The sequence below is a fragment of the Ruegeria sp. C12 genome (genome assembly GCF_056537745.1).
Genome location: NZ_JBQFSA010000001.1, coordinates 459,885 through 915,532, shown reverse-complemented (window position 1 = coordinate 915,532; position 455,648 = coordinate 459,885). Strand labels below are relative to the sequence as shown.

The following is a 455,648-nucleotide window of genomic DNA, read 5'->3' as shown; positions in this document are numbered from 1 at the left end:
TAAAGCAGATGAGCCATCCTACCGAAATTTCAGCCGGTCAAGCCAGCAACAAGACAATTAGAAGCAATGGTTCTGGGTGGGGTATCTTTGCGATTTTTGCTATTGGATTCGTTGTTGCAGCAATAATGGGGCTTTTGATCTCGTTCGTTCTTCCTTTCTATGGCGTGTTTGCAGTCTCAAACAAACTGGATCAACTCCGATACGAAACCGAACTCATCTGGCTCATTTCGTTGCCTGCTTTTGTCTTGGTCGCTGCTTTTTACCTTTGGGCCGCGATGGGCAACAGACTGGCATTCGTGACTGGTGCAGTGGTGTTGGGAAGTGTCAACGTCGCGACTTTGATTGCAACAAAAGGATGTGATTCTTGCGGGCTTCCGAGAACTCTTTCTGAGATGAACGCATTCGAGTTTTGGGTATTCACAATCCTATCCCCAGCATTTTTGGCAGCTATTTTGTGGGTGGTGCGTCAGCTAACAAAGAGAATTCTCGCCAATCGCTAACCCATGGTTTTCATTTGACGTGTTGCGCATGCAACCGTCTGGCCTCCGCCGAGGAACGGGGGTGCAAGGATCAAAGGCGTGTGCCTGCTACACGGGACCGGAGCCACTCGGAGCTGCAATGCACATGAAGCGAGCATGGCGAGGACTCACCCTTTGATCCGCGCCGGGGGCGGTCGCCCCAAGACAGCGATCCAACGGGCTGAACCGTTTGGTCTCCATGAAATGGTCTGGGGTCTTGGGGGCAGGAACGCTCTCAAGTTGATGGGTGCAGGGAGAGTGAAATCTCCTTGTCGGGTTCAGCGCCGATGCGTTGACGGCATTCAAACCGCGCAGGGTTGATCTATGGGGTGTTGGGGAGAGATGACATCTCCCCGACGAGGGATCAAACAATGATATGTTTGCATGGTCAGGAAAGGCTCAATGCCGCCGCCTGACCATCAGCTTGGGGGATAAAACGGGGGAGCGCAGCATCCCCCTTTTCAAGATCGTGTGGTACTACCACACACATCTTGCGGTATTCACCAATGCCGTAAGGTGCCCGAATGGATTGCAGCGCAAATGGGTCAGGGCGAACCATACTTCGCAGCGACAAAGAAGCTAACCGCTTTGCATCAATGTGATCTGCCCTTGTTGCAGTAGAACGAAAGTGTTAGCTCTGCTGAGAAGAAGCAATTTTTCCACTATTCTTGTGAACTAGATGTTGTATGGGCTATTCACAACCAGCGCAAATATGCTATCTTGCCATACATGAATGACTCGCATAATTCGCCCATCAAAATGCCACATATCAACCAGAAACCAGTTGTTGTAGACCTGTTCTGCGGAGCAGGTGGATTGTCTTATGGCATGCAGTCTGCTGGGTTCGAAATATCCACAGGCGTTGACTTAGACCCTTCGTGCAGGTTCGCCTTGGAAGCAAACACTAACGCGAATTTTGTATGTGATGACGTAACGAATGTTACCAGCGACCAACTGAACGATTGGTTCGGAGATGCGACAACTAGGGTTTTGGCTGGGTGTGCTCCATGCCAACCATTTTCGACCTATTCGCAAAGCAGAAAATCGAAGGATGAGCGTTGGAATCTGTTGCTTGAGTTTTTGCGTCTGGCAATCGACGTAAAACCAGAAATCGTCACAATGGAAAACGTCGCTGGGTTGGCGAAACAAGAAGTATGGAAGACCTTCGTCAAGGATCTAGTTGACGATGGATATTGGATTTCTTGGCGTGTCGTCAAATGTGAGAAATTTGGTGTCCCACAAAACAGACGTCGCCTTGTCCTAGTTGGTTCCAGAATTGGGCCGATTCAATTGGATGATCCTGAAGACTACCAACTTGTAACAGTACAAGAAGCGATAGGCGATCTACCGAGGATTGCCGCCGGTGAAACTCATCCAGACGATATTTTGCACACATCTTCAGGATTGAGCGAAACCAATCTCAAGCGCATTCGACACTCTAAAGCAGGTGGAACTTGGCGTGACTGGCCAAAAGACTTGATAGCCGAGTGCCACACTCGCTCCTCAGGGAAAACATATCCGTCAGTCTACGGGAGAATGGAGTGGGACAAGCCTGCTCCAACCATGACAACTCAGTGTTATGGTTATGGAAATGGCCGATTTGGCCACCCTGAACAAGATCGAGCAATCAGCCTAAGGGAAGCGGCGATTATTCAATCCTTTCCTGATACATATAAGTTTGTCGGCGAAGGTGATCAGATAGCATTCAGTCACCTTGGTACGCTAATTGGAAATGCTGTTCCACCGAAGCTTGGTGAAGCAGTCGGCAGGTGTATATTGAATCATTTGAACGGGATGGAAACTGGCGCACAGAAAACTCTCCCAAATTTTTAGAGAAAAAAGATGGCATCAAGAAAAATAACACAAGAACAGCTTGAAGCAGCAGAAGCAGGAATACTGGATCGATCTAAGCGGATTGATTTCTACACAACTGAATACAATGTGGAGCTTTTGGTTGAAAAGCTGGCAAACGGCGATTTTGTTGTTCCCGAATATCAACGGGAATTCACATGGGATGATCCGAGAAAATCAAAGTTCATCGAATCTGTACTGATCGGCTTGCCGATCCCGTTTCTATTTTTTTGGGAAACCGAAGATGGAAAAATGGAGATTGTAGACGGCTCTCAACGCCTTCGGACATTGAAAGAGTACGTAAAAGATGGGCTAGCCTTGAAGAATCTGGAAGAGATTCGCGCGCTCAATAAAACTAGATTCACGGACTTATCTCCTTCTAGACAAAGAAAGTTCTTGAACAAATCAATCCGAGGCATCGTGCTTAACGAGGATGCGGACCCTCAAGCCCGTTTCGACATGTTCGAGCGAATTAACACCGGTAGCAAGGTAGCAAATCCGGCAGAGGTTCGGAGGGGTGCGCTTGCAGGCTCCTTCCAGAGTCTGGTCGAAGAACTTGCTCAACTACCACTCTTTGCGCAATTGGCGCCTGTATCGGAGAAATCCAAGAAAGAACGAGTTCCAGATGAACTGGTAACACGTTTCTTTGCTTATGGCGATGGGCTAGAAAAATACAAAGATAGCCCAAATCGTTTCATTTTTGACTACACAAAAGAGATGAACGACCGCTTCGAAGCCAGCCCTAATCTTGCAGGAGATTATAGGGATAGATTCAACCGAATGCTGGAATTTGTAGAGTTAAACTTTGAAAACGGTTTCTCGAAAGAAACAAACAAGAAAAGTACTCCACGCGTTCGCTTCGAAGCCATCGCGATCGGGGTTGATCACGCAATAAATGAGCGGCCCGATTTAGTTGGCACCCAGCTAAACAATATATCCGATTGGCTGGAAAGTAATGAGTTTAAACAAGTTACAACATCAGACGCAGCGAACGTTAAATCGAAGCTGGAGCGTCGGATAGAATTTGTAAAGGAAGCAATACTAGGCTAACTCGTAATGAGCAAAATTTCTGATTTTCTTGAAAACCGTTTCTCGGAAATATCTGACTATCTGGAACTGTTGGAAGAACTTGATGTCGAATTACGCTCTGGCACTCCAAAAATTGGTGCCAGCACTATCTCGGCGAGACAACAGAGAGTTTTGCACTCAAGCGTCTATCTTCAATTGTACAATCTGATTGAAGCTACGGTCACGTCCTGTGTCGAAGAGGTCTGCAGTTCCGCTATCGTAGCCAACAAAATCAAACCTACTGATTTGAATGATCAACTTCGCGATGAGTGGGTGCGTTCATTTGCCAAGACGCACACCCAGTTAACCCCCGAAAACAGGTTAGCTGAGGCCGTGCGCATGTTTAGTCATTTGATGGACGCATTACCTATTTCTGAGTTTAAGATCGAAAAAGGCGGGGGAGGCAACTGGGACGATAATCGAATCGACCAGCTTGCTTCTCGCATCGGGTGTAAGCTTGTTTTTTCAAAGGATACATTTACGAAGGTCAAGCGGCGCATAAGAGATGACAAAGGTGCTCTAGAACTCATCGTAAACCTTCGAAATAGATTGGCTCATGGAAGTATTTCATTCGAAGAATGTGGACAGAACGACACTGCACAAGAACTTAGATCGCTTGCTGAAACGGTAATTGCCTATCTTCGCGAATTGGCAAAGGCCTTTGACGACTATTTAGATCAAGAGATGTTCCTAAAAGAGGACGCAAGATCAGCGTCTGCCGCATGATAAAAGGCTAGTTCAATTTTCATATTACGAAAGCGTTTCACAAGCGTCTTTAGTTCATTCATCGGTAAAGGCTTGCCTTTTTGTTGGTAATAGATGACGACGTCAATTTTTCCGCTTACGTCACAGGTTCAGAGACCCCAACAGTACATATTTCAAAGGGTTGTATTGAGGCGATAAAAGGCGTAGCGAACAACTGTGAAGTATTTGTCGACTATTCTCTATTTCTAGAGTGGTTGATTTTACATGAGCTAAGCCACCACCACCTCAACCATTTTATGTTGTCTGAGTATTTTTCTGTGGCTCAAAGGTCAATTGTCGAGACGGGAATCGCATCTGAGCCATCTAGCGATCTTGCAATGTCGGTACCCCTGTGCCTCGAAATGCAGGCGGATCATGAAGCTACAGACACGCTACTAGGCGCTTACATTGCTGACGGTTGGGATGAGTTGCGTGAGAAGGTATTGGCAATCTCAGGCATGATGACGCTGATCGAGTTGGAAGAAGCTAGAAACGCCCCTGAGGGCCGCACACACCCCAAGGCCGCAACACGTATCTTCCAGCTTTTGGGGCATCTGGCAGAGATGCCCTTGATACAGGCGCAAGTCCGTCTGGATGCGTCACTCATCCCCGTCGAAGAAGAACTGCAAGCATTCTCGCATGACGTAACCATTCCCTGTTTCTTTGATGCGGTTCATTTAGCGCAAGCGTCTGGCGCTGTTTCCATTGCAAGTGATCTTGGTCGTTCTGAGGATTTCTTCAGGGACTTGGAAATTGTCAAACTGGGCGATCCCTCACGATATGGCGAACTAAAAACCCAAGGCGCTCAGGAATGGGCAAAGCTCTGGCCTTGCAATGAAGCTCTCAAACCGATCTTGGGCGGTCACTTCACGAACTGAGCCGTGACGCGGTGCAAGGTGCATGGATTGCCAGCAACCCAAGTGATGAGGCTTCTTAGATCAGTTGGGATGTCGTCTGTCGGTGCATTGACCAACACAAAATCGTGCAGGCCCTCATCGTGGTTTTCTCTCAGGGGGTCGAGGTTGCCATTTTGGGTTTTTGGCATTCGGTTTTGACCTGGGTGGATTTCAGCACTTACTTCGCCGTTTGGGCCAAGCGGGATGTTGTGCCACTGACCTCTTACACTCTGCATGGCGATGGCATGACCATCTGCCTCACCTTCTAGTTCAAAACAAAAGCGCTCCCCAAGCCGAACAGTCGTGTTGGCGGGCCTCAACTGGCTTTCACGCTCAACAATGCCCATCGTCATTGGCACCAGAACTAATCGAAAACGAGCAGTTTTTGCGCGTTCATCAAGAATAGATTGCCAGCGTTGCTCTGGCGTTTCTGGAAAGATCTCAGGCGCAAGGCGATGTGCCAACCCAAAATGATGCTCTGTCAGCCATTTGTGGATCAGTGTCGCGTAGGTGGCTGCAATCTCTCCTCGGCGCATGTTGCGCACGTAGTCTTGGCCTCGTGCTATAGAATGCCCCACGGCATCATCCATGATCAGTTCTGGTGTCTTAATCGGATCGAGATCAGCCAATGCCTTTAGGACTGGATAGAGCTTTGCCTTGTCAGCCTTACTTCGTGGATTAAAAGACAAAGTCACCAATGCTCAAAATAAGCCTTGCTATATCACAGCTAAAAAGCACTTAAGAGCTTCATTCGTTTCTTTCGCTCAGTTGAGCCTTCAAGTGCATTATCTGAACCTTTTGCCGATTTGATAAATCAATGTATTTAATTAACATCTCTTCTACTTCTTTGTTCCGCTGAAGTGATGATATTAGGTCAGATTTAAGAACCGATATTTTGTGCTCATTCGACTTTTTCTGTCGAATGTTAGTATACAATTCGTCTATGTGCTTGCCAGCTATTTTATAAATCAAGAAAGCGATAACAAGCACAATGACCGCGCTAGCGGAAATTGTTCCGCCGCTGAATATCGCGTTGAGTAATTCGATAATCGCGTTCATGCTCATCCAATGTTTTTTGAGCGGCTTGCATCAACCCATCATGGGCGGCTACCCTCAATTGCTCCATCGGAGATATAGCATCTGCCGCGGCAACTTGAGAACCGTTGCCAGAAATATATTTGTCGCCCAAATCTTTTGATACTTCGCGATCAGGACATTTTCGAGATTTTTTCATCTTGTGCAATTCTTTTGGTTAGCAATTATTGTCATTATTGCACAAATTTCAAAAATTTCAAAATTCCGCGCTTTCATGGATGAAAGTTAAAAGCCTTAACCCACTCGTCAGTCTCTGGAAGCTCAATGTCTTTCGCGTGCTCTGCACCGAGCACGAGAAGCGCAAAGCACCTCTTCTTGCGCGATTTCACACGTGGCATGTAGTAGTCACAAGCGTTTTTGATCGCCTTCAAGTGATCAACAACAACTTGTTTGCCGTCCACTTCCTTGAAGTAACTGCAGTTGACCGTTATTCCACCTGACGACTGAGGATTGTATCGCTGCAATATATCGGTACATTTTTTTTGCGCGTCTCCCGCAGCCCCGTTCAATGAATGCTTACGTAGTACACACAACCCGAGATACACCACGCTCGCTGCCCTTGCAGATGTACCCTCAGGAATTTTATGTGCTGCAGCTGCCGCGTTGACCTTGATAGCTATTTCGTCAGCAGCTTTATCACTCTCAACATGTGCGTACTCAGCTATCACTTTCGGAAGGTTTTTCTGTTGTGGGAACGGCATACTGGCTTTGTTCTTTTTTGATTAACATATACTAATTCTTCAAAGTTGCATAATTCGCAAAAATTTCAAAAAGTCTACAACTTTCCAACATTTTCCGTTTTTTCAAAGTGTTTCCGTTGTCTCTTGCCGAGCCAAGAGCACCGAGAAATTCAAGCCTCTTGGCCAGCTATGCAGTGAACGAATCGACTTCCCTGCCCCACTCCACCCGTATTCACCCCTTGATCACCCGAGATAGCCACGGCCTTGCCATGCTAGGGACAGGTTAAGCGCATAAGATGATTGAAGAATTATTCTTGCGCGAGGCAAGTTGATGTGGTTATATGTTCTATATTTGTTCTCATTCCGGCTTGTGGCGAGACCATAGTGGAACGAACCCATCACCAAACATTTTGAAGAAAGGAGCGCGTGCATGACCTGTCCGCCAGATAAAATAGATATGCCTATTCGACCCAGCCTCTCCGTAGATTGGGAAGTCTATGCAGCCATGCTGGAAGACAGCGATATGCCGTTGGATCAGCAGCAAGAACTGATCGAAACCCTGTGGTCCATCGTCGTGATGTTTGTCGATCTCGGTTACGACCTGCACCCCATCCCGCAAACCTGTGGAGAAGATGAAGAAGCATTGGATCAGGATTCCACGGATTTGGTATCCTTGTTGAACAACAAATGGGCGCAGACCCGCGCAGAGGAGGACCAATGGCAGGAGTAACATCAAAACCAACAAAGGCCGTGATCTATGCCCGTGTGTCTGGTGCCAAGCAGGTGCGTGAAGGCGACGGCCTCGCTTCTCAGGAAAACCGTTGTCGCGAATACGCCACTTACAAAGACTATGATGTTGTTGAGGTGTTCAAAGACGATATGTCGGGTAAATTCGAACGTCGTCCTGCGATGGATCGGATGCTGGCCTTCCTGCGCCTGCATCCCAAAGACAGCGTTGTTGTCATCATTGACGACATCAGCCGCTTTGCGCGCAATGTACAGGCCCATATAGCACTGCGCGAAACTCTGTCGAATGCTGGCGGTATTCTGGAAAGCCCATCCATTGAGTTTGGAGAGGACAGCGACTCGCGGCTCGTGGAACACATGCTGGCGTCTGTGGCGCAACACCAACGCGAGAAGAATGCGGAACAAACTTCTAACCGGATGAAGGGTCGCATGATGAACGGCTATTCCGTCTTCGCCGCCCCTATCGGCTACGAGTATAAGAAAACAGGCTCACACGGCAAACTGCTCACCCGTGTTGAACCCATCGCCACCATCATCAAGGAAGCGTTGGAAGGCTATGCCTCTGGCCGGTTCTCGGCACAGGCGGATGTGCGACGGTTCTTAGAAAGCCAGCCTGACTTTCCCAAAGACCTACCGGATGGGAAAATCCGCCAGCAAAAGGTAACGGACATGCTGAATCGCGTGATCTATGCGGGCTATGTTGAACATGAACCGTGGGGCATCACCCGTCGCAAAGGTCATCATGAAGCACTGATCTCACTGGAAACATTTGAGGCTATCCAAGAGCGACGCACTGGCAGGGGTATTGCGGCCAAGCGTCCTGACATCAACGAGGACTTCCCACTACGCGGCGCGGTGAATTGCGCGTGCTGCGATAAACCTATGACGGCATACCACGCACGGAGCGCCACTGGCAGGCGTTACCCCTACTACAACTGCCAGACGAAAGGTTGTTCTGAGTACCGCAAAGGCATTCGCGCTGAGAAAATTGACACAGGCTTTGAGGCGATCTTGCGGTCTCTGGCCCCGAGCAAAAACATGCTCGATATCGCAATGTCGATGTTGAAAGACGCATGGGATCAGCGTGGAGATCAGGCCAAGCAGGCAAAGACTGAAATCAGACGCCAGCACAAAGAGTTGGATAAGCAACAAGATGTGCTTGTTGAGCGCATGATCGAGACGTCGAATCCAAAAGTGATGGCGGCGCTTGAAAGCAAAATTGCAAAACTGGAAGAGGACAAGCTACTGCTGACCGATAAGCTGTCCCACACCACGAAACCCACACGCAGCCTCAGTGAAATTATCGAACTCTTGCGAGGCTTCCTCTCAAACCCTTGGAATATCTATGAAAACGGATCGCTTGTCGTGAAGAAAACCATCCTCAATACAGCCTTCAAAGCCCCATTGGCATACGACCGTCAAAACGGTTATCGAACTCCGCAAACGTCTGTTATCTTTGATTTTTTAGCGGATTTCACATCAAAATGTGAAATGGTGCGGTCGAGAAGACTCGAACTTCCACGGGAGTTACCCCACAGCGACCTCAACGCTGCGCGTCTACCAATTCCGCCACGACCGCACTGCCAGTGACTTGGTAGAGGGGCGTATAGACGCTGATGCTGGCGATGTGAAGAGGCAAAAATGTCTTGGTTTAAATTCGCTCAGGCCAAGCTTATCTATCGCAAGGAAGCCAAAGAATTCGATCTGACAGGAAACTGATATGACCAGCACTGACCCGCGCCCGATTGTTCAGGTTGATATTGTTTCGGATGTTGTGTGCCCTTGGTGTATCATTGGCTTTCGACAGCTCGATCTGGCCTTGCAGCAGCTGGGCATTCTGGCGCGTCTCAGGTGGCATCCGTTTGAACTGAACCCCAATATGCCGCCCGAGGGCCAGAATCTGCGCGAGCATATTGCCGAGAAATACGGGTCCACGCCCGAGCAAAGCCAGCAAGCCCGCGACAGGTTGACCTCATTGGGTGCGGAACTTGGGTTTTCGTTCAATTTCAATGATGAAAGCCGGATTGTTAACACGTTTTCTGCGCATCAGTTGCTGGATTGGGCCGAGGGTCAGGGGCGCCAGCATCCGCTGAAGCTGGCGCTGTTCGATGCCTGTTTCACGCAGCAACGGGATGTCTCGGACATTGACGTCCTGATGGATGCGGTGGGGACTGTCGGTCTGGACCCTAAGGCCGCGCGTGTGGCGCTGGAATCGGGCGCGCATGGTGCGCCTGTGCGCGAGAAACAGCAATTCTGGACCAGCCGCGGTATCTCGGGCGTGCCGTCGATGGTGTTTGGCGGCAAGTACCTGTTGACCGGCGCGCAGGGCACAGACACCTACGCGCAGGGTCTGCAGCGCTGTCTGGCCGAGGCGGCATAGGCCCTTCCCCCTGCCCCGCATGCGCGATATGAGGCCAGCATGGAATGGAAAATCACCGATGGTTTGACCCGGTACGAGGACGCCGTTGCCTTTATGGAGGCGCGCGTGGCCGCCATCGCCGCGGGCGAGGCGGATGAATGTGTCTGGCTGTTGGAGCACCCGCCGCTGTATACGGCCGGGACCTCTGCCAGGATCGAGGATCTGACGGATCCGGACCGGTTCCCTGTCTACGAAAGCAAACGTGGCGGGGAATACACTTATCATGGACCCGGACAGCGCGTGGCTTACGTGATGCTGGACCTCAACACGCGCGGCCGCGATGTGCGGCGGTTCGTGAAACAGCTGGAGACCTGGGTGATTTCCGCGCTGGCGGAATTCAACGTTCAGGGCGAGATTCGCGACGGGCGCGTTGGTGTCTGGGTCAGGCGCGATGACAAGCCGCTGACCGTGACCGGCAAACCCGCCGAGGACAAGATTGCGGCAATCGGCCTGCGCCTGCGCAAGTGGGTCAGCTTTCATGGCATCTCGGTCAATGTGGAACCGGATCTTGAGCATTTCTCGGGGATCGTTCCCTGTGGCATCACCGAATATGGCGTGACCTCGCTGGTCGATCTTGGTCTGCCGGTGACGATGGGTGATATGGATGCCGCACTGCAGAAGACATTTGCCGAAGTGTTCGAGAACGCAGAGGTCTAGCGCCCCAAAGGCACCCGGTCGGCGAATCGAAAAGTGACGTAAAGGGAAACAACAATGCCCTCGCAACTGCTGTTCTGTTTCCCAAGACAGGGGCAATTTCAGCAGAATTAGGCGGAATTATCGTTTTCTTTAACTAAAATTCAGTTCTTCTGGATACATGGGACTCGTTAAAGAGTAACATATAACGACCAGTCTAGAGTGAGTGGTATGTTAACCGGTGCTCCGGGGCTTGCCCCCGAGAAATCCGATAAGTGTTTGGTTACGAGTCTGCCGTTCCGACCCCAAATCGGAACGGCAATTCTCAGGCCCCGCTCTTCCCAGCCATCTGAATTGCTGCATCGCAACGCGAAAATGACTCCGCTTAACTTCTGGGCTTTGCCATTGCCACGCAGAGTGGCGCGGGATCAGGGCAGTTCGTTTGGTCCGGGAACCGCCCGCTAGGTTTTTGAGGCCCTCGGATTACAAAGCCGCTTTGATCTTCTCTGCATGTTCGGCAATCAGATCGAAATCCCCCATTTTACCGGGCGGGCGCATCGACACGCCCTCGTGACGGGGCAAAACGTGGAAATGCAGATGGAACACCTCTTGCCCGCCTGCGGCCTCGTTGAACTGTTGGATCGTGATGCCATCGGCAGCAAAGGCCGTCTTCGCGGCGACGGCCAGTTTCTGAACAGTCGCCATCACGGCGCTTAACTGTTCCGGTGTGGCGTCCAGAACATTGCGGCAGGGCGTTTTCGGGATGACCAGAAAATGCCCGTCCGAACGCGGCATGATATCCATGAAGGCCAGCGTGTCGTCATCCTCATACACACGGGTCGAGGGGATTTCCCCGCGCAGAATCTTGGCGAAGATGTTATCCGGGTCGTAAGCTGACATGGCGGGCCTCTGGTTTGGAGCGTTTCCCACCGTTCTGCGGGTCCGGCGGCAGGTGGTCAAGGTGGAACCGCCACGTGCATGGTACCGGTCTCTTGAACAATTCGAAGACATACCCAGATATGGGGCTGCTTCAGGCCCAAAATCGCGGTGCAGCCCCCTGCCCGCGACAATTATTCTTGATCCAGATCAAACTCGGCCATTGAAGGTGCTGACTTCGCATTCTAAAACCAGCAGGAAACCCGCGCGCCGGAGAGGTCCGACTGCGCGGTGCATTTGCAACAGGAGGCACCTATAATGGCAGACGCAGCCATTCATGGTCACGATCATGAAGACCAGCGCAGTTTCTTCGTGCGTTGGTTCATGTCGACCAACCACAAGGACATCGGGATTCTCTACCTGATCTTCTCGGCGCTGGCCGGGTTTATCTCGGTCGCGATGACGATCTACATGCGGCTTGAGCTGATGCACCCCGGTGTTCAGTACATGTGCATGGAAGGCTTCATGGCCGACCCCTGCACCCCCAACGGTCACTTGTGGAACGTGATGATCACCTATCACGGTGTTCTGATGATGTTCTTCGTGGTCATCCCGGCGCTGTTCGGCGGATTTGGAAACTATTTCATGCCGTTGCAGATCGGTGCGCCGGATATGGCGTTCCCGCGGATGAACAACCTGTCCTTCTGGCTGTACGTCGCTGGCACCTCATTGGGCGTCGCCTCGCTGCTGAGCCCTGGTGGTAATGACCAACTCGGTTCGGGTGTGGGCTGGGTTCTGTACCCGCCGCTGTCCACGACCGAGGGCGGCATGTCCATGGACCTTGCGATCTTCGCCGTGCACGTATCGGGCGCCTCCTCGATCCTCGGCGCGATCAACATGATCACCACCTTCCTGAACATGCGTGCCCCGGGCATGACCCTGTTCAAGGTGCCGCTGTTCAGCTGGTCGATCTTCATCACCTCGTGGCTGATTCTGTTGTCCCTGCCGGTTCTGGCGGGCGCGATCACCATGCTGCTGATGGATCGCAACTTTGGCTTCACCTTCTTTGATCCGGCCGGTGGCGGTGACCCGATCCTGTATCAGCACATCCTGTGGTTCTTTGGCCACCCCGAAGTGTACATCGTGATCCTGCCGGGCTTCGGCATCATCAGCCACGTGATCGCCACCTTCTCGCGCAAGCCGATCTTCGGCTACCTGCCGATGGTCTGGGCAATCATCGCGATCGGTGTTCTGGGCTTCGTCGTTTGGGCGCACCATATGTACACCGTTGGCATGTCCCTGCGTCAGCAGGCTTATTTCATGCTGGCCACGATGGTCATCGCGGTTCCGACCGGCGTTAAGGTCTTCTCGTGGATCGCAACGATGTGGGGCGGTTCCATCGAGTTCAAGACGCCGATGCTCTTCGCCTTCGGCTTCCTGTTCCTGTTCACCGTCGGCGGTGTGACCGGTGTGGTTCTGTCGCAGGCTGGTATCGACCGCGCCTATCACGACACCTACTACGTCGTGGCGCACTTCCACTATGTGATGAGCTTGGGTGCCGTCTTTGCGATCTTCGCGGGCATGTATTTCTACTTCTCGAAGATGACCGGTCGTCAGTATTCCGAGTTCTGGGGCAAGGTTCATTTCTGGATGTTCTTCATCGGCGCCAACCTGACCTTCTTCCCCCAGCACTTCCTGGGCCGTCAGGGCATGCCGCGTCGCTACATCGACTATCCGGAAGCCTTCGCACAGTGGAACTTTGTATCGTCTATCGGCGCGTTCATTTCGTTCGCTTCGTTCCTGCTGTTCTTCGGCATCGTGATCTACGCCCTGCTGCGCGGCGCGAAAGAAACACGTCCGAACCCGTGGAACGAGTACGCGGATACGCTGGAATGGACCCTGCCCACACCGCCGCCTGAACACACGTTCGAGCAGCTGCCAAAGCAGGAAGACTGGGACAAAGGCCACGCGCACTGATCCGGTCAGAGACCTAAGAAAACCCCGCCCGAACAGGCGGGGTTTTTTCTTTGCCCTACGCCAATGCGGTGCACAGATCGCCAGATCACGAAAAATACGCTAGAATGGTTCGGGCAACTGATCCGGCAACCCTGGGGGTTCAGATGCCCGAAATCGACTTTTGGTACTCGATTGGCAGCACCTACAGCTTTCTCACCGTCATGAGGCTGGACGACTGGTGCGCGGAAACCAATGCGACCGTGAATTGGCGTCCGTTCAACGTGCGCACGATCATGTCGGCGCAACAGAACATTCCCTTTGCAGGCAAGCCGGTCAAATCCGCCTATATGTGGCGCGACATTGAACGCCGGGCGGCCAAGTACCGCATCCACGCCAACCTGCCAGCCCCTTACCCGATCTCGAACCTTGGGTTGGCCAATCAGGTGGCCTTGCTGGGTATGCAAGAGGATTGGGGCAAGGAGTTTACGCAAAACCTGTATCGGATCTGGTTTGAAGAAGGCGTCGAGGGCGGCAGCGAAACCGCATTGTCCGAGGCCTTGCTGCGCTGTCAGCAGGACCCGCGCCTGATCCTGTCCCGCGCCCGCAGCCCGGACTGCATCGCCGCGCTGGACGCGCAAACCGAGCAGGCCACAAGGCTGGGCGTTTTTGGAGCCCCAAGCTTTGTCGTAAGTGATGAGGTTTTCTGGGGCGACGACAGGTTGGATGACGCCTTGTCCTGGGCTCGTGTCGGGCATGTTGTGTGACAATAAACCTTAGACACGACCGCAGACTGCGCTAGGTTTCGGCCATGCCGTATCAATGGAATCAAACCTCGGACACCGAACAGGAACTGCGCCTGTGGCCGCATAATTCATTGCCGCCGCGCGGTGCGATGATTGTGATCCTGTCTGTCTTCCTGTTCGGCCTAATCCCGATACTGGCCATGCTGGGGTCAGTCGTCCTGTGGGGTTTGCTGCCGTTCTTGCTGCTGACCGTATTGGGCCTGTGGCTGGCGATTCAAACGAACTACCGCGCCCGCAGTGTTTGGGAGGTCCTGACGCTGGACGGAAACCAGGCCCGGCTGATCCACCAAACACCGGGCAGACAGGCACAGGAATGGTCCTGTAACCGCTATTGGGCGCGGCCCGAAATGCACAAAAAGGGCGGGCCGGTGCCGCACTACGTCACCCTGATCGGAGACGGGCGCGAGGTCGAGATTGGCGCATTCCTGTCCGAGGATGAGCGCATCACCCTCTATGACGATCTGGTGCAGCGACTGCGCGGACCCGCCGCGCAGTAAGCGTTTCAATTCTGATTATGAGTTCAGCAGCCGCCGTTCGATGCGGCGCACAGATGGTCTTTGACCATCGGACCCACCTTGCCGAAATCCATCTGGCCGGTATAGCGGGTCTTCAATTCGCCCATCACCTTGCCCATATCACGGATCGAACCCGCGCCAGTGGCTGTGATCGCGGTCTGAATCGCCTTCGTCACCTCATCGTCGTCCAGCTGTTTGGGCAGGAATTCCTCAATGATCGCAACTTCGCGCATTTCACGCTCGGCCAGGTCCAGGCGTCCGCCCTCTTCGTAGGCGCGCGCGCTTTCCTTGCGCTGCTTGGTCATTTTACCAAGGATTTCAAGAACCTCAGCATCGCCGCAGCCTTTCGCCTCTTCGTTCTCGGAAGCACGGGACGCAATATCCCGGTCTTTGATCGCAGCGTTGATAAGGCGCAAGGTCGACAGACGCTCGGCCGCTTTGTCTTTCATTGCTTGCTTCAGGGCGGTGTTCACCCGTGATCGCATGTCCATTTGGTTTGTCCATCCCCATGACAACGGAACCCCGAACATATCTAAACAAAAAGCGTGACACAACAGGGCACGGACACAGCTAACCCATTGAAAAACAACAATAGCCGAAAATTTGAACACACTTGACCAAAGCGGTTAACCCCCTTAGGTATGCGCCGATTTACCCTGTAGGAGAGTTGCGCCATGGCCCAGAACGCCCCGTCCAAGCCCACCGCATGTCTGGCATTGGCCGACGGAACGCTGTTTTACGGCACAGGCTTCGGCGCAACCGGCCAGACAGTGGCCGAGCTGTGCTTTAACACCGCCATGACCGGGTATCAGGAAATCATGACAGACCCCTCTTATGCCGGGCAGATCGTCACCTTCACCTTCCCCCATATCGGCAATGTGGGCGTGAACCCCGAAGATGACGAAACCGGTGATCCGGTGGCCGCGGGCATGGTGGTCAAGTGGGACCCGACCGAGCCGTCGAACTGGCGCTCGGCCGAAGAGTTGAAAACATGGCTGGAACGGCGCGGTCGTATCGCGATTGGCGGCATCGATACCCGCCGCCTGACCCGCGCCATCCGTCAACAAGGCGCGCCGCATGTGGCGCTGGCGCATGACCCCAAGGGTAATTTCGATATCGCCGCGCTGGTTGCCGCCGCGCGCGGTTTCGCCGGGTTGGAAGGCATGGATCTGGCCAAGGACGTCACCTGTGCCCAAAGCTACCGCTGGGACGAAATGCGTTGGGCCTGGCCCGAGGGGTATGCGCCGCAGAAGGCACCCCAACACAAGGTCGTGGCGCTGGATTATGGTGCGAAACGCAACATCCTGCGCTGCCTCGCCTCGGCTGGTTGTGACGTAACCGTACTGCCCGCCACCGCGACCGCTGCCGAAGTTCTGGCGCACGAGCCTGACGGCGTGTTCCTGTCCAATGGTCCCGGCGACCCGGCGGCAACCGGCGAATATGCCGTGCCGATGATCAAAGAGATCCTGAACAGCACCGAACTGCCCGTCTTTGGCATCTGCCTCGGCCACCAGATGCTGGCGCTGGCGCTGGGTGGTCAGACCATCAAGATGAACCACGGCCACCACGGTGCAAACCACCCGGTGAAAGATCTGGAAACCGGCAAGGTCGAGATCACCTCGATGAACCACGGTTTCGCTGTCGATGCCGAGACCCTGCCCGACGGTGTGGTCGAGACCCATCGCTCGCTGTTTGACGGCTCGAACTGCGGTATCCGCATGACGGACCGACCGGTCTATTCGGTGCAGTACCACCCCGAGGCCTCGCCCGGCCCACAGGACAGCTTCTACCTGTTCGAACGCTTCGCAGCCGCCATGGCGGACAGAAAAGCGCAGGCGTAACTGGCGCAAAGCCCGGGGTTAACCCGCTGTTAACCTAGATTGATCAACCCTGACGGCAGGTCACTGCGTCAGGGTTTTTTAATGGTTGAATTGAATCTTCAGGATTTTACCACTGCCGCCCCGATCCCCCCTCAAGGGCAACGCAAACCGTTGGGCACCTGCCTGATCGAACAAGGTGCGATTTCGTGGGAGCAGTTGGACCAGGCGCTGCATCTGCAATCCCAGCAAAAGGCCCCGCTGGGCGAAATTCTGGTTGGCGAAGGCTGGGTCAGCCGCGCGGATGTCCTGACCGCCCTGTCCGCGCAAAGCGGATGGCAAATCGCCGATCTGGACAAGATCCCGCCCGCACCCGGCTTGTGCGATTTCAAGCAGGTTGAATTCTGGCTGGCCCATAACGTCATACCATGGATGCGCGTCGGCCCGCTGCTGTTGGTTGCCACTGCACGCCCTGATCGCTTCCCGACCGTCACTGCCGAGATGCAGGATTGCCCCTACGCCGTCCTTCCGGTTCTGGCCGCACCGGATCAGATTGATCGCGCGATTGCCCGTCAATTCTCGCAGGTTCTGGCCGAAGCCGCCGAGACCCGTGTGGATGAGGCGCAAAGCTGCCGCACCTGGACGCCCCGGTCGCGCATTGGCCCTGCGGTTCTTGTTCTGGGGCTAATGGCGGTTTTTGCGGCCCTTCCCCAGCTTGGACTTGCCGCCCTGCTGATCGCAGCCGTCGCAACCCTGATCCTGTTCATGACCTTGCGGATATCAGGCGCGCTTACTTTTGTGCTGGGAAAAATCAAACCACCCAAAACCGATCCCGGTTGCACGCCCGTTTCGCTGCGACAGCCTTGCGTGTCGATCATGGTGCCCTTGTATAAGGAGCGTGAGATCGCAGGCGCCCTGATCAAACGTCTGCAACGGCTGACCTATCCCAAAGCCCTTCTGGACGTGATTTTGGTGCTGGAGGAACGCGATGACGTCACCCGCGAAACCGTCGAGAAAGCCGACCTGCCAAGCTGGATTCGCACCTTCGAGGTGCCCGCACTAAACGGGCTGACAACCAAGCCGCGTGCAATGAACTATGCGCTGGATTTCTGCCGGGGCGATATTCTGGGGGTCTGGGATGCCGAAGATGCACCCGAGCCAGATCAGATTGAGCGGGTGGTGCAGCATTTCACTCAGGCCCCGCCGGATGTGGTCTGTCTGCAAGGTATGCTGGATTACTACAACCCGCGCACCAACTGGCGTTCGCGCTGTTTCACGATCGAATACAACTCTTGGTTTCGGGTGATCCTGCAGGGCATCGCGCGCCTTGGGCTGGTCGTGCCCTTGGGCGGAACAACCTTTTTCTTCCGGCGCGACAAGCTGATCGAACTGGGCGGATGGGACGCGCATAACGTCACCGAGGACGCCGATCTGGGCGTACGCCTCAGCCGCGCGGGATACCGGACCGAGATGGTCGAGACCACCACCTATGAAGAGGCCAACTTTCGCGCCTGGCCCTGGGTCAAGCAGCGCTCACGCTGGTTGAAAGGATTCATGGTCACCTATCTGGTGCATATGCGGAACCCGGTTGGCCTGTATCGCGAACTGGGAGCGCTCAGGTTCGCGGGCGTGCAGGCGTTCTTTCTGGGCACGTTGGGTCAGTTCCTGCTGGCCCCGATCCTGTGGATGTTCTGGCTGTCCGCGCTGCAACTGCCCAACCCGATGCAAACCCTGCTGACGGCACCGGTGATGACCACGCTGCTCTGGCTGTTTCTGGCGGCTGAGTTGATCAATATGGCCGTCGCCATGCTGGCGGTGTCCGCCCGGGAACGTCGGCATCTTTTGCCGTTTGTGCCGACGATGTGCTTTTATTTCCCGCTGGGCGTCCTCGCCGCATATAAGGCGTTGTGGGAGCTCGCAATCTGCCCGTTCTTTTGGGACAAAACCCAGCATGGGCAGGCCGAAGAGGACCTGCCGCAAGCCTGAAGGTTAAGACTCACGCCGCACCGCGTCCTGCTTGAGACGGGTCATGAAGGCGATCGAGATATGGTCCTTCAGCGCCCGCCCGGCTGCTTCTTCGTCACGTGCAGCGATGGCTTCGACGATCCCCTTATGCTCGCTCTGCGCAATTTCGCTGCGCCCCTGCGCCGCCAGCGACGTGGTTGCCATCAGGGCCATGGTACGATGTACCAGATCCAATTGCTGAACCAGATAGCGGTTGTGCGAGGCCAGATGGATCTGCTCATGAAACCGCCGGTTCGCCCGTGACAAGGCCGAGGGATCATCGACCAGTGCATCATCCTCGGCCACCATTTCCTGCAGCACGCGGATCTCTTCCTCGGTCGCGTGTTTCGCGGCCAGGCGCGCGGCCAGCCCCTCAAGCTCGCGCCGCACGACATACAGTTCGGCCATCTGGTTGTGGTCCAAAGACGCCACAATCAGCGACCGCCCGTCCCGCTCCAGCAGCGACTGAGTCTCCAGCCGCTGCAACGCCTCGCGGATGGGGGTGCGCGAGACACCGAACCGCTCGGCCAGTTCGCTTTCGACCAGACGGTCACCGGGTTTGTAGACGCCCACATCGATGGCTTCGAGAATCAGGCTGTAGGCATCTTTGTTGGACTGTCGGGATTGGGGCATGGGGTGTTGTCTCTCCTCGTTCGGCCATGTCTATCCGTGTCCGGGGGCCGCAATCAAGTGTAGCATTGAAAACCCAGCCGTCGCGCCCTACACCGACATCATGGTCAAACCTGCCTTTAGCCACGTCACCCAATGGGTGTTCGATCTGGACAACACCCTGTATCCGCCGCATATGCGCCTGTTCGACCAGATCGAGGTGCTGATGACGGATTATGTCGTGCAGGCCATCGGCGTGGACCGGGCCGAGGCCGACCGCCTGCGCAGCCACTATTGGCGCGAATACGGTACAACTCTGGCCGGGCTGATGGCCGAACATGATCTGGACCCCGACCCCTATCTGCACGCGGTCCATCAGGTCGACATGAGCCATATGGACACCGATGCCGAGCTTGCCGCCCATATCCGCGCCCTGCCCGGTCGGCGCATCGTCTACACCAACGGCAGCGCCCCCTATGCGGAACGGGTGCTTGAGGCGCGCGGGCTAACCGGTCTGTTTGACGCCATCTATGGTGTCGAACATGCAGGTTATCGCCCCAAGCCGGAAAAAGCGGCCTTTCAGGCGATCTTTTTGCAAGATGGTATTCAGACCGAAAAGGCCGCCATGTTCGAGGACGATCCCCGCAATCTGGCAGCGCCGCATGAGATGGGAATGCGCACGGTTCACGTCGCGCCGGACCCGCATGAGGCCGATCACATCCACCACCATACGGATGACCTAACGGCATTCCTGGCCCGCCTGCGGTAGGCTGTCACACTGCGACGATCTGCATATTCTGCAGCTGCACAATCATCCATATATGCCCGTCTGCGACGAACAGAACGGAGACCCCAATGAGCGCGACCCTGATGCCGCAGCGCCTGCCGATTTGGCAACGCCTGCTTTATGCAATCCCCTTGTTTGGCTGGATGGCCCGCGACGTGGCCGATGGCGAGCCCGAGGATTTAGGCTATACGGCCGCCGCGATCTTCAGCATGTGGGGCTGTTCTGCCCTGCTGTTCGGCCTGCCCGGTCTCTACATCCCTGCCGTGATGATGGTGCCGGTGATGTTTCTGATCCTGATCCTGATTTCACGCGGATAGGACACGGGACAGGATGTCACTTGGCGCAGGCGCGGGAACCGCACTAGGGTCTGCCGGGAACGGAGACAAGTGCCATGACTGACAGCTGTGACATCCTGATTTCCGGCGGCGGAATCGCTGGCCTGACCGCCGCCGCCGCCTTTGGGACCGCCGGGTTCAACGTGATCTGCGTTGATCCGACCCCGCCGATCACTGAACGCGACGTCGATGGGTCGGACCTGCGGACCACCGCCTTCCTGCAACCCTCACGCGGGTTGCTGGACCAATGTGGTTTGTGGGCCCGGCTTGATGCCCACGCGGCCCCGCTGCAAGTGATGCGCATCGTCGATGCGGGCGGAGACGTCCCCGAACCGCGCGTTGTGCGCGATTTCAACGCCTCGGACATTTCGGAACAGCCCTTTGGCTGGAACCTGCCCAACTGGCTGCTGCGGCGCGAAATGGTGGCGCGGCTGGCCGAGCTGCCCAATGTCGATTTCCGCCCAGGCACTGGCACCGTCAGCCTGTTCACCCGCACCGCCGAGGCGCGCGTTGGGCTAAGCGACGGCAGCCGCATCCGGTGCAAACTGGTCATCGCCGCCGATGGGCGAAACTCTACGATGCGCGAGGCTGCCGGGATACCCGTCCACACTACGCGCTATGGTCAGAAAGCGCTTGCTTTTGCGGTAACGCATCCAATTGCGCATGAAAACGTCTCGACCGAGATCCACCGGTCTGGCGGGCCGTTCACATTGGTACCGCTGCCCGACTGGCAGGGTCAGCCCTCATCCGCCATCGTGTGGATGGAACGCGGGCCGCGCGCGGTGGAGTTGCTGAACCTCGACACCGAGGCCTTCGAGGCCGCGATGACGGAGCGGTCCTGCGGGTTGTTCGGGCCGTTGAAACTGGCCTCACGCCGGACGATCTGGCCGATCATCAGCCAATCGGCCGCGCGCCTGTCAGGCGAACGCATCGCCCTGATGGCCGAGGCCGCGCATGTGGTGCCGCCCATTGGTGCGCAGGGTCTGAACATGTCCTTGGGCGATCTGCGATCCCTTCTGGACCTGGCACAAGCCCGGCCTGACGGGTTGGGCGATGAACAGATGCTGGATGCCTACCACAAGGCCCGCCATGCTGAGATCGAGCTGCGGGTGAAAGGCATCGACCTGTTGAACCGCACCTCAATGCTTGAGGCGCGGCCGCTGCGCGATGCACGCGCCTTGGGGCTGAACGCGCTCTACTCCATGGGACCGGTGCGCAAGACGCTGATGCAAATGGGCCTCGGCGTGCGTTAAGCGGCAAGGCGGGCTTCAGCCCGCCACCCGGTCACAGAACCTGATCCAGCACCCGTTTCAGACGCGCAATTGTGCCGTCCACATCATACAGTTTGTCGAGGCCGAACAGCCCCAGGCGGAACGTGCTGAACCCGGCAGGTTCGTCACATTGCAACGGCACGCCAGCGGCGATCTGCATCCCCAAAGCGGCGAATTTCTTGCCATTCTGAACCTCGGGATCAGCCGTATAGCTGACCACAACGCCCGGCGCGCCAAAACCATCCGCGGCCACCGAGACAACGCCCTTCTCCTTCAACATCGCGCGTACGCCATTGCCCAAAGCCCATTGCGCGTCGCGCAATTTCTCGAACCCGTATTCCTGCGTCTCAAGCATCGTGTCGCGAAACGCCGTCAGGGCATCGGTCGGCATGGTCGCGTGATAGGCATGGCCGCCGTTCTCATAGGCCTGCATGATCTGACGCCATTTCTTCAGATCGACCGCAAAACTGTCGGACTCGGTCTCTTGCAACCGCGCTTCGGCACGCTCAGACAGCATGACGAGGCCCGCGCAGGGCGACGCGCTCCACCCCTTTTGCGGGGCCGAGATCAACACGTCCACGCCGGTCGCCTTCATATCAACCCAGGCGCAGCCTGATGCGATGCAATCCAGAACCATCAACGCACCAACCTCATGCGCGGCAGCTGCCATGGCGGTCACATAATCGTCGGGCAGGATCACGCCCGCCGCTGTTTCGACATGGGGTGCGAAGACCACGTTGGGGCGCTGCTCGTGAATGGCAGCAACCACATCTTCAATCGGAGCGGGCGCAAAGGGGGACGGGCTGGTATTGCCGGTTTCCCGCGCTTTCAGAACGGTAACCGATCCGGTCAGCGCGCCGCTTTCGATGATCTGGCTCCAGCGATAGGAGAACCACCCATTGCGCACCACCAGAACGTTGGCACCACGCGCGAACTGACGGGCCACGGCCTCCATCCCGTAAGTTCCGCCGCCGGGAATGATGGCAACACCGTCGGCATTATAGACCTCGCGCAGCATGCTCGAGACATCGCGCATAACCTTTTGAAACTTGGCCGACATATGGTTCAAAGAGCGGTCGGTGAAGACAACCGAGAACTCTTCAAGACCATCCCGGTCCACGGTTTCCAGCAATGCAGGCATTCAGTTTCCTTTCCAGAAGTCGTTCCCCAAAGCCAGGCCCAATTGCCCTGTCTGATTCCGGCGTACACTGCCACGAAAGTGACCCTACGTCACGAAAAACAAAACCGAAATATTTAGACCAACTGGTTCGAAAACATCAAAAATGACGCCAATTAGAGTCACCTCCCCTTTACACTTCTACTTGCTTCTGAACAGATGCATACACTTTATGCTTGAAGGGAAAATTCAACCCGTGACTCACCAAAAGCGGATCAGCTTCCAGGTCGTTCGTGACGAAGTGAAACGACGGATCGAAAGCCGTGTGTGGCCACAAGGCTCGCTTTTGCCGACGGAAACGCAGCTGGCCGAAGAATTCAACTGCGCGCGGGCCACCGTGAACCGCGCGCTGCGGGAACTGGCCGACCAGGGCTTTGTCGAGCGCAAGCGCAAAAGTGGAACGCGGGTCAAGAAAGAGCCCAGTAAACACGCCAGGCTGGAACTGTCGCTGGCCCGGCAGATGATTGAAAACCAGAACGCCGCATACCGCTATGCACTGGTCGAGCGTAATGTTGTGCCCAGCCCCGGTTGGCTGGCCTCGCAACTCAGCGTTTCGCCCGAGGCCCGTGTGCTGCACGTGATCTGCATGCACTATGCCGACAACCGCCCCTTTCAGCTTGAGGAACGGTGGATCAACATCGCAGCCGTTCCCGAGGTGGAAGAGGCCGATCTGAGCGCGCACGGCCCCCACGAATGGCTGCTGAACGCTGCCCCCTTCACCGAGGCCGAGGTCGCCTTTTGCGCGATTTCCGCTGACAGTCGTCTGGCCGAGTTCATGGGCACCACCGCCGGAACCTCGATGATCCAGATGGAGCGGACGACGTGGAAGGATGAAAACCCGATCACCTTCGCCCGCATGACCCACCATCCCGGCTATTGCGTTCGCACGAAATACTAGGCGCGATCAGCCTATCGGACCGGGCAGGCGTTCTTCGCTCAGCAAGACATTGGCCTCGACATCCCCCGCGCCGGGCAACGTCATGATCCGTCGGCGCAGGACCCGTTCGAAATCGGACAGGTCACGCGCCACTACGCGCAGACGGTAGTCATACAGCCCCAGCACATGCTCGACGGTCTGCACTTCGGGAATGGCGCTGACAGCGCGTTCGAAGTCTTCCAGACTGACCTGTCCCTTGCGCGCCAGCTTCACGCCCAGAAAGACAGTGACGCCAAAGCCCAATGCCTCGGCATTCAGGCGCAGACGGCGGCCTTTGATGACCCCCGCCTCTTCCAGCCTGCGGATCCGCCGCCATGTGGCGGGTTGCGACAGCCCCAGCCTGCGCCCCAACGCTCCGGCGCTTTGCGTTGCATCCTGCCGCAAGGCCTGCAGGATCTTTCGGTCTGTTTCGTCCAGCTCGATCATACCGGCAGCACCTCATCTCGTTTGACCCGTGCGATATGCATCAGCGCTTCGATGTCTGCGATATGCGGCAAGGTCAGGATGCGGTCGCGATAGAGTTGCTGGTAATGCGCCATGTCCTTTGCCAGAACCGACAGCCGCACATCCACGCGGCCCAGAAAGGTCTGGATCTCGATCACTTCGGGCACATCGCGCGCCGCAGCCGTGAATTCGTCAAACGCGCGCGCCTGCGTCTTGTCCAATGTGACCCGCAGCGACACCTCGACCGCATAACCCAGTGCAACCCAGTCTATCACCGCCTCCTGCCCCTCGATGATCCCGGCGGCCTGCATCTTTTCGATACGACGCCAGCAAACACCTTGCGTGATCCGGCACCGCTCGGCCAGTTCGGCGTTGGACAGGCTGGGATCAGCCTGAAAATGGCGCAGAATACGTCTGTCGAGGTCATCAAGCATAGATTTCTCATCATTCGGCCAAATGAAGAATAGTTCTTCATCTTTTTTATAAATACTCAACTTCAATACGCTCGCCAATCGCAAAACACCCGGGTAAAAGCGCAGCAATCGAAACAGAAAGGACCGGCAAAATGCGCGTCTATTACGATCGCGATTGCGACATCAACCTGATCAAAGACAAAAAAGTGGCCATCCTGGGCTATGGTTCGCAAGGTCACGCCCACGCGCTGAACCTGCGCGACTCGGGCGCAAAAAACCTGGTCGTCGCTCTGCGCGAAGGCTCTGCCTCGGCCAAGAAAGCCGAAGCCGAAGGTTTGCAGGTCATGGGCATCGCCGAAGCGGCAGCCTGGTGTGACGTCATCATGTTCACCATGCCCGACGAACTGCAGGCCGAGACCTACAAGAAATACGTGCATGACAACATCAAGCCCGGTTCGGCCATTGCATTTGCCCACGGCCTGAACGTTCACTTTGGCCTGATCGAGCCGAAAGAAGGCGTTGACGTCATCATGATGGCCCCCAAAGGCCCCGGTCACACCGTGCGTGGCGAATACGTCAAAGGCGGCGGCGTGCCCTGTCTGGTGGCCGTTGACACCGACGCAACCGGCAAAGCGCTGGAAATCGGCCTGTCCTACTGCTCGGCCATTGGTGGCGGCCGTTCGGGCATCATCGAAACCAACTTTCGCGAAGAGTGCGAAACCGACCTGTTCGGTGAGCAGGCCGTTCTGTGCGGCGGTCTGGTTGAGCTGATCCGCTGCGGCTTTGAAACCCTGGTCGAAGCAGGCTATGCGCCCGAGATGGCCTATTTCGAGTGTCTGCACGAGGTGAAGCTGATCGTTGACCTGATCTACGAAGGCGGCATCGCTAACATGGATTACTCGATCTCGAACACTGCCGAGTACGGCCAGTACGTCACCGGCCCGCGCATCCTGCCCTACGAGCAGACCAAGAAAGCGATGAAAGAGGTTCTGAACGACATCCAGCAGGGCAAGTTTGTCCGCGACTTCATGCTGGAAAATCAGGTCGGCCAGCCGACCCTGAAAGCTTCGCGTCGCGCCAATGACGAGCACCTGATCGAAGAAACCGGCGCCAAGCTGCGCGGCATGATGCCGTGGATTTCGGCTGGCAAACTGGTCGATCAGGAAAAGAACTAAGTCTGATATCCATCAGCACTGGGGCGGCCTTTAACGGGCCGCCCTTTTCTATGCAGCGCATGCTGTCGCAAAGCACTCGCCCAACACAAAATCCCAGCCCGAATCGTAACCGCCTCGCTTGTCTGCGGCGGCTTCGGCCCAGACCTCCCAGCCGGAATGGGTCAGGGTCACTTGAGTTTGGTTCGCACCGACCCTTTCAAACGCGACATCAACCCGCGTGGGGGTGTCCTTGTTGGTGCCCGGATGCCAGGTGAAGGCCAGGCGGTGCCCCTCTTCATATTCCAACACCGTGCCCCAATCGGCCCTTTCGCCGTCATACATCGTTTCGAACACTGCGCCACCAACCCAAGGCTCGATCGTGACGGCCAGCGCCGGTTGTCCCTTCGAGGCCGACACCGCGTGACCATCCATCGGCCACCAGCTTGCGATGCGATGCACAAAGACCTCAAAGGCGCGATCCGGCGCGGCGTTCACAACCACGGTTTTGACGATTGGATCAGTCATGTATCTCGCCCTTCCCGATTGATCTCTGTCGCAAAACTGTCCAGCACATCCGACCAGTATCGATCCAGCCAGGCGCGCATTTCTGCCAAGCCGTCAGGCCGGGCAAAGTAAATCCGGCGCGTCCCTTCCGACCGGCACCCGACCAATCCCGCATCCGACAGAACCTTCAGATGCTGCGACACCGCCGGGCGGCTGACAGGTAGCGTGTCAGCCAGAGCCCCAACCGCGCAGGGCCGGGCTGCAACTGCTTCGAACACTTTCCGACGAGTCGGGTCGCCCAGAGCGGTAAATGCATCTTGGTAAGCCATTACTTACGGTAAGTAAAAACTAACGCTTTGTCAATCTCGGGCGCGTGACATCGGCAAAATCAAAGGATATGGGGGGTTTATGGTGCAAGAACCCGATTACCGCGACTGGAGCGGCGTCCTGACACTCGGCCTCATATGGGGCGGTACGTTCATGGTCGTGGCCATGGCGCTGGAAGGCTATGGGCCCGTCACAGTGGCAACGGCGCGCACAACGCTGGGTGCGGTCACCCTGCTGGGCCTGATGGCAGCCACTGGTCGCAGGATACCCGGACCGGACCGCGCCCTATGGGGCGCAATCGTCATCATCGGGCTGTTGTCGACCGCAATTCCGTTCATGATGCTTAGTTGGGGCCAGCAATACGTGCCCTCGGCCTTCGCAGGCCTGTCCATGGCGGCGATCCCACTGATGGTGCTGCCGCTGGCGCATTTCTTTTCGGATGAGCCGATGAATGCGCGCCGCATTTTCGGGGTCTCTCTCGGCTTTGCCGGGGCTCTGGTTCTGATCGGCCCCGGCTTGACCCAGATCGGCCAAGGGTTCGAACCGTTGGCGCAACTCGCCTGTATCGGGGCGGCGCTGTGTTACTCGGTGGCTTCGATCTTCACCCGTCGTTGCCCGCCCATTGACCCTGTCACGCTGGCCGCGCTGACGCTGGTCGTCGGCGCAGTATGCCTGGTGCCGCTGATGTTGGTGACCGAAGGCCTCCCAACATGGGAAGGCACGCGCCCGGGCCTTGCGATCATCATCCTAGGCCTTTTGCCCACCGCCTTTGCCACGCTTCTGCGCGTATCGATCATTCGCAGCGCAGGGTCGGTCTTTCTGACACTGGTCAATTATCAGGTGCCAATCTGGTCGATGGTGTTCGGCGCATTGGTCCTATCCGAGGCCTTGCCCCTGCGTTTCTTCATCGCACTGGCCATGATTCTGACCGGACTGGCCATCAGCCAGTGGTTCAGTCTGCGAAAACTGCTGACCGGGCGCTAGCCTGTTGCGGCTTCGACCTCGGACACGATGCTGTCGACGACCTGAGACAACAGCGCGTCATCTTCGCACTCGGCCATCACCCGGATCAACGGTTCCGTGCCGGATTTTCGGATCAGCAAGCGGCCCTGCCCGTTCAGGCGCGCCTCGGCATCGGCAATGGCAGCTTTGACGCTTTGCGCTTCAAGCGGCATTTGCCCCTCGCCATAGCGGACATTCTTCAACAATTGCGGCACGGTCTCGAATTGCTGCGCCAGATCCGAGGCTGATCGCCCGGACAGTACCATCTCGGCCAAAAAGTGCAGCCCGGCCATCAAACCATCACCTGTGGTGGCATAGTCGCTCATGACGATATGGCCCGATTGCTCACCACCCAGATTGAAACCGCCTTCACGCATCCGCTCGACCACATAGCGGTCGCCGACGGCCGTGCGTTCCAGACGCAGGCCTTGCGATTGCAGGTGACGCTCCAATCCGAGATTGGACATGACAGTCGCAACCAGCGCGTCGCCTTTCAACTGACCGGATGCAGCCCAAGCCGAGGCCAGCAAGGCCATCAGCTGATCGCCATCGGCCACGTCACCGTTTTCATCGATAACCACAACGCGGTCGGCATCCCCGTCCAGACAGACCCCCACATGCGCGCCATGCGCCACCACGGTCTCGGCGGCAAGCTGAGGCTTGGTCGATCCGCAATTGAGGTTGATGTTCTTGCCGTTCGGCGCGACACCGACCGGGATCACCTCGGCGCCCAATTCCCACAATACCTCGGGCGCAGTGCGGTGCGCCGCGCCGTTGGCGCAGTCGATCACGACTTTCAAGCCATCCAGCTTCACATCGCGGGGCAGCGAGGATTTGATCCGCTCGCCATAGCGAAACCGGGCATCGTCCACGCGGCGCGCGCGTCCGATATTCTGGGCCTGCGCGGGTTTAACGCCTTCCTCGATCAGCCGTTCGATTTCCAACTCGGCCTGATCGGACAGTTTAAACCCATCGGGCCCAAAGAACTTGATGCCGTTATCTTCCGCCGGGTTATGACTGGCCGAGATCATCACGCCCAGATCGGCGCGCATGGATTGGGTCATCAGCCCAACGGCAGGCGTCGGTACCGGCCCCAGCAGCAGCACGTTCATCCCCGTCGAGGTCAAACCAGCAGTCAGCGCGTTTTCCAGCATATAGCCCGACAAGCGCGTGTCCTTACCGATCACCACACGGTGCACGCCCGAGGCATCGCGACGGAAATACCGCCCCACGGCGGCCCCGATGCGCAAGGCCATTTCCGCTGTCATCGGATGTGTATTGGCTGTGCCCCGCACACCGTCAGTTCCGAACAGCTTGCGCATCTTCTACCCCTCACAAAAATGTTTGCGACCGGATTACCGGACCGCAGCCCATAGACGCAAGGCCTGAGCTGTCTCGGCCACGTCATGCACGCGAATGATCTGCACACCTTGGGACAATCCGTCCAGAGCAAGGGCAATTGATCCCGGAGCGCGCGCAGTTTTTTGCGGCTCTTTCCCGATGGACCCGATGAACCCCTTGCGCGACACGCCCAGAAGGATCGGACAGCCCAACCCGTGAAACAGGCTGAGGTTGCGCAGAAGGTCCAGATTGTGCTGTTCGGTTTTGCCAAAGCCGATACCCGGGTCGACAATGATCAGATCGCGGCTCAGACCCAGTGTTTCCAGCCGCGCGATCTGACCTTCGAGGAAATCGTAAACATCCAGCACAACGTTGTCGTATTCGGGATTGTCCTGCATCGTGGCCGGGTCGCCTTGCATATGCATGACACAAACCGGCGCGCCCAATTCAGCGCAAAACGGCGCGAGGTCCGGATCGAAGGTAAAGCCCGAGACATCGTTGACCAAACCTGCCCCGGCGGCGCAGGCGGCCTTGGCCACTGCGGCCTTGCGGGTGTCGATTGAGATCAAGGCTTCCGTTTCCGCCCGAATCGCTTCGATCAGCGGGCGCGTGCGGGCGATCTCTTCCGCTTCTGGGACAAAATCTGCACCGGGGCGGGTCGATTCTCCGCCAATGTCCAGAATGGTCGCGCCTTGCGCCACCATGTCAGCGGCCCCTGCCCGCGCACCCTCGACCGAGCTGTGAACGCCGCCATCCGAAAAGCTGTCAGGTGTCGCGTTCAGGATGCCCATGATATGCGGCTGCGCCATGTCCAGACCGGATATTGCTGCACGCTGGCGGCTGAGGCGTTGCAAAACATCGGCTGGAATTTCAGCCGCCGGGACGACCTTGGGCGCATCCAACCGCGACAGGGCTTCCGCATGTGTGAACCACAACGCCTGACCGGCCAAAGACACTGCACCATCCGGGCGGGCCGGGCCGTGCTGAACCAGCGGTCGGTAATAATGGCTCACAACTGCGCCTGATCGACGGCGACGGCGCGCAGGGGCGTCTTGGGTTCTTTCGGCAGCTCGCCACCGATCACCATCATCTCACTGGCTTCAAACGTCGCGGCAAACCACGCGGCCAGAGCAACCGCGTCCGACGGCGCGGCGGATGGGCCGTCCACCGCATCCAGAACGATCTTGGACGGGGCCCAGACGCAGATCTGGCCGTTTTTCATGGCCCAATCCAGCTCGGTCCGAGTCGAGACGACGACACAGCGATGATCCCGCGCGGCCAGAACCCAGGCGTTTTGTTCGATGGACAGCAGATCGATCCGGCGCTGCGTCATGGCATGGCCGGTCTGCGGCGCAGCCAGATCCGAGGCCCCGACGCACAGGATCAGCGGGCGCTGACGATTTTCCAGCTGATCGATCCAGCCTTTCAGATTGCCCGACGCAATCGCGTCATTGGACAGGAACACAAGGCGCGGATGCGGGCGTTCTTCTTCAACAACGTCATGATGAACGGCGTCCTTGCCGCGTACGATCTCTACCCCCAGCGCGCCGGGACCCCGATCCAGCTTTTCGATCCGCACGAAAACCCGAACGGCCTGAGGTTCCAGCAGGATGCGCTCGGCCACGCGCTCGGCGAGCGTTTCAAGCAGGTTCAGGCGTTCAGCCGCCAGTTCATAGGCGATGGCCTCGGTCACGCGGTCATAGGACAGGATACGGTCCACATCGTCGTCAATATCCGAGGTCAGCGGGCGCACCTCGACCACGATGTTAAAGCAGATGCGCTGCGTCGTGCCGCGCTCGGCCTGAAAGGCCCCAATTTCAACCTCGACAGTGTGGTCACGCAATGAGATGCGATCCAACGGCCCCCGGGGCGAGGTCGCCTCGGACCGCTCGGACGGGTGCGCAAAGGCAAGGCGGATTTCAGAACTCATGGGTCAGGCCTTCTCGGGCTTGCAGAACAGTTCGCCTAATTTAGGCGGTCCGAGGGGCTATAACACTCACACAAGCGCCATTCCAGCCGCTGATTGCGGCGTCAGGTGACGCGAAACCAACTCATCATACCCGCGGCGGCATGTCCCAGCATATGGCAATGCAACAGCCAATCACCGGAATTATCGGCAAATAACGCGATTTGACGGGTTTGTCCCCTCTCGATCAGAACCGTATCGCGCCACGGACCCAACGCGCCATCGTCCAAAACAAGCCGAAAGTGGTGGCCATGCAGGTGCATCGCATGGGGGAATGCGGTTTCGTTCACGAACTCGATCCTGTGAAGGCTACCCAGAGACGCATCGAGAAAAGGATCCGACGGACGTTCGGCATATCCGTTCAATGCCCAGAACCGCCCCAACTGCGCCAACTCGCGCCCTGACAGGTCGGTCTCACCAATCCGAGCGCTTTCCAACCACCTCATAGCCCCGCCCTGCAGACGCATTCGATGCAGCGGGGCATCGTCAATCCCAGCGATTTCCGGCAGGGGATTAGGCGGTAGCGCGACTATGTCCGTCCGTTGAGCGTTGGCGGACGGACCGCCGATGTCGAAACGCGCCAATCCAAATGCCCCGTCGCGTTCAACACTCACAAGGCTTGCGGTCGGCCCATCAGCCACAACGTCAACGATCAAATCCGCCCTTTGCGCCGGGGCCAGTGGCAAGGACCCGCTCAAGGCAAGCGGCACTTCCAGCGGCATCCCGTCCAGAGCGACAATCCAGCCCGCAAGGCCATCCAAGTCCAGATCGTAGATCCGAGCGTTCGAGGCATTGATCAGCCGAAGCCTGAGCCGTTCGTTTCGACGCACCGGCAAGGCCGGATCGAACGAGCCGTTAACAGTGACTGTGTTTCCGAGGCGTCCGGCATGGCTCAGGTCGTGGCCGTTGTTGAAATCGTCGGTAATCTGAGCTGTTTCCGGGTCGAGCCGCCAGTCATCCAGCATCAGGATCAGATCTTGATCGACATCCGGCGGTACGGCCTCGTCAACGATCAAAGGACCGTATAGCCCGCGCGCCACCTGCTCTACCGATCTGTTATGGGCGTGGTACCAAAAGGTACCCGCATCGGGGACGACAAAATCGTATTCGAAAGCCCCGTCAGCTTCGACGACGTCTTGCGTCAAACCGGGTACACCATCCATCGCGTTGTCTATTCGAATTCCGTGCCAATGAACCGAAGTTGGCTGCGGAAGTCTGTTCACAAAGCGTTGCTGGACGCGCGTACCCTGATTGTATCTGAGCGTCTTGCCCGGAACCGAGCCTCCATAGCTCCAGACTTCGGTTTCAGGAAACCCTTCAGGCGCAAGCTGTTGCCTGGAAACACGTGCCTCAAGATGCGGGGCGTTCGCCCTGACCGCAGCCGGCAAAAGCGAAGCCGCCGCAGCGGTTTGCAAAAATCGTCTTCTATTGAATGGCATTACGGGCCTCCTGGCCCGCAATATAGACTGCAACTCGCCCCGCGCCATCAAGCTTCCAGCGCGGGTGCGTCAATCAGTTGCTCGCTGTCCGGTAGTTGTGGCGGTAGAAGATGTGCACGCCGATCCGCGCGGTCTGCTTGTAGACGCGTGACCAGGATGGGCGCACCGCTGTCGTGTGATAATGGGTCGCGCCTTCGGTCAGTTCCTTTGAAATCCCGTCCATCGCGGCCCGCGCGACTTTCGACACACGCTCAAAGGCTTTCTTTTCGTGGATCACCTCTTTGCGGCCATCGCAGGTATAGGTGAACTGGCACTGGTATTTCTTCCCGGTGCCCTGACTGATCACACCGCACAGGCTGTCAGGGAAACGGCTGCTTTTGACCCGGTTCAGGATCACTTCAGCCACAGCAAACTGTCCCCGCACGCTTTCACCGCGGGCTTCGAAGTACAGCGCCTCGGACAGACACTTCCAGTTCTCGTCCCCGGTCGCTTTGGGTTGCTGATCCAGCCAGTCCTTCGAGTAGGAAACTTCGACCGGCGCAGCCGGCTTCCGAGGCTGGAACAGTTTGAAATAGTCACGGAAACTTTGCGCCGGCAATTCGTTGCGGGCGACAAGTTCTTCCTTGGCGGAATCGGTTGCTTCCCTCTCGGCGAAGGACGCACTTGGCAGCACGGTTGCTGCCAATGTGGCAACAGCCATTATGTAACGTAGCATCAGATAACCTCGCACAGGCACTTCTCGCGCCTAACCCTCCCCCGGCGGGCGCGACGAGGCATTTAGCGCAGTCCGGCGCAAACGTCCAGAACCGAAGGAAAAGCAAGTGGAAAATCGCTCGTGGGGAAGATTTTTTCCGCCACAAGTTCGCCTGAAACCCACTAATCCTTGGGTTAAATGGCGCTGTCAACCCCCAAGTCTGGACGAAATCGCCAGTTGAGCGGCAGCCAGCCGAGCGACTGGTACCCGGAAGGGGGAACAGGACACATAGTCAAAGCCAAGGTCCCGACAAATCGCGATTGATTCGGGGTTCCCGCCGTGTTCGCCACACACCGAAAGCGTCACATCGGGTTTCGCCAGACGCCCCCGTTCGGCCCCGAGTTTCAGCAACTCACCCACGCCATCGGGGTCCAGCACATGAAACGGATCTTCGGTGAACACACCCTGACGGACATAAGCCGACATGAAACGTCCTGCGTCGTCACGCGACAGGCCGTAGGTCATTTGGGTCAAGTCATTGGTGCCGAAGCTCAAAAAGGCGGTGCTGGGGGCGATTTCCTCGGCCCGCAGGCAGGCGCGCGGCGTTTCCACCATGACGCCCAGACGGTATTCAAACTCCTGCCCCTGCTCTGCCGCAACTGCCGCCGCGACCGAATCGATGCGGGATTTGACCAGTTCGACCTCGCGCTTGGCCGACACCAATGGGATCATCACCTCGGGCACCACGGGGGCACCGTTCTTGCTGGCCTCCAACGTCGCCTCAAAGATCGCGCGGGCCTGCATGTCATAGATTTCGGGCACGGTCACACCCAGACGCACACCGCGCAGGCCCAGCATCGGGTTATATTCGGTCATCGCGGCAACCCGGCGTTCCACATCCGAGACCGGCAAATCCAGTGCCTCGGCCAGTTCACGCTGGCCACTGCGGGTGGTCGGCAGGAATTCGTGCAAAGGTGGGTCGAACAGGCGGATACAGACCGGTTGACCCTCCATGATGCGGAACAGCTGCACGAAATCCTCGCGCTGCATGGGCAACAGACGTTCCAGCACAGCCTCACGCCCGGACGATGTTTGCGCAAAGATCATCTCGCGCATCACGATCAGACGGCCGGGATCAAAGAACATATGCTCGGTCCGACACAGACCAATGCCCTGCGCCTGAAAGTTCCGGGCGGTTTGTGCATCGGCTGGCGTATCGGCGTTGGCGCGTATCCCGATATCGCGCTCGGCGTCCGCCCAGCCCATAAGCGTTTGAAAACAATCGTCCAAAGCGGCTTCCAGCATCGCGGGTTGCCCCGCCAGAACCTGCCCCGAGCTTCCGTCAATGGTCAGCACGTCCCCGGTTTTGAACACCCGCCCATCCGGGGCGGTCAGCATTTTCTTCTTGGTCTGAAAGCGGATGTCGGACGCGCCGACGATACAGGGCAGGCCCAGACCACGCCCGATCACCGCCGCATGGCTGGTCATGCCGCCCTTCTCAGTCAGCACGGCCACAGCGGCGTGCATCCCACGCACATCCTCGGGCGAGGTTTCGCGGCGGACCAGAACACAGGCCTCACCCCGCGCCGCGCTGGCCTGCGCTTCGGCGGCGGTAAACACGATCTTACCGGTCGAGGCTCCGGGGCTTGCGCCAATCGCCATGGTCAGCACATCGCGCTCGGCCTCGGGATGGACCTGACGGTGCAGCAGCTCGTTCAGCGCGTGGGGATCAACCCGCATCACCGCCTCTTGCTGCGGGATGATCCCGTCTTCGGCCAACCGAACGGCAATCCGCATCGCCGCACGCGCGGACCGCTGCACACGCACACCGTCCAGAATGTGCACATGGCCGTTTTCAATCACGAACTCGACCTGCATTTCCTCGCGCAGTTTCTCGCGCATCAACGCGGCCTGCGCCTTCAGGTCGGCGAACGCCTTGGGGGCTACCTCTTCCAGCGACTGCCCCCGCGGGTCCTTCTCAAGATACAGCGCCGAGACACCTTCGCCCAGCGCATCGCGCCCCTGGCTCTGGCTCAGATATCGCCCCGTGATCTGGGGCATTCCGGTTGTGGAATCAACCAGTTGCAACACACCCGAGCCGCATTCACCCTGCCCCACGCCGGGGATCATTTCCTGAATGACCAGCCCAAGCCCCGCATCTGCTGGGGCCCCTTTGGCCTGACGCAGCAACCGGGCCGACGTTCCGTCCCATGCCCGCGCCATCGAGCGCAGAACGCCCACCAACTGCTCGCCCCGATCCTGCGGAAAGGCCTCGTCGGTCTCATCTTCATAGGCGCGCAGACTGTCCCGCAATCCGTCCATACCGACGGTATCGATATCGTCAAATACGTCGGCATCCAGACGCGCCACGTGAATGGCGTAGCTTTGCACAAATCGCAGCGACAAGGCTGCGGCGGCCTCGGACCCCATCTTTTCCGCGAAATCGCCGTATCGGGCTTCGTTCATACCAATATTCAGGATAGCCCCCGGACCGCCCCAATCCGGGTCTTCCGAACTGGGCCGCACGCACAACAGGGCGTCCTCGTCAAACTGGTCCAGAATGGCCCCGATATCCGGCACCTGCCCTTCCGCAATGCGGTGAACTGCATCGAAGGACAACGCCACCGTGCGGGGCACCGGCATCTCAAGCCGGACCAGACGTTGCAGACATTTCGCCCGCCCGCCATGGGTATTGGCAGCGATGGGCGCTTTGGGCGTGATGAGCGTGGTATGCGGGTTATTCTGCACTGCGGCACCTTTTGGTTTCACCGCAGCATAGGCAGCTTTACCCCTTGCGCAAGGGTGATCTGGGCGCGCTGAGGCGCGCGCCCGGTGTCTTAGCCTTCGATCCTGGTCAGATCGGCAACGCTGGAGCAGACCGTGCGGATCTGGCTCAGCAGGTTCAGGCGGTTGCGGCGGATGATGTCATTGTCGGTGTTGACCTGCACATCCTCAAAGAACGCATCCACCGGACCTCGCAGCGCGGCCATGGCGGCCATGGCGGTTGGGAAATCCTCGGCCTTCAGCGCCGGATCAATTTGCGCCTGCGCCTGATCGAGGGCTGCAAACAGCGCTTTTTCGCTGTCCGTCTCGGCAAATTTCACATCCGCGCCGTAGGAGTATTCGACGCCGTCCTTCTCTTCGGCCTGCGTCAGGACGTTGTTGGCGCGTTTGAAGCCCTGCACGAGGTTTTCGCCATCCTCGGTCTCAATCACCGCATTCAGAGCGCGGGCGCGTTTGACCAGCAGGTTGAGGTCGTCATTCCCCTCCATCGCGATACAGGCGTCGATGATGTCGTGGCGGATGCCCTCGTCGCGGAGGAAGACTTTGAGGCGGTCGTGGAAGAAGGAGAGGAGGTCGGCCTGCTTGTCAACAAGTCCTTTGGGCGTCGTCGCGGACCAAGGCATGTACGATGTTTCGGCCCGAGCACGTGCATCACGGCTAAAGGACGAATAAGGCCAGCCGAACTCGTCTTTATAGATACCCGCGACTCGATCCGCATCTGGCATAGCTTGCGTGTTGACAGTCTTATCCTCCGGCTGCCAGTTCAGCGACAAAGGCCGCCAACCTTCAGCGCGCGAGAACGCAAATTCGAAAGCTGCGCTTACATCCCGTTTGTTCGCATTCTCGTCAACGTAAGCCTGCATTGCTCGGACATAGGCCAGTTCTGGTTCTTGTCCGATTTCGATGGCCTTGTTGACAATATCTGTAATCGAAAGACCCAGCTTGTTCTCCAAAACCAACCGAATTACCCCCAACGCCGCGCGGCGCAGAGCAAACGGGTCTTTCGATCCGGTCGGCTTCTCATCAATCGCCCAGAACCCGGTCAGCGTGTCCAGCTTATCAGCCAGCGCCACGGTCACCGAGAGCGGTGCGGTCGGCACATCATCCGACGGACCCAGCGGCGAATAATGCTCCTTCGCTACAGCGGCCACGGCGGCATTTTCGCCTGCGGCCTCAATATAATAGCGCCCCATAAGCCCCTGAAGTTCTGGGAATTCATAGACCATCTCGGAGCTCAGATCGGCCTTGGCCAGACGCGCGGCTTTTTCGGCCTGATCCGCATCCGCTCCGGTCACCGGGGCCAGTTCGCGGGCCAGTGCGGCGATGCGGTCGATGCGCTCGGCCTGTGTGCCCAGTTTGTTGTGGAAGGTCACATTCTCCAGCGCGCGGGTCCATTGGGCGATGTCCGATTTGGCAACGCGCAGGTCGTTCTCCCAGAAGAACTTGGCATCAGCCAGACGGGCCGACAGAACCTTTTGGTTCCCTGCCAGAATGGTCGCGCCATTGTCAGCGGTCTCACGGTTGGCGACGGTGATAAATCGTTCGATCCGGCCGGTTTTGGGGTTCTTCACGGAAAAGAACTTCTGATGTTCTTTCATCGAGGTTTGCAGCACCTCGGGCGGCAATTCGAGAAATTCCTCATCGATCTGCCCCATCAGCACCACGGGCCATTCGACCAGCCCGGCGACCTCGGCCAGCAGGCCCTTATCCTCGACCACATCCAGACCGGCGGCAAAGGCCATGTTCTGGGCGTCGTTCCAGATATGCTCGGCGCGCTCGCTGGGCGACAGAACAACGAACGCGCGTTTCAGTTGAGCGGCGTAATCCTCAAAGGAGTTAACCGAGAACCGGGCCGGCGCCATGAAGCGGTGGCCAGCCGTGGTGTCACCGGCTTTGATTCCCTCGATCTCCAACGGCACGACCTGCGCGCCAGTCTCATCATTCAGAATGCATAGGATCGAGTGCAGCGGGCGCACCCAGCGCATGGGACCACTGCCCCACCGCATCGACTTGGGCCACGGGAAGTTGCGGATGGTCGCCTCAAGCACCTCGGCCACGATTTCAGCCGCCGGACGCCCGGCTTTTTCGATGGTGGCGAAATAGACTGCGCCTTTGGGTGTGTCACGTTCCTCAAGCTGATCACGGGTCAGGCCCGCGCCGCGCAGGAAGCCCTCGATCGCTTTGTCCGGCGCGCCGACCTTGGGGCCTTTGCGTTCCTCGCGGATCGTTGGACTTTCCGCCAGCAGCCCCTCGACCGCCAGCGTCATGCGCCGGGGCGTGGTCAGGGCGGCGGCCCCGGCATAGGTCAGACCGGCCTCGACCAGACCATCGGTGATCCGCTTTTTCAGGTCCTCACCGGCGCGGGTCTGCATACGCGCGGGGATCTCCTCGGAAAACAGTTCGATCAGCAGGTCGGGCATTTTCGGTCCTTAGAATGAAACGATCGTCTGGATGACGATGGCATTGGCGATATCCACAAAGAATGCGGATACAAGGGGCAGCACGATAAAGGCAATAGGCGACGGGCCATATCGCTTGGTTACGGCGGTCATATTGGCGATAGCGGTGGGGGTTGCGCCCAAAGCGAAGCCCCCGAACCCTGCTGCAAGCACGGCGGCGCGGTAGTTCGAGCCCATGACGGGGAACAGAACCCAGATCACAAAGACGACGGCAAACAGGGTTTGCGCAGTCATGATGACGACGATGGCCAGCCCCAGTTCCGCGATTGTCCAAAGCTGCAGGCTCATCAGCGACATGGCCAGAAACGCGCCCAGCGAGAATTCCGAGATCAGTGCCAGCGAAGGTGTGCGCGACACTTGCGGTGCATTCGGGGCAATCCAGTCGCGCAGATTGGCGATCACGATTCCCATGATCAGGCACGGAACAAACAGCGGTAGTTTCAGCCCGGCGGCCGTGATCGCCTCGCTCAGCACATATCCGAAGATGATCGCGAGGTTGAGGTGCAGAAGGACGCGCATGATCGTCAGGTGATCGATCTTGGAATTGCGCTCGTCCGCATCATCGGGAAGGCCGATTGTGTGTTCCTCATCCGGGCGCGCCGGTTGTAGGTTTCGGCCCTCGACCAGAACCCGCGCAATCGGCCCGCCGACAAGCGCGGCAAGAACAAGGCCAAGGGTCGCCACCGCGACACCCAACTCGGTCGCACCGTCCAGGCCAGTCACTTCGGCCACATCCGAGGCCCAAGCTATCGCCGTTCCGTGCCCGCCGATCAGGGAGGCTGAGCCAAACAGCACCCCGGCCTGCGCGGGATAGCCGAACGTCACCGCTCCGGCAGCGCCAATCACGTTCTGGAAGATGATGGTCGCAAGCGTCAGAACAAGAAGCAAAAACAGTGGCTTGCCGCCTGCAATCAAATCAGACAGCCGCGCATTCAGGCCGATCCCTGCAAAGAACACAACCAACAGGAAATCACGGGCCGCGAGGCCGAAGCTGAGTTCCAGATCAAACAGAAGAAACAGCCCCAGAACGACAAGAGACGCCAACAGACCTCCGGTCACCGGCTCGGGGATGTTGAACTGGCGCAGCGCCGCGACCCGAGCGTTGACCTCGGCCCCGATCAAGTAGACCGCGAAGCCCAGCGTCGCCGTTAGAAAATCCGGGATCTGCAGGGTCTGCGCGTCCATGGCGATTTAACTTTCAGGCCGAGGCGGGCATTCTTCGCCTACAACGGTGCCGTCATAGGCCTTTTCGCCACAATTGTTCAGCGCGTGCCAGATGTAACCTTTGCCATCCTGTGTGACAGCCACGATCCGATCCACACCATAGTGGATATTCTTCTGCCCGATGAATGCCTGCGCCTGACCGGATTTCAGAGCATCTGCCAGAGCGACCGCATCGTAACAATCAAACCAGCCCGGCGCGGTCAGGGGGGTCGCCTCGTCCGCCAACTGGTACGTCGATTGCAACTCATCCAGCGTCAGATCGGTGTCGAAACAGGCCCGAAACCGGATCGGAGAACTGTCGGCGTCGATCGCCTGAAAACCCGAATATTCGATCGCAACCGGTGCATCGGCCCCGTCGACCAGCAGCGCCACGTCCTCACCTGGCGATGGTGCGACATCGTAATAGAACCCATAGACCTGCAAATAATACATCCCGCCGCCCGCAAGCGCGGCGGACACCAGAAGAAGGATGGCGAGCAATTTGCCAGTCATGTTTTGAAGGTCCCTCGTTCGCAGTCTTTCTCAGGTATTGCAGAGGTAGCGCGTGCTACGGGACAGTACAGTCCGCCCGTCGCCCGCTGTCCAACTCTCAGGCCAAGGTCACCAAATCCCTGTGACCCTTGAGGTCGTGTTTCCCGTTGGACGCATCAGGCCGCGTGCCCTGCGGCCTCGGTCTGAACAAAGGCATCCGCGCATTGTTTGGCTAGGGCCCGCACGCGCCCGATATAGGCCTGCCGTTCGGTCACCGAGATTACGCCGCGCGCGTCCAGCAGGTTGAAGATATGCGACGCCTTGATGCACTGATCATAGGCGGGATGCGCCATGATGATGCGCTTGCCGGTTTTCGGATCGTCATGTTCCTGCGCCAGAATGGCGGCGCATTCGGCCTCGGCCTCTTCGAAATGGCGCAACAGGACCTCGGTATTGGCGACATCGAAATTCCAGCGGGCGTATTCCTCTTCGGTCTGTTTGAAGATGTCGCCATAGGTCAGCGGACTGGGGGATTGCGGGTCGTTGAACGGCATGTCCATCACGTGATCGATGCCCAGCACATACATCGCCAGACGTTCCAACCCATAGGTCAGCTCGCCCGAGACCGGGGCGCAGTCATGGCCGCCGACCTGTTGGAAATAGGTGAACTGGCTGACCTCCATCCCGTCGCACCAGACCTCCCATCCCAGCCCCCAGGCGCCCAGGGTGGGGCTTTCCCAGTCATCCTCGACGAACCGGATGTCGTGCAGGTCCATATCGATGCCGATGGCCTGCAGCGAGCCCAGATACAGCTCTTGCAGATCCGGCGGGCTGGGTTTGATCAGCACCTGATACTGGTAGTAATGCTGCAACCGGTTCGGGTTCTCACCGTACCGCCCGTCGGTCGGGCGGCGCGAGGGCTGCACATAGGCCGCGGCCCAGGCCTTGGATCCCAGCGCGCGCAAGGTGGTCGCCGGATGGAAGGTCCCTGCCCCGACCTCCATGTCGTAGGGTTGCAGGATCGCACAGCCCTTGGACGCCCAATAGGTCTGAAGCCGCAGGATAATTTCCTGAAAAGAACGAGGTGCGCTGGACGGTTCGGTCATGACATTCCCTTTGGGCGTCGCTTGCGCCCTGTTCCGGTCGGTTTTGCCCTTCCTATGCAAGGGGCCAAGGGGCGTCAACGGGCCAATGGCCCCATGCTGTATCTGCACGGCCACACCGTAAATTCCCCGTATTCCCGCCATGGCATTTGAAGGACGAAATCGCGTATTCTGCGCCAAAGCACCAACACTGCATAAACGGGCAGACAATGACACGAGTTTTAACGGCATTTCTTTTGTTTCTTCTATTCGGCCTGCACGCCGCATCCGCTCAGCAAGACCAGGGCGTTTGGGTACAGGTCGAGGCTCAGCCTTCCTTGCGCGAGGCGCAGGAGCGCGCGCAGGTTTACGCCAGCGCCCTGCCCGATGTGAACGGGTTTCGTCTGAACAGCGGCTGGTACGCCATCGTCATTGGGCCTTACGCCCGCAGCGATGCCGAACAGGTTCTGCGCGTCTACCGCGCCGAAGGGGAAATCCCCCGCGACAGCTTCATCGCATTCTCCAGCGCCTTTGGTCAGCAGTTCTGGCCGGTCGGCGCCAACCTGCTGGACCGTGGAATCGCCACACCACCGGTAGAGCCCGAACCGCAGCCGGAACAAAACCTGTCCGAGGTGACACCGCAGGCGTCCGACGAAACCCGCGCGCAGGCGCTGCAATCCGAACGGCTGCTGAGCGCGCAGGAACGGAAGGACCTGCAAACCGCGCTACAGGCCGCAGGGTTCTATAACTCGACCATCGACGGAGCATTCGGGCAAGGCACCCGCCGGTCGATGGGCGACTGGCAGCGCTTTAACGGCTATGAGCCGACAGGCGTTCTGACCACCTTGCAGCGCAAGGCGCTGATTGATGACTACAACGCGCCGCTGATCAGCGTTGGCATGGCGCAATATGTGGACGATAAGGCCGGTATTGCGATGGACATGCCTTTGCAGGCATTGGCGTTTGATCGCTACGAAGCCCCCTTTGCCCATTTCAAGTCTGGTTCGGATACCGGAGCCAAGGCGCTGCTGATTTCTCAGGAAGGCGACAGATCCACGCTGCGCGCGTTGTATGAGGTGATGCAATCGCTGGAAATCGTACCGCTGGATGGCCCGCGCGAGCTGCGCGGCGACCGGTTCTCGCTGGAAGGGCGCGGCAATGGCGTTGTTTCGTTCACGCAAGCCAAGCTGGACGACGGGCGGATCAAAGGATTCACGCTGGTCTGGCCCGAAGGCGATGAGGCGCGCCGCCTGCGCGTTCTGGCGGCCATGGCGTCCAGCTTTGCGACCACCGACGCGGTTCTGGACGCAACCGCCGGGGCCAATTTGGATCAGCGGATCGATCTGGTTTCGGGCCTGCAAGTGCGCAAACCGCGCCTGTCCCGCTCGGGCTTTTTTGCCGACACAAGCGGCGCGGTGCTGACCGTGTCCGAGGCAGCGGACAATTGCACCCGGATCACACTGGATGGCGATCAGGAGGTTCAGGTCGCCTGGACCGATACCGATCTGGGTGTTTCTGTCTTGCGCCCCAACCAAAGCCTGGCCCCGATGAGCGTTGCCGCCTTCAGCGCAGGCACACCGCGCATTCAGTCCGAAGTGGCGGTGTCCGGGTATTCCTATCAGGGCGCACTGGGCGCCCCGACCCTGACCTATGGGCAAATCGCGGATGTTCGTGGTCTGAACGGTGAAGAAGGGGTCAAACGTCTGGCCCTGAACGCCCAGCCCGGCGATGCCGGAGGCCCCGTGTTCAACGACAGCGGCAATGTGGTGGGCATGTTGCTGCCGACACCCACCGAAGGACGCACCCTGCCCGCCTCGGTCAGCCTTGCGGCGACCGCGGACCGTTTGACGGACGTTCTGACACAGGCAGGCGTTTCCGGTCAGTCCGGCCCTGAAGAGGCAACGCAAATCTCGCCGAACGAATTGAACCGCCGCGCAACGGGAATGACTGTTCTGGTTCATTGCTGGGACTGATCCCAGCCCTATCCGCAGAAAAAGAAACGCCGCAGATTTCTGCGGCGTTTTCTTATTTCAGGATCTCCGGCGTGACGTGGATCAGCGTTGGAACCGGCGCATCGAACGCGGCCTTCACCGCCTCCTGCAGTGCAGCCAGAGTGCCGGGCGCGGCGGACCGTGCCCCAAACGCCTCGGCCAGTTTGCAGAAATCGGGATTGCGCGCCACGACCGCATTCGGCGCGATCTGACTGCGGACCATGCTGTCCTCAATCTCTTTCAACTTGCCGTTGTCCCACAGGATGATCGGCAGCGACAGGCCCAGTTCGACCGCGACGCCCAGTTCCTGCATCGTATAGTGAAACCCGTAATCCCCGGCGATCACAGCGGTTGGTTTGCCTCGCCGCGCCACAGCCCCGCCAATCCCCGCTGGCAGGCCATAGCCCAAGGTGCCAAAGCCGGTTGGGTGGTGCCAGTGATGGGGATAGGCCATATCCCAGACCTCTTTCGCGACATAGGCAAACTGGGTCATATCGGAATAGATCATCGTGTCGGCGGGCATCGTGGCGCGCAGAGCGTCAAGGATCGGTACGATGCCCGGACGTTCGGCATCAACCTCGGCCCGCCAACGGGCGCGCGCCTCGGCCACCTCTTCCTGCGTCCAGCCCGTGGCCGGATTCGCGTCTTCGGTGGCGACCCAAAGGGCGCGGGCAAAGCTTGTGCTATCCGCCTGAATCTTGATTGCAGCGCGGTGATGGTCTGACAGCACCTCGGGGTCCAGATCGACGCGGATCAAAGTGGCCGAGTGCCCCAGCTCTTTCCGCCAAAGATCAACCTCACCCAGTTCAGCCCCCACTGCGATGACCAAATCGGCCGAGGTGATCACCTCGGCGCTGCCGGGGCGCGGCAACATCGAGCCGAAGTCCAGGGGATAGTTCGCGCCAACCATGCCACGTCCGGCATAGGTGGTGAAACAAGCCGCACCCACCTGCGTCAAAATCTGCCGCCAGTCATTCGACCGGCATCCGCCACCCAGAATGAACAAGGGGCGTTTCGCGATGTTCAGCAAGGACACTACCGGCGCCACATCCGGCGGCAAAGCCTTGGTCCGCAGCGCGGGTTGGTTCGGAAACGGGGCCGGATCGGCATCCGCCTCAAGCTGTACGATCGGCACCTGAATGTGCTTGGGGCGGGGCCGCGACAGTTCGAATTCTTCAAATGCGCGTTCGATCAAGCCATAGGCGGCCTGCGCGGTATTCGCCTGTGCGGACCAATCGGCGACTGTACCCGCCGCCCCTTGCTGATCCTTCATCTGATGCAATTGCCCCCGCTGCGCGTGTGTCTCGTCCAGACAAGAGGACAGAACCAGCATGGGCACCGAGTCACTATAGGCCTGCCCCATAGGCGTCATGGTATTGCACAGACCCGGCCCGGTGATCACATAAGCCACGCCCGGCTTGCCCGTCGCGCGCGCATATCCGTCGGCCATGAAGCCTGCCCCCTGCTCGTGCCGGGCCAGAACATGGTTGATCCCGGCCTCTTTGATGCCGCGGTACATTTCCTGATTGTGAACTCCGGGAATACCAAAGATCACGTCAACGCCACGATCCCTGAGCATATGCGAGATCTGCGCGCCAAGAGCTCTTTTCATCAGCTTCTCCAAAATTGAACGGTGAAGATTGCGTAAACGGCCAGCAACTCAAGCCGTCCGACCAGCATGCCGATGGTCAGCAGCCATTTCGCCGAGTCGTTCAGCCCGGCAAAATTACCCGCCGGACCGATCTGATCGCCCAGCCCCGGCCCCACGTTGGCCAGTGCTGTCGCCGCCCCCGAGACCGATGTTATGAAATCCAAACCGGTCAGGGCCAGCGCCCAGGACAGGACGCCCATGGACAACACGAAGAACATGAAGAAACTCATAACCGAAGTCAGGACATCGCGGCTGACAGGGCGTCCGTCGTAAAGCGGCATGAACACCCCATGCGGGGACCGGATGCGCCGGATCTGAGTTTTGATCGATGCAAACAGCAACTGGTACCGGAACACCTTGATCGAACAGGCGGTCGAGCCCGCGCAGCCGCCGATCAGGCCGATCAGGAAAAACAGCATCACCGGGAAACTGCCCCAGGTCATGTAGTTGACGCTGGCATAGCCGGTGCCCGAGATGATCGAGGTGATGTTGAACAGCGACTCGCGGAAGGCGCGCTCCCAGTGGTGCGGAAAGACGGACATCAGGAAGACGGCCATGACAACGACCAGAACGAAGATCGTCGCCAGAAACGCCTTGATCTGACTGTCCTGCCAAAGTGAGTTGGTCTTGCCGTTGGCCAATTGCACATAGCGGACAAACGGCAGCGCGGCGAGGATCATGAACACCGAGGCCGCATATTCCGCCGGACCGGTGAAGGTCGCGAACGAGGAATCGTAGTTCGAAAAGCCACCCGTTGCGATGGTGGTCATGGAATGAACTGTGGCGTCAAAGAAGCTCATCCCGAAGCTGGCGTACACCAGTCCGCACGCCAGTGTCAGAAACACGTAGATCAGGGAAATCTGGCCCGCAATCTCTTGCGCGCGCGGCAGGATTTTTCCCATGGTTTCAAACCCTTCCGAGCGGAAGATCTGCATCCCACCCACGCGCAGCTCGGGCAGGAACACCATGGCGACAACGATGATGCCGATGCCGCCCAACCATTGCAGGATGCCGCGCCACAACAAAAGGCCCTGTGGCAGATCATCCAGCCCGGATATTACGGTCGAGCCTGTGGTCGTCAGGCCGGACATCGCCTCGAAATACGCGTCGACAAAGCGCAGTTCCGTTTCACCGAACAGAAACGGGATCGCGCCAAAGACCGGCAGCGCGACCCAGACGCCGGTTGTCAGCACAAAGGTCTGCCGGATGGTCAGCCCCTCGCCCACCCCGTTCGAGCAGCTCATGGCCAGAACCGACCCGGTCAGCATGGTGATGATCGCGCTTTCCAGGAATACATACCATTCGCCGCGCCCTTCGATCAGGTCCGCGAGCATAGGAAACAGCATGGTCGCCCCAAGAATGGCGACCAGCAAGCCAATCACATATCCGACCGGGCGAATGTCCATCATGAGGCGCAGCGTTGGCGCGCCTGCCCGACCGTGTCAAGCCGATGATCCGCGATTACTCGTCGGATTTTGCAACAGGTTGCGGCATCACCGGTGGTTTTGAAGGCGCCCGGGTGCGGCGTGCCTGCGGCTTAGGCGCCTCGGAAGCGGCAGGTTTTGCCGTCTCGGGCGCTTTTGCCGGAGCCGCCTGAACAGGCTTGGCCGCAGGTTTCGGCGCTTGGGCAGTTTTGGCCTTGGGCGCGGTTTTTGCGACCGCTGCTTTGCGTGGGGCGGGTTTGGCAGCCGGAGTCTTGGGCGCAGTTTTGACCACCACCGTTTTTTCCGGCGTAGGTTTCGCTGCAGCTTGCTTTGCGGGTGCCGGCTTTGCCTCGGTGGTCTTTGCAACAGGTGCCGCAAGTTTCGGCGCGGGCGCTGCGGCTTTGCCGGGTGCTTTCGCCTCAGCTTCGGGCTTCACAGCCGGTTTGGCCACAGCGCGTGGTTTCGCGGTAAACTTGGCCGCAGGTGCCGATTTGGGCTTGGCCGCCGCAGGTTTCTTGACCGGGGTCGCCGCTGCACGCTTGGCAACCGGTTTGGTCGCAACGGGCTTGGCCTCTGCCGGAGCGGGTTTGGATGCCGTATTGTGCAACGCGTGGACCGGGGCCATGGGCAGTTCCAACGCCGAACGCGCCATGATCTGCATGATCTTGATTTGGCTCACCATGGCGTAACCTGCCACGCGAAACGCCGCTGCCTGAAGTTCCAGCGGTTGGGTAATCGGATTCATTACATGTCTCTCCTGTAGTAGCGATGCAGCCAGGTCTGTGAGAGTGTAAGACCCGCCCCGCTCCGATCGCTCGGGCGGCAGGTTGGGTATTGCAGTCCAAGGCGTGGCACGTCTCGGTGTCCCTCCGGGGCGGCACGCACACAGTACGCAGGCGTGCCGCAGCTGCATTCAGGACCATCCATACCTCAAACGACTGCGCAATTGCAGCATTTCTGCTGCATTGCGGCGAAAAAACGCTGGTAGTCGCACTATGCGATGAATTTTCAGCCGCTTACCGGCCGCGGTTCATCCCACGTGGAACAGAGTCGCAAACAATCTGGGATCAAGGCTGGCCGATTCGAATGTCGGCCCTTCGGTCAGAACCGATACCGCATCGTGGCTGTGAAGGCTTTCCTGATGGCTGGCAATCACGCGGAAATCGCCGACGTGGTGATCTGCCAGCAGCTCGGCGCAGAACAGACGCGCGGCATCCTCGACGAAAATCGGGTTGGCGGCGTTCAATTCGGCAAACGCCTGCTCGTCCTCGCGTTTGACCATGACCTGTGTTTCGGTCGGAACCGCGCGGCGGCACAGTTCGATCAGGTCTTCGAACCACAGGCAATCCGCGTCACGATCCACGACAACCGAAATCCGGGCGACCGACCGTTGCGAGTGTGGCGTTGCAAGCTGCCCGCGCTGAGACCTTGCATGTTCACTCAGCTCCAGCGAACAGGGGCACGTGGACGAATAGACATAGTCCAGATGCATGATCTTCTGGCGAACGCCGTTCTGTTCCACCAGTTCCAGCGCAATGTCGTAATACTGGTACCCTTCCAGCCCCGACCGCAGGCTTTTCACCTTGATCGGATAGGAGAACCGCATCTGGATACGCGCGTCAAAGCTGTCCAGATCGGTCAGATAATCGCTCAGCGCCGATTCCATCACTTCGAAACTGAACGTCCGCTCGGTATGTTTGTAGAAAGACCGCATGATCCGGGACATGTTGATGCCCTTTTTCTCGGCCTCAAGGCTGACCGTGCCAGTGATCGAGGTTTCCAGCGTCAGAACATCACCGTCCTTGCGGTGGAATCGGATCGGCAGGCGGAAATTGGAAATCCCCACATGCTGAATCTGTTGCTTTGCGCCACGGATCAGACTGGACGGGCCGTTTTGCAGATCGGGCAGCGATGCGCGATAGGCGGTGTCCACGGCAAAGCCATCGGGATAGTCCCGCGCAAGGGTCGGATAATTCACCGCACCCGTCCCCGGCAATAGACGCGCAACCGCCGGATCAAGCTGCGAGATTTCCAGCGACGACGCAGTCTCGGCCCATTTCCGCAGCACCTTCAGGGCAGCAGCAGCTTCATCACGATCCGGGGTGTCAATGTCGCGCGGGTGAACATTCATGGACTGAGGTTCCTCGATTGGTCGTCATTGATATATACCACGGCAAGTTATTTGCCAGATAAACCTACTACGCGTGCAATAGCAGCCCGGATCGAAATGAGTGACGCATTTGCGGCATTTTCAGTCAAAAACCGCCCGCGAATGTAGCTGACAACCATTCAGCAGAGTAAATCCGGGGGCTGACAGGCCTCCGGCAGCGCCTTGTTAACCTTGCGAGGCTTTCAGCGCGTTCTGAATATCGGCCAGAAGATCGCCTGCATCCTCAAGCCCAACCGAAAGGCGGATCAGACCGGGTGTGATGCCCAACTCATCCTTCTGTTCATCGCTCAGACGTTGATGCGTGGTTGTGGCCGGATGGGTCGCGATGGACTTGGCGTCACCCAGATTGTTCGAAATCACAGGGATCGTCATCGCGTTCAGGAACGCAAACGCCGCATCCTTGCCCCCCTTGATGTCCAGCGACAGGACAGTACCACCCTTGCCACCCAACTGCCGCTGCACCAGATCGTTCTGCGCATGAGTCTTCAGTCCGGGGTACAGGGTCCGGTCCAAGGCCGGGTGCCCTTCCAGCGCCTCGGCAATCTGCTGCGCGGACGCGGCCTGCGCGTTGACCCGCAGCGCCATGGTTTCCAGACCTTTCAGCATGATCCAGGCGCTGAACGGGCTCAGCGCACCGCCGGTGTGCTTCATATACGGCTCGACCGTGCCGCGAATGAAGTCCTTCGTGCCAAGAATGACGCCGCCCAGCGCGCGCCCCTGCCCGTCGATGTGCTTGGTGGCCGAGTAGATCACAACATCCGCGCCCTGATCGATCGCGCGCGAGAACACAGGCGTCGAAAACACGTTGTCCACCACAACCAGAGCACCCACCGCATGGGCCAGTTGGGCCACGGCCTCGATATCGATCACTTCCAGTGTCGGGTTCGACATGGATTCGAAGAACACCGCCTTGGTTTCAGGCCGGATTGCGGCCTTCCACTGGTCCAGATCGGTGCCGTCCACAAAGCTCACCTCGACGCCAAAACGCGTCAGGATGTTTTCGACGATGTACAAACAGGATCCGAACAGAGCTTTGGCCGAAACGATATGATCCCCGGCCTTCAGCATCGAGGTCAGCGCGCCATTGACCGCCGCCATGCCCGAGGCGGTGGCAAACGCGTCCTCGGCCCCTTCCAGCGCCGCAATGCGCTGCTCAAAGATCGAGACGGTCGGGTTGCCGTAACGCGCGTAGATAAACTCGTCCGGGCCACATTCCAGGAACCGGCCCTCGGCCTGTTCGGCGGTGTCATAGACGAAGCCCTGGGTCAGAAAAATCGCCTCGCTGACCTCATTATACTGACTGCGACGGATGCCGCCATGGACGGCTTGGGTGCGTTTGTTCCAGCTCTCGCTCATGTCATTCCTTTCGGCCTCGATCCCCAAGGCGCATCAAAAAAACCCCAGACGCGGTCAAGCGAAAGGGGCCTTTCATCCTGACCTTTTAGCGGTGTTGTTTAGCGTGGCCCGCAATCCGGTAACAAATCGCCACGTGATGCTGTTGCCCTTACGCCGCAGTCGCGAATTCGTCAACCCCGACCGGGGCAACGTCACGGTTCTGTAATCGTTCATTCATCGAAGCGTCATAGCGTCATGACAAAGCAGCACCACAACATCTTGTATGAGGCAGAGCCAATGCCAGTAATCAGGATCAATGCTGTCGGCGGACACGCCCGGTTGCACGGCAGCCCCCGACCCATAAATGGGGTCTTGCGCCAAACGCGTCACACCAGCGGCCCGGTCATCATCATGACCCATGGCTACAAATACCGGCCCGATGACCCGAACGCCTGCCCGCACCTTCACATGCTGTCGCTGCGCCCCAAAACAATGCCGTGGTACAGCCCCAGCTGGCCGCAACATCTGGGCTTTGGCGCAGGGTTCCGGGATGAAGGGCTGGCCATCGCCTTCGGCTGGGACGCGCGCGGCCCGCTGTGGACAGCGCGGCGACGCGCGGTCGAAGCCGGGCGCGTTCTGGCCGATGTCATTCAACAGATGCACAGGCTGAACCCCGACCGCCCCATCCACTTCATCGGGCACTCCATGGGCACAGAACTGGCGTTGGAAGCGCTGCATCACATTCAGCCGGGGGCGCTGAACCGAATTGTCTCGCTGACCGGGGCCGTCTACCAATCGCGCGCCGTTGAAGCCTTGCAAACCCCCGCAGGGCGTCAGGCGGAATTCATCAACATCACCAGCCGCGAAAACGACCTGTTCGACTTCCTCTACGAAACGCTGATCCAGCCGCCTGCACCGGGTGATCGCAGCATCGGGGCCGGTCTGAGCGCACCCAATGCCGTCACGCTACAGATCGACTGCCCTGCGACCGTGGATCACTTGTCCACGCTGGCCTTCCCCCTCGCGGCACCGCAGCGGCGTATTTGTCACTGGTCCAGCTATACTCGGCACGGCGTTCTGCGTACCTACAACGCTTTGCTGCGCGACCCCAAGCGCCTGAGCCTGACCGCATTGCGGCGCGGTGTGCCCGACCAGCCGAACCGCCGCTGGTCACGGCTTTTTGCGGTGCCCCGCCCGCAAGCCCTCTTGCCGTTTGCGCAGAAAACCTCATGATTTCCTCAACCTGAGGAGACATCATGATCGATCTGTATTTCTGGCCCACGCCGAATGGCTGGAAAGTGTCCATCGCGCTGGAAGAGATGGGACTGCCCTATACGACTCACCTGATCAACATCGGCAAAGGCGACCAGTTCGACCCCGCGTTTCTGAAGATCGCACCCAACAACCGCATGCCTGCGATTGTCGATCCCGACGGCCCCGGCGGCGCGCCCGTTTCCGTGTTCGAAAGCGGCGCGATCCTGATGTATCTGGCCCGCAAGACCGGGCGTTTTTACGGCGAAACCGAGCGTGACCGGATCGCGGTTGAGGAATGGCTGATGTGGCAGATGGGCGGCGTTGGCCCCATGGCCGGACAAGCGCACCACTTCCTGAAATACGCCCCGCAACTGGACCCGCCACAGGACCTGCCCTACCCCAAAGACCGCTACCGCACCGAGGTCGGCCGGCTTTACGGCGTTCTCGACCGCCGACTGGCCGAGAATGAGTTTGTCGCGGGCGATTTCTACTCGATCGCGGACATGTCGATCTGGGGCTGGGCCAGCCTGTGGGAAGGGCAGCAACAAGTGCTGGATGACAAACCCCATTTTGCACGCTGGCTTGAAACGGTCAGCGCCCGCCCCGGCGTTCAGGCCGGTCGTGCGCTACATGCCGAATTGCGCGGCGATCATCGCGACAAGCAATCGCAGGGGGTATTGTTCAAGCGGTGAGCCGTTCTTAGAGTTCCACACGGACCAACGGATCAGATAACGCCCGCGACCGCAGCCAATATCACCCACAAGCTGAGAACAATCCACGTGCCGGTGATCAACCAGAACACCCCGGGCCGTATTGCGCGGTCGATCGGCTCGACAAAGTCAGCACGCCCGGTTCTAAGGGCAAGCCAAGTCCAGATCAGAAACAGGACACCCCAGAAAACCTGCAAATCCAAAAACACGGCAAGCCAAACGCAAGTCACTGCGATCAGCGATTTCCACGCCAACCCGTGGGTCTTTCGTATGACATCAGAGTTTTGCCCTTGGGTAACATCGACCGCGTCACCAAACGCGGGCTGGAGTATGAAATGAGCACCTTGCCGGTCCGAGACCAATATACGCTCGTCCGGTAAGTCATTGTGATGACGCCCGCCCCGCGCTTTGGTGCGCTGAACGGCGTCGGCCACCGATCTCACGCCGAAACACGGCATCCAATACCGAAACTTGCCCCGGATGGCCTCGGGCACCTCTTCGACCTGCGCGACCACCGTGCCGTCGGGGTGGCGAATATCGTATCTGGGCCACGGGGTTTCCACGCTTTTCTCAAATCGCCAGTTGAAGAGATCCGCATAAAACGGCTCGATCAGCCCAATGTCCGGGACATGATGAAATCGGGCCACAACTGCGCCGGGCCCCGACGTCGCAGAGGTGATCTCCGGCCCTTCATACATTGTGAAACCCGCGCCTGATGGATCCCGGACCAGAGCGATGCGCGCCTCATCGCTGAACGGCTGAGGTTCCACTTCGATGATAACCCCTTCGTGCCGACGTGCCTGTTCGACCTTCGCATCCAGATCATCGACATGGATATAGGACATCCAGAAAGACGGCATGTTCATCTGCGCCAACCGCTCGGGCATCGGGAAGATGGCCGCGACCTGCTGCCCGCTGATGGTGGCAAAGTCGTAGGCGCCATCGCCGCCGAAAGACCAACTGAAGACGTCGCTGTAATCGGCTCTGGCCGCCTGCATGTCGTAGGTGGACAGGTCGGTCCATAGAAAATGCCCGTATGCCATAGCGCCCTCTTCCCGTTTCGGTACCTACCCGAGCTATGACCGGAAATTCGGGCTGTCCAGAGGCCGCACTATACGCAGATTGCTTTATTGCCCCTCGCCCCGCACCAGCACATCCAGCATGTCTGAAATATCCTCGATCTCTTCCGCGATCACATGGGTCACCGAATGCGCCCGCTGCATCCGCCCCGTAACCCGCAGCAACCGACCCGATATCACCGCACGGCGGAACTGCTCGTAAATCTTACGCCAGACCACCACGTTCACGATACCCGTCTCGTCTTCGAGCGTGACGAAGATCACCCCCTTGGCGGTCCCCGGCCTCTGCCTCAGGACCACCAGCCCGGCCACGGCCACACGCGCGCCCTCGGGCGGTGCGGTCAACTGATCTGACGGCAAACAGGACGGCGGGCGCGGCCAGTCCCGCTTTGAAACCACGGGGCGAACAAGCATAAGAACAAAAATAGAACATATGCACGGAAAGTCCAGACACGGCGTCACGAGTCGCAAATGGTACTGGAAAGACCTAAATGCCTTCACTAAGGAAGAATTCGAACATCGCAAAAGGAAGACGCACGCAATGGCAAAGATCACCTATGTCGAGCATGGCGGTACCGAACATACAGTCGAGGTCGCCAACGGACTGACCGTCATGGAAGGGGCACGTGACAACAATATCCCCGGCATCGAGGCCGATTGCGGCGGCGCATGTGCCTGTTCTACCTGCCATGTCTATATCCACCCCGACTGGGTCGAGAAAATCCCCGCCAAGGATGACATGGAAGAGGATATGCTGGACTTCGCCTATGAACCCGACCCGGCCCGCTCGCGCCTGACCTGCCAGATCAAGGTCACCGATGCGCTGGACGGTCTGGTCGTGCAGATGCCGGAAAAGCAGATCTGATGCATCCCAAAGCGCCGCGCCTGCCCGTCCGCCTGTGGCAAGGATGGGCTCGCGGCGCGCTGACAGCCTTATGCATGTGGCTGGCGGGGGCACCCATGGCAACCGCCGACACCATAGCCTCTGCCCGATTCACAGAACCCACCACTCGTTATCCGCATGGCGTTCTGGGCGACACTATCGAATATGGCGCGCTGGAGCTCACCATCCAGACCGCTGACGCAAGCGCCAGCCCTTCAATATTGACGATACGTTTACCGCAAGACCGCGTTTTCGAAGACCTCGCGCCGCGGCTGGTGGATGTCACCAAAGACGGCTCACCCGAAGCCATTGTCGTCGAAAGCCAGGCCAACACCGGGGCACAGCTCGCGGTCTATGACGCACGCGGGGAAAAGATTGCCGCGACACCGCATATCGGTACACGCTTCCGCTGGCTCGCCCCCATCGCAGCGGCTGATCTGGACGGCGACGGCCATATCGAGATTGCCTATATCGACCGCCCTCACCTTGCCAAAACCCTGCGCATCTGGCGCTACAAAGACGATGCCCTGACCGAAATCGCCTCGCTCCCCGGTCTGACCAACCACAAGATCGGTGAGGATTTCATCTCAGGCGGCCTGCGCAGCTGCGCCAACGGTCCGGAACTCATCGTTGCCAGCGCCGATTGGACCCGGATCATCAGTATCACGTACCAAAACGATTGGACCCAAACCGATATCGGCCCATTCGCCGGCCCCAAAAGCCTCGCCCAAGCCCTGGAATGCTGATCCGTTCTTCATCTGGCCAAAAATATCTCGGGGAGCGCGAGGGGCTGGCCCCTCGCCCAGAAAATTGAGACGGGCGCAGCCCGGCAATCAGATCACAGCGCCCGCCACCCAATATCGCGGCGGAAAAACCCTTCGGGCCACTCGACCCCATCCACCATCGCATAGGCCCGATCCCGCGCCTCTTGCAGCGTCTCACCGCGCGCGGTGACGTTCAGCACCCGCCCGCCAGAGGCCTGCACCTGCCCCTCAACCGCCTTGGTGCCCGCATGGAATACCATATTGCCGCTATCTTCCGGCAGACCATCCAAGCCTTTGATAACCGACCCTTTCTCATACGCCCCGGGATAGCCTTTCGCGGCCATGACCACGGTCATCGCATGATCATCCGCCCAGTTGACGCGGGTCTCATCCAACCGCCCCTCGGCTGCTGCATGCATCAGGTCCATCACCTGCGCGCCCAGACGCATCATCAGAACCTGACACTCGGGATCGCCGAACCGGACGTTGTATTCCACCAGACGCGGTTGCCCGTCCTTGATCATCAGACCGGCATAGAGCACCCCCTGAAACGGAGCGCCCCGGCGTTTCATCTCGGCCATGGTGGGACGAATGATCTCGTCCATAGCGCGGGCCTCGACCTCGGCGCTGAGAACCGGTGCAGGAGAGTACGCCCCCATTCCGCCAGTATTCAGCCCGGTGTCCCCTTCGCCAACCCGCTTGTGGTCCTGCGCGGTCCCGACAGACAGAGTGTTTTCACCGTCACACAGCACGAACAATGACGCTTCTTCACCATCCATGAACTCTTCGATGACCACTTCGGCCCCTGCACCACCGAACGCACCGCCGAACATGTCGTCGATAGCCTCCAGAGCCGCCTGCTCGTCCATCGCCACAATCACGCCCTTGCCCGCCGCCAGGCCGTCAGCCTTGACGACAATCGGTGCGCCCTGCTCGCGGATATAGGCTTTGGCCGGTTCCGCCTCGGTAAAACGCGCATAAGCCGCCGTTGGTGCGCCAGAGGCATCGCAAATCTCTTTGGTAAAGCTTTTCGAAGCTTCCAGCCGCGCCGCCTCGGCTGACGGGCCAAAGACCAGCACGCCTGCCTCACGCAGCCGATCCGCCACGCCTGCGGCCAAAGGCGCTTCGGGGCCGACGATCACGAAATCGATCGCGTTGGCTTCGGCGAAATTGACCACCGCGCCGCCATTTTCGATATCCAAAGACGCGCATTCGGCGATCTGAGCGATCCCGGCATTGCCCGGCGCAACAATCAGACGGTCGCATTTGGGGTTCTGCATCACCGCCCAGGCCAGGCTGTGCTCGCGCCCGCCGCTGCCGAGAATAAGGATGTTCATGGGGTCGTCTCCGATCTGCTTGGCCTCGCCTGCGCGGCGTTCTAAGCTGGCCGGGCATTTGACACAAGGCGCTGAAATGTCCGACCTGCTAGACGACCCCATTCCTGGCCAAAACACCCCTGAATATTCGGTTTCCGAGATATCCGGCGAGGTGAAGCGCACGCTCGAAGGATCGTTTGGGCGAATCCGTGTTCGGGGTGAGGTCGGACGGGTGTTCAAGGCGCGCTCGGGTCACCTGTACTATGACATCAAAGACGACCGGAACGTGCTGGCCTGTACGACATGGAAAGGCCAGATCTCGGGCTTGTCGGTGGTTCCGGAAGAAGGGTTGGAGGTCGTTGTCACCGGTCGCCTGACCGCCTTTGGTGCACAGTCCAAATACAACATGAATGTCGATGAGGTCGCGGTCGCAGGCCAAGGCGCGCTGATGGCGCTGCTGGAAAAGCGCAAGAAGCAGCTGGAAGCCGAAGGGCTGTTTGCCCCTGAACGCAAAAAGCCGCTGCCCTATCTGCCGCAAATCATCGGCGTTGTGACCTCCCCCTCCGGTGCGGTAATCCGGGACATTCTGCATCGCCTGCGGGATCGGTTTCCCCGCAAGGTTCTGATCTGGCCGGTCGCTGTGCAAGGCGCCAACTGCGCCCCCGAGGTCACGCGCGCCATCGAAGGTTTCAACGCGCTCACACCCGGAGGCGCGCTGCCCCGTCCCGATCTGATCATTGTCGCACGCGGTGGTGGCTCGATCGAAGACCTGTGGGGGTTCAACGAAGAAAGCGTGGCCCGCGCGGCGGCGGCCTCGGACATACCGCTGATCTCAGCCGTGGGCCACGAGACGGACACAACGCTGATCGATTTCGTCTCGGACCGTCGCGCGCCCACGCCAACTGCAGCCGCCGAACTGGCCGTGCCCGTACGGATGGAACTTCTGGCCTGGACCAACGAGCAAGGCGCACGTCTGTCCCGCGCCGCCAGCGATGCGGTCCAGCGCCGCGCCCAGCGTTTGCGCGATGTTGCCCGCGCCTTGCCGCGCCCGGACAGTTTGTTGAACTCCCCCCGGCAACGCCTTGATCTGATTGCGGAACGCCTGACACCTGCTTTGAACCGAGGTGTTCAGAACCGCCGCCTGCAACTGGTCGAAATGTCCGCCCATCTGCGCCCCTCGACCTTGCGCAACGTCGTTTCCTCACGTCAGGAAAGCCTGCGCAACCTGTCCTCTCGCCTGTCCCTGCGCCCCATTCAGCGCGAGATCGACCAACAGCGGCAGGCCACCGCCCGACTGGCCGAACGTCTGAACGCAGCCCAAAATACCCGGCTGGATCGCCTGCGTCAGCAACTGGACGCCACGGATCGGTTGCGCGAAACGCTCAGCTACAAGGCCACTCTGGCGCGCGGCTATGCGGTTGTCCGGGCCGAAGGCGATGTGGTCACCACCAAATCGCAGGCCGCCAAGCACCCGGCTCTTGAGATCGAATTCGCCGATGGTCGCCTGACGACCGGAGGGGCCGGTAAAACCCCTGCCAAAAAGGCCAAAGCGGATACCCCGGATCAGGGCTCGCTGTTCTAAGCCATGCTGACGATCTGGGGCCGCAAAACGTCATCCAATGTGCAGGCTCTGATGTGGTGCGTCGAAGAACTGGGCCTGGATTATGAACGACACGATGTCGGTCATCGTTTCGGCGGTCTGGACACGCCGGACTTCGCGAACCTGAACCAAAACCGCACCATCCCCGTGATACAGGACGGCCCCAACCCACCCCTTTGGGAGACCGGAGCAATCCTGCGCTATCTCGCCGACCGCTACGAGCCCGACACCTTTTGGCCCAAAGACCTGGTCCAGCGAGCCGAGGTCGACAAATGGGCTGAATGGGCCAAGATCAACATTGCGATGGCCTTCACCGTTCCGGTGTTCTGGCAAGTTGTACGAACGGCCAAGTCAGAGCAGGATGAAAAGTCCATCAACTCCGCCGTAAAAACCCTGGAAAGAAAACTTGAAATTGCGGACACGCAACTTGCAGAGAGGGCCTTCATTGCCAGAGCTGACCTGACTTTGGCCGACATCCAGTTGGGTCACATCCTGTACCGATATTATGATATTGGAATATCTCGAACACCGTTACCAAATCTACAACGTTACTTTGACAGGCTGAGCCAACGACCTGCGTATCAGGAACACGTCATGATCAGCTATGACGACCTTCGCGTAAGCTAGGATCAGACCCCGACCTCGGGACCAAGGCACACCATCTCCTGACCCAGATCCTCGATCTCATACAGCTCGGTTGCCTGAGTATCGCCGTCTGGCCGCGCAATCAGGCCACCGCCGGACCGTTTGAACACCCAGCATTGCGGATCCAGCCTGTCTTCATAGACAAAACAGATCTGTTCCTCGCGCTGATACCAGATGCCTTTCTTGCACTGCCCGTCCAGAAACGACCAGATGACACGGCGATCGGGCAGATACTGTTCAACCCCGTAAACCTTCCCTTGGAAACCATAAAACAGGGTTTTTCCGCGCGTATACTCATCGAACTCCGCCCCGGAAAGCGCTGTTTGCGCGCCAACGGCTTGGGCCGAGAGAGCCAGTAGAATCGCAAGATGCCTCAACATGCGACCATAGTGTCAGATACCGCCAGCCAAGGCTAATCGCATTGCCCGGTTCCGCCTGCCTCAACGTCACCTGTTGCCCAGGCTGCAGATCAGGAAGGACAGTGGGCCTGAAACAACCGAGAGGATAAGACATGACCGTCCTGTTTTGGATCGCAGCGGCATGTGCGCTGGCCTATCTTCCCCTGGCACCGCGCCCGGCAGGTGCTGCGCGAACGGTGCTCAAAACCGCCTCGGTCGCAGTGCTGGCCCTGATCGCAGCACTTGAAGGCGGCGCGATGCTGCTGATCGTCGCGCTGGCGTTCTGCGCGGTCGGGGACGCCTTGCTCTCACGCGAGTCCGAGGCAACCTTCATGGCGGGCATCGGCGCGTTTGCGGCAGGCCATATCGCCTATATTGCCCTGTTCCTGTCTCATCCTGCCAGCGCAGCCCACCTCATCCTTGATCGACCGGGGATATTCTGGTCGCTGATCCTTCTGGGTGTCGTCGTCATTACAATCCTCCCGCCCCGCGCCGGCGATCTGAAGGTCCCCGTTCTGATCTATATCCCCATCATTCTCGGAATGGGAATATCGGTCCTGTCCCTGCCGCCCACCGGCATGCTGGTCAGGGCCCTTCCAGCCGCGCTGGCCTTCATTGCATCGGATCTGGTTCTGGCGACCGAAAAGTTCCTTCTGCCGCCAAACCACCCGGCCCTGAAACTCACACCCTATGCGATCTGGCCGCTCTATTGGGTGGCGCAGGCCGGGCTGCTGATTGCCTTTACCTGACCCTTTGCAACTCGGGTAAATCCGCATTAGGTGGGGGGGAACACCTGCGGAGATCAAAAATGGCGTTTTTTTCAAAGCTGAAGGACAAGCTGTTCAAATCCTCTTCACGCCTGGAACAGGGGCTGGACGCCATTGTCGAAGACGGCGGTGAGGAAACCGCCGCTGATCCGGTGATCCCACAGCCCGAGCCCGAACCTCAGCCGGTGCCGGAGATTCCGACGCCCGTACCGACCACCGAGCCTGTCGAGATGCCCGAGCCTGCCCCCGCAGACCCAACCCCGGCGCCGACGCCGCCCGAAGTCCCTGAAAACAAGGGGCTTCTGGGTCGTCTGTTCAGTCGCTCTGAAAGCAAAACCGAAATCCGCCGCACGCTGGATGACGATATGCTGGAACAGCTCGAAGAACTGCTGATCGCCTCTGACATGGGCGTCGACACCGCCTTGCGCGTCACTGCCAATATGGCCGAGGGGCGCTTTGGCCGCAAACTCTCGGCCCGCGAAATCAAGCAGTTGCTGGCGCAGGAAGTCGCCCGCGTGATGGAACCCGTTGCCCGCCCGCTGCCCATCTACCCCAAACGCCCACAGGTGGTTCTGGTCGTCGGCGTCAACGGTTCGGGCAAAACCACGACCATCGGCAAGCTTGCCAGCCAGTTCAAATCCGCAGGCAAAAAAGTCGTCATCGCCGCCGGAGACACGTTCCGCGCCGCCGCCGTCGAACAACTGCAAGTCTGGGGCGAGCGCGCAGGCGTCCCGGTTCTGACCGCCCCCGAAGGGTCCGACCCCGCCAGCCTCGCCTTCGACGCGCTGACCAAAGCACAAGAAGACGGTGCAGACCTGCTGATGATCGACACGGCGGGCCGCCTGCAAAACCGCGCTGACCTGATGGAGGAACTGGCCAAAATCGTGCGCGTCATCCGCAAGGTCGACGATACTGCCCCGCACAATACCCTGCTCGTGCTCGACGCCACCACCGGTCAAAACGCGCTCAGCCAGGTGGAAACCTTCCGAAATCTGGCCGACGTCTCGGGTCTGGTGATGACCAAACTCGACGGCACCGCCAAGGGCGGCGTGCTGGTCGCGCTGGCAGACAAATTCGGCCTGCCCATCCACGCCATCGGCGTCGGAGAACAAATCGACGATCTAGCGCCCTTCGACCCCGAAGAATTCGCCGCCGCCCTCACCGGCCTCGACCAAAGCTGATCCGATTCTTCATCTGGCTAAAAATATCTTCGGGGGTCTGGGGGCAGACAGCCCCCAGCCTCTCCACCCAGCACAAAGACCTGATACTTGAGCGACTGGCTAATCTCACTCGAAGGCACCGAAGCGGGCCACCAGCTTGCCCTTGGGCTGGCGCTGATGGCTGCCTTCCTGCACGCCGCGTTCGGCGCACTTCAAAAAGGCCGCCACGACCCGTGGCTGTCGCGTGGCGCTATCGACGCCTGCTATTGCCTGATGGCCGCCCCCTTCGCCTTCTTCGTCGTGCCATGGCCTGAACCCTATATGTGGCCCATCTTTGGGGTCGTCTGGCTGATCCACATCGCCTACAAAACGCTTCAGGCCATGGCCTATACCAAAGGCTCCTATACGGTCGTCTACCCTGTCGTCCGGGGCACCGGCCCGCTGTTCACCGTGATCGGAGCCTATCTGCTGTTCGGGGAAACCTTCACAGGCACCCAATGGCTGGGCGTGGCAGTCCTTCTGGCCGGGATCTTCGGCCTCGCGATCTACAACCTGCGCTTTCTTGAGACCAACCGGGAAACGCTTGGCATTGCGCTGGCGTTGGCCGTGGCTACCGGGTTGTTTGTGGCGCTTTATACTACCTATGACGCCTATGGCATCCGCGCCACTGCGGACCCGTTCACTTTCCTCGCGTGGTTCTTCATGATCGACGGGGCCGCGATGCCGATCTACGCCTTCCTCAGATGGCGCGCCATGGTCAATCGCCCGGCTATCGGGCCCCTGATGTTGCGCGGGCTTGCGGGCGGCATCATCGCGCCCTTGTCTTTTGGGTCCATTATGCTGGCCACGCGGCTGGACAAGGTGGGCGAGGCCGCCGTCTTGCGCGAAACCTCCGCCGTATTCGCCGCCCTGATCGGATGGCTGGTTCTGAAAGAAACCGTCGGCCCCAGACGCATTGCCCTGATGGCATTGATTGCATTGGGCGCCGTAATAGTTGAAATGGGCGGGTAAGCAGCAGGAAGACATGATGACAGGCAAAAAAGACATCAACCCGTTTCTGAAACAGGTGCTGGAGCTTGGGCCCCCGCTGGCCTTCTTCTTCATCTACCTGCGCCTGCGCGATGACAGCTTCCTGATCGGCGGCACCGAGTATTCGGGGTTCATAATCGCCACCATCATCTTCGTGCCGCTGATGCTGGCCGCGATGGGCATCCTTTGGTTCCTGACCGGCAAACTCAGCCGTTTGCAGATTTTCACCGCCTTCATGGTCATCTTCTTCGGCGGCCTCACCGCCTGGTTCAATGATGAGCGGTTTTTCAAAATGAAAACCACGCTGGTCTATGGCGTTTTCTCGACGATTCTGGGCATCGGACTGCTGCAGGGGAAATCCTATCTGGCCTATGTGCTGGACGAGATGCTGCCGATGAAGCACGAAGGCTGGATGATCCTGACGCGTCGTCTCTGCGCCTGTTTTGCCGTGCTGGCTGTCGCCAATGAAATCGTGTGGCGAACCTTGTCCACCGACCTGTGGGTCAAGATCGAAACCTTCGGCTTTCCGATTGCCCTGATGGCGTTCCTGATGCTGCAGTTCAGCCTGTTGCAAAACTACATGGACGACCCCGACCGCCAATAAACGGTTTGCGCCGTGGAACATGCCGTCGGGTTCAACCGTAAAGAGAGCAAATCCATACAAAAAACCTTGGCTTAGCGGGCAAGCTGTGAAAGGTTAAGGCACCACTCACCATTCACAGCCGGAGTTCACCGCCCGCATGACGGCCTTTCCCAATAGTGGCTTTTTGTCCGAAGCCTCAGACGAGCTACGAGATATGCTCTCGGCGCTTGCTTCCGAAATATCCCTGGACCAGGACGAAACCTTGTTTGAACAAGGGGATGAAGGCGATGCGCTTTATGCGATCATTGAAGGGACGCTTGAGGTGTCGTTTCTCGCCATGAGCGGCCGCAAACTGTCGCTGACCCTGATGCGCCCGGGTGAAGTCTTTGGTGAGATCGCCCTGTTCGACAGCGGCCCGCGCACCGCAACGGTTGCCGCGGCCGAGCCCACACGTGTCCTGCGCGTTAGGCGGCGCGATGTCATGAACCAACTCCGCCAACACCCCGATCTGGCCGTTGATATGGTGCGTCTGGCCGGTCTGCGCATGCGCTGGATGGGATCGCAATTGAACGAGCAGGTCTTTCTGCCGATGCCGATCCGACTGGCCCGCAAGCTGCTGCACCTGTCCAACCTGCAGGACAACCCCAACGAACGCATCACCTTGTCGCAAAGCGAACTGGCCGAGTTTGTCGGTGCAACGCGCGAAGCCGTGTCCAAGACCATCTCGACCTGGAAACGCGACAACGTGGTCGAGGCCTCCCGTGGCGGTCTGCAAATTCAGGATTTCGAAGCCCTGCGCGAGCTGGCCGAATCGGATTTGATCTGACGACAGATGCGCCCGTGTGAACTGGTTCACAGAACAGAACCCAGGTTCAAGCTAGCGTGATCTTGTTACCGTAGGAGGTCAGAGAATCATCCCCGATATCTGTCCACTGACCTCTCCCTGTACCTGAGCCATATGCTGTCCCGGCATATGGCTCATTTACCTTCAAGGGGGTGGCACGGCGGGTTTACGTGTCAGTACCGGCGGTTCACGCGCTTGCCGCGCAGCACCTTTCGGTTCTTTTGCTTTTCCCGAAGGAACACAAACAGGCCGGATCCCAGAATCAAAACGATCCCCCATACGACCGGCAGATCGGGCCATTCACCCCAGATCGCCCAGCCCCAAAAGATCGCCAAAGGCAGCCCCACATATTCGAACGGCGCTACAGTGGCCGCGTCGGCCATGCGATACGCCTGCCCCAAACAATAGCCGATGATGGCAGAATTCAGACCGAGGCCCGCAAAAAGCCAGACGTCTCGCCCCTCGGGCCAGACCCAGGCCCGCAGAAGAAACACAAGGCTTTCGTTCTCCAGCCCCTCTGCAAAACGCCCATCCCCGGCCACGGCCCAGAACAGGATGCTGATGGCGATGAACGCGGACTGGACATAGACCGCCATTGCAGACGCCTTGGATTTCGCGCCCAGAAACCGCGTCATCACGTTGTTCAGCGCATAGGTGAACGCCGCCGCCACGGGCAGTGCGTAAACCCACAGGCTGACTGAGCGCTCGGCCCCGCTTTCCCACGGGCGCGTCATGATGATCACACCGGCAAACCCCACCAAAACCGCGCCGATGCGCAACGGCCCGACCTTTTCGCCCAGCAGCGGAATGCTCAGCAACGTGATCATCAATGGCGCCACGAAGAAAACAGCCGTGGCCTCGGCCAATGGCATGACGGCCAGGGCGCTGAAAAAGGTGAGGTTGGCGATCACGATGAATATGGTCCGTAGCAGGTGCAGACCGGGTTGATCCGTCTTGAGAATGCGCCAGCCGCCTTCCAACTGAACCAGAGCCAGACTGAAGCCGACCCCGATAAAGGACCGGGCGAAAACCATCTGATGCAGAGGGTAACCGCCCGACAGGAACTTGATCATCATATCGTTGAACGAAATCGCCAGCATGCCGAACAGGATGAAGGCGATGCCGACCGTAGGGTTTTGTAATTTCTGATGTTCTGCCACGGGATACCCTTTCATCCGGCCAGTAACATGGGCCTTGGGTCAGGTCACTTCCGTTTGCGACATAATGGATGGTCGCAATTCCCCGCCGTTCCAAAAGAAAAAGAGGCCCCGGATCGGAGCCCCTTTTCATGTCCTTACGACGCGTTCCTGCGCCCGGTCCGTTATTCCTCCAGACTCAGCGCCACAAAGCGTGGGTCACCGCCGCGACGGACCAGCAGCAGCAAGGATTTGCGCCCCGCAGTCCGGGCTTCTTCCATGCGCGCCTCAAGGTCCTCGACCGTCACAACCTTCTGCTGACCGGCTTCGGTGATCAGATCACCAGCGCGCAGGCCCTTGGCATAGGCCTCGGATGCTTCGTCCACATCCGACACCACCAGCCCTTCGGCATCCGCGTCCAGCCCCAGATCCTCGCGCAGCGTGTCGCTGAGCGGCGAGATTGTGAGGCCCAGAATGTCGGTGTTTTCGTCGGCCGGCGCGTCCGGGGTATCCTCTTCCCCGTTCTCGGCACGCTCGGCATCTTCACGGCGGCCCAGAGTGACCAGAATGGTCTGCGTGGCACCATCGCGGCTGACCACAACGCGGACGGATTTGCCCACGGTGGTTTCGCCGACCTGACGCACCAGACCACGAGTATCTTCGACCTCGACCCCGTCAAAGCTGAGGATCACGTCACCCGCTTTCAGACCCGCATCCTTGGCCGGACCATCCGGCACATCGCTGATCAGCGCGCCACCGGGTTTTTCCAGACCCATCGCCTCGGCCATGTCCTCGGTCACGTCCTGAATGCGCACACCCAGCCAGCCACGACGGGTTTCACCGAACTCGCGCAGCTGGTCGACCACTTTCACAACCACGTTCGAGGCCATCGAGAAGCCGATCCCGATCGAGCCGCCATTGGGCGACAGGATCGCGGTGTTCACGCCGATCACCTCGCCATTCATGTTGAACAAAGGACCGCCCGAGTTGCCCCGGTTGATCGCCGCGTCGGTCTGGATGTAGTCGTCATATGACCCGCTCAGCGCCCGGTTCCGGGCCGAGACGATCCCGGCAGAAACCGAGAATCCCTGCCCCAGCGGGTTGCCCATCGCGATCACCCAATCGCCGACGCGCGCAATGTCGCTGTCACCGAACTGCACATATTGCAGCGGCCCCGTGGCCTCGACCTTGAGCAGCGCGATATCGGTTTTCTCATCCGTTCCGATCACCTTGGCGGGCAGTTCTTTCTTGGGCTGACCGTCGCCCGGGAAGAACTCGACCAGAATCTCGTCCGCTTCGGCAATGACGTGATTGTTGGTCACGATGTAACCGTCCTCGGAGATCACAAACCCCGACCCCAGCGCATTGCTGCGACGGGGGCGATTGTCATCGTCGTCGTCCCCGTTTCGGTCCTGAAACTCGCGAAAGAAATCCTCGAACGGGGATCCTTCGGGCACGATACCCTGCGGTCCGGTCTGGCCTTCGATCAGCGTGGATGTGGTGATGTTCACTACCGCCGGGCTGATCTGCTCCGCCAGCGGCGCAAGGCTTTCCCCGCGCGCATAGGCCGCCACGGTTTGCGCCGCGATCAGGATCATCCCCGCAAATGCCAGCCACATCAGCCGCATGAAACCAACACCATCGTCCCGCCGGACGGAAATACTGCGTGCTTGTGCCTGCACTTGGGAACTCCTTGTCGTCAAATCCTTGTTGTCCGCCCGCAGGCAGACCTTTCTTGGCAACCAATGTAGTCGGTTTGTTCCCACTCGCAACTCAGGATCGCGGGGAAATCACCACCAAGTGAAACAGATGGGTTAAAACCCGACCTGATACGCGCCCCAAAGCAGGACCAGACCGCTGACAACACACAAAAGCCCTGCAAGTCGTCGCGCCTGTTCCGGCAATGATCGCAACGCCTCGAGCATACGTTCAATAAGCGAAGGGGCCAGCGCATAGGCCAGCCCCTCGACAATCAGAACCAGCCCGAAGGCCAGAAGGATCATACCCATTACTGGGTCGCCTGCCCGGTGGGCGATTTAAGGTAGTTGAAGAACTCGGAATCCGGGCTCAGCACCATCGAGCTGTTGCTACCGCCCAGCGCGCGTTCATAGGCCGACAGCGAGCGATAGAATTCGAAGAACTCCGGGTCTTTGCCAAAGGCTTCGGCGAAGATCGCGTTGCGTTCGGCGTCGGCTTCACCGCGAATGATCTCTGCCTCACGGTTGGCGTCGGACACCAGTTCCACCACGGTCCGGTCGGCCTGCGCGCGAACCCGCTGCGCGGCTTCGTTACCGCGTGCACGTTCGTCGGTTGCTTCACGCTCGCGTTCTGCCTTCATCCGGTCGAAGGTGGCTTCGAGGTTGGCCTGCGGCAGGTCGGTCGCTTTCAGGCGCACGTCGATCACGTTGACGCCCAGCGCCCGCGCTTCGGCAATCGCGCTGTTGCGGATGCGCAGCATCAGGGCCGCTCGGTCGGAACTCAGGATATCCCGCGAGGATACCGAACCCAGAACTTCCCGCGTTTCGGCGCGCAGGATGCGGTCCAGGCGATCTTCGGCGACCGGTACACCGCCAACACCAACGGCCTGACGGAACTGTTCAAGATCGGAGATCCGGTAACGCGCGAATGCGTCAACCACCAGACGACGATCATCCAGCGGGGTGACTTCCAATGGCTGCACGTCAATCGACAGAATCCGATCGTCGTACCGAACGACTTCCTGAATCAGCGGGATTTTGAACGCCAGACCGGGCTCTTCCTTCACGGCGACAACGCGACCGAATTGCAGAACCAGCGCACGTTCACGCTCGTCCACGATGAAGATCGAGGACAACCCGGCAACGGCCAGAATTGCAACGATGATCAGGATAATGGGTGACTTACGCATCAGTTGCTCTCCGCGGCTGGGGTGCGACGCAGTTCGTTCAGCGGCAGATATGGCACAACGCCCTGCCCCTGACCGGTCGAGTTCTCGTCGAGGATGATCTTGTCGACATCACCCAGAACCTGCTCCATCCGTTCCAGATACAGGCGTTTGCGGGTCACATCAGGCGCTTTGGTGTATTCTTCGAGAACCGCGCTGAAACGGCTTGCCTCACCTTGCGCGCTGTTGATCTGCTGGGCGCGATAGGCTTCGGCTTCTTCCAGAACCTGCGCGGCTTCACCACGGGCTTCCGCCAGAACACGGTTGGCATAGGCGTCGGCGACGTTCTGCAGCCGGTCACGTTCCTGCGCAGCGGCCTGTACGTCGCGGAAAGCGGCGATCACGTCCTGCGGCGGGTCGGCCTTGTCAAAGTTCACACGGATGATGTTCACACCCGAATCATAGCTGTCCATGGTCGATTGGATCAGTTCCTGAAGACGCTCGGCAATGACGCCACGATCCCGGTTCAGAATCGGAGCCAGCTCGCTTTGCGCAATGATCTCACGCATCGCCGACTCCGACACGGCGCGAATTGTCTGGCGCGGGTCGCGCAGGTTGAACAGGAACTTGGCCGGGTCGTTGATGTTCCAGACGACCTGATAATCTATGTCGACCACGTTTTCGTCGCCGGTCAGCATCAGACCGTCGTCGCTGCCGCGTGTACCGCCCATATCTTCGGTTTGTTCACGGGTCACCGGGATAACCTCGGCGGTCACCACGGGCCAAGGCGCAAAGTTCAGACCGGGATTACCGACGGCTGAGAACTCGCCCAGAAACAGCTCAACAGACTGTTCTTCCGGCTTAACCGTGTAGAAACTTGCAGCCGCCCAAAGGCCAATCGCCACCAAGCCACCGATTATTACAGTGCCTTTGGTAAAGATCGGGCCACCGCCGCCGCCTGAACCATTGCCACCACGGCCACCGCCGCCGCGACCGCCCATCAGGACGCGCAGCTGCTCCTGGCCTTTTTTCATCAGCTCATCGATCTCGGGGATCTGCGGGCCGTCGCCTTCGGGGGGCTTGCGCCCGTCCCCGTTATTTCCCCGATTTCCTCCGCCGCCCGAGGAGCCTCCGCCCCCCCAGGGGCCACCGCTGTTGCCCGCCATATGTATCAATTCCTTCGTTTAGGCCCGTGTGATCACGGGGTCTCTTGTAACTTGTGTGCGCGCGCTTGCAAATCAAGCAGTGCGCACAGGTTGCCGCATTGTCACCAGTTCTTCGGCCATCACGGGATGAACCGCGACTGTACGGTCGAAATCTTCCTTGGTTGCGCCCATCTTTACGGCAATGCCTGCCAGCTGGATCATCTCACCCGCGCCCGGCGCAACGATATGACATCCCAGCACCTTTCGCGTCGCCTGACTGACGAGCAGCTTCATCAGAACCCGCTGCGTTCCTCCGGCAAACGCCTTTTGCATCGGTTTGAACGAGGTCGCATAGACCTCAATCGGCTCCTGCGCTGCCGCATCTTCTTCGCTGAGGCCCACGGTGCCGAATTCCGGCTGGGTGAAGATCGCGGTCGGGATCAACTCGTGATCCACAGGCGTTGGGTTGCCTTTGAACACGGTTTCGACAAAGGCCATGCCTTCGCGGATCGCAACCGGGGTCAGGTTCACACGGTCGGTGACGTCGCCAATGGCGTAGATCGAAGGTACACCAGTCTGGCTGTATTCATCCACGATGATCTCGCCCTTGCGGCCACGCTCGACCCCGACCTCTTCAAGACCCAGATTGTCGGCATTGGGCGCACGGCCCGTGGCATACATGACCACGTCAAACTGATCCTCGGTGCCATCCGTGGCCTTGACGCGGATCTTGTCGCCTTCTTGGGTCATCTCAAGCACGTTGGTGCCCAGACGCACATCAATGCCGTTCTGGCGCATCTCTTCACAGATCAGGCCGCGCGCCTCTTCATCGAAGCCGCGCAGAATCTGCGCCCCGCGATAGAACTGAGTGGTCTTTACACCCATCCCGTTCATGATCCCCGCAAACTCGCTGGCGATATAGCCGCCCCCGACGATCAGGATACTTTCGGGCAGCTTCTCCAGGTGGAAAATCTCGTTCGAGGTGATGGCCAGATCCGAGCCCGGAAAGTCCGGTACAACCGGGCGTCCGCCAGTGGCAATCAGGATGTGCTTGGCCGTCTTGCGCGTCCCGTCGGCCAGTTCGACCGTATGAGGATCAACAACTTTGGCGCGCTGATCAAAGCTTTCAACGCCGTTGTTCTTCAGGATATTGCGGTAGATGCCTTCCAAACGATCCAGTTCGGTCACCAGCTTGTCGTGGAACGTGTTCCAGTTCAGCGCGCCGGGCTGAATGTCCCAGCCATAGGCTTGCGCATCGCCGACCATGCCCGAAAACTCGCTGGCAAACACCATCAGTTTCTTCGGCACACAGCCCCGGATCACACAGGTGCCGCCATAGCGATCCTCTTCCGCCAGTGCCACTTTGGCCCCGTTTTCGCCAGCGGCGACGCGCGCCGCGCGAACCCCGCCCGAGCCGCCTCCGATGACGAACAGATCATAGTCAAAGCTCATGCTGGGTTCCTTCGTTCAGCTTTCAAAAAGTCTCTGGGTATCTGGGCGCAAAAACCAGACTGCCAACCCCTTGATGCACATATTTCGGTTTTTTCACGGATGCTTGCATCAAAGGTCGCGCCGGGATCAATCCGCAAGGTCCGAAAACAGGTTTTCGCGCGCGCCGCCGATCAATTGGTCCATCTCGATCGTGCCTGCATTGATATCGCGCAATTCGACCCGGCCATCGCCATGGCCGACCACAACCTTGTCGCAGATGTCGATGAACAGGCCATTCTCGACCACACCGGGCACCTGGTTCAGCACCAGTGCCATCTGGCGCGCGTTGCCGATCCGTTGCAGATGTAGGTCCAGAATGTGGTTGCCTTCATCGGTGACAAAGGGTGCCTCGCCATTCATGCGCAGGGCCGAGGTTGTGCCCAGCACATCCATCGTATCCAGCGCCTCTTCGATCAGGGTGCGCGTGGTTTGCCAGCCGAACGGGATCACCTCGACCGGCAGAGGGAACGCACCCAGCGTTTCGACCTCTTTGCCTGCATCGGCGATGACCACCATCTGATCGCTGGCCGTAGCGACGATCTTCTCCTGCAGATGCGCGCCACCGCCGCCCTTGATCAGGTTCAGATCACCGTCGAACTCATCCGCGCCGTCAATTGTAAGGTCCAGCCACCCGGCCTGGTCCAGCGAGACGACCTCGATCCCCACTTCACGCGCCAATTGCGCAGTACGGGTCGAGGTCGGGACGCCCTTGAACCGCAACCCTTCTTGCTGCGTGCGCTCACCCAAACGTCGCACCAGCCAGGCCGCGGTCGAGCCGGTTCCCAATCCGACACGCATCCCGTCTTCGACCATCTCTGCCGCGCGTCGGGCCGCGACGTATTTTGCGGTATCGATTGGCGACAATTCTCCGGTCATTGGCAGCATTCCCTGATTGGTCTGCCAGACTTATACGGAATGCACATCGCGACTTCGAGACCCAATTCACCCGGCATCCCTGCGAAAGATGTCGCAAGACTACGCGTTTCCGATAGGAAACGTCGCAATCATGTCTTTTTGGATTCGCGGTGCGGTATAAATAGACCTCATGACGACGTCCTACCGCCTGCACTATGCCCCCGACAACGCCTCGCTGGTGATCCGGCTGGTGTTGGAAGAGATGGGCCAACCCTATGACACCGTTCTGGTCGACCGACGGCAGAACGAACAGGATAGCGCGGCCTATCGCGCGCTGAACCCAAACGGGCTGATCCCGGTTCTGGAAACGCCCAACGGACCAATATTTGAAACAGCGGCCATTCTGTTGTGGTTGGCTGACACACATGGGCAACTTGCCCCTGCACCGGACAGCCCGGATCGGGCATCGTTCCTGAAATGGCTGTTTTTTGCATCAAACACGCTGCATGCCGATCTGCGCATTCTGTTTTATGCCGAGAAATACATCGATGCCGCGCAGGCCGAGCCTTTGCGCCAAGGTATCCGCCCAAGGCTGCGCACCCATCTGAAACATCTGGATACCGAGGCCGCAAAGGCCCCTGACTGGCTGAGCGCTGACAAACCCTCGGTCCTGACCTACTACCTCGCCTGCATGATGCGCTGGATGGCGCTGTACCCGGCAAGCGCGGATCGCAGTTGGTATCAGTTGGCCGACACCCCGTATCTGCAGGCTATCCTGATGCAGCTTGAATCCCGCCCCGCGACCCGTGCGGCCGTTGCAGCCGAAGGTCTTGGGGTCACCCCGTTCACCTCTCCGATCCACGCCAACCCTCCAGAAGGCTCAGCTATCTGACATGTTCCTTTCCGTTTTTGATATGTTCAAAGTCGGCATCGGCCCGTCCTCATCACACACGATGGGCCCGATGGTCGCTGCGGCGCGTTTCCTTGACATGATGCGCGCCTCACCGTTTGAGTTCGCCGGGCTGCGCGGGTCGCTGCATGGGTCACTGGCGTTTACAGGCGTGGGACATGCCACCGACCGGGCGACAATTCTTGGCCTGGCCGGGTTCGTGCCCGACACCTATGACAACGACAAGGCCGAGGCCGCTTTGGCCGCGATTGCCGAGACGCATACGGTCACGCCCGAGGGGCTGCCGACCCTGAAGTTCGACCCCAAGGCCGATCTGGTCTTTGACTATGACCACAACCTGCCCGGCCACGCCAATGGCATGATCCTGATGGCCACCGATGCGCAGGGCGATGTGATCCTGCGGCAGGTGTTCTATTCCATCGGCGGCGGCTTTGTTCTGACCGAAGAGGAACTGGCCGAAGGCAAAGCGACAGATGAAGGCGCACCCGTTCCCTTCCCCTTCAAGTCAGCGGTCGAGATGCTGGAGATGGCCGCCTCCAGCGGTAAGTCCATCGCCCAGATGAAGCGCGAAAACGAAATCGCGCGCGGATGCGCGGAGAGTTTCGCCAAAGGAAGCGCGCGACTGTGGCAAGTGATGAACGATTGCATCGAACGCGGTCTGCACACCGATGGCATTCTGCCCGGCGGTCTGAGCGTGCGTCGCCGCGCCAAGGGCATCTATGACGCGCTGATGGCTGAACGCGGCATGAACCTGACTGCGCCGCACACGATCAACGACTGGATGAGCGTTTACGCCATGGCAGTGAACGAGGAAAACGCAGCCGGAGGCCAGGTTGTAACCGCCCCCACCAACGGTGCGGCGGGCGTTCTGCCAGCGGTGCTGCGCTATTACCTGGACCACGTGCCCGGCGCATCGGAAAGCCATATCGAGGATTTCCTGCTGACCGCCGCCGCTATTGGGGGTTTGGTGAAATTCAACGCCTCGATTTCGGGGGCTGAAGCGGGATGTCAGGCCGAGGTCGGCAGCGCCTCGGCCATGGCCGCCGCCGGTTTGTGCGCCGTGATGGGCGGCACGCCCGAGCAGGTGGAAAACGCCGCCGAGATCGCCTTGGAACATCATTTGGGCATGACCTGCGATCCGGTCGCGGGTCTGGTGCAGGTGCCCTGTATCGAGCGCAACGGCCTGGGCGCGATCAAGGCCGTCTCGGCTGCGTCGCTTGCATTGCGCGGGGACGGCAAGCATTTCGTACCCTTGGATTCCGTCATAGAAACCATGCGCCAGACCGGGCATGATATGCATGAGAAGTACAAAGAGACATCGCTTGGCGGTTTGGCTGTGAACATCCCCAACTGCTGAGGTCAGACAGGAGGCGGCATCATGCGTGGACATTGCCTGTGCGGCAGGATCGCGTTTGAGGTTGATCCTCCGATCCTGTCCTGCGTCTCGTGTCATTGCGACAGCTGCCGCCGCCAATGCGCCGCGCCCATGACCACCTATTTCGCGGTCCGCGACACCCAATGGCGCTGGACCAAAGAGGAACCGAAGAGTTTCAATTCCTCTCCCGGTGTCGAGCGCACATTCTGCCCGCATTGCGGAACGCCGATCTCTTTCCGCTCGGCTAAGATGTCGGATGTGCTGCACTTGTATGTTGCCACGCTGGAAACCCCCGAAGCGCTGCAACCGACCCTGCATGTGTCGCATGAAGAGAAACTGGACTGGCTGCATCTGGATGATGGTCTGCCGACCTGCACCGGCCCGGATTACACCAAAGTCCAACCCCTTCCGGACGCCTGAGAACAGAGCTTTCCCCCGCGCCGCGAAACCGCTAGCGTCGCGACCATGACCCAGGATCGTCCCGTATTCGGCATCGTTCTGATGCTCGGCTTTTGCGTGCTTGCGCCGCTTGGCGACTCGATGGCCAAGCTATTGGGGGAAACAACGCCTCTGGGCCTGCTGGTGCTGGTGCGCTTTGCCATACAGGCGGCGATTCTGATCCCGCTGATTGCAGTCACGGGACGGCCATGGCGCATGCGGGGGCGCGTTCTGCGGCTGACCCTGATCCGCACGGTTCTGCACATCATCGGCATAACCGCCATGTTCAGTGCGTTGCAGTTTCTGCCGCTGGCGGATGCAATTGCCATCGCCTTTGTCATGCCCTTCATCATGCTGCTGCTTGGGAGATACGTCTTGCAGGAAGAGGTCGGCCCGCGCCGCCTGATCGCCTGTATCGTCGGTTTCATCGGGACCTTGCTGGTGATCCAGCCCAGCTTTGCCGAGGTCGGATTGCCCGCCCTGCTGCCCCTGATCGTGGCCGTGGTTTTTGCCTTGTTCATGCTGGTGACGCGTCAGATCGCCAAGGAAACCGATCCGGTCTCCCTGCAGGCCGTGTCCGGGGTGTTTGCCACGGTCCTGCTGCTGCCGGTGGTCCTTTGGGGCACCAATGCGGGGATTTGGGAATTGTCCTTGATCATCCCCGCTGGCAACACCCACTGGCTGTTGCTGGCCATCGGCGTGCTGGGAACGGTCGCGCATCTGCTGATGACCTGGTCGCTGCGCTATGCGCCGTCGGCCACGCTGGCACCGATGCAATATCTGGAAATCCCGGTTGCGACCCTGATCGGCTGGCTGATCTTTCACGACTTGCCCGACGGGATCGCGGCGTTTGGCATTCTGATCACAATCGGTGCCGGGCTCTACGTCATTCTGCGTGAGAGGGCCACCGCCCGATCTGGTCCGACAGAAACGCCTGCATAACCTGATCCAGCGCCGCGCGCGGCACCATCAGCAACATGCCCGGCCCGTCCATATGCAGTTCGACATCCGACACCGCGCGGTTCGAGGTTCCGACCCGACCATCCGGTTCGAACACCAACCCTTCGATCGGCCATTCCAAACCCTGGCTGCGACCCGTGACACGCCGCATCGGAAACAAGGACACGATATCGCCGGGTGTCAGGTGCAGGGTGATCCGGGGCGGTGCGTGGAACACCACCTCATGTTCACCCAGCAGGATGCAGGGACGATCCAAGCGCGCGACCAGAGTGTTCAGAACCGCCAATTGATGATCCAACCGCCCGCCCAGAAACCCGGCGCCCAGCACCAGCGGGGCCCCTATGTGCCTCAGCGCCTTGTCGAAATCCGTACTGTTCTGCTCTGAGATTTGAAACAACCGATCCGCTGGCAGCTGCGCCTTCACAGGCTCACTCATCGAATCGAAATCGCCGATCACGGCCTCGGGAATTATGTCCGAATCGACCAAAATGGCCGCTCCGCCATCCGCCGCGACAACCGATCTGACGCGATTCAGCACCAAATCCAGGTCATCAAACCCGACAAATCCCCCTCCAAACAGGCCAATTGGACCGTTTGAACGCACAATCGGCTCATTTTTTCTAAGATTGATCATTTTTCCCGGATTTGGACACATTCAGACCACAAAATGATAGGTTCATGCAGAAAGTTCTGAGCCGATGTGTGTGCCCGATTCCGGGTAGGTTGGCTCTCGTAGTTTGTAGAGGACGTGCGTCTGATGGTACAGAATAACAAGGTATTGACCGTTTCTTATGGGACTTTCTCCTGCACTTTGGAAGGGTTTGACGACTCGTTCGAAACGATGAAGTCCATTGCCGAGTATTTTCGCGACCTCGCAGCAGATGACCGGTATTTCGGTTCGGAACCCCCCCAGCCCGACGCCGAGATGCTGACCCGTATTGCGCAGCGCGACGCCTCGCAGCACGTGGAAGCCCGGCAAAGCGAAAGCGGCCTGTTGCTGCGCGCCACCGAAGCCTCCCCCGCACCGTTGGCCGCGCCTGCCCCTGCCCCCGTACCATCTGAGGTGAACGTGGCCCGAACTCCGGCCCCGATGCCGGTGCACCAGCCCGCGCCGCAGACGTCGTTTGAACAAGCTGATGCCGTACCTGCCCCTGCTGCCGACAGCATCGCCGCAAAACTCCAGCGCATCCGCGCCGTGGTCTCGCATTCGGACGCCACCCCTGTCGCCTATTCCGAAGATGATGACTCGGCCCTGCTCAGCGCCGCCCCGGCTCCGGTTGACGCCGTAACCGCCGCGTTCGAGGCCGGTGCGCTGAGCGCCGAAGACCTCGAGCCGCAGAAGCCAACGTTCGAACCGCAGCCCGTGGCCATGAAAGAACCGGCGCCTGCTCCGGCCGCGTTCTTCGAAGATGAGGCGGAAGACGATCAGCCCGCCGATGTCTTGTTCTCGGATTTCGAAGATATCGCTGAAGACGATGCGGGTGATGATGGCATTCTGAACATCCTGAGCGATCACGAAGCGAAGGCGGAAGCCGAAGAAGAACCTCAGGAAGACGTTGCGCCCGGTGTTCTGACGCTGGACGACGAGGTCAACCTGCTGAACAAAATCTCGAGCGTCGAGGCAGATATGTCCGACCGCGTGGACCAGAAACAGCCGGATGAGAGCGCATCGGATCAGGACGTTCTACGCCTGATGGCCAAAGCTGATGAACAGATGGGCGACCCGGCCACCAGCGACGCGCGTGAGACATATTCGCACCTGCGCACTGCTGTAGCGGCCACCGAAGCCGAAGGTGAAATCGACAAGGCATCACCTGACCAGCAATACCGTGGCGATCTTGCCTCGGTTGTCAGCCCGCGCCGCCCGGAAATTCAGGTCACCAGCATGCGTCCGGAATCCGATGACGCCGCGCCGCTGAAACTGGTTGCAGAACAGCGTGTAGACGACGAAGCCGTCGAAGCCGGCCCGGTCATGCCCCGCCGCGTAACCACGCAGCAGGACGACAGCGCAGCGGATGAAGGCGGCTTTGCGCAATTCGCGCAGGATCAGGGCGCGCAGTCCCTGCCCGATCTTCTGGAAGCGGCGGCGGCCTATCTGTCCTTCATCGAAGGTCAGGAACAGTTCTCGCGCCCGCAGCTGATGAACAAGGTCCGCTCGTTGAAGCAGAACGAATTCAACCGCGAAGAAAGCCTGCGCTCCTTTGGTCAATTGCTGCGCGACGGCAAGATCCAGAAAGCAGGCGGTGGCCGGTTCGCAGCCTCGAACCTGATCGGTTTCCGCCCGGATGATGAACGCGCGGCGGGCTGATCACTCAATCAGAAAGACGAAAGGCCGAGAGATACCTCTCGGCCCTTTTCTTTTGCCAGCAGTTTAGGCGGCGATGTCTCAGTATCGAGTCAAGACTCGTCCGGATCCTCTTTGCCAACTCCCCGGAAGACGAACTTGAAGGGCAAGGCCCAGACAATGCCAAGGGCAATGTAAACCAACAGCTCAACCAGGATCGACGGGCGATCCAGCCAGTTCACAACGGTCACCACCGCAACAATGTAAAGCGGCAGGCCGACCAGCAAAATCACCAGCGACCAGCGGCGGCGGGCCTTGTAACTCAGGCCCGGCTTTTTGTCCTTGCCCATCAATCTGCGAACGGGTCGGTCACCAGAATGGTGTCGTCCCGCTCCGGGCTGGTGGACAAAAGCGCCACGGGGCATTCGATCAGTTCTTCGACCCGGCGCACATATTTGATCGCGTTGGCGGGCAGGTCGGCCCAGCTGCGCGCGCCTTCGGTGGATTCGCTCCAACCCGGCATCTCTTCGTAGATCGGGGTGCAGCGCGCCTGTTGGTCGGCAGCCGTCGGCAGATAGTCCAGACGCTCTCCGTCCAAATCATAACCCGTGCAGATTTTCAGCGTCTCGAACCCGTCCAGAACATCCAGCTTGGTCAGCGATATGCCGTTCACACCGCTGGTCGCGCAGGTCTGGCGCACAAGGCAGGCATCGAACCAGCCACACCGGCGTTTGCGGCCTGTTACCGTGCCAAATTCGTGGCCACGGGTCCCCAGGCGCATCCCGTCATCATCGTCCAACTCGGTCGGGAAAGGCCCCTCTCCCACACGAGTGGTATAGGCTTTGACGATGCCCAGCACAAAATCAACAGACCCCGGGCCGATACCCACACCCGTCGCCGCCTGACCGGCAATCACGTTGGAAGAGGTCACAAACGGGTAGGTTCCGAAATCAATATCCAGCAACGCGCCCTGCGCGCCTTCGAACAGGATCCGCTTGCCCGCCTTGCGCTTTTCGTTCAGCACCTTCCAGACCGGGGCGGCGAACGGCAGGATTTGCTGAGCGATCTCCTTCAACTGCGCTACCAGCGCGTCGCGATCGACCGGATCAATGCCCAGGCCCTTGCGCAACGGATCATGGTGCTGCAACGCGCGGTCTACACGCGCCTCAAGCGTCGCGTCATCGGCCAGATCGGCAACACGGACAGAGCGTCGCCCGACCTTGTCCTCATAGGCCGGACCAATTCCGCGACCGGTGGTGCCAATCTTCGTGCCCTTGCTGGCCGCCTCTTCCCGCGCACGATCCAGCTCGCCATGGATCGGCAGGATAAGCGGCGTATTCTCAGCAATCATCAGAGTCTCGGGCGTGATCTCGACGCCCTGCTTACGGATTGACGCGATCTCAGTGACCAGATGCCACGGGTCCAGAACGACGCCGTTCCCGATCACGCTCAGCTTTCCGCCACGCACCACGCCCGAGGGCAACGCGTTCAGCTTGTAAACCTCGCCATCAATAACCAGAGTATGCCCGGCGTTATGTCCGCCCTGAAAACGCGCGATGACGTCCGCCCGCTCGCTGAGCCAGTCGACGATCTTGCCTTTTCCTTCGTCACCCCACTGGGCGCCGACAACAACCACGTTGGCCATATCCGGTCCTTTTCGTGCTGAGTAATCAAACTCGGCTCGTATAACGGGGCACAGAGGACAGGGAAACCGCTATTTCGCCGCAGATGGAAATCGCGCTGGCGCGCGATGCCTCCGGCGGGGATATTTATAGCCAGATGAAGATCGGATCCCCTGCTTCATCTGGCCAAAAATATCTCGGGGGAGTCGCCCGGAACGGGCGGCGGGGGCAGCGCCCCCTACCCGCCTGGTCGCAAGTGGACCGGCTGGCCATGGGGTGTGATCAGATACGCCTGCTCCCACGCGCGGTGAAGCATCTGCACGTCTTCCGACACCGCCGCGCCCTGTTCGACCAACAACCCTTCAAGCGTTTCCAGCCAGGCGTGGAAATAGTCGTCTCCGCCGTCCAGTTCACGGTCCAGACCGTTGCGCTTCAACGTGTCCGAAAACCGGGCCGCCCAATCGGGCCAGCCGAAACGTCCGGCTTCATTCAGGGCAACCGTTACGGCAAAGACCTGCGCGTGCCAGGGCTCGGCAAACACCGGTTCCGGCGCGGAATGTGTGGTGCAGTCACTCATGCGGGCTCCAGATAGCTTTGCCAGAGGTCCACCACGACCTCATCATCCGGGTGTTCAGGGGAGGCCCAAAGCTCGGATGCCGGGAAGACAACGGCATATAGCGGTTCCGGCGCCTCTCCCAAACGATGCGCGTTGGAATCCGGCAGGACATGGGTGCCATGCAATCGCAGGATACGACCTCGCGCGCCGGCAGCATAGACAGGCAAGCGCGTGTGACCACCATCGACAAGGCGATTGGCGGTTGGTCGCGCTGTCACCACCTGCTGACCGATCGTAAAATGCGCGGCAACGTTTGAAGGCCGATCTGCTGGTCCGCCTTTTGCAAGTGCAGCGGCGACAGCCTCGGCCTTCAGCGTCTTGTCCGTCAAGGGATGCGGCGCATCATCTCCGGCCCCTCGCAGATCATCCAGGGTCAGTACGCCTTGTTCAACCAACAGATCGGCAAGGCCCGAGATCCATTTCTCATAGTAGGAAAACCGGGTGTAATCCTTGGGCGACAACCGCTCTCGCGCGTGGCGAGATATGTCGATGTTCCACTGCCCCAGAAAACCGGCAGCCAGCGTCACGGCCAAAGCCCGCCCGTGCCAGTCTTCGGCAAAGACCGGCGCGCCCTCAGCCTCGGGCCGGATTTCGCCATCGCCAAAGCGTCCGCCCATGTCATGGACACGTGTCATGAGGGCACCTTGGGCAAGCCTGTCCCGATCATGCTGTCGCGTGTCACCAAAGCGGTCAGCTCATCCTCGCCCATACCTTCTGTGCCTTCGGGACGCATCGGCAACACAAGGTACCGAATCTCGGCGGTCGAATCCCAGACACGCACTGCGGTGCTTTCGGGTAAGGTAACGCCGAACTCGGCCAGTACTTTGCGTGGCTCCCGCACGGCACGGGCGCGATAGGCATCGGATTTGTACCATCCGGGCGGGATACCCAGCAGCGGCCACGGGTAGCAACTGCACAGGGTGCAGACGACCATGTTGTGCTGCCGGGGCGTGTTTTCGACGGCGACCATGTGTTCACCCTGACGGCCGTAGTACCCCAGCTCGGCAACGACCGGCGTGGCATCTTCCAACAGTGCCGCTTTGAAATCAGGGTCGCTCCAAGCCTTTGCCACGACGCGCGCGCCGTTTTGCGGGCCGATCTTGTTCTGGTAGGTGTCGATGATCTCATCTAATGCTGCCGGATCGATCAGCCCCTTGCGGATCAGAATCGTCTCCAGCGCCTTGACGCGCAGCGCGGGTTCGGGTGGCAAAAGGGCGTGCGGGTGGTCGGGATCGTCATGAGGCATAGCCCGAAGCCTGCGTCAGGATTTATCGCTCTGTCCAGTCCCTTTGCTGTGATATGATACATCACGCGGGGTGATGTGAACTCGTGTCTTGCCCCCAAGTTGAAACTTGCATAAGTACCACGCGATACACGTCACGCTGCACGGGACCACCATGGAAAACGTTGTTCTCATCATCCACCTTCTTTTGGCTTTGGGCCTGATTGCCGTTGTGCTGATGCAGCGGTCCGAAGGCGGTGGCCTTGGCATGGGTGGCGGCGGCGGCGGTGCCATGACCGGCCGCGCAGCGGCGACGGCATTGGGCAAAGTGACCTGGATTCTGGCGGCCTGCTTCATCGTGACCTCGATCACGCTGACCATTCTGGCGGCGCAGAAATCCTCGGGCAGTTCGGTGATCGACCGTCTGGGCGTTCCGGCCCCTGCGGCAACCGAAGAAAGCACACCTGCGGTTCCGTCGGCAGATGATCTGCTGCCTCCGGCAGAAGGCGACAACGCGCCGCTGATCCCGCAGGCCGACTGATCCACTAGACCTAGAAACCTGAAAGAGAACTGCAACAGCATCTTGCGGTTCTCTTGCGCTATGCGCGCGAATCCTTTATACGTGAAGTCCCGTGATGCAGCGGTTTTTCGGAACCGTCGGGCAGCTGATTTTGACGTCTCACGGGAGCAGCCGAAAAACTATGGCGCGATTTATTTTCATCACTGGTGGTGTGGTTTCGTCCTTGGGCAAAGGACTGGCCTCGGCGGCCTTGGGCGCGCTGTTACAGGCCCGGGGATATTCGGTGCGCCTGCGCAAGCTGGACCCCTATCTGAACGTCGATCCCGGCACCATGTCGCCGTTTGAACATGGCGAGGTTTTCGTCACCGATGACGGGGCCGAGACCGATCTGGACCTTGGCCACTATGAACGTTTCACCGGCGTGGCGGCCCGCAAGACCGACTCGGTCAGTTCGGGGCGGATTTACTCCAACGTGTTGGAAAAGGAACGCCGCGGGGATTACCTCGGCAAAACCATTCAGGTGATCCCGCACGTCACCAACGAGATCAAGGATTTCATCGCCATCGGCGAGGATGAGGTTGATTTCATGCTGTGCGAGATCGGCGGCACTGTCGGCGATATCGAAGGCCTGCCCTTTTTCGAAGCCATCCGTCAGTTCAGCCAGGACAAGCCGCGCGGTCAGTGCCTGTTCATGCACCTGACGCTGCTGCCCTATATCAAGGCGTCGGGTGAGTTGAAAACCAAGCCGACCCAGCACTCGGTCAAGGAACTGCGGTCCATCGGTCTGGCCCCCGATATTCTGGTTTGCCGCTCGGAAGGACCGATTCCGACCAAGGAACGCGAGAAGCTGGCACTGTTCTGCAACGTGCGCCCGGACAGCGTGATCGCGGCGCAGGATCTTTCGACCATCTACGACGCCCCGCTGGCCTATCACCGCGAGGGTCTGGATCAGGCGGTTCTGGATGCGTTCCAGATCAGCCCTGCACCCAAGCCCGATCTGGCCAAATGGGAAGACGTCAGTGACCGCATCCACAACGCCGAGGGCGAGGTGAAGGTGGCCATCGTTGGCAAATACACCCAGCTGGAAGACGCCTATAAATCGATTGCCGAGGCGCTAACCCATGGCGGCATGGCCAACCGCGTCAAGGTCAAGGTCGAGTGGGTGGATGCCGAGATTTTCGACACCGAAGACGCCGCCCCGCATCTGGAAGGCTTCCACGCGATCCTCGTGCCCGGCGGGTTTGGCGAGCGTGGAACCGAAGGCAAAATCAAAGCGGCGCAATATGCACGTGAGCACAAGGTGCCCTATCTGGGTATCTGTCTGGGGATGCAGATGGCCGTGATCGAAGCGGCGCGCAATGCGGCGGGCATCGCCGAGGCAGGGTCCGAGGAATTTGACCACGAAGCGGGCAAGCGGCGGTTTGAACCCGTGGTTTACCACCTGAAAGAATGGGTGCAGGGCAACCACAAGGTCGAGCGCAAGGTCGGCGATGACAAAGGCGGCACAATGCGGCTGGGGGCCTATAACGCGGTTCTGGCCGACGGCTCCAAAGTGGCAGAGGTCTATGGCGGCACTCAGATTGAGGAACGTCACCGCCACCGCTATGAGGTGGACATCAAGTATCGCGACAAGCTGGAAAAGGCGGGCCTGAATTTCTCGGGCATGTCCCCCGATGGCCGGTTGCCGGAAATCGTCGAATGGTCGGATCATCCGTGGTTCATCGGTGTGCAATACCACCCCGAATTGAAATCCAAACCGTTCGATCCGCACCCTTTGTTCCGCGACTTTGTGCGCGCGGCCAAGGACACGTCGCGTCTGGTCTGATCCGGTCGCTGCAAAGTGATGTACCGACACAATTAAGCGCTTAGCGAATGCCCGGCATGGGGTTAACTGTTGAACAAGCTTCGACAGGAGATACCCCATGACCACCCAAGCCCAACACGCCGAAACCTTCACCCGCCTGCACAAGAAAGGTGATCCGGTCATCCTGTTCAACATCTGGGACGCAGGCAGCGCCGCGGCCGTGCGCGACGCAGGTGCGCAGGCGATCGCGACCGGCAGTGCCCCGGTCGCGATGGCGCAGGGGTTCAAGGACGGCGAGAATATCCCGCTGCAGGCCGCCTTGGACAATGCAAAACGCATTGTGGCCGCGGTCGATCTGCCTGTTTCTCTGGATTTTGAGGGGGCTTATGCCGCTGATCCTGACGGGATTGCGGAAAACGTATTGCGGGCCCTGGACTGCGGGGTGGTGGGCTTCAACTTCGAGGATCAGATCGTCGGCGGTGATGGCCTTTACCCCATTGCCGAGCAGGCCACACGGATTGAAGCGATGCGCAAGGCGTGTGATGCGGCAGGGGTTCCGGCCTATATCAACGCCCGGACCGATATCTTCCTGAAAGCGCACGCCGACACGCATAACGCAGCCATGCTGGACGACGCGGTTGCCCGTGCGGCGGCGTTCCAGTCCGCCGGGGCCAGCGGGTTCTTTGCCCCCGGCCTGAAGGACGAAGCGATGATTGAGCAGCTCTGCGCAGCAACGGAGCTGCCGGTCAACATCATCGCCCTGCCCGGCACCCCGGACACACCGCGATTGGCAACGTTGGGCGTGGCGCGTGTCAGCTATGGCCCAGTGCCCTATCGCCAGATGGTGGCATGGCTGACGGAACAGGCACGTGGCGCCATCGACTACGCCAAGTAGGCGTCTGGTGACCTAGATTCAGGGACCGGACAATCTCAGTATCCCGACGTGTCACAAAAATGCGGATACCAATTCGCCAAGGCTGGGCGGGATTCGGTCGCTCTCGGCGATCTTGTGAATATTCATGCCTATGACGGGTAGTCCCAGCTTGGCGCGCCACAAAATATGGACTAACCTGACCTCATGTTGAAAAAGTTCTTTCAGGCGTTCAGACCGCCTCAGACCCAGCAACTGCCTGACCCTGATGCCGAACTGGCGTTGGGGGCGTTGATGGTGCGGGTGGCGCAGGCGGATCGCGATTACAAGCTGGAAGAAATCAGCCTGATCGACCGGATTCTGGCGCGCCTTTATCAGCATAACGCAATCGAAGCCGCCAAGGTGCGCGCAACCTGCGAGAAACTGCATGCAGCCGCCCCCGAAACCGACACGTTCGGCAAGCTGATCCGCGAGACCACGGGTCTTGAGGAGCGCATGGCCGCGCTGGACGCCCTGTGGGAGGTGGTGCTGGCCGATGGCGACTCGGATGAGGGTGAGATCAAGATCGTCGAGGAAGCCCGCGCTGCCATGGGGCTCAGCTTTAACGACAGCAAGGCCGCGCGCGAACGTGTGCAAAGCCGCTTGGAAGCCAGCTAAGCCGCGTCTATATCTGTGTCATGTTTAGTGATTTTCTGTCCCGGCTGACCCAGCCCGATCCCGACCCGTTGGTCGAAAACGATGCCCGGCTGGCCCTGACGGCCCTGTTGGTCCGCATCGCGCGATCCGACAATGACTATGCCGACACTGAAATGGCCGGGATCGACAAGGTCTCGGCCGAGCGCTATGGCCTGTCACCGTTCGAGGCCGCAGCCCTGCGCGCCCAGGCCGAAGACCTTGAGGCCGAAGCCCCCGACACCGTCCGCTTTACCCGCGCCATAAAAGAGGCCGTCGCCTACGAGGATCGTCTGGCCGTGGTTCAGGCTATGTGGTCAGTCGCGCTGGCCGATGGTCAGCGCACCGGCGAAGAGGATTCGCTGCTGCGTCTGGTTGTCAGCCTGTTGGGCGTCAGCGACGTGGATTCGGCGCGCGCCCGTCAGAAGGCTGCAAAAGCGTGACAGCGATGCTGGGCATGTATGACATGCCCGCCCTGCGCGCCGCCAATGACCGATTCTGGTCTTTGATCCATGCGAATCTGGGCTATGGCCCGCAGCATCTGGACCGATCCCGAGATGTCTGGGACGTCTGGCAGGATTCCGCTCTGATTTTTGCCCAGACCTGCGGGATGCCCTACCGCACCCGGCTGCATGGTCAGGTGCAGTTGGTTGGCACCCCGGATTACGACCTGCCCGGATGCCCCGCTGGCCATTATTGCTCGGTCCTTGTCGCCCGTGCGAATGATCCGCGCGATCTGGGCGATCTGACCAACGGAATTTTTGCGTATAATGAGGCGCTGTCTCAATCCGGTTGGGCTGCCCCGATCACGCATCTGACCGCGCTGGGTCTGGCTCCGACCCAGCTTTTGGAAACAGGCGGCCACGCGCTGTCCGCTCAGGCCGTGGCGGAGGGTCGCGCAGACTTTGCCTCGTTGGATGCGCTGACATGGGAGTTGCTGAAAGAGCATACAGATCTGGGCAGCCGTTTACGCGAAATCGCCCGCACGACCCCGTCCCCTGCCTTGCCGTTCATAACCTCGCTCGGCCAAGATGCGGACCAGATCGCCAAGGCTGTTCGGTCCGCCATTGTGGACCTTTCGGATGATGACAGGCGGCGGCTTCACATCTGCGGGTTGATCGATATTCCGGCGGATCAATACCTTGCGGTCCCAACTCCGCCCACGCCCGAAGCATTTGCGCGCAGAAGCTGACCGATTTGGTCATACCCTCTGGCCATTTTGGTTGATTAACCGCACGAATCTGTGATTTGCGCATTGCATTGCGCCCGTTTTTCCGCCCTATTACCGCACCAATACCAACAACAACTGGACCTTCCGTGTCAGACGCATCTGCCGTAATCGAGATCAGGAACCTTCACAAAAGCTTCGGTAATCTCGAGGTGCTCAAGGGCGTGGACATCACCGCAAAACGCGGCGACGTCGTGTCCCTGATTGGCTCATCCGGCTCTGGCAAATCCACCCTTCTGCGTTGCTGCAACCTGTTGGAGGACAGCCAGCAGGGCGAGATCATGTTCAAGGGCGAGCCGGTGAAGTGGAACGGGTCAGGAAACGGACGTCGCCCTGCCGATCCCAAGCAGGTCCTGCGCATTCGCACCAACCTGTCGATGGTGTTTCAACAGTTCAACCTGTGGGCGCACATGACCATTTTGCAAAATGTCATGGAAGCTCCGGTAACCGTTTTGGGCCGTGACAGGGCCGAAGTGGAAGACAGCGCGCGTAAGTACCTTGAAAAGGTTGGCATCGGTGACAAATGCGACGTCTACCCCGCGCAACTGTCCGGCGGCCAACAGCAACGCGCGGCCATCGCGCGCGGCCTGTGCATGGAGCCCGAGGCGCTGTTGTTTGACGAGCCGACTTCGGCGCTGGACCCCGAGTTGGAGCAGGAAGTCATCAAGGTCATCAAGGACCTGGCCGCCGAAGGGCGGACGATGATCATCGTGACCCATGACATGAAGATGGCAGCGGATATCTCCAGCCATGTCGTGTTCCTGCACCAAGGCCGGATCGAAGAAGAGGGCACGGCCGAAGATATCTTTACCTCTCCCGAATCCGAACGGCTTCGGGGCTTTCTCTCTGCCACTCAGGCGGCATAGTTTCAAAAACAGAACCAAACTGGGGAGTAACCAATGAAAAACCTGATTCTGTCCACCGCAGCGCTGGCCCTAACCGCCGGTATCGCCATGGCCGACACGGTCCGCATGGGGACCGAGGGCGCCTACCCTCCGTATAACTTCATCAACGACGCCGGCGAGATCGACGGGTTCGAGCGTGAAGTGGGCGACGAGCTGTGCAAACGCGCTAATCTGGACTGCGAATGGGTCAAGAACGACTGGGATTCGATCATTCCGAACCTGGTTTCGGGCAACTACGACACCATTATCGCGGGCATGTCGATCACCGACGAACGCGATGAAGTTATTGATTTCACTCAGAACTACTTCCCGCCTGCAGCCTCTGCCTATGTCGGTGCGTCGGACGGCGTCGACGTGAGCAGCGGCATCGTTGCGGCGCAAACTGCAACCATTCAGGCCGGTCACGTCGCGGAATCCGGCGCGACTCTGGTCGAGTTCGCAACACCGGAAGAAACCATCGCAGCCGTGCGCAACGGTGAGGCTGATGCGGTCTTTGCCGACAAGGACTTCCTGGTCCCGATCGTCGAGGAATCCGGTGGTGAGCTGGTCTTTGTCGGTGATGACGTCCCACTGGGCGGCGGCATCGGCTTGGGCATCCGCGAATCCGATGGCGAGCTGCGCGGCAAGTTCGACGAGGCGATCACCTCGATGAAGGCTGATGGCTCGCTGAACGAGCTGATCGTCAAGTGGTTCGGCGAAGGCGTGCCGACCTATAACTCTGACGGTTCGGTCGTCACCAACTGATCTGCACACATGGGTTCGGCGCCCCTCATAGCGCCGAACCTGTCCCGGCCCTGCGCCGGGGCTGACGTTCGAAAGACGCCGTATGTTTTCCTATTGCGCTGATCCCGACACGCTGGGCACGTTCCGCTGGTTCTCGTGCTACCTGACCAATGGTGTGCACTGGTCGTTCTACCTGTCGTTTCTGAAGGTCCTTGGGTTGCTGGCCGTGACCGCCCCGGTCGCGCTGAGTTTCGGGTTTGCAGGTGCAATGGCAGCCCGGTCGCATTTCGCTCCGCTCAGTTGGTTAGGTAAAGGATACATCGCCGTCGTACGCGGCGTGCCCGACATCGCGTTCTTTCTGTTCTTTGTGATTGCTCTGGATCAGGCGTTCGAATGGACACGCCACCAAGTTATGTGCCCGGAATGGACCGACCCGGTGCGTCAGGGCAATGACTTCATCGTCTGTCAGGCCGCAAAACTGCCCTTGGGCAGCGCACCGGAATGGGTGCACGAAACCTATGGGTTCGTGCTGGCCGTCATCACCTTCTCGATCGTCTTCGGTGCGTTTGCAGCCAACGTCCTGTTCGGCGGGATGCGGGCGGTTCCGCATGCCCAGCTTGAGACCGCCGAAGCCTATGGCATGACCCGCCGCCAGACCTTCTGGCGTATCCTCGTGCCGCAAATGTGGGTCTACGCCCTGCCCGGCCTGTCGAACCTGTGGATGGTGCTGATTAAGGCCACCCCACTGCTGTTCCTGCTGGGCATCGAGGACATCGTCTATTGGGCGCGCGAGTTGGGTGGCACCAAAACCTCACGCTTCACCGATTACCCCCATGGCGACTGGCGCATGTGGTATTTCCTGTTCCTGCTGATCTTCTATCTCGGCATGACCCGCATCTCGGAAATTGTGCTTGAAAGGCTGATGCGCCGCCTGTCCCACGGTCAGGCCACCGCGGGCGGAGAGTTGCTGCGCAAGGAGACGACGGCATGAGCTGCTTGCAAACCATACAGGACTACGCCCTCCGCTCTGTCGGCATTGGCGAGCGCTTGTTGCCCAAATCCGACTTCACCCTGTGCGAACAGTTCACCCTGATCGGTTCGGGCATGATCTGGAATGTCTATTTCGGGATCATGGCCCTTGCGACCGGGTTCTTTCTGGCCACCGCGCTGGCCGTTGGCAAGGCGTCCCCGAACAAATGGCTGCGCAAGCCTGCGGAATGGTTCATCTTCCTGTTCCGCGGCTCGCCTTTGTTCATCCAGTTCTTCTTTGCCTATTTCTTCTTCCTGTCGCTGAAGAAACCCTATCCGATGTTCGACGCCTTCACCTCGGCCTGGCTGGGGGCGCTGATCGTTCTGTTCCTCAACACCGCCGCCTATACGGGTGAGATCTTCTATGGCGCCCTGCGCTCGATCCCCAAAGGCGATATCGAGGCGGCGGATGCCTATGGCATGACCGGCTGGGCCCGCTTCCGCCGGATTGTATGGCCCACTATGCTGCGACTGGCATGGCCTGCATACACGAATGAGGCGATCTTTCTGTTCCACGCCACAACGCTGGTTTTCTTCTCGGCCTTCCCCGCCTGGCAACAGCGCGGAGATGCCCTCTATTACGCCAGCTATTTCGCGGACAAGACGTTCAACCCGTTTGTGCCTTACCCGATTCTGGCCTTCTATTTCATCCTGCTGACGCTGGTGATCATCTGGGGCTTTGGACTGGTCAACAAACGCCTGAACCGACATTTGCCCGCCGCGAAACAGAGCAAGATGAAATTCAAACTAAACCTGGCGCGCTGAATTCAGGCGCGCCAATTGCACATTGACGAACCCTGCCCAAAGGGCGATTTCGACATCTCATATTGGGGAAGTGGTACCGCCTCCCTGGCTTGAACAGGGGACCTCTGGATCCACAATCCAGCGCTCTAACCAACTGAGCTAAGGCGGCACTCGTGAGGGGCGATTTACCGAACGCGCCCGGGGAATGCAAGAGGATTAAAGCTGAATTTTCCAGCTTTGTTCGACAAGATCGACCCCGAAAGACCGCACCGGTTTGCTGTCCACCAACTGCCAACCGGTGGCCTTGTACAGCGCGCAGGCGGCCTTGTGGCTTTCATGGGTCCATAGCTGCATCTGTCTGTATTCGGCAGCCCGAGCAAAACCCATACAGGTTGCCAAAAGCCGCTTGCCCAGCCCCAAACCGCGCGCCTCGGGCACCAAGAGGAACAGACGGAGTTTTGCCGTCTGGTCATCCAGCCTGACGCAAAAGATACTGCCCAACCGCTCTCCGTCCCGCTCGGCGATCCAGCCGCGCTCGCAGGTCGGATCATGATCCGCGATGAAGTCGTCGAGAATACGCGCCACCAGCGGGGCGAATGTCTCATCAAAGCCCTCGTCCCGCGCATAAAGCGTTCCGTGCCGTTCAACCAGCCACGGGGCATCTTCGGCCCGGAATTGTCTGAGATCCACATTTGCCATGCCATATCTGAGCGCATTGGCGGCTTGATTCTCAACCCCGCGCGCGCTAGCACGAGTGCTCAGTCCCGGAGGCGCGTATGGGTATCAACACCGAACGAGACATTCAGGCCAACCTTCAGATCGGGCCTACCGATCAGGGGATGGTGCGTTTGTTCATCGAGGCCGATGGCATCGAAATTCCGATGGATTTCGACCCCGAAGAGGCCGAAGAAATCGCCGACGAACTGCGCGCAGCAGCACAGGCGGCGCGTGCCGTCAAAGACTGACCAGCTTCAAATTCGCGGATCACGCAGCGCCTGCAGACGGCGGGCCGCGTCGGTTGCAAATTTCTGGATCATCTTCTTGCGCCGCGCCGGGGCCAGCTTGTCTTCGGGTGCCATTCTGATGATCTCTGCATCATAAGCGTCGGCGATGATCAGGCCGGTTTCCTCGGGCAACAGCTCGGTCGGGAACTCGGTATCCACGGCCCAAAAGAATCGGTCGCACCACTCCAGATAGCCCTGCCATTTCGAATCCGACTGATAATCGGCGCGACTGGATTTACACTCGATCACCCAAAGCTCACCCTTCGGGCCCAGCCCCATCACATCGACGCGCAGGCCACGCGCCGGAACGAATTCCTCAACGGAAACAAAACCATGCGCGGTCAGGTGACGCGCCACGCCACGCGCAAGTTTCTGTCCGGGTTGCAGATCCAGTGTCATGTGAGAAATGTGAACAATTCGTGAACAAATGTAAAGCCTCCGCACGGGACTTGACATGATACCGTATGGTACTGCATTAATATGATACCAAATGGTATCTTTACCGAGGTGACAAATGCAGACCCTAACCCAAAACGCGTTTCGTGCGCTGGCCGACCCTACCCGGCGTGACATCGTCAAACTGCTGGCGTCCGAGGATATGACAATCGGCCAACTGACGGACCGCTTCGACATGACCCGCGCCGCCGTCAAGAAACACCTGACGGTCCTGTCTGATGGCGGGTTGATCACGGTTGAGGCGCGCGGTCGTGAACGCATCAATCGCATAGAACCCCGCGGTATGGCCCCGGTTCTGGACTGGCTCAGCTACTTTGACCAGTTCTGGGATGACCGCCTCAACTCTCTCAAGGAAGCTATTGAAAGGAAAGACAAATGACCAAATCTGTATTACAAAAAACGATTTTTCTGCGGGCCGAACCGGAAACCGTATGGGCCTATTTGACCGAGCCCGATAGGCTGGCGGAATGGTTCCACAAACCCCAGCGCCCATTGGCCAAGGGTCAAAAGCTTGAGATGTACGGAACCACCAGCGGCGACCTTTTGATCTGGGGCGACGTCCGCGAGGCGCGCGCGCCGGAATATCTGGAATACACCTTCACCGTGAAACCCATGGGCGACGCCGTCAGCGTGGTCAAATGGACGCTTACTCCGGTTGCGGGCGGAACGCGTCTGAGCCTGTTGCACGAAGGCCTGCCGCAGAATGCCGACGCCTTCGGCCTTATCCTGGCGCTGGACAACGGCTGGGACGAGCATTTCGGCAAGATGCGCACAGCATTGCACGAAACTGTTGACGCCTGACCCCTTGTGCGAACCCGTCAGACGCCCTAACTAACCGCTTGGCGGGTTCTGCCCTTCTTGTGACAGGTAGCATTCTGGTGGCCTTAAGCAATTCCGAGGGGGCTGGCTCTGTTCAGGTCCTGGCCTGATTACCCGGCGCCCACCTGTACATACAGGTCCTCGGGAATCACACCGCACGGTTGCTTGGCGGTCCCGCCACTTTTTCCCTGAAATTCAGCGCTCTGCGCGGGCGTCCTGCTTGACCAGAGCAGGTTCGAAGCTGTGCACAACGGGCGATCCGCGACGCGGGCCACCGGGCTTTTCGGCCATGCTCATGATCTTGTAGGCGAACTGCACCCCGGCAAAGACGATCCCGTTCATGAACCAGATCATCGCAAGCGCGATCAACCCGACCTCGGACCCGAAAATCAGCCCCCGCAGATTCGCAACATTCAGCGCCAGCAGCACCCCGACAAACACGGCCGAGATCACAAATCCCCATGCAACTTGCGTAATGTAAAGGCGGATCAGTTTGGGCATCACAAAGCTCCTTGTCTGATGCCACGAGGATAGCGCATGGTCGGGCAGAGTAAACCGCGCCCCGCCGGGGTGCGACACTGTATGCGGAGTTTCAATGAATGCCCTCAGCCTGTTCGCGCTTGACCTACTCGAAGCGCTGTCTTTGCGTCACGACGATCAGGAGCGGTGGGAGTTCACGTTAGACCGGCTGGCCGAGATCGGATTCAACGCGCTGAACATGGTGTGCTTCACGCCCGAGACCGGCGCGATCCATTGGGTGCGCAGTTCGATGTCCAAGGGCTGGCTGAACCGCTACGACACGCAAGGCTATGCCGAAGCGGACCCCATGCTGGCGCAGGTTCAGAACGGCAAGGAAAGCCTTTACGTGCAGGCCGCAAGCCTGAAACCGTCGGATGGCCATTCCGACAAGGCGCTGGATCTGAACCACGATCTGGAAAAGGCCGGATATATCCACCTGTATTCTCTGGTCGTGCCCTGCCCCGACAACGAGGCCAAACTGGTCGTGCTGGCCTCGGACCAACAGGACGTCCAGTTGATGATGACCGAACAGCAGCGGGACATGCGCGTCTTGGCCACCGTGCTGGCCACCAATCTGGGGTCGGACATCCCCAGCAATCATGGCCGTGTCTACGACATCGCCAGCATCGCACCGACCGCGCCGGACATGACACTGCGGGAATTGCAGGTTCTGAACCTGCTGGCGCTTGGCCACCGCAACGACAGGATCGCTGAACAATTGGGCCTGTCCGAGATCACGATACGCACCCATCTGAAAAACGCGCGTGACAAACTGCAGGCCCCAACCCGCGAATCCGCCTTGGTCCGCGCGATGCAGCTGGGCCTGATCGATCCGCAGCGCTATCGGAATCGATAGGTGGCGCGTCAGAGGATTTCCGTTAAAGTGCTGGTGTCTTTGGATAAAACTGTGAGTGGTGGACACCGGAGGCTTGTTTTAACAAGTGTATTGCAAACGTTCAGGCGCAGCTCGGTTTCGAGTCTGCGCCTTATTCTTGTCGTCCGGTGATGTGGCTCAGAACGCCTCGGGCTGGGCCTCACGCGCCATGTGGTCCAGCACGGCGTTGACGAATTTCGGCTCTTTGCCTTCAGGGAAGAAGGCGCGCGCGACGTCGACGAATTCGGTGATAACCACCTTGGGCGGCGTGTCGCTTTGGGTCAGTTCGGCCCCGGCGGCGCGGAACAGCGCCCGCAGGGTCGGATCGATGCGCGAGATCGGCCATTTGGCGACCAGCGCACGGTCGGTCATCTGGTCAATCGGAGCCTGATAGTTCACAGCATTGTCCACCAGCGAGCGGAAGACGCTGATATCGCCATCCAGCATCTCGTCCCCTTCATAGACAGCGCCAAACCGGTGATCCAGAAACTCATTCACGACGGCTTCGGTCGTCTGGCCCGACTGCTCCATCTGGAACAGCGCCTGCACGGCATAAAGCCGGGCGGCGGATTTCATCAGGCGTTTCTGGTTGGCCGGTTTCGGCGCGTCTGTCTTGGTCATGCTGTCGAGGGTCCGTTGCTGTCGCCCGCCACAAGGATGGACTCGGACGGCGGCTTGAATCCGACGCCCTTTTTGGAAGAGCCCCACTTACGGCTGAGCGCGATCAGATGCAAGGCCGCAGCAGCCGCGCCGCCGCCTTTATTCATCTTTTCGAGGTTGGCGCGAACTTCGGCCTGATCGTCATTTTCCACAGTCAGGATGCCGTTGCCGATGCACAGGCCCTGCAGGCCCAGCAACTGAATGGCGCGGCTGGAGTCGTTGCAGACAGTCTCATAGTGCGTGGTCTCACCGCGAATGACGCAGCCCAGTGCGACATAGCCGTCGAAATTGCACTGGCGGTCCGCCATAGCGATGGCGGTGGGGATCTCCAGCGCGCCGGGCACCTCGACAACCTCACAGGCGCCGCCAGCTGCTTCGATCTCGGCCTTCGCACCGGCGATCAGGTTGTCTGCAATCGCGCGATAGAAAGGGGCCGCCACGATCAACAGCTTCACCGGCTTGTCGAATTTGGGTGTCGGCAAAACGCCATGTTCGTCTTGAGCAGCCATGATCAGTCTTCCTTCAGGATCGAACGGGTACCGACGATGGACAGGCCAAACGCGTCGAGCCCCAGATATACGGTTTCAGGCGAGTCCGTCAGCAGCACCAGTTCCTGAATGCCCATCTTGGACAGGATTTGCGCGCCCAGACCGGTTTGCTTGATCGTGCGCGGGCCTTCATCTTCGGCCGCATACAGCGAGTTACGCGGCTGCCGGAACAGGCAGACCACGCCGCGCCCCTCTTCTGCGATCTTCTCCATCGCGCGCGGCAACTCGCGCGAGGATTTGGGGCCGAGGCCCAGAATATCCGGCGCTTCGTGCAGGGCGTGGGTGCGGGTCAGAACCGGCTCTGGTGTAGTCACATCGCCTTTGACCATCACCACATGCTCGATGCCGTGCGTCTGATCGGTGAAAATCCGCATCTCCCATTCGCCGCCATATTCCGAGTTGACGGTTTCACGCGAGGTTTCGACTACCAGATTGTCATTGCGCGACCGGTAGGTGATTAGATCGCTGATCGTACCGATCTTCATGTCATGCTCTTGCGCGAATTCCACCAGATCGGGCAGACGCGCCATGGTGCCGTCAGCCTTCATGATCTCACAGATGACACCCGACGGATTCAGCCCCGCCAGACGCGAGATATCTACGGCGGCCTCGGTATGGCCTGCACGCACCAGTACCCCACCCCGCTTGGCACGCAGTGGGAAGATATGGCCGGGGGTTGCGATATGGGCCATCGTGTTCTGCTCGTTGATCGCAGTTGCCACCGTCAGCGCGCGGTCGGCGGCGGAAATCCCGGTGGATACACCCTCGCGCGCTTCAATCGACACGGTGAAGGCCGTCTCGTGACGCGACGAGTTGTTCACGGCCATCATCGGCAGGCCCAGAGCATCCACGCGTTCGGCGGTCATCGGCAGACAGATCAGCCCGCGCCCATGGGTGGCCATGAAGTTGATCGCCTCGGCATCGGCAAATTCAGCCGGGATCACCAGATCGCCTTCGTTCTCGCGATCCTCGTGATCGACCAGGATATACATCCGGCCCTTGCGCGCCTCGTCGATGATCTCTTCGATCGGGCTGATCGCGTCACGCAGTTGGGCCTCGACCGGACCGGGGGTTTCAAAGCTCATGGGGCAGCCTTTCACAAGAGCATTTCTGCAAGGCGGGATAGACCACACTGCGCCCAAAGGCCAGAGCGCAAACGGCGCTGGCCTGTCAGGACGCGACGTATTTCGCGGTCAGGACATCTCGGCCAGGCGGGCGACGTACCGGGCCAGCGTGTCGATTTCGAGGTTAACGTGATCCCCGACAGCAACATCACCCCAGGTCGTGACCTCTTTGGTATGCGGGATAAAGTTGATACCAAAATCACGACCGTCCACGTCATTGACGGTCAGCGAGGTTCCGTTCAGCGCAACCGACCCTTTCGGCGCAATGAACCGCGCCAGATCCGCAGGCGCGCGCAACGTGACCCTTGTGCTGTCGCCCTCATCCTCAACCGCAACAACCTCGGCAACGCCATCGACATGGCCCGAGACGATATGACCGCCCAGTTCGTCACCCACCTTCAAGGCGCGTTCCAAGTTCACCCGCGATCCGGTGGTCCAGCTGTTCAGGTTGGTTTTAGACACCGTCTCGGCGCTGATTTGAACGTCATACCAATCGTCGCCCAGCGCGATCACGGTCAGGCACACGCCATCGCTGGCAATCGACGCCCCGATATCGATGCCGGACGTGTCATAGGCAGTCTGGATGCGGGCGCGCAGGTCGCCTTGCTGCTCCAACTCGGTGACAGTGCCGACATCGGTGACGATCCCTGTAAACATCCTGTTAACCCTCGTTCCCTAACCTGAGCGTGTTTTCACAAGCTGAGGTACGCCCATCCCCTTGCGCGGGCAAGGACCCGACACGGTAAAAAAGGCCGGATTGAACAAAAAACTGGCGAGATACGGCATAGATTCGCCCAGAAGTTTGGATATTGTCACCAAGATGAACCACTCAACCACCGCCCGAAATAACCGCGTCTTCCTGTTTCTTCAGGGGCCCCATGGGCCGTTTTTCAGCGCCCTTGGGCGGATGTTGCAGGCATCGGGCGCGCAAGTCTGGCGCGTGGGGTTCAACGCAGGTGATCGGGCGTTCTGGTTCGACAAATCCAGCTATATCCCTTTTCGCGACACGCCGGATCGTTGGTCCGAAACCCTGATTGACCTGATCGTCGGAAAAGGCGTGACCGACATTGTGTTGTATGGCGACACCCGCCCGGTGCATACGCGCGCCGTTGAAATCGCGCGGTCGCGCGGCATCACCGTGCATGTATTCGAAGAAGGGTATCTGAGGCCCTGGTGGGTCACGTATGAGCGTGGCGGCTCGAACGGAAACTCGCGCCTCATGTCGCTGAATGTCGAGGATATGCAACAGGCGCTGGAGCATTCGGACACGCAGTCCCCGCCGCCACCGTCGCATTGGGGGGATATGCGCCAGCACATCTTCTACGGCGCGCTTTACCATTGGTTCGTGTTGTTCCTGAACCGCCGTTACCGGAACTTCCGCCCGCACCGGGAATTGCCGGTGTCAAAAGAATTCCGGCTATATTTCAAGCGGCTGGCGCTGATGCCGTTCCATCGCATTCAAAGGGGTTGGTCCACGGGATTGGTCCGCAAAAGCCCCCACCCCTATCACCTTGTTCTTTTGCAACTGGGTCACGACAGCTCGGTTCAGGCGCATTCCGATTACTCAGGGATGAGCGCGTTTCTCGAACAGATGATCACGGGTTTTGCCAAGGGCGCGCCGGGACATCATCGGCTGGTGATCAAGGAACACCCGTTGGAAAACCACCGCGAACCGCTGCGTCGCCGCGTACGTCAGATGGCACGCGCGCTTGGGATCGAAGATCGCGTTCACTATGTGCCGGGCGGCAAGCTGGCCAAACTGCTGGATGAGGCGAACTCGGCCGTCACGATCAACTCAACGGCCGGTCAACAGGTGCTGTGGCGAGGCATTCCGCTGCGGATCTTCGGCAAATCGGTCTATGACAAACCAGAATTCGTGTCGCATCAAGCCATCGAAGACTTCTATGCAAATCCCGAGATGCCGGACGCCAAGGCCTACCGCATCTATCGTCAGTTCCTGTTGGAAACCAGTCAGGTTCCGGGCGGGTTCTATTCGCGCCGGGGGCGCCGGCAACTGCTGCGCCGCGCCGCAGATATGATGTTGCGCGCCAACGATCCTTATCAGAGTGTCCTCAGAAACAACGAGGCACTGACGCCACAGTTGCGGCTCGTTGAGTGAAATGGGGCATCCTCTGCTGGATGTTGTATCCCGAAGCGGGTAAGTTTCCCAAAACTAAGAATACTGAGGATCATCGGCAGTGCAGAGCTTTCCAATCCGATGGATGCGGGGGATTACCCTTGTCGGCCTTTGCGGCCTTTTGGCCGCGTGTCAGCTTCCCAAATCCGGACCGAACAAATCAGAGATTCTGGCAGGCTCGGTCGAAAATGGCGGCAATGCCTTCGTGGTTGAAGTTGATGATCGCGTCACACGGGCAACCTCCAGCGTTCCGCAGTTTGGCTTTTCGTCGTCGTTCAGCAGTGCGCAAAGCGTGGCGGCCGATACGGTGCGCCCCGGCGATGTTCTGGGCCTGACCATCTGGGAAAACGTGGATGACGGATTGCTGGCTGGCGAAACCGGCTCGGCCACTGCGCTGGACGAAGTGCAAGTCGACAGCGAAGGTTTCATCTTTGTACCCTATGCCGGACGCCTGCGCGCCGCCGGGAACACGCCCGAGCAGTTGCGCATCCTGATCACCAACCGCTTGCAGGAACAAACCCCTGACCCGCAGGTCGAGGTGCGCCGCGTTGCCGGCGATGGCTCGACCGTGTCGCTGACAGGCACAATTGGAGCCCCCGGTATTTACCCGATTGAACGCCCCACCCGCACATTGCTGGGCATGTTGTCTCAGGCGGGCGGCGTGGCCGTCGGATCGGACATTGCGCTGGTCACCCTGATCCGGGGCGACCAAAAGGGTACGGTCTGGTATGAAGACCTGTTCACCAATCCAAGGCTGGATGTGGCGCTGCGTGGCGGCGACCGTATCCTGGTCGAGGCGGACAGCCGGTCCTACATCGCGCTTGGCGCAACCGGCGGGCAATCTCGTATCGCCTTTGACACTCAGGACCTGTCAGCTTTGGAAGCCCTGGCGCAGGTCGGCGGCCTGCAAGGCCTGTCATCGGATCCGACTGGGATTTTCATCCTGCGGAAAGAACGTCAGGACATCGCCCGCAGCGTGACGGGCCGGGCCGAGTTGCAAGGCGATCAGCGGATGATCTACCTGCTCAACCTCACCGCGCCGAATGGCCTGTTCATCGCCCGTGACTTTGTCATCCGCGACGACGACACGATCTACGTGACCGAAGCGCCTTATGCGCAGTGGAGCAAATCGATCTCGCTTATCGCGGGCGGGCTGACTCCGGTTGCAAACGTCGCGACCCTGACCGGCAACTGATCCGTGACCCCCGAAATGGACACCGCAGCCGGGGCGGAGCGCTCTCGGCTGTTTGTGTATAATGGGGGATTTCTGACCAATCGGCGCATTCGGCGCATCCTGTCCTTGGCTGGCTATGACATTCGTCTGGGCCTGCTGAAACCCGGCGACATGGTTGGGGTTTGGGGCAATAGTCCGACCGCCCATCGCGGCCTGCGCGTTGCGGGTAAGTACGATGCCCCGGTCCTGCGGGTCGAAGACGCGTTTCTGCGCTCGCTTCACCCCGGTCGTCAGGGCGAAGCGCCGCTGGGCCTGCTGTTGGATCGAACAGGTCTGCATTTCGACCCGTCTGCGCCATCTGATCTTGAGACCCTGTTGGCCACGCACCCGCTGGATGACACTGCGCTGCTGGACCGGGCTCGGGGGGCAATCGCGCGACTGAAAGACCTGCATCTCAGCAAATACTCGGCCTTTGATCTGGATATTGCACCACCCGACCCCGGATATGTGCTTGTCATCGATCAGACCCTAGGTGATGCGGCAGTAACGGCCAGTGGCGGCGACTATGCCCGCTTCCGCGAAATGCTGGTGATCGCGCAAGAGGAAAACCCGGGCGCAAGGATCATCATCAAAACGCACCCGGAAACGCAGACCGGCCATCGCGCGGGGCATTTCAGCGATCAGGACCTGTCTGACCGGGTGTCCTTTCTAAGCGACCCGATCAGCCCGTGGTCCCTGCTGGAAGGCGCGGTTGCTGTTTACACACTGTCGTCGCAACTGGGATTCGAGGCTATTCTGGCCGGTCACAAGCCCCGCGTCTTTGGGCAGCCTTTCTATGCGGGTTGGGGGCTGACGCAGGATGAAAACCCAATCCCGCGCCGCACCCGCAATCTGACCCGACCGCAGTTATTCGCGGCATCCATGCTGCTTTACCCAGTCTGGTACGACCCATATCAGGACCAATTGTGCGAGTTGGAAACCGTTCTGGACACGCTCGAAGCGCTGAGCCGCGCGTGGCGGCAGGATCGGTTTGGCTGGACCGCGTCGGGCATGCGGCTGTGGAAGCGCAAGCATCTGCAACAGATGTTTGGGCGTCACAAAAAGATGCAATTCACCTCGGCCCCGCCGACAACGTCCGATCGCCCCCACATGGTCTGGGCCAATCAGGCCCGGGATGCCGAAGGGGCCATTCGGGTCGAGGATGGCTTTTTGCGCTCGCGCGGATTGGGGGCCGAGCTGGTTCCGCCTCTGTCACTGGTGTCGGACGATCTGGGGATTTACTACGACCCCACACGGCCTAGCCGGTTGGAGGAATTGATCGCCCAGCGCGAAACCCTGCGCCCCGATCAGGAACGGCGGGCCGAACGGCTGGTCAGCAGGCTGCTCTCGGACGGTCTGAGCAAATACAACACCGGCCAGCCCGCTCCGACCCTGCCAGATGGGCACCGCATTCTTGTGCCGGGACAAGTTGAGGATGATGCCTCGATCCTGTTGGGCACCAGCGGCGTGCACACCAATTTTGAGCTGCTGCAAACCGCGCGGGAGGCGAATCCGGACGCCGTTTTGATCTACAAACCTCATCCCGATGTCGAAGCCGGGCTGCGTGAGGGGCGCATTGAAGCGGAGGAACTGGCGGATCTGATCCTCGACAATTGCGATCCGGCGTCTTTGCTGCCTCATGTGAACGAAGTCTGGACTATGACCTCGCTAATGGGTTTCGAGGCGCTTTTGCGCGGAGTTCAGGTCACGACGCTGGGCGCGCCCTTTTATGCCGGTTGGGGGCTGACAAACGATCTGGGTGCGGTGCCTGTCCGGCGCGGCGCGCGCCCGTCTTTGATGGGGCTGGTTCATGCGACGCTGATTGATTACCCGCGCTACATGGATCCGTTGACCGGACAGCCCTGCCCGGTCGAAGTCGCCGTTGATCGGCTGGCCAGCGACACGGCCGCGCCAACGGGGCCTTTGAACCGGTTGCTGTCCAAGCTTCAGGGGGCGTTTGCCACACATGCGCATTTGTGGCGCTGATCGGAACGTCACTGCGTTGGACGTCGCCAACGATGCAGAATGTCGGGACCGATAGCGCGGGTTTCGATCAGTTCAAACCGGGGGGCCGCGTCCAGCTTTTCCAGCCCCAACCGACCAACTGCGGCCAAACCCTCGGCCCCGATGGTCAGGCCTGCCGTGAAGCCGACCAGCTCATCCACCAGGTCCTTTTCCAGCAGCGAGGCGGCAAGCGCGGCGCCACCCTCGCAGAACACACGAGTCAATCCGGCCTGACCCAGTTGCTGCAACAGGTCCGCCGCGTCGATGTGATGATCCTGCAAGGCACAGGGGATCAGGCGCGCGCCCAGCCCGTCCCAAGCGCGCGCACGTTCGGCATCGGGATGGGGGCCGTGGCACAGCCAGACCGGAACCTCGGCTGCTGTGCGGGCAAGCTGCCCCATAAGCGGCAGGTCGAGATGGCGGGACACGACAACGCGCACAGGCTGCTGCGCGACGCCCAATTCACGCACGGTCAGCGACGGATCATCCGCCCGCGCCGTGCCTGCCCCCACCATCACCGCATCATGACGCGCGCGCATCGCGTGAACGGCGCGGCGCGCCTCGGGGCCCGTGATCCACTGGCTATGCCCGGTCTGGGTTGCAATGCGCCCGTCAAAGCTGCTGGCCAGTTTCAGGGTAACAAAGGGGCGGCCTTGCTCGGTCTTCAGGAAAAAGCCTGCCAGATCCCGTTCGGCCTGCTCGGCCAGAACGCCGGTTTCAACCTCGATCCCGGCTTCGCGCAACATGGCAAAGCCCTGCCCCGCCACGCGGGGATCACTGTCTTCCACGGCTGCAACAACACGCCCGACCCCAGCCTCGATCAGGGCTGCAGCGCAAGGCGGTGTCTTACCGTGATGCGAACAGGGTTCCAGCGTCACATAGGCCGTCGCGCCCCTGGCCGCGTCTCCTGCCTGAGCCAAAGCCTCGGTTTCCGCATGGGGTCGCCCGCCGGGCTGGGTCCAGCCTCGCCCGACAATCCTGCCACCCTGCACGACAACGCACCCGACTGCCGGGTTAGGCCAACATGACCCTTGGCCGCGCTGACCCAATGACAAGGCCAGCGCCATAAATCGCTTATCTGTTTCGCTCACTCGTCCGTCGGAGGCTGCGGCGGGCGCAGTTCGTGGACAAACTCCTCGAAATCATCGGCCGCCTGAAAGTTTCTGTAGACACTCGCAAAGCGAACATAGGCTACGGTGTCGATCCGCGCCAGAGCTTCCATGACAATCTCACCGATCTTTTCGGAGGGTATGTCGGTCTCTCCCATGCTTTCCAGACGCCGGACAATCCCCGAGATCATCTGATCGATCCGCTCGGGATCAACAGGGCGTTTCTGCATCGAGATGCGGATTGACCGTTCCAGCTTGTCGCGGTCGAAATCCTCACGTTTGCCGTTGGTTTTGATCACCACCAGATCGCGCAGTTGCACGCGTTCATAGGTGGTGAACCGACCCCCACAGGCCGGACAAAAGCGGCGTCGGCGGATCGCGACGTGATCCTCTGCCGGGCGTGAATCTTTCACCTGAGTGTCGATATTTCCGCAAAACGGGCAGCGCATCCGCCGTCTCCTCGTCCCATGTTCGGCCTCTTTTTGTAAGCGCTACGGCTTACTTATCCACAACTATAGGGCAGCCGCTAGGATTTGGGTAGTCGGAATTTTCAACCCCTAGATAAAGGGTTACCCCAGATGCGCAGCGACCAAACGGCGATGCGGTGCGGTCCGGTGTTCGAACAGGTAAATCCCCTGCCATGTCCCAAGTGCCATACGACCCCCAGAGACCGGGATCGAAAGCGAGACCGGCATAAGCGCCGCCTTGATATGCGCTGGCATATCGTCCGGCCCCTCATATGTGTGGCGCAGATAAGCCATCGAGGGATGGTTCGAGGGCGGTACAAGCCGTTCAAAAAACGCGTGCAGATCGATTTGAACCTCGGGGTCAGCGTTTTCCTGAATCAGCAAAGAACATGAGGTGTGGCGAACGAACAGCGTCAATACGCCATCCTTCGCCACCGGGTTCAGCCAGCGATGCACATCCTTGGTGAATTTATAGAGTCCGGGGCCTTGCGTCTGGATCGAGAATTCTGTCTGCATCCGCGCTGTTTCACCACTGCGTCAGTTTATGAACGGGCGCGTCCTACACCGTGCCTCGGCCCCTTGCACAGATACGCTGGACCCAGGAACGAAGGGCGTCAAGACAAAGCTGGGTTGCGCGGGAACCTCGGCCGGTTTTTTCAGCGTAAACTGAACGGCCGTCTTGCGCCCGGTGGTCACGCTGGGCCCATATCCGCGCAGGACGTAAATTTGCTGCTGCCAGCCGGCCCCCAATTTGCGCCGGGCAAAATCGGCGGCCGCACACCAATACCCGTCGGTGAATTGCTGGGCGCGCGGGATGACTTCGAAATCGGTGCCGTTGATCGGCTCGGTTCGGTATCCATTGCGGGCGGCGTCAGCGGTGACGGGAATGCCAAGGGCAAAGGCGGCGAGCGTTACGCAGGCTAAAATCTGTTTCATTGTTAATCTCTTCCCTGATTGTGTGTGATCAAAATATTAGGATCGGGTCCGGCGCTGAACAGGCCCCCTCACAACCTGTTCAGACCACTGGCGGGTGACTGTGATCGGGCGTGAGCCAGCCATGATAGCGGATCAACTGCCCGACCAGCGGCGCGCGCGCGGACACGTCAAACCGGAACCGGCCCTGATCGTCCTGCCATTCGACCGTTGACGACTGCGGAAGCAGTGCGTTTGGAACGGCAATGCCCCACAGGGTCAAACGCCGGATATTGATCTGCAAGCGCGCCCCGGCCACAACCGGTTTCAACCAGATGGACAAGGCACCAAAATCCTCTCGCACGCAGTTGGACTGTCGATCAAAAGACAAGCGGGACTGGGTGATATGCCCTCCGAAATCGCGCCTCCATTCCCATCCCGGCCCGCGCCGAGACACCGTGACCCTGACCGAAACGTCGCGCCCGGAGTGGGGGAACCCCCCTAACCACAAAGACAAACCGGCCAGCCACCCTTGTCCCCGCTGAATATCGCAGCGACCGACGTATGTGCCTTCCTTGCTGTGCAAGTCATGTAACGCCTCGGGAAGCCCTGTCGGTTCCGCCGCAGCCTGCAAAAATGGATCCATCTAAAACCCTTGCACAGCAAAGCGCGAGCGGGTCGCCGCATCCGGCACAAGGCAGGTTTCCGACCTTCCGAAGATGGCATATCGGTTGCGTGCAATCGCGTGATAAAGCGGATCCTTCACAAACCTAGGCAGGATCCGGCACAGCGACAGAATACGCCATGGCCCGCGCAACTGCCCCATCGCCACTGCGAAGGCATCGAGGCGCTGATGAACCACGCCATTCACAATCACAAGATTGGTTTCAAAATCCTGCGTTGGCAGATCGAGTTCCCGGTAAAGGCGCTGCCCCAATGGTGACTGAGCTGTAGCAAACTGAAACACCTGCGCCTTGTCATGCCGCAGCATAAAGCGGAAAAACCCGGAACACAGGACACAGACCCCATCAAAGACGATGAGGCTGCCATCGTGAGTTTTCCGCGAAACATCAGACTTTTGCATGACATCACCGCCTTTCCGCGATCTGCGCAAAAATACGGTGTCACGCAGCGTTCGATCAGGCAATGCGACAAGAATGGCGGGACGGCGCGCGTGCCGGGGAGCCTCCGCGCGATCGCGGCGATCGCATGGTGGCTCTGACCTCATCCCCATAAAGGTCGCGACCCGACAGCACTGACGATGTAGGATACGTTCGGGGCAATCTCTTGATCGCATCGGACAATTCCATTCGATTTCCGGACATTTCAGCCTATGATCCCAATGCGCCTAACAGGTTTCACACCACCTAGGGCGGTTTTGGTTAGTTGCATTAGGGCACCGCAATGGATGTTGATATCGGCCGTCTTCATATCCTGACCCAATCGCTGGACCGGCACAGCGGCAATGCCTCGACCTCGCAACGTGTTCTTGCGCAAAGCGGGTTGGCACCCGACCATATGGATCCCGCCGCCACCACCTATGACGCGCATAAAGAAGCGCTGTTTGTCCGCTATGCCTGCGACGCGCTTCGCGACATCACCTTTGCCGCACGGGCCGGGTTGGACGTGACCTCGGTTTCAACCCTGACAGGATATATCAGCAAGTATTCCCGCGATTTGAAGCAAGTGACCGAAAACACGTCCCGGTTTCACGGCATAATTGATCCCTCCATAGCGTTCAGTCTGCGCATGGCCGGGAATTTCGCAGCGTTCGAGGCGGATTGGAAAGACCCCAGCTTTGCCCGCTATCATCGCAGAACCGAGTTTCTGTTGTTCGCCGCGCTGGCGCGAATGCGGAACCTGACCCAGACACAGTTCTATCCCATCGAAATGCGGTTTCAGCACGAGATCGGCGAAAACGCGAAGGCCTTTCAGAAACTTGCAGGCTTTCCGGTTGTTTTTGGTGCAGAGCGGATGGAGATCATTCTGTCCTTGTCCTCATTGGACCTGCCCGTCCCAACCTATGACCCAAAGCTGCGCGCGCATCTGCTGGAATATGGCGAGCGTATCCTGGCCGAGCGCCGGTCCCCCCAGCAAAAGACCCGCGCCAAGGTCGAAGGGCTGATCACCCGCTCGCTGCCCGGCCATATCATTCAGGCCGAAGAGGCCGCCGCCAATCTGGGCATGAGTCCCAGAACTCTTGCGCGCAGGTTAAAGGATGAAGGCACAAGCTTCCGCGAGATTGTCGAAGACCTGAGATGCGATCTTGCGCAGACCTTCATCACCAACCGGATGCCGCTGGCCGAGATCGCCTATTCGCTGGGATATGCGGATCAGGCGGCATTTTCGACCGCGTTCAAGCGGTGGACGGGTCAGGCCCCCAGCGCCTTCAAAACCCGTGTCGAACATCCGATCCGCAACTAGAACCGGGGGTCATCAGCGATTGCGCCTCGCCCCGGCCCGTCCCATGAGTGGGCAGGGCCGATATAAGGATGTGCTGAACCCGATCCTTGTGAGTTCGCGCCAATGTGTTTGGCGTGCTAGCCAACCGTGATGGCAAAGAAAAAAGGCGCCTCGGATCCGGGGCGCCTTTGATTTCTATTGATCCAGGAAAGATCGCAGTTTGCGCGACCGGCTGGGATGTTTCAGCTTGCGCAGCGCCTTCGCCTCGATCTGGCGAATACGTTCGCGGGTCACGCTGAACTGCTGGCCGACCTCTTCCAGCGTGTGGTCGGTATTCATGCCGATGCCGAAGCGCATCCGCAAAACCCGTTCTTCGCGCGGGGTCAGCGAGGCCAGAACGCGAGTCGTGGTTTCCTTGAGGTTTTCCTGAATGGCGCTGTCCAGCGGCAGAACGGCATTCTTGTCCTCGATGAAATCGCCAAGCTGGCTGTCTTCCTCGTCGCCGATGGGTGTTTCCAGGCTGATCGGTTCCTTGGCGATTTTCATCACCTTGCGAACCTTTTCCAGCGGCATCTGCAGCTTTTCGGCCAGTTCTTCCGGCGTCGGCTCGCGGCCAATCTCGTGCAGCATCTGGCGGCCAGTCCGGACCAGCTTGTTGATCGTTTCGATCATGTGAACCGGAATACGGATCGTCCGCGCCTGATCCGCGATGGACCGCGTGATCGCCTGACGGATCCACCATGTCGCATAGGTCGAGAACTTGTACCCGCGGCGGTATTCGAACTTGTCCACCGCCTTCATGAGTCCGATGTTACCTTCCTGAATAAGATCAAGGAATTGCAGGCCACGGTTCGTGTATTTTTTGGCAATCGAGATCACCAGACGCAGGTTGGCTTCGACCATTTCCTTCTTGGCCTGACGCGCCTCTTTCTCGCCCTTTTGAACCTGCTGCACGATGCGGCGGAATTCAGAAATATCCAGACCGACATACTGACCGACCTGAGCCATGTCGTTGCGCAGTTCTTCAACCTTGTCAGTCGAGCGTTCAATGAACATCTGCCAGCCCCGGCCCGGCTTTTCGGCCATCTCGGCCAGCCAGTTCGGGTCCAGTTCGCGCCCGCGATAGGCATCGATGAACTCACGACGGTTGATACGGGCCTGGTCGGCCAGTTTCACCATCGAGCTGTCCAGCGACATGACCCGGCGGTTGATGCCGTAAAGCTGGTCGATCAGCGCTTCGATCCGGTTGTTGTGCAGGTGAAGGCCATTCACCAGCTCGACGATTTCAGCGCGCAGTTTCTGATAGGTCTCTTCGTCTTTTTCGCTGAACGAGCCATCCTCGTTCAGAGTCGCTGAAATCCGGCTGTCCTGCATTTCCGACAGCATCGAAAAGTCGGTCGAGATCCGTTCCAGCGTGGTCAGAACCTGATCTTTCAGCGCGGCTTCCATCGCGGCCAGCGACATGTTGGCCTGATCGTCGTCGTCGTCATCGTCGTCATTGTTCAGCGGGTTACCGTCGGCATCCAGTTCGGGGCCGGTGTCCTTGGCGGGTTTGGTGGCCTGAACGGCGGAAGTATCCACCACAGGCTCCTGAACATCGCCGTCCTCGTCCATCTGGTTGCCAAAAGTGGTCTCCAGATCGATGACATCGCGCAAGAGGATGTCTTCGGACAGCAATTCGTCATGCCAGATGGTGATCGCCTGGAAGGTCAGCGGGCTTTCGCACAGACCGGCGATCATGGTGTTCCGGCCAGCCTCAATCCGCTTGGCGATGGCAATCTCGCCCTCGCGGCTGAGCAGTTCGACCGAACCCATCTCGCGCAGATACATACGGACGGGATCGTCGGTACGGTCCAGTTTTTCGGTGGCGGCACCAGCCAGCGCAACCTCACGGTTGCTTTCGGTGGTGGTCAGTTCGGTCGAGCCCTTGTTCTCTTCCTCTTCGGCCTCTTCATCTTCGATGATGTTGATGCCCATTTCGGACAGCATCGACATGACGTCTTCGATCTGTTCCGAGCTGACCTGATCAGGCGGCAGGACCTGATTGAGTTGATCGTAGGTGATGTAACCTTTCTCGCGGGCCTCGGCGATCATCTTCTTGACCTGGGCCTGGCTCATGTCCAGCGAGATTTCCTGTTCCTGCTCGTCGGATTTGCGGTCTTCGTTCGTATCCTTGGCGGCCATTCAATGCTCCTGCAGGGATGGGTGATTCGTTGGAACCGAATCATTAGCGCGTGAAACTGATTCGGCCACCCGTTTACCCGTTTTTCTTTTCCAGTGCCTTATGAAAACACCACTTTACCGGCGTTTCCGCTCGAAATTGATACCGGACATGATCGCCTCAAACGCATCCTTCTCGTCGCGGTTGATTCGCGCACCGTTGTCGGCGATGTCGAAAATGGCCCTGTCCTCGTTCTGGCTGCGGCTTGCGCGGTTGCGCTCTTCGGCGGCCTGACCCACCCGATACGTCAGTGACTCGTCAGCCAAGTCGGACAGTTCCTCAGTTGCTTCGGCAATCTCAGCATCCAACCCCCGGAGCGCTTTGATTTTCGCGAGTTCCTCGGCCAGCGTCATCTCGGCCTTTTCAACGTCGCCCGGTTTGAACACACAGGGGATCACTGCGACATGGCGAAGGCCCAGCAGGTTTTCAAGGGGCTCGGGCCCCAAAGTTTCAGCGATGTGGTCTTTCAGATTGTCCGGATCGTCGATCGCGTGGCGCAGAATGGCATCACGCAGGGCCGCGTGATCCGGATCACGGCATTCCATATCCTCAAGCTGGTGTTCGAACTGAACAACCACCTGCGGGTTCAGAATGGCGATGGCCAGAATGGCCGCTTCGCGCAGATGGATATCCGCATTCTCCGAAGAGGCCAGGAATGACGACCGCGCGCCCGGCGTTGCCGGTTGTTTCGGCGGCTGCCATTTGCCACGCGGTTGCCACGCACGGTTTTGTGACTGTCTCTGCGGGCGAAACAGTTGCCAGCGCAAATCCTTGATCTCTTGCCCGTAATGGGAGCGGATCGATGGGTCGCGGATCAGCTTGATCTTATCGCGCAGCACCTTGTCCAACGCCGCCTTGCGTTCGGGGCTGTCGAAAACCTTGCCTTCGGTTTCGCGCTGCCACAGCAGCTTGACCATCGGGATCGCACCATCGAGAACCGCCTGTACGGCCCCCGGCCCTTCGGCGCGCAGCAGGTCGTCAGGGTCCTGCCCTTCGGGCATGATGGCAAAGCGCAGGGACTTACCGGCCTCCAGCAACGGCAGCGCCAGATCAACCGCCCGCATCGCCGCGCGCAGACCCGCCGTGTCACCATCCAGCGCGATGATCGGCTCGTCCGAAACACGCCACAGCAGTTGCAGTTGATGTTCGGTAATCGCCGTCCCCAAAGGGGCCACCGACGCACCAAATCCGGCCTCGGCCAGCGCGATCACGTCCATGTAGCCCTCGGCCACGATCAGCGGCTGCCCCTTGCCCGCCGCCTGACGCGCGGGGCCATGGTTGTAAAGATTGCGGCCTTTGTCGAACAGGTCCGTCTCGGGTGAGTTCAGGTATTTGGCGTTGTCATTCGGGTCCATCGCGCGACCACCAAACGCAATGCAGCGCCCGCGCGGATCGCGGATCGGATACATGATCCGGTTGCGGAAGGTGTCATAGGGCTTTTTGCCCTTGTTCGAGGGCTTGGCCAGCCCTGCGCCCAGGATCAGATCCTCGGCCACGTTCTTATTGGTCAAATGATCCCACAGCGCCTGCCAGCCATCGGGGGCAAAGCCGATCTCCCACCGATCCAACGCCTGCGCGTCCAGCCCGCGCCGGGTCAGGTAGTCGCGCGCGGCGGCCCCTGCCCCGGTCTTCAGTTGCAGCCGGAAAAACTGTACCGCCTGCTCCATCACCTCGGCCAATTGAGAGCGGCGGTCCTGCTTTTCCTGCGCTTTGGGGTCACGGGCAGGCATCGGCATCCCGGCCTCGCGCGCCAGAATCTCGACCGCTTCGATGAACGAGACATTCTCGGTCTCTTTCACGAAACTGATGGCATCGCCTTTCGCGTGGCAGCCAAAGCAGTAATAAAATCCTTTTTGATCATCTACATGAAATGACGCGGTTTTTTCGTGGTGAAACGGGCACGGCGCCCACATATCTCCCTTGCCCTGATTGGATTTGCGCGGGTCCCACATGACCTTGCGGCCAACGACCTGAGACAGGCTCAGCCGGGTGCGCAACTCATCCAGAAATCCGGGGGGCAAAGACATGGATCAAACCTGCCAGAAATGAAAACCCGCGCCAAGGGGAAGGCACGGGCTTATCCACAAGGAAATGCGGGATTGTGGATTACTGCTGCAAACACAGCTCCAACCAGGCGGCACCGAGGTCCTTTTTACGCACGTCGCGCATCTTCTGTTCGTAGACCCAGGGCGTGATCAGCGGGATCGCGGCATTGTAGTTCTCGGGCCAGGTCGGACTGCTGTCGGCAACGGCCTGCGGGACATCGCGTTCCTTCACCCTGTCCAAACGCGCCTGCTGAATCGCGGCAACCACATCGGCCTGATACTTGCAGCTTTCTTCCTTGGTTTCAGCAGCGGCCAAGGGCGTGGCAAGCAAAGCGGCGGCGATAGCGATACGCAACATTTAGGTCTCCCGGAATCGTTTGTTCGACGGCAGCTTACCCGCCCGCAGCCAGACCTGCCATTGCCCATTTCGGAAAGGTTGTTGGTGTTTCATGAGGGGGCGGACCAACCGCCCCCCTTCCGGCCGAGATCAGAGTCCCTTGGCCCGATAGCTGCTGGCCACGCGGTCGATTGCGACAATATAGGCCGCGGTCCGCAAATCCTCGACATCGTCGCGGCTGTGCCAGACCTCGCGCATCGACTGGTAGGCAATGCGCATGGTGTCATCCAGGCCCGACCGCACAAGCTCCAGCTCGTCCGCGCCCTTCAGGTACTTGGCCTTGAAGTCCGGCGACATCGACCAGGCATCACCGAGATAGCGATCGAGCCGCTCCAATTCGCTGACAATCAGCTCATGCCGCGCCTCTTCCTGACGGCGCTGCATCCGGCCAAAGCGAATATGGCTGAGGTTCTTGACCCACTCGAAATAGGACACCGTCACACCGCCCGCATTGGCATACATATCAGGGATGATCACCGTGCCCTTTTTGCGCAGGATTTCATCTGCCCCGGCCGTCACCGGACCATTCGCGGCTTCGATGATCAGCGACGCCTGAATGCGCTCAGCGTTGCTGAGATTGATCACACCTTCTAAAGCAGCCGGAATCAGGATGTCGCATTCGGCCTCCAGCACGGCCCCGCCTTCGGCAGAGTGGGTCGCGTCCGGGTAATTCTTGACGCCGCCATGCTTGACGATCCACTGGCGCACGGCTTCGACGTCGATACCGTCAGGGTTATACAGCGCTCCATCCCATTCAATGATCCCCACAATGCGCGAGCCATCTTCTTCGCTGAGGAATTTCGCAGCGTGATAGCCCACATTGCCGAGCCCCTGCACCACAATGCGTTTCCCGTCCAATTTGCCGGACAACCCGGCTTTGGCGATGTCTTCCGGGTGGCGGAAAAACTCGCGCAGAGCATACTGAATGCCGCGCCCCGTTGCCTCGACCCGCCCGGCGATGCCGCCCGCGTTCAGCGGCTTGCCGGTCACACAGGCCCGAGCGTTGATATCGGTCGTGTTCATCCGCGCGTATTGGTCGGCCATCCAGGCCATTTCACGTTCACCGGTCCCCATGTCTGGGGCTGGAACGTTTTGCGACGGATTGATCAGGTCACGCTTGGCAAGCTCATAGGCAAAGCGCCGCGTGATCTGTTCCAGCTCATGTTCCTCATACTGGCGCGGATCGATGCATAGCCCGCCTTTCGAGCCGCCAAAGGGCGTTTCAACCAGCGCACACTTGTAGGTCATCAGCGCGGCCAGCGCCTCGACTTCGTCCTGGTTGACCGCCGTGGCGTAACGAATACCGCCTTTTACAGGCTCCATATGTTCGGAATGAACCGAGCGATAACCGGTGAACGTGTGAATTTCGCCGCGCAATCGAACACCGAACCGCACCGTGTAGGTGGCGTTGCAGACCCGTATCTTTTCCTCCAACCCCGGGGGCATATCCATCAGGGACGCTGCCCTGTTGAACATCAGGTCAACACTCTCACGAAAGCTGGGTTCTTTGATGCCGGTCATAAAATCCTCCGTACCGGTAACTGACAAACGTCATGACGTTTTGTCGCACCACTTACTCGATGCTGCAATCTTCTCTTGCACTTTTTTTCATCACTTCCTGAAGGATTGGTTATCGGCTAAGGGCCTGAGTCGTCCGGTTAAGACTCCCCTGGGAATTGTTCGCCCTGACGAAACAAAGCTGACAAGCAACCCCAAACTGCGGCCGATTTTCATTCAATAATAGCATCATAGTGGCAAAGGCGCCCAAATCTCGCCACGTTCCACGGCTAATTTATTAAAGTTGCGACGGACTGAGATCAGTGTGCCTGACCGGCAGAGGGACTCGTTATGAAGAAATTTGACTGGAAGCGGATTATCGACAAACCAAAGCGCGCAGACCGGCATGGATCTGCGCCGCATTCGTTTGTCCGGTCAGAAGACGGAACCATGACGATCTTTACGCTGGTCCTCATCATGATCGTTTTTGCCGTCGGAGGATTTGCTGTTGACATCATGCGCTTCGACCACGAGCGCGCGCGGCTGCAATACTCGCTGGATCGTGCAGTTCTGGCGGCAACCGATCTGGCGCAGGACCTTTGCCCCACTGAAGTCATAGAAGATTACTTGGATAAAGAAGGTCTCAAAGAGTTTCTTCTGACCGATGAAATTGTCATCGAACCTGCAAACCTTTGCGGTTCCGACGCTGTGACCATCGAAGGTTTCCGTCGCGTCGAGGCGACCGCAGTTATGCCCGTCAAAATGCACTTCATGCAGTGGTGGGACGTTGATACGATCACGACTTCGGTTGTAAGCGCCGCGGAAGAAGCGCTGGGGAATGTCGAGATTTCGATGGTTCTGGATGTTTCTGGCTCGATGAACCGGAACAGCCGCCTTACGACGCTGAAACTGGCGGCACAGGAATTTGTGCAGGAAATGGTCGATAAATCCGAAGACGGCAAAATGTCGATTTCGATCATTCCTTACGCGACGCAAGTTGCGCTGCCGGATTCTGTGATGGGATACCTGAACACCGACGGTGTTAATCCGCATGCTAACTGCATCAACTTTGAAACTGCGCAGTTTCAGACCAGCGATTTCGATCTGAACCTGGTGTATGATCGCACACTGCATTTCACTCCTTGGAACAATTACGACCAGCGCCCGGTGAATAACAATCTGGTCTACAGCGAAATTTGTGAGACCGACGAGAACCGTGAAGCAATGATTTTTCAGAAGGATGCAGACCTTCTAAAAGATAAAATTGAATCGTTTGTCGCGGATGGGAATACGTCGATCGACCTTGGCGTTAAATGGGGCCTGACCCTGCTTGACGACAGCTTCCAACCCGTAGTTGCGCAGATGGCGGCCGCAGGTGATGTTCCATCCGAGTTCGCATCTCGCCCGGACAACCCGCGAAGCGGTGATACACTCAAAGTTATGATACTTATGACGGACGGTGCGAATACGACCCAATACTGGACGAACGATCCCTACCGCGATGGTAAGTCCGGCGTTTGCTGGAACGATGGGCTGAACGAATACGTTTCATACGCAGAGTTGGATGAAAATGACGAAATCACCATTGAATTCGGTACAGACTACATCTGGCCAGATGTCGACATGATCGAATGGGACTCGTCAAATGGCGGCGCGTATTGGGTTAGAGACGAGCTCCAGCCCACTTGTTTTGGCAACACGATTGTAAACACCGATACCCTCACTTACGTAAACGCGGACAGCGTCGCGACAGCTGAAGAAGTAGACCCAACCGGTGAGTACGTAAGGGGGTTTATTCAGTACCGCTGCCTGGCCTTCTCCGGTACCACGGGTGAATGCGTAAGCCTTGATAGGGACAATCCGCGCGTAAAAACCTACCTCGACTTAGACGTACAGCCTTCGGACAATCTGACGTGGCCAGAGTTGTGGGAACGAGCAACGCGATACAACCTGTACCAGCGCTTCTATGACTACTACGGTTCTAGCTGGGCCTACGACTTTTACTATGACGCCGTTTCGTCAAGCGGCCAGGGTACGAAAGATCCTCGTGTGCGCTCGATGTGCACCTACGCGAAAGACCAAATGGGTGTCGTAATCTTTACTATCTCATTGGAAGCCCCGAGCGCGGGCCGCGCGATCATGCAGCATTGCCGCACGGACGTCGGAACATATTATGAAGCCACACCAGAAGATCTGCCAAACGTGTTTGCTTCGATTACATCGAGCATTCGAAACCTGAGGCTCACACAATGATCACACGCCTTTTAAATAATCTGCGCCGATTTCGCGGCAAAGAAGACGGAATGGCCACTATTGAATTCGTGTTCTGGTTCCCGGTCTTCATGATGACAACCTATTCCGGCGTTGAGATGGGAATCGTGGCCTGGAACCACACCAACCTGGAGCGGGCACTGGACGAAACCATTCAGGACGTTCGCATGAACCGCATTGAAGAATACGATTCTAGCATCGGCGCAGTGTGGACGCATACCTTGCTGAAACAGATCATTTGCGACAAGGCTGGCGTCATCCCGGATTGTTTCGACAATCTGGCATTGGAAATGCTCTCGATCAATCCTTACGCAGAAGACAGTATCTTCAGCGACAATCCCGAGTCAGATCTCGGCAGCGTATTCAGCAACCCTTATTGCGTTGATACGCCTGAAGAAGTGCGCGGAAAAGAAGACCAGTTGTTCACGCCCGGTACGTCCAATCAATTGATGGTCGTTCGGGCTTGCATTGAAGTCGATCCGCTGTTTTTTGGCACAACGCTGGGACGATTGGCCCAACAAGACCCAGACGGCCAGTACGAACTGCATTCAACAACGGTGTTTGTCCATGAACCGTTTTAAGAAGTACATCGTTCAACCAACAGCCAATCGGCTCGCACGTTTCTTCCGCAAGGAGGACGGGATCGTGAGCATCGAGGCGGTCATGATTTTTCCGCTTCTGTTCTGGTCAATCTGGGCCTCCTACACATTCTTTGACGGCTATCGTCAAAGCGCTCGAAACCTGAAGGCGGCCTATGCAGTCGCTGACATTCTTTCTCGCGAAAAGAACTTGGTTACGGCCAATTACATTTCGAACATGTATGACCTGCAAAAATTCATGGTCGCAGACCGGTCAACTGTGTCTATGCGAATTTCTTTCGTCCGCTTTAACGCGGGCGAAAACGAGGCGGACGGAGGAAGCTACGAAAAGCTCTGGTCTTGCGTCCGAGGCGACAGCTTTGACGAATTGGATAACCAAACTCTTAACGAAGAATTCAAAGGGCGTATTCCTGTAATGGCGGACAGGGCCACAATGATCCTGGTCGAAACAAAAGACTGGTATACTCGACCCTTCAGAATCGGGTACGGGGATCATTCGTTCGCCATCGACAAGTTTATTTTCACTCAACCGCGTGGATATACGCAGATTGTCGCAGCTGACGACTGCTAAACCCCTTCCCTCTCCATCAGCATGGCCGAGAGCATTTCTGACATGAACTTGGCCTCGGAGGCGGCGGTCATGCCGCCGACGCCAACACGTCGTCCAAGCCGCCACCACAATCCTGGTGCCCAGGTGTTACCCGGTTTCGACCGCATGCGGACCAGAAACCCGTTTGACGGCTTGAAGGCGAACACGCCCCGGTCCACGGCTTCGATCTCGTCCACGATTGCGATCACCTGCCCCGTTCCGGTGCGCAGTTCGGTTCGGGTCAGTTCGATCCGGTCCTGCGTTGCGTGCCAGACGCGATAGGCCAGCCACATAGCCGCCGCGCCAACGATCAGCAGGAAAATCTGCCACATCAGCGCGGGTGGGGTGGCAAAGGCGACATACAGGACAAGAAGGCCAACAGTTGACAACATGACAACCCCCGCCCAGCGTCTGGGCGCTGAGGCCTCTATTGTTGCCAGCACTTCATCTTGCATGGATGCCTCCGCTTTGTACGGGACCCGTCTATCCGCTTTTTCCACGGAAAAACAGGGCCACCGATATCTGCACAAATTCGCACAAGTCCAGTGGGTTTATGCAAATTGACCGCAGCAATGCAGGGGTTACATGCTGTGCAAAGGAATAGGAGGCACTCATGTCCCTGAGACCCACTTTGGAAACCCGCAAAGCCATGCCCACGATGGAAGGGGCTGGCGTCAAATTACATCGCGCGTTCGGATTTCAGGATCCGTCGGAACTGGACCCGTTTCTGCTGTTCGATGATTTCCGCAACGAGCGTCCGCAGGACTATCAGGCCGGATTTCCATGGCACCCCCATCGCGGGATCGAAACCATCACCTATGTGCTGGCCGGAACGGTCGAGCATTCGGATTCGCTTGGCAACAGCGGCACGCTGGGCGCAGGCGATGTGCAATGGATGACCGCCGGGTCGGGCATTCTGCATCAGGAGATGCCGCACGGGAATACCAGCGGTCAGATGCATGGCTTTCAACTTTGGGGCAACCTGCCCTCGGCCCAGAAGATGACTGCGCCGCTCTATCAGGATGTGCAAAGCAAGGACATCCCCGAGGTCATCGACGATGACGGCACAATCGTGCGCGTGATTGTGGGTGAGTTCTGGGGCAAGACCGGCCCGGTGGATGGCATTGCAGCGGACCCTCAGTATCTGGATGTTCAGATCCCGGCGGGTGTGAAAAAGACCTTTCGCATCGATACCTACCGCCGCGCCTTTGCCTATGTCTTTCAGGGGCAGGCCGCGTTTGCCGATGCCTCGCAGCCGACCGGCGTGTTGCTGGAAAAAGAGGTTGCCGGGGAAGAGGTGAACATCCGCGATATGTCCGGCGACCGTACTCTGGTGCGCTTTGGAACAGGCGATGAGGTCACCGTTCAGGCCGGGCCCGAGGGCGTGCGCTTTCTGCTGATCTCGGGCGCGCCGATTGATGAGCCCGTGGCCTGGCACGGCCCAATTGTGATGAACACGCGGGCCGAACTGGAACAGGCGTTTCGCGAATTGCGCAACGGCACCTTCATCCGCCCGGCGCATTAGCCGTCAAAGCGGCCTGGCTTCGGTCAGGCCGCGACCGCGCTGCGGACCATGTCCCAGTAAATCTGCTCGACCTCGTCCAGCGACAGCCGCCCTCCGGTCCGATACCATGTCATGACGCCGTTCAGCATTGCGATCACCGCAAGGGTCGCGATCTTGGTGTCCGAAATCGCAAATTCACCCGCTTGCTGGCCCTTGTGCAGGATCGTTTCCAGCGCGTCTTCGTATCGGCGGCGCAGGTCTTCGATCTCGGTAAAGTTCTCGGGCGTCAGATTTCGCAACTCCATATAGGCGATAAAGACCTCGTCCGGGCGTTCCAGATGGAAGCGGATATGGAAACCAACAAAGCGGCGCAACGCCTCCTGCGGATCGGATGCGGTGTTCAAATCGGCATAGGCCTGCAACAGATCCTGCATGTGTTCGCGCATCAGGCGGAACAGCAGGCTTTGTTTGTCCGGGGTGTAGTTGTAAAGCGCCCCGGCCTGTACCCCGACCTCTTTTGCGATCTGGCGCATCGACACCGCCGCATAGCCGTGACGGGCAAAAAGCCTTAACGCAGCGCTGCGAATGCGCGGTCCGGTGATGTCCGAATGTGATCCCTGTGTGCGTGCCATGAAAACACCGTATCTGAACAAACGTTCAGATAGAAGCCCGCTTGATCCGATCCGGCAAAAGGTGCATCACGGGGGGACCTGCGCCAGAGAGAGCCTTTGTCGATGAAAGCTTTGCCCTTTTTGATCCTGACGGTTGTTCTGGCAAGCTGTGCCGATATTCCGGAGTTGGACGGGGTCGAACCGCGCGGGATCCAAAAAGCCGCCTATCCACGTCTGATCCCGCTGCAGGACACGCTGGGCGCACCGGTGGATCCTGTCAGCGAGGCGGAAGAGGTCGAAGAAGACCTGACCACCCGCAGCGAGGCGCTGAAGAAAAAGGCCGAAGCGCTTCAGAACGCTGAAACCAACTAGCTTAAACCGGTCAGGGCCTAGTGACGGATTGCACCCCCGGCCTGAACCCGCTAAGGCAGCGCTGAACGGACAAAAGCGTCCGGTTTCAGAACATGTCGAGCGGAAAGGAACCCACGGAATGACACAGGCGCTGCGGCTTGGAATTGCGGGCTTGGGAACGGTTGGTGTGGGTGTCGTCAAGATCATCCGCCGTCATGCGGATCTGTTGCAGGCCCGCACGGGGCGTCGGATCGAAATTGTGGCCGTGTCGGCCCGCGACCCCAACAAGGATCGCGGCGTGAACCTCTCTGACTATGCGTGGGAGGTTGATCCGGTCGCTTTGGCCAAGCGCGACGACATTGACGTCTATGTGGAACTGATGGGCGGCGAGAACGGTCCGGCCAAAGCCTCGGTCGAGGCGGCGCTGGCCAGCGGCAAGGATGTGGTCACCGCCAACAAGGCGCTGCTGGCGATCCACGGTCAGGACCTTGCGGAACAGGCCGAGGCCGCAGGGCGCGTCATCCGGTTCGAGGCCGCCGTGGCGGGCGGTATCCCGGTGATCAAATCCCTGACCGAAGGTCTGGCCGGGAACGAAATTACCCGCGTCATGGGCGTCATGAACGGCACCTGCAACTATATCCTGACCCGGATGCAATCGCAGCGCCAGGGCTATAACGCGCTGTTCGATGAATGTGCCGAGCTTGGCTATCTTGAGGCGGACCCGAACCTCGACGTCGGCGGCATCGACGCGGCGCATAAACTTGCGCTGTTGTCGTCGATCGCGTTTGGCACCAAACCAAATTTCGACGGGATCGAGATCGAAGGCATTCAACAAATCAGCCTGGAAGATATCGATCAGGCCCATGACATGGGCTTTCGCATCAAACTGCTGGGCGTAGCCCAGCGGACGGCACGCGGTCTGGAACAGCGGATGCAGCCATGTCTTGTGCCCAGCGACTCGCCTCTGGGTCAGTTGGAAGGCGGCACCAATATGGTCGTGATCGAAGGCGACGCGGTGGAACAGGTTGTTCTGCGTGGCCCCGGTGCAGGGGAAGGCCCGACCGCAAGTGCGGTGATGGGCGATGTCTGCGATCTGGCGCGTGGGCTGCAAATCTCGACCTTCGGCCGCCCGGCGAATTCGCTGGAAGACGCCACCCCGGCCCGTACCGGCCTGCCCGCCCCTTACTATCTGCGGCTGGCCCTGTTCGACAAACCGGGCGCACTGGCCAAAATCGCCGCCATTCTGGGCGATGCGGGTGTCTCGATCGACCGGATGCGCCAATACGGGCACAGCGAAGATACCGCGCCTGTTCTGATCGTGACGCATAAGACCACCCGCGCGACCCTTGACGTGGCGCTGGACGGGTTCCGCGACACGGATGTTGTCGCCGGTGAGCCTGTTGCCTTGCGGATCGAACACGTCTGACCCCTTGCGGCCTGCGCCTCGTGCAGGCTATGCCAGACGTACCGTCATTGCCGACCAAAGGAATACATCGCATGAGTGCTGCCAAGATCGATTTTAACGACCGCCTGTTGTCATTGGGACTTGCGCGGGTTGCAGAACAGGCGGCGCTTGCCTCGGCCTCGCTGGTGGGGCGCGGTGACGAGAAAGCTGCCGACCAGGCCGCGGTCAACGCGATGCGCGAGCAGTTGAACCTGCTGGATATCGCGGGCGTGGTCGTCATCGGCGAAGGTGAACGGGACGAAGCTCCGATGCTCTATATCGGCGAAGAGGTCGGCACCGGGAACGGCCCCGGAGTGGACATCGCGCTGGACCCGCTGGAAGGCACCACGCTGACGGCCAAGGACATGCCCAATGCGCTGACCGTGATCGCCATGGGTCCGCGCGGGTCGATGCTGCACGCGCCGGATGTTTATATGGACAAGCTGGCCGTGGGTCCGGGCTACGCTGAAGGGGTCGTTAATCTGGACATGAGCCCGCGTGAGCGTGTTGAGGCCCTGGCCAAGGCCAAAGGCTGCGAGCCTGCCGATATCACCGTCTGCATTCTGGAACGCCCGCGCCACGAGGCGATGATTGCCGAAGTGCGTGAAACCGGAGCCTCGATCCGCCTGATCACCGATGGTGACGTGGCGGGCGTGATGCATTGCGCCGAAAGCGAAGTGACCGGCATCGACATGTATATGGGTCAAGGCGGCGCGCCCGAGGGCGTTTTGGCCGCAGCCGCGCTGAAATGCATGGGGGGTCAGATTTTTGGCCGCTTGCTGTTCCGCAATGATGACGAACGTGGCCGTGCGGCCAAAGCGGGCATCACCGATCTGGACCGCGTCTATGCGCGCGATGAAATGGTGACCGCAGATGTGATCTTTGCCGCGACCGGCGTGACCGGAGGCTCGCTGCTGCCGCGCATCAAGCGTGAGCCGGGTTGGGTTGAGACCACGACGCTGCTGATGCGCTCGAAAACTGGCTCGGTTCGGCGTATGTCCTACCGAACGCCGATGTGGTCGCACGACACTTGATAGCGGCTTGCGCCGCTGCCTTCGGCGAGAGTATTTGTGAAAAGATGAAGAGGCCGGGTCCGTAAGGGTCCGGCCTTGGCACATGAGGGGCGCGATGGGTTTTCTTGGGGTGGAGCAATCTTTGACGGGGCGGCGTTGGGTGGGCCCCTCACCCGAAGTTGAGCGCGCGACCGAGATGCTGGCCCAACAAGCCGACCTGCCGCGCGCGGTTTGTCAGGTTCTGGCGCGGCGCGGTGTTCCCCCGATGGAGGCGGCTGGGTTTCTGGAGCCGAAACTGAAAGAGCTGTTGCCGGATCCGCGCAGCTTGAAGGATATGGAAGTTGCGGCGGCGCGGTTTCTGAAAGCTGTTCGGGACAAACAGCGGATCGCGGTTTTCGCGGACTATGACGTAGATGGCGGCAGTTCGGCAGCTTTGCTGCTGGTTTGGTTACGTCAGATGGGGTTGCAGGCGACGCTTTATGTGCCCGACCGGATTGATGAGGGGTATGGGCCGAATGTTCCCGCCATGCAGGAATTGGCGGCGCGGCATGATCTGATCATTTGCGTTGATTGCGGCACTTTGAGTCATGAGCCGATCGCGGCGGCCCAAGGCGCGGATGTCATCGTTCTGGATCACCATTTGGGCGGTGAGACCCTGCCTGACTGTGTCGCTGTGGTGAACCCGAACCGTCAGGACGAAAGCGGCGATCTGGGCTATCTCTGCGCGGCTGGTGTCGTATTCCTGATGCTGGTTGAGGCCGGGCGGCAAATGCGCGAAGCTGGGGCGCAGGGACCGGATCTGGTGTCTTTGCTGGATCTCGTCGCTCTGGCCACCGTCGCCGATGTGGCCCCTTTGATCGGGGCCAATCGGGCTTTGGTACGGCAGGGGTTGAAGGTCATGGCCGGGCGACAACGGCCCGGTCTTGTTGCCCTGTCGGATGTCGCGCGGATGGATTCCGCCCCCAACAGCTATCACCTAGGATTTCTGCTGGGGCCTCGGGTCAATGCGGGCGGGCGCATCGGTCAGGCCGATCTGGGTGCGCGGTTGCTCAGCACCGACTCGATGACCGAGGCCGAGGCCCTGTCACAGCGACTGGATGCGTTGAATTCCGAACGACGTGACATTGAAAATGCCGTGCGTGCTGCAGCGCTGGAACAGGCTGAGGAACGCGGACTGGACGCGCCGCTGGTTTGGGCCGCTGGCGAGGGCTGGCATCCTGGTGTGGTCGGCATTGTCGCCTCGCGCCTAAAAGAAGCCGCGAACCGCCCAGCCATCGTGATCGGCTTTGACGGCGATGAGGGTAAGGGCTCGGGTCGGTCGGTGTCGGGCGTTGATCTGGGGGCCTCGATCCAACGGCTGGCGGCCGAGGGGCTGCTGGTCAAAGGCGGCGGCCACAAAATGGCGGCGGGGCTGACCGTGATGCGGGACCAACTGGAACCGGCGATGGCGCGTCTGTCGGAATTGCTGGCGAAACAGGGTGCCGGGCAAGGCGGCCCGGCGGACCTGAAACTGGACGGAGCCCTGATGCCCGGCGCAGCCACCGTAGACCTGATCGAACAGATTGAAAAGGCTGGACCTTTCGGGGCCAGCGCCCCTGCCCCACGCTATGCCATGCCCGATCTGCAGGTACGGTTTGCCAAGCGCGTGGGCGAGTCGCATCTGAAACTTTCCCTGTCCGACGGGCTGAGCAGCGGGTTGGACGCCATCGCCTTTGGGGCATTCGACGGCCCCTTGGGCGAGAGGCTTTCGAACCACGGCGGCGCGCGGTTTCATTTTGCCGGTCGGCTCGAAGTAAATTCCTGGGGTGGTCGTCAAAACGTACAGCTTCGGCTTGAGGATGCGGCGGAGGCCAATTGAACGGATTTCCGGTCTGTTTCAAGCCACCAAAAAACTTTCGCATCCCTGCATTTTTCGGCTTGCGGGGGTCGGGGTGAAACCGTAAAAGGCCCTCCACAAGCCAGCGTGGCCCGTTCGTCTATCGGTTAGGACGCCAGGTTTTCAACCTGGAAAGAGGGGTTCGATTCCCCTACGGGCTGCCATTTTTGCTTGCGCGCCAATACCCAGTGGCCCGTTCGTCTATCGGTTAGGACGCCAGGTTTTCAACCTGGAAAGAGGGGTTCGATTCCCCTACGGGCTGCCATTTCCTTCCTATATCGCGAACGAAAACAGCTGCGATGGCTCAGGCAGACGCGATTTGCATGTCTATGCCCCATTCTGCGATCTGATCGGCCAGCGCTCCGTCCGGGGCTTTGTCCGTTACCAATGTGTGAACCCGACGCGGATCCGGGCCCACATAGGGTGCCGATACGTCGTATTTGTAATGCGCTGCCGCCATCACAACCTGATCCGCATTCTGCACCACGACGGATGCAAGATCCGCCTCGCCAAGGCTTTGATACAAAAACCCTTTGCTGTCCGAAATCGCGTCGGTGCTGAGGATCGCAAGGTCAAAGGCATAACGCTGCAGCTGCCGGTGCGCCACGTGGCCGAATGTTCCCCGTTCGTCGCTTTGCATCTCGCCCCCCAACAAATGCACCCGGTTGCCATTGACGCCCACCAGGGTCAGCCCCACCACGATTGAGTTTGTCACGATGGTCAGGTTCTCGGCATGGCGCAGTTCCTCTGCCACAAAAGCGGTCGTCGATCCGACGTCCAGAAAGATTGTCATCCGGTCCCTGACCATCCGCGCGACATGCTGCGCTATGAGGCGTTTTTCGTCAGCATGTTGCGAAATACGGCGGAAAAATCCGGGATCGCCCTGTGCCCCCGCCAGATAAACACCGCCATGAACGCGTTCGACTGTGCCGGCGCTGGACAAGGCTTTGATCGTACGACGCACCGTCTCTTCGGAGACATTCAACATCGTGGCCAGTTCCGAGTTCCGGGCCGTCCCGCCAAGACGTTTCAGGGCGTCCAGCAGTTCAAGCTCGCGATGGGTATTGAGGACGGGCTTTTTCAAGGTCGGCTCCGAAAAATCAAACTGGCGTACAAACTACGAAGCCGAGCCGGCAAATCCAGCAGATTTACAATTCGCACTGCGATCTCTGGCAGGGTTGGTTATTCGGGCAACAGCGTGGATCGGTACTATGAGGGGGCCATTGCCTTGGCATTGGGGGCGAATCGCGATTCTGGCTGCGCCGTAGGGCTGCGAGCGTGTAATTGGCCCCTAAAAACAGTGTCCGCCAAATGAGCCAAAAACAGCCGCATATAAGGTGTATCGCCGTCGGTCTTCGGAACAGAATTTCAGAGCATATGGGTTCAAGGCATCGATTATTCTCACGCGAACGCGTCACGTATCCCAAGGTTGATTGCGCTTTTTAAATATTACTTTACAATTACTTAGATACAAGATGCGAACCAAGAAACGGCGCGGGGTTCGCATCCGAATTCCTCTCCGATCCTCATTTACTAAAAATTTAGTTTGACACATATGCAAAAAATCGCTGATGCTGAGCGCCATCCGGTTAGCGCCGGACAACCATAATCTTTGGGAGGAGACAGATGCGGAGACATCTACTTTCCGCAGTGGCGGCGGCTGCCGTCATTGCGGGGCACGGTCCCGTTTGGGCCGACGAAGCCGCAGCACAGCGTTGGATCGATGATGAGTTCCAGCCGTCCAGCTTGTCGAAAGACGAACAGATGGCGGAAATGCAGTGGTTCATCAAAGCTGCCGAACCCTATGCCGGAATGGAACTGAACGTTCTGTCGGAAAGCATCCCCACGCATTCCTATGAATCCGAGGTTCTGGCCAAAGCGTTCGAGGAAATCACCGGTATCAAGGTCAATCATCAGATACTTGGTGAGGGCGAAGTGGTTCAGGCCGTTCAAACCCAGATGCAGACCGGCCGAAACCTGTATGACGGCTATGTCAATGACAGCGACCTGATCGGCACCCACTCGCGCCTGCAACTGGCTTATAACCTCACCGAACAGATGGGCGGCGACTGGGCGGCGACAACCTCACCGACGCTGGATCTGGATGACTTCATGGGCATTCAGTTCACCACTGGCCCGGATGGCAACCTGTATCAGCTGCCGGATCAGCAGTTTGCGAACCTCTACTGGTTCCGCAAGGACTGGTTCGATGACGAAGCCAACAAAGCCGCGTTCAAAGAGAAATACGGCTATGATCTGGGCGTTCCGGTCAACTGGTCGGCCTATGAAGACATCGCCGAGTTCTTCACCAACGACGTGAAGGAAGTCGACGGTGTGGCGATCTATGGCCACATGGACTACGGCAAGCGCGCGCCTGACTTGGGCTGGCGTATGACCGACGCATGGCTGTCGATGGCCGGTGCCGGTGACGTGGGCGAGCCGAACGGCGTTCCCGTCGACGAATGGGGCATCCGCATGGAAGCGGGCACTTGTAATCCGGTCGGCGCTTCGGTGTCGCGCGGTGGTGCGGCCAACGGTCCGGCTGCGGTCTATGCGATCCGCAAATGGGATGAGTGGCTGCGGGCTTACGCCCCTCCGGGTGCGGCGTCTTATGACTTCTACCAGTCGCTGCCTGCGCTTAGCCAAGGCAACGTGGCGCAGCAGATCTTCTGGTACACCGCCTTTACCGCCGACATGGTCAAGCCGAAGTCCGAAGGCAACAATACTGTCGACGACGAAGGCACGCCGCTATGGCGGATGGCGCCCAGCCCGCATGGCCCCTATTGGGAAGAAGGCCAGAAGGTTGGCTATCAGGACGTGGGGTCATGGACCTTCCTGAAATCGACCCCGTCGGATCGGGCTCAGGCGGCATGGCTGTACGCTCAGTTCGTGACGTCGAAAACTGTCGATGTGAAGAAATCCCACGTGGGTCTGACCTTCACCCGCGACAGCTCGGTCAATCACGAGTCGTTCACCGAACGCGCACCCAAGCTGGGTGGTCTGGTCGAGTTCTATCGCTCGCCTGACCGTGTGGCCTGGTCGCCGACCGGCATCAACGTGCCGGATTATCCGAAGCTGGCCCAGATCTGGTGGCAGCAGATTGGTGACGTGAACTCGGGCGCCTTCACTCCGCAAGAGGCGATGGATCGTCTGGCCGAAGAGATGGACATCACCATGTCCCGGATGCAGGCGGCGGACGAAGCAGCCAATGTCTACGGCGGCTGTGGCCCCCGCCTGAACGAGCCGCAGGATCCGTCCTTCTGGCTGGAAAAGGCCGGTTCGCCCAAGGCGAAGCTGGAGAACGAAAAGCCGCAGGGTCAGACCGTCAACTATGACGAACTGGTTCAGCGCTGGCAGTCCCAGTAAACGCAACATCGTAGGCCGGGCTTCAGCCCGGCCTACCCCCGGAATACCCACCAGAATTCCCCACGAGTTTCCCCGATGATCGAACTACAAGACGCGACCAAACGGGTCGGCAACGTCATCCATATCAAGCCTACCAACCTGACGCTGCAAACCGGCCATTTCAACGTGCTGCTGGGCGCGACCGGCTCGGGAAAGACCTCGCTTATCAAGATGATGGCCGGGCTGGACCCGATCGCCTCGGGCAAGGTTTTGATGGATGGGCAGGATGTGACCCGGCTGAACACGCAGAAGCGGCAGATCAGTCTGGTGCACCAGTTTTTCGTCAATTACCCGCATATGAGCGTGTTTGACAACATCGCCTCGCCCCTGCGCGTGGCGGGCATGGCAAAGTCCGAGATCGAGGGCCGCGTCGAAGAGGCTGCCGACCTGCTGCAACTGCGCCCCATGCTGCACCGCCGCCCGCATGAGCTGTCGGGCGGGCAACAACAGCGTACCGCCTTAGCGCGCGCGATTGCTAAGGAAAGCCGCGCGGTGTTTCTGGACGAGCCACTGGCGAACCTCGACTACAAGCTGCGCGAAGAACTGCGCGAGCAATTGCCCGACTTGTTCGCCGGTCGCGGTGCCGTGGTGGTCTATGCCACCTCGGAACCCGAAGAGGCGTTGCTGCTAGGCGGTTACACCGCGCTGATGGAGGATGGCCGGGTCACTCAGTTCGGCCCCACCGCCGACATTTACCGCAACCCCGAAAACATCGCCGCAGCGCGCGTGTTTTCAGACCCGCCAATCAATGTAGGTCGGGTCACAGTGACAGGCGCTATGGCGCAATTGGAAGGCGGCGGACGCTGGAATGTCTCGGGCATGGCGGATGGAGACTACGCCGTCGCCGTGCGCCCGCATCGCGTCACGCCGTTCCGCACCTCTGACGCGGATGTTGAGCTGACGGGCCGGGTGATCGTGACCGAACTGTCGGGTTCGGATTCCAGCGCACATTTCCAGCATGGCGAGGATGCCTGGGTGTCGCTTGCGGCCGGTGTTCACCCTTATCAGGTGGGCGAAGATCACAGTTTCTACATGAACCCGGCGCATTGCCGGTATTTCGGCCAAGACGGCCAAAGGGTCGCGTGACATGGCTCAGATCAAGCTTTCAAACCTGCGACACAGCTATATGCCCGCGCCGAAAGGCCCGGAAGATTATGCGTTGAAGGAAATCGACGTCACATGGCGGGACGGTGGGGCTTATGCGCTGCTTGGCCCGTCGGGCTGCGGCAAGTCCACATTGCTGAACATCATCTCGGGCCTGCTGACGCCGTCTGAGGGGCAGATTCTGTTCGATGGTCAGGACGTAACCGCCCTGCCGCCCGATCAGCGCAACATCGCGCAGGTGTTCCAGTTTCCGGTGATCTACGACACGATGACGGTTGGCGAAAACCTTGCTTTCCCGTTGAAAAACCGGGGTGTTGACCCGGCGACCATCAAACGCCGCGTCGATGAGATCGCCGAGATGCTGGACGTTACGGATATGCTGAACACCCGCGCCTCGGGTCTGAGCCCGGACAACAAACAGAAGATCTCGATGGGTCGCGGGCTGGTGCGCGACGACGTGAACGCGGTGATGTTCGATGAACCGTTGACCGTGATCGATCCGCACCTGAAATGGAAGCTGCGGTCGAAGCTGAAAGAACTGCACCAGCGCGTGCAGGCCACGATGATCTATGTGACCCACGACCAGACCGAGGCGTTGACCTTCGCTGATGAAGTCGTGGTGATGCAAGACGGCGAGGTGGTGCAGATCGGCACACCGGTTGAACTGTTCGAGCGCCCTCAGCACACCTTCGTCGGCCACTTCATCGGCTCGCCCGGCATGAACGTTCTGCCCTGCGAGGCGAAAGGCGACCGCGCTCTGTTCGAGGGTCATGAGGTCATACTGGAAGGCCCGACCCACGGCGACGGTGGCCGCACCGATCTGGGTATTCGCCCAGAATATGTAGGCTTTGGCGATACCGGCATCCCGGCGCATGTGACCAAAGTTTCCGACATTGGCCGCCACTATGTGGTCAGCGCGATGGTCGGGAACACCGCGCTGAAGGCCGTGACGGAACATGAGGTTCCCGAACCGGGATCACAGGTCTTTCTGCAATTCAAACCCGAACAATCCCGCGTCTACCGCGACGGCTGGATCGCAACTCAGGAGCGGGCGCAATGAGAACGGAAAACCAAAAGGCATGGTTCTTTGTCCTGCCGGTGCTGGCACTGGTCGCGTTCAACGCGCTGGTGCCGATGATGACGGTGGTCAACTACTCGGTGCAGGAAACCTTCGGCAACAACCAGTTCTTCTGGGAAGGGCTTGGCTGGTTCGAGCAAATTCTGCGGTCCGACCGGTTTCAGGCCGCGCTGGGGCGACAGTTCCTGTTCACCTTCCTGATCCTGCTGATCGAGGTGCCGCTGGGCATCATCGTCGCCCTTTCCATGCCGCGCAAAGGCTTCTGGGTGCCGGTTTGTCTGGTGCTGATGGCGCTGCCGATGCTGATCCCGTGGAACGTGGTCGGTTCGATGTGGAACATCTTCACCCTGCCCAAGATCGGCCTGCTGGGATACTTCCTGAACGACGTTCTGGGCATCAACTATGACATGACGCAACAGCCGATCTCGGCCTGGATCACAGTCATTGTGATGGATGTCTGGCACTGGACCTCGCTGGTTGTGCTGCTGTGTTACGCAGGGCTCGTCTCGATCCCTGATGCGTATTACCAAGCCGCCAAGATCGATGGCGCCAGCCCGTGGTCGGTGTTCCGTTACATTCAGTTACCGAAGATGAAAACCGTCCTGACCATCGCCGTGCTGCTGCGGTTCATGGACAGTTTCAACATCTATACCGAGCCCTTCGTTCTGACCGGCGGCGGCCCCGGAAACTCGACCACCCTGCTCTCGATCGACCTTGTGAAGATCGCGCTGGGACAGTTCGACCTTGGCCCGGCTGCGGCGATGAGCCTGATCTATTTCGCCATCACGCTGCTGGTCAGCTGGGTCTTCTACACTCTGATGACAAAGGATGACGCGCAATGAAGAAGCGGTCCCTTATCCCGATCCTCTATATCGCGTTCCTGATGCTGCCGATCTATTGGCTGGTGGCGATGTCCTTCAAAACGACAAACGAGATCCTGTCGGGCTTTTCCCTGTTTCCCCAGACCTTTACGCTGGAGAACTATATCACCATCTTCACCGATCCGACATGGTACTGGGGCTACATCAACTCGATCATCTACGTGACGATCAATACGGTGTTGTCGGTCTGTGTGGCCCTGCCTGCGGCCTATGCGTTCTCGCGCTATCGGTTCCTGGGCGACAAGCAGTTGTTCTTCTGGCTGCTGACCAACCGGATGGCCCCGGCGGCGGTTTTCGCGCTGCCCTTCTTCCAGCTTTATTCGTCGATCCACCTGTTCGACACCTATCTGGCTGTGGCGCTGGCACATACGCTGTTCAACGTGCCGCTGGCGGTGTGGATTTTGGAAGGCTTCATGCGCGGCATCCCCAAGGAACTGGATGAAACGGCTTATGTCGACGGCTATTCCTTCCCGCGCTTCTTCGTGACGATCTTCCTGCCCAATATCAAAGCGGGCGTCGGCGTCGCTGCCTTCTTCTGCTTCATGTTCTCATGGGTCGAGATGCTGCTGGCCAAAACCCTGACGGCGGTCGAGGCCAAACCCATCGCTGCCGTGATGACCCGCACCGCCTCCAGCGCGGGGTATGAGTTAGGTCTGCTGGCCGCCGCCGGAACCCTGACCATCATCCCCGGCGCCATCGTCATCTGGTTTGTCCGCAACTACATCGCGCGCGGTTTCGCGATGGGACGTGTGTGAGGTTCGATATGCGTAAACTTCTTCTCACCCTGCCCTTTTTGCCCACCATGGCATTCGCCCAGCAATCCGGATGGGGCAGCGTCGGCCAGCAAGAGGAAAAAGGCTTCTCGTGGACCGATCCCCTGTGGCCCGATTTCTGGATGGCCTGGACCCCGGCGACCTTGGCCCTGTTTGTCGGCATCTTCTCGGCCATCGCCCTGATCGGTATTCTGGAAGGCTTCAAATACCGCGACGGGGTCGAGCGGCGCGGGGTTTTGGGCCTGACGACCACACTGGGCGACCGGCTGTTCATCACGCTTCTCGGCTCGGCCTATATCTTCCTCGCCTGGCTTGGGCTGGTCGGCCAACCGGTCTGGACCCCGCTTTTCCTGTCCATCGGCTGGGGCATCTTCGTCTTCTGGAAAGTTTAGACTTTGCGAAACGGCGAAAGGATGCTTGTCTGACAGGCAGACCAATCATGACGACACCGAGATCGATGCGTAAGAAAAAGACAACAAATCTGCTGACCGAAGTTGAACTGGAGTTCATGAACGAGCTTTGGGCGCTTGGTCACGGCTCGGTGCGGGATGTATTGGACCGCCTGCCCCCGGAACGGAATCTGGCCTATACATCAGGGGCCACGATCCTGCGTATTCTCGATGAAAAGGGATTTGTCGAAAGCCGCAAGGACGGCAAGACCCTGATCTACAGACCGCTTCTGGACAAGGACAGGTATCAGGCACGCTCACTTCAGAACCTGTCGCGGACGCTGTTTGACAACACGCCCGCTTCACTGGTCGCCCGGCTGGTCGACGATGAAGGTCTGAGCGAAACCGATCTGGAGGAAATTCGAGCACTGGTAGAGAGGAGACTGCAAAATGACCGCGGTTAAACCGGTACTCGACGCATTTCTGGAAATGAACATCGTGCTGGGCCTGTCGGCCCTTATCTGGCTGATCGCCCGCGCGGCGCTGGCCCGCACATCACTGCGCACCGGGTTTATCTCGCAGCTGCGCGCGTTCAAGGCGCTGTGTATTTGCGTTCTGGTCAGCCCGATCCTTGCACTTGGCGTTTCGGCACTGTCCAGTCTGGCATGGCCTGATCGGGGGTTTGCCCTTGGCGATATCGCGGTGGCCGCCTATCTGCGTGGCGACATTGCGATGCCTGCGACCCAGTTCGAAGCGTTGCTGAACACGCGCGAGCGTTGGGTCGATCTGGTGCTGTCCGGTCAATCCTCTGCCGTTACCGTGCTGTTGGCCCTGTTGGCGTGTGTCGCTGTCCTGCTGGCTTTGCGTGTCACACGCGACGCGCTTGCGATCCGCGACACGGTCACGTCCAGCTTTCTCTGGCGGCGATCCAACAAGGTCGATATCCGCCTGTCCGACCGTATCACCGTTCCTTTCGCCGTCCGCGGCCTGCGCCGCCGCCACGTGGTCTTGCCCAGTCACCTTCTGGACACCCCGCGCGAGCTGCGATTTGCACTGGCGCATGAGTTTCAGCACATCCGCGCAGGCGACGTCGAGTGGGAGTTGGGATTCGAACTTCTGCGCCCCCTGCTGTTCTGGAACCCGGCCTACCTAATCCTGAAATACCAGTTCGACCGCCTGCGTGAACTGGCCTGCGACCAGTCGGTTGTCGCGCGCAAGCGGATTGATACAAGGGACTACACGACGTGTTTGCTGGATTACTGCGCACGTTCGGTCGCCAAAGGCAGCCCCCGTGTGTTGCATGTCGCAATGGTCACAAGCGGAAACGCCAAGCGCGTGCTGCGACAGCGGGTCATCGCGTTGACCGACACTCCGACCGTTTCCGCGCCCTTGCCGGTGGCCTTTCTGGGACTGACGCTGATCTTCGCGGCCTTGTTGGCCTTGGGATCCGCTTCGATCCAACAGACCGGAGACTGGAGCCATGATCGCATCATGCTGTCAACGGTCGTGAATTTGGAGCGGCTGGAAGCCCGCAATCAGGGCAACTGACGCCGTTACCACCCTCGCCGCCCGAACAGCGAGTGGAGGCGGTTTTGATCCGCAAAAGGCTCAATCGCTTGCGATCTTTGCAGGCCCGAGACAACGCGCATCACCATCACCCAACTGATGACGGCGAAAATGACGCCGCCAAACGCCTGACCCAGCAAAACTCCGGGCGCGCCTGCCAGGTATGAGCCCAAGGTCGCAAATACCCAGGTTCCAACCGTGTGGCGGCCCCAGTTGATCCATGTGGAATAGACCGGGTGGCCCAGATTGTTGAAGCTGGCGTTGGCAACAAAGATCACCCCGTTGAAGAACGACGCCAGGGCCAGCGGCCCGCAGAACAGGTAGATCAGCACGCGGGTCTCGCCCTGCGCCACAAACAGATCCGCAATGGGGGCACGCAGCAAAAACAGGATTGCGGCCATGCCCAGGACATAAATCGCCGTGAATTTGATCCCTGCCAGATAGGCCGCGCGAACCCGGTCGAACTTCTCGGCCCCGAAATTCTGGCCGATGATGGGCCCGATCGCGCCAGAAAGCGCGAAGATCACTGAAAACGCCACCGGCAACAACCGCCCGATCACCGCCATACCCGCGACCGCATCTGTCCCGTACTGCGCAATCTCACGCACGACAATCGCGTTGCCAATCGGCGTTGCCACATTGGTCAGAACAGCGGGGATCGCGATGGCACGCACGGGCCGAAGGTCGCGCCCGACCTGTTTCAACGAGGGGCGCGCAAAGCCCTGATGCACGCGCAATGCGGGCCACAACGCCGCCGCCAACATGCACACCCGCGCTACGACCGAGGCAATGGCCGCGCCGTCCAGCCCCAGCCCAACCCCAAAGATCAGGATCGGGTCGAGCACCGCGTTGACAAGCCCGCCATAGATCGTGGCCATCATCGACCGTCTGGCATCCCCGTGCGCGCGCAGAACGGCCATTGCCGCCATGGCAATCGACATAACCCACATGGTTGGCAGAATGATCGAGACATAGCGGGTCGCCAGCCGCAAAACCTCGCCTTCCGCGCCAAGCAATGACAGCAAAAAGCTGATATTTAACAATACCAAACCTGAGGTAATTGAACCGACGATCAGGCCCAGTGTCGCCACGCTGGATGCGTAGTGCCGTGCTTGTTCGGGCCTTCCTGCCCCAAGCTCGCGCGCGACAAGCGCCCCGGCCGCGATAGACAAGCCGATATTGATCGCGTTGGTGAAAAACAGCAGCGTCCCGGCATATCCGACGGCTGCGGCCAACGCGTCATTGCCCAGCATCGAGATAAAAACCATATCGACGAAATCGACGGCAAAAATCGCCATCAAACCAATGCTGGTTGTCAGTGACATCCGTGTCACATGCCGCATCAGGCTTCCGTTCAGAAACACCGCCTCACGCGGGGAAGTATCGGCCAAGGTTCTGTCCCATTATTGTGGTTTTGCAATCGTGTTCCGAAACGGTCCCAATGTGAAACACCTTATCCAAACTGAAACCGCTGTGTGAGGTTTTTGCGCCAAAGGGGTCTGATCACTTGGGGACTGGCGCACCTGCTTCAGATCGTTTCAAAACTCTGGCCACCTCACCCAGTTTTGATCGCCTGCGCCCACAAATTGCCTCAAAGGCGCACTAGCTCAGCCGCAGGTTGGTGCCGTTAAGGGAACGCCAACCTCCCTGGCTTAATCAATGAATTGAGACAGGGCGGTTTGTTAGGGGATGAGGTTTGGGTTAGGTCATGGCGAACTACTCGTATATCGGCTACGCGCCGGACGTTATTTCAGTGAACTTTGTCGGGCAGGATACGATCACACTGGCGGCCAGCTACAGCCCCGGCACGGATCGCAGGGTCTTTGATGTTCAGGACGACGCAGGCGGCACCATTCTGAACGGCGCGAATCCTTTGCCGGATGACGGCACCATCTTCAACGGGGACCGCTTCAATAACGAAAACGGAGATGACGCAACACAGACAGGTATTGTGACCAGTCTGGACGGTTCGACCACTTTTGGCAGCGGTGACATCTATCTTGAGGAATCCTATATCCTGACGGTACCCGGTGGCGACAACATCACGGTTTATGCCGTTGAAATCGAAGGCACGCTGGTTGGCTACATCACGTCCGAACCGTTGGATCCGGGGGTCACTTATGACATCCAGGTGGTCAATGTCACGCCAACCAACGCGCCTGACACGTCAGATCCAACCGCGATCATCGACGTGCCCTGTTTTGTCGCTGGCACCCTGATCACGACCCCTGAGGGACCAAAACCGATTGAATCTCTGTCCGCCGGTGATCTGGTCTGCACTGCCGATCACAGTGATCAGCCCATCCGCTGGATTGGCGCGTGCCAGTTGGATCAGGCGGCTTTGGCCGCCAAACCCAAGCTAAGGCCGATACGGATTGAAGCTGGCGCTTTGGGCAGCGGTTTGCCCCGTCGCGATCTGCTTGTATCGCCGCAGCACCGGATGCTTGTCCGCTCCCCCATCGCCACGCGGATGTTCGACGCGGCCGAGGTGTTGGTGCCTGCGCATATGCTGACCGAACTGCCGGGCATTGATTGCGAAGACACCGCAAGGAAGGTCACCTATTACCACATGCTGTTTGACCGGCATGAGGTCGTCTTTGCCGAAGGTGCACCGTCAGAAAGCCTGTTCACCGGTCCGCAAGCCATGCGCAGCCTGCCGTCCGCCGCCCGCGCCGAAATCTTAGAATTGTTCCCGTTCCTACGGCTGCCGGGCTACGTGGCACACTCTGCGCGGCGCATCCCGTCGAAAGGCCGACAGGTCCGCAACATGGTGCAACGGCACCTCAAAAACGACCGGTCCTTGGTCTGATACATGGTGCCCTATTCGGCTGATCGCGCGACCCGTGTCGCCCCGATCTGAGCCATGGCGATGCTCATCTCATCGCTCAGCACCTGCCAAAGCTGGTTCAGCCCCGCCTCGCCTCCGGCGGCTATGGCGAATTGCAGAATGCGCCCGAAAAAGGTGAAATCAGCGCCGTTCCGGATTGCCTTCAGCGCATCTTCGCCGGATCGCAGCCCGCTGTCGTAGAACAACGGATAGTCTTCACCGACCGCCGCGCGGATGTCGGGCAGAACCGAGAACGGGGCCGGTGCGCTTTCCAATTGCCTGGCCCCATGGCTTGAGACCTGAATTGCGTCCACACCAGCTGTTTTCAAAGCAACTGCATCCTCGGCATCCAGAACGCCTTTGACGACCAGATGCCCCGGCCATTGATCCCTGAGCCTTGCCAGAGTGTCCCAATCGGCTTTGGCGCGGCTTTCGGTTCGGTCGAACGTGTAGCCCTCCATCAGGAAATTCGCCATCTGAGGCTTGCCATGCGCGAGGGTCGACAGGGACCAGCGCGGATGCAGGGCAAAGTCCAGAAACTGACGCGGGCCCAGCCGGAACGGCATACGGAACCCATGCCGCAATTCGCGCGGTCTGCGCCCGACCTCGGGCACGTCAACGGTCAGGACCAGTGTCTCGTAACCTGCCGCCTTGGCCCGATCCACTAGCTTGGCTGTCCCCGATCCATCGCCACTGAAATACAGCTGAAACCAGGCGTTGCCTTCGGACACGTCCAGCATCTCTTCCATGGGCGTTGAGGCCACAGTCGAGACCCCCAAAGGCACCGAATAACGCGCAGACAGCCGCGCCAACATCAGGTCGGCCCCCGGACCGGACAGGTTACACATGCCCATGGGCGCAATGCCAAAGGGACGTTGCGAGGGTTTGCCGAAAACCAAGCTTTCAAGCGAACGGTCACTCACATCCCGCAGGATGCGCGGGCGCAGGGTCATCGCATCCATTGCGGCGCGGTTGCGCGCAGCCCCAACCTCGGATCCCGCTGCACCGTCGATATAGTCGAACACCATCCAAGGCAAACGCCGCCGCGCAAGGCGGCGGGCGTCTTCGGCGCAGTGAATGGCGCTTGCGCCCATCAGGCCTGAACGGCCTTCATAAAGCGGTCGCGGATCACCACCGGATCCATGGTGATAACCGGCATCTTGGCATTGCCGCTTTCACACTTGGCGACGATGATGGTCATCTGCTTGGCATCCAGCGCCTCTTGCAGCACGCGGCCCGTGTCTTCGGCGGCGCATTCAATCACACGTTCGCACCCGGCGGCCTGTGCCATTTTCGTCAACGAGGTCTTCTGGCCTGCGTAGGTCGGCTGATCCCCGGTCGACCCGTACGAGCCATTGTCGACAATCAGCAGGACATAGTTATCGGCCACGTTGTTGGCGATGGTCGGCAACGTGCCCAGATTGGTCAGGATCGAGCCATCCCCATCGATCACGATCACCGGTTTCGGTTGCGACAGCGCAAGCCCCAAACCAATGGACGAAGCCAGCCCCATCGTGCCAAGCATGTAAAAGTTGGTCGGCTGATCGTCGATGGCGTGCAGTTCCTGGCTGGGAATACCGATATTGCAGACCACCAGTTGGTCACGCAGGATCGGGGCGATTTCTTTCAGAATCTCGGAACGGATCATTGGTCGCCATAGCCTCCCCAGAAATTGGCATCGGTCAGGATGGCGACCGGCTTGTTGCACATGAAGGTGTATTTCAGGATCATGTCGAGCTCTTCGACATCCGATTGTTTGTGGAAATGGTAGGTCGGGATGTTCATCTGCGCCAACAGCGCTTTGGTGTGCACAGCCATCTCGACCTGGCAGGCCACAGGCTCGCGCAGCTCTCCGCGATACGAGATCAGCATGGGCAGCGGCATCCGGTAATACTGGATCAGCGTCGCCAGCGTGTTGATCGTCACGCCGATGGCGGTGTTCTGCATGATGATGGACGGGCGTTTGCCGCCCATCCAGGCACCGGCGCACAGGCCCATCCCCTCGTCTTCCTTGTTTGACGGGATGTGGAAGATGCCGTCGCGTTGGTCGATCTCTTCTATCACCCCGGCCAGTTGCTTGCAGGGGACGGTGGTCACGAACGAGATATCGTTCGCCACCAGATCGTCAGTGATCTTCTTGTCTATGTTCATGGTCCGGCTTTTGGTCCTGATTGGGGCGCGATAGGCGCGTTTGAGGAATTCAGCCCCCGCGATGCACATGCACGGCGCAGGGGGCATGGCGAACGACGCGCGACGCGGTCGATCCCAGGAAATAGTCGCTGAGGTCGGGCTTGTGAGAACCGATGACAATGCAATCCACATCGTTGCTGCCGGCATAGTCGATGATTGTCCGCGCGGTGTGGCCCTTCACGATCTCAGCGGTCACACCGTCCAGCCCTTCGACCTTTTTCAGCAACTCCAGACGGGCGCGCTGAAATCCTTCGGCGACCGCCGCCTTGTCGAGATATGCGCTGACCGAGCCCTGCGGCATCTCGTAGACATGCAGGGCGACGATCTCGGCCCCCTCTTCGGACAGCGCGCGGGCAACCTCGAGCGTGTGCTGCGAAATGCCGTGATCCAGCGCCATCGGGACAAGAACTTTCTTATACATATCAAACTCCTTTTCAGCCCGGTCTATTGCCACGGGTCCAGGATAATCTTTGGCGCGGCAACCGCGCCAGAGCGCAGATCGCGAAACGCCTGAGCGCCTTGGGACAAGGGTCGCGCTTCGGTCCAGTCCAGCTGGCCAAGACGGCCGTCGAAAATGGCCTGCGCCGTTTGGCGGAAATCTTCGGCGGTGTAGGTGTAGGTTCCGATGAACGTGACCTCTTGCAGGGTCATGCGGCGAATGTCCAAGCCACCCGTATCCTCACCCAAACCGACATGAGCTATAACGCCACCGGGTTCGGCGCAGGCCGAGGCGGTCGCACGGGTCGCTGCAAAGCCGACCGCGTCGATCACGATCGGATAGGTTCCTATGACGCCGTCGACAACGCGCAGGCCAAGCCTCAGCAGAAAGTCCTGCCGCCCCGGATTCGGTTCGGCCAGAGTGACCTCTTCGACGCCCATCGCGGTTAACGCCAGCGCAGCGGCCAGCCCAATTGCGCCGCCGCCCAGCACCAGGGCGCGCTTTTCGCTTGCCGGATGCAGCGCTGCGATGGCCAGCCGAACCGCATGCCAGCTAACCGCCAGAGGTTCGGCCAAAGCGGCCTTGCCTAGCGGCACATCCTCGGGCACCTCGACCAGATTGCGGTCTGGCATGGTGACATATTGCGCAAAAGCCCCTTCGCGCGGGGGCATCGAAATGATCTGGCGGTTTGGGCACAGGTTTTCCCGACCCGACCTGCAGGCGGGACAGCCCCCGCAGGTGACCAGAGGGTTGACCGTCACGCGCGCGCCATCGCGCTGACCGCCGACAATCACGCCTGCGGCTTCGTGGCCCAGGATCAACGGCGCGGGGCGTCGAGCGTCATGCCCCAGATAGGCATGCATGTCCGAGCCACAGATGCCAACCGCCTCAACCCGGATCAGATGCTCGCCAAATTCCGGCACGGCATCCGGCACCTCACGATGCACAACCTGTTCGACACCTTCATAGACAAGCGCTTTCATTTCGCTGTGAACCCCCCGTCCACCATGAGGATTTGCCCGGTGACATAATCCGAGGCCTTCGAGCACAGAAACAGGATCGGCCCGTCCATATCCTCCATCCGCCCATTGCGTTGGATGCAAGTCTGTGCGGCGTTTCGCGCGGCGCGCTCCGGGTCGTCGAACACGGCCTGCGTCAGTTCGGTCGGGAAGAACCCCGGCCCGATGGCGTTGGCGGTGATGCCGTGCGGCGACCATGCCTCGGCCATGGCGCGGGTCAACTGCCCGATCCCGGCCTTGGTCGCGCCATAGGCGATGCCACCCGGAAAGGCCCGTGTTGTTTGCAGCGAGGCAAAGTTCACGATCCGGCCCCAGCCTTTTTCCTTCATCGCGGGCACCATGGCCTGGCTGAGGAAAAACGGTGCGCTCAGGTTCAGGGCCAGAGTCGCATCCCATCCCTGCCCCGTCACATCATCCGCCGCCTCGCGCGTGTTCACCCCGGCGGCGTGGACGATGATGTCAGGCGGGCCGAAGGGGGAAGAGATTTCGGCGACCAAAGCCCCCATATTCCCTCGATCCGCAACATCGCCAGTTACTGCGGCAGCATTTGCCCCGATCTCATCGCATAGTTGAGACAACGCATCGGCCCGCCGCGCGACGCCGACCACCTTGGCCCCGGCCTGCGCCAGTACCAAAGCCACCCGTCGCCCCAGCCCCGAGCTTGCGCCGGTGACGCAGGTCACGCGCCCTGTCAGGTCAAAGAGCGAACGTGGGTCATCCATCTGCGGTCAGGTCGAATTGCTCATCCGGGAAATACTTGGCCAGCCGCACATCAGCGGCACGGGCGTGGCCTTCCATCCCTTCCAGTCGTGAGATGCGCGCAGTTGCGACTGCGATAGGCTTGGACCCTTCGCGCGTTGCCCGCTGCCATGTCACGATCTTCATATACTTATGGACGCTGAGGCCCCCGGTGTAGCTGGCCGCGCCCGAGGTGGGCAGAACGTGGTTGGTGCCGGTGGCCTTGTCGCCATAGGACACGGTGGTTTCCTCACCCAGAAACAGCGAACCATAGCAGGTCAAACGGTTCAGCCACCAATCCAGATCCTCGGCCTGGACGGTCAGGTGTTCAGGCGCATAGTCGTCGGAACATGCGGCCATTTCCTCGCGATCTGCACAGACGATCACCTCAGCATAGTCGCGCCACGCGGCGGATGCGTTTTCGCGGTTCAGTTCCGGCAGGTCTTCGATCAGCGCGGGCACAAGCTCCATCACCTTTTGCGCCAACGCACGATCATCGGTCACCAGCCAGACGGGCGAGTTATAGCCATGCTCGGCCTGACTGACCAAATCGGTCGCGACCACATGCGCATCTGCGCTGCTATCGGCAAGGATCAGGCTGTCCGTCGGTCCCGCGATCATGTCGATGCCGACCTTGCCATAGAGAATACGCTTTGCCTCGGCCACGAACTGATTGCCCGGCCCCACAAGGATATTCGCGCGTGGCAAGCCGAACAGACCATAGGTCATCGCGGCCACGCCCTGCACACCGCCCATTGCAAGAATACTGTCGGCCCCGCAGATATGCGCGGCATAGACAATCGCAGGGGCCACACCCTCACCCGGACGCGGAGGCGAACAGGCCGTGATGTGGCGGCACCCGGCTACCTTGGCGGTCGTCACCGTCATGATCGCGCTGGCGATGTGGCTGTAGCGCCCGCCGGGCACATAGCACCCTGCCGCATCCACGGGGATGGCTTTTTGCCCCGCGACAACGCCCGGCACGATCTCGGTCTGCACATCCGACACAGTGGCCTTTTGCGTTTCGGCAAAGCGGCGCACGTTGTCATGGGCAAAGCGGATATCGGCCTTCAGCTTCTCCGGCACCAGCGCGATGGCGGCGTCGATCTCGTCCTGAGTCATCAGAACGTTACCCTCGAACTTGTCGAACTTCGCGGCGTATTCCAGCGCCTTGGCATCGCCACCCACCTCGATATCGGACAGAATGGTCTTGACCGTATCGTGAACCTCGGACGCATGCGATTGCGCCGTCAGGGTTGCCTTTTTCAAATAGTCACGCGGCATATTCAGCAGATCCTATTGGTAGATTGCAGGAAGCAAAGTGGTTGAAACGGCTGGTACATAGGCGATCAGGATCACCACGATCAGCATGGTCAGTACAAAGGGCACAGCGCGAGCGGCGATTTTCAGGATCGACTCTCCGGTAATGCCCGAAACGACGAACAGGTTCAGACCCAGCGGCGGGGTGATGAAACCCACGCCAAGCGCAGTAATCATCATGATGCAGAACTGAATCTCGTTCATGCCGATATTGTCTGCCAGCGGCTTCAGGATCGGCGCAAGGATCACGATGTTCGGTGTCGTCTCCATCACACAGCCTGCGGCGATCAGGATGCCGATCATCAGCAGGATCAGCAGGTAGGGATCGTCGGTCAGGTTGGTCACGGATGTCACAAAGCCCTGCGGCACGCCCATGATCGCCAGCGCCTCGGCCAGCGGGGCCGAGAAGGCGATGATCGGCAGGATCACCCCGTTCACCTTGGCTGAGCTGACCAGCATCGATGGGAAATCAGCCAGCGTCAGCGTGCGTAGGATGAAGCCCATGATAATGGTGACGACAACTGCGGTCGCCCCTGCCTCGGTCGGCGTCAAACGGCCCGAGAAGATTCCGTAGAAGATGATGCCCGGCACGATGAAAGCATACCAGCCGGATTTCAGGGCCTTGCCCAGATTGGCCAGCCACTCACCCATCGTCATCATGCCGCCGCCCTCATAGGCATAGAGACGGTTCATGATGATGTTGGTGATGAGGATCGAGACCAGAATGGCCAGACCGGGGATAAGTGCGGCCAAAAACAGGGTCGAGGCGGATATGCCCAGCACAAGCCCGATGATGATATAGGCGATCGACGGCGGGATCAGGATGCCGGTACAGGCCCCCGCCGCAACCAGTGCACAGGCATAGGGGCGCGGGTAGCCGCTTTCGACCAGACGGTTGATCGTCATCCGGCCCACGGCGGCAGCACCCGCTGCGTCCGAGCCCGAGATCGCCGCGAACATGCCGCAGACCAGCACGGTGGCCGAGCCGAAGCCGCCCTTGGCGAAACAGGTCAGCGCCTCGGCCACGTCAAGAAACTTGCGCGACAACCCGGTGCGGACCAGCACGTCGCCGGTCAGAATGAACAGCGGCACGGCGGTCAGGGCGAAGGCGTCGATGCCGGTGAACAGGCTTTCGCCCACAAGGCTCAGCGGCAGGTCGCCGGACATGACCAGCATGACGATCGCGGCGGTGCCAATGGCGGCCCAAACGGGCACGGCCATGGCGATCAGGCCAACGAACAGAATGACGGGCAGGTAAAAATCCCAGCCAAGTTCAACGGTTTGATTGAGGGAATTCCAAAGCATTGCGGGTCTCCTCAGTCAAACAGCTTGTCGCCTTCGAAGACGGGGGTACCGTCGCGAAGGGATTTCAGATCGCGCATCAGGGATTGGATCAAGCGCCAGATCATCAGCGCAAATCCAGTTGGAACGGCCATCAGGAACCAGACCTTCGAGACCCGCAAACCATCCGTTACCGATCCGAACTTGGCCGAGACATGCACCGCCTCGTAGGACCAGTAGAGCGCGATAACCGCCACAACGAACATCACCAGATCACCGAAGATATACAGCAGTGCCTTGGGCCGCTGCGGCAGGTAATGCATGACCACATCGATGCGGATGTGCGCGCGTTCTTTGACCGCGGCCGCGGCCCCGATCCAGGCGAGGTAGATAAAGGAATACCGGACGATCTCTTCGCCCCAGATCGAGGAATAGGCGAAAATCTCGCGCCGCAGCACCTCGATTGCCATGGTGATGACCAGCATCACGTAGAACACCAGCAGCAGCCAGCGCTCGGCATCCCGGTCTATTTTCTGAAGTACAGTCATGTCCGGTCCCAATTCTTGGCAGCACTTCAGAAGGCAGTCACGCTAACCGCTTAAATATGCTGCTTATTGTGGAGCAAACGGGCGCGCCGCAGCGCACCCGCCTAGATCGCATTATGCGTCGTGGACGTAGTATTTGCCCTGCGTACCGGCCGCTTCGACAAGCTTCTCGAAGTTGTCCATCGACCCGGCCAGCTCGGTCTTGAACGGATCCCAGTCGGCGTTCTGATAGCCGCCTGCGTCCTGCCATTCGGCCAGTTGATCGTCGCTGAGCGAGTGGAACTGCACGCCCGCCTTGTTCAGTTCCGCCATGGCATAGGCGCGCGCAGAAGGCACCTTGGACAGATTCTGGTGGCTGGTCATTTCCGAGCCCCACATGATGCCTTCCTGCACATCGGCGGGCATCGAGTTGAACCATTCCAGGTTACAGGAATAGACCTGACTGTCCGGCACCGCCTGGGTAAAGGTCACATGGCTGAGGATGTCCTTGAAGCCAAAGACAAACAGCGCGCCCACGGACGGGTCAAGCGCATCCGCCACGCCCTGCTTGATGGCCGAGGGGGTCTCACCCCATGCCACCGGCGTCGGGTTGGCACCGACCATGCGGTAATACTGCTGCAGCATTTTCGAGCCCGGCACGCGGAACTTGATACCGCTCATATCGCCCGGGGTGAGAACGGCATCGCCGCCTTGACGGACCGCAACAACGCGCGGGTCGATGACAACATAGAACAGCGCCTTGAAGCCCGCAGCCTCGACCTTGGGATGCACTTCGTTTTTCCAGGTGTCGGAATGCACCAGGTTGGTGAACCGCTGGTTCGAGCCACACAGATACGGCATGTTGATCAGGTCGACGGTCGATGCAAACGGCGCAAAGTTCGACAGCGAGTGCTGCGCGGCCTGAATGGTTCCGCCCTGCACCTTCTGCACCAGCGAGCCGCCTGCACCCAACTGACCACCCGGCGCCAGTTTCACATAAACCTTACCATTGGTGGCGTTCTGGATGTTTTCCTTCAGGTCCAGCTGCATGATCGGATAGCTGCGCGATGCGCCCAACACATAGGCCGTTGCGATGGTCATCACATGATCGGCTGCCTTTTCCCGCTCGCTTTCTTCTTTGGCGGTCTGTGCTGCGGCCTCGGACGACCAAAGCACCCCGCCTGCGCCTGCGACCAAAGCAGCCGTGAATGCCCCACTGGCGCTGAGTTTCAGAAAATTGCGACGTTCTGCGGACGCCAGCTCGTTCTTGTCGTTGTTCATAAATTGCCCTCCCAAGCAAAAAATTCAGCCGCCGTTTTCGGTGTCCCGGTCGGCCTCCTTTTTCAGAATTGCGACAACGAACAGGATCGACGCCGCGAACAGGACCAACATCTCTCCGACATCCCCAAGAAACGCTGCGTTCGAGAAAGCACCCAACGCAACATTCGCAAAGTAGATGACGAATACGACAATCGAGGCTGCAAGAAACATTTCCGGGACTCCTTATAGAATCGGTCCAACTCCATTTGTAAGCGCTTACATCACAAATGCAAGCGCTTACATTGATGCTTTCACATGCGCTTGGAACGGGGTAGAGTTAAGAGAAATCGAAACCTGAGTTTGAAGATGCCAAAACCCCATTCCGCGCCAACCCTGGATGACGTCGCCAAAAAGGCGGGTGTGTCCACGGCAACGGTGTCGCGATGCCTGAACAATCCGCAGCGTGTGGTCGAAGCGACCCGCGCCCGGGTGATGACGGCGGTTTCAGACCTTGGATATACGCCGAACTTCGCAGCGCGTGTCATGGCAGCCAAGCGTTCATTCACAATAGGCGCGATCATCCCAACAATGGAAAACGCGATCTTTGCCAGAGGGTTACAGGCCTTTCAGGAGGAAATTCACAGCCAGGGCTACACCCTGCTGGTCTCTAGTTCCGCCTATCAGCCAGAAGCCGAGGAAGAACAGATCCGCACCCTTGTCGCGCGCGGCGCGGACGGGCTGTTGCTGATCGGACATGACCGCGATCCGCGCATTTTCGACTATCTGGAAACGCAGAAAGTTCCGGTGGTCGTAGCCTGGTCATTTGCCCCGAACCAAAGCGCCCCGTCGGTCGGGTTTGACAACCGTCAGGCGATGCAGGCCCTGGCGGAACAGGTGATAAAACTGGGTCACACGCGCCTTGCCGCCATATCCGCGCTTACCAAAGGCAATGACCGGGCGCGGTTCAGGATCGAGGGCATTCGGGATGCGATGCGGGCAAATGGCCTGCCCGAGACCTCTCTGTCGGTGATCGAGACGACCTATGAAATCGAAAACGGCGCCGACGCCTTCGGGCGGCTGATGTCCCTGCCCCAGCGTCCGACCGCCGTGTTGTGCGGCAATGACGTGCTGGCCGTTGGTGCGGTGCGGCAAGCGCAGAAAATGGGTATCTCAATCCCGGATGAAGTTTCCATTACAGGGTTTGACGATATCGAGCTTGCGCGAATCATTACCCCATCGCTGACAACCGTGCACGTCCCCCACCGAGAGATGGGCCGCAAGGCCGCCGCCGAGCTTATTGATATGATCGAGACACGCTCGGCCGGGACTTCGCTGCGTCTGGACACCACCGTAATCACCCGCCAATCGCTGGGGCCAGCGCAAGCTACTTCCCCGTAATCGACTTGCGCCTGTCCTGCATCCGCTCGTTCGCCTCGACGGTGCCATCGTGGAACGAGCCGAACCATTTGTCCCACGGCATCTCGAGCGAGCCGTAGTTACATTCGAAATACCGGTGATGCATTTGATGGTGGAACGTGCCCAGCGCCAGCCGGTTTTTGTCTTTGATCACCAGCCCCTGAAACCCGGTATGCGTCGTGACCGCTGTCAGCGTGTAATATTGCAGGTGGAAGATAATATGCAGCGGATGCGCGCCGATGACGAAATGGATCAGGACGGACCCCAGATAAATCGCATGCTCTGCCGGGTGCATCGACAGGCCGGACCACGGCCCCACATTGACGTTCCTGTGATGGACAGAATGGATGTGTTTATACAGAAACGGAATGTGGATCAGCCGGTGGATCCAGTAGAAATAAAAGCTCTCCCATAGTGGGATCAGCAGGAAGATAGCAACAAACCAGATCGGGTTTGCAGCCCAACTGACATACGGGACAAAGCCGTTTGCCATCGACCAGAACATCAGCACTTCGTAAGCGGTCCAGAAGAATACACCGGAACCGAGCGTCCAGAACATATTATCCCGCACCTGACCGCCCAGAGTGAACTGTTTACCCTTCAGCATCAGGGGCCGGGGGTCGTATTTCAGCCGATCGCCTTGGGCCGAATACCTATAAAACCACAGGTGCAGCAGCCCGGCGATGCAAAAGATCAGCACCAGATTGCGAACGTAGATTTGCGCGATCCAACCGAACTGCAACTGCGTCGTCTCTGCCAAGGATGGGCTGAGCCACAGGTAACAGGCGCAGGAAATCAGCAGGATAATCAGCTTTTCCGAGATCAGCAGCCAAGAGTCCCAGACCCAGCGCAGCATCCGAACCGGCCTGAGCGGCCAGGTGAAAAAGGGCGAGACCTGTATCGGAACCTCGGGCATGTGGTTCCAGCCTTTAAGCTTTGCGTCAGACATAAGCGCGATCCCGGTGCGATGACCCGACCAATGTGGCACGAAGCGACGCTCTGCACCAAGGACTAGTCTTCATGCGCCCGCGCTAGCCGTCGGCCCCGCTGGGCAGGGTTCTGAACTCGTTCTCCATCCAGCGGTGTTTTGCCCCGATAGGGTCGCAATAATTGGTTTGGATCAGTTTACCGAGAACACGGTGGATCAGCAGAGAGGTCGATCTGGGATACACATCCGTGGTGAACAGGGACACGGTGCGCACAAAGTTCCGGCCCGGGAAGGGCTGTGCATTAATGCTGTCATGAAACCGCCGCGCGCGCCGAAAACTGGCCGCCGTGGTCACCGCCCAACCGCTACCTTCGGCCACAAGCCCGACGATGGATTGATTGCATTCCAGCTCAAACCGGTTGGGCAGGTTGTACTTGCTGCGCGTCAACTGAATCTCGATCTGTTTCCCGATGGTATAATCGCGGGAATAGCGCAGGAAAGGCAGGTCCGAGTCGGGTTTCAGCACATCCTCAATCGACCCACCGAAGGATTTAGGCAGAATGACAATGAACGGATCCCGCAGCAGCGGGTATTCGACCAGCCCATCGGTCTTGCCCGGTGGCCGGGTCGCGACGCCTGCATCCAGCTTATGTTCCTGCAGTTTCGCGATGATTTCGTGGCTGGGGCGGGTGAAATGGCGGAAATTGCATCGCGGCAGGGTTTGGGCGAGATAGCGAAACAGCTCGGGCGCGACCTGATTGTCGAAATCGTCGATCAGCGCCAACCGCAGGGATGTGGCATGCAGCCAGTTGCCGGATCGGATTTCCGCCTCTCCCCGTTTCAACACGGTCAGACCTTCGCGTACGTATCGAGCGAACACCTCTCCGGCGGGGGTCAGGCTCATGGGGCGTCGGGTGTGGTCGACCAGATCAATCCCCAACGCGGTTTCCAGACTACGCAAATGGTTCGAGACAGTGCTGATCGATAACCCGGTTTCCGAAGCCGTCTGTTGGATGGACCCGGATTTGGCAATCAGCTGGAACACCTCCAGCCAGCGCAGGCTCAGCGATTTCGACATAGGCGCGCCTCCTCCCGCCCCTTTCTTTCGGTAAAATCGAAACAGAGAATCGTCGGATCGGCAATGTTCAATTCGGAGTTCGGCCACCTAATGCAGCACGGTTGGCCAAAAACCGGGCCGTTTTCGCCTAGCTGCGCATCCGCTCGAACTGTGGATCATAGGGGGACGGGGCGATGATCTTTGCCTCGGCCCGCGTTCCGCACATGTCGATGTCAAACGTGGTATCGACGCTGGCCAAGGGCGCATCGACGAAGGCATAGGCCAGGTTCAATCCCGTCCGATGCCCCCAATCGCCCGACGTCACCGTCCCGACCACACGGTCCCCTTGCATTACCGACGCGCCTCCATGCGCCGGGGCGTGGGTGGCGTTGACCGCGAGGGGCACAAGGCATCGCGACGGCCCCTTGGCGTGTCGCTGGGCCAATGCCTCCCGCCCGATGAATTCACCCTTGTGCGGTTTCACAAAACGGGCCAATCCCGTCTCATAGGGATCAAATTCGGTGATCAGGTCGGCTTTCCAGTGCAGAAATCCCTTCTCCATCCGCATCGAGTCAACCGCGCGCGCCCCGAACAGGCGCATGTCAAACGCGGCACCTGCCTGTTGCAAGGCAAGGTATGCGGCATAAAGCGAAGCGTTGGGCACGTGAATCTCATAGGCCAGTTCACCCGAGAAACTGATATTCATCACCATCGCGGGTGCGATGCCCACGAAACACTCTCGCACGCTAAGCCAGGGGAAGGCGTCCGCCGACCAATCGCCCCGCGCGCAGGCAGACAGAACCGCGCGCGCGTTCGGGCCCGCCAGCACAAGGATCGTCTGGTCATTGGTCAGGCTTTTCAGATGCACATCCTCGTCCGTGCGCAGATGTCGGATCAGCCAGTCCATATCATGAAACTCGCTAGCCGCCGCCGAGCCGTACCAGACCCGCGCAGGGCCGCGATCGCTGGCGGGCAGGTTCGCAACCGTCGCTTCGCCTTTGATCATTCCGTGATGGTTCAGCAGATAACCCAGCCCGACCCGCCCCTCGCGTTTCGTCACCGTGCCGCAGAACATGCGATCCAGAAAGGCATGGCGATCCGCGCCGGTGATCTCGATCCGGTTGAACCCGTTTACCTCGGCCAGTCCGACATTTGTCTGGATGTTCTGCACTTCTGCGGCGACAACGTCGAACGTTTCGTCAAAATCGAAGCCAAGCGTCGGCTCAAACTCAGAACTGGGTTTTATGTAATCGACACGTTCCCACCCATTCACCACCGTGAATTCGGCACCAGCCGCAGCCAGAACCGGGGTCAGAGGCGTGGTCTTAGCTGGACGACCGGCAGGACGGTGTTCATGCGGAAAATGAAACCTGAATTCGTTTTGATAGTCCTCAATCGCCTTCAGCGCCGTGAGTTCGACATTCGCGTGCCCGGTAAACCGGCGCGGATCGAGGCACCATGTGTCATAACACGCCTCACCATGCACGATCTGCTGGGCCAGCAGCCAACCGTGCCCACCACCCTCGCCCAACCCGGCGCGTAGCCCGATGATGCAGAACGCGTTGCGCTTGCCGGGTATCGGCCCGACTAAGGGCGCGCCGTCTATGGTGTAGGTGATCGGGCCATTGACGACCGTATGAATACCGACCTCCATCAAGGCGGGCATCCGCGCAAAGGCCCCTTCCAGAACGTCCGTCACCCGGTCCAGATCATTTGGGCACAGAGCATTGACGAAATTGGGGTCGATCCCGTCCATGCCCCAGGTTTTGCAATCCTGTTCGTAAAACCCCACCAGCAATCCGTTCTTTTCCTGACGGCAATAATAGTCGCTGATCGGACATCTGAGCAGCGGCATTCGGTGCCCGGCATCGCGAATGGCCGCGATCTCTTCGGTCAGGAAATACTGATGCTCCATCGAGGAAACCGGATGATGCACCCCTATCATCGCGCCAACCTCGTTCACACGATAGCCACAGGCATTCACGACGATATCGCAGTCGATATCACCATGTTCTGTCTTAACGGTCCAGGTGTCGTCGCTGTGCTGGATCAATCCGATCACGGGCGTGTTGCGATAAACCTCGGCCCCTGCTTTCCGGGCGCGTCGCGCCAAAGCCTGACACAGTTGCGCCGGGTCAATATCACCATCCAAAGGGTCCCATAGCCCGCCGATCAGGTTATCCGTGGAAATCAAAGGGTGCCTGCGGGCGCATTCCTCGGCATCGATCACCTCAAACTGCACATCCATCCCCCGCGCCATCGAGGCAAAATGGCGATAGCCCTGCATCTGCGCCTCGGTATTGGCCAGCCGAATGCCGCCATCACCGTGGTGGTAGTTGATCGGGTAATCGGGGTCTTCTGCCAGCTCTTTATACAGCCGGATCGAGTGGGATTTCAGCCCGACCATCGTCTGGTTCATGCCGAAATTCGTCACTTGCGCGGCCGAGTGCCATGTGGTGCCCGATGTCAGTTCGTTCCGTTCAACCAGAACCACATCACTCCACCCCTCTTGCGTCAGATGGTACAGGGTGGAACACCCGGCGATCCCCCCTCCGATCACAACGACCTTTGTGCGTGACTTCATCGCGCGCTCCTTCCTGCGTCGGTCAGATGGTGGGGACAAACAGGACTTCTCAGCAACGCGCCTTTTGTTGCTTTGAAAAAATCGAAACTGTGGTTTTAGATTTCGAAAGGCTGATTTCTGGTTTTGCGGGCCGCGATATGTGAGTTTTACGGTGGGACCAGACACGACGGAGGAGCGCCCCGCGCATGGCATCGGACGGAAACAGAAGAAGCGGTCGCAAGGCCCGTCATGCCCAACGCGCGGCCAAGCCCGAGGTTGATCCCTGCGCGCCCGGTCAGGTTGGTGGTTTCTACAAGCCGCTGACCGAGGGTGAGATTTCCCGGATCTTCGACACCGCGCTTCGTCTGCTGGAAACGCTTGGCATGGGCGAAGTCCCGGATCGTTTGCGCAAGGACCTGCTGGCAGCAGGCGCGTTGGAGGCTGAACATGACCGCGTTTTGTTCCCGCGCGCGATGGTCGAACGTGCAATCAACACGGCGGCAAAAACTTTCACCCTGCATGGGCGGGACGAGGCCCGCTCGATCCAAGTCGGTGGCGATCGGGTGTTTTTCGGAACCGGAGGGGCAGCGGTTCAGACGCTGGACCTTGAAAGCGGTGTTTATCGCCCTTCAACCCTTGCAGATTTGCATGATTTCACCCGGCTGCAGGACACGCTGGCCAATGTAAGTTGGTTCACCCGTTGCTGCGTCGCGACAGATGTACCCGATGTTTTGGATCTGGACGTGAACACCGCTTACGCGCTGGTCAAAAACACCACGAAACCCGTCGCGACATCGTTCACTCTGGCCGAGCATGTCGCACCTATTGTCTCGCTTTTGGACATTGCCGCAGGTGGCCCCGGCGCATTTTCCGAACGGCCGTTTCTGAAGGCGCATATCAGTCCCGTAATTTCTCCGTTGCGATACGGTGAAGATGCGGTGGACGTGGTTTATGAATGCGTCCGGCACAACATCCCGATGTCCTGCATCACCGCCGCGCAGGCCGGCGCAACAGCCCCTGCGACGCTGGCCGGGTTTCTGGCGCAATCGCTGGCCGAGACACTGGCCAGTCTGGTGATGGTCAATACGATCCAGCCCGGCTTTCCCATGGTGTTTTCCAACTGGCCCTTCATCGTGGATCTGCGGACCGGGGCATTTGCGGGCGGCAGTGGCGAGACCGCCATCCTGAACGCGGCCTCGGCCCAGATCATCAACTGGCTGGGCCTGCCCTCGGGCGTTGCGGCCTCGATGACGGACGCCAAGGCCATTGACGCGCAATATGGGGTTGAGAAGGGCATGACCTCGCTGGCGGCGGCTTTGGCGGGCGGCAACCTGATCTATGAAAGCTCGGGCATGACCGCGTCGCTATTGGGTGCGAGTTTTGAAGCCTTTGTGCTGGACAACGAAATGCACTCTCACACATATCGCGCGCTAAGGGGGATCGAAGTGACCGAGGAAAATCTGGGCTTCGAGGCGATCTGCCAGTCGGTTCTGGGTGATGGTCACTTTCTCGGCAGCTCTCACACCTATGAAGCGATGGAGCGGGACTATTTCTACCCTGCCCTTGCAGATCGAACCGAGCCGCGCACGTGGCAAGAGGACGGTGCAAAGGACGCCTGGACCAACGCCCGCGAACAAGCCATCGAGACCTTGCAAACACATCACCCCACCTATCTGACGCCCGAGCAGGATGCAGAGATTCGCAAGCGGTTTCGTATTCTCTACTGACCGCAAACTATGGATTGGCGACACACCGCCAGCCGGTTAGGGTCACACCGACACGGATCAGGGGGCACCATGGCAGACGCATTTTTTCAACCGGTATCGGCGATGGACCTTGCCCGCTTTGCGGGTGTTCCAACCTTCATGCGCCTGCCGAACCTGACACCCGAGCATGAGCGATACAAAGACGTCGATCTGGCACTCGTCGGCATCCCATGGGACGGTGGCACCACAAACCGACCCGGCGCGCGGCATGGTCCCCGGCAATTGCGCGACTATTCCACCATGATCCGCGCCATGAACCCGGTGACCGGCGTCAGCCCATTTTCCTTGGTGAACTGCGCCGATCTGGGCGATGTTGCGCCCAATCCGGTCGACATTGACGACACTCTGGATCGCGTGACCAGCTTCTACGGTCGTCTTGTGTCGGGTGGCATTACGCCGCTTACCGCTGGCGGGGATCATCTGACCACCCTGCCCGTGCTGCGCGCGCTTGCTGCGTCCGGTCCGCTGGGTCTGATCCAATTCGATAGCCATACCGACCTGTTCGACACCTATTTTGGCGGCCACAAATTCACCCACGGCACCCCGTTCCGCCGCGCCGTCGAAGAAGGTCTGGTCGATCCGAAACGCTTTGTGCAGGTCGGCATTCGCGGCACCGCCTACAATACCGAGGATATCGAGTGGGGCGAGGCGCAAGGCATTCGTGTTATCCGCATCGAGGAACTGTTCGACCGCGGCATCGACGATGTCATGGCCGAGGTCCGACAGATTGTCGGCACAGCCCCGACCTATTGCACCTATGACATAGACTTTGTCGACCCGACCTACGCCCCCGGCACAGGTACGCCTGAAATCGGCGGACCCAACAGCTTTCAGGCGCAGCAGGTCATTCGCCAGATGTCCGGCGTGAACCTTGTCGGCGCCGATCTGGTCGAGGTCGCACCCCCGTTCGATCCAAACGGGGGCACAGCGTGGCTTGGTATTTCACTGATGTTCGAACTGCTCTGTGTGCTGGCGCAGGCCGTGGATGCGCGGCGCTAGCTGACGTTTTCGGCAATCATCGAGATCATCTCGAACATCACCGCCGCAGCCGTCAGCGCGGTGATATTGTTCGGGCTGTCCTTGGTGGGCATCATGCAGACCACGTCTCCTCCGATGATGTTCAGCCCACGCGCGGCATGCAGAAGGCCCACTGCCTCATCAATATCGAAACCCTTCTCGCCGGGTTCCAGATTGGACACGGCAGGCGCAACGGTCGGGTCAAGGCAATCCAGATCGAAGGTGATATAGACAGGACGGTCGCCCAGCACCTCGCGCGATTGCGCCACCACTTCGGCAAGACCGCGCTGCCGAAACTCGCGCATTGTCACGATGTTATAGCCGTAGTCATAAGATGGCTGGAGCCAGTCCAGACTGCGCGGATGCCCCCGCAGACCGATCTGCATGGAGCGGCTTGGGTCGACTTGCCCCTGATCGGCCAGATACGCCCCCCAATGCGCCGCCGATTTCTTGGCACCCAGAAAGTGATCCACCTTGGTAAACACATCCGTGTGGGCGTCGAGATGCAGGAAACTTACGGGCTCGCCCCCCGCCAGCTTGCCACAGCCCAGCGCCTGAACAATACCACCGGTGATCGAGTGATCGCCGCCAATGGAAACCGGGCGCGCACCGGCGGCGTCAATGTCTTTGTAGAACTTGGTGATCTGCTCGATACACGCTTCGTTGTCATTGGCGCGGGGTAAGGGCACGTCGCCCACATCCGCGATTTTCGCACTGGTCCACGGGTCGATCTGAAATAGGGAATGAACCCTGCGCTGCACGGCCGAGACGTGGCGCAAAGCGCGCGGACCCAGATGCTGATCGCGCTCGGTCGTGCCGTTACCCGTGGAATGGGGTACACCGACCAAGGCGATATCCTGCCCCTCGGGTCCTGTGTTGGGGCAGCGAAACAGCGTCGGCACACCCCACCAGTACAGACTATCCATCATGGATTGTTCGTAGCGATCTACCATCCCGCTCTCCTTCAATGAAAAACGCCCCGGGCGGGAACCGAGGGCGTTTGCATTCAGATTTTTTCGTCTTCTCGCCGGAAGGCACCCTGCACGATGCGGTCGATGACCATGGCGCAGAACAGGATGGCAAAGCCGCCCAGCAGGCCCGGCCCCTTGGCCGCGTATTGCAGCGCTTCAAGGATTTCCTTGCCCAGGCCCCCGCCACCGATCAGTGAGATGATCACCACCATCGACAGGCACATCAGGATGGTCTGGTTTACCCCGGTCATGATCGAGGGCAAGGCCAGCGGAATCTCCACATCCTTCAGCAATTGCCATTTCGAGGCACCAAAGGCGACCGCAGCCTCTTTGATGCTGTCAGGCACCCCGCGCATCCCCAGCGCCGTCAGGCGGATCACGGGGGGCATGCCAAAGATGATCGTGGCCAGAATACCCGGCGGGTTGCCGGTGCCAAAGAAGGCGATGATCGGGATCAGGTAGACGAAAGCGGGCAGTGTCTGCATCAAGTCCAGCACCGGTTCCGCCGCACGGTAGGCGCGCTGAGATTTACCGAACCAGATGCCCAGCGGAATGCCGAAGACCACACACAGGATCACTGCCGCACCCACCAGCGCAACCGTCTCCATCGCCACGTCCCAGTATCCCAGCAGCGCTATATAGGCCAAGGACGCCGCCGTGAAGATTGCGACCCGAGGGCCAGCGGCCCGCCATGCGGTGACGCAGATGACCAGCATGACCACCGGCCAGGGCGACCCGATCAGGGCAATGGTCAGAGCATCCAGAACGGATCGGACACCCGCCACGATCCCGTCAAAGACATCGCCCCCGGCGGCGGCGGCGGCATCAATCTGCGCCTCCATCCAACTGGCAAGCGCTGAGAACAGCGTCCCACCATCCTCGCCCAAAAAGACAGCCGAGACCTCTTGTTCCGGGAAGGCGTCCAGCAAGGGCAGCGATGCGTTCACGGTGAACTTGTAGACGATCAGAGGCCCGATGGCAGCGATCAGGATCGCGCCCATCACGATATTCCGCGTGGACCGCCCGCTTTCCGTCTTGTCTGGATTGATCCGCCAGTTCGAATACTGTTTCTCGTACACGCGGTCGGCGTAGAAGCCCTGAACCACCTTGAAAATCAACAGCATCAACAAACCGGTGATCAGGATACCCGTCGCCTCGGACTGTGCCGCCAGCGCGCGTTCCAGGCTCGTGTCCGCCGCTTTCTGGATATTCTCGGCCAGTTTGGTGAAGCGGTCGATATCAGCCTGCTCGGTCGCCTCGGCAGCCCGACCCAGCAACTCGTCCGCGCGTTCCTGCTGACGCGCCGCCCGGTCGGCAAATTCCGCACCCGGATTGCCCCAGGCTCCGCGCCCGATCTGGACCCAGGCGATGATCTCGAGGATCAGGAAGGTCCAGAACATGCCCCAAATGGCGCGCGACGCCGACCAGAACGGCCCCAGCACGGCGGCCCACAAGTTGAACGTGTTCGGGATCGCACTGGTCGCGTCGTGGATCTTGTGAAACGCGTTGACGTAATAGTCGCCGTTTGGCCCAGCGAATTCGTGGATCGAGCGATCCAGAGTCTCGCGGTCGACTTCGATATCCGAGGCGGCGGTGACCTTCATTTCCATGGCTGCATCAGTCATTTTTGCCCCCCTGAATTCCGCGCAGCAATCGTGGCTTGGTAACGACACCCACATCCGAGCCAGCATCGGTGATGACCACCGGCATATCCGTATTCACGGCCAGATCGATCAGCTGATCCAAATCGGCCCCTTCATCCGCTCGCGGCGCGCCATCCAGCGGACCGGAATAGCTGGCGACCGGCTCCATGATCGAATGCGCCTTGACCAGTTTCAGTTTCGAGATGCCCTGCACGAACTCGCGCACATAGTCGTCTGTCGGGTTCATCACGATATCTTCGGGCGTGCCGATCTGAACGATCACGCCATCCTTCATGATGGCGATCCGGTGGCCGATGCGAATGGCCTCATCCAGATCATGGGTGATGAACAGGGTCGTTTTCTTCAACTGCGCCACAAGCGCCTTGAACTGATCCTGCAATTGCAGGCGGATCAGCGGGTCCAGCGCCGAGAACGGTTCGTCCATCAACAAAATCTCAGGGTCCGAAGCCAGTGCCCGCGCAATCCCCACGCGTTGCTGCATCCCGCCTGACAGCTCTTTGGGCAGGCGGTCTTCATAACCGGTCAGGTCCACAAGGCCCAGCGCGTGGTCTGACACCGCCCAGCGTTTGGACTTCGACACTTTGCGAATTTCCAGCGGATAGGCCACATTATCGCGGACAGAGCGATGCGGCATCAGCGCCATATGCTGAAACACCATTCCGATCTGTTGCGCGCGAATGCGGCGCAGTTCTGTTTCGGAAATGGCTGATACATCCTTGCCCAGTATCTCGATCTTGCCCGCCGTGGGTTCGATCAGGCGGTTCACGTGCCGGACCAGAGTGGATTTACCCGATCCCGACAGCCCCATGATGCAGAAAATCTCGCCGCGCGAGACTTCGAAACTGGCGTCCTGCACGCCGACCACACAGCCAAAACGCTCAAGTACCTGTGCTTTGGTCAGACCCTCTTTCAGGACGGCTTCCATGGCTTCGGGCGCGCGGTTGCCGAAGATTTTCCAGACATGTTCAAGTTTAACGACAGATTCGTCCATTTGCCCCCCATAAGGCGCGGTTTCGCCAGGCAGATAGGAAAAGGGCCGTCGCGATCTGTCGCAACGGCCCGGGTTTCATCGGCTTAGTTGGTCAGCCAGCCAATCACCGTGTCTTCGTTGTCGGCCACCCATTGCTGAGCGAAATCCGATGCTTCAATATTATCCACGGCCAGCGCCTTGCCCATCGCGCTCAGGTCGTCGCCCTGCATCTGATAGTTGCGGAACAATGCGGCCACTTCGGGATAGGCCTCTTCCAGTTCTTTCGCATAGTGCAGGTGCAAGGTCGCACCGTTCCAGGCTGTTGATGCTTCGGACTTGGCCAGCCAGTCCGGATCATCGGTCGGCTGGACAATCGTCCAGGTCGCCGGATCATGGGCGGGTTCTTCCAGCACAGTCAGGTCCTGCGTCACGAAGATGTAGTGCGGGCTATAGCAGAATCCGATCCACGGATCGCCTGCCTTGGTCGCGTTGGCCAGATTGGCGTAGGCGATGGTCTCTTCGTATTCGGTCAGGTCGAAGATCTGATCATAACCATATGATTTCGCGCGTATCTTCTCGACCACGGTCGAGGCCCATCCGGGCGCGCCGATCCATACCTCAGGCGTGCCGTTACCGTCTGTGTCGAAAATGGCCATCTTGTCCGGATCGCTCAGGTCATCAATCGATGTGATGCCGTGCTGTTCCGCGATGTAGGTCGGGATACACATGCCCTGTTCGGCCTGAACCGGGTTTTCGTTCATCACGACGGTGCCGTTATCCTTGACATAGGTGTCATGCAGGTTCTGCTGGTTCGGCATCCACACTTCGGGGTGGACATGCATTGAACCGCTGTCCATCGCCTCGAACACGATGGGGTTGGTGCCGTTTTGCAGTTCGACATCCAGGCCCAGATTCTCTTCGATGACAACCTCAAGGATATGCGCCGTTGCGTTGACCGAGGCCCAGTTTGGTACGCCAATCACGATGTCGGCCGCAAAAGCCGGCAGGGCGACGACTGAAGAAGCACCACCCAGTAGCAACGATAGTTTTTTCATAAGATCTCTCCATGTTGAACTTTATGGGGCACGGTGTTTCAGCAGGTCCTACCCACCCGCGCCTGTTCTTTTTTGACAACACGTGTGTTTGCAGCTTGTTAGCCTGCACCCATTGGCGATACACGTGTTGGAAAAGTGAAACATGCGAATGTATTGCGCATCAAGCGCGACACAGCAGAAACGAAGTTTGTTCGAAATTACGAAAACCAATATTCGAGATTTTCGGAATCACTTGCCGAATTGCGTAAGTCTTCGGCGAAAACCTCAGGGCAAAGGCAACGCTTTCCACAATTTCTGCTGGTAAAGCGCAACGCGCCATGCACGCAAGGCACAGCTTACATCATGCACTTGTCTGATTGCGGCGCGACCTGATCAGCAGCAATCGCATTTGCACGTCGCGACGTAGCTGTCGCAATGGTTCGGCAATACGGCGACCGCAACCAGAACCGGGCGCGAAATGCAGCCATCGGCGCTGACGCGGGCATAGGCGACCTCGCACCTGTCCACGTCCACAAGGCGTTGATTATTGTCATCCTTGCGGGCCTTGGCGGCTGTACTTGCCGTGCCTGCCGTGCTTGCGGGATCGTCTTTGTGGAAAACCGAACAATCGATATTTACGACAAGTTGAACCACCTTTTCCTCGCAAGGACCAAGCGTGAACTTTGTGTCAGACAGGGCCGCCGCCCAACCGAGATCGCGCCCGCTGGCGGTTGAAAAGCTGCTCAGCGAAACGGTGACGTCACGGGTGCGGCGCGAGTCATTTGAGAAGGTCAGCGAGATAACGCGTCGTTCAGAACAGCGCGCTTCAATCAGCACATCGCCATCGCAGATACAGCAGTCGCAGCAACTGTCATGCCCGCAAGGCTCACAATCGCAGCCACAATCGTCGTAACAGGACCGCCGCGCATCCGGGACACCGTACAGGCTTTGGGTGTAGGCTTGGATCTGCGTATACCCTTCGCGCAGGTTACAGAGATAGTCGTCGACCGTCATCATCCGCATGCCTTGCGTCCGGTAGCAGTAGCCGTAAAACACCTCGGGGTTTCTGCCCTTCCCGCTGCTGCGCCGTGTCATGGTTCTTTGCATTTTCTTGCCTCCTCATCACGGACAGAGCGTTCAAACCGCCAGAATGTGCACTGTCACTGTTTCAGACAAAATCCGGATGGCCGCGTTGGCCTCGACCCCCTTGGGGATCGTGCCCGGTATCGTGAATTCCCACATTTGCGAGACCGTCTGCCCCGCAGCCACCGTTACCGGATCGTTCTTGACCTTGAGTGGTGTGAAGCTTTCCAACTCGGCATCATAGCTCAGCGACATGGCCTTCATGACGTCGTCCAGAGTCCGATCCGTATCGCGCAGTTTCTTCAGGGTCTCGCGCTGCGCCCGGCAATGCAACAGGTCCAGATCCAGTTGCACGGCCCCAATGGCGGGAACATCGACCGGCACATTGCCGTGGTTTCGGAACGCCATCAGTTTCTTGACCTTGGTTCCGGCGGCGCCGACTAGAAACACCTCATCCGGGTTGACCTCGAAATCCACTACCTCGGTCACGATAACCTCGGCCGGGTGGTCGGTGCCATCAACGGGCAGCGTCATCGCATAGATACCCGGCGGGGTCGTCGGGCTGAGCGATACTGTAACCGGCACGGACTTGCTGGCCCCGGCCCGCAGTTTCACACGCGGCAGGTCCACGGATAGTGTGGGTTTCGCTGCCGCAGCCCGCGACCCCCGGCCCGATGTGGGTTTGACCTCTGTCAGTTTCAAATCACGCAGGGCTTTGCGTTCCGCACTTGCGTTGCCCAGGTTCAAGGTGCCGTGCACCGCGCCGGGTGCGCCCACCAGAACAAGTGGCTCAAGAAGTGTGACATCCGGCGTCTTGGTCTTTGCAGCCCTGGCCATATCGCACCCCTATTTGATGTGAATTTTGACGCCGCCCGAGGATGGGCTGGGCTTGGCCGTTTTCGACCCACCGGACGGGGCCGAGCTTTGCGCAGGCAATTGGACCGAGGGGCGGAAGGGCAATTCTTCGTAGACCTGCTTGCTTTCGCCGCTATAGGTTACGCCGTAATATTCGACGCCCATATAAGTCACGCCGATATGGTGGTGATAGGGCTGGCGGATGATACCGGTCGGAAGCTTGCCGTAATTGACGGTCGTGCACAGATCCAGCGCCACAGGTTTCAGATCAATCGACAGCGGCTTGATCTCAAGCGTCAGGTCGGTGGTGTTTTCGCTGACGATGGGTTCCGAGATTTTCAGGTCCTGAACGCTCTCGGTCTTGATCGGATCGCCGCCTTCCAGCTTGGTCTCGGTCTTGATCGGTGTTTGACCCCCGTTCAGCGTGACACCGATATCGTCGAGGCCGTTGATGGTGACATCGGCATCTGTGTCCGAGTCGATTGTGATGGGTCCGTTATTGACGTTTACGGTGCTGCGGCCACCGCCACCTTTGCCTCCGCCCCCTGGCATAGTCACCTCCAAATCCATTCCGGTGCTCGCCGCACCTGAGTAAGCGCTTGGCACGAAAACTGTGCAAAAAGTACCGCCAAGGTAGCATATTTTGGCCTCTGTTTCACGGGTGAAACTGTGGTCCGGCGGCTTGGACGGCGTCAAACCCCTGAATTCGTGGTATGATAGGCGCTGACCAAAACGACGTCTGCGCGACGCGAACGAGGGTATCACCAAAGGTGACAGACGCTGTGAGTGTAGAAATCGCATTGACTCCGCAGAACCCTACCCATGCCGGGCTGTCGGGTCGGCTGGTCTGTTTTCCGCATGCAGGCGGCGCGGCAGAGCGCTTTCACGACTGGATGAGCGGATTTGCGCCGGTTCTGGATGTCAGGGCCGTCACCCTGCCCGGACGCGGACGGCTTTTGGACCAACCGCCGATGGATCACTGGCCGGATATGATCGAGTCGGTTCTGGCCGGTATTCAGCCACTGACAGATCGACCCTTTGCCGTTTTCGGTCACAGTTTCGGGGCCTTGCTGGCCTATGAAATCACCCGCGCGCTTGATCATCAGGGCAAGCCGCCCGACTTGCTGGTCGTCGCCGGGTCTGCACCGCAGATGACCCGGCGTGATCGCGCAATATCCGGGCTGCCAAGGTCGAGGTTTCTGTCCGAGATTGAGGCCATCAACGGCACGCCGCCCGATGTTCTGTCCAACGCAGACTTGATGGATCGGTTTCTGCCTGCCTTGCGCTCAGATTTTGCCCTGCTCGAAACCTATGACGCGGACCGCGCCAGCAAGCACCCCCCATTAAGCTGCCCAATCCTTGCGGTCGGCTCGGACAATGACCCGCAGGTTCCGTTCCACAGCATTCTCGGCTGGCGGCACCGCACGCGCAGCCGTTTTGAATGCCGCCTGTTTGCAGGCGATCACTTCTTTCCCTTTTCCAACCTGGATTTCGCCGACACACTTTTCGACTACGTTGATGATGCCCTGAATGAACACTCAAAGGACCTCCATCGCGCCGGATGAGGCGTCGATTGCCATTATCGGCATGCAGGGGCGCTTTCCCGGCGCGGCCAGTGTGGATGAGTTGTGGCAGAACTTGCTGGCGGGGCGCGAGGCCGTCACGACGCTGAGCCCCGAACAAATGGAAGGCGCGCAGGTCCCGAAAGAGCTGTACGAGTTGCCGAACTACGTCAACAAAGCCACCCTGCTGAATGACGTGGATAAGTTCGACGCCGAGTTCTTCGGCTTCAGCCCGCGTGATGCGGAACTGACCGACCCGCAGCACCGCCTGTTTCTGGAATGCGCCTGGCACGCGCTTGAGGATGCGGGCTATGTGCCCGACCGCTACAAGGGAGACATAGGTGTCTTTGGCGGCTGTGAGTTGTCGGGCTACCTGTACCTGATCAACCGCAATCTTGACCGTCTGGGCTTTCTGGACGGCATGCAGTTGATGATCACCAACGACAAGGACTACATGGCCACACAGGTGGCCTATAAGCTGAACCTGACCGGGCCTGCGATCACGGTTCAGACGTCCTGTTCCACATCCCTTGTTGCGACCTGTCTGGCCTGTCAGAACCTGCTGGAAGAAAGCTGCGACATTGCGCTGGCCGGGGGCGTTACGGTCAAGGTCCCGCAGCGGCGCGGCTACCTGTTTGCCGCCGGGGGTATTCTGTCGCCGGACGGCCAGTGCCGCCCTTTCGATGCGGCTGCGCAAGGGACAATAGTGGGCAGCGGCGTGGGTCTTGTGGTGCTCAAACGGCTCGACAATGCCCTTCGCGACGGTGATCGCATACGCGCCGTGATCCGGGGGTTTGGGCATAACAACGACGGATCGAACAAGGTCAGCTATGCTGCGCCCAGCGCCGAAGGTCAGGCCCGTGCGATTGAAACCGCGTTTCAGATGGCGGGCATCCCGCCCCGCTCGGTCGGCTATATCGAGGCGCACGGAACCGCGACCATGCTCGGCGACCCTATCGAGGTCGCGGCCCTGTCGCGCGTGTTCCGCAAATCGACCGAGGACAAGCAGTTCTGCGCGATCGGATCGGTCAAAGCCAATGTCGGCCATCTAAGCTGCGCTGCCGGGGTAACCGGGCTGATCAAGGCCGCTTTGGTGGCCGAGACCGGCACGATCCCCCCCAACCCCCATTTCAACATCCCTGCCCCGGGCATCGATTTTCCGACCAGCCCGTTCTACGTCAACCGCGACGCGACCAAGGTGGCGGCAAGCGACGGTCCGCGCCGGGCCGGTGTCAGTTCGTTTGGGGTTGGCGGAACCAACGCGCATATCCTGCTCGAGGAGCCTCCGAAACAGGCCCCATCCGGGCCGGGGCGCCCGCAGCAATTGATCGTCATGTCCGCACGCAACAAAGCCGCGCTGGATCGGTTGGCGCTGTCACATGCACGCCGCATCATGAGCGCCGCGCCCTCGGACCTGGCGGATATTGCCTACACAACCCAAACAAGCCGCGCGCGGTTTGCCCTTCGGCGCTATGTGCGCGTTGATGCCAAAAACCCTGCGGGCAGCGCTTTGGCCCTGTTGGCGAATAACAGCGACAAGGTCCGCACGATTGAATCCAGCGGCGAGGATCGCCCTGTCGTTTTCATGTTCTCGGGCCAAGGCGCGCAATACCCTGACATGGGCAAGGGCCTCTATCGGTCGGAAGCGGTGTTTCGCAAAGCCTTCGACCGTTGTTGCCGCGCCTTTCGGGACAGCAGCGGTCTGGACCTGAAGCCCATCGTTTTCGCCAAAAAAGCGGACCGTGAACGCGCGGCTGAGCAATTGAAGCAGACGCAATTCACGCAGCCTGCGCTGTTTGCCGTAGAATATGCGCTGGCGCAGCTTTGGATGTCGTGGGGCGTTCGACCGCGCGCGATGATCGGGCACAGCATCGGCGAATATGTTGCGGCAACATTGGCCGGGGTAATGACATTAAAGGACGCGGCAAAACTGGTGGCCCGACGTGGAGCTCTGATGGCGTCATGCAAGCCCGGCTCGATGCTGGCAGTTCCGAAAGAGGAAGCCTATCTGCGCCCGTTGCTTCCCGACGACATCGCGGTTGCCGCTGTGAACGCTCCCGGAATGACCGTTGTGGCCGGACCGAGCCCGGCAATCAAGCGACTGGCGAAGCGGCTTGAGAACCAGAAGATCAAAGCCACTATTCTGCGAACCTCACACGCGTTCCATTCAGCGATGATGGACCCGATTCTGGACGACTTCATCGACGCATTTCGGGGCATTCGCCTGCGTGCGCCTCAGATCGACATTTATTCGAACCTCACCGGCACCGTCCTGACCAAAACCGCCGCAACCGACCCGGCCTACTGGGCCATGCACCTGCGCAGCGCGGTGCGGTTTGCTGACTGCGTCAAAGCCGGGCTGGACCTGCCCGATGCCATTTTCCTTGAGGTCGGCCCCGGCCGATCCCTGACCAACCTCGCCGGGCTGCAACTGAGCGGGACCGGCTCGGTTGCCCTGCCCTCGATGAACAGCAAATCCGGTCCGCAGTTCGAGGCTGACATGGCCACCGACACGCTCGGGCAGCTTTGGGCGCATGGGGCTGAAATCGACTGGCATCGCTATTATGCGGACGAGGCGCGATGCAAAGTACCCGTTCCGATGTATCCGTTCGAACGGGACAGCTATTGGGTCGGCGGTGCGGAAGATCCCAGCGTGGACGCGGCGGCAACGCGCAAGGCGATGGTCGATTGGGGGTATGTGCCCCAGTGGATGGACGCTCCGATCACGGACACCGAAGCTTTGCCCGATGATGCGCGTGTCCTGATCTTCAGCGACAAGGGTCAAGCAGCCAGAGTTTTGCAAAAAACGTTACGATCCAAGGGGGTCGACGCTACCATTGTCACCGCATCTTTGCGGTTCATGCACCGCAAGGACAGGGCGTTCTCGGTTGATCCGAGCAATCCAACACACTTCACCCGGCTTGCAAGCGAACTGCGGGACAACGACAAGCCGATCACACATATCGTTTACCTCTGGCCTCTCGCGCTATTGGACGCCTCGGCCAATGTCATGGCGATGCAGAGCGCGGCTCTGGCCATCGCCAAAGCCAACGGACTGGCCAAGGTTCGGATGATCTCGGTCACAGCGCAGGCGCAGCCTGCCCGAGCGGACAAGACGACGGGGGTCGAGACCTCGGCAACACTCGCATTGGCGAAGGTGCTGGGACAGGAGGTCCCCTCGCTGCGCGTTACCTCGGTCGACATTGCGGAAAACGACCGGAGCAAACCTGCCGCAGATCGCCTCGCAGGCTGGCTTTTGAACGAATTGCAAGCGCCAGAGTTCGCCCCTTCGGTTGCCTATATCGACGGAAAACGGTGCCGCCTCAGCTATCAGGCGCAGCAGTTGGAACCCGTCGAAGCGTCACCGCTGTTCAAACGCAAAGGTGTCTATGTCATCACCGGCGGCTTGGGCAATATCGGGCTGGCAATGGCCGAGATGCTGGCCGAACGCTACAAGGCCAAGTTGGTCCTTTTGTCCCGTTCCGGCGGACCTGCGGAATCCGAATGGGAGGCGCTAGCCAACGGCCCCAACGAGTTCGACAAAACCGCGATGCTGGCGCGCAGGCTGCTGGACTTGTCGCGCAAAACCGAAGTTATGGTTTTGAAAGCAGATGTGTCGGACGAAAAGACGATGCGCAGCGCCTTGTCCGAAGCCGCCCGAAAGCTTGGCCCTATCAATGGCGTCTTCCACATGGCCGGAAATGTTGGCAGCGGGTTTGGCAAACTCAGCGATCTGACAGCAGACGATCTGCACAGCCAGACTGACCCAAAGATCGGCGGGGCCCGCGCAGTTGCAAAGGTTTTGCAAGATCACAGCCCGGATTTCGTCATGCTGGGCTCGTCCCTGTCCGCTGTTCTTGGCGGATTGAACCTTGGATATTACGCCGTCGCGAACCAGATGCTGGACGCGTTCGCCGCCTCGCGCCCCTCCGATACCCGCTGGATTTCGGTCAACTGGGATCAATGGGCCTTTGCCGATCAGACGCATGGAGAGGACGCGATCTCGCCCGCAGATGGGGTCGAGGCGCTGCACCGTTTGTCTGCATTGAATACCAATCAGATTGTGATCTCAGCCACCCCACTGCAGGCACGTCTGGCGGAATGGGTCGAGTTCACGGCCACGCCCAAAGCCACCGAAACCACTGCCACAGGTCATAGCCGCCCCAACCTCAGCAACCCGTTCGAAGCACCAAAAACGGATATGGAGACCATCCTTGCCGGCATTTGGGAAGATCTGCTGGGTCTCAGCCCCGTCGGCATCCATGACAAGTTTTTTGAGTTGGGCGGGCATTCGCTGCTGGCCATCGAAATGACCATGCGGATCGAGGAGCGCTTTGGCTTTAACCCCGAGGTCGGCCAGATCTTTGATACGCCCACAATCGCGGGTCTGGCCCCGATCATCGAAGCGAATATCGGCAAGACCACTGACAAACCAATCCAGCCGGACATTGCAGCCCCACAGCCCGAGCCTGATCTGGACCTGGAAGGGACCAAGAAAAGCTTTCAGGACATGTATGACGGCGTGACCAACCAGCTTGATAGCTCGGCCTTCGGGGCTTTTGCGCATTTCCTGAACTACGGCTATGCGCCCAACGGTGCGCCCGAGGCGTCGGATGTCCGGCTCAGCGACACTATGATGAACCGAAACTCGGTCAAACTTGCGTTGGAGGTGATTGGAGCGCACCCAATTGACGGCACATCCGTTCTGGATGTGGGATGCGGTCGCGGCGGTACCGCGCGGACTTTGGTGGAGTTCTTTGAGCCCGCCTCTGTCACCGGGCTGGATTTATCCGGGGCCGCCATCGCGTTTTGCCGGAAAACGCATACCGATCCCCGCCTGACCTTTGTGCAAGGCGACGCCGAGAACCTGCCTTTCGAGGATGGCCAATTCGACGCGATTACAAATATCGAAAGCTCACACACCTATCCGGCGATCCAGAAATTCTATGCCTCGGTCCTGCGCGTCCTGAAACCCGGAGGCGCGTTTCTTTACACTGATCTGCTGCCCGTCGGGAAACTGAACCAATGTCTTGAACGTCTGAAAGACCTTGGCTTTGACATCGAAGATGAACGCGACATCACGCCGAATGTTCTGCTGTCCTGCGATGAGATTGCCGCGTCGCGTCTTGGTGCCTTCGGCGGCGATCAGGAGATGAGCAACTTCCTCGCCGCGCCCGGATCGGCGGTTTACGAGTCGATGAAATCCGGGGAATGGAGCTATCGCATCTGGCGGCTCAGGAAGCCCTCTAACTGACGTCGATTTCCATGGAAATCAACTGATTGCGCGCCTGTCCTAACCCTACGATGACCAACGCTGTAGAGTAGCTATGCCCTGCGCGGTACAGTTCGGCGTCGACGGGAACCATGACCTTGACCAGTTGCTTTTGACCCGGTGCCAGATTGATCAGATCGGGGATCACGTCGATCATCGCGCCTTCAACTGCAACGCCGTCCTCGTCCAGAACCGGGGTGGTCGAAATCCGGGGGCTGACACTTGTCGCGGTGCTGTTCTCCACCTCGAAACTGGCCGACAGGGTGCTGCCAGCCGCGCCGCTCAATGAGATCGTGGCCGTCTGGGGTTGCGCGGGCTGCTCGGCAGCAAGCCCGTTTCTTCCCCGATTGTTCAGAAACTGGAACAGTTCGTCCGTATAACGCTTGGACAGGACCTGAGCCGAGGCCGCATAACGGATGGCAAGCTGCAACCCCTCTTGCGCAATCTCGGCCCCGCGCGTTTCGGTGAATTCCTTGTAGAGATCGGCCATGTCAGGGTCATAGCCCTGTTCCGACAATCGCTGATATTGCGTACCTGCGTCGGTGTATTGCTGCGTGAAGGCGGTATAGATCGATTGAAGCTGGCGATAGCTTTCCTCCATCGCTGCCTGCAATTCCGCCTGTTTGCCCAATCCGTGATGCGTGGGCGGTTCAGCGGCATGCGCAACCTCGACCTCCGGCTTAACCTCAACCGGTTCCGGCTTGGGTTTGGGCTTGGGCGCCGTTTGCTTTGCTTTGGGACGCGGGCGTTTTGCGGGTTGCTTGCCGGTTGCTTTAGCCATCTCAGCCCTCTGTCTGCTGCACTCGCCAATGCGGCCAGCTTACACCAAACTGTTGAAATTCGCCAATTTCGCCTCACCCGCCCGGCGGATAGCGGCCTGATACCAGGTTCCAAGCAGGGCGATATATCCCGTCAGATTGGTCGATGTCACGGTTCCGGCGGTATCATGCGGCCCGCGCAGCCCCCGTTCGACTGCCAGTTGGCTGTAATACTCGATGACGCGCAGGATCATGGTGGGTTCGGCATAGGCCAGCGACAGATGCTCGGGCTCCCACACCGTGTTGAAATACAAAACCGCGCCCAGATCGTCGGTGAAATCCATCAGTTCGGAAAGCTCCTGCCAGTTCACCGTCATGATACAGGCTGAGATACCGATGGGCCGGTTGTGATGGTGCGAATAGTCAGCCAGCCAGCGGGTGTTTTGGATCACCTCATCAAAATCCGCGTTGCGCCGGATCGAGCCATAGGTGTCACGCCGGACCGTATCGAGGGAGATACCGATATGTACGTTACCCCGCTCCAGCACGGACAAGGCCTGATCCGGCAGCAGGGTTGCGTTGGTCTGAATGGTAATCTCGCAATCCGGGTTCAGAGTGATCATCTTCTCCCAAATCCGGTAGTAAAGCCGCATCAGGAACGGCTCACCACCATAGAAGGTCGTGCCTTCGAGGTACGGGATAAAATCCTCCAACTCCTCGACAAAACCATCGCCATAAGCTTGCTGCATGGGCGCACGCAGTTCCCTGTAGCGGCGAATGCGCGAGGACAGCTCGCCATTGCACATGATGCATTCAAGATTGCAGGCATTGTGCAACTCGAAGGAAAACGAGGTTGGGTGATCCGGATCAACGCTCCAACGATCAAAATGCTGCGCGACGACCGCGCCGTAGTTCCCGAATTCAATCTGCGATCCGCATCCGTTGCACCCTCCGCCAAGTTCGCCTTTTGCCACGCGCTGGCACAATGTCTGACGCGGACGCCCCTGCCAGATTTCGTGGATGGACTGATCCGGGTACCGGCCCAGCGGCTCGCGATTGTAGCAACAGCTTGAGACATTGCCGTCCGTGCCGAAATACAGGCTGGTCGACGGGCTGTAACACAGGATGGGCCGGGGTCCGGCGCGGCGCTGTTGATTGTAGTGATAGTTCTGAATCGGGTTGATCATGGCCCCACCAAAACTTGCTCGGGCTTGATCATAACACACCGTGGCCAAGCCATGGCCGAAAACTGCCGACATGCGTGACCCGTGGGCAGAACCTCAGAAACGATGAAGCTGCTTCAAATCCGTGATATGCTTTGTTTTGTCATGATTTTTCACGCAGGGGGTCTGGCGTGCGCAAACGTCGAGTTGAACTGGTTTACTTTTCCATTGTCGCGCTGCCCATTTGCGTCTTTGCCGTCCATGAACTGATCCAGACCCATATGCTGTCCAAGGATCTGGACCTTTCCCCTGACATTCTGGTGCAGGACAAGGACTGGTTGGAGACGGTCGGCAGATACAGGTTTCTTGCCGCCGCCTGGTTCTTTGCCGCGCTGGCCATTCTGCCCGTCGCAGTGCTGGCCCGCAACCTGATGCGCCCGACCGAACGGAACACAAGGGTTGCGGCGGTTCTGACCGTTGTGGTCGTATTTTTGCTGGCCATGATCCCGGTGATCCAACAGCACCTGACGGGAACGCCGCCGCAAATTTACCGGCAGGTGGGAAAAGAAGTGTTCGAGATGACCCTGTCCAAAGGAACCCTGCCCGGCTGCCAGAGCGTCGGCGATCGCTGGCTGATGGGCACATGCGGGGAAATTCCGGTGTTTTCGCTGTTCCGGCGTGTGATGGACATTATCACAGGGCTGGCGGGTCTTGCAGTCGGGGCTTTGATTGCGGGAATGATCCTGTGCCTGGCAACCGGCGAAAACGGCGATATCGAAGACACCGCTGTCCGATTGGCCCGCAACATACGCCAGATGAAGCAACAGCTTTACCTGTCCAGTCTGATCCTGACTTTCGGCATGTTCTTCGCCTCAAGCTGGATGTACTGGCCCTTGCCCGTGATCGCCGAGTCGGAAAAGTCCGCATTCACATCCTTGGTCACCGCATCGGCCTTGCTGACCGGCACCTATTTCTGCCTGCTGATGCTCAGCTTTTTCCTGCCTGTGGCTGTAATTCTGGACGGCCGCGTCACAAATCTGGCAATCGCCGCGCGCCAGAACGAAGGCGGTGAGGACGATTTTGACGTTCAGGACTGGCGCAAGGAACACGGGCTGTCAGATGGGCCCGGCGATTTCATGCGCGCGGGTTTTGCGCTGGCCGCCCCCATTTTGGCGGCTTTTGCGGGCGGCATCTCTCCGATCAGCGTCTGACCCCGCAGAACAACCAAGTGACGTATCAATCTGAGCCGACCTGTGGCACGGTTCGCAAACAAAGAAAACTGGGAGGACCTCATGACAATTCGCAAGACTAAGGGGAGTGGACGCCTGTTCGACAGTGTTTTGGACACGGTAGGTGACACGCCCTGCATCCGCATCGGCAGGATCGCACCGGCGCATGTGTCCGTCTATGTCAAGTTCGAAGCGTTCAATCCTACCGGATCTGTCAAGGATCGTCTGGCCCTCAACATCATCGAAGCAGCCGAGCGCGACGGTCGCCTGAAGCCGGGTCAAACGGTTGTCGAGGCGACCTCGGGCAATACCGGGATCGGTCTGGCGATGGTTTGTGCGGCCAAAGGATACCCGCTTGTCGTGACCATGGCAGACAGCTTCTCGGTCGAACGGCGCAAGCTGATGCGGTTTCTGGGTGCGAAGGTTGTTCTGACGCCACGGGCGCAGAAAGGTTTTGGGATGTATACCAAGGCCAAGGAACTGGCCGAGCAAAACGGGTGGTTCCTGGCCAGCCAGTTCGAGACCGCCGCCAACGCGGATATCCACGAAAACACAACCGCGCAGGAAATCCTTGGCGATTTCGGTAGCGGACGGCTGGATTACTGGATCACGGGGTATGGAACGGGCGGAACGGTGTCCGGCGTTGCACGCGTGCTGCGCAAGGAACGCCCTGACACCAAGATCATCCTGACCGAGCCTGCGAATGCGGCCCTTGTCGGGTCGGGCTATGTGAACACCCGCAATGCGGATCATCAGCCAACCGAAAGCCACCCCGAGTTTGAGCCGAATCCGATTCAGGGCTGGACGCCCGATTTCATCCCGTGGGTTCTGCAGGAAGCAATCGATCAATCCTACTATGACCAGTTGATCCCCGTTCCGGGCAGCGAAGGCATCGCATGGTCGCGCCGTCTTGCCGCCGAGGAAGGTATCTTTACCGGGATCTCTGGTGGTTCGACTTTTGCAGTGGCGATGAAGGTGGCCGAAGATGCCCCCGAAGGTTCGGTGATTTTGGTCATGCTGCCGGATACGGGCGAACGCTATCTCTCGACACCTTTGTTTGAAGGGATCGAAGAAGAGATGACGGATGAGGAACAGGCAATCTCGATGTCCACGCCGTCTGCGCAAATGGTGGCCGAGTAGGTCTCTGCTTTTATTGGCGCGTATTGAGACGATCTGTTCCTGATCGTCTCAAAATAGGTTGGCGAAACCGAAAAGCATCCTGCCCTCAGGCGTCAGAACTCTTATTCGGCGGCAAGCGGGACTATCGCAGTGCCAGGCTCGGATGTCCGGCTGGCAGGTAAGCATACCGCGCCAGACCGTCTTCGGTACAACATCGCAAAGACGGGCGGCGTGAAATAAAAGGACACCACGGTCGACAGCAAAACACCACCGGCGATTGCAACGGCAAAGGGCGGCCAAAATGCGCCCCCGCCAAGGATCAGGGGAAGAAACCCGCCGAACGTGGTGATGGTTGTCGAGATGATGTGGCGGCTTGATCCCGACACAACCCGCGCCATGGCACTCAGGTCGCCCCGGCTGGCCTCCGGGTCCTTTTGCAACCCGGTCAGAATGATGATCGCCGCATTGATCGACACACCGATTGACCCGATCACGCCAATGATCGCGGTGATCCCGAATGGGAATTGCATAACGGCCAGTGACAGCATCGAAAGCCCGGCGGACAGCACACAGACGACCAACGTCACCACGGTCAGGCGGAAGGAATTGAAGGTCAGCACAATGGTGGCAATCGACAAGGTGACAATCAGGCCGACAGACGCCAGCAGATTGCCCACCGTGTTTGATCGCGCGTCGCTGTCCCCTCCCAAAGACATCGAATAGCCTTGCGGCAGGACAAATCCGGATGCGTCCAGCGCCTCTAGCACGTCTTGCAACGCCTCTTCCGGCAATACGCCCGGCACGATGAACGCCTGAATGGTGTTTTCGCGCACGCCATCTGTCCGGGTGATGGTGCTTTCGGCAGGTTCCAGAACGGGCCGCGCCAGTTCTGACAACGGCACCGCCGGGAACACTCCGGTGGCCGAAACCGCAGGGGCATTCGGCAGCAGGATCGGCATGCTGACAATCGCGCTCAGGTCCGAGCGGACTTCGTCGCCCAGCCGTACGCGCACGGGCAATTGTTCGGTGCCTTCGATCAGCGACCCGCCGGTAATGCCTACCAATGCAGTATCCAACTGACCGGCAATATCTGCTACGTCCAGCCCCAGCAGGCGGGCCTTGACCTCATCAATCTCGAACCGGATCTGAGGGTTGCCACCGTTGACGCTGGCCCGTGCCTGCGTCACCAGATCCAAGTTCGCCATGATCGAGCGAACTTCGTCGCCCAGATTGCGCAGAACAGTGATGTCCTGCCCCTGAATTTTGACCTCGACTGGGGCGTCAACCGGCGGGCCTTGCACCAGATTGCGCACGATGATCTGGGCATCGGGGAAATCGGTATCCAGACGGCTTTGCAACGCGCCGACAAGGCGGGCTGCGTCATCGGCGGTGTCGGTCGTGATCATGGCCTGCGCAAACCCCGGTTCGCGGGAACGGTTGCCGACAATGTTGTAGTAAAAGGCCGGGCCGGATTCGCCCACGGTCCAGTAGACGCTTTTGACGCCTTCGTCGGCCAGCAGCATGGCGTCGATCTGCCGCGCTGTTGCCTCAGTGGTGGCAATGGATGTGCCGCCCGGCATGTCGACCTCGATATAGAACTGGTTGCGGTCGACACCCGGAAAGAACTGAGCGGTCAGCGTCGGGAAGGCCGCGAAACCAAGCACGGGCAGAACCAGCGCCAGCGCGATGGACCGGACCGGGTTGGCCACCGACAGGCGGATCGAGGCTTCGAATAGGCGGGCAAGCGGCGGGACGCTGATCCCCCGGCTCAGCATTCCGGCATCCGGACGGTCGGACAGAACCCAGCCCGCAATCGCTGGCGTCACGGTCAGGGCAACGACCAGAGACCACACCAGCATCAAAACAACGGCGATAGCGATAGCGCCGACAAAATCCCCGGCGGGCCCGGGCAGCAGGATCATAGGTGTGAAGGCCAGCGCCGTGGTGACAGTCGATGCCAGCAACGGCGCGGCCAACCGGCGAACGGCGTCCTGCACGGCGGCAATACGGGCCATCCCGTCTTGCAAGCGACGTCGGATTTCGTCGGTCATGACAATGGCCGCGTCCACCAGCAGACCCAAGGCCACAATCAGGCCGGTGACAGACATCTGGTGGATCGGCAGGCCGATCATGTTCATCGTGGCCAAGGTCGCCAGTGAGACGACAGGCAGCACCAAGGCCACGATGGCCGCCGCCCGAACGCCCAGCGTGATGAACAAAACGGCCACTACCAGTGCGACGCCAATGGCCATGTTGATCCCGACCTCGGTCAGACGGTCCGTTGTATACTGGCTTTGATCGAACAGCAGCACTTCCTGAACGCCCAACGGCACCGACGGCGCACCTGCCGCAAGTTCTTCCCGAAGGAAACCGGTCCAACGGTCGATCTGCACGCCGTCTTGTGCAAGCACGCCCACCAGCACGGCGGGCTTGCCACTGGCAAAGGCGATTGAGGATTGCGGATTGCGCGCACCGCGATCCACGCTGGCGATATCGCCCAGTTGCACCACCGCCCCTTCTTCACTTTCCCGCAGGACGATGCTGCGAATGCGGTCCAGCGTTTCGATTTCACCGCTGATGTTGATGGTCAAATCCACGTCGGATTGCAAACGACCCGACTGGACCTTGCCATCCGCCTCGGCAATGCGCTGAGAGATCTCGGCAGCGCTTAGCCCCAAGGCCGCTGCCCTGTCCATATCCACACTGACCAGCACTTCCTCATCTGGCTGACCAAAATACTCAACGGCGCGCGTTGCAGGGATCGCGCGCAAACGATCCCCCAAGGCCTCGGCATGGCGCGACAACAATGTGACCGGGAAATCCGGGCTATCCGCAGCGACTGCGATAACCGCTGAATAGGCCGAAATGCCCTCGGCATCGAAATCCGGGGGCAGCACACCTGCCGGGAAGGTCTGACGGGCATCTTCGACGGCATCGCGCGCCTCGGCCCAAACCTGTTCTATGGTGGCTTCGTCCAGTGTTTCCAGCAATTCGACCGAGACCACCGAAACGCCCGAGCGGGACACGGAACTGATCTCATCCACCTCGGCGATTTTTCGCAGTTCTTCCTCGATCTCTGCCGTAACCAGCGCTTCGACCCGCTCGGGGTCAGCACCCGGAAACTGTGTGGTCACTGTTGCAAAAAGGTTGGTGATCGTAGGGTCTTCCTGACGTCCCAGCGACAGGAAGGATGACAGGCCCGCTGAGACCAGAACCAGAATAATCAGGGCGACAAGGCGGGGGTGGCGAAAGGTCAGGGTTTCCATGGGACCGCTCCGTTACTCGCCGGCGCCGAAGGCGACACGCTGACCAACAGTGACACGTTGTGGCCCCTGATCGATCAGGACGGTCCCGTCCGGAAACTGCCCGCGCACAAAGACCCGGTCATCCTCGGCATGCAGTACTTCGACAGTCGCAAGCCGCACGGTCTTTTGCGCATCGGCAACCAGCAGCGTCCACTGCCCCCGCGTCCCTTCCTTTAGGGATGTCGTGGGCACCCATGTCCCGGCACTTTCCACCGGATCAAGGACATGCACGCGTGCAGTCTGCCCGAACGCAACATCCGGCCCGTTTTTCAGATCGAACAGTGCCGTCCGCGTACGGGTCACCGGATCAATATCGGGACGCAGGGTTGCAAGTTCTGCCAGGTAGCTCTGACCCGCGATTTCGATCTCAACATCCGCCAGCAGCGCCGGATCGACATCCAGCGGGATTCCGATCCGAACCTGAGGCGAGACAAGCTCGACCATGCCCAACACCAACTCACCGGACCGGAGCGTTTCCCCGCCATCCACGTGCCGCGAGGTGATTTGACCCGCAAACGGGGCCTCGATGCTGGATTTCTCGATTCGCACCGTCACATCCCGCAAACCAGCGTCAAGCTCACCAATCCGGGACAACAGTTCATCCTGCTGCGCGACGGCCTCGTCCAGACGGGCCTGGCTGGTAAAGCCCTGCCCGATGAGTTTTGCGTTTCGCTCGACTGTTTTCTTTGCAAAGGCAAGCTGCGCGGCAATGGCATCTCGTGACGCGGTCAGGCGATCGCGTTCCACCTCCAGCAGCGCAATGTCCAAGGTCGCAAGAAGCTGCCCCTTGGCCACTGCATCGCCCTCATCCACAAGAATCTGATCCAGCCTGCCATTCAGTTCGAACGAAACATCAGCCGAGCGTTGAGGTTCGACCTGCCCGATGAAGACCCGATCCACCGTATAGGCGTTTTCAGAGATGATCGGAGTGACGGATACCGGGGTCACTGCGGCGGCGTCTGGTGCAGGCACAGCATCCGCCCTGCGCGTCAGTTCCGCGGTTCCGACGTAAACAGCGGCGGCTGCAACGGCGATCACGCTGACGGTCAATCCAAGCCGCACCGTGCCGCGCAACACGCGCGAAAACAGACCTTGCTTGGCAGGTTCAGAGGGGGATGTCGCAGGATTCGGCATTTGGGGACCTCATCAAGTTAGCCCCTCTAACATATGTTAGAACTTCTTACTTTGACAAGGGGTACGCGATCTGGCAAATGTTGGATCATGACGAGCACAGAAAAAATCCTCGCGCCAACCAGGGGCGCTGACCGCCAGGCCGTGGGCAAGAAAGCCTATCATCACGGTGATTTACGGGCCGCCCTGATCGAAGCGACCCGGCAATTGGTGGAAGAAAAAGGCCCCGACAGTTTTTCCGTATCCGAAGCCTGCAGGCTGGCCGGAGTATCCACCGCTGCGCCTTACAAACACTTCAAGGACAAGACGGAAATGCTTGTCGCCACCGTTCTCGAAGGGATGGTCCGGCATCGCGAAAACATGCTGGCGGCGCTCGAGGGCATCCCCGAAGGCTCGCCCGAACGCATCACCGCAATCGGCATGGAATACATTGCCTTCGCGCTGAACGAGCCGGGGATTTTCCGGCTGAAATTCGGCGGATTCACGGACCGCATCGCCGACCAGCGCCTTGAAGAAGGTGGGCAGCAGAGCTTTGGGATTCTCTTGGCCGAAGTGGCGAAATGTCTGGGTGAATCGGAAATCACAGAAGAGGTCCGCCGCCGAGGCTTTCTGTTGTGGAGTTTCGTTCACGGGTTGTCCTTCATCCTGAAAGACCATGCGCTTGCAGAGAAAGGCCAGGATTTCGATTTGCACGATCTTCTGGAAGACGTCTCGCAAAGAATGCTGAGTTGACCCTGCACCAGCCTATGGGCGCTTCAACCCTTTCCAATCCTTCGTATCATCTGGCGCAGGTAAAGCGTTGGGGACACGCGGTTCAAAATGTTCGAAAGCGTGGCCACACGCCCAACGGGAACAAAATCCTGCTGCTTTTGCACACCGCGAAGAATGATCCGTGCTGCGTCCTGAGGCGCAATGTACTCGATACCATCAGCCGCAGAGCCCGGACGCACAAAATCCGATTGGTGGGCATGCGGTCGCCCGATATTGGTCGCGACAAAAGACGGGGCCGCGATGACCACGTTTACCCCATGAGGCAATTCCTCGGCCCGTAGCGATTTGAAAAACCCCTCCATCGCGTGTTTGCTGGCGGCGTAGGCGGTGCGGTGCAGCAACGGCGCAAACCCGGCGACCGAGGATATTGCCAGATGGGTTCCTTTGGCCAAGCGGACGGGTTCTAGAAAGTGTTTTGCACACTCGACGGCTGCAAAATAGTTGATTTCGAACAGTTTCCTGTGTGCCTGCATGTCGCTGTCGACAAAGGCCGCTATTTGCGAAACGCCCGCGTTGTAGATGACCAGATCGACCGAGGGTCTGTCACCAATGATCTCGGCGCAGGTCGCCGCACAATGATCTGGCTTGGTCAGATCGCAGGCGTAGACGCTGACATTTTCCAAAGCCGCCAGTGCATCAAGTTCAGGGCCGGGAAGGTCGATCAAGGCCGTATGCCAACCCTGATCCCGCAGCGCCTTGGCAAGGGCCTGCCCTAGCCCGCCTGCCCCTCCGGTTATGACGGCGGTCTTTGTCATGTCCTGCTCTCCCACCAGCGCTGGAACGTTTCGGCGCTGGAAAGGCTGGGTTGATAGCCAAAGTCGGATTTCAGGGATGCGTTGTCCAGCACGGGCCGATACTGCAAGAACCTGACCTGCTCGGGTCCGTAACGGCTCAGACCCAAGGGCCGGGCCACGGTCAAGGCCAGTTTGATCAGCCTCGGCGGCAGCCATCGCACGGTTTTACCCATTGCATTGGCGATTTCGGACAGTGTCAAAGCGCCATCACCCGAAACGTTAAAAACACCCGCTGGCCCGTCGGTTGCAGCCCGCAGCAAAATCTCGGCAAGGTCCTGATCCCAGATGAAAACAAAGGGGCTGTCCGACCCCCTTAACCCGAGCAATCGCGGTTTATGGAACAGGGACGTGATCTGGTTCTCGACACCTTCGCCCAGCACCGTACCCACGCGCAGAACGACCTGTTGCAGATCGGGGGCGTTTTCTCTGGCCTCGGCCAACATCTCTTCGACCAAGCGCTTGTGCCAGGAATAGGCAAACTCCCGATTGCCCCGGATCGCGTCCGTTTCACACAGCGGTACAGGGTTGTCGGCGTGATAGCCATAAGCCGCGCCCGAGGACGTGACCACCAAACGCCGCACCCCGGCTGCAATGGCCGCGTTCAGCACATTCCGGGTGCCTTCGACATCGACCTGATATTCGATCTCTCGCGTTGACTCGGGGCCCGGAGTTACAATCGATGCCAGATGCACAACGGTATCGGGGCGTTCTGCAAGGATGATGTTCTGCGGGTCGTCGCCTGTCACGTCCATCGTCAGAAAACGCGCGTTGGGCGGCAAGTCCTCAGGCTTGCGAATGTCGGTCGCAACCACATCCAGTTCCGGGCGTTCACCAAGGCGCCGCAAAAGCGCGGCCCCCACCGCCCCGGCTGCGCCAGTGATCAATATCCGGGTCATGCCGGAACCGCTCGCCGTGCGAAATAGCGCGCCAGTGCGATCCCCGAGATCGCGTGCCATATGCCCCAAAGGGCCGCTGCAACGGCCATCCCGCCCAGCCCCCCAAAGAAGGCAAAGATCAGGATCAGCCCAAGGCCCGAGTTCTGAATGCCGGTCTCGATGGTCACGGACCGGCGATCCCGTTCGGACAGCCCCGCCACGGTCGCGGTGACATACCCGCCTAAAAAGGCCAGCGCGTTGTGGATTATGACAAGGCCGATGATCGCCCCGGCAAAGCTTAGGAAATGGGCCCAGTTCGCGGCCAGCGCCAATGCGATGAAGGCCACGAAAATGCCCATCGACACCCACTGCATTGGTCGGCGAATACGGTCGGCAAATGCAGTGAACCGCGCGTTCACGACCATTCCCAGGATCAGCGGCAGGATCAGCATGAACCCAACCGTTATCGCGACCGAGACCGGATCGATTTCCGTACGCTGCAAAATCTCGCGCGTCGGGCCATAAAGATTGCCCCAGAACGCAATGTTTATCGGTGTGATGACAATCGCCCCGACCGTCGCAAAGGCCGTCATGGAAACGGACAGCGCGACATTGCCCTGCGCCCGATGGGTCATGAAGTTCGAGATATTCCCGCCGGGACAGGCCGCAACCAGAATAAGGCCCATCGCAACAGATGGCATGGGCCGAAGCACAAGGATCATCAGAAATGTCAGCGCAGGCAGGATCAGAAACTGCGACGCCAGCCCGACAATCAGTGGCTTGGGTCCGCGCATAACGCGGCGAAAATCGTCAATCCGCAAATCCAGCGCAATCGAGAACATAATGATCGCCAGAACCGCATTCAGAACCCTGAGGTTTCCGGCATCAAAGTTCAGCGCAACCTGATCGATCCCGTTCATCGCTCAGCCGCCCGCAGCGCCGCGATCTGACCGGTGACTTCTTTGCGATAGGTTGCCTTGTCGACGTAATACGCCATGCGCGGCAGGTCGATATAGTTCATGCCCCCCGTCGCCCGCTCATACCCGTCGGATTTGGTGGCACGGATCGCCTTGGCTGCCGCGTTGCCCGAGCGCAAACCAGCGATATAGCGCGCAACCATCTCGGCCTGCTCATGACGGCCCTGCCAGCCCAACCCAGACGCCTCGACCATGCCGAGGACGAACAGGTCATCCCGGTCCGGGTGCATGCAATTGAGGTACAGGTCCGGGGCGTCGCCCTTCCAGTTCAGCAAGTCCTTTTCGATGAAGGGATAGTGCAGCGAATACCCGGTGGCTGTCAGGATCATGTCATAGTCGGATGAACTGCCATCACGGAAATGAACCGTCTTACCCTCGAACCGTTCCACATCCGGGCGCACCTTCAGGTCCCCGTGCCCGGCATGGAACAGGATCAGCGAGTTCACAACAGGATGGGATTCATAAAGCGCATAATCCGGTTTCGGAAACCCGTATTTCTGCGGATCACCGACGAACCATTTCAGGATTGCCCCGTCAACCTTGCGCTTCAGCCACATGGGCAGGCGGATCTTGCCGCCCATCGTATCCGCCGGAACGCCAAATACGTATTTCGGCACAAAGTAATACCCACGGCGCATCGACAGATCGCAGGACAGCCCGTGGTGGATGGCATCCACCGCAATGTCGCACCCGGAATTCCCCGCGCCGATGACCAGAACACGCTTACCGGCGAATTGGGTTGGATACCGGTATTCGGACGCGTGGATCAGTTCACCTGTGAACTCGCCCTTGAACTTGGGCATGTTGGGTTCCGACAAGGTGCCATTTGCAATCAGAATACCGGCAAAGGTCTGGGTCTGTTCGACCCCGGCCCTATCGCGCCAGGTCACATCCCATCCGCCATCCTGCAAAGGCTTGGCGCTTAGAACTTCTGCACCGAAGTGAAAGTGCCGATACAGATCGAAGGCGTTCGCGAATTCCTGAAAATAACGCTTCATCTCGCGATGCGACGGGTATTCTGCCGTGTCCTCCTGCATGGGGAAGTCAGTGAATTCCGTCATCCGCTTGGAGGATATGAGGTGGGCGGTCTCGTACATCGTGGACCGGGGTGCATCGATATTCCAAAGACCACCCACATCATCTGCCAGTTCAAATCCCTGAAACGGCACCCCCTGCTCGATCAGTGTCTTGGCCATTGCAAGACCCATGGGCCCGGCTCCGATCAGTGCAAAACACTCTTGGGGGCGGGCTTTTACCTCAACCGGTTGACCCGCCTTTACCTGCCCCTGTTCCATCCGCGCCTCCTCCTGCGACATCTCTTATCTTGAACGAACGTTCTAAATAAGGCAAACTGGTTTTTGAGATGGCCCAACATGCTGTAAAAGAACGTAAAAGAGCACCCTCGCAGCGATCCGTCGCGGCGCGAGAGCGCATTCTGGACGCCGCAGAACAGGTCTTTGCCGAAAGGGGATTCGAAGGAGCCTCGATCCGGGACATCGCCGAACGGGCGCAGGTTCAAAAGGCCAGCGTGAACTTTCACGGCGGCCCGAAAGAGGAATTGTTCGAGCGTATCGTGGCGCGCCGTGCCGCCGAGCTGTCCGAAGAACGCCTTACGTCCATCAGGTTGCTTGAGGCTCATGACAACTGGAGCGTCGGCGATCTGATATCAGCTTTCATGCTGCCCCTTGTGACCCGCGCTTTTGGCGGCGACCCTCAGTGGCTGGCCTATGCGCGTATCGTGGCCATCGTTTCGGCCGACACCCGCTGGCGCGCGCTGGCCAATACGCATTTCGATCCGGTGGCCACGCGTGTTGTACAGATGCTGTGCGCGCGTTTCCCCGGCGCGGACCCGGCGCGCGTCGCTGGCGCGCTGGTGTTTGCGGTGTCGTCCATGCTGGCGCTCTGTACCTCTGACTGGCGGATTGCCGCGCTCGGCGGAACGGGTGACGAACCGCAGTCTGACGACATGATCCAAAACCTGCTGTGTTTCTGCGAGGCTGGCATTCTTAGCAGCGTGGATCAGAACCTCCCGCTACAAAGTTAGTTTTCAGCAAAGGCCGCGATCAGTTCCTGCGCCAACGGCAGCGAGGAATACCCCAGTTTCGAAGGCGTCAGACCCAGCCGGACGACGACCATGTCATGGGACGGGAAAATGCCGATGGTCTGTCCGTCGTGGCCCTGTAACCAGACCGAATCTTCGAAGGACGGCACGCCACCCGGGGCCTCGATCCAAAGGTGCCCTTTGGCATAGGCACCATTCGACGCGGCCACCGGCTCAAACATCCAATCCGTAAATCCTTCGGGCAGTATCTGCTGCCCATCCCAGACGCCCTTTTGCAGCAAAAACTGCCCAAACCGCGCCCAGTCCCGCGCCGTAGCGTACATATAGCTGGACCCGACAAACGTATCCGCAGCATCTGTTTCCAGCACGACCGAGGTCATGCCCAACGGCTCGAACAATGCCTCCTTCGGATAGCTTAGCCCCCCGTCGCCAACCGCGTCTTGCCACACGCGGGACAGTGCAGTGGATGTTCCGGACGAATAGTTGAAGTCGGTGCCAATTTCGCTCTCTGCTGGACGACCTGCCGCAAATCCGGCCATGTCATCACGCAGATAGAGCATTCTGGTGACGTCAGAAACATCCCCGTACTCTTCGTTCCACTCCAGCCCGCTTGCCATCGACAACATATCGGCGACAGTGATGTCCCTGCGGCTGTCATCGGCCCATTCGGGGAAGCTGTCGATCAGTTTATCATCCAACGCCATCTGGCCGGACTGTATCAACGTACCAATTAGGCCCGCCGTCACGGTCTTGGTCATGGACCATCCCAACAGTGGGGTGTTTTCGTCGAAACCCGGCGCATAGCTTTCCCCAACGATGCGACCATCTCGCACGACAACGACAGCGCGATACCCTTCGCCAAGCAAGGTCTCGTCGGACAGAATGCGTTCTATTTCAGCATCTTGAGACGGATTGACGCGGTTTCCCTTCGGCCAGATGCCGTCCGGCAATGACGGCGACGCAGCAAGGGTCTTGTCGCTGAGTTCGGATGTGTACAGGTTCGCACATCCCAACCCCTCGCGGTATTGAGAAGTTGCAGGCGCAAAGAACCGGAAAATCCGTGCCTCGACGTTTTGCGCTTCGCGGTCCACTTTGATCGAGATTTGCCGCAGCAATGGATGCCCGGGGGCTTGCACGTCAACCGACAGAACCTCATCCGGGTCGCGCCCCGCGATGAACACGTTGGAACAGACGATCTTGGCCGAGTAGTTCGTGCCGACCTTCAGCAAATCGGGCGGTGCAATCAACAGATACCCTGTCAGACCGAGTGCGCCGGCGACTGCCGCGCCCGCGAAGATCTTTGCCGCTTTTACCAACATCGCCCCTATCAGCCGGTGTGCCCGGCCCTCCTCTCAACCCGATACCTGCCCTGACTAGAGTATAAGCTCACGCAACTGGCCACAGTTCCGTTGCGTTTTTCCCGGGGCGCGACCACGCCCTTCCTGCCGCGTTGCGCCAAAAAGGCCAACGGTCTTCAATCCGCCAACCTATCCAGCGCGGAATAGAGCGCGTCTTTTTCCGCCCCAAGCTTGCGCTCCAGATCTGCCTGAAAGGCCGAGGCGATCGGGATCAGTTGACCAAGGACCAAGGCCCCCTCTTCGGTCAGTTCAAGCTTCACCAGACGCCGGTCCTTGGGGTCGACCGTCTTGGAAACAAGCCCGCGCGCCTCTAGCCGCGCCGCTGCCCGGCTGACCATCGATTTTTCCAAACTGACCCGTTTTTCGATGTCCCGCACCGATAAGTTCTTTGCGTATCCAATGTTTACAAGAACCCGCCACTCGGGAATCGAAATGCCAAACTCACTTTTATACTGCTGCGCCATGTCCATACTCAGACGCGCAGCCAGAACTGTCAGGCGGTACGGCAGGTATTTCTCCAGATCGAACTCGGGCAAAGTGTTTGGCGTCATCCGGCAACGTCCTTTTTTCCGTATGGAGGCCAAATATTCATTGCAAATGCAACAAAAATATTGACACCGTTGCAAATGCAACGATTATCGAGTCGATTTCCTATACACTCGGACCAGAAGCGCCCCGGGGCCTTCTTCGTCAAAACAGCAAAAGGACCGATCCTCGTGGCCAAGGCATTTGCATCGCAAGGCGATCTGACCGAAAAGACAATCACTTTTGATGAGATTGGCGAAGGGCTGTACGCGTTTACCGCCGAGGGCGACCCGAATTCTGGCGTCATCATCGGCGACGACAGCGTCATGATTGTCGAGGCGCAGGCCACCCCACGACTGGCCAACAAAGTGATCGAATGCGTCCGGACCGTGACCGACAAACCAATCACCCACGTTGTGCTGACTCACTATCATGCCGTTCGGGTGCTGGGCGCGTCGGCCTTTAATGCGCAGCAAATCATCATGTCCGATGTCGCCCGCTCGATGGTTGTCGAACGCGGGCAAGAGGATTGGGATAGCGAATTCCAGCGCTTCCCGCGCCTGTTCGAAGGACACGAAAGCATCCCCGGCCTGACATGGCCCACGACGACCTTCAGCGAGAGTATGACGGTCTATCTGGGCAATCGCCGCGTGGATATCAAACAGATCGGCCGCGCCCATACGGCAGGTGACGCGGTGATCCATGTGCCCGACCAAAACGTGATGTTCACGGGCGATATCGTCGAGGATCACTCGGCCTGCTATTGCGGCGACGGGCATTTCGCGGATTGGGGCGGAACGCTCGACGCGATCAAGGCCTATGACGTGGACGCAATCGCGCCGGGTCGTGGTGCGGCATTGGTGGGCAAGGACGCGGTGGACCGCGCCATCGAAAGCACGCGGGACTTCGTGAACTCGACCTACACCCCTGCCCAGCGCGTGGCGATGAAGGGCGGAACGCTCAAGGATGCGTGGGACGCGGTGCGTGAGGCCTGCGACCCCAAGTTCAAGGACTACGCCATCTACGAACACTGCCTGCCCTTCAACGTCAGTCGCGCTTATGACGAAGCACGCGGAATCACCCACCCCCGCATCTGGACCGACAAACGCGATCTGGAGATGTGGGAGCAGTTGCAAGGCTGATCCGATTACACCCAATTCGGCACGTCAGGTATTCAGATGCTTCAGGACAGATATTCGCTCGCGTTTCGGCTTTATCCCTATCGGAAATCCGCTGATCAGGACGCACCACATGCCAGGCGCCATCCGGTTGTTATCGTCGGCGGCGGCCCGATCGGGCTGGCCATGGCGCTGGATCTGGGACGGCAAGGCATTCCCGCGCTGGTTCTGGACGATCACGAAGGGATCGGCATGGGCAGCCGCGCGATCTGCTTTGCCAAGCGAACACTGGAGATCGCAGACCGCTACGGGTGCGGCGCACCGATGCTGGACAAGGGCGTGGTCTGGAATGTCGGCAAGGTGTTTCAGGACGACCGTCAGGTCTATGAATTCAACCTTCTGCCCGAAACCGGCCATCGCAACCCGGCGTTCATCAACCTGCAACAGCCCTATTTCGAGAAGTTCATCTTCGAGGCTATCTGTGCCGAACAGGAGCGCGGAGCGCCCATCGAAATCCGTGGCAAGAACCGGGTTGAAGCGATTGATGTCAAAGACGACCACGTGACCGTGTCGGTCGAAACTCCGGATGGCCCTTACCAGATCGAGGCGGACTGGCTGATCGCCTGCGACGGCGCGGGGTCCCCGACGCGGGACATGCTTGATCTGGGGTTCGAGGGGCGCGTGTTTCAGGACAGCTTCCTGATCGCTGATATCAGGATGAAAACCAGCGAATTCCCGACAGAACGCTGGTTCTGGTTCGAGCCTTACTTCAAATCCGGGGCCTCGACTTTGCTGCACAAACAGCCTGATAACGTCTGGCGCGTGGATTTTCAGATCGGCTGGGATGTGGACCGCAAGGAAGAACTGAGAGAGGAAAACATCCGCAGACGGCTGGATGCGATGCTGGGCGACGACGTCGAATATGAACTTGTCTGGTCCTCAATCTACACCTTCCAGTGCCGCCGCATGCAGAACTTCCGCCATGGCCGGGTGATCTTTGCAGGAGATTCAGCGCATCAGGTGTCCCCGTTTGGCGCGCGCGGGGCCAATTCGGGGATGCAGGATGTGGACAATCTGGGCTGGAAGCTTGGCCTTGTGATTGCGGGAAAGGCACCGGACAGCCTGCTGGACGGCTATGATCAGGAACGGGTGTTTGCGGCGGATGAGAATATCCTCAACTCGACCCGTTCGACCGATTTCATCACCCCGAAGTCCAAAACCAGCAAGAGGTTTCGCGATGCAGTCTTGAAGCTGGCCGAAACGCACAGCTTTGCCCGGCCTCTGGTCAATTCGGGGCGGTTGTCCGTGCCCTGCACCTATGATCATTCATCCCTGAACGGCGAGGATGCCCTGCCCGACGGCCCAAGCGGAACGCGCGTCGGTGCGACATGTGCAGATGCGCCTTTGGGCGATGGCTTCCTGCTCGACCGGCTTGGGGATGAGTTTGTTCTTCTGGCGATCAACACGGATGCACCGGCACATCTGGACGTGGATGGGATCACCCTGCGCACCGTCTCTGTCCAGACGACCGATGCCTTAGCTGCCCGCTATCTTGGGGCGAACAAACAGGCCGTTTATCTGATCCGCCCGGATCAGCATGTAGCGGCCCGCTGGGTGGCGTTTGATGAGGCGGCGACGCGCGCGGCGGTTCGCAAAGCCTGCGGAAAGGAATAGCACATGCCGTTGATTACCGAGCCAAACCTGCCATCACCGGATGATTTCTACGCCGATCTGATCGCCGCCCATGACGGGCTGTCGGATGAGGATAGCGAAGCGCTGAACGCCCGACTGATCCTTGTGCTGGCCAATCATATTGGGGATCACGAAACGCTCAGGCAGGCCCTGCAAGCCGCTGCTTGAAAAGCTTCAGACCCGGCGACAGATCCGAAATACAGCTTAGGGCACCAGTCGATTGCGGCCCTGAGCCTCCAGCACCCAACAGTCCGTGCCTTCGAACACCACCGCAGTCAGCGGGTGGCAATAGCCTGCACCGGTGTCGATATTGATCCGATTGCCCCGGTGATCCGGCGCAGATACGTGGCTGTGGCCATGTACCACCAGCCACGGATGCTGGCCTTCGTGGTTCAGAAACTCATCGCGGATCCAGATCAGGTCGTCGGGGTCTTGCTGCTCTAATGGCACACCGGGTCGAATGCCTGCGTGGACAAACAGCACATCGGTGGTCAGGTGATAAGGCTGCAACCGGGTCATAAAGTCGATATGCGCCTGTGGCACCGCCTGTTTCGCCTTGGCGTGAACCTGATAGATGCGATCTCCGTCCTCTACCCCTACCCCGTAAGACTGCAACGTCTCGACGCCGCCAATCCGGGGATGCAGCCAGTGATAACCGATCAGAAGTCGGGCATCATTGCGCGGATACGCCTCAAGGAACATCGCGTACATCTGGTCGTGATTGCCGCGCAGGAACGTCCAGTTCCTGCCCTCGGCCTGCCCTTTGATCAGAAAACCCAGAACCTCGCGGCTTTGTGGCCCCCGGTCGGTGTAGTCACCAATGAACACCACTTTGGCATCGGGGCCGCCGTCGCGTTCGATCCGCGCCAGGGCGTCCTCCAGCATCCCAAATTGACCGTGAATGTCGCCTATTGCGTAGATCGGATCGGGCATCTGTTACGCTCCGTTCAGGCGAAAGAAATATCGACCGAGCCAAACGCGCCGAAATCGGCGTGGATGTCAGCGCCTGACGGGCATTCGACAGGTCGGATGAAGCTGCCGGACAAGATGACCTGACCCGGTTCGATGCTTTGGCCGTACTGCACCATGCGGCGGGCCAGCCAGACAACGCTTTCGATAGGATCGTTCAATACACCGGCCCCCAGCCCTGTTTCCTCAATCTCGCCATTACGGAAGGTCAGTGCGCCCACCCAACGCAGATCAAACGCATCAATTGCATGGCGTTCATCGCCCAACACGACGCCCGCATTTGCCGCATTGTCGCTGATCGTGTCAAACACAGTGCGCGCCTTGCCGGTCTCGGGGTCCATGCGCTGAATACGGGTGTCGAGGATTTCGATGGACGGTACGACGTAATCCGTTGCGGCGATGACATCCTCACGACGGACGTCCTCGCCCCCCACGGCGGAGTGCATGACAAAGGCAATCTCGGCCTCGATCCGGGGTTGGATGAAACGCCCTGCCGGGACAGTGCTGCCATTCGCGAACACCATATCATCGAACAAAATCCCGCTGTCGGGGATGTCGATATTCAACGCATATTGCATCGCTTTCGAGGTCAGCCCGATCTTCCAGCCAATCACCTTGCGTCCTTCGGCCAGTTTCTGACGGTAGATGGCCTTTTGCACCGCATAAGCGTCGTCCATGCCCATTTCGGGGTGGCGCAGGCTCAGCAACCCGATCTGTTCGCGCGTCCGTTCGGCCCGCAACAGATCAGCAGCGGCGCGGTCGTGATCTTCGGGGGTCATACCTGTTCATCCTCGACCGTGTTGCGCAGGGTGCCGATGCCGTCGACCGACACCTCTACAACGTCGCCGGGCACCAGGTATCTTGGCGGATCGAACCGCGCGCCCGCGCCGGTGGGGGTGCCGGTGACGATGATATCGCCGGGCTGCAAGGTCATGAAGGTCGAGATATACTCGATCTCGCGCCGAATCGGGAACATCATGCGGTTCAGCGTGTCATCCTGCCGTAGCTCGCCATTCACGCGGGTCTGGATGCGGGCGTCATCCAGTTGCGCCGCATCGGTGAACGGCACCAGCCACGGGCCGATTGACCCCGATTTGTCCCAGTTCTTTCCTTGCGTGACGTTAAACTTGGCGTGCCGCACCCAATCCCGGATCGTGCCTTCATTGCATAAGGTCAAGGCCGCGATATGGTCATACGCGTCTTGCTGAGCGATCCTGCGGCCTCCCTTGCCGATCACAATGGCAACCTCGCCTTCGTAATCCAGCGTGTGGTTTTCGGGCGGTCGGATCAATGGGCGGTCATGGCCGGTAAAGCCGCTGGGAAAACGTGGAAACAGCGACATGTATTTGGGCTGCGCGCTGCCGTCCTTGTATTCCGCATTTCGGTCCGGAAAGTTCACCCCAACACATAGGATACGGCGCGCATCCGGCATCACCATCTCATAGGTGAACTCGGTATGGGTGACGGGCCTGCCTTCGGCAGCTTTGGCCAACTGCCCGAATGCACCCGAGGCGATCACCTCATACAGGCTGGCGCAGTCCGGGAACGCATCATTCAGAGCGATAGCGCCGTTGTCGGTGATGGCTCCGAAAAACGTCCTGTTATCTGTTGTGTAGGTGGCAAACTTCATGTGATCTTTCCCCAGACGTCACGGATGACCTCTGCCGCCATCAGCACGTCTTCGCGCGTTGTATCGAATTGGCCGACCTGAAAGCGGATGATCTTGCGACCGTCGAACAGGCCTTGGGTCAGGTAAATCCGGCCATCATCGTTCAGCGCATCCACCAATCGCTGCTGCATCTCATCATCACCAGGACAACGGAAGGAAAACAGGCTGAGAATCGGGCCCGTCGTCACCTCAAACCCCTCCATCGCGCCAATTGTCTCAGCAAGCTCAGCGGCCCAAGTAACGTGGTTGCGGATGCGGGTCCGCAACCCCTCCAACCCGTATGAGCGCAACAGGAACCAGATTTTCAGCGCCCGGAACCTGCGCCCCAAGGGGATCGTCCATTCCGAGTAATTCGTGACCTCTGCCCCGGTTGTCTTGAGGTATTCGGGCTCGATCTTCAGCGTGTTCAACTGCGGTGTGGCGTCCCTGAGGAATTGAATGGCGCAATCGAACTGCGCGCCCAGCCACTTGTGCGGGTTGAAGACGATACTGTCATAGCGGTCGGCCCCGGCCCAAAGCCCCGCGCGGAATTCCGGGCAGATCATGGCCGACCCGGCCCATGCCGCATCAAGATGCGTATATAGGTCGTGTTTCTGCGCCACATCGGCAACCGCATTGAGATCATCGCATGCCCCCACCCCGGTGCCCCCGGTGATGGCGATGATCCCGGCGGGCACATGACCGGCGGCGATGTCGCGCTGGATTGCGGCCTCCAGCGCATCCGGGTCAATCGCAAAGGTCGGGCCATAGGCGGGCAGTTTGACCAGATTGTCCTGACCGATGCCCGCGACCCAGCAGGCCCGGTCAATCGACGAATGAACCTGATCCGAGCAATAAATCCGCAGCGCCCCTTTGGTGTTCAACCCTTCACGATTGCCGGTAAAGCCCGTGGCCCGTTCGCGCATGGTCAGCACCGCCGACAAGGTGGCCGAGGACGCGCTGTCCTGAATGACCCCGGTCATGCCTTCGGGCAAGCCCAGCGCCTGCCGGAGCCAGTCAACCATAACCCCTTCGACCTCGGTCGCGGCCGGAGAGGTCTGCCACAACATGCACTGCGCCGCGATTGTAGTGACCAGCATCTCGGCCAGCATCGACGGCGGCGCGGCATTGGCCGGGAAATAGGCAAAGAAACGCGGGTGCTGCCAATGGGTCATCCCCGGCATCACGATCCGTTCGAAATCGGCCATGATGGTGTCCATGGCCTGAGCATGCTCGGGCGGCTGCTGGGGAAGCTGCGCGGCAATCTCACCCGGGGCGGTTTGCGCGCGCACCGGCAGGTCGGGCAGAGCCTTGTGATAATCCGCGGCCCAGTCGGATATGCGTTTGCCCCAGTGGCCAAACTCGTCCCAGTCCATTCCCGCCTCCTCAGGGTGCGATGATCGGGGTGGCGTTCAGATCCGCCTCGGCCACGTCAACGCCTGTGAACCGTGACCCATGTTCAAACCAGCTGCGCGGTGCGGGCGCACCCCATAGGGTTTGCCGCTGGGGATCTTTCAGATCCCATTTCAGCGGTTCATGATCAGGATCCAGTGTCTGATAATCCGAGCTGTAGATTTCGATCCGGTGACCATCCGGGTCAAGGATATACAGAAAGAACGCGTTGGAAATACCGTGCCGCCCCGGCCCGCGTTCGATGTTTTCGACGTAACCCGTGGTCGACATGACATCCAGAAGATCGATGATGTGCATCGGGTTGGCGACCCAGAACGCCACATGGTGCATACGAGGCCCGGTGCCGTTGGTAAAGGCCATGTCATGCACACCGCCTTTGCGATGCAGCCACGCCGCCCACAACCGCTTGCTGTCTTCGTCTTCGGTATATTCCGTAACCCGAAATCCCATGTCGCTGTAGAAGGCGACGCTGTGATCGACGTTTGGACTGAAACAGTTGAAATGGTCTATCCGCAAGGGACGCACGCCATGGTATCGGGCATAGTCCTGATGGATCGTCGGCAGCCTGTCCATCTTGTTATAGAATTCCAACGGGATACCGAAATTGTCCGAGGTCAGCAACGTGCGCCCCTGAAACGGGCGTTGGATCCACTGGGTCGGGCGGCCTTTGGCCTGAAACCAGGCTTCGGCGCGATCAAGATCAGCCTCATCAAAGACTTTGAACCCCATGACATCGACCGTGCCGGGCGCATCGGATTTCTGCAAAACCACGCTATGATGCCCACGCTCCTCCAACGCGCGCAGGTAGATGTGGGTGTCGGTCTCATGCGTCACCTGCAGGCCGAACATGTCAACGTAAAACGCCCTGGACACCGCCAGATCCCTTACGTTCAGGCAAACATGGCTCAGGCGGATCGTGTTGAAATCCGGGTAGAGGTTCGGAGCGGGTACAGGCATTTCAAACTCCTAAGTACATTGGATTGTCAGGGCGACGCGCGTCAGGTTCCGAGGCGAGTGATCTTGTGCTGACCGGTGGCAAAGCCGATGTGCTTTTGTTCCATGTAGAACTCAAAGCTCCAATCGCCGCCGTCCCGACCGATGCCCGAGGCTTTGACACCACCGAACGGCGTCGGCAGATGGCGGACGTTTTCCGAGTTCACCCAGATCATCCCGGCCTCAAGCTTGTCGGTGAAACGCAAGGCGCGGGTCAGGTCGTTGGTCCAGACGTAGCCGGTCAGACCGTAGGGTGTGTCGTTGGCGATTTGCAGCGCCTCATCCTCGGTCGAGAATGGAATGGCGGTCAGAACGGGGCCAAAGATTTCCTCGCGCGCGATGCGCATCTGGTTGTTTGCGTTGGTGAAAAGGGTCGGTCGTACAAAATAGCCGGTCTCCCCGACCGTCGTCCCGCCCGCGGCGATGGTGGCCCCGTCCTCTTTCGCGACCTCAAAGTAGCTGGTGACCTTGTTGTAATGTTCCTCGCTCACCAGCGGTCCGATCTCGGTCGCCGGGTCCAGCGGATGGCCGACCTTGATCGTGTTCACGCGCTCGACAAGCTTGGCCTCGAACGCGTCCTTAATCGTGTCCTGCACCAGCAAACGCGACGAAGATGTGCAGCGCTCGCCATTGATCGAATAGATCATGAAGATCACCGCATCCAGAGCGCGGTCCAGATCGGCATCGTCGAACACGATAACGGGGTTTTTGCCGCCCAACTCAAGATGGTTGCGTTTGAGCGTATCTGCCCCCTGCTTGGTGATCAGGCTGCCTGTGCGGCTTTCGCCCACAAAGGCAATGGCGCGGATTTTAGGATGTTCGCACAGCGCCTTTCCCGCCTCTTCGCCAAAACCGTTCACCGTGTTCAAAACGCCTTTTGGCAGACCGGCCTCTTCCGCGATTTCGACCAACAGCTTTGCCGTCAGCGGGCTGGCCTCGGCCGGTTTGTGGACCACTGTGCACCCGGCCGCCAGCGCAGGTGCAATTTTCCACGTGGACAGCATGAAGGGCGTGTTCCAGGGCGTGATCACACCGACCGGGCCAATCGGGACGCGCGTGGTGATGTTCATCAGGGTCGGTGATTTCAGATGCTGACCATCCCGCGCCTGCACAACCTGATCGGCGAAATAGCGAAAGTTCTCGGCCCCGCGCAGTGCGGCCTTCGACATGAATTTCAACGCCTGCCCAGTGTCCCAGCATTCGCACAAGGCGATCTCCTCAGCGCGCGCTTCGATGCCTTCAGCCACACGGATCAAGATCTTGCGCCGCTCGGTTGCGGGCATGTCACGCCATTCGGGAAATGCACCTGCCGCAGCATTGGCCGCAGCGTCGATATCGTCCGCATTGCCCTGGGCAACCTCACAAATCACGCTTTTGTCGACCGGAGACGTGGTTTGGAACCTGCCTGCGGACCCGTCCCGGTCCTTACCCGCAATCCGGTTTTTGATCCCATCCTTCCGGAACCGCGCCAGCAACCCGTTCAGCTTTTCCAGGTTCTGCTCCAAACTGCTCATTTCGGGTCCTCCAGATGGTCGCGGATCGTGCCGCATTTTGGGGAAAGACGGGCGTCGATTTCCCGCAATTCAGACGACAAAGCGATCGAATGCGTGTCCATTGCGGGTTTCAGAAAGGCCCGCGCGGTGTCGAAAATCTGCTTGATGACGTCCTGCTTGACGGCATCCGCCCGTCCTTCGCGCAGGCGGACCGATATGTCGACAAACCCGTGTTTGGGATCGCCATCCGCGATGGAATAATGATCGACGCGGATCGCCCGCACACGCAGCCCGGGCATGGGCAAGGCGTCGATCCGGGCCGCAGATTGCCTTAACGCATCACACAGCCCGGCCATATCCACGACCTGTTCCAGGTTTGCGGAATATTCGATGTGGATATGCGGCACGTCTCAATCCATTTTATTTGCTATGTTAAGTAATATTATACCTATCGAACGTTGCGGCCTCGAGTCAAACAATTTATTTAACATGTGATGTAATTTTGGGATCGGACCATTGCCAGAAACATCGCGAACCAAAAAACCCAACGCCCTGCCCCCAACGGCGCAGTCACTTCCTGTGTCGCTGATCCGCGCGCGTGAGGCCGTAATGGCCCCGATCCGCAAGATGTTGGCCAAGGCGGGCATCACCGAACAGCAATGGCGCGTTCTGCGCGTGCTCAGCGAGGGCGGAAAGATGGACGCCGGCATGTTGGCCAATCGCGCGGCGCTGATGTCGCCAAGCCTCAGCCGGATTGTACATTCGATGGAGAAAGCCGGGCTCGTGTCCCGCGAGGCCGACGCGACAGACCGCCGTCGCCAGCACATTGCGATCACGGCTGCAGGGCAAGCGATCATTGATGATCACATGGCCGAGGCCTCGGACATCGCCGCCCATTACCGAAGCATCCTTGGGGATAACGATCACGACACCCTGTTGGCGCTGCTGCGAAAGCTTGCCCTGGCGATTGAAGATCAGGATTCAACCCCTTGAAAGGTCACGAAATCACACCGACGCTAGCCCTTTGTCCAGCGCCGAAATCAAAGTGTTCACGTCCTCTTCGCCCAGCACCAGCGGCGGGGACAGAATGATGTTGTTTCCCGACACGCGCACCATGGCCCCGGCCTCATAGGCCGTTTTTTGCACCTTGCCGATAGTGGCCTTGTCGATGGGCGTTTTTGTGGTTCTGTCCGCAACCAGCTCTAACGCGCACATCAGGCCATACCCCCCACGCACATCGCCGATCAGGTCGTATGTCTCGCCCAGCGCCTGAAGGCCCGCATGCAATTGCGCCCCACGCTGCGCGGCGTTGTCCTTGACGTTCAGGCGTTCGGTTTCCTTCAGGCACGCAATCGCGGCAGCGGCGCCCACGGGATGGCCGGAATAGGTATACCCCGACCCGATTGCCGCCTTGCCCGAGCGGTCACCTTCGAACACATCAGCCACCGCATCGCTGATCATCACGGCACCGAACGGAAAATACCCGTTTGTGATGGCCTTCGCCGTGACCGCCATGTCAGGCTTGACGCCAAAGCGGCGCGATCCGCTCCACGCCCCCGTCCGGCCATAGGCTGTGATCACTTCATCCGCGATCAGCAGAATGCCATGTTTCGAGCAAATCTCGCGCACGCCGGGCATAAAGGTTTCATGCGGCGGGATCACACCGCCCGCCCCAAGAACCGGCTCAATGATCATTGCGGCTATGGTCGAAGGGTCCTGAAACCTGATCTCATCCTCAAGCGCCGCAAGGCACAGTTGCGCCAGGTTTTCCGGATCGGTTTCGCCAAACGGATTGCGATAGGTATAGGGCGATGGAATGTGATGGCAGCCGGGCATCAGCGGTTCGTACTGCGTTCGGAAATTCGGGTTACCGTTCACCGATGCGCCCAACGTATGGGTGCCATGATAGCCTTTCTTGAGGCTCAGGAATTTGACGCGCCCGGCCTCGCCACGCACCTTATGATATTGCCGTGCAAGGCGCAGCGCGATTTCAACGCCATCCGACCCGCCGGATGTAAAGAAGGCGCGCGACAGCCCGTCCGGGGCAAAGAATTCGCGCAGCATCCAGCTGAGTTCTATGACCAGATCATTGGTAGTGCCCCGGAAAATCGAATAATAGGGCAGCCTGTCCAGCTGTTGGGAAATTGCATCCTTCACCGGCTGGCACGAATACCCAAGGTTTACGTTCCATAGCCCCCCGACCCCATCGACAACCGTATTCCCATCCACATCTGTGATGCGCACACCGTCACCGCCGACGATAATGTCAGGCGGGTTTGCAAGGCTGTCCGCCGGATGCGCCATCGGGTGCCACAGGTGGCGCGCGTTGTTTTCTTTCAGGAAATTGCTGTCCTTCATCACATCACCTGTTGTGTCTTGGTTTCATCGCCCCAGTCCGGCGGCAGGGCTTCGAACCCTTGTGGAAACGCACCGCCCAGCGCAGTCGAGGCGCGGTCGGCCTCATTCAAAAGCATTTGGGCAATGTCGCGCAGTTTCTCCGGCCTGGCCCGCACGCTTGGGACGGCAACGGCCAAAGCGCCCAGAACGCGCCCACCTTCGCCGAAGACGGGGCATCCGACCGACGTGACCCCTTCATCAAACCCACCGGTGACTGACGCCACGCCGAACCGCCGGACGCGGTCGATCATGCCTTTCAGGTCCGCCGGGTCCGAGATCGTTTGGTCGGTATATTTCGACAAGGGCCGTGCCATGACGCGGGCTTGCCAATCCTCGGGGCAAAAAGCCAGGGCAGCGATGCCGGACGATGTCGCGTGCAGGGGCAACATCTCGGCAATGTCAAAGTTCACCTGAATGCCGTGCAGGGCAGGATCCGCGTGGGCGACCGGCGACAGCGCCTCGCCCTGCAGCAGACTGGCATGGGCCAGTTCGCCAACAGCTTCGGACAATTCGGACACGATGGGCTGCAACAGCTTTCGCACGGGGAACGCCGCCTCACGCAAGGCCGACAGGCGCAACAGCGCCGGACCAAGCCGATAGGCGCGCGTGTCAGGGTGTTGCTCCAGATAGCCGTTTTCCGCAAGCTCGGTCAGGTGGCGATGAACCGTCGCCTTGTCGCGCCCGGTAAGGCGCACAAACTCACCCAGCCCGATTTCTGCGCGGTCGCGCGCGTACAGGGACAGCAAGTCCAAAGCTTTTGTGATCGTTCCCATCTGATACCTTTTGATAGGTTTAATATTTGAACCACTGGTATCAGATATTTTGATCTGGTTTCCTCCTCAGTCAATAGAAAATCAATATTGACAAATGTCGGCATTTGATCAGACACTTTTTTGATACCCATGGTTCACTATTTAAACCGATGAGGCGTGATTTGGACAGAGCGATAATTGACCAACTCCGGTCCCAAAGCGTACCGCCCGCCCGCCATGTGATCGACGGCGCGCGGTGTGATGCCTCGGACGGCGGCACGCTTGATGTTGTGTCACCCATCGACGGATCGACCCTGACGACCATGCCAAAAGGCACGCGGGATGATGCCCGATTGGCAATCCGTTCGGCGCGCGCAGCTTTTGACGACGGACGATGGTCTGGCCTCGCGCCTGCTGCACGCAAGAAAATCATGCTGAAATGGGCGGATATTATCGAAGCGCAGGCGGCAGAACTTGCCGTATTGGGCGTGCAAAACAACGGAACCGAGATCGGAATGGCCTACAAAGCCGAACCACTCAGCGCTGCCGGGACGATCCGGTATTTTGCCGAAGCCATCGACAAGATATATGGCGAGATCGCCCCAACCGCCCCCAGCGCGCTGGGGCTGGTGCATAAACAGCCCGCAGGTGTTGTGGGTGCAATCGTGCCGTGGAACTTCCCCCTGATGATCGGCAGTTGGAAGCTGGGCCCGGCCCTTGCCGCCGGTTGCACCGTGGTTTTGAAACCGGCCGAGACCGCCTCGTTAACCCTGATCCGCCTTGCCGAACTGGCGCTGGACGCTGGTCTTCCCCCCGGCGTTTTCAACGTCGTGACCGGCGAAGGCGCGGTTGTCGGGACTGAGATTGCCGAGTCTCACGACGTGGACGTACTGGTATTCACCGGATCTGGGGCAACGGGGCGTCGGCTGATGGAGGCATCGGCGCGGTCCAACCTCAAACGTGTTTATCTGGAACTTGGTGGCAAATCCCCAAATATCGTGTTTGCAGACGCCCCCGATCTGGCAGAGGCCGCCAAAGTCTCGGCTGCGGGGATTTTCCGAAACTCGGGTCAGGTTTGCGTTGCCGGATCGCGACTGCTGGTGCAACGCGAAATCCATGACGACTTCGTCGCAATGCTGGTGAAAAACGCCGAAGCCATGCGTGTCGGCGACCCGCTGGACCCTGATACCGATGCCGGTGCGGTGAATTCGGAACGCCAACTGGCGCAGAACCTTGCCTTTGTGGACGAGGCCCGCGCCGCCGGGCGCACCATTGCCACCGGGGGCAAGCGGATACTTCAGGATACCGGCGGCACCTATATGGCGCCAACAATCATAACCGGCGTGCAACCCAACGACCGCGTTGTCTGCGAAGAGGTGTTTGGCCCGGTTCTGACCCTTCAGTCCTTTGATACCGAAGAGGAAGCCATCGCCCTTGCCAACTCCACCGAGTTCGGATTGGCCGCTGGCGTGTGGACTGCAGACCTGTCGCGCGCGCATCGGATGATCGCGAAAATTCAGGCCGGAGTCGTGCATGTCAACACGTATGGCGGGGCGGACATCACTGTGCCCTTGGGTGGCGTAAAACAATCCGGAAACGGGCATGACAAGTCACTGCATGCGTTCGACAAATACCTTGACCTGAAGACCGCGTGGATCAAGCTCTGAACCGACAGGAGGATGCCAATGACCCGAAAAACGATCCTGTTGATTGGCACATACGACACAAAAGAGCCCGAGATGCGCTTTATCGAAGGCGTGGTCCGGGCGCAGGGGGCCGACGTGCTGACCATGGATGTCTCGGTACTGGGTGATCCGGAAAACGCGACCGATATCAGCAAGCACGAGATTGCAGCCGCCGGGGGCATGACCGTTGATCAGGTCATCGCGCAAGGCGACGAAAACAAGGCCTTCCGCGTGATGTCTGCGGGGGCCGCAAACGTCGTCGCCGAAGCACATGCCAGGGGGCGCTTTCACGGGATGCTCGCAATTGGCGGCACGATGGGCACTGATCTTGCGCTGGACTGCGCACAGGCGTTGCCGATGGGCGTTCCGAAATACATCGTTTCAACCGTCAGCTTTTCACCCCTGATCCCGCCGCACCGGCTGGCCCCGGATATTCAGATGATCCTGTGGGCGGGCGGTCTGTATGGCATGAACTCGATCTGTCGGTCCTCGCTTAGCCAGGCTGCGGGGGCGGTGGTTGGGGCAACCAACGCGGCCATCGAGGTTGATCGCAGCAAGCCCTTGATCGGGATGACCAGCCTCGGCTCATCCTGTCTGCGCTATATGAAGACGCTAAAACCTGCGCTGGAAAGCCGTGGCTTCGAAGTGGCCGTGTTCCACTCGACCGGTATGGGCGGCATGGCGTTCGAGAAGCTGGCAGGCGAAGGCGCATTTGTATGCGTGATGGATTTCTGCATGCAGGAGTTCGGGAACCTGATGGCGGGCTCAGTGGTCTCCAGCGGGGAGGATCGCGTGACCAATGCAGGCCGCGCGGGCACCCCGCAGATGGTGGCCCCCGGCGCGTTGGACCTGCTGGACTTTGCAGGCTGGCAGGACATTCCGGACCAATACGCGGACCGCCCGTTTCATGAACACAACCGCCTCATCAAAAGTTCGGTCTTCACGGGTGAAGAACGCCGCGCCTGGGTGCGAGAGCTTGCCAACCGGCTGGAAGCTGCAACCGGACCGGTTCACTTTTTCCTTCCTGTTCAGGGGGTCGAGGCCTGGGACAAGGAAGGCGAAGAAGCATACGACCCCGAAGCGTTGGCCGAAATGGTGGACGAAGCGCGCACCACCATGTCCGGTCGCATCCCGATGACCGAGTTGGACGCCCATATCAACGACCCCGCTTTTTGCGACGCGGTTTTGGCACAGTTTGATGCCTGGGTTCAGGATGGAACGGTATCTGCCCAGTGAACGGCGTGTATTTACCCTCGGCCCGCTGTCCGAACTAAAGGCCCAAAAGGTCGACCAGCTGAGCTAGCCTGACAAACCCGTCCACTTGCTGCTGTACCAGCGTGCAAAGGCGGCCACGTTGGGTTCCAGATCCGGTTGAAACCGGCCGGGCCGCGCGTCCGGACAAGCCAGCCCGCGTTGTTGATTTTCCAGCGCCTCGATATCCTCATCCAGTGCCGCATCCATGCGCCGGAGATACGCCTGAGATTTTTCGGCGAAATCCGGCAATGCGATGGTCTCTGACGGAAAGCACGAGGTTTGAACCACCCGACATCTGGATGCGCCAACCGGATAAGCCTCGTAACACCAAAGCGCGTCGCGGTTCGCGGCGAAAGTCATATTTGGGAAGATCCATGTATAACGCGCACCCTCGCGCGCCTTGCCTTTCAGGCCGGGAATTTCGGGAAGAGATTTGTCCTGATCGCTTTCCAGCAGTCCTCCGGTCCCTTCGGTCGCGCCGAATTGGCTAGCAAAGGCGCCCTTTACGGCATCGGCTGCATCCGGTCTGTCATAGACACTGTCGATCGATTCCGCATGCACAAACGGCAGATGGTAGTATTCGTTGAACACTTCGAGGAAGATCTTCCAGTTGCAATTCACTTCGACCTCTTGCCTGCGGACCGACACAAGGCGGTCCATGGGCCAAGGGCTATGGAGTTCGGCAATATCCCCCAGATAGGCATCAATATCGGGCGCGTCCCGAGACAGACAGACAAAGGAAAAGCCCAACCGCTCGGCCACCTGATAGGACACAAGGCCATAGTCCGCCTTGTCGAAGCCCTGCGCCCGCTCCATATGCGGTGCGGCGACAAGCTTGCCGTCCAGACCGTAGAACCACGAATGAAACGGACAACGCAGTCCCTTGCACCTGCCCTGCCCGTCTACCAAGCGGGCCCCGCGATGACGGCAGGTGTTTGCGTATGCGCGCAACTGACCCGTCCTATCGCGCAGAAGGATGATGTTCTGCCCGGCCACATCCATCGTGATGAAATCACCCGGATTGGCAACGACATCGGCCCGACCAACGCCGATCCAGCCTTGGCGGAACACCAGATCCATTTCGGCCAGGGCGTGACTGCCCGAGGTGTAACAGACCGGCGGAATGGAAAAGGCCGCCTCGACTGGACGGGCGCAATCGGCCAGAGCGGGGTCATAGGCTGAGTTCATCGCTGTACTCCTTACGGGGCGGTAATCGGCGGTGGCTTACGACGCTGCCCGGTCAGGGCATTTCCGGCAATTGCGGCAAGCAGGATCGCCCCGCCGATCAGAGTATTGACGGTCGCTGTTTCACCCAGAAACAGCCATACCCAGACCGGGCCAAGCAGAACCTCGGCCAGTGAAAGCAACGTCAATTCAGCGGCGGGCAGGCTTCTTGATCCAATTGTATAAAGGATCAACCCGGCCCCCACCTGAAAGACACCCATGCCCATCGCCACACCACCGTCATTCAGGCTCAGGACGAGGGATAGGCCCTGTAGCTGGCAGATCGTAAAGGTGATTGCGACGCCAAACAGCCCGGACAGAAAGACCGAGGGCAACATCTCGGACGTGCGCCCCCAGCGCAGTGCAACGGTAAAGACCGCAAAGCCCAATGCCGATCCAAGCGCGGCCAGACTGCCCTTCAGCGCCACGCCCCCGGACTTGTCCGCAACCATGACAGCAATGCCGATCAGGGCGATCCCGATGGCAACCCAGGTGGCCCGGCGCACAGGCTCGCGCAGGACGACCCAACCCAGAACAGCGGTCAAAAACGGAGCCGTCGCAAACAGCAGCATGGCATTCGCGACCGACGTGTTCTGGATCGCGTAGATCGCACCGGAATACGCCGCCAACAGCGACAGCGCGGCGACAACGGCAGGAAAGCCAGAGCGGCGCAGCTGTACAAACGGGTTTTCCCGCGACCGAATTCGTATGACCGCGTACAGAAAAAGCGACATCGCAACCGACCGGTACAGCAGTATTTGCCAAACGCCCGCCTCTTCTATCAGCCGGATGCCAAGCCCGACCGTTGACCACAGAACGCCAGCCGCAAATACAAAGAAAACGCCGTATCTGTGGGCGTCTTGTGAACTGGGTATGTTGGCTGTCGTCGTGATGGCGCTGTCCTTCAAATCTCGGGACAGTGTAGGTGCGCGACATCAGGCCCGCAGGCCCGTTTGCGACAAGGCTGACGTTTCAAGGCACAACGCGCGGATTTGGTCCGCGCACAGGTCCGGCTTTTCCCATCAACAAGTGCGCCCCTCGCCAAGTCACTGGCGAAGGGCAAAGGTCGGTTAGAGAGCCTTCCGGAAGATCACCTTGTCATCCCCAGCCGCCCAGAAATCGCGAATACGCGCTTCTTCCTCATAGCCGTTGCGCGCGTAAAATCTGCGCGTCAGTGCAAAGTCCTCGGTCCCGGATGTATCAACGATCAGCAACCGCTGACCTTCGGCTTTCAGACGTTGCTCCGCAGCTTCGACCAGAGCGGTTCCCAGTTTCTGCCCCTGAAGATCAGGTCGCACGGCAAGCGCAAGCATATTCCACGTGCCCTGCGCCAGTTCCTCGGGGACAGAATAACACAGTCCGACGGCTGCGCCGTCCAGATGGCAGGTCAGCCAGATCGCCTCGGCCTTATGATCCAGCGCGGGTTGCAGCATCTCGGGCAGCATTTCACTGGGAAACAACTGCGTTTGATCCAGCACGGTTTGCAACGCTGGAATATCACCCTTGGTGGTTTGTTTAACTATTGGTGTTTTCATCGGGTATTCTCATTCAGTGTCGCGTTTCAGGACAGGTTCTTGCGGGGCGCGTGTGGTTTCAACCATATGCAGACGTGTCCCAATACTCGGGCCGCATGATCGGCGCGACGGCAGTGGTTTTGCCGCCCAGCGCCTTGGCGGACCCGGGTTTCAGCTCAAGCTCCATCCAGGATTCCGGCATGGTCAAAAGGTCCGGATAGGGCGTTTGTTTGTCCGTCGGAACAAATCCGTATTTCGGATAGAAGCTGGGCACGCCCAAGACATACACAGCGTCAGCATTGACCGAGGTAAGATGCGCGATGCTCGTCTCCATCAGTTCCTTGCCGACACCCTGCCCCTGATAGTCGGGCACCACCCCGCACGGGGCCAAGAGGAAACACTTGGCCTGCAGGTGATCCTGGAACAGGAACGGAGTGAACAGCACATTCCCCGCAATCTTTCCATCGCGTGTCGCGCTGATCGAAATTGTGTCCGCAAGCGCCAGAAAGCCCTTGGCAAGCTGCACAATCTCGGGGCCTTCGTCTTTGCCGAACGCATCAAGGTGAACGCGTGTTATGGCTTCGATGTCTGTATGGTTCATTGCTTTTTCCTATCTTTGGTTCATTTGCGCGCGCACGGATTTGATGCCCAACGCAGAGGCGCGGTAGGGGCTGCCATTCTTTGACCGTATGAAACGACGTTTCAGCAGGCGTTTGAAGACGCCCATGGTGCAGTCGGTCAGAATGAACCCGTCGCGCGTGTAACAGGTGACGTCATGGATTTTACCGTTCTCCAGACGTTGATGATGGATCGACCCGCCAAGGGCGAGTTCGTGCAAAACACGTTGTTCGTGCTTTGAGATATTCATTGGGATGTCTCGATTTTACGAAAGCACAGAAACAGGTTCACTCAGCATCGCGCGTGAGTGTGCCTATCAGTGTTGGTGTTCCTGAATTTGGGTCGCCAGGAACGGGCGTTAGGCCCGGGTCTCTTTCATAAAATCTCCGTTGCACGAGGCTGACTGCCTCAGGCGTGATCGGAAGTATTCATCAATCCTCGATGTGTCAAGTCGCATCGACATTATATACTAGCCCTGCCCTGTCTTCGGATGCGGTCAGACCGAATTGTCGCCTGTAGGCTCGGGCAAAGCTTTCTGGGTTTTCAAAGCCGCACAAGGCCGAGATGTCACTGACACGCAAACTGGAGTTGCGAATAAGGTTGCGGGCCTCAACAAGGCGCAAACCACGATAATAGGAGGCGGGCGAGCATTTCAGATAGTGCTTGAACAACCGTCCAAGGGTCCAGATCGGCACCCCAACCCGGTCGGCAATTTCCGAGATTGGCAAGGGTTGATCCAAAGTCGCCAGCATCAGGTCCACCGCCCGCGCAAGGGTTCGGTCAAGTCGGGCAAGCGAAGTATCCGTCAGCAGTTTCTGCTGCGGCCCCTCATGCACTGTCGGGCGATAGGTCAGAATCTCCGCCACTCGTTTCGCCAGACCCTGTCCGTTGAACCGCTCGATCAGTCCCAGCGTCATGTCGAACGTCGCCACCCCGCCTGCGCTGGAACAGCGATTGCCGGTGATGGTGAACAGCCGGTCCACGAACATCTCATCGGCAAACTGTTCGCGATACCCGCGCAGGGCTTCGAAATGCACCGCTGCCGGTGCAAGTGACAACAGCCCGGCTTCGGCAAAGATCAGGGCACCTGTATCGACGCAGCCCATCACCGCCCCGGCACGGGCGCGGCGTTTCAACCAAGCCAACAGCCTCGGCACCAGCGACGCCTCGGGGTGATAAGAGGACAGCAGCAGAACAACGTCGGCAACCTTGTCGTCCAACGGCTCGGTGTTCACCTGCATCCCGCTGGAGCTGAGCATCACGCCCCCTTCGATGGACAAGAAGCGCCAACGCCACAAAGGCTCGGTGCTTTCCCGGTTTGCCACGCGCAGGGGTTCCGTCACCAGTGTCAGCGACAGGATCGGAAAGTTCTCGGTCAGTACGATGTCGACACTGGGCAAGGTTGGGCCTTCTCAATTTGCAAGAAATCATCAAGAAATTGCCAATTCAGATCAAGAGAAATTGCGGGACAGGCAGTACCGTTTGAGTAACGGAGGACACCCCATGACCGAATTGCCCTGGACACCGGATTTCGACACCTGGCCCATTCTCCATACCGTGATGGCTGTGACGCATAACAAGGACGTTCTCAGCATCACCTGGTCGGACGGGGCCACCAGCCAGTACCACGCGCTGCTTTTGCGGGAAAACAGCCCCGACCCCGAGACAATCCATCCCAAGGCGCGCGAAATGTGCGTGTCGCCCAGCGCGATAGATGGCGATCTGGGTATACGAAGTGCACGGGTCGACGCAGGCGGCGCGGTCGCCATCGATTTTACAGACAACAAAACCAGCCTGTTCCATCCCGGCTGGATGCGCGGGATCGCGTGGTTCGGCGCGGATGACACGCCGCGACCCATCCTTTGGCGAGGCGAGGATCAGCCAGAACCGCCCAGCTTTGACGGTCCCGAAGCGCTGAGCAATCCGCGGGTGTTTCTGCAATGGCTTGAGGCCTTGCGCGACTACGGCGTGGCCCGCCTGCGCGGATTGCCCCAGCAGGACGGCCTGCTGGAACAGATCGTCACCCGCATCGGTCCGGTCCGCGAAAGCAATTTCGGGCGGCAGTATACGTTAGAGATCAAGGATGATCCTGACAGTCAGGCCTTCACCTCGGACATGCTGTTGCAGCATATCGACCTGCCAACGCGAGAAACGCCGTTTGGCCTTCAGTTTCTGTATACCCGCGACAACACGACGACGGGTGGCGAAGGGATTTACGTCGATGCATACCGCATTGCCGAAGACCTGCGGATCGACGAGCCCGCGCATTTCCACTCGCTGACCACGGATATCTGGGAATACAGCAACCGGGCGCGCGGCTCGGATTATCGCGGTTGGGGGCCTGTGGTTGAGACCGATGAGATCGGAGGCATCACCGGCGTTCGGTACAATACATTCCTGCGCGCGCCGCTGCGGGCTCCGGTCCATATCCAGCGCCGCGCCTATCAGGCGTACCGGGCGTTCTGCGAACGGGCCCAGGACCCGCGCTATATGATGGTGTTCCGGTACGAGCCGGGCGATCTGCTAGCCTTTGACAACCGTCGCGCCCTGCATGGCCGCGCCGGGTACGAGGCCAAAGGCGGCACACGGTTCATCGAAGGTATCTATTCCGACCGCGACGAACTGCATTCCCGCATCCGCACGCTGCAACGCCAGTTCCGGGCTGAGGCGCAGTCATGATCTTCAAACGAATGGCTGCGATACAACTGACCGAGCGGACCCGGAAAGTCATCAGCACCCCAAATTTTGGCAATCAGGTCACGGAGTGCAGCCTGTGACAAAGGCGGATCGTCTGAAACGAATGCTGTCGCCTGCGCGCGTCGCGTGGATTGGCGGCGGTGGTATTGCGCCCGCGATTGAGTACATGCAGGCGGGCGGATTTTCCGGTGACGCCGTAGCCGTGAACCCGAGACGGGCCACGATCGCGGGCGTTCCCTGTGTGGCGTCGGTTTCTGAACTGCCATGGGTGCCGGATGTCGCAATTCTGGTGATCCCCAAGGACGCGGTGATCGAAACCGTGTGCGCGCTGTCGGCGCAAGGATGTGGTGGCGTTGTCTGCATTACTTCGGGCTTTTCCGAAAGCGCCGATGGCGCAACCCGGCAGGCGGATCTGATCGACGCCGCCGGTGACATGCCGGTGATCGGCCCCAACTGTCCAGGGATCGCCAATTTCCTGGATGGCAGTGCCTTTATGATGGATCACTTCGGCACTCATGCACCCGGCAAGGGCGTAGCCGTGATCTCGAACGGTGGCGCATACCTCAGCGACCTTGGCTGTGCCGACCGCTCGCAACCCATCGCCTATTTGATCGGGTTGGGCAATCAGGCGATGGTCACGGTTGCCGACATGCTGGATGTAGTATTGGACGACCCACGTGTGACGGCGGTGAATATCTATTTCGAAGGCATTACCGATGTGGCAAAGCTAAGCCGGGCCGCCACCAAAGCCGCCCGCAAGGGCATTCCCGTTGTGGCAATCAAAGGCGGTCGCAGTCAGGCAGGCACCCGAGCCGCACAGTCACACACGGCGTCCTTGTCGGGGGATGCGGCCGTCGCCTCGGCCCTGTTCCGCCGCTTTGGCTGGATCGAAGTGACAACACCGTCCGAGGCCATTGAAACCGTCAAGATGTTAAGCTTCACGCCTGTCCCAAAAGGCTTGAAAACCGGCTTCATCACATCCTCTGGGTCTTATGCCGTGTTGGGAGGCGATATTGCCGAAAAAGCAGGCCTTCGGATGGAGCCACCCTCAACCGACTCCGCGCCTGCCATTGATGCCGCGCTGCCGCCTTATGTCGGCCCTGCCAATCCGCTGGACATCTCGGACGCGCATGGTTGGCCGCAGGCGGATCAACTGCCAATTTACCAAGCCTTCGCGCGGGATGAGTACGACCTTTTTGCCCAAGTTATGTGCTACCCGCCCGAAGGCGGTTGGGACATGACGACATGGGACGCAACCACCGGGGCGCTGGCACAGGCCAAGGGGGATCGTCCGGCGGCCTTTGTCAACACTCTGGCCGAGTCCCTGCCGAAAGAGGCGCGGGACCAGATGATCTCCAATGGAATGGTCCCGTTGCAAGGGCTCGAAGACGGCCTGCACGCGGTCGCCCACGCGGCGCGATACGGCGCGAGCCGAAGCGGCCTTGATGCCGACGCTATGGTTTTGAACACCGACGGTGGTGAGCTGGTGACAGCGGGCCGAACCCTCAGCGAAGCCGAAGCAAAACTGCAACTGCAAGGGCACGGTTTGGACATTCCCCACCAATGGGTCGTTTCGGGCGCGCATGACCTGCCGGACATCCGCTGCACCTGCGCGCTAAAGGCCATTGTTCCGGGATTGCTGCACAAGACGGAAATGGGCGCTGTGACGCTAAATCTCGCGCCGCCGGATCTTTCGACTGCGATCCGCGCCATGTCAGATCGCCTTGCGGAACACGGCCTGAAGGCTGACGCGTACCTGATCGAAGAGATGATCCAAAATCAGGTTAGCGAGCTACTGGTCGGCATCCGCCACGTACCAGAGATCGGTTTGGTTCTGACCCTGGCCATCGGCGGTGTTGCGGTGGAACTGATGCAAGACACCGCCACCGTGATCCTGCCCGCACCGCGCCGCGACATAGAGGCCGCGCTAAAGGGGTTGAAACTGGCCCCGCTGGTCCTTGGCTATCGCGGTCGTCCGGCGGCAGACATGACCGTCACGTTGAAGGCTATCGAGGCGCTGTGCGCCTTTGCCGCCGCCACCCCCGGCATCGCAGAGATGGAAGTGAACCCTCTGCTGCTGACCCAAACCCGCGCGGTGGTTGCCGATGCGGTTCTGACCCTGAAAGGCTGAGACATGACCGAATACACTCATCTGATCTACGACGTGGACGCCGACCACATCTGCTGGCTGACACTGAACCGGCCCGAAAAGCTGAACGCGATGAACCTGAAACTGATCGCCGAACTGCAGGCGGGACTGGAACGCGCAGATGCGGATGATGATGTGAACGTGATCGTCATTCAGGGTGCGGGTCGCGGGTTTTGCGCCGGGCACGATCTGGATGAGGATGCCGAGGAGGATCGGACCTCGATCTACGAATACCGCGCGCATTATTTCAAACAGTTCGATGAGTTCACGACCCCCTGGCGGATCACCAAGCCGGTGATCGCATCGGTCAACTCCATCGCCATCGGCAAGGGGTTCGAACTGTCCCTTTTCTGCGACATCACCATCGCCAGCGATGATACCCGCATCGGGTATAACGAGGTGCGCTATGGCATTTCGGGCCACTGCATGTTCCTGCCCTGGCTGGTCAATATGAAAACCGCCAAGGATCTGCTGCTGACCGGGCGTGAGTTGACGGCGACAGAGGCAAAGGAAATGGGCCTGATTACCGAGGTTGTGCCGCTGGAAAGGCTGAAAGAGGCAACCCACAAAAAGGCACTGCTGATGGCACGCATGCCGCGTGAAATGCAGCGGATGCACAAGATGTACCTGAACCGGGTCTACGAGATGCAGGGCCTGCGTACCGCAACGGATTATTATCTGGAACAGGTCGCGATCATGGGCGCGCAACCGGTTCCGGAATATGAGGCGTTTTCAAAATCGACCCTTGAAAAGGGCCTGAAGGCAACGCTGGCCGATGCCAATGCCCGATATGAGGGGCTGGATTAATCCCTTTTTCAGGCAAACGGGACACTTGCCTTCTTAGACACTTTGGCGAGGCCTTTGAAGGCCCCGCCTGCATCCGCCTGTCTTACTCGGGCAGGTAGCGCGCCGCCCAGCTTGTTGCAGCAGATTGCTGCGCCAGCATCTCTTGCACCTCGTCATCCGAGTACCCAAGCCTTCCAAGGATTTGCAGAGTGCTGTCGCCAAATTTGGGCGCAGGACCGGGGATGGTGATGCTTGCATTCAAGGCCCGCACCGCATTCGGGGCGGCCAGATCGCACCAACGGCCCATTGGGTGCGTATCGTGACGCACCGCGCGATAGGTGGCTATGCGAATGTCCACCGAACCGTCGCTTTCAATCTGCAGCGCCTGATCACGTGTTTCCAGCATGGATGCCAAAGGCACAACAGCGCTCGCGCCCTGCGTCAGGCATTGAGACCAATGAGCAAGGGGGCGGGATTTGAAACGCGCGATTAACTCTTTCTGTACTGAGTTGTCGGGTAGCGAAACCAGATCGGAAAGCTCTGCCACCTTGCCAAGCACGTCGCGACCATCGGCCGGCGCAGCCCAAAAGAACCACCCGTCCGACGCTTCGTAGCAGTGATAAAACGGCCCTTGCCCCAGCGCATCGCGACCCGAAGGCTCATCAAAAGGTGCGCGTCCGGCAAAGTCATACATGAATTGCGCCTGTATCATGCCCCCCGCCGCGGCCAAAGACGACCGCGCGATGTCAGCCTTGCCGGTGGCCTGTTTCCAGAGCAGCGCACCGCCCAACGACACGCAGGCCGTCAGCCCGGCCAGGACGTCAATCGTACCTGCATGGGCGTGTTCTTCAGGCGTGTCCATACCTCCCCCAAAGCGGATCATGATCCCCGTGGCCGCCTGCGCCAGATCATCATAGCCAAGATGATCCGATTTCGGCCCACGCATCGGCCCGCCAAAGGCATCCAGTTGCACCAGAATGGCATCGGGGTTGATGTGAGAGATTTCCTCTGACGACAGGCCCAGCCCGTCACGCTGTTCGTTTGTGGCGTTTAGGGTGATCACATCCGCTTGCCGGATCAATCGGTTCAGCGCATCACGCCCGGCCTCGTCACGCAGGTTCAGCAGAACGCTTTCCTTGCCGCGATTGGCCTGCAAGCCGAACACCACCGTATTCCACGGATCGACCGAAGGTGTAACGGGTTGGACATGGGTCACTTCGGCCCCAAACCGTGCCAAAGTCGAGGCGATGGTCGGTCCGGCGATCACATTGGTCAGGTCCAGCACCCTGACCCCGTCCAGCCAGCCTGACTGCTGCGAGGGTTCAACATGCGGACGGGTGGGTTCAGCCAGTATTTGCGCCACGTGTTTTCTGGCCGCTTCCCCGGTTACAGCCGGTTTTTTCTCGACCACCGCATGATCCCCGGCCAGCCACGCCACGTTGCCCATCTGCTGCATCGCGCCATGTTTCGGGTCATCCACGCTCAGGATCAGGCCTGACGTGGTGGCGTGCGGATCGTGCAGCCACTCTCGGGTTGTACGCTGCGCCGTTGCCGGGGCCTTGGCCGCACCAAACAGGGCGTCCCATTCATGTGCGGGCTTGGTCAGAAACGCGGCCTTCATGGCCGAGGACACCCGCGCGCGATCCCGCGCACCGACCGGGTAGTTGCTGAGCGTCCATTCATCCGGCCAATCCTGTGTGTCCAGATAAGGGTCGAACAACGGAAGATCATCCAGCAGATCGCCCAGACCAAGCGTCCTCAGAACGCGGGCCGGATGGGTGGCAACACTGCCTGCCACCACATAAAACCCGCGCCCATCCTGACAGGTATAGGTGCGGTAGAACGGATCAAGAAATTCGGACAACTCAGCAAAGTCCAGATCGCAGGGCTCACCCGTTCTTGCCCGGCGATCCAGTTCCAGTTCGCGCGGGGATTTGTAGCGGTCGGGATAGCCTTCGATCTGTTCGTGGTTATAAGCCAGACCTTCGAACAGGGATGAGGCCAGCGGCACTTCGATATAGTCTCCACCGGTTTTGGCCCGCGACTGCAGGGCAAACAGAACCGACATTGCCCCGTAACTGGCCGCATAGGCCGATGCGAGGTTGAGCGGCGAAAACGACGCCTTGATCCCCATCAGACGCCGGTTCAGCCCCATATCGGTGAATTGCCCGGTGCGAGCTGCAACAATCGCCTCCCACGCGGCCAGATCGGCCAGTTCCGGATCGGTCGAGGCAAAGCCGGGCATAGCCAGATAGATCAGCCCCGGATTGGCTTTTCGCAAAACCTCCGCGCCAACGCCCAGGCGATCCATGACGCCGGGCCGAAAATTCTCGATCACGATATCCGATCGTTTGGCCAATTCAATCGCCTGCGCCCGGCCAGCATCTGATTTCAGGTCGTGTTCCAGAACATGCTTGCCTCGCGACAGCATATCAAAGGCCGGATCGGTCCAACGCGGCCCGCCGGGCGGATCGATGCGCAGCACATCCGCGCCCATATCGGCCAGCATCATGCCGACCAGCGGCCCGGCCAGATACTGCCCGAAATCCAGAACCCGCACCCCGGTCAGCGGTCTTGCCCTGCTCATTCCGCGGCCTGCGCGGTGGCTGGGGATGTGCGCCCCATATGCTCCAAATAGGTATTGTGGAAATGGCGCATCATGGCCTCGGAAAACTCGATGTTTTCCCAATCAACGATGTACCAACCCTGATCAAAGCACCGCTGGCTCATGCCTTCCTGCACTGACAGCAGGAACGAGATATCTTCGGGCTGCAACACGTCCCGCCCCCAGATCGCCCGCTTTTCCTGACGTTCGCGCATACCCGGATCAGTGGGTTCGGGCGGTTCCAGATTGATGCTCCACCTCAACCCGCGATCGGTGCCGATCGGGTTCCATTGGAACAGGGTCAGATTGCCCGGACCGGCAAATTGCGAGATGCCGATATTGGGGAACAGAAACCAGAAATGCAGATCGGTTTCATCATGGTCCAGATCCAGCGGATAGGCCAGATTGTCCGCCTTCTTGTTGCCGGGAATGAAGTTATAGGCCGCATTTCTGCTCAGTTCATAGGTCTGATTGTTGATGTCCAGCATGTCCGAGAACGAGATGTGCCCGTGGCGGCAATGCTGGCATTCCAGATAGTTGTCGATCTGAATCTTCCAATTGGCGGCCACGTCGACCTCGTGAATGGCGGCGGCGGTCTCGCCTAAGACGTAGCTGTCCACTTTGGGACATTTCTCGCGCACCTGCGCTTCGATGCCCGGCCAGAACTCGGCAATCGGCAGGGCGTCGGGGTCGAGATTGACGAAGATGAAATCCAACAGGCGATCCACCCGCACCGTGTTCAGGCAAACCTCTTTCTGCTCGGGCACCGAACTGGTGTCCCGTTTGCGCATGTGCCGCAGCGACCCGTCCAGAGAAAAGCTCCAATGGTGATAAGGGCAAACGATGGCGCGGGTCTGCCCGGACCCTTCCACCAGCTTGTGACCGCGATGGGGGCAGATATTGTTGAAGGCGCGGATTTCATGGTCCTGATCGCGCACGACAAACACGTTCTGGCCCAGAATACTGGTGGCGACGTAATCGCCGGGCTCGGCCAGTTCACTGATGTGGCAGGCATATTGCCAGGATCTGAAAAACAGTTTCTCACGCTCTTCGGCAAAAACCTCGGGGCTGATGTAGTAGTCGGCGGCGAGGGCGCGCAGGTTTTCATCTGTTGGGGTCATCTTATCCTCCTCAGGATCTGCACTCAGGCGGCGGCGCGTGCTTTGGCGATCTTTGGCACGACAAGGGGTTCACGTTCGCCTGCGCGCACGACGTCCTCGGCATAGGGGGTGCGGGCGAAAACCTCTTCAACCATGGGGGCGAAAAACTCTAACGGCAGGGTGTCATAGTCGGGATCAAAGCTGGCCTGATCCCACCGTTCGCAGAATTCGGCATTGTCATCAAAGTAGGGATGCCCGCGATGGCGCTCGCGCTTGTGTTGATCGAACCCGTCCAGATGGTGACCGTAATAGAGCATCTGGAAATCGCCATGGGTCTGAACCACCCAGGCGCATTGTTCCCGCACGAACGGACGCAGGATCGTGGCGGCGTATTCGTCATGATTGTAGGGCGCGAAAATGTCCCCGATATCATGCAACAGCGCCGAGACGACCCAATCGATATCGGCCCCGTCGCGCCAGGCCCGTGTTGCAGATTGTACCGAATGCCCCAATCGCGTGATCTGATAACCGGCCATCTCATCATCAAGTTCGACCAGCGCCCTGACCAGCCGTCCGGCGGTGTGACGGGCATCATCCACGGCCTGCGCGGTCAGGAACTCATATTCCTCTTTGCTGCCGTCTTTCATCTGGGTGAAACTGACTTTCTTCATCCTCGCCTTCCCTGTTAAGTGAATTTCGGTTTAGGACGCGTTTTCTTGTTGATTTGCATCCTCCTCCTGAACCCAGCTTTCGGCCTGCAGAACGCCGGGCTGGCCGGTGCCGATCACGCCGACAACCTGCACTTCGCCGGTTTCTGCCGGGGCCTCGACCTGATAGCGCCGGATCAGCGCGACCACGGCCACGGAAATGCCGATAGCTGCAAGCAGGAACTGCAGCCCCCTGCCCCCCAGCAAGGTGATCGAGTTTGGCCCCAGTATCGTTCCGACCAACAAGCCGATGTTCAGCAACAGCACCATAGTACCGCTGGCGGGCACGATCTGAGACAGTTTCAACTGGTCATTCGCATGCGCTGTCAGGATCGAATATGCCGGATAGAGCCCGATTGCGACCAGAACAAAGCCGATGACAATATTCGACGGTGACGTATCGATGGCCATCCACAGACTGGCCAACGCCGCGACAACGCCCAGGCCGATGATCACATAGCGTCTGTCGGTATGATCAGAAATCCAGCCAACCGGGTATTGCACGACGGCCCCGGCAATTAACGCCGCAACCAACGCGCCCGACGCCTGCGCAGCCGTGAACCCTTGCTGCAATGCGTAAAGGGGCAGCGTGATATACGAGGCAGAGACCCCGATGCTGACGATAACAATTCCGATCACTGCAACGGGTGAGACCTTGTAAAGCCGGGTCACAGGCATACGCTCGGGCGCGGTGTAATCCGGCGCTTTGTTGCCGGACAACAAAAGCGGCACGATTGACAGTGAGATCAGGATCGAGACGACTCCGAACAGCAGGTTCCCGGTCGGGTCGGGAAATCCGACCAGCGCCGTTCCCAACGCGGGTCCAGCAAGCTGAATGATGAAATACAGCGACAGGACTTGCGCGCGTATGCTGTTGTCGGACTTTGCGTTCAGCCAGCTTTCGGTGATCACGTAAAGACCGGGATAGCAGAACCCGCCCAGAAAGCGCATCACACTCCAACTGACCGCATCGCTGGTCAGAAGGTGAACAATCGCAGCGATTGAGACCAGCGACGCAAGCGCGGAAAACGCCCGGATGTGTCCCACGTTTTCGACCAGCCTTGGGGCCAGCGCCGTGCCCGCCAGCGCGCCAAGCGGATAGCTGGCCTGCATGATCGAGATCGTGAAATCGCTGAACCCCAGGCTGGCCCCCCGAATGGTCAGCAATGTCGCCAAAAGACCGTTTGCGACCATCAGCATCAGCATGCCAAGGAACAGGGCCCAGTTTTCGTTCAAAGCACGTAGCATAGGCTACGGCTAAATCGGCTTGCTGCCCCAAGTATACCAAACCCGCGACATTGCGATGTCGCGGGATAGAAAAAGTCCGGCGCGGTACGGCGACTTTTTTAGAAGTACGTCAAGGTGCATACGTCTTCTGTCCTCAAACTCGGTCCCGAAAAGGTGCCGCATCTGTTGATGCGCTAGTGTCAACTTGACAGCTTACCAACATGCCGCTCTGATAAAGACGGAGAGAATTGGGGGCAAAGCTGATCATGCGCGACACTAACGGCGTTTTTTCATGCGCATGCGGGCTGTTAGGTCGAACCTGCCCCGAGGAACGCGTGTCCCATTTGCCTGACAACTCAGAACTTGCAAAGGCGGCTTCGTGACGGGTGTGATGAAGGCTTATGTCCGGCAAGTGGACCGCGCCAACCGTATGCTTGGTCGGATCATCATGTATGGCATCTTCGTCATGATGGCGATCCTGCTGTATTCGTCCGTGTCCAAAACCTTCTTTGTCCCGTCGCTGTGGACGCTTGAAATGGCGCAGTTCGCGATGGTGGCCTATTACATCCTTGGCGGGCCATACGCGATGCAGATGGGCGCGAATGTCCGCATGGACCTGCTGTACGGAGAGTGGTCGGACCGGCGCAAAAGTCAGATCGATGTGATGACGGTGCTGTTTCTGATAGTCTACCTGGCCTTTCTGCTGTGGGGCGGCTGGGACAGTCTGATGTACTCGTTCCAATACGGAGGCGAGCGGTCCTCGTCCGCGTGGCGCCCTTATATCTGGCCCATCAAGACCATCATGGTGATTGGCATCTTTCTGATGCTGCTTCAGGCGATCTCGGAACTGTTCAAAGACATCTTGCGGCTGCAAGGCCATGACATGGGCCCAAAGGATGACGAGCCCGTGCACATGGCGCCCGAGGACCTTGACGGAGGACACCGCGGGTGAGTTACGAACTGATCGCCGCGCTCATGTTCTCGACCATGATGCTGATGCTGCTGACCGGGCAGCGGGTCTTTGGGGCCATCGGGTTCGTCGCGGTGATCGCTGCGTTTTTCCTGTGGGGCGACCGGGGCGGATATGATCTGGGCTTTGCGGCCGCGATCAAGGTGATGCGCTGGTATCCCCTGCTGACGCTGCCGATGTTCATCTTCATGGGCTATGTCCTGTCCGAATCCCGGATCGCCGATGACCTTTATCGCATGTTCCATGTCTGGATGGGCGGCCTGTCCGGCGGGCTGGCCATCGGCACGATTGGCCTGATGGTTCTGATCTCGGCCATGAATGGGTTGTCCGTGGCGGGCATGGCGATCGGGGCCACCATCGCCCTGCCCGAGCTGCTGCGCCGAAACTATGACAAACGCATGGTGACGGGGGTAATACAGGCCGGGTCATCACTGGGTATTCTTGTGCCACCATCGGTGGTGCTGGTTCTTTACGCCATGATCGCACGGCAACCGGTCGGGCAACTTTGGCTGGCAGGCGTTGTTCCCGGTTTGATGATGGCGACCCTCTTCGTCATCTACATTGCGATCCGCTGCCGTCTGAACCCATCGCTGGGTCCGGTGATGAGCGCAGAAGAACGTGCGCAGGTCACATGGGGCGAGAAACTGCGCCTTTTGGGGGCCGGTCTGCTGCCCATAGGCATCTTTGCCGTGATGATGGTGCCTTTCGTGAACGGTTGGACCTCGCTGGTCGAAAGCTCGGCCCTAGGGGCAATCGCTGCATTCTTGGCTGCGGTTCTGAAACGCCGCATGACGTGGCAGGTCTTTGAAACCTCGATCAAGCAGACGCTTGGTATCACCTGCATGTTCATGTGGATCATCCTGGCCGCCCTTGCATTTGGCGCTGTGTTTGACGGCTTGGGTGCGGTTAAGGCGATTGAGAACCTGTTCACCGTGCAGCTGGGTCTGAACCCCTGGATCATCCTGATCCTGATGCAGCTTAGCTTTCTGGTGATGGGCACGTTTCTGGATGACACAGCCATGCTGGTCATCGTCGCCCCGCTATACGTGCCATTGGTCGGCGCGCTGGGGTTCGATCTGATCTGGTACGGGGTCCTTTATACGATCACCTGTCAGATCGCCTATATGACCCCGCCTTTCGGGTACAACCTGTTCCTCATGCGGGCCATGGCCCCGCCAGAGGTAACGATTGGAGATATTTACAGGTCCATCATACCGTTTGTCGCGGTGATGGCCTTGGCTTTGGGATTGGTGATGGCCGTCCCAGAGATCGCATTGTGGCTTCCGGGCATCGTCTACGGAAACTGAGCACGTAAAGAACGAGAAACCGGGTCAACCGGATCAAGTTCAATGAAAAGCACAGGAGAGGACGACCATGACTACAAGACGCAGATTTTTACGGACCGCCGCCCTGGCCGCGCCCGCAACGCTTGCCGCACCGGCCATCGTCAAGGCGCAGGCCCCGATCAAGTGGCGGTTTCAGACCTATGCTGGCGGCGCGTTGGGCGAGCATGTGACCAAGCCTGCAATCGACTACATCAACGCGAACGCCAATGGCGAGTTGGAGATTGAGCTGTTCTTTGCAGATCAGATCGTCCCCACGGGCGAGCTGTTCCAGGCATTGCAGCGCGGTACGATTGACGGCGTGCATTCCGATGACGACTCGATGGCGTCACCCACGCCGCTGCGCGTGTTCGGCGGGTATTTCCCGTTCGCCACCAAGCACATTCTCGACGTGCCGGTGCTGTTCAACCAATACGGGCTGGCGGATATCTGGCGTGACGAATACGCCAAGGTCGGCGTTCAGTGGCTGTCTGCCGCCGGTCAGGACCCGTGCAACTTCAACACCAAAAAGGAAATCACCTCGGTTGCTGATCTGGATGGGCTGAAGCTTTACACCTTCCCGACCGCTGGCCGCTTCCTGGCTAAGTTCGGTGTCGTGCCGGTGAACATTCCCTACGAAGATGCCGAGGTGGCGGTTCAAACCGGTGAGCTTGATGGCATGGCCTGGTCCGGCATCACCGAGGATTACACCGTGGGTTGGGCCGATGTGACCGATTACTTCCTGACCAACAACATCTCAGGCGCGTGGATCGGATCGTGGTTTGCCAATCAGGAACGCTGGAACGAGCTTCCCGACCACCTCAAGTCCATCGTAATGGCGGGCATCGAAGCAGGCCATACTTACCGCAACCAATGGTATTGGGGTGGCGAGGCCGCGCTGCGGGCCAATGGCGACAAGCTTGAACTGCGGTCAGTACCAGCCTCTGAATGGGCCGAGGTTGAAAACGCCGCCAAAGAGTTCTGGGATGAGATCGCGCAGGAAGGCGAAGTTCACGAGAAGATCGTGGGAATCTTCCGCGAATACAACAGTGTGATCAATCAGGCGGGTGCACCGTATAACTTCGAATAAGACGTTTCCAAGTGGCCTCGGACCGGGGCCACTTGGACTTTTTTCATCGCGTTTTGACGTCGGCCCACAGGGCGTACGGCGTGAAACTGGTGGGCTGAAAACTCCTCGGTCAGCCACGCAAACGACGGACCTGTTTCGCCGCCATCGGCTGTTTCCCGCCGCCCGGAATCATTGACCCAACGTCAACTTCGATGTAAAAATCAAGGCATCCTGAATTCAAATTTGGGGCAGTCATTTCATGTTTTCTCTTTTCAATGCCAACGGCCTGCGCACCGTTCTCGAGCAGGAATTAATACCGTTCTCAGTGTCACTGGTTATCGCGCAGGTGTTCTTCAAATGGGGAAGCTTCGGTCTGGAGCTTCTTGGTTTTCTCGCACTTTGGTTTGTGCTCGGCCTCATCGTCGTTCCCCTCCTGAGAAAACTCAAAAGATAAATCCGGTTCGCCCCGCTTTGCGGGATTTTTGCGAACTCAATTGCGGTGCATCGCTCTTACGCGCGTGATCGGTGCGCCTTGAAGGTACGCCCATGAGACCGCCAAGGGGGTCCGGCAGGGACCCGTTCGACGACGACAATGACAATGGCCGCCCGGGCGGGCTGCGCCGCCGTATCGAACGGCTTGTCACCGAACGGTCGGTTCCGGACCAGATCCGCAAACGTGTCACCACCGCGCTGCAAGATCTGGAACGCGTGGAACTGGGCGGTCGAAATCTGGGCGATCTGATCCTGTCGCGTGATGATGTGGACAATGACACCGATGAAGAAAAGCAAAGCGATGTAAGCGCCGTTCAGTCAGCGCGCTTGCAACGGGCCATCGGGCGCGCACTGGGGGATACCGTGCTGTCCGATCTGGACCGTGATCGCCTGAGGAATGCGACCGATCAGATCGCCCAGATCGATCTGGGGGATGGCCGTACCATCGGCGATTTCATCCTCGACATAGACGATATCCGTCCACCCGGCGGCGGAAAGGTTGATATTCCCACTGGAGACCTGAAGATCGATGTCGGCGTTCTGGACAAGTTCGTCGAGGCCGAGCTTTACCGGCCAGAAACCCGTGGGCAGGGACTAAGTTCCGTAATTGACGGCGCGCTGGCCAATATCCGCGACACCTCGCCCAACCTGCTGCCAAATCGGCCATTAAAGGTCGGCCGCCCCGGAGCCACGCTGCCACTGGCCGCGCCTGCGCTGGGAAATCTGGTTCGGCTGGCTGCGGCACAAAACTTTGCCGATCCGACATCTGAACCTGACCCCGATACGGCTGCGGAGCCTGTGATCTGGGATGACGGCACAAATGAGTTGTTGGTCTACCCCGACAACGTCGAAACCGAATTGGACGATGGCATTGTGCGGGTCACGGTGCCTGTCGAAACCGATGCGGGCAGCGCCAAGATGGTCGTGCCCTTCGCCGTGGGCAGCGAAAAGCGCGTGACGGGGTTGATTGCGGCGGCCCCCGACCGCCCTTTGGGCGATCCCCTGATCGCCGAAATCTGGGGCGAGGCGTTGATCGCTTTTGCCTACAAGGCCCTGCTGGAGGTCGCTGACAACATCGCGGGCGCGTCGGGTCGAGACGTCTTTAATGACCGGCTTATCGCGCAAGGTTTGGCAGTTCGGGATGGTGCCTTGGTCGTGCAATCGCAAGCCGCATTCCGTTATCGGAGGGACAAGCCGTGAACGCGTTCTCACCCGGTGATTTTGGCGAACTGTCCTCTCTGCTTCAGGCGTTGGGTCTGTCGAACGCCGAAGGTGAGTTCAACGCCGATTGGATCACGGGGCCCGAGGATTATCTGGCCAGCATCCTTGCCGATGATGACCAGCGCGCCGCGCTGCTGGACTTTGTCGCGACGGTTCGCGAAGGCGAGATTGAGACGGACGCAGATGGGCGGCAATGGATCGAACTGTTCTCGGAACAGGTTCAGGCCGGTTTGGATGTAGCGTTTTTCGTGGTCTTCGATGACCAGCCAGCGGGTCAGGTCAACCTGTTTCTGGGCATCCGCATGATCACAAGCGGCGCGCTGGCGGACAGCACGTCATCGCTGATGTTCCCGCTGTTTCGCGCGGCCAAAACCAACGGCCCTGCCCCTGCCGACGCGTTTCTGGCCGGTCAGGAAGGCGGCCATATTGCGCTGTCGTCCGAGATTACTGTCGGGCCGCCACCACAACCGGGCGAGGCCGGGCTGGCACGAGTTGGCGTTCGGATCGCCTTGCCAACAGCGGCGGGTGATGGCGCGCCGGATGTGGCCCTGTCCCTGGGCGGTCTGCAATTGCCCGGCGAACAGGCCCCGCGGGATCTGGTTCTGTCGCTTACCGATCCCGACGCGTTGCAGGATACGGCCACAGAACTGATCCTGTCGCTTCTCGAAGCGCAACTGCGAGGCGGCGGCGGGGACGAGGTTCGCGCCCTTGCAACGGCACTGGGCCTTGGCGGCGCGCCCGAGATCCCGGCCTTTCCCGCCTCGGACTTGCTGGACCGGGGTCTGGACGCCGTCGCGGACTGGATCGCTGACGTCCTGGGCAATGCACCATCGCGCGCCCGCTGGCTTGAGGCATTGGCCGATATTCTGGGGTCCGGGGCCGCGGCGGACCAAACCGGCATCGACCTGCCGCTGGGCGGCGGAACCGTTCGCATCGGCTTCATCGCCGAGCCCGGTGCCACGGCGCGGCACAAGGTCACTGTTTCTCTGGGCTTCGGCTTGACCAGCGGCACCGCCGAGGCGCGTTTTACCGCCGATATCCTGCAATTGGATCTGGGCACTGCAGATGCAATTGCTGTACCTGCGCTTGAAGCATCGCTGCGCTTCGATCTGTCGGGTCTGGCCATGCCCGACGTATCGATTGAACGCCTGATCCTTGGCCTGACGCTGAACGAAGACCGGCGTCCCGATGTTGTGGTTGCGGTCGAAAACGCCGTGATTTCCCAAACCACGCACCCCCGCTTGGATCTGACCAACCCGGATGCTTTGGCGGCGGCGGCAGCACAGGCCGTGACCGACATCCTGACCGAGCTGTTGTCCAATCTCGGCCCCGGCGCGGAACTCATCGGCGTTGCATTGGGCTGGCGGGCCCCCACCGGTGCAGGGGCCGGGTTCCCGACGCTGGATCCGATCACCTTCCTGGGCGATCCAATCGCCCGCCTGCGCGACCATTGGCTGACAATCCTGGAAGACCACACAAGCGACGTCACAGCGGTGCTGCAAAGCCTGCGGACGCTGTTGACCGGAGCGGCCGACGTCACCGGCACGGGCACCGAGGTCGATCCATGGCGGCTGTCGATCCGGCCCGGCATCCATGTGGCGATCTGGCGAACCGATACCGGTGCGCTGGCGCTTGGTCTGGGCTGGATGACGCGAGTGGACGATCTGGGCGACCGCTGCACCGTGCTCGAGATGCGCGGGCGTCTGGCTTTGGTGTCGATCAACCTGTCCTCGGGCGCGACGGCCTTTGTGCCGTCTGTCGATATTGCCGCGACCGGGCGTCCGCGCGGTGGTGGCCGGATGCAAACCGGGGCTGGCGGGCTGTCGGCTCAGGTCGATCACCTTGGATTTGTGGCGTCATGGGCCGCTCAGCCGGGGCTTTCGTTCAGGTTTGACGCACCCAACCCCACGATTTCAGTCGAGGGAATCGAGATCCCGCTGGACCTGCCCGATCTGACCAGCGACATCCACGTCGATCTGATCACGCCCGGGCAATGGGATGGCATCGAACGGCTGCTTGGCCTGCTGGCAGAGCGCAGCGGAAACGCCTTCCTGCTGGCTATTGTCGACTGCCTCGGCTGGCGTCGCGAGCGGCGGGTGTTCGGCGAGCCCGATCCCAACCGCCTGCAACTTGCCGCCCTTGTCTCGGAACCCGCTGACGCGCTGCGGGGCTGGTTGGGCAAGTTGCTGTCCGACCCGATTTCGCGCATCGCCCCCAGATTGGAGGTTTTCGCCGCCACACTGGAAACACCCAGCGGCCGCGTGTCCGGTGCCGGTACGCTTGGGGATCCATGGCGCATCGAGCTGCCCGGTATTGAAAACGGCCCCGGCCTGGCCGCATGGCGGATGCCCGAACGCTCGGAACCAGCGCCGGACCGGTTTGATTCCCTGCCTCTGCGCAGATGGCGTCCGGGTAACACAGGGCTTGAGGCAGGCGCGCTGGCTTTGGCCTTGCAAAGTGAATTGCCCGCCGCGCTGAACGGGTTGGGCACCGCAGAATTTCAAGTCGGGCTGGACGCCCTGACGACCGAATGGACCCTAAGTGATGGCATGGTGCGGCCACCGGCCAGCGCCCCCACCGAGACGGTTCTGCACATCATTGAAAACGCGGACGCGGACAGCCTGATCTCGCTTGCCGATGCCGAGCCCTATCTGGGTGCCGCACCGCCCGTTCTCTTCGTCGTCAGAACGCTGTCCGAGAATGCCCCGCCACCTGCGGATACAACGGCTGCTCGGCGCATCGATCTGCGCATCAGCGACCGTGAACCAACGGCCTTTCCGCAGGTTCCGGCAGATGCCAGCGGCACCTGGACGATATTGCTGGCTCCGCGCCCGGACACCCCGGAAGGCGGGGCAGCCGGGCAAGCCGCGCGCCTTGCTCACGCTCTGGCACCGGCATCGAATATTGCCGATGCCGCCGTCTTGGCGGACCGGTCGGCGGGTCACGCGGCGTGGCTTGCGCTGAACGATATGGCGGCTGGGCCAGACCGGTTGCTGATTGCCGGTCTTGCGGGGGCGAGTATCGATCCCCTTTCGTCCGAAGCATCCGAGGCGCTGAGCCGTTTGGACGAGCTGTTGCCCCCCATCGATCCGGCAGAGCCTGACGATCCTGATCTGGCACTGGGCAGGCAGTTGATCGGTCAACGGCGCAATGGCCGCCCCCTGTCCGAACTTGCGCCGCCCGCCGGTTGGACCGGCGCGGTGCGTGCGGGCCTTGAAATCCATCTTTTGCATGGCGTGATCCAGCGCGATGTGATCCAGCGCGCGATGACGGCCGTTACGGCGGCCGGGCTCAGCGCCTACGCCGTGGGCCGTGCCGCACGATCCAGCGCCAAACGTATCGAGGCGGCAGGGCTTGGCGTCTATCTGCCCGTCGGTGAAGCCCCGGCAAACGGCACCATTGGCTTCGAAGGCCGGGCCATGGCCGAGCTGTTATCGACCGGTCTTGACCGCGATGGCCTCTCGGTACCTCAAATCACCGCCCGCCTTGCCAGCAAGGTTGTGGTTTCGGGCCGGATCACCCGAGGAGATGGCTGGTTGATCGGCGGTCCGGACAGCGACGATGCCGCTGCCCCCCTCGCGCTTCGGTCCATCGAAGTATCGGCCTGCGTCGGTACGGACGGCACATCCGAGCCGGAAACGGATGGCATAGAACTTATCTTCCACGGTGTTCGGATACTGGGCGAAAGCCATGCCCGGCTGGCGATCACCCCCGACAGTCTCAGCGATCCGGGCCTCGCCAGCGCGGCCCCGACAGCCCCCGGCATACGCGAGTTGCTGGCTGAAATCGTTGCCGAAGCCTCAATCGCACCTGCGGCAGGCATGTCCGAATTGCTCGACCTGCTACGAGCGACCGGCATTCTAGGCGCAGACGATGCCTTTGACCCGCTGTCCCTGTCGCATTGGATCGACGACCCAACCGCACAGCTTCAGGTCGCGTTGGGTGATCCCGGCCTCGGCACGGACCTGTTGGCGCTGGTGCAGTCCTTCGTGGCGGGCAACGGCAGCGGAATTTCATTCGACAGCGCTCAGAACCGACTAAACGTCTCGCTCAGCGGCAGCGCCGATGACCTGATCTTTGGTCAGTGGTCGCTTGAGGCCAGCCTTGGCGCGTCCGGCCTTCTGTCAGGCGCGCTGGAGTTCGGGGTTCCCGATGGCCTTGGTCTACAGGTGGGCTTCGCGCCCTTCTCGGCGCAGATCACCCTGCCCGGCGGGCTACCTGACATTCCCGCATCAATGCCGCTGTGGCCCGATCCGAATTTCGTGTCCCATCTGCGGGCCGTGCCTCCGATCCTGTCCGCACTTGCGCTTTCCCGACTGCTGGAAGGCTTGCGCAGTTTCGATCCCGCCGTGACGCCTATTGTCGATGCAGGGCTTGCAGCCTTTGGCCTGAACGCCGAGCCGGTTCGGGTGCCTCCGATCCTGTTCACCAATCCCGGCGTTTGGTTTAGCCAGGCGGATGTGCTGGGCGGCCCGGGCGGTGGAGTACGCGCGGCGCGGGTGATTGCCGTCATGGATGCGCTGCGGCCATTGATTGGCGTGGGCGGCGGATCCGGTGTCTGGACGCTGTCGCAGGGCGTCGATCTGGTTGCACGAGACGCCGGCGGCCTGGTGCTGGAATTCCAGATCGACCCCAGCGCATTCCTTCCCGACGGCGACATTGCCTTTGGCGGAGCCTTCGGTCTGCGCTTTCCAACCTCAGGCGGGCAGACGCGGCCAGAGGTTTCGTTCTTTGCCGGTTTGCCGGGCGGAACCCCCGGTACACGCGCGGTCCACCTGTCGGTATCCGGCGACATCGTGCGCTTGTTGCTGCGTCCCGATACCAGTGCCGACATCGAAATTTATCCCGGCCCACCCGACCTGACCAGCCTGTTGACAACGGCCCTTGTGGCGGCGTTGCCGCAGGCTTTGGACGCCATTGTGGATACCGGCACCGATGTCGGGGATGTGGTGGCCGATATTGGCGACGCCCTCGCGCTGCGCGTCGCGGGCAGCTTTGACGCGGGTGAGCTGGCTGACTGGGCCGCTGATCCGCAAGGCAGTCTGGCCGCCCGATGGCCGACGCTTTTGTCCAGCGGGTTGGCCCAACTGGGTCCGGTTCTGCCAGCCGGGGTTTCGGTTGCTGGCACGGCAAGCGGGCTGCGCGTGACCGTCGCCAATGCAGGCACACCCGGTTCATCGGTATCGGTGGAACTGTTCACGGCACCTTTGGCGGTCGAGTTTGCCGCCGATCTGACGGCCATTCCTTTTGTAGAAGACATCGACGTGCTTGTCCGCGTCGATGCTGGCGGTCTGGCCCGTCTGAATACCACCATAGGCCCCGCTGCTATTCCGGTCGCCGATGGATTTGTCCTGCGCCCGATTGTTGAAATGGACGTCGGCAGCAGCGTTGCGACCCCCGAGATCAGCACAGGCCTGTCCTTCGATCCGGCAGCAAATCAGGTGCTGCGTCTGACCTACGACTTCCAGACACAGCAATTCCGACTGGGCGTCGGCGCGGACACCCCGGCCGAAATCGCCGCCGCACTGATGCATCTGGCGGTGGAACTTGTCGGTGGGTTTGTCCTTGGCCTTGAAGAGGTTGACGCACTGCTCGATCTGCCAGTCGGATCAAGCGATGTGCGCGGCATTTTGGGCGGTGTTGTCCTGACGCCCGGCGGTGCGTTGGACTCGGACTTCTTCCGCGTTCTGCCGGGTGACGGCGAAGACATCGAAGCGCTGCTGCTGACCAAGCTGGACCGGCTGCTGACCCTCATCGAAAACATCGCCGATGCCGGGCCCAGCGTGCGCGTCGGTGGCGAGGTGGATATCGGCATTGCCCGCGTCGGAAACTCCATCGGCCTGTCACTTGGCATCGCCAACAGGTTCGAGATTGTCGGCGGGGACATTGCGATCTGGCTGGAGAATGACAGCCGCTGGATCAACGGGGATGTGGATCCCGGCCTTCAGATCGGATTGCTGAGCACAAGCGGCGGGCTGGATTTCGCCCCGACGCTGGCCGTCAACGGCATCGGGATCAGGATCGGGCGCAGCAACGCTCCGCTTGTGAAATCCCCCATCGCGCTGGGATCAATTGCGATACACGCCTTTGCACGCGTTGAGACTGGCGAGGTTCTGGGCGGTGCTCAGGTCGAACTTGCCGAAGTGGGCGCAGCCGTCGGCGGCGGGTCCGGCGACAATGCGGTGGCCTCTGGCCTGCTGAGCGAAACCAATGACGGCGACGCTGCTCTTGCCCCTGCGTTCAGCCCGGCCCTGTCGGTCCAAACCTTGTCCGGCGGCGGTTTCAGGTTCGGGTTCCGCGCAGGCGAAGGATCGGGGCCGTGGTGGCTGCCGATTCGCAAGGGCTTTGGCCCGCTTTATGTCGATCAGATCGGTCTGGGTGCGCAATCGGATGAAACCGACGGGCTGCAATCCATTTCGCTGCTCTTCGATGGTTCGGTCACGATTGCCGGGCTGGCAGCCAGTGTTGATGATCTGAAACTGATTTACAGAACGGATCGGGGTGGCCTGCTGGACAGCGCATCCTGGGGCGTCGATCTGGCCGGGCTGGGTATCTCAGCCGATCTGTCCGGGATCAGCCTTGCCGGTGGATTGCGCAAATTCGGTGAAACGCCGGATATCGAATATGTCGGCATGATCGCCGCGCGGTTCGCGGTTTACGGCCTGTCGATCTATGGCGGCTACGCCTCCACCTCGGACGATCAGGGGCGCTATACCGCCTTCTTCGCGGTTGGGTCTTTCCTTGGTCCAATCGGCGGGGCGCCGGCCTTCTTCCTGACCGGGATTGGCGGCGGCTTTGGCATCAACCGCGATCTGGTGCCACCCACGGATCTGGGCGATTTTGGTGATTTCGTTCTGATTCAGGCACTTGACCCTGCGGCAGACCTGCCCACGGACGTCATTGCCTACCTTGAGGAAGTGCGCAACACCTTCCCCGCCATTCGCGGCAAGTTCTGGTTCGCTGCGGGGATCAGCTTTACCTCATTTGCGCTGGTCGACGGGATCGCCGTTGTGGCCGTCGAATTCGGTAACGGGTTCGAGTTGTCGATCTTTGGCCTGGCCCGGATGGCCCTTCCCAGACCGCAATTCGCGCTTGTTTCTATCGAGCTCGGCCTGCTGGCGCGGTTCTCGACCGAAGAGGGTGTTATCTGGATTCAGGCGCAGCTGACCGACAATTCCTGGCTGCTGCACCCCAGCGCGCGCCTGACCGGCGGCTTTGCCTATGTCAGTTGGTTCAAGGGGCCGAACCGGGGGCAGTTTGTCCTGACGCTGGGCGGGTATCACCCGAATTTCGACGCCGAAGGCTATCCGGTTGTTCCCCGGCTTGGATATAACTGGTCGGTTTCCTCGAACATCGTCATCAAGGCCGAGAACTACTTTGCTCTGACCTCCGAGGCGATCATGGGCGGCGGATTGTTCGAAGCGTCCGCCAAATTCGGGCCGGTGTTCGCGTCTCTGGGCTGGGGCGGCAACGCCATCGTATATTTCGATCCCTTCCGCTACGAGGCCGACGCTTACGCACGGATTTCGGCGGGTATCCGGATCAAGACGTGGTTCGGAACGATCAAACTGTCCTTCACGCTCAGCGCTGAAATTCAGGTCGCCGGGCCAGAGTTCCACGGCAAGGCACGGATCAAGATCGGGCCCATCGACGTCACGGTCAAATTCGGCAAACAGGGCGATCCGCCGATCCAGTACATCTCGTGGGTGGATTTCTCGGCCAAGTATCTGGAGCTGGCAAGCGGCAATTTGGCCGAGGCGCTGTCCGGCATCGCCGGGCGCGGTGCGCTGCCGCCCGCCAGCAATGACGGCGAGCCGCCCGGTACCGCCGACGGGTCCGAGGCCAATCCGTTCGACGTCATGAGCGAGTTTGAGTTGTCGCTGACCAGTACCATTCCGCTGACCCGGATCATCCGGCCGGGGCGCGCTCCGATCGAGCGTGATCCCACGTCCACGCTGGGGGTGGCCCCGGTCAACCTGATCGTTTCCGAGATCACTTTGTCGCTGCAACTGCGCCGCCTTGACCGCCCGAATGACGAGCGGCTGGATGATCTGGACAAGATCAAGATGACCACCCGCAACACCGGTGCATTCCCGGTCGGCGTCTGGGGGCCGCCACAGGGGTTGGATGACAAGAAAGTGCCAAAAGGCAAGGTGATCGGCGCGACCGAAGGCGTGGACCTGCGTTTTGTGCCCGAGTTCTTCAACCGCCGCCCGGATGCCTCAACCGGCGGTGTGGCGTTCAATCAGGTCGAATCCGATCTGCGCAAACCTCTGCCATTTCGCGATGTGGGGCAGTTCTTCGTCGCGGTGGCGATACTGGCCACCGAACATCGCACTTTGCTGAGTTCAATCAACGACCTTCAGATGGCGCAGTTGTCAGCGGAGTTCCAGCAGGATCAACGCCTTCGCGTCGGCGCAACCGGTGCCCGTGCCTTTGACCGCAGCCGCCGGACACCGATGCGGGTTGGTCTGCTGACTGAACGCATCGTCAGTGACGCGGCACCCGGTGCCAAACGCGAAGTGCTGCGGACGCCGCCCGAACGCCGCCCCATCCGCTTTGGCACGCCCCGGCTGCGCGGGCAGTTGGCGCTGCCCAACGTGTCACTGGGCGAGGCTGGTGGCGCACTGGCAGCACGTGTCACCCGCGTTCCGGCCGACCGGGCGCGCCGTGCGAAACGTGTCCGCCCGCCTGTGCTGGATGAGGTTCTGGCCGCACGGGTCGATCGGGCTCCGGCCCTCTTGTTGCGGGCCGCCTCAGCCGATGCGCGGGTCGGACGCACGGTTGTTGCCGAGCAACGCGTTCCCCTGACGCTGGCGGCTGGCGTTCAGGCGTCCTCCAGCGCGACACGCGCATCCGGCCCGACCCGGGACCGGTTGGCGGCCACCGCCCTGATGGCCGGGGCCAAACCGCCTCGGGGCGCGCGTACGGACAAAATAAAGCCCACAGGGCTGGCCCCCGGGGAAATCGCTGTCTTTGATCTGCCGGGTGCGGCCCGCTCGCCCCGGTTTGAAACAAGCGGTGTGGTCGCGCTGAACGGTCCTGCCCGTATTGTCGCCATCGGTCTGGACGGACGCGTCCTGTCGGACAGCGCCGGTGACGCGCGGCGGGTCAAGCTGCCCAAGGGAACAGCCGCCTATGCCGTCGTGGCAGGTGATGACGGGGCCGCCACCCCGGAATTCGCCGGGTGGACCGAATCCGAGTCGGTTGCCTATTTCGGGCGGTCGCTGGCCCTGTGCCGGGGCGGCTTCCTCTATGCCGAAGGCGCAAGCCGCGTGCGCGGCGGACGGGCTGGTGGCACCGGCTGGTTCCGGGCATCGCACCTGACCGATCAGTCTGCCCTTGTCGAAACCCGCTTTGACTGGCCCGCCACATCTGTCGCCCTGTTGCTGGAAGGTGAAGTGGTCGCAGAATATCTGGAATCCCTCGCAATTTCCGTGCGCGGGGCCGAGGTGCTGGACGACAAGCCTATCCTCGCCCCGTTCGATGGCAAAACCCTGGTCGTGTACGCGCTGAAACCGCAGGACGACGCAGGCTTTGCGGTTCGGGTCGCCGGGCTGGTCCCCGGTCGTCTGGATGGGGTCATCGCGGCGCAGTTGCAGCCAGATCGTCTTGTTACCCGACTGCTGAACGAAAGCGTATCGCTTTCGGTCGGTCTGCTGCGCGGCAAGGGTGCGCGGCTTACGTTCAAATGGAGTCCCCCGGCAGATGTCACGCCGCGGCAGGACGAATACCAGGAGTTCTAGCAATGGTCGCACGTGGTCGTTTCTTCCTCTACGACAGCATCGTTCCCGCCCTTGAAGCGGGACGGTACCGGCTGCGCGGCGATCTGGATATTGCGGCGACGGAAGACGGCGATGCGGCCTCGAACCTCGGGGTGCGCCCGTTGGAGACCCATATCAACGTCACCGCGCCACGGCTGAAACTGCCGCCGGATCAGGCGCTTATGACGTTTCCGCCTGCGAATTCCGAAGGAGCCTATGAATCCCGCCTGCCGCAGATCGTTCTGAAAAAGAAAACCCTGCCGTGGGATCGAAAGGCGGCACAGGATGGCACCATGTTCGGCGATCAGGAGGTGACTGAGCGCACGCCATGGCTCGCCCTTGTCATCATCGCCGAGGGCGAAGGCCAGATCGAGCATGACATTCCATGGCAGGACTGCGTGACCGAAGGGGTCGATCTGCCCGGTGACAAGGATGTACCGACCGCCACCCGGCTTTCGGTTGCCGCATCCGTGGTCAGGCGCGTGTTCCCAACCGTCGAAGATCTGCCGCTGCTGACCCATGTCCGAGAGGTGAATATAGACGATACCGAGGCCGCAATGGGCGATGATGACGGCTTCCTTGCGGTGGTCATTGCCAACAGGATACCGCAGTTCGATCGGGTGAATTGCCGACCCAAGGCCTATACCGCCTGTCTTGTGAACCTTGAGGGGCAACTGGGTGTCCTCCCCGCCCCGCTGCCGCCCAGACCGTTTTTCGATATCTCCGATCTGGTGTTCAGCGACGAACTTGCCGTGGTCAACAACGCCATCGAGACCGGGGCGGCAATCACGCCTCAGATCGATGGTGAAATCAGGGATCTCGACACCACGGACGGCAACGCGATGGCCGAAGCCATCCGTCGGGGTGAGGTGGTGTTTCATGACGGAGCCATGATCGACCGGGCGGGGACAACCAATGGTGGCCTGGCCAATCTTGGGCCGATCTCTGGCGCTGCGTTACTGGACGGAGACTTCGCAACCCTGTCCTCCAACCAAAGCACAACCTTCAAACTGCAAGGCGTGTTTGACGGGTTTTCGATCCCCGTCGACAAGGTGTTTCAGGACCAGATCTTGCGCTTTCCTGTTTTGACCTCGTGGCGGTTCACCTGCAGCGGTGCGGGCAGTTTCGAACAGTTGATGAAAAATCTCGATGTGGGGTTGCTGGGCCGTCGGACTGGCAGCGGGTTCGCCCGCCCGCTGGCCGATTGTACGCCGGACACCGGGGGCGACAGCTCTGGCCCCGCCCCGGCGTCCCGTTTGCCGCTGGAGGTGGCGAAAAGTGGCCACCTGTCCCTGCCCTACAGAACCCGCGTCGGCGATGGTGAAAGCGCGTGGTACCGGGGGCCGTTCTCGCCCGTTCGGCTGCAACGCGACCTGCCCGGTACGTCGGGTCGAACACTGGCACATGTCAGCGACCATCTGCGAACGATGACCCCGGGGGGTGAAGAGGATGTCTCGCTTGCCGTGGCCTTTGAAACCGGGCGTCTTCTGGCCCTGTCGCAGCCGTCGTTCATCGCCGCGCTCAAACGGTGGCGGGCGGAACGGTTTGGTGCGGCACGGGCCAAGGCCGGGATCGATTTCGCGATCAATGACCAACTAGGGCTTGCCGCGGTCGCGGTGCCAAATCCAAATGTCTTCGACACGCTGTTGAAAGCCCGCTTTGCCCGAGAGCTTGAGGCCAGCCTGATCCAAACCGTCAGCATCAACCCCGAAACCAGCGTCGCCGCCCTGCGCCCGCGCGTGGATATCGGCAACCCGGTCCCCGAGTTGGACGACGACCCCACCCGCATTTTGGCCGAAGGTCTGCAGCTGGATCGGGCCGTCGTCGGTGCCTTGCTACGGCAACCCGATGACGAGGGCGCGCTGGCCCAACTTATGGAGCAATCGCCAACGGTTGCAGGGGCCACCGTTCAGCCGGATGCAGAGATCGCGGCGCGGCTTGTCGACACGCTGGATTCCGGCGTGCGGCAGCTTGCCCGCTTTGCCGTTGGTCCCGACGCGCTTGAGACAGGCGATCTGGATCAGGTGCAGGACTTTGACAATCTTGGCGATTTTCTCGCCGACCGTATCGAAAGGACCCGCAGATGAAGCTGTCAGACAAGCTTGGGTATGAACAACTGCACGCGGCCCTGAACCTCGACCTGTTCCTTGCGGCCCCTGATGGGGAAACCGTGGCGACGGACAGTGTGCTGACCTTTCTGGCGCGGCTTCGCATGTTGGAAGGCGTGCCCTTTAACACTCTGGTACCGGATTCCGATCTTCTGCCGGTCGAGTCGATACGGTTCTTCTATCTCGACAGGGCCTGGACGGACGCGCTGGTGCAGGGCGCACTAAGCGTCGGAACCGCGAATTCGCTGGAACGTGCGCAATTGGAACGGCTGTATCCGCAGATCGAGGAAGAAATAGACGAAGCGGAACGCCGTGTCCGCTCACCCGGGTCCGAGCCGAACCTGACCGGATCCGCCGGGATCGTGACCGGGTTCCTGATGCGCTCGGCCGCCGTGGCGGGCTGGCCGGGGATGCACATCCGCGCCTATGACGCGGAACCGGTGGACAATGATGAAGACATCGTGCCGGAGTCTCATCCCGACCGGATCAAGCTGCTGCGGCTCGAACGACTGGCCCCGTCGGTGCTGTTGGCGCTGTTCGACGGCATTCCCAATGTCATCCATATCGAAGAACCCCGGCAGGGTCTTCAGTTTGGCGTCCGGCTGGATGAACAATCCAGCGGGCGCTGGCGGGCCTTTGTGCCCGCACGGGACGTGCGGACCGCCGGATATGTGGATGATGATGGCGTTGCAGTTGAACCGGATGACGATGACCCCACCGCCCTGTCGGCCCTGGCAGCCCAAATCCCGGTCCGCTTTCGCCCCGGGTCCGCCGGGGTGCTTGATCTGTCGAACACCGCCCGCGCTTTTGCCGATGCCGAGGGCACCGGTATGACAGACCCCAATCCCGGCACGGAAATCGACGGGGCCGAGTTTGCGATGCAGATGATCCGCTTCCCCTACCGTCAGGTCTTTGCACAGACCACCACGACCGTTGTCATTCAGGATGCGGCATTCACGCCGAACCTGGCCGTCACGCCCGATTACGCCGAAATCCTTCGCCACCGCCTGGACGAGAGCTGAGCCATGGCCAACCCGATTGATCCGCAGCTGATGCAAGCCATCCTCGCCCGTCCGGGCTGGTCGATGGCCGTTGAACTGGGCGACACGGCGGTGTCCCGCCTCGACCGGTTCGCAACGCCGCCACCGCCGCCGCCTGCACTGGTCGTTCCGGTGGATGTCCGCGCGCTTTACGTGCCGGTCAATCATGATGAAGACTATGTAAGGCTTCCGATGGAGCTTGGCGGACCGGCCAGCGATACGGATGAACCCGCCCCGCCCTTCTCGGATCCGCAACCCCGGGACCCGGGCATTCACATTCACTGGGCGCTGCCCGATGGGTTGTTGCGCGGTGATCTTGAGGATGACGAGGATAGCCCGCTTTCCCTGCGTCCACTGCCGAACCGTTGGCTGGTGGTGCGGATGACCGGCCCCGAAAACACACGCACCGTTGATCTGCGCGCCTGGGTCGTCGCGTCAGAGACGGGCCGGGTCTACGATCTGGAAGATTACCCCGATGGCGACAGCGCAGGCGACGGTGATCAGTTGGAACCCGACGAGTTGGACGGGGTCGTGGGCGGCTCACCAAGCTGGACGGCGGGGTATGACTCGACACGCAACCGGTTCGGGTTTCACGATCCGCTGACGGACCTGAACCCGAACCAGATCACCACACGCCTTGCCTCATACGTGATCATTGGCTGGTGGTCCGAACGGGCGTCGGACCCGCTGGCCAAAAGCTTCTGGCCCTTTGCTGTTTCGCGCACGCTGGACGAGCTTGGCTGGACCGCGTCCCCGGCCCCCTATGAAGGTGCAATCTCACAACCGGTTCAATCCGGTTTGGCGGGCTTTGCGCAGACCCAGTTCCGCGCATCCTCCTCTACGGTGACCGACAGTTTCGACACACCGGTCGAGGCCGTCTCGGCCCGTGGCCTGCGGGTCACCGATACGCGCACCGCATTGTCACTGTCCAGCGCGCAGGCCGCATTGGCCAGCGGGTACGAACCGCTTGTCTTCGACGCGGTGGCAATGTCGCTGGTGACCATGCACTACGATACTGTTCTGCATGGCCGGGTCATGGGGGTTCGGATCACCGGGCCGGTCGGGCGCGATTTGGCCCCCCGCCCGCCTGCCATCGGAATTGCGTTGGGGCCGACCCTTGAACGATTGATCGCCGCGCAGGTGGCCGACAGCTTAGGCCTGACCGACGGCGAGGAACGGGAATACACCGAAAGCCTGCTGACCGCCGTCGCCAATGGGGCCATTCGCCGCTTGGGCGAACAAGACGGCATCATCGCGCTGGACGAAGCCGAACATGGCGACGGATTTGAATCCTTCCGTGGTCGCGAAGTCTATGAGGACGTGATTGTCGAGCGGCGGCAGACCGACATCAAGGCCGGGCGGCCCGTGCGCACGAAGATCGCCACGCTCGCCTCGAAGCCGCCGCCAAAGGCGGACGTAATGTGGCTTGGCACCAAATCCGGGTCCAAAAAGGCCAATCTGAACGAGTTGCGCCGCACGGCAAAGCTGGAAACCGACAAACGGTTCCGCACCCAGCCCGACGACGAAGGCCCGACCGTCCGGCGCATTCGCCGACCAGCGCCCCGCTATCATCGCGCGGTGCCTCCGGTTGTTGGGTTGCGCGACTTTGGACGCTCGAACCGGTTTGACGACTGGCGTTTCACCGAAGACAGACGTTTACGCTGCCACTGGGCGCGTGAGTTGCCAATTGCCTTCGGTCGCCGCTTTGAAGCGCGCGATTACGTACCTGCGCTGCCCAACCTGTCCAACTTGCCGGGCCAGACCCGCCGGATATTGGAACACAGCTTCCTGTTCGACATCTACATGCTGGCCTGGATGCTGCAAGCCATCGAGCAAACCTCGGAACCGGCAGAGGCCCCGGCGGTGCAAACCCGCGTGCGGGCCGAAATGGCGCTGCGGTTCTCGCCCGAGGGCAGCTATGACGGCACGCCGCCACTGGCCGCGAATACCACACCAATGGCGCGGGCGACGCTGAGCGACGAGTTGCTTAGGTTCTCGCTTGCCGAAGGGCGCGAGCCCAGCCCGGTCGGAATAACCATGTGGTCCCAACCCTGGGTGCCGGTCTGGCTGGAATGGGAGGCGCGTCTGGAAACCGGCCAGGATTTTGACGGCTGGAAACTGGGCCGGATTGAATTCGAAGGGGCCTCTGACGTTGGCGGGCAATCCCTTAACATCCTCGGCCGTTCGCCCATTACCGATGGTCTGCACGATGCGTGGACGAGCCTGATTGCCGACTATCTGGACGCCGAAAACCAGCGCGACGAGGATGAGGTAGGCGAGATTTCCGAGGCGCATGAGGCGCGCCTTGCGCAGCTCAGGACTTATCTGGACCTTGCGGATCTGGGGTCGGTCACGCTGGATCAAGTGGGTGACCTGTGGCTGGGCCTCGAACCCCAACCCGACGGGCAAGAGCGTGACGTGCCCGAAGCAGTCGCCGATAACATTCGGGCGGTCGGGCTTCCCCGTCTGATCGCAAGTGGCCGCCTGAGCCTTGTCCGGGCGCGGATCGTCGATTGTTTCGGGCGGTTCCGAGACCTCAACACGCAGCGGTTGGTGCGCCCTCATGCACTGTCCAGCACGGATGACGAGGATCGCCCGGCCCTTGAACTGCCGCCACGCCTGTCGCTGCCCGGTCGGCTGATGTTCCGCTTTGTCGATCCGGCAGACACATCTGATGAACCCGCCGAAGCCCGTCTGAATCAGGCGAACCCGTCGCAGGGCATCAGCCCCATCGCGGGCTATATCCTGCCGGATTTCATCGACGAGTCGCTTGAGATGTTCGATGCGCAAGGCAACCCGCTGGGCGAGATTCTGCAAGACCCGGTCGCCGGTGGTCTGGTCTGGGAAGGCGCGGTTGGCCGTCCCGGACCGGCTGTTAACGACCCCGAAGTAGGCCTGCCCCCGGCGGCGCAGGTGCTGGGCCGGATCGCGCGCGGGATGATCGACGCGGACGCGCTGCGCACGCAGGATCCTGAGACCGCAGAAGACGAAAGCGCGCTGTCGGCCTTCCTGCGCGCGGTTGATACAACAATGTGGGGCGTGGACGAGGCGCAGGTTCAGGCCGGAGCCACGATTGCAGGACTGGTCGGACGCCCGGTCGCCGTGGTGCGGGCGACGCTGTGGCTGGATATCCCAACCGACCTTTCGCAGATTGATGCCTTTGGTGAAACAGCCGAAGCATTGTCCCAACTGCTTGACGACGAAGGCGTATTCGAAGCCGTCAAGGCGCGCGCTTTCGAGGTTGCGCTGGGTGAGGTCGCCAAGGGCTATGACGGGCTTTACGGCTATTTCGTCGGCGACGATTTCCGCCGCTTCCGCCTGATCGAGAAATCCGTCAGCAAGGCTGCGCCCGCTGCCGGGTTGGGGTTTGGGTTCCGCGCCATTCTGGGCTCGGCCACGTTGGCGGAACCGTCGCCGCTGACCTCACCCTACATCGAACCCGGCGGGCGTATCTTCACCCATTCGGGGCAGAAGGTGCAGTTGACGTTGTTGATGAACCCCGCCGCGCGGGTGCATGCGACATCCGGGATTTTGCCGAGAAAGTCTTTGGAATTGCTGCGCGATTGGGTGGCTCCGGGGTTGGAAAAGATTGCCCCGTCAGCGCGGATCGGTCCGGTTCTGATCGATCCCGACAAGGTGCGCCTGCCGAAGATCGCGGCCTTTGGCAAAGACCAGCGGTGGACCCGCCGCAACAGCCCAATCACCTGGCGCGACGATCCTATTCTGGCGGCAACGCAGGCTGCCATCCTGCCGGACGGCCCGGTTTCGGTTGAAGAAGGCTGGATACGGATCGGGGCCAGCGACAACAGCGAGGAAGGAGGCACCTGATGGCACGCTATGACTGGCCACGCGATCTGAGGAAACCGCCCGAATCCCTTGCTGGTCGGGCCGAGGCCAACGCAGCGCGCGCCAATGGAACGGCTATCGGAGGGAATCTGGGTAATCTTGCGGCCTTGGGCGAAGTGATCGAGGGGGCCTTTGACGAAGAACGCCAATGGATGCCGCTGGGCCCCTTCATTCTGCGCAACGGTCAGGCGGACGGCGACCCAGTGGTTGCAGGGCGCATTCGCGATATTCAGGTGCATCCAAACGGCCAGCGTGCCTATGCCGGGGCGGCCAACGGCGGTGTCTGGTACACCGACGATGCCGGGGAAAGCTGGGCACCGCTGGGCAGTTGGGCCCTGGCCGCGGCCACAAGCCGGGACGATCTTGTACTGACTGTCGGCGCATTGCTGGTCGAGTGGGGAGAAGACGGCGGAGGTGCCGACGACCCCGCCTTGGACGCGGTCTATGTGGGAACCGGCGAGCTTAAACCATATTTCTCACTCGGTCCCGGGGGCAAACATGCAGGGATCGGGGTACTTCGCCTGAATGGAACGGTCGAGCAGGCGATTTCGCTGGTCGGGGTCAACCCGTGGCAGCGCGAAGGTGGTGAAGAACTAATCGGCGCAGGAATCTACCGTCTGGCCCGTGACCCCGGAACCCCTCTCGCCCCTGACCCGGCAAATGAGGCGACCCTTCTGGCCGCAACGTCCCGTGGTCTGTTCATGCGCCAAGGCCGTTTTGTCGAAGACCAAAGCTGGACATTTGTCGACTTCACGGATGGTGAGTTCACCGAAGATGACGATGGGGCCTGTACCGATCTGCTTTGGACCGATCAGGGCCTGTTTGTCGCGCTGATGGGGGCGGACGAGGATCTGGATGGCATCTGGCTTTCGACCGGAGGGCCGACCGGCACGTTCCAACGCATCGCGCTGCCGGACCATGATACCGGCACACGCCTTAGCCTTGCGGCCTCCCCTAATGAAGCAAGGCGAATTTACGTTGCCGGGCTGAAAGAATCCAACGTGGCGGACAAGAGAGGCCTTGGCCAGGGGTGGCTGATCGATCTGTCACACACCCCTGCCGGAGTGTCCGGAACGCCCGTCGCAGCGGTGTCGATCGATGACTGGCCCGTGGGTGTCTATACGTCCTCGGTCACTCAGGACGGGACCGATTATGTGATCGAAAGTGACCAATCACATTATGACCAGTGCATCACGGTTGTGGACAATGGTTCGGGCGACGATGTCGTCTTCATCGGCGGTCAGGGAATGAACAGCAACGCGCTGATTTTCCGTCTGCCAATCACGGGCACCGCTGCGGCAAACGATCTGTCCGCCGGGTTCACCGCCGCCAACCAGACGACAGCCGATACCGACCCGACCTTTGCCGGCCGCGGTATCCACGCAGATGTTCACGCCCTGCGTCCGGCGAATAACACGCTTTGGGTCTCGTGCGATGGCGGTGTCTTTACCCGGCCACTCACGGCGGGCGGCTCGGGGACGTCGCGCAATGTCGGTCTGCCGACGTTGGAACCGGGCTACGTACAATCCCACCCAACGCTTGACGGCCACCTGATTGCGGGTTTGCAAGACAATGGGTTTATCGAACGCATTGGCGGCAGTTTCTGGGACCAGATTTATGGCAGCGACGGGGGTGGATGCGCCTATCACCCAACGCGACCGCATATGGTGGTCAAGCAGACCTTCAACGCAGACTGGGATTTCATCCCCGCCCGCCAGCCACGCGGACCCGCTGTCCGGCATGCATGGAATCGAAAATGGGATTCCGAAAAGGCAGAAAACGGCCGGGCCAGTTTCTACTCCAACCCGCTGGTCCTGCCGGGGGAAACAGACGACACAGCACGGGTGTTCATAGGGACCGACCGGATATGGATGACCAACGACTGGTACGGGCATCGCCTGAGAACGGATTGGATGAGTTGGGTGACACTTCCATCTGCCACCGATCCCCATTCGGCCCGCAGCACCACCGAGCCAGGTCGGGATTCGCGGAACCGCGTCTTTCGCGACCAGCTCCGTTTTGAAACCCTAAGCGACAAGGTCGTCGCATTGGATGCACTGGTCGAGGGCGAACCGCCCGATTTTGAAGGCACCAGCATCGCGGTGCTGTGCGAACGCACGGTTCGGATATTCACGTTCGAGGGAAACAACCCCAGCTGGACCGGACGCAGGGCCGCCATCATCAGCGGCAACCGGCCCAGCAACAAAAAGGCCGAAGGCGATGAGCCTGATCCGTTTCTGGACTACCTTCCCTACTTTTCCGGAACCTCATGGACTGCCATCGCAAGACACACAGATACAACGCTGTATGTCACAACCTCGGGTCGGACGCGCCGCGACGGGGATGGCGAACTGATCACGGATCCGAACTTCGATACGCTGTGGTGGTATAACGGCGACGGGCGATGGTATCCAACCGGGCTGCATTTAACCGAGCCGGACGTGGCAACCGGCACCAGCGGCACCCCTGCCTCGGCCCATGCGGTGCTTGTGGACCCAGACAACCCGGATGTGGTCTGGGTCGGCACGCGGGTTGGTGTTTTCGAAGGACAGATCGACCAGTCCGGGGCGCATCCGAGCTGGACCTGGCGGCCTATCATGGACGGCTTGCCCCAGACGCTGGTCGAAGACCTGTCTCTGTTCCGGTCCGGCGACCGGCGGTATCTGCGCGCCGCGCTTGTGTCTTTGGGCGTTTGGGAGCGCGACGTGTCAGACACCCCGCACTCGGTCGGGCGCAGCTATATCCGGACCTTTGAGTTCGACACCGGGCGCGGCGATCTGCCAGACCCGGCCTGGGCCCCGCGAACGGACCCGTCCAATCCCAGCAACCGCCCACTGGTCACGCACAACAGCCCGGATATTCTGTTCGTCGACACCCCGCCGATCGAGGTGCTTCTGAACGCAAACGAAGTCAATTTCGCAGCCGCGCGCAGCCTTAACCTGGCAACCGCATCAAATGGCTTCAGCGCTTTTGTGCAGGTCCATCATCGGCACGTAACCCCCTTACCCGCAGCAGATATTCAGATAAACTTGTTCTACCTGAGTTTCGCGCGCGGCCTTGGGCTTGACGACATTGAGGTCAGCGACAATCTACGCAACGCAATTTCTGCGGGCGTGACCGGAACGAACGCCCAGCGCGATTTTGCGATACCAGATCCCGGTCTTCACCTTCGCTTCCTGCGCAGGGCGAACCCCGAAGACCCACTGTTCAGCCGCAAAACCGGTATAGCCCATTTCGACACGGTCGATCTAACGCGCGCCGCTGGCGAGGCAGCACAGGACAGGGTTGCCCTTATCGCCGTACTTGATCCTGCAAATCGGCCCTTTGACGTTGCAGAGATTTCGCCCCGCTCGGGGGAAACCACTGTGACGCTGGATCAGGTGATGCGCCGTTCGGCCTATCTGGCCGCCCGCGCCTTCAATCGGTTCGACCCAAGCCCCTGAGGTTCAGCCGTCTGGGCTCATGCGATCCGACAGAGGATGAACGGTGACACGCAAGCCGGCCTTCGGGTTCAGGCGATCAGCCGATGTCGTACTCGTCCGCCCCGCTCCAGGACAAACGCTCTTTCACATAACCTGCGACAGAAGAGGAAACCTGTCCAAAGCCTTCGCCCCAGTCCAGGTCTTCGGACGCTTCATCCGAAGTACAAAAGGTCTGCAACACAGCGGCAAGATCACCGCAATCCGACGCGCGAGAATAGGTGTAGAGCAGCAACCGCATGGTATAGGCATGCGCCAGCAAGGCCCGGGCCAGAACAGGTCGGTTGGTGAAACCAAATCCAAGGAACAGTCGTGCAGGCTCAGCCATCACTTTCTTGAGCTCCTGATCGTTACGACAAAGCTCTTCAAACTCACCATAATCAACTGTTCGTTGCGACTGATCATCACCAACGATCATGGCGTCTATCAAGCGATCCAGATGCCCGATAACCAACCCTTGCCGCCGGTATTGCGCTGGGTTTTCAAGGGTTTTTTCCTTCCAGTCCGGAACGTTGGGAGAGTACGCCAAAGATGGTTCAAGCCCGGCAAGCTCAAAGTCGTCGGTGAACGCATAATAGGACAGCTTCAACAGGAAATATCGGGCGCGGATATTCTGATCCAGTTCGATATCGACGAAGGTCGCGGACCTTTGAATCAGTCTGAATATCGCAAGCGGCAGGAAGAGTTGGTAGATGGTTGAACGAAGGTAATAACCCTCGGTTGCCAGCCAACGTCCGTCTGCTTCGCCCAGATGGCCCTGCCGCTGCGTGCGTACCAAGCTGGCGACGCGGTAATACCCGCCTTCTGCGGCCTCAAACAGTTGGAAGAACAGCGGCTCGATCTCAGCATACAGTCTCTTGCGTGCTTCGAATTCATATGAGGTTCGCGCGTCATTAAGCGCCGCGTCCTTGGCCAGCATCGCCTTGAGTTTTTCCAACCGACGCGCGCTGAATGGGCTTAGAAAGGCGACAAAAACAGCGACCAGTGCGCTGACCAGGGCAGACACGACCGTCGCCTGACCGGCAGGTGTCAGGGTATGAAACCAAGCAAACATAAGATTTACCCAATCGCCCACCTCAGAGACAGAAAACGGTCACGGTCTGGTCATCAGTTCGGCAATCACCAGTCGGCGAAAACTAAGGAAAATAAGCACGCCAAACACGGCGTCGAAGGCAGCGAACCATAGGAACGGCCCCCCATGCGCAACGAAGGTTGCCACCATCAGCGCCCGCCCCAGCACGGCAATGACATTGGGATAACGCTGACGCACCGGATCAAGCGCGCCGGGGATTTGCATGACGGTCACAAAGATCAGCGTCGCCCCCCAGACCGAGGGCCAGGGGTTCTCGGCCCCAGCGGGCAGGCCCACAACACCCAGCGAAAACGCCGGGCAAAACAGGAAAAGCCCGCCGATGACGATTTGAAGCGCCAGCACAAATCCGAACAGACGGCGATGAGATTTGATCCGGTTGTCGGCCTGGGCGCGGGTCCAGCCGATGGATAACGTATCGGTCATGTTACTCATCTCCTTGTTCAGAAGGTTTTAAGGTATTCAAGTAAATCGGCTTTTTGGGTCGGGCTTAGATGCGTGCCGTAAACGTGGCCTGCGTTGGAATTGCCCGGCTGGGATGTATCGAAGCAATAGACACCTTCATCCTCGCACGGGGGTGACAGGAACCCGCCATTCACCGGGTCGATCACATCCGAATTGCGCTGGAATTTTTTGGGGCGATCTTCCGGGGCGTTAAGTAAATCCGCCAGCGTCGGCACCGATCCGTTATGCAGATACGGGCCGCGCACCCAAAGCCCATCCAGCGGCATATTTGCGTAGCCGTCGGTTTTGCGGAACTGCCGGAACGCGTAAGGCGTGTCCGCAAACAGTTCAGTCACCTGCCGCTGCTGGAACTCGTTTGTGTAGCTATCCAGCCGCGCGCGATCCGTCCCAATGGACGCGATTGGCTGAACGGTTCCCAACTTGTCGCCCGAGAACTCGTACTCTGTCCCGGTCCAACGCCCGTGGCACTCCAGACAGAAGGTCGCGTACAGGTTGGCCCCCCGTTCGGCGGCCTCGGCATCCACCTGTACCGGGTTCGCAGGCGGCGGCAGATCGCTGAGCCATGCTGCAACGCGCTCAATCCCGCCATGATCCGCAGTTTCCGCTGTCACCCCGGCCCCAAGCGCCGCCGACAGGTTGCGTTCGGCCAGCGAAGGGTTGTTGCCATCCCAGTGCAACCGCATGCCTTCGCGCGGGCCTTGCAGGAAGATGGAGGGAAAATCAGATGCGCCGATGACCTCTTGCGGGGTCAGTGCATCCCCGTTCATGTCGAATTCCAGCACCTTGTAGGGGTTGAACGTGTCCACGCGACCGGTGCCCCAATCCGGCTGGCGCGCCAATAGGGGCTGCAAAGCGGCGCGGGTCGCCAGCAATTCCTCGCGAATGCGGGGGACAACTGCAATGCGCCAGAACAGCCGCTTGACGGGTCCAAGGCCATTGCCGCTTTGTTCGATGGCGTCGAACAGCGGTTCGGCGGCCAGTTTCGGACTGGTCGAGGCGTCCAGCAGAAACTCGATAAACGCATGAAATTGCAGGTTGTTCGACGGCATTCCGGGCACGATCACCGCCTCGGCCTCAGCCGTTTCGCGATAGGTCCCGGCATGGCAGACGGCGCAGTTGAACCAGACCAAGGTGATGCCCAACTGATCGCGGCGGGAAATGCCAATTGGCAAGTCAGTGCGGCCTTTCTCATCCTCCTGATACAGGAACCCAAACGCCTCGTAGGTCGTCTTGCCCTCAAACGCGTCGGGGAAGAGATAGGGCAGCGCCTGCCAGACCTCATACGGCAATCCGCTGGAGGTTTCCGAACCGATAGAGCCGTGCAGGAAATGCTGCTCATCAGTCTTGAAATGCTCGGGCCCGCCGCGCAGCAAGGCCAACAGCAACCAAAGCGCGACGACCAAAGCAAGCAACCCGACCAAAGCCATCAGGCCCACAAGAATGGTCAGCGGCAACCGTCGGCGGCGGCGTTTTACCAGAGCCTCTTCAACAAAGGTGACAGGCTGGTTCCTCATTCTGCCGCCTCCCTGTCAGGGGTCGGGATTTGAAGGATCGGCTTGGTTTCATAGATCGACATCAGTTCTTCGATCATCGCATCACGGCTTTCGAACCTGTCCTCCTCATAACAACCCATCGGATGTTTCGGCGCATTGCACAGGCATTTATTGCAGCGTGTGCAAGGTTTTGGCGGCTCATCTTCACCTGCGGCCCAATGCTTGACCAGATCATTATTGGCTACCAGAGCCCGCGCGATGGACACCCCATCGCAGCCGCCCGAGGTGATGGCATCACGCACAACCCGCGCGTTCTGATAGCCGCCGGTGTTGATCACAGGAATGGTCACCGCCTGTTTTATCGCACGGCATTCTTCCAGGCTGATGCCTTCATCCTCGCGGCCTTTTTTCAGCCGGAACCAAAGCCGCAGGAATAGCGGGCGCAGCAAGGGGAAGCGGAAGAACAGGTAGTTTCTGAACCCGTTGACGCCCGATGCAATCATCGCGTCGTAAGTAACGGCCAGAACCTCAAGCGGCAGGTCCCCCGGCGGGTTCATTGGATGCGGAAACAGCGAGCCGGTCGAGACGTGCAGGGCATCCACGCCCGCGGCCTCGCACCATTGCGCGACCTGCACCGTGTCGGACAGGGTGTTGCCCTTACCTTCCCACGGCAGGACGTTGTTGTGGTCCACGGCAGAGAGTTTGACTTGCAGATGGAATTCGCGCCCGACCTTGGCGCGAATGGCGTCGATCACCTCAAGCAGGAACCGCGCGCGGTTGCGTAGGGAGCCGCCGTAATGGTCGGTCCGGTCGTTGATCGCGGAACTCAGGAACTGGGTGAACAGATAGCCATTGGCGGCGTGCAATTCGATCCCATCCAACCCGGCCTCACGCGCGCGCCATGCGGCCTGGGCGAAATCTTCGACCATTTCGCCCACTTCATGCGTGCTCATGGCGCGGGTTGGGAAGCCGTGCAGGGTTTCGTATGCGTTGGTGGGGCTTGGGGTCGGGCGGTGCTGATTGTGGATGCCGGGCAAATCCATCTGGCGACCGGAATGTGACAGTTGAAGGATGTATTTCGATCCGTTGGCGCGGACCGCCTCACCCAGCTTTTGCCACAGGGGAATGAACTCATCCGTATGAATGGTGGCGTAGCCGGCGATGATGCGGCCATCCATGCGCACGGGCACATAAGATGAGATCACGGCCCCCACCCCGCCCCGCGCAAACTTGCATTCCCAGTTGATCCGCGTCTGCGTCAGCGCCCCATTTTCGGCGTCGAAGCGACCCGAGATATTCGACCGGAAGACCCGGTTCTTGACCTCAAGGTTGCGGAACTTGAGCGGAGTGAAGATGATATCGTCGCTCATCCGGTTTCTCCCGCCTGTTTCCAGATCTCTGCCAGCAACGCCATGACCCAGTGCTGGGCCGGGCAGCGGCTCCAGCTTGATCCCAGAAAGGCCAGATCGGCATCCATGCCTGCGCCCGCCGCCCTGCGCGTGTTCATGGCGACCAAAGTGACTGGCCGCACGCGCCCGCCGATTGTGTCGCTATGGCGCTTTCCGGCACGCATCACGGTGCGTGGCGCGGCAATCACGCGCAAAGCCGCCTGTTCCGGGGTAAGATGGGCGCGCAGCCGCTGATCGGCCCATGCCGCTTGCAACCGTTCCAGGCTGAGCGCCAGATTATGCACCGCGATCCCGGTGCCGTGGACAGCGCCCTTGTCGCCCTTAGCGGCCTGACCCAACACGCCTTGAGCGTCCCGCAATGCGCCGGACAGAAAGGCGATGAGGCGCCGAAGGGGGTTAAACGATTGCAGATGTGTCTCGATCGCTTTGGCTGCATCCCAGGTTTCGGCGCTTGCCGCATAGGTCGGATCAAACACGCGGCCCGTGATCTGCTGCGCAAGCTCACCCACGGGCCTGCTCAGATCGCCCCTCACATAGCCCACCATCTGATTAAGCGTGTCGGTATCCCAATTGCCCGGCGCGAACTTATCGGCAATGTCCTGAGACATCCGACGCCTTTCGGGGTCGTCCCGCATCATCGCGCTGGGCAGCGGATTGCCACCAAGCGACAACGCCGATCTGACGCGGTGCGCCAGTATCCGGTTGATCAGCGGCCCCCGCGGGCGAAACCCGCGATCCAGCGCGGCGTGGTCGGCAAGCTGTCCGATCTCATCCGCGTCATCGGTCAGGATCAGATCGGCAAGCAGCGGGATGCGAATGTGACGGGCCATGCCTCAGCCCCCCGCGATCCGCCAGGGGAAGAATGGGTTGCGGGCATCGACCAGAGCTTCGGCAAGGTCCGGGCAATGGCGACGCACCACGTCGGAAAATCCGTTTTCGGCAACCCATCGGAACCCGGCCTCTGTGTAGATTTCCGGTCGGAAATCATCGGTATAGAAGCGATCGCTTTTCAGCCTGCGTGAGGCCATGAGGATGAAGATACGAAACGCCGTGTCCGAGAACCCAAAGCGCGGCGGCTGGTTTTTCGACTTCGCTTCGGCCAGTGTCCCGACCAGCAGATCGACCTTTTCGACGGTGCCATAGACCTCTTGCAGTGTGGACTGCCAGTTGGGATCATCGGTGATGTCTTCAAAGGTTTCAGGCCGCGTCGCGCCGATGGCGGCCCGGAAATCGGCATAGCGCGGCACGCCCCGCTCGCGGTCACGCAGGACATCAACGGCGGCGAGGTCGAGGAACACATTCGCCTCAACCTTCTTGTCCAGACGGCGCAGGGTTTCGGGGAAGTTGTTCAGCACCAAGGCACCCGGATTTTCGGTCGCCAGAGAATACAGCACGTCGTCGAAACTCAGATTGTCATACAGCTTGCGTGCGCCCGGACCTGACACTTCGGTCAGCCCGGCGCTGTGCAGATGCGCGTTGTCGGAATGGCTGCGGAATTCATATGCGTCCGGCATCAGCGAGTGCAGCCGGTAGACCGAGCCGAACTCCTCGGTCATCGCATAGGGGCTGCCATGATGATCCCGCGGAGAGCCGGGAATGCCCGACATCACCTCGCTGTCCGAGACCCGACCCACCGCGTTGAACACGGTTTCGCCCATCAGGCCCCAATAGTTGCCACGCATCGCCATGCGGCCTTCGGGGCTGTCCATCAGCGCGGGCGTCCATTCTACGGTGTGGATCTTGGCCATCAGCGCCGAGTTCACCAACCGCGCCTTGTGAAACAGCCAGTCTTCGCTTTCATCCGGATGATCAATGCGCAACCGCGCCACGATGGAATTATGCTCGCGCGCGAACAGAGTGTGCAGCACCGACAGCCCGGTCCACCAGTTGCCGTTGACACCTGCCAGTTCCTGACCTTCGCGCTTGGCCTTTTTGTCGACGGGTAAAAGACCATCGTCCAAAGCAATTTCGGCCGATTTGGGCCGGCCCTTCAGTTTGGCGGTGCGGACGTAACGCAGACGTTCCTCGGTCGAGCCATAGATTTGCGATCCATCCCACCAACTGGTTTCGACATTGCGGAAGGTAGGTGGACGGTTGGCATCAGCATCCGTCACCTGTTTGTCGGGCATCGTGCGCCGTACGGTCATCTTGCCGCCCGGCCAGTCGTCACCTTCGGGTAGCGGCACGTCCAACGGCTCGGCATCCGGATCGTTGGGACCGTGGCTGAGCCAGTCATGCACCATGAACTGAATCCAGGCAGCCGCCAGCACGTTCAGATGTGGAACGGGTACAAATTCATGCCGCTTGAGAAGCTTTTCGCTGACCAGTCTGGGGCTTGGATCCATCAGATCCGCGTCGCTGGGCGGATAGGTGTCCCTCAGCGCGACATTGCGTCCGAACCGGGTGCCCGTCGCGCCCATGCGGGGCTGCGAAAGGTCGTTGAATTGCCCGTCCGCGGTGCGCCATCCGATAATGTCAAAATCCTCGGGCCGTTCGCCATCCAACGGCGCGGTTTCGGTATCGATCAGGTTGTTGTGCCGCAGGTTGACACGGTGGCCCAGAATAATCGCCAACGCAGGCAAAAACGGCCAAGCGTGCCAAACTCTAAATCTTTGAGAAATAGAGGCAAATCTGCCGAGCAGAGAGTCCAGAATTCTTTCGAACATCGAAAATGTCCTTAAAGACAGTGGGATAACAATAATCAAACTATTGTTTGTGCATATCACAAAATCCGTGACTTTGACAGTTGGGGGATTCCGCACCTTGATTGGCGGTCAGCGGTGTCGCGCCTTCGACCCCTGGTTGCTCCAGATCCCGAACAATTCGGCAGCAGCTGATTCCGTGCGGTCCGCGTAGATCGCGATGTCCATGGGCTCACGCCCCAACGCATTCGCCAGCGAGATCACCTCGCCGCTTTGCAATTCGCTGTGCACCATGCTGAAGGGCAGCCAACCGACCCCAAGGCCCTTGCGGACCATCTCGAGAATACCGGTCGAAAACGCCGTCTCGCAAATCGGGTTGGTGCTGTACCCAGCCGTCCCGAACCGGCGCTCCTTTCGGCGCAGAACCTGCCCGAAATAGCTGTTATCCGGATAGACGACTGCCGGCGCAGTGTCGGAAATGTCGCCCACGTCTTTCACCGCAAACCGAAGGGCCCCGCCCACCACAGGGATCAGATAATCCCGCCCCCAGGTTCCGCGCAATACGCCCGACCCGAACTCCAACGGTTCGGCCAGATCGGATTCGTAGCACAGCAGCATGCTGGCATCTTTGCGCAGGAACATGCTGACGCAGTCGCTTAGGTTAGCGGCATGCAGACGGAACCTGACGCCCGGCAGGTGCGACCGGGCCTTCAGCGCCATGTCCGGGAACCGGGAAAACACCTGCGCATGTTGTGCCGCGATCCTGACGGTGGTCGCCTTGGGGTCATGATGGGCAATTTTTGTGCGTAGCTCGCGAAGCTGGACCAGAAGCGCACGTATCTCGGGTTCGTTTGAGATCAGCGCGGCGCTGATCTCGACCCGGTTGGTTTTGCGGTCCAGTATGGTGACGCCCAGCCAGTCTTCGAAGGACCGGATACGCCTGGAAAACGCGGGCTGGGTGATATGTCGGCGCGCGGCGGCCCGGCTTAGATTGCCCTCTTCCAGCAGAACAAGAATGTCCTCTAACCATTGTGTATCCATGAAAAGCGCACCCCCAGCCAAAGCAAAAGTATGAGTAGCCGTACAAAAAAGCACTGTTTTTCTTTGATTTGATAGGAAACGCTTTGAGAGATCCCAACGGTAAGGACCTCAGAGCATGGCAGAGTCGGCAGAAATCTCGGAGAATACTGCGGGCGAAACCGCAGACCTAACCTTTAGCCTGTGCAAGGAACTGTCGATCAGTCTGGCCCGGTTCCCGCGGATTTCCTTCGGGCATCTTCCGACACCTCTGGAACCGATGGACAGACTCAGCGAGGTGCTGGGCGGCCCGCGCCTTTGGGTCAAGCGGGACGATTGTACCGGCCTGTCGACCGGTGGGAACAAGACCCGGAAGCTTGAATTTTTGATGGCGGACGCCGTTGAAAAGGGCGCGGACACGATCATTACCCAGGGCGCTACGCAATCCAATCACGCCCGCCAGACTGCTGCTGCGGCGGCCAAACTGGGGTTGGAGTGTCACATACTGTTGGAAGATCGCACCGGATCGGATGACCCCAACTACATCATGAACGGAAACGTTCTGTTGGACCGCCTGCACGGGGCCTCGGTGTCCAAGCGCGACGGCGGTGCGGACATGAATTCCGAAATGGACAGGTTGGCCGATCACCTGCGGAGCGAGGGCAAGAAGCCTTACATCATTCCCGGAGGGGGCTCGAACGCCATTGGTGCGCTAGGTTATGTCAACTGCGCCCGCGAATTGACCGAACAGGCAGCCAGAATGGGATTGTCGATTGAAGCGCTGGTTCATGCGACCGGCAGTTCCGGGACTCAGGCCGGGCTTGTGGCCGGGCTGGCGGCGATCAAAAGCACCACGCATCTTCTGGGTATTGGCGTTCGGGCTCCGCAAGACAAGCAGGAACAGATGGTGTTTGAACTGGCGACCAAAACCGCAGCGCATCTGGAACTGGACGCGCAGATCGCCCGCTCAGAAGTGCGAGCGAATTGCGATTATGTGGGGCCCGGCTATGGGCTGCCGACCGACGGGATGATCCGGGCGGTCAAGCTGTTGGCCCACACCGAAGGGCTGCTGTTCGATCCGGTATATTCAGGCAAGGGCCTCGACGGGCTGATCGATCAGATCCGCAAGGGTTATTTCGACGGCATGAGCAATGTCGTGTTTCTGCACACTGGTGGAAGCGCGGCCCTGTTTGGGTATTCCGATGCCTTCGGACTGCCCGGTTACACACCATAAAAACAAGAACAAAACAAAAAGCGACCAACAAGGAGAGATCACTATGTCACTGAAAAAAACCCTCATCGGCGCGGCGCTGCTGACCACGTTTGGGGCGACCGCTTATGCCGAAGACGTCAAGATCGGCGTGCCGTCCTGGACTGGTGCTCAGGCCATCGCCTATGTGCTGGGCGAGATCGTCGCCACCCGCATTGGCGGGACGGTCGAATATGTTCCCGGCAATAACGCCACGATCTTTCAGGCGATGGATCAGGGCAAGGGTGACATCGATGTTCATCCGGACGTCTGGCTGCCGAACCAGGAGAGCTTTACCAAGAAATATGTGGATGAGGCGGGCACAGTGACGCTGTCCTCCAATCCATACGAAGGGAACCAGGGGTTCTGCGTGTCCAAGGATTTCGGTCAGGCCAACAACATTACCGACATCGCAGATCTGGGTCGCCCGGATGTGGCCGCGCTGATGGACAGTGATGGCAATGGCAAGGGCGAGATGTGGATTGGCGCGCCCGGCTGGGCCTCGGCAAATGTCAACGAGGTCAAGGTGCGCGACTATGGCCTATTGGACTTCATCGAACCGATCCGAGCCGAAGAAAGTGTCAAGACCGCGCGCATCAAGGACTCGATCGCCAAGGGCGAAGGATATGCGTTCTATTGCTACAAGCCGCATGCGGTGTGGTTCATGTTTGATGTCGAGATGCTGACGGAACCCACCTATGACCCTGCAAAATACGTGATGATCCAACCGTCCGACGATGCCGATTGGTACGAAAAATCCAATGTGGCAACGAAGGACGCCCTGAAGCAGGTTCAGATTGCTTGGTCGAACTCGCTGGCCGACCGCTCGCCCGCCATTGCCGAGTTTTTTGCCAACTTTGCCCTGACCGCCGATGATGTCAGCGGTCTGGCCTTTGAAATCAGCGCCAATGGTCGCGAACCGGCTGATGTTGCGAAGGACTGGGTCAATGAGAACTCGGACCGCGTCGACTCGATGCTGGGGCTGTAAGCGCCCAACTGAACTGCCGGTACCGGTTTCGGCCGGTCCCGGACCTGATCTCTTCAAACAGTGGCGCAAAAATGAACGCAGAAACCGTCATCGAGATTTCGAATGTCTGGAAGATTTTCGGGGCTAAACCACAGGCCGCACTGCAAGCTGTTCGCGAGCGCAACCTGAGCAAGGCCGAGGTACTGGCCGAGTATAACTGCGTTGTCGGTGTTGCGGATGTCAGCCTGTCGGTGAACCGGGGTGAAATCTTTTGCATCATGGGCCTGTCGGGCAGCGGCAAGTCGACCCTTGTGCGCCATTTCAACCGTTTGCTGGAACCCACCGCGGGCAAGATCGAGATCGAAGGCACCGATGTGATGGCGTTGGGCACGAAAGACCTGCAGCACTTTCGCAACCAGAAGATCGGTATGGTGTTCCAGAACTTCGCGCTGATGCCGCACCGCTCCGTTCTGGACAACGTGGCGATGCCGCTGGAGATCAGGCAGGTTGCCAAGAATGAACGGATGCGTCAGGCGGCGGCCATTCTGGACATCGTCGAGCTGGGGGCCTGGGGGTCCAAGTTCGCCCATGAACTGTCCGGCGGGATGCAGCAGCGTGTCGGCCTTGCACGGGCGCTGGCGGCCAATCCGGATGTTTTGCTGATGGACGAACCGTTTTCGGCCCTTGACCCGCTGATCCGGCGGCAATTGCAGGATGAATTCATCCGACTGTCGAAAATCCTCAAAAAGACAACGGTGTTCATCACCCACGATCTGGATGAAGCCGTTCGGATCGGGGATCGCATCGCCATCATGCGCGACGGCAAGGTTGTGCAGATGGGCACGGCCGAAGATATCGTCATGCATCCCCAGGATGACTATGTCGCCGACTTTGTCGCCGGGATATCGCGTCTGAAAGTGGTGCATGCCAAGGTCGTCATGCGCCCGATTGAAGACTGGACGTCCCGGAACGGCCCCCTGCCCGCCGATCTGCACCGCGTCAGCAGCGATGAGACGCTTAGCAATCTGATCAATCTGGCCATTGATGATGACAATCCCATCGTCGTGGCCGACGCGGGTGCCGATGTTGGCGTCATCACCCGCGCCGACCTGCTGCGTACCGTTATCGAAGGGACCGAGGTGTCATGAGGGACGAAAATATCAATCCGCTGGAAGACACCGAAAGCGAGGCCGCGCTGGCCTATGCGGAAGAGCGCAAAGAGAACATTCGCACCTTTGTTCGCACGCATCCCGACTACTACATCGCCAATTTCGACAAGGTCGGTGCTTCGGCGCGGTTTACGCCGACCTTCAACTTTTTCGCGGGCCTCTTCGGGCCGATCTGGTTTGGTGCGCGCGGCTTGTGGTCCTGGGCGCTGTGCTTTCTGATCATCGAGGCGATAGGATTTGTCCAGATCGCCCGTGGCCTGTTCGGAGATCTCGCCTCGGACGCCATGGCCCGGATCGCGTCTATCGAGGGCACCTTAGAGTTACGCAAACAACAGCTTGCGGCGGCAATCGAGGCGGGCTCGGACCGGGTGGACGCGTTCCAACGCGCGGTGGACGGGCTAGAGGCGAATATCGGCGGCATTCGCGCCGAGGCCGAGGCGCTGGCAGAGCAAGGTCCAACCATCGCCCTGACCGGCCTTGTTATCCTGATCATCGCCAAGTCGGCGCAGTCGGTGATGGCCAACTGGGCGCTCGAAGCTCGGTTTTCCGAATGGCTGTCGGACCGGTCGATCCGGTCCGGGATGCCTGTATCCCAGATCGTGTTCAGCGCGGTGTTCATGGTTCTGATCGTGACGGTCGCCATGATCAACTACAGCTTTCCGGGGCGTTTCACGATCCTCAGCGATTTTCCGACGGACCCGGAATTCCGACTGCTCAGCATCGACGGGGTCGAGGCGTTCTTCAATTGGGCCGTTCTGAATGGCGAGGCGCTGTTCGACGGGATCACCTATGCCATCCGTTTGGTGCTGGACGCGCTGGAGCTGGTTTTTGTCAGCACCCCGTGGATCGTGATTGCGTCGCTTATCATCTTGCTGACCTGGCTGACGGCCGGTGTGCGAATGGCGATCTATTCCGGAGCGTTTCTGGCCTATATGGGCCTGCTTGGGTTTTGGGAAAAAGCCATGACAACGCTTGCTTTGCTTGGAACGGCGGCATGTCTGTCCATCGTCATCGGAATCCCACTGGGCATGTTCGCGGCACGCCGTCCCCGGTTCTATGCGTTCATTCAACCGATCATGGATTTCATGCAAACCATGCCCGCCTTTGTGTTCATGATTCCGGTGATTGCGTTCTTCGGAACAGGCAAACCCGCTGCCGTCGTCACAACGATGATTTTCGGCGGCACCCCGGTGGTACGCCTGACCGTTCTTGGTCTGCGTGGCGTCCCCGAAAGCGTGCGCGAGGCGGCGATCAGCTTTGGGGCCAACAAATGGTATCTGCTGACCAAGGTCGATCTGCCATTGGCCAGCCCGTCGATCCGGGCGGGGATCAACCAGACCATTATGCTGTCGCTGGCGATGGTGGTTGTCGCCTCGCTGATCGGTGCCAAGGGGTTGGGTGAGGATGTTCTGGAGGCCCTGCAATACGCCAATGTCGGACAAGGTATCCTTGCAGGGTTCGCCATCCTGTTCTGCGCCATGATCCTGGATCGCATTGTTCAGGGCCAGCGCAAGTGACGCCCCTTGTTCTGGTGCACGGCCTGATGGGCGGCAGCCCGCAGTGGAACTTGCAATACAAGGCCCTTTCAGATCATTTCGAGGTCGTCGCCTTTGACCTGCCCGGCTTTGGCAAGAACGCACATCTTCCCGCCATAGACCGCATCGATGGTCTGGCCGACTGGGTGATCGCGCATCTGCGTGCGCTTGGTACAGACAGGTACCACCTTCTGGGCCACTCGATGGGCGGTATGGTGGTGCAAGAGATCGCTCGCGCTGATCCAAGCGGCGTGCAAAAGCTGATCCTGTACGCGACCGGTGCAATTGGCGTCCTGCCCGGACGGTTTGAAACCATCGACGAAAGCAAAGCTCGCGTTGAACAGGACGGCGTCGCAGCCACCGCAAGCCGGATCGCGGCAACGTGGTTTTGGGAAACCGAGGCCGCGCCCCATTTCAAGGATTGCGAAACCGTGGCCCGAATGGCCACGAAAGACGCCATTCTCGCCGGTCTGGATGCAATGCAAAATTGGTCCGGAGCAGAACACCTGCAAGACCTGCAACAGGAGACGCTGGTAATCTGTGGCGACCGGGACCGAACCTATTCGTGGGACCAGACGCATCTGCTTTGGTCCAGTATTCCCAACGCCAGCCTGTCCGTGATCCCCGGATGCGCGCATGCGGTGCATATGGAGAAGCCCGCGCTTTTTAACGGCGTTTTGTTGGACTATCTCATGACCGGTTAACTTGCAGAACCAGCGACCCAACCCGGCTTGAAATTAAATTACGTTATCGCCCGTGAAATCGAAACAACATGACAAGGCCATCATGATCGTTTAGGTGTTCACTTAAAACGAAAAGAAGACAAAGTTACCGAGAACTCTGTGGAACAGGTTGTTTTTACGTTCGAGATGGGAGTCGTTTGCGCGCTGTTGGCGTTTACCGTGTTCCTGTTTGTTTCAGAAATCGTCAGGATTGATCTTTCGGCCATATTGGTGCTCGTTCTGGTCGGCCTGCTGAGCTATGCGCCGGGTCTTGAGAACCTGGCGGATGTCTCTCACCTTTTCGATGGGTTTGCGTCAAACGCCGTAATCTCGATCATCGCGGTCATGATCGTGGGTGCCGGGTTGGACAAGACCGGCATCATGAACAAGGTCGCGGCTGTCATTCTGAAATACGGCGGTACGGCTGAAAACCGGGTATTGCCTATCGTTTCGGGAACGGTTGGCGTTATCTCATCTTTCATGCAAAATGTGGGCGCGGCGGCGCTGTTCCTGCCGGTTGTCAGCCGCATATCCTCACGGTCCGGTATTCCGCTTTCGCGTCTGCTGATGCCGATGGGCTTTTGCGCCATCCTTGGCGGCACGATGACAATGGTCGGGTCATCGCCGCTGATTTTGCTGAACGATCTGGTTGTGACCGCGAATGAGGGGCTGCCGGACGATCAGAAAATTCAGCCGTTTGGCCTGTTCTCGGTCACTCCGATTGGCGCGGCGCTGATCCTGACCGGGATCGCGTATTTTCTACTGCTTGGCCGATGGGTACTGCCCGGCGACACCGGATCCGACAATACCGGCACCAGCCAAGGCACGCAGGAATATCTGCAACGGGTCTACGGCCTGAAAGCAGATGTTTTCGAGGTTGTGGTCCCCGCAGACAGCCCCTTAGTCGGTCAGGTGTTGGCTGACATCAACCACGAAAACCACCTGTATATCATCTCGACCTTCTATCGCGGCAAAACATCGATGGTGCAGGTTCTGACGGCCGAAATTGCCGCGCCATGTCGGTTGGCCATCATCGGGCGCCGCTGGGTGGTAGAGGAATTTGCCCAGAAGTTTGGACTGAAGGTCCTGCCCGAGTTGGACATTTTCGTCGAAGAATTCGCACCCACAAATGCCGGTATTGCCGAAGTGGTCGTGACACCCGACAGCAAACTGATCGGGAAATGCCCACGCGAGTTGTTGTTCCGCAAGACCTACGGAATGTCCCTGCTGGCCATCCACCGGGGCGAAGAGACACTCAGCCATGTCGAAACGGACACGCACGAGTCCACGCAGATCGGTCTCGAAACCTTCAAAGCAGGTGACATGCTGGTGGCACATACCAGATGGGACAACCTGATGCGGATCACGCAGGATCCTGACTTTGTCGTGGTCACATCCGATTTCCCTCAGGAAGAGTTGCGCCCGCAAAAGGTTGGCTGGGCGCTGGCCTTCTTTGCGATTTCCCTGTCGTTGATTTTGTTCACCGACGTGCGGCTGTCGCTGTGCCTGCTGACCGGTGCCGCCGGAATGATGCTGACCCGCGTGCTGAGCGTGGATGAGGCGTATCGCGCCGTGGGATGGAACACCGTTTTCCTGCTGGCCTGTCTGATCCCCTTGGGTCAGGCGGTGCAAAATACCGGCACGGCGGCGTGGATCGCCCAACAGATCATGGTTCTTTTGAATGGCTGGCCGATCTGGGCGCTGCAGGCCGGTGTCGCGATACTGGCCACAGCGTTTTCGCTTGTGATGTCAAATGTCGGGGCCACTGTATTGCTTGTGCCGCTGGCCGTGTCCATTGCAGTTGCCGCCGGAGGAAACCCGGCTGTTTTCGCCCTTACGGTGGCCATTTCCACCTCAAACAGCTTCATCATTCCGACGCACCAAGTGAACGCCCTGATCATGGGGCCTGCCGGCTACAAGGTCATGGACTTTGTGCGATCCGGCGGCGTGATGACGATACTGTTTTTGGTGGTTTCGATGTTGATGCTGAACTTGATTTACTAAGCTTGAAAAGCTGGCGACTTCATTCGCCACTCTGCTCAGAAATCATTTTGGCAGTTGGGTTGGCCCCCACGTCGTCAAGCATTCTGATAACTTCGGCTTTCCAACCTGCCTTGATCTTCAGCGCCAGTTGCGACGGCGGGCGGTGTTCCGGTTCCAGAATTGCGTATTCATACCGAAGGGGGTTTGCGAACGGCAGGAACACGACCTTTCCGGCAGACAGGCCCAGTTCCTGTTCCGTCGCGACGGTCAAAGGGTCCACGATTGTGCAGCATTGGCCCGAGCTTACAAACGGAATAAGAGGCAGAAAATACTGGCAGGTCACTGTCGAGTTGTAGCGGGCCGATACCTCCTGAAACTTGCTGCGGATTTTGTGCTGGAACGGGTGCGTTGCGTGCAACCCGCCCATCGGAACCCCATCCAGGTCCGAGATCGAGATACTGCCGCGCGCAGCCAGCGGGTTGTCCCGGTCAATGGCGCAGAAACAATCGGCCCGGATCAGTTCGGCAGAATATTGCGGCTCTTTCCCGGTCGCGTGTTCGAAATCGGCAAAGCCAAAGTCGATATTCTGCGTTCCGGCAAGCTCCATGATTTGGGGAGAACTGCGGGTGGACAGCGTGATGCGGATATCCGGGTTCTCTCCGACCGATTGGCTGATGAAACGCGGGAACAGAAAGGCCGAAGGTCCCGGCATCGTGGCGATGTTCAGGCTGCCGGAATGGCCCTTGATCAACCCCTCCATCGTGCTGGAGATTGCGGCGAGACGGTCCAGAATGCCCGTCGTTTCGGCCAGCAGGTAATGCGCCTCGGGAACCGGAACCAGCCGCCTGCCCTTACGCTCGAACAAGGTCAGGCCAAGGGTTTGTTCCAGGTTCTTCAGGGCCAGGCTGATCGCGGGTTGGGTGCGGTTCAGTTTTCTGGCGGTCTGAGAGATGGAGCCGGTTTCCATCACCTCGCGAAAGACTGTGAGCTGCGTCAGGTTCATTCCTGTCGTATAAGCCAAACTTTAGTTTTGTGAAATATAACAAATTTGTATTTATGCCGTTTGTCTTTACGCTTTTGGGATCGAGGTTCGGTCAAACCGAATCCCACGAACCAACAACGGAGACGACGATGAAACTCGTGAAATGCCTGACAGGTCTGGCTTTGGCTGGCGCGCTGGCCGCCCCGGCGCTGGCGCAGGATCCGACCTTTTTCCGCATCGGCACCGGCGGGGCCGGTGGGACCTATTTCCCCATTGGCGGCACCATTGCAAACGGTATCTCTGCCCCTCCGGGCTCGCGCCCCTGCGAGGAAGGCGGCCAGTGCGGCGTGCCCGGTCTGATCGCCATTGCGCAATCCACCACAGCGTCGGTGTTCAACAACGCCGCCGTCCAGAATGGTGAGCTTGAGGCCGGTCTGGCCGCAGCCGACGTGACCCGCTCGATGTATCTGGGCGAGGGTAAGTTCGAAGGCAAACCCCACCCCAACCTGCGCATCGTCGCGAATCTGTTCCCCGAGGACCTGCATCTGGTGCTGCCAGCCGGTCAGACGATCAATGATCTGAGCGATCTGGAAGGCAAGCGCGTGGGTATCGCGCAGGCCGGTTCCGGCACGCAGGTTGCCGTGTTGCAGATGCTGGACGCCTGGGGCGTCAATCGCGACAACATGGACGAGGCCGAGCTGAACAACAGCCAAAGCGCCGAGCGTCTGGCTGACGGTCAGCTTGACGCCTATTTCTACGCCGCAGGCTGGCCGGTTGCCGCGATGGTGCAGCTGTCCTCGACCAAGGGGATGAACCTGCATTCCTTCACCGACGAGGATATGGCCAAGATCAATGAGATCATCCCGGCCTATATCCCCTCGACCATTCCGGGTGGCGTTTATGAAGGCATCGACGGTGAGACCAAGACCCCTGCGGTCAGCGCGATGCTGGTTGTGTCCTCGGAATTGTCCGACGAACTGGTCTATGGCCTGACCAAGGCGCTGTGGAACGACAACACCCGCAAGCTGCTGGACAATGGCCACGCCAAGGGCAAGCAGATCACGGCTGAAACCGCGCTGGACGGTGTCGAGGCTTTGGGTGTTCCGCTGCATCCGGGGGCCGAGAAGTTCTATAAAGAAGCCGGTCTGCTTCAGTAATCGCAACCGACTGAAACCTGTCGCCGGTGCCCCTTATGCGGGGCACCGCATTCTGGAATTATGCGAAATCAGGGGGCCATCATGTCCGAGACCCAGAAACTTGATGACCACGAACTGACAGCCGAGGAACTGGCGGCCATCGAGGAACAGTTCGACGAAGGTGCCGCCGTCCGCCAGGTCACGCCCGCAATGGGCAAGGTGCTGCGCGTCGTTGCCCTGATCTTTGCGTTTTATGAATTTTTCACCGCAGGCTTCGGCCTGCCTGCCGATCACTGGCATATGGGTATCTATCTGGCCCTGCTGTTCATTCTGGTCTACGCCACCATTCCGATTGTCGGGGCCAAAAGCCTCTATGCCCTCAAGATCAGCCGCTTTCGGATCGGAAACATCCCCCTTTATGATCTGGTTTTCATGGGGTTCGGCATCGTCGCCGCGCTGTATGTGGGCGTTGCCTGGCGCGGCATCCCGGCTCTGGGGATCGAGGAACAGACATTCCGCATGGGCAACCCGAACGGCTATGACGTGTTCCTTGGCGTCGTCATCATCCTGCTGGTGCTGGACATCGCCCGCCGCACGCTGGGCTGGGTGCTGCCGCTGATCATCTGTGTCTTCATCTCATACGCGCTGTTGGGGCCGTATTTCCCCGGCTTGCTGCAACATCCCGGAGTAAATTTCAAAACCTTCGTGTCGTCGATGTATTTCCCGCAGGAAGGCATCTATGGCGTCACGCTGTGGGTGGTTTCGACCATCGTCTTCCACTTCGTCCTGTTCGGCGTCATCGCACAGCGCACGGGGTTGGGGCAGCTTTTCATCGACAACGCAACGATTTTGGCGGGCCGTTATACCGGCGGTCCTGCCAAGGTGTCGGTGGTATCCTCGGCGTTTTTCGGCACGATCTCGGGGTCTTCGGTGGCCAACACCGTGTCAACCGGCGCGCTGACCATTCCCAACATGAAGCGCCTTGGATACCCCGGCCATTTTGCAGGCGGGGTCGAGGCCGCGTCCTCGGCCGGGGGTCAGATCACCCCGCCGATCATGGGGGCCGCTGCCTTCATCATGGCCGAGTTCCTCGAGGTCCCCTATACCACCATCGTTATCGCCGCGATCTTCCCGGCGATCCTGCACTATGTCGGCGTCTTTGCCGTGGTGCACCTGATGGCGCGCAAGCTGAACCTGAAAGGCTTGGCGAAAGAGCAACTGCCCCAGCTCAAGGCCGTTTGGGCCGAGGGCTGGGCCAATATCGTGCCGTTGATCGGCCTACTGGTCGTACTGTTTACAGGCTACACGCCGTTCATGTCCGCCTTCTGCGGCATATCACTGGCGGTGATTGCGGGCATGTCGCGGCTGAGACACCCTCCGACACTGATCTACGCGGCGGCGTTCCTGGCCTTTGTGCTGTGGAAATTCTCGGATGGCGGGTTCGACCTGACCATGACGGCCATTCTGTGTGGCCTGTCGCTGATCGCGACCCTTAACCCCCAGAAACGGATCGAAGTGCCCGAGATGCTGGCCGCGGTTGAACTGGGTGTGAAATACTCGCTGGCCGTGGGGGCCGCCGCTGCCGCTGTCGGCATCGTGGTGGGTGTGATCAACACCACCGGCATCGGTTTCCGCATTGGTTTCATGGTGACGCAGGGCGCGGGCAATTTGGCGGCGGATCTCTACAACATGATCTCGTTCGGCAGTTTCCAGCTGTTTGCCATGGAAGACCTGCAATTGTTCATCTCGCTGGTATTCATTGCCATCGTTTGCATCCTGATGGGCGCAGGCATCCCGACCACCGCGCTTTACATCATGCTGGTCTCGGTCGCGCAGCCCGCGCTGGCCCAGCTTGGCGTCCCGCCGATCGCCAGCCACCTGTTCGTGCTGTATTACGGCGTAGTGTCCGAGATCACGCCGCCTGTCTGCACATCCGCCTATGCGGCGGCGGCGATTGCCAACTCGAACCCGTTCCGAACCGGATTGTCGGCTTTCACCCTTGGGCTGGGCAAGGTCATCGCGCCCATGGCATTCGTCTATGCGCCGGTCCTGCTGTTCGTGTCCTCGACCGGGTTCAATCTGTGGGAGTTCACCTATACTGCCACCAGTTGTATCGCCGGGGTCGTGGCCCTGTCGGCGGCGGTGGTGGGCTATTGGCTGAAGCCGTTGAACATGGTGTCACGCATCCTGATGGCCATCGCCGGGGTGATCTTTGTCGCGCCAAGCCTGACCGCCGATCTGATCGCGCTGGCCGTGGCCGCTCCGGTCATCGTCACCCAACTGATCGCGCGCAACCGCAGTCATTCCCCGGCCTGATGCTATGACAGAACAGGTGACCATCATCGGCGCAGGGATCGTCGGCATTTGTTGCGCCCTTTCGCTTCAGGAACGCGGCATTCAGGTGCGCCTGATCGACCGGGGGGAACCGGGACAGGAGACCTCGTTCGGGAATGCGGGCGTGATCTCGCCCTGGTCGATCATCCCGCAGGCCATGCCCGGGGTGTGGAAGCAACTGCCCCGGATGCTGCTGAACCCCCAAAGCGCCTTGTCAGTGCGCCCGAGTTTCTGGCCAAAGATGATCCCATGGGGCCTGCGGTTTCTTGGCAATTCGAGCGAGAGCAAAGTGCGCAGCACGTCAGAGGCGATGGAACTGCTGTGCCGCCCTTCGATCGACCTCTACCGCAAGCACCTGAATGGAACGGGGCACGAAGGCCTGATCACCGACAGCTATTATGTGCACGCGTTTCGCCGCGCGGAAGATGCCAACCTGAACGGTCTGGATTATCAAATCCGCAAGGAAAAAGGCGGGCAGATCGAACGGGTCGACGGGGCCGAGCTTCGGCGTATTGAACCGGCTTTGTCCCGGGATTTCAAAGCCGCCGTGTTGATCAAGGGACAGGCGCGGGCGCTGTCTCCGGGCCGCATTGGCGCAGTGCTGGCCGAGAAAGCCCGCACTCAGGGTGCCGAGTTTGTAAGAACCGAAATCAAGGCAATCTCGCAAGCCCCTGATGGGCGCTGGGACCTGACGACCTCGGACAAGACGATACAGGCCTGCCACGTCGTCATGGCCGCCGGGGTGTGGTCGGCAGACCTGCTGAAACCGTTGGGCATCAAGCTACCGCTGGTGGCCGAGCGCGGGTATCATATCGAGTTTCCGGACGCCCACAGCACGCTCAGCCATTCGGTGATGGACGTGGACGCAAAGATTGTCGCCAGTTCCATGCAGGACGGCCTGAGGGTTGCGGGAACGGCCGAGTTTGCCGAGATCGACGCCCCCCCGGACCCGCGCAAAAAGGCGCTGCTAACCCAACAGGCGCAGGCGATGATGCCCGATCTGAACCTGCAGGGCGCGCGCTTTTGGATGGGGCGGCGTCCGTCCTTTCCCGACAGCCTACCGGCCATTGGTCAGGTGAACGGAAAATCGGGCCTCTACGCCGCCTTCGGGCATTCGCATTACGGATTGATGATGGCCCCAAAGACCGGAGAGCTGGTGGCCGATCTTCTGTCCGGTCGGCGGCTCAACATCGATCTCGATCCGTTTTCACTGGGGCGGTTCTAGGCACCCTGCCCGCGCCGCAGCTTGGCTAAAGAAAGGAACACCCATGCCGGTTTTCAATGGCGGACAAAATATCTGCGGCGCGTCCATTGGCGTGCTGTGTCTGGAAAGCTATTTCCCCAAGCCGCCCGGCCATATCAAGAACCCGTCCAGCCTGCCCTTTCCTGTGCTTTATGAAATGATCGACGGCATCACCGTGCCGGACCTGTTGAACGACCCCAAGCCCGAATTGCTGGACCCGTTCATCAAAGGCGCACAACGGCTCGAGGCCGAAGGCGTGCGCGCAATCACCGGCAGTTGCGGTTTCCTTGCCTTGTTTCAAAAGGAACTGGCCGCCTGCGTCTCGGTCCCGGTGTTTGCCTCAAGCCTGATACAAGTGCCGCTGGCGTTCCACATGACCGGGGCCAAAGCGCCTGTTGGCGTGTTGACCGCAGATGCCCGGGCCCTGACGCCCCGGCATTTCGAAGGCGTCGGAGCCGCAAACATCCCCGTCGCCGTAAGAGGGCTGCAAGACACCGAAGAATTTGCCGAGGTGATCCTGCGGAACACGCGGACACGCATGGACACCGACCTGATCGAGGCCGAAGTTCTGCAAGCCGCCCGTGATCTGCAACGCGAAACGCCGGACATCCGGTCTGTGGTGCTGGAGTGCACCGACTTGCCGCCCTACGCCGCGCAAATACAGGACGCGCTGAAGCTGCCGGTCTTTGACCTGACGACGCTGGCGCAGATGGCGCACGCGGTTTCGGTGCGGTCTGCGTATTCTGGCATTATGCCTTGGGCTTGATCATTCGTTGCCTCGACGCTCGCTTTTGGGCCGCCTCCAAACTAGACGTTAACGTGGATCGATGAGGCGATGAGCGTGGCAAAAGGTGTTTGAAGTTTCTCTGGAACTGTCCTTGTTGATGATCGCCGTTTTTCTGGGCGCCTTGCTTCAGGTTGGCATCGGCATCGGGTTCAGCATTCTGGCCGGTCCGCCCATGATGATCCTGCTGGGGACGGCGACAGCGGTTCCGGCGCTTTTGCTGCTGAACACAATCGTTTCGGTGGTCGCCACGGACTGGCGCATCGTCACGGTCGAACGACGCACAATCACAACGGCGATTTTGGGCTGCCTGATTGGCGTGGTTGCGGGGCTGATGGTCTATCCATGGCTCAGCGAAGCCTTCGTGCTGGCCCTGACCGGATTGCTGTTGCTGATCGGCGTTGTCACGACCCTGCTTCCGATGCGGAACGCGATTGGTGCGACCGGCTTTACCGCCGTGTCCGGGCTGTCGGGTTTGGCAACCGTCTGGGCGGCGACACCCGGGCCATTGATGGTGTTCGGGCTGATCGCGCGGGGTTTTGAGGCCCGTGCGGTGGCCCTGCTGGTTCAACCCATCGCGCTGGTCGCCTATGGCGCGGCGTTTCTGCTGCATGGCCTTTCCGATTGGCAATCGATTCCACTCGGCCCCCGACTGTGGACTTTCGTGGCCATCGCAATTTTCGGTAGTCTGGTCGGACGCGCGGTCAGATCGCGCCTGCCCCAACCCCTTGTCAGAACCGCGATCCGGGCCATCTCGCTAGTGGCCTGCTATGTTCTTTTCCAACGCGCGTATCTTGTCGCATGAACTTTACAGGTCGAACCCGATGACACAGGATCTTCTCTCAAAATTCCCAAGGGCCCGCTTCATGACCGGTGCAACACCGGTTGAGCGTCTGGGCCGGATGTCGGAAAAGCTGGGGATCGACCTCTGGCTGAAACGCGATGACCTGACCGGGCTAGGTTTTGGCGGCAACAAAACCCGGCAGCTTGAGTTCTACTTTGGCGACGCTCAGGCACAGGGCGCGGATACTGTTCTGATTACCGGGGCGGTTCAGTCCAACTATGTCCGCTCGGCCGCGGCTGCGGCGGCGCGGCTTGGCATGACATCCGTCCTGCAATTGGAAGAGCGTGTTCCGGATATGGGTCCGGACTATTATCAATCCGGAAACGTGTTGCTGGCCCAGATCCTTGGGGCCGAACACATGCGCTATCCCGTTGGTGAAGACGAAGCCGGGGCAGACGCCGCCCTGCACGCCCGGGCCGAGGAGCTGCGGGCGCAGCGGCGCAAACCCTATGTCATCCATCTGGGTCTGCACCACCCGCCATTAGGCGCGCTAGGCTATGTTGCCGCCGGGCAAGAACTGTGCCAGCAGATGCGGAATTTTGACGCTGTTGTAGTCCCTTCGGGCAGCGGTGCGACCCATGGCGGGTTGCTGACGGGTATCAGAACCAGCGGCGTGTCCGCGCCGGTTTATGGCATCTGCGTTCGCCGAAACAGCGCGCTGCAACAGGAGCGGATGGTGACGGTCCTTGAACTGCTGTCGGACCTTCTGGGCATTGATCCGGCAAGTGTGGTGAATGACGTCCGAACATCGGACACCGCGCTGGCCCCCGGCTATGGCAGGCTGGGGCCAAAATCCCGTGCCGCACTGGAACTGATGGCACGGACCGAGGGGGTGTTCCTCGACCCCGTCTATACGGCCAAGACTTTTGCAGGACTGATTGATCTGGTTGAGCAAAAACAGATCAAGCCCGGGCAAAAGGTGGTGATGATCCATACCGGAGGGCTGCCCGCCCTATTCGGTTATCAGAATGAACTCGGCCCCGCACACGACTGACACGGCCATATGATTCCGCATCGCGTGGTTTAATACATCACAAGCTTTATTCAGCGGCGAGGTTTTGCATCGAGAGGTCCTGTTCCAGATACCCATCCCGCGTTTGCGGGCATTTTATGCCCAAAGCGGAACTGGCGATCTGATTGCGCAAAATCTGCGCGGTTCCGCCGCCGATCGTGAACATCCGGACATCCCGGTACATGCGCTCCAGTGGCTCACGGTCGCTATAGCCGCGCGCTCCGAACATCTGTAGCGCGTCGTTCACGACCTTGATCGCCATTTCCGACGCGAAGAGTTTTGCCCGCGCCGCTTTGACCAAATCTGGAAACTGGCCTTGGGCACCGGTTCGTGATCTTGCAGCGTCTTGCAACATCAGACGCGCCGCGTGGACCTGCGTGTCCATGTCAGCCACCATCCATTGCAGCCCCTGAAACTCTGCCAGGGGTCGTCCGAATTGCTGGCGGTCCAGCAGATAACGTTTCGCCCGTTCCAACGCTCCGGCGGCCACGCCCATCGCAATCGTGCCTGCACCAACCCTTTGCGAATTATACGCCTGCATCAAGTCGGCGAACCCGCGCCTTAACCCGGAAGGGGGCTTCAAAAGCCAATCCTCATGCACCTTGAGGTTGGTGAACTTCAATTCCGCCTCGGGCATGCCACAAAGACCAAGTGTGTTTTCGCGGCCGGTGATCTCAAGCCCCTCCGGCAGGTCCGCGTTCATCGGATCGGCAAATACAATAAAGCCACCAATTCCCATCTCATCGCCCGCTTCATCAATCACACGGGCAAAAATCAGGTGCAGCTTTGAAACACCGCCGCCGGTGATCCAGTGCTTCCGGCCATTTATGACGTAGGTGTCGCCTACCTTCCGGGCCGTCGTCTGCATATCGGTCGCCGCACTGCCTGCGTCCGGCTCGGTAATGCATATCGCCGGTTTATCCCCCGCCAGAACATGAGAGGCACAGAACGCCTTTTGCTGTTCGGTGCCATAGGCCATGACCGCGCTGATGCCACCCATATTCGCCTCGACCACAATACGAGCCGTCAACGTGCACACTTTTGCGATCTCTTCGACCACTTCCACAACGTCGAGGAAACTTGCCCCCTGACCGCCAAACGCCGTTGGGATCGTCATTCCCATGATCCCGGTCTCTGTCAGGGCGGTGACATTGCTCCAGCAATAGCTGCGGGTTTTGTCCCAATGGGCGGCCCGCGCGTCGAACACAGGCGATAGGTCTTTGGCTGTTTCGACAAATCGATGAGTCATCGCTGGGACTCCTGCGTGGCACTTCACGAATGCGTGATAATGCAAGGGTAACAGATGCAGTAATTCAGCAAAACGAACTTAAATTTGACATCTAATTCAGATACACTGAATTTATGCAGACCCGTTCACTAAAAAGTCTTGTTAAGATCTCTCACGTTCTGTCTTTCAGCGACGCGGCTGAACAGCTTGGAATGACGTTACCTGCGCTGTCTATGCAGATGAAATCATTGGAAGAAGCCTTGGGCACCGAGCTGTTCGACCGCTCGGTCAGACCACCGCGCCTTACGCCAGTTGCGCGCGCAATCGTCGAAGAGGCGGTTCCTTTGCTGCGGCACGAAGACAATCTGATCGAGATATGCCGACAAGGCGGAGGGCTGGCAGGCAAGTTTCGCTTGGGGTTTGTCACCACAGCGGCGGTGCGCCTGCTGCCCGGATTTCTTCAAACCGCCAGTCGGGAATTGCCGCAGGCCTCGTTCGAGTTCGAAACCGGTCTGTCTGCCAGCTTGCAGCAAAAGGTGGTCTCCGGGCTGTTGGATGCAGCAATCATCACCGACGCGGATGGCCTGCCCAGCCAACTGGCATCCGAGGTTTTGCGGCAGGAGCCATTTGTATTTGCAGCCCGCAAAGACCTTCTTGATCAAGGTTTGCCCAAGTTGTTGTCCGACGGCGTGTTCTTCCACTTCATGCCGGATACCGGGATCGGGAAGCTGATCGCGCGGGTGATGGTCAGCCATGAACGCCCGGCCCAGTCCAAGACTGTCGTACTGGATAATCTTGAGGCCATCATGGAATGCGTCTCGGCCGGGTTAGGCTTTACGCTGCTGCCTGTCCCTGACGTCGAACGCTACCGCGCGCCGGACCTGGTTGTGCTGGATGCCAAAGCCACGATGCAGCGCAAACTGGTTCTTGTCACGTTGCGCGACAGCGTTCTGGACCGGTACCGGAGCGAACTGGCATCCTCGCTGGGCCGCACTTCGAACGATGGTGTCACATAGTCCCGTCGATTTCCCCTCAAATCGAGGGATAGGTGCGCCCTGATGGTTACATCGGCGGTTCAATCTCGACAGGTTGGCCGCTGCGCTGCGATTGGATTGCAGCAAATGTCAGCGCCAGAGATTTCAGATTGCTCCGGGCGGAATTGTCCGGTGAGCGATCTTCTTCGATGGCGCAAAGCAACTCGCCCATTGCGCCTTGAAACCCGTCATTGAACCAGGCGCCCTGCAACGCGGGCCGGCTATACCCATCTGCAGTCGTCAGGGTGATCGTTTGCTGCCCTAGGTCTGCTCCGGTTGAGGATATGCTTCCCTTGGTGCCGGAGATATAGGTCGTGTCCAGTGGCCCGTGTTGCGTGCTGCCGTCGAAAACCAGACTGGCCTGCCCCTGTTCCAGACTGACCACGGCCTGCGCCAATAACGGCACCTTGTTATCCTGCCCCCGCGCGTGAGAGGCGCTGGCGAACACCGATTTCGCCCGGTTGCCAACAATAGAAGACACGAAATCGAACCAGTGAATCCCGAAGTCATACAGGATCAAATCCTCGATTTCGTCGAACGGCGTGCCTGCGGTCCAACCATGGTTCCAGTGAATGGAGGTGTGGACGGACTGGACATCTCCGATATGCCCAGCGCGACACGCTTCGCGCATCCAGGCCATGTGCGGCGACCATCGTCCATTCTGGTTAACCGCAAGCTTCACGCCTTGTTTGTCGGCCAGTTCTACCAGCGTTTTTCCGGTTGTCAGATCGGATACAAAGGGTTTCTGGCTTAGAACATGCTTTCCCGCTTTCAGAGCAGCCTCGATTACTGGCGCACGTATGTCGGTGGGCAGAGTTATGTCGATGATGTCTATTTCGCGGTCTTCCAAAAGGTCTTGATAGCGTTCAACAATGCGGGCATCAGGAAAGAACTCTGCCGCTTTGCCTTCCGCTTTTGCACGGCTTCGGTTCCATAGCGCCACGACATCCCAACCCGCAGTGCGGTATGCATCCAGATGGCTGTTCGAAATACCTCCCGTTCCGATCATGCCGATCCGAGGGCGATAGGTTCGGGGGTTTGGTGGAAGGTAATCGACCTCGGGCGCGTTGATCTGCGGCAAGTCCTTGGATTTCAGCGCGTAGGTGTCTGTGTCGGCGGCATCGTCGCTCATGGCAGCAGTTCCAATGTGCGTTTTTCGGCGGCGGATTGAACGGCTGTGTCCACGATCCTCTGCGCCGTCAGGCACAATTGCGGATTCAGCGGACCGGCCACCGCTTCGCCGCGGCTGATGCAGCCCAGAACGTACTCGATTGCGTTTGTCTGGCCTTTGGGCAGCGGATCAGCAGGGATTTCATGCCGCTCTGGCCGGGCGCGGGTTTGGACGGTCACGTGGTCGGCATAGTCGGGCGAAGAGATCGTTCCATCCGTGCCGACAAAGACAAACCCACAGGTAGGCTGCGGCTGAGTGGTCCACGGATCAGTAAACGTTCCCCAACGGGTTTCCATCTTGGACAAACCGCACGCATAGCGGCAGACAGCAATGGCATGTTGATCGACTTCGATACCGGGTGTTTCGTCGACGGTGCATGTCACCTCAATCGGGGCTTCCCCGTCCATGTACCACGTCCCCAGTGTCGCGCCGTATCCGAGGTAGTCCAGCAACGACCCGCCGCCCGAGGATTTCTTGTACCACCAAGAGGTTGGCTTTTCCTGTTCAACCTCTTCCGGGCTGACCTCGACCTTGTCGGCAAGGTGAAAAAGCGGGCCGCGATTGCCGTCGTAGAAATGCACCTCTCGCAACTCGCCGATCAGTCCTTCATCGATCAGGCGCTTGGCGGTAACGTGGCTTTCCACCCACCGCAAAGGCCAGTTGATGATCAGTTGTTTCCCGGTCCCGTCCATGGCCGCGATCATGCGGCGCGCGTCATCCGAGGACGCAGCGAATGGTTTTTCGACGAAGACATGCACGCCATGCGCTGCCAGTTTTTCAGTGTAATCGGCGTGGTCTGCCGTGGCGACGCATAAAACGGCCATGTCATAGGTTCCCGCGGCCATGCAGGCATCGAAATCGGTAAAAACCCGGTCTGGCGGAATATCGAAATTCTGGACCGCCGAAGCCATTTTCTGCCTGTCGGGATCATAGATACCGGCAATTTCCGCTTCAGGGTGTTCATGCACCATGCGGAGCAGATCGCCCATATGCATGTGGTCAAAGCTTATTCCAACAATCCGAAACATGGGCGTCCTCCGTTCTAACGGTTTCCCGTGATCCTGACATAGATGGCCGTCACCGCCAGGATGATCAGACCAAACAGCGCCGTTCTTGCGCCTTCGGGCATCTGCATCAGGGTCAGCATTGTATCCAGAACCCTGATGATCAAGGCGCCCACAATGGCACCCGCAAAACTGCCACGCCCGCCAAAGATCGAGGTTCCGCCGATCACCGCAGCCGCGACCGAGGGCAGCAGCAGCGGATTGGCAAGGCTCAGCGAGGTTTGCCGGATCATACCAAGATATAGCAACCCCGCGACCGCCGCGATCACCCCCGACAGCGCGTAGAGCGCCAGATAGACCTGCCAGGATTTGACGCCCGAAAGCTTGGCCGCGTTTTCGTTCGAGCCCAGCGCGAACAGCAACCTGCCAAAGCCGGTGAATCGCATCAGCCAGAAGATGAACAAGGCGAAGGGCACAAACAGAAACAACCCGTTGGGCATGGACAAGGTGCGCCCGGTTCCAAGCCACGCCAAAAAGGCCGGGATCTCGGACCCGGCATTGATCACCATCCGCTGATAGACCTGCAGACAGCCCGTGGCGATCAGGCCGGTGCCAAGGGTCATGATCAACGGATGCACCCGCACCAACCCAACCCCAAGGCCGTTGACGACCCCGACAACCAGACCGGAGGTCAAGGCGACCAGCACCGCAGGCGTCACGCCCCAGATCGAGGTCAGGGTGGCGCAGACAAAGGCCGCGACGGTTGCGACAATGCCCGCCGACAGGTCGATCCCGGCGGTCAGCATCGTCAGCACCTGACAAGCGGCCAGCATCGCAAGCGGTATTGCAAACTTGATCAAGTTGCCAACCCAGAAGGTCGAGACCAGCCCATCGCGCCCCGCCCTGAACGGCGTGACAATACCGGGCCGCATGAACTCCAGCACAGCGATCAGCAAGACCAGAAAGATCAAAAGCGGTATCACAGGATTATCCCGCAGATACCGTCCAAAGCGGACGACGGGTGGGTCATTCACGGCCATGCTCATCGTCTTGCTCCTCGCGCGGTGGCTGCGGTGCCAAGCAATACGACGGCCACCATGATCGTCCCTTCGATGATTGTCGTGACATTGGGGTCCACGGCCAGAAATGTCAGAATCGTGCGCACGATGCGCAGGATGAACACAGCGACAATCGGCCCAAGCAGCCCGCCGCGCCCGCCCCCCAGAACCACGCCGCCCAGAACAACGGCGGCGACCGAGGCCAACAGATAGGGTCCGGGCACCGGCTCACCAATGCCGGTCAGTGCCGCAAGGCTGAGCCCGCCGAAGGCACAGAAAAGCCCACAAATTCCGTAGGCTGCGATTTTGACGCGCCCGACGGACACCCCCGATCGAAAGGCCGCGCGTTCGTCTGATCCGGTTGCATAGATCGAGATACCAAGCTTGGATCGCCGAAGGGGCAGCCATACCACCGCAATACATCCGACCATGATGGCCAAGGCGCTAGGTACCCCAGGAATGACACTGCCGCGAATGCTCTGCTGGACCCAATCGGTGGTTGACCCGCCCGGCGTTTCCAGGATCAAAAGCGCTACGCCTTCCCAGACAAAAAGCATCGCCAGCGTGACCACGATATCAGGCACTCGGGTCAGAACGATGAGGGCGCCGTTGATTAGTCCCATCGCCAATCCGATGCCAAGCACGATCACGATGGCCGGTAGTCCGGACATCCGCTCCATCAGCACAGCGGCAGAGACGGCACATACAGCCATCATCGATGCAACCGACAGATCGATCCCGCCGACGATCACCACCACCGCCATGCCCGCCGTTGCGAAAGCAAAGGGCAATGCGGCGCGGGCAACGCTTTCCAACCCAGACGCACCGAAAGAGGGCTGTATGAGTTTTGTGACAGCCAGCAAAACCAGCAGCAACGCGACAAGACCCAGAAGCCAGGAGTGTTTGCGCAGGGTCTTGGTCACGCTGCACTCTCGTTTTCAGTTAGCCCATAAGCCGCGCGCAGCAGGGTTTGCTCGTCCGCGTTTTTGGCGTCGATCACGTCCACAACACGGCCATTGAAAATGACCAGCGCGCGGTCGCAGGCCAGCGGCACCTCCTCCAGTTCCGACGTATAGAACAGGACCGAGGCCCCGTTTTGTGCAAGTTCCCGCACCAGAGGGTAAATCTGGCGTTTGGTCCGCACATCGATCCCCCGCGTCGGATCAAACAGCAACAGCGTCTCGACCCCCGTGGCAAGCCATCTGCCAATGGTCACTTTCTGCTGGTTCCCGCCCGACAGGCGCTGCACCTCACCCTGCGCGCGTGTATCGATCTGTAGCTTCTCGATGGCGTAATCGACCCGCTCACGCTCTTGCCGCAGGTTCAGTTGGCCCCAATCCCGCAGGCGCGCCGAGAACGGCAGGGCGATGTTCTCTTTGACCGATCGTTGCGCCAACAGCGCGTCGGCCCGGTCACCCGGCACAAAGGTCAACCCGGCCGAGATCGCATCGGCAGGGTGCCTGAACGCAACCTGCGATGCGTTCACCTCGATCACCCCGGCGGTCGGAGGCAGAAAGCCAGCCAAACAGTCGAACATCTCATCCTGCCCCTGCCCTTCAAGCGCGACAACGCCAAGCACCTCGCCCGGATGAAGGTCGAACGAGATATTCGACACCTTCGGCGCAATCGCCAGATTTCGAACAGACAGGCGCGGATTGCCTTGCGCGACAGAACTCGCGCCGTTGTTTTCGCGATCCCCAAGGTCCAGTTTCTGACCCAGCATCAGTTCAACGGCCCGTTCTTCGACGCCCGGCTCAATCCTCAGATCACCAACGGTCATACCGTCACGCAGAACCGAGGCCCGGTCGCACAGCTCAGAGATTTCGCTGAACCGGTGCGACACGTAAATGACACCCATGCCCTGATTTGCCTGCTCGCGCACAACCGTCAGTACCCGCTCAACCAGATCGGTTGGCAGCGCGGCTGTCATCTCATCCAGCAAAACCACATCCGGCTCGGACGCTAAAGCGCGCGCGAGGTCCAGAATGCGCAACGTGGCAAGCGGCAGGTCTGCGATCAGGTCCGAGAGGTTCAGCTTTTCAATCCCAAGCTCACTGACCCAATGCCTGAACGGCGCAAGCGGTGTATCGGTCAGCCGAAGGTTATCGGCCACATCCAGATCAGGGATTAGTGAGGGTTCCTGATAAACCGGAACAAGGCCCGATTTGCGCGCCTCGGCCGGGCTGCCAACGCGGGCCACCTGTCCCCGGATCAGCACCTTGCCGCTATCCGGCTTCAAGGCGCCGGTGATGATTTTCACGAAGGTGGATTTCCCGGCGCCGTTTGCACCCATCAGGGCGATCACCTCGCCCTTGGAGACGCTCAGATTGGCATCGGTCAAAGCACGGACAGCACCAAAGTTCTTGGCAATCCCGGACGCGTCGAGAAGGTGTGTTTCGGTCATCGGTGCCCACTATTCCAACTTGGTTGCCCCCCGCCCGATCCGGGCAGGGGGAATTCACACAAGGCCAGACCGCTTTTAGCTGTCGCCCGGCCCTTTGCATTCGATGATCTGTTCCATCGAGTAGTCCGTCCAACCGGGAACCGTGACCGAGACGGGCCATTCGGGATCAAGGTTGGGGTTTTGCGCCGCAGTGATGGTTGCAACGCCGTCATCCGTAGCGTTTTCCCAGAGCACCGGGTCCACCAGAACGGTTTTGTCGTCAGGCGCGTTGCCGTTCAGAATGTCGACGGCCAGAGCGATCCCTGCCCCGCCAACAGATCCGGGATTGGTCACCGCGGCCCCTTGCAGGCCGTCAACTTCGGTCAGGTACTGCACGAACCCGGCATTGTCCGCGCCGACGATGGGCACCAACGGCGCGCCGGATTCCACAAAGGCATCCACGATCACGTTGTCAATTCCGCTGGTCCACACACCGTTGAACGGAATGCCCGTGGCCAGAAAGTCAAACATCTGCTGCTTGCCCTGGTCCTGCTGCCAGCCGGTGAACACCTCGTGCACCACATTGATGCCGTCATATTCGGCCAAGGCGCGCTTGAATCCATTGTCGCGGTCGGTATCGGCAGACACCCCCGCGATGCCGCGCATATAGACCACGTCACCCGAGCCGCCCAATTGCTCGAACAGCCATTTCGCACCCAGATAGGCGTATTCTTCTTGATTGTTCGACAGGATATACGCGCCATCCGCCGTCACGCCAGCATCCACGGCGACCACGACAATGCCCTTCTCCATCGCCGCATCCAGCGCCGAATTCAAAGCGTCCGGGTTTGACGGGTTCAGAACAATCGCATCCACACCCGCTTCGATCAGGTTGTTGATGTCCTCCAACTGTCCGGCTGAATCCGTATTGCGATGCGCCACGATCAGGTTGGACACATCCTCTTCGACCAGAGCCTGAGCCCGCATGGCGCAGATCATCTGTTCGCGCCAGCCATTGCCCTGCACGGTGTTGGACACACCGATCGTGTAATCGGCAGCAAACGCCGCCGGTGTGAACGCCGCAGCAACAGCTATGGCCGCCGCACCTGTGAGTAGCTTTTTCATTGTAGTACCTCCCATTTGAACACTCAGTGATATGTCCGGGGCTTTTCGCCCTTCTATTTGATGAACGGTTGCAGCACGTCGCGTGCCAGCAAGAACCCGCGCTTTATCTTTTCGTCGGTCCCCTCAAACAGCCTGTCCTCATGCTCGATGATGACAGGGCCATCGTATCCAACCCGGTATAGGCCCGAGAAAAAGTCGGACCAGTCGACATCGCCCAGACCGCAAAGGCGTGGCACCTGCCACCCCATGCCCGCCGACATGATCCCGTGTTCATAAAGCCCGTCGTGATCCACCATCAGGTCTTTGGCGTGGACATGCGCGATATTGGGGCCGAATTCCTTGATGAACCGGGTCTGATCGATGAACTGCCAGATCAGGTGGGACGGGTCGAAATTCATCCCGACATCCTCGCCCCATTCCTCGAAAATCCTGCGCCAGATCTTCGGCGAATAGGCGATGTTATGACCGCCGGGCCATTCATCATAACTGAAGATCATCGGGCAGTTTTCAAAGCACAGGCGAACACCCTGCCCACGGGCATGATCGACGATGGGTGAGATGATCTGCTGCGCCCGCGCCCAGTTCTGGTCCACATTCAGGGTTCTGTCGCCGCCGACAAAGGTGTTGACCACCGACAGGCCCATCGTGCCTGCGGCTGTTATTACCTTTTTCAGGTGCTCGATAACCTCATCCCGGTGCGACGCATCGGCGTGCAGTGGGTTGGGGTAATATCCAAGGCCCGAGATTTCGATACCCATTCCGGTCAGCGCATCCACGATCTCCTTGCCCTGCGCGGCCGTCAGCCCATCGACATTGATGTGGCTCGTGCCCGCATAGCGCCGCTTTTCACCGCCGGAGGACGGCCAGCATGCGATCTCGAGCGCTGAAAACCCGTTGCCAGACGCCCATGTGGCAACGTCCATCAGGTCGGTATCTTCAAATGGCGCGGTCAGCAGTCCAAGTTTCATGGCGTCCCCCTTAAACCTCGTCCAGATCGACCCAGCGATCTTCGCGAGCCGATTTCACCACGGCATCGCAGAACCGCATTTCATAATGGCCGTCCTCAAACGTCGCCCAGGTGCTGTCCGGCCCGCGTTTGCCTGCGCAGACGTCCGTGTAGACCGCACGGAAGAAGTTGAAGAAACTGTCCGCAAATCCTTCGACATGACCTGGCGGCAAGGTCGCGGCGCGGGTGCCCGTGGCATTCATCAGCGTAAAATCCCGCATCAATATCTGATTGGCGTCGTCGCGATGCCCGATGAACAGGTGATCCGGCGTTTCGCTGTTCCACGCCGCACTGGCCGCGCTGCCTGCAACATCCCAAACCAATAAGTTCTTGCGCCCGATATTGATCTGAGAGGTGGTCATCACTCCCTTCGCGCCGCCCTCGTACCGGATCATGATCGCCGAGGCATCGTCGGTATCGACGGCCACAGTTTCGGTTGTCCCTTCGGCGCTGGAAAATGTCTCAACCGGGCCGGTCGGCCGCTGCCGTTCGGGCAGAAAGGTCGTCAGGTCGGCAAAGACGGATTTGGCTTTCAGCCCTGTGACAAAACTCGTCAGATCAACCCAATGCGTGCCGATATCCCCGACCGAGCGCAACGCGCCCCCTTTGTCGGCCTGCAACCGCCAGTTCCAGTCCGTTGGCTTTGCCAGCCAGTCCTGATGATAGTGGCCGGTCACAAAGCGGATGCGCCCCAGTTCCCCCTGAGCGACCATTCCATGGGCTTGCTGGTTCAGGGGGTAAAAGCGGATGTTGTAGCATACCGCGCAAACCTTCCCCGACGCGGCGGCCATCTCGACCATCTCAGCCGATTGATGACTGGTCATTGCCAGTGGCTTTTCACAGATCACGTGTTTCCCGGCCTTCAGGATCGCCATGACCTGCGGGAAATGGGCGTGGTTCGGGGACGTGACGTGGACCACATCAACACTGTCATCTGCCAGCAAGGCCTCCAACGAAGGATACGCTTGATGGACCCCAATCTCAGCAGCCCGCGCCGATCCCCGTTCCGCTGACGACCCGAGCACGCCAACAACCTGCACTCCAAGACGATGCAGGGCCTGCACATGAACCGTTCCTATAAAGCCGGTTCCAATCACTGCCGCGCCGATGGCCGAGACATCAGACATTATCACCTCCTTCAGACAACCGAGTATCCTCCGTCCACGGGCATGCAGATGCCGGTTACAAACGCGGCTGCGTCCGAGGCCAGGAACAGCGCCGCGCCGACGATGTCGGCGGGCATTCCCCATCGGGACATCGGCGTTCGCACCTCGACTGCGTCGACGAATTTCGGATCCTGTCTGGCCCTTGCGGATTGTTCGGTCACGATGAACCCTGGCGCGATGGCGTTCACGCGAATACCGTCTGCGGCCCATGCGACCGCCAGGGATTTGGTCAATTGCTCGACCCCCGCTTTGGACGAGCCATAGGCCGGGTTTTGCGGTGATCCAAAGCGGGCATACATCGACGCGATATTGATCACCCGACCCTTTCGGGCCAGAAGCGCGGTATGCAACGCCCGCGCGCATCGCATGGTTCCGACCAGATTCACATCCAGCACATGGCTGAAGAATCCGGGCTCCATTTCCTCGCCTCGCCGCGTGATCGCTGCGCAATTCACCAGCACATCCAATTCAAGGCGGTCGCGACCAAATGCTTCGACCGCGTCAGTGTCCACGACGTCGAGCTGGGTATAGGGGAACCGGGCGGCGTCTTCGGGCAGGCACTCTGGCTCGGCCCCTGTGATTTCGACCTCGGCACCGGCGTCTTTGAACGCGCGGGCAATGGCTGCCCCAATGCCACCCCGGCTGGCACCGATCACGGCGACCTGCGCGCCGGAGAAGTCGAACCGGGCCGCGGCAGTCAAACCGCCACCCCGGTCCACAGGTCGTTGTTGCCAGCTTTGGCGGCACGGATCATTACATTCCCCCGATTGCGAATTATGCGCCTGCAAACGATTACATTTGCAGAAATTCGCCCTTTTCAATCCTTGAAATCGATTACATAATCGACAGCGTCAGGGATTCGAGTCAACCGAAATCTCACTTTGCAATCAGGACCCATGATCCAGAAACCCGCAACCATTCAAGATGTCGCCCGCGCAGCAAGGGTGTCCACGGCCACCGTCAGCCGGGTTCTGTCCAACCCTGATGTCGTCAAGAAATCCACCAAAGATGCGGTCATGCAGGCGATCCAGAGCACGGGCTACAGGGCAAACCAGGCGGCCAGAAACCTCAGGATGCAGCGCGCGAATGCGGTTCTGGTCCTTGTCCCGAATTTGGGCAAACCCTTCTATTCCGGCATTCTGGCGGGCATCAGCGAGGCGTTTTCCGGCACCGGTTATGCAGTTCTGATTACGGATACGGAAAGCAATCCGATCCACGATTCTACTCTGGCCGAGTATTTCCTGGACGGGCGTATCGACGGCGCGATTTCGCTGGATGGTCAGTTGTCGGATACAGTGCTGAACAGGTGCATTCAGGCCGGAGCCCGAGACAAAATCGTGTTCCTGTGCGAATGGGTCGAGGATCAATCTTTTCCGGTGGTCAAAAGCGACAATGTCGAGGGGGCCCGGCTGGCAATCCGCCATCTGCACGGCCTCGGCCACGAAAAAATCGCTCATGTCACCGGGCCGCAGGGCAATGTTCTGACAAGCGCACGTCGGGAGGGTATGGTGTCTGAGCGCGCACGTCTTGGCCTACCTGCCCCGACCGAGTGGATCATCCGCGGTGATTTCTCGCTCGAATCCGGACACGAGGCCGCCGCGCGCATTCTGGCGATGGAGGACAGGCCCACAGCTGTATTCTGCTCGGCCGATATGGTGGCATTTGGGCTGATCGCCGGGCTTCAGGCTGGTGGTGTTCGGGTGCCCGAGGACATGTCTGTTGTGGGTTTCGACGATATTGAGATGTCGGAATACTATGTGCCCGCACTGACCACGATCCGTCAGAACCGGCACTTTTTGGGTCAACGGGCCGCAAAACTGCTGCTTGGTCGGCTCTCGTCGGGGCTTGGCGCAAATGAACCGGAAGCCCCGGTTCCTGTTGAACTGATCGAACGGGCCAGCACCGCGCCGCCCAAAACAGGCGGTAGGTAACCTAGCGCGGCGCGCCCAGAACCGACTGTTCCAGATCGACGCATACCCCGGTCATCGGGAAAGAGTCAGGGCTTAGAAGGAATACGGCCAACCGAGCCGCTTCGTCGGGCATCAGCAACCGGCCCAGCGGAAGCCCCTGCCCTGCCTGCTCTGCCCAATCCTGCGCTTGGCCCAAAGCACCGGTTTGCGTTTCATGCTCGGACTCAGTCAGCGCCCAACCCAGATTGATCCCGTTTACGCGAATACCATCGTGCAGATGCGCGTTGGCCGCATTCTTGGTCAATGTCTGCAACGCCCCTTTCGACGCCGCATAGATTGCCAGATCCGCCGCGCCGCAATGGGCATTCATGGATTGAATGTTCATGATCCCTCCGCCAGACCCACGCGCTTGCATGTCCCGGATCGCTTCCCCCATCAGCAGAAAAGGCGCGCGGGCGTTGACCGAAAAAATCTTGTCGAAATCCTGCGCTTTTCCGTCAAGAAAACTGGCGCGGTTCGTTAGTCCCGCAGCGTTCACAAGGCCATCAATCCGACCAAAAGCGGCCCGCGCTGCCGCCGCGACATCCGCGCAAGCGCCAGCTTCGGCCAGATCGGCGACAATGGTCTTGGTCCGGGCAACGCCCGACAATTCCGCTGCAAGGCTTAGCAGACCGGCCTGGTCTCTGTCCGTCGCCAAAATCCGACGAACGCCCTGCGCAGCGGCCCGGCATGCGATCGCACGGCCGATGCCTTTGGCGGCTCCGGTGACGACAAGCGCCATATCTTGCAGCCGGATACTCATGCCGACACCCGACCGGCTGGAATATTTTCCCTTAGAATAATCCTCGGCTCGATATGCTCCATCGGCAATTGGACAGGCCCCGACGCAATTGCCCCAAGCAGACGAATGACAGCTTGTTCCCCGATAAGATGAGCGTTCTGGTCGATCACCGCATGGATCAAACCTTCGGCCAACCAGCGCCGCGTGTCCTCTGTCAGGTCGTGCATGACGACAAGGGGCCGTTCGGATTGCGGGATGGTTTCAAGCGCCTGCACCAGACCCTTCCGCCCCGCCCCTACGCAATAGACCCCAACCAGACGCGCGCCCGAACGATAAAGCCGCGTCAATTCGCGGTACAAACGCTCTCCATTCTCACCGGTCTCGACTGATGGCAAAGCGGTAAGCGTCGGGTAATACGCGGACAGACAGGACCGAAACCCCAATTCCCGCTCGCTGTGTCCGTGATACGCATGCGTTCCAAAGAAAACCGCGACATCTCCGGCGCCATCGCTGGCAGACATACCCAGTATCTGAGCCGCCGTGCGCCCGGCGACCATGTTGTTAACACCGACATACCCCGAGCGCGGCGTTGCCAGCACATCCGACGCTAAAGTGACCACACGAATACCGGATTCGCACATCCGCCGCAGGGCATCCCGGCTGCGCGGGTCGTCTGTTGCCACGACACCGATCCCGTCGGTATCTGGCGGCAGGTTGTCCAAAGCCTCGATCAGCGGGTCCGGGCCTATGCCGTCCAGCACCTGTATTCTGCAACTTTCGACCAAGGGCTGAGCGTCCGAGAACCGCGTGATGGCCCCGGCCATATCCTGCAGGAACGTATTGCCGCCGGTCGGGATGAGAAAGCTGAGACGCGCAGGTCGCGAGGGCAGCGCCAGAATACCCTCGGACGGGAGATACCCCAAAAGCCGGGCCGCCCGCATCACACGCTGCCGGTTGGCGGCGCTGACGCCCTTGCGCCCGTTCAGCGCCCGGTCCACGGTCGCCGTCGAGACCCCGGCCCGTTTGGATATGTCGGCAATTGTGGCGCGCGTCATGCCCTTAAAGACCTCAATCGATTGCTTTGTCGCGGACCATACTGGCACGATAAAAGCCGCTCGTCTTGTTTTGAGGCATCAAATTACATCAATTTGGCGGTGTTGTTTTTCTAAATTACGCCTCTGCTGTGCCCTAGCGCGATATGACCCGAAAATAGCTGATGTAATCTGATGGGCATTGCACTTGATGCGACAGGGTGATGTGCCAAAGCTATCAGTGGACCGGACAGGCCGTCTGATCGCTCAACACGGCCTGCACTTGGTAGAACCATAACAGCGGCGTAAACCGATGACCGACACGCTTCAACATGGGCCCTTGCCCGAAACAGTTCGGGATTATTCCCTGACCGGCGAGACCGGCAAAAAAGCGCAAGAGATCGGGCTTGCGGCAGCAGAGTGGTATCACAGCGCCGTCCCCCGCAAGACGATGAAATCCCTGATGAAACGCCGCGACGGCCCTGCCCTGCGCGACACGGCATTGTGGGTTGGGCTTCACATTTTGCTCGCGGCCGGGGGCATCTTCTTCTGGGGGAGCTGGCTTTCGGTCCCGTTCTGGCTGGCCTATGGCGTGGTCTATGGCTCGGCCTGCGACAGCCGTTGGCACGAATGCGGCCATGGGACGGCCTTTCGAACGCGCTGGATGAACGATGTTGTGTATCACATCGCATCCTTTCAGATCATGAGGAACCCTGTGAACTGGCGGTGGAGCCACGCGCGTCACCATACCGACACGCTAATCGTGGGCCGCGACCCGGAAATCGCCTGGATGCATCCGATCAACCTGATGCTAAAGGCACTAGCGTTTGTCGGCATCTACGACACCTGGCTGTCACTCAAGGTCCTGTGCCGCAATGCGCTGGGGTATTTGTCGCCGGACGAGAAGGACTACATCCCGCAATCCGAATGGCCAAAGGCCGTGTTCTGGGCGCGGATCCATATGCTCATCTACGCGGTCGTGTTGCTGGTATCCGCGTTCATGCTGGCAAACGGCATGGGCTGGAAATCGACAATCCCCATCCTGCTGATCGGCGGACCCCGCGTTTACGGGTGCTGGCATTTCGTTATGACCGGCCTGTTGCAACATGGCGGCTTGCCCGAGGACGTCATTGACCACCGGCTGAATTCCCGCACGGTCTACATGAACCCGATCAGCCGCTGGCTGTATTGGAACATGAACTATCATGTAGAACACCACATGTTCCCGATGGTGCCCTATTATGCGCTTCCTGCCCTGCACGAGGAAATCAAAGATGACCTTCCCGCGCCCAACACCTCAATCCGGGACGCCTACAAAGAGATGATGGGGGCCGTGATGCGTCAACGCTCTGACCCCGGCTATGCGTTAAGGAAAACGCTGCCGCAAACGGCGCAGCCCTACAAGGAACATCTGCATTCCCATGTGCCAGACCGGAGCAGTGACGATTAAAAAGGTAGGAGCCCAACATGCCCTGGGTCGAAGCAATCGCCATTGATGACGTTGAAGAAGAGGACGTCATTCGCTGGGACCACGTCGGTCGAACTTTTGCAATTGTCCGTGGCCCGGACGGAGATTTCTTTTGCACAGACGGTTTATGCACTCATGAACAGGTTCATCTGGCCGATGGCCTGGTGATGGATTACGAGATCGAGTGCCCCAAACATAACGGGATTTTCGATTACCGTTCGGGCCAAGCCTTGCGCGCCCCTGCCTGTGCAAAACTTGGAACTTATGAGACGAAGATTGAAGGTGGCAGAGTTTTCGTTTTGGTTTGAAGAATAATCTCACCGGGCACGCAGCCCTCAGACGAACAGCGTCCAAAAACCACAAGGCGGTCCCATGTCCGAAGACACGATCAACCTGAATGCAGACGGCATCCGCCTGTCGTTCGACGCCAGTATCGGCATGATCAAAAGCTTCACGGTGATGGACGGCGACGCTGGGATATCCCCGTTGCACCGCGCGCCTTGGGTCGGAATGAACGAGGCCCTTCCCGATGGGCTAGCGCCCCATCTATACAAGCTGGGAGGAGATTTTTTCTGCGCACCGTTTGGGCAAGAAAAAGACGGGGCACCCCTGCATGGTTGGCCTGCAAACGCATGCTGGTCGATCATTGATCTGTCGCCGGACCAATTGTCAGCCCGGTTGGATCACCGCGTCAACGATGCGGAAGTCATCAAAGCGCTTTCACTGCGCCCGGATCACCCCTTTGTTTATCAAAAACATACGTTTGTAGGCGGGTCCGGGTCGGTTCCGGTGGCCAACCATGCGAATATCTCTCTGCCAAATGGTGGCTTTATCCGGACCTCTGCCAAATCCTGCTGGATGACGCCTGCAACACCACAGGAAACAGACCCGAAACGCGGCAGGTCGGGGTTGGTCTACCCTGTGTCCAGTGACGATCCAACGCGTTTCCCGTCGCAGGACGGCACCACAGATTTGACGCGCTATCCCTGGTTCCAAAGACATGAGGATTTTGTTGCCGGTCTCGATGCACCCGGTGGCGGGTTGGGCTGGACAGCCGTCACCAGACCGGTCGAGGGTGATCTGTTCCTTTCGCTCAAGCGATCTGAACACCTGCCCATGACGATGCTGTGGCACTCGAACGGAGGGCGGGATTATCCGCCGTGGTCGGGCCGTCATTTTGGCTGCCTGGGCATCGAGGAAGGCACGGCCGGGCATGTTTTGGGACCTGATCGCAAAAAGGCACTGTCCGGGCCCGGTGCTTTGCAGCTGTCTCCGGCCCGCTCTGCCGTTGTCAAACACGTAATCGGCGCGATTGCCTGGCCTGCGGGTTCTCCGCTTCACTCCATAAACCTGCATGGTGACGGGCTGGAGGTTTTGGGGGATTGCGGAACACGCAAACGCATCAGCTTTGACACCGAATTCTTGCAGGGTTCCTAACACCCAATCGTCGCAGTCCCCGCGCCTTGACTGAGAGGGATTGGGCGACAGCCGGCTCCCTAACAGGAACAAAGCCATCGCCCGCCGGTCAAATGTCAGGCGTGATCGTCCTTCACCAACTCGCCCCGACCATGTCCTGACATACCGCCAGAAACCTCCTCGGTCGCTTCATCCGCCAATGTCTCTGGCAGGATCAGGTTCAGGACAATGGCGATCAGGGCCGCAGGTAAGATCCCCGACGCACCCAGAATTCGCAGCGTATCCGGCAGGTGTTGCAACGCGTTGACCGACCCCGGCGCGACGTTCATGACCTCTAGCTGAAGCCCCAGACCTATCGACAGCGAGACCGCGAAGATCACCATGTTTCGGCGGTTCCAGACCACGTCGGACAGCATCGAAACACCCGCTGCAACAACCATCCCGAACATGACGATGACCCCGCCGCCCAGTACTTCGATCGGAACGGTGCGAATGATGCCACCGACTTTCGGGACCAATCCGCAGATGATCAGGAATATGGCTCCGATGGTCACGACATGTCGGCTCATCAACCCGGTCATTGCGATAAGGCCCACATTCTGGCTGAACGAGGTGTTGGGAAACCCGCCAAAGATACCGGCAATGGCGGTGCCGAAACCGTCGGCAAAAGTCGCGCCCTGAATCTCCTTATCCGTCGCTTCGCGCCCCGCGCCACCTTTCGTGATCCCTGATACGTCGCCGACGGTTTCTACGGCTGAAACGAAGGCCATAAGGCAAAAGCCGATCACAGCGGCCAGAGAGAACTCGAACCCATACTTGAATGGCTGTGGCAGCGCGAAAGCCTCAGAACGTTCCCACGAACCCGAAATCGCCTCGAGCGGCAGTTTCCCGACGAGTATGCAATAGACATATCCGACAAGAATGCCGATCAGCACAGCCGAGACAGACAGCATCCCGCGGGCAAAGAATTTCAGCCCCAATGTGACAAACACAACGATCAACGCCGGGGCCCAGCTGGACAATGAACCGTAGGTTTCAGACCCCGAAGCCTTGGCCGGAACACCACCGGCGGCGTATTCGATGCCGACTTTCACCAATGCAAGCCCGATCATTGTCACGACAAGACCTGTGACCAAAGGCGGCAGGGCAAAGCGGATTCTGCCGATCACAGTACCCAGCAAGGCATGGAAAAGGCCGCCGATTATGACGCCTCCGAACAAGGCGGCCAGACCGTCGACGCCCTTTCCGGCGACCAGCGGTATCATGATCGGGATAAAGGCAAAGGACGTCCCCTGCACGATGGGCAAGGCCGCCCCGACCGGGCCGATGGTGACCGTCTGCAACAGCGTAGCAACGCCTGCGAACAGCATCGACATCTGGATCAGGTACAGCAGTTCCGGGAAATCCGGACTGTTCGAGCCAAAGCCAAAACCGGCGGCCCCGGCAACGATAATCGCTGGCGTGACGTTCGAGACAAACATGGCCAGCACATGCTGAATGCCCAACGGCACGGCACGATATATGGCAGGAAAATAGTTCGGATCACGAAGTTGCTCTGGCGTTCCGATAGATGAAGCAGTCATGGAGTCCCTCGCGTTGCGCCCCTGTTGCAGACTTTGCCGGGGTGTTGGCGCGCACGCTGTGACCTGCGTTCGACTCAGCGGCTTTGGACCTATTGGCCTTCTCTGTGCCTTGACCTCCACAAAGTGGAGTTAGGTTAGTGCAGAAAAGCGCGAGGGATTATCAAAAATACCCGAAAGGTGCTGTGCTGACGTGGGGGGCCGTAGGGCGGAATGCCCAAACAGTACGATACGGATTTTGGAGTGGCGGGGAGACAGGGATTCGAACCCTGGGAACGCTCTCACGTTCAACGGTTTTCAAGACCGCCGCATTCGACCACTCTGCCACCTCCCCGTCGAAGGCAGGGTCTAAGGCCAACTGAAATCAGAGGCAAGTCGAAATCGGGAAATCTTGCCGAAGCCTGCGCAGCAGTCTTTCCATGACACCTCGCCCGCGTTATGCTCTGGCGGTAAGACCGTAGCAGGCTGGCGCGCAGAACCGGCCCTGCGGCGGGGCTCGGAAAAACGAGGCCCTTTCAGGCAAGGGATGAAAAGATGAAGCGAGCAACACAGACACGCGCAAGATCGCGAGGACTGGCTGTTTTGGCTGTGACTTTGACCGTTTTGTCCGGGTGTGAGGAAGTTTTACAATCACAGAACGCGTCTGAAGATGGCGCAAAATCCGGGGACGACTCGAAGATCGAGTTGCTGCCTCAGGTCACCAGCGCCTCGCAACGTGATGTCGAGGCGCCGGATGTGTTTTCCGTCACCGAGGCAGGTTTGTGGGACGGGCGTCCATCGCTGGGCGGTATCTGGGTCGCACATCCTGACGTCAAGCAGCCCGAACGCGTGCTGATCAAGAACACCGCCAACAACAAAACCATCACCGGCGCGCTGTTCCGGCGGGAACGCAATTTGCCGGGTCCGGCGCTGCAGGTATCCTCGGCGGCAGCAGAGGAATTGGGAATGCTGGCCGGTGCCCCAACCCGCGTCAGTGTCGTTGCCCTGCGCCGCGAAGAGGTCGAACAGAAGCCACCTGCCGAGGAACCCGCCCCCGAAGCGGAAACAACCAGTGACGAGGCCGAGGTCGCGGCAGCCGAAACCGCGCCGGATACCGCGGCCGAGGAAAAGCCCGCCAAGCGGAAATGGTGGCAACGTAAGGAACCCGCAGCCGCGGCAGGCGCAGCCGGTGCCGCCGCCGCAGCAGCAGGGTCCGCAGCTGAGGACGCGGCAGAGACGGCGGTCGATGCCGCTGCACCGGAAGCCAGTGCAGCCGCCGCGCCGGGCCTGTCCGATGCTCCGGTCGCGCCGCCGCCCGAAAAGCCAGCCAAGCGCAAGTGGTGGCAAAAGAAGCAGCCAGACGAAATCACCCAGACGCCGCTGGACCCGATCGAAGGCGCAGCCGCCGCGATTGAAGCAGCCGAACCTACACCGGCAGCCGCTGCGGCGGCCACGGCGGCGGCCCCCTCGAACCTGTCGAAACCCTTCGTTCAGGTCGGCACGTTCAGCGTCGAGGCCAATGCCAAGTCCGCAGCGGACAAGGTTCGCAAGAACGGCATGACCGCCGACGTGCGCGAACTGAAAACCGAAGACAAAACGGTCTGGCGGGTTCTGGTCGGCCCCGCCGCGACCCGCGCGGAACGCAAGGCTATCCAGAGCGACGTGAAGGCCTTGGGCTTTACCGACGCGTTCACCGTGTCCAACTGATAACAGGAGGCGCCCCCGTGCTATCCGCATTGCGAACATCCGTATTCACCCTTGGGCTGGCCGTTCTGGCCCTGCCCGCGCACGCGTTCGATACCTCGGCGCGCGCGGCTTATGTGATGGACCAGACGACCGGGACGGTTCTGCTGTCGAAAGACGCCGATCAACCCTTGCCTCCGGCGTCGATGTCAAAATTGATGACGCTGTATGTCGCGTTCGAAGCGCTGCGCGACGGGCGGTTGACCCTGCAGGAAACCCTGCCGGTTTCCCAACATGCAATGAGCTATGGCGGCTCGACCATGTTCCTGAATACGCAGGATCGCGTAACGGTCGAGGACCTGCTGCGCGGGATCATCGTGCTTTCGGGCAATGACGCCTGTGTGGTGATCGCCGAAGCGCTCAGCCCCGATGGCACCGAGGCGGGGTTTGCCCGCTACATGACCCAGCGCGCCAAGCAAATCGGTATGGACAATTCGAACTTTGCCAACTCGAACGGCTGGCCCGCTGCCGGGCATATGATGTCGGTGCATGATCTGGCGGTTCTGGCCGACAGGCTGATCACGGATTTCCCGGAATACTACCCCCTGTTCGCCGAAGAAGAGTTTGAATTTGACGGGCGCGCACCGTCCAACAAACGCAACCGGAACCCCCTGCTGCGGCTGGACATCGGGGCCGACGGGCTGAAAACCGGCCACACGCAAGAGGCGGGCTATGGCCTTGTCGGCTCGGCCAAACAGGGCGACCGCCGGGTGATTTTCGTGCTATCGGGTCTCGACAGTACCGCGCAGCGGGCAGAGGAGGCTGAGGCCGTGGTTAACTGGTCGTTTCGAAATTTTGTCGAGAGGACAGTTGCCACCGAAGAAGCGCCGATAGCCGAAGCCAAGCTGTGGATGGGCGAAAAAAAGACCGTGGGTCTGGTGCCCGAGGGTGATCTGAACGTGTTGTTCCCCGTTCTGGGTGCGCAAGATGTCGAGGCCGAGGTGGTCTATGAGGGCCCGATCAATGCGCCCGTCACCAAGGGCCAGCAACTGGCCGAACTGGTGATCAAACCCGAAGGTCTGCCCGAAATCCGCCGCCCTCTGGTCGCGGCCGAAGATGTACCGCTGGGCGGGTTCGTGGTGCGCATGATGACAGTGGGCGGCATTGTCCTGAAAGACGTGATCAATAACCCGCTGGAGTCGATGTGACGCAACGCGGGTTATTCCTGACCTTTGAAGGCATAGACGGATCAGGCAAATCAACTCAGGCCCGGATGCTGGCCGAGTATCTGCGCGACGATGGCCATCAGGTGGTGTTGACGCGTGAACCCGGCGGCTCGCCGGGGGCCGAGGAAATCCGTCGGCTGGTGCTGGAAGGCGACCCCGATCGCTGGTCGGCGGAAACCGAGTTGTTGCTGTTCACCGCCGCCCGCCGCGACCATCTGGAGCGGACCATCGAACCGGCTCTGGCCGATGGCATGGTGGTGATCTGCGACCGTTTTGCCGACAGCACACGCATGTATCAGGGCCTGTCGCGCGGCAATCTGCGCGGGCTGGTGGATCAGTTGCATGATCTGATGATCGGGCGCGAACCGGACATGACCCTGTTAATCGACATGGACCCGGACACCGGCCTGTCGCGTGCCAAAGGCCGTCAAGGCACCGAGGAACGGTTCGAAGATTTCGGCCCGGCCCTGCAAAAACAGATGCGCGCCGGGTTTCTGGCTTTGGCGGATGAATTCTCTGACCGGTTCCGCGTCGTCGATGGCAATCGCGACATGGACAGCGTCGCACAGGATGTGAGAGATATCGTCGAGGCAGCCCTGCGATAGACGATGAGCGACGACACCCCAACCCCAGATCAGGCGCCCGGCGCGCCGCATCCGCGTGAAACCGCCCGCCTGTTCGGGCAGGACGCGGCGGAACAGGCGTTTCTGACCGCCTACACCTCGGACCGGCTGCATCACGGCTGGCTTCTGACCGGCCCCCGCGGGGTTGGGAAGGCGACGTTGGCCTGGCGGATCGCGCGGTTCCTGCTGGCAACGCCCCCTGCTGATGACGGTGGGCTTTTTGGCGCGCCTCCGCCCCCTGAAACACTGGATATTGATCCGGATCACCCGGTCTCGCACCGTATCATGGCGGGGGCAGAGCCCGGTTTGGCGGCCATCACACGCTCGCTAAACGATCAGGGGCGGTTGCGCGGTGAGATTGTGGTGGATGACATTCGTAAGCTGGGCAAGTTCTTCGGCCTGTCCTCGGCGGATGGCGGTCGGCGTGTGGTCATCGTGGATTCAGCAGATGAGATGAATGTCAGCGCCGCAAATGCGCTGTTGAAAATGCTTGAGGAACCGCCCGCGCGAACCACGCTGCTTCTGATCTCGCACCAACCCTCGCGCCTGTTGCCGACGATACGGTCGCGCTGTCGGACCCTGCGCTTGTCGCCGCTGGGGCCCGAGGACATGCAGGCCGCATTGGCGCAGACCGGGGCAGAACTGCCTGCGCAGCCGGATCATCTGGCCGCGCTGGCTGCCGGGTCGGTCGGTGATGCGGTGCGCCTGATCAATCTGGGCGGGTTGGAGATTTACGCCGAACTGATCGCCATTCTTGGCACCCTGCCCCGCATGGATCGCCAACGCGCGCTGGCACTTGCCGAAGCCGCCGCCCAGCGCGGCGCAGAAGAGCGGTTCGAATTGCTGCTGACTTTGATTGACGTCGCCCTGTCCCGCCTTGCCTTGACCGGCGCCACCGGCACCCCACCCGCGCCCGAAGCCGCCCCGAACGAGGCCGCAACGCTCGCGCGCCTGTCGGCCTCGCCCGATCAGGCGCGGCGCTGGGCCGAGGTTGCCGCTACAATCACAGCCCGTGCACGCCATGGTCAGGCGGTGAACCTTGACCCTGCCGCTTTGGTTCTAGATACGGTGTTCAAGATACAGGAAACCGCCGGTCAGAGCAGATGAGCGACACCCCCCAAATCACCGACAGCCATTGCCATCTGGACTTCCCCGATTTCGAGGGGCAACTGGACCAGATCATCGCCAACGCCGCCGAGGCAGGCGTGACCCGCATGGTCACGATCTGCACCCGTTTGCGCAACGAGCCTTCCGTCCGCGCCATCGCCGAGGCCCACGCTCCGGTTTTCTACGCCGCGGGCAACCACCCGATGAGTGCCGCAGACGAGCCAATGGCAACGGTCGATGAGCTGGTCGCTTTGGCGCAACACCCGAAATTCGTGGGCATCGGTGAATCCGGACTGGATTACCATTACACCGCCGACAGCGCCGAGGTGCAGAAACAATCGCTGCGCATCCATATCGAAGCCGCCCAGCGCACCGGCCTGCCCCTGATCATCCACGCCCGCGCCGCCGATGACGACATGGCCCGCATTCTGGCCGAGGAATACCGCAACGCGCCCTATTCCTGCGTCATGCATTGCTTCTCGTCCTCCGCCGAGCTGGCCAAGGCTGCTCTGGATTTGGGGTTCTACCTGTCCATGTCCGGCATAGCTGCCTTCCCCAAAAGTCAGGGGTTGCGCGACATCTTCGCCGCCGCGCCCGTGGACCGCATTCTGGTCGAAACCGATGCGCCCTATCTGGCCCCGCCGCCCTATCGCGGCAAACGCAATGAGCCTGCCTATACTGCGCACACCGCCCGCAAAGGGGCCGAGGTGTTCGGCATGGATTACGCCGTATTCGCCGCGCAAACGCAGGCCAATTTCGACCGCCTGTTCTCGAAGGCCGCTTTGTACAAGGCCGCTGCATGAACCAGCTGCGGTGCACCATTCTGGGCTGCGGGTCCTCTGGCGGCGTGCCGCGCCTTGGCGGGCAATGGGGTGACTGCGACCCAACGAACCCGCGCAATATCCGCCGCCGCTGCTCGATGCTGGTGGAGCGGGACGGGCCAGATGGCACCACATCGGTCCTGATCGACACAACGCCGGACATGCGCAGCCAGTTGCTGGATACCGGCACCGGTCGGTTGGACGGGGTGGTCTATACCCACTCTCACGCTGACCACGTGCATGGCATCGACGATCTGAGGATGATTGTCTTCAACATGAAATCCCGCGTGCCGGTCTGGGCTGATGGCGATACGCAGAACGCACTGCTTGGGCGGTTTGGATATGCGTTTATCCAACCCGAAGGCTCACCCTACCCTCCGATTCTGGATCTGAAATCCATTGACGGCGCTTTCGAAGTTGACGGACCCGGTGGCCCGATCCCCTTTCAACCGTTCAAGGTCAATCACGGCTCGATCGACGCGCTGGGATTTCGCATGGGCAACCTTGCCTACCTTCCCGACGTGGCCGAGGTCTACGACGACGCGTGGCCTGCGATGGAGGGGCTGGATTGCCTTGTCATCGACGCCCTGCGCCGCACGCCGCACCCGACCCATGCGCATCTGGAAAAGACGCTGGGCTGGATTGAAAAGCTGCAACCGAAACAGGCGGTACTGACCAATATGCATATCGATCTTGACTATGCGACCGTCGAGGCCGAGACCGCCGACCACATCACCCCCGCCTATGACGGGATGGTGATCCATCAGGCGCTGTAAGGCCCTGCCCCGCGCAATCCGGATACCGCCAGGCCGGGGGGCGATATGCTTCAAAGCCTGATTGACGTCATCCTGCCGGTCTTTCTGGTCATCGGTGCGGGCTATGCCGCGACGCGGTCGGGCTATTTCAAAGAAGTGCATGTCGATGGTCTGATGAAATTCACGCAGGGCTTCGCCATCCCCTGCCTGCTGTTTCTGGCCATCGCGCATCTGGACCTCAGCGCCAGTTTCGATCCGCGCCTGTTGGCCAGCTTCTATTCTGCCGCTGCGCTGTGTTTCACCGCCGGACTGTTCGGCGCGCGGCTGATCTTTGGGCGCGAGTGGGAAGACTGCGTCGCCATCGGCTTTTGCTGCCTGTTTTCGAACTCAGTCCTGCTGGGCCTGCCGATAACCGAGCGTGCCTATGGGCCTGAAAACCTGACCGGAAACTACGCGATCATCGCGTTCCATTCGCCCTTCTGCTATGGCGTCGGCATCACGGTGATGGAGATCGTCCGAAATCGCGGCCATGGCGGCGCGCGGATGGCACGCTCGGTCCTGTCTGCGATGTTCAAGAACGCTTTGATCCTGGGCATTGCGCTTGGGTTTGTCGTCAACCTCTCGGGCCTTGTCATTCCCCGCGTGGTCGATGAAGCGCTTGGCCTTGTGACCCGCGCGGCCTTGCCCGGAGCCCTGTTCGCACTGGGCGGCGTGCTGGTCAAATACAAGCCCGAGGGTGATCTGCGCACGATTGCCTATGTGTGCTGCATCTCACTGATGCTGCACCCAAGCCTTGTCTGGATCTTCGGCAAATCCACCGGACTGCCGCAGGACCTGTTCCGCTCGGGCGTTTTGAACGCGGCCATGGCACCGGGTTTCAATGCCTATATCTTTGCCAATATGTATGGCCGCGCCAAACGGGTCGCCGCCTCATCCGTTCTGATCGGAACAGGCGTTTCGATTCTGACCGTCTGGCTTTGGCTGGCCGTTTTGGGCTAACACCTGTCTTGACTTGCAGGCCCGGCGACACAGCTATCGCCCAAGAACAGGAGCCGTATATGCCGCACGCCATTATTGTCGCCCATGGTCAACCCTCGGATCCCGATCCGGCCGAGGCCTCTTTGTCGCGGTTTGCCGCGCAGGTTGATGCCGTGGCGGCCGGTGTATCGGTGCATTCTGCCACCCTCGCCGCCCCCGGATCGCTTGAGGCCATGATGGATAGCCTGCCCAGCGACACGGTGATTTACCCTTTGTTCATGGCCAAGGGCTGGTTCGTCACCAGCGCCCTGCCGAAACGTGTCGGAAATCGTGGCCTGCAGATTCTGGACCCGTTGGGCGTTGACCCGGAATTGGCCAATCTGGCCGCCTCGGCCCTGCAGGATGCGTTGGTCGCGAACCAATGGCTGGCGTCAGAAACAGATCTGGTGATCGCCGCCCACGGATCGGGGCGCAGCCGCAATCCTGCGACTGTGACGCGGGATTTTGCCAAGACACTGGGTGAGATTCTTGCGTTCAAATCAATTCACGTGGGCTTTGTTGAAGAACCCCCTTCAATTGCCGATGCAGCGAGCAGCGTGGGTCAGAAATCCATATGCCTGCCCTTCTTTGCCTGCACAGGCGGGCACGTGTTGGAAGACGTCCCGCAAGAACTGGACCGCGCCGGGTTTCAAGGGCAGCTATTGCCCGTGGTCGGAGAGCTTCCGCCCATACAACTCCAGATCGCCCGGAAGCTGAGCGCCGCCTTCGAAACCGCCTGACAAGGATCGACTCACGACTGCGCTTGCGACAGCGTTGAGTACAGTCGATGGCAGGATCGCCCTTCCCGCTTGGCCTGATACAGCGCCAGATCGGCGGCATGAAGAATCTCGGCCGCTTTGGGCGCATCGAACTGGGTGGAGATCGCCGTTCCGATGCTTGCGGAAATACGGCAGGGCTGTTGTTGAAACATCATCGGCTCATTCAATCGCGCGATCAGGCGTGCGGCGATGGAGGTCAACACATCCTCTCGGGTCAGGCCCTTGAAAATAATCACAAACTCATCGCCGCCGACACGCGCAACAGTGTCATCGCCCCGCGTTTCCTCGACCATGATCTGGGCGGCTTGCTGCAATACATAGTCCCCGGCGGCGTGACCCAATCGGTCATTCACGGCTTTGAAATAATCCAGATCCAGATGCATCAGCGCAAATGAAGCGTTGGCCGATACCAGATGCCGCAGCATATGATCCATCGCGCGGCGGTTTTTCAGGCCGGTCAAGGTGTCGGTATAGGCTTGCTCCTCAGCCGCCAGCATCGCGCCCTGCAACCGCAGGTTCAGGGACCGCGATGCCTCCATCGCGGCGGATTTCGCCTCGACCAGATACAGAAGTTCGATGGCCAGATCGGTGCCCGAAAAATCGGCACTGGTCAGGGCGTAATCCCGCACCGCGTCCAGGATCGAGATGCCAAATGACAGGTTGATCACCGCCCCGCGCCCATTCGGTAACGGCGCAACAAGCCCTTTCAGGGCGGTTCGGGGTTCATCAAGAAACTTCAGATGCAGCTTCGCCCCGGCCATGGACATCAGCGCCGGAATGGTGGTGACGGTGCGCGGGCGGATCAGTTGGAACACATCCAAAAAACCTTTCCCGATCAAAGGCATGTCCGGGCGCAGCTTTTGCAGCGTAGGCCCGGCCCGTTCGATTTTCCCGCCTTCATCCAGCAGCAGAAACATCGGGCACAGGGTTTCCAGCAGATGCGCCAGATCCTCGGGTTCTGTCATCCGTTTCGCGCCCCCAAATCGAAATGCCGCCCTTCCGCGAAGGCGCTTTCCACCAACATGATTGAGATAATCTCGGCCGTATCCTGTTGTCCGTCATGCGACAGCATCACCAGCGCGCCATAATCGTCGGCCATGGCCCGCAGGACCCCGACCATTACGCTCGAATAACCCGGCAAACCCGAATAACAGAGCAGCTGATATTCGGTCGTAGAACGTTCCCGCAACTCCAAGGCTGGCAAGGTCAGGTCCGACACGGCCAGACGGACGCGATCCGCAAGGTCGTCCAGCGAATGCAGAAACTCGACATAGCTGACGCCGCCAAACCTCAGCAGTCGTCGCAAGCCTTCCATATTGGGATGCGAGACCAGATAGGTGCCGACGTCTTCGAGTATTTCGGGCTGTGGACGCCCCAGATCGTGGCTCAACGCATCAAGAACTTGCGCCAGCACGTCTTCGCCATAGATCAACATGGGCTCGAACTCGTGAAACCCCAGCCCTGCGGCCTCGGTCACGCGCAGCCAGCACGATTGACCGTAAGTCGCACAGACAAAGGATTGGATCGCCCGATTGATCAGACCATGCATAAGGTGCCCCAGATTGGTTTCACCCTACTGTGGTCTGACAATCCTTAACAAATAGCCAAAATCTGTCCGAATTGCCGAGAATCCGGTCAAGCAAGACGGTCTGAGGTCAGAAATCCGTGGGTGCCCCGCCTTCCGCTTTGCGACGATCAACAAATTCGGCCAGCTCCTCGCGAATTCCGTCATCCATCGCCGGAGGCTCAAAGCTGGTGATGATCTCTTTGAACATGTGATGCGCCCGTTCGGCTGTCCAGATACCGCCTGCGACCTCCCAACCTTCATAGTTTTTCCAATCGCTCAGGAAGGGTTGATAAAACGCCGTGGTGTACCGGTCCTGCGTGTGCTGGATGCCAAAGAAATGGCCGTCATTCCCGACCGAACGTATGGCGTCCACGGCGATCTCATCCGGGCCGGTCGCGACAATTTCAGGATCCATATAGCGTTGAATTTGCTGAAGAACCTCACAATCCATGATGAATTTCTCGGGGCTTGCGATCAGACCACCCTCAAGCCAGCCAGCCGCATGATACACCATGTTCGTGCCCGACTGTACCGCCGCCCAAAGCGAGTTTGACGTCTCCCAAACCGATTGCCCGTCCGGTACATTCGCCGCGCAAACGCCCGAGGATCGCATCGGCAGATTATAAAACCGCGCCATCTGCCCGGTCATCTGGGTCGAGCGCATGTATTCCGGCGTTCCAAAGGCCGGAGCGCCGGTTTTCATGTCGACATTCGAGGTAAACGTCCCGATTGCGCAGGGCGTGCCGGGGCGGACATATTGGAACAGCGCGATTGCACAAAGCGCCTCGGCCAGCGACTGCGCCACCGCCCCCGCCATCGTCACCGGTGCCATCGCGCCTGCAAGCGTGAATGGCGTCACTACAATCGCCTGCCCCCGCCGGGCCAGACGCAGGCAACCATCGATCATCGGATAGTCGTGTTTCAGGGGCGAGGTCGAGTTGATATTGGTATACATCCGAGGGCTGGCGTCGAATTCGTCGTGGCTCAGCCCGCTTGCGATCCGCACCATCTCCATTACGTCTTCGACCCGCTCTTTGCCTAGCGAATAGGCGTGCATGGCCTTATCCGTCAGTGTCAACTTGTCATACAGCACATCCAGATGCCGGACGCTGGCATGCAGATCCACGGGTTCGACCGGATAGCCCCCGGCAAAGTGAATGCAGTTGAAATATTGCGTCAGTTTCAGAAGGTTGCGACACATCTGGCGGTTGCCGGGAACCTTCTTGCCGATCTCCATGTCCCAGTAATTTGGTGGAGACGAGACGTTCCCGAACACCATATTCTTGCCGCCGATTTCAATCGTGCGTTCAGGATTTCGCGGGGTGATCGTGAAACTGCTGGGGGCCTTGGCCACCATCTCCATCACGAAATCGCGGCCCATCCGAACGTTGTCGCCTTCTATCGTGCACCCGGCCTCGCGCAGGATCTCAACGGCTTCGTCATTGTAGAACTCGATACCGATCTCTTCCAGAATACGCATCGCGCCATCATGGATCGCCTCGATCCCTTCGGGGCCCAGCGGTTCGGTCGGTCGGTCGGTGTTGACCGGCGGGTTCCATGGCATCTGATCGATGACGGCGCTTCCGCGTCGGGCGGCGGCCCCGGCGCGGCCGCCGCCGCGCCGTTTGCGAGTACTGGTGTCGGCCATCGTCCCCTCCTGCTTTGCTTATACCAAGCAAGCCTTGAAGACCGTCCAACAGCCGCTCTGTCTGCGACAGAAAATGTCGGTTTCTTATCCCGATATGCCGAATTTCGGGTCGGTGAGGTCAGTTCTGCGCCAGCCAGACCGGAATATGCCCGATATCCGGCAGAACCACATCGGCCATAGGGGCCAGTACCTCGGCCTTGGCCAGGCCTGTCAGAACGCCAATAGTCACCATACCGGCAGCGCGCCCGGCCTGCAGGTCATGCAGGCTGTCACCCACCATGGCAATACGCGACGGATCGACGCCGACATGCGCGGCAAAGGCCAGCAACTGCCCCGGCCCGGGCTTATATCCATGGCCGCTGTCATACCCCGCGATAAAGTCGAAATGGTCACGAATACCCACCGACTCCAGATGCTGAAGCGCGGGGTGTTCGCTGTCATTTGTCGCAACGCCAAGTTTGAGGCCGGATTTCCGCAGACCATCCAGAAACGATTCCAACGGCACTGCGGGGGCCTGAGTAGCCGCCGCAGCCTCGGTGTTGATCAGGTCGATAAGTTCGGCCAGCGTGTACCCATCCAGATGAGGCAGCATAAGCTCGGCAATTTCTTCAACCGTGGCTGCGATGACGATACTGTCTTCGGCATATCGATCCTGCTCAAGATCATAGCCGATGACGGCGCCCAGCCCTGCCGCCCGTGTCTGATCGGAACCGGCGAGACGCGTCAGCAGCGACCGCCCGAATGCCCCCCACGTATTGGCGAAATCGAACAGAGTGCCGTCCTTGTCGAAGACGATTGCATCAATGGGCATCGCAGGCTCCTGCTGAGATAGGGTTAGGTCCAGTGCATTTCACCGCCCGCCAGCACCGCGCGGGCCTGTGCGGGTTGGGCATATGGGACCGAATGCGCGTCGCAAAACGCGATGATCCACGAATCATCCATCAGAAGGAAATCCAGAACGGATGCCAAAAAGGCAGGGTCGCCCGCATTGGTCCGCAAATCCTGAGACGCAGCGCCGGTTGAGCCAAGAAATACAGGCAAAAGCTCATCATTTCCGACCAGCCAGCCAAGGGCGGTCAGCGCAAGCGTTTCGGCAGAATCGGCAGAAAGTGACATAAACCGGCCCTGGATTCGGTCTTGGAAAGGGTTTGTTAACCAGACTCATAAACACTTTGTTGACGCATGCAATCAACGGTGAGCGACTATGTCCGTGCAGGGAACCATCCTTGTCCTCGACGGGGTATCAACCAACCGCATTATGCTGAAGGTTCAGCTGACGGCGGCATGGTATCACGTGGTGCAGGGGGAAAAGCTAAAGGGGCTGCGAGCCTTGCTGCGGCGGGTACGGCCCGATCTTGTTCTGACCGCGCAGACCCTGCCGGACGGGACGGCCGCAGATGTCAAAAAGCTTATCCTGAACGAGCCCGAGCTGGGCGATGTGCCCGTGGTGGCGCTTGCGCCTCAGAATGACAAGGCCGCCCGCCTGCGCGCGTTGGAGGATGGGCTGGACGATGTGATGACCCATCCATTCAAGGATACACTGCTGCTGGCCCGCATTCGCAGCCTGTTGCGGGCGCGGGCCGACACGCAGGACCTTCACGTCAACGACACGCCTCAGACCATTGGATTCGCAGAACAAGCCACGGCATTTCTCACCCCACACAAGCCAGCGCGCGTCGATATTCTGTCGCTGACACCCCGAACCGGCGCGATATGGAACAAGGCCCTGTCCCATCAGACACGGCACATTGTCGGCTGGCACACGCAATCCAATCTGCAGGCGCTGTTGTCGGGCCCGACCCCGGACGCCGTCGTGATCGAATTGGATGCCAGCCCGAGCGGATTGAATATTCTCGCCGACCTCAGATCTCGCAGCGCGACGCGCCACACAGTTCTGATCGGGGTACTGGACGACACCAATGCCGCTATGGCGTCCGAGGCTTTGGATCGCGGCGCGGATGCCGTTTGCCTTGGCGGCTTCTGCCCGCAGGAAATCCAGTTGCGACTGGCAAACCAGCTTGCCCGAAAAACACGTATCGATCAGATGCGCGCCTCGCTGAAACGCGGGATCGCCGACTCGTGGATCGACCCGCTGACCGGGTTGCACAACCGGCGCTACGGTATGCACGCGATGGAACAGATCGCCCGCCAATCGCTGAGGTCCGGGCGCGGCTTTGCGATCATGCTGGCCGATCTGGACCATTTCAAAACGATCAATGACCGCTTTGGGCATGCCAGCGGCGACATGGTGCTGACGCAGGCCGCGACCCGGATGCAGCGGGTTCTGGGGGACACCGGGTTTGTCGCCCGCATCGGCGGTGAAGAGTTCATGATCGGGGCCTCAAACATGACCCGTGCACGGGCCGTCAAACTGGCAGAGGCGCTGTGTGACAGTATTTGCCAACAACCCTTTCACCTGTCCGACACACAGGACCCGATCCCGGTTACGATCAGCATCGGCCTCAAACACGCCTCGCCCGGATATGCGTCGCAAGATACACGGCCCGAGCCTGTGGATAGGCTGATGAAATCAGCGGACGAGGCGCTGTACGCCGCGAAAAGAGCAGGCCGCAATCAGGTTCGGATCCGCCAAAGCGCGGCATGAATCAATCGTGCTTCTGGTGCTTGCGGTGGCCACGCTGAACAACCTCTTCCAGCCGCTCGGCATAACCCTGACGTTCTGCATCCGACATCGCCGAGACACGCGCCAACCATTGAGTTTGTAACGCAGCTTGCAATTGGGCCGTTTCCTGTGCCTGTTGCTGCAACAGAACCTCAACAGCCGCCGGATCGAACGGCACCGCGCGCAATGCCTGGCTGATCGCTGCAAAATCCCGCGCCCGGTTACCTGAACGTTCCCGGTGCAACCCCGACAATTCCCCGCGCAGGGATTTGCGGTCGTCTTTGGGCAAAGCGCGATACAAGGCGGGGCCAAAACCCGGTGGGCCCTTGGCGTGGTCACCGCCTTTCAACCGAAGAACCGTCCCCGCAGCAATCCCGACAATCAACAGGTTCAGGGCCAGTGAGAGGGCCAGAACAATCGGCATCCAACGCCGTTTTGGTTTGGTTTCCGCGCTCATTCCGTGGCCTCCAGAAAACTAGTGTCAAAGCCCAAATCCGCTATCAGATAGGACGTGTCCTGCGACGTCACCAAACTGGCCGGGTCGGGCAGAAAAGCAGGTGCGGAAAACCCGATCCAGACACCAGCGGCACTGGCCGCGATCAGGCCGCCAAACCCCTGCCAGCCGCCGATCTGTTCAAGAAAACGGCCCCATGGTCGGGGGTCGACCGGCTTCCGGGCTTTCAGACGTTGCAGGCGAACCGCCTCGGCATCGGTCTGAATGCGCACGGCCAGACCATCCGGCAGGTCGTCGCGCTGCGCCCTTGCCTGGGCAAACAGATCATCCAGTTCCATGTCGTCATCAGCCATTTTCATACCCCAGTTCATCCCGTCGTCTGGCCAGATTGGCAGCCAGGCTGCGTTTTCCCCGCGCGGTCAGACTTTCGACCGCTTCTACCGATATCCCCATGATCCCGGCAATCTCGGGGTTGGGCAATTCCTCGATATGGCGCAGGATAACCGCCTGTCTTTGCCGATCCGGCAATTGTGACAAGGCCGCCTGCAATGCATCCTTGCGCGCCTCTTGCTGCATGCGTTCAACCACGCTGACACCATCGTCCTCGGGTTCGGGTACATCCGACAAGGCCTCGGGCCGTTTCTTGCGCCGCAGATCCACACACAGGTTCAGCGTCACCCGGTATAGCCAAGTTGAGACCTTGGCCTGCCCCGGCACCCAATCCGGTGCCATCTGCCACAGCCGCATCATCGCCTCTTGCGTGATGTCTTCCGCCTCGGCCCGGTTTCCCAACATACGCAAAGCCACCGAATAGCTGCGCGGCCCCAGACGGTCGGTCAAAAGCCGCGCGGCCCCGGCATCGCCGTCGGCAAACTGCCTCAGCAACACATCGTCGCCAAGGTCGGTTGCAGCGGCATCACCGCCGCAACCTGTATCTGGATGGGAGGTCAGATCCTCCATCCCGCATCAGTTATTGTCGGCGCCCGCCTTGTGACGCTTTTTGTGATGCCGGCCCATTTTGTCTTTTGCATCGGCAAATTCCTGTTCCGAGATGCTGCCGCTGTCATCCGCATCGATCCGGTCAAACATCTTGTCAGCCCGGCGTGGTTTCGGCAACTCATCCTGGCTCAGAAAGCCATCGGCGTTGGCGTCATGCTCTTCGAACATCTTGGTGATACGCTCGTCCGACCGTTTCTGGGCCGCCGCCTGCATTTCTTCGACGCTCAATTGGCCGTCGCCATCGGTATCTGCCGTCGTGAACCGCGCATTGCGATGGGCGGTCATCTCGTCCTTGGTGATCTGCCCATCTCCGTTTGCGTCCAGTTCCTGAAACGAAACGGGCTCACGATCTTTGGGCCCCGCCGCCAGAACCGATGTGCCTGTGATGGCGACTGCTGCAAGTACGATACCCGCAATGAAAGTCGAGTTTTTCATGGTTGGTTTCCCTTGTTTGACGCGGCCTCATCACCGCTGCTCATATCCATTCAAACGGGGCATGCCGGGGTTTCCGTCGCAATGGTCAAACATTTTTTGAAATTTGGCTTGGGCGTGTCATTGCCCGCATCGGCACAAAGCGACGCACCCCCCTTTAAACTCGCGAACACAAGGCGCAATATCCGGCAAAGATGAGCGCATGAGTTATATTATGGACCAGACGATCGAGACCCCGACCGAAGATGAGCGCCCGACATGGCCTGCTTTGGTCAAAGGCTTTCGTGGCCGGTGCCCCAAATGTGGTGAGGGCAAGCTGCTGCACAGCTATCTGAAGGTGAACGACCACTGCCCGAACTGCGGGCAGGAGCTGTTTCATCACCGCGCCGATGATGGCCCGGCATACCTGACGATTCTGGTGGTCGGGCACCTGCTGGCCCCCGCGCTGCACGTCTCGTACGTGCATTGGCGGCCGGATCCGTGGACCATGGCAATCGGCTTTTCCATTGCCTGTGTGGCGCTGTCGCTGTACCTGCTGCCCCGCCTGAAGGGGGCCATGGTGGCCTATCAATGGGCACGCCGGATGAACGGGTTCGAGAAAGCCTCATGAGGTCATCCATCGGAACCGGCCACGCATGAGCATCGACAAAACAGCAATACGGGACGCGGCGACAGTCATTGTCTTGCGCAATCGCCTGACGGATCCGTCGATTCTGATGGGGCAACGCGGCACCAATGCCGTGTTCATGCCCAACAAGTTTGTTTTCCCCGGCGGCGCGGTTGACCCGTCGGACGGGAGTGTTCCTTTGGCCACGCCGCTGCCCGGTTTGTGTCAAGACCGGCTTGCCGAACAATCCGCGCCCGATCTGCAAACCGCGCTGGCCGCCGCTGCGATACGCGAATTGTGGGAAGAAACCGGACTGGTTCTGGGGCAGCCCGGCACTTGGTCCGCGACCGTGCCCGAGGATTGGGCGGAATTTGCCGACATGGGATTTCTGCCATCCGCCAAAGGCTTACAGTTCGTTTTTCGCGCGGTCACGCCGCCCGGCCGCCCACGCCGGTTTGATGCGCGGTTCTTTCTGGTCGATGCGGATGAGATTCAGGGCGATCTGGACGATTTCAGCCGCGCCTCGGACGAGCTGTCGCATCTGCAATGGGTCCAGCTGGACCGCGCCCGTGATCTGGACCTGCCCTTCATCACCGAAGTTGTTTTGGCCGAAATCGCAGCGCGCGTGACCGATCCGACGCCACCGGCATCGGTTCCCTTCTACCAGAACCAGGATGAGGCCAGCCTGTTTCTGCGCCTGCGCGGGTACCCGATGCCGGATGCCGACTGACGCCGGACTTACTTCATCCGGCTGATCACAACGGTGACCTCGGGCTTCTTGCCGATCTCGGTCTTGGCGGTCTGACGCACGATCCGGCGCATCGCCTCTTCCAGCTTGTCATCGTCGCGCAGGGTCTTGGCCTCGGCCCGCATCAGAAACTGGTTCAGGTCTTCTTCCAACACTTCGACCAAGGCCGCACGAGAGGTTCCGGTTTCCGGCAAACCCATCGTATCGCACCAGGGTTCGCCCAGCGGCTCGTCCTCTTCATCCAGAATGACGGTGACGGTGACATGCCCGTTCAGCGCCATGCGAATACGGTCGCGGACAATGCCGTCCAGTGCGCCGATTTTGACCGTACCGTCCAGATAGGTGCGTCCGGTTTCGATGTAGTCCACGACCTTCGGCGCATTGCCGGTCAGGTCCAGCATGGTGCCGTTGACGGCAAGGATACCGGTCCGCCCGCCAGCCTCGGCCAGCTTGGCATGTTCGCGCAGGTGGCGGTGTTCGCCGTGCATCGGGATCACCATTTGAGGGTCGGTCAGCGCGTGGACCTTCTCAAGATCCGGTCGGTTGGCGTGGCCCGAGACGTGATACAGCCCCGAGCTGTCATCCACCACATCCACGCCCTTTTCGCTAAGCTGGTTCATGATGAAGATCACGCCGCGCTCGTTTCCGGGGATGGTCTTGGAAGAGAACAGGAACAGATCGCCCTCTTTCAGTTCGATCCCGCGATACTTGCCACGTGCCAGTTGTGCACTGGCGGCGCGGCGTTCGCCCTGACTGCCGGTCACGATCAGCATCAGGTTCTGGCGCGGCAGGTCCACCGCCTCTTCGGCGCTGATCACCTTGGGGAAGTCCGACAGGATACCGGTTTCCGTCGCCGCCTCGATCATCCGGCGCATGGCGCGGCCCAGCAAAACAACCGAACGCCCGGCCCGCTGCCCGGCCTCTGCCAATGTCTTCACCCGCGCAACGTTCGAGGCAAAAGTGGTGGCCACAACCATACCTTCGGCGCTTTCGACCAGTTTTGTGATCTCAGGCCCAACTTCGGATTCCGATCGTCCGGGATGGGCTGAAAACACATTGGTGCTGTCACAGACCAGCGCCTTGACACCCGATTTGGCAACCTCGGTCCACAGGTCCGGGTCAAACGCTTCCCCCACAACCGGGTTTGCGTCCAGTTTGAAATCGCCCGAATGCACGATCCGGCCCGCAGGCGTGTCGATCACCAAGGCCGCGCTTTCGGGGATCGAATGCGAGACCGGCAGGAAACCCACGGTGAACGGGCCAGCCGAGACCTGCTCGGGCCAGGCCGAGGCGGTGCGCACGGCGTCTTCGGGATGGCCATGTTCGTCCATCTTGCGGCGGGCGATATTGGCGGTGAAAGCACGTGCATAGACCGGCGCGCCAAGTGCTTCGTAACAATGGGCCACGGCGCCCACGTGATCTTCGTGCGCGTGGGTGACAAAGATCGCCTCAAGCCGGTCGGCGCGGTCCTGCAGCCATGAAATATCGGCGTGGATCAGATCAACCCCTGGCGTGGTATCCATATCGGGAAACGTCACGCCCAGATCGACGAGGATCAGGCGTTCCTTGCCCGGTTCACCATAGCCATACACATAGGCATTCATGCCGATTTCACCGGCCCCGCCCAGCGGCAGGTAGATCAGTCTTTCGCTGCTCATGTCGAGCCATTTTCCTTGTTATAGCGATGGATCACGGTCAGGCCGTGCATCGTCAGATCATCTTCGATTGCGTCGAACCCCACGTCGGCCTGATCGAACAAGGGTGCGAGCCCTCCGGTTCCAACGACTTTCATCGGCATTCCGTATTCGGTCTTGATGCGGGCAATCAGCCCCTCGATCAGACCGGAATAGCCCCAATACACGCCCGACTGGATACAGCCAACCGTATTCGTGCCAATCACTTTGTCCGGCCGCGTAATGTCGATATGCGGCAACGCCGCAGCGCCCTGATGCAAAGCCTCCAGGCTGAGGTTCACCCCCGGCGCAATGATGCCGCCGACATAAGCGCCGTCGGCGGCCACGACGTCGAAATTGGTTGCGGTGCCGAAATCCACCACCACCACATTGCCGCCATGCCGGTCAAACGCCCCGACCGCGTTGGCCAGACGATCCGGGCCAGGCACGGTGCCTTCATCCACGCGGGGCGTCACAGGCAACAGGCAATCGGGTTTACCCACCACCCATGGCCGGCAGCCAAAGAACCGATCCGCAAATATACGAAGGTTGAACACCACGCGCGGCACGGTCGAGGCGATAATCACATCCGTGATCTCGGCCTCGATGCCGTAATGTTTCACCAGCGTCGAATACCATGTGAAATAGGCGTCCGCCGTGCGCGAATGATGGGTCGACGTGCGCAGGGTGCACAGGAAGGTTTCGCCATCCCAGATCGAGAATACGGTGTTCGTGTTGCCGCAATCGATGGCCAGAAGCATCTGCGCCCCTTTCAGAAATATACATCCGCCGCGGGAATGCTCACGCGGCCTTTCGCGGTGTTTAGGACAAGGTTGCCCCCCGCGTCCACCGTTTCGAAGGTGCCTACCGTCTCTGACGTTCCGGTACGGGCGGTGATTACCTCACCCAGACGCGCCGCGCGGGCCAGCCAGGCGGTGCGGATCGGCTCGAACCCATAGGTGACAAACTGGGTCTCGTAACGGGCATAGGCGGCGGCGAGTTCGGTCAGGAAATCCTCGGGCGTGACATGGGCCCCGGTTTCGGACAGCAATGAGACGGGGCGCATTGCACCGGGCTCCACCGCCTCGGGGTCTGGGGCCGAGGCCAGATTTACGCCAATGCCGATGGCCAGATGGGCCACGCCGCGCCCCTGCCCGGTGCTTTCCAGCAGGATTCCCGCCAGCTTGCCGCCATTCAGCAGCACATCGTTGGGCCATTTCAGCGACAGACCGTCCGCCCGCCCGGTGACAGCCACACAGGCGTCAAACAGGGCCAGCGCGGCCACGAAACTGCGCAAAGCCGATTGTTCCGGCGCACCTTGCGGACGCATCAGCAAGGTCGCGGCCAGATTGCCCATGGGGTTCGCCCACGCCCGCCCGCGCCGTCCGCGCGCTGCGGTTTGGTGATGCGCCATGATCCACACTGGACCACTGGCGTTTGGGGCGATGCGCGCCGCCTCGTTCAGGGTGCTATCAACTTCCTGCACCTCGTGCAGGCCGTAGCCTTGGGGCCATTTGGTCATATCAAAAAGGCCCGGTCGCGCGACCGAGCCCCTCCTTCACAGTGTTCAAAACGATCAGTTGACAAGCGTGGCTGCCGCAGCTGCCGCTGCGCCCTCGACACCGAACTGATAAAACACGCCGACCAGCATCAGGGCTGCCGATCCCATCAGGGCGACCCACAAAACGGGCGATGACCGCGTTTCAATCGGTTCCTCGTTCTCGGCCCCGAAATACATGTAGAACACGATCCGAAGGTAATAGAACGCACCGATGACCGAGGCGATGGCCGAGACGATGACCAGACCCGTCAGACCCGCGCTGACGCCCGCTTGCCAGACCCCGAATTTGGCAAAGAACCCAAGCATCGGCGGCACGCCCGCAAGGCTGAACATCAGGATCAGAACCGCCAGCGCCTTGCCCGGATCATGCCTGGAATACTGGCGCAAGGCGTCGATATCGGTAACGGGTTTGCCATCACGCTCCATCATCAGGATGAAGGCGAAGGTGCCGATATTCATGGTCACGTAAATGGCCAGATACATCAGCATCGCCTTGATGCCCAACTCGGTCCCTGCGGCCAGACCGATCAGCGCATAGCCCATATGCGCAATCGACGAGAACGCCATCAGGCGCTTGATGTCCCGCTGCCCAATGGCGGCGACCGCACCCAGCAGCATCGACAGCACAGACAGCAGCACGATCACTTGTTGCCAGTCTTTCACGATGCCGCCGAATGCGTCATGCAGCAGCCGCGCGAACAGGGCCATCGCCGCCACTTTCGGCGCGGTTGCAAAGAACGCGGTAATCGGGGTCGGTGAGCCCTCGTACACGTCCGGCGTCCACATATGGAACGGCACGGCCGACACTTTGAAGGCCAGACCCGAGATCAGGAAGATCAGACCAAACAGCAGGCCAACCGAGACATCTCCGGCCTGTACAGTCGCGATGATGCCCGAGAAAAGGGTGGTTCCGGTGAAGCCATAAACCAGCGATGCGCCATATAGCAGAAGGCCCGAGCTGAGCGCGCCCAGCACGAAATACTTCAAACCGGCCTCGGTCGATTTCGCACTGTCGCGGCGCAGCGCGGCCACGACGTAAAGGGCCAGAGACTGCAGCTCCAGCCCCATATACAGCGACATCAGATCGCCTGCGCTGACCATCATCATCATGCCCACGGCGGCCAAAGCCACCAGCAACGGATATTCAAAGCGCAGCAGGCCCCGGCGGGCCATGTATTCCTGGCTCATGACCAGAACGGCGGCGGCGGATAGCAGGATCGCGACCTTGGCAAAGCGGGCAAAGCCGTCATCGACAAACATGCCGTTGAAGGCCACGTTGGTGCCGTCACCATTGGTGGCAATCCAGATCGCCAGCAGCGCCATCAGGCCAGCGGTGGTCCAGACCAGAACCGGGGCCAGCCCGTCTTTCGTCGTATAGACGGCCCCGATCAGGGCCACCATCGCATATACGGCCAGAACGATTTCCGGCAGGATTATTGTCAGATCAGCCTGGATCATGTCTCCAAAGCCTCCTTAATGCGAGGCGGCCGTCTGGGTCGCAGCCTCAGCCGCGGCCAGAGCCGTGTCATAGTTCGAAATCAGCGCGGCGGTCGAGTTGCCGATCACATCCGTGACCAGCGATGGGTAGACGCCCAGCAAGATGGTCATCACGATCAGCGGCGCAAAGATCAGCCGCTCGCGCGAGCTCATGTCCGTCATCGCCTTGAGGCTTTCCTTGATCAGATCGCCAAACACCACCCGGCGGTACAGCCACAGCGCATAGCCAGCCGAGAAGATCACACCGGTCGCGGCCACGGCCGTCACCCACGTGTTGACCTGGAAGGCGCCCATCAGGGTCAGGAACTCTCCGATGAAGCCCGACGTTCCCGGCAGGCCGACATTGGCCATGGTGAACAGCATGAAGACCAATGCATAGGCGGGCATCCGGATCACGAGACCGCCATAGGCCTCGATGTCACGGGTGTGCATCCGATCATAGATCACGCCGACGCACAGGAAGAGCGCGGCGGAGATGAACCCGTGGCTCAGCATCTGGAAGATCGCGCCGTCAATACCCTGCTGGTTCGCCGCAAAAATCCCCATGGTGACAAAGCCCATATGCGCGACCGAGGAATAGGCAATCAGCTTCTTCATATCCTCCTGCACCAGCGCGACCAGCGAGGTGTAGACCACTGCAATCGCCGACATCCACAGCACCAGATCGGTCATCACGGCCGAGCCAACCGGAAACATCGGCAGGCTGAACCGCAGAAAGCCATAGCCGCCCATCTTCAACAGGATCGCCGCCAGCACCACGGAACCCGCCGTCGGGGCCTGCACGTGCGCATCCGGCAGCCAGGTGTGGACCGGCCACATCGGCATCTTCACCGCGAACGAGGCAAAGAAAGCAAGGAACATCAGCGTCTGCATGCCGCCGACGATATAGACGCCCAACACGCTGAACCCTTCGGAGGAGAACTGATGGGTCATCAGCGCCTCGATATCCGTGGTGCCCGCATCGGCATACATCGCCACCATCGCCACCAGCATCAGCACCGAGCCGAGGAAGGTATAGAGGAAGAATTTGAAGCTGGCATAGATACGGTCCTTGCCGCCCCAGATGCCGATGATCAGGAACATCGGGATCAGGCCTGCCTCGAAGAACAGGTAGAACAGCACCAGATCCAGCGCCATGAACACGCCCAGCATCAGCGTTTCCAGCAGCAGGAAGGCGACCATGTATTCCTTGACGCGATCCGTCACCTGCCAGCTGGCCAGAATGGTCAGCGGCATGATGAATGTGGTCAGCAGCACGAACAGAACGCTGATCCCATCAACGCCCATCTTGTATTTCAGGCCCAGCAGCCATTCACCCTCTTCCACCATCTGAAAGCCGGTGTCGTTGGGGTCAAAGCCGGTGTAGATGCCGATCGAGACAAGGAAGGTCACCGTGGTCGCCAGCAGCGCGACCCATTTGGCATTGCGTTGCGCCGCCGCGTCGTTGCCGTGCAGGAACAGAGCCAGAATGCCCGCTGCGATGGCCGGGATGAAGGTGACGATGGAAAGGATATTGTCCATTACAGCGCCCCTCCGCCGATCGACATCCAGGTCACAAGGGCGGCGATGCCCAGCACCATCCAGAAGGCATAGGTGAAGATGTACCCGGTCTGCGCCTTGCCTGCGAGGCGGGTGAAGAAGGGAACAACGCCCATGGCTACTCCGTTCAGGAAACCGTCGATTGTATTGCCGTCGCCGCGTTTCCAAAGGAACCGGCCAAGGGCCACGGTGGGTTTGACAAAGACCGCATCATAGATCTCGTCAAAGTACCATTTGTTCAGCAGGAACAGATACAACGGACGCTGGTTTGCGGCCAAGCGTGCGGGCAACGTGGTGTTCACGATGTAGAACCAATAGGCCACGACAAAGCCCAACAGCATCGCCACGAAGGGCGAGACCTTGACCCATTTCGGAACCGCATGGGCATCGTCCAGCACGGTATTGTCGGGTGCGATATACAGCGCGCCCTCGCCCGGCTCACCCGCAAACACGTAGTGATGGTCGCCGCCATGGGCGTCTTTCTCTCCATGGCTGCCATCCGCATGACTCTCATCTGCATGTGCGTCATCCGCGTGGCCTTCGTCCCCATGATGCGCATCAGCGGTGCCGTCGGCGACGTGCTCGGCATGAGTCGCATCATCATGCCCTTCGGCGTGTTCGGATGCTTCGGCTACGGGGATGCCATAGAACTTGCCAACCTTATCGGTATGGCCAAAGAAGTTGCTATACCAGATCATCCCGGCAAAAACGGCCCCGATAGACAGCGCGCCAAGCGGGATCAGCATGGTCAACGGGCTTTCATGGGCGTGGTCATGCGTGTGCTTGTCACCGCGCGGCTCACCATAGAAGGTCAGAAAGATCAGACGCCAGCTGTAGAACGAGGTAAAGACAGCGGCAATCACCAGCATCCAGAAGGCATAGCCCGTTCCACCGGCAAAGGCGCTTTCGATGATGGCGTCCTTGGACAGGAACCCGGCAAAGCCGAACGCGGTCAGCGGGATCCCCACACCGGTGATCGCCAGCGTGCCGATCATCATCGCCCAGAAGGTATAGGGGATCTTCTTCCGCAGCCCGCCGTATTCGGTCATCTCCTGCTCGTGATGCATGGCATGAATCACCGAACCCGCACCAAGAAACAACAGCGCCTTGAAGAAGGCGTGCGTCAGCAGGTGGAACATCGCCGCCGAGTACATGCCGACGCCCGCCGCCACGAACATATAGCCCAGTTGCGAACAGGTCGAATAGGCGATGACGCGTTTGATATCGGTTTGCACCAGACCCACGGTCGCCGCAAAGAAGGCGGTCGAGGCCCCAAGGAAGGTGATGAACGCGGTGGCGCCCGGCGCGAACTCCATCAACGGCGACATGCGGCAGACCAGGAACACACCCGCCGTCACCATGGTCGCAGCGTGGATCAGCGCCGACACCGGCGTCGGGCCCTCCATCGCGTCCGGCAACCAGGTGTGCAGGATCAACTGCGCAGATTTCCCCATCGCGCCGATGAACAGCAGGACGCAGATCACCTCAATCGCGGTCCACTCCCCCCAAAGGAAGGTCAGTTGCGTTTCGGCCAGCGTCGGGGCCGAGGCGAAAACGTCCGAGAAATTGATGCTGTCGGTCAGGAAGAAAATCGCGAAGATCCCCAAAGCAAAGCCGAAATCGCCGACGCGGTTGACGATAAACGCCTTCATCGCCGCCGCATTGGCGCTGGATTTGCGGTAATAAAATCCGATCAGCAGGTAGGACGCGACGCCCACGCCCTCCCAGCCAAAGAACATCTGCACCAGATTGTCCGCCGTCACCAGCATCAGCATCGCGAAGGTGAAGAAGGACAGATAGGCAAAGAAACGCGGCTTATAGCTTTCACCCTCACGCCATTGCGGGTCGTGGTCCATGTAGCCGAAGGAGTAAAGGTGCACGAGGGCCGAGACCGTCGTCACCACAATCAGCATGATCGCGGTCAGCCGGTCCAGACGGATCGCCCAGCTTGTCGACAGCGAGCCGCTCTCGATCCAGCGCAGGATTTCGATCTGCTGGGTCTGGCCATCGAAGGTCAGGAAGACGATCCACGACAGCAGACAGGCGAGGAACAGGAGGCCCGTGGCGGTCCACATGGCGGCCTTTTCGCCAATAAAGCGCCAGCCAAACCCGCAGAGCAGCGCGCCCACCAACGGGGCAAAGAGGATGGTGGTTTCCATAGTTCTCTTAGCCCTTCATCATATTGACGTCTTCAACCGCGATAGTGCCACGGTTGCGGAAGAAACAGACCAGAATGGCCAGACCAATCGCCGCCTCGGCCGCCGCAACAGTCAGCACGAACAGCGTGAACACTTGCCCGACCAGATCGCCGAGGAAGCTGGAAAACGCCACAAGGTTGATATTCACCGCCAGCAGCATCAACTCGATGCTCATCAGCAGGATGATGACGTTCTTGCGGTTCAGGAAGAGACCGAAGATGCCGATGACGAACAGCGTCGCCGCGACCGTAAGATAGTGTTCAAGTCCGATCATAGACCTGCTCCTCGGGACTCTGGGTAGTAGATTTTGCAGCCGTTGAATGGGTCATAACGGTTGCGGCGCTTCATGTTTGCGATTTGTTGCTCAACACTAAGAGAAACTTTGTAGTCGTTCTCGTAAGCTATCGATACCAGTTCAGCCGCAGATGTAATTTCTCGCACGTCTATAGCTCCAATGGGGACTTGTATCAGATCCACGAGTTCATCACGCCATCCGTTGGGCTGATCAAGGTTTTCAGCTCCCAAGATCGACACAACTTCTGCTCGATGGCAGTCCGCAAACAAAAGCCTTTCGAAAATACCACCGCATGAGGTCGTAAGGGTGACTCGTTGAGCAACTCGCTTGCCGCCTAAATCAACGATCTTTCCACCGTATAACTTATGGTGCTTATAGTCTTCAGCGTGCTGAAAGCTCCCATCAGGTGCCACCGAAACTGGTTGATCTCTCCAAGTAGGGTCTTCTTCAAGGCTGCAAGCAAAGGCGCTTCCAGCAGACACAACAAAAGCAAATGCTATGAATACTTCACGCATCACAACCCCTGCCCCGGTTTCACGTCCTTCAACTCCATCGCCTTGGCCGGGTCGCGCATCATCTGGCCGATGATGTCTTGACGCTTGATGTCCTGACGGTGGCGCAGTGTCAGAACGATGGCACCGATCATGGCCACCAGCAGGATCAGGCCCGCAAGCTGGAACAGAAGGAAATATTGATCATACAGGATGACACCCAGTGCCTCGGTATTGTGGCGGTCCGCCGGGACCGGCTGCGCCAGATTGGCGGCGGCACCCTGCGCGCTTTCCCATGCGCCGAAGGCCATGACGAACTGCATCAGAATGACCAGACCGATCAGTAGGGCCAGCGGCATATAGCGGGCCATCTCGGCCTTCAGCTCGGCAAAATCCACGTCCAGCATCATCACCACGAACAGAAACAGAACCGCGACCGCGCCCACATAGACGATGATCAGCAGCATCGCCACGAACTCGGCCCCCAGCAGCACGAACAGCCCCGCCGCCGACAGGAAGGACAGGATCAGCCACAGCACCGAATGCACCGGCTGACGGCTGATCACAGTGAACAGCCCGCCGGTTATGGCGCTGATGGCAAACAGGTAGAAGGCAAAGACGGTCATTGATCCTCATCCTCGTTGTCGCCCATGACTTCTTGCGCCAGATCCAGCGCGCGGGTCATGGCCGGGATGCCGGCAAAGACCGACATCTGACCGATCGTTTCCACGATCTCTTGTTTCTTAGCACCCGCCTCCAGTGCATGGCGCACGGTCTGACGCACCGCTGAATCCGCCTGTGCGCCCTGACAGGTCAGCCCGGCCAGCGTCAGCAGCAGGCGGGTCTTGGCATCCAGCCCGTCCTTGTTGACGGTGTTGCCGAACATCATCTCCATGACCTCTTTCGGCATGGTCGGCCACAGCGCCTCGAACCCCTTGGGCGAGAATTTCTCCATCGCCGGGTTCATCGCCTTGGCCATGTCCTGAGCCTGCTTCATCATCAGCTCGAACGGATTTGTCGGGCTGTCAGTCATCGGTACGGCGCGTCCAGTTCCAGATTGCGGGCGATCTCGGCCTCCCAGCGTTCGCCGTTCGACAGGAGTTTTTCCTTGTTATAGAACAGCTCTTCGCGGGTTTCCGTGGCGAATTCGAAGTTCGGGCCTTCGACGATTGCATCGACCGGGCAGGCCTCCTGACAGAAGCCGCAATAGATGCACTTGGTCATGTCGATGTCATAGCGCGTGGTGCGGCGGGAGCCGTCCTCGCGCGGTTCGGCGTCGATGGTGATGGCCTGCGCCGGGCAGATCGCTTCGCACAGTTTGCAAGCAATGCAGCGTTCTTCGCCGTTCGGATAGCGGCGCAGCGCGTGTTCGCCCCGGAAGCGCGGGGACAGAGGGCCCTTTTCGTGCGGATAGTTCACGGTGGCCTTGGGGGCGAAAAAATACTTTAGCCCAAGCTTCATGCCGACCCAGAAGTCCTGCAGCAGGAAATACTTGGCAGCGCGGGTGTAGTCGATGTTTGCCATATCAGCCTCCTACGCTCCAACGGGCGAACGCGCCCCAGAACCAGTCGAATTTTGCCGCAAAGGCCACGAAGACCACCCAGACCAGTGAGAACGGCAGGAAGACTTTCCAGCCCAACCGCATCAGTTGGTCATAGCGGTAGCGGGGCGTGATCGCCTTGACCATTGCGAAGATGAAGAAGAAGAACGCCATCTTGGCCACCATCCACAGCACGCCATCGGGCAGGCCCGGGATGGGCGACAGCCAGCCGCCGAAGAACAGCAGCGATGTCAGGGCGCACATCAGGAAGATGGCGATGTATTCACCGGCCATGAACAGCAGGAAGGGCGTGGCCGAGTATTCGACCTGATAACCCGCGACCAGTTCCGATTCCGCCTCGGGCAGGTCAAACGGTGGGCGGTTGGTTTCGGCCAGTGCCGAGATGAAGAACAGGAAAACCATCGGGAAATGCGGCAGCCAGTACCAGCTAAAGAACCCGAACGAGCCGTCCTGCGCGCGCACGATGTCGCCGAAATTCATCGAACCGGTCGAGATGATGATGCCGATGATAATCAGGCCGATAGACACTTCATAGGAAATCATCTGCGCGGCAGAGCGTAGCGAGCCCAGGAACGGGTACTTTGAGTTCGACGCCCAACCGCCCATGATCACGCCATAAACCTCAAGTGAGGAGACGGCGAAGACGTACAGAATGGCGACGTTGATATCCGACAGAACCCAACCGTCGTTGAACGGGATCACCGCCCAGGCGATCATCGCCAGCACGAAGGATGTCAGCGGCGCGAGGATGAAAACCGTTCGGTCGGCCCCCGCCGGGATCACGACCTCTTTCACCACATATTTCAGCGCGTCCGCCACCGATTGCAGCAAGCCGTATGCACCGACAACGTTCGGGCCGCGACGCATCTGGACAGCAGCCCAGATCTTGCGGTCGCCATAAACAAGGAACAACAGCGAAATCATCACAAAGGCAACAACGGCAAGCACTTGCGCCAGTATGATGATGGCTATTCCGCCGGGGGTGTTAAAGAATTCAGCCATTGGTCCTCACACCGTGGGTATTCCGTTTTCCGCCTGCGTCACGATAGTCGCGAGGCAGCGGCTGGGTCGGCGCGTAGGTGTAAACAGCATCCGCCGCCCTCGCGCTACCCTTTTTCTTTGGTTTCACATTCACGTCCCGCGCGGTGACCTGCCGAAAGGCAGCCGCGCTGGTTGGCGATATGAAACAGCTCTGGTTCATTCCGCAGCGATCTTTTCGGCCTTGCGCGCCTGCGCTTGCGCCGACAGCTCGGCCATCAGTTGCGAGGCGCGGGCGATTGGGTTGGTCAGGTAGAAATCCTGAATCGCGTGGCGGAAGCTGGCTTGGCCCAGAGGGCCTGCCTCGAGCGGTTGAAATTCGTTCTCGATCACCTTGTCGATGTGGGCCAGATGCGGAACCGCCTCGATCAGTGCGGTGCGCAGTTGCGCCAGCGAGTCGTAGGGCAGTGTCGCCCCCAACTCTGCCGACAAGGCGCGCAGGATGGCCCAGTTCTCTTTGGCGTCACCCGGCGCGAACCCGGCGCGCATCGCCAGTTGCGGGCGGCCTTCGGTGTTCACGAACAGCCCGTTTTCCTCGGTATAGGCCGCGCCCGGCAGGATCACGTCGGCACGATGCGCGCCCCGGTCGCCGTGGCTGCCTTGGTAGATCACAAAGGCCCCATCATCGATCTCGACCTCATCCGCGCCGAGGTCATAGATCACCTCGGCCCCGTCGAATGCAGCCTCAAGCCCACCTTCCGTCACGGCACCAACATCCATTGCACCAATACGGGCCGCAGCGGTGTGCAGGATCATCAGCTTACCATTGGTCCGCGCGGCTGCCTGCATGGCGTGCCCAAGCACCGCAGCGCCGTCCGCTTCGCGCAGCGCACCCATGCCGACGATGATCACCGAGGGCTTTTCCAGAATGTCGTCGAATTCGTGCTTTTGCAGATCGGCCAGCGCATCCCGCCCCTCGCCCATCTGGAAAACGTCATAGGTCAGATCAGCCTGCGGTCCGATATTGGCAATCTTGGCCCCGTTCAGCCACGCCTTTCGGATGCGTGCATTCAAAACCGGTGCTTCGTCACGCGGGTTGGCCCCGATCAGCAGGATATATTTCGCATCATCAACATCTTCGATCGCCGCTGTCCCGACATAACCCGACCGGTTGCCAGCAGGCAGGCGCGCATTGTCCACACGGCATTCAATATTGCCATCCAGGCCTTCGACCAGTTGCTTCAACGCAAAAGCCGCCTCGACCGGAACAAGATCACCGACCAGCGCCGCAACCTTCTTGCCCTTCATCGCCCCGGCCGCTTTGGTCAACGCCTCAGGCCATGAAGCCGGGCGCAGCTTGCCGTTTTCACGCACATAGGGCTTGTCCAGGCGCTGGCGGCGCAGACCGTCCCAGACGAAACGGGTCTTGTCGCTGATCCACTCCTCATTCACGCCATCATGGTTGCGTGGCAGGAAGCGCATCACTTCGCGCCCTTTGGTGTCCACCCGGATGTTCGAACCCAGAGCATCCATCACATCGATGCTTTCGGTCTTCGTCAGTTCCCAAGGGCGGGCGGTAAAGGCGTAGGGTTTGGACGTCAGTGCGCCCACCGGGCACAGGTCGATGATATTGCCCTGCATGTTCGAGTCGAGCGTCTGGTTCAGATACGAGGTGATCTCGGCATCCTCACCGCGCCCCGTTTGACCCATCTGAGTGATCCCCGCAACCTCGGTCGTGAAGCGCACGCAGCGGGTGCAACTGATGCAGCGGGTCATCGCGGTGCCGACCAAAGGACCCAAATCCAGATCGTCCACGGCCCGCTTGGCCTCTTTAAAGCGCGAGCCGGAAACGCCATAGGCCATCGCCTGATCCTGCAGGTCACATTCGCCGCCCTGATCGCAAATCGGGCAATCCAGCGGGTGGTTGATCAGCAGAAACTCCATCACCCCCTCGCGGGCCTTCTTGACCATGGGAGAGTTCGTCTTGACTTGCGGTGCCTGCCCTTCCGGCCCCGGACGCAGGTCACGCACCTGCATGGCACAGGATGCGGCAGGCTTCGGCGGGCCGCCCACGACCTCGACCAGACACATGCGGCAATTCCCGGCGATCGAGAGGCGTTCGTGATAGCAAAACCGTGGAATCTCGATCCCGGCCTCTTCACAGGCCTGGATCAGGGTCATCGAACCATCGACTTCAATCTCCTGTCCGTCGATATTCACTTTCCGAAGGTCAGACATGGTCTAGTTCGCCCTCAAATACACGCCAATGGCGCTGTTTCTTTCGATTTCCGCCCGCCCCAGCGTGCAGAATGAATTTGGTTTGTCATACGAGACACCGTTCTGCGCCAGATACGCCTCGCCCTTGGCGCGCATCCGGTCCTTTTCGGCATCCGATTCGACGTAAGCCCGGATTTCCGTGTCCGAATATCCCAGTTCATTGGCTTTGGACCGCAGCCCCCACATCACGCCAATCGCCTTCAGACGCCGCCCGCTGATCGAGGGGCAGTATTCGGAGATCTCGTTTGCGATGGCGATATAATAAAGCTCGTTGTCGATCTCAGCGACGTCGCTTAGCGGAGGTTTGGCCTGAACCGCGCCCGGCACGGTCATCAGCGCGGCAACTGCCAGAGTTTTTGCAACAGACATGATCGTTCCTTTTGTTTTGGGTTCCCCAAAACAAAGGTCGGCCGATCTGCTATGCGATAACAGACGCGACAACATGCCGTGATATGCAAGAACGCGCGTCATGGTCTTTGGCAGGTTCCTGCAAAGGCCAGCTTGTCGTTGTCAATCCGCAGCTGCTGCGGATCCGTATCCGGCCCCACCTTCCACGCGATGCGGGATGAGCCGAAATTCTGCACGCAGTATTTGATCCCTTCATACCGCCCGGCCTCACGCGCGCCGTTCAGGGAAGCTGATACACCGTTGACGACGATGGTGAACTCGGTCGGTGCCCTTTTCTTATCGACGGCTTTGGCCTTGGTTCTGAAGTAATTGCCTTCGAACAAAACCCGGTCACTTCGGGATGTCGTGATCGTGCTGCAAGCCGTCAGCAACGCCAAAGTCGCGATGGTCAGGCATGTCGTGGCCCGGCTTGCCTTCGCAAACCTTTGATTTCTATAACTCATTCCCATCACAGTGCAGCCACCAAAGCCATAACCCCAATAACAAACATGCAGGCCCAGGCCAGCACATACAGAACCGAGCGCACACCCGAATGCGGTTTACCAACGCCCCGAATGTGAACCCCCAGCATCACAAGCCGGGCGACCAGCGCAATCGACGCCAGCAGGTTGACCCAAAACGGGCTGACCCCCAGCAAAATCGCCGTCACGACAACGATGACAAAAGCGGGCAGTGTTTCCGTGCCGTTCAAATAGGCCCGGTTCAGACGATAGGCCCGGTCCGCATAGTCTTGTTCGGGCGTGGCGCCCGGTGCCAAACCCTTGTTCTGCTTGGCCATGGCGCTGAACGGTGCAAGCAACAACACAACCAGCGTGAATATCACCAGCGAGGCCAGGGCATGAGCGTATTCGGCAAAACCTTCCATTCGATTTACTCCGCAGCTATCGCACTGGCGCGACCCGATTTCTGGGCCTTGATGCGGTCTTCGATCTCATCGCGGAAGTTGCGGATCAGGCCCTGGATCGGCCAGGCCGCCGCGTCGCCAAGGGCGCAGATCGTGTGCCCTTCGACCTGTTTGGTCACGTCAAACAGCATGTCGATCTCTTCCAGTTCGGCCTCGCCGCGCACCAGACGGTCCATCACCCGCATCATCCAGCCGGTGCCTTCGCGGCAGGGCGTACACTGACCACAGCTTTCGTGCTTGTAGAATTTCGACAGCCGCCAGATCGCCTTTACGATGTCGGTGGACTTGTCCATCACGATCACCGCAGCAGTACCCAGACCCGAACCCAACTCACCCCGCAAATAGTCGAAATCCATGATCGCATCGCGCATGTTCTCACCGCGCACGCATGGCACGGACGAGCCGCCGGGGATCACCGCCAGCAGATTGTCCCAACCGCCGCGAATGCCGCCGCAATGGGTTTCGATCAGTTCTTCGAAGGAAATCGACATCGCCTCTTCGACGACGCAGGGGTTGTTCACATGGCCCGAGATCGCAAACAGCTTGGTGCCCGCATTGTTCTGGCGGCCAAAACCCGCGAACCAGTCGGCACCCCGGCGCAGAATGGTCGGCACAACGGCAATCGATTCCACGTTGTTCACCGTCGTCGGGCAGCCATAAAGCCCCGCCCCCGCCGGGAACGGAGGTTTCATACGAGGCATGCCCTTCTTGCCCTCAAGGCTTTCGATTAGGGCGGTCTCTTCACCGCAGATATAGGCCCCTGCCCCGTGATGCAGGAACAAATCGAAATCCCAACCCGAGCCTGCCGCGTTCTTGCCCAGCAGACCGGCGTCATAGGCTTCGTCAATCGCGGCCTGCAACGCCTCACGCTCGCGAATGTATTCGCCGCGCAAATAGATATAGCAGGTATGCGCGTTCATCGCGAATGAGGCGATCAGGCAGCCTTCGATCAGCGTGTGCGGATCGTGACGCATGATCTCGCGGTCCTTGCAGGTGCCCGGCTCGGATTCATCTGCGTTCACCACCAGATAAGACGGGCGGCCATCGCTTTCCTTGGGCATGAAAGACCATTTCAGCCCGGTCGGGAAGCCCGCGCCACCGCGACCGCGCAGACCAGAGTCCTTCATCGTTTGGATGATCCAGTCGCGGCCCTTCTCGATCAGGCCAGCGGTGCCGTCCCAATGCCCACGCGCCTGCGCGCCGCGCAGCGTACGCTCGTGCATCCCGTAGATGTTGGTAAAGATCCGGTCCTGATCCTTCAGCATCGCGTGTTACCCTTGGCTATCCTGACGCATGCGCCAGAGTTGAAAAATGTTGACGCCCGCATAGATAAATCCGGCCAGCGCGGCGAGGTCGAACAGCAGCGCATGGCGCGCGGTCAGTTCCATGGCAGGGCCGATGAACAGGTTCATGGCAAGCCAGAACGCCATCGTCACCGCGATGACGATGCCGATGTGACGGCCCTTACGGGCTATGGCCAGTTCCTTGTCCTTGTCCATCTCACCTCGATGCCCCGAATGGGCACCCGTCATTTAGTCTTCGTCTGTCTGCTCATCATACGTGCCTTCTTCTTTGGCACGTTTGGCGAATTCGGTTTCATCACCCACCGCAAGCTTGGCCGCCTGTTCAATCCAGCCATCCCGCTCGATCCGGCCCTTGAACTTCAGGCGCGCATCGACCCAGGCCACATGCTCGGGCGTCCACGAGGCGATCTGATCATAGTGGAAAAAGCCCAGATCGTTCAGTTTCTCTTCCAGTTTCGGCCCTACGCCCTTCAGCAGTTTGAGGTCGTCGGGCAAGCCCCCGCGCGCCTCGGGCAGTGTTCTGGGCTGATCTTCCTTTGCCTCTTCGGGCGCTGGCTTGGCCTTGGCTTCTTCCGCCTGTTTCACCGCAGGTTTCGCCGGTTCAGGCGCCTTGGGCGGTTTCGCCGCAGCCGAGGCACCGGCCTGTTTGCCATCCTTGTCCAGCCACGGCGTCAGGATCGGAACCTCGGTCCCGTCGATGCGCTTGACGGTATCGCCCAGACCGGTTGCCAAAGCGACCGAGGCATTCTGCGCAGGTTTTCCGGCGTCATGTTCGGTCAGGCTGGTCAAACCGCTCAGCGGTTCGGCCGCATAGCGCCCGTTCTGCGGGCCCGGCGTTGGTACTTTGCCAGCGGCCAGATCGTCGATGATCTTGCCAAAGCTTTCAGTCGTCAGATCTTCGTAATAGTCCTTGCCAATCTGCGCCATCGGAGCATTCGCGCAGGACCCGAGGCATTCGACCTCTTCCCAGCTCAGCTTGCCATCGGCGGATAGTTCATGCGGCTTGGTGGCAATCTTTTCCTTGCAGACCGCGATCAGATCCTCGGCCCCGCAGATCATGCAGGAGGTCGTGCCGCAAACCTGAATATGCGCCACTGACCCAACCGGTTGAAGTTGGAACATGAAATAGAATGAGGCGACCTCAAGCACGCGGATGTAGGCCATGCCCAGCATGTCAGCGACGGATTCAATCGCCGGACGGGACAGCCACCCCTCCTGCTCCTGCGCGCGCCATAGCAGAGGGATCACCGCGCTGGCCTGACGCCCCTCGGGGTATTTGGTAATCTGCGCTTCGGCCCATTGCTGGTTGGCAGTGGTGAAGGCGAAACTTTCGGGTTGTTCGGGGTGAAGACGGCGGAGCATTAAGCACACTTTCCAACAGTTAGGCGATACACAACCGGGTTTTTCGCTTCAACAATAAAAGCCTTTTTCTTCACCATTGCTTTGGCGGCTTCGTCTGCAATCGAACGAGCGTGCAACTGTTCTAGTTCTACAAAACTACCGTTCTTCTTCGCCTTTTCCGAAGCGTTGAATGAACCGTCTTTTTGTAATTGGCCATGAAATTCATTGTAGGACATTTCGCAATCTGACGCCTCAAAAGCTTGCACAATGTAGTTGACCGCCTCCGTCATGTCCTGCCGCGTGATTTCAGGCCCTGCAATACGATAGACATTTGGCCCCCCCGAGTTCGACTGCGTAGTACACGCGGTCAGGGCAAAAAAACACGAACCTACTGTGACAGCGTGGGCATTCACCGATCAATCTCCCCAAACACAACGTCCATCGTCCCGATAATCGCGGCGACGTCGGCCAGTTGGTGCCCTCCGGCGACGTGGTCCATGGCTTGCAGGTGCAGGAAGCCGGGCGCGCGCAGTTTGGCCCTGTAAGGCTTGTTGGTGCCATCGGCGACCAGATAGACGCCAAACTCGCCCTTGGGGGCTTCGACCGCGGCGTAAACCTCGCCTGCAGGGACGTGGAAGCCTTCGGTATACAGCTTGAAGTGATGGATCAGGCTCTCCATCGAGGTCTTCATGTCCGAGCGTTTCGGCGGCGTGATCTTACCGCGGGCCAGAACGTCGCCGGGGCATTCGCGGATTTTGGCGATGGCCTGACGGATGATCAGCAGCGACTGGCGCATCTCTTCCATCCGCACCAGATAGCGGTCATAGCAGTCGCCGTTCTTGCCGACAGGGATCTGGAACTCGAACTCGTCATAGCATTCATAGGGCTGCGCGCGGCGCAGGTCCCATGCCAGACCCGACCCGCGCACCATCACGCCCGAGAAGCCGTATTTCTGGATGTCATCCTCGGTCACGACACCAATGTCGGCGTTGCGTTGCTTGAAGATGCGGTTCTCGGTCAGCAGACCGTCAATGTCGTCGAGAACTGAGGGGAACTCATGGCTCCATGCCTCGATATCATCAAGCAACTCGGGCGGCAGGTCCTGATGCACACCACCGGGGCGGAAATAGGCGGCGTGCAGGCGGGCACCGCAGGCACGCTCATAAAACACCATCAGCTTTTCGCGTTCCTCGAACCCCCACAGAGGCGGGGTCAGCGCACCCACGTCCATCGCCTGCGTGGTCACGTTCAACAGGTGGTTCAGGATGCGTCCGATCTCGGAATACAGAACCCGGATCAGGGACCCACGGCGCGGCACTTCGACCCCGGTCAGCTTTTCAATCGCCAGACACCAGGCATGTTCCTGATTCATTGGCGCGACATAATCCAGACGGTCGAAATACGGCAGGTTCTGCAGATAGGTCCGGCTTTCCATCAGCTTTTCGGTACCACGGTGCAGCAGGCCGATATGCGGATCGCAGCGTTCGACGATCTCTCCGTCCAGCTCAAGCACCAAACGCAGAACCCCGTGCGCCGCAGGGTGTTGCGGGCCGAAGTTAATGTTGAAGTTGCGGATCTTCTGTTCTCCGCTCAGCGCGTCCGTGCTGCCGTCATCGTATCTTGAGCCGTCCATCAACGCCCCCGTTTCTTCTTTTTCGCCTCAGCCCGGACCCGGACCTTTTCCGCCTCGGCGGCCTTGGCGGCGGCCCCGGCCAGAAGAACGCCCAGCGCCCCTAATGCGATCAGTTCCCCCAGCATCATCTCAGCGGCGCTCCAATTCCTGTAGCTTGATCCCGACCCACCAGAGCAGGGCAATCGTGCCAAATGGGACGAGACAGAGCAGGCACCAGACTTTGTTGATCCCGAAGAACGGCAGTATCTTGACCATCGGGATGATGGTCAGCGCGGAAAGGATCAACCACCAGATACCACCCATCACTCGGCCTCCTGTTTCTCATCCCCCGGCAAGATGTAATTCGCACCTTCCCACGGGGACATGAAATCAAACTGACGGTATTCCTGCACCAGCGACACGGGTTCGTAGACCACGCGCTTTTGCGCCTCGTCATAGCGCACCTCGGTATAGCCGGTTGTCGGGAAATCCTTGCGCAGCGGATAACCTCGGAACCCATAGTCGGTCAGGATACGCCGCAGGTCGGGGTGGCCCGAGAACAGGATCCCGAACATGTCGAACACCTCACGCTCGAACCAGTTGGCCGAGGGGTGCACGTCGACAATCGAGGGTACCATGTCCTCCTCGCGGATCGAGACCCGCAGGCGAATGCGCTGGTTCTGGTACATCGACAGGAAGTGATAGACAACATCAAAGCGCTTGGCCCGTTCGGGGTAATCAACGCCGGTAATATCCACAAGGGTCGAGAACTGACAGTTGCGGTCGCTGCGCAGAAACTCGATGAACTCAACAAGGCTCGACGGAGCGACATCGACGTTCAACTCACCATGGGTGACGTCCCACGACAGCACGCAGTCGGACCGCTTCAGTTCAAGTTGCGCGCCAAGTTCCTTGAGTGCTTCGCTCATCTGCCCTCTCCCTCAGCGTACAATCGTGCCGGTGCGGCGGATTTTGCGTTGCAACTGCATCAGACCGTATAGCAGCGCCTCGGCAGTTGGCGGGCAGCCGGGGACGTAAATGTCCACCGGGACGATACGGTCACAGCCGCGCACCACCGAGTACGAATAGTGATAGTACCCCCCGCCATTGGCGCAGGAGCCCATCGAGATCACATAGCGCGGCTCGGGCATCTGGTCGTAAACCTTGCGCAGCGCCGGGGCCATTTTGTTGGTCAGGGTGCCTGCAACGATCATCACGTCCGACTGACGTGGCGACGCGCGCGGGGCGATACCGAACCGTTCGGCGTCATAGCGCGGCATCGAGGTGTGCATCATCTCGACCGCGCAGCAGGCCAGACCAAAGGTCATCCAGTGCAAGGAACCGGTGCGGGCCCAGTTGATGATGTCTTCGGTCGAGGTCAGCAGGAACCCTTTGTCCTGCAATTCGGCATTCAGGGCCTGGGTGGCGACTTCTTTGTCGACGCCGGCGGTGTTTGCACCCGTCATCACTCCCATTCCAGGGCCCCTTTCTTCCATTCATAGGCAAAGCCGATGGTCAGCACCGCCAGGAACACCATCATGGACCAGAACCCCACATCACTGATGTCCTTGAAGCCAACGGCCCACGGAAACAGAAAGGCGATTTCCAGGTCGAAGATGATGAAGAGAATCGAGACCAGATAGAAGCGAACGTCAAATTTCATCCGGGCGTCGTCGAACGCGTTGAAACCACATTCATATGCGCTGACTTTTTCCGGATCGGGATTGCGGACAGCAAGGACGACGGCCGCCAGAATCAGCACGATTCCAAGGCCCACGGCCACGGCCAGAAACACCAGGATCGGGAGATATTCCCGCAACAACTCTTCCACGAGTGGCTCCTTTCTTGCGCGGCCCCGACAAGGCGCGCCGTCAATTGGCGTGTTGACTGGATATTCTGTATCCCTGCGGGATCAGAGGGTCAACCGACCACAAGCGCGCAGGGGGGCATTCAGGGGCTTGACAGGTCTAAGAAAACCCTCGCCACCCCCCTGTTGGTGCGTTTCGAGTTTCAGAGTCAAACTTCGTTGATCCACGCAGGCTTGCGTTTGTCGAAAAACGCGCCGATGCCTTCAAGCGCTTCATCGGTTTCCCAGCGAGCGACAAGCGCGTTGATGGTGTGGTCAATGACCTGCTCGTCGATTTTCGGCCCCAGATCCCTGACAAGCGCCTTGGCCGAGGCGACAGCCCCCGGTGCGCAGGCCAGATAGGGGCGTACTTCAGCCTCAACAGCGTCCGCCAGCTCGTCCGCAGGTACAACCTTGGCCAACAGGCCAAGCGTCACCGCCTCGGTCGCGTCAAACAGGCGCGCAGACATGAAGACTCGCCGAGCCCTTGCCTCGCCCATGCGGGCGATCACGTAAGGGCCGATGGTGGCCGGGATCAGGCCCAGCTTGGTTTCCGTCAGCCCCATTTTCAGCGTCTCAACGCCAAGCGCCACGTCACAGACAGCAGCCAAACCGACCCCGCCCCCGAACGCGTTACCCTGCAACGCACCGATCAGAGGTTTCGGCAACGTGTTGAGCGCCTGCAACATCTCAGCCAGCTTGCGCGCCTCGGCAAATCGCGTTTCAGGATCCGCAGCCATCTGATCCTGCATCCACCCCAAATCCCCTCCAGCGCAGAACGATTTGCCCTCACCGGTCAGAACCACCACCCGAACGGACGCGTCCTGCCCCAAATCAGAAGCCGCCTGAGTCAGTTCCGCAATCATCTGCGCCGACATGGCGTTGTGTTTTTCGGCACGATCCAATTTCAAAGTCGCAACGCCGCGCGCATCCGTTGTGACGGTTATGGTGTCGAACATTTCAGCCCCTCATTGCGCGCGCCATCTGCGCCGCTTTTTCCAAAATTCCGGCATCCAACCCGGTTTCGTAGCCCAATCGCTCCAGATGCGCTGCCACGGCCTCGGTCGCGACATTGCCTGCGGCGCCGGGCGCATAGGGGCACCCGCCAAGGCCGCCAACGGCCGCGTCAAACACCCGCACCCCCAACGAAAGCGAGGCGTCGATATTGTCAATCGCCCGTCCGTTCGTGTCGTGAAAATGCCCGGCCAGACGGGTCACCGGCACACGTTCGCGCACGGCCATCAGCATCCTCGCGATCTTGTCCGGGGTTCCCTGCCCGATTGTGTCCCCCAAAGACACCTCGTAACAGCCATGCGAGAACAGAAGATCCGCAACCTCGGCCACTTTTTCCGGCGGGGTCGGTCCGTCATACGGGCAGTCGGTCACGCATGAGACATAGCCACGCACTGGCAGGTCGATATGGCGTGCGGCGTCCAGAATCGGCGCGAAACGCTCAATCGACTCGGCAATCGTGGCGTTGATATTGGCCTTCGAAAATCCCTCGGACGCCGAGGCAAAAACCGCGATCTCATCCGCACCGGCGGCCAGAGCATCCTCGTATCCCCGCATGTTCGGCGTCAGCGCGGCATAACGCAGGCCATCGGCCCGGCGGATACCGGCCAGAACCTCGGCGCTGCCTGCCATTTGCGGCACCCATTTGGGCGACACAAAGCTCGCTACCTCGATCCTGTTGAACCCGGCATCGGACAGGCAATCGACCAAGGCGATTTTCTCGGCGACCGGGATGTCGCGCTTTTCGTTCTGCAGCCCGTCCCGTGGCCCCACTTCAAAGATTTCGACGCGCTCGCCCATTTCTTCGCCCTCTCTGGCTTCTTCTCGTTTCAAATACGGATGGCTCGACTGTGCCACGCCGCGCGCCCGACGAACAGCTTACGCGTCCTCCAACCGGACCAGAGCCGCCCCGGCCTCGACCTGCGCACCGTCTTCGGCCAGCACCTCGGCCACCACTCCGTCACGCGCTGCCAGCAGAGAATGCTCCATTTTCATGGCTTCGAGAATGGCAAGGCGGTCGCCTTCCTTGACCGATTGGCCTGCCGTCGCGAACACTGCTTTGACCAGACCCGGCATGGGCGCTTCGATGACATTGGTATCGCCCGCCGCGCTGGTGTCGCGGTCCAGAGGGTCAACGATATCAAACACCTGACCATAGTCCTCGAACACGGTGATCCGGGACCCTGCGACCGAGACATTGGGCATCCTCGACCCTTCAATCAGCCAGCGCCCATTGCGCCGGGTCGCCGTGACTGTCCGATCCGCGACCTGCCAGATCTGTGTGTCCGGGCCTTCGACCTGAACATCAAGGTCCACGATGTCGCCATCGCGCCTCAACTGCGTCGCACGATGCAGCGGAGCCCACAAAGTGAACCCCGTAGAATCTGATGCCTCCAGCAACCCAAACGCATGCATAGCCGCTGCAACCAGCGTTTCCGGCTTTGGCTCATCCTCCTGCACCAGCGTATCAATATCGCGCCCGATTAGCCCTGTATCCACATCGCCCGAGGCAAAGCCCGCATGGCGGGTCAATGCGCCCAGAAAGGACAGGTTTGTGACCGTGCCCCCAACCTCGGTCCCGCGTAGGGCCCGATGCAGCGCTTCCAGCGCAACAGCGCGGGTCGGGCCGTGCACGATCACCTTCGCGATCATCGGATCATACCAAGGGCTGATCGTATCCCCCGCACGCACGCCGCTGTCGGCCCTGCAATCCTGCGGGAAGTGCAGATGGGTCAGCGTGCCGGTCGCGGGCAGAAAGCCCTTTGGCACATCCTCGGCATAAAGTCGCGCCTCGAACGCATGACCGGTGATCGACAGGTCCGACTGCCGTTTCGGCAGGTTCTCACCCGCCGCGACGCGCAGCTGCCATTCTACCAGATCAACACCAGTGATCGCCTCGGTCACCGGGTGTTCCACCTGCAGGCGCGTGTTCATCTCCATGAACCAGAACCGATCCGGTCGCAGCCCGTCCGAGGCATCAACGATGAACTCAACCGTCCCCGCACCCTTATAGCCGATGGCCTCAGCCGCGCGCACGCCCGCCTGCCCCATCGCCTCGCGCATTTCAGCGGTCATGCCGGGGGCCGGAGCTTCTTCGATCACCTTCTGATGCCGCCGCTGCAACGAACAATCGCGTTCGAACAGATGCACCGCATGGGTGCCATCGCCAAACACCTGCACCTCGATATGGCGCGGTTTGGCGACGAGTTTTTCGACCAGCACGGCGTCATTGCCAAAGGCGGTCTTTGCCTCACCCCGCGCGCTGTCGAGCGCGGTTGCGAAATCCTGAGGCCGTTCAACAAGGCGCATCCCCTTGCCACCTCCGCCCGCAACGGCCTTGATCAGAACCGGATAGCCGATGGTGTCGGCAGCCCCCGCCAGATGCTCGGGGTCTTGGTTGTCACCGTGATAGCCCGGCACCACGGGTACGCCCGCCTGCTCCATCAGCACCTTGGCCGCGTCCTTGAGGCCCATCTTGCGGATCGCATCCGCCGACGGGCCGATGAATGTCAGCCCCGCGGCCTCAACAGCATCCACAAAATCGGGGTTTTCGGACAGAAACCCATAGCCCGGATGGATCGCTTGCGCGCCGGTACCGAGCGCAGCCTGAATAATCACGTCGCCCTTGAGGTAACTCTCAGCCGGGGCCGCAGCGCCGATACGCACTGCCTCATCCGCCATCTGCAAATGCTTGGCCGAGGCATCGGCGTCGGAATACACCGCAACGCAGGACACGCCCATCTTCTGAGCGGTTTCCATCACCCGGCAGGCAATCTCGCCCCGGTTGGCAATCAGGATTTTATTGAACATTGGCAATCTCCTACCACCAGGATCCGCTTTTTTCGTCTTGCAAATGGGCTCGGACATAGCTCGGCAAAGGCCAGGCATCCCTATCCATCCCGCTGATTTTGCCCAGATGCCCGTCACGATAGGCATGGTAATAAAGCTCGGGGTGAATTGTGATTTCGATCTCGGTCAGTGCATTTTCAACCTTGCCTTTGGTTCGGTCGATCTCGTCAGCAAGCTTTGCTTCGTCGCTTTTGCCAGCCAGGAGGCGCGGAAGAGAGATGTCTGCGATCACCTTCCTTCCCACGGACAACGCGATGGCCAACACAAGATTACCAACCAGCCCACCAATCACGTCCAGCGCCGAGTTCAATCCAAAACTCCACGTCAACCAGCCGCGTTTACCCTTCTTTTCGGCCAATTCTGCCCGCATCCGGTCGAATTCGCGGGCAAAGACTTCACGGAATTCCCGCGCGAAGCTGGTGCGACTGAAATCATCACGCCCAGCAAAAACACGCAAGACTGGCCGAACAAAATACCCGCCATTCGAACGATCGACGAATTCCTCAAAGTCGAACAGAAAGAAATAATCTTCCGGGTCTCGGGAATTGTGGATCATAAAGACAGAGATCTCTGCTTTTCTAGCCAGATCTGGAGCTCTGAAGTCTGGCAGGCTTTCGAAGATTTTCTTTTTCAGATCCATTGGGTTTACATTCTGAACACGCCAAAACGTGTCTCCTCAATCGGCGCGTTCAGCGCCGCGCTCAGCGACAAGGCCAGCACGTCGCGGCTTTTGCGCGGGTCGATGATGCCGTCGTCCCACAACCGCGCCGAGGCATAAAGCGGGTGCGATTGTTCCTCGAACATCTCCAGCGTCGGGCGTTTGAACTCGGCCTCTTCCTCAGCCGACCATGTGCCGCCCTGCCGCTCGATCCCGTCGCGTTTGACGGTGGCCAGCACGCCCGCCGCCTGCTCGCCGCCCATCACGGAAATCCTCGAGTTCGGCCAGGTCCACAGGAACCGCGGCTGATATGCCCGCCCCGACATGCCGTAATTCCCGGCACCGAACGATCCGCCCACCAGCATCGTGATCTTGGGCACATTGGTCGTCGCCACGGCGGTCACCATCTTGGCCCCATGCCGCGCGATGCCTTCGTTTTCGTATTTCCGCCCCACCATGAACCCGGTGATGTTCTGCAAGAACACCAAAGGCGTTTTGCGCTGCGAACACAGTTCCACGAAATGCGCACCCTTCTGCGCGGCCTCGGAAAACAGCACGCCGTTATTGGCAATGATCCCCACCGGGCAGCCTTTGACATGCGCAAACCCCGTCACCAGCGTCTCACCAAACCGTGGCTTGAACTCATCGAACCGGGATCCATCGACTAGGCGCGCAATCACCTCGCGAATATCATAAGGCGTGCGCAGATCAGCAGGCACGACGCCCAGAATTTCCTCGGGGTCATAGGCCGGGTCTTCGGGTGCCTCAAGCTGTAGGCCGGGCTTCAGCCCGGCACCGCCCAAAGACCCAACGGCCCGCCGCGCCAAGGCCAGCGCGTGGGCATCATCCTCGGCCAGATAATCCGCGACGCCGGACAGGCGCGTGTGCACATCGCCGCCGCCCAGATCCTCGGCGCTGACAACCTCACCCGTCGCGGCCTTGACCAGAGGCGGCCCGGCCAGAAAGATCGTACCCTGATCGCGCACGATGATCGTCACATCCGACATCGCGGGCACATAAGCCCCGCCCGCTGTGCACGAGCCCATAACCACTGCGATCTGAGGGATACCCTTCGCGCTCATCCGCGCCTGATTATAGAAGATGCGGCCAAAATGGTCGCGGTCGGGAAAGACCTCATCCTGATTGGGCAGGTTCGCACCGCCGCTGTCGACCAGATAGATGCAGGGCAGGTGGTTTTCCTCGGCAATCTCCTGCGCGCGCAGGTGTTTCTTGACCGACAGCGGGTAATAGGTGCCGCCCTTCACGGTGGCGTCGTTGCAGACCACCATGACCTCGCGCTCCTGCACCCGGCCAATGCCCGCGATCACCCCCGCCGCCGGGGCTGCATCGCCATACATCCCATGCGCCGCCGTCGCGCCAATCTCAAGGAACGGAGACCCCGGATCGAGCAAGTTTGCCACCCGGCGACGCGGCAGCATCTTGCCCCGAGATTCATGCCGCGCGCGGGATTTCTCGCCCCCGCCCATGCGGGCCGCTTCGGCAGCGGCAGAGATTTGCGCCAGTGCATCGAGATGCGCTGCGCGGTTTGCCTTGAAGCCCTCAGAGGCGGGCATGGCTTTGGATGTGAGTTTCATACTTCAACGACGCTCCAAGCTCTAGTTAGGTAGCAGGAAATTGCGATAAAGATTGGCATCGTCACTAAAACTAAATACGCAAAGTCGATACCAACCAACGCAAGAACGATCACTGCAATCGGGCACAAGAAAAGGAGAGATATGTAGTGGCGCTTCGGCTTCCCATTCGCCAGCGTTGCCCGCAGTTTCGCACCGCAATTGGCACAGCCTGAATACGGTTGAACTGTTTGGACACCCAGCCCAAAATCGAAAGTAGGCCAAAGAGACGCTCTCGATTGTTCTGTTCCGCATTTTGGACAGCACAGGCTATTTGTCGAAATGATCATGCTCAATCTATCTCCCCCGCAGCTAGCGCCTTCAATTCCTTCCGAATAACCTTCCCGGTCACCGTCATCGGCAACTCGTCCAGAAACGCCACTTCGCGCGGGTACGAATAATGCGCCAGACGGTCTTTGACCCACTCCTGCAATTCCACGCCCGACGCCTCAGCCCCCGGTTTCAGCACCACATAGGCCTTCACGATCTCGGTCCGCAGCGGGTCGGGCTTGCCGACCACACCCACCGTCGCCACCGCCGGGTGGGTCAGCAGGCAATCCTCGATCTCAGCCGGGCCGATGCGGTAGCCGGCAGACGTAATCACATCGTCATCACGACCGACAAAGCGCAGATAGTCGCCCTCCCACACGCCGCGATCGCCGGTGATCAGCCAATCGCCCCGGAACTTCTCAGCCGTCGCGTCGGGTCGGTTCCAGTATTCCAGCAGCATCGAGGCTGAGCCACGCCGGATGGCGACGTCGCCTTCTTCGGTGGTCGGCTTGCCATCATCGTCGATCACCGCCACGTCATGCCCCGGCACAGGCTTGCCGATGCAGCCGGGCTGCACCGGGAAGTCCTCGGCGCAGGAGGACACGACCATGTTGCATTCGGTCTGGCCGTAGAATTCGTTGATCGTCAGGCCAAACGCCTGCTGCCCCCAGGCCAGCATCTCGGCCCCCAGAGGCTCGCCCCCCGAGGCGACCGAGCGCAGGCCGGGGATCGATTGATCCGCCGCCTTGAGCATCCGCAGCGCCGTGGGCGGGAAAAACACGTTCTTCACGCCCCCACGCGCGATGATATCGGCGCAGGCTTCGGGCGTGAATTTCTCAAGCCGCGCTGCGACCACCGGAATTCCCAAGGCAAGCCCGGGCATCAGCACATCGAACAAACCGCCGATCCAGGCCCAGTCGGCAGGGGTCCACAGGCAGTCACCGTCGCGCAGATGGTTATGGCTGATCGACACGCCCGGCATATGGCCAGTCAGAACCCGATGCCCATGCAGCGCGCCCTTGGGGCTGCCGGTTGTGCCGGATGTGTAGATCAGTACCGCCGGATCATTTGGCGCGGTTTCCGCAAACGGCACCGGCCCGCCCGGCTGACCGATCTCGGACGCGATCAAAGGCTCAGCAAGGTCGCCCAAGAGTTCCGCGCCCTCGGCATCCGTCAGGACGAGCCGCGCGCCTGCATCCCCAACCCGAGACCGCAGCGCATCCTGTTTGAACAGGTTGAACAAAGGCACCGAGATCGCCCCGATCTTCCAGATCGCCAGATGCGCAGCGGCACACCAGGGCGACTGGCTCAGCAAGACGCCCACCCGATCCCCGGCCTGCACTTTGGGCAGCAGTGTCCGGGCCAGCCCGTCCGTCATCTGTCGCAATTGCCCGTAGGTGACGCGCTGTTCAGATGCCCCGGTCAGGTCGATCAGGGCCACCTTCTCAGCAGGATGGTCGAGGCATTGTTTCGCCATGTTCAACCGGTCCGGCAGGTCCCAGCTATCCCCAGGGCGCAAACCCGGTATGCGCGCAGGGTCAATCATAGTGATAACCCCTTGTTTCATTGTCGTTTTCGGCTTCCGCTCCGTTCCACCCCCACACTGAAACTTGATGCAGATCAGAGTGTGACCCGGCCCAGCCTGCCACATCCGAGGCGTCAACAAAACCAAAGGCAAGATTATGACCAAAACGCTCGTCGCTTTGACCCTTTCTACCGCATTGGCCGGACTGGCCGTACCCGCGTTTGCGCAATCGCAAGGCGACTGGACCCTTGGTGTCGGTGTCGGATACCTGGACCCGAAATCCGACAACGGAACGATCGCAAACTCTGACGCCGAGATCGATGCCGACACCCGACCGATCTTCACCGCCGAGTATTTCATTCGCGACAATCTGGGGATCGAGCTGCTGGCCGCAACGCCGTTCAGCCACGACATCACCCTTGGCGGCAGTGTCGACGCGGGCAGCGTCAAGCACCTGCCCCCCACCCTGTCGCTGAACTATCACTTCCCGACCAACAGCGCCTGGAAACCCTATGTCGGTGCTGGTCTGAACTATACCATCTTCTTTGACGAGCAGTCCGATCTGGGCGAGCTCAAGGTCGATAACTCGTTCGGAGTCTCGCTGCAGGCCGGGTTGGACTATATGGTCACCGAAAAAGGTGCCGTCCGGCTGAACGTGCGCTGGTTCGACATCGACTCGGACGTGACACTGGACGGTGCCGACATTGGTACCGCCGAAATCGATCCATGGCTGGTCGGTGTGTCCTACGTCCATCAGTTCTGATCCCGCAAACGCCTCGCCGGTCCGGAACCGGCGAGGCATTCTGTTCACTGCATCTCGCTCATCAACTCGCGGCCAATCAGCATCCGGCGAATCTCGCTGGTGCCGGCGCCGATCTCCATCAGCTTGGCGTCGCGGAAAATCCGGCTGACCGGCGCGTCCGACAGGAACCCCGCCCCGCCCATCGCCTGAACCGCCTGATGTGCCTGGGTCATCGCCGCTTCGGACGCATACAAGCAGCACGCAGCCGCATCCTGACGGGTCACATCCCCACGATCACAGGCCTTGGCCACCTCGTAGACATAGGCACGGGCCGAGTTCATCGCCGTATACATATCGGCGATCTTGCCCTGCATCAGTTGGAAGCTGCCAATCGGTTTGCCGAACTGCTTGCGCTCGGACAAATAGGGCATGATTTCATCCAGACAGGCCGCCATGATGCCGGTTCCGATCCCGGCCAACACGACACGTTCATAGTCGAGACCCGACATCAGAACCGCAACGCCGTTGCCTTCTTCGCCCAGAACGTTTTCGAACGGCACCTCGACATCTTCAAAGATCAGTTCCGCCGTGTTCGACCCGCGCATCCCCAGCTTGTCGAAATGGGGCGAGGTCGAGAAACCCTTCATCTCTTTTTCGATCAGAAACGCGGTGATGCCCTTGGATCCGGCATCCGGGTCGGTCTTGGCATAAACGACCAGAGTGTCCGCATCCGGCCCGTTGGTGATCCAGTATTTGTTGCCGTTCAGACGGTAATGGTCGTTGCGCTTTTCCGCCCGTAGCTTCATCGAAACCACATCCGACCCGGCCGAGGGTTCGGACATCGCCAACGCCCCCACATGCTGGCCCGAGATCAGGCGCGGCAGGTATTTCCGCTTTTGTTCTTCATTGCCGTTCAGCTTGATCTGATTGACGCACAGGTTTGAATGCGCGCCATAGGACAGCGAAACCGAGGCTGATGCCCGCGCCACTTCTTCCACAGCAATCGTATGGGCCAGATAGGACATTCCGGCACCGCCATATTCCTCGGGCACAGTGACGCCCAGCAGGCCAAGCTCACCCATTTCAGCCCATAGCTCGTTGGGAAATTCGTTGGACGCGTCAATATCAGCGGCCATCGGCTTGACCCGTTCCTGCGCCCAGCGATGCACCATTTCACGCAGCGCGTTCACGTCTTCGCCAAGATCGAATTTCATAGTCGCCATGAACATTGGCGGGCTCCTCCCGAGAATTAATGAACAAGTGTTCAATAACTGGATAGCAGCGAATCTGCAACCGGTCAATCACCGTAAGGATATCGGCCCCAAAACGCACAAACGCCGCCCATGCGGGGCGGCGTTTTGCAAACATCAAGCGTGCGCCGCAGGCGCACTCCGCTGGATCACGATTGGTAGACGGCCCCGACCTCGGCCCGAATGATGCGCGCGATCAACTGACAATCCTCCAACGAAAAGGTCAGTGGAACCCGCATGTCCATCACACCCGCCAGCACGCGGTCCGATTTTGGCATCCGCTCGCTGTCCACATAGCGCCAACTGTCATAGCGCGAGGTAAAACCGGTTGGCTCGGCCCCGCCAAACCACTTCAACTCGACTCCGCGCGCGGCGCAGCGGCTGATCACCTCTGCGATACGTTCGGGCAACCAGTCCAACAGAAGAAACTGAATCGACGAGCCCACATAGGTCTCGGCCTTCGGGCGCTCGACCACGGTCAGCCCCGGCGTGCCACGCAGACCGGCCTCGACGGCGCGGTATCGTTCGTTCCAACGCTCAACCTGCCGGTCCAGATCCCGCAACTGCGGGCGCAGGATGGCCGCGCGCAGATTGTCCATGCGACCCGAGACATTGGGGGTGGTGTACTTGATCCGCTCGAACACCTCAGGCCCCGGTGCGGCCAGATGGCGTTCATACAGCATATAGGACCCCGACAGCATGGTGGCCTTGGCCGCCAGTTCTTCATCATCGGTGATCAGCAAACCGCCCTCACCTGAATTGACGTGCTTGTAGGTCTGGCACGAATAACACCCAACCGCGCCCTGACGACCCGACAATTGACCGCGCCAGGCTGCCCCCATCGTATGGGCGCAATCCTCGATCACGGTTACACCGGCCGCGTCGCACATCCGCATCAGCCGGTCCATGTCGCACAGATGACCGCGCATATGGCTCAGCATCAAAACGCGTGCCTGATCCAGCTTGGCCTCAAGATCGTCCAGATCGATGGTCAGGTCTTCCGTAACCCCAACGAAAACGGGTTTGGCCCCAACCGAGGCAATCGATCCCGGCACCGGAGCCAGCGTGAACGCGTTTGTCAGCACCGGATCGCCGGGCTGCACTCCTACGGCACGCAACGCGGTGGCCAGCGCATAGCCACCGGACGACACGGCGAGGCAGTATTTAGCCCCCATCTGAGCGGCAAATTCCTGTTCCAGCAACGCGGTCTCGCCCAATTCACCGGGCGCGACATTGTAACGATGCAAGCGCCCATGGCGCAGGACGGCCATCGCCGCGTCGATTGCCTCATCGGGGATTGGCTCTTGCTGGGTGAAACTACCGGTGAATGTCTCTGTCATGGCTCAGTTCTGGGGTCGCATCCGGTTCGGGTCAAGAGATCATGCAGCCGCACCGATCAGATCAGCCACCATTTCTGGCAGGTCATCGAAATGATGCAGCAGCGCTTCGGGCTGCAACGCTGCCATGTCGTCTCCTGAGGGGCCGAATGTTACCAGCACCGAGGGGACTCCGGCGGCCCGTGCGGTATTGCGGTCGGTATCCGAATCTCCGATCAGAACGCACAGATCGGGATGCCCGCCAGCGCGCCGCGCGGCTTCGCGTAAGGGTTCAGGGTCTGGTTTGCGCACCGACAAGGTATCCGCACCAACTAATGAGGCAAACTGATCCCGCACGCCCATCTGGCTCAGTAATTGATCCGCCAGCCGTTCCGGTTTGTTGGTGCAGATCCCAACGCCATAACCTGCGGTTTTCAACGCCTCGACCGCGTCCAACGCGCCGGGATAGAAATGTGTATGGGTGTCGATGTCTTTGGCATAGGCCTCAAGCAGCACGGGATAGTAGGCGTCTACTGTGCCCTCATCAAAGGCCCCGACCCGTTTCAGACCGTGGGTCAACATCATCCGACCGCCACGCACGGCGATACCCGCATCCTGCCCGTGAACCAACACATCCCCATGCCCCATCTTGCGAAAACAGTGGTTCGCCGCGGCCAGCAAATCGCCCGACGTATCCGCCAAAGTCCCGTCCAGATCGAAGATGACCGTGCGCATTGCGCCTCCTTGCTCGGCAGGTTTCCGCCATGTCGTGTTGCAAACGGCAATCTAGTTTGATGGCCGAACGGCTTGCGCCTTTGCCCTCAGCGGATAAAACGGACGGCAACAAAACACAAAGAGAAAACGATTTCATGACCACTGCCCTTGTCATCCTTGCCGCCGGGAAAGGCACCAGGATGAATTCGGACATCCCCAAAGTCCTGCACCCAATCGCTCAGGTTCCGATGCTGATCCACGCCATGCGCGCCGGATCGGTCTTGTCGCCCGAGCGCACCGTGATCGTCACAGGCCACGGGGCCGGGGCCGTCGCCAAGGTGGCGCAAGCCGAGGACGAGACCGCCCAGATCGCGGTGCAGGAGGAACAACTGGGCACCGCCCATGCGGTTGCGCAAGCGCGTAAGGCGCTGCAGGGGTTCGAGGGTAACGTCGTGGTCCTGTATGGGGACACACCGTTTTTGCAACCCGACACGCTGGAGCGGATGATCGAAGCGCGGGCCAAGAACGATTTGGTGATCCTTGGGTTCGAAGCGGCCGATCCGGCGCGTTATGGCCGTTTGGTCATGAACGGTGACACGCTGGAGCGGATTGTCGAATTCAAGGACGCATCGGATGAAGAACGCGCAATAAGCTTCTGCAACTCGGGCCTTTTGGCGTGCAACGCGCAGACGCTGATGTCGTTGATCGATGCGGTGGGCAACGACAATGCCTCGGGCGAGTATTATCTGACGGACGTGGTGGAAATCGCCCGCAATCGCGACCTGACCGTGACGGCGGTTGCCTGTGATGAGGCACAGACGCTGGGTGTGAATTCCCGCACTGATCTGGCCGCTGCGGACGCTGTGTTTCAGGCGCAAGCGCGTGCTGAACTGCTGGAGTTGGGCGTCACGCTGATGGCCCCGGACACCGTCTACCTGGCGGCCGATACGGTGATCGGGCGGGATACGGTGATCGAACCCAACGTGGTTTTTGGCCCTGGCGTTACCGTGGAAAGCGGCGCAACGATCCGGGCGTTTTCGCATCTGGAAGGCTGCCATGTCAGCCAGGGTGCAATTGTCGGCCCCTATGCCCGCTTGCGCCCCGGGGCGGAACTGGCCGAAAACGCGCGGATCGGCAATTTTGTCGAGATCAAGAATGCCGAGATTGCCGAGGGCGCGAAGGTCAATCACCTCAGTTATATCGGTGACGCCTCGGTTGGGGCGGCAACAAATATCGGGGCGGGTACGATCACCTGCAACTATGACGGCGTGATGAAGCACAAGACCACGATTGGTGAAAACGTGTTCATCGGTTCGAACACGATGCTGGTGGCCCCTGTGACCCTTGGTGATGGCGCAATGACGGCAACAGGTACGGTCGTGACCAAGGATGTCGAAGCCGACGCACTGGCCGTAGCCCGTGCCAAGCAGGAAAACAAACCCGGCTACGCGCGCAAATTGTTTGATATGTTAAAGGCGAAAAAGGCTCGCCGCGATAAAGAGGCCTGATTTTATGTGTGGAATTGTTGGTGTTCTGGGACAGCATGAAGCCGCCCCCATTCTGGTTGAGGCCCTGAAACGGCTGGAATATCGCGGCTATGACAGCGCCGGTATTGCAACCGTGAATGACGGAGCTTTGGGACGCAGGCGGGCGGTGGGCAAGCTGGTCAACCTAAGCGATCTGCTGGTGCATGACCCTTTGCCCGGAAAATCCGGCATCGGGCACACCCGCTGGGCCACCCATGGCGCGCCTTCGGTCAACAATGCCCACCCGCACAAGGCCGGGCCGGTTGCCGTGGTCCACAACGGGATCGTCGAAAACTACCGTGAACTGCGCGCCGAACTGGCCGAGCACGGGATCGGGTTCGAGACCGAAACCGACACCGAAACCGTCGCACTGATGGCTGAACATCTGCTGAATTCGGGCCTGTCGCCCGTTGAGGCCGCGTTCAAAACCATCGACCAGTTGCAGGGCGCGTTTGCGCTGGCCTTTCTGTTCGACGGTCAGGATGACCTAATCGTGGCTGCGCGCAAGGGCTCGCCGCTGGCGATTGGTCACGGAGATGGTGAGATGTATGTTGGCTCGGACGCGATTGCGCTGGCGCCGCTGACCAACAAGATCACCTATCTTGAAGAAGGCGACCGGGCGGTCCTGACCCGCACCTCGCTGGAAATCCGCAACGAGGCCGGTGAACTGGCCAATCGTGAGATGCGCAAGATCAAGCTGGATCATGCACGCGCCGATAAGGGCGAGCACAAGCATTTCATGGCCAAGGAAATCGCCGAACAGCCCGTTGTCGTGGCCGAGGCGATCCGATCCTACCTGCCCACCGGCGGCGACCGGGTCGTGTTGCCAAATACCGATCTGGATTTCACCAAGCTGGACCGCCTGACAATGGTCGCGTGCGGCACGGCCTTTTATGCCTGCCTGACCGCGAAATACTGGTTCGAGCAATTGGCGAAACTGCCGGTCGAGGTCGATATCGCCAGCGAGTTCCGCTATCGCGAACCACCCATCACCGACCGTACCATGGCGCTGTTCGTCAGCCAGTCGGGCGAGACCGCCGATACACTGGCCGCGCTGCGCTATTGCGAGGGCAAGGCGGACAAGATTGTGTCGGTCATCAATGTCCCCGAAAGCTCGATTGCGCGGGAAAGCGATGTGGCGCTGCCCATCCATGCAGGGGTCGAGATCGGCGTTGCCTCGACCAAGGCGTTCACATGCCAACTGAGCGTGCTGCTGATGCTGGCCCTCAAAGCCGCAGCCGACCGGGGCACGATGTCGGATGAGGATCTGGCCGATCACGCCGCCGCCCTGCGCGGGTTGCCCTCGGTCCTGAACGCAGCGCTGGATCAGAACCGCGCCATTCGCAAATCCGCCCAGCGCCTGTCCGAGGCGCGCGACGTGCTGTTCCTGGGACGCGGTCTGATGTACCCGCTGGCAATGGAAGGTGCGCTGAAGCTGAAGGAAATCAGCTATATCCACGCCGAAGGCTATGCCTCGGGCGAATTGAAACACGGCCCCATCGCGCTGATCGACAAGCATATGCCGGTTGTGGTGATGGCCCCGAAGGATACGGTTTTCGACAAGACGGTCTCGAACATGCAAGAGGTGATGGCCCGCAAAGGCAAGGTCATCCTTGTGTCCGATGACGACGGCATTGCCGAGGCCGAGGACGGCGTCTGGAGCACGATCCGCATGCCGCATATCCACCCCAGCCTCGCCCCGATTCTGTATTCGGTCCCGGCCCAATTGCTGGCCTATCATACGGCGGTCGCCAAAGGCACGGATGTGGACCAACCGCGCAATCTGGCGAAATCGGTGACGGTGGAATGACCTGGCCTGCCCCTGCTACGCTTGTTGGCACTCACGTCCGATTGGAACCGCTTGACCCCGCGCATTCAGAGGCTCTGAAAACGGCGGCGGCGGATCTGGGGCAGCTTTGGTATACCTCCATCCCCACGGTCGAGGGGATGGACGCCGAGATCGACCGCCGCATGGGGTTGCACGATATGCAGCCCTTTACGGTCATGACACAAGACGGCACCCCTATTGGGATGACCACCTACATGAACACTGATGAGGTCAACCGGCGGGTCGAAATCGGCTCGACCTGGATCGGGCGCGCGGTTCAGCGCACGCCGCTGAACACCGAAGCCAAATTTCTGTTGCTGCGCCACGCTTTCGAGGGTCTGTCCTGCCATGCGGTCGAATTCCGCACCCATCGGCTGAACACTCAGTCCCGGCAGGCTATCGAGCGGCTGGGGGCGCAGTTGGATGGCATCCTTCGGGCCAATATGGTGATGGCCAACGGAACCCTGCGCGACACGGCCGTCTATTCAATCACCGCACCGGAATGGCCTACGGTGCGCGCACATCTTCTGCACAAGCTGGACCGATGACACTGGACGACGCCCTTGCCGCGATAAAGGCCCATGCCGACGCAGAAAAGGCCGTGCAGATGGCGGCGTACCACAAGGCGGACCGCCCCTATCTGGGCGTCGCCAACCCGGTTCTGAACGACCTCACCAAAGCGTGGAGGCAAGAACTGGACGTGCCCGGGCGCATCCATTTGGCGGATGCGCTGTGGCAGACCAATGTGCACGAAGCCCGTCTGGCCGCTGCCAAACTGCTGACGCAGGCGCGCATCCGACCGGACGACGCGGTTTGGGCGTTGCTGGAAAGCTGGCTGCCGGATTTCGATGCCTGGGCCGTTGCCGATCACGCCTGTATGGCGATGCAAAAACGGCTATCCGCCGACCCGACGCGTCTGGATCAAGTCGAGGGCTGGACGACCTCGGACCATATGTGGACACGCCGCGCGGCGCTGGTTGCCACCCTGCCCTGGACCAAGCAGAACCACCCGAAACCGGATGATCTGGCCCGCCGGGATCATATCCTTGGCTGGGCCGCCACCTATGTCCCGGACCGCGACTGGTTCATCCAGAAAGCCATTGCTTGGTGGCTGCGCGAGCTGTCCAAACACGACGCCCCGCGCGTCCTGGCCTTTCTGGACCAACATGGGGATGCCATGAAACCCTTTGCCCGGCGTGAAGCCGGGAAATACCTGAAAGATCAGTTGGCGTAGATTTCGACCTCGACCAGCGCATCCAGCGGCACCAGCAATGCCCGCATCGCATCCAATGACAGCTGGCTCCCGCCGCCTTCCGGCCCGCGCGACGGCACCAAGGTGATGTAAGCCTGCGCACCGGTTCTAGGCACCACCACACGTGCGGTTACCTCGGTGTCCACAAGCGGCGTTTGCATCCAGCGGCCGGGCGTCGTCGGATCGCCCAATCCTGCAATGGTCGTTCTGGGGCCCGCCCAATCGGCGCGGGCGGCAACCGGCTCAGGCTCGAGTGTGGCTTCCGTAATTTCGGATTCCACTTCTGGCGCTGCTTCGTTCCGGCCAAAAACGCGATCCGTTGTTGACCGAACCGCATCGCAACCGGTGACCAGAACGCACAGGAAAACAAGAAAATACCTCATCCGTCTTACCTACAGCCCCACACCCATCTGTTCCAGCCCAAAGCGCAGTTCGCTCTTGTCGTGGACCGGTTCCACATCTACCTATAGCGCATGACTGCTCCGCTGATTGATCCCTTCGCCCGTGCCATCACCTATCTGCGCGTCTCGGTAACCGACCGCTGCGATTTCCGCTGCGTGTACTGCATGTCCGAGAACATGACCTTCCTGCCCAAGAAAGACCTTCTGACGCTGGAAGAACTGGACCGGATGTGTTCCACCTTTGTGAAGATGGGCGTCGAAAAGCTGCGCATCACCGGCGGGGAACCCCTTGTGCGGCGCAATATCATGACGTTTTTCAATGCCATGACCCGTCATCTGGACAGCGGCGCGCTGAAAGAGCTGACGCTGACCACCAATGGCTCACAGCTTCACCGTTTTGCCGACGATCTTTACGCGGCGGGTGTGCAGCGGGTGAATGTCTCGCTTGATACGCTGGACGATGACAAATTCGCCAAAGTCACCCGATGGGGGCGTCTGAAACAGGTGCTGAACGGCATCGACGCGGCGCAAAAGGCCGGGTTGCGGGTCAAGATCAACGCGGTGGCCCTGAAAGGCTTCAACGAGCCGGAACTGCCCCGCATCACCGAATGGTGCGCAGAGCGTGACATGGACTTGACCTGGATCGAGGTCATGCCAATGGGCGATATCGGCAACGAGAATCGTCTGGATCAGTACTGGTCGCTGAAAGACGTGCGCAAGGAATACGAAAACCACTATGCCGTCACCGATCTGGCCGAGCGCACCGGCGGCCCGGCGCGCTATGTCCGGCTGGAGGAAACAGGCCAGAAGATCGGCTTCATCACGCCCCTGTCCCACAATTTCTGCGAAAGCTGCAACCGCGTGCGCCTGACCTGCACAGGTGAGCTGTATATGTGCCTCGGACAAGAGGATATGGCCGATCTGCGCGCCCCGCTGCGCGATCACCCCGACAGCGGAGCACAGCTTGAAGACGCGATCCGCGCAGCCATCACCCTTAAACCCAAGGGGCATGATTTCGACTATTCCCGTCAGGCCGTCGATGGCCAAATGAGCCGCCACATGAGCCACACGGGCGGCTGACATGCCCGGCCACCCAACGCTGCTGTACCGGCTGTATTGCGGCCTGACGACGATTGCGGCACCTCTGGTCTGGCGCGCGGTGCGCCGCAAACTGCAGGCCGCTGACGTCCCCCCACAGCGTCAACAGGAACGGCTCGGCCACGCCAGCCTGACCCGCCCGCAAGGCCGCCTGATCTGGTTTCACGCCGCAAGCGTCGGTGAAAGCCTGTCGGTTCTGAGCCTAATAAAGAAGCTGGGCGAACGCCTGCCCGATGCCGAGTTCCTGATAACCTCGGGCACCCCGACCTCTGCCGCTCTGATCGAAAAGCGCCTGCCGGCCCGCGCGCGCCACCAATACCCGCCGCTGGACACAGCCGGCCCGGTTAAACGCTTCCTGGACCATTGGACACCCGACGCCGGGATCTTTGTCGAAAGCGAAATATGGCCGCGCCTGATCGTCGAAAGCGCACGGCGGGGCGTGCCGCTGGCCCTGCTCAACGCGCGCCTGTCCGAGAAGTCCGTCAAAGGCTGGAAAAAGCGCCCCAAAACGGCGGGCTTCCTTCTGGATAAATTCCGGCTGTTTCTGACCCAGAACGAAAAGACGGCCAACAACCTGATTGCCATGGGCGCGCAAGCCGACCGGGTGAAACCCGGCACCAACCTCAAGGCCATGTCCGACCCGCTGCCCGTGGACAGCGCAACCTTGAACGAGATACGCGCGCAAATTGCAGATCGCCCCGTCTGGATCGCCAGTTCCACTCATGACGGCGAAGAGGAAACGGTACTTGCGGCGCACAAGGCTTTGCTGGAACGCTGGCCGAACCTTCTGCTGCTGCTGATCCCCCGTCACCCCGAGCGCCGAGGCGACGTTGCCACCCTTCTGCGTCAATCCAACCTACCCGCCGCCTTCCGCGCCGCTGGCGAGCCGATCACCGCCCAAACCCAAGTCTACGTCGCCGACACGCTCGGCGAAACCGGAACTTGGTACGCTATTGGCCCTATAGTCTTTCTTGGCGGATCACTCAAAGAGATCGGGGGCCACAACCCCTTCGAACCCGCCCAGGCCGGGGCCGCAGTCATCACCGGACCGCGCTACTTCAACTTCGCCGAAACTTTCGCCCCACTGGTCGAGGCCAAAGGCGCAATCGAGGTCCAGACCGCCAAAGACCTGTCCGATGCCGTCGAAACCTGGCTGGCAGATGACACCGCCCTGACCCGCGCGCGCGCGGCAGCCCAAACCTGCGTCTTTACCCAAAAGGACGCGCTGGATGCAGTCGTTGAAACGCTCTGCACCCATCTGACCCTCGCCCAATAGGCGCAGGATCCCTCTTCATCTGGCTAAAAATATCTCGGGGGTGTGGGGGCAGAGCCCCCACCCTTTCAATCAGGCCGCCGGCATCCGCTGCTCGACAATCTCAGCCCACCAGCTGCACCCGGCGGGAATGGCCTCGTCGTTAAAATTATATTCCGGGTGGTGCACCATGGCCGTGTCGCCATTGCCAACCAGAATATACGCCCCCGGACGTTCTTCGAGCATGAACGCAAAATCCTCGCCGCCCATCACCAAAGGCGCATCCTCGCAGTCGCCGGAAACAGACCGGGCCACGTCTGCGGCAAACGCGGTCTGCTCGTCACTATTCACCATGACCGGGTAGCCGCGGATATACGTCACGTCCGCAGTGCCGCCGAACGTCGCCGCCACGCCGTTGCAAATCTCGTTGATCCGCTTTTCGGCCAGATCGCGCATCTCCTTGCTCATCGTGCGCACAGTGCCTTTGATCTGCACCGTCTGCGGGATCACGTTGAACGCCTTGGATGACGTCTCGAACGAGGTCACCGACACCACCACCTGATCAATCGGGTCCGCATTGCGCGATGCAATGGTCTGCAATGCCAGCACCGCCTGCGCCGTCATGACAGTCGTATCCACCGTCTCCTGCGGTTTCGCCGCATGACCACCGCGCCCTTCAAAGGTGATATCGAACTGATCGGTCGCCGCAAAGAACGAGCCCGGACGAATCGAGAAACTGCCAACCGGCTTACCGGGCCAGTTGTGCATCCCGTAGACCTCCTGAATGTTCCAGCGATCCATCATGCCGTCTTCGCACATTTCGCGCCCACCGCCGCCGCCTTCTTCGGCAGGCTGGAAGATTACGACAACGGTGCCGTCGAAATTGCGCGTTTCCGACAAGTACTTCGCAGCCCCCAGCAACATCGCCGTGTGGCCATCATGCCCACAGGCATGCATCGCGCCGGGCGTTTTTGAGGCATAGTCCAATCCCGTCGCCTCATGGATCGGCAGCGCGTCCATGTCGGCGCGTAGACCGATGACCTTGCCGTTGCTGTCGGACTTGCCCTTGATCACGCCGACAACGCCAGTGCGGCCGATACCGGTGACGACCTCGTCGCAACCGAACTCCTTGAGTTTCTCGGCCACTACTGCGCTGGTGCGATGCGTTTCGAACAAAATCTCGGGGTTCTCATGCAGATCGCGTCGCCATTCGGTGATTTCGTTCTGCAATTCGGCAAAGCGGTTCTTAACTGGCATTCTTTCTCTCTCCTACTTCAAGCCGCCGGCATCCGGCGCTCGACCATTTCGGCAAACCACGAGCATCCGATTGGGATGATCTCGTCGTTGAAATTATATTCGGGGTGGTGCAGCCCGGCGCTGTCGCCATTGCCCAGAATGATGAAAGCGCCGGGGCGTTCTTCCAGCATGAATGAGAAATCCTCGCCCCCCATCACCATTGGGGCCTCGCCGCAACTTCCACCAACAGCAATCGCGGCTTCTTCTGCATAGCCGGTTTGCTCTTCGGCGTTGATCGTGACCGGAACGCCTTTGTTGTAGGTCACGCTTGCGGTGCCGCCCATCGTGGCGGCGATGCCGGTGGCAACTTCGCTCAGCCGCTTTTCGATCATCTCGCGCATTTCGTTGGAATGCGTGCGTACCGTGCCCCGAACGCGGGCCGATTGCGGGATCACGTTGAACGCCTTCGATGACGTCTCGACCGAGGTCACAGACAACACATCCTGCTGGATCGGGTCGGCATTGCGCGACACAACCGTTTGCAGGGCCACGATTAACTGAGACAGCATCACTGTGGTGTCCACCGTTTCCTGCGGTTTGGCCGCATGCCCGCCATGACCTTCCAGATGGATGTCGAACTCGTCCGCCGCCGCCAGCAATGGCCCCGAGCGGATGGCGAATTGGCCCGTGGGCAGGCCCGGCACGTTATGCATCGCATAGACTTCCTGAATGCCAAACCGGTCCATCAAACCGTCCTGACACATGGCCTCGGCCCCGTTGCCGCCCTCTTCCGCAGGCTGAAAGATCACAACTGCCGTGCCGTCGAAATTGCGCGTCTCGGCTAGGTACTTTGCAGCGCCCAGAACCATCGCCGTATGACCATCATGGCCGCAGGCATGCATCGCGTCGGCGGTTTTCGAGGCATAATCCAGCCCGGTCTGTTCTTGCATGGGCAGCGCATCCATATCCGCCCGCAACCCAATCGCACGGCCCTGTGTATCTGTCTTGCCCCGGATGATCCCGACCACGCCGGTACGGCCGATGCCTGTGACAACCTCATCACAGCCGAACTCTTTCAGCTTTTTGGCCACCAGGGCGCTGGTGCGGTGGGTGTCGTACAGGATCTCGGGGTGTTCGTGAATGTCGCGCCGCCAGCCGGTAATCTCATCGTGCAGTTCTGCAAGGCGGTTTCTGATCGGCATGTCATTCTCCCTTATCAGGCGATGGGCAATCGTCGTTCCACAATCTCGGCAAACCAGCTGCAGCCGGCGGGAATCGCGTCGTCATCGAAATTGTATTCCGGGTGGTGGCACATGGCCGTGTCCCCGTTTCCAACAAAGATGTAGGCTCCGGGCCGTTCTTCAAGCATGTAGGCGAAATCTTCCGATGGCATGATGGGATCGGTGCTGTCATTCACCTTACCCGCAACGGCTGCGGCGGCTTCTGCGGCATAGGTGGTTTCCGCCTCGGAATTCACAGTCACCGGATAGCCGGGGTTCCACTTCACCTGCGCCGATGCGTCAAAGGCCGAGGCCGTATCCTCGGCAATCCGGCGCACGCGGTCTTCGGCAATGGTACGATATTCCGGATCCAGCGTTCTGACGGTGCCTTTCAGCCGGACGGTATGCGCAATCACGTTCGACGCGGAACTGTCTGTTTCAAAAGTGCCGACAGTCAGAACAACCGATTTGATCGGGTCCACCGTGCGCGAGACAACCGATTGCAAAGACACAACAATATGTGACGCAACAAGCGTCGTATCCACCGCGTCATGAGGGGCCGCTGCATGGCCGCCCTTGCCCGTAACGGTGATTTCGAACTCATCCGATGATGCCAGCAAAGCACCGGGCCGGATGGCAAATTCGCCCACCGGAAGGCCGGGCATGTTGTGCATCCCGTAGACCTCTTGAATGTTCCAGCGGTCCATCAGCCCGTCCTGACACATGGCCAAGCCCCCGGCCCCGCCTTCTTCGGCAGGCTGAAAGATCAGTACCACGGTGCCATCGAAATTCCGCGTCTCGGCCAGATAGTGCGCAGCCCCCAACAGCATCGAGGTGTGGCCGTCATGCCCGCAGGCGTGCATCTTGCCGGAAACGGTCGAGGCATAGTCCAGCCCCGTCGCTTCTTCGATCGGCAGGGCGTCCATATCGGCGCGCAGCCCGATCACGCGACCCCTGGTATCCGTGCGGCCCTTGATCACCGCCACGACGCCGGTTTTGCCTATACCGGGCGTGATTTCATCGACGCCAAATTCCTTCAACCGTTCAACAACAAAGGCTGCGGTTTCGTGGACGTCGTACATAAGTTCGGGATGCGCATGCAGGTGGCGACGCCATTTGGTGATTTCACCATGCATCTCGGCAAGTCTGTTTTTCACCGGCATGTCGTGCCTCCTTTGGCGGGTTAGCCCGTCAGCTTTTCCAGCAGCCGTTTCATAAATGCGTGGCCTGCTTCGAACTGCGCGACCGAGATAAACTCGTTCGGCTGATGCGCCTGCGCGATGTCGCCGGGGCCGCAGATGACAGCGGAATAGCCTGCTTCCTGAAACTGACCCGCCTCGGTGCCATAGCTGACCACGTGGCCGGCATTGTCGCCGGTCAGGGCGCGGACCAGGACCTCGGCCTCCCCATCCTCTTCCGGCACCAGACCGGGGATCGAGAAGTTCTCGGACAGGTCGATCCGCGCCTCGGGGTGGACCGCCTGCATCCGTGCCTCGACCTCGCGCACCTGCTGGAAATACGCGTCGCGCCAATCGGCTTTTCGTTCGTCCGGGACAATGCGGAAGTCCATCATGAACCGGCAATCCTTGGCGGTAATGTTATGCGCCGTACCGCCTTCGATCATGCCCACATGCAGGGTCGACCATGGTGGGTTGAACACCGCAGCGGTATCGCTGGGCCTTGCCGCCTGATTACGTGCATTCTGATCATTTGCCCAATCGATCAGCGGCGCCGCCTGCATGATCGCATTGACGCCTGTGTGCATGATCGAGCTGTGGACCTCGAACCCTACCATATGCGTGTCATAGCCAAAACTGCCCTTGTGGCCTGTGACTGCCTGCATTGTCGAAGGCTCACCCACAATCACGGCAGAGCCTTTCGGCAGAACGCCCTGCATCGCCTCGATCATGGGCGGCGCGCCGGTGCAGCCAATCTCTTCGTCGAAACTCAGCGCCAGTTGCAGCGGGCGTTTAAGGTCTGCGTATTGGCCTTCGACCAAGGCCCAGATGGCCAGCGCATCAAACCCCTTCATATCGCAGGTGCCGCGCCCGAAATATTTGCCGTCTTCTTCGACAACGGTGAAAGGATCAGTGTCCCAGGGTTGCCCATCCACCGGCACCACATCCGTGTGGCCGGACAGGACCACAGCCCCCTCTTCCCACGGGCCGACATGGGCAAACACGGCCGCCTTGTGCGGCTGGTCCGGATCGGGCCAGCGATGAGGTTCAATCCCATGTTCCCGCAGATAGCTTTCGACCCAATCGACCAGCGGCAGGTTGGTGTCACGGCTTACAGTCGGGAACGAGATCAGCTTGGTCATGATCTCAAGCGGCGTCAGGCGCTGTGCCATGGATCCTAGTACCCGCTATCCGTCGTCAGGATGAAATGGCCCGGTTCGACCTCATGATAGACCGAGGGTTCAGGCGTGTAGTCGATTGGATGAATTGGCGACGGGATCGGTTTGAAATTCAGGTCTTTTTCCGATTTCCGCTGGTTTGGATCGGCAATCGGAACCGCCTTCATCAGCGCCTGCGTATAGGGGTGCTGAGGGTTCTCGAACACCCGCGCGCGCGGCCCAAGCTCGACGATCCGGCCCAGATACATGACGCCGACATGGTGACTGACCCGCTCGACCACGGCCATGTCGTGGCTGATGAACAGGTATGACAGGCTGAGTTCGGATTGCAGTTCCATCATCAGGTTCAGCACCTGCGCCTGCACCGACACGTCCAGCGCCGAGACCGCCTCATCCGCGATGATCAGCTTGGGGTTCAGGGCCAGTGCGCGGGCAATCGCGATCCGCTGGCGCTGACCCCCCGACATCTCGTGCGGGAAGCGGCGCATGAAGCTGCGCGGCAGTTGTACCTTGTCGAACAATTGCGCCACGCGGTCCTGCAGTTCCGACCCGGTAGCAACACCGTAGTTGCGCATCGGTTCGGCCACCTGATCGACCAGTTGCATCTGCGGGTTCAGCGAGGCGAACGGGTCCTGAAAGATCATCTGCATGTCCAGCCGCGCCTTGCGCAGGCCGCCGGGGTCCAGTTTCATGATATCGACGCCATCCAGATCGATCTCGCCCGCCATCGGCTCAACCAGACGCAGGATCGACCTCCCGGCCGAGGACTTGCCGCAGCCTGATTCGCCCACAAGACTTAGCGTTTGGCCGCGATTCAACGTAAAGGACACATCTTCGACCGCGTGAACGTTCGAAATCGTGCGGCGCAGCAACCCGCCTTTGACCGGGAACCGCGTGGTCAGGTTCTTGACCGTCAGCAGCACCTCTTCGGTGCCGGGAATCGGGGCGATGGTCTGGCCTTCTACCCCCAGCAATTTCATCGGCTCGGGCGCGGATTTCCCTTGCATTTCCCCAAGCTTGGGCACCGCAGCCAACAGCGCCTTGGTGTAATCATGCTGCGGGTTTTCGAAGATTTCCTTGACGGTGCCTTCCTCGACCTTGTTGCCACGGAACATAACCACCACGCGGTCGGCCATCTGTGCCACCACAGCCATGTCATGGGTGATAAACATCACCGCCGTGCCGGTTTCCCGCTTCAACCGGTCCATCAGGGCCAGAATCTCGGCCTGAATCGTCACATCCAGCGCCGTGGTCGGTTCGTCCGCGATCAAAAGCCGGGGCTCACACGCCATTGCCATCGCAATCACAACGCGCTGCCGCATTCCGCCGGACAGTTCATGCGGATATTGCTTCAAACGGCGTTCCGGCTCGGGAATCCGCACCTGACGCAGCAGTTCAAGGGCGCGTTCTTCGGCCTGAGTCTTGGACATATTCTTGTGGATGCGCAGACCTTCGGTCAGTTGTCGGCCCACGGTGAAAACCGGATTCAGGGCTGTCATCGGCTCCTGAAAGATCATTCCGATCTCGTTGCCGCGAATCTGTTTCATCAGATCCTGATCGGCTTTGGACAGGTCCATTTCGTCCCCGTCACGGCGATCAAACAGCAATTCTCCGCCCGCGATTTCGCCGCCGCCAAACTCGACCAGCCGCATCAAAGACAGTGAAGAAACAGACTTTCCGGACCCGGATTCGCCAACGATACAAACGGTTTCGCCGGGCTTCACCTCGAACGAGACATCCTCGACGCCCACCACGGGGCCATCCTTGGTTTGGAACTCGACCCGAAGTTTTTTTATCTGGGCAATAGGTTGGTCCAGCACGTGCGCACTCCCCTTGGCAGGCTGATTTGTTCGAATGCCCGACGCTAAGGCGCTGAGGCGGGAAAAGTCAAACCCGTCGCAATTTTTCCCAACGGCAACCCTTGCTTTTTTCCAAAGTTCTGTTTCGATACCTCGCGTAACCGTGTTGGGGAGAATACGGCATCACAAAAATGCGAACTGATTTTGCGATATGAAATCAGCGTCTTACCCCCATTGCGGCAACGCCTAATCCGCAGGCCTTGCGGAGAAAATCGAGACACGCAAGTGTCCAACATGGAGTGTATGATGAAAATCAAAGCCCTTTTGCTTGGTGCGATCGCAAGCACGGCGATGGCCCCAATGGCCTTTGCCGAGCGCGGCTCGGACGGCAATGTAAGCATCATCTATTGGCAAGCACCCTCGATCCTGAACCCGTTCCTGTCGGGCGGTACCAAGGATGTGGAATCAGCTTCGCTGGTGATCGAACCGCTGGCGCGCTACGACCAGGACGGCAACATGGTGCCCTTCCTGGCATCGGAAATTCCGACCGTCGAAAATGGTGGTGTCAGCGAGGATCTGACCTCGATCACATGGAAGATCGCACCGGGAATCACCTGGTCGGACGGCACTCCGTTCACTTCGGCAGACGTGAAATTCACTGCTGACTACTGCATGCACCCGGAAGGCGGTTGTGCTCAGGTCACCAAGTTCGAGGGCGTCACCTCGGTCGAAGCGGTGGATGATCTGACCGTCAAAGTCACTTTCGACAAACCGACCCCCTTCCCTTACGGCCCGTTCGTGGGCGGTGAAAGCCCGATCATTCAGGCCGCTCAGTTCGCAGACTGCCTGGGTGCGAAGGCCCCGGAATGCACCGACCAGAACTTTAACCCGATCGGAACCGGCCCGTTTGTCGTCACCGAGTTCAAGCCGAACGACGTGATCACATTCGCAGCCAATGACAACTATCGTGACCCGGCGAAACCGGCCTTCGCGACCGTGACCTTCAAGGGCGGCGGCGATGCAACGGCTGCCGGTCGTGCGGTCATGGAAACCGGCGAGTTCGATTACGCCTGGAACCTGCAGCTTGCGCCCGAAGTGATCGCGCAGATGCAAGAAGGCGGCAAGGGCACCCCGGTCGCAGGCTTTGGCCCGCTGGTCGAGCGTATCATGCTGAACCAGACCAACCCGTCACCCGACCTGCCCGAAGGTGAGCGTTCGACGGCTGCGCATCCGCACCCGTTCCTGCAGGACCCGGCCGTCTACAAGGCGCTGTCCATGGCAATCGACCGGCCGCTGCTGGTTGAGATCGGCTACGGTCAGGCGGGTAAAGTGACCTGTAACTGGGTTCCGGCCCCCGCTGCGTTCAATTCGACCTCGATGAGCTGCGACACGCAGGACATTGAAGGCGCGAAGAAGCTGCTGGATGATGCCGGTATCGTGGACAGCGACGGCGATGGCGTTCGTGAAAAAGACGGCGTTCCGCTGAAAATCGTCTATCAGACCTCGACCAACGCCGTCCGTCAGGACTTCCAGGCGCTGATCAAGGAATGGTGGAGCCAGATCGGTGTTGAAACCGAACTGCGCAACATCAACGCATCGGTCTTCTTCGGTGGTGATCCGGGTTCGCCCGACACGTTCCAGAAGTTCTACGCCGACGTTGAAATGTACGCCAACACCTTCAACGGCACCGACCCGCAGTCCTATCTGGGCAACGGCCTGTGCGACAAAGCTCCGCGTCCGGACACGCAGTGGCAGGGTGAGAACATCAGCCGCTTCTGCAACGAAGAGTTCGACAAGCTGCATGGTCAGCTGGCCGAAACCGCCGGTCTGGAGGCTCGTGCCGAGATCGCGAAGCAGCTGAACGATATCATGGTTCAGAACGGCGGCATGATCCCGCTGGTGCACCGTGGTCGTCTGTCGGCACATGCAAACACGCTGGGTGGCGTGGTCCTGAACGTTTGGGACAGCGAACTTTGGAATATCGCTGACTGGTACCGCAAGACCGGTTCCTAAGCGTTAGCCTTGCAAAGCCGCGCCCCGATCTTCGGGGCGCGGCCCTTTGCACACCACTCCAACAAGAAGACGCATATAAAGGCGCCTCTTAATGCTCAATTTTACCATCAGACGACTGGTGCTGGCCGTACCCACGCTGCTGTTCATCAGCCTCGTCATCTTCCTGCTCCTCGAACTCGCACCCGGCGACCCGATGGCGCAGGTTCCGCTTACCGTCCCCCCCGAAGTCAAAGAGAAGATGCGCGAGGCGCTTGGCCTTGGCCAGCCGATGCATATCAGGTTCTGGAAATGGATCGTGCAGTTCTTCTGGATCGAACCGCAGGTGCTGGTCGACCATATGTTCGGCACCACCTTCTCGGAAGGTGATCTGCGAGTGATTTCGTGGCAGACCCGCTCGCCCGTCATGGACATCGTCGTTCAGCGTATCCCGCAGACCCTGTGGGTTGTCGGCACCGCCTATGTGGTCGCCATCCTGATCGCCCTGCCCATCGGCATTTATTCCGCTTATCGCCAGTATTCGTGGTTCGACCAGATGGGCACCTTCGTGTCGATGGTCGGCTTCTCGGTCCCGCCGTTTTTCTCGGGCGTTCTGGTGATCGTGATCTTCTCGGTGCAACTGGGCTGGTTCCCGTCGATCTATGACACAACTCTTGTGGTCAACAGTTGGGACAGCTTCATGCTGCAGCTGAAACAGATGATCATGCCCGTCATGGTTCTGGCACTACAGATCACGGCACAGCTTAGCCGCTTCATGCGTGCGTCAATGCTGGACAACCTCAATCAGGATTACGTCCGCACCGCCCGTGCCAAGGGCCTCAGTGAATATACGGTCGTAATGGTGCATGTCCTGCGCAACTCGATGATCCCCGTGGTCACCGTGATCGCGCTGGGTATTCCGGCCATCTTCGGCGGCGCCATCATCACCGAGCAGGTGTTCAAGGTGAACGGCATCGGCCAATTGCTGATCGGGGCCATTCAGGCCAACGACCTGCCGATGGTGCAGACCCTGACCTTCATCTTTGCCGTGCTGATCGTTCTGTTCAACCTGATCGCAGACGTGCTCTACGGCATTCTGGACCCGAGGATTCGCTATGACTGATCATGATCGTACCGATACGCTGGTCCCGGATGAAGGCATTGCGCCAGCGTCCACCGCCCTGCCAACTGCAGGCGTGATGGACGACCTGACCACCCCGCCGCGCAGTCAGTGGCGCGACGTGTGGGATCAGTTCAAGACCCACAAGGGCGCGATGATCGGGGCGATGCTGTTCATCTTTATCGTCGCTGCCGTCTATCTTGGCCCCTATGTCTGGACCATCGATCCGACGCAGATCGACATTCGGGCGCGCAATCAGGGGCCAAGCTGGGCGCACCCGTTTGGCACTGACCAACTGGGCCGAGATATTCTGGCGCGGATGATGTCCGGCGGGCAGACCTCGGTCTCGGTGGGTATCACCGCGATGTTGCTGGCGCTGTTCCTGGGCTCGTTCATCGGCGTGGTCGCCGGGTTCTTCAAACGGCTCGACGGACCGCTGATGCGCCTGACCGATCTGTTCCTGGCCCTGCCCCTGCTGCCCCTGCTGCTGGTCATGATGCTGCTGTTCCGCGAGCCCTTGTCGGCGGCCTTCGGGCTGGAGCGTGGGATCTTCATCCTGATCGTCTGCGCCATCGGCATCACCTCATGGATGCCCACCGCACGGATCGTGCGGGGCGACGTGTTGGCGATCAAGGAACGTGAATTCGTTCTGGCCGCGCGTTCTATAGGCACCAGCAACACGCAGATCATCACGCGGCATATCCTGCCCAATGTGCTGTCCCCGATCATGGTGTCGGCCACTTTGGGCATTGCAACCGCGATCATCACCGAAAGCGCGTTGTCCTTCCTTGGGCTGGGCTTCCCGCCCGACTTCCCGACCTGGGGCCGCCTGCTGTTTGATGGTGTCGATTACCTGCAGCAATACCCCGAACGTGTGTTCTGGCCCGGCCTTGCGATCTCGCTCACCGTGCTCAGCGTCAACTACCTGGGCGACGGCCTGCGCGACGCGCTGGATCCGCGTATTCGCGGGCGTTAAGCGAACTCAGTCGGCGCGCCTTAGCGCGCCGGCACACACCACGATCAGAACGGCAAGCGGCAGCAATACGGCAAACGCCATCCGCAGCGTCAGCAACTCGGCCAGAAACCCGATCAGCGGCGGCCCGATCAACAGCCCCCCATAACCAAGCGTAGCAACACTGGCGATGGCCTGCCCCGGCGGTATCTGCGGATCATTGGCCGCCCGGCTGAACGCCAATGGCATGATCACCGCATAGCCCACACCCATCAAAGTAAAGCCCACCAGCGCCAAAGGCGCTGCCCCTGCCGAGACCACGCAGAACACACCCACCGCCGCAAAGACGCCACCGCCGCGCGCCGCCGCAACCGGCCCGACCCGCGCAATTAGGAAGCCTCCGGCCAGCCTGCACACCACCATCGCGACCGAGAAGACCGCATAGCCCAACGCCGCAACGCTCTCAGCCGCTCCGGTGACATCGCGCAGGAACAAGGCGCTCCAATCGGCGACTGCGCCTTCGCCCAATGCGCCGCAAAGCGCCGTGAAGCCAACAAGGATCAACACGCCGGACGGGAAGGCAAAAACCGCGCCATGCGATTGCTCTGCCCGGCGAGACGTCCACTGCACCCAGGACAGCGCCAAGGCCAAAGCCACGACGACAGCACCTGCGGCAAGAAAGTGCTGCAACACGTTCATCTGCAACTGAACCGCGGCATATCCGCTGATGGCCCCCAGCCCTGCCCCAAGGCTCCACATCGCGTGGAATGAGGACATGAGCGGTTTGTCAAAGGCCTGCTCGACCTCAGCCGCCCAGGCATTCATGGCCACGTCCATCGACCCGTGGAAGGCTCCAAACAGAAACAGAAAGGCGGCCAACATGGTGAAACTGTCCGACATCGCCAACAGGATCAGGGACCCGGTATAAAGAACGGCTATGATCCGAGTGATCGCGACCGCCCCGAACCGGTCGGTCAGCCGCCCGGTGATGGGAAAGGAACACACTGCCCCCGCCGCCATGAACAGCAGACCATAGCCCAAGTCTTCGTGGCTGAGTTGCAGATGGTCACGGACGGCAGGAATACGGGACGCCCAAATGCCAAACAGAGCACCGTTCAGAATGAACATCGCGGTCACAGCCCGCCATGCCGAAACAACACTGATCATTTGAACGCTCCGATTGGCTTTTCTGCCCGGCCACTACTACAAAGCCTAAGGGCTCGCGCAAGCGTCGTTCACTCCAACCGCTTGCGAATACGGCGCACCGCGAACCACACTGCCAGAATGACAGGCAAGGTTATCAGCGCGGTCAATGTGCCCTTGCTCAACCCCGCGGACGTCAGCGGGTACAACAGGTAACTGACCAGAGAGACCGCATAATAGCTGATCGCAACAACCGACAGCCCCTCGACCGTGTGCTGCAAACGCAGGGCCAGATCAGCGCGGCGATCCATGCTTTCCAGCAATGCCTGATTCTGCGCGCTGCGCTCTACATCCACCCGCGTTCGCAGAAGATCACCCGCCCGAATTGCCCTGTCCGACAAGGTCTGCAGCCGCTTTTCGGTGGATTTTACGGTTCGAATGGCCGGATCGTATCGGCGCATCATGAAGTCCGCAAAGCTCTGCCCACCCTGAAACCGTTCTTCCCGCAACACCTCGATGCGCTGGTTTACGATGGCTTCATAGGCACCGGTGGCCCCAAAGCGAAAGGCACAGCGGGCCGACAAGGTCTCCAACTCGGTTGAAGTTGTCAGAAGATCGGGCAGCAGATCGTCGGGATGTTTGCCGCCGTCGGTCATCTCGACCATCAGCTCGGACAACCGTTTGTCCAACTCACCAATGCGCGGCATCAGGGTTTTAACCCGCGCAAAGCCAAGCATCGACATGGCCTTGTAGGTCTCGATTTCGCACAGGCGCTGGATGACCCGCCCGGTGCGCCTGTTGCCGGTTCCGTCCGAGACAAACAGGGCAAAGCGCATATGCCCGGCCGGATCGATGCGAAAATCACTGGCGCAGATGGCCGCGCCATCCAGAACACCGGCAACGGCCAGACTCTCGGGTTCGAACCAATCCAGCAGATGGGCCCTGATCTGCGCGTCGTCCGGGCGCGATACAACGCGCATCAGAATTGAGGTCACCCTTTGGCCCGGGCTGGACATCAGCCAATCAGGCGGAAAGACCTCAAAATCGGCGGGATTGAACGCCCGGTCGCTCACGTTTGGCGTAATGGCCGTGTAGGTGACAAACTCGGTGTGCTGTTCCCATTTCAACCAATGGCGACCGATCTGGCCCGCGTAATGCGTTGCTGCGGGCTGCGGATGCGGTGCCCCGTGACGATCCAGAAGATCCGTCAAATGAGCGATATCGTCGCTCTTGTCCCGACCGGCTGCATCAACCGGCATTTTGATCGCAAGGAAGGCAACCGTGCAGGGCACCTGAGCAACCGGAAAGGGCCGCGCATGCAGCTCATTGGCCAGCGCATAGCGCAATGGGTGGTCCTGAATGGGTGTCATAGATCGCTCCGTACCGTGTCACGGACTATATGCGATCCAGCGAATACATCAATTCTCTTTTTATTTCATATACTTACATGAATGCAACGGCATACAAATCCGCTATCTCATTGATTTGGTTGCCACAGTTCAATCGGATTGCCTTCAGGGTCGTGAATTCGGGCGAACTTGCCCACCTCGCTGTCCCAGTCCGGGTTGGTTTCCACAGCGATCCCCGCCGCCTGAAGTTGTTCCGTCAGGGCTGCAAGATCATCGACCCGAAAATTGATCATCCATTGCTGCTCGGCCCTGCCGAAATACTCGGTGTCCTCAGCAAACGGAGCAAATACCGTATAGCCTTCACGCTGCTTCCAGGGGGCAGGGTCATAGTGGTTGACGCCCAGATGTGTCTCGTACCAGGCGCTCAGCGCTTTTGGGTCGCGCGCGCGGAAGAACACGCCACCGATGCCATTTACCTTTTCCATATCCGACCTCCTGCACAGTTTGGTTCCGACCCAGATTACCACATTCCGCCCGCTTCATCTGGCCACAAATATCCTTGGGGTTTTGGGGGCAAAGCCCCCGTTCAAACGCAAAAAAGGGCGCCGGTTTGGCGCCCTTTGCGTTTGGATTACGACCCGTTTGATCAGTCGATCATGGGCAGCAGCTTGTCCAGCGACTGTTTGGCGTCGCCATAGAACATGCGGGTGTTTTCCTTGAAGAACAGCGGGTTTTCGATGCCCGAATAGCCGGTGCCCTGACCACGTTTCGACACGAACACCTGTTTCGCTTTCCAGCATTCCAGAACCGGCATTCCGGCGATGGGGCTGTTGGGGTCTTCCTGTGCCGCAGGGTTCACGATGTCGTTCGAACCGATGACGATGGCCACATCCGTTTCCGGGAAGTCGTCATTGATCTCGTCCATCTCAAGCACGATGTCATAGGGCACCTTCGCCTCGGCCAGCAGCACGTTCATGTGGCCCGGCAGACGACCGGCAACGGGGTGGATCGCAAAACGCACCTCTTTGCCCTTGGCGCGCAGTTTGCGGACCAGCTCGCTGACCGACTGCTGCGCCTGCGCCACGGCCATGCCGTAGCCCGGGATGATGATCACGCTGTCGGCCTCGTTCAGCGCGGCTGCAACACCATCGGCGTCAATGGCCACTTGTTCGCCTTCAACGGCCATCTGCTCACCCTGCGGGCCACCAAAGCCGCCCAGGATCACGCTGACAAAGTGACGGTTCATCGCCTTGCACATGATGTAGGACAGGATCGCACCGGACGAGCCCACCAGCGCACCAACAACGATCAGCAGGTCGTTGCCCAGCGAGAAGCCGATCGCCGCAGCCGCCCAGCCCGAGTAGCTGTTCAGCATCGACACAACCACCGGCATGTCGGCCCCGCCGATGCCCATGATCAGGTGATAACCGATGAACAGCGCCGCCAGTGTCATCAGGATCAGCGGCAGCAGACCGCCCGACATAGTGTACCAGACCAGACAGATCAGCGACAGACCAGCAGCCGCCGCATTCAGCGCATGACCGCCGGGCAGCTTGGTCGCCGCCGAGGTCACCTTGCCCGCCAGCTTGCCATAGGCCACGACCGACCCGGTAAAGGTGATCGCACCGATGAAGATGCCCAGGAACAGTTCCACATGCAGGATTGCCAGCTCGGCCGAGGTTTTCTTGGCGATCAGCTTGGCAAATGCGCCCAGATCGCTCAGATCCGCCTGAGACGCGCTGTCCGCAATCGCCATGACCTGCGCCACATTGCCGATCTCGAAATGCGCGTTGAAGCCCACAAACACAGCCGCCAGACCCACCAGCGAGTGCATCGCGGCCACCAGCTGCGGCATCTCGGTCATCTGGACGCGCTGCGCCACATATTGACCGATCAGACCACCGCCCGCGATCAGCAGCAGCGACAGCAGCCACAGACCCGAACCGGGGCCAACCAGCGTGGCAAAGACCGCCAGCGCCATACCGACGATGCCATACCAGACCGCGCGCTTGGCGCTTTCCTGGTTCGACAGACCGCCAAGCGAAAGGATGAACAGAACAGCCGCAACAACATAGGCGGCAGTGGTGAAGCCAAATTCCATGTGCCCGGCCTCCTTAAGATTTCTGGAACATGGCGAGCATGCGCCGGGTTACGAGGAAGCCGCCGAAGATGTTGATCCCGGCCATGAAGACAGACAGCGCCGCCAGCAGAATGACCAGGAACGAGCCCGATCCGATCTGCATCAACGCCCCAACGATAATGATCGACGAGATCGCGTTGGTGATCGCCATCAGCGGTGTGTGCAGGCTGTGCGCGACGCCCCAGATCACCTGGAAGCCCACGAAGATGGCCAGCACAAAGACGATGAAGTGCTGCATGAAGCTGGCCGGAGCGATCAGCCCCACCAGCAGCATCAGCGCGCCGCCGACCCCCAGCAGGGTGAACTGCTGTTTGGTCTGCGCTTTGAAGGCCGCAATTTCCTGCGCCTTTTTCTCTTCCGGGGTCAGTTCCTTGACCTCGGGTTTCTTCTGCGCCGCAATCGCCTGCACTTTCGGCGGTGGCGGCGGGAAGGTGATCTCGCCTTCGTGCGTCACGGTTGCGCCGCGGATCACGTCATCTTCCATGTCGTGATTGATCTGGCCGTCCTTCTCAGGGGTCAGGTCAGACATCATGTGACGGATGTTCGTCGCATAAAGCGACGAGGACTGCGCCGCCATCCGACTGGGGAAGTCGGTATAGCCGATGATGGTCACGCCATTGTCGGTCACGATCTTCTCATCCGCCACGGTCAGCTTGCAGTTGCCGCCCTTTTCCGCCGCAAGGTCAACGATGACCGAGCCCGGCTTCATGCTTTCGACCATGTCCTTGGTCCAAAGCTCAGGCGCTTCGCGGTTCGGGATCAGCGCCGTGGTGATGACGATATCCATTTCTGGCGCCAACTCACGGAACTTGGCCAGCTGCGCGTTGCGGAATTCTTCCGACTGAACGCTGGCATAGCCGCCGGTGGCCGCGCCATCCTGCTGCTGTTCCTCAAAATCCAGATAGACGAACTCGGCGCCCATCGATTCGACCTGCTCGGCCACTTCGGGGCGCACGTCGAACGCATAGGTGATCGCACCCAGCGAGGTCGAGGTCCCGATCGCCGCCAGACCGGCCACACCGGCCCCCACGATCAGCACCTTGGCAGGCGGCACCTTACCCGCCGCCGTCACCTGACCGGTGAAGAACCGGCCAAAATTGTTACCCGCCTCGATTACCGCGCGATAACCCGCGATGTTCGCCATCGAGGACAGCGCGTCCATCTTCTGCGCGCGGCTGATCCGAGGCACCATCTCCATCGCGATCACATTCGCGCCCTTGGATTTGGCCAGCTCCATGCCTTCTTCGTTGCCCGCAGGATTGAAGAAGGAAATCAGGGTCTTGCCCTTGGTCAGACGCTTGAGTTCCGTCGCATTCGGCTGGCGCACCTTGGCAACAATGTCAGCCTCTTTCCACAGCGCCGCCGCGGTCTTCACAACCTCAACACCCGCCGCCTCATAAACCGCATCCGAAAACCCGGCCGCAGCCCCCGCACCCGTCTCAATCAGGCACGCATACCCCAGCTTCTGCAACTGAACCGCAGACTCAGGCGTCATCGCAACCCGATTCTCACCCTCATATATCTCTCTTGGTGTGCCTATTTTCACTGGCAATCTCCCGTGGTTCCAAGGCCGAGCAGGTCCTCGGTATTGATTGTTAAGAAAACGTGTATCTCGCGCAATTTTATTTCGCAAGCGCAGCATTTGTTACGTTGTGTCATTGCCGCCCCCTCCTAAACCCAGCGCCGTGTCTTGCGTTCGTAGCGGGCGAAATCAGCGCGAAAGGTGCGGCGCAGCCGGTCTTCTTCGGGCAGAATGAAGCGCCGCTCCAACACCCAGACAAAGATCGGGACAAGGGCAAGCGACACGACCGCGTCGAACCGCAGGATCAGCCCTGCCAAAATAAGAACGTCGCCCAGATAGATCGGGTTGCGGCTGCGCTTGTAGATGCCGGACTGCACCATCGCGCTGGGCGTTCCATGGGGGATGACGGTGGTCTGATGCCGCCGAAACTCGACAACGGCCAGGACCGCCAGAAGGATGCCGCCGCCGATCAGCACTCCGCTGATCAGATCGGTCAGCCCCCCGTCAAGCGACAGACCAAAGCTGAGGAACCGCGCCTGCAGCCAGGCCAACAGGACAAAACCCGCAAGCCAAACAGGGGGAACATCGATCCAGCGCATCGCAATCCTCGAAGATTGACGCCACGTAAGGGCACGTGTCGTTTCTGGGCGCTGTCCTATCGTTTTCAGGCCAAAATAGCAAAACCTCAGTATGTCGCATCAATGGACAGGGCGGCGGGGATCGTTTACGCCCAAGGTAACCCGCGACTTTGAAACGATAAAGTGAGCTGCCATGACTGATTTCGCCGCAACCAAGGCCATGTTCACGCTGCCAGATGGCATGGTGTATCTGGACGGGAACTCTTTGGGGCCTGTACCCAAAGGGGCGGCCGACCGGGTTCAGGCCATGATGTCCGACGAATGGGGCCAGATGCTGATCACGGGCTGGAACAAGGCCGGTTGGATGGGGATGCCGGTAGGTCTGGGCGACCGGATCGGGCGGCTGATCGGGGCCGAACCCGGCAGCGTTGTTGTCGGCGACACGTTATCGATCAAGGTTTATCAGGCGGTTGCCTCGGCTTTGGAACTGAACCCGGACCGCCGGGTTGTGCTGTCGGACAATGGCAACTTCCCGTCCGATCTGTATATGGCCGACGGGCTGTTGCGATCGCTCGGCGCGGACTACGAACTGCGCGTGGTTGAGCCCGAACAGGTGGCCGAAGCGATCACGGATGAGATCGCCGTTCTGATGCTGACCGAGGTCGATTACCGCACCGGGCGGATGCATGACATGAAAGCGCTGACCGACCAGGCCCATGCCAAAGGCGTGGTGACGGTTTGGGATCTGGCGCATTCGGCAGGTGCGATCCCGGTGGATCTGGCCGGGTGCAATGCCGATTTCGCCGTCGGCTGTACGTATAAATATCTCAACGGCGGACCGGGTGCTCCCGCCTTTATCTACGTCGCGCCGCGCCTTTCTGACCAGGTGCGCCCGGCCTTGTCCGGCTGGTTGGGCCACGAGGCTCCGTTTGCCTTTGATCTGGATTATCGCCCCGGCGCCGGGATCGAACGGATGCGGGTCGGGACCCCGCCAGTTATTCAGATGACCGCCCTGTCGGCAGCGATGGACATCTGGGACATGGCCGAGATGGCGGATGTTCGCACCAAGTCCATTGAACTGACCCAGCGCTTTATTACCCGCGTCGAGGCCACCTGCCCCGATCTGGAACTTGCCAGTCCCCGTGATCCGGCCCAGCGCGGCAGCCAGATCTCATTCCGGTTCTCCGACGGTTATGCCGCGATGCAGGCGCTTATTGCCCGTGGCGTGATCGGAGATTTCCGGGCCCCGGACATCATGCGCTTTGGGTTCACTCCGCTTTATATCGATGAAGGGGATGTGGATAGGGCCGTCGAAATTCTGGCGGATATCATGAGCAATCGGCTTTGGGACCGGCCCGAGTACAAGATCCGCCAGCGGGTTACCTGACCTCCAACCCGGCCCCGATCAACGCCGCCAACTGGGCAATGCGCTGTTCAAAATCCTGGGCACTGGATGAGGTCAGCTTGATGCCCTTCAGGCTTGCTGTAATGGTCGTGGCCGTCTCATGCGGCGCGGCGAAGATTTGCGCACGGCCTTCGGCTTGCATCCTGGTCAGCCACGCGGCGAAAAGATCGGTCAGATCGGCTTCACCCTGTTCGACTATGTCGGTCGACATGGATTTGGTCGTATCCAGCATTTCGACCCCATGGGGCGAGGCCAGAATAGCCGCCATACCATCCATTTGTGCCCTGACCGCTGACGCAAGAATATCCGAAACCGATCCTTCGCCCGCCAGAGCCTTGGCCACGGCGGCAATCTTTTCTGCGTAATGCAGTTGCGTCAGCTCGCGAACAATCGCCTCTTTGTTCTTGTAGTGCAGATAGACAGCAGGGCGGGACATTCCAGCGCCGCGCGCTATGTCATCCATCGAGGTCTTGCGGAAGCCATAGCTGGAAAACGCCTGAAACGCCGAGTCCAGGATGGCCTTTTGCCGTCTGTCTTCACTTGAATCCTTCATTTCCGAAGCTCTGACAGTTTTCGTCTATTTTGTCAATTGACACACTGACACTTTTCACCAATTATGTCAGAAACTGCCACAGCGAGCGAGAGGTGTGCCATGGCGACCACCCTGAAAATCAACGGAACAGTGCATCAGGTTGACCTGCCTGATGACGTCCCCCTGCTTTGGGTTTTGCGGGACGAGGTCGGCCTGACCGGCACCAAATTCGGCTGCGGCGTCGCTGCCTGCGGGGCCTGCACGGTTCATATCGATGGCGAGGCTGTTCGATCCTGTCAGGTCGCCCTGTCGGATGTCTGGGGCGATGTGACCACGATCGAAGGCGTTGGCGCGCCCGAGGCGATGTCGGCGATCCAGCAGGCTTGGGTTGACCATCAGGTGGCGCAATGCGGCTATTGCCAGTCCGGGCAGATCATGCAGGCGGCGGCTTTGCTGGCCGAAAACCCCTCGCCCACGGACACTGACATTGACGAGGCGATGCAGGGCAACCTGTGCCGCTGTGGCACTTACCCCCGCATCCGCGCAGCGATCCACGACGCTGCTGGCAAGTTGAAGGAGGCGTAAGTTATGGGCAAAGTTGGAAAAATCCTGCGCCGCACCTTCCTGATCGGGTCTGCCGCTATTGTTGGCGGCGTGGCCTTTGGGGCCTATTACGTCACCCGGCCCGCCGCCAACCCGCTGAAACCCGGCGACGGCGAGGCCGCGCTGAACCCGTTCATCCTGATCGACCAGAACGGCGTGACGCTGTTTGCCCCCCGCGCCGAGATGGGACAGGGCGTACAAACCACCTGGGCCGCGTTGATTGCCGAGGAACTGGACGTCGATCTGGACCAGATCACCGTTCTGCACGGCCCCGCAGCGGCGGCCTATTACAACTCGGCCCTGATTGGCGAAGGTCTGCCCAACAAGGGCTACGATATCTCGAATTTCCAGCACAATCTGGGCGAGGCTCTGGGCGTTCTGGGCAGAACACTCAGCCTGCAGGTCACCGGCGGTTCGACCTCGATGAAGGACGGGTTCGAACGGATGCGGCAGGCCGGGGCATCGGCGCGTGAGACGCTGAAACGGGCTGCGGCGGATCGTCTGGGCGTTGATCCCTCGCAACTGCAAACCGCCTCGGGCCATGTGATCGCGCCGAATGGCGACAAGATTTCCTATACCGAGCTTGCGATGGACGCCGCTGGTTTGGAACCGGTCGAGGTGTCCCTGCGCGATCCGTCCGAATGGCGTTATCTGGGTCAGACCCAGCCACGTCTGGATATGGTGGAAAAGGCCACCGGCACCGCTGAATTCGGCGTCGATGTGCGCCTGCCCGGCATGAAATTCGCCGCCGTTCGTATGAACCCCAAACTGGGCGGAGCGATGAACGGCTTTGATGACAGCACCGCAAAATCCATGCCCGGCGTCGAACAGATCGTCGATCTGGGCACCGGCGTTGCGGTCATTGCCAACAACACCTGGCTCGCCAATCAGGCGGTCGAGGCCATCGAGGTCGACTGGGGCGACGCCCCTTACCCACCCGACACCGATGGCATTTTCGCCAAGATCGCCGAAGCCTTTGACGACTCGCCAAACTCGACCATGCGCGACGACGGCGATGTCAGCGTCACGCCCGAAGGCGCAACCGAGATCACGGCGGAATACCAGCTGCCCTACCTCGCCCACGCGACGATGGAGCCGATGAACGCCACTGCGCTTTACACCGGAGACGCGCTGGAGCTGTGGTGCGGCAATCAGGCCCCGACCCTGATCCAGTTCCGCGTCGCCAACACCGCCGGACTAGAGACCGAGCAGGTGCAGATTCACACCACCTATCTGGGCGGCGGATTCGGTCGGCGCGGAGAGCTGGACTTTGGCGAGATCGCCACCAAGGTTGCCATGGCCATGCCCGGAACCCCGGTGCAAACCACCTGGAGCCGCGAAGAAGACATGCGCCACGACTATTTCCGCCCCGGCGCCATCGCCCGGATGCGGGGCGCGGTTCAGGACGGCAAGGCAGTTCTGATCGACGGTCAAGTGGCGGCACAATCCTGCACGCAGCAGGCGGTCGGGCGCTACACCGGCCTTCCCGGCGCGGGTCCGGACAAGGTGCTGGTCGAAGGGTTCTTTAACCAGCCCTACGCCGTTCCGAACTATCGCATGAGCGGCCATATCGCCGATCTGAATGTCCCCGTTGGCTTCTGGCGCTCGGTCGGGAACAGCCACAACGGGTTTTTTCATGAAACCTTCATGGACGAACTGGCCCACGCCGCTGGCCGCGATCCGCTGGAATTCCGGCTGGAGTTGATGAAGGGCGAACATGCACCCTCGGCCGGTTGCCTGGAAGCAGTGAAAGAAATGTCCGGCTGGACGGGTCAAACACCCAACGGCGTCGGGCGCGGCGTGGCCTTTACGTACAGCTTCGGAACACCTGTGGCTCAGGTCATCGAAGTGGTCGACGAAGACGGCACCATCCGCATCAACAAAGCGTGGATCGCCTGCGACATGGGGCTGGCGCTGGACCCGGAAAACGTCAAGGCCCAGTTGTTTGGCGGCATGATGTATGGCCTGTCGGCGGCCTGTTACGGCGAGATCACCTTTGCCGAAGGCGAGGTCGAGCAGTACAACTTCCCCGACTACGACGCGATCCGCATGCACACAGCCCCGCAGGTCGAGGTGCGCGTGCTGGAAACCAACCGTCATATGGGCGGCGCGGGCGAGCCCGGCACGCCGCCTTCAATGCCAGCACTAGGCAACGCACTGTTCGACCTGACCGGCGAACGCGCCCGCACCCTGCCGTTGATGAAGCAGTTCAATCTGCTGATCTGAGCGAACACCCCGGTCCTGTCCGTACTGGGCCGGGGATCAATCTGCCCTCGACACAGTCAGAAATTGACCGACAGGAAGATGGATGCCTCGGTCGCATCCAAATCATCCTCGAACAGACCCAGATACCCCAGGGTGGCTTCCAGGAAAACGGCCTCGCTGGCTCTTCCCCGTACACCGATACGCGTAGCCCATGTCACATCTGACTGCGATGTTGCGCTGACCCCAATTTCGTCCCGCTCGAACCAGTAGGTTGCGCTGAGCGACGCAAACGGAGATACAACGGACCGCGACGTGACAAACGGCCTGCTCACCTCCAACTCCGGCGTCAGGGCACTGTATCTGACTTTGGCAACCTCGCCGATTATGTTGGTAGGCTGGCCCAGAACCGTGCCGGTCAGATCGTAATCTTCAGCACTGTATTTATAGTAATCAAAGGCAATAGATGGCCTGATCAGATATGGTCCGGCCTCGTATTGGCCAATAGCTTCCAGATTGGCGCGCCATCGCGTACGGTCGAAATCGCCGCTCAGCTCAAGCACACCGACATCTGTTGAAAACTCGCCGAACGTTGCCAAGCCATTGAGGACCCATCGGTCTGACATGCGCCAGGCGAAATAGGGACCGGCCGCGAATCCTTGGGTGTCTTGCGTGAACTGGCCTTCAAAACCTTCGACATCAATACTTTCCATCTCGACCTGAAAGCCAATCACCAGATCCTCTCGTACCAGCCGATCGATACCAGCAGCGAAATACCTGTCATTGACATCAACCTCATTGACGCCGCGCGTATCCTCGATTTCCGTGTAGGAGAAATCCGTCCAGACGTTCCATGGCGATGGCGGCGCAAGATCCCGGCCTTCCGTCAATGGCGGCCCGGCAACAATAGGAACAACTTGAGGGTCACATAGCGCGGAATCCAGCTTGCCTGTCGCCGCGTTTACACATTCCGCTCGGGCAACGCCGGTTCCACCACCAGATGAGCCGGGCTGTGTACGCGGCACAACGACCGCTGTCGACCCACCTCCGGGAAACCCGCCAGATCCGCCAGAACTCCCCGCGAAACCACCCGTTCCGCCGCTGCTGCCAGTGCCACCGCTGCTGCTACCAGTGCCGCCACCGCTGCTGCTGCCGGTGCCGCCGCTGCCACCGGTTCCACCACTACTACTGCCGCCGCCAAAGCCGCCGCTTCCGCCGCCAAAGCCGCCACCGCTGCTTCCGCCACCGAAGCCACCACTGCCGCCACCGGTTCCACCACTGCTGCCGCCGGAACCGCCGCTACCGTTCCCTCCACCGGACCCGCCGTTGCTGCCACCAGAGCTACCGCCACCACCGGGCAAGCTCCAATTTCTTTGTTGGTTTTGAGTATCGATCAAACAATCGCGACCGTTTGGGGCTCCGCCTACCTCGAACAGCCGATGCACGCCGCCGTTTCCGTTCGACACAAAAGGTGAAAAACTCAGATGAACGCCACTGCGTGACCTGCTCCATGTATCGACCGTTGTGTTGCGCTGCGCGGCTTCAAGACGGAAATTTCCTTGCCCTGTCGCGGATAGCCAAACGGATGACGCCGAGTTCGGGGTGCGACCGATATAAAGTAACTCACCCAAAGAACCGCATTGCTGCGCCGCTACATCAGCGGCAATTCCAAAAGTCGCAAAACACGCGGCCATAAAAAGACCAGAGTACCGCCGCATCCGCTTTAAAGGTCGTCGCATATCAGGCCCCAAAGTTGCGTTTCGGGCAAACGGCCCAAGGCAAAGCACGATGGCCCAAGCCTCTCAGGCGCAAACACGGCCAGGCAAGCCAAATTGGCTACAATAAAATCTAAATTTGAGAATGTGGCGGATATGCAAACGCCCGATGCGTATCAGGCCGATTTCTGAAAGGCACCTGTTTTGCGGCCGCAACTCCACAAGTGTACAGCCGCCCCAAAGGCTTCGAACAACGGGCGCGACACCGGATCGTTGACCGCATCCCATTCCGGATGCCACTGCACGGACAGCGTAAAGCCCGGCGCATCCTTGATATACATCGCTTCTGGCGTGCCATCCGGTGCGTGACCATCGATCACAACCCGCTGGCCGACGGTCTTGATCCCCTGCCCGTGCAACGTATTGGTCATCACCTCGGAAGCACCAAACAGGTCGTGGAAAACGCCACGTTCGGTCAGCGTCACCACATGGCGCAAGGCGAATTTCTCCTCCAGCGTACCATCCGGCGGCATCCGGTGGTTCATCCGGCCCGGCAGGTCCCGGATCTCGGGATACAGCGTACCGCCCATGGCCACGTTGACCTCCTGAAACCCGCGGCAAATGCCTAAGAAAGGCTGACCACGCTCTACACAGGCGCGCACCAGCGGCAAGGTGATCGCATCCCGCGCCCGGTCGAAATCGCCATGGGCGTCGGTTGCGGGCTCGCCATATTCCTCGGGGTGCACGTTGGGGCGACCACCGGTCAGCAGAAACCCGTCACATGTCTCAAGCAGCTCATCGACTGAGACAAACCGCGGATCCGCCGGGATCAGCAGTGGCAAACAGTCCGAGACATTGGCCACGGCATCCGAATTCATCGTCCCGCCCGCATGGGTCGGGTATTGATCATTCATCAGGTAAGAGTTGCCAATGATGCCTACGACGGGCCGCGCCATTCCAATGTCCTTGCTGTTGCACTGATTGGAATGGACGCTAACGGCAGACTTGGGAACGTGCAACAGAACACGCCCTGCATGACAGCGCAACGCAATGTTCAACTGCGCACAAGCGTAACCATGCGACCGGTTGATCAGATCTCCCCGGTCAACCCGGCGGCCTCGATCCCGGCCATGCCCGCCACGGCGTCGTTGTCCGAGGTATCGCCGGTCACGCCAACCGCGCCAATCACAGCGCCCTTCTTGTCCCGCAACAGAATGCCGCCCGGCACAGGAATGACCTGACCGCCATAGGCGCCGTTCACCGAGGCCATGAAATAGGCCTGCGCCTCGGCCCGTTGCATCTGCGCCGTCCCCGCCATGCCCAGCATGACCGAACCATAGGCCTTGCCCTGCGCAATCGCGAACCGACCGGGGGCCGCGCCGTCCTCGCGCTCAAACGCAATGACATGGCCGCCCGCGTCCAGAACCACAACAGACAGAGGCTTCAGCTCCATCTCATGCCCCTTTTCCAGCGCCTTACGAATGATGGTGCGCGCCTTGCGCAAGGAAATGCCCATACCTGATCCCTTTCATCTGGCCAAAAAAATCCTTGGGGGAGCGCAAGGGGGCAGACAGCCCCCTCGTTCCCGCCATTGCCGCCTAGCCCCGGCTGGCTTTGAATTCCAACCGCCGCGCATGCAGAACCGGCTCGGTATAGCCCGAAGGCTGAATGCGGCCCTTGAAAACCAGATCGCAAGCGGCCTGGAAAGCGATACCGTCAAAGCCGGGTGCCATGGGAACATAGGCCGCATCATCCGCGTTTTGGCGATCCACCACTGCAGCCATCTTCCGCATCGCCGCCATGACCTGTTCTTCGCTCACCACGTCGTGGTGCAACCAGTTGGCCAGTGCCTGAGACGAAATCCGACAGGTCGCGCGGTCCTCCATCAGGCCGATATCGTTGATATCCGGCACTTTCGAACAGCCCACACCCTGATCGACCCAGCGTACTACATAGCCAAGAATGCCCTGCGCGTTGTTCTCGATCTCGCGGGTAATCTCATCCGTGCTCAGGTTGCGCCCACCCAGCAGCGGGATGGTCAGCAGATCCTCCAGCGTGCCACGGGGTCCACCAGCGGCCAGTTCGTCCTGACGGTCCAGAACACTGACTTTATGATAATGCGTCGCGTGTAGGGTCGCGGCAGTTGGTGACGGCACCCAGGCGCAGGTGGCACCGGATTGCGGATGGCCGATCTTGGCCTCCAGCATGTCGCCCATCCGGTCCGGCATCGCCCACATGCCCTTACCGATCTGTGCCTTGCCTTTCAGGCCGCAGGCCAGGCCGATATCGACATTGCGATCCTCATAGGACGCAATCCACGGCGTGTTCTTGATGTCGCCTTTCGGCAGCATCGGGCCGGCCTCCATCGAGGTGTGGATCTCATCCCCCGTCCGATCAAGGAACCCGGTATTGATGAAGGCCACCCGCGATTTCGCAGCCCGAATACACTCGCCAAGGTTCACCGACGTGCGGCGTTCCTCATCCATGATGCCCAGCTTCACGGTATTGCGCGGCAGGCCTAGAATGTCTTCGACCATGTCGAAAATCTCGACCGAGAAGGCCACCTCTTCCGGGCCATGCATCTTGGGTTTGACCACATAGACCGACCCGGCGACCGAGTTGCCGCCCTCGCGCTTGAGGTCATGCATCGCGATCAGAGTGGTACAAAGCGCATCCATCAGCCCTTCACCGATCTCGTTCCCTTCACCGTCCAGTACGGCGGGGTTGGTCATCAGGTGGCCCACATTGCGCACCAGCATCAGCGAGCGGCCCTTCAGCGTTGCCTGCTCTCCCCCAGCGGTGGTGTAACCCAAGTCGTCCGCCAGTTTGCGGGTAAAGGTCTTGCCGCCCTTTGTGACCTCTTCGGTCAGGTCGCCCTTCATCAGACCCAGCCAGTTGCTATAGGCCACCACCTTGTCCGCGGCATCGACACAGGCGACCGAGTCCTCGCAGTCCATGATCGTGGACAGCGCAGATTCCAGACGCATATCCGCGATCCCGGCAGGGTCCGTCGCGCCGATATTGCTTGTTGGGTCGATCATGATCTGAATGTGCAGGCCGTTGTTTTTCAGCAGCACAAATTCGGGCGCGTCCGCGGCGCCACCAAAGCCCACAAAGCCCGCCGGGTTGGCCAGAGAGGGCACCAGCGCACCGCCCGCGACGTGCAGGCCGGTAACATCTGCCCACGACCCCTCGGCCAGTGGCACGGCATCATCCAGAAACGACTTGGCCCAGGCGATCACGCGGGCGCCGCGTTCGGTATCGTACCCGCCACCTTCGGGCAGATCACCCATCGCGTCGGTGCCGTACAGCGCATCATACAGGCTGCCCCAGCGCGCATTGGCGGCGTTCAGCGCAAAGCGGGCGTTGGTGATCGGCACCACCAGCTGCGGGCCGGGGGTCAGCGCGATCTCGGGGTCGACATTGGTGGTTTCGATCTGAAACGCCGCGCCGTCTTCAACCAGATAGCCGATCTCGCGCAGGAAGGCCTGATAGGCGGCGGCGTCATGATCCTGACCGATATTCGCCAGATGCCAGCCGTCGATGCGGCCCTGAATCTCGTTGCGTTTGGCCAGCAGCGCCTTGTTCTTCGGCCCCAACTCTTCGACCATTCGGGACAGGCCGGACCAGAATGTTTCCGGCGACACACCCGTACCCGGCAGCGCCTGACCCTCGATAAAACCTGTCAACTCTGCGGAGATCTGCAGGCCGCTCCGGGTTTCTCTGCTGCTCATCTACCATTTCTCCCGCTTTTGTACGCCACTGTATGCCGTCCTCAATTAGGACGGATGTTTCCGATAGGCAACTCTTGTTGGGAAATTCATCCCCCAAACCCGCCACACACACCAGATCAAACCAAAACCCGAGGCCTGGATGGCCGACGCCACCCTGCTTGCAGCCCGGCGGCGCAGCCCCTAACGTCGCGCCAGACACGAACCGATGCGAGGCCCCCGATGCACGACGCCGCCCCCACAATCTACCTGAAAGACTACGCGCCCTTCGGCTATCTGGTGGATAATGTGCATCTGACCTTTGATCTGGCTGATCACGCAACCCGCGTCACCTCGCGCATTGCATTCCGGCCAAACCGCGAGGCCACAGACCGCAAGTTTTTCCTGCATGGCGAAGACCTGACCCTGATCCGCGCCGCCATTGACGGTGTCGATGTCACGCCCGAACTCACCGACAAGGGCCTGACCGCCGCCGCCCCGGATGCGCCGTTCATCTGGGAGGCCGAGGTCGAAATCGACCCGGGCAACAACACCGCGCTGGAAGGGCTGTATATGTCGAACGGCATGTACTGCACCCAATGTGAGGCCGAAGGGTTTCGCAAGATCACCTATTACCCCGACCGGCCCGATGTGATGTCCACATTCACTGTGCGCATCAATGGCGACCTGCCCGTACTGCTGTCCAACGGCAACCCGTCCGGCAAGGGCGAAGGTTGGGCCGAATGGACCGACCCATGGCCCAAGCCCGCATACCTGTTCGCGCTGGTCGCAGGTGACCTGATCGCGCATTCCGACCGCTTCACCACCATGTCGGGCCGCGACGTGGACCTGAACCTCTGGGTCCGCCCCGGAGACGAGGGCAAATGCGCCTTTGGCATGGAAGCCCTGAAAAAGTCGATGAAATGGGACGAAGACGTCTATGGCCGCGAATACGATCTGGATGTGTTCAACATCGTCGCCGTGGACGATTTCAACATGGGTGCGATGGAGAACAAGGGACTGAACATCTTCAACTCCTCGGCCGTTCTGGCCAGCCCGGAAACCTCGACCGATGTGAATTTCGAACGGATCGAGGCGATCATCGCGCATGAGTATTTCCACAACTGGACCGGCAACCGCATCACCTGCCGCGACTGGTTCCAGCTGTGTCTGAAAGAGGGGCTGACCGTCTTCCGCGATGCACAGTTCACGTCCGACATGCGTTCGGCCCCGGTAAAGCGCATCCATGACGCCATCGATCTGCGTGCACGGCAATTCCCCGAGGATAACGGGCCACTGTCGCATCCGGTGAGACCAGAAAGCTTTCAGGAAATCAACAACTTCTACACCGCGACCGTCTATGAAAAGGGGGCCGAGGTGATCGGCATGCTGAAACGACTTGTCGGGGATGAAGCCTACGCAAAGGCGCTGGGCCTGTATTTCGACCGCCATGACGGGCAGGCCTGCACCATCGAGGATTGGATCAAGGTGTTCGAGGACACAACAGGCCGCGATCTGACCCAATTCAAGCGCTGGTACAGCCAATCCGGAACGCCTCGGGTATCGGTTGCCGAACATTGGGAAGATGGCGCCTATACCCTGACGTTGCGCCAGCGCACCGAACCCACGCCGGGTCAGGACACCAAAGAACCGAAGGTGATCCCCGTCGCCGTGGGCCTGCTTGGCCCCAATGGCGATGAGGTCCGCGCAACCGAGGTGCTAGAACTGACCGAGGCCGAGCAGAGTTTTACCTTCACCGGTCTGGCGGCCAAACCCGTGCCCTCGATCCTGCGCGATTTCTCGGCCCCGGTGATCTTGGAACAAGATCACTCGAATGCCGAACGGGCGTTTCTGCTGGCCCATGATACCGACCCGTTCAACCGCTGGCAGGCGGGGCGCGCGCTGGCCGAGGATACGTTGCTGCGGATGATCTCGGATGAGGCGGTGCCGGATGCCGATTACCTGGATGGTTTGCTGGCGGTATTACGCGATGGCGATCTGGACCCGGCCTACCGCGCGTTGATGCTGGGCCTGCCCACGCAATCCGAACTGGCGGCGGCTTTGTATGAACGGGGCGAAACGCCCGACCCGATGGCAATCTGGACAGCGACCGAGACCCTGCGGCAGGCCACGGCACAGCATCTGCAAGACCTGCTGCCCCGCCTGCACAGCGAGGCTTTGGTGGACGCGCCCTACAAGCCGGATGCGGAACAATCCGGCAAGCGCGCGCTGGGAGGTGCGGCTTTGGCCCTAACCACGCGGTTGGACGGCGGCGCGATGGCGGCGGAGGCCTATTCCAAATCGGACAACATGACCCTGCAACTCTCGGCCCTGTCCTGCCTGTTGCGCGCCCGCAAGGGCGAGCCCGAACTGGCCGCGTTCTATGATCAGTGGCAGCATGACCGTCTGGTGATCGACAAATGGTTCGGGCTGCAGATTGCGATGGCCGCGCCCGAGGCAACGCCAAAAACCGCCCAAACGCTAACACAGCACGCTGATTTCAATTGGAAAAACCCCAACCGCTTCCGCGCTGTGATGGGCGGGCTGGCGATGAACCATGCCGGGTTTCATCAGGCCGATGGCGCAGGGTATCGCTTGCTGGCCGATTGGCTCATTCGCCTGGACCCGGTGAATCCACAGACCACCGCGCGCATGTGTTCGGCCTTCCAGACCTGGAGGCGATACGACGCAGACCGTCAGGACCTGATCCGCGCGCATCTGACCCGCATTTCCGAGACACCAGACCTGTCACGCGACACGACCGAGATGGTGTCGCGCATTCTGGGCGCATGACGACCTACACGTTCACGCGGCACAACCGGAATCCGCGCACGATTCTGATTCTGATCGGTGTCTATGCCGCATTGCTGTCGCTGATCATCCTGTTCGACGCGGTGTGGTGGATCGTCGGGTTGCTGTCCCTTGCGACCTTGCCCGCCATCTGGGACGTCGTTCAGGACAGCAGCGCCGGCGTTCAACTGGATCAGCATCGCCTGCGCTGGTTTTCAGGCAAAAGACAGGGCGAAATGGCCTTGGATGAAATCCAATACATCCGCTTTGACACGCGCTGGGATTTCTCGGTCCGCGTCTCACTGGTTCTGCACTCGGACAAAAAGGTCCGCCTGCCGGATGAGTCGATTCCACCGCATCGCGCATTCGAAACCGTGCTGGAACAGGCCGGTTTTCGCGTCAAACGCCACCATTTTACCGTTTTCTGAAACGATCCGTGCAACAATGCAAGATTGCGCAGAATTCATAAAAGGTAACGAGCATTTAACTTGAAATAGCCGCAGTTTCCGGCCAATTTTGAGTCGTACGTTACCAGTTTTTAAGTTTTCGAGTTCCACCATGTTCCGGTTTGCACGGGCGCTTTCTGCCCGATTGACAGCTTCCAAACCCCAAACCGCGTCTGATTTCAGCGCAACGTCCGCCTTGGCCGCAGCCTTGCCCGAGCAGGGTCAGCTGAATATTCCCGTGGCCAAATTGGGCCCCGAGGACATGGTCGGGCGCGAAACGATTGAGCGTGGCCGCCATCTGGCGCGTCAGGATCGCTGGGCTGAACTGTCCAAGGAAATGCGTGCCGCTGACGACGCGTGCAAGGCGGCCCCGGACGGGATGCCAATCGCCGATCTTTTGGCCTTTGGCGCGCGTTCCGATGTGGTGCTGGCGGCAGAACATGCCCTGTCCGACGGCAAACCGATTTCGGATTACGACCTTCTGGGTGGCATTTCAGATCTGGAATCCGAATTGCGCGACAATCCCGACGACCCGATGATCGCTCTGGTCGTGGCGCTGGCCCATATCGACATCGCATGGGCGTGGCGCGGAAACGCGGCGGATGCGACCCTACCGCCGCTGCATCGATCGCGCTGTGCGGCGCATTTCGACCGGGCGGCGCAAATCTTGCCGGATTGCAAAGCCGCCGCCCCCAACAGCCCGCTGATCGCGGCTGCGGCATGTGCCTTGCTGGCCGGTCAACGCAAGGCGACGGCGCGGGTTGCAGATGAATATGAACGCCTGATCACCCTGGACCCGAATAATCAGCGCCACATGCGCGCGATGGGCAGCCACCTGCTGCCCCGTTGGTTCGGAAGTTACGAGGAGCTGGAAATTCAGGCCCTGCGCAACGCTGCCCGCACCCATAAGACATGGGGCGCAGGTGGTTATACCTGGGTTCAGTTCGACGCCATCGCGCTGGATGAAGAGGCCTGCGCGCGGTTGGATGTCGAGTATTTCCTGGAAGGTCTGCGGGATATCCTGCAACGGCGACCCGATCAGCAGATGGTCAACATGCTGTCCGCCTATTGCGCGATCACGCTGCAAAACGGGCTGGGCCTGAACGAACAGGCCGATCTGGTGCGCAGCCAGATGCGCGAGGCTGCAAACTGGCTGATCCGCGATCACCTGACCGAGCTTCACCCGCTGATCTGGGCCCATGCGGCGGCCGGATTTAACAACTCGGTCCGCATCAACTCACCCGAGCGGTTCGCCGCGCGCGGACAGCGCGATGCTTTGCGAGCGATTGGCGATTTCTTCCGGGATGAGTTGGGCAGCGGCAAGGATGTGACCTTCACTCCGACCGGCCTGCAGTTTTCGCAGCACTGAATCGCGCCTTCCCTCTTGCCCCTAGCCCCTGCCGGGCCTAATACGCAGGCTTAGATTTCTGCGGATATGAGGCGCGCCATGCTCGACCTGACCTACGACATGCCCAAAGTCAAAACCATTGCCGGGGCCAAGCACGATTGGGAACTGGTGATCGGGATGGAGGTGCACGCTCAGGTCTCGTCCAATGCCAAGCTGTTTTCCGGCGCGTCAACCCAATTCGGGGCCGAGCCGAACTCGAACGTGGCCTTCGTGGACGCGGCAATGCCGGGCATGCTGCCGGTGATCAACGAGTATTGCGTTGAACAGGCTGTGCGCACCGGGCTGGGCCTGAAGGCAGATATCAACCTGAAATCTGCTTTCGACCGCAAGAACTATTTCTATCCTGACCTGCCGCAGGGCTATCAGATTTCTCAGCTGTACCACCCTATCGTGGGCGAAGGTGAAGTGCTGGTCGAGATGGGCGACGGCACCGCGCGCATGGTCCGCATCGAACGTATCCATATGGAGCAGGACGCGGGTAAATCGATCCACGACATGGACCCGCATATGTCCTTTGTCGACCTGAACCGGACCGGCGTTTGCCTGATGGAGATCGTCAGCCGCCCCGATATTCGCGGCCCCGAGGAGGCCGCCGCCTATATCGCCAAGCTGCGCCAGATCATGAGGTACCTGGGCACCTGCGACGGTAACATGCAGAACGGCAACCTGCGGGCGGACGTGAACGTCTCGATCTGCTTGCCGGGCGCGTATGAGAAATATCAGGAAACGCAGGATTTCTCGCATCTGGGCACGCGCTGCGAGATCAAGAACATGAACTCGATGCGCTTCATCCAGCAGGCGATCGAGGTCGAGGCCCGCCGCCAGATCGCCATTGTCGAAGGGGGTGGCAAGGTCGATCAGGAAACCCGCCTGTACGACCCGGACAAGGGCGAGACGCGGTCGATGCGGTCCAAGGAAGAGGCGCATGATTACCGCTATTTCCCCGACCCCGACCTGCTGCCACTGGAGATCGAACAGGCTTGGGTGGATGACATCGCAGCCAAGCTGCCGGAACTGCCCGATGACAAAAAGGCACGCTTCATCAGCGAGTTTGGCCTGACCGACTATGACGCATCCGTTCTGACTGCCGAGGTCGAAAGCGCCGCCTATTTCGAAGAGGTCGCAAAAGGCCGCAACGGTAAACTGGCCGCCAACTGGGTCATCAACGAACTGTTCGGCCGGTTGAAGAAAGAAGATCACGAGATCACCGACTCGCCGGTTTCGCCTGCGCAGTTGGGTGGGATCATCGACCTGATCGCCTCGGACGCCATTTCCGGCAAGATCGCCAAGGACCTGTTCGAAATCGTCTATACCGAAGGCGGCGACCCGGCGCAGATCGTTGAAGATCGCGGCATGAAACAGGTGACGGACACGGGCGCCATCGAGGCCGCCTTGGACGAGATCATCGCCGCCAACCCGGCGCAGGTCGAAAAAGCCAAAATAAACCCGAAACTGGCGGGCTGGTTTGTTGGTCAGGTGATGAAAGCCACCGGCGGCAAGGCCAACCCCAAGGCCGTGAACGAACTGGTTGCCAAAAAGCTGGGATCGTAAGCCCCCGCTCACCCGGATTGAACGGAGTCAGGCCACCGGCTTGACTCCGTTTTCATTTGCGCCCTTTCTTCGGCAGAGATGACGGAGGGTGCCATGCAGAACAGATTTGATCAGGAACTCGAGGACCGTCTGGTCCGCTACGCGGCCATCGACAGCCAAAGCGATGAGACCTCGGCCACCACCCCCAGCACCGACATTCAGTTCGACATGCTGAACCTGATGCGTGACGAGTTGACAGCTATCGGCGCGCAGGATGTTGAACTGACCGGCGACAGCGTTGTTGTGGCGACCATCCCCGGTACCGCCCCCGGCCCGACCATCGGCTTTCTGGCCCATGTGGACACCGCGCCACAGTTCAACGCAACCGGTGTCAAACCGCGTGTGATCAAGGGCTATAACGGCGGCGATATCAGCTTTCCCGATGATCCTGATCTGGTGCTGTCACCTGCGGAACATCCTTATCTGGCGGAAAAGATCGGTCATGACCTGATCACCGCATCCGGCACCACGCTGCTGGGCGGCGACGACAAGGCGGGCGTGTCGATCCTGATGACAATGGCGCGGCATCTTATTGAAAACCCTGACATCCCCCACGGCCCGATCCGCATCGCCTTCACCCCCGACGAGGAAATCGGCCGTGGTGTGACCCCGCAACTGCCCAAAGATCTGGGGGCCGATTTCGCCTATACGCTGGACGGTCAGGAAGTGGGCGAGATCGAATACGAAAGCTTCTCGGCCGACCGCGCGGTGATTAAAATTACCGGCGTCTCGATCCATCCCGGACTGGCGAAGGACAAGATGGTCAATGCCGCCCACCTCGCCGCCAAGATCGTGCAGACCTTGCCGCAGGCGACCATGACTCCGGAAACCACTGATGGGCGTGATGGTTTCATCCATATCACCGATATGAATGGCGGCTCATCCGAGATGGAGCTCAAACTGATCCTGCGCGATTTCGAGATGGAGGGGCTTGAGGCGCAACGGCAGATCGTGCGTCAGGTCTGCGACGCCGTGCAGGCCACCGAACCGCGTGCGACCATCACCTGCGACATCAGCCATCAATACCGCAACATGCGCTATTGGCTGGAAAACGACATGACGCCCGTCGATCTGGCCCGCGAAGCCTGTCAGGAGCTTGGCATCGAACCACTGTCCGTTCCCATTCGGGGCGGCACGGATGGGTCCCGTCTAACCGAGTTCGGAACCCCCTGCCCCAACCTGTTCACCGGGATGCAATGCATTCACGGACCGCTGGAATGGATTTCGGTACAGGACATGGCACAGGCAACCGAACTGTGCCTGTCGGTTGTGGCCAAGGCGGCGCAGAAAACCGGCTGAATGACGCCATTTTCGCAACCTCCCTTTCGCCCATGGACTGGCGTGCTAAGTTGGCCGCAACAGGCATTAGGAAACAATTGATGCAGCGCTACGAATACAAGGTGATCCCCGCCCCGCAAAAAGGCACCAAGGCCAAGGGCGTCAAAACGGTCGAGGGGCGCTTTGCGGCCTCGGTTGAGCAGGTTTTGAACCAAATGGCGCAGGACGGGTGGGAATACCAGCGGGCGGAACTGCTGCCTAGCGAGGAACGCTCGGGCCTGACCAAATCGACCACGAACTGGCGCAATGTTCTGGTGTTCCGGCGGATGATCGCGGCGGCTGTTGTGCCCACCCCGTCCCCGACCGAAACACCCGAAGGCGTGCCGCTTGCGCAACCTGTTCCGGGGCCGGAGGCCGTGCAAGCGCCCGAGCCCATCGCCGAAGAAGCAGACGAACCGCCCCTGACGCTGAAACACAGCGATGATGCGGCAAAAGAGCCGGACAAAGCCTAAGCCCTGCCGACTGTACCCAACCGCTAAGACGTGACTTCCGCGATCAGGTCATCCCAGACCGAAAACACAAGGTCCGGCGCCAGCCGGTGGCGGATGTCAGTGTGATTGGCCGCCATTTCCGTGCGCATGTGCGGATCCTGTATCAGCTGCAAAGCAGACGCGGCCAGCGCATCGACATCTCCGGTCGGCACCAAAAAACCATTTCGACCGTGATCAATAAGATCGGATGGGCCATAGTCGCAATCGAAGGACACAATGGGGATACCACTGACCGCCGCCTCGGCGACAACATTGTGAAACCCTTCAAAGCGGGACGTCGCCAAAACGATCTCACTGTTTTTTGCCCAAAGACCGACCTCGGGCGTATTGCCCGGCAAATTCACAACGCCCTCAAGCCCCAGATCCCGACGCAGCGTTTCCAATGCGCCGCGTTCGGGGCCCTCTCCGTATATTGTCAGAGTCGTTTCGGGGCTGTGCGCGTGAATACGTTGCATGGCTTGCAAAAGCATATCGAAGCCCTTTTGGGGCACCAGCCGTCCGATCGAAACCAATTGACTCGCGGGTCCGGTCTTTGTCGGGGCAACGACATCAAAGGGCGTAATCGGGTTCGGAATAACAATGCCGCGCTTGCGCAGTGTCGGTGGCAAATCCGCCAGACCTTTCTGTGTCAAAGCGACCACTTTGGCAGCCCGCATCCCCAACACGGCCTTGAGCTTCAACCACAAGGGATGGGCATTTTGCCGTTTTGGGTTGTTGCGCTCGCAAATGATGACTGGAATGCGCTTGTCCAGCGTCGCCAGCAAGGTCAGCACGTTGACCTTGGTCAGAAATGAGATCACCAGATCTGGCTTGAATTGGCGCACTGTTTTTCGGATGTGCATCAAGCGCCTGAGCTGCCCCGACTTCCCGGTCAGCGCGCTGATTTCAACATCGGGGTGATTTTCGAAGTACGGCCCCTGCTCGGGCATGCTGAAGGCCGTCACATGCACCTTCAGCCCACGCCGGGCGAAATGCCCCGACAACATTGAGATGACTTTTTCCGCCCCACCCGGCCCAAATCCGGCCTGTACAAATAGTACTCGCACCAAAACACCCTAAAACAAATCAGCAGGCTTCGTGACGCTAAACCACGCCAGATGTTCATACAACAAATCGTTTGTTAAATTAAAATTAAGACGAAAAACGGCGCTCTAATTGGTCCCTGGCCTGTTTCTATAACTCTCGCCAAAGTCATAGCCTGAACAATCGCTCTGCAAGTCCGGAATCCCATGCGAATTAGAAACGCAATTTTGACGGCGACCGCTGGAAAACGGCCCAAGCGATTCTGTGATTTGCTTGGAACAGGGTCAGACGTCGATATCCAGCGCCAAAGCATGGATCCGGGGCACAATATCCCCCAACGCCTTGTGCACCGCGCGATGGCGGGCGACGCGGGACTGCCCCTCGAATGCAGAGGCTCGGATGCGGACGTTGAAATGGCTCTCGCCTCCGTCCTGATACCCCGCATGCCCACGATGGCTTTCGCTGTCATCGACAACCTCAAGCTCGCGCGGATCGAATGCGGCTTGCAGGCGGGTTCGGATTTCGTCGGTCACGCTCATTTTTTTGCTCAGCGGCAAAAATTTTGCCGCGCCCCTCTTCTACTTTCGGCTGCTTAGACTAAACTGCTGCCTCCGAGTCGAAAAGATGCGTTCGTGAGGATCACAGCATGGCGAAGTCAGACCCCTTCGGATTTGATATGTCCGTTTCCAGCGCCAAGAAAAAGAACCCGCGCGGGCGTCGGGGTATGTCGGGCGCGTCTGAGACCTCGGTGCGGATCTGCGACCACCCGGGATGTGAAGAACCCGGCAAGTACCGCGCGCCCAAAGCACCGGATGTATTGGATGATTTCTACTGGTTCTGCCAGCAGCATGTGCGCGAATATAACCAGAAATGGAACTTCTTCGACGGCACGACCGAGGCCGAGCTGAACGCGCAGCGTTCGAAAGACAAGGTTTGGGAACGTGAAACCAAACCCATGGGCGATCCCGAAGCCCGTGCCTGGGCCCGCCTGGGCATCGAAGACCCGCATCAGGTGTTGGGTTCGAACAGCACCCAGAACAAGGGCCGCACCTCAGGCGGAGGAGGCCGTCGCCTGCCGCCCACCGAGCGTCGTGCAATCGAGATTCTGGAAGCCAATGACAGCTGGTCCAAAGCCGAGGTCCGCAAGGCCTACAAGAAGCTGATCAAGGTACTGCACCCGGACATGAACGGCGGCGACCGCTCGCAAGAGGAACAGCTGCAAGAGGTCGTCTGGGCCTGGGATCAGATCAAGGATAGCCGGAACTTCAAGTGACGTCTGGCCCAAGCCTCGCTTGTTAATAGGGTTGTGGGATCATCAGATACGCCTGATTTGAAGATCGAATTGCACGGGCTGGAATCCCCCACTCCATGCAATAGGTCTTGCCAAGCACAATCAGAATTTACCGTTGTCGTGGGCCATTTCGTTTGGGATGGGCGAAACGACGTCCCAGTGTTCGACGATTTTGCCATTCTCGACGTGCCAAAGATCAAAAAACGCCCACGGCTCGCCACCCATGATGGCATCCGACGCCACGAAGACAAAGTTCCCCTCGGCAACAACAATCTGCGGTTCGAACTTGGTGATGACCATCCCTTGCGCCGCAAATGCCTCGACCGCTGCCATTAGGCCATCCAAGCCATCCGCGATGTTCGGATTGTGCTGACGATAAACGGCAGGGTCCATATAATCGGTGACTTTCTCGGGGGCATTTCCGGCAAGGACATCCCGCACGAAGCCGACGACAAGCTGTTTGTTTTCAGCCGTTTTCCCATGATCGGCCAACTCGACCGGCCCATCTGTCATTGAGCGTCCCGACGCCGTGGTCTCAGGCGGGGCTTGCAAGTTGTCCCAGTGTTCAGCAACCAGCCCGTCTTCGACCCTGAACACATCGAAGGCAACAAGGGTCGGGGCGCCAAAAGCATCGGCGTTTTCAAAAGTGTTGTGCAAGACGACATAATCCCCCTCGGCAATGACGCGGTGGGTTGTGACGGTCATGCCTGAGGCTTCGATTGCCGGAATAACGCTCAGCAATGCGTCGGCCCCGGTTGGAATTGAAGGATTGTGTTGAATGTAGTCCGGGGCCAGCAGATCTTTGGCCGCTTGCGGGTCATGTTCAACAAAGGCTGCTGTAAACAGAGCCATAACCAGTTCCTTAGGTGTCATCGTGCGTCCTTTCGATTCGCGTTATGGCAATAGCTGGTATCAAAAATGCACTACGTTTCAATTACGCACTAAAATGAAACAAGGTATGTTTTAGGATACCTGGCCTGGTCCAAGGGCGCTTGAATCGCCGAACATCGGTATGGTAATCGACGCTGGTATTCAATTTGCACCGAGGCGAAAATGCTACCCATAGGCGTTGAAAGCAAAGCCGAAGCATCGAACTGCCCCATTCGCTCCGTTCTGTCGAATGTTACGGGCAAGTGGCGCATGATCATCATCTTGTCGCTTGAGGATGAACCGAAAAGGTTTGGAGAGATCAAGCGCTGCATCGGCGATGTGACACAGCGGGTTCTCACCGAAAACCTGCGGGGGCTTCAGCGCGATGGGTATTTGACACGGACCGTTGATCCTGGTCCTCCGGTCGCTGTGTCTTACGAACTGACCCCGCTGGGTCGTAGCCTTCTGGAGCATCTGAAACCGTTGGTCTTCTGGTCCAGCACGCGACAGGAGCAGGTCAAGGCTGCGCGGCTGGAATATGAAAAAGCGCATCAGGACTGAGCGGTTCTGGCCGATCACCGGCGCTAGTAAATTGCAACTCTGACACCTGCATGCGGTGGCCCCACAGCCCTCAAGCGTGACGTCCAATACGAACCTGATCGTTCAGAGCATCTCGTCGTCCTCAACCTGTTACAAACCCTTGTTACGGCCTGTCCCGTGGGCCGCGTACTCTGCCCATATCCGATTTGACGCGAACAGCGAGTTTGGACTGTGATATGGACAACCTGATCTACACCGTTCACGAGGTCTCAGTGGTGCTGGCCCTCGGTTCGGCCCTGATGTTGAGCCTGTATCTTGCCCTGAACCTGCGCTTGCCGCGTTTGGGTCTGTGGCCCAGCGCCAGCGGATGGCGGCATCACGCGGCATTCGGGCTGTTTCGGCTGTTTTGCGGCGCCACCGTCGTGTTCGCCTTGTCCGAGGTTTGGGTGAACGGCTGGGGCCATTGGGTGCGCTACGCTATCGGCGTGCCGATCATGGTGCTTTCCTTCGGCATCACGCTGCGCGGGTACCGCTTTCTGGGGCTCGACAATACCTACTGCGAAAGCGACGGGTTGGTGACAAGCGGCATGTATGCCTATTCGCGCAACCCGCAATATGTTACCTCGGTGCTGGCAACGGTGGGTCTGGGGATCTCCAGCGGATCGTGGCTGACCCTGGCCTTGGCCGCCATTCTGTTCCTGATCTACTTTCTGTTCGTTCTGAACGAAGAAAGATGGCTGCTTCAGGGCTATGGCCGCTCCTTTCAGGACTACATGCGCCAAACGCCACGATTTGTTGATGAGCGCAGCCTGATCAGATTGCGTAAGGAGATCCTGCAGTAATCGTTTCAGACCAACCGATAAGGCCAGTTGAAAAGAAACATCCGGACAGCTTCTTCAAGTGGCGGCTTTCCCTTGCCCTTGCCTGCAATATGTTGCACCACACACGGGTTCAAACCCGGCAATACGGGTCAAAGGATAAGGACAAGGCGCATGGCTGACGGATCGATCGACATCAACGCAAAACCAACCGAAGAGATCTCGGTCCGTGAAGTGTTTGGCATTGACAGCGACATGGCGGTCAAGGGCTTCGCCGAGGCCAGCGACCGTGTGCCTGCCATTGATCACACCTACAAGTTCGACCCGGAGACGACGCTGGCGATTCTGGCAGGCTTTGCCCATAACCGCCGGGTGATGATCCAGGGCTATCACGGCACCGGGAAATCGACCCATATCGAACAGGTCGCCGCCCGCCTGAATTGGCCCGCCGTACGTGTGAACCTGGACAGCCACATCAGCCGGATCGACCTGATCGGGAAAGACGCGATCAAGCTGCGCGACGGCAAGCAGGTGACTGAATTTCACGAAGGCATCCTGCCCTGGGCGCTGCGCAACCCCGTTGCCATCGTTTTCGACGAATACGACGCAGGCCGCGCCGACGTGATGTTCGTGATCCAGCGTGTTCTGGAGCATGACGGCAAGCTGACCCTGCTGGACCAGAACGAGATCATTACGCCGAACCCGAACTTCCGCCTGTTCGCCACCGCCAACACTGTTGGTCTTGGCGACACCACGGGCCTTTATCACGGCACGCAGCAGATCAACCAAGCGCAGATGGACCGCTGGTCACTGGTCTCGACCCTGAACTACCTGAGCCACGACGCCGAAACGATGATCGTTCTGTCGAAGGCCCCGCATTACAACACCGAGAAGGGCCGCAAGACCGTCAGCCAGATGGTCACAGTCGCCGACCTGACCCGGACCGCGTTCATGAATGGCGATCTGTCCACCGTCATGAGCCCACGGACCGTGATCAACTGGGCCCAGAACGCCGAGATTTTCCGTAATGTCGGCTATGCCTTCCGTCTGTCTTTCCTGAACAAATGCGACGAGTTGGAGCGTCAGACCGTGGCCGAGTTCTATCAGCGTTGCTTTGATGAGGAACTGCCGGAAAGCGCGGCGAGCGCGAGCTTGGGGTAAGCACCCGAATTGCGCCCGTTTCGGGCGCAATGCCTCCGGCGGGGATATTTTTGGCCAGATGAAGGCGGATCCGTTAGTCTTCTCCGCGTTGGGCAGGTCACTTTGATGAGGGCTTAGGACATGGCACAGAAGAACGACAACCCTGCTGATCCGTTCAAGAAGGCCCTGGCCGAGGCCACCAAGGTCATGGCCGATGATCCCGAACTGTCGGTGACCTATACAGTCGATCCCTCGGGCATGTCGGGTGAGTCGATGCGGCTGCCTCAGGTGTCGCGCCGGATGACTCGAGAAGAGGTGTTGCTGGCGCGCGGCACGGCGGATGCCTTGGCGTTGCAACGCAAATACCATGATGACGCGACCCATGCGCGCTATGCGCCTCCGGGCGACATGGCGCGGGATCTTTATGAAGCGATGGAGGTCGCGCGGTGCGAGGCGATGGGTGCGCGGGATATGCCCGGCACGGCGTCGAACATCGACGTAAAGATTGGCCACGAAGCGCTGCGGCGCGGGTATGATCAATGCAAGCAACCGGCCGAAGCGCCCCTGTCGGTGGCGGCAGGCTATCTGATCCGGCATCTGGCCACCGGGCGCGATCTGCCGCCTGCAGCGGAAAACGTCATGAACCTGTGGCGCGGGTTTATCGAGGAACAGGCGGGCGGCACGCTGGAAAACCTCGACGATATTCTCTCGGATCAGGCCGAGTTTGCCAAATTCACCCGTCAGGTGATCAAGGATCTGGGCTATGGCGACCAGCTGGGCGATGACCCGGATGAGCTGGATGACGAGCAGGAAGATCAGGCCGAGGACGACGCGGACGAACAGCCCGATCCCGACAGCACCGGGCAGGATGATCAGGACGAGCAAGACGCCGACGCCACGCCCGAGCAAACGCAGGAAGAACAGCAAGATCAGTCTCAGGCCCAGGTCTCGATGGATGAGATGGCCGAAGATGAGATGGGCGATGAGGCCGAAATGCCGGATGGCGAGGCTCCACTGGAACCGCCTGCCCCACCGCCCGCGTCCGAGGCTGACCCGGATTACAAGGTCTACCTGAACACGCATGACGAAGAGATCGCCGCCGAAGATCTGGCCGAACCGGCCGAGCTTGAACGGCTGCGCGCCTATCTCGATCAGCAGCTGGATCAGTTGAAAGGGGCTGTCAGCCGTTTGGCCAACAAGCTGCAACGCCGTTTGCAAGCGCAACAGAACCGGTCGTGGGAGTTTGACCGCGAGGAAGGCATTCTGGATGCCGGACGTCTGGCGCGTGTCGTGGCGAACCCGACCACGCCGCTGAGCTTCAAGGTCGAAAAAGACACCGAGTTCCGCGATACCGTGGTGACTCTGCTGCTGGATAACTCAGGATCGATGCGCGGGCGTCCGATCTCGATCGCGGCGGTTTGCGCCGATGTTCTGGCGCGGACGCTGGAGCGCTGCAATGTGAAGGTCGAGATTCTGGGCTTTACCACGCGCGCGTGGAAAGGCGGTCAGGCGCGTGAGGCATGGCTGAACGATGGCCGCCCGCAACAGCCCGGGCGTCTGAACGATCTGCGCCATATCATCTACAAAGGGGCCGATGCGCCCTGGCGGCGCGCGCGGGCCAATCTGGGTCTGATGATGAAAGAGGGGTTGCTGAAGGAAAATATCGACGGTGAGGCGCTGGAATGGGCCCATCGCCGCATGCTGGCACGACGGGAGCAGCGCAAGATCCTGATGGTGATTTCGGATGGCGCTCCGGTCGATGATTCAACGCTCAGCGTGAACCCGGCAAATTATCTGGAAAAACACCTGCGCGATGTGATCGCCATGGTCGAAAAACGCAAGATGGTCGAATTGCTGGCAATCGGGATCGGCCACGACGTGACCCGGTATTATGATCGGGCCGTCACGATCACCGATGTCGAGCAGTTGGCTGGCGCGATGACCGAACAACTGGCGGCGCTGTTTGACAGCGATCCACGCGCCCGCGCCCGTGTGATGGGAATGAAAAAGGCCAGCTAAGGCTGGCCTTGCCTCCGGCGGCCGTATTTTAGACAAGAAGAAGAGGCGGCGTTTCAAGCCGTCCTTCGGTTTGAGGGAGGGAACGATGTTTCAGTCTTTTGAAGTTACGGCGCGTCCGGAACAGGGGCCGCCGCGCTTGGCTGCATTGCGGGCCGAGATGGAGCGTGAGGGACTGGACGGGTTTCTGATCCCGCGCGCGGATGCGCATCAGGGGGAATATGTGGCCCCGCGGGATGAGCGGCTGGGCTGGTTGACCGGGTTTACCGGCTCGGCCGGGTTCTGCGCTGCGCTGCGCGATGTGGCCGGTGTGTTTGTCGATGGGCGGTATCGGACGCAAGTCAAGGCGCAGGTTGCCGAGGTCTACACTCCGGTCCCATGGCCGGATGTCAGCCTGAGCACCTGGTTGAAAGAGCAGTTGCCGCAGGGCGGCAAGGTCGGGTTTGACCCCTGGTTGCACGCGGCCGGTCAGGTCTCGGCCGTGGCGAAAGAGCTTGCGGGCAGCGGTATTGAACTGGTGCGCAGTGACAATCTGGTAGACCGGATCTGGGCGGATCAGCCTGCCCCGCCAATGAACCCTGTGGCAGCCCATCCGATTGAATTTGCCGGGGAAACCGCCGAAAGCAAGATCGCGCGACTGGCGGAGGGTTTGAATACGTCCGAGCGCGCGGCGGCGCTGATCACCTTGCCGGATTCGATCATGTGGCTGCTGAATATTCGCGGCTCGGACATCGCCTATAACCCTGTGGCGCACGGGTTCGCGATTTTGCACGCCGTCGGGCAGGTTGATCTGTTCATGGCCGCCGGAAAGCTGGACGGTGTACGCGAGCATTTGGGGGATCAGGTCTCGGTCCGGGACCCTGCGGAGTTTCTGGATGCTGTCGGTCGGTTGGAGGGGCGCGTTCAGGTGGATCCGAACACGGTACCTCAGATCGTTGCAGACGCTTTGGGGGACAAGATGGTTGATGGCGGCGATCCCTGCGCCGTGCCGAAAGCCTGTAAAAACCCGGCTGAAATCGCAGGCAGCGCCGAGGCGCATTTGCGTGATGCGGTTGCGGTGATCGAAACCTTGTGCTGGTTGGATGGACAAGGCCCCGGTACCGTCTCTGAAACCCAGGTCGTGACACGGCTGGAAGAGAGCCGGCGCAAAGACAATGCGTTGCAGGACATTTCGTTCGACACAATCGCGGGAACCGGCCCCCATGGTGCGATCATGCACTACCGGGTGACCGAGGCGACCGATAGCAGGTTGGAAAACGGCCATCTGCTGGTGCTGGACAGTGGCGGGCAATATCTGGACGGGACCACCGATATTACTCGAACCATTGGAATCGGCGAGGTCGGAGAGGTCGAAAAAGCCTGCTTCACCCGCGTTCTGAAGGGCATGATCAATCTGTCGATGCTGCGCTGGCCGGTCGGGCTGGCCGGGCGCGACATTGAATGCATCGCCCGGGTGCCGCTGTGGCAGGCGGGACAGGATTTCAATCACGGGGTCGGTCACGGTGTCGGCGCTTACCTAAGCGTGCACGAAGGCCCGCAGCGCCTGTCGCGGATCAGCCACGTGCCGTTGGAGCCCGGCATGATCCTGTCGAACGAGCCCGGATATTACCGCGAAGGCGCGTTTGGTATTCGCATCGAAAACCTTGTCGTGGTCGAAGAAGCCCCCAACCTGCCTGACGGCGATGATGAACGCGCCATGCTGCAATGGCGTACGCTGACTTACGTGCCGATTGACCGGCGCCTGATCTTGGTAGATATGCTTACCTCCACCGAACGCGCCTGGCTGAACAGCTATCATCAGGCCGTTGCAGAAAAGATCCGGCCAAGGCTGGGCCCTGAGGCTCAACTGTGGTTGGATGCCGCAACAGCGCCGATTTGACATCGGACTGTTACATGGAACGGGCAGAGGAGAGGCCCGAAAAAGGCGAGGAAAAGACGAAATATGACTGAGATCACAATCGAGAAGGCGGACGGAAAGTGGAGCGTTCGCTCGGGCGGTGCGGTTCTGGGCGAAAGCAGCAATGCTCTGGTACTGCTGGAAGGCGATCTGGATCCAGTGGTCTATTTTCCTCGCGCGGATATCGCGATGGCGTTTCTGGATCAGACGGACAAGGTTACGCATTGCCCGCATAAGGGCGACGCGACGCATTATTCGATCGTGAACAAGTCATCGGTGACAGAAAACGCCGCCTGGAGCTATGAAAACCCGATCCCTGCCATGGCCGAGATCAAGGGTTATCTGGCGTTTTATCCGGCGGAGTCAGTGAAGGTTGAACAGATTTAAACCTGTTTGGCTCACCTGTATTTGCCCTGGGCTGCGGCGCGGATCAGGCATAACCCTTGCGCACCAGCGTGCGGTAGCTTGATCGCATCTCGCCCCGGTCGATGTAACATCCCCGCAGATAGCGTTCTCCGCTTGTGGCAGAATACGCCTCGCGGCCATGAACGATCCGGTGGTTGTCGAAGACAAAGCACTCTCCGGCCTGCATGCGAAAGCGGTTGAGGTATTTGGGGCTGTTGATTGCCCGCAGGAACTTGCTGAAAGCCGGGTAATAGGCATCCAGAACGTCCTGGGGCAAATCAAACACATCCGCCATATGCTGCGAGATGGTCACGCCTGACACGGTGCCATTGGTATCCAGTTCGATCACGTGCTGATGCGCGCGCCAGTCGAAATCTTCGTGGTCATAGAAAAACGGCACTTGATGCTGGACCAGTAGATCAAAGTCTTCGGGATGTTCGGCGCGGAAGTCTTCGGCCACGGCGGCCCCGTCGACAAACAGGCTGTAGCCCCCATCCACGCTGTTTCTGCGGCAATGCAGAAACTGAACACCGGGCGCCATTTCTTCTGACGGTGTGTCGGTATGCATCTCCAGCGCATTGGCCGTGAACGCAAGATTGACGGGGTCTATGTGGACCTTCACATCAAAATACTCACCAGCGACCGAGGGCCGGACCAGCCCGAGGCAATTGGCGAGCTTGGTCAAGGACTCGTCGCTGTCCTCCATATCCGTGATGACGGCGACGCCTTCTTCAAGCAAGGCACGGGCCCAGGCCGCGCGGGTTGGCATTTCGTGGATCACGTCATGTTGGCTGAACCGTGGAAAGCTGTCGCTGTGCCCGGACCGCCAGAGCTTTCTGGGAAGCACCGCCGGATCATCCCGCCCGCCGCGTGTCTGAAAACCCATCAGCCAGTCGATTGAATATCGACTTTGGTGGTCTTCACCCAGCCAATCGATGATCAGATCATTGCCCTCAACCTCGGCCGATCTGGCCTGCGGGGCTTGAGTCAGCGAAGTAATGTCAAACGTGCGCTCACGCAGTTCGGGATCAAAAGACGAGGTGCAATTGTCCCGCAGCCAGTAATAGTTGAAATAGACGTCCTGCCCACCGGTGTGGAGAACAAGCCCCTGATCTTTCAGAGCAACCGCACCATTTGTGTTCGACATCGCTGGCTCCTGGCAGATGAAACAACCGCATGTGTTGGTCCCGTTTCCGGGATTCTGACGCGACCATGACGAGATTCGAATTTCGACGCAAAGCCAATTTCAAATTCGCGTATCCTGCTCACGCGACTGTGGTGTGCATGTGAAGCGTGTGGCGTGCACACTGAATGTGGATGCGAACAGGAGGGTGCCATGTCTGTTTCACGTCGCAGATTTGCCGGGTTGATCGGGGTCGGAGCGTTAGTGCCGGGGTCGGTATGGGCGCAAAGCGATCCGGTGCTGGAGGCCATACGCAGCACGCTGTATTCCGGTCGTACCGATTTTGAAGCACAGATGGCTTACCTGATACGGCGAGGAAACCCGGATGTGGTTCCGGCCCTGATCACCGCGATGCGGTTTTCTGACCGGCGGCGGGACGAGATTTCCGAAGTGATTGAAACCCTCTCGGGCCAGAAATACGGCACTGACTGGTTTGACTGGATGCTCTGGCAGGAACGGAACCCGCAACTGGTCCCCCATCCGTCGCTCATCCCGTTCAAACGCGAAGTTCTGTTGGGGATCGATCAGAATTTCGATCTGTTCCTGCGGCCCGAATACCTGACGCGCGACAGGATGAAAATCCGGCTGGAAGAGATCGCATGGGGCGGCGTTTACAAGGATGGCATTCCCTCATTGGACAATCCGACGCTGATCTCGGCCTCGGATGCCAGTTACCTCAGGGACGATGATCTGGTCTTTGGCGTCTCGATCAACGGCGACACGCGCGCCTATCCGCTGCGGATCATGGGCTGGCACGAGATGTTTAACGAGGTGATCGGCGGTGTCCCGGTCGCCCTGGCCTATTGCACCCTGTGCGGGTCCGGCATCCTGTTCGAAACGCAGGTTGCGGGACGGCGCAAGCCCTTTGTGTTTGGCTCGTCTGGGTTCCTCTACCGTTCGAACAAGCTGATGTTTGACCGCGAGACGCATTCGCTGTGGAACCAGTATACCGGCAAGCCTGTCGTCGGCCCGCTGGTCGATAGCGGAATAGAACTCAAGCAGCGACCGGTTGTCATCACCACCTGGGACAGCTGGAAAACCTCGCACCCTGACACGCGGGCCTTGTCGTTGAACACCGGGCATCGGCGGAACTATGGCTCGGGCGTGGTGTATCGCGAGTATTTTGCCTCATCCGAACTGATGTTCCCGGCGCAGGTGGATCAGTCGCAGCACCGGCAAAAGGACTATGTGTTTGCGATCCGTCAGTTTGGCGCGGCACGGGCCTGGCCATTGGATGCGTTCAGCCGAACCCGCGTGATCAACGATGCGATTGCGAACCGGCCTTTGGTCCTGATCGGCAACCCGGATCGGCGCACCGTCCGCGCCTATGAGCGTGCCGTACACAGGTTCACGGCTGCGGATGGCGGTCTGGTGGATGAAGCAGGCCGAAAGTGGACCTTGACCGAAGAAATGCTGATCGGCCCGGATGGCACCCAATTGCCACGGGTGGCCGGGCATATCTCGTACTGGTTTGCCTGGGACAACTATCTGGGCGACGCCGCGAGCGTCTATCGGGGCTAGGAATGCTCCTCGGCCGCTGTGGCCGCCAGCGCGCGGTTATACGCCTTCAGCGCATCGACGTGATACAAGGCACCAACCGGGGTTTCGGTCCCGTCGTCTTCCAGGATGATCACCGGGATGCATGGAATGTCGTCCCGGTCGAAATAGGGCATCGCAGCCTCCAGCGTGGCGCTGGCCTTGACACACAGGCCCTGCTCAATCAGCGCGCGCGCCTCGTCAGCGGTGATCGAACGCGCGTCGCCAATGGGCCGCATCACCGCCCCGGCCCGCAGCATGGCCAGCAGATAAGCCTGCGGCCCGGCGGCCAGATGCACATTGCGACGCTCAAGCTGGGTCAGGAAGAACGACCGATCCACCAGACGCGAGGCCAGCGCTGTAGACATCGACACCGACACCATCACGGCCAGACCGATCTGCCAGTCTCCGGTCAATTCAAACACGATCAGTGTGGTCGAGATCGGCGCCCCCAGAACAGCCGCCGCAACCGCCCCCATCCCCGCAAAGGCATAGAGCGTATGGGTTCCCGACACGTCGGGCAACAAACCGGTGGCAATCAGACCAAAGGCCAGCCCCGTCAGCGCCCCGATCATCAACGCGGGTGAGAATACCCCGCCCCCCATGCGCCCGCCCATGGTGATAGCAACCGCAACGGTCTTGACCACGGCAAACAGGATGGCCGTCGTCAAAACCAGATCGCCGGTCAGGGCGCGGGTCGTCGTCTCATACCCCACACCGATGATATGCGGGAACCAGATCGCCAGCAGGCCCAGCATCGCACCGGACACAGCCGGGCGCAGCCAACCGGGCAGAGACAGGCGGTTCTGGATGTGGTTGCCAATATCCTCGGCAAAGAAGATCGAGCGCATCAGCAGCAAGGCGACGAACCCGCAGATCAGCCCGAGGATCAGAAAGGCGGGCAGTTCCACGTAGAATTGCAGCGATCCGGGCGTATCCAGCGTAAATTCGGTGACATCGCCATATTCCAGACGGTTGATCACCGTCCCCGCGACCGAGGCGATGACAATCGGCGCAAAGGCGTGCACGGCGAAGTGGCGCAACACCACCTCAAGCGCAAACAGCGCCCCGGCGATGGGCGCGTTGAAGCTGGCTGAAACGGCGGCGGCGACCGCGCACCCCAGCAGATCCCGCCCGGTGATCCCGTCGGCGTGGATGCGGTTGCTGACCCAGGTTGAGATGACACCGGCCATATGCACCACCGGCCCCTCCCGACCGGTTGAGCCGCCCGAACTCAGCGTGATCAGCGAGGCGAAGAACGAGGCGATACCAGCCTTGGTTTCTACCCGGCCATCGCTGACGGCGGCCCCTTCGATCACGTCCGCGACAGACCGCACGCGGCCATCATCGGTAAACTTGTTCAGGATGATACCAACGATCAGACCGCCAATGATGGGGATGATCAACACCATGAACCACGGCAGCATCTCTGCATGGCTGTGCAACAGCAGAATATCCTCGGTGTCGTAGAGATACGCCTGCAGCGCGCGGATCGCCTTGCGGAACCCCAGCGCCATGAACCCGGCGGCGATTCCGATGGCCAGCGCGATGAACCAGAACTGAATCTGGCTGGGCCCACGACGCCGCATCACCCGCCACGCATCCTTGATCGCGGCCATGGCCTGATTGAGCTGGTTGCGCAGAACGGTGCGGGTTGACTGGGTCATTGGCCCTCGGGGATCAATACATACCCCTTAGTAAGCCACGGGGCGGCCATATAAAAGTGCGATAGCGACGGTGGGGGCACCAGGAAACGCCACAAACGGCGTCAGGCGTCCAGCAAGGCGCGGGCGGCAGCGCGCGCTTCGTCGGTGATCGTGTCGCCCGACACCATTCGGGCGATCTCATCCACGCGATCACCTTCGGCCAAGGGCACAACGGTCGAAAGGGTCTGACCCGCGCTTACTTGCTTCTGCACCCGCCAGTGATGCGCAGCCCGCGCGGCCACTTGGGGTGAGTGTGTGACGACCAGCACCTGCCCGCCTTGCGCAAGGGCTGCCAGTCGGCGCCCAACCGCATCGGCAGTGGCACCGCCGACGCCCCGGTCAATCTCGTCAAAGATCATCGTTCGGGCACTGTCATCACCGGACAGGCAAACCTTGAGCGCCAGCAGAAACCGGCTGAGCTCACCACCCGAGGCGATCTTGTTCAGCGGCCCCGACGGTGCGCCGGGGTTGGTGGCAACCGTGAAGGCCACCGCATCGGTGCCTTCGGGGCCGGGATCGGCTGGCGATATTTCTGTCTGAAACACCGCCCGTTCCATTTTCAGCGGCGCAAGCTCGGCCATGACCGCCGCATCCAACTGCCCGGCGGCCTTTTGGCGGGTCGCGCTGAGCCTGGCCGCAGCCGTATCATATGTGGACTGCGCAGCCTCGACGGCGGCCCGACACTCGGCCAGATCGGCGTCACCGGCGTCCAACTGCCCCAAACGATCCCGCAGAGTATCTGCAAACGGGCCCAGATCATCCGGTGCCACGTTATGCTTGCGGGCCAGCGCGCGGATCGCGAACAGGCGTTCTTCGGCGGCTTCCAGTTCCGCTGGATTGAAGTCCAGCGCCTGAAGGCAGGCGTTCACACCGTCCTGCGCCTCACCCAATTCGATCAGGGCACGCCCCAGCGCAGCGATGGGGTCTTCCAACTGCCCGCCTGCATTGTCGGACACACCTTCGAGCCAGCGCATTGCGTCCGACATCGCGCCTTCGGCCCCCTCACCGCCCAACAGGTCAAATGCCCGGGCGACATCATCGCGGATCCGCTCGGCCCCCTGCATCATGCGGCGGCGCGCATCCAGATCGGCATCCTCACCCGGTTGCGGGTCCAGCTTGTCCAACTCGGCCACGGAATGACGCAGAAATTCCTCTTCAGCGCGCATCGCGGCCAGCGCGGCCTCGGTCTCGGCCAATGCCTTGCGGCTGCGCGACATCTCGGACCACGCACGGCGCACCGATGCCAACTGTTCCGAGACCTGAGCGTAGTCATCCAGCAAAACCCGGTGGCCGCGCGGGTTCAGCAATCCGCGATCATCATGCTGGCCGTGCAATTCGATCAGCGTTTCGGACAGCGCCCGCAGCACCTCGCCCGAGCAACGACGGTCATTGACCCAGGCGGTCTTGCGGCCCTCGGCGGTGTTGACGCGGCGCAGGATCAATTCCTCTCCGCCCGGCAAACCGGCCTCGGCCAGAACCGCATGGGCCGGATGGCCGTCGGGCAGCTCAAACTCGGCCACCACCTCGCCCTGCGCCGCACCCTGCCGGACCAGTTCGGCCCGACCGCGCCAACCCAGAACGAACCCCAGCGAATCCAAAAGGATCGACTTACCCGCCCCGGTCTCACCCGTCAGCGCGTTCAGACCCGGCTGGAACGTCAGTTCCAACCGGTCGATGATCAGCATGTCACGGATATCTAAGGCGCGCAGCATCGGGTGTTAGCATCCCCAGACCGTCACCAGCTTACAACCACTGACCCTTGATCGTCTGGCGATAGATCTGGCTGAGCCAGTTGTTGCCACGGCTCTTCAGATCCAGCCCGCGCGAAGTCAACAGCTTGTAGGCATCGTCATACCATTCCGAGGACTGGTAGTTGTACCCAAGGATCGCGCCTGCGGTCTGCGCCTCATCAAACAGACCCAAGGACAGATAAGCCTCGACCAAACGATACAGCGCTTCGGCTGTGTGCGACGTGGTTTGGAAATCCTCGACCACGACACGGAAGCGGTTGATGGCCGCGATATAGTGATCCTGACGCAGGTAATAGCGCCCGATCTCCATTTCCTTGCCCGCCAGATGGTCAAAGGCCAGATCGAACTTCAACACTGCCGAGGTGGCATACTCGCTGTCGGGATAAACCTCGATCACCGTGCGCAGCGCTTGCAGGGCCTGAAAGGTCAGGCCCTGGTCGCGGCCAACTTCGTCGATCTGGTCATAATAGCTGAGCGCCAACAGATACTGCGCATAGGCCGCATCTTCGTCGGTGGGGTAAAAGTCGATATAGCGCTGCGCGGCGGCGCGGCTTTCTTCGTAGTTCTTGTCGGCATGGAATGAAAACGCCTGCATGATCAGCGCGCGTTTGGCCCAATCCGAATAGGGGTACAGCCGTTCGACTTCCGAGAAATACCACGCCGCATCGTCCGAGCGATTCTGCGACAGCTCATATTCGCCACGCGTATAAATCTGCTCGGGCGTGAAGCCTTCAAGGTTCTGTTCGCGGTCAGCGCCCCTGTTACCACATGCTGTCAAAACTGCTGCCAGAAGAATCGCGCCCGCGAACCTGACTGCCGCTTTGCTGCCAACCATACCGCCCATCCTTGTCATCATACTCAACGAGGTTTGCCCCGAATTGAGCCATGGTCTAGCATAGATATTTCCGGTGCAAAACGCCTTATACGCGCTCTGTCGCAAATGTCGTCAGAGTTGATTGAATCAGGCGACCGCCGGAATTTCATCCAGAACAAGGCCCTGACCCGGCAAGCGGGCTGCCTGTTCAGGTGTGCACAGGATCGGACGCACGGCGCCGGGTGTCTCGAACAGCTTGCGCAGCAGGGTGTTGGTCATCGAATGGCCGGACTTGTCACCGGTGAAATGACCCAGGATCGGACCACCCGCCAGATAAAGGTCACCCAACGCATCCAGCATCTTGTGACGAACGGCTTCGTCCGTATAGCGCAGGCCACCCGGGGTCAGAACCTCGTCACCCTGCACCACAACAGCGTTTTCCAGCGTACCGCCCAGGGCCAGACCGTTTTCGCGCATGGCTTCCACGTCGATACGGCGGCAGAAGGTGCGGCAATCGCTCAGCTCGCGCACGAAGGATCCGTTGCGCATATCCAGCGTTTTGGTCTGATTGCCGATAGCGGCATCTTCAAAGTCGATATGGAAATCGATGATCAGCCCATCCGCCGGAGCGATAGATGCGCTGGCCCCCTCGCGCGATGCGGTGACGGGTTTCAGCACTTCATAAGCCAGAACCGGGCTGGCCTGACGGCGCACGCCCTTGGCCATGATGCCCCGCACAAAATCAATGGACGACCCGTCCATGATCGGCACTTCGGGCCCGTCAATCTCGATCAGCGCGTTGTGCACGCCGCAACCTGCAAGCGCCGCCATGATATGTTCGACGGTCGACACCGACACGCCTGCATCATTGATCAACCGGGTGCACAGCGGCGTACGTTCGACAATGTCATAGATGGCAGGGATCAAAGCGTTGCCCAGCTCGATATCCGTCCGTTTGAACCAGATGCCATGACCTGCTGCTGCCGGTTTCAGAACCATGACAACAGGCTGACCGCCATGCAGTCCGACGCCTTTGAACGTGACCGGAGATTTGAGCGTATGTTGCAAAATGGGCCTCAGCGAGTGGTGTCCAGCCTCGGACGGCTGTGTTGGACTCCCAGTTAAGGAAGCGGGCGGTCAGGCTCAACTCACTCTTTGTAACTGAATGAAACATCACTGTAACAGATCGGCAAAACCCTGCTTATCTGCTCATAAATCCTTAACAAATATAGAAAAAGGGCCGCCTGATGGCGACCCCTGATGCTCATTTTGTTACCGCGATCAGTTGGCTTGACGGCGCAGGAAAGCCGGAATTTCGATCCGCTCCTGGTCGGGATCCGCTTCTTCATGCGCAGGTGCCGTGGCGTCAGCCTGCCGCATCGCGGGCTGCTGACGGACCGGCTGCGCGGGGGTATCCGCGGCGTGACCGGTCATGCGGTCGATCAGACGGTTAAAGCCAAAGCGGGGGCGTTCTTCGGCTTCAGCTTGCGGCTGCGGCGCGGGTTCCGGCGACCGTGTTGCGGTCAGACGCTGTGCTGCCGAGGGGACATTCTGCACCGCCGCCTGCAAGCGCTGCAGCGCTTCGGGCGAAGGCGTTCCCGCCGCATGCGGTTGCGCGGCGTAGGCGTCCGGCGCCTGCTCAACAGGTTCCGGCTGCGGTTCGAACTCAGCGACACGCGGTTGGTAGGCGGGCGGCGGAAGGCCATCATCGTCCTGTTCGTCACGCGGCTGGAATTGCGCGGGCTCTTCGGTTGCCTCGAACAGCGAGGGTTCGCGATTTTCCGGCATCTGAGGCGCGGCCTCTGCCACTTCTGCCGCGGCAGGTGCTTCTTCACGCACAGGTTCTTCGGCCGATACGGTGCGGGTCAGCGGCTCGGACATCGAACGGCGCGCAACCGGCACATCGCTGGTTTTTTCCGTGGCATCGATCCCGGTCGCCACGACCGAAACACGCATTCCGCCTTCCATCGCGGTGTCGAGGGTCGAACCGACGATGATATTGGCCTCGGGGTCCACTTCCTCGCGAATGCGGTTGGCGGCCTCGTCCAGTTCGAACAGTGTCAGGTCGTGCGAGCCTGTGATGTTGATCAACACGCCTTTCGCGCCTTTGAGGCTGATTTCGTCCAGCAGCGGGTTGGCGATGGCCTTTTCGGCGGCCTGAATGGCGCGATCTTCGCCGGTCGCCTCGCCCGTGCCCATCATCGCCTTGCCCATCTCGTCCATCACGGCGCGCACGTCCGCGAAGTCGAGGTTGATCAGACCCGGACGCACCATCAGATCAGTCACGCCCTTGACGCCCTGATACAGAACGTCATCGGCCATCGAGAACGCCTCGGTGAACGTGGTCTTTTCATTGGCCAGACGGAACAGGTTCTGGTTCGGGATGATGATCAGCGTGTCAACGACCTGTTGCAGCGCTTCAACGCCGTCTTCGGCCTGACGCATGCGCTTGGCACCTTCGAACTGGAAGGGTTTGGTGACAACGCCAACGGTCAGCACACCCAGTTCCCGCGCGGCCTGCGCGATGATCGGCGCGGCCCCGGTACCGGTACCCCCGCCCATACCGGCGGTGATGAAACACATATGCGCACCTGCCAGATGATCGACGATCTGTTCGATGCTTTCTTCGGCGGCGGCGGCCCCAACCGTCGGACGGGCCCCTGCCCCCAGACCTTCGGTGACCTTCACACCCAGTTGCACCCGCGCCGAAGACTGGCTTTGCTGCAACGCCTGCGCGTCGGTGTTGGCGACGACAAAATCGACGCCGTCCAACTGTTTTTCAATCATGTTGTTGACCGCGTTGCCGCCTGCGCCGCCAACGCCAAATACTGTAATCCGAGGCTTCAGTTCGTCGTGCCCGGGCATCGAAAGATTCAATGTCATGCTCTGTCCGCCTGTATTTTTGTTCCGCCAAAGCGGTGTTTTTCTTACCTATCCTTGTTCGATTCTATCCTTGTGATGCGCAAAGGTCACGTCAAAAATCGCGCAAATCCACAAAATATGGAGGAAATAAGGCATCAAACGGCGGTATTTCGCACCAGCCGCCAAATCTTGCGGAGTGGCCTAAAGATGCCACAAGACAGCCGAAAACCGCGCCGTGGCGATTGATTTGCACACGGACGGAAATCCCGGTTTTGGTAGGGCGGAAAACTGCTCAATGTCCTGCCGCCGGGCCTCTGACGGGCCTTGTGGATATCTTTAGGGATAAATCCCGCAGTCGCAACCGGTTTCTTTAGCTGATCGGGGCACTTGGACAGTCCAAGCCGTTTTCGGTGATGCTGCGCACCTCTTGAATTTCGCCGTTTGTCAATGACGCCAGCCGGACCATCAGGCGGTCTTCATGCAGAAACGGCCACCAGCAGACCGGAATGCCATCCGGGTCATTGTCATATAGAAAGCAGATCTGGCCGTTGGGCGTGGTGATCTGCCCGTAGACGCAGCCCCTCCCTGCTTCCCGCCAGACCGAAGTTCTGTGGTTCAGGAATTCCTCCGTTCCGACCAGATCACCGCTGCGGATCTCGTAGAACATGACGGTTTTGCCGATAACGGCGTCCAGAAAAACCTCGGGCGTGATCAGGGTTTGGGCCGGGGCGAGACCCGGCCACAACGCCAGAGCGGCGCCGCCAAGGGTTTTACCAATTGTCACGGAACCACCGCACCGCGCGCTTGAACGGGCGCGCGGCATAGGTATCGACCGGAATTTCGAAATCCCACCATTCGTCCTGCGGATGTGCCGCAAACAGGCTGAGACCTACGGCTGAGGAAAAGCCCGGCCCCGTCGCCGATTGCGGCAGGCCGTGAACGCGCAGCGGACGGCCCAGGCGGACCCTTTGACCCAGAATGCGCGTGGCCAAACCGTCCAGCCCCATGATCTGGCTGCCGCCCCCGGTCAGAACGATCTGCTGGCTGGGCATATGTTCGAACCCGGCGGCATCCAGCCGCACGCGGACCTCTTCCAGAATTTCCTCGACCCGAGGCCGCATGATACCGATCAATTCAGCCCGGCTGACGGTACGGCGATCATGCTCCCAATCGCCGGTATCGCCGCCGATATCGATCAGGTCGCGATCATCGGCCCCGGTGGCATGGACGCCGCCGTTAAAGGTCTTGATCCGCTCGGCCACGGCAGTCGGCACGCCGAGACCCATCGAGATGTCCTGCGTCACGTGATCGCCGCCCATGCGCACGCAGTCGGCATAGATCATGTGTTTCTTCATAAAGATCGAGACGCTGGTCGTGCCACCGCCCATGTCGATACAGGCGGCACCCAATTCCTGCTCATCCTCGACCAGCGCCGAGATGCCCGACACATAGGCCGAGTTCGCAATCCCCGCCAATTCCAGATCGCAGCGTTTGATGCAACGCACGATGTTCTGAATCGCCACAGCGTCGACAGTCAGCATGTGCATGTCCACGGCAAGGCTCTGCCCCAACTGCCCACGCGGATCGATCAGGCCCGAGCGGTTGTCCAGCGCAAAATTCACCGGCTGGGCATGCAGCACCTCGCGCCCTGCCCCGTAATCCGGCACGTCGCAAGCGTTGAGCACTCGGCCCACCTCGGCCTCGGTCACAAGCTGGCCTTCCAGATCGACTTGCGCGTCCAGACCGTAAGAGCGCGGGTTTGCGCCCGAGAAACAGGCGATCACGTGATCGACACGAATATCGGCCATCTTCTGCGCTGCCTGCAATGCGGTGCGAATGGCGCGCTCGGTTTCCTGCATCGCGGTGACTTCACCGAATTGCACCCCGCGCGAGCGTGTGGTCGCCGCGCCAATCACGCGGAACCCGGTCTGCCCGGCCATCGACCCGATGGTGTTGTCTTCGCTCAGCCGACCGGTCCCGTCAAACCGCAGCACAAGGCATGCGATCTTGGAACTGCCCACATCCAGAATGGCGATAACGCCCCGTTGCATCGCTTGTCTGCGCATCTGCCGCATGGCGCGCTGGGACTGATAAAGATCGGTCATCATGGTTGCTACTGCCCGTTACTCGCGTTCACTTTTGTATTCCACCAGTCTTCGCTGGCGGCTTTGGTCATTCTTATAGTTGGCCGGTTCCCAAGGCGCATGTCGACCACGGCCACATCACGCTCCAGCAGGTCCTGCACCTCGTTCACCGCCAGCACACGCTCCAGCGCGCGCACCGGGCGCTCGGTCGGCAGCATGATCCGCTGACCACGATCCAGCACCAGATCCCAGCGGCGCTCACCCACGCGCACCAATCCCCGGACACGAGTGCCAAGGCTGCGCGAGGTCTGAAAAATCTCAAGCGCCTCGGCCACATGCGCATCCGCACCTTCGCCCGCAATCAAGGGCAGGCCCGCATGATCCTTGCGCGAGGCCGCCTGATCCACGTGCACACCGGTCTCATCCAACAGCTCAACGCCGTCACGGGTGCGCCAGACGATCACGGGCTGCCGTTCGACCACATCGACCTGAAGGATGCCTCCGGGCCGGATTCGCACGGTCGCGGATTTCACCGGGTCCAGCCCGGTGATCGTGTCGCGCATCTGTTCGACATCCAGATCCCAGGAACTGATCGGGAAATCCAACGGCACCACTTCGCGAATATCGTCGGCCAGACCGGCCCCTGCGCCATCAATGGCCATCAGGTTGACCATGAATTCCGGACGCTCCTGAATCGAGGTGCGGATGTCGGCGATATAGGTGCTGACCGCCTCGCGCCGATCTTCCGACGCAAAGTACAGGCCGATGGCAGCAGCCACCGCGCAAATCGGCAGGCCCAGCTTGACACCCAGTCGAATGCCCGGCGTCAGCATCCACCGCTGGAACCGATAGCTGAGCCGCGACGGCGCAGGATCAGCCCGGCGCGCTGTGCGGTTGAACAGCTTTACTCCGCTCAAGCGCAGAACGGGCTGAGTGTCATGGGGTTCCGTATCCGCAGATTCAAAATCGGCATCCGGACCGGCCAAGGCCTTGGTTCGGTGAATCACTGGCGCGCGGGTGGCTGTCAGCGGTCGCATGAGGCGTCCTCCACCATCCACACACAAAGCTGGCCGAATGTCATGCCCAGATGCTGCCCCTGCTCGGGCACCAACGAGGTCGGCGTCATGCCCGGCTGAGTATTGGTCTCCAGCAGGAACAAGCCGTCGCGCCCCTTGCTGTCGTCCCAGCGGAAATCGGTCCGGCTGACGCCCTTGCAGCCCAGCACATTGTGGGCGCGCAACGCGTAGTCCATGCACAGATCGAAAATCTCGGACGGAATCTCGGCAGGCAACACATGCCACGAGCCGCCGGGCTTGTATTTGGCGTCATAGTCATACCAGCCGCCATCGGTCATGATCTCGGTCACGGTCAGGGCGCGATCGCCCATCACCGTCACCGTCAACTCGCGCCCCGCCACGTATTGTTCGACCATCACCTGATCGGGCATGTCCTCGGACAGCTGCGGCGGGCCGTTCGCGTTTTCATGCACGATATAAATGCCGACGCTGGACCCTTCGTTGTTGGGCTTGGCCACGTAGGGCGGTGGCATGACGTGATCGGCCATCACATCCGACTTGGCGGCAATCACACTTTCCGCGATGGGCAGCCCGGCCACCCGAAACGCCTCTTTGCTGCGCTGCTTGTCCATCGCCAGGGCCGAGGCCAGCACGCCCGAATGCGTATAGGGAATGCGCATCCATTCCAGCAGACCCTGCACACAGCCATCCTCACCCCAGCGGCCATGCAGGGCGTTGAATACAACATCCGGTTTGATGTCCAATAGGCGCGCATAGAGGTCGGGACCCGCGTCCAGCTCGACCACTTCAATGCCTTCTCCCACAAGGGCGGCTGCGCATTCGCGCCCGCTGCTGAGTGACACCTCGCGTTCCGCCGAGGGGCCGCCCATCAATACCGCCACTTTGGGGTTTGTCCTGCTCGACAGTCCCACTTTGTGCGCCTCAATGTCCCCGGACCTTATGTCGTGGTCCGTACTGCGTTATGCCTTTGATCCGTCGCCTTAATTTGCCTGTTATGGTCTGACGGTTGGGGCTTTATTCTGTCAGCGGATCACCGACCCGCATGATTTCCCACTCTAGCGTGATGCCGCTTGTTTCGTAAACCTTTTTTCGCACCTCTTCGCCCAGCCCTTCGAGGTCGGCAGCGGTGGCGTCACCGGTATTGATCAGGAAATTCGAGTGCTTCGGGCTCATCTGCGCACCGCCCTTGGTGGCCCCGCGCATCCCCGCATCATCGATCACCTTCCACGCCTTGAGGTCATGGACATCATCTTCCCGCCCCGTCGAGGAAAAACCCGCCGGGTTGCGGAAGGTCGATCCGGCGCTGCGATCCTTGGTCGGCTGAGTTTCATCCCGCTTTTTCAGCTGCGCTTCCATGCGGGCATGCAGGTCTTCCGGATTGCCCGAGGGGCCTTCGAACGTCGCCGAAACCAGCACCGCACCTTCGGGCAGATCGGTCTGGCGGTATCGGAAGTTCAGATCCTCAGGGGTCAGGTCCACGACCTCGCCCTGCCGCGTGACGATGGTGGCTTTGCGCAGAACATCCGCTGTGTAACTGCCATAGCAGCCCGCGTTCATCCGCACCGCGCCACCGATTGATCCGGGAATTGTGCGCAGAAAAGTCAGGTCAACCCCCGCATCCGCCGCCTTCCGCGCCACATGCGCATCCAGCGCCGCCGCGCCTGCAGTGACGGTGTTACCCTCGACCGAGATACCATTGAACCCGCGCCCCAGCCGGATCACCACGGAACGCAAACCACCATCGCGTACGATCAGGTTAGACCCGACGCCCATCGGAAAAACAGGAGTGTCTGCGGGCAGATCGCGCAGAAAGCCCCGCAAGTCTTCCAGATCGGCAGGTTGAAACAGATAGTCCGCTGGCCCGCCAACGCGGAGCCATGTCAGGTCGTTGAGGCTGCGATTTTGGGACAGCCTGCCGCGTGTCGATGGAAGAGTGCTCATGGCCGCTAGATCGCGGATTTAGGCGACCAAGGCAAGACGTATAAGGGATACGTTGCTTAGACCCGCCGACGCAGCCAACGCCCGAGGTAAATCACCGGCCACCGAAGCACGGACATCCCCATTCCCAGCACCAGCAAACCAATCCATGGGCCATGCTCGAACGTGACATATCCAACGATGGGAATGCCCACCGCAATCAGGATATATGCGCGGGTCCAGTGGTTGTCCTTGCTGGGGATCATCGCCAGCACGTTGGCGGCCACACCCCAAGCAGCGGCGAGAGCAATCGACCAGCTCATTCCGTGACCTCCCGGCCCGTCCATTTGCGCCAGTAAAAGCGGATGGGATTGCGGAACATCGACACGAACCCGGCAAAGGCCGCAACCGACCAGAACCAGCCGTGATCATAGCCCAGCCACAGGATCAGAACCGGCGCGCAGGTCAGCAGCAAGATACCCGGAGGGAATTGCAGCCGCATCGGCAACAGCGCCACGATAGTCGCGCAGATCACCCAAAGCGCGGCAAAGATCATCGAATAGTCCATTCGCCCCCTCCACGGGTACGCGGTATCAGTGAATACTCTATCACACTTTCAGGTTGTGCGGCAAATGAGGATGAACGTCAAACTGCTTGTTTTCTTTGCAATCTCTCAGGCAGCCCGTTGGCCCAAGCACTGATCGTACCGGCCCCGAGGCAGACGACCATATCGCCCGGACGAGCCTGTTCCCGAACGAGACGTTCCAGATCATCTTCGCTCAAGATCGCGCGGGAATGGCGGTGGCCGTGACGGATCAGACCTTCGACCAGATCGTCGCGGGACGCGCCTTCGATTGGGTCCTCTCCGGCAGCAAACACTTCGGCAATGGCGACGACGTCGGCATCGTTAAAGCAGGTGCAGAAATCGTCGAACAGGTTGGACAGGCGGGAATAGCGGTGCGGCTGGTGGACAGCGATCACACGGCCTTCGGTCGCCTGACGCGCGGCTTTCAACACAGCAGCGATTTCGACCGGATGGTGGCCGTAGTCGTCGATGATGGTGACTCCATCGACCTCGCCCACCTTAGTGAAACGACGGTTCACACCGCCGAAATTGGCCAGTGCCTCTCGGATTTCCGCGGCCTTCATGCCCAGATGGCGTGCGACGGCCACCGCAGACAGCGCATTTGACACGTTGTGATCGCCCGGCATCGGCAGGGTGCAGCCCTCGATCACTTTGTCTTCGTATTGCAAGTGGATGTCGAAATGCGCGACGCCACCCTTGTAGGTCAGGTTCTCGGCCCGCACATCCGCCTGCGCGTTGAAACCATAGGTGCGCACGCGGCGGTCGGTGATGCGCCCCACCAAAGCCTGCACCTCAGCATGATCGGTGCAGCAGACAGCCAGACCGTAGAAGGGCAGGTTCGAGACGAACTCGTAGAACCCATCGCGCAAGGTGTCGAAATCGCCCCAATGCTCCATATGCTCGGGGTCGATATTGGTGACGATGGCGATGGTTGCAGGCAGGCGGTTGAACGAGCCATCGGATTCGTCAGCCTCGACCACCATCCATTCGCCCTGCCCCATTCGCGCGTTCGAGCCATAGGCGTGAATAATGCCGCCATTGATCACGGTCGGGTCAAAGTCACCGGCCACCATCAACTCGGCCATCATTGTGGTCGTGGTGGTTTTGCCGTGGGTTCCGGCAATCGCGATGTTCGAGCGCAAGCGCATCAGTTCGGCCAGCATATCCGCCCGGCGGACAACAGGCAGGCCTTGGGCGCGCGCCTCATCCAGTTCCGGGTTGCCCGGTTTGATCGCGGTCGACGTGACAACCACTGCAGCGTTCTTGAGGTTCTCGGCCTTTTGCCCCACGAAAATCTCGGCTCCCAGCGAGGCCAGACGGTCGGTGATTTTCGACGCCTTCAGATCCGATCCCTGAACCCTGTACCCAAGGTTCAGCAACACCTCGGCAATGCCGGACATCCCGATCCCGCCGATCCCGACGAAATGGATCGGCCCTACGTCCTGCGGCAGTTTGGTTGCTGGGGTCATGTGGTCTCCTTCTGCGCCAGTTGCTCGACCTGGGCAACCAGACGCTCGGTGGCGTCCGGTGCCCCGACCGACAAGGCGGCGTGGGCCATTTTCTGTGCGGCTTCGGGGTTTGTCAGAACCGTGGTCATTTGCTCGGTCAACGCGGCCGCGTCAAGAGCATTTTCAGGGATCATGATCGCCCCGCCTGCCTGTACCAGCCCACGGGCATTGGCGGTCTGGTGATCGCCAGCGGCGGCAGCAAACGGGATCAGGATCGAAGGCCGCCCGATGACCGAGATATCGGCCACGCTGGACGCACCCGAGCGGCTGATCACCAGCTGCGCATCCGACATACGGCGGGGCACATCGTCAAAGAACGGTTGAACATCGGCGCGGATGCCATGGTCGGCGTAGAAGGCGGTGACGCGGTCGCCATCCTCGTCCCGCGCCTGATGCGAGACGCGGATGTAGGATCGAAGGAATTCGGGCAATGCAGCGATCGCTCCGGGCACGACATCGCTGAGGATGCGCGCGCCCTGCGATCCGCCCATCACCAAAACCGACATCGGGTATTCGCCCGGCGGGATATAGGGAGCGGCTGCCCGATCCAGAACGGCCGCGCGCACCGGGTTGCCGGTGTGGATGCCTCGCGCGCCCTCCGGCAGATCGGTGGGCCAGACACCGCAGGCCACCTGAGCGACGCGGGTGGCAAACAGTTGGTTCACACGTCCAAGAACGCCGTTCTGTTCGTGGATCATGCGCGGGATTTTCAGCAGTGTCGCCGCACCCAGCGCCGGGATCGAGGGATACCCCCCGAAGCCCACGACCACTTCCGGTTTGTCGCGCATCATCTGAAAGGCCATGCTGGCGACGCCGCCAGCAATCTTTGGCCCGACCAGCGCCTTGGCAGCGAGACCCCCACGCGCGAAAGTGGCCGAGGATGCCTCGACAATCTCAACGCCTTCGGGGAAGGCACCGGTATAGCGCGCGCCGCGCGGATCGGTGGACAGGCGCACGCGCCAGCCCTTGTGCAGCATCGCCTCGGCCAGCGCTTGCGCCGGGAACATGTGGCCCCCGGTGCCGCCCGCCGCAATCAGAAGGTAGGGTTTGCTCATCAACCTCGTCCGCGCAGAATATCGCCAAGCTCGCCCTGTGGGCGGGTGCGGGTGAAGGCCAGTAACATGCCGATGGCGATGCCGCCTGCGATCAGGGACGAACCACCATAGCTGACAAAGGGCAGCGTCATGCCCTTGGCAGGCAGCAGGCGCACCGCAACACCCATATTGATCATCGCTTGAACGCCGAACATGCAGGCCAGACCGGTGCCCGCCAGTCGGATGAACATGTCCCGTTCGCGCATCAGCCGCAAAAGCGAGCGTACAACGATCAGCGAATAGAGCGCGATGATGATCAGCACCAGGATCAGGCCGTATTCCTCGGCCGCCACAGCGATGATGAAATCCGTATGCGCATCGGGCAGAGACCACTTCACCTGCCCCTCACCCACGCCAACACCAAACAGACCGCCTTCACGGATGGCGTTGGTGGCATAGCCAAGTTGGGTGGTCGGATCGACCTCTTGATTCAGAAACCCGTCGATGCGGCGCGCAAAGTGGTCCGAGTTGGAATAGGCGAACATACCGCCCAGCACGACCACGCCCGCCATGCCAACCAGCAGCAGCATGGGCGCCCCGGCCACGAAATACATCACGCCCCAGCCGAACAGGATCAGACACGCCTGCCCGAAATCGGGCTGCATCACCAGCATCCCGACAATCGCCATGCACAGTGCAAAAGACCACAACCGCCCCGGAGGGCCGTTGATCTGCTGCGAGGCCGCCAGCAACCATGCGGCCACAACCACAAATCCGGGCTTCAGAAATTCAGAAGGCTGCAACGAGGCGAAGCCCAGCGAATACCACCGCACCGCCCCTTTGCCAAAATCGGTACCAAAGATCGGCAGGAAGGCCAGCGCGACGAACGCCCCCAGAAAGCCCAGAACCGCCAGACGGCGCACAAGGGTCGGAGACATCATCGACGTCAGCAGCATCGCAATCAGCGCCAGCCCGCCGAACAACACCTGCCGTTCAACATAGTGAAACGGATCAAACCCGTTGCGCCCGGCCAGCGGCGGCGATGAGGCCAGCCCCAGCAACAGCCCGATGACAAACAGGATCAGAACGCAGGACATCGTCCAGCGATCAATCGTACGCCACCACTTTGGTAGAATCGGTTCCCCGCGCTGGCCCTGGACCGCGCCATACACCATCTCAGTCATGAGATACCGCCACTTACTGCCTCACTCGTGTCCCGTTTTCGGGATCTGGTTGAGAGTCTACAGGGATTTTGGCGATTGGGCTAGGGAAATGAAGGGCAACGCACAAAAGAACAGAACCCTACTTTTTCTCTGCTCAGCGTCGAGGCTAGAGTTGCGGCATGAAACACAGCATTCTTCATAGCGTAGCCCATAACTTCACCGATTCACTGGCTGGTGGCCTTAGCTTCGTTGTGCCGGGCCACATGATCGGAATTTCGGTGTTTGCCGAGGCGGCTCGACATATAAACGGCTATTTCATCGCCAACTTCCTAACGGGCCGGGCTTGCGGTGAGTTGCTCGACGATGAGTTGGCAACCTTTCTTCCGCTGTTCAGAAACGCGTTCCCTGATTTTTGCGAGCAAAACCAAGTAAACTATTCTGACTACACCGCTTTTCTGGTGCGCTTTATATCTCAGTCAAGCGGAAATAAATATGTGATCACCATCGAAGATCGCAATGGACGTCGATCTTCAAGAGAGTATCTCGGCAATAGTGGCAAGCGCTCTGAAATAGTCGATCCGCTTGGAAGACGCAGACCCAAGAAGCTTCGAGTTCCTCTAGACTAGATCCAGCCCCATCGAGTTATTTTTGCGCTCGAATTCGCTCCAATCGATCCGAGTGCACTTGCCATCCCCTTCAATCCACGCCATCCCTCGCCCATGACCTACGACACGATCATCCTCGGGGCCGGTGCAGCCGGTATGATGTGCGCCGCCCACTGCGGCGGGCGCGTTTTGGTGATCGACCATGCAAAAGCCCCCGGCGAGAAAATCCGCATCTCGGGCGGCGGGCGCTGCAATTTCACCAACATGTATGCGGGACCGGCAAATTTCCTGTCCCAGAATCCGCATTTCTGCAAATCCGCCCTGGCGCGCTATACGCAATGGGATTTCGTCGATCTGGTCGGGCGCCACAATATCGCGTGGCACGAGAAAACGCTGGGGCAGCTATTCTGCGACGGTTCCTCGAAACAGATCATCCAGATGCTGCTGACCGAGATGGAGCGCGCCGGGGCCGAGCTGTGGGTGCGAACTGAACTCAGGGACCTGCGCAAGACCGAGGCCGGGTTTGAACTTGAGGTCGACCGCGAAGGTCAGCGCCTCAGCCTGACTTGCAGCAACCTCGTGCTGGCCACCGGCGGCAAGTCGATCCCAAAGATGGGGGCGACTGGTCTGGCATATGACATCGCGCAGCAATTCGGGCTGCGAATCACCGAAACACGTGCCGCTTTGGTCCCGTTCACCTTCTCGGACGGGAAATTCAAAGACCTCTCGGGCGTCTCGCTGCCAGCGCGGCTGTCAAACGACCGTACTAGCTTTGACGAGGCGCTGCTGTTCACCCATCGCGGGCTCAGCGGTCCGTCGGTGCTGCAACTGTCGTCCTATTGGCGCGAGGGCGAGGCGATCCGCGTCAACCTGATCCCCGATCTGCCTCTGTTCGACCTGCTGCGCGATCAACGCCAAAGCGGCGGGCGCAAGGCACTGACCACAGAATTGGCCCGCCACCTGCCCGCGCGGCTGGTGGACTACCTCAGCCAGCATATCCCGATGCAGGGCAATCTGGCCGACCAGTCCGACGCGGCGCTCAAAGACCTGATCGCCGCCCTGTCCGATTGGCATCTGACCCCTTCGGGCACTGAAGGCTATCGCACCGCCGAGGTCACTCTGGGCGGGATCGACACAGACGACCTGTCGTCAAAAACGATGGAGGCCAGGGAGATCCCCGGCCTCTATGCGATTGGTGAAGCGGTGGATGTCACCGGCTGGCTGGGCGGATACAACTTTCAATGGGCGTGGTCCTCGGGGCATGCCGCCGGAACCGCCATTGCAAGCCGTCAGCATCCTTAGCCGACGACGTTATACCCGCGCCCGCGCATGCAGTTGCGCACGATGACTTCCTGGTTCTGGTTGTTCTGCAACGCGCTTGCGCCCGCGCCCAGCAACGCCCCTGCGACAGCCGTACGGCCAAGGTCGCTGGCGCTGTCATCAATGATCGCCTTCGCACCCGCCGCACCCGCTGCACCAATTGCCGCCGCACCTGCCGTTCGGCCATCAACAGTTGGCTGCGTCCGGGCCAGAGCCTGACACTGCGCCAGATCCGCATTGTAATTCGGGCCAATATTGCCGTCGATGATTGGCGTATAATTGGCACCCGAGCTTGCACAGGCCCCAATCAGCAGCACCGCTGGCAAGGCCATCAATTTCTTTCGGTTGGACATATCCGTAACCTCGTTTTCTAACGTCCCGCCAAGGCAAGACCAAATCCGGTGGGGCGTCAAGCCGATAGCGACCCAGAGCAGATGAACCGGCGGTCGATTGCAACCGCGTTATTCAGCCAGTCTTTGCCGCACATTGTCGGCAAAATCCTCACCGCGTTGTTCGAAGTTATCATATTGGTCGAAACTTGCAGCAGCGGGCGCAAGTAACACGGTGTCGCCCGTTTCGGCATCCGCCATCGCCTGCTCGACCGCTGCGGCCATGGTTGTGCACACCTGCGCGTCCACGTTCAGTTGCATGGCGAAACCTGCCGCCTCGCGCCCGATGACATAAGCCTTCAGCACATCGCTTGCAGCATCGTTCAGCGCGTCCAGCCCGCCCTCTTTCTTCAACCCGCCGCAGATCCAGCGAATCCGCTTGAACGCGCCCAGCGCCTTCACCGCGCTGTCAACATTGGTGGCCTTGGAATCGTTCACATAAGTCACGCCCCCGGCTTCGGCGATGATCTGGCTGCGATGGGGCAGGCCCGGATAGCTGTGCAGAGCGTCCTCGATCACCCGAGGCGCCAACCCCAGCGAACGGCAGGCCGCATAGGCCGCGCAGGCGTTCTGGTGGTTATGGGTCCCCGGCAGGCCCTTGATCGCCCGCAGATCGATCGAACCCGCCTGCCGCCCCTTGCGGTATTCCGACAAGAACCCCTTGCGGGCAAAGACCTGCCAGCCCGGACCGGTCAGCTTGCGCTCGACTGATATGCGGATCACCCGATCATCTGCTGGCCCCTCGGCCATCTGCCCAGCCAGAAACGCGCCCTCGGCCTCATCCACGCCAATGACTGCGCGATCCGGCCCGCCTTCGGCAAACAACCGTCTTTTGGCAGCAAAATAGCCCCCCATACCACCGTGACGGTCCAGATGATCCGGCGAAAGGTTAGTAAATACTGCCACATCCGGCGTCAGAGAGCGGGCGAGTTCCGTCTGATAGCTGCTAAGCTCCAGCACCACGACCGAGCCATCGCCCCCCGGATCAATATCCAGCACCCCGCGCCCGATATTTCCGGCCAATTGCGCATCGCGCCCAGCCTCGGTCAGAATGTGATGGATCAGCGCCGCCGTGGTCGATTTTCCGTTCGACCCGGTCACCGCGATTACGCGCGGCGGGGTGTCATAATTGTTCCATTCCGGCCCGGCAAAGGAACGGAAGAACAGCCCGATATCATTATCGACCGGAACGCCCGCGTCCAAAGCCGCCGCGACAACCGGATTGGGCGTCGGATACAAATGCGGAATGCCCGGAGACACGATCAACGCCGCAATCTGATCAAACGCCCCGTTCCGAAGCAGATCGGTGCAAACGAACCCCTCAGCCTCAGCCGTATCCCGCGCATCCGGATTGTCATCCCAGCACACCGGCTGAGCCCCACCCGCCCGTAGTGCCCGTGCGGTGGCCAGCCCAGACCGCCCCAGCCCCAGAACCGCAACTTTCTGTCCTGAAAACCCTTTGACCGGGATCATGTCCTTTGCCCTTCGTCTAGCTTTGCCTCAAACCAATCCACGCGTTCAGCAATCGGTGCTTTCGGAACAAGCAGAGTTTGAAACCCGAGTTTCGGTAAGCGGTCGCACAAAGCCTCATACTCCGCAAGTGCGTCGGACAAATCGTGCCTTCGTTGTTCATCTTTTTCATAGATTTCAGGCCACGGTGGGAACAGAAATACGCGGCGATCATAGCCGAGGTGCAATATCCTGTTCCGTAAAGCGCTTTCCAGAGCGGCACCGGTTCGGTCGAACCAGATTAAAGCGTCCAGTGCTGAACGGTCGAACAAGACCAACCCATCCGGAGCCCCGGCCATATCATCGAAAGCGGTTTGGATCACCTTTCGACAAAAGGCTTCCGGGTTGGCCCATGGCACGGCACCCCCGCTTTCCCTTTGCTCGTTCATCACAACGCGGCGACCCGGTTCCTCAACCGTCGCATAGCCGCGCCGGGCCATTTCGTTAAGAAGTGTGGACTTACCACCGCCCGAACACCCGGACAGTACAATCCGGCGATCGCTCACCGAACCTTCAACGTCGCCAACCCGATCATCGCCAGGATCAGCGAGATGATCCAGAAGCGGATCACAATGGTTGGCTCGGCCCAGCCCTTTTTTTCATAATGGTGATGGATCGGGGCCATCAGGAAGACGCGTTTGCCGGTGCGTTTGAAATAGAGGACCTGAATGATCACGCTCAGCGCTTCGACCACGAACAAACCGCCGACGACGGCCAGAACCAGCTCGTGTTTCGTAGCGACAGCTATGGCGCCCAGCGCACCGCCCAGCGCCAGTGATCCGGTGTCGCCCATGAACACGGCCGCAGGCGGCGCGTTGTACCACAGGAAGCCAAGCCCCGCGCCGAACAGGGCCGAGGTGAAGATGAAGATCTCACCGGTGCCGGGCACGTAGTGCACGTCCAGATACTCGGTAAAGTCTACCCGGCCCACGGCGTAGGCGATGATCCCCAGGGTCGAGGCCGCGATCATCGCGGGCATGATGGCCAGACCGTCCAGACCATCGGTCAGGTTCACCGCATTTGCGGCCCCCACGATAACGACAATAGCGAACGGGATATAGAAGATGCCCAGATTGACCAGAGTGTCCTTGAACACCGGCACGGCCAGTTGGTTTTGCAGTATTTCAGGATGATGCAGAGTGGCCCAGAGCGAGGCCAGAACGGCGATGATAACGCCCAGCGCAAGCCGCATCCGGCCCGAAACACCCTTAGTATTCTGCTTTGAAACCTTCGCGTAATCGTCCGCGAAGCCGATGGCCGCATAGGCCAGAGTCACGAACAGCACCATCCAGACATAGGGATTGTCCCACCGCGCCCAGACAAGCGTCGATGTCACCAGCGCGCCGACGATCAGCAACCCGCCCATGGTAGGCGTTCCAGCCTTGGAAAAATGCCCCTCTGGCCCGTCATCGCGGATCGGCTGGCCTTTGCCCTGCTTCCTGCGCAGCACGTTGATCAGCGGCTTGCCGAAGATGAAGCCAAAGATCAGCGCGGTCATGAAGGCGCCGCCTGCGCGGAAGGTAATGTAGCGGAAGAGGTTCCAGAAATCCCCTCCGTCCGACAAGGCGGTCAACCAATACAGCATTACAAAACCCTTCTCACACGAGGCTCATGGGTGCGTTCACCCGTTAAGCGCGCCCCCTTGCCCCATTTTGCGCAGACCGTCAACAATCCGCGCCAGAGCCATGCTCAGCGAGCCCTTGGCCAGCACAGTATCGCCGGTTTTGATCAGTTCAGGCAGGTGCACGGCCATCTCGGCGCTGGTTTCAAACCACAGCCCGCGCTTGTTGGCTGGCAGGGCCTGATGCAGAGCCTGCATTAGCGGACCGATGCAATGCACTTGGTCCACACGCGCCATCGCATCGACCTGGGCCATGGCTGCGTGCATGGCCTGTTCCTGCGGCCCCAGTTCTTTCATGTCACCCAGAAAGGCGATGCGGCGCGCGCCTTGCGATGCAGCAAGCACATCCAAGGCGGCCTCCATCGAGGTCGGGTTGGCGTTGTAACTGTCGTCCAGCAGTTCAATCTGTCCGCCAGCGGCCAGCGGCAAGGTCTCGCGCACGCCGCGCCCCTTGACCGGCGACCATTGCCGCAGACCGGCGATGGCCTGATCCAGATCAACGCCCAGTTCGACACAAGCGGCCAAAGCGCCCAATGCGTTCATCGCAAAATGCGTACCGGCGGATTGGACGTCGAAGGTGAACTGCGTGTCACCAACCGCGGCTTGGGCCTGAACCGAATCCGGCCCGGCAGTCACATCCGTCAGTTTGTAATCTGCAGCCTTGCGGCCAAATTCAACGATCCCTGCACCGTGATCTTGCGCCGTGTGACGCAGAATTTCGGCGTGTTCTATATCGGCGTTCACGATGGCTGCGCCGCCGGGTTCCAGCCCCTCGAAAATAGCCGCCTTTTCGTGGGCGATCCCTGCAACCGACTCAAACGCCTCAAGATGAACCGCAGCCACGGTTGTCACCAGCGCCACATGCGGGCGGGCCTGGCGGGCCAGCGGAGCAATCTCGCCGGGGTGGTTCATGCCGATCTCGATCACCGCAAACTCGGTGTCCTGCGGCATCCGTGCCAGTGTCAGCGGCACGCCCCAATGATTGTTGTAGCTGGCGACGCTGGCATGGGTTTTGCCCTGAGTTTCAAGAATGGTTGCCAGCATTTCCTTGGTCGAAGTTTTGCCGACGCTACCTGTTACCCCGACCACGCGCGCATCTGTCCGCGCGCGCGCGGCCTGCCCGAGCGCCTCGAGCCCGGCTTGCACATCTTTGACGATCAACAGCGGCGCATCCTCGGTCACACCCTCGGGGATATGGGAAACCAGCGCCGCCCCTGCGCCCTTCTCAAGCGCCTGAGCCACGAAATCATGCCCGTCACGTGCAGCCTTCAGCGCAACAAACAGATCGCCCGGCTGCAACGTTCTGGTGTCAATCGACACGCCATTTGCCTGCCAATCCGTGGTTGCCCGCCCGCCGGTGGCCTCGGCAGCCTCTGCCGCTGTCCAGAGTGTCATGCGACCCTCCCGTCGAGAGCGGCCACGGAAATGCTCGCCTGCTCGACATCGTCGAAGGGCAGAACCTGATCGCCGACGATCTGGCCGGTTTCATGCCCCTTGCCGGCGATCAGCAACGCGTCGCCCGGCTGCAAGGCGTCGATACCGCGAAGGATGGCCTCGGCCCGGTCGCCTACCTCGGTCGCACCCGGTGCGCCGTCCATGACAGCGGCGCGGATGGTGGCCGGATCTTCGCTACGCGGGTTGTCATCGGTGACGAATACGGTATCCGCATGGTTCGTTGCTGCCTTGCCCATCAGCGGACGTTTGGTGGCATCGCGATCTCCACCTGCGCCAACAATGGCGATCAGACGGCCCATCACGTGCGGGCGTAGCGCCTTTAACGCCGTGGCAACGGCGTCAGGCGTATGGGCATAGTCCACAAACACCGCCGCGCCGTTGTCACGGGTGGCCGCCAGTTGCATGCGCCCCCGAACCGTTGTCAGGTGCGGCAGGGTTTCGAACACCCGCTCGGGCTCATCCCCGGCGGCGATGACCAATCCACAGGCGAGCAGGATGTTTTCGGCCTGAAACCCTCCGATCAGGTTCAGGCGGGTCTGGAAGGTCTTGCCTTGCCAGGAAAACCGCAAATCCTGCCCGGTCGAGTCAAAGCGTTGGTTCATTAGGCAAAGATCGGCCTCGCCCAATCCGACTGTCAGCACCGACTGCCCCCGCGCCTCGGCAATCTTGCGCACGCGGGCTCCCTTTGGGTCGCTGAGGTTGATCACTGCGGTCCCATCATGAGGCAGAACCCGGTCAAACAGCCCCATCTTGGCTGCAAAATAGGCCTCGAATGTTTCGTGGTAGTCCAGATGATCCTGCGTGAAGTTCGAAAATCCGGCGGCGGTTAGCTGTACGCCATCCAGCCTGCGCTGCTCTAGCCCATGCGAAGACGCCTCCATCGCCGCGTGGGTCACGCCATTCTCGGCGGCCTCGGACAAACAGCGATGCAGGGTGATCGGTTCGGGCGTGGTGTGGGCCAGCGGAGCAGTCCAAGCGCCCTCGACACCGGTGGTGCCCAGATTGACGGCGGCATGGCCAAGCTCGGTCCAGATCTGGCGCACAAAGCTGGCAACCGAAGTTTTACCGTTGGTGCCGGTGACCGCCACGATGGTTTGCGGCTGCTGTCCAAACCACAGCGCCGCTGATCCGGCCAGCGCCTGACGCGGGTCTTCGACCACGATCAGGGCGGCGTCGGAAGCGGCCAGTTCGGCTGTCGCGATCCGTGCGCCTTCGGCGTCGGTCAGAACGGCAGCGGCCCCCATGCGCAGGGCAAATTGGATGAACTCGCCGCCGTGGACACGGGTGCCGGGAAGGGCCGCAAACAAGTAGCCGTCTTTGACCTCGCGGCTGTCAACGGCCAGCCCGGTGATATCCGGATTTGCGCCACCGCGTGCGGTCAGGGCCAGTTGGCTGAGTTTCTTTGTCGTTGCGCCCATGACCCACCTGTTCTCTGGCACCCTAATTCGAGGTCAGGGTTATAGCAGCGCCCGCCTCAGGCTCAAGCCGAGGACGCAGGCCCAGCAAAGGGGCAACCCGCCCGATCAGCTCAGCCGCAACCGGGACAGCCGTCCAGCCTGCGGTGCGGCGCTTTTCGCCATAGGCCACGATTGACGGTTCATCCAGCGTGACGATCAGCACGTATTTCGGATCATAGGCCGGAAAGATGGTGGCAAAGGTCGCGATGACCTTGTCATCGTAATACCCGCCACGCGGCTTGGGTTTATCCGCCGTTCCCGTTTTGCCCGCAACGTCATAACCTTTGACATCGCCAAAGCTGGCGGTGCCGTCGGTCACCACTTTGCGCAGCATCTTCTGCGCCTGCGACGCGGCGCTGTCCGACAGAACGCGCGGACCGTATTGCGGGCCGTTTTTCTTCAGGATCGTCGGGCTGACATAGTGCCCGCCATTGGCAATCGCCGCATATCCCGCCGCCAGATGCATCGGGCTGGTCGACAGGCCATGGCCATAGGAAATGGTCACCGTGCTCAACTCACCCCATTTCTTGGGCTTCAGCGGCGCGCCCCCGGCGGCCTCGACAATCTCGAACGGTGTGGGTTCAAACATGCCCAGTGTTTGCAGAAACTCCTGCTGACGTTTGGAACCGATCTGCAAGGCCAACCGCCCGGTTCCCCGGTTCGAGCTATGGACGATCACATCCGCAACGCTGATCTTGCCGTAGTTCTTGCCGTTGAACTCACCAATCGGGAAGCGACCGATTTTCATCGGCCCCGAGGTGTCGATAATGGTCTCGGAGTTCACCAACCCAAGCTGCACGGCCTGCGCGGCAGTAAAGATCTTGAAGACCGAGCCCAGCTCATACACGCCCTGCACATAGCGGTTGAACAACGGGCTGTCCGACGGATCAAAGCCCGAGGTCGGAGGGCGCGGGCGATCGTTGGGATCAAAAGACGGCAGCGACGCGGCCGAGACCACCTCACCCGTATGCGCATTCATCAGAACGGCCGAAGCCCCCTTGGCGTTCATGATTTTCATGCCGCCATACAGCACCTGCTCGACTGCGGCCTGAATGGTCAGGTCCAGCGACAGTTGCAACGGTTTGTTGCCGTTGGCCGGATCGCGCAGATAATCGTCGAATTTCTTCTCGACACCAGCAACGCCGATCACTTCGGCAGCACTCACGCCCTCACGACCAAAACCGGAGCCACCCAGAATATGCGCGGCCAGCTTGCCATTCGGATACAGGCGCATTTCGCGCGGACCAAACAGGATGCCGGGATCACCGATGTCATGAACGGCCTGTTTCTGCTCGGGCGAGATGCGCTTTTTGATCCAAAGGAATTTGCGCTCGCCAGTGAAGTCCTTGACTAGACGCTCTTTATCCAGATCGGGGAAGATCGCCACCAACTGATCCGCCGCCGCAATCGGATCGATCATCAGGGGCGGTTGGGCGTAGACCGAATAAGTGTCCAGATTGGTCGCAAGAATCCGACCCTCACGATCCACAATATTGGCGCGCTGCATGGCAATCGCCGCCCCCGGCGCGCTGGCCAGCGGCTCTTGCGCCTCGGACGTCGCCAACATCCCCATCCGGAAGCCAACAACCGAGAAGGCACAGAAAAAGAACAGGCCCAGCACCAGCAGGCGACCCTCGGCCCTGGCACGGGCGCGGTCTTTCATCTGTTCATGACGCTGACGGATGTTTTCGCGTTCGATGACCTTCGGATTTTCCCCACGGGCACGGGCATCCAGAACACGGGCCAAAGGGCGGAGTGGTGTGCGGGTCATGGAATCTGCACCTCGCCCAATGCCTGCAAGTCAGTAATCGCCTGCAATTCAATCGGATCCACGATGGGCAGATCAGGGTCTTCGGCATATGCGATCTGATCGGCACGCCCAAACTGCTCGGCCCGCAGGGGCAGCAGACCCAGACGTTCGAAATTCAAATCCGCCAGTTCGCGCAACCGGTCGGGACGGTTCAGATAGGCCCATTCGGCGTTCAGAACCGCCAGACGCACCTGCGCCATGCCGATCTCACGCTGCAATTTCTGCGTTTCTTTCAACACTTGCTGGGTGCGGTAATTCTCTTGATACGCCCAAAGCGCCAATCCAAACACGGACAGAGCGGTCAACACATACAAAACACTCTTCATCTTGCCCTTCCCCCCAATTGCGGCATCCCGATTGCGCGGGCGTCAATTTCCCCCGCCGGAGCCTCGGTTCGCACCGCAACACGCAGTTTGGCCGACCGCGCGCGCGGATTTTCCTGCAATTCCTGATCATCCGGGCCCACGGCCTTGCGGGTTTTCAAAGTGAATTGCGGCAATTCCTGTTCCATTTCGGGCGCATAGCGGTTCGCCCGGCCTGTTTTGCCCGCGCGGGACTGAAAGAACCGTTTGACCATGCGGTCTTCGATGGAATGGAAGGTGACAACAGCCAGTTGCCCGCCCGGCTTCAACGCCCGTTCGGCGGCCATGAGGCCCTGAAACAGTTCTTCGTATTCCGCGTTCACCGCGATCCGCAGCCCCTGAAAGCTGCGCGTCGCTGGATGCGATTGCCCCGGCTTCGGGCGCGGCAAGCAGGATTCGATGATCTCTGTCAGACGCAGGGTTGTGGTTATCGGCTCCTCGGCCCGCGCTTTGACAATTGCCTTGGCAATCCGACGGCTGGCGCGTTCTTCACCGTAGTGAAACAGAATATCGGCCAGTTGCGCCTCGGTCGCTTCGTTCACCAGATCAGCGGCGCTTTCACCCTCCTGGCTCATGCGCATGTCCAGCGGCCCGTCCTTCATGAAGGAAAACCCACGCTCGGCCTGATCCAACTGCATGGACGACACCCCGAGGTCCAGCACAACGCCATCCAGACCTTCGGCATATTCGTCCATCCGGGAAAACACGCCGGGTTGCATCACCAGCCGGTCACCATATTCGGCTGCCCAACCCGCCGCCATCTCAAAGGCCAGCGGATCGCGGTCCACGCCGATGACCTTGTCAGCCCCAGCCCCCAACAAGCCACGCGTATACCCGCCCGCGCCGAAGGTTCCGTCCAACCACACGCCTGAAACCGGCGCCACCGCACCCAGCAACGGGCGCAACAGAACAGGGATATGAGGTTTATCGGAAGGGGTGTCAGCGCCGGACATGCCGTCACGCGTCCCCGATGCCATCGAGATAGACCATCGGGTCGAAATCGTCTGGCAGATCGTCCATCCACTCTTCGGCCTTGGCCAGTTCCTCGACCTCGTAGGTCTCAGGCTTCCAGATCTGGAAGGTGTCACCGGCAGCGATAAAGAACGCCTCATTTGCAAGGTCGATCTTGCTGCGCAGCTTTGCCGGCAGCACCAGCCGCCCGGTTTCGTCCACATTGGTCGGGAAGGATTGACCGTGGAACATGCGCTGCAACATCTTGCGCTCCATCGAGCCGCGCGGCAGCGCATCGATCTTGGCATCAACCTCGTCGATCGCCTGCATCGTATAGCATTCAAGATATTTGCGGCGGTGATCGCCATAGACAATCACAAGCTCAGGATTGTCACCGGGCTGCCAGTTGGGATCGGACGCTTCAAGCACACGGCGAAACGAGGCCGGGATCGAGACCCTGCCCTTCGTGTCCACCTTATGGTGGCTTTCACCTCTAAACCTGCGCGCCAAGACGACTGTCCCTTTCGCTTGCGCCCCACCTCAAATTCACGCCCCCCCCGGATGAAAAACGGCGGGTTGATCTGCTGCCACTGATCAACCCGCCGCATTGACCCGCTTTGCGGGATGTCCAGCTGCACGCGCCACCTGGGGGGATGTCTGCTCGCCCGCGCGCCGGATCTCTTGATAGATGAAAGCGAGATGCCTGTATGAAACCTGATTATTATTGGTTGGGGTCGTTTTGTGCCCCTGCTGCCTCGTCCTCATCGGATGAATAAGGGATGACATGGGAAATCATGGAAATCAACTGGAAAATTTGGTCAATGCGTTCGTCAAGCTGCGATGCGACCATCATATCACTATGATTCACAAGCGTATATACACTGCATATAGACAAGCCGGGCATCCATGTACCCATATGTTCCAATTTCTATAAGCGGAAGAGACTTCCCACGATTTCCCAACTTTTTTCAGAATTACCCCGGCTTTCCGGAAATATCGCCCAAAAACCGTGACACCAATCCCGAATCAATGACCTCAAAATCCACGGCAGTCTTGCTTGGACCATCAATCCACAGAACATCCCATGAATTCCCAAGTGGGGGCCGTCACAGTCCCAAACAGGCTGGCGCTGCTGAAATCTTGGGCTTTTACAACGCACAAATTTTCCAAGTTAGCGCTCAAACATATGGCGAATGCTTGCGGTAACTTTTTTCCGCTTCGCAAACCACAAGCAAAGGCGTGTCCAAAACCCATATTTATAAGGGGAATCTACAGGTGCCCGCTCAACATTCTGATATCTATGCATTTGCTGCATAGCAGCATTGACGTCGCCCGGTATTGTGCAATCGCAGCATTTGCCTATTTTCAGTCTCAAGCAAGCGCCGGACGACACCGGCACAGACACACGAGACCGAGTAAAGCACATGGCTGTTGCAGCAAATTCCACCGCGCTGAAGGGCGCACACACAAGCGGGCTGAGCGCGCTGATCGAAGCCGCCAAAATCCGCTTTGCCCGTCACCGCATGTACCGCCAGACGGTCAACGAACTGTCCGGCCTGTCCAACCGCGAGCTGGCCGATCTGGGCCTGCACCGCTCGATGATCCGCCGCGTTGCGATGCAGGCGGCTGACGATTACACCGCGCGCTAAGCGCACCGAAATACCCGAGATCAGACCCTTCCTCCTCCCTTTAGGGTCTGTAATCAGCGGCAGCGTCTCTCCTCCTCCCTGACGCTGCCGCACCTTATACCGGCCCTGAACGCCGGAAACTGATACATCGGGGCTCTCCTCCTCCCTGCCCTGATGTTGAAAGCGCGCGGCGACGTCCTTCTCCTCCCTGACGTCGCCGCGTCGTACCCATACCGGGCTCAAACCCGGGCGCTGATACATCAGGGCTCTCCTCCTCCCTGCTCTGATGTTGCAATGAGCGGCGGTTCCCCCTCCTCCTCCCTGGGAACCGCCGCTTTTCTTTTGCGCACAGCAAAAAGGGGCGCGAACGCCCCTGCTTCTTCTGTTCAAAAATACCTCGGAGCGCGAGGCAGAGCCTCGCAAAAAGATCAAAACGGCACGTCGTCCTTGGCAGACAGGAACCGGGAAACAACTTTCTTCGTCCCGGCCTTGTCAAACTCGACCTCGACCTTGTCGCCTTCGATGCCAACCACACCGCCATAGCCGAATTTCTGGTGAAAGACCCTTTCACCCAGGGTGAAACTGGCCACAGCCGTGGCATCGATCACCGTATTGCGGCTTTCGCGCGGTTGCGACATGCCATACTGGCCCTGCCGCGCCTGCATCCGCTTCCAACCGGGAGAGTTATAAACATTCGCCTCGGCCGCGCGGGTTTCGATCCCTGCCGTTGTCTGACCACCACCATACAGCCCCGGAGGCGTCAGCACCTCCACATGATCCTCGGGCAATTCGTCGATGAACCGCGACGGCATCATTGATTGCCAACCTTTGAAGTCACCAGAGAAGATCAACCTATTCGAAGCAAACGAAATTGTGCAGACTTCCTCCGCGCGGGTGATACCGACGTAAGCTAGGCGTCGTTCCTCCTCGAGCCCCTTCAATCCCGATTCGTCCATTGAGCGCTGGGAGGGAAACAACCCCTCTTCCCACCCCGGAAGAAAAACGGCCGGATACTCTGAGCCTTTGGCGGCATGAAGAGTCATTATAGATACCTTTGGCTCGTCGTTATCCTGCTCGTTTTCCATGACCAGACTGACATGCTCCAGAAACCCTTGCAGGTTTTCAAATTCGTCCAAGTGGTTGACCAGTTCCTTGAGGTTTTCCAATCGTCCGGCAGCTTCGTGATCGCGGGGTTTTCGCGCCGGTCGTGGATCCATTTTCAGTTCTTCATCGGAAAGAGCTTTTAGGTAGCTTTCCGTATAGCCACTTTCGTCAAGGATGATCTGAGCCAATTCAACATGTGAAAACTCAGGGGCGCTATATCGGACAGGTTCAGTAACGTCATCAATTACGGAATCATCGTCAACTTCGATCGTGGCACCCCGTGTCAGATCATTCCAGCGAGCAAGTCCATCGACTAATTCCCGCAAAGACGTGGCGCCTTTCCCTTTGATCAAACCTCTATCAACCGCGATGCGCGCGCTTTCGACCTGAGATTTGCCTTCCTCCCGGGCGATACGTTGGATGGTTTGTTGAGCCTTTTCCCCTAAACCACGCTTCGGCGTGTTTACGATTCGCTCGAAGGCCAGATCATTGTCAGGACTAACCACAACCCGGAAATAAGCAATGGCATCCCTGATTTCCATTCTACGGTAGAAGGGCACCCCACCGATGACTCTATAGGGCATACCGATTTTCAGGAACCGATCCTCAAGCACTTTCATTTGGTGAGTGGCTCGAACCATAATCGCGATTTCTTCAAGCTCAAAGGGTCGCATGCCGCGGGTGCCGCCTTGCATTGCGTCGATTTCGTCACAAATCCAGCGCGCTTCCTCTTCGGCGTCCCAGTGTCCGATCAGCCGAACTTTTTCGCCATCTTCGGCGTCAGTCCAAAGTTCCTTACCTAATCTAGTCTGGTTGCCCCGAATGACATTCGACGCAGCAGCCAGAATATGCGGGGTCGAGCGGTAGTTCTGCTCCAACCGCACCACGTAAGCGCCCGGAAAATCCTTCTCGAACCGCAGGATGTTGCCCACCTCGGCCCCGCGCCAGCCATAGATCGACTGGTCGTCGTCACCCACGCAGCAGATATTCTTGTGCCCCCCGGCCAGCAAACGCAGCCAGAGGTACTGGGCGACGTTGGTGTCCTGATACTCGTCCACAAGGATGTAGCGGAACCAGCGTTGGTATTGTTCCAGAACGTCCGGGTGAGTCTGGAAGATCGTGACCATGTGCAACAGCAGGTCGCCAAAATCCACCGCATTCAATTCGCGCAAGCGGGTCTGGTATTGCGCGTACAGCTCGATGCCCTTGTTGTTATAGGCTCCTGCATCCGCCGTGGGCACCTTGTCTGGCGTCAGGGCGCGATTTTTCCAATCATCGATAATTCCGGCCAGCATCCGCGCAGGCCAGCGTTTGTCGTCGATATTGGCGGCCTGCACCAACTGCTTGAGCAGGCGCAGTTGGTCGTCGCTGTCCAGAATGGTGAAGTTCGATTTCAGATCGACCAGTTCGGCATGCCGCCGCAGTAGCTTGACGCAGATGGCGTGGAAAGTGCCCAACCAGGGCATGCCCTCGGCTGGTTGCCCAAGAAGTCGCCCCACACGCTCTTTCATCTCGCGTGCGGCTTTGTTGGTGAAAGTTACTGCCAGAATCTCATTTGGACGCGCTTTCCCGGTGGTCAGCAAATGCGCAATCCGGGTCGTTAGGGCCTTGGTTTTCCCGGTCCCCGCGCCTGCCAGCATCAGGACGGGCCCGTCCAACCGCTCAACCGCTTCGCGCTGGGCCGGGTTCAGTTCATCCAGATACGGCGCTGGCCGCGCGGCCATGGCTCGTTGCGACAGCGATGCGCCCTCGAAGGCGTCCATTTCGTCAAAACTGCTCATGGCTTCAAACTACGCCGGATGCGTGCCAAGGGAAAGAGTTTGTTCACGGCTTGTTCACACGCGCTTTCAACTTTCTTAACACACACTGAACAGGCGGCGTAACGCGCGCTTCGAACGGCTCATTTGGATCGGCCAAGGCGCGTCGAAGGACCTGCAACGCCCAAACCCTTGCCGAATCGCCGTGCAGGTCGGATCAATCCGCATGGATTTGCACAGCATGTATCCCGGCATCCCGGATCTGAAACGCCGCGCCCGGCGCAGGTTGCCGCATTTTGTCTGGGAATATGTGGACAGTGGCACCGGAACGGAAACCACTCTGCACCGCAACCGGCAGGCGCTGGACGATGTGCGACTTTACCCTTCGATCCTGCATGGAGAGTTAACGTTCGACACACAGGTCGAGCTTTTGGGGCAGACCTGCGCCTTGCCTTTTGGAATCGCTCCGATCGGGATGTGCGGCCTGATCTGGCCGAATGCCGAGGCACTGCTGGCGCGCGCAGCCGCGCAGGCTGGCCTGCCGTTCACCCTGTCAACCGTTGCCAGCCAATCGCCCGAGGATATGGCGCCGCATCTGGGCCGGAACGCGTGGTTTCAACTCTACCCGCCCAAAGACCCCGAGATTCGCAGCGATGTGCTGGCCCGCGCACGTGCCGCCGGGTTCAAGACTCTGGTTCTGACCGCCGATGTGCCGGTTGCGTCGCGGCGCGAGCGTCAGACACGCTCGGGCCTGACGCAGCCGCCGCGTCTGACGCCGCGATTGCTGGCTCAGGTTGCGATGCGCCCGGCCTGGGCCATGGGCATGTGGCGGCACGGAACGCCCAGGATGCGGACCCTGGACAAGTATATCGATGGCCAGCAGACCCTGCCCCCAACCGCCCATATCGGGTATCTGCTGCGTACCTCGCCAGACATGGATTATGTCAAATGGCTGCGCGATCATTGGGACGGGCCGTTTATCGTGAAGGGCGTGTTGCGACCCGAAGATGCGGAACGGCTTGAGAAAACAGGTGTGGATGCGCTTTGGGTCTCGAACCACGGCGGACGCCAGTTTGACGCTGCACCGGCCAGCATCGACGTGCTGCCCGAGATTCGCGCCGCCTGCAGCCTGCCGCTGATTTTCGACAGCGGCGTCGAGGGCGGTTTGGACATACTGCGCGCCATGACCAAAGGTGCGGATTTTGTCATGCTGGGGCGGGCGTTTCTGTATGGGCTTGCGGCCCTTGGCGCGCAGGGTCCGACCCATGTGATCGACATTCTGCGGCAGGATTTGCTGGCCAATATGGGACAAATGGGCATCGCTTCGCTGGATGAGGTGCCGCAGGGTCAACTCTGCGATTGATGCTGCGCCGCAGCAACGCTAAAGAGAAACCGCCATAAGGCGGCGTTTGCGAGCGATAACATGCCGGTTCTACCCAGAACGACTGATATACGTACGCGTATTGTCCGCCTATTAAACGGCCACACCTAAATGACCGGGACCTAAAATGACCGACTTCAACAAGATCCTGATCGCCAACCGCGGCGAAATCGCTATCCGCGTCATGCGCGCAGCCAATGAGATGGGCAAACGCACCGTCGCCGTCTTTGCCGAAGAAGACAAGCTGGGCCTGCACCGTTTCAAGGCGGATGAGGCATATCGCATTGGCGAAGGCATGGGACCGGTCGCGGCCTATTTGTCGATTGACGAGATCATCCGGGTGGCCAAGGAATGCGGCGCGGATGCGATCCATCCGGGCTATGGCCTGCTGTCCGAAAATCCCAACTTTGTGGATGCCTGTGTTCAGAACGGCATCACCTTCATCGGACCAAAGGCCGAGACCATGCGCGCCCTGGGCGACAAGGCCAGCGCGCGGCGCGTGGCGATTGAGGCAGGTGTTCCGGTGATCCCCGCGACCGAGGTTCTGGGCGATGACATGGATGCGATCCGGGCTGAGGCCAAAGAGATCGGCTATCCGCTTATGCTGAAGGCCAGCTGGGGCGGCGGCGGGCGCGGCATGCGTCCCATCAACTCCGAGGATGAGCTGGAAGAAAAGGTGCTGGAAGGTCGGCGTGAGGCCGAGGCCGCATTCGGCAATGGCGAGGGCTATCTGGAAAAGATGATCACCCGCGCGCGTCATGTCGAGGTGCAGATTCTGGGCGACAAGCATGGTGAAATCTATCACCTCTATGAACGCGACTGCTCGGTCCAGCGTCGGAATCAGAAAGTCGTCGAACGCGCCCCTGCCCCTTACCTGTCCGAAGAACAGCGCGCGGAAATCTGCGAACTGGGCCGCAATATCTGTGCCCATGTGAACTATGAATGCGCAGGCACGGTCGAGTTTCTGATGGATATGGAAACCGGCAAGTTCTATTTCATCGAGGTGAACCCCCGCGTGCAGGTGGAACACACTGTCACCGAAGAGGTCACCGGTATCGACATCGTGCAGGCTCAGATTCTGATCGCCGAGGGTAAAACCCTGGCCGAGGCCACCGGTGCCGCCAGCCAAGCCGATGTGCGCCTGAACGGTCATGCGTTGCAGACCCGGATCACAACTGAGGACCCGCAGAACAACTTCATCCCCGATTATGGCCGCATTACTGCGTACCGCTCGGCCACCGGCATGGGCATCCGTCTGGATGGCGGCACGGCTTATGCAGGCGGGGTGATTACACGCTATTACGACTCGCTTCTGACCAAGGTCACCGCCAAGGCGCCGACGCCCGAGGCGGCGATTGCCCGGATGGACCGCGCCCTGCGCGAGTTCCGTATTCGCGGCGTCAGCACCAATATCGACTTTGTCATCAACCTGCTGAAGCACCCGACCTTCCTGTCGAATGAATACACCACCAAGTTCATCGACACGACGCCGGACCTGTTCCAGTTCAAGCGCCGCCGCGACCGGGGCACCAAGGTTCTGACCTATATTGCGGATATCACCGTGAACGGGCATCCCGAAACCAAGGACCGCCCGGAACCGCGCACTGATCTGAAAGAGGCCAAGGCCCCCGCCGCTAAGGCCGAACCGCAGATGGGCACCCGCAACCTGCTGGAACAGAAAGGCCCGCAGGCGGTTGCCGACTGGATGAAGGCGCAGCGGCAGTTGCTGATCACCGACACCACCATGCGGGACGGGCACCAGTCGCTGCTGGCGACCCGGATGCGCTCGATCGACATGATCAAGGTTGCCCCGACCTATGCGGCCAACCTGCCACAGCTGTTCAGCGTCGAATGCTGGGGCGGCGCGACCTTCGATGTGGCCTATCGCTTCCTGCAGGAATGCCCGTGGCAGCGCTTGCGCGATCTGCGCGAGGCGATGCCGAACCTGATGACCCAGATGCTGCTGCGCGGCGCAAACGGGGTTGGCTATACCAACTACCCCGACAACGTCGTGCAGGAATTTGTGCGTCAGGCAGCGCAGAACATCGACGTGTTCCGCGTGTTCGACTCGCTGAACTGGGTCGAGAATATGCGCGTTGCGATGGATGCGGTTGTTGAGAGCGGCAAGATCTGTGAAGGCACAGTTTGCTATACCGGCGACATACTGGACCCGGACCGCGCAAAGTATGACCTGAAATACTATGTCGGCATGGCGAAAGAGCTGCGCGATGCTGGGGCGCATGTGCTGGGCCTCAAGGATATGGCGGGCCTGCTGAAACCGGCCTCGGCCAAGATCCTGATCCGCGCGCTGAAGGAAGAGGTCGGCTTGCCGATCCACTTCCACACGCACGACACCGCCGGTATCGCCAGCGCAACCATTCTGGCGGCCTCCGAGGCGGGCGTGGATGCGGTGGATTGCGCGATGGACAGCTTCAGCGGCAACACCTCGCAGGCAACGCTAGGCACCGTGGTTGAAGCCCTGCGTCATACCGAGCGGGACACCGGGCTGGACATCAAGGCCATCCGTGAGATCAGCGACTATTTCGAAGCAGTCCGCGGCCAGTACGCGGCGTTCGAATCCAGTCTGCAGGCCCCGGCCTCTGAGGTTTACCTGCACGAGATGCCGGGCGGTCAGTTCACCAACCTCAAGGCGCAGGCCCGCAGCCTCGGCCTTGAAGAGCGCTGGCACGAGGTCGCTCAGACCTACGCCGATGTGAACCAGATGTTCGGCGATATCGTGAAGGTGACGCCTTCGTCCAAGGTGGTGGGCGACATGGCGCTGATGATGGTCAGCCAGAACATGACCCGGGAACAGGTCGAAGACCCGTCGACGGATGTGGCCTTCCCCGACTCGGTGGTGGACATGATGCGCGGCAATCTGGGCCAGCCTCCGGGCGGGTTCCCCGAGTCGATCATCAAGAAGGTGCTGAAGGACGAAACGCCCAATACCGAGCGCCCCGGCAAGGGGGTCGAAGCGGTCGATTTGGAAGCCACCCGTGCCGATCTGTCCAAACAGTTGGAAGGCATGGAGGTCGATGACGAGGACCTGAACGGATACCTGATGTATCCCAAGGTCTTTCTGGACTACATGGGCCGCCACCGGGTTTACGGCCCGGTCCGCACCCTGCCCACGCGCACCTTCTTCTACGGCATGGAGCCGGGCGAAGAGATCACGGCGGAAATCGATCCCGGCAAGACGCTGGAAATCCGTTGTCAGGCCATTGGCGACACCGACGAAAAGGGCGAGGTCAAAGTGTTCTTTGAACTCAACGGCCAGCCCCGCGTGATCCGGGTACCGAACCGCATGGTGACCTCGACCACACAGGCCCGTCCGAAGGCCGAAGCCGGCAATCCCAACCATGTCGGCGCGCCGATGCCGGGTGTCGTGGCAACCGTCGCTGTGACAGCCGGGCAAGAGGTCAAGGAAGGCGACATGCTGCTGACCATCGAAGCGATGAAGATGGAAACCGGCATCCACGCCGAACGCGACGCAGTTGTCAAAGCTGTCCATGTTCAGCCCGGCGGTCAGATTGACGCCAAGGACCTGTTGGTTGAGCTTGAGTAACTGACATTCAAGCAATCGACGAAAAAAGGCGCGCCACCGGCGCGCCTTTGTTTTTGCAAGGTACAACCGTCACGGGTCGGCTTTCCGGCCTTACCCCATTACCTCAGGGCTCAACTGCCCCCACAACTGCCGCTAATCGTCAGGTCACCTCGGGTCCAACAGGACTATCGTGGCAATTTCCGCACGCATTCGACCGACATGCCACATCTACACAAAACTGTGACTGGCTGAACTGAACCGACCGGTTTAGTCCCCTTGCCTGTAAAGCCGCCCGGACGACCCGGCGGTTGCATAACGGCCCGAGGAGAAACAGGACCAATGCTATCGATCACCCCGCTTTATGCGGCCCCCATCGCCATTCTGTATGTTGTGCTCAGCCTTCTCGTCGTCCGGTATCGCCGCTCGGGCCTGGTCTCGTTCGGGGATGGCGGGAAGGAAGAAGTGCTCAAGGCGATGCGCACGCAGGAGAACTGCCTGGAATACGCCCCCTTCACCCTGCTGTTGCTGGCGATGATCGAAATTCAGGGGGCCGAAGGCTGGCTGATCCACGCATTTGGCGCGGCCCTTCTGGTCGGACGCCTGATGCACGCCTATGGTTTCGGCCGCACGCCTCAGATTCAGCCGCTGCGGATGTACGGGATGATCCTGACCTATATCGCCCTTTTGGGTACGGCCATCACCAGCTTCGTTCTTGCCATCTGACGGGCCCCGGCGGCGCAAAAGAAAATTCGATTGCGCCGCATTTTCCACTTGCAGCCCCGCGTGGGAATTTATACATCCCTCCTCACTCAACGGCGCGGGCGTAGCTCAGGGGTAGAGCATAACCTTGCCAAGGTTAGGGTCGGGCGTTCGAATCGCCTCGCCCGCTCCATTGAGAGGTCTTTGGACCGACACATATGTATCTGATGCGGGCGTAGCTCAGGGGTAGAGCATAACCTTGCCAAGGTTAGGGTCGGGCGTTCGAATCGCCTCGCCCGCTCCAGATACCAAAAACCTTCAGAAAGCCTTGAATGTCATCGTGGTCAGTGACCGTTCGATGTTTGGGATGACCAGCAGGTTTTCATTGATGAAATGGCCCACGTCCTCGGTTTCCGGGATATAGAGCTTCAGCAGCAGGTCATATTCGCCGCTTGTCGAATAGAGTTCGGAATGGATTTCGCGCAGCGCGATTTCCTCGGCCACACTGTAGGTGGTGCCGGGTTTGCAGCGAATCTGGATGAAAACGCAAGTGGACATGGCGTCGGTCCTTCAATTGACTTGCGGGCAGGCTGGCACGGGGCCGGGCCGGGTGCAATCCCCTGCAACAGTTTGCGGCGAATGCCACACATGGTCTGGATCAACCCGCCCCACCCCGTCTATAAGCTCCCTCGAAGCAAAAGGAATTCGCCCATGCGCAGCGCATCGATCAGCCGCAAGACCGCTGAGACCGAGATTTCGGTTCAGGTCAATCTGGACGGCACCGGCCAGTATGACAATCAGACCGGCGTTGGCTTTTTCGATCACATGCTGGACCAGCTGGCGCGCCATTCGCTGATCGACATGACGATCCGGGCGCAGGGTGATTACCACATCGACGATCACCACACGGTCGAGGATACCGGCATCGCGCTGGGACAGGCGTTGACGCAGGCCCTTGGCGACAAGAAGGGCATCCGTCGCTATGGCGAGTGTCATTTGCCGATGGATGACGCGCAGGTCCGCTGTGCGCTGGACCTGTCGGGCCGTCCGTTCCTGATCTGGAACGTTGACCTGCCAACGCCCAAGATCGGCAATTTCGACACCGAACTGGTGCGCGAGTTCTTTCAGGCGCTGGCCACCCATGGCGGTGTCACACTGCATATAGATCAGTTACACGGGTTCAACAGCCACCACATCGCCGAGGCGGCGTTCAAGGCTGTCGCGCGCGCGTTGCGGCTGGCGGTTGAGACCGACCCGCGCAAGGCGGATGCGATTCCCTCGACCAAGGGTGCTTTGTAGGCGGTCGTAAGGGGCGCTGCCCCTCTTGGCCTGCGGCCAATTCACCCCGCCGTATTTGGAACAAGAAGAAGAACAGGTCCGTATCATGCTGACTGCGATCATTGATTATGAGTCGGGCAATCTGCACTCGGCCGAGAAGGCGTTTCAGCGCATGGCGCGTGAGGTGGACGCGGGTGAGGTTGTCGTGACATCGGACGCGGATGTCGTGGCGCGTGCGGATCGCCTGGTGTTGCCAGGCGATGGAGCGTTCCCGGCCTGCGCTGCCGAGTTGCGCGGGCACAAGGGCATCTATGACGCGATGGTCGAGGCGGTCGAACAAAAGGGCCGCCCGTTTCTGGGCATCTGCGTGGGAATGCAATTGATGGCCTCGAAGGGGCACGAATACACAGAAACCGACGGGCTGGGCTGGGTTGGCGGCGATGTTGTTCGAATCGAGCCGTCAGATCGCGCGTTGAAAGTGCCGCATATGGGCTGGAACGATTTGGTTCTGGAAAGCGCCCATCCGGTGTTCGATGGGGTGCGTTCAGGCGATCATGCCTATTTCGTTCACTCCTACCACTTCCGGGTCAGCGATCCGGCGCAGCGGCTGGCCCATGTGGACTATGGGCAAGAGGTCACGGCCGTGATCGGCCGCGACACAATGGTTGGGATGCAGTTCCATCCTGAGAAAAGTCAGGATGTGGGCCTGCGCATGATCGGGAATTTCCTGACCTGGACCCCCTGAGCAATTACTGAACGCGCGTCCAGGTCTGCCCGCGACAGACCAGACCACCAGCAACGCAGCCTTTGACGGTCAGTTGATTCTGGCTGTCCAGAGTCATCTTCGAGTTATAGGTCTTGTCGCGGTCTGGGGCCCAGATCTTGCCATTGTCATAGCTCCCGTCACCTTCAGGGACCATGTCCCAAATGATTTGCTTGCCCAGATTCTCGTATTCCAAGTTTTGATTGCCGCTGCCATCAAATGCACTGTCAATGGTTCCGCAGACGGCGCTGCCGCATTCCGAAATGGATACGTGCAGGTAACCGCCTTCATCACCTGCTTGGGTTTTCCAGATGCCATCGACCGGATCGGCAAAAGCACCGGTGGCCAGTGCTACAAAACCGGCGGCAAGAGTGAGTTTCTTCATAATCAACCTCCCTGATTTGCGGGCAGTCTGACCCGAGGCGTGCGTGTGGGCAAGAATGACCCAGCGTCGCGTTGCATCCCCTGCCCCGCCTGTGCGATATGCCGCGCGTGTAACACTTAGATAGGGCCGCCCGACATGATCCTCTACCCCGCCATCGACCTGAAAGACGGCAACGCCGTTCGCCTGCTGCGCGGAGAAATGGACAAAGCCACCGTGTTCAACGAGGACCCGGCAGCGCAGGCGCGCGCTTTTGTCGAGGCCGGGTGTGAATGGCTGCATCTGGTCGACCTGAACGGCGCGTTTGCGGGCGAGCCGGTCAATGCCGCCCCGGTCGAGGCGATTCTGAAAGCCTGCGATGTACCCGCGCAGCTGGGCGGCGGCATCCGCGACATGGCAACCATCGAGACCTGGATCGACAAGGGACTGGCGCGCGTCATTCTGGGCACTGTCGCCGTCGAAAACCCCGATCTGGTGCGCGAAGCGTCCAAAGCATTCCCGGGCAAAGTCGCCGTGGGCATCGATGCACGCAACGGTATGGTTGCGACCAAAGGCTGGGCCGAGGAAACCGACGTGCAGGTCACTGACCTTGCCCGCAGTTTCGAGGACGCAGGCGTTGCCGCGATCATCTACACCGACATCAGCCGCGATGGCGCGATGCAGGGCCCGAATATCGAGGCGACGGCCGCTCTGGCGCAGGCTGTGTCGATCCCGGTGATTGCTTCGGGCGGTGTCAGTTCACTGGACGACCTGATCGCCCTGCGCGACTGCGGCGTTGAGTTGAACGGCGCGATTTCGGGTCGCGCGCTTTATGATGGCGCGATTGACCTGGCCGAGGCCATTCGCGCCCTGAATTAACCTCTACTGCGCGGCAGCCGAGGTCAGTTTGTTCAACGCACCGCGCATCTTTTCGATCACGGGCGACTTTTCGACATCATCAAGCTCGTCCATGGTCTCTTTCGGGTCTTCATAGGCCAGCCAGACCTGCCCGTTTTCGTCTTCATAGGCCTGCACTTTCAGCGGCAGGAACAGACCTGCGCGCGGATCAATTTGCATCGCTGGCGTGCCCAGTGCGGGGTTGCCAAAGATCAGAACCTGATTGGGCGGGATGGGTGTGCCAACCTTCTCGGCCCCTGCCGCGTGGTCGATCCGGGCAAAGACCGTTGCGCCTGCATTGCCCACTGCAGCCTCAAGCGCGTCCAGCGCCTCGGCCACGGATTTGTCGGTTTCCACCTTGATGATATCGTCTGCCATTGCGGCGACTGCTCCTGCAAAAATGAACGTGGTCGTCAAAAAGAGGTTTCGCATCTCATTGATCTCCTGCTGAATTTGGGAACAGTTTTCACAGCTTTGAGAGGGGTGGCAATCACAAGTCTGGCATCGGCGGGGCTTTGCCGGTAGAGGTGCGCTCAACAAAGGACGACCCATGCTGAAAACCCGTATCATTCCTTGTCTGGATGTTGCCGATGGCCGCGTGGTCAAAGGTGTGAATTTTGTGGGCCTGCGCGATGCGGGCGACCCGGTGGAATCGGCCAAGGCCTATGACGCCGCGGGTGCTGATGAGATCTGTTTTCTGGACATCCACGCCACGCATGAGAACCGGGGCACCATGTTCGACGTGGTGCAGCGCACAGCAGAGCAGTGTTTCGTGCCCCTGACCGTGGGCGGCGGCGTGCGCACCAAGGACGACGTGCGGGCCCTGTTGCTGGCGGGGGCGGATAAGGTCAGCTTCAACTCGGCTGCTGTAGCGAACCCGGACGTAATCGCCGAGGCTGCGGATCAGTTTGGCAGCCAGTGCATCGTCTGCGCCATCGACGCCAAGACCGTCAGGCCCGGCAAGTGGGAAATTTTCACCCATGGCGGCCGAAAGCCCACCGGCATAGACGCGGTGGAATTTGCCAAGACCGTTGTGGCCAAGGGTGCTGGGGAAATCCTACTGACCTCGATGGATCGTGACGGCACCAAGGCGGGGTTCAACCTGCCTTTGACTCGCGCGATCTCGGACGCGGTGGATGTTCCGGTGATCGCAAGCGGGGGCGTCGGCAATTTGGACCATCTGGTTGAGGGCGTGACCGAAGGCGGGGCAAGTGCTGTTCTGGCGGCATCCATCTTCCATTTCGGCGAATACACCATTCGCGAGGCCAAGGAACATATGGCCGCCGCTGGCATCCCGATGAGGCTGACATGAGCATTCTGCACGATCTGGCCGCTACCATTGAGGTCCGCAAAACCGCCGACCCCGAATCCAGCTGGACCGCCAAGCTGCTGGCCAAAGGCCCCGAGAAATGCGCCGAGAAATTCGGGGAAGAGGCCGTTGAAGCCATCATCGAAGCCGTCAAGAATGACAAGGCAGGGCTGACCTCTGAGGCGGCGGATGTGCTGTATCACCTGCTGGTCATGCTAGCAGCGCGGGACGTGGCACTGGACGATGTGCTGGCCGAACTGGCGCGGCGTCAGGGACTCAGCGGTATTGCCGAAAAGGCCGCGCGCCCCAAGGGGTAAGCTGCGGGGTTTCAGAACGACCGGCCCGGCCCTATGATCGGGCTGTGCGGTCTGTAACCCTGAGGGCATAAGAATGATCAGAGCTTTGGCCTTTGTTCTGGCCCTCGTGATACTGGGGGCCTGTGCCTCCCCGCCCCCGTCGACCGGCGACGAAGTCCAGCGTCTGGCCACCGAAATTCGCGAATTGGGCCCCGGCATCGATCCCGAAGAGGCCGACCGCGCCGCCCGGGTCGCCTATGCCTATACCGCGCAACTGGTGCAGGAATACCAGATCACCGACCCGCCCCTGATCCACAATGCGAAGGTCAACAGGGGGCTGCGCCCGCGTGGGTTGTGCTGGCATTGGGCCGAGGATGTCGAACGACGTCTGAAGCAGGAACAGTTCCAGACACTGACCCTGCATCGCGCCATCGCCAACGCGGACAATCCGTTCCGAATCGACCACAGCACCGCCATCATCAGCCGTGCCGGAGACCCGATGGATGACGGCATCGTGCTGGACCCGTGGCGCTATGGCGGTGTTCTGTACTGGTCACCCCTGTCAAAGGACACAAGATACGATTGGGTGCCACGCAATGTGGTTCTGGAAAAGCGTCGCCAGGCGCAGGTGGCCCGGCTAAGGCCCTACCCGGCTGAATAAGCTAAAGCTTGGATGAGATGATGCCGGTGCTGAATCCGCCCATGCGCAACTCGCCAAACAGGCGCTGATATTCGATCTTCGGGCAACGGTTCATCACTACATCCACGCCGCGCGCCTGCGCTTTGGCAGCGGCCTCGGCGTGTTCGACGCCAATCTGCATCCAGACCGTGCGAAGATCGGGGAAGACCTCCAAAGCCTCATCCACAATCGGCGGAACAGCCTCGGACCGTCGGAAGATATCCACCATATCGACGGGCTCGGAAATCTCGGCCAAGCTGCCGCGCACTGTCTGACCAAACAGGTCCTTGCCCGCGTGGCCCGGATTGACAGGGATCACGGTATACCCCTTCAGCGACAGGTAGCGCGCCACGTAATAGCTGGGCCGCACAGGATTCATCGAAACGCCAACAACAGCAACACGTTTGGTGCACTGCAGGATACCTTTCAGATGATCATCGGAATAGTCAGGCATAGCGGCATCCTAAGCACAGACCGCAAAAAGAAAAAAGCGCCCAAGAAGCCTTGGGCGCCAGTTGTTGGAACGAGGGACAGTGAAATGACCCGCGGCAGTTCCGTTCCGCGGTCACTGTGACATTTAAGCATGATCCGGATGAAAAAAAGAGGGGGCCTTCTTTTTTGTGATGACTTTTCACAAAAAGCGGAAACCAGCCTATTCCTCGTACAAAACCACCGGCCAGTTCTGTTCGGCCATCTGGATATATTCCGACCTGTCCTGCTGCCAGATCTGCTCGATTTCCGGCGAATGCGTCAGGTACAGTCGGCCATCCACCACCTGCCACGCCATCGGGTCGGTGCTTTTCAGCACACCCTTGGCCATCGCATAGGAACAATACCCGCCAAATTGAGGCGCATAGGCGCGCGGATTGCTTTCAAAACGCTCGCGGTTTTCCTGCGACGCGAAATGCCATTCGGCCCCTTTCCACATCACGGCAATCGTCGGCTGACCCTGAATCGGAACGTCGCTGTCAAAATAAGACACGGGATCGTACCCCGCCATCGCGGCCCCTTCGGTCGCGAAATAGACAGGTTTATTCTGCGCCTGAACGGCAGGCGCCAAGGCCAAAGCAAATATTGCACCAAAGATGGAGCGACGACGAAGCATCACGGAACCCATAACTGAGAATCGAGAGTATCAAAGTGCAATTTTTTGACGCTTCGGGAACCCCTGTTGACGCGGTTGTGAACGCCTGTGCTGCCTGGGTTGCAGTTTAGTCGAAAATATCCTCGATCACGTCCCAGGCTTCGTCCAGCACCCGATACAGCACGCTTTTCTTCTTTTTCTTCTTGCGCGTCTTGGGCGAGGCAACATGGCTGATTGCGGTGCGTTCCTGCCTGGGCTTCGCCACCTTGCGCTTTGGCAGCTTCTTCAGGTCATGCAACGGCGCGCCGCAATTGGAACAGCTCAGCTCGTGCCGGTTCTTACCGGTCAGAACCAGCGCAGCCCGGGTCCCGCAATAACAGCAGGTGGCGATTTTGGATGGTCCGGAAATGACGCTCTCCTGTTCAATGTTGACGTGAGGCATATAAGGCGATTGCCGCCGCATTTGAGACGTTCAGGGACCCGAACCCGCCGGATGCGTCAATTTTCACCAGTTGATCAACCGTTTCCTTGGTCTTTTGCCGCAATCCCGGCCCTTCGGCGCCCAGCACCAGGGCCACGGGCCGGTCGCGCTGATCGCCCAGGGCGGTTTCGATCGTCTCTTGCGCCTCACCGTCCAGCCCAAGTACCAAAAAGCCCATTTCCTGCAATTCGGTGATCGTGTCGGCCAGATTGCGCACCCGCAGATAGGGCTGACGTTCCAGCGCGCCGCTGGCCGTTTTCGCAAGCGCCCCGGTTTCAGGGGCCGAATGGTGCCGCGTTCCGATCACGGCACTTGCGCCCAGAACCTCGGCCGAGCGTAGAATCGCCCCCACGTTATGCGGATCAGTCACCCGGTCCAAAAGGATCACGCGCGGGTGTTCGCGCCCGATACAGTTTTCAGCCAGACCGCCCCACTCCAGCGGCTTGACCTCAAGCGCCGCACCCTGATGGACCGAGCCTGCATCGATAGGTGCCGTGAACTTGCGCGGATCGACCATCTCGGCCTCGATCCCTGCAAATTCAATGGCTTCGGCCAGCTTGTCGCGGGCATTTCGGGTCACGATCAGGCGCAGTTTTTGGCGTTTGGGGTTCATCAAAGCGTCCCGCACGGCGTGCAGGCCGAACAACCAAACGGTCTCTGCAGCGGCGGCTTTTCGCGCCTGTTCCTTTTCGACGACCCACTTGGGTTTTTTCATTTTGGGGGCCTCCGGGCCGGGAATTCGGTTTCCTGCGTCAAAGCGGAATTTTCCTGTTGACGCTCCTTTGGTGCGCTAGTAATCACGCCTCCACGTCAGGTGCAACGCCTGACAGTGGGCGACAGGCCGCAAGGTGTGGCAGGGGACTGTAACTCCCTCGCGGAGACGCACGCCTGGTTCGATTCCAGGGTCGCCCACCACTTCTCCATATACATGAAATCAAGGCAATGGGCGGTTATCACTTGCGCCTGGCAGGCCTTTTCGCCTGCGGACCTCCGTTCGGACCCGCCACCCCAAAAACCACGCTTTTTATGCCACGAAGCTCTTTTGCCCCTCGAAACCGACCCGTCCGATAACAACAACGTTCTAGAACGTGCTCTTGTCGAATCAAGGTGTTTCATGTTCTGTCGCCCGCGATGGTTCCCGACCGCTTTCTGCGGACGGGATAAAAGGGAATACGGTGCGGCCCCATGGCCAATTCCGTGACTGCCCCCGCAACTGTAGGCGGCGAGCGACCCGAGATCGTCCACTGGGCATTTGCCTGGGAAGGATCGGGACAGCGTTGACCCGCAAGTCAGGAGACCTGCCATCCGAATTTGAATGAACCTGGGCGGGGTGTCCCAGAGGGAGATGACAATGTTTCAAACGGCCTGTGCCGTCCAAAACCTTGCACTCGCTTTGCCCTCGACCTCGCGAAGGAGGCGATGCTTTTGTCATTGCAAACAAATGAATTTCCACCCTGCAACCCGCATCGGGTGACCGTTGCCCCGGTGACCTGCAACACCCCTGTTTGCGCGCACGCCATTGGGGTAACCCGATGACGCGGCACATTACCCATGACGACTCGGGTGCACGAGGGCGCTGCCTAACCGAATTCAGCGTTGTGGCGCTGATTGCTGGCGCTTTGGCCGTGTCGGCTGTGTTGTGTCTTGCGATTTACGTGGTGCTGTGATGACGGCTGTCTTGCAACTCCGCGATCTGACGCTTGGATACCCTGATCTGACGCTGTTCCGTCGCCTGTCCATGGATATTGAAGCCGGCACAACTCTGGCCGTTCTGGGGGCCAATGGGTCGGGCAAAAGCACGTTTGTGAAGATGCTGCTGGGTCTGCTGGATCCGCTTTCGGGCAGCATGAACTGGCCCAATGGCCGCCCCGGCGCCATCGGCTATCTGGCGCAAATGACCGAGTTTGACCGCCGCTTTCCCATCCGCGTGCGCGATCTGGCCGCGATGGGGGCCTGGCGTGGGTTTGGCTTCCGATCCGGTCTGGACCGCGCCGCGCGCGACCGGATGACCGCAGCACTGGACGAGGCCGGGGTTCTGGACATCGCCGACCGCCCGCTTCACATGCTGTCGGGTGGCCAGCTTCAGCGCGCCCTGTTCGCGCGTGTCATCATGCAGGACGCCCCTTTGATCCTGCTGGACGAACCCTTTGCCGCCGTTGACCAAAGCACGGAGGCGCATCTGCTGACGATCATCCGCCGCTGGCGCGATGAGGGCCGCGCCGTTGTGCTGGTCGTGCATGACCTGTCATCGGTTCTGGACCATTGCAGCCATGCCCTGCTGTTGGGCGGGCAAGAAGCGACCCATGGTCCGGTGAATGACGTCCTGACGCCCGACCGGCTGGTCGCGCAGGGGTATCTGTCCGAGAGTCAGGCCTCGTGGATGTTCCGTGGAAACCCTTCAGCATCGGAGCATGCCCGTGTTTGATCTGCTTACCGAAATGTGGAGCTTTGCCTTCATGCGCCGCGCCTTTGTGGCGACCACCGTTCTGTCGGCCTCGGTCGCGCCGGTGGGGGCATTCCTTGTCCTGCGCCGCCTGTCACTGGCGGGTGAAGCCATGGCCCACGCGATTACGCCCGGCATCGTCATCGGGTTCGTGACGGCGGGTCTATCGGTCATGTCGCTGTTGGTCGGCGGGCTGATTGCTGGGGTCGGGGTGGCCATCCTTACGGCCCTGCTGGCGCGCCGGACGATCCTGCGCAGCGATGCCAGCCTTGCCTCGCTGTACCTGATCGCCTTGGCCGTAGGGATATTCATTCTATCCGCAGCCGGGTCCGCCGTTCCGCTGAAAAGCTTCCTGTTCGGTTCGATCCTCGGAATTGACGATGCGTCGATGATGCTGGTGGGTGGGGTCGCGACGGTGACGCTGGTGGCCTTTGCTGTCCTGCTGCGCCCCTTGATTGTCAGCACCTGCGACCCGGTGTTTTTCGAAACCCAGACGCGCCGCCCCTGGCTGGTCGATCAGGGCTTTATGCTGCTGCTGGTTCTGAACCTGCTGGCCGCGTTCAAGACGCTGGGCACACTTATGGCTGTCGGCCTGATGATTCTACCCGCTACCGCCGCGCGGTATTGGGCAAGCACCATCACGGCACAACTGGTTCTGGGCTTCATCTTTGCCCTGTCCAGCTGCTGGATCGGTCTGACCCTGTCCTACCTGTTCCCCGACACGCCATCCGGCCCGGCCATCGTGCTGGTCGCGGGCGGGTTCTTCCTGTTCTCGGCCATCTTCGGGCCGCTTGGTTTTGGCGGACGGCTACGCAAACCGTCCGTTTCAAAAGACATCCCCGTTGCGCAAGTTCCACAAGAAGAGAGAGCTCAATGACTCTTATTAAATCGCTCTATGCCGGTATTGCCACGGCATCCCTCGCTTTGGTTGCCCTGCCAGCCTATGCAGGCGAAGACCACATCAAGGTCGTCGCCAGCTTCTCGATCCTCGGCGACATGGTCGAAGAGGTCGTGGGTGATCTGGCCGATGTGACCACAATCGTTGGCCCCGATGCGGACGCGCATGTGTATCAGCCGTCGGTTGCGGACGCCAAGGCCGTGGCCCAAGCGGACATCATCTTTGTCAACGGTCTGGGCTTTGAGACATGGTCCGACACGCTGATCGCGGAGTCGGGCACCGAAGCCACCGTGCATGTCGCAACCGACGGCATCACGCCGGTCGAGGTCGACGGTGCAATTGACCCCCACGCCTGGAACTCGCTGTCGAACGGCGTAATCTACGTGACCAACGTGGCGGACGCGATGAAAGATGCCATGCCCGAGCATGCAGATGAAATCGCCGCCAATGCCGACGCCTATATCGCCAAGCTGGAGGCACTGGACGCCGAAACCAAAACCAAACTGGCGAATCTGCCCGCAGACCGCCGCACTGTCGTCACTGCCCATGACGCGTTCGGCTATCTGGCGGACGCCTACGGCATGACCTTCCTGGCGCCGGTCGGCATCGACACCGAGGCCGAACCTTCCGCGAAAGAACTGGCCGTTCTGATCGACCAGCTGAAAGCCGAAGGTGCGGCAGCTTTGTTTGTTGAAAACATCACCAGCCCTGCTCTGGTCCAGCAAATCTCGGACGAAACCGGTATTGAGATCGGTGGCCGTTTGTTTTCAGACGCCCTGTCCGAGCGTGGTGGCCCAGCCACAAGCTATCTGGCGATGTTCCAACATAATCTGGGCACGCTGCTGACGGCGCTGGAAACCCAAGGCGCGAGCTGATCATACCCGGTCGAGGCGGTTTTCAAGCCGCCTCGCACCACCTCAGGCAGGTTGCAACCGGTTGCAGCCGCTTCGCAATAGTGCATAATCAAGCCCAATGATTATCGCGACCCGATCCACACCCCACCCGCATGAACGGTACGCCCTGTGAGCGTGACTTTGAAAGATGTTGCGGCGCTTGCCGGGGTGTCCCGATCCGCCGTTTCGCGCACCTTTACCGAAGGGGCCTCGGTCTCGGCCAAAACGCGCAGCAAGGTTGAGAAAGCGGCGCGAGAATTGGGGTACAGCCCGAATGCGCTGGCCTCGTCGCTGACGACCGGGCGGACCAAGCTGATTGGCCTGATCTCGAATAACTTCCATAACCCGATATTTCTTGAGGTGTTCGACCAGTTCACCCGCGCCCTGCAGGAACGTGGGCTTCGGCCTTTGATCGTGAACCTGACGGATGAGACCGAGCCTGCCAATTCCGTGCGAATGCTGCGTCAGTATTCAGTTGATGCGGTCATTGTCGCGTCATCAACCCTGCCCCCCAGTTTTGCCAAGGCGTTCCACGATGCGGGCGTGCCGGTGGTGCATACCTTCGGACGGTCGGCGACCTCGCCCAAGGTGCATGTGGTCGGCATCGACAACGTCGAATGCGGGCGCATGGCGGCGCGCGAACTTGTTTCGCGCGGGTACAAGCGCGTCGGCTACCTCGGTGGGCCAAAAGATGCGACGTCGGCCATGGATCGGTATCGGGGGTTCATCGAGGAAACCGACCAGCATCCCGACCTCGACGTGTCGCATTCTTTCGCGGATAATTACTCGTTCGAGGCGGGGCGCGCGGAAATGCTGCGCCTGCTGCAAGGCAAACCCGCCGAAGGGTATTTCTGCGGCGACGACATCCTGTCTATCGGCGCGTTATCGGCGTTGAAGGATCACGGGCTGAAGCCGGGGCAGGACATCGGAATCATCGGCCTGAACGACATGGAAATGGCCCGGTGGGAAAGCGTCGATCTGACCACCATTCACCAACCGATCAAACAGATCATCACCTCATCCGTTGATCTGGTCGAGGAGATGCTGAAAGAGCCTCAGAGATACCCTGAGGCCCGGATTTTCCCCTGTCGGGTGATCGAGCGGGGCACGTTGCGGCGGCCCCGCCCTTGATCAGCGAAACATTGGCGGGCGGGCGTCTTTCCACGCACCCTGCTCTTTGCCGGACGCGACAGCGGCGTGGACTGCCGCGATAGACCGCACCCCATCCGCAGCGCCGGGCAAGCCGTCGCGCGTCTCGCCCCGGATCGCGTCAGCCAGATCGCAGTAGATATTGGCCACGGCCAGCGGAAAGCCTTCGGGGTGCGCAATCGCCACTCGAGACAGGCGTTGCACTTCATCGTGCAGCCCGCCCTCGCCCTTTTCGATGATCTGGGTGCGCCCACCGACAGGCGTGTAAATCAACTGGTTCGGCTGCTCGGACGCCCAGCGCAACCCACCGGTTTCGCCGAACACCTGAATGTCGAACCCGTGCTGCCGCCCAATGGCAACGGAGGAAGTCCAGAGCCGCCCGACCGTGCCGCCTTCCATCCGGAAATTCACCATCGCGTCGTCTTCCAGTTCCCGGCTGGAGATGGTCGAGGCCATATCGGCGGACAAGGACTTCACCTCATCATCGCAGATGAAACTGGCCATATGCAGCGCGTGAATTCCGCAATCCGCGAATTGGCCCGAGACACCCGCCATTGCCGGATCGTAGCGCCAGCGCACGCGCGGGTTGTCGGCATCCGTGGCATCGCCGTGGTGCCCATGGCTGAAATTGGTGACAACCAGACGGACCTTGCCAATATCACCCGCCCGTACCATGGCGCGGGCCTGACGAACCATCGGATAGGCCGAATAGCAATAATTCACCGCGCAGATCTTGCCCGAGGCTTCTGCGACGCGAACGATCTCTTCGCCCTCTTCCACTGTCATGGTCATCGGCTTTTCGCACAGCACGTTGAACCCGGCTTCCAGAAACGCCTTGGCGATCTCGAAATGGGTCGAGTTTGGCGTGGCAATCGTCACCAGATCGACGCGATCGTCGCGGTCTTTCTCCCCTGCCAGCATCTCTTGCCAATTGCCATAGGCGCGGTCGGCAGCAATACCCAGCCGTTGCGCGTATTCACGGCCTACCTCGGGCCGATGATCCAGCGCGCCTGCGGCGAATTCGAACATCCCGTCCGCCTGCGCGCCCAACCGGTGGGCGGGCCCGATCTGGCTGCCTTCGCCACCACCGATCATGCCCCATTTCAGCTTTGCCATGGTCTTGGTCTCTCTATCGATTGTATCGTTAAGCGATCAGAAATCGCTGATGTTTTCCCACTGCCGCTGGTCCGATGAGGCCAGTGCCGCTGCCAGCACCCGGTTGACCTGATGCCCGTCGCGGAATGTGGGCCAGATCGCTTCGCCTGTGTGGATAGCCCGCAGGAAATCCTTGGCCTCGATGATGATCTGATCCTGATAGCCGGTGCCGTGGCCGGGTCCCTGACAGAAGGGTTCGTAATCCGGATGTGCCGGGCCGGTCAGGATTTTGGTGAATCCCCGCTGCGCCTCGGGCCCTTCGCGCCGATAAAGCCATAGGGCATTCTGATCTTCCTGATCAAAGCGGATCGCGCCTTTTGTTCCCGAAATCTCATAGGCATAACCCATCTTCCGCCCCGTCGCGACGCGGCTGAAATAGAGGTTCCCCATCACGCCATTTTCAAACCTGCACATCATCTGCGCGTGATCGTCATTTGTGACCTCTCCGCCGGGGCGGGTGCGGTGCACGGTTTCCACATCGGCCATGACCTGCGCAATTGGTCCGATCAAAGCCATCGCGCCGTTCACCATATGCGGGGCCAGATCGCCAATCGTGCCGTTCGCCATGCCCGTCGTGCGCCATGTAGCGGGGGCTTGCGGGTCGGCATAGAAATCCTCGGTATGCTCGCCGCGAAACCAGGTGACGTCGCCGATCTCGCCTTCGGCGATCAACTGGCGGGCGAACTGGCTGGCGGGCGTGCGGATATAGTTGAAGCCGACCATGTTGGTGACCCCCGCAGCCTCGGCAGCGTTGACCATCGCCTGACTGTCCTCAAGCGACGCGCCCAGCGGTTTTTCGCACAGCACTGGCTTGCCCAAAGCAAAAGCCGCCTCGGCGATCTGGCGATGGGTTTCCTGCGGTGACGCAATCACCACAGCCTCGACCTTTGGGTCCTCGACCAAAGCGCGCCAGTCATGGGTCGCGCGCTGAAACCCATAGGCATCCCGATACCGCTCGGCGCTTGTAGGCGTGGACGCGCAGATCACCTCAAGCCGAGGTCTGAGTGCCGTGTTGAACACCGCACCAACGGCGGACATGGCAACGGAATGCGCCTTGCCCATATAGCCGCCACCAACGATTCCAATTCCGATTTCAGGCATCTGTCACGGCTCCGAACATATCATTTGCAACCGGTTGCAAAATCAGTATCGTGTGAATCGATTCAACGCAAGGTCCAAACTTTGCCGACGCCCCTAAGCCGGAGGAATATGACGTGAGCGCTTTGATGGACGGTATCAAAGGGAACCGTTTTGCAGTTTTCGGGCGTGCTGGCATGGACCTGTTTGCCGATCCCATCAACGTCAAAAGCGAAGATGCCGAGACGTTCCACGCCGATCTTGGCGGATCCTCGGCCAATATCTGCGCGGGTCTGGTCAAGCTGGGCAGTCAGGCATCGCTGGTCACCTCGGTCTCGGATGACGCAATCGGGCGTTTTTGCCTGAACCGGCTGCGGCATTACGGGGTGGATACGTCCTATATTCGCGTTTTGGGCGGCGAATATCGCACTTCTCTGGCGTTGTATGAAAGCCGGACCGAGAACTTCCAGAACGTCATCTATCGCAACGGGGCCGTCGATTTTCAGGTGACCGAAGATGACGTGGACCGGGTCAACTATGGGGAATTCTCGGCTGTCCTGTCCGCCGGAACGGTATTCGCCTCGGAACCTTCCCGAAGCGCCACGTTCCGCGCTTTTGACAATGCACACAAAGCCGGGTTGCCGGTGATCTTCGATGTCGATTACCGGCCCTATAGCTGGCCCTCACCCGAGGTGGCCGCCGATGTCCTGTCCCGCGCCGGAGAGGCCAGCGACCTGATCGTCGGCAATGATGAAGAATTCGGTTTCATGGCCGGTGGCATCGAAAAAGGGTTCGACAAGGCCCGGGAACTGGCCTCGAAACCGGGCCGGGTTGTCATCTACAAGATGGGCGAAAAGGGTGCCGTGACCCTGACCGACGGGCAAGAGATTCAAACAGGCATCTTCCCGGTCGATGCGATCAAACCCGTTGGCGCGGGTGACAGTTTCATGGCCGGTCTTTTGGCCTCGATCGCTGCTGGCGCGTCGCTGGAACAGGCGGTCCTGCGCGGTTCAGCCTGTGCGTCCATCGTGGTTTCCAATCCCGGCTGCGCCCCCGCCATGCCCACAACCCCGGAACTGAATGCGTTCCTTGCCGATCATCCCGGCCCGACCACATAGGAGTTTCCCATGCATATCGCGCCCTATGACAACCAGAACAAACCCATTGTGGATGCCGACGATCCGACGGTGCCGCTGAACTATTTCAACATCGTCAAACTGCGCCGTGGCGAGGCGTTCGAATATCAGGTACCGGGGTATGAGACCTGCATCGTGCCCGCCACCGGCAGTGTGGATGTAGATGTCGAAGGGGCGCATTTCCCCAAGCTGGGCAACCGGGGCGAGGATGTCTGGGATGGCGAGCCCGAGGGCGTTTACGTTCCGGTCGGGGCCAAGGCACAACTGGTCTGTGTATCGGACGAGGCCGAGGTTTTCGTCGCGGGCGCGAAGTTCGACAAGGTGCTGGATCCGTTCGACGTGCGCGAACATGACCTTGTGCAATATGGCAGCGATGACACCAAAACCCATCGTAAAATCAAACACATCCTTGGCCAGAAACAACATGACAAGGTTGGTCGCCTGCTGGTGAGCGAGTTGTTCACGGTTGGTCAGGGCGGCTGGTCAGGTTTCCCCAGCCACAAGCACGACACCAACCGCCTGCCGGATGAATCGCGCCACGACGAGACCTATAATTTCCGCTTCAAACCCAACTGGGGCTCGGGCCTGCAAATGCTGCAGCGCGAGGACAACGAGCCGGGCGATGCCTACCACATCGTCGATGGCTCGACGATCTGCATCGACAAGGGTTATCACCCCTGCTGCGTGCTGCCGGGGTATGAGATGTATTACTTCACCATCCTCGGCGGTCTCAGCCAGCGGTCTCTGGTGCAGTATTTCCAACCAACACATGCCTATCAGATCGAAACGATTCCGGGCATCAAAGACATGATCGCGAAGTTCAAATGACCCTCGTCACTCTGAAAGACGTCCTGCAACCGGCCTACGAACAAGGCTATGCCGTGGGCGGGCTTGTGACCCTCGGCTGGGAAGACATGCGCGCCTATGTGGCCGCGGCCGAGGCCGAAAATGCCCCAGTGATCCTGCAAGCCGGACCCAGCTGCCGCGAGCACACCCCCCTGCCTATTCTGGGTAAGATGTTCCGGCATCTGGCCGAGAACGCTTCGGTGCCGGTAGTGGCCCACCTGGATCACGGCTATACGTTTGAGGAGTGCAAGATCGCACTGGACAGCGGCTTTACCTCGCTGATGTTCGACGGATCGCGCAAGCCCCTGCAGCAGAACATCGACGAGACTGCCGCAATTGCCGAGATGGCCCACGCGGCAGGCATTTCCTGCGAGGGCGAGATCGGGTTCGTGGGTTATTCCGGCGGCGAAGGCTCGAACGGGACCGACCCGACCGAGGCTGCGCAGTTCGCCCGCGACAGCGGCGTGGACGCGATGGCGATCTCGGTCGGCAATGTCCATTTACAGCAAAACAAGGAAGGCGGGCTCGACGAAGACCGCATCCGCCAGATCGACGCCATGACCGAGGTTCCACTGGTCATCCATGGTGGTTCAGGCGTGCCGGTCGAACAACGCGCGCGCCTCGCCCGCGAGACCGCAATTTGCAAGTTCAACATCGGAACCGAACTGCGCATGGCCTTTGGTCAGGCCCTGCGCGAGGCCGTGAATGCAGACCCCGACAGGTTCGACCGCGTGACCATCCTGAAGGAAACGCATGACCCCGTCGAGGCTGCTGCTCGCATGGTGATCCGCGCTTTTGGTGCGCCGTCGCAGCGATAGAAGCAAAAAGGCCCCGGAATGGCGGGGCCCGGTATCCAGCAGGCGCTAAGCGTCACGCTCCATGATCCATTCGACCTCGGGGGCCGGGACGAACCGCCATTTTCGCAGCGGCCCGGCCATGACGTTCAGGTAGTACATCTCGAACCCATAGGGCGCGCCGCAGGGGTGGTGGCCGCGCGGGACGGTCACGACGTCGCCATCAGACACCGCCATAGTTTCATCCAACTGGCCGTCATCGGTATAGACCCGCTGAATGCCGAAGCCGTTGGACGGGTTCAGGCGGTGGTAATAGGTCTCTTCCAGATAGGTGATGCGGGGGTAGTCGTCCTCGTCGTGACGGTGGCTGGGATAGGACGACCAGTGGCCGTTTGGCGTGAAGACCTCGGTCACCAGAAGGCTATCGGCGTAGTCCTCGGCCTCCATCGCTATGTTGTTGATATAGCGCGTGTTTACGCCCTTTCCGCGTTCGGTCAAGGTTATGCCATCGGGGCCAATACGCCGCGCCGCATGACCGCTTTTGCCCGGTGCCGAACAGACGGCGATGACACAATCGGTTTCTGCCACCGCTTCCCATTCGGTTCCGTTCGGCAGGTACAGGCAATGCGGTGGCGTCTTCTCGAACACGTTCATCCGGTCACCCAGAACACCCCAATCCTGCCCGGCCCCGGTGATCTGTGCCTTGCCCTCGACCATGACCAGAATGACCTCACGATCACCGGTGGCCTCAAACGCCGTGTCACCGGAACGCAAGTGATAGAGACCAAACCCGACATACCGCCACCCGGCGCTGGCCGGGGTGATATCGTGAACCTTGCCGCGCGTGCCGAAGGATTTCTTGAGCAGATCTGCCATTTTGTTCTCCTTGCGGGCAGCCATTCGGGCCGCCCGATTGTTGTTTCAGGCAGCTTGCCTTTGGTTCAGGGCCGAAAGAACCTTGGACAGTTGCGCCTCGGTCCAGCCTTCCGCAACAGCGCAGCGCAGTATGTCCGCCTGGCTTTCAGGCGCGTTGCCCCCGACCGGAGGGTCCGTGTCGAGATTAGTGGGGAAGGGATAGCCCTCAGCCGTGGCCGCAATCGCGGCCTCCAACTGCGCAGCGTCCAACGCCCCGCGCTGCTTCAAGGCAACCAGAGACGGGAACACCGCCAGCGACATCGCCTGACGATCCACCGCCTCCATCGCACGCCCGAAGGGTGATGAGATTTGCAGCAGGTTCGCCATGCGGTGAATGTCGGCGCTGCGGTTCTCGCCCGCCGCGTGGAACAGGGCCGGGTTGAAAAACACCGCGTCGCCCTTTTCCAGTGGGAGCTGGATATAGCTGTCCTCGAAATACGCCCGGTGGGCTTCGTCGTGGAAGGCCAGATAGCCCGGCGGGTAGAGCTGCGAGAACGGCAGCAGCTTGGTCGGACCGCTTTCTACCGGCATGTCGCAATGCGCAACTGCACCCTGCAGCGTCAGTGAGGCTGTTACCAGATGCGCATGGGCCGGGTATCGGGCCGCACTGTCCGCGCTTTGAAACCCGAGGTGATAGTCCCGATGTGCCTGTTGCGCCTTACCGCCGGGACGCACCTGATTGATCTGTGCCGTCACCTGATAGTGCGGCCCAAGCCATGCTTCACAAGCCGCCAAAATCGCCGTGTTCCCGAAATAGAGCGCAAAGCCTTCGGGGTCGCGCAGGCACTGTTTTTGCAAGGCGTTCCAGATCCGGTCATTCGCGCCTGAGGCGGCGAAATGATCACCCTCACCCGCCCCGCTTAGGCGTTCTTGCTCGATAATCTGACGAAACACATCCGTCGCCCGATCAATGATCGAGGTGTCCGGATACGCCCCTTTCAAAGCGATCACACCGGCGGATTTGTCCAGAACCCAAGCCCACTCCGCCAGCAAAGCCCGGCGTGTGTCGGGCTGTTCCAACATCGGACGCAACGCCTGCATGTCATAGACGGGCACGTTCTTTTCGACGGAGGCTGCAAAAGGCACCGTTTCAGCCAAAAGGTTCTGAGAGGTCAACACCTTGAATTCATCCAGATCACAGGATTCCCGGTCGAAATAGCCGACATATCCAAGCTGTTGAGTCACCATGACAGTCTCCTTTCTCATGGCTTTTGGTGTTGCCCCTTGGGGCTGGGTGTTACGCCGTGATCTCCAATCCCGCGCGTGTGCAGACGTCGACAATGTGGTCGTAGCCCATCTTGGAATACTCATAGGGCGGTGCCTTGGCCGGGTCCTGCTCGGCCTCGACCACGATCCAGCCGTCGTAATCCATCGCTTTCAGCGCGTTTGCGACCGCCTGAAAGTCGATGCAACCATCGCTTGGAACGGTGAAAGCGCCGCCGACCACCGCATCCAGGAAAGAATGGTCATTCTCGCGAGTTGTCTGCACGATCTGAGGGCGGATGTCCTTGAAATGCACGTGATGCACCCGGTCGCCCCAGCGGTTCAGGGTCGCCATCACATCACCGCTGCCAAACAGCAGATGGCCGGTGTCAAAGCACAGGTTTACCTCGGGGCCCGATCCCTCCATCAGCCAGTTCACGTCATCCTCGCTTTCGATGATCGTGCCCATGTGGTGGTGATAGGCCATCGGCATCCCCTGATCGGCCATCCATTTCGCCAATTCGGTGATCTTGGCCGCGTAGGCCTTGACCTCATCCTTCGACAGTTTCGGGCGATGATTGACCGGAGTGCCCATCTGCCCCTGCACGGTGTTCGAGCATTCGGCATAGACAATGCACGGGCTGTTCAGCGCAACAAACTGCTCGACCTGTTCACGCACCGCCTCACGTTCGGTCGCGAAGTCGTTGACCAGCGACGCACCGGAACACCAACCGCCGCAGAGCGCGATGTCGTTGCTATCGAGATAGGCGCGCAACCCTTCGGTGTCGCCGGGCATCCGCTGGCCGCGCTCGATGCCTGTATAACCAATCTCTCTGGCCTCTTTCAGCGCCTGTTCCATGGTATAGGCCGCCGTCAGGTCGGGCAGATCGTCATTCTGCCAGGCAATCGGAGAGATACCGATCTTCACGCTCATTTCGTATTTCTTTCCTTGATCGCAACTTCATAGGCCGCGCGTTTTTCGTTGACTTCGGGGCGGATTGAGACCTCGGGCACAGCGACTTCCCACCAGGTACCGCCATATTCGGTGGACGGGTACGGATCGGTGTCGATGACCACCACATAAGGCCCTTTGATGTCGGCGCGCTTGGCCAAAGCCTCTTCCAAGTCAGCAATCGAGCTGACCTTGACCGAGGTCGCCCCCATCGCCGCCGCATGTGCGGCAAAGTCGATGGCCGACGGTGTCTCATGCACCGCGTGATCCAGCAGATTGTTAAACTCGGCCCCGCCGGTGCCCATCTGCAAGCGGTTGATACAGCCAAAGCCCCGGTTGTCGGTGATGACAACAGTGAAGGACACGCCCATCATCGCGGCAGAGGCCATTTCCGAGTTCGCCATCATATAAGTGCCGTCGCCGGTAAAGCAGATCACGTCGCGCTCGGGCTCGGCCATTTTGATGCCCATCGCACCTGCGATCTCGTACCCCATGCAGCTGAACCCGTATTCCATGTGATAGGCACCGGGGCGTGGGGCCTTCCACAGCTTGTGCAACTCACCGGGCATTGTTCCAGCGGCGCACATTACAACCGTGTCGTTGTGCGAGGCACGCTGAACCGCGCCAATCACCTGCATGTCGGTAGGCAGAGCATTCCCGTCACCGGGCGCGTCGGTCAGCTTGTCGACCTTGCCGAACCAATCGGCTTTCAGGGTATCGGCCACTGGATCGGCGCTGTAGCCCTGCAAGCCTGCGCCCAGCTCTTGCAAACCCACGCGCGCGTCGGATTGCAATGGCATCGCCCCGTGCTTTTCGGCGTCATAGGCTGCGGTGTTCAGGCAGATCATCTCGCGTTCGGGGTTCGAAAACAGGCCCCATGACCCGGTGGTGAAATCCTGCAACCGCGTACCAACCGCAAGAACCAGATCAGCCTCGGCGCAGACATCATTGGCCGGTTCTCCACCGGTGACGCCAATGGACCCCAGATTCAATGGATGGTCCCAGGCCAAGGCCGATTTGCCCGCCTGCGTTTCAGCGACGGGGATGTTGTGGGTTTCAACAAAGCTTTGCAGCGCATCGGTCGCGCCCGAGTAATGCACCCCGCCTCCGGCTACGATGACCGGGCGCTTCGCCGCCTTGATCGCGGCAACGGCGCGGGCCAGTTCGCCCTCGTCCGGGCGGATGCGGCGCTGATACCAGACGCGGGGCTCAAAGAAGCTTTCGGGGTAGTCGTAGGCCTCGGCCTGCACGTCCTGGCAGAAGGCCAGCGTCACCGGACCGCAATCTGCCGGGTCGGTCATGGTACGGAAGGCGCGCGGTAGCGCGGTCAACAGGTGTTCGGGCCGCGAGATACGGTCATAGTAGCGGCTGACCGGGCGGAAACAGTCATTGGCGCTGACCGTGCCGTCGCCAAAATTCTCGATCTGCTGCAGCACCGGGTCCGGACCGCGCGAGGCAAACACATCGCCGGGGATGATCAGTACCGGCAGTCGGTTCGCATGAGCCAATGCCGCCGCTGTCACCATATTCGTGGCCCCCGGCCCGATGGATGAGGTCACGGCCATCGCCCGCGTGCGGCGCATCTGCTTGGCATAGGCAATCGCGCAATGGGCCATGGTCTGTTCGTTGTGACCGCGATAGGTGGGCAGGCTGTCTTTGACGGCGTGCAAAGCCTCACCCAGACCGGCCACGTTGCCATGGCCGAAAATGGCCCAGACTCCGGCGATATAGGGCTCTCCGGCCTCATTCATCTGCGCCCCGAGATAGCGCACCAGAGCTTGCGCCGCGGTCAGTCGGACTGTCTTGCTCATCATGATCCCTTTCAACACGAAGCCGCCATGGGCTTTAGGTCGGTTTTCACATTTCTGAAGGTTCCAGGCCACCCAATCTGACCTGTGATTTATGTGTGGCCTTGCACCACTGAATGATCGGGCGCCCCGCATGCCTGCGGGGCACCGGTGTTTTAAACGGTCCCGCCCAGCGAACCTTCCAGTTCGGCCAGTTCCTGACCGCCAGCCATAAGGTCCTGAAGTTCCTCAGGCGTGATCTCACCCCGTTTGGCCGTGCCCAGCGTCTGTCCCCGGTTCAACACGGTAAAGCGGTCGCCCACCGCCAACGCGTGGCGGACGTTGTGGCTGATGAACACGACGCCCACACCCTGACTGCGCACCTTGTCGATGGTCGCCAAAACGTTCGAAGTCTGACGCACCCCAAGGGCCGAGGTCGGCTCGTCCAGAATCAGGATCTTCGCACCGAAATGCACGGCGCGGGCAATCGCAACTGTCTGACGTTCCCCACCCGACAGCGTGCCGACGGCCTGATCCGGGCCACGCAGGTTGATGCCCATCTTGCGCATCTCTTCCATGGTGATCTCATCCGCCAGCTTCTTGTCGAAGAAGTTGATCCCGGCCACTTTGCGCGTCGGTTCATTGCCCATGAAGAAGTTGCGGCTGACGCTCATCAACGGGATCATGGCCAGATGCTGGTGCACCGTGGCGATACCCGCTGAAATCGCGTCGCGCGGGTCTTCGAAATGCATCGGCCTGTCTTCGAAGAAAATCTCGCCCGCGGTGGGTTTGTGCACACCGGACATGGTTTTGATGAAGGTCGACTTACCTGCGCCGTTATCTCCCAGCAGGCAATGGCATTCCCCCGGTTTCAGGTCGAAACTGACGCCAGCCAGCGCAATCACCGAACCAAAGTGTTTCTGAATGTCGACCATACGGATGATCGGCTTTTGCTCTTGCGAGTCGCCGTGGTGGAATTTGGTGTCTTCGGTCATCTCAGCGTTCTCCTGTGATGATGCGACGGATATAGGTGTTCAGGATCACCGCACCCAGCAGGATCACGCCCAGAAACACCCGGAACAGAGAGCTTTCGACGCCTGCGAAGAACAGCCCCTGCTGCACCACACCAAAGATCAGCGCACCCAGCGCCGCCCCCAGAACCGAGCCGTAGCCGCCGGTCAGCAACGCGCCACCAATGACCACGGCGATGATCGCCTCGAACTCTTTCAGCAAACCACGATCCGCCCCGGCCGAACCGAACTCCATGACCTGACAGGTCGCAAATACGGTGGCGCAGAAGGCGGTGAACATGAACATCAGGATTTTCACCTTGTTCACGGGCACACCCGAGTTTCGCGCGGCCTCGGCATCGCCACCGGCCGCAAAGATCCAGTTGCCAAACTTGGTTTTGGTCAACAGCACATGGCCAAAGATAATGATGACAATCGCCCAGACGATCAGCATGGGGATACCGTCAACAACAGGTTGGCCGGCGCGCGTACCGCGTTCGAACGTGGCGATAATGCCGTTGTCGCCCAGCCAGACGAACAGCCCCTGCAGAACTTTCCCGCCAAAGATCGGGGCCAGCCAGTCGCCTTCTGCCGCGTCGCGGATACCGCCGATGATGGTCTTGTTCTCGAAGGTTTGCGGCAGATAGATGGTAAAGCCCCGCAGCACGAACAGCGCCGCCAGCGTCACGATAAAGCTGGGCAGCCCGGTGCGGATCACGATCCAGCCGTTAAAGGCACCGATCAGCATGCACAGAATGAAAGTCACAATGATCGAGATCCAGGCGGGCCAGCCCAGGATCACCAGAAAGATGGCAATCATCATGCCCGAAAAGCCGATCATCGAGCCGACGGACAGGTCGAATTCACCCGCGATCATCAGCAGGCACGCGCCGACAGCGATAATCATGAACTGAGCGGACACGGTGCCCCAGTTCATCACGCCCTGCGCGTTGAACATGCCGGAATCAGCGGCGAATAGAAGAAAGAAGGTAAAGACTGCGACGGTTCCAACGATCCCGCCCAGTTCGGGGCGGATCAGCCAGCGGCGCAGCGCGGACATTTCCTTGACGCGTTCGTCAGCGACTTGGGTGGTGGACATGGGGTGCCTCCACGATCTGAAAGGTGCGGATTGAAGTCAGGCGGGTGGCGCGCCTTGGCGCCACCCGGTTGGGATCAGCGGTATTCGCCCGCGTGTTCCTCGACTTTTTCAAGGGCGTCTGCGGTCACAAAACCGGGGCCCGAGTTGATGTTGTTGCCCGGCAGAACGCCATAGCGATGGTAGTTGGTCAGGATCACAACCGGCAGATAGGCCTGCAGGAAGGGCTGTTGGTCGATGCCCCACTGAATGGTGCCGTCCTTGATGCCTTTAACGATTTCCTCACCCAGATCGAAGGTACCGAAATAGATGTCACCGGCCATGCCGTTTTCCTTCAGCGCCGCAACGGTGGGATCAGCCGACACCGGACCCAGAGTCAGGATGCCATCGGTATCCGGGTTTGCGGACAGATAGGCCAGAACCTTGTTCTTGATTTCCGCCGGGTCGGTGCCGCTGTCCAGCATCGCATCGCCCAGTTCAACACCCAGACCATCGGCAAAACCGCGGCAACGCTCACCCACCGTGGGCTGCTGGATCGCGTGGTTCACGCACAGGAATTTGGTGACGCCGTCACCTTTCGCGCGCTGACCGGCGGCAAGACCGGCGTCATATTCGGGCTGGCCGACATACATCAGCGCGCCAACCTCGCGCGCCTGATCCGGCGTGCCGGTGTTCATGATGATAACGTCGATGCCCGAGTCCACGGCAGATGTGATCGGACCTTTCAACACGTCATAATCGGCCAGAGTGGTGATGATCCCGTTCGGCCCCGAGGCTGCCGCCTGATCGATGATCCGCGCCATATCGGCAATGTCGCCGGTGGGCGGGTTGCGATACTCGACCTCGACACCCATCTGATCACCCGCCAGCGCGATGCCGTTCTTGATCGTGTTCCACCAGCTGTCGCTGTCCGGGGCATGGCTGACCAGGATGTACTTTTCGCCTTCCGCCGCAGCGCCCGTGGCCGCCGCAACCGCCACAGCACTGGCCATCAGCACTCGTTTCACAAACTTGTTCATTTGGTTTCCTCCCATAAAAACCGTCTGTTTTTGTCCTGGGCTATCCGCCCCATTCACTCGGTCGGACCGAATCTGTCGTAGCCGGAAGTGGTACCGAGCCGTTTTCAGTTTGAAGAAATTCGCTCATTTTGCAACCGGTTTCAAAATTTCCGCCATTTGGACGGGTGCGCCCGACCGCGCGGATTGCGTTGCCGCTTCGGCCATGGCCAGCGCAGCGACACCGTCATCCAAAGTCACCGGAACCGCCGCGCCCGACGTTGCGGCCTGGACAAATGCATCCCATTCGGCCCGATACGCAGGCATATAGCGTTCAAGGAAAAAGTAGGTAGGCTTGGCCCCGACAACGCCGTCCGCCGTCGATTTGACCACCGTGTTTTCCAGCATGTTCTGGGCCTGCAGCAACCCCTTTGATCCCAGCATTTCAACCCGTTGGTCATAACCATAGGCCGCGCGGCGCGAGTTCTTGATGACCGCGATCCGACCATCGGCGTAAGTCATTGTGACAACAGCGGTATCAACATCCCCGGCCTGCCCGATCTCGGGGTCCACGACCGAGGACCCGACCGCGGAAATAGAGGAAGGGATTTCCCCCATCAGATAGTTCGCCATGTCAAAATCGTGGATCATCATGTCACGGAACAGCCCGCCCGAAACCTTGATGTAGCTGACCGGCGGGGGTGCAGGATCGAATGAGGTGATCGACAACAGCTCAGCCTTGCCAATCTCACCTGCGTCGGCAGCGGCCTTCATCGCGGAAAAGTTGGGATCAAACCGGCGGTTGAACCCAATCATGACAGGTGGCTTGCGCCCGGCCACAACAGTCTGGCAGTCAAGCGCCCGCTGCAGGTCCAGATCGACCGGCTTTTCGCACAAAACCGCCTTGCCTGCCTGCGTTGCAGCCTCGATCAGGTCCGAATGCGTGTCGGTCGGCGTTGCGATCAGTACCGCATCAATATCCGGGTTATCGATAATTTCGTCCGAGCTTTGCACCTGCGCGCCATGCGCCTCGGCAAGTTGCGTCGCGGCTTCGGCCATTGCGTCCGACACCGCACATAGCTTGCTTTCCGAATGCGACGTAATGGCTTGCGCGTGGACACGTCCGATACGACCAGCACCAAGCAGCCCGACCTTCAGCATGTAATTCTCCCGAATCTTACTTGGCGTCACAATGTTGCTCTTTGCAACCGGTTGCAAGATTTTTTTTCGGGATGCCACGAGGAAACAGGCAAACACAGGCCAAGCGCCTTTTGACGGATGGGAATCACCCGTCGGACTCACGCCTAAGGTTGGCCCTGTTTTGATCAAAGGCCCCGAAAATCGCTCGAATTTTGTGGGAAATCGCAGAAAATCCGACCAGAAAAGGCGATCCGTACGGGAATCCCCCAATATCCGAGGCCTTAGACTTGGGCTAGTTTGAGGTCAGCGGATTACACTACCACTCAGTAACCCCTTACGAGGGGCTGGCCTGACCCCCTCACCCAGCCCCTCACCCTCCCCCAAGGCCAAAAGAAAATGGCGCGTTTGAAACAAACGCGCCAAGTGTCTTGGGGAGAACTTTAAAAAAACTCACGTCATAAAACCAACTGACGCCAACTCATCAATAGGGTCACTTTGACTGATTCTGTGGGGCCGGTCAGTGACCCGGATCACACAAACGAGATTTCGCGCGCGATGGGTCGGTTGCATCGGTTGGAAATGGCGATCCCTGAAGGACTCGAACCCTCAACCTGCTGATTAGAAGTCAGCTGCTCTATCCAGTTGAGCTAAGGGACCGCTGCGCCCTTCTTGCGGTTTTTACGGGCGGGGTTCAAGGCCCAAGCGCATGAAGGCGCTGTTGGGATCATCCTCATAGCCGTAGATCGGGCCGCAATAGGAATATCCCAATGCTTCGTACAGTTTGCGGGCGCCGTCATATTCCGGCAAATGCGCCGCGCCGGTTTCCAGAACCAGCGCGGATAACCCTTCCGACCGGGCGTGTTCCGCAAGATGATCCATCATCGCGCGCGCAAGCCCGCGTCCGCGCGCTTGTGACAGGATGTGCACCGATTTCACCTCGGCCGTTTGGTCCGGCAACAGCTTCAGCGCCCCGCATCCCACCGGTTGATCGCCGTCATAAACGGCCCAAAACCGGATCCCCGACCCGGACAGCGCATCGGCATCCATTGTATGATTGCTTTCCGCAGGGCCAGCCGTTTGGCTATGGGCAAAATGCGCCTCGACCACCGGGCGCAAAGCGTCCGATGTGGGGTCGGCCTGACGAATGTCGATCACTCAGTGCGTCCAGGGGCCGCGCCGGTCGGTGGCGAAGTTCTCGCCATAGCCCCGGGCGCGCAGGTTGGGTTTGCGCTTATGCGGCTCGCTGACCTGCGCCTCGATACCGTTATCCTTGGCGTATTCCAGCGCCTCTTCCTTGGTATCGAATTTCAGCCGAACCTGAGTCTGCGTGTCATTGGACGAGGTCCAGCCCATCAGCGGATCAACCTCGCGCGCCGAGGCGGGGGCATATTCCAGAACCCATTTGCGGGTCTTTGCCATGCCCGAGGTCATCGCATTTCTTGAAGGCTGGTAAATCCGTGCGCGCATGTCGCCTCTCCGTCCTCACTTGGCTGATCATGTTTATGCGCCACGCGAGCGGCGCGGACAAGTCCGCAATTGTCGCGGGTTTCAGCGATCCGACTGATGCCAGAAACTGTCATCAACGTGGCCTAAAAAGGGTTCAGCTCATGATGAGGATTGCAACTTGATCCACCACGAAAGAACCCTTGAAATCGATGCCCGGCCCGAGGCCAACCGGGCCGTTCTAAGCCGGTTTATGAACACTGACGAATTTCCGCCACAGGTGCAATCGGATCAAATCCCGGACGGTCGGCTTGCGTATTACTGAAAGGCGTTTTCAAAAACCAGATCAGGACTTGCAGTTGGACAAAATAAGAACAAATGTAAGGGCCTGACCTGGAGCCTGCCCATGCCCTATGCCCATTCCGACAAGACCCAACTGACCGCCGAAGACGTCCGCGCCCGCCTGAAACTGGAAGGCGGCAAACAGTTCGTGATGCATACCGAGTTTGCCCCCGCAGGAGACCAGCCGACAGCGATCAGGGAACTAGCCGGCGGCGTTCTCGACGGCGAGCGCGATCAGGTCCTGCTGGGCGCGACCGGGACGGGCAAGACCTTCACCATGGCCAAGGTGATTGAAGAAACCCAGCGCCCCGCCATCATCCTTGCCCCCAACAAGACGCTGGCGGCGCAGCTATATGGTGAGTTCAAGGGCTTCTTCCCCGAGAACTCAGTAGAATACTTCGTGTCCTACTACGATTACTACCAGCCCGAGGCCTATGTGCCGCGCTCGGACACGTACATAGAAAAAGAATCCCAGATCAACGAACAGATCGACCGAATGCGCCACTCGGCCACGCGGGCGCTGTTGGAACGGGATGACGTGATTATCGTCGCCTCGGTGTCCTGCATCTACGGCATTGGTTCGGTCGAGACCTACGGGGCGATGACGCAGGACCTGAAGGTTGGCAATGAATACGACCAGCGGCAGGTGATGGCCGATCTGGTGGCCCAGCAATACCGCCGCAACGATCAGGCCTTTCAGCGTGGCTCGTTCCGGGTGCGGGGCGATTCACTGGAAATCTGGCCCGCCCACCTTGAGGATCGCGCCTGGAAACTGTCCTTCTTCGGTGAAGAACTGGAACAGATCACCGAATTCGACCCGCTGACCGGTGAGCGCGCAGCAACGATGGAACAGGTGCGGGTCTATGCGAACTCGCACTATGTGACGCCGAAACCCACGATGCAGCAGGCGATCATCGGGATCAAAAAGGAGCTGCGCATCCGGCTGGACCAACTGGTGGGTGAGGGAAAGTTGCTGGAAGCGCAACGGCTGGAACAGCGCACCAATTTCGATCTGGAAATGCTCGAGGCCACCGGTGTCTGCAACGGGATCGAGAACTATTCGCGCTATCTGACAGGCCGCGCACCGGGCGAACCACCCCCGACCCTGTTCGAATTCATCCCCGACAATGCCATCGTTTTCGCCGATGAAAGCCATGTCAGCGTGCCGCAGATCGGCGGCATGTACCGGGGCGACTATCGGCGCAAGTTCACGCTGGCCGAACACGGGTTCCGCCTGCCGTCCTGCATGGATAACCGGCCCCTGAAGTTCGAAGAATGGGATGCCATGCGCCCGCAATCCGTCTTTGTCTCGGCCACCCCCGCCAAGTGGGAGATCGAACAGACCGGCGGCGTCTTCACCGAACAGGTGATCCGCCCCACCGGCCTGCTGGACCCCGAGGTCGAAATCCGCCCCGTGTCGATGCAGGTGGACGACCTGCTGGACGAGGTGCGCAAGGTCGCCGCCATCGGCTTCCGCACGCTGGTCACGACGCTGACCAAACGCATGGCCGAGGACCTGACCGAATACCTGCACGAGCAGGGCATCAAGGTGCGCTACATGCACTCGGATATCGACACGCTGGAACGCATCGAAATCCTGCGCGACCTTCGGTTGGGCGCGTTTGACGTGCTGGTCGGCATCAACCTTCTGCGCGAGGGGCTCGACATCCCCGAATGCGGGCTGGTCGCCATTCTGGACGCGGATAAAGAGGGGTTCCTGCGGTCCGAGACTTCACTGATCCAGACCATCGGCCGCGCCGCGCGTAACGCCGATGGCCGTGTTATCATGTATGCCGACAAGATCACCGGTTCGATGGAGCGCGCCTTGGGCGAAACCAACCGCCGCCGCGCCAAACAGCTTGCCTATAACGAGGAACACGGCATCACCCCCGAGACGGTGAAAAAGAATGTCGAGGACGTTCTGGCCGGGCTCTACGAAGGCGACGTGGACATGAATCGCGTCACCGCCACCATCGACAAACCGATGCACGGTGCCAATCTTGAGGCCCATCTGGACGGTCTGCGCGACCAGATGCGCAAAGCCGCCGAGAACCTGGAATTCGAAGAGGCCGCCAACATCCGGGATGAGATCAAACGTCTGGAAGCGGTCGATCTCGCCGTCGCCGACGACCCCATGGCGCGTCAATGGGCGGTCGAGAAAGCCTCGGAAGACGCGGTTAGGTCGCGTGGGCGGTCAACGGCTGGGAGGCCGGGCCAACGGGGTGGGAATGTGAAGCGGCGGAAGAGGTGATAGCCTCTACTTTTTTTCGCCAAGTGGCTTCAAACCCAGGGTATCTCGATAGGCATTTATCGCAAATTCTCGCTGCGCCAACCACTTTTGTCTCTCAATATCCCAGGTTTTTAGAGCTACCTGTTCAGTCGCTCTCGCTCGTTCATACGAACCGATTACCGTGCCAAAGAGAAGCATCAATGAAAATGCCAAAACAGAAGCTGAAACGTTAACGGCTTTGTTTGCTTCCTTTGTGATCAAAAATATCGCCAACCCGCCAATAAACGTCAATGCTACCGGCAAAACATTACCTGCAGCGGCAGTACGGCTACTACCCATAAGTAACCCGATAACGCCTGCCAAACATCCAAAAACCAGAACAAGTCCTAAAATCGTTCCGTAAGAAACGTCCATTTTGGCTTCGGCGCTAACGCATCTGTCCCTCACCAAATTGAACAAAAACAACGCTAAGACTGAAGTTAGGGCCAGTGCTAAACTGCACCCAAACAATACTGCTGTTTTCTCCAAAGATAGTAACAAATCAATTTTATACATTGAGTTCATCCAGTGTTAGCCACGGGGCAAAGTTGTTTGGATCTCCGAATGCATCTGGTGATGGTTGGTTTGCCATGAAGCCCTCCCAGTCATCACCAAACTCAAGTGGGCTTTCGAAACAATTTAGCAGCTGTGTTGATTCATCTAAACTCAACGTCTCGCCGGATTTCCGTTTTAGTGTAAGTAGCTTACAGCCACCGCCTTCCTGCTCAAGCTCGCTGCTTTGGCCAGCCGATGCATCATCTTGCTCCGTTTCATCTTCGGCTGTTGAATCTGAAAACTGTGCGAATGTGGTTGTGCTGAATAGTGCAAATACCACAACTATTGATTGCAAATACAAACTACGTTTCATACCAAACCCTCAAAAACCAACATACCTTATCATCTTTTTTTGGCATCTCATAATCTTACCAAAGGCGCTGGATGGATTTTCAACTCATTCCTCCAATGCTCTCTAAACTCAAAAAAGGGGATATGACCCTTACCTACTCACAAACGTATACTAAGAACTTGCAGCCAAAACCCTTCTATTTCGCGTTTGAGATCACAAATTGTGGTTCCAAACGGTTGCCGTGACGCACCCCAACACGTTCTCTCTAGGCGTGAGATCTAATGCGCCATTCACCGAGTGCACGGCGCTCGTGTGGTACAGGCAAAGGACCAGGCGCGCTTCTCAGGAAAATCTGTCAGCAAGCGTAGGATGGGTGCTCGCACCCATCTTTTTTGTGATGAACATTGATGGGTGAAATCACCCATCCTACAGCCCGACACTACCCTTACAGCCCAACGCCCTCTCCTCCACGTTTGAAAAAACAGGTTGTGTTTTCAAAACGGTTGTCATGACGAACACCCCACACAGCCTGCACGAATTCCAAAGCGCCATTGACCGGGTACGGGGCACCCGCGTGGTGCTGGCCGAGGATCTGGCGCAGTTTTATGAAAAATCCGTCAGCGCCTTCAATCAGGCCGCCTCGTGCACTACTAACGTCTGTCGTAAAGACAGATCACCACCCTTGCCCAAGGCCCATCGACAGCTAAGTTTCCGTCATGCGCCTTCTTCTGCTCACGATACTCCTCGCCACCCCGGCCACCGCATGGGAGGCCTCGGTGGGTCAAATCTGCACCCTGTCGCATGACACCGAACAGGCCGAAATCTTCCTGACCTACGACCCGTCCCAACCTCTCTATACGCTGACGGTCACGCAAAAGACCGAGGCCTGGACACAGGCCCCATGGTTTGCCATGCGGTTTGAGGGGCCGAACCCGATCGAAATTGCCACCTCGCGCCATGTGTTGTCGGACGGTGCGGCCTCGCTGACTGTCACGGATACCGGGTTCGGAAATGTGCTGGACGGGTTGGAATATAATCAGACCGCCTACGCCTTCACTCAGGACGGGGTGGCCGAGTTTCCTTTGGACGGTGCCGCGCCGCAGGTCCGCATTTTTCGCGACTGCGCCGGGGCTCAATTGTCCTGAGGTGAAGAAATCAGGCCGAACGGATCAGGGCCGCACGAATTTCGCGTTCCCCACAGCGCGTTGTCTTGCCGTGCCGGATGTGGGTGATTTGTTGGCGCGCACCTGACCTGACTTTTCGCACGAGACACCGTTGCGGTCCGGGTCATAG

General features: G+C 59.8%; 427 protein-coding genes, 9 tRNA genes, 1 pseudogene and 2 riboswitches (1 of these 439 only partly in view). Of the genes and pseudogenes, 184 read left to right on the top strand and 253 right to left on the bottom strand.

Features of this window, described 5'->3' with window-relative positions; genetic code table 11:
- Window positions 1–8: 8 nt before the first annotated feature.
- The 5 genes from ACR0C9_RS04275 (at window position 9) to ACR0C9_RS04255 (ending at window position 5,059) form a co-directional block, all read left to right on the top strand.
- Window positions 9–500 (top strand): hypothetical protein, encoded by a 492-nt coding sequence (locus tag ACR0C9_RS04275; protein ID WP_480780456.1) that lies wholly within the window; start codon window positions 9–11, stop codon window positions 498–500.
- 747 nt (window positions 501–1,247) lie between these two features.
- Window positions 1,248–2,351, top strand: a complete 1,104-nt coding sequence (locus ACR0C9_RS04270) for a DNA cytosine methyltransferase (protein ID WP_480780455.1) — start codon at window positions 1,248–1,250, stop codon at window positions 2,349–2,351.
- Between the two features lie 9 nt (window positions 2,352–2,360).
- Entirely contained in the window at window positions 2,361–3,419 is a 1,059-nt protein-coding gene (locus ACR0C9_RS04265; RefSeq protein ID WP_480780454.1) for a DUF262 domain-containing protein, read from the top strand.
- Between the two features lie 6 nt (window positions 3,420–3,425).
- Window positions 3,426–4,163 carry an MAE_28990/MAE_18760 family HEPN-like nuclease gene (locus ACR0C9_RS04260; RefSeq protein WP_480780453.1) on the top strand — a complete coding sequence of 246 codons (738 nt, stop codon included), beginning with the start codon at window positions 3,426–3,428 and terminating at the stop codon, window positions 4,161–4,163.
- Between the two features lie 83 nt (window positions 4,164–4,246).
- On the top strand, window positions 4,247–5,059 hold the full coding sequence (locus tag ACR0C9_RS04255; protein WP_480780452.1) for a hypothetical protein: 813 nt from the start codon (window positions 4,247–4,249) through the stop codon (window positions 5,057–5,059).
- Here the strand turns inward: ACR0C9_RS04255 and ACR0C9_RS04250 are convergent.
- The 3 genes from ACR0C9_RS04250 to ACR0C9_RS04240 form a co-directional block, all read right to left on the bottom strand.
- Complete coding sequence (locus ACR0C9_RS04250) at window positions 5,044–5,706, bottom strand: hypothetical protein (protein ID WP_480780451.1); 663 nt, start codon at window positions 5,704–5,706, stop codon at window positions 5,044–5,046. The two genes, ACR0C9_RS04255 and ACR0C9_RS04250, sit on opposite strands and share 16 nt — an antisense overlap.
- A 371-nt stretch (window positions 5,707–6,077) precedes the next feature.
- Window positions 6,078–6,311 carry a hypothetical protein gene (locus ACR0C9_RS04245; RefSeq protein WP_480780450.1) on the bottom strand — a complete coding sequence of 78 codons (234 nt, stop codon included), beginning with the start codon at window positions 6,309–6,311 and terminating at the stop codon, window positions 6,078–6,080.
- A 73-nt stretch (window positions 6,312–6,384) separates the two neighbouring features.
- Entirely contained in the window at window positions 6,385–6,873 is a 489-nt protein-coding gene (locus ACR0C9_RS04240; protein WP_480780449.1) for a hypothetical protein, read from the bottom strand.
- A 436-nt stretch (window positions 6,874–7,309) separates the two neighbouring features.
- Here ACR0C9_RS04240 and ACR0C9_RS04235 point away from each other — a divergent pair, with 436 nt between their 5' ends.
- Window positions 7,310–7,582, top strand: coding sequence for a hypothetical protein (locus tag ACR0C9_RS04235; protein WP_480780448.1), 273 nt, complete (start codon window positions 7,310–7,312; stop codon window positions 7,580–7,582).
- Window positions 7,540–8,541 (top strand): annotated as a pseudogene (locus ACR0C9_RS04230) (recombinase family protein); the annotation flags it as partial. The gene ACR0C9_RS04235 and the pseudogene ACR0C9_RS04230, both read left to right, overlap by 43 nt.
- Before the next feature lie 550 nt (window positions 8,542–9,091).
- On the opposite strand, the gene ACR0C9_RS04225 reads toward ACR0C9_RS04230, so the two are convergent.
- Window positions 9,092–9,178, bottom strand: a tRNA-Leu gene (locus ACR0C9_RS04225).
- Between the two features lie 141 nt (window positions 9,179–9,319).
- Here ACR0C9_RS04225 and ACR0C9_RS04220 point away from each other — a divergent pair.
- Window positions 9,320–9,979, top strand: coding sequence for a DsbA family oxidoreductase (locus tag ACR0C9_RS04220; RefSeq protein WP_480780447.1), 660 nt, complete (start codon window positions 9,320–9,322; stop codon window positions 9,977–9,979).
- Between the two features lie 39 nt (window positions 9,980–10,018).
- Window positions 10,019–10,675 carry a lipoyl(octanoyl) transferase LipB gene (gene lipB / locus ACR0C9_RS04215; protein WP_170451408.1) on the top strand — a complete coding sequence of 219 codons (657 nt, stop codon included), beginning with the start codon at window positions 10,019–10,021 and terminating at the stop codon, window positions 10,673–10,675.
- Between the two features lie 459 nt (window positions 10,676–11,134).
- Here lipB and ACR0C9_RS04210 read toward each other — a convergent pair whose 3' ends face one another.
- On the bottom strand, window positions 11,135–11,551 hold the full coding sequence (locus ACR0C9_RS04210) for an HIT family protein (RefSeq protein WP_170451410.1): 417 nt from the start codon (window positions 11,549–11,551) through the stop codon (window positions 11,135–11,137).
- A 294-nt stretch (window positions 11,552–11,845) separates the two neighbouring features.
- Here ACR0C9_RS04210 and ctaD point away from each other — a divergent pair, with 294 nt between their 5' ends.
- The 3 genes from ctaD to ACR0C9_RS04195 all read left to right on the top strand — a co-directional run bounded on the left by ctaD (window position 11,846) and on the right by ACR0C9_RS04195 (window position 14,783).
- Entirely contained in the window at window positions 11,846–13,504 is a 1,659-nt protein-coding gene (gene ctaD / locus ACR0C9_RS04205) for a cytochrome c oxidase subunit I (protein WP_170451412.1), read from the top strand.
- Window positions 13,505–13,647: 143 nt separating this feature from the next.
- Complete coding sequence (locus tag ACR0C9_RS04200) at window positions 13,648–14,247, top strand: 2-hydroxychromene-2-carboxylate isomerase (RefSeq protein WP_170451414.1); 600 nt, start codon at window positions 13,648–13,650, stop codon at window positions 14,245–14,247.
- A 44-nt stretch (window positions 14,248–14,291) separates the two neighbouring features.
- Window positions 14,292–14,783: a DUF2244 domain-containing protein gene (locus tag ACR0C9_RS04195; protein WP_480780446.1), complete on the top strand. Its 492-nt coding sequence runs from the start codon at window positions 14,292–14,294 to the stop codon at window positions 14,781–14,783.
- Window positions 14,784–14,806: 23 nt separating this feature from the next.
- Here ACR0C9_RS04195 and ACR0C9_RS04190 read toward each other — a convergent pair whose 3' ends face one another.
- Window positions 14,807–15,292, bottom strand: coding sequence for a GatB/YqeY domain-containing protein (locus ACR0C9_RS04190; protein WP_170517930.1), 486 nt, complete (start codon window positions 15,290–15,292; stop codon window positions 14,807–14,809).
- 183 nt (window positions 15,293–15,475) lie between these two features.
- On the opposite strand from ACR0C9_RS04190, the gene carA reads away from it, so the two are divergent.
- Complete coding sequence (carA, locus tag ACR0C9_RS04185) at window positions 15,476–16,642, top strand: glutamine-hydrolyzing carbamoyl-phosphate synthase small subunit (RefSeq protein WP_170451420.1); 1,167 nt, start codon at window positions 15,476–15,478, stop codon at window positions 16,640–16,642.
- An 81-nt stretch (window positions 16,643–16,723) separates the two neighbouring features.
- Complete coding sequence (locus ACR0C9_RS04180; protein WP_480780445.1) at window positions 16,724–18,604, top strand: glycosyltransferase; 1,881 nt, start codon at window positions 16,724–16,726, stop codon at window positions 18,602–18,604.
- A 3-nt stretch (window positions 18,605–18,607) separates the two neighbouring features.
- On the opposite strand, the gene ACR0C9_RS04175 is transcribed toward ACR0C9_RS04180, so the two are convergent.
- Window positions 18,608–19,255, bottom strand: a complete 648-nt coding sequence (locus ACR0C9_RS04175) for a GntR family transcriptional regulator (RefSeq protein WP_170451424.1) — start codon at window positions 19,253–19,255, stop codon at window positions 18,608–18,610.
- Window positions 19,256–19,355: 100 nt separating this feature from the next.
- On the opposite strand from ACR0C9_RS04175, the gene ACR0C9_RS04170 reads away from it, so the two are divergent.
- The 3 genes from ACR0C9_RS04170 (at window position 19,356) to ACR0C9_RS04160 (ending at window position 21,606) form a co-directional block, all read left to right on the top strand.
- A complete protein-coding gene (locus ACR0C9_RS04170) occupies window positions 19,356–20,000 on the top strand; it encodes a pyrimidine 5'-nucleotidase (protein WP_480780444.1) in 645 nt (214 codons plus the stop codon).
- An 86-nt stretch (window positions 20,001–20,086) separates the two neighbouring features.
- Complete coding sequence (locus tag ACR0C9_RS04165) at window positions 20,087–20,335, top strand: hypothetical protein (protein ID WP_170451428.1); 249 nt, start codon at window positions 20,087–20,089, stop codon at window positions 20,333–20,335.
- Between the two features lie 74 nt (window positions 20,336–20,409).
- Window positions 20,410–21,606 (top strand): UbiH/UbiF family hydroxylase, encoded by a 1,197-nt coding sequence (locus tag ACR0C9_RS04160; RefSeq protein WP_480780443.1) that lies wholly within the window; start codon window positions 20,410–20,412, stop codon window positions 21,604–21,606.
- 31 nt (window positions 21,607–21,637) lie between these two features.
- Here the strand turns inward: ACR0C9_RS04160 and ACR0C9_RS04155 are convergent, their stop codons facing one another.
- Window positions 21,638–22,765, bottom strand: coding sequence for an aminotransferase class V-fold PLP-dependent enzyme (locus ACR0C9_RS04155; protein ID WP_480625877.1), 1,128 nt, complete (start codon window positions 22,763–22,765; stop codon window positions 21,638–21,640).
- A 232-nt stretch (window positions 22,766–22,997) separates the two neighbouring features.
- Between ACR0C9_RS04155 and ACR0C9_RS04150 the strand changes: the two genes are divergently transcribed.
- A complete protein-coding gene (locus tag ACR0C9_RS04150; protein ID WP_480708042.1) occupies window positions 22,998–23,699 on the top strand; it encodes a GntR family transcriptional regulator in 702 nt (233 codons plus the stop codon).
- A gap of 6 nt (window positions 23,700–23,705) precedes the next feature.
- Here the strand turns inward: ACR0C9_RS04150 and ACR0C9_RS04145 are convergent, their stop codons facing one another.
- Together ACR0C9_RS04145 and ACR0C9_RS04140 are read right to left on the bottom strand one after the other, a co-directional pair.
- Complete coding sequence (locus ACR0C9_RS04145; protein ID WP_170621615.1) at window positions 23,706–24,164, bottom strand: Lrp/AsnC family transcriptional regulator; 459 nt, start codon at window positions 24,162–24,164, stop codon at window positions 23,706–23,708.
- Window positions 24,161–24,616, bottom strand: coding sequence for an Lrp/AsnC family transcriptional regulator (locus tag ACR0C9_RS04140; RefSeq protein WP_170621614.1), 456 nt, complete (start codon window positions 24,614–24,616; stop codon window positions 24,161–24,163). Before ACR0C9_RS04140 ends, ACR0C9_RS04145 begins: the two co-directional genes overlap by 4 nt.
- A 131-nt stretch (window positions 24,617–24,747) precedes the next feature.
- On the opposite strand from ACR0C9_RS04140, the gene ilvC reads away from it, so the two are divergent.
- The gene (gene ilvC, locus ACR0C9_RS04135; RefSeq protein WP_170451439.1) at window positions 24,748–25,770 is read left to right on the top strand and encodes a ketol-acid reductoisomerase; all 1,023 of its coding nucleotides are present in this window, start codon (window positions 24,748–24,750) and stop codon (window positions 25,768–25,770) included.
- A gap of 48 nt (window positions 25,771–25,818) precedes the next feature.
- On the opposite strand, the gene ACR0C9_RS04130 is transcribed toward ilvC, so the two are convergent.
- Complete coding sequence (locus ACR0C9_RS04130; protein ID WP_170451441.1) at window positions 25,819–26,274, bottom strand: SRPBCC domain-containing protein; 456 nt, start codon at window positions 26,272–26,274, stop codon at window positions 25,819–25,821.
- Entirely contained in the window at window positions 26,271–26,582 is a 312-nt protein-coding gene (locus tag ACR0C9_RS04125; protein ID WP_170451442.1) for a metalloregulator ArsR/SmtB family transcription factor, read from the bottom strand. The genes ACR0C9_RS04130 and ACR0C9_RS04125 overlap by 4 nt, the downstream gene beginning before the upstream one ends.
- Window positions 26,583–26,661: 79 nt before the next feature.
- On the opposite strand from ACR0C9_RS04125, the gene ACR0C9_RS04120 reads away from it, so the two are divergent.
- Window positions 26,662–27,564, top strand: a complete 903-nt coding sequence (locus ACR0C9_RS04120; protein WP_170621613.1) for a DMT family transporter — start codon at window positions 26,662–26,664, stop codon at window positions 27,562–27,564.
- Here ACR0C9_RS04120 and glmM read toward each other — a convergent pair.
- The 10 genes from glmM to ACR0C9_RS04070 all read right to left on the bottom strand — a co-directional run bounded on the left by glmM (window position 27,561) and on the right by ACR0C9_RS04070 (window position 41,066).
- Window positions 27,561–28,904, bottom strand: a complete 1,344-nt coding sequence (glmM, locus tag ACR0C9_RS04115) for a phosphoglucosamine mutase (RefSeq protein WP_170451446.1) — start codon at window positions 28,902–28,904, stop codon at window positions 27,561–27,563. The two genes, ACR0C9_RS04120 and glmM, sit on opposite strands and share 4 nt — an antisense overlap.
- Window positions 28,905–28,937: 33 nt before the next feature.
- Window positions 28,938–29,936 (bottom strand): dihydropteroate synthase, encoded by a 999-nt coding sequence (folP, locus tag ACR0C9_RS04110; RefSeq protein WP_170451448.1) that lies wholly within the window; start codon window positions 29,934–29,936, stop codon window positions 28,938–28,940.
- Window positions 29,933–30,853 (bottom strand): dihydroneopterin aldolase, encoded by a 921-nt coding sequence (locus ACR0C9_RS04105; RefSeq protein ID WP_170517894.1) that lies wholly within the window; start codon window positions 30,851–30,853, stop codon window positions 29,933–29,935. Before ACR0C9_RS04105 ends, folP begins: the two co-directional genes overlap by 4 nt.
- Before the next feature lie 101 nt (window positions 30,854–30,954).
- Complete coding sequence (locus ACR0C9_RS04100) at window positions 30,955–32,328, bottom strand: multicopper oxidase family protein (RefSeq protein ID WP_480780442.1); 1,374 nt, start codon at window positions 32,326–32,328, stop codon at window positions 30,955–30,957.
- A 73-nt stretch (window positions 32,329–32,401) separates the two neighbouring features.
- Complete coding sequence (locus tag ACR0C9_RS04095) at window positions 32,402–33,043, bottom strand: cell wall hydrolase (RefSeq protein ID WP_480780441.1); 642 nt, start codon at window positions 33,041–33,043, stop codon at window positions 32,402–32,404.
- Window positions 33,044–33,229: 186 nt separating this feature from the next.
- Window positions 33,230–35,791, bottom strand: coding sequence for a putative PEP-binding protein (locus tag ACR0C9_RS04090; protein ID WP_480780440.1), 2,562 nt, complete (start codon window positions 35,789–35,791; stop codon window positions 33,230–33,232).
- 68 nt (window positions 35,792–35,859) lie between these two features.
- Entirely contained in the window at window positions 35,860–38,226 is a 2,367-nt protein-coding gene (gene glyS / locus ACR0C9_RS04085; RefSeq protein ID WP_480780439.1) for a glycine--tRNA ligase subunit beta, read from the bottom strand.
- Window positions 38,227–38,235: 9 nt separating this feature from the next.
- Entirely contained in the window at window positions 38,236–39,450 is a 1,215-nt protein-coding gene (gene gltS, locus ACR0C9_RS04080) for a sodium/glutamate symporter (protein WP_480780438.1), read from the bottom strand.
- 6 nt (window positions 39,451–39,456) lie between these two features.
- Window positions 39,457–39,981, bottom strand: coding sequence for a DUF6446 family protein (locus ACR0C9_RS04075; RefSeq protein ID WP_170451459.1), 525 nt, complete (start codon window positions 39,979–39,981; stop codon window positions 39,457–39,459).
- 155 nt (window positions 39,982–40,136) lie between these two features.
- Window positions 40,137–41,066, bottom strand: a complete 930-nt coding sequence (locus tag ACR0C9_RS04070; protein WP_170453078.1) for a glycine--tRNA ligase subunit alpha — start codon at window positions 41,064–41,066, stop codon at window positions 40,137–40,139.
- 206 nt (window positions 41,067–41,272) lie between these two features.
- Between ACR0C9_RS04070 and ACR0C9_RS04065 the strand changes: the two genes are divergently transcribed.
- Complete coding sequence (locus ACR0C9_RS04065; RefSeq protein WP_480780437.1) at window positions 41,273–43,015, top strand: serine protease; 1,743 nt, start codon at window positions 41,273–41,275, stop codon at window positions 43,013–43,015.
- Window positions 43,016–43,067: 52 nt separating this feature from the next.
- Here ACR0C9_RS04065 and ACR0C9_RS04060 read toward each other — a convergent pair whose 3' ends face one another.
- From ACR0C9_RS04060 to metZ, 5 genes are all read right to left on the bottom strand, one after another.
- Complete coding sequence (locus ACR0C9_RS04060; protein WP_480780436.1) at window positions 43,068–44,645, bottom strand: 5-guanidino-2-oxopentanoate decarboxylase; 1,578 nt, start codon at window positions 44,643–44,645, stop codon at window positions 43,068–43,070.
- Window positions 44,645–46,093 (bottom strand): TrkH family potassium uptake protein, encoded by a 1,449-nt coding sequence (locus ACR0C9_RS04055; RefSeq protein WP_170451465.1) that lies wholly within the window; start codon window positions 46,091–46,093, stop codon window positions 44,645–44,647. The genes ACR0C9_RS04060 and ACR0C9_RS04055 overlap by 1 nt, the downstream gene beginning before the upstream one ends.
- A gap of 52 nt (window positions 46,094–46,145) precedes the next feature.
- On the bottom strand, window positions 46,146–46,853 hold the full coding sequence (locus tag ACR0C9_RS04050) for a hypothetical protein (protein WP_170451467.1): 708 nt from the start codon (window positions 46,851–46,853) through the stop codon (window positions 46,146–46,148).
- Window positions 46,854–47,138: 285 nt separating this feature from the next.
- Window positions 47,139–48,239: a GTP cyclohydrolase FolE2 gene (gene folE2 / locus ACR0C9_RS04045; protein WP_170621607.1), complete on the bottom strand. Its 1,101-nt coding sequence runs from the start codon at window positions 48,237–48,239 to the stop codon at window positions 47,139–47,141.
- Between the two features lie 204 nt (window positions 48,240–48,443).
- Window positions 48,444–49,634, bottom strand: a complete 1,191-nt coding sequence (gene metZ, locus ACR0C9_RS04040) for an O-succinylhomoserine sulfhydrylase (RefSeq protein ID WP_480780435.1) — start codon at window positions 49,632–49,634, stop codon at window positions 48,444–48,446.
- 65 nt (window positions 49,635–49,699) lie between these two features.
- Window positions 49,700–49,777, bottom strand: a riboswitch (SAM riboswitch).
- A 91-nt stretch (window positions 49,778–49,868) separates the two neighbouring features.
- Here metZ and ACR0C9_RS04035 point away from each other — a divergent pair.
- Entirely contained in the window at window positions 49,869–50,846 is a 978-nt protein-coding gene (locus ACR0C9_RS04035; RefSeq protein WP_480780434.1) for an alpha/beta hydrolase, read from the top strand.
- Window positions 50,847–50,869: 23 nt separating this feature from the next.
- Window positions 50,870–51,559, top strand: coding sequence for a glutathione S-transferase N-terminal domain-containing protein (locus ACR0C9_RS04030; protein WP_480780433.1), 690 nt, complete (start codon window positions 50,870–50,872; stop codon window positions 51,557–51,559).
- A gap of 32 nt (window positions 51,560–51,591) precedes the next feature.
- Here ACR0C9_RS04030 and ACR0C9_RS04025 read toward each other — a convergent pair whose 3' ends face one another.
- Together ACR0C9_RS04025 and ACR0C9_RS04020 are read right to left on the bottom strand one after the other, a co-directional pair.
- A complete protein-coding gene (locus tag ACR0C9_RS04025) occupies window positions 51,592–52,620 on the bottom strand; it encodes a VOC family protein (RefSeq protein WP_480780432.1) in 1,029 nt (342 codons plus the stop codon).
- Window positions 52,621–52,704: 84 nt separating this feature from the next.
- Window positions 52,705–53,070 (bottom strand): OB-fold nucleic acid binding domain-containing protein, encoded by a 366-nt coding sequence (locus ACR0C9_RS04020; RefSeq protein ID WP_480780431.1) that lies wholly within the window; start codon window positions 53,068–53,070, stop codon window positions 52,705–52,707.
- Window positions 53,071–53,197: 127 nt separating this feature from the next.
- Here ACR0C9_RS04020 and ACR0C9_RS04015 point away from each other — a divergent pair, with 127 nt between their 5' ends.
- Window positions 53,198–53,521: a 2Fe-2S iron-sulfur cluster-binding protein gene (locus tag ACR0C9_RS04015; RefSeq protein ID WP_039534845.1), complete on the top strand. Its 324-nt coding sequence runs from the start codon at window positions 53,198–53,200 to the stop codon at window positions 53,519–53,521.
- Between the two features lie 95 nt (window positions 53,522–53,616).
- A complete protein-coding gene (locus tag ACR0C9_RS04010; protein ID WP_480780430.1) occupies window positions 53,617–54,285 on the top strand; it encodes an FG-GAP repeat domain-containing protein in 669 nt (222 codons plus the stop codon).
- A gap of 92 nt (window positions 54,286–54,377) precedes the next feature.
- Here ACR0C9_RS04010 and purD read toward each other — a convergent pair whose 3' ends face one another.
- Window positions 54,378–55,640, bottom strand: coding sequence for a phosphoribosylamine--glycine ligase (purD, locus tag ACR0C9_RS04005; RefSeq protein WP_480780429.1), 1,263 nt, complete (start codon window positions 55,638–55,640; stop codon window positions 54,378–54,380).
- A gap of 76 nt (window positions 55,641–55,716) precedes the next feature.
- Here purD and xseA point away from each other — a divergent pair, with 76 nt between their 5' ends.
- Complete coding sequence (gene xseA, locus ACR0C9_RS04000; protein ID WP_170621600.1) at window positions 55,717–57,201, top strand: exodeoxyribonuclease VII large subunit; 1,485 nt, start codon at window positions 55,717–55,719, stop codon at window positions 57,199–57,201.
- Between the two features lie 3 nt (window positions 57,202–57,204).
- Window positions 57,205–57,846 (top strand): glutathione S-transferase family protein, encoded by a 642-nt coding sequence (locus ACR0C9_RS03995; protein WP_480780428.1) that lies wholly within the window; start codon window positions 57,205–57,207, stop codon window positions 57,844–57,846.
- A gap of 2 nt (window positions 57,847–57,848) precedes the next feature.
- On the opposite strand, the gene ACR0C9_RS03990 is transcribed toward ACR0C9_RS03995, so the two are convergent.
- The gene (locus ACR0C9_RS03990) at window positions 57,849–58,244 is read right to left on the bottom strand and encodes a hypothetical protein (RefSeq protein WP_480780427.1); all 396 of its coding nucleotides are present in this window, start codon (window positions 58,242–58,244) and stop codon (window positions 57,849–57,851) included.
- 131 nt (window positions 58,245–58,375) lie between these two features.
- Between ACR0C9_RS03990 and ACR0C9_RS03985 the strand changes: the two genes are divergently transcribed.
- From ACR0C9_RS03985 to ACR0C9_RS03965, 5 genes are all read left to right on the top strand, one after another.
- Entirely contained in the window at window positions 58,376–59,011 is a 636-nt protein-coding gene (locus ACR0C9_RS03985) for a lysoplasmalogenase family protein (RefSeq protein WP_480780426.1), read from the top strand.
- 59 nt (window positions 59,012–59,070) lie between these two features.
- Entirely contained in the window at window positions 59,071–60,210 is a 1,140-nt protein-coding gene (ftsY, locus tag ACR0C9_RS03980) for a signal recognition particle-docking protein FtsY (RefSeq protein WP_480780425.1), read from the top strand.
- Between the two features lie 87 nt (window positions 60,211–60,297).
- Entirely contained in the window at window positions 60,298–61,200 is a 903-nt protein-coding gene (locus tag ACR0C9_RS03975) for an EamA family transporter (RefSeq protein ID WP_480581675.1), read from the top strand.
- 16 nt (window positions 61,201–61,216) lie between these two features.
- The gene (locus tag ACR0C9_RS03970; RefSeq protein ID WP_170734515.1) at window positions 61,217–61,822 is read left to right on the top strand and encodes an inner membrane-spanning protein YciB; all 606 of its coding nucleotides are present in this window, start codon (window positions 61,217–61,219) and stop codon (window positions 61,820–61,822) included.
- A gap of 136 nt (window positions 61,823–61,958) precedes the next feature.
- Window positions 61,959–62,627: a Crp/Fnr family transcriptional regulator gene (locus ACR0C9_RS03965; RefSeq protein WP_170451495.1), complete on the top strand. Its 669-nt coding sequence runs from the start codon at window positions 61,959–61,961 to the stop codon at window positions 62,625–62,627.
- Window positions 62,628–62,818: 191 nt separating this feature from the next.
- Here ACR0C9_RS03965 and ACR0C9_RS03960 read toward each other — a convergent pair whose 3' ends face one another.
- From ACR0C9_RS03960 to rpiA, 7 genes are all read right to left on the bottom strand, one after another.
- Window positions 62,819–63,820 (bottom strand): DMT family transporter, encoded by a 1,002-nt coding sequence (locus ACR0C9_RS03960; protein WP_480780424.1) that lies wholly within the window; start codon window positions 63,818–63,820, stop codon window positions 62,819–62,821.
- Between the two features lie 146 nt (window positions 63,821–63,966).
- Window positions 63,967–65,463, bottom strand: a complete 1,497-nt coding sequence (locus ACR0C9_RS03955) for a Do family serine endopeptidase (RefSeq protein ID WP_480581682.1) — start codon at window positions 65,461–65,463, stop codon at window positions 63,967–63,969.
- 132 nt (window positions 65,464–65,595) lie between these two features.
- Complete coding sequence (locus tag ACR0C9_RS03950) at window positions 65,596–65,790, bottom strand: DUF2065 domain-containing protein (protein WP_170330952.1); 195 nt, start codon at window positions 65,788–65,790, stop codon at window positions 65,596–65,598.
- A complete protein-coding gene (hflC, locus tag ACR0C9_RS03945) occupies window positions 65,790–66,668 on the bottom strand; it encodes a protease modulator HflC (protein ID WP_170451499.1) in 879 nt (292 codons plus the stop codon). Before hflC ends, ACR0C9_RS03950 begins: the two co-directional genes overlap by 1 nt.
- Complete coding sequence (gene hflK / locus ACR0C9_RS03940; RefSeq protein WP_170630295.1) at window positions 66,668–67,810, bottom strand: FtsH protease activity modulator HflK; 1,143 nt, start codon at window positions 67,808–67,810, stop codon at window positions 66,668–66,670. Before hflK ends, hflC begins: the two co-directional genes overlap by 1 nt.
- A gap of 72 nt (window positions 67,811–67,882) precedes the next feature.
- Window positions 67,883–69,241, bottom strand: a complete 1,359-nt coding sequence (gene gor, locus ACR0C9_RS03935) for a glutathione-disulfide reductase (RefSeq protein WP_480780423.1) — start codon at window positions 69,239–69,241, stop codon at window positions 67,883–67,885.
- 126 nt (window positions 69,242–69,367) lie between these two features.
- Window positions 69,368–70,156, bottom strand: coding sequence for a ribose-5-phosphate isomerase RpiA (gene rpiA / locus ACR0C9_RS03930; protein ID WP_170517820.1), 789 nt, complete (start codon window positions 70,154–70,156; stop codon window positions 69,368–69,370).
- A 169-nt stretch (window positions 70,157–70,325) separates the two neighbouring features.
- Here rpiA and ACR0C9_RS03925 point away from each other — a divergent pair, with 169 nt between their 5' ends.
- Genes ACR0C9_RS03925 through ACR0C9_RS03910 form a run of 4 tightly spaced genes read left to right on the top strand, consistent with a single transcriptional unit; the run spans window position 70,326 to window position 73,800 of the window.
- Complete coding sequence (locus ACR0C9_RS03925; RefSeq protein WP_170451507.1) at window positions 70,326–71,027, top strand: glutathione S-transferase family protein; 702 nt, start codon at window positions 70,326–70,328, stop codon at window positions 71,025–71,027.
- 1 nt (window position 71,028) lies between these two features.
- Window positions 71,029–72,402: an L-serine ammonia-lyase gene (locus ACR0C9_RS03920; protein ID WP_170517814.1), complete on the top strand. Its 1,374-nt coding sequence runs from the start codon at window positions 71,029–71,031 to the stop codon at window positions 72,400–72,402.
- A 21-nt stretch (window positions 72,403–72,423) separates the two neighbouring features.
- On the top strand, window positions 72,424–72,840 hold the full coding sequence (locus ACR0C9_RS03915) for a GFA family protein (protein WP_170517811.1): 417 nt from the start codon (window positions 72,424–72,426) through the stop codon (window positions 72,838–72,840).
- A gap of 45 nt (window positions 72,841–72,885) precedes the next feature.
- The gene (locus ACR0C9_RS03910) at window positions 72,886–73,800 is read left to right on the top strand and encodes a DMT family transporter (protein WP_480625853.1); all 915 of its coding nucleotides are present in this window, start codon (window positions 72,886–72,888) and stop codon (window positions 73,798–73,800) included.
- Here ACR0C9_RS03910 and ACR0C9_RS03905 read toward each other — a convergent pair.
- Window positions 73,745–74,422: a thiamine diphosphokinase gene (locus tag ACR0C9_RS03905; RefSeq protein ID WP_480780422.1), complete on the bottom strand. Its 678-nt coding sequence runs from the start codon at window positions 74,420–74,422 to the stop codon at window positions 73,745–73,747. The two genes, ACR0C9_RS03910 and ACR0C9_RS03905, sit on opposite strands and share 56 nt — an antisense overlap.
- A gap of 153 nt (window positions 74,423–74,575) precedes the next feature.
- On the opposite strand from ACR0C9_RS03905, the gene ACR0C9_RS03900 reads away from it, so the two are divergent.
- Window positions 74,576–76,126 (top strand): hypothetical protein, encoded by a 1,551-nt coding sequence (locus tag ACR0C9_RS03900; RefSeq protein ID WP_480780421.1) that lies wholly within the window; start codon window positions 74,576–74,578, stop codon window positions 76,124–76,126.
- An 89-nt stretch (window positions 76,127–76,215) separates the two neighbouring features.
- Here the strand turns inward: ACR0C9_RS03900 and ACR0C9_RS03895 are convergent, their stop codons facing one another.
- The 5 genes from ACR0C9_RS03895 to nthA form a co-directional block, all read right to left on the bottom strand.
- Window positions 76,216–76,452: a DUF2842 domain-containing protein gene (locus tag ACR0C9_RS03895; RefSeq protein WP_170451519.1), complete on the bottom strand. Its 237-nt coding sequence runs from the start codon at window positions 76,450–76,452 to the stop codon at window positions 76,216–76,218.
- Window positions 76,452–77,747 (bottom strand): adenylosuccinate synthase, encoded by a 1,296-nt coding sequence (locus tag ACR0C9_RS03890; protein ID WP_170451521.1) that lies wholly within the window; start codon window positions 77,745–77,747, stop codon window positions 76,452–76,454. The genes ACR0C9_RS03895 and ACR0C9_RS03890 overlap by 1 nt, the downstream gene beginning before the upstream one ends.
- A gap of 215 nt (window positions 77,748–77,962) precedes the next feature.
- The gene (locus ACR0C9_RS03885) at window positions 77,963–78,301 is read right to left on the bottom strand and encodes a nitrile hydratase accessory protein (protein WP_480780420.1); all 339 of its coding nucleotides are present in this window, start codon (window positions 78,299–78,301) and stop codon (window positions 77,963–77,965) included.
- Window positions 78,298–78,975 (bottom strand): nitrile hydratase subunit beta, encoded by a 678-nt coding sequence (gene nthB / locus ACR0C9_RS03880; RefSeq protein WP_480780419.1) that lies wholly within the window; start codon window positions 78,973–78,975, stop codon window positions 78,298–78,300. Before nthB ends, ACR0C9_RS03885 begins: the two co-directional genes overlap by 4 nt.
- Entirely contained in the window at window positions 78,972–79,586 is a 615-nt protein-coding gene (nthA, locus tag ACR0C9_RS03875) for a nitrile hydratase subunit alpha (RefSeq protein ID WP_170451527.1), read from the bottom strand. Before nthA ends, nthB begins: the two co-directional genes overlap by 4 nt.
- Before the next feature lie 151 nt (window positions 79,587–79,737).
- Here nthA and secG point away from each other — a divergent pair, with 151 nt between their 5' ends.
- The 10 genes from secG to ACR0C9_RS03825 all read left to right on the top strand — a co-directional run bounded on the left by secG (window position 79,738) and on the right by ACR0C9_RS03825 (window position 88,079).
- Entirely contained in the window at window positions 79,738–80,103 is a 366-nt protein-coding gene (gene secG / locus ACR0C9_RS03870; RefSeq protein WP_170453086.1) for a preprotein translocase subunit SecG, read from the top strand.
- 160 nt (window positions 80,104–80,263) lie between these two features.
- Entirely contained in the window at window positions 80,264–81,907 is a 1,644-nt protein-coding gene (locus ACR0C9_RS03865) for a CTP synthase (RefSeq protein ID WP_170451529.1), read from the top strand.
- Between the two features lie 97 nt (window positions 81,908–82,004).
- A complete protein-coding gene (locus tag ACR0C9_RS03860; RefSeq protein WP_170451531.1) occupies window positions 82,005–82,781 on the top strand; it encodes an isocitrate lyase/PEP mutase family protein in 777 nt (258 codons plus the stop codon).
- 183 nt (window positions 82,782–82,964) lie between these two features.
- Window positions 82,965–83,414, top strand: a complete 450-nt coding sequence (locus tag ACR0C9_RS03855; RefSeq protein ID WP_170451533.1) for a tellurite resistance TerB family protein — start codon at window positions 82,965–82,967, stop codon at window positions 83,412–83,414.
- 20 nt (window positions 83,415–83,434) lie between these two features.
- On the top strand, window positions 83,435–83,872 hold the full coding sequence (locus ACR0C9_RS03850) for a tellurite resistance TerB family protein (protein ID WP_170451535.1): 438 nt from the start codon (window positions 83,435–83,437) through the stop codon (window positions 83,870–83,872).
- A 5-nt stretch (window positions 83,873–83,877) separates the two neighbouring features.
- Entirely contained in the window at window positions 83,878–84,621 is a 744-nt protein-coding gene (locus ACR0C9_RS03845) for a phosphate/phosphite/phosphonate ABC transporter substrate-binding protein (RefSeq protein ID WP_480780531.1), read from the top strand.
- 125 nt (window positions 84,622–84,746) lie between these two features.
- Window positions 84,747–85,523, top strand: coding sequence for an amino acid ABC transporter ATP-binding protein (locus tag ACR0C9_RS03840; RefSeq protein ID WP_170451539.1), 777 nt, complete (start codon window positions 84,747–84,749; stop codon window positions 85,521–85,523).
- A gap of 33 nt (window positions 85,524–85,556) precedes the next feature.
- Window positions 85,557–86,306, top strand: coding sequence for a transporter substrate-binding domain-containing protein (locus tag ACR0C9_RS03835; RefSeq protein ID WP_170451541.1), 750 nt, complete (start codon window positions 85,557–85,559; stop codon window positions 86,304–86,306).
- Window positions 86,307–86,388: 82 nt separating this feature from the next.
- Window positions 86,389–87,276, top strand: a complete 888-nt coding sequence (locus tag ACR0C9_RS03830; protein ID WP_170630313.1) for an ABC transporter permease subunit — start codon at window positions 86,389–86,391, stop codon at window positions 87,274–87,276.
- Complete coding sequence (locus tag ACR0C9_RS03825; protein WP_480780418.1) at window positions 87,273–88,079, top strand: ABC transporter permease; 807 nt, start codon at window positions 87,273–87,275, stop codon at window positions 88,077–88,079. Before ACR0C9_RS03830 ends, ACR0C9_RS03825 begins: the two co-directional genes overlap by 4 nt.
- 71 nt (window positions 88,080–88,150) lie before the next feature.
- Here ACR0C9_RS03825 and ACR0C9_RS03820 read toward each other — a convergent pair.
- Together ACR0C9_RS03820 and ACR0C9_RS03815 are read right to left on the bottom strand one after the other, a co-directional pair.
- Window positions 88,151–88,227 (bottom strand) — tRNA-His (locus tag ACR0C9_RS03820).
- Between the two features lie 47 nt (window positions 88,228–88,274).
- Window positions 88,275–88,757 (bottom strand): GNAT family N-acetyltransferase, encoded by a 483-nt coding sequence (locus ACR0C9_RS03815; RefSeq protein ID WP_170451547.1) that lies wholly within the window; start codon window positions 88,755–88,757, stop codon window positions 88,275–88,277.
- 77 nt (window positions 88,758–88,834) lie between these two features.
- Here ACR0C9_RS03815 and ACR0C9_RS03810 point away from each other — a divergent pair, with 77 nt between their 5' ends.
- Window positions 88,835–89,023, top strand: coding sequence for a DUF6324 family protein (locus ACR0C9_RS03810; RefSeq protein WP_170451549.1), 189 nt, complete (start codon window positions 88,835–88,837; stop codon window positions 89,021–89,023).
- A gap of 6 nt (window positions 89,024–89,029) precedes the next feature.
- Here the strand turns inward: ACR0C9_RS03810 and ACR0C9_RS03805 are convergent, their stop codons facing one another.
- On the bottom strand, window positions 89,030–89,461 hold the full coding sequence (locus ACR0C9_RS03805; protein WP_170630316.1) for an MmcB family DNA repair protein: 432 nt from the start codon (window positions 89,459–89,461) through the stop codon (window positions 89,030–89,032).
- A 115-nt stretch (window positions 89,462–89,576) separates the two neighbouring features.
- Here ACR0C9_RS03805 and ACR0C9_RS03800 point away from each other — a divergent pair, with 115 nt between their 5' ends.
- Window positions 89,577–89,897, top strand: coding sequence for an ArsR/SmtB family transcription factor (locus ACR0C9_RS03800; protein WP_170630317.1), 321 nt, complete (start codon window positions 89,577–89,579; stop codon window positions 89,895–89,897).
- Complete coding sequence (locus tag ACR0C9_RS03795) at window positions 89,894–90,319, top strand: SRPBCC family protein (protein WP_170621580.1); 426 nt, start codon at window positions 89,894–89,896, stop codon at window positions 90,317–90,319. The genes ACR0C9_RS03800 and ACR0C9_RS03795 overlap by 4 nt, the downstream gene beginning before the upstream one ends.
- Window positions 90,320–90,532: 213 nt before the next feature.
- Here the strand turns inward: ACR0C9_RS03795 and ACR0C9_RS03790 are convergent, their stop codons facing one another.
- Complete coding sequence (locus ACR0C9_RS03790) at window positions 90,533–90,838, bottom strand: hypothetical protein (RefSeq protein ID WP_170630319.1); 306 nt, start codon at window positions 90,836–90,838, stop codon at window positions 90,533–90,535.
- 94 nt (window positions 90,839–90,932) lie between these two features.
- On the opposite strand from ACR0C9_RS03790, the gene ACR0C9_RS03785 reads away from it, so the two are divergent.
- Complete coding sequence (locus ACR0C9_RS03785; RefSeq protein WP_170451559.1) at window positions 90,933–91,712, top strand: helix-turn-helix transcriptional regulator; 780 nt, start codon at window positions 90,933–90,935, stop codon at window positions 91,710–91,712.
- 156 nt (window positions 91,713–91,868) lie between these two features.
- Here the strand turns inward: ACR0C9_RS03785 and nusB are convergent, their stop codons facing one another.
- The 4 genes from nusB to ACR0C9_RS03765 all read right to left on the bottom strand — a co-directional run bounded on the left by nusB (window position 91,869) and on the right by ACR0C9_RS03765 (window position 94,719).
- Window positions 91,869–92,351, bottom strand: coding sequence for a transcription antitermination factor NusB (nusB, locus tag ACR0C9_RS03780; RefSeq protein WP_170621577.1), 483 nt, complete (start codon window positions 92,349–92,351; stop codon window positions 91,869–91,871).
- Window positions 92,348–92,899 carry a 6,7-dimethyl-8-ribityllumazine synthase gene (locus tag ACR0C9_RS03775; protein WP_480780417.1) on the bottom strand — a complete coding sequence of 184 codons (552 nt, stop codon included), beginning with the start codon at window positions 92,897–92,899 and terminating at the stop codon, window positions 92,348–92,350. Before ACR0C9_RS03775 ends, nusB begins: the two co-directional genes overlap by 4 nt.
- A 2-nt stretch (window positions 92,900–92,901) precedes the next feature.
- The gene (gene ribB / locus ACR0C9_RS03770) at window positions 92,902–94,023 is read right to left on the bottom strand and encodes a 3,4-dihydroxy-2-butanone-4-phosphate synthase (RefSeq protein ID WP_170621575.1); all 1,122 of its coding nucleotides are present in this window, start codon (window positions 94,021–94,023) and stop codon (window positions 92,902–92,904) included.
- 108 nt (window positions 94,024–94,131) lie between these two features.
- Window positions 94,132–94,719, bottom strand: coding sequence for a riboflavin synthase (locus tag ACR0C9_RS03765; RefSeq protein ID WP_170451568.1), 588 nt, complete (start codon window positions 94,717–94,719; stop codon window positions 94,132–94,134).
- Between the two features lie 163 nt (window positions 94,720–94,882).
- Between ACR0C9_RS03765 and ACR0C9_RS03760 the strand changes: the two genes are divergently transcribed.
- The 3 genes from ACR0C9_RS03760 to ACR0C9_RS03750 all read left to right on the top strand — a co-directional run bounded on the left by ACR0C9_RS03760 (window position 94,883) and on the right by ACR0C9_RS03750 (window position 99,398).
- Window positions 94,883–96,181: a capsule biosynthesis protein gene (locus ACR0C9_RS03760; RefSeq protein WP_480780416.1), complete on the top strand. Its 1,299-nt coding sequence runs from the start codon at window positions 94,883–94,885 to the stop codon at window positions 96,179–96,181.
- A 103-nt stretch (window positions 96,182–96,284) separates the two neighbouring features.
- Entirely contained in the window at window positions 96,285–97,394 is a 1,110-nt protein-coding gene (locus tag ACR0C9_RS03755) for a polysaccharide biosynthesis/export family protein (RefSeq protein ID WP_170451572.1), read from the top strand.
- Window positions 97,395–97,409: 15 nt separating this feature from the next.
- The gene (locus ACR0C9_RS03750) at window positions 97,410–99,398 is read left to right on the top strand and encodes a capsular polysaccharide biosynthesis protein (RefSeq protein WP_480780530.1); all 1,989 of its coding nucleotides are present in this window, start codon (window positions 97,410–97,412) and stop codon (window positions 99,396–99,398) included.
- An 8-nt stretch (window positions 99,399–99,406) separates the two neighbouring features.
- On the opposite strand, the gene ribD is transcribed toward ACR0C9_RS03750, so the two are convergent.
- The 6 genes from ribD to ACR0C9_RS03720 form a co-directional block, all read right to left on the bottom strand.
- Window positions 99,407–100,507 (bottom strand): bifunctional diaminohydroxyphosphoribosylaminopyrimidine deaminase/5-amino-6-(5-phosphoribosylamino)uracil reductase RibD, encoded by a 1,101-nt coding sequence (gene ribD, locus ACR0C9_RS03745; RefSeq protein WP_480780415.1) that lies wholly within the window; start codon window positions 100,505–100,507, stop codon window positions 99,407–99,409.
- The gene (nrdR, locus tag ACR0C9_RS03740) at window positions 100,504–100,974 is read right to left on the bottom strand and encodes a transcriptional regulator NrdR (protein WP_170451578.1); all 471 of its coding nucleotides are present in this window, start codon (window positions 100,972–100,974) and stop codon (window positions 100,504–100,506) included. The genes ribD and nrdR overlap by 4 nt, the downstream gene beginning before the upstream one ends.
- A gap of 120 nt (window positions 100,975–101,094) precedes the next feature.
- Window positions 101,095–101,508, bottom strand: coding sequence for a secondary thiamine-phosphate synthase enzyme YjbQ (locus tag ACR0C9_RS03735; RefSeq protein ID WP_480780414.1), 414 nt, complete (start codon window positions 101,506–101,508; stop codon window positions 101,095–101,097).
- Window positions 101,509–101,529: 21 nt separating this feature from the next.
- Window positions 101,530–101,928, bottom strand: coding sequence for a hypothetical protein (locus ACR0C9_RS03730; protein ID WP_170630328.1), 399 nt, complete (start codon window positions 101,926–101,928; stop codon window positions 101,530–101,532).
- A gap of 79 nt (window positions 101,929–102,007) precedes the next feature.
- Window positions 102,008–102,550: a DUF4166 domain-containing protein gene (locus ACR0C9_RS03725; protein ID WP_480780413.1), complete on the bottom strand. Its 543-nt coding sequence runs from the start codon at window positions 102,548–102,550 to the stop codon at window positions 102,008–102,010.
- Complete coding sequence (locus ACR0C9_RS03720) at window positions 102,551–102,988, bottom strand: DCC1-like thiol-disulfide oxidoreductase family protein (RefSeq protein WP_170451586.1); 438 nt, start codon at window positions 102,986–102,988, stop codon at window positions 102,551–102,553.
- 320 nt (window positions 102,989–103,308) lie between these two features.
- On the opposite strand from ACR0C9_RS03720, the gene ACR0C9_RS03715 reads away from it, so the two are divergent.
- Entirely contained in the window at window positions 103,309–104,328 is a 1,020-nt protein-coding gene (locus ACR0C9_RS03715; RefSeq protein ID WP_480780412.1) for a helix-turn-helix domain-containing protein, read from the top strand.
- Window positions 104,329–104,502: 174 nt separating this feature from the next.
- Here ACR0C9_RS03715 and rpoD read toward each other — a convergent pair whose 3' ends face one another.
- From rpoD to ACR0C9_RS03695, 4 genes are all read right to left on the bottom strand, one after another.
- On the bottom strand, window positions 104,503–106,491 hold the full coding sequence (gene rpoD / locus ACR0C9_RS03710; protein ID WP_480780411.1) for an RNA polymerase sigma factor RpoD: 1,989 nt from the start codon (window positions 106,489–106,491) through the stop codon (window positions 104,503–104,505).
- Window positions 106,492–106,605: 114 nt separating this feature from the next.
- Window positions 106,606–108,555 (bottom strand): DNA primase, encoded by a 1,950-nt coding sequence (gene dnaG, locus ACR0C9_RS03705; protein WP_480780410.1) that lies wholly within the window; start codon window positions 108,553–108,555, stop codon window positions 106,606–106,608.
- Window positions 108,556–108,634: 79 nt separating this feature from the next.
- On the bottom strand, window positions 108,635–108,931 hold the full coding sequence (locus tag ACR0C9_RS03700; RefSeq protein ID WP_480780409.1) for a hypothetical protein: 297 nt from the start codon (window positions 108,929–108,931) through the stop codon (window positions 108,635–108,637).
- 129 nt (window positions 108,932–109,060) lie between these two features.
- Entirely contained in the window at window positions 109,061–110,491 is a 1,431-nt protein-coding gene (locus ACR0C9_RS03695; RefSeq protein ID WP_480780408.1) for a Glu/Leu/Phe/Val family dehydrogenase, read from the bottom strand.
- Window positions 110,492–110,818: 327 nt separating this feature from the next.
- On the opposite strand from ACR0C9_RS03695, the gene ACR0C9_RS03690 reads away from it, so the two are divergent.
- The 3 genes from ACR0C9_RS03690 to ACR0C9_RS03680 are packed head-to-tail and all read left to right on the top strand — an operon-like array spanning window position 110,819 to window position 113,908.
- The gene (locus tag ACR0C9_RS03690; protein WP_480780407.1) at window positions 110,819–112,720 is read left to right on the top strand and encodes a pilus assembly protein TadG-related protein; all 1,902 of its coding nucleotides are present in this window, start codon (window positions 110,819–110,821) and stop codon (window positions 112,718–112,720) included.
- Window positions 112,717–113,319: a TadE family protein gene (locus ACR0C9_RS03685; protein WP_170451600.1), complete on the top strand. Its 603-nt coding sequence runs from the start codon at window positions 112,717–112,719 to the stop codon at window positions 113,317–113,319. The genes ACR0C9_RS03690 and ACR0C9_RS03685 overlap by 4 nt, the downstream gene beginning before the upstream one ends.
- On the top strand, window positions 113,306–113,908 hold the full coding sequence (locus ACR0C9_RS03680; RefSeq protein ID WP_170451602.1) for a hypothetical protein: 603 nt from the start codon (window positions 113,306–113,308) through the stop codon (window positions 113,906–113,908). Before ACR0C9_RS03685 ends, ACR0C9_RS03680 begins: the two co-directional genes overlap by 14 nt.
- Here the strand turns inward: ACR0C9_RS03680 and ACR0C9_RS03675 are convergent.
- Window positions 113,905–114,318, bottom strand: a complete 414-nt coding sequence (locus tag ACR0C9_RS03675) for a hypothetical protein (protein ID WP_480780406.1) — start codon at window positions 114,316–114,318, stop codon at window positions 113,905–113,907. The genes ACR0C9_RS03680 and ACR0C9_RS03675 overlap by 4 nt on opposite strands.
- A 221-nt stretch (window positions 114,319–114,539) precedes the next feature.
- Between ACR0C9_RS03675 and ACR0C9_RS03670 the strand changes: the two genes are divergently transcribed.
- Complete coding sequence (locus ACR0C9_RS03670; RefSeq protein WP_480780405.1) at window positions 114,540–115,451, top strand: pirin family protein; 912 nt, start codon at window positions 114,540–114,542, stop codon at window positions 115,449–115,451.
- A gap of 23 nt (window positions 115,452–115,474) precedes the next feature.
- Here the strand turns inward: ACR0C9_RS03670 and ACR0C9_RS03665 are convergent, their stop codons facing one another.
- Window positions 115,475–116,062, bottom strand: a complete 588-nt coding sequence (locus tag ACR0C9_RS03665; RefSeq protein WP_170517700.1) for a TetR/AcrR family transcriptional regulator — start codon at window positions 116,060–116,062, stop codon at window positions 115,475–115,477.
- A gap of 102 nt (window positions 116,063–116,164) precedes the next feature.
- On the opposite strand from ACR0C9_RS03665, the gene ACR0C9_RS03660 reads away from it, so the two are divergent.
- The 6 genes from ACR0C9_RS03660 to ACR0C9_RS03635 all read left to right on the top strand — a co-directional run bounded on the left by ACR0C9_RS03660 (window position 116,165) and on the right by ACR0C9_RS03635 (window position 120,990).
- Window positions 116,165–116,413, top strand: a complete 249-nt coding sequence (locus ACR0C9_RS03660) for a hypothetical protein (RefSeq protein ID WP_170621565.1) — start codon at window positions 116,165–116,167, stop codon at window positions 116,411–116,413.
- 118 nt (window positions 116,414–116,531) lie between these two features.
- Complete coding sequence (locus tag ACR0C9_RS03655) at window positions 116,532–117,818, top strand: homoserine dehydrogenase (protein ID WP_480780404.1); 1,287 nt, start codon at window positions 116,532–116,534, stop codon at window positions 117,816–117,818.
- Window positions 117,819–117,889: 71 nt separating this feature from the next.
- On the top strand, window positions 117,890–118,870 hold the full coding sequence (glpX, locus tag ACR0C9_RS03650) for a class II fructose-bisphosphatase (protein WP_170630339.1): 981 nt from the start codon (window positions 117,890–117,892) through the stop codon (window positions 118,868–118,870).
- 94 nt (window positions 118,871–118,964) lie between these two features.
- The gene (gene recJ / locus ACR0C9_RS03645) at window positions 118,965–120,707 is read left to right on the top strand and encodes a single-stranded-DNA-specific exonuclease RecJ (protein WP_170517690.1); all 1,743 of its coding nucleotides are present in this window, start codon (window positions 118,965–118,967) and stop codon (window positions 120,705–120,707) included.
- Window positions 120,708–120,814: 107 nt separating this feature from the next.
- Window positions 120,815–120,889, top strand: a tRNA-Glu gene (locus tag ACR0C9_RS03640).
- A gap of 26 nt (window positions 120,890–120,915) precedes the next feature.
- Window positions 120,916–120,990 (top strand) — tRNA-Glu (locus ACR0C9_RS03635).
- Window positions 120,991–121,029: 39 nt separating this feature from the next.
- Here the strand turns inward: ACR0C9_RS03635 and ACR0C9_RS03630 are convergent.
- Entirely contained in the window at window positions 121,030–121,809 is a 780-nt protein-coding gene (locus ACR0C9_RS03630; RefSeq protein WP_480780403.1) for a DeoR/GlpR family DNA-binding transcription regulator, read from the bottom strand.
- Window positions 121,810–122,351: 542 nt separating this feature from the next.
- Between ACR0C9_RS03630 and ACR0C9_RS03625 the strand changes: the two genes are divergently transcribed.
- The 8 genes from ACR0C9_RS03625 (at window position 122,352) to ACR0C9_RS03590 (ending at window position 129,903) form a co-directional block, all read left to right on the top strand.
- The gene (locus ACR0C9_RS03625) at window positions 122,352–124,091 is read left to right on the top strand and encodes an ABC transporter substrate-binding protein (protein WP_480780402.1); all 1,740 of its coding nucleotides are present in this window, start codon (window positions 122,352–122,354) and stop codon (window positions 124,089–124,091) included.
- Between the two features lie 75 nt (window positions 124,092–124,166).
- Window positions 124,167–125,216: an ABC transporter ATP-binding protein gene (locus tag ACR0C9_RS03620; protein ID WP_170630342.1), complete on the top strand. Its 1,050-nt coding sequence runs from the start codon at window positions 124,167–124,169 to the stop codon at window positions 125,214–125,216.
- A gap of 1 nt (window position 125,217) precedes the next feature.
- A complete protein-coding gene (locus ACR0C9_RS03615; protein ID WP_480780401.1) occupies window positions 125,218–126,294 on the top strand; it encodes an ABC transporter ATP-binding protein in 1,077 nt (358 codons plus the stop codon).
- On the top strand, window positions 126,291–127,154 hold the full coding sequence (locus tag ACR0C9_RS03610; protein ID WP_058280832.1) for a carbohydrate ABC transporter permease: 864 nt from the start codon (window positions 126,291–126,293) through the stop codon (window positions 127,152–127,154). The genes ACR0C9_RS03615 and ACR0C9_RS03610 overlap by 4 nt, the downstream gene beginning before the upstream one ends.
- A complete protein-coding gene (locus ACR0C9_RS03605) occupies window positions 127,151–127,948 on the top strand; it encodes a carbohydrate ABC transporter permease (RefSeq protein ID WP_058280831.1) in 798 nt (265 codons plus the stop codon). Before ACR0C9_RS03610 ends, ACR0C9_RS03605 begins: the two co-directional genes overlap by 4 nt.
- Window positions 127,949–128,088: 140 nt before the next feature.
- A complete protein-coding gene (locus ACR0C9_RS03600; protein WP_480626265.1) occupies window positions 128,089–128,358 on the top strand; it encodes a DUF2160 domain-containing protein in 270 nt (89 codons plus the stop codon).
- A gap of 65 nt (window positions 128,359–128,423) precedes the next feature.
- Entirely contained in the window at window positions 128,424–128,819 is a 396-nt protein-coding gene (locus tag ACR0C9_RS03595; RefSeq protein ID WP_170451622.1) for a BlaI/MecI/CopY family transcriptional regulator, read from the top strand.
- Window positions 128,806–129,903 carry a M56 family metallopeptidase gene (locus ACR0C9_RS03590; RefSeq protein WP_170734481.1) on the top strand — a complete coding sequence of 366 codons (1,098 nt, stop codon included), beginning with the start codon at window positions 128,806–128,808 and terminating at the stop codon, window positions 129,901–129,903. Before ACR0C9_RS03595 ends, ACR0C9_RS03590 begins: the two co-directional genes overlap by 14 nt.
- A 5-nt stretch (window positions 129,904–129,908) precedes the next feature.
- Here the strand turns inward: ACR0C9_RS03590 and ACR0C9_RS03585 are convergent, their stop codons facing one another.
- Window positions 129,909–131,312, bottom strand: a complete 1,404-nt coding sequence (locus ACR0C9_RS03585) for an MATE family efflux transporter (RefSeq protein WP_480581745.1) — start codon at window positions 131,310–131,312, stop codon at window positions 129,909–129,911.
- A 317-nt stretch (window positions 131,313–131,629) separates the two neighbouring features.
- On the opposite strand from ACR0C9_RS03585, the gene ACR0C9_RS03580 reads away from it, so the two are divergent.
- On the top strand, window positions 131,630–132,730 hold the full coding sequence (locus ACR0C9_RS03580; RefSeq protein ID WP_480780400.1) for a Hint domain-containing protein: 1,101 nt from the start codon (window positions 131,630–131,632) through the stop codon (window positions 132,728–132,730).
- Window positions 132,731–132,741: 11 nt separating this feature from the next.
- Here the strand turns inward: ACR0C9_RS03580 and ACR0C9_RS03575 are convergent, their stop codons facing one another.
- From ACR0C9_RS03575 to ACR0C9_RS03525, 11 genes are all read right to left on the bottom strand, one after another.
- Window positions 132,742–133,842 (bottom strand): alpha-hydroxy acid oxidase, encoded by a 1,101-nt coding sequence (locus ACR0C9_RS03575; RefSeq protein WP_480780399.1) that lies wholly within the window; start codon window positions 133,840–133,842, stop codon window positions 132,742–132,744.
- Entirely contained in the window at window positions 133,842–134,396 is a 555-nt protein-coding gene (gene comE, locus ACR0C9_RS03570; RefSeq protein ID WP_170451629.1) for a sulfopyruvate decarboxylase subunit beta, read from the bottom strand. Before comE ends, ACR0C9_RS03575 begins: the two co-directional genes overlap by 1 nt.
- Window positions 134,393–134,899 (bottom strand): sulfopyruvate decarboxylase subunit alpha, encoded by a 507-nt coding sequence (locus tag ACR0C9_RS03565; protein WP_480780398.1) that lies wholly within the window; start codon window positions 134,897–134,899, stop codon window positions 134,393–134,395. Before ACR0C9_RS03565 ends, comE begins: the two co-directional genes overlap by 4 nt.
- A gap of 49 nt (window positions 134,900–134,948) precedes the next feature.
- Entirely contained in the window at window positions 134,949–135,359 is a 411-nt protein-coding gene (locus tag ACR0C9_RS03560) for a universal stress protein (protein ID WP_170517663.1), read from the bottom strand.
- A 23-nt stretch (window positions 135,360–135,382) separates the two neighbouring features.
- Window positions 135,383–136,360 carry an alcohol dehydrogenase catalytic domain-containing protein gene (locus ACR0C9_RS03555; protein ID WP_480780397.1) on the bottom strand — a complete coding sequence of 326 codons (978 nt, stop codon included), beginning with the start codon at window positions 136,358–136,360 and terminating at the stop codon, window positions 135,383–135,385.
- Window positions 136,357–137,118 (bottom strand): SDR family NAD(P)-dependent oxidoreductase, encoded by a 762-nt coding sequence (locus ACR0C9_RS03550; protein WP_480780396.1) that lies wholly within the window; start codon window positions 137,116–137,118, stop codon window positions 136,357–136,359. Before ACR0C9_RS03550 ends, ACR0C9_RS03555 begins: the two co-directional genes overlap by 4 nt.
- On the bottom strand, window positions 137,111–138,418 hold the full coding sequence (gene hisD, locus ACR0C9_RS03545) for a histidinol dehydrogenase (RefSeq protein ID WP_480780395.1): 1,308 nt from the start codon (window positions 138,416–138,418) through the stop codon (window positions 137,111–137,113). Before hisD ends, ACR0C9_RS03550 begins: the two co-directional genes overlap by 8 nt.
- Window positions 138,419–138,430: 12 nt before the next feature.
- Complete coding sequence (locus tag ACR0C9_RS03540; protein ID WP_170451642.1) at window positions 138,431–139,759, bottom strand: TRAP transporter large permease; 1,329 nt, start codon at window positions 139,757–139,759, stop codon at window positions 138,431–138,433.
- A gap of 11 nt (window positions 139,760–139,770) precedes the next feature.
- Window positions 139,771–140,283, bottom strand: coding sequence for a TRAP transporter small permease (locus ACR0C9_RS03535; protein WP_170451644.1), 513 nt, complete (start codon window positions 140,281–140,283; stop codon window positions 139,771–139,773).
- A gap of 111 nt (window positions 140,284–140,394) precedes the next feature.
- Window positions 140,395–141,540, bottom strand: coding sequence for a TRAP transporter substrate-binding protein (locus tag ACR0C9_RS03530; protein WP_170451646.1), 1,146 nt, complete (start codon window positions 141,538–141,540; stop codon window positions 140,395–140,397).
- Between the two features lie 24 nt (window positions 141,541–141,564).
- Window positions 141,565–141,750 carry a hypothetical protein gene (locus tag ACR0C9_RS03525; RefSeq protein ID WP_170451648.1) on the bottom strand — a complete coding sequence of 62 codons (186 nt, stop codon included), beginning with the start codon at window positions 141,748–141,750 and terminating at the stop codon, window positions 141,565–141,567.
- Window positions 141,751–141,885: 135 nt separating this feature from the next.
- Here ACR0C9_RS03525 and ACR0C9_RS03520 point away from each other — a divergent pair, with 135 nt between their 5' ends.
- Window positions 141,886–142,917 (top strand): LacI family DNA-binding transcriptional regulator, encoded by a 1,032-nt coding sequence (locus tag ACR0C9_RS03520; RefSeq protein WP_170451649.1) that lies wholly within the window; start codon window positions 141,886–141,888, stop codon window positions 142,915–142,917.
- Here the strand turns inward: ACR0C9_RS03520 and ACR0C9_RS03515 are convergent.
- The 3 genes from ACR0C9_RS03515 to ACR0C9_RS03505 all read right to left on the bottom strand — a co-directional run bounded on the left by ACR0C9_RS03515 (window position 142,904) and on the right by ACR0C9_RS03505 (window position 147,504).
- Window positions 142,904–143,884, bottom strand: coding sequence for a sterol desaturase family protein (locus ACR0C9_RS03515; protein ID WP_170451651.1), 981 nt, complete (start codon window positions 143,882–143,884; stop codon window positions 142,904–142,906). The two genes, ACR0C9_RS03520 and ACR0C9_RS03515, sit on opposite strands and share 14 nt — an antisense overlap.
- Window positions 143,885–143,966: 82 nt before the next feature.
- Window positions 143,967–144,941: a LysR family transcriptional regulator gene (locus ACR0C9_RS03510; protein WP_170451653.1), complete on the bottom strand. Its 975-nt coding sequence runs from the start codon at window positions 144,939–144,941 to the stop codon at window positions 143,967–143,969.
- Window positions 144,942–145,068: 127 nt separating this feature from the next.
- Window positions 145,069–147,504 carry a GcvT family protein gene (locus ACR0C9_RS03505; RefSeq protein ID WP_170621553.1) on the bottom strand — a complete coding sequence of 812 codons (2,436 nt, stop codon included), beginning with the start codon at window positions 147,502–147,504 and terminating at the stop codon, window positions 145,069–145,071.
- Between the two features lie 185 nt (window positions 147,505–147,689).
- Here ACR0C9_RS03505 and ACR0C9_RS03500 point away from each other — a divergent pair, with 185 nt between their 5' ends.
- Window positions 147,690–149,210 (top strand): trimethylamine methyltransferase family protein, encoded by a 1,521-nt coding sequence (locus ACR0C9_RS03500; RefSeq protein ID WP_480780394.1) that lies wholly within the window; start codon window positions 147,690–147,692, stop codon window positions 149,208–149,210.
- A 69-nt stretch (window positions 149,211–149,279) separates the two neighbouring features.
- The gene (speB, locus tag ACR0C9_RS03495; RefSeq protein WP_480780393.1) at window positions 149,280–150,248 is read left to right on the top strand and encodes an agmatinase; all 969 of its coding nucleotides are present in this window, start codon (window positions 149,280–149,282) and stop codon (window positions 150,246–150,248) included.
- Here speB and ACR0C9_RS03490 read toward each other — a convergent pair.
- The 4 genes from ACR0C9_RS03490 to ACR0C9_RS03475 form a co-directional block, all read right to left on the bottom strand.
- The gene (locus tag ACR0C9_RS03490) at window positions 150,245–151,219 is read right to left on the bottom strand and encodes an arginase family protein (RefSeq protein WP_480780392.1); all 975 of its coding nucleotides are present in this window, start codon (window positions 151,217–151,219) and stop codon (window positions 150,245–150,247) included. The two genes, speB and ACR0C9_RS03490, sit on opposite strands and share 4 nt — an antisense overlap.
- Window positions 151,220–151,272: 53 nt before the next feature.
- Complete coding sequence (locus tag ACR0C9_RS03485) at window positions 151,273–152,862, bottom strand: ABC transporter permease subunit (RefSeq protein ID WP_170451663.1); 1,590 nt, start codon at window positions 152,860–152,862, stop codon at window positions 151,273–151,275.
- Window positions 152,855–153,892 (bottom strand): glycine betaine/L-proline ABC transporter ATP-binding protein, encoded by a 1,038-nt coding sequence (locus tag ACR0C9_RS03480; protein WP_170451665.1) that lies wholly within the window; start codon window positions 153,890–153,892, stop codon window positions 152,855–152,857. The genes ACR0C9_RS03485 and ACR0C9_RS03480 overlap by 8 nt, the downstream gene beginning before the upstream one ends.
- 83 nt (window positions 153,893–153,975) lie before the next feature.
- Window positions 153,976–154,926, bottom strand: a complete 951-nt coding sequence (locus ACR0C9_RS03475; RefSeq protein WP_480780391.1) for an ABC transporter substrate-binding protein — start codon at window positions 154,924–154,926, stop codon at window positions 153,976–153,978.
- 135 nt (window positions 154,927–155,061) lie between these two features.
- Between ACR0C9_RS03475 and ACR0C9_RS03470 the strand changes: the two genes are divergently transcribed.
- Window positions 155,062–155,298, top strand: coding sequence for a hypothetical protein (locus ACR0C9_RS03470; RefSeq protein WP_480780390.1), 237 nt, complete (start codon window positions 155,062–155,064; stop codon window positions 155,296–155,298).
- Here ACR0C9_RS03470 and ACR0C9_RS03465 read toward each other — a convergent pair whose 3' ends face one another.
- Genes ACR0C9_RS03465 through ACR0C9_RS03455 form a run of 3 tightly spaced genes read right to left on the bottom strand, consistent with a single transcriptional unit; the run spans window position 155,299 to window position 157,395 of the window.
- Window positions 155,299–156,012: a hypothetical protein gene (locus tag ACR0C9_RS03465; protein WP_480780389.1), complete on the bottom strand. Its 714-nt coding sequence runs from the start codon at window positions 156,010–156,012 to the stop codon at window positions 155,299–155,301.
- 30 nt (window positions 156,013–156,042) lie between these two features.
- On the bottom strand, window positions 156,043–156,825 hold the full coding sequence (locus tag ACR0C9_RS03460; protein ID WP_170517631.1) for a hypothetical protein: 783 nt from the start codon (window positions 156,823–156,825) through the stop codon (window positions 156,043–156,045).
- A 9-nt stretch (window positions 156,826–156,834) separates the two neighbouring features.
- Complete coding sequence (locus tag ACR0C9_RS03455) at window positions 156,835–157,395, bottom strand: hypothetical protein (RefSeq protein ID WP_170451674.1); 561 nt, start codon at window positions 157,393–157,395, stop codon at window positions 156,835–156,837.
- Between the two features lie 230 nt (window positions 157,396–157,625).
- On the opposite strand from ACR0C9_RS03455, the gene ACR0C9_RS03450 reads away from it, so the two are divergent.
- The gene (locus ACR0C9_RS03450; RefSeq protein WP_480780388.1) at window positions 157,626–158,408 is read left to right on the top strand and encodes a thioesterase II family protein; all 783 of its coding nucleotides are present in this window, start codon (window positions 157,626–157,628) and stop codon (window positions 158,406–158,408) included.
- Window positions 158,374–163,659, top strand: a complete 5,286-nt coding sequence (locus tag ACR0C9_RS03445) for a beta-ketoacyl synthase N-terminal-like domain-containing protein (RefSeq protein WP_480780387.1) — start codon at window positions 158,374–158,376, stop codon at window positions 163,657–163,659. Before ACR0C9_RS03450 ends, ACR0C9_RS03445 begins: the two co-directional genes overlap by 35 nt.
- On the opposite strand, the gene ACR0C9_RS03440 is transcribed toward ACR0C9_RS03445, so the two are convergent.
- Complete coding sequence (locus ACR0C9_RS03440; protein WP_170621547.1) at window positions 163,652–164,458, bottom strand: hypothetical protein; 807 nt, start codon at window positions 164,456–164,458, stop codon at window positions 163,652–163,654. The genes ACR0C9_RS03445 and ACR0C9_RS03440 overlap by 8 nt on opposite strands.
- A 39-nt stretch (window positions 164,459–164,497) precedes the next feature.
- On the bottom strand, window positions 164,498–165,694 hold the full coding sequence (locus ACR0C9_RS03435; RefSeq protein WP_480707988.1) for a radical SAM protein: 1,197 nt from the start codon (window positions 165,692–165,694) through the stop codon (window positions 164,498–164,500).
- A gap of 95 nt (window positions 165,695–165,789) precedes the next feature.
- On the opposite strand from ACR0C9_RS03435, the gene ACR0C9_RS03430 reads away from it, so the two are divergent.
- Window positions 165,790–166,809 (top strand): hypothetical protein, encoded by a 1,020-nt coding sequence (locus ACR0C9_RS03430; protein ID WP_480780386.1) that lies wholly within the window; start codon window positions 165,790–165,792, stop codon window positions 166,807–166,809.
- A gap of 81 nt (window positions 166,810–166,890) precedes the next feature.
- Complete coding sequence (locus ACR0C9_RS03425; RefSeq protein WP_480780385.1) at window positions 166,891–167,967, top strand: PLP-dependent cysteine synthase family protein; 1,077 nt, start codon at window positions 166,891–166,893, stop codon at window positions 167,965–167,967.
- Window positions 167,968–168,068: 101 nt separating this feature from the next.
- On the opposite strand, the gene ACR0C9_RS03420 is transcribed toward ACR0C9_RS03425, so the two are convergent.
- Together ACR0C9_RS03420 and ACR0C9_RS03415 are read right to left on the bottom strand one after the other, a co-directional pair.
- Window positions 168,069–171,212 (bottom strand): efflux RND transporter permease subunit, encoded by a 3,144-nt coding sequence (locus ACR0C9_RS03420; RefSeq protein WP_480780384.1) that lies wholly within the window; start codon window positions 171,210–171,212, stop codon window positions 168,069–168,071.
- 12 nt (window positions 171,213–171,224) lie between these two features.
- Window positions 171,225–172,385: an efflux RND transporter periplasmic adaptor subunit gene (locus ACR0C9_RS03415; RefSeq protein WP_480581792.1), complete on the bottom strand. Its 1,161-nt coding sequence runs from the start codon at window positions 172,383–172,385 to the stop codon at window positions 171,225–171,227.
- 87 nt (window positions 172,386–172,472) lie between these two features.
- On the opposite strand from ACR0C9_RS03415, the gene ACR0C9_RS03410 reads away from it, so the two are divergent.
- Complete coding sequence (locus tag ACR0C9_RS03410; RefSeq protein ID WP_480581795.1) at window positions 172,473–173,114, top strand: TetR/AcrR family transcriptional regulator; 642 nt, start codon at window positions 172,473–172,475, stop codon at window positions 173,112–173,114.
- Between the two features lie 23 nt (window positions 173,115–173,137).
- On the opposite strand, the gene ACR0C9_RS03405 is transcribed toward ACR0C9_RS03410, so the two are convergent.
- From ACR0C9_RS03405 to ACR0C9_RS03390, 4 genes are read right to left on the bottom strand one after another with little or no spacing between them, the layout of a single operon-like run.
- On the bottom strand, window positions 173,138–173,908 hold the full coding sequence (locus ACR0C9_RS03405) for an SDR family NAD(P)-dependent oxidoreductase (protein WP_480780383.1): 771 nt from the start codon (window positions 173,906–173,908) through the stop codon (window positions 173,138–173,140).
- On the bottom strand, window positions 173,905–174,843 hold the full coding sequence (locus ACR0C9_RS03400) for an SDR family oxidoreductase (protein ID WP_480780382.1): 939 nt from the start codon (window positions 174,841–174,843) through the stop codon (window positions 173,905–173,907). The genes ACR0C9_RS03405 and ACR0C9_RS03400 overlap by 4 nt, the downstream gene beginning before the upstream one ends.
- Window positions 174,840–175,742 carry a bile acid:sodium symporter family protein gene (locus tag ACR0C9_RS03395; RefSeq protein WP_170517599.1) on the bottom strand — a complete coding sequence of 301 codons (903 nt, stop codon included), beginning with the start codon at window positions 175,740–175,742 and terminating at the stop codon, window positions 174,840–174,842. Before ACR0C9_RS03395 ends, ACR0C9_RS03400 begins: the two co-directional genes overlap by 4 nt.
- Entirely contained in the window at window positions 175,739–177,115 is a 1,377-nt protein-coding gene (locus ACR0C9_RS03390; protein WP_480780381.1) for a flavin-containing monooxygenase, read from the bottom strand. The genes ACR0C9_RS03395 and ACR0C9_RS03390 overlap by 4 nt, the downstream gene beginning before the upstream one ends.
- Before the next feature lie 47 nt (window positions 177,116–177,162).
- Here ACR0C9_RS03390 and ACR0C9_RS03385 point away from each other — a divergent pair, with 47 nt between their 5' ends.
- Complete coding sequence (locus tag ACR0C9_RS03385) at window positions 177,163–177,843, top strand: TetR/AcrR family transcriptional regulator (RefSeq protein WP_170451701.1); 681 nt, start codon at window positions 177,163–177,165, stop codon at window positions 177,841–177,843.
- On the opposite strand, the gene ACR0C9_RS03380 is transcribed toward ACR0C9_RS03385, so the two are convergent.
- The gene (locus ACR0C9_RS03380) at window positions 177,840–179,180 is read right to left on the bottom strand and encodes a serine hydrolase domain-containing protein (protein WP_170621527.1); all 1,341 of its coding nucleotides are present in this window, start codon (window positions 179,178–179,180) and stop codon (window positions 177,840–177,842) included. The genes ACR0C9_RS03385 and ACR0C9_RS03380 overlap by 4 nt on opposite strands.
- A gap of 155 nt (window positions 179,181–179,335) precedes the next feature.
- Window positions 179,336–179,770, bottom strand: coding sequence for a MarR family transcriptional regulator (locus ACR0C9_RS03375; RefSeq protein ID WP_170517589.1), 435 nt, complete (start codon window positions 179,768–179,770; stop codon window positions 179,336–179,338).
- Window positions 179,771–179,935: 165 nt separating this feature from the next.
- On the opposite strand from ACR0C9_RS03375, the gene ACR0C9_RS03370 reads away from it, so the two are divergent.
- The 3 genes from ACR0C9_RS03370 to ACR0C9_RS03360 are packed head-to-tail and all read left to right on the top strand — an operon-like array spanning window position 179,936 to window position 182,722.
- Window positions 179,936–180,886, top strand: coding sequence for an MBL fold metallo-hydrolase (locus ACR0C9_RS03370; RefSeq protein WP_480625805.1), 951 nt, complete (start codon window positions 179,936–179,938; stop codon window positions 180,884–180,886).
- 36 nt (window positions 180,887–180,922) lie between these two features.
- Window positions 180,923–182,536 (top strand): FAD-dependent oxidoreductase, encoded by a 1,614-nt coding sequence (locus ACR0C9_RS03365; RefSeq protein WP_480780380.1) that lies wholly within the window; start codon window positions 180,923–180,925, stop codon window positions 182,534–182,536.
- A gap of 3 nt (window positions 182,537–182,539) precedes the next feature.
- Entirely contained in the window at window positions 182,540–182,722 is a 183-nt protein-coding gene (locus tag ACR0C9_RS03360) for a DUF2783 domain-containing protein (protein ID WP_170451711.1), read from the top strand.
- A 36-nt stretch (window positions 182,723–182,758) separates the two neighbouring features.
- On the opposite strand, the gene ACR0C9_RS03355 is transcribed toward ACR0C9_RS03360, so the two are convergent.
- The 7 genes from ACR0C9_RS03355 to ACR0C9_RS03325 are packed head-to-tail and all read right to left on the bottom strand — an operon-like array spanning window position 182,759 to window position 189,477.
- Window positions 182,759–183,487 (bottom strand): metallophosphoesterase family protein, encoded by a 729-nt coding sequence (locus ACR0C9_RS03355; RefSeq protein ID WP_480780379.1) that lies wholly within the window; start codon window positions 183,485–183,487, stop codon window positions 182,759–182,761.
- Between the two features lie 14 nt (window positions 183,488–183,501).
- Window positions 183,502–184,302: a 2-oxo-hept-4-ene-1,7-dioate hydratase gene (gene hpaH / locus ACR0C9_RS03350; RefSeq protein ID WP_480780378.1), complete on the bottom strand. Its 801-nt coding sequence runs from the start codon at window positions 184,300–184,302 to the stop codon at window positions 183,502–183,504.
- Entirely contained in the window at window positions 184,299–185,153 is an 855-nt protein-coding gene (locus tag ACR0C9_RS03345; protein WP_480780377.1) for a fumarylacetoacetate hydrolase family protein, read from the bottom strand. The genes hpaH and ACR0C9_RS03345 overlap by 4 nt, the downstream gene beginning before the upstream one ends.
- Window positions 185,150–186,547 carry a pyridoxal phosphate-dependent decarboxylase family protein gene (locus ACR0C9_RS03340; protein WP_480780376.1) on the bottom strand — a complete coding sequence of 466 codons (1,398 nt, stop codon included), beginning with the start codon at window positions 186,545–186,547 and terminating at the stop codon, window positions 185,150–185,152. Before ACR0C9_RS03340 ends, ACR0C9_RS03345 begins: the two co-directional genes overlap by 4 nt.
- Window positions 186,548–186,557: 10 nt before the next feature.
- Window positions 186,558–187,541, bottom strand: coding sequence for a 3,4-dihydroxyphenylacetate 2,3-dioxygenase (gene hpaD / locus ACR0C9_RS03335; RefSeq protein WP_170621510.1), 984 nt, complete (start codon window positions 187,539–187,541; stop codon window positions 186,558–186,560).
- A gap of 41 nt (window positions 187,542–187,582) precedes the next feature.
- Window positions 187,583–189,091, bottom strand: coding sequence for a 5-carboxymethyl-2-hydroxymuconate semialdehyde dehydrogenase (gene hpaE, locus ACR0C9_RS03330; protein WP_480625797.1), 1,509 nt, complete (start codon window positions 189,089–189,091; stop codon window positions 187,583–187,585).
- The gene (locus tag ACR0C9_RS03325; RefSeq protein ID WP_170621506.1) at window positions 189,088–189,477 is read right to left on the bottom strand and encodes a 5-carboxymethyl-2-hydroxymuconate isomerase; all 390 of its coding nucleotides are present in this window, start codon (window positions 189,475–189,477) and stop codon (window positions 189,088–189,090) included. The genes hpaE and ACR0C9_RS03325 overlap by 4 nt, the downstream gene beginning before the upstream one ends.
- A 109-nt stretch (window positions 189,478–189,586) precedes the next feature.
- Here ACR0C9_RS03325 and hpaR point away from each other — a divergent pair, with 109 nt between their 5' ends.
- Window positions 189,587–190,063 (top strand): homoprotocatechuate degradation operon regulator HpaR, encoded by a 477-nt coding sequence (hpaR, locus tag ACR0C9_RS03320; protein WP_480780375.1) that lies wholly within the window; start codon window positions 189,587–189,589, stop codon window positions 190,061–190,063.
- A 12-nt stretch (window positions 190,064–190,075) separates the two neighbouring features.
- Here hpaR and ACR0C9_RS03315 read toward each other — a convergent pair whose 3' ends face one another.
- On the bottom strand, window positions 190,076–191,428 hold the full coding sequence (locus ACR0C9_RS03315; RefSeq protein WP_480780374.1) for an aminotransferase class III-fold pyridoxal phosphate-dependent enzyme: 1,353 nt from the start codon (window positions 191,426–191,428) through the stop codon (window positions 190,076–190,078).
- A complete protein-coding gene (locus ACR0C9_RS03310; protein WP_170621502.1) occupies window positions 191,428–192,240 on the bottom strand; it encodes an IclR family transcriptional regulator in 813 nt (270 codons plus the stop codon). The genes ACR0C9_RS03315 and ACR0C9_RS03310 overlap by 1 nt, the downstream gene beginning before the upstream one ends.
- A gap of 161 nt (window positions 192,241–192,401) precedes the next feature.
- Here ACR0C9_RS03310 and ACR0C9_RS03305 point away from each other — a divergent pair, with 161 nt between their 5' ends.
- Together ACR0C9_RS03305 and ACR0C9_RS03300 are read left to right on the top strand one after the other, a co-directional pair.
- Entirely contained in the window at window positions 192,402–193,886 is a 1,485-nt protein-coding gene (locus tag ACR0C9_RS03305) for an aldehyde dehydrogenase (RefSeq protein ID WP_480780373.1), read from the top strand.
- An 18-nt stretch (window positions 193,887–193,904) separates the two neighbouring features.
- The gene (locus ACR0C9_RS03300; RefSeq protein ID WP_480780372.1) at window positions 193,905–195,140 is read left to right on the top strand and encodes a Tm-1-like ATP-binding domain-containing protein; all 1,236 of its coding nucleotides are present in this window, start codon (window positions 193,905–193,907) and stop codon (window positions 195,138–195,140) included.
- Window positions 195,141–195,203: 63 nt separating this feature from the next.
- On the opposite strand, the gene ACR0C9_RS03295 is transcribed toward ACR0C9_RS03300, so the two are convergent.
- The 6 genes from ACR0C9_RS03295 to ACR0C9_RS03270 form a co-directional block, all read right to left on the bottom strand.
- Window positions 195,204–196,346 (bottom strand): aromatic ring-hydroxylating oxygenase subunit alpha, encoded by a 1,143-nt coding sequence (locus tag ACR0C9_RS03295; protein ID WP_480780371.1) that lies wholly within the window; start codon window positions 196,344–196,346, stop codon window positions 195,204–195,206.
- 11 nt (window positions 196,347–196,357) lie between these two features.
- A complete protein-coding gene (locus ACR0C9_RS03290) occupies window positions 196,358–197,275 on the bottom strand; it encodes a DMT family transporter (protein WP_170453098.1) in 918 nt (305 codons plus the stop codon).
- A gap of 177 nt (window positions 197,276–197,452) precedes the next feature.
- Entirely contained in the window at window positions 197,453–197,917 is a 465-nt protein-coding gene (locus ACR0C9_RS03285; RefSeq protein WP_480780370.1) for a GNAT family N-acetyltransferase, read from the bottom strand.
- A gap of 58 nt (window positions 197,918–197,975) precedes the next feature.
- Complete coding sequence (locus ACR0C9_RS03280) at window positions 197,976–198,497, bottom strand: GNAT family N-acetyltransferase (RefSeq protein ID WP_480780369.1); 522 nt, start codon at window positions 198,495–198,497, stop codon at window positions 197,976–197,978.
- A gap of 9 nt (window positions 198,498–198,506) precedes the next feature.
- Entirely contained in the window at window positions 198,507–198,764 is a 258-nt protein-coding gene (locus ACR0C9_RS03275; RefSeq protein WP_170517540.1) for a YjhX family toxin, read from the bottom strand.
- 196 nt (window positions 198,765–198,960) lie between these two features.
- Window positions 198,961–199,914 carry a GlxA family transcriptional regulator gene (locus ACR0C9_RS03270; RefSeq protein ID WP_480780368.1) on the bottom strand — a complete coding sequence of 318 codons (954 nt, stop codon included), beginning with the start codon at window positions 199,912–199,914 and terminating at the stop codon, window positions 198,961–198,963.
- Window positions 199,915–200,017: 103 nt separating this feature from the next.
- Between ACR0C9_RS03270 and ACR0C9_RS03265 the strand changes: the two genes are divergently transcribed.
- The 3 genes from ACR0C9_RS03265 (at window position 200,018) to ACR0C9_RS03255 (ending at window position 204,167) form a co-directional block, all read left to right on the top strand.
- On the top strand, window positions 200,018–201,193 hold the full coding sequence (locus tag ACR0C9_RS03265; protein WP_480780367.1) for a TauD/TfdA family dioxygenase: 1,176 nt from the start codon (window positions 200,018–200,020) through the stop codon (window positions 201,191–201,193).
- A gap of 94 nt (window positions 201,194–201,287) precedes the next feature.
- Entirely contained in the window at window positions 201,288–203,342 is a 2,055-nt protein-coding gene (locus ACR0C9_RS03260) for an acetate--CoA ligase family protein (RefSeq protein ID WP_480780366.1), read from the top strand.
- A 3-nt stretch (window positions 203,343–203,345) separates the two neighbouring features.
- Complete coding sequence (locus ACR0C9_RS03255; RefSeq protein WP_170621486.1) at window positions 203,346–204,167, top strand: enoyl-CoA hydratase/isomerase family protein; 822 nt, start codon at window positions 203,346–203,348, stop codon at window positions 204,165–204,167.
- An 82-nt stretch (window positions 204,168–204,249) separates the two neighbouring features.
- On the opposite strand, the gene ACR0C9_RS03250 is transcribed toward ACR0C9_RS03255, so the two are convergent.
- The 4 genes from ACR0C9_RS03250 to ACR0C9_RS03235 are packed head-to-tail and all read right to left on the bottom strand — an operon-like array spanning window position 204,250 to window position 209,806.
- Window positions 204,250–206,733, bottom strand: a complete 2,484-nt coding sequence (locus ACR0C9_RS03250) for a CoA transferase (RefSeq protein ID WP_480780365.1) — start codon at window positions 206,731–206,733, stop codon at window positions 204,250–204,252.
- Complete coding sequence (locus ACR0C9_RS03245) at window positions 206,730–207,872, bottom strand: aromatic ring-hydroxylating oxygenase subunit alpha (RefSeq protein WP_170451759.1); 1,143 nt, start codon at window positions 207,870–207,872, stop codon at window positions 206,730–206,732. The genes ACR0C9_RS03250 and ACR0C9_RS03245 overlap by 4 nt, the downstream gene beginning before the upstream one ends.
- A gap of 23 nt (window positions 207,873–207,895) precedes the next feature.
- The gene (locus ACR0C9_RS03240; protein WP_170451761.1) at window positions 207,896–208,522 is read right to left on the bottom strand and encodes an HD domain-containing protein; all 627 of its coding nucleotides are present in this window, start codon (window positions 208,520–208,522) and stop codon (window positions 207,896–207,898) included.
- 30 nt (window positions 208,523–208,552) lie between these two features.
- Complete coding sequence (locus tag ACR0C9_RS03235; protein ID WP_170451763.1) at window positions 208,553–209,806, bottom strand: MFS transporter; 1,254 nt, start codon at window positions 209,804–209,806, stop codon at window positions 208,553–208,555.
- Window positions 209,807–210,164: 358 nt separating this feature from the next.
- Here ACR0C9_RS03235 and ACR0C9_RS03230 point away from each other — a divergent pair, with 358 nt between their 5' ends.
- The 10 genes from ACR0C9_RS03230 (at window position 210,165) to ACR0C9_RS03185 (ending at window position 235,060) form a co-directional block, all read left to right on the top strand.
- Window positions 210,165–210,737, top strand: coding sequence for a TRAP transporter small permease subunit (locus ACR0C9_RS03230; protein ID WP_480625786.1), 573 nt, complete (start codon window positions 210,165–210,167; stop codon window positions 210,735–210,737).
- Window positions 210,734–212,062: a TRAP transporter large permease subunit gene (locus tag ACR0C9_RS03225; RefSeq protein WP_170621477.1), complete on the top strand. Its 1,329-nt coding sequence runs from the start codon at window positions 210,734–210,736 to the stop codon at window positions 212,060–212,062. The genes ACR0C9_RS03230 and ACR0C9_RS03225 overlap by 4 nt, the downstream gene beginning before the upstream one ends.
- Window positions 212,063–212,129: 67 nt before the next feature.
- Entirely contained in the window at window positions 212,130–213,167 is a 1,038-nt protein-coding gene (locus ACR0C9_RS03220) for a TRAP transporter substrate-binding protein (protein WP_170451766.1), read from the top strand.
- Between the two features lie 238 nt (window positions 213,168–213,405).
- Entirely contained in the window at window positions 213,406–213,600 is a 195-nt protein-coding gene (locus tag ACR0C9_RS03215) for a hypothetical protein (protein WP_170451767.1), read from the top strand.
- Between the two features lie 92 nt (window positions 213,601–213,692).
- A complete protein-coding gene (locus ACR0C9_RS03210) occupies window positions 213,693–214,838 on the top strand; it encodes a hypothetical protein (RefSeq protein ID WP_170451768.1) in 1,146 nt (381 codons plus the stop codon).
- On the top strand, window positions 214,835–224,605 hold the full coding sequence (locus tag ACR0C9_RS03205) for a DUF6603 domain-containing protein (RefSeq protein ID WP_480780364.1): 9,771 nt from the start codon (window positions 214,835–214,837) through the stop codon (window positions 224,603–224,605). Before ACR0C9_RS03210 ends, ACR0C9_RS03205 begins: the two co-directional genes overlap by 4 nt.
- A 2-nt stretch (window positions 224,606–224,607) precedes the next feature.
- On the top strand, window positions 224,608–226,710 hold the full coding sequence (locus tag ACR0C9_RS03200; RefSeq protein ID WP_480780363.1) for a hypothetical protein: 2,103 nt from the start codon (window positions 224,608–224,610) through the stop codon (window positions 226,708–226,710).
- Window positions 226,707–227,753 carry a hypothetical protein gene (locus ACR0C9_RS03195; protein WP_480581881.1) on the top strand — a complete coding sequence of 349 codons (1,047 nt, stop codon included), beginning with the start codon at window positions 226,707–226,709 and terminating at the stop codon, window positions 227,751–227,753. Before ACR0C9_RS03200 ends, ACR0C9_RS03195 begins: the two co-directional genes overlap by 4 nt.
- A gap of 3 nt (window positions 227,754–227,756) precedes the next feature.
- Entirely contained in the window at window positions 227,757–231,599 is a 3,843-nt protein-coding gene (locus ACR0C9_RS03190; RefSeq protein WP_480780362.1) for a hypothetical protein, read from the top strand.
- Complete coding sequence (locus ACR0C9_RS03185; protein ID WP_480780361.1) at window positions 231,599–235,060, top strand: hypothetical protein; 3,462 nt, start codon at window positions 231,599–231,601, stop codon at window positions 235,058–235,060. Before ACR0C9_RS03190 ends, ACR0C9_RS03185 begins: the two co-directional genes overlap by 1 nt.
- 76 nt (window positions 235,061–235,136) lie before the next feature.
- Here ACR0C9_RS03185 and ACR0C9_RS03180 read toward each other — a convergent pair whose 3' ends face one another.
- From ACR0C9_RS03180 to ACR0C9_RS03150, 7 genes are all read right to left on the bottom strand, one after another.
- Window positions 235,137–236,150, bottom strand: coding sequence for a hypothetical protein (locus ACR0C9_RS03180; protein WP_170451777.1), 1,014 nt, complete (start codon window positions 236,148–236,150; stop codon window positions 235,137–235,139).
- 39 nt (window positions 236,151–236,189) lie between these two features.
- Entirely contained in the window at window positions 236,190–236,612 is a 423-nt protein-coding gene (locus ACR0C9_RS03175; RefSeq protein ID WP_170451779.1) for a hypothetical protein, read from the bottom strand.
- A 17-nt stretch (window positions 236,613–236,629) separates the two neighbouring features.
- Window positions 236,630–238,165, bottom strand: a complete 1,536-nt coding sequence (locus ACR0C9_RS03170) for a c-type cytochrome (protein WP_480780360.1) — start codon at window positions 238,163–238,165, stop codon at window positions 236,630–236,632.
- On the bottom strand, window positions 238,162–239,514 hold the full coding sequence (locus tag ACR0C9_RS03165) for an NADH:flavin oxidoreductase (protein WP_170734422.1): 1,353 nt from the start codon (window positions 239,512–239,514) through the stop codon (window positions 238,162–238,164). Before ACR0C9_RS03165 ends, ACR0C9_RS03170 begins: the two co-directional genes overlap by 4 nt.
- Window positions 239,511–240,383, bottom strand: coding sequence for a hypothetical protein (locus ACR0C9_RS03160; RefSeq protein WP_480625775.1), 873 nt, complete (start codon window positions 240,381–240,383; stop codon window positions 239,511–239,513). Before ACR0C9_RS03160 ends, ACR0C9_RS03165 begins: the two co-directional genes overlap by 4 nt.
- Window positions 240,384–240,386: 3 nt before the next feature.
- Window positions 240,387–242,126, bottom strand: a complete 1,740-nt coding sequence (locus ACR0C9_RS03155) for a peroxidase family protein (protein WP_480625774.1) — start codon at window positions 242,124–242,126, stop codon at window positions 240,387–240,389.
- Between the two features lie 201 nt (window positions 242,127–242,327).
- A complete protein-coding gene (locus ACR0C9_RS03150) occupies window positions 242,328–243,236 on the bottom strand; it encodes a LysR family transcriptional regulator (protein WP_480625773.1) in 909 nt (302 codons plus the stop codon).
- A gap of 196 nt (window positions 243,237–243,432) precedes the next feature.
- On the opposite strand from ACR0C9_RS03150, the gene cuyA reads away from it, so the two are divergent.
- The 6 genes from cuyA (at window position 243,433) to ACR0C9_RS03120 (ending at window position 250,858) form a co-directional block, all read left to right on the top strand.
- On the top strand, window positions 243,433–244,446 hold the full coding sequence (gene cuyA, locus ACR0C9_RS03145) for a D-cysteate sulfo-lyase (RefSeq protein ID WP_480626264.1): 1,014 nt from the start codon (window positions 243,433–243,435) through the stop codon (window positions 244,444–244,446).
- Between the two features lie 43 nt (window positions 244,447–244,489).
- Window positions 244,490–245,449, top strand: a complete 960-nt coding sequence (locus ACR0C9_RS03140) for an ABC transporter substrate-binding protein (RefSeq protein WP_170451792.1) — start codon at window positions 244,490–244,492, stop codon at window positions 245,447–245,449.
- A 71-nt stretch (window positions 245,450–245,520) separates the two neighbouring features.
- Window positions 245,521–246,576: a betaine/proline/choline family ABC transporter ATP-binding protein gene (locus ACR0C9_RS03135; RefSeq protein WP_170451794.1), complete on the top strand. Its 1,056-nt coding sequence runs from the start codon at window positions 245,521–245,523 to the stop codon at window positions 246,574–246,576.
- Entirely contained in the window at window positions 246,573–248,114 is a 1,542-nt protein-coding gene (locus ACR0C9_RS03130) for an ABC transporter permease subunit (protein WP_480780359.1), read from the top strand. The genes ACR0C9_RS03135 and ACR0C9_RS03130 overlap by 4 nt, the downstream gene beginning before the upstream one ends.
- Complete coding sequence (locus ACR0C9_RS03125; RefSeq protein ID WP_480780358.1) at window positions 248,111–248,836, top strand: alpha/beta fold hydrolase; 726 nt, start codon at window positions 248,111–248,113, stop codon at window positions 248,834–248,836. Before ACR0C9_RS03130 ends, ACR0C9_RS03125 begins: the two co-directional genes overlap by 4 nt.
- Window positions 248,837–249,001: 165 nt before the next feature.
- Complete coding sequence (locus tag ACR0C9_RS03120) at window positions 249,002–250,858, top strand: SLC13 family permease (protein WP_170453102.1); 1,857 nt, start codon at window positions 249,002–249,004, stop codon at window positions 250,856–250,858.
- Between the two features lie 19 nt (window positions 250,859–250,877).
- Here the strand turns inward: ACR0C9_RS03120 and ACR0C9_RS03115 are convergent, their stop codons facing one another.
- Window positions 250,878–251,840 carry a LysR family transcriptional regulator gene (locus ACR0C9_RS03115; RefSeq protein WP_480780357.1) on the bottom strand — a complete coding sequence of 321 codons (963 nt, stop codon included), beginning with the start codon at window positions 251,838–251,840 and terminating at the stop codon, window positions 250,878–250,880.
- A 128-nt stretch (window positions 251,841–251,968) separates the two neighbouring features.
- On the opposite strand from ACR0C9_RS03115, the gene ACR0C9_RS03110 reads away from it, so the two are divergent.
- The 6 genes from ACR0C9_RS03110 (at window position 251,969) to ACR0C9_RS03085 (ending at window position 259,154) form a co-directional block, all read left to right on the top strand.
- Window positions 251,969–252,976 (top strand): TAXI family TRAP transporter solute-binding subunit, encoded by a 1,008-nt coding sequence (locus ACR0C9_RS03110; protein WP_170451802.1) that lies wholly within the window; start codon window positions 251,969–251,971, stop codon window positions 252,974–252,976.
- A gap of 81 nt (window positions 252,977–253,057) precedes the next feature.
- Window positions 253,058–255,271 carry a TRAP transporter permease gene (locus tag ACR0C9_RS03105; RefSeq protein WP_480780356.1) on the top strand — a complete coding sequence of 738 codons (2,214 nt, stop codon included), beginning with the start codon at window positions 253,058–253,060 and terminating at the stop codon, window positions 255,269–255,271.
- Window positions 255,272–255,275: 4 nt separating this feature from the next.
- Window positions 255,276–256,514: an FAD-dependent oxidoreductase gene (locus ACR0C9_RS03100; RefSeq protein ID WP_170451807.1), complete on the top strand. Its 1,239-nt coding sequence runs from the start codon at window positions 255,276–255,278 to the stop codon at window positions 256,512–256,514.
- Window positions 256,515–256,557: 43 nt separating this feature from the next.
- On the top strand, window positions 256,558–257,298 hold the full coding sequence (locus tag ACR0C9_RS03095; protein ID WP_170451809.1) for an aspartate/glutamate racemase family protein: 741 nt from the start codon (window positions 256,558–256,560) through the stop codon (window positions 257,296–257,298).
- Window positions 257,299–257,383: 85 nt separating this feature from the next.
- Window positions 257,384–258,121, top strand: a complete 738-nt coding sequence (locus ACR0C9_RS03090) for a TSUP family transporter (protein ID WP_480780355.1) — start codon at window positions 257,384–257,386, stop codon at window positions 258,119–258,121.
- A gap of 61 nt (window positions 258,122–258,182) precedes the next feature.
- Window positions 258,183–259,154, top strand: a complete 972-nt coding sequence (locus ACR0C9_RS03085) for a D-cysteine desulfhydrase family protein (protein ID WP_480707955.1) — start codon at window positions 258,183–258,185, stop codon at window positions 259,152–259,154.
- A 46-nt stretch (window positions 259,155–259,200) separates the two neighbouring features.
- Here the strand turns inward: ACR0C9_RS03085 and acdA are convergent, their stop codons facing one another.
- Entirely contained in the window at window positions 259,201–260,421 is a 1,221-nt protein-coding gene (gene acdA / locus ACR0C9_RS03080; RefSeq protein ID WP_480780354.1) for a 3-sulfinopropanoyl-CoA desulfinase, read from the bottom strand.
- 113 nt (window positions 260,422–260,534) lie between these two features.
- Between acdA and ACR0C9_RS03075 the strand changes: the two genes are divergently transcribed.
- Window positions 260,535–261,416 carry a LysR family transcriptional regulator gene (locus tag ACR0C9_RS03075; protein WP_480780353.1) on the top strand — a complete coding sequence of 294 codons (882 nt, stop codon included), beginning with the start codon at window positions 260,535–260,537 and terminating at the stop codon, window positions 261,414–261,416.
- 46 nt (window positions 261,417–261,462) lie between these two features.
- Here the strand turns inward: ACR0C9_RS03075 and ACR0C9_RS03070 are convergent, their stop codons facing one another.
- The 9 genes from ACR0C9_RS03070 to ACR0C9_RS03030 all read right to left on the bottom strand — a co-directional run bounded on the left by ACR0C9_RS03070 (window position 261,463) and on the right by ACR0C9_RS03030 (window position 271,048).
- Window positions 261,463–262,566, bottom strand: a complete 1,104-nt coding sequence (locus ACR0C9_RS03070) for a Gfo/Idh/MocA family protein (protein WP_170517439.1) — start codon at window positions 262,564–262,566, stop codon at window positions 261,463–261,465.
- Window positions 262,563–263,633 carry a Gfo/Idh/MocA family protein gene (locus ACR0C9_RS03065; protein WP_170517436.1) on the bottom strand — a complete coding sequence of 357 codons (1,071 nt, stop codon included), beginning with the start codon at window positions 263,631–263,633 and terminating at the stop codon, window positions 262,563–262,565. The genes ACR0C9_RS03070 and ACR0C9_RS03065 overlap by 4 nt, the downstream gene beginning before the upstream one ends.
- 14 nt (window positions 263,634–263,647) lie before the next feature.
- Window positions 263,648–264,655 (bottom strand): ABC transporter permease, encoded by a 1,008-nt coding sequence (locus ACR0C9_RS03060; protein ID WP_170451824.1) that lies wholly within the window; start codon window positions 264,653–264,655, stop codon window positions 263,648–263,650.
- On the bottom strand, window positions 264,652–265,590 hold the full coding sequence (locus tag ACR0C9_RS03055) for an ABC transporter permease (RefSeq protein WP_170451826.1): 939 nt from the start codon (window positions 265,588–265,590) through the stop codon (window positions 264,652–264,654). Before ACR0C9_RS03055 ends, ACR0C9_RS03060 begins: the two co-directional genes overlap by 4 nt.
- On the bottom strand, window positions 265,587–267,071 hold the full coding sequence (locus ACR0C9_RS03050) for a sugar ABC transporter ATP-binding protein (RefSeq protein ID WP_170451828.1): 1,485 nt from the start codon (window positions 267,069–267,071) through the stop codon (window positions 265,587–265,589). Before ACR0C9_RS03050 ends, ACR0C9_RS03055 begins: the two co-directional genes overlap by 4 nt.
- A gap of 75 nt (window positions 267,072–267,146) precedes the next feature.
- The gene (locus ACR0C9_RS03045; RefSeq protein ID WP_170451830.1) at window positions 267,147–268,175 is read right to left on the bottom strand and encodes an ABC transporter substrate-binding protein; all 1,029 of its coding nucleotides are present in this window, start codon (window positions 268,173–268,175) and stop codon (window positions 267,147–267,149) included.
- 53 nt (window positions 268,176–268,228) lie between these two features.
- Window positions 268,229–269,143, bottom strand: a complete 915-nt coding sequence (locus ACR0C9_RS03040) for a sugar phosphate isomerase/epimerase family protein (RefSeq protein WP_170621434.1) — start codon at window positions 269,141–269,143, stop codon at window positions 268,229–268,231.
- Between the two features lie 10 nt (window positions 269,144–269,153).
- On the bottom strand, window positions 269,154–270,308 hold the full coding sequence (locus tag ACR0C9_RS03035; protein WP_170621432.1) for a Gfo/Idh/MocA family protein: 1,155 nt from the start codon (window positions 270,306–270,308) through the stop codon (window positions 269,154–269,156).
- Window positions 270,309–270,319: 11 nt separating this feature from the next.
- Window positions 270,320–271,048 carry an SDR family NAD(P)-dependent oxidoreductase gene (locus tag ACR0C9_RS03030; RefSeq protein WP_480780352.1) on the bottom strand — a complete coding sequence of 243 codons (729 nt, stop codon included), beginning with the start codon at window positions 271,046–271,048 and terminating at the stop codon, window positions 270,320–270,322.
- Between the two features lie 195 nt (window positions 271,049–271,243).
- Between ACR0C9_RS03030 and ACR0C9_RS03025 the strand changes: the two genes are divergently transcribed.
- On the top strand, window positions 271,244–272,278 hold the full coding sequence (locus tag ACR0C9_RS03025; RefSeq protein WP_170451838.1) for a LacI family DNA-binding transcriptional regulator: 1,035 nt from the start codon (window positions 271,244–271,246) through the stop codon (window positions 272,276–272,278).
- Window position 272,279: 1 nt separating this feature from the next.
- Here the strand turns inward: ACR0C9_RS03025 and ACR0C9_RS03020 are convergent, their stop codons facing one another.
- Together ACR0C9_RS03020 and ACR0C9_RS03015 are read right to left on the bottom strand one after the other, a co-directional pair.
- A complete protein-coding gene (locus ACR0C9_RS03020; protein WP_480780351.1) occupies window positions 272,280–273,059 on the bottom strand; it encodes an oxidoreductase in 780 nt (259 codons plus the stop codon).
- Window positions 273,056–274,093, bottom strand: coding sequence for a LacI family DNA-binding transcriptional regulator (locus ACR0C9_RS03015; protein ID WP_170451842.1), 1,038 nt, complete (start codon window positions 274,091–274,093; stop codon window positions 273,056–273,058). The genes ACR0C9_RS03020 and ACR0C9_RS03015 overlap by 4 nt, the downstream gene beginning before the upstream one ends.
- Before the next feature lie 289 nt (window positions 274,094–274,382).
- On the opposite strand from ACR0C9_RS03015, the gene ACR0C9_RS03010 reads away from it, so the two are divergent.
- The 3 genes from ACR0C9_RS03010 to ACR0C9_RS03000 all read left to right on the top strand — a co-directional run bounded on the left by ACR0C9_RS03010 (window position 274,383) and on the right by ACR0C9_RS03000 (window position 276,974).
- The gene (locus ACR0C9_RS03010) at window positions 274,383–275,519 is read left to right on the top strand and encodes a fatty acid desaturase family protein (RefSeq protein WP_170451844.1); all 1,137 of its coding nucleotides are present in this window, start codon (window positions 274,383–274,385) and stop codon (window positions 275,517–275,519) included.
- 17 nt (window positions 275,520–275,536) lie between these two features.
- Window positions 275,537–275,845: a MocE family 2Fe-2S type ferredoxin gene (locus ACR0C9_RS03005; RefSeq protein WP_170451846.1), complete on the top strand. Its 309-nt coding sequence runs from the start codon at window positions 275,537–275,539 to the stop codon at window positions 275,843–275,845.
- A 64-nt stretch (window positions 275,846–275,909) separates the two neighbouring features.
- Window positions 275,910–276,974, top strand: coding sequence for a hypothetical protein (locus tag ACR0C9_RS03000; RefSeq protein WP_480581957.1), 1,065 nt, complete (start codon window positions 275,910–275,912; stop codon window positions 276,972–276,974).
- A gap of 95 nt (window positions 276,975–277,069) precedes the next feature.
- Here ACR0C9_RS03000 and ACR0C9_RS02995 read toward each other — a convergent pair whose 3' ends face one another.
- Complete coding sequence (locus tag ACR0C9_RS02995; RefSeq protein WP_480581959.1) at window positions 277,070–278,536, bottom strand: uracil-xanthine permease family protein; 1,467 nt, start codon at window positions 278,534–278,536, stop codon at window positions 277,070–277,072.
- 241 nt (window positions 278,537–278,777) lie between these two features.
- Window positions 278,778–278,867: transfer RNA gene (locus ACR0C9_RS02990), tRNA-Ser, on the bottom strand.
- Window positions 278,868–279,121: 254 nt separating this feature from the next.
- Between ACR0C9_RS02990 and ACR0C9_RS02985 the strand changes: the two genes are divergently transcribed.
- The 8 genes from ACR0C9_RS02985 to ACR0C9_RS02950 are packed head-to-tail and all read left to right on the top strand — an operon-like array spanning window position 279,122 to window position 286,484.
- Window positions 279,122–280,219 (top strand): SPOR domain-containing protein, encoded by a 1,098-nt coding sequence (locus ACR0C9_RS02985; protein ID WP_480708391.1) that lies wholly within the window; start codon window positions 279,122–279,124, stop codon window positions 280,217–280,219.
- Window positions 280,220–280,236: 17 nt separating this feature from the next.
- Window positions 280,237–281,403, top strand: coding sequence for a D-alanyl-D-alanine carboxypeptidase family protein (locus tag ACR0C9_RS02980; protein ID WP_170621417.1), 1,167 nt, complete (start codon window positions 280,237–280,239; stop codon window positions 281,401–281,403).
- The gene (tmk, locus tag ACR0C9_RS02975) at window positions 281,400–282,026 is read left to right on the top strand and encodes a dTMP kinase (protein WP_170451857.1); all 627 of its coding nucleotides are present in this window, start codon (window positions 281,400–281,402) and stop codon (window positions 282,024–282,026) included. The genes ACR0C9_RS02980 and tmk overlap by 4 nt, the downstream gene beginning before the upstream one ends.
- Before the next feature lie 3 nt (window positions 282,027–282,029).
- On the top strand, window positions 282,030–283,151 hold the full coding sequence (locus tag ACR0C9_RS02970) for a DNA polymerase III subunit delta' (protein ID WP_480780350.1): 1,122 nt from the start codon (window positions 282,030–282,032) through the stop codon (window positions 283,149–283,151).
- Window positions 283,148–283,954: a TatD family hydrolase gene (locus ACR0C9_RS02965; RefSeq protein WP_480780349.1), complete on the top strand. Its 807-nt coding sequence runs from the start codon at window positions 283,148–283,150 to the stop codon at window positions 283,952–283,954. Before ACR0C9_RS02970 ends, ACR0C9_RS02965 begins: the two co-directional genes overlap by 4 nt.
- Entirely contained in the window at window positions 283,951–284,748 is a 798-nt protein-coding gene (locus tag ACR0C9_RS02960) for an MBL fold metallo-hydrolase (protein WP_170451864.1), read from the top strand. Before ACR0C9_RS02965 ends, ACR0C9_RS02960 begins: the two co-directional genes overlap by 4 nt.
- A 45-nt stretch (window positions 284,749–284,793) precedes the next feature.
- On the top strand, window positions 284,794–285,726 hold the full coding sequence (locus ACR0C9_RS02955; protein WP_170451866.1) for an AEC family transporter: 933 nt from the start codon (window positions 284,794–284,796) through the stop codon (window positions 285,724–285,726).
- A 59-nt stretch (window positions 285,727–285,785) separates the two neighbouring features.
- Window positions 285,786–286,484 (top strand): CbiX/SirB N-terminal domain-containing protein, encoded by a 699-nt coding sequence (locus ACR0C9_RS02950; protein ID WP_170621411.1) that lies wholly within the window; start codon window positions 285,786–285,788, stop codon window positions 286,482–286,484.
- A gap of 11 nt (window positions 286,485–286,495) precedes the next feature.
- Here the strand turns inward: ACR0C9_RS02950 and ACR0C9_RS02945 are convergent, their stop codons facing one another.
- The 5 genes from ACR0C9_RS02945 to ACR0C9_RS02925 form a co-directional block, all read right to left on the bottom strand.
- Entirely contained in the window at window positions 286,496–287,488 is a 993-nt protein-coding gene (locus ACR0C9_RS02945; RefSeq protein ID WP_480780348.1) for a GGDEF domain-containing protein, read from the bottom strand.
- Window positions 287,485–288,072 (bottom strand): heme NO-binding domain-containing protein, encoded by a 588-nt coding sequence (locus ACR0C9_RS02940; protein ID WP_480780347.1) that lies wholly within the window; start codon window positions 288,070–288,072, stop codon window positions 287,485–287,487. The genes ACR0C9_RS02945 and ACR0C9_RS02940 overlap by 4 nt, the downstream gene beginning before the upstream one ends.
- Before the next feature lie 106 nt (window positions 288,073–288,178).
- Window positions 288,179–289,738 (bottom strand): trimethylamine methyltransferase family protein, encoded by a 1,560-nt coding sequence (locus ACR0C9_RS02935; RefSeq protein WP_170451882.1) that lies wholly within the window; start codon window positions 289,736–289,738, stop codon window positions 288,179–288,181.
- Window positions 289,739–289,856: 118 nt separating this feature from the next.
- A complete protein-coding gene (locus tag ACR0C9_RS02930; RefSeq protein WP_480780346.1) occupies window positions 289,857–290,549 on the bottom strand; it encodes an HAD family hydrolase in 693 nt (230 codons plus the stop codon).
- 23 nt (window positions 290,550–290,572) lie between these two features.
- On the bottom strand, window positions 290,573–290,854 hold the full coding sequence (locus ACR0C9_RS02925; protein WP_170451886.1) for a DUF3572 domain-containing protein: 282 nt from the start codon (window positions 290,852–290,854) through the stop codon (window positions 290,573–290,575).
- Between the two features lie 88 nt (window positions 290,855–290,942).
- On the opposite strand from ACR0C9_RS02925, the gene ACR0C9_RS02920 reads away from it, so the two are divergent.
- Window positions 290,943–292,343, top strand: a complete 1,401-nt coding sequence (locus ACR0C9_RS02920) for a diguanylate cyclase (RefSeq protein WP_170451896.1) — start codon at window positions 290,943–290,945, stop codon at window positions 292,341–292,343.
- A 1-nt stretch (window position 292,344) separates the two neighbouring features.
- Here the strand turns inward: ACR0C9_RS02920 and ACR0C9_RS02915 are convergent, their stop codons facing one another.
- Genes ACR0C9_RS02915 through ACR0C9_RS02900 form a run of 4 tightly spaced genes read right to left on the bottom strand, consistent with a single transcriptional unit; the run spans window position 292,345 to window position 294,249 of the window.
- The gene (locus tag ACR0C9_RS02915; protein WP_480780345.1) at window positions 292,345–292,818 is read right to left on the bottom strand and encodes a periplasmic heavy metal sensor; all 474 of its coding nucleotides are present in this window, start codon (window positions 292,816–292,818) and stop codon (window positions 292,345–292,347) included.
- Window positions 292,815–293,168 (bottom strand): hypothetical protein, encoded by a 354-nt coding sequence (locus tag ACR0C9_RS02910; protein ID WP_480780344.1) that lies wholly within the window; start codon window positions 293,166–293,168, stop codon window positions 292,815–292,817. Before ACR0C9_RS02910 ends, ACR0C9_RS02915 begins: the two co-directional genes overlap by 4 nt.
- Window positions 293,161–293,775 (bottom strand): RNA polymerase sigma factor, encoded by a 615-nt coding sequence (locus ACR0C9_RS02905; protein ID WP_480780343.1) that lies wholly within the window; start codon window positions 293,773–293,775, stop codon window positions 293,161–293,163. The genes ACR0C9_RS02910 and ACR0C9_RS02905 overlap by 8 nt, the downstream gene beginning before the upstream one ends.
- Before the next feature lie 6 nt (window positions 293,776–293,781).
- A complete protein-coding gene (locus ACR0C9_RS02900) occupies window positions 293,782–294,249 on the bottom strand; it encodes an EF-hand domain-containing protein (RefSeq protein ID WP_170630449.1) in 468 nt (155 codons plus the stop codon).
- A 199-nt stretch (window positions 294,250–294,448) separates the two neighbouring features.
- On the opposite strand from ACR0C9_RS02900, the gene ACR0C9_RS02895 reads away from it, so the two are divergent.
- Both ACR0C9_RS02895 and ACR0C9_RS02890 read left to right on the top strand, forming a co-directional pair.
- Window positions 294,449–294,856 (top strand): DUF983 domain-containing protein, encoded by a 408-nt coding sequence (locus ACR0C9_RS02895; protein WP_480582104.1) that lies wholly within the window; start codon window positions 294,449–294,451, stop codon window positions 294,854–294,856.
- Window positions 294,857–294,881: 25 nt separating this feature from the next.
- On the top strand, window positions 294,882–295,583 hold the full coding sequence (locus tag ACR0C9_RS02890) for an NUDIX hydrolase (RefSeq protein ID WP_170451906.1): 702 nt from the start codon (window positions 294,882–294,884) through the stop codon (window positions 295,581–295,583).
- Window positions 295,584–295,591: 8 nt separating this feature from the next.
- Here ACR0C9_RS02890 and ACR0C9_RS02885 read toward each other — a convergent pair whose 3' ends face one another.
- The 32 genes from ACR0C9_RS02885 to ACR0C9_RS02730 all read right to left on the bottom strand — a co-directional run bounded on the left by ACR0C9_RS02885 (window position 295,592) and on the right by ACR0C9_RS02730 (window position 325,052).
- Window positions 295,592–297,259 (bottom strand): ribonuclease J, encoded by a 1,668-nt coding sequence (locus ACR0C9_RS02885; RefSeq protein WP_480780342.1) that lies wholly within the window; start codon window positions 297,257–297,259, stop codon window positions 295,592–295,594.
- Complete coding sequence (locus ACR0C9_RS02880; RefSeq protein ID WP_170451910.1) at window positions 297,256–298,035, bottom strand: type III pantothenate kinase; 780 nt, start codon at window positions 298,033–298,035, stop codon at window positions 297,256–297,258. The genes ACR0C9_RS02885 and ACR0C9_RS02880 overlap by 4 nt, the downstream gene beginning before the upstream one ends.
- 11 nt (window positions 298,036–298,046) lie before the next feature.
- The gene (locus ACR0C9_RS02875) at window positions 298,047–298,796 is read right to left on the bottom strand and encodes a biotin--[acetyl-CoA-carboxylase] ligase (protein WP_170451912.1); all 750 of its coding nucleotides are present in this window, start codon (window positions 298,794–298,796) and stop codon (window positions 298,047–298,049) included.
- A 54-nt stretch (window positions 298,797–298,850) separates the two neighbouring features.
- Window positions 298,851–300,293: an NADH-quinone oxidoreductase subunit NuoN gene (gene nuoN, locus ACR0C9_RS02870; RefSeq protein WP_480780341.1), complete on the bottom strand. Its 1,443-nt coding sequence runs from the start codon at window positions 300,291–300,293 to the stop codon at window positions 298,851–298,853.
- A gap of 15 nt (window positions 300,294–300,308) precedes the next feature.
- Window positions 300,309–301,853 carry an NADH-quinone oxidoreductase subunit M gene (locus tag ACR0C9_RS02865; RefSeq protein ID WP_170451917.1) on the bottom strand — a complete coding sequence of 515 codons (1,545 nt, stop codon included), beginning with the start codon at window positions 301,851–301,853 and terminating at the stop codon, window positions 300,309–300,311.
- Window positions 301,853–304,030, bottom strand: a complete 2,178-nt coding sequence (gene nuoL / locus ACR0C9_RS02860; protein ID WP_480780340.1) for an NADH-quinone oxidoreductase subunit L — start codon at window positions 304,028–304,030, stop codon at window positions 301,853–301,855. The genes ACR0C9_RS02865 and nuoL overlap by 1 nt, the downstream gene beginning before the upstream one ends.
- A gap of 7 nt (window positions 304,031–304,037) precedes the next feature.
- A complete protein-coding gene (nuoK, locus tag ACR0C9_RS02855) occupies window positions 304,038–304,343 on the bottom strand; it encodes an NADH-quinone oxidoreductase subunit NuoK (protein WP_005984024.1) in 306 nt (101 codons plus the stop codon).
- Complete coding sequence (locus ACR0C9_RS02850; RefSeq protein ID WP_480582116.1) at window positions 304,340–304,879, bottom strand: hypothetical protein; 540 nt, start codon at window positions 304,877–304,879, stop codon at window positions 304,340–304,342. Before ACR0C9_RS02850 ends, nuoK begins: the two co-directional genes overlap by 4 nt.
- Window positions 304,879–305,481 (bottom strand): NADH-quinone oxidoreductase subunit J, encoded by a 603-nt coding sequence (locus ACR0C9_RS02845; protein WP_170451922.1) that lies wholly within the window; start codon window positions 305,479–305,481, stop codon window positions 304,879–304,881. The genes ACR0C9_RS02850 and ACR0C9_RS02845 overlap by 1 nt, the downstream gene beginning before the upstream one ends.
- On the bottom strand, window positions 305,478–305,888 hold the full coding sequence (locus ACR0C9_RS02840; protein ID WP_480707942.1) for a carboxymuconolactone decarboxylase family protein: 411 nt from the start codon (window positions 305,886–305,888) through the stop codon (window positions 305,478–305,480). The genes ACR0C9_RS02845 and ACR0C9_RS02840 overlap by 4 nt, the downstream gene beginning before the upstream one ends.
- Window positions 305,885–306,379: an NADH-quinone oxidoreductase subunit NuoI gene (gene nuoI, locus ACR0C9_RS02835; protein ID WP_480780339.1), complete on the bottom strand. Its 495-nt coding sequence runs from the start codon at window positions 306,377–306,379 to the stop codon at window positions 305,885–305,887. Before nuoI ends, ACR0C9_RS02840 begins: the two co-directional genes overlap by 4 nt.
- A 1-nt stretch (window position 306,380) precedes the next feature.
- Window positions 306,381–307,418, bottom strand: a complete 1,038-nt coding sequence (gene nuoH, locus ACR0C9_RS02830; RefSeq protein ID WP_170451928.1) for an NADH-quinone oxidoreductase subunit NuoH — start codon at window positions 307,416–307,418, stop codon at window positions 306,381–306,383.
- Between the two features lie 195 nt (window positions 307,419–307,613).
- Complete coding sequence (gene nuoG / locus ACR0C9_RS02825; protein WP_480780338.1) at window positions 307,614–309,632, bottom strand: NADH-quinone oxidoreductase subunit NuoG; 2,019 nt, start codon at window positions 309,630–309,632, stop codon at window positions 307,614–307,616.
- Window positions 309,633–309,635: 3 nt separating this feature from the next.
- Window positions 309,636–310,040, bottom strand: coding sequence for a DUF5333 domain-containing protein (locus ACR0C9_RS02820; protein ID WP_170451932.1), 405 nt, complete (start codon window positions 310,038–310,040; stop codon window positions 309,636–309,638).
- A 98-nt stretch (window positions 310,041–310,138) separates the two neighbouring features.
- Entirely contained in the window at window positions 310,139–310,522 is a 384-nt protein-coding gene (locus tag ACR0C9_RS02815; protein WP_170523558.1) for a hypothetical protein, read from the bottom strand.
- A 5-nt stretch (window positions 310,523–310,527) separates the two neighbouring features.
- Entirely contained in the window at window positions 310,528–310,944 is a 417-nt protein-coding gene (locus tag ACR0C9_RS02810) for an MAPEG family protein (RefSeq protein ID WP_170451934.1), read from the bottom strand.
- 5 nt (window positions 310,945–310,949) lie between these two features.
- The gene (nuoF, locus tag ACR0C9_RS02805) at window positions 310,950–312,248 is read right to left on the bottom strand and encodes an NADH-quinone oxidoreductase subunit NuoF (protein ID WP_170451936.1); all 1,299 of its coding nucleotides are present in this window, start codon (window positions 312,246–312,248) and stop codon (window positions 310,950–310,952) included.
- A 6-nt stretch (window positions 312,249–312,254) separates the two neighbouring features.
- Window positions 312,255–312,482, bottom strand: coding sequence for a DUF5337 domain-containing protein (locus ACR0C9_RS02800; protein ID WP_170451938.1), 228 nt, complete (start codon window positions 312,480–312,482; stop codon window positions 312,255–312,257).
- 33 nt (window positions 312,483–312,515) lie between these two features.
- Complete coding sequence (gene nuoE / locus ACR0C9_RS02795; RefSeq protein WP_480780337.1) at window positions 312,516–313,649, bottom strand: NADH-quinone oxidoreductase subunit NuoE; 1,134 nt, start codon at window positions 313,647–313,649, stop codon at window positions 312,516–312,518.
- The gene (locus ACR0C9_RS02790) at window positions 313,649–314,041 is read right to left on the bottom strand and encodes a hypothetical protein (RefSeq protein ID WP_480780336.1); all 393 of its coding nucleotides are present in this window, start codon (window positions 314,039–314,041) and stop codon (window positions 313,649–313,651) included. Before ACR0C9_RS02790 ends, nuoE begins: the two co-directional genes overlap by 1 nt.
- Complete coding sequence (locus ACR0C9_RS02785; RefSeq protein WP_170523552.1) at window positions 314,038–315,261, bottom strand: NADH-quinone oxidoreductase subunit D; 1,224 nt, start codon at window positions 315,259–315,261, stop codon at window positions 314,038–314,040. Before ACR0C9_RS02785 ends, ACR0C9_RS02790 begins: the two co-directional genes overlap by 4 nt.
- Window positions 315,261–315,389 carry a hypothetical protein gene (locus ACR0C9_RS02780; protein WP_480582129.1) on the bottom strand — a complete coding sequence of 43 codons (129 nt, stop codon included), beginning with the start codon at window positions 315,387–315,389 and terminating at the stop codon, window positions 315,261–315,263. The genes ACR0C9_RS02785 and ACR0C9_RS02780 overlap by 1 nt, the downstream gene beginning before the upstream one ends.
- A 1-nt stretch (window position 315,390) precedes the next feature.
- Window positions 315,391–315,564: a hypothetical protein gene (locus tag ACR0C9_RS02775; RefSeq protein WP_170451944.1), complete on the bottom strand. Its 174-nt coding sequence runs from the start codon at window positions 315,562–315,564 to the stop codon at window positions 315,391–315,393.
- Window positions 315,564–316,169 carry an NADH-quinone oxidoreductase subunit C gene (locus tag ACR0C9_RS02770; protein WP_170451946.1) on the bottom strand — a complete coding sequence of 202 codons (606 nt, stop codon included), beginning with the start codon at window positions 316,167–316,169 and terminating at the stop codon, window positions 315,564–315,566. The genes ACR0C9_RS02775 and ACR0C9_RS02770 overlap by 1 nt, the downstream gene beginning before the upstream one ends.
- A 12-nt stretch (window positions 316,170–316,181) precedes the next feature.
- Window positions 316,182–316,715: a NuoB/complex I 20 kDa subunit family protein gene (locus tag ACR0C9_RS02765; RefSeq protein ID WP_037307875.1), complete on the bottom strand. Its 534-nt coding sequence runs from the start codon at window positions 316,713–316,715 to the stop codon at window positions 316,182–316,184.
- A complete protein-coding gene (locus tag ACR0C9_RS02760; protein ID WP_170451948.1) occupies window positions 316,706–317,071 on the bottom strand; it encodes an NADH-quinone oxidoreductase subunit A in 366 nt (121 codons plus the stop codon). The genes ACR0C9_RS02765 and ACR0C9_RS02760 overlap by 10 nt, the downstream gene beginning before the upstream one ends.
- A 185-nt stretch (window positions 317,072–317,256) precedes the next feature.
- Window positions 317,257–318,045 carry a crotonase/enoyl-CoA hydratase family protein gene (locus ACR0C9_RS02755; protein ID WP_480625743.1) on the bottom strand — a complete coding sequence of 263 codons (789 nt, stop codon included), beginning with the start codon at window positions 318,043–318,045 and terminating at the stop codon, window positions 317,257–317,259.
- 1 nt (window position 318,046) lies between these two features.
- Entirely contained in the window at window positions 318,047–318,898 is an 852-nt protein-coding gene (locus ACR0C9_RS02750; protein WP_170523546.1) for a hydroxymethylglutaryl-CoA lyase, read from the bottom strand.
- 78 nt (window positions 318,899–318,976) lie between these two features.
- A complete protein-coding gene (locus ACR0C9_RS02745) occupies window positions 318,977–320,908 on the bottom strand; it encodes an acetyl/propionyl/methylcrotonyl-CoA carboxylase subunit alpha (RefSeq protein ID WP_480780335.1) in 1,932 nt (643 codons plus the stop codon).
- Between the two features lie 10 nt (window positions 320,909–320,918).
- Window positions 320,919–321,587: a hypothetical protein gene (locus tag ACR0C9_RS02740; protein WP_480780334.1), complete on the bottom strand. Its 669-nt coding sequence runs from the start codon at window positions 321,585–321,587 to the stop codon at window positions 320,919–320,921.
- Between the two features lie 5 nt (window positions 321,588–321,592).
- Window positions 321,593–323,200, bottom strand: coding sequence for a carboxyl transferase domain-containing protein (locus tag ACR0C9_RS02735; protein ID WP_480780333.1), 1,608 nt, complete (start codon window positions 323,198–323,200; stop codon window positions 321,593–321,595).
- A 328-nt stretch (window positions 323,201–323,528) separates the two neighbouring features.
- A complete protein-coding gene (locus tag ACR0C9_RS02730) occupies window positions 323,529–325,052 on the bottom strand; it encodes an AMP-binding protein (RefSeq protein ID WP_480780332.1) in 1,524 nt (507 codons plus the stop codon).
- A gap of 136 nt (window positions 325,053–325,188) precedes the next feature.
- Between ACR0C9_RS02730 and ACR0C9_RS02725 the strand changes: the two genes are divergently transcribed.
- Window positions 325,189–325,794: an OmpW family outer membrane protein gene (locus tag ACR0C9_RS02725; RefSeq protein ID WP_170451961.1), complete on the top strand. Its 606-nt coding sequence runs from the start codon at window positions 325,189–325,191 to the stop codon at window positions 325,792–325,794.
- Between the two features lie 44 nt (window positions 325,795–325,838).
- On the opposite strand, the gene ACR0C9_RS02720 is transcribed toward ACR0C9_RS02725, so the two are convergent.
- The 3 genes from ACR0C9_RS02720 to ACR0C9_RS02710 all read right to left on the bottom strand — a co-directional run bounded on the left by ACR0C9_RS02720 (window position 325,839) and on the right by ACR0C9_RS02710 (window position 329,074).
- Complete coding sequence (locus tag ACR0C9_RS02720) at window positions 325,839–327,002, bottom strand: isovaleryl-CoA dehydrogenase (protein WP_170451963.1); 1,164 nt, start codon at window positions 327,000–327,002, stop codon at window positions 325,839–325,841.
- A 170-nt stretch (window positions 327,003–327,172) separates the two neighbouring features.
- Window positions 327,173–328,363 carry an aminotransferase class I/II-fold pyridoxal phosphate-dependent enzyme gene (locus ACR0C9_RS02715; RefSeq protein ID WP_170621361.1) on the bottom strand — a complete coding sequence of 397 codons (1,191 nt, stop codon included), beginning with the start codon at window positions 328,361–328,363 and terminating at the stop codon, window positions 327,173–327,175.
- A gap of 39 nt (window positions 328,364–328,402) precedes the next feature.
- Window positions 328,403–329,074: an HAD-IA family hydrolase gene (locus ACR0C9_RS02710; protein ID WP_170451967.1), complete on the bottom strand. Its 672-nt coding sequence runs from the start codon at window positions 329,072–329,074 to the stop codon at window positions 328,403–328,405.
- 134 nt (window positions 329,075–329,208) lie between these two features.
- Between ACR0C9_RS02710 and glmU the strand changes: the two genes are divergently transcribed.
- From glmU to ACR0C9_RS02690, 4 genes are read left to right on the top strand one after another with little or no spacing between them, the layout of a single operon-like run.
- Window positions 329,209–330,561 carry a bifunctional UDP-N-acetylglucosamine diphosphorylase/glucosamine-1-phosphate N-acetyltransferase GlmU gene (gene glmU / locus ACR0C9_RS02705; protein WP_480780331.1) on the top strand — a complete coding sequence of 451 codons (1,353 nt, stop codon included), beginning with the start codon at window positions 329,209–329,211 and terminating at the stop codon, window positions 330,559–330,561.
- A gap of 4 nt (window positions 330,562–330,565) precedes the next feature.
- The gene (gene glmS / locus ACR0C9_RS02700; RefSeq protein ID WP_170451970.1) at window positions 330,566–332,389 is read left to right on the top strand and encodes a glutamine--fructose-6-phosphate transaminase (isomerizing); all 1,824 of its coding nucleotides are present in this window, start codon (window positions 330,566–330,568) and stop codon (window positions 332,387–332,389) included.
- Window positions 332,386–332,955: a GNAT family N-acetyltransferase gene (locus ACR0C9_RS02695; protein WP_170451972.1), complete on the top strand. Its 570-nt coding sequence runs from the start codon at window positions 332,386–332,388 to the stop codon at window positions 332,953–332,955. Before glmS ends, ACR0C9_RS02695 begins: the two co-directional genes overlap by 4 nt.
- On the top strand, window positions 332,952–333,641 hold the full coding sequence (locus ACR0C9_RS02690; protein ID WP_480780330.1) for a DNA alkylation repair protein: 690 nt from the start codon (window positions 332,952–332,954) through the stop codon (window positions 333,639–333,641). Before ACR0C9_RS02695 ends, ACR0C9_RS02690 begins: the two co-directional genes overlap by 4 nt.
- On the opposite strand, the gene ACR0C9_RS02685 is transcribed toward ACR0C9_RS02690, so the two are convergent.
- Complete coding sequence (locus ACR0C9_RS02685; protein WP_170451977.1) at window positions 333,629–334,042, bottom strand: hypothetical protein; 414 nt, start codon at window positions 334,040–334,042, stop codon at window positions 333,629–333,631. The two genes, ACR0C9_RS02690 and ACR0C9_RS02685, sit on opposite strands and share 13 nt — an antisense overlap.
- Window positions 334,043–334,132: 90 nt before the next feature.
- Here ACR0C9_RS02685 and moaA point away from each other — a divergent pair, with 90 nt between their 5' ends.
- Both moaA and ACR0C9_RS02675 read left to right on the top strand, forming a co-directional pair.
- The gene (moaA, locus tag ACR0C9_RS02680; protein ID WP_480780329.1) at window positions 334,133–335,140 is read left to right on the top strand and encodes a GTP 3',8-cyclase MoaA; all 1,008 of its coding nucleotides are present in this window, start codon (window positions 334,133–334,135) and stop codon (window positions 335,138–335,140) included.
- Window position 335,141: 1 nt separating this feature from the next.
- On the top strand, window positions 335,142–336,434 hold the full coding sequence (locus ACR0C9_RS02675) for a 3-deoxy-D-manno-octulosonic acid transferase (RefSeq protein WP_170451981.1): 1,293 nt from the start codon (window positions 335,142–335,144) through the stop codon (window positions 336,432–336,434).
- A gap of 69 nt (window positions 336,435–336,503) precedes the next feature.
- Here ACR0C9_RS02675 and ACR0C9_RS02670 read toward each other — a convergent pair whose 3' ends face one another.
- Genes ACR0C9_RS02670 through ACR0C9_RS02650 form a run of 5 tightly spaced genes read right to left on the bottom strand, consistent with a single transcriptional unit; the run spans window position 336,504 to window position 343,042 of the window.
- The gene (locus tag ACR0C9_RS02670) at window positions 336,504–337,667 is read right to left on the bottom strand and encodes a M20 aminoacylase family protein (protein WP_170451983.1); all 1,164 of its coding nucleotides are present in this window, start codon (window positions 337,665–337,667) and stop codon (window positions 336,504–336,506) included.
- Window positions 337,668–337,684: 17 nt separating this feature from the next.
- Window positions 337,685–338,848 carry a M20 aminoacylase family protein gene (locus ACR0C9_RS02665; protein WP_480780328.1) on the bottom strand — a complete coding sequence of 388 codons (1,164 nt, stop codon included), beginning with the start codon at window positions 338,846–338,848 and terminating at the stop codon, window positions 337,685–337,687.
- Window positions 338,849–338,862: 14 nt separating this feature from the next.
- Window positions 338,863–340,029, bottom strand: coding sequence for a M20 aminoacylase family protein (locus ACR0C9_RS02660; protein WP_170451987.1), 1,167 nt, complete (start codon window positions 340,027–340,029; stop codon window positions 338,863–338,865).
- 20 nt (window positions 340,030–340,049) lie between these two features.
- Window positions 340,050–341,216: an acetylornithine deacetylase gene (gene argE, locus ACR0C9_RS02655; RefSeq protein WP_480780327.1), complete on the bottom strand. Its 1,167-nt coding sequence runs from the start codon at window positions 341,214–341,216 to the stop codon at window positions 340,050–340,052.
- Window positions 341,217–341,221: 5 nt separating this feature from the next.
- Window positions 341,222–343,042 carry an ABC transporter ATP-binding protein gene (locus tag ACR0C9_RS02650; protein WP_170451991.1) on the bottom strand — a complete coding sequence of 607 codons (1,821 nt, stop codon included), beginning with the start codon at window positions 343,040–343,042 and terminating at the stop codon, window positions 341,222–341,224.
- A gap of 285 nt (window positions 343,043–343,327) precedes the next feature.
- Here ACR0C9_RS02650 and ACR0C9_RS02645 point away from each other — a divergent pair, with 285 nt between their 5' ends.
- The 3 genes from ACR0C9_RS02645 to ACR0C9_RS02635 all read left to right on the top strand — a co-directional run bounded on the left by ACR0C9_RS02645 (window position 343,328) and on the right by ACR0C9_RS02635 (window position 347,106).
- Window positions 343,328–345,034 carry a peptide ABC transporter substrate-binding protein gene (locus ACR0C9_RS02645; RefSeq protein WP_170451993.1) on the top strand — a complete coding sequence of 569 codons (1,707 nt, stop codon included), beginning with the start codon at window positions 343,328–343,330 and terminating at the stop codon, window positions 345,032–345,034.
- Between the two features lie 91 nt (window positions 345,035–345,125).
- Complete coding sequence (locus ACR0C9_RS02640) at window positions 345,126–346,133, top strand: ABC transporter permease (RefSeq protein WP_170523487.1); 1,008 nt, start codon at window positions 345,126–345,128, stop codon at window positions 346,131–346,133.
- Complete coding sequence (locus ACR0C9_RS02635) at window positions 346,126–347,106, top strand: ABC transporter permease (RefSeq protein ID WP_170451997.1); 981 nt, start codon at window positions 346,126–346,128, stop codon at window positions 347,104–347,106. The genes ACR0C9_RS02640 and ACR0C9_RS02635 overlap by 8 nt, the downstream gene beginning before the upstream one ends.
- A gap of 6 nt (window positions 347,107–347,112) precedes the next feature.
- On the opposite strand, the gene ACR0C9_RS02630 is transcribed toward ACR0C9_RS02635, so the two are convergent.
- From ACR0C9_RS02630 to ACR0C9_RS02605, 6 genes are all read right to left on the bottom strand, one after another.
- Entirely contained in the window at window positions 347,113–348,249 is a 1,137-nt protein-coding gene (locus tag ACR0C9_RS02630; RefSeq protein ID WP_480780326.1) for an MFS transporter, read from the bottom strand.
- A 68-nt stretch (window positions 348,250–348,317) separates the two neighbouring features.
- Window positions 348,318–349,595, bottom strand: coding sequence for a DUF3422 domain-containing protein (locus tag ACR0C9_RS02625; protein WP_170621341.1), 1,278 nt, complete (start codon window positions 349,593–349,595; stop codon window positions 348,318–348,320).
- 107 nt (window positions 349,596–349,702) lie between these two features.
- On the bottom strand, window positions 349,703–350,059 hold the full coding sequence (locus ACR0C9_RS02620; protein WP_170621339.1) for a VOC family protein: 357 nt from the start codon (window positions 350,057–350,059) through the stop codon (window positions 349,703–349,705).
- Between the two features lie 161 nt (window positions 350,060–350,220).
- Entirely contained in the window at window positions 350,221–351,675 is a 1,455-nt protein-coding gene (locus ACR0C9_RS02615) for an NAD(P)(+) transhydrogenase (Re/Si-specific) subunit beta (protein ID WP_170622391.1), read from the bottom strand.
- Window positions 351,676–351,688: 13 nt separating this feature from the next.
- A complete protein-coding gene (locus tag ACR0C9_RS02610; protein ID WP_480780325.1) occupies window positions 351,689–353,260 on the bottom strand; it encodes a Re/Si-specific NAD(P)(+) transhydrogenase subunit alpha in 1,572 nt (523 codons plus the stop codon).
- 125 nt (window positions 353,261–353,385) lie between these two features.
- Window positions 353,386–353,835: a methyltransferase family protein gene (locus tag ACR0C9_RS02605; protein ID WP_170452009.1), complete on the bottom strand. Its 450-nt coding sequence runs from the start codon at window positions 353,833–353,835 to the stop codon at window positions 353,386–353,388.
- Window positions 353,836–354,007: 172 nt separating this feature from the next.
- Between ACR0C9_RS02605 and kynU the strand changes: the two genes are divergently transcribed.
- A complete protein-coding gene (kynU, locus tag ACR0C9_RS02600; protein ID WP_170523462.1) occupies window positions 354,008–355,201 on the top strand; it encodes a kynureninase in 1,194 nt (397 codons plus the stop codon).
- Here the strand turns inward: kynU and ACR0C9_RS02595 are convergent.
- Entirely contained in the window at window positions 355,194–355,772 is a 579-nt protein-coding gene (locus tag ACR0C9_RS02595) for a TetR/AcrR family transcriptional regulator (protein WP_480780324.1), read from the bottom strand. The genes kynU and ACR0C9_RS02595 overlap by 8 nt on opposite strands.
- Before the next feature lie 99 nt (window positions 355,773–355,871).
- Between ACR0C9_RS02595 and ACR0C9_RS02590 the strand changes: the two genes are divergently transcribed.
- Window positions 355,872–356,336 carry a (2Fe-2S)-binding protein gene (locus ACR0C9_RS02590; RefSeq protein WP_480780323.1) on the top strand — a complete coding sequence of 155 codons (465 nt, stop codon included), beginning with the start codon at window positions 355,872–355,874 and terminating at the stop codon, window positions 356,334–356,336.
- A 3-nt stretch (window positions 356,337–356,339) separates the two neighbouring features.
- Window positions 356,340–358,580, top strand: coding sequence for a xanthine dehydrogenase family protein molybdopterin-binding subunit (locus tag ACR0C9_RS02585; protein ID WP_480780322.1), 2,241 nt, complete (start codon window positions 356,340–356,342; stop codon window positions 358,578–358,580).
- A gap of 56 nt (window positions 358,581–358,636) precedes the next feature.
- On the opposite strand, the gene ACR0C9_RS02580 is transcribed toward ACR0C9_RS02585, so the two are convergent.
- The 5 genes from ACR0C9_RS02580 to ACR0C9_RS02560 form a co-directional block, all read right to left on the bottom strand.
- On the bottom strand, window positions 358,637–359,581 hold the full coding sequence (locus ACR0C9_RS02580; RefSeq protein WP_480780321.1) for an autotransporter outer membrane beta-barrel domain-containing protein: 945 nt from the start codon (window positions 359,579–359,581) through the stop codon (window positions 358,637–358,639).
- Window positions 359,518–359,907, bottom strand: a complete 390-nt coding sequence (locus ACR0C9_RS02575) for a hypothetical protein (RefSeq protein WP_480780320.1) — start codon at window positions 359,905–359,907, stop codon at window positions 359,518–359,520. Before ACR0C9_RS02575 ends, ACR0C9_RS02580 begins: the two co-directional genes overlap by 64 nt.
- Before the next feature lie 540 nt (window positions 359,908–360,447).
- Complete coding sequence (locus ACR0C9_RS02570; protein ID WP_170523451.1) at window positions 360,448–361,227, bottom strand: gamma-glutamyl-gamma-aminobutyrate hydrolase family protein; 780 nt, start codon at window positions 361,225–361,227, stop codon at window positions 360,448–360,450.
- Between the two features lie 134 nt (window positions 361,228–361,361).
- Window positions 361,362–361,787 (bottom strand): heme-binding protein, encoded by a 426-nt coding sequence (locus ACR0C9_RS02565; protein ID WP_170452025.1) that lies wholly within the window; start codon window positions 361,785–361,787, stop codon window positions 361,362–361,364.
- A gap of 82 nt (window positions 361,788–361,869) precedes the next feature.
- Window positions 361,870–364,005, bottom strand: a complete 2,136-nt coding sequence (locus tag ACR0C9_RS02560; RefSeq protein ID WP_480780319.1) for a malate synthase G — start codon at window positions 364,003–364,005, stop codon at window positions 361,870–361,872.
- 219 nt (window positions 364,006–364,224) lie between these two features.
- On the opposite strand from ACR0C9_RS02560, the gene pepN reads away from it, so the two are divergent.
- From pepN to ACR0C9_RS02530, 6 genes are all read left to right on the top strand, one after another.
- Window positions 364,225–366,774, top strand: coding sequence for an aminopeptidase N (pepN, locus tag ACR0C9_RS02555; protein ID WP_480780318.1), 2,550 nt, complete (start codon window positions 364,225–364,227; stop codon window positions 366,772–366,774).
- Window positions 366,771–367,199: a hypothetical protein gene (locus ACR0C9_RS02550; protein ID WP_170452031.1), complete on the top strand. Its 429-nt coding sequence runs from the start codon at window positions 366,771–366,773 to the stop codon at window positions 367,197–367,199. Before pepN ends, ACR0C9_RS02550 begins: the two co-directional genes overlap by 4 nt.
- 163 nt (window positions 367,200–367,362) lie before the next feature.
- On the top strand, window positions 367,363–368,586 hold the full coding sequence (locus ACR0C9_RS02545) for a hypothetical protein (protein WP_480780317.1): 1,224 nt from the start codon (window positions 367,363–367,365) through the stop codon (window positions 368,584–368,586).
- A gap of 78 nt (window positions 368,587–368,664) precedes the next feature.
- On the top strand, window positions 368,665–370,176 hold the full coding sequence (gene gatB, locus ACR0C9_RS02540) for an Asp-tRNA(Asn)/Glu-tRNA(Gln) amidotransferase subunit GatB (RefSeq protein ID WP_170452035.1): 1,512 nt from the start codon (window positions 368,665–368,667) through the stop codon (window positions 370,174–370,176).
- Window positions 370,177–370,269: 93 nt separating this feature from the next.
- Window positions 370,270–371,514 (top strand): peptidase T, encoded by a 1,245-nt coding sequence (gene pepT / locus ACR0C9_RS02535; protein WP_480780316.1) that lies wholly within the window; start codon window positions 370,270–370,272, stop codon window positions 371,512–371,514.
- 80 nt (window positions 371,515–371,594) lie between these two features.
- Window positions 371,595–372,005 (top strand): MSCRAMM family adhesin, encoded by a 411-nt coding sequence (locus ACR0C9_RS02530; protein ID WP_170452043.1) that lies wholly within the window; start codon window positions 371,595–371,597, stop codon window positions 372,003–372,005.
- Between the two features lie 23 nt (window positions 372,006–372,028).
- Here ACR0C9_RS02530 and ACR0C9_RS02525 read toward each other — a convergent pair whose 3' ends face one another.
- Both ACR0C9_RS02525 and ACR0C9_RS02520 read right to left on the bottom strand, forming a co-directional pair.
- Window positions 372,029–373,090 (bottom strand): glycosyltransferase family 4 protein, encoded by a 1,062-nt coding sequence (locus ACR0C9_RS02525; RefSeq protein WP_170452045.1) that lies wholly within the window; start codon window positions 373,088–373,090, stop codon window positions 372,029–372,031.
- 261 nt (window positions 373,091–373,351) lie between these two features.
- Window positions 373,352–373,606: a BolA family protein gene (locus ACR0C9_RS02520; protein ID WP_170452047.1), complete on the bottom strand. Its 255-nt coding sequence runs from the start codon at window positions 373,604–373,606 to the stop codon at window positions 373,352–373,354.
- Window positions 373,607–373,713: 107 nt separating this feature from the next.
- Between ACR0C9_RS02520 and ACR0C9_RS02515 the strand changes: the two genes are divergently transcribed.
- Entirely contained in the window at window positions 373,714–374,340 is a 627-nt protein-coding gene (locus ACR0C9_RS02515) for a J domain-containing protein (RefSeq protein ID WP_170452049.1), read from the top strand.
- Window positions 374,341–374,460: 120 nt separating this feature from the next.
- Here ACR0C9_RS02515 and ACR0C9_RS02510 read toward each other — a convergent pair whose 3' ends face one another.
- Window positions 374,461–375,210, bottom strand: a complete 750-nt coding sequence (locus ACR0C9_RS02510) for a nuclear transport factor 2 family protein (RefSeq protein WP_480780315.1) — start codon at window positions 375,208–375,210, stop codon at window positions 374,461–374,463.
- 201 nt (window positions 375,211–375,411) lie between these two features.
- On the opposite strand from ACR0C9_RS02510, the gene ACR0C9_RS02505 reads away from it, so the two are divergent.
- The 6 genes from ACR0C9_RS02505 to ACR0C9_RS02480 all read left to right on the top strand — a co-directional run bounded on the left by ACR0C9_RS02505 (window position 375,412) and on the right by ACR0C9_RS02480 (window position 382,026).
- Window positions 375,412–375,789, top strand: a complete 378-nt coding sequence (locus tag ACR0C9_RS02505) for a winged helix-turn-helix transcriptional regulator (RefSeq protein ID WP_170452054.1) — start codon at window positions 375,412–375,414, stop codon at window positions 375,787–375,789.
- 215 nt (window positions 375,790–376,004) lie between these two features.
- Window positions 376,005–376,610 carry a methyltransferase family protein gene (locus ACR0C9_RS02500; protein WP_480780314.1) on the top strand — a complete coding sequence of 202 codons (606 nt, stop codon included), beginning with the start codon at window positions 376,005–376,007 and terminating at the stop codon, window positions 376,608–376,610.
- Window positions 376,611–376,760: 150 nt separating this feature from the next.
- On the top strand, window positions 376,761–377,747 hold the full coding sequence (gene cobS / locus ACR0C9_RS02495; protein WP_170452058.1) for a cobaltochelatase subunit CobS: 987 nt from the start codon (window positions 376,761–376,763) through the stop codon (window positions 377,745–377,747).
- A gap of 120 nt (window positions 377,748–377,867) precedes the next feature.
- The gene (gene cobT, locus ACR0C9_RS02490; RefSeq protein ID WP_170452060.1) at window positions 377,868–379,745 is read left to right on the top strand and encodes a cobaltochelatase subunit CobT; all 1,878 of its coding nucleotides are present in this window, start codon (window positions 377,868–377,870) and stop codon (window positions 379,743–379,745) included.
- An 85-nt stretch (window positions 379,746–379,830) separates the two neighbouring features.
- Complete coding sequence (locus ACR0C9_RS02485; protein WP_480780313.1) at window positions 379,831–381,621, top strand: aminopeptidase P family protein; 1,791 nt, start codon at window positions 379,831–379,833, stop codon at window positions 381,619–381,621.
- Window positions 381,622–381,684: 63 nt separating this feature from the next.
- Entirely contained in the window at window positions 381,685–382,026 is a 342-nt protein-coding gene (locus ACR0C9_RS02480) for a DUF427 domain-containing protein (protein WP_170452064.1), read from the top strand.
- A gap of 43 nt (window positions 382,027–382,069) precedes the next feature.
- Here ACR0C9_RS02480 and ACR0C9_RS02475 read toward each other — a convergent pair whose 3' ends face one another.
- Window positions 382,070–383,191, bottom strand: a complete 1,122-nt coding sequence (locus tag ACR0C9_RS02475) for a TauD/TfdA family dioxygenase (RefSeq protein WP_480780312.1) — start codon at window positions 383,189–383,191, stop codon at window positions 382,070–382,072.
- Between the two features lie 189 nt (window positions 383,192–383,380).
- Between ACR0C9_RS02475 and ACR0C9_RS02470 the strand changes: the two genes are divergently transcribed.
- Entirely contained in the window at window positions 383,381–384,748 is a 1,368-nt protein-coding gene (locus tag ACR0C9_RS02470; protein WP_480780311.1) for a DUF3179 domain-containing protein, read from the top strand.
- Here ACR0C9_RS02470 and ACR0C9_RS02465 read toward each other — a convergent pair.
- From ACR0C9_RS02465 to ftsW, 15 genes are all read right to left on the bottom strand, one after another.
- On the bottom strand, window positions 384,745–386,430 hold the full coding sequence (locus ACR0C9_RS02465; protein ID WP_170452070.1) for a chloride channel protein: 1,686 nt from the start codon (window positions 386,428–386,430) through the stop codon (window positions 384,745–384,747). The two genes, ACR0C9_RS02470 and ACR0C9_RS02465, sit on opposite strands and share 4 nt — an antisense overlap.
- Before the next feature lie 101 nt (window positions 386,431–386,531).
- Window positions 386,532–388,181, bottom strand: coding sequence for a DNA repair protein RecN (gene recN, locus ACR0C9_RS02460; protein WP_480780310.1), 1,650 nt, complete (start codon window positions 388,179–388,181; stop codon window positions 386,532–386,534).
- A gap of 31 nt (window positions 388,182–388,212) precedes the next feature.
- Window positions 388,213–389,055 carry an outer membrane protein assembly factor BamD gene (locus tag ACR0C9_RS02455; protein WP_170452073.1) on the bottom strand — a complete coding sequence of 281 codons (843 nt, stop codon included), beginning with the start codon at window positions 389,053–389,055 and terminating at the stop codon, window positions 388,213–388,215.
- Between the two features lie 126 nt (window positions 389,056–389,181).
- Window positions 389,182–390,102: a UDP-3-O-acyl-N-acetylglucosamine deacetylase gene (gene lpxC / locus ACR0C9_RS02450; RefSeq protein WP_480780309.1), complete on the bottom strand. Its 921-nt coding sequence runs from the start codon at window positions 390,100–390,102 to the stop codon at window positions 389,182–389,184.
- Window positions 390,103–390,315: 213 nt separating this feature from the next.
- Window positions 390,316–391,917, bottom strand: coding sequence for a cell division protein FtsZ (ftsZ, locus tag ACR0C9_RS02445; protein WP_170452077.1), 1,602 nt, complete (start codon window positions 391,915–391,917; stop codon window positions 390,316–390,318).
- A 349-nt stretch (window positions 391,918–392,266) separates the two neighbouring features.
- Window positions 392,267–392,680: a hypothetical protein gene (locus ACR0C9_RS02440; protein ID WP_170622368.1), complete on the bottom strand. Its 414-nt coding sequence runs from the start codon at window positions 392,678–392,680 to the stop codon at window positions 392,267–392,269.
- Complete coding sequence (ftsA, locus tag ACR0C9_RS02435; protein WP_170452079.1) at window positions 392,667–394,001, bottom strand: cell division protein FtsA; 1,335 nt, start codon at window positions 393,999–394,001, stop codon at window positions 392,667–392,669. Before ftsA ends, ACR0C9_RS02440 begins: the two co-directional genes overlap by 14 nt.
- Before the next feature lie 8 nt (window positions 394,002–394,009).
- Complete coding sequence (locus ACR0C9_RS02430; protein WP_170452082.1) at window positions 394,010–395,017, bottom strand: cell division protein FtsQ/DivIB; 1,008 nt, start codon at window positions 395,015–395,017, stop codon at window positions 394,010–394,012.
- On the bottom strand, window positions 395,005–395,928 hold the full coding sequence (locus ACR0C9_RS02425; RefSeq protein WP_170452083.1) for a D-alanine--D-alanine ligase: 924 nt from the start codon (window positions 395,926–395,928) through the stop codon (window positions 395,005–395,007). The genes ACR0C9_RS02430 and ACR0C9_RS02425 overlap by 13 nt, the downstream gene beginning before the upstream one ends.
- 103 nt (window positions 395,929–396,031) lie before the next feature.
- The gene (gene murB / locus ACR0C9_RS02420; protein WP_480780308.1) at window positions 396,032–396,958 is read right to left on the bottom strand and encodes a UDP-N-acetylmuramate dehydrogenase; all 927 of its coding nucleotides are present in this window, start codon (window positions 396,956–396,958) and stop codon (window positions 396,032–396,034) included.
- Window positions 396,959–397,014: 56 nt separating this feature from the next.
- Window positions 397,015–397,257, bottom strand: coding sequence for a DUF2484 family protein (locus tag ACR0C9_RS02415; protein ID WP_170452087.1), 243 nt, complete (start codon window positions 397,255–397,257; stop codon window positions 397,015–397,017).
- Complete coding sequence (locus tag ACR0C9_RS02410) at window positions 397,254–397,502, bottom strand: DUF2484 family protein (RefSeq protein WP_480780307.1); 249 nt, start codon at window positions 397,500–397,502, stop codon at window positions 397,254–397,256. The genes ACR0C9_RS02415 and ACR0C9_RS02410 overlap by 4 nt, the downstream gene beginning before the upstream one ends.
- Before the next feature lie 77 nt (window positions 397,503–397,579).
- Window positions 397,580–398,989, bottom strand: coding sequence for a UDP-N-acetylmuramate--L-alanine ligase (gene murC / locus ACR0C9_RS02405; protein ID WP_170452091.1), 1,410 nt, complete (start codon window positions 398,987–398,989; stop codon window positions 397,580–397,582).
- Window positions 398,986–400,083 (bottom strand): UDP-N-acetylglucosamine--N-acetylmuramyl-(pentapeptide) pyrophosphoryl-undecaprenol N-acetylglucosamine transferase, encoded by a 1,098-nt coding sequence (locus ACR0C9_RS02400; RefSeq protein WP_480582287.1) that lies wholly within the window; start codon window positions 400,081–400,083, stop codon window positions 398,986–398,988. The genes murC and ACR0C9_RS02400 overlap by 4 nt, the downstream gene beginning before the upstream one ends.
- Entirely contained in the window at window positions 400,083–401,246 is a 1,164-nt protein-coding gene (ftsW, locus tag ACR0C9_RS02395; RefSeq protein WP_480780306.1) for a putative lipid II flippase FtsW, read from the bottom strand. Before ftsW ends, ACR0C9_RS02400 begins: the two co-directional genes overlap by 1 nt.
- 158 nt (window positions 401,247–401,404) lie before the next feature.
- Here ftsW and ACR0C9_RS02390 point away from each other — a divergent pair, with 158 nt between their 5' ends.
- The gene (locus ACR0C9_RS02390; RefSeq protein WP_170452097.1) at window positions 401,405–401,851 is read left to right on the top strand and encodes a hypothetical protein; all 447 of its coding nucleotides are present in this window, start codon (window positions 401,405–401,407) and stop codon (window positions 401,849–401,851) included.
- Between the two features lie 93 nt (window positions 401,852–401,944).
- Complete coding sequence (locus ACR0C9_RS02385) at window positions 401,945–403,132, top strand: BaiN/RdsA family NAD(P)/FAD-dependent oxidoreductase (protein ID WP_480780305.1); 1,188 nt, start codon at window positions 401,945–401,947, stop codon at window positions 403,130–403,132.
- Here ACR0C9_RS02385 and ACR0C9_RS02380 read toward each other — a convergent pair.
- The 10 genes from ACR0C9_RS02380 to mraZ all read right to left on the bottom strand — a co-directional run bounded on the left by ACR0C9_RS02380 (window position 403,129) and on the right by mraZ (window position 413,178).
- Window positions 403,129–403,503, bottom strand: a complete 375-nt coding sequence (locus ACR0C9_RS02380; protein WP_170452101.1) for a glycine zipper family protein — start codon at window positions 403,501–403,503, stop codon at window positions 403,129–403,131. The two genes, ACR0C9_RS02385 and ACR0C9_RS02380, sit on opposite strands and share 4 nt — an antisense overlap.
- Window positions 403,504–403,611: 108 nt before the next feature.
- Window positions 403,612–405,012 carry a UDP-N-acetylmuramoyl-L-alanine--D-glutamate ligase gene (gene murD / locus ACR0C9_RS02375; protein WP_480780304.1) on the bottom strand — a complete coding sequence of 467 codons (1,401 nt, stop codon included), beginning with the start codon at window positions 405,010–405,012 and terminating at the stop codon, window positions 403,612–403,614.
- A complete protein-coding gene (locus tag ACR0C9_RS02370; protein WP_170452105.1) occupies window positions 405,009–405,554 on the bottom strand; it encodes an AAA family ATPase in 546 nt (181 codons plus the stop codon). Before ACR0C9_RS02370 ends, murD begins: the two co-directional genes overlap by 4 nt.
- On the bottom strand, window positions 405,551–406,633 hold the full coding sequence (gene mraY / locus ACR0C9_RS02365; protein ID WP_170622364.1) for a phospho-N-acetylmuramoyl-pentapeptide-transferase: 1,083 nt from the start codon (window positions 406,631–406,633) through the stop codon (window positions 405,551–405,553). Before mraY ends, ACR0C9_RS02370 begins: the two co-directional genes overlap by 4 nt.
- 36 nt (window positions 406,634–406,669) lie before the next feature.
- Window positions 406,670–408,064 (bottom strand): UDP-N-acetylmuramoyl-tripeptide--D-alanyl-D-alanine ligase, encoded by a 1,395-nt coding sequence (locus tag ACR0C9_RS02360; protein ID WP_480780303.1) that lies wholly within the window; start codon window positions 408,062–408,064, stop codon window positions 406,670–406,672.
- Window positions 408,061–409,542 carry a UDP-N-acetylmuramoyl-L-alanyl-D-glutamate--2,6-diaminopimelate ligase gene (locus ACR0C9_RS02355; protein WP_480582297.1) on the bottom strand — a complete coding sequence of 494 codons (1,482 nt, stop codon included), beginning with the start codon at window positions 409,540–409,542 and terminating at the stop codon, window positions 408,061–408,063. Before ACR0C9_RS02355 ends, ACR0C9_RS02360 begins: the two co-directional genes overlap by 4 nt.
- A 22-nt stretch (window positions 409,543–409,564) precedes the next feature.
- Complete coding sequence (locus ACR0C9_RS02350) at window positions 409,565–411,352, bottom strand: peptidoglycan D,D-transpeptidase FtsI family protein (RefSeq protein ID WP_480707806.1); 1,788 nt, start codon at window positions 411,350–411,352, stop codon at window positions 409,565–409,567.
- A complete protein-coding gene (ftsL, locus tag ACR0C9_RS02345) occupies window positions 411,349–411,717 on the bottom strand; it encodes a cell division protein FtsL (protein ID WP_170633591.1) in 369 nt (122 codons plus the stop codon). Before ftsL ends, ACR0C9_RS02350 begins: the two co-directional genes overlap by 4 nt.
- The gene (gene rsmH / locus ACR0C9_RS02340; RefSeq protein WP_480780529.1) at window positions 411,714–412,706 is read right to left on the bottom strand and encodes a 16S rRNA (cytosine(1402)-N(4))-methyltransferase RsmH; all 993 of its coding nucleotides are present in this window, start codon (window positions 412,704–412,706) and stop codon (window positions 411,714–411,716) included. The genes ftsL and rsmH overlap by 4 nt, the downstream gene beginning before the upstream one ends.
- Before the next feature lie 4 nt (window positions 412,707–412,710).
- On the bottom strand, window positions 412,711–413,178 hold the full coding sequence (mraZ, locus tag ACR0C9_RS02335; RefSeq protein ID WP_480780302.1) for a division/cell wall cluster transcriptional repressor MraZ: 468 nt from the start codon (window positions 413,176–413,178) through the stop codon (window positions 412,711–412,713).
- A gap of 950 nt (window positions 413,179–414,128) precedes the next feature.
- Here mraZ and ACR0C9_RS02330 point away from each other — a divergent pair.
- The gene (locus ACR0C9_RS02330; RefSeq protein WP_170452119.1) at window positions 414,129–414,353 is read left to right on the top strand and encodes a DUF1127 domain-containing protein; all 225 of its coding nucleotides are present in this window, start codon (window positions 414,129–414,131) and stop codon (window positions 414,351–414,353) included.
- 407 nt (window positions 414,354–414,760) lie between these two features.
- On the opposite strand, the gene ACR0C9_RS02325 is transcribed toward ACR0C9_RS02330, so the two are convergent.
- Window positions 414,761–417,217, bottom strand: a complete 2,457-nt coding sequence (locus ACR0C9_RS02325) for an ATP-dependent helicase (protein ID WP_480780301.1) — start codon at window positions 417,215–417,217, stop codon at window positions 414,761–414,763.
- A gap of 202 nt (window positions 417,218–417,419) precedes the next feature.
- Between ACR0C9_RS02325 and ACR0C9_RS02320 the strand changes: the two genes are divergently transcribed.
- The 5 genes from ACR0C9_RS02320 (at window position 417,420) to ACR0C9_RS02300 (ending at window position 423,121) form a co-directional block, all read left to right on the top strand.
- Window positions 417,420–418,556 carry an alpha-hydroxy acid oxidase gene (locus tag ACR0C9_RS02320; protein ID WP_480780300.1) on the top strand — a complete coding sequence of 379 codons (1,137 nt, stop codon included), beginning with the start codon at window positions 417,420–417,422 and terminating at the stop codon, window positions 418,554–418,556.
- 145 nt (window positions 418,557–418,701) lie between these two features.
- A complete protein-coding gene (locus ACR0C9_RS02315) occupies window positions 418,702–422,139 on the top strand; it encodes a pyruvate carboxylase (protein WP_480780299.1) in 3,438 nt (1,145 codons plus the stop codon).
- Window positions 422,140–422,457: 318 nt separating this feature from the next.
- Window positions 422,458–422,841, top strand: a complete 384-nt coding sequence (locus tag ACR0C9_RS02310; RefSeq protein WP_170622355.1) for an MAPEG family protein — start codon at window positions 422,458–422,460, stop codon at window positions 422,839–422,841.
- Between the two features lie 94 nt (window positions 422,842–422,935).
- Window positions 422,936–423,010: transfer RNA gene (locus ACR0C9_RS02305), tRNA-Gly, on the top strand.
- Window positions 423,011–423,046: 36 nt separating this feature from the next.
- Window positions 423,047–423,121, top strand: a tRNA-Gly gene (locus tag ACR0C9_RS02300).
- Between the two features lie 14 nt (window positions 423,122–423,135).
- Here ACR0C9_RS02300 and ACR0C9_RS02295 read toward each other — a convergent pair.
- The gene (locus ACR0C9_RS02295; protein WP_170452129.1) at window positions 423,136–423,375 is read right to left on the bottom strand and encodes an Lrp/AsnC ligand binding domain-containing protein; all 240 of its coding nucleotides are present in this window, start codon (window positions 423,373–423,375) and stop codon (window positions 423,136–423,138) included.
- A gap of 153 nt (window positions 423,376–423,528) precedes the next feature.
- Here ACR0C9_RS02295 and hisB point away from each other — a divergent pair, with 153 nt between their 5' ends.
- Window positions 423,529–424,116 carry an imidazoleglycerol-phosphate dehydratase HisB gene (gene hisB, locus ACR0C9_RS02290; RefSeq protein WP_170452131.1) on the top strand — a complete coding sequence of 196 codons (588 nt, stop codon included), beginning with the start codon at window positions 423,529–423,531 and terminating at the stop codon, window positions 424,114–424,116.
- A gap of 85 nt (window positions 424,117–424,201) precedes the next feature.
- Window positions 424,202–424,840: an imidazole glycerol phosphate synthase subunit HisH gene (hisH, locus tag ACR0C9_RS02285; protein ID WP_170452133.1), complete on the top strand. Its 639-nt coding sequence runs from the start codon at window positions 424,202–424,204 to the stop codon at window positions 424,838–424,840.
- Between the two features lie 4 nt (window positions 424,841–424,844).
- Here hisH and ACR0C9_RS02280 read toward each other — a convergent pair whose 3' ends face one another.
- The gene (locus ACR0C9_RS02280; protein WP_170452135.1) at window positions 424,845–425,243 is read right to left on the bottom strand and encodes a DUF2147 domain-containing protein; all 399 of its coding nucleotides are present in this window, start codon (window positions 425,241–425,243) and stop codon (window positions 424,845–424,847) included.
- A 135-nt stretch (window positions 425,244–425,378) separates the two neighbouring features.
- On the opposite strand from ACR0C9_RS02280, the gene hisA reads away from it, so the two are divergent.
- A complete protein-coding gene (gene hisA / locus ACR0C9_RS02275) occupies window positions 425,379–426,098 on the top strand; it encodes a 1-(5-phosphoribosyl)-5-[(5-phosphoribosylamino)methylideneamino]imidazole-4-carboxamide isomerase (protein WP_480780298.1) in 720 nt (239 codons plus the stop codon).
- Between the two features lie 3 nt (window positions 426,099–426,101).
- Here hisA and ACR0C9_RS02270 read toward each other — a convergent pair whose 3' ends face one another.
- Window positions 426,102–426,494, bottom strand: coding sequence for a DUF302 domain-containing protein (locus tag ACR0C9_RS02270; protein ID WP_480780297.1), 393 nt, complete (start codon window positions 426,492–426,494; stop codon window positions 426,102–426,104).
- 172 nt (window positions 426,495–426,666) lie between these two features.
- On the opposite strand from ACR0C9_RS02270, the gene hisF reads away from it, so the two are divergent.
- The 3 genes from hisF to ACR0C9_RS02255 all read left to right on the top strand — a co-directional run bounded on the left by hisF (window position 426,667) and on the right by ACR0C9_RS02255 (window position 428,382).
- Complete coding sequence (gene hisF, locus ACR0C9_RS02265; protein ID WP_480780296.1) at window positions 426,667–427,428, top strand: imidazole glycerol phosphate synthase subunit HisF; 762 nt, start codon at window positions 426,667–426,669, stop codon at window positions 427,426–427,428.
- Window positions 427,425–427,742: a phosphoribosyl-ATP diphosphatase gene (locus tag ACR0C9_RS02260; RefSeq protein WP_480780295.1), complete on the top strand. Its 318-nt coding sequence runs from the start codon at window positions 427,425–427,427 to the stop codon at window positions 427,740–427,742. The genes hisF and ACR0C9_RS02260 overlap by 4 nt, the downstream gene beginning before the upstream one ends.
- 73 nt (window positions 427,743–427,815) lie before the next feature.
- On the top strand, window positions 427,816–428,382 hold the full coding sequence (locus ACR0C9_RS02255; protein ID WP_480780294.1) for a hypothetical protein: 567 nt from the start codon (window positions 427,816–427,818) through the stop codon (window positions 428,380–428,382).
- A 1-nt stretch (window position 428,383) separates the two neighbouring features.
- Here ACR0C9_RS02255 and ACR0C9_RS02250 read toward each other — a convergent pair whose 3' ends face one another.
- The 4 genes from ACR0C9_RS02250 to rlmB form a co-directional block, all read right to left on the bottom strand.
- Window positions 428,384–428,854, bottom strand: coding sequence for a CoA-binding protein (locus ACR0C9_RS02250; RefSeq protein WP_170452146.1), 471 nt, complete (start codon window positions 428,852–428,854; stop codon window positions 428,384–428,386).
- A gap of 198 nt (window positions 428,855–429,052) precedes the next feature.
- A complete protein-coding gene (locus ACR0C9_RS02245; protein WP_480780293.1) occupies window positions 429,053–429,505 on the bottom strand; it encodes a YHS domain-containing (seleno)protein in 453 nt (150 codons plus the stop codon).
- A gap of 106 nt (window positions 429,506–429,611) precedes the next feature.
- A complete protein-coding gene (locus tag ACR0C9_RS02240; RefSeq protein WP_480780292.1) occupies window positions 429,612–429,926 on the bottom strand; it encodes a hypothetical protein in 315 nt (104 codons plus the stop codon).
- Complete coding sequence (rlmB, locus tag ACR0C9_RS02235) at window positions 429,907–430,680, bottom strand: 23S rRNA (guanosine(2251)-2'-O)-methyltransferase RlmB (RefSeq protein WP_480780291.1); 774 nt, start codon at window positions 430,678–430,680, stop codon at window positions 429,907–429,909. The genes ACR0C9_RS02240 and rlmB overlap by 20 nt, the downstream gene beginning before the upstream one ends.
- Before the next feature lie 116 nt (window positions 430,681–430,796).
- On the opposite strand from rlmB, the gene ACR0C9_RS02230 reads away from it, so the two are divergent.
- From ACR0C9_RS02230 to ACR0C9_RS02205, 6 genes are all read left to right on the top strand, one after another.
- A tRNA-Tyr gene (locus tag ACR0C9_RS02230) sits at window positions 430,797–430,880 on the top strand.
- Window positions 430,881–431,080: 200 nt separating this feature from the next.
- A riboswitch (cobalamin riboswitch) is annotated at window positions 431,081–431,285 on the top strand.
- 212 nt (window positions 431,286–431,497) lie between these two features.
- The gene (locus ACR0C9_RS02225; protein ID WP_480707800.1) at window positions 431,498–431,632 is read left to right on the top strand and encodes a hypothetical protein; all 135 of its coding nucleotides are present in this window, start codon (window positions 431,498–431,500) and stop codon (window positions 431,630–431,632) included.
- Window positions 431,632–432,390: a metal ABC transporter ATP-binding protein gene (locus ACR0C9_RS02220; protein ID WP_170452197.1), complete on the top strand. Its 759-nt coding sequence runs from the start codon at window positions 431,632–431,634 to the stop codon at window positions 432,388–432,390. Before ACR0C9_RS02225 ends, ACR0C9_RS02220 begins: the two co-directional genes overlap by 1 nt.
- Window positions 432,383–433,285: a metal ABC transporter permease gene (locus ACR0C9_RS02215; RefSeq protein WP_480780290.1), complete on the top strand. Its 903-nt coding sequence runs from the start codon at window positions 432,383–432,385 to the stop codon at window positions 433,283–433,285. The genes ACR0C9_RS02220 and ACR0C9_RS02215 overlap by 8 nt, the downstream gene beginning before the upstream one ends.
- Window positions 433,282–434,181, top strand: coding sequence for a metal ABC transporter solute-binding protein, Zn/Mn family (locus ACR0C9_RS02210; RefSeq protein WP_480780289.1), 900 nt, complete (start codon window positions 433,282–433,284; stop codon window positions 434,179–434,181). The genes ACR0C9_RS02215 and ACR0C9_RS02210 overlap by 4 nt, the downstream gene beginning before the upstream one ends.
- Window positions 434,182–434,328: 147 nt before the next feature.
- Entirely contained in the window at window positions 434,329–435,330 is a 1,002-nt protein-coding gene (locus ACR0C9_RS02205; protein WP_480780288.1) for a LacI family DNA-binding transcriptional regulator, read from the top strand.
- Here the strand turns inward: ACR0C9_RS02205 and ACR0C9_RS02200 are convergent, their stop codons facing one another.
- Together ACR0C9_RS02200 and ACR0C9_RS02195 are read right to left on the bottom strand one after the other, a co-directional pair.
- On the bottom strand, window positions 435,331–436,464 hold the full coding sequence (locus ACR0C9_RS02200) for a Gfo/Idh/MocA family protein (RefSeq protein WP_170633669.1): 1,134 nt from the start codon (window positions 436,462–436,464) through the stop codon (window positions 435,331–435,333). It abuts the gene before it with no gap.
- A gap of 36 nt (window positions 436,465–436,500) precedes the next feature.
- The gene (locus tag ACR0C9_RS02195; RefSeq protein WP_480780287.1) at window positions 436,501–437,604 is read right to left on the bottom strand and encodes a Gfo/Idh/MocA family protein; all 1,104 of its coding nucleotides are present in this window, start codon (window positions 437,602–437,604) and stop codon (window positions 436,501–436,503) included.
- Window positions 437,605–437,729: 125 nt separating this feature from the next.
- Between ACR0C9_RS02195 and iolC the strand changes: the two genes are divergently transcribed.
- Genes iolC through ACR0C9_RS02180 form a run of 3 tightly spaced genes read left to right on the top strand, consistent with a single transcriptional unit; the run spans window position 437,730 to window position 440,380 of the window.
- Window positions 437,730–438,698 carry a 5-dehydro-2-deoxygluconokinase gene (gene iolC, locus ACR0C9_RS02190; RefSeq protein ID WP_170453122.1) on the top strand — a complete coding sequence of 323 codons (969 nt, stop codon included), beginning with the start codon at window positions 437,730–437,732 and terminating at the stop codon, window positions 438,696–438,698.
- 9 nt (window positions 438,699–438,707) lie between these two features.
- A complete protein-coding gene (locus ACR0C9_RS02185; protein WP_170452207.1) occupies window positions 438,708–439,544 on the top strand; it encodes a 5-deoxy-glucuronate isomerase in 837 nt (278 codons plus the stop codon).
- Window positions 439,541–440,380, top strand: a complete 840-nt coding sequence (locus ACR0C9_RS02180) for a class II fructose-bisphosphate aldolase (protein ID WP_480625691.1) — start codon at window positions 439,541–439,543, stop codon at window positions 440,378–440,380. The genes ACR0C9_RS02185 and ACR0C9_RS02180 overlap by 4 nt, the downstream gene beginning before the upstream one ends.
- A gap of 45 nt (window positions 440,381–440,425) precedes the next feature.
- Here the strand turns inward: ACR0C9_RS02180 and iolB are convergent, their stop codons facing one another.
- The 11 genes from iolB to ACR0C9_RS02125 all read right to left on the bottom strand — a co-directional run bounded on the left by iolB (window position 440,426) and on the right by ACR0C9_RS02125 (window position 450,921).
- Entirely contained in the window at window positions 440,426–441,232 is an 807-nt protein-coding gene (iolB, locus tag ACR0C9_RS02175) for a 5-deoxy-glucuronate isomerase (RefSeq protein WP_480780286.1), read from the bottom strand.
- Between the two features lie 45 nt (window positions 441,233–441,277).
- Window positions 441,278–442,459, bottom strand: a complete 1,182-nt coding sequence (locus ACR0C9_RS02170) for a phytanoyl-CoA dioxygenase family protein (protein WP_170633681.1) — start codon at window positions 442,457–442,459, stop codon at window positions 441,278–441,280.
- 49 nt (window positions 442,460–442,508) lie between these two features.
- Window positions 442,509–443,408 (bottom strand): myo-inosose-2 dehydratase, encoded by a 900-nt coding sequence (gene iolE, locus ACR0C9_RS02165; protein ID WP_480780285.1) that lies wholly within the window; start codon window positions 443,406–443,408, stop codon window positions 442,509–442,511.
- A complete protein-coding gene (gene iolD, locus ACR0C9_RS02160) occupies window positions 443,405–445,237 on the bottom strand; it encodes a 3D-(3,5/4)-trihydroxycyclohexane-1,2-dione acylhydrolase (decyclizing) (RefSeq protein WP_480780284.1) in 1,833 nt (610 codons plus the stop codon). The genes iolE and iolD overlap by 4 nt, the downstream gene beginning before the upstream one ends.
- 152 nt (window positions 445,238–445,389) lie before the next feature.
- Window positions 445,390–446,208 carry an ATP-binding cassette domain-containing protein gene (locus tag ACR0C9_RS02155; RefSeq protein ID WP_170452219.1) on the bottom strand — a complete coding sequence of 273 codons (819 nt, stop codon included), beginning with the start codon at window positions 446,206–446,208 and terminating at the stop codon, window positions 445,390–445,392.
- Between the two features lies 1 nt (window position 446,209).
- Complete coding sequence (locus tag ACR0C9_RS02150) at window positions 446,210–447,322, bottom strand: ABC transporter permease (protein WP_170452221.1); 1,113 nt, start codon at window positions 447,320–447,322, stop codon at window positions 446,210–446,212.
- A 74-nt stretch (window positions 447,323–447,396) separates the two neighbouring features.
- Entirely contained in the window at window positions 447,397–448,338 is a 942-nt protein-coding gene (locus ACR0C9_RS02145) for a sugar ABC transporter substrate-binding protein (RefSeq protein ID WP_170452223.1), read from the bottom strand.
- A 123-nt stretch (window positions 448,339–448,461) separates the two neighbouring features.
- Window positions 448,462–449,475 (bottom strand): inositol 2-dehydrogenase, encoded by a 1,014-nt coding sequence (gene iolG, locus ACR0C9_RS02140; protein WP_480780283.1) that lies wholly within the window; start codon window positions 449,473–449,475, stop codon window positions 448,462–448,464.
- 559 nt (window positions 449,476–450,034) lie between these two features.
- Window positions 450,035–450,111 (bottom strand) — tRNA-Arg (locus ACR0C9_RS02135).
- Window positions 450,112–450,132: 21 nt separating this feature from the next.
- Window positions 450,133–450,609 carry a GNAT family N-acetyltransferase gene (locus tag ACR0C9_RS02130; protein WP_170452227.1) on the bottom strand — a complete coding sequence of 159 codons (477 nt, stop codon included), beginning with the start codon at window positions 450,607–450,609 and terminating at the stop codon, window positions 450,133–450,135.
- Entirely contained in the window at window positions 450,610–450,921 is a 312-nt protein-coding gene (locus ACR0C9_RS02125; protein WP_170452229.1) for an ETC complex I subunit, read from the bottom strand.
- Window positions 450,922–451,078: 157 nt separating this feature from the next.
- Between ACR0C9_RS02125 and ACR0C9_RS02120 the strand changes: the two genes are divergently transcribed.
- Both ACR0C9_RS02120 and uvrB read left to right on the top strand, forming a co-directional pair.
- Entirely contained in the window at window positions 451,079–451,222 is a 144-nt protein-coding gene (locus ACR0C9_RS02120; protein ID WP_480780282.1) for a hypothetical protein, read from the top strand.
- 81 nt (window positions 451,223–451,303) lie between these two features.
- Window positions 451,304–453,490, top strand: a complete 2,187-nt coding sequence (gene uvrB / locus ACR0C9_RS02115) for an excinuclease ABC subunit UvrB (protein ID WP_170452231.1) — start codon at window positions 451,304–451,306, stop codon at window positions 453,488–453,490.
- A 6-nt stretch (window positions 453,491–453,496) separates the two neighbouring features.
- Here uvrB and ACR0C9_RS02110 read toward each other — a convergent pair whose 3' ends face one another.
- Window positions 453,497–454,024 carry a hypothetical protein gene (locus tag ACR0C9_RS02110; protein ID WP_170452233.1) on the bottom strand — a complete coding sequence of 176 codons (528 nt, stop codon included), beginning with the start codon at window positions 454,022–454,024 and terminating at the stop codon, window positions 453,497–453,499.
- On the bottom strand, window positions 454,017–454,376 hold the full coding sequence (locus ACR0C9_RS02105; protein ID WP_170452235.1) for a hypothetical protein: 360 nt from the start codon (window positions 454,374–454,376) through the stop codon (window positions 454,017–454,019). Before ACR0C9_RS02105 ends, ACR0C9_RS02110 begins: the two co-directional genes overlap by 8 nt.
- A gap of 695 nt (window positions 454,377–455,071) precedes the next feature.
- On the opposite strand from ACR0C9_RS02105, the gene ACR0C9_RS02100 reads away from it, so the two are divergent.
- Window positions 455,072–455,500 (top strand): hypothetical protein, encoded by a 429-nt coding sequence (locus ACR0C9_RS02100; protein ID WP_480625686.1) that lies wholly within the window; start codon window positions 455,072–455,074, stop codon window positions 455,498–455,500.
- A gap of 24 nt (window positions 455,501–455,524) precedes the next feature.
- Here the strand turns inward: ACR0C9_RS02100 and ACR0C9_RS02095 are convergent, their stop codons facing one another.
- A protein-coding gene (locus ACR0C9_RS02095) for an excalibur calcium-binding domain-containing protein (protein ID WP_480780281.1) crosses the window boundary here: on the bottom strand, window positions 455,525–455,648 show its end. Its footprint extends 293 nt past the window's final position; the window shows 124 of its 417 coding nt (coding positions 294–417); the start codon falls outside the window, past its right edge; it ends in the stop codon at window positions 455,525–455,527.

What these genes read in the sequence shown, in the direction of transcription:
- ACR0C9_RS04275 (WP_480780456.1), top strand. Translation starts at nt 9, where the DNA reads ATGAGCCATCCTACCGAAATTTCAGCCGGTCAAGCCAGCAACAAGACA.
- ACR0C9_RS04270 (WP_480780455.1), top strand. Translation starts at nt 1,248, where the DNA reads ATGAATGACTCGCATAATTCGCCCATCAAAATGCCACATATCAACCAG.
- ACR0C9_RS04265 (WP_480780454.1), top strand. Translation starts at nt 2,361, where the DNA reads ATGGCATCAAGAAAAATAACACAAGAACAGCTTGAAGCAGCAGAAGCA.
- ACR0C9_RS04260 (WP_480780453.1), top strand. Translation starts at nt 3,426, where the DNA reads ATGAGCAAAATTTCTGATTTTCTTGAAAACCGTTTCTCGGAAATATCT.
- ACR0C9_RS04245 (WP_480780450.1), bottom strand. Translation starts at nt 6,311, where the DNA reads ATGAAAAAATCTCGAAAATGTCCTGATCGCGAAGTATCAAAAGATTTG.
- ACR0C9_RS04240 (WP_480780449.1), bottom strand. Translation starts at nt 6,873, where the DNA reads ATGCCGTTCCCACAACAGAAAAACCTTCCGAAAGTGATAGCTGAGTAC.
- ACR0C9_RS04235 (WP_480780448.1), top strand. Translation starts at nt 7,310, where the DNA reads ATGCCTATTCGACCCAGCCTCTCCGTAGATTGGGAAGTCTATGCAGCC.
- ACR0C9_RS04220 (WP_480780447.1), top strand. Translation starts at nt 9,320, where the DNA reads ATGACCAGCACTGACCCGCGCCCGATTGTTCAGGTTGATATTGTTTCG.
- lipB (WP_170451408.1), top strand. Translation starts at nt 10,019, where the DNA reads ATGGAATGGAAAATCACCGATGGTTTGACCCGGTACGAGGACGCCGTT.
- ACR0C9_RS04210 (WP_170451410.1), bottom strand. Translation starts at nt 11,551, where the DNA reads ATGTCAGCTTACGACCCGGATAACATCTTCGCCAAGATTCTGCGCGGG.
- ctaD (WP_170451412.1), top strand. Translation starts at nt 11,846, where the DNA reads ATGGCAGACGCAGCCATTCATGGTCACGATCATGAAGACCAGCGCAGT.
- ACR0C9_RS04200 (WP_170451414.1), top strand. Translation starts at nt 13,648, where the DNA reads ATGCCCGAAATCGACTTTTGGTACTCGATTGGCAGCACCTACAGCTTT.
- ACR0C9_RS04195 (WP_480780446.1), top strand. Translation starts at nt 14,292, where the DNA reads ATGCCGTATCAATGGAATCAAACCTCGGACACCGAACAGGAACTGCGC.
- ACR0C9_RS04190 (WP_170517930.1), bottom strand. Translation starts at nt 15,292, where the DNA reads ATGGACATGCGATCACGGGTGAACACCGCCCTGAAGCAAGCAATGAAA.
- carA (WP_170451420.1), top strand. Translation starts at nt 15,476, where the DNA reads ATGGCCCAGAACGCCCCGTCCAAGCCCACCGCATGTCTGGCATTGGCC.
- ACR0C9_RS04180 (WP_480780445.1), top strand. Translation starts at nt 16,724, where the DNA reads ATGGTTGAATTGAATCTTCAGGATTTTACCACTGCCGCCCCGATCCCC.
- ACR0C9_RS04175 (WP_170451424.1), bottom strand. Translation starts at nt 19,255, where the DNA reads ATGCCCCAATCCCGACAGTCCAACAAAGATGCCTACAGCCTGATTCTC.
- ACR0C9_RS04170 (WP_480780444.1), top strand. Translation starts at nt 19,356, where the DNA reads ATGGTCAAACCTGCCTTTAGCCACGTCACCCAATGGGTGTTCGATCTG.
- ACR0C9_RS04165 (WP_170451428.1), top strand. Translation starts at nt 20,087, where the DNA reads ATGAGCGCGACCCTGATGCCGCAGCGCCTGCCGATTTGGCAACGCCTG.
- ACR0C9_RS04160 (WP_480780443.1), top strand. Translation starts at nt 20,410, where the DNA reads ATGACTGACAGCTGTGACATCCTGATTTCCGGCGGCGGAATCGCTGGC.
- ACR0C9_RS04155 (WP_480625877.1), bottom strand. Translation starts at nt 22,765, where the DNA reads ATGCCTGCATTGCTGGAAACCGTGGACCGGGATGGTCTTGAAGAGTTC.
- ACR0C9_RS04145 (WP_170621615.1), bottom strand. Translation starts at nt 24,164, where the DNA reads ATGATCGAGCTGGACGAAACAGACCGAAAGATCCTGCAGGCCTTGCGG.
- ACR0C9_RS04140 (WP_170621614.1), bottom strand. Translation starts at nt 24,616, where the DNA reads ATGCTTGATGACCTCGACAGACGTATTCTGCGCCATTTTCAGGCTGAT.
- ilvC (WP_170451439.1), top strand. Translation starts at nt 24,748, where the DNA reads ATGCGCGTCTATTACGATCGCGATTGCGACATCAACCTGATCAAAGAC.
- ACR0C9_RS04130 (WP_170451441.1), bottom strand. Translation starts at nt 26,274, where the DNA reads ATGACTGATCCAATCGTCAAAACCGTGGTTGTGAACGCCGCGCCGGAT.
- ACR0C9_RS04125 (WP_170451442.1), bottom strand. Translation starts at nt 26,582, where the DNA reads ATGGCTTACCAAGATGCATTTACCGCTCTGGGCGACCCGACTCGTCGG.
- ACR0C9_RS04120 (WP_170621613.1), top strand. Translation starts at nt 26,662, where the DNA reads ATGGTGCAAGAACCCGATTACCGCGACTGGAGCGGCGTCCTGACACTC.
- glmM (WP_170451446.1), bottom strand. Translation starts at nt 28,904, where the DNA reads ATGCGCAAGCTGTTCGGAACTGACGGTGTGCGGGGCACAGCCAATACA.
- ACR0C9_RS04105 (WP_170517894.1), bottom strand. Translation starts at nt 30,853, where the DNA reads ATGAGTTCTGAAATCCGCCTTGCCTTTGCGCACCCGTCCGAGCGGTCC.
- ACR0C9_RS04100 (WP_480780442.1), bottom strand. Translation starts at nt 32,328, where the DNA reads ATGCCATTCAATAGAAGACGATTTTTGCAAACCGCTGCGGCGGCTTCG.
- ACR0C9_RS04095 (WP_480780441.1), bottom strand. Translation starts at nt 33,043, where the DNA reads ATGCTACGTTACATAATGGCTGTTGCCACATTGGCAGCAACCGTGCTG.
- glyS (WP_480780439.1), bottom strand. Translation starts at nt 38,226, where the DNA reads ATGCCCGACCTGCTGATCGAACTGTTTTCCGAGGAGATCCCCGCGCGT.
- gltS (WP_480780438.1), bottom strand. Translation starts at nt 39,450, where the DNA reads ATGGACGCGCAGACCCTGCAGATCCCGGATTTTCTAACGGCGACGCTG.
- ACR0C9_RS04075 (WP_170451459.1), bottom strand. Translation starts at nt 39,981, where the DNA reads ATGACTGGCAAATTGCTCGCCATCCTTCTTCTGGTGTCCGCCGCGCTT.
- ACR0C9_RS04070 (WP_170453078.1), bottom strand. Translation starts at nt 41,066, where the DNA reads ATGACCGAACCGTCCAGCGCACCTCGTTCTTTTCAGGAAATTATCCTG.
- ACR0C9_RS04065 (WP_480780437.1), top strand. Translation starts at nt 41,273, where the DNA reads ATGACACGAGTTTTAACGGCATTTCTTTTGTTTCTTCTATTCGGCCTG.
- ACR0C9_RS04060 (WP_480780436.1), bottom strand. Translation starts at nt 44,645, where the DNA reads ATGAAAAGAGCTCTTGGCGCGCAGATCTCGCATATGCTCAGGGATCGT.
- ACR0C9_RS04055 (WP_170451465.1), bottom strand. Translation starts at nt 46,093, where the DNA reads ATGATGGACATTCGCCCGGTCGGATATGTGATTGGCTTGCTGGTCGCC.
- ACR0C9_RS04050 (WP_170451467.1), bottom strand. Translation starts at nt 46,853, where the DNA reads ATGAATCCGATTACCCAACCGCTGGAACTTCAGGCAGCGGCGTTTCGC.
- folE2 (WP_170621607.1), bottom strand. Translation starts at nt 48,239, where the DNA reads ATGAATGTTCACCCGCGCGACATTGACACCCCGGATCGTGATGAAGCT.
- metZ (WP_480780435.1), bottom strand. Translation starts at nt 49,634, where the DNA reads ATGAGCGAGAGCTGGAACAAACGCACCCAAGCCGTCCATGGCGGCATC.
- ACR0C9_RS04035 (WP_480780434.1), top strand. Translation starts at nt 49,869, where the DNA reads ATGACAAAGCAGCACCACAACATCTTGTATGAGGCAGAGCCAATGCCA.
- ACR0C9_RS04030 (WP_480780433.1), top strand. Translation starts at nt 50,870, where the DNA reads ATGATCGATCTGTATTTCTGGCCCACGCCGAATGGCTGGAAAGTGTCC.
- ACR0C9_RS04025 (WP_480780432.1), bottom strand. Translation starts at nt 52,620, where the DNA reads ATGGCATACGGGCATTTTCTATGGACCGACCTGTCCACCTACGACATG.
- ACR0C9_RS04020 (WP_480780431.1), bottom strand. Translation starts at nt 53,070, where the DNA reads ATGCTTGTTCGCCCCGTGGTTTCAAAGCGGGACTGGCCGCGCCCGCCG.
- ACR0C9_RS04015 (WP_039534845.1), top strand. Translation starts at nt 53,198, where the DNA reads ATGGCAAAGATCACCTATGTCGAGCATGGCGGTACCGAACATACAGTC.
- ACR0C9_RS04010 (WP_480780430.1), top strand. Translation starts at nt 53,617, where the DNA reads ATGGCAACCGCCGACACCATAGCCTCTGCCCGATTCACAGAACCCACC.
- purD (WP_480780429.1), bottom strand. Translation starts at nt 55,640, where the DNA reads ATGAACATCCTTATTCTCGGCAGCGGCGGGCGCGAGCACAGCCTGGCC.
- xseA (WP_170621600.1), top strand. Translation starts at nt 55,717, where the DNA reads ATGTCCGACCTGCTAGACGACCCCATTCCTGGCCAAAACACCCCTGAA.
- ACR0C9_RS03995 (WP_480780428.1), top strand. Translation starts at nt 57,205, where the DNA reads ATGCTGACGATCTGGGGCCGCAAAACGTCATCCAATGTGCAGGCTCTG.
- ACR0C9_RS03990 (WP_480780427.1), bottom strand. Translation starts at nt 58,244, where the DNA reads ATGTTGAGGCATCTTGCGATTCTACTGGCTCTCTCGGCCCAAGCCGTT.
- ACR0C9_RS03985 (WP_480780426.1), top strand. Translation starts at nt 58,376, where the DNA reads ATGACCGTCCTGTTTTGGATCGCAGCGGCATGTGCGCTGGCCTATCTT.
- ftsY (WP_480780425.1), top strand. Translation starts at nt 59,071, where the DNA reads ATGGCGTTTTTTTCAAAGCTGAAGGACAAGCTGTTCAAATCCTCTTCA.
- ACR0C9_RS03970 (WP_170734515.1), top strand. Translation starts at nt 61,217, where the DNA reads ATGACAGGCAAAAAAGACATCAACCCGTTTCTGAAACAGGTGCTGGAG.
- ACR0C9_RS03965 (WP_170451495.1), top strand. Translation starts at nt 61,959, where the DNA reads ATGACGGCCTTTCCCAATAGTGGCTTTTTGTCCGAAGCCTCAGACGAG.
- ACR0C9_RS03960 (WP_480780424.1), bottom strand. Translation starts at nt 63,820, where the DNA reads ATGAAAGGGTATCCCGTGGCAGAACATCAGAAATTACAAAACCCTACG.
- ACR0C9_RS03950 (WP_170330952.1), bottom strand. Translation starts at nt 65,790, where the DNA reads ATGGGTATGATCCTTCTGGCCTTCGGGCTGGTTCTGATTGTCGAGGGG.
- hflC (WP_170451499.1), bottom strand. Translation starts at nt 66,668, where the DNA reads ATGCGTAAGTCACCCATTATCCTGATCATCGTTGCAATTCTGGCCGTT.
- hflK (WP_170630295.1), bottom strand. Translation starts at nt 67,810, where the DNA reads ATGGCGGGCAACAGCGGTGGCCCCTGGGGGGGCGGAGGCTCCTCGGGC.
- gor (WP_480780423.1), bottom strand. Translation starts at nt 69,241, where the DNA reads ATGAGCTTTGACTATGATCTGTTCGTCATCGGAGGCGGCTCGGGCGGG.
- rpiA (WP_170517820.1), bottom strand. Translation starts at nt 70,156, where the DNA reads ATGACCGGAGAATTGTCGCCAATCGATACCGCAAAATACGTCGCGGCC.
- ACR0C9_RS03925 (WP_170451507.1), top strand. Translation starts at nt 70,326, where the DNA reads ATGACGACGTCCTACCGCCTGCACTATGCCCCCGACAACGCCTCGCTG.
- ACR0C9_RS03920 (WP_170517814.1), top strand. Translation starts at nt 71,029, where the DNA reads ATGTTCCTTTCCGTTTTTGATATGTTCAAAGTCGGCATCGGCCCGTCC.
- ACR0C9_RS03915 (WP_170517811.1), top strand. Translation starts at nt 72,424, where the DNA reads ATGCGTGGACATTGCCTGTGCGGCAGGATCGCGTTTGAGGTTGATCCT.
- ACR0C9_RS03910 (WP_480625853.1), top strand. Translation starts at nt 72,886, where the DNA reads ATGACCCAGGATCGTCCCGTATTCGGCATCGTTCTGATGCTCGGCTTT.
- ACR0C9_RS03900 (WP_480780421.1), top strand. Translation starts at nt 74,576, where the DNA reads ATGGTACAGAATAACAAGGTATTGACCGTTTCTTATGGGACTTTCTCC.
- ACR0C9_RS03895 (WP_170451519.1), bottom strand. Translation starts at nt 76,452, where the DNA reads ATGGGCAAGGACAAAAAGCCGGGCCTGAGTTACAAGGCCCGCCGCCGC.
- ACR0C9_RS03890 (WP_170451521.1), bottom strand. Translation starts at nt 77,747, where the DNA reads ATGGCCAACGTGGTTGTTGTCGGCGCCCAGTGGGGTGACGAAGGAAAA.
- ACR0C9_RS03885 (WP_480780420.1), bottom strand. Translation starts at nt 78,301, where the DNA reads ATGAGTGACTGCACCACACATTCCGCGCCGGAACCGGTGTTTGCCGAG.
- nthB (WP_480780419.1), bottom strand. Translation starts at nt 78,975, where the DNA reads ATGACACGTGTCCATGACATGGGCGGACGCTTTGGCGATGGCGAAATC.
- nthA (WP_170451527.1), bottom strand. Translation starts at nt 79,586, where the DNA reads ATGCCTCATGACGATCCCGACCACCCGCACGCCCTTTTGCCACCCGAA.
- secG (WP_170453086.1), top strand. Translation starts at nt 79,738, where the DNA reads ATGGAAAACGTTGTTCTCATCATCCACCTTCTTTTGGCTTTGGGCCTG.
- ACR0C9_RS03865 (WP_170451529.1), top strand. Translation starts at nt 80,264, where the DNA reads ATGGCGCGATTTATTTTCATCACTGGTGGTGTGGTTTCGTCCTTGGGC.
- ACR0C9_RS03860 (WP_170451531.1), top strand. Translation starts at nt 82,005, where the DNA reads ATGACCACCCAAGCCCAACACGCCGAAACCTTCACCCGCCTGCACAAG.
- ACR0C9_RS03855 (WP_170451533.1), top strand. Translation starts at nt 82,965, where the DNA reads ATGTTGAAAAAGTTCTTTCAGGCGTTCAGACCGCCTCAGACCCAGCAA.
- ACR0C9_RS03850 (WP_170451535.1), top strand. Translation starts at nt 83,435, where the DNA reads ATGTTTAGTGATTTTCTGTCCCGGCTGACCCAGCCCGATCCCGACCCG.
- ACR0C9_RS03845 (WP_480780531.1), top strand. Translation starts at nt 83,878, where the DNA reads ATGCTGGGCATGTATGACATGCCCGCCCTGCGCGCCGCCAATGACCGA.
- ACR0C9_RS03835 (WP_170451541.1), top strand. Translation starts at nt 85,557, where the DNA reads ATGAAAAACCTGATTCTGTCCACCGCAGCGCTGGCCCTAACCGCCGGT.
- ACR0C9_RS03830 (WP_170630313.1), top strand. Translation starts at nt 86,389, where the DNA reads ATGTTTTCCTATTGCGCTGATCCCGACACGCTGGGCACGTTCCGCTGG.
- ACR0C9_RS03825 (WP_480780418.1), top strand. Translation starts at nt 87,273, where the DNA reads ATGAGCTGCTTGCAAACCATACAGGACTACGCCCTCCGCTCTGTCGGC.
- ACR0C9_RS03815 (WP_170451547.1), bottom strand. Translation starts at nt 88,757, where the DNA reads ATGGCAAATGTGGATCTCAGACAATTCCGGGCCGAAGATGCCCCGTGG.
- ACR0C9_RS03810 (WP_170451549.1), top strand. Translation starts at nt 88,835, where the DNA reads ATGGGTATCAACACCGAACGAGACATTCAGGCCAACCTTCAGATCGGG.
- ACR0C9_RS03805 (WP_170630316.1), bottom strand. Translation starts at nt 89,461, where the DNA reads ATGACACTGGATCTGCAACCCGGACAGAAACTTGCGCGTGGCGTGGCG.
- ACR0C9_RS03800 (WP_170630317.1), top strand. Translation starts at nt 89,577, where the DNA reads ATGCAGACCCTAACCCAAAACGCGTTTCGTGCGCTGGCCGACCCTACC.
- ACR0C9_RS03795 (WP_170621580.1), top strand. Translation starts at nt 89,894, where the DNA reads ATGACCAAATCTGTATTACAAAAAACGATTTTTCTGCGGGCCGAACCG.
- ACR0C9_RS03790 (WP_170630319.1), bottom strand. Translation starts at nt 90,838, where the DNA reads ATGCCCAAACTGATCCGCCTTTACATTACGCAAGTTGCATGGGGATTT.
- ACR0C9_RS03785 (WP_170451559.1), top strand. Translation starts at nt 90,933, where the DNA reads ATGAATGCCCTCAGCCTGTTCGCGCTTGACCTACTCGAAGCGCTGTCT.
- nusB (WP_170621577.1), bottom strand. Translation starts at nt 92,351, where the DNA reads ATGACCAAGACAGACGCGCCGAAACCGGCCAACCAGAAACGCCTGATG.
- ACR0C9_RS03775 (WP_480780417.1), bottom strand. Translation starts at nt 92,899, where the DNA reads ATGGCTGCTCAAGACGAACATGGCGTTTTGCCGACACCCAAATTCGAC.
- ribB (WP_170621575.1), bottom strand. Translation starts at nt 94,023, where the DNA reads ATGAGCTTTGAAACCCCCGGTCCGGTCGAGGCCCAACTGCGTGACGCG.
- ACR0C9_RS03765 (WP_170451568.1), bottom strand. Translation starts at nt 94,719, where the DNA reads ATGTTTACAGGGATCGTCACCGATGTCGGCACTGTCACCGAGTTGGAG.
- ACR0C9_RS03760 (WP_480780416.1), top strand. Translation starts at nt 94,883, where the DNA reads ATGAACCACTCAACCACCGCCCGAAATAACCGCGTCTTCCTGTTTCTT.
- ACR0C9_RS03755 (WP_170451572.1), top strand. Translation starts at nt 96,285, where the DNA reads ATGCGGGGGATTACCCTTGTCGGCCTTTGCGGCCTTTTGGCCGCGTGT.
- ACR0C9_RS03750 (WP_480780530.1), top strand. Translation starts at nt 97,410, where the DNA reads ATGGACACCGCAGCCGGGGCGGAGCGCTCTCGGCTGTTTGTGTATAAT.
- nrdR (WP_170451578.1), bottom strand. Translation starts at nt 100,974, where the DNA reads ATGCGCTGCCCGTTTTGCGGAAATATCGACACTCAGGTGAAAGATTCA.
- ACR0C9_RS03735 (WP_480780414.1), bottom strand. Translation starts at nt 101,508, where the DNA reads ATGCAGACAGAATTCTCGATCCAGACGCAAGGCCCCGGACTCTATAAA.
- ACR0C9_RS03730 (WP_170630328.1), bottom strand. Translation starts at nt 101,928, where the DNA reads ATGAAACAGATTTTAGCCTGCGTAACGCTCGCCGCCTTTGCCCTTGGC.
- ACR0C9_RS03725 (WP_480780413.1), bottom strand. Translation starts at nt 102,550, where the DNA reads ATGGATCCATTTTTGCAGGCTGCGGCGGAACCGACAGGGCTTCCCGAG.
- ACR0C9_RS03720 (WP_170451586.1), bottom strand. Translation starts at nt 102,988, where the DNA reads ATGCAAAAGTCTGATGTTTCGCGGAAAACTCACGATGGCAGCCTCATC.
- ACR0C9_RS03715 (WP_480780412.1), top strand. Translation starts at nt 103,309, where the DNA reads ATGGATGTTGATATCGGCCGTCTTCATATCCTGACCCAATCGCTGGAC.
- rpoD (WP_480780411.1), bottom strand. Translation starts at nt 106,491, where the DNA reads ATGGCCGCCAAGGATACGAACGAAGACCGCAAATCCGACGAGCAGGAA.
- dnaG (WP_480780410.1), bottom strand. Translation starts at nt 108,555, where the DNA reads ATGTCTTTGCCCCCCGGATTTCTGGATGAGTTGCGCACCCGGCTGAGC.
- ACR0C9_RS03700 (WP_480780409.1), bottom strand. Translation starts at nt 108,931, where the DNA reads ATGTTGCGTATCGCTATCGCCGCCGCTTTGCTTGCCACGCCCTTGGCC.
- ACR0C9_RS03695 (WP_480780408.1), bottom strand. Translation starts at nt 110,491, where the DNA reads ATGACCGGCATCAAAGAACCCAGCTTTCGTGAGAGTGTTGACCTGATG.
- ACR0C9_RS03690 (WP_480780407.1), top strand. Translation starts at nt 110,819, where the DNA reads ATGAAGAAATTTGACTGGAAGCGGATTATCGACAAACCAAAGCGCGCA.
- ACR0C9_RS03685 (WP_170451600.1), top strand. Translation starts at nt 112,717, where the DNA reads ATGATCACACGCCTTTTAAATAATCTGCGCCGATTTCGCGGCAAAGAA.
- ACR0C9_RS03680 (WP_170451602.1), top strand. Translation starts at nt 113,306, where the DNA reads ATGAACCGTTTTAAGAAGTACATCGTTCAACCAACAGCCAATCGGCTC.
- ACR0C9_RS03675 (WP_480780406.1), bottom strand. Translation starts at nt 114,318, where the DNA reads ATGTTGTCAACTGTTGGCCTTCTTGTCCTGTATGTCGCCTTTGCCACC.
- ACR0C9_RS03670 (WP_480780405.1), top strand. Translation starts at nt 114,540, where the DNA reads ATGTCCCTGAGACCCACTTTGGAAACCCGCAAAGCCATGCCCACGATG.
- ACR0C9_RS03665 (WP_170517700.1), bottom strand. Translation starts at nt 116,062, where the DNA reads ATGGCACGCACACAGGGATCACATTCGGACATCACCGGACCGCGCATT.
- ACR0C9_RS03660 (WP_170621565.1), top strand. Translation starts at nt 116,165, where the DNA reads ATGAAAGCTTTGCCCTTTTTGATCCTGACGGTTGTTCTGGCAAGCTGT.
- ACR0C9_RS03655 (WP_480780404.1), top strand. Translation starts at nt 116,532, where the DNA reads ATGACACAGGCGCTGCGGCTTGGAATTGCGGGCTTGGGAACGGTTGGT.
- glpX (WP_170630339.1), top strand. Translation starts at nt 117,890, where the DNA reads ATGAGTGCTGCCAAGATCGATTTTAACGACCGCCTGTTGTCATTGGGA.
- recJ (WP_170517690.1), top strand. Translation starts at nt 118,965, where the DNA reads ATGGGTTTTCTTGGGGTGGAGCAATCTTTGACGGGGCGGCGTTGGGTG.
- ACR0C9_RS03625 (WP_480780402.1), top strand. Translation starts at nt 122,352, where the DNA reads ATGCGGAGACATCTACTTTCCGCAGTGGCGGCGGCTGCCGTCATTGCG.
- ACR0C9_RS03620 (WP_170630342.1), top strand. Translation starts at nt 124,167, where the DNA reads ATGATCGAACTACAAGACGCGACCAAACGGGTCGGCAACGTCATCCAT.
- ACR0C9_RS03615 (WP_480780401.1), top strand. Translation starts at nt 125,218, where the DNA reads ATGGCTCAGATCAAGCTTTCAAACCTGCGACACAGCTATATGCCCGCG.
- ACR0C9_RS03610 (WP_058280832.1), top strand. Translation starts at nt 126,291, where the DNA reads ATGAGAACGGAAAACCAAAAGGCATGGTTCTTTGTCCTGCCGGTGCTG.
- ACR0C9_RS03605 (WP_058280831.1), top strand. Translation starts at nt 127,151, where the DNA reads ATGAAGAAGCGGTCCCTTATCCCGATCCTCTATATCGCGTTCCTGATG.
- ACR0C9_RS03600 (WP_480626265.1), top strand. Translation starts at nt 128,089, where the DNA reads ATGGCCTGGACCCCGGCGACCTTGGCCCTGTTTGTCGGCATCTTCTCG.
- ACR0C9_RS03595 (WP_170451622.1), top strand. Translation starts at nt 128,424, where the DNA reads ATGCGTAAGAAAAAGACAACAAATCTGCTGACCGAAGTTGAACTGGAG.
- ACR0C9_RS03590 (WP_170734481.1), top strand. Translation starts at nt 128,806, where the DNA reads ATGACCGCGGTTAAACCGGTACTCGACGCATTTCTGGAAATGAACATC.
- ACR0C9_RS03580 (WP_480780400.1), top strand. Translation starts at nt 131,630, where the DNA reads ATGGCGAACTACTCGTATATCGGCTACGCGCCGGACGTTATTTCAGTG.
- ACR0C9_RS03575 (WP_480780399.1), bottom strand. Translation starts at nt 133,842, where the DNA reads ATGGGCGCAAGCGCCATTCACTGCGCCGAAGACGCCCGCCGCCTTGCG.
- comE (WP_170451629.1), bottom strand. Translation starts at nt 134,396, where the DNA reads ATGATCCGTTCCGAGATTCTGAAAGAAATCGCCCCGATCCTGCGTGAC.
- ACR0C9_RS03565 (WP_480780398.1), bottom strand. Translation starts at nt 134,899, where the DNA reads ATGAACATAGACAAGAAGATCACTGACGATCTGGTGGCGAACGATATC.
- ACR0C9_RS03560 (WP_170517663.1), bottom strand. Translation starts at nt 135,359, where the DNA reads ATGTATAAGAAAGTTCTTGTCCCGATGGCGCTGGATCACGGCATTTCG.
- ACR0C9_RS03555 (WP_480780397.1), bottom strand. Translation starts at nt 136,360, where the DNA reads ATGAAAGCGCTTGTCTATGAAGGTGTCGAACAGGTTGTGCATCGTGAG.
- ACR0C9_RS03550 (WP_480780396.1), bottom strand. Translation starts at nt 137,118, where the DNA reads ATGGATGACCCACGTTCGCTCTTTGACCTGACAGGGCGCGTGACCTGC.
- hisD (WP_480780395.1), bottom strand. Translation starts at nt 138,418, where the DNA reads ATGCCGCGTGACTATTTGAAAAAGGCAACCCTGACGGCGCAATCGCAT.
- ACR0C9_RS03540 (WP_170451642.1), bottom strand. Translation starts at nt 139,759, where the DNA reads ATGCTTTGGAATTCCCTCAATCAAACCGTTGAACTTGGCTGGGATTTT.
- ACR0C9_RS03535 (WP_170451644.1), bottom strand. Translation starts at nt 140,283, where the DNA reads ATGACTGTACTTCAGAAAATAGACCGGGATGCCGAGCGCTGGCTGCTG.
- ACR0C9_RS03530 (WP_170451646.1), bottom strand. Translation starts at nt 141,540, where the DNA reads ATGAACAACGACAAGAACGAGCTGGCGTCCGCAGAACGTCGCAATTTT.
- ACR0C9_RS03525 (WP_170451648.1), bottom strand. Translation starts at nt 141,750, where the DNA reads ATGTTTCTTGCAGCCTCGATTGTCGTATTCGTCATCTACTTTGCGAAT.
- ACR0C9_RS03520 (WP_170451649.1), top strand. Translation starts at nt 141,886, where the DNA reads ATGCCAAAACCCCATTCCGCGCCAACCCTGGATGACGTCGCCAAAAAG.
- ACR0C9_RS03515 (WP_170451651.1), bottom strand. Translation starts at nt 143,884, where the DNA reads ATGTCTGACGCAAAGCTTAAAGGCTGGAACCACATGCCCGAGGTTCCG.
- ACR0C9_RS03510 (WP_170451653.1), bottom strand. Translation starts at nt 144,941, where the DNA reads ATGTCGAAATCGCTGAGCCTGCGCTGGCTGGAGGTGTTCCAGCTGATT.
- ACR0C9_RS03505 (WP_170621553.1), bottom strand. Translation starts at nt 147,504, where the DNA reads ATGAAGTCACGCACAAAGGTCGTTGTGATCGGAGGGGGGATCGCCGGG.
- ACR0C9_RS03500 (WP_480780394.1), top strand. Translation starts at nt 147,690, where the DNA reads ATGGCATCGGACGGAAACAGAAGAAGCGGTCGCAAGGCCCGTCATGCC.
- speB (WP_480780393.1), top strand. Translation starts at nt 149,280, where the DNA reads ATGGCAGACGCATTTTTTCAACCGGTATCGGCGATGGACCTTGCCCGC.
- ACR0C9_RS03490 (WP_480780392.1), bottom strand. Translation starts at nt 151,219, where the DNA reads ATGGTAGATCGCTACGAACAATCCATGATGGATAGTCTGTACTGGTGG.
- ACR0C9_RS03485 (WP_170451663.1), bottom strand. Translation starts at nt 152,862, where the DNA reads ATGACTGATGCAGCCATGGAAATGAAGGTCACCGCCGCCTCGGATATC.
- ACR0C9_RS03480 (WP_170451665.1), bottom strand. Translation starts at nt 153,892, where the DNA reads ATGGACGAATCTGTCGTTAAACTTGAACATGTCTGGAAAATCTTCGGC.
- ACR0C9_RS03475 (WP_480780391.1), bottom strand. Translation starts at nt 154,926, where the DNA reads ATGAAAAAACTATCGTTGCTACTGGGTGGTGCTTCTTCAGTCGTCGCC.
- ACR0C9_RS03465 (WP_480780389.1), bottom strand. Translation starts at nt 156,012, where the DNA reads ATGCAAAGAACCATGACACGGCGCAGCAGCGGGAAGGGCAGAAACCCC.
- ACR0C9_RS03460 (WP_170517631.1), bottom strand. Translation starts at nt 156,825, where the DNA reads ATGGCCAGGGCTGCAAAGACCAAGACGCCGGATGTCACACTTCTTGAG.
- ACR0C9_RS03455 (WP_170451674.1), bottom strand. Translation starts at nt 157,395, where the DNA reads ATGCCAGGGGGCGGAGGCAAAGGTGGCGGTGGCCGCAGCACCGTAAAC.
- ACR0C9_RS03445 (WP_480780387.1), top strand. Translation starts at nt 158,374, where the DNA reads ATGAACACTCAAAGGACCTCCATCGCGCCGGATGAGGCGTCGATTGCC.
- ACR0C9_RS03440 (WP_170621547.1), bottom strand. Translation starts at nt 164,458, where the DNA reads ATGGCTAAAGCAACCGGCAAGCAACCCGCAAAACGCCCGCGTCCCAAA.
- ACR0C9_RS03435 (WP_480707988.1), bottom strand. Translation starts at nt 165,694, where the DNA reads ATGTCGGCAGTTTTCGGCCATGGCTTGGCCACGGTGTGTTATGATCAA.
- ACR0C9_RS03425 (WP_480780385.1), top strand. Translation starts at nt 166,891, where the DNA reads ATGACAATTCGCAAGACTAAGGGGAGTGGACGCCTGTTCGACAGTGTT.
- ACR0C9_RS03420 (WP_480780384.1), bottom strand. Translation starts at nt 171,212, where the DNA reads ATGGAAACCCTGACCTTTCGCCACCCCCGCCTTGTCGCCCTGATTATT.
- ACR0C9_RS03415 (WP_480581792.1), bottom strand. Translation starts at nt 172,385, where the DNA reads ATGCCGAATCCTGCGACATCCCCCTCTGAACCTGCCAAGCAAGGTCTG.
- ACR0C9_RS03410 (WP_480581795.1), top strand. Translation starts at nt 172,473, where the DNA reads ATGACGAGCACAGAAAAAATCCTCGCGCCAACCAGGGGCGCTGACCGC.
- ACR0C9_RS03405 (WP_480780383.1), bottom strand. Translation starts at nt 173,908, where the DNA reads ATGACAAAGACCGCCGTCATAACCGGAGGGGCAGGCGGGCTAGGGCAG.
- ACR0C9_RS03400 (WP_480780382.1), bottom strand. Translation starts at nt 174,843, where the DNA reads ATGACCCGGATATTGATCACTGGCGCAGCCGGGGCGGTGGGGGCCGCG.
- ACR0C9_RS03395 (WP_170517599.1), bottom strand. Translation starts at nt 175,742, where the DNA reads ATGAACGGGATCGATCAGGTTGCGCTGAACTTTGATGCCGGAAACCTC.
- ACR0C9_RS03390 (WP_480780381.1), bottom strand. Translation starts at nt 177,115, where the DNA reads ATGTCGCAGGAGGAGGCGCGGATGGAACAGGGGCAGGTAAAGGCGGGT.
- ACR0C9_RS03385 (WP_170451701.1), top strand. Translation starts at nt 177,163, where the DNA reads ATGGCCCAACATGCTGTAAAAGAACGTAAAAGAGCACCCTCGCAGCGA.
- ACR0C9_RS03380 (WP_170621527.1), bottom strand. Translation starts at nt 179,180, where the DNA reads ATGTTGGTAAAAGCGGCAAAGATCTTCGCGGGCGCGGCAGTCGCCGGC.
- ACR0C9_RS03375 (WP_170517589.1), bottom strand. Translation starts at nt 179,770, where the DNA reads ATGACGCCAAACACTTTGCCCGAGTTCGATCTGGAGAAATACCTGCCG.
- ACR0C9_RS03365 (WP_480780380.1), top strand. Translation starts at nt 180,923, where the DNA reads ATGCTTCAGGACAGATATTCGCTCGCGTTTCGGCTTTATCCCTATCGG.
- ACR0C9_RS03360 (WP_170451711.1), top strand. Translation starts at nt 182,540, where the DNA reads ATGCCGTTGATTACCGAGCCAAACCTGCCATCACCGGATGATTTCTAC.
- ACR0C9_RS03355 (WP_480780379.1), bottom strand. Translation starts at nt 183,487, where the DNA reads ATGCCCGATCCGATCTACGCAATAGGCGACATTCACGGTCAATTTGGG.
- hpaH (WP_480780378.1), bottom strand. Translation starts at nt 184,302, where the DNA reads ATGACCCCCGAAGATCACGACCGCGCCGCTGCTGATCTGTTGCGGGCC.
- ACR0C9_RS03345 (WP_480780377.1), bottom strand. Translation starts at nt 185,153, where the DNA reads ATGAAGTTTGCCACCTACACAACAGATAACAGGACGTTTTTCGGAGCC.
- ACR0C9_RS03340 (WP_480780376.1), bottom strand. Translation starts at nt 186,547, where the DNA reads ATGGACTGGGACGAGTTTGGCCACTGGGGCAAACGCATATCCGACTGG.
- hpaD (WP_170621510.1), bottom strand. Translation starts at nt 187,541, where the DNA reads ATGCCTGTACCCGCTCCGAACCTCTACCCGGATTTCAACACGATCCGC.
- hpaE (WP_480625797.1), bottom strand. Translation starts at nt 189,091, where the DNA reads ATGAGCAGTTTGGAGCAGAACCTGGAAAAGCTGAACGGGTTGCTGGCG.
- ACR0C9_RS03315 (WP_480780374.1), bottom strand. Translation starts at nt 191,428, where the DNA reads ATGAAGGACAGCAATTTCCTGAAAGAAAACAACGCGCGCCACCTGTGG.
- ACR0C9_RS03310 (WP_170621502.1), bottom strand. Translation starts at nt 192,240, where the DNA reads ATGGGAACGATCACAAAAGCTTTGGACTTGCTGTCCCTGTACGCGCGC.
- ACR0C9_RS03300 (WP_480780372.1), top strand. Translation starts at nt 193,905, where the DNA reads ATGACCCGAAAAACGATCCTGTTGATTGGCACATACGACACAAAAGAG.
- ACR0C9_RS03295 (WP_480780371.1), bottom strand. Translation starts at nt 196,346, where the DNA reads ATGAACTCAGCCTATGACCCCGCTCTGGCCGATTGCGCCCGTCCAGTC.
- ACR0C9_RS03285 (WP_480780370.1), bottom strand. Translation starts at nt 197,917, where the DNA reads ATGAAAACACCAATAGTTAAACAAACCACCAAGGGTGATATTCCAGCG.
- ACR0C9_RS03280 (WP_480780369.1), bottom strand. Translation starts at nt 198,497, where the DNA reads ATGAACCATACAGACATCGAAGCCATAACACGCGTTCACCTTGATGCG.
- ACR0C9_RS03275 (WP_170517540.1), bottom strand. Translation starts at nt 198,764, where the DNA reads ATGAATATCTCAAAGCACGAACAACGTGTTTTGCACGAACTCGCCCTT.
- ACR0C9_RS03265 (WP_480780367.1), top strand. Translation starts at nt 200,018, where the DNA reads ATGACCGAATTGCCCTGGACACCGGATTTCGACACCTGGCCCATTCTC.
- ACR0C9_RS03255 (WP_170621486.1), top strand. Translation starts at nt 203,346, where the DNA reads ATGACCGAATACACTCATCTGATCTACGACGTGGACGCCGACCACATC.
- ACR0C9_RS03250 (WP_480780365.1), bottom strand. Translation starts at nt 206,733, where the DNA reads ATGAGCAGGGCAAGACCGCTGACCGGGGTGCGGGTTCTGGATTTCGGG.
- ACR0C9_RS03245 (WP_170451759.1), bottom strand. Translation starts at nt 207,872, where the DNA reads ATGACCCCAACAGATGAAAACCTGCGCGCCCTCGCCGCCGACTACTAC.
- ACR0C9_RS03240 (WP_170451761.1), bottom strand. Translation starts at nt 208,522, where the DNA reads ATGAAGAAAGTCAGTTTCACCCAGATGAAAGACGGCAGCAAAGAGGAA.
- ACR0C9_RS03235 (WP_170451763.1), bottom strand. Translation starts at nt 209,806, where the DNA reads ATGCTACGTGCTTTGAACGAAAACTGGGCCCTGTTCCTTGGCATGCTG.
- ACR0C9_RS03220 (WP_170451766.1), top strand. Translation starts at nt 212,130, where the DNA reads ATGACTACAAGACGCAGATTTTTACGGACCGCCGCCCTGGCCGCGCCC.
- ACR0C9_RS03215 (WP_170451767.1), top strand. Translation starts at nt 213,406, where the DNA reads ATGTTTTCTCTTTTCAATGCCAACGGCCTGCGCACCGTTCTCGAGCAG.
- ACR0C9_RS03210 (WP_170451768.1), top strand. Translation starts at nt 213,693, where the DNA reads ATGAGACCGCCAAGGGGGTCCGGCAGGGACCCGTTCGACGACGACAAT.
- ACR0C9_RS03200 (WP_480780363.1), top strand. Translation starts at nt 224,608, where the DNA reads ATGGTCGCACGTGGTCGTTTCTTCCTCTACGACAGCATCGTTCCCGCC.
- ACR0C9_RS03195 (WP_480581881.1), top strand. Translation starts at nt 226,707, where the DNA reads ATGAAGCTGTCAGACAAGCTTGGGTATGAACAACTGCACGCGGCCCTG.
- ACR0C9_RS03190 (WP_480780362.1), top strand. Translation starts at nt 227,757, where the DNA reads ATGGCCAACCCGATTGATCCGCAGCTGATGCAAGCCATCCTCGCCCGT.
- ACR0C9_RS03185 (WP_480780361.1), top strand. Translation starts at nt 231,599, where the DNA reads ATGGCACGCTATGACTGGCCACGCGATCTGAGGAAACCGCCCGAATCC.
- ACR0C9_RS03180 (WP_170451777.1), bottom strand. Translation starts at nt 236,150, where the DNA reads ATGTTTGCTTGGTTTCATACCCTGACACCTGCCGGTCAGGCGACGGTC.
- ACR0C9_RS03175 (WP_170451779.1), bottom strand. Translation starts at nt 236,612, where the DNA reads ATGACCGATACGTTATCCATCGGCTGGACCCGCGCCCAGGCCGACAAC.
- ACR0C9_RS03170 (WP_480780360.1), bottom strand. Translation starts at nt 238,165, where the DNA reads ATGAGGAACCAGCCTGTCACCTTTGTTGAAGAGGCTCTGGTAAAACGC.
- ACR0C9_RS03165 (WP_170734422.1), bottom strand. Translation starts at nt 239,514, where the DNA reads ATGAGCGACGATATCATCTTCACTCCGCTCAAGTTCCGCAACCTTGAG.
- ACR0C9_RS03160 (WP_480625775.1), bottom strand. Translation starts at nt 240,383, where the DNA reads ATGGCCCGTCACATTCGCATCCCGCTGCTTGCCGATCTGATCCTGACC.
- ACR0C9_RS03150 (WP_480625773.1), bottom strand. Translation starts at nt 243,236, where the DNA reads ATGGATACACAATGGTTAGAGGACATTCTTGTTCTGCTGGAAGAGGGC.
- ACR0C9_RS03140 (WP_170451792.1), top strand. Translation starts at nt 244,490, where the DNA reads ATGTCACTGAAAAAAACCCTCATCGGCGCGGCGCTGCTGACCACGTTT.
- ACR0C9_RS03135 (WP_170451794.1), top strand. Translation starts at nt 245,521, where the DNA reads ATGAACGCAGAAACCGTCATCGAGATTTCGAATGTCTGGAAGATTTTC.
- ACR0C9_RS03130 (WP_480780359.1), top strand. Translation starts at nt 246,573, where the DNA reads ATGAGGGACGAAAATATCAATCCGCTGGAAGACACCGAAAGCGAGGCC.
- ACR0C9_RS03120 (WP_170453102.1), top strand. Translation starts at nt 249,002, where the DNA reads ATGGGAGTCGTTTGCGCGCTGTTGGCGTTTACCGTGTTCCTGTTTGTT.
- ACR0C9_RS03115 (WP_480780357.1), bottom strand. Translation starts at nt 251,840, where the DNA reads ATGAACCTGACGCAGCTCACAGTCTTTCGCGAGGTGATGGAAACCGGC.
- ACR0C9_RS03110 (WP_170451802.1), top strand. Translation starts at nt 251,969, where the DNA reads ATGAAACTCGTGAAATGCCTGACAGGTCTGGCTTTGGCTGGCGCGCTG.
- ACR0C9_RS03105 (WP_480780356.1), top strand. Translation starts at nt 253,058, where the DNA reads ATGTCCGAGACCCAGAAACTTGATGACCACGAACTGACAGCCGAGGAA.
- ACR0C9_RS03100 (WP_170451807.1), top strand. Translation starts at nt 255,276, where the DNA reads ATGACAGAACAGGTGACCATCATCGGCGCAGGGATCGTCGGCATTTGT.
- ACR0C9_RS03095 (WP_170451809.1), top strand. Translation starts at nt 256,558, where the DNA reads ATGCCGGTTTTCAATGGCGGACAAAATATCTGCGGCGCGTCCATTGGC.
- ACR0C9_RS03085 (WP_480707955.1), top strand. Translation starts at nt 258,183, where the DNA reads ATGACCGGTGCAACACCGGTTGAGCGTCTGGGCCGGATGTCGGAAAAG.
- acdA (WP_480780354.1), bottom strand. Translation starts at nt 260,421, where the DNA reads ATGACTCATCGATTTGTCGAAACAGCCAAAGACCTATCGCCTGTGTTC.
- ACR0C9_RS03075 (WP_480780353.1), top strand. Translation starts at nt 260,535, where the DNA reads ATGCAGACCCGTTCACTAAAAAGTCTTGTTAAGATCTCTCACGTTCTG.
- ACR0C9_RS03070 (WP_170517439.1), bottom strand. Translation starts at nt 262,566, where the DNA reads ATGAGCGACGATGCCGCCGACACAGACACCTACGCGCTGAAATCCAAG.
- ACR0C9_RS03065 (WP_170517436.1), bottom strand. Translation starts at nt 263,633, where the DNA reads ATGTTTCGGATTGTTGGAATAAGCTTTGACCACATGCATATGGGCGAT.
- ACR0C9_RS03060 (WP_170451824.1), bottom strand. Translation starts at nt 264,655, where the DNA reads ATGAGCATGGCCGTGAATGACCCACCCGTCGTCCGCTTTGGACGGTAT.
- ACR0C9_RS03050 (WP_170451828.1), bottom strand. Translation starts at nt 267,071, where the DNA reads ATGACCGAAACACACCTTCTCGACGCGTCCGGGATTGCCAAGAACTTT.
- ACR0C9_RS03045 (WP_170451830.1), bottom strand. Translation starts at nt 268,175, where the DNA reads ATGAAAAAGCTACTCACAGGTGCGGCGGCCATAGCTGTTGCTGCGGCG.
- ACR0C9_RS03040 (WP_170621434.1), bottom strand. Translation starts at nt 269,143, where the DNA reads ATGAAACTTGGACTGCTGACCGCGCCATTTGAAGATACCGACCTGATG.
- ACR0C9_RS03035 (WP_170621432.1), bottom strand. Translation starts at nt 270,308, where the DNA reads ATGTCTGATGTCTCGGCCATCGGCGCGGCAGTGATTGGAACCGGCTTT.
- ACR0C9_RS03025 (WP_170451838.1), top strand. Translation starts at nt 271,244, where the DNA reads ATGATCCAGAAACCCGCAACCATTCAAGATGTCGCCCGCGCAGCAAGG.
- ACR0C9_RS03020 (WP_480780351.1), bottom strand. Translation starts at nt 273,059, where the DNA reads ATGAGTATCCGGCTGCAAGATATGGCGCTTGTCGTCACCGGAGCCGCC.
- ACR0C9_RS03015 (WP_170451842.1), bottom strand. Translation starts at nt 274,093, where the DNA reads ATGACGCGCGCCACAATTGCCGACATATCCAAACGGGCCGGGGTCTCG.
- ACR0C9_RS03010 (WP_170451844.1), top strand. Translation starts at nt 274,383, where the DNA reads ATGACCGACACGCTTCAACATGGGCCCTTGCCCGAAACAGTTCGGGAT.
- ACR0C9_RS03005 (WP_170451846.1), top strand. Translation starts at nt 275,537, where the DNA reads ATGCCCTGGGTCGAAGCAATCGCCATTGATGACGTTGAAGAAGAGGAC.
- ACR0C9_RS03000 (WP_480581957.1), top strand. Translation starts at nt 275,910, where the DNA reads ATGTCCGAAGACACGATCAACCTGAATGCAGACGGCATCCGCCTGTCG.
- ACR0C9_RS02995 (WP_480581959.1), bottom strand. Translation starts at nt 278,536, where the DNA reads ATGACTGCTTCATCTATCGGAACGCCAGAGCAACTTCGTGATCCGAAC.
- ACR0C9_RS02970 (WP_480780350.1), top strand. Translation starts at nt 282,030, where the DNA reads ATGAGCGACGACACCCCAACCCCAGATCAGGCGCCCGGCGCGCCGCAT.
- ACR0C9_RS02965 (WP_480780349.1), top strand. Translation starts at nt 283,148, where the DNA reads ATGAGCGACACCCCCCAAATCACCGACAGCCATTGCCATCTGGACTTC.
- ACR0C9_RS02960 (WP_170451864.1), top strand. Translation starts at nt 283,951, where the DNA reads ATGAACCAGCTGCGGTGCACCATTCTGGGCTGCGGGTCCTCTGGCGGC.
- ACR0C9_RS02955 (WP_170451866.1), top strand. Translation starts at nt 284,794, where the DNA reads ATGCTTCAAAGCCTGATTGACGTCATCCTGCCGGTCTTTCTGGTCATC.
- ACR0C9_RS02950 (WP_170621411.1), top strand. Translation starts at nt 285,786, where the DNA reads ATGCCGCACGCCATTATTGTCGCCCATGGTCAACCCTCGGATCCCGAT.
- ACR0C9_RS02945 (WP_480780348.1), bottom strand. Translation starts at nt 287,488, where the DNA reads ATGACAGAACCCGAGGATCTGGCGCATCTGCTGGAAACCCTGTGCCCG.
- ACR0C9_RS02940 (WP_480780347.1), bottom strand. Translation starts at nt 288,072, where the DNA reads ATGCATGGTCTGATCAATCGGGCGATCCAATCCTTTGTCTGTGCGACT.
- ACR0C9_RS02935 (WP_170451882.1), bottom strand. Translation starts at nt 289,738, where the DNA reads ATGGCCGACACCAGTACTCGCAAACGGCGCGGCGGCGGCCGCGCCGGG.
- ACR0C9_RS02930 (WP_480780346.1), bottom strand. Translation starts at nt 290,549, where the DNA reads ATGCCCATTGATGCAATCGTCTTCGACAAGGACGGCACTCTGTTCGAT.
- ACR0C9_RS02925 (WP_170451886.1), bottom strand. Translation starts at nt 290,854, where the DNA reads ATGTCACTTTCTGCCGATTCTGCCGAAACGCTTGCGCTGACCGCCCTT.
- ACR0C9_RS02920 (WP_170451896.1), top strand. Translation starts at nt 290,943, where the DNA reads ATGTCCGTGCAGGGAACCATCCTTGTCCTCGACGGGGTATCAACCAAC.
- ACR0C9_RS02915 (WP_480780345.1), bottom strand. Translation starts at nt 292,818, where the DNA reads ATGAGCGCGGAAACCAAACCAAAACGGCGTTGGATGCCGATTGTTCTG.
- ACR0C9_RS02910 (WP_480780344.1), bottom strand. Translation starts at nt 293,168, where the DNA reads ATGGCTGATGACGACATGGAACTGGATGATCTGTTTGCCCAGGCAAGG.
- ACR0C9_RS02905 (WP_480780343.1), bottom strand. Translation starts at nt 293,775, where the DNA reads ATGGAGGATCTGACCTCCCATCCAGATACAGGTTGCGGCGGTGATGCC.
- ACR0C9_RS02900 (WP_170630449.1), bottom strand. Translation starts at nt 294,249, where the DNA reads ATGAAAAACTCGACTTTCATTGCGGGTATCGTACTTGCAGCAGTCGCC.
- ACR0C9_RS02895 (WP_480582104.1), top strand. Translation starts at nt 294,449, where the DNA reads ATGAGTTATATTATGGACCAGACGATCGAGACCCCGACCGAAGATGAG.
- ACR0C9_RS02890 (WP_170451906.1), top strand. Translation starts at nt 294,882, where the DNA reads ATGAGCATCGACAAAACAGCAATACGGGACGCGGCGACAGTCATTGTC.
- ACR0C9_RS02885 (WP_480780342.1), bottom strand. Translation starts at nt 297,259, where the DNA reads ATGAGCAGCGAAAGACTGATCTACCTGCCGCTGGGCGGGGCCGGTGAA.
- ACR0C9_RS02880 (WP_170451910.1), bottom strand. Translation starts at nt 298,035, where the DNA reads ATGCTTCTGGCCATCGATTGCGGCAACACGAACACCGTATTCTCGATC.
- ACR0C9_RS02875 (WP_170451912.1), bottom strand. Translation starts at nt 298,796, where the DNA reads ATGACCAAATGGCCCCAAGGCTACGGCCTGCACGAGGTGCAGGAAGTT.
- nuoN (WP_480780341.1), bottom strand. Translation starts at nt 300,293, where the DNA reads ATGATCCAGGCTGATCTGACAATAATCCTGCCGGAAATCGTTCTGGCC.
- ACR0C9_RS02865 (WP_170451917.1), bottom strand. Translation starts at nt 301,853, where the DNA reads ATGGACAATATCCTTTCCATCGTCACCTTCATCCCGGCCATCGCAGCG.
- nuoL (WP_480780340.1), bottom strand. Translation starts at nt 304,030, where the DNA reads ATGGAAACCACCATCCTCTTTGCCCCGTTGGTGGGCGCGCTGCTCTGC.
- nuoK (WP_005984024.1), bottom strand. Translation starts at nt 304,343, where the DNA reads ATGATCGGACTTGAACACTATCTTACGGTCGCGGCGACGCTGTTCGTC.
- ACR0C9_RS02850 (WP_480582116.1), bottom strand. Translation starts at nt 304,879, where the DNA reads ATGCGTGAAGTATTCATAGCATTTGCTTTTGTTGTGTCTGCTGGAAGC.
- ACR0C9_RS02845 (WP_170451922.1), bottom strand. Translation starts at nt 305,481, where the DNA reads ATGACCGTCTTTGCCTTCTACCTGTTTGCCATCAGCGCCATAACCGGC.
- ACR0C9_RS02840 (WP_480707942.1), bottom strand. Translation starts at nt 305,888, where the DNA reads ATGACTGACAGCCCGACAAATCCGTTCGAGCTGATGATGAAGCAGGCT.
- nuoI (WP_480780339.1), bottom strand. Translation starts at nt 306,379, where the DNA reads ATGGCAAACATCGACTACACCCGCGCTGCCAAGTATTTCCTGCTGCAG.
- nuoH (WP_170451928.1), bottom strand. Translation starts at nt 307,418, where the DNA reads ATGGCTGAATTCTTTAACACCCCCGGCGGAATAGCCATCATCATACTG.
- nuoG (WP_480780338.1), bottom strand. Translation starts at nt 309,632, where the DNA reads ATGTCTGACCTTCGGAAAGTGAATATCGACGGACAGGAGATTGAAGTC.
- ACR0C9_RS02820 (WP_170451932.1), bottom strand. Translation starts at nt 310,040, where the DNA reads ATGTCTGTTGCAAAAACTCTGGCAGTTGCCGCGCTGATGACCGTGCCG.
- ACR0C9_RS02815 (WP_170523558.1), bottom strand. Translation starts at nt 310,522, where the DNA reads ATGAGTTATAGAAATCAAAGGTTTGCGAAGGCAAGCCGGGCCACGACA.
- ACR0C9_RS02810 (WP_170451934.1), bottom strand. Translation starts at nt 310,944, where the DNA reads ATGGAAGGTTTTGCCGAATACGCTCATGCCCTGGCCTCGCTGGTGATA.
- nuoF (WP_170451936.1), bottom strand. Translation starts at nt 312,248, where the DNA reads ATGCTGAAGGATCAGGACCGGATCTTTACCAACATCTACGGGATGCAC.
- ACR0C9_RS02800 (WP_170451938.1), bottom strand. Translation starts at nt 312,482, where the DNA reads ATGGACAAGGACAAGGAACTGGCCATAGCCCGTAAGGGCCGTCACATC.
- nuoE (WP_480780337.1), bottom strand. Translation starts at nt 313,649, where the DNA reads ATGCTCCGCCGTCTTCACCCCGAACAACCCGAAAGTTTCGCCTTCACC.
- ACR0C9_RS02785 (WP_170523552.1), bottom strand. Translation starts at nt 315,261, where the DNA reads ATGGACGGCTCAAGATACGATGACGGCAGCACGGACGCGCTGAGCGGA.
- ACR0C9_RS02780 (WP_480582129.1), bottom strand. Translation starts at nt 315,389, where the DNA reads ATGATGCTGGGGGAACTGATCGCATTAGGGGCGCTGGGCGTTCTTCTG.
- ACR0C9_RS02775 (WP_170451944.1), bottom strand. Translation starts at nt 315,564, where the DNA reads ATGGGTGGTATCTGGTGGTTGATCCTTTCCGCGCTGACCATCATCCCG.
- ACR0C9_RS02770 (WP_170451946.1), bottom strand. Translation starts at nt 316,169, where the DNA reads ATGAGCGAAGCACTCAAGGAACTTGGCGCGCAACTTGAACTGAAGCGG.
- ACR0C9_RS02765 (WP_037307875.1), bottom strand. Translation starts at nt 316,715, where the DNA reads ATGGGAGTGATGACGGGTGCAAACACCGCCGGCGTCGACAAAGAAGTC.
- ACR0C9_RS02755 (WP_480625743.1), bottom strand. Translation starts at nt 318,045, where the DNA reads ATGTTCGACACCATAACCGTCACAACGGATGCGCGCGGCGTTGCGACT.
- ACR0C9_RS02750 (WP_170523546.1), bottom strand. Translation starts at nt 318,898, where the DNA reads ATGGGCGAGCGCGTCGAAATCTTTGAAGTGGGGCCACGGGACGGGCTG.
- ACR0C9_RS02745 (WP_480780335.1), bottom strand. Translation starts at nt 320,908, where the DNA reads ATGTTCAATAAAATCCTGATTGCCAACCGGGGCGAGATTGCCTGCCGG.
- ACR0C9_RS02740 (WP_480780334.1), bottom strand. Translation starts at nt 321,587, where the DNA reads ATGGATCTGAAAAAGAAAATCTTCGAAAGCCTGCCAGACTTCAGAGCT.
- ACR0C9_RS02735 (WP_480780333.1), bottom strand. Translation starts at nt 323,200, where the DNA reads ATGAAACTCACATCCAAAGCCATGCCCGCCTCTGAGGGCTTCAAGGCA.
- ACR0C9_RS02730 (WP_480780332.1), bottom strand. Translation starts at nt 325,052, where the DNA reads ATGATTGACCCTGCGCGCATACCGGGTTTGCGCCCTGGGGATAGCTGG.
- ACR0C9_RS02725 (WP_170451961.1), top strand. Translation starts at nt 325,189, where the DNA reads ATGACCAAAACGCTCGTCGCTTTGACCCTTTCTACCGCATTGGCCGGA.
- ACR0C9_RS02720 (WP_170451963.1), bottom strand. Translation starts at nt 327,002, where the DNA reads ATGTTCATGGCGACTATGAAATTCGATCTTGGCGAAGACGTGAACGCG.
- ACR0C9_RS02715 (WP_170621361.1), bottom strand. Translation starts at nt 328,363, where the DNA reads ATGACAGAGACATTCACCGGTAGTTTCACCCAGCAAGAGCCAATCCCC.
- ACR0C9_RS02710 (WP_170451967.1), bottom strand. Translation starts at nt 329,074, where the DNA reads ATGCGCACGGTCATCTTCGATCTGGACGGGACTTTGGCGGATACGTCG.
- glmU (WP_480780331.1), top strand. Translation starts at nt 329,209, where the DNA reads ATGACCACTGCCCTTGTCATCCTTGCCGCCGGGAAAGGCACCAGGATG.
- glmS (WP_170451970.1), top strand. Translation starts at nt 330,566, where the DNA reads ATGTGTGGAATTGTTGGTGTTCTGGGACAGCATGAAGCCGCCCCCATT.
- ACR0C9_RS02695 (WP_170451972.1), top strand. Translation starts at nt 332,386, where the DNA reads ATGACCTGGCCTGCCCCTGCTACGCTTGTTGGCACTCACGTCCGATTG.
- ACR0C9_RS02690 (WP_480780330.1), top strand. Translation starts at nt 332,952, where the DNA reads ATGACACTGGACGACGCCCTTGCCGCGATAAAGGCCCATGCCGACGCA.
- ACR0C9_RS02685 (WP_170451977.1), bottom strand. Translation starts at nt 334,042, where the DNA reads ATGAGGTATTTTCTTGTTTTCCTGTGCGTTCTGGTCACCGGTTGCGAT.
- moaA (WP_480780329.1), top strand. Translation starts at nt 334,133, where the DNA reads ATGACTGCTCCGCTGATTGATCCCTTCGCCCGTGCCATCACCTATCTG.
- ACR0C9_RS02675 (WP_170451981.1), top strand. Translation starts at nt 335,142, where the DNA reads ATGCCCGGCCACCCAACGCTGCTGTACCGGCTGTATTGCGGCCTGACG.
- ACR0C9_RS02670 (WP_170451983.1), bottom strand. Translation starts at nt 337,667, where the DNA reads ATGCCAGTTAAGAACCGCTTTGCCGAATTGCAGAACGAAATCACCGAA.
- ACR0C9_RS02665 (WP_480780328.1), bottom strand. Translation starts at nt 338,848, where the DNA reads ATGCCGATCAGAAACCGCCTTGCAGAACTGCACGATGAGATTACCGGC.
- ACR0C9_RS02660 (WP_170451987.1), bottom strand. Translation starts at nt 340,029, where the DNA reads ATGCCGGTGAAAAACAGACTTGCCGAGATGCATGGTGAAATCACCAAA.
- argE (WP_480780327.1), bottom strand. Translation starts at nt 341,216, where the DNA reads ATGGCACAGCGCCTGACGCCGCTTGAGATCATGACCAAGCTGATCTCG.
- ACR0C9_RS02645 (WP_170451993.1), top strand. Translation starts at nt 343,328, where the DNA reads ATGAAAATCAAAGCCCTTTTGCTTGGTGCGATCGCAAGCACGGCGATG.
- ACR0C9_RS02640 (WP_170523487.1), top strand. Translation starts at nt 345,126, where the DNA reads ATGCTCAATTTTACCATCAGACGACTGGTGCTGGCCGTACCCACGCTG.
- ACR0C9_RS02635 (WP_170451997.1), top strand. Translation starts at nt 346,126, where the DNA reads ATGACTGATCATGATCGTACCGATACGCTGGTCCCGGATGAAGGCATT.
- ACR0C9_RS02630 (WP_480780326.1), bottom strand. Translation starts at nt 348,249, where the DNA reads ATGATCAGTGTTGTTTCGGCATGGCGGGCTGTGACCGCGATGTTCATT.
- ACR0C9_RS02625 (WP_170621341.1), bottom strand. Translation starts at nt 349,595, where the DNA reads ATGACACCCATTCAGGACCACCCATTGCGCTATGCGCTGGCCAATGAG.
- ACR0C9_RS02620 (WP_170621339.1), bottom strand. Translation starts at nt 350,059, where the DNA reads ATGGAAAAGGTAAATGGCATCGGTGGCGTGTTCTTCCGCGCGCGCGAC.
- ACR0C9_RS02615 (WP_170622391.1), bottom strand. Translation starts at nt 351,675, where the DNA reads ATGGAATTTGGCTTCACCACTGCCGCCTATGTTGTTGCGGCTGTTCTG.
- ACR0C9_RS02605 (WP_170452009.1), bottom strand. Translation starts at nt 353,835, where the DNA reads ATGCGCTGGATCGATGTTCCCCCTGTTTGGCTTGCGGGTTTTGTCCTG.
- kynU (WP_170523462.1), top strand. Translation starts at nt 354,008, where the DNA reads ATGACTGATTTCGCCGCAACCAAGGCCATGTTCACGCTGCCAGATGGC.
- ACR0C9_RS02595 (WP_480780324.1), bottom strand. Translation starts at nt 355,772, where the DNA reads ATGAAGGATTCAAGTGAAGACAGACGGCAAAAGGCCATCCTGGACTCG.
- ACR0C9_RS02590 (WP_480780323.1), top strand. Translation starts at nt 355,872, where the DNA reads ATGGCGACCACCCTGAAAATCAACGGAACAGTGCATCAGGTTGACCTG.
- ACR0C9_RS02585 (WP_480780322.1), top strand. Translation starts at nt 356,340, where the DNA reads ATGGGCAAAGTTGGAAAAATCCTGCGCCGCACCTTCCTGATCGGGTCT.
- ACR0C9_RS02570 (WP_170523451.1), bottom strand. Translation starts at nt 361,227, where the DNA reads ATGGCGCGGCCCGTCGTAGGCATCATTGGCAACTCTTACCTGATGAAT.
- ACR0C9_RS02565 (WP_170452025.1), bottom strand. Translation starts at nt 361,787, where the DNA reads ATGGGCATTTCCTTGCGCAAGGCGCGCACCATCATTCGTAAGGCGCTG.
- ACR0C9_RS02560 (WP_480780319.1), bottom strand. Translation starts at nt 364,005, where the DNA reads ATGAGCAGCAGAGAAACCCGGAGCGGCCTGCAGATCTCCGCAGAGTTG.
- pepN (WP_480780318.1), top strand. Translation starts at nt 364,225, where the DNA reads ATGCACGACGCCGCCCCCACAATCTACCTGAAAGACTACGCGCCCTTC.
- ACR0C9_RS02550 (WP_170452031.1), top strand. Translation starts at nt 366,771, where the DNA reads ATGACGACCTACACGTTCACGCGGCACAACCGGAATCCGCGCACGATT.
- gatB (WP_170452035.1), top strand. Translation starts at nt 368,665, where the DNA reads ATGCTCGACCTGACCTACGACATGCCCAAAGTCAAAACCATTGCCGGG.
- pepT (WP_480780316.1), top strand. Translation starts at nt 370,270, where the DNA reads ATGCAGAACAGATTTGATCAGGAACTCGAGGACCGTCTGGTCCGCTAC.
- ACR0C9_RS02530 (WP_170452043.1), top strand. Translation starts at nt 371,595, where the DNA reads ATGCAGCGCTACGAATACAAGGTGATCCCCGCCCCGCAAAAAGGCACC.
- ACR0C9_RS02520 (WP_170452047.1), bottom strand. Translation starts at nt 373,606, where the DNA reads ATGAGCGTGACCGACGAAATCCGAACCCGCCTGCAAGCCGCATTCGAT.
- ACR0C9_RS02515 (WP_170452049.1), top strand. Translation starts at nt 373,714, where the DNA reads ATGGCGAAGTCAGACCCCTTCGGATTTGATATGTCCGTTTCCAGCGCC.
- ACR0C9_RS02510 (WP_480780315.1), bottom strand. Translation starts at nt 375,210, where the DNA reads ATGGCTCTGTTTACAGCAGCCTTTGTTGAACATGACCCGCAAGCGGCC.
- ACR0C9_RS02505 (WP_170452054.1), top strand. Translation starts at nt 375,412, where the DNA reads ATGCTACCCATAGGCGTTGAAAGCAAAGCCGAAGCATCGAACTGCCCC.
- ACR0C9_RS02500 (WP_480780314.1), top strand. Translation starts at nt 376,005, where the DNA reads ATGGACAACCTGATCTACACCGTTCACGAGGTCTCAGTGGTGCTGGCC.
- cobS (WP_170452058.1), top strand. Translation starts at nt 376,761, where the DNA reads ATGGCTGACGGATCGATCGACATCAACGCAAAACCAACCGAAGAGATC.
- cobT (WP_170452060.1), top strand. Translation starts at nt 377,868, where the DNA reads ATGGCACAGAAGAACGACAACCCTGCTGATCCGTTCAAGAAGGCCCTG.
- ACR0C9_RS02485 (WP_480780313.1), top strand. Translation starts at nt 379,831, where the DNA reads ATGTTTCAGTCTTTTGAAGTTACGGCGCGTCCGGAACAGGGGCCGCCG.
- ACR0C9_RS02480 (WP_170452064.1), top strand. Translation starts at nt 381,685, where the DNA reads ATGACTGAGATCACAATCGAGAAGGCGGACGGAAAGTGGAGCGTTCGC.
- ACR0C9_RS02475 (WP_480780312.1), bottom strand. Translation starts at nt 383,191, where the DNA reads ATGTCGAACACAAATGGTGCGGTTGCTCTGAAAGATCAGGGGCTTGTT.
- ACR0C9_RS02470 (WP_480780311.1), top strand. Translation starts at nt 383,381, where the DNA reads ATGTCTGTTTCACGTCGCAGATTTGCCGGGTTGATCGGGGTCGGAGCG.
- ACR0C9_RS02465 (WP_170452070.1), bottom strand. Translation starts at nt 386,430, where the DNA reads ATGACCCAGTCAACCCGCACCGTTCTGCGCAACCAGCTCAATCAGGCC.
- recN (WP_480780310.1), bottom strand. Translation starts at nt 388,181, where the DNA reads ATGCTGCGCGCCTTAGATATCCGTGACATGCTGATCATCGACCGGTTG.
- ACR0C9_RS02455 (WP_170452073.1), bottom strand. Translation starts at nt 389,055, where the DNA reads ATGGTTGGCAGCAAAGCGGCAGTCAGGTTCGCGGGCGCGATTCTTCTG.
- ftsZ (WP_170452077.1), bottom strand. Translation starts at nt 391,917, where the DNA reads ATGACATTGAATCTTTCGATGCCCGGGCACGACGAACTGAAGCCTCGG.
- ftsA (WP_170452079.1), bottom strand. Translation starts at nt 394,001, where the DNA reads ATGACCGATCTTTATCAGTCCCAGCGCGCCATGCGGCAGATGCGCAGA.
- ACR0C9_RS02430 (WP_170452082.1), bottom strand. Translation starts at nt 395,017, where the DNA reads ATGCGACCGCTGACAGCCACCCGCGCGCCAGTGATTCACCGAACCAAG.
- murB (WP_480780308.1), bottom strand. Translation starts at nt 396,958, where the DNA reads ATGAGCACTCTTCCATCGACACGCGGCAGGCTGTCCCAAAATCGCAGC.
- ACR0C9_RS02415 (WP_170452087.1), bottom strand. Translation starts at nt 397,257, where the DNA reads ATGAGCTGGTCGATTGCTCTCGCCGCTGCTTGGGGTGTGGCCGCCAAC.
- ACR0C9_RS02410 (WP_480780307.1), bottom strand. Translation starts at nt 397,502, where the DNA reads ATGGACTATTCGATGATCTTTGCCGCGCTTTGGGTGATCTGCGCGACT.
- murC (WP_170452091.1), bottom strand. Translation starts at nt 398,989, where the DNA reads ATGACCCCAGCAACCAAACTGCCGCAGGACGTAGGGCCGATCCATTTC.
- ACR0C9_RS02400 (WP_480582287.1), bottom strand. Translation starts at nt 400,083, where the DNA reads ATGAGCAAACCCTACCTTCTGATTGCGGCGGGCGGCACCGGGGGCCAC.
- ftsW (WP_480780306.1), bottom strand. Translation starts at nt 401,246, where the DNA reads ATGACTGAGATGGTGTATGGCGCGGTCCAGGGCCAGCGCGGGGAACCG.
- ACR0C9_RS02390 (WP_170452097.1), top strand. Translation starts at nt 401,405, where the DNA reads ATGAAACACAGCATTCTTCATAGCGTAGCCCATAACTTCACCGATTCA.
- ACR0C9_RS02385 (WP_480780305.1), top strand. Translation starts at nt 401,945, where the DNA reads ATGACCTACGACACGATCATCCTCGGGGCCGGTGCAGCCGGTATGATG.
- ACR0C9_RS02380 (WP_170452101.1), bottom strand. Translation starts at nt 403,503, where the DNA reads ATGTCCAACCGAAAGAAATTGATGGCCTTGCCAGCGGTGCTGCTGATT.
- murD (WP_480780304.1), bottom strand. Translation starts at nt 405,012, where the DNA reads ATGATCCCGGTCAAAGGGTTTTCAGGACAGAAAGTTGCGGTTCTGGGG.
- mraY (WP_170622364.1), bottom strand. Translation starts at nt 406,633, where the DNA reads ATGCTGTATTGGTTGACCGCCTTGTCGGACGGAGGGGATTTCTGGAAC.
- ACR0C9_RS02360 (WP_480780303.1), bottom strand. Translation starts at nt 408,064, where the DNA reads ATGACACTCTGGACAGCGGCAGAGGCTGCCGAGGCCACCGGCGGGCGG.
- ACR0C9_RS02355 (WP_480582297.1), bottom strand. Translation starts at nt 409,542, where the DNA reads ATGGGCGCAACGACAAAGAAACTCAGCCAACTGGCCCTGACCGCACGC.
- ACR0C9_RS02350 (WP_480707806.1), bottom strand. Translation starts at nt 411,352, where the DNA reads ATGACCCGCACACCACTCCGCCCTTTGGCCCGTGTTCTGGATGCCCGT.
- ftsL (WP_170633591.1), bottom strand. Translation starts at nt 411,717, where the DNA reads ATGAAGAGTGTTTTGTATGTGTTGACCGCTCTGTCCGTGTTTGGATTG.
- rsmH (WP_480780529.1), bottom strand. Translation starts at nt 412,706, where the DNA reads ATGTCCGGCGCTGACACCCCTTCCGATAAACCTCATATCCCTGTTCTG.
- ACR0C9_RS02330 (WP_170452119.1), top strand. Translation starts at nt 414,129, where the DNA reads ATGGCTGTTGCAGCAAATTCCACCGCGCTGAAGGGCGCACACACAAGC.
- ACR0C9_RS02325 (WP_480780301.1), bottom strand. Translation starts at nt 417,217, where the DNA reads ATGAGCAGTTTTGACGAAATGGACGCCTTCGAGGGCGCATCGCTGTCG.
- ACR0C9_RS02320 (WP_480780300.1), top strand. Translation starts at nt 417,420, where the DNA reads ATGGATTTGCACAGCATGTATCCCGGCATCCCGGATCTGAAACGCCGC.
- ACR0C9_RS02315 (WP_480780299.1), top strand. Translation starts at nt 418,702, where the DNA reads ATGACCGACTTCAACAAGATCCTGATCGCCAACCGCGGCGAAATCGCT.
- ACR0C9_RS02310 (WP_170622355.1), top strand. Translation starts at nt 422,458, where the DNA reads ATGCTATCGATCACCCCGCTTTATGCGGCCCCCATCGCCATTCTGTAT.
- ACR0C9_RS02295 (WP_170452129.1), bottom strand. Translation starts at nt 423,375, where the DNA reads ATGTCCACTTGCGTTTTCATCCAGATTCGCTGCAAACCCGGCACCACC.
- hisB (WP_170452131.1), top strand. Translation starts at nt 423,529, where the DNA reads ATGCGCAGCGCATCGATCAGCCGCAAGACCGCTGAGACCGAGATTTCG.
- hisH (WP_170452133.1), top strand. Translation starts at nt 424,202, where the DNA reads ATGCTGACTGCGATCATTGATTATGAGTCGGGCAATCTGCACTCGGCC.
- ACR0C9_RS02280 (WP_170452135.1), bottom strand. Translation starts at nt 425,243, where the DNA reads ATGAAGAAACTCACTCTTGCCGCCGGTTTTGTAGCACTGGCCACCGGT.
- hisA (WP_480780298.1), top strand. Translation starts at nt 425,379, where the DNA reads ATGATCCTCTACCCCGCCATCGACCTGAAAGACGGCAACGCCGTTCGC.
- ACR0C9_RS02270 (WP_480780297.1), bottom strand. Translation starts at nt 426,494, where the DNA reads ATGGCAGACGATATCATCAAGGTGGAAACCGACAAATCCGTGGCCGAG.
- hisF (WP_480780296.1), top strand. Translation starts at nt 426,667, where the DNA reads ATGCTGAAAACCCGTATCATTCCTTGTCTGGATGTTGCCGATGGCCGC.
- ACR0C9_RS02260 (WP_480780295.1), top strand. Translation starts at nt 427,425, where the DNA reads ATGAGCATTCTGCACGATCTGGCCGCTACCATTGAGGTCCGCAAAACC.
- ACR0C9_RS02255 (WP_480780294.1), top strand. Translation starts at nt 427,816, where the DNA reads ATGATCAGAGCTTTGGCCTTTGTTCTGGCCCTCGTGATACTGGGGGCC.
- ACR0C9_RS02250 (WP_170452146.1), bottom strand. Translation starts at nt 428,854, where the DNA reads ATGCCTGACTATTCCGATGATCATCTGAAAGGTATCCTGCAGTGCACC.
- ACR0C9_RS02245 (WP_480780293.1), bottom strand. Translation starts at nt 429,505, where the DNA reads ATGCTTCGTCGTCGCTCCATCTTTGGTGCAATATTTGCTTTGGCCTTG.
- ACR0C9_RS02240 (WP_480780292.1), bottom strand. Translation starts at nt 429,926, where the DNA reads ATGCCTCACGTCAACATTGAACAGGAGAGCGTCATTTCCGGACCATCC.
- rlmB (WP_480780291.1), bottom strand. Translation starts at nt 430,680, where the DNA reads ATGAAAAAACCCAAGTGGGTCGTCGAAAAGGAACAGGCGCGAAAAGCC.
- ACR0C9_RS02225 (WP_480707800.1), top strand. Translation starts at nt 431,498, where the DNA reads ATGACGCGGCACATTACCCATGACGACTCGGGTGCACGAGGGCGCTGC.
- ACR0C9_RS02220 (WP_170452197.1), top strand. Translation starts at nt 431,632, where the DNA reads ATGACGGCTGTCTTGCAACTCCGCGATCTGACGCTTGGATACCCTGAT.
- ACR0C9_RS02210 (WP_480780289.1), top strand. Translation starts at nt 433,282, where the DNA reads ATGACTCTTATTAAATCGCTCTATGCCGGTATTGCCACGGCATCCCTC.
- ACR0C9_RS02200 (WP_170633669.1), bottom strand. Translation starts at nt 436,464, where the DNA reads ATGGCAAAGCTGAAATGGGGCATGATCGGTGGTGGCGAAGGCAGCCAG.
- ACR0C9_RS02195 (WP_480780287.1), bottom strand. Translation starts at nt 437,604, where the DNA reads ATGCCTGAAATCGGAATTGGAATCGTTGGTGGCGGCTATATGGGCAAG.
- iolC (WP_170453122.1), top strand. Translation starts at nt 437,730, where the DNA reads ATGGACGGTATCAAAGGGAACCGTTTTGCAGTTTTCGGGCGTGCTGGC.
- ACR0C9_RS02185 (WP_170452207.1), top strand. Translation starts at nt 438,708, where the DNA reads ATGCATATCGCGCCCTATGACAACCAGAACAAACCCATTGTGGATGCC.
- ACR0C9_RS02180 (WP_480625691.1), top strand. Translation starts at nt 439,541, where the DNA reads ATGACCCTCGTCACTCTGAAAGACGTCCTGCAACCGGCCTACGAACAA.
- iolB (WP_480780286.1), bottom strand. Translation starts at nt 441,232, where the DNA reads ATGGCAGATCTGCTCAAGAAATCCTTCGGCACGCGCGGCAAGGTTCAC.
- ACR0C9_RS02170 (WP_170633681.1), bottom strand. Translation starts at nt 442,459, where the DNA reads ATGGTGACTCAACAGCTTGGATATGTCGGCTATTTCGACCGGGAATCC.
- iolE (WP_480780285.1), bottom strand. Translation starts at nt 443,408, where the DNA reads ATGAGCGTGAAGATCGGTATCTCTCCGATTGCCTGGCAGAATGACGAT.
- iolD (WP_480780284.1), bottom strand. Translation starts at nt 445,237, where the DNA reads ATGAGCAAGACAGTCCGACTGACCGCGGCGCAAGCTCTGGTGCGCTAT.
- ACR0C9_RS02155 (WP_170452219.1), bottom strand. Translation starts at nt 446,208, where the DNA reads ATGACCGAAGACACCAAATTCCACCACGGCGACTCGCAAGAGCAAAAG.
- ACR0C9_RS02150 (WP_170452221.1), bottom strand. Translation starts at nt 447,322, where the DNA reads ATGTCCACCACCCAAGTCGCTGACGAACGCGTCAAGGAAATGTCCGCG.
- ACR0C9_RS02145 (WP_170452223.1), bottom strand. Translation starts at nt 448,338, where the DNA reads ATGAACAAGTTTGTGAAACGAGTGCTGATGGCCAGTGCTGTGGCGGTT.
- iolG (WP_480780283.1), bottom strand. Translation starts at nt 449,475, where the DNA reads ATGCTGAAGGTCGGGCTGCTTGGTGCTGGTCGTATCGGACGTGTCCAC.
- ACR0C9_RS02125 (WP_170452229.1), bottom strand. Translation starts at nt 450,921, where the DNA reads ATGCGCGCACGGATTTACCAGCCTTCAAGAAATGCGATGACCTCGGGC.
- uvrB (WP_170452231.1), top strand. Translation starts at nt 451,304, where the DNA reads ATGCCCTATGCCCATTCCGACAAGACCCAACTGACCGCCGAAGACGTC.
- ACR0C9_RS02110 (WP_170452233.1), bottom strand. Translation starts at nt 454,024, where the DNA reads ATGTATAAAATTGATTTGTTACTATCTTTGGAGAAAACAGCAGTATTG.
- ACR0C9_RS02105 (WP_170452235.1), bottom strand. Translation starts at nt 454,376, where the DNA reads ATGAAACGTAGTTTGTATTTGCAATCAATAGTTGTGGTATTTGCACTA.
- ACR0C9_RS02100 (WP_480625686.1), top strand. Translation starts at nt 455,072, where the DNA reads ATGCGCCTTCTTCTGCTCACGATACTCCTCGCCACCCCGGCCACCGCA.